The organism is Prevotella sp. E13-27, assembly GCF_023217965.1.
In the GTDB taxonomy this organism is placed as follows: domain Bacteria; phylum Bacteroidota; class Bacteroidia; order Bacteroidales; family Bacteroidaceae; genus Prevotella.
Genome location: NZ_JALPSC010000001.1, coordinates 115,344 through 576,716 on the forward strand (window position 1 = coordinate 115,344; position 461,373 = coordinate 576,716).

Below are 461,373 nucleotides of genomic sequence, written 5' to 3' on the forward strand. Positions count from 1 at the left end.
TAGACACCTCGGTGAAGGTCACCTCGTTCTTCTTTGTAGCCTTCATCAGCTGCGACCAGTTCAGCTCTGCGAAATAGACAGGCTGGTTGAGGTCGAACTTCTTCAGGAGCTTCTTCGACAGCACGCCCATCTCAATGAGCTTCTTGCCACCGCGGTTCTCGATAACGATGCCAGCAGAGAAGTTCTCGTTCTCCGACTTCTTTGTCACCATCAAACCGGGCTTCATGCCAATGCGGCTCAGGATATTCTGAACAAATGCCGACAGCTCGAAGTAGCTTGAGTCCTCATTAGGATGTGCCCAAGAGCCCTCTACACGCTTACCAGTGATCCACAGTCCGAGGTAGTTCTCCTCCTTGTAAGCCTGCATCGGGTTCTCATCGTTCTGCTTCTCAGGATCGAAGAAATAGCAGTTGCCGAACTCGAAGAAGCGGAGGTTCTGAGCCTTGCGCTTCACGTTGTGCTCAACGCTCTCAAGGCCGCCATACAACAGGGTCTGGCGCATAACGTTGAGGTCACTGCTGAGGGGGTTCATAATACGGACTAAGGTGCTAGCCGCACTAGTCTCACTAGTTTTACTAGTTCCCTCATAATATGCGGCCTTTGTCAGCGAGTTGTTAAGTATCTCGTTGAAGCCTGCACCCACGAGCTGTTCTGACACGAGGTTCTGCAGCTTGTGCTTGCGGTCTTCATCACCTTTTATCACGAGCGAAGACTTCAGCTGTGTAGGAATCTCCACATTATTATATCCATATATGCGAAGGATGTCCTCAACGACATCGCATGGACGGGTCACGTCAACGCGATAACCTGGAATCTCAAGGAGCAATCCCTCAGCACTCTCGCTGAGAATCTTCATTTCCAGCGACTCGCAGATGCTCTTTATCTTCTCTACAGGAATATCCTTGCCCACGAGCGAGTGAACATAGCTGTACTTCAGGTCAACACGTGCGTTCTCCATCTTCTCGGGATAAACGTCTTTGATTTCCATTGACACCTTACCGCCAGCCAACTCCTTACAGAGCATTGCAGCATATTTCAAGGCCTCAACGGTTCCATTGGGATCTACGCCACGCTCGAAGCGGAACGATGCATCGGTAGAAAGGCCGTGGCGACGTGCCGACTTACGAATCCATGTTGGGTGGAAGTATGCGCTCTCAAGCACTACATTGCGTGTTGTCTCGTATGTGCCGCTACCCTTACCGCCGAACACGCCTGCAATACACATTGGCTCCTCAGCGTTGCAGATAGCGAGGTCGCGATCGCTCAGCTTGTGCTCCTCACCATCGAGTGTCTGGAAAGGTGTGCCCTCAGGCATGGTCTTCACAACAATCTTGTGACCCTTCACCATGTCAGCGTCGAAGCAGTGCAATGGCTGACCGAGAGCCATCATTACATAGTTCGTGATATCAACGATATTGTTTATAGGACGCAGACCAATGGTTGTCAGCTTGTTCTTCAGCCACTCTGGCGACTCCTTCACGTCACAGTCGGTGATGCTCACACAGGCGTAGCGCTTGCAAGCCTCTGTATTCTCTATCACCACCTCAACGGGGAGGTCGTGATTGTCGACGACGAAATCATCAACCACGGGACGGTGAAGGGCTGTCTCGTAGCCGTTCGATTTCAGCCAAGCATAGAGATCGCGTGCCACCCCCCAGTGCGACAGACCGTCAGCACGGTTGGCAGTGATGTCCACCTCAATGAGCCAGTCGCTCTCCAGATGATAGTATTCTGCGGCAGGAGTACCTACCACGGCATCCTCGGGAAGCACGATAATTCCGTCGTGCGATGTGCCGATGCCAATCTCGTCCTCAGCACAGATCATACCATTTGACTCTACGCCGCGAAGCTTTGACTTCTTAATGACAAATTCCTGGTCGCCGTCATAGAGCACACAGCCCAGGTCAGCAACGATAACCTTCTGACCAGCAGCCACGTTTGGTGCTCCGCAGACTATCTGCGAAGGCTCTCCATGTCCTAAATCTACTGTTGTAACATGCAGGTGGTCGCTGTTTGGATGGGTCTCGCAAGTAAGCACCTTGCCTACATAGAGTCCCTTCAGACCACCACGGATTGTTTGAACTTCTTCCAGAGCGTCAACTTCCAGACCTGTCGATGTTATTGCGTCACATACCTGCTGCGGTGTAAGGTCGAAATCAACGTACTCTTTCAGCCACTTATAAGAAATGTTCATTCCTAAAAACTTTATTAAATTCGAATTTGGGCGCAAAATTACAAAAAAAACGCTAAACAACAATCATTCTTATTAAATAATTTGTACCTTTGCGGAGTATAATCCTACAAGACAATAAGACTAAACAAACCTCAACACTCATTATGTACATTTCACAGCTATTACTTATCGGCGGATTGGGACTGCCTGAGATTGTAGTCATTGCCATCATCGTACTGCTGCTTTTCGGAGGCAAGAAGATTCCCGAACTTATGAGCGGCCTCGGCAAAGGCGTTAAGAGTTTCAAGGACGGCATGAAAGGAATCGACGACACAGAAAAGAGCGAAGAGAAGGAATGACTGACGAACTGCAACAGACCGCCACGTTTTGGGAGCATCTCGACGAGCTGCGCTCTTGCATCATCCGTTCACTTGCTGTAGTGGCGGTTGCTGCCATTGCCGCTTTTTGCCTGAAAGATGAGCTGTTTGCCATAGTACTGGCACCTCACACGAGCGACTTCGTTACCTATCGTCTCATGGGCATTGAGCCGTTCGTCATCCAGCTTATGAACATCGGACTCACCGAGCAGTTCATGACTCACATGCGCGTGGCTCTCTACACAGGTCTGCTCGTGGCATCGCCCTACGTGCTCTATCAGCTGTTCGGCTTCATAGCACCAGGTCTTTACCGGCAGGAGCGGAAGGCCGCCGTATGGATTACAGCATCGGCCTACGTGATGTTCATCCTCGGCACCCTCATCGACTATTTCATCATCTTTCCCTTGACAGTACGTTTCCTTGGCACCTATCAGGTGAGCGCCGACGTGGCCAACATGCTCACGCTTCAGAGCTATATCGACACGCTCATAGGCATGAGCTTCATCATGGGCATCGTCTTCGAACTACCTGTCGTCTGTGCCATCCTCGGACGTCTCGGCATCATCAACCGCGGTCTCATGAAGCGTTTCCGCCGCCATGCCATCGTAACCATTCTGATAGCTTCGGCCATCATCACTCCCACCACCGATGCCTTCACGCTTTTCATCGTGGCATTGCCCATCTGGATGCTCTATGAAGTGAGCATCCTACTTGTAAGAAAATAAACAACTAAACAATACTTTATGCTTAGAACAATCAGAATCGTGTTTGCAACGGTATTCCTTGTCGGACTATCATTGCTTTTCCTCGACTTCACAGGCACTGCCCACCATTGGTTCGGGTGGATGGCGAAAGCCCAGGCACTGGAAGCCATACTTGCGCTTAACTTTGCTGCAGTGGCCTTCCTTGTGGTGCTGACACTCATCTGCGGACGCATCTACTGTTCCGTCATCTGTCCGTTAGGCATCCTTCAGGATCTCTTCGGATGGTTTGGCAAGAAGGCGAAGAAGAACCATTACACCTATTCTTCCGAGAAGAAATGGCTGCGCTACCCAGTGTTCATTGCCTTCGTCGTGTCTTTATTAGCTGGCATCAGCGTAGTGTTCGACCTGCTGGCGCCCTACTCTGCCTTCGGACGCATCATGACGATGCTCTTCCAACCACTATGGAAGATGGGCAACAACGTCCTTGCATCTATAGCCGAGCGCTATGATAGCTATGCGTTCTATTCCGTAGATGTATGGATGAAATCGCTGCCTGTGCTCATCATAGCAGCCCTCACCCTCACGCTGCTTGTTGTTCTTGCATGGCGCAACGGACGCACCTATTGTAACACTATCTGTCCAGTAGGCACGCTGCTAAGCTTCCTGAGCCGTTTCTCTTTCCTGAAGATTCACTTCGACACAGAGAAATGCCGCAACTGCTCACTCTGCACAAAGAACTGTAAGGCAGCATGCATAGATTTCAAGAACCACAGCATTGACTACTCGCGCTGCGTGGTCTGCGGCGACTGCATCAGCAGTTGTAATTTTGGAGCGCTACGCTATGACTTTTCTCGTCTGCATAATCTGAATTCTCAGAACACTCAGAACGACCAGTCCTCCACCGACAAATCTCGCCGTTCTTTCCTTCTGTCTTCAGCCCTGCTCGCCTCTACGGCAGCCATAGCTCAGAAGGACAAGATCTTCGACGGAGGATATACCGACCTTGAGGACAAGGTGGCGCCTGAGCGTCAGACACCGCTCACGCCTCCAGGCTCGCTGTCGGCACAGAACCTGGCGCAGCACTGCACAGGCTGTCAGCTCTGTGTATCAGAGTGTCCTAACGACGTGCTCCGTCCATCCACCGACCTCATGCACCTCATGCAGCCCGTGATGAGCTACGAGCGCGGCTATTGCCGTCCTGAGTGTCATCGCTGCTCAGAGGTATGTCCAGCAGGAGCCATCAAGCCTATCGACCTCGACGAGAAGTCGAGCATCCAGATTGGTCATGCCGTTTGGATTAAGAAGAACTGTGTGCCCATCACCGATGGCGTAGAGTGTGGCAACTGCGCCCGCCACTGTCCGTCGGGAGCCATTGAGATGGTGCCACTCGACGAGAACGACGAGGAGTCGCCCTACGTTCCCGCTGTCAACGAAGCGGCCTGCATAGGCTGCGGTACCTGCGAGTACGTTTGTCCGGCACGTCCATTCTCAGCCATCTACGTGGAAGGCCACGAAGTTCATTCTCACCTCTAACCTCTTACCTCTCACCTCTATGAAACAAGACAACATATCACGCCGATCGTTCCTGAAAATTTTCGGAGCAGGAACAGCAGCCTCGCTGATAGCTGCATGTACAGGCAAGGACAAGGCGGCACAGCAGGCCGTTGACGAATACAAGCAACAGGTGGAGCCACCCGTAGGCCAGATGACCTATCGCAAGAACCTCAAAGGCGAAGAAGTGTCACTTCTTGGCTATGGCATGATGCGCCTGCCTACCAAGGTTGACAACGACCAGGAGTTCGACCAGGACATGATAAACCGTCAGGTTGACTATGCCATTGAGCACGGTGTTAACTATTTCGACACGTCGCCCGTCTATTGTCAGGGCAAGTCAGAGGCATGCACAGGCATTGCCCTCAGTCGTCATAAGCGCAGCGAGTATTTCGTTGCCACGAAGCTGTCCAACTTCCACCCATCGACCCATAGCCGCGAGGCGAGCATTGCCATGTACAAGAACTCGCTGAAGCAGTTGCAGGTTGATTATATCGACTACTATCTGCTTCATGCCATTGGTGGCGGCATCGATGAGTTCAACGCCCGCTATGTTGACAACGGACTCATGGACTTCCTCGTGAAAGAGCGCGAGGCAGGCCGCATACGCAACCTCGGGTTCTCGTTCCATGGCTATAAGAATGTGTTCGACCAGGTGCTTGCCATGCACGACCTCTACCACTGGGACTTCGTGCAGATAGAGCTCAACTACCTTGACTGGAACTTCGCCAACGAGATTAACTCGCGCAATGTCGATGCCAGCTACCTCTATGCTGAGCTGCAGAAGGTTGGCATACCAGCTGTCATCATGGAGCCGCTGCTTGGCGGACGCCTTGCGAAGCTGCCCCAGTACATAGTCAACGACCTAAAGCGGCGCGACCCTGAGCGCTCTGTCGCATCATGGGCTTTCCGCTATGCCGGCACTCCCGAAGGCGTGCTTACCGTTCTCAGCGGCATGACCTACATGGAGCACCTGAAGGACAACCTTCTCAGTTACTGTCCGCTGAAGCCTCTCAACGATACCGAGATGGACTATCTGCACACCGATATTGCCAACAAGATCTTTGGTCTTGAGAACATACCCTGCAACGACTGCAAATATTGCATGCCATGTCCTTACGGTGTTGACATCCCTGGTATCTTCGTTCATTACAACAAGTGCAAGAACGAAGGTCTCCTGCCACAGGCCGTTGGCGACCCCGACTATCGCCAGCATCGTCGCAACTTCCTCATCAGCCTTGACCGCACGGTGCCACGCAATCGTCAGGCCGACCACTGCATAGGCTGTGGCCAGTGTGAACCTCATTGCCCTCAAAAGATTCGTATTCCCCGCGAGCTGCATAAGCTCGACCAGATGATTGAGGATTTAAAGCGGAATCCTACGCCAGACCCATCGAGGGAGGCATGACCAGAGTGCCGTCAGCAGGCGGTATTTCCAGTCTATAACTACAACGTGGCGCCGATGTTCTATAGCTTTGAGAATGTCGAGCGCCACTTTTTTCGGCTTCAGCATCATGGGATAGTGGAAGTCGCCGTCAAGCAGGGCTGTGTCCACAAAACCTGGGCGTATATCAGTAAACCTTATCTTCAGTCCACGCTGGCGAGCCTGCTGCTCCAGCGCCTGTAGATAAACGTTCTGCATGGCTTTCGTTGCCGAGTATGATGGTGCCGGTCCCAGCCCTTTCGTTCCTGCTATCGACGATATGGCAGCAATATGTCCTCCACCCTGCTCTGCAAAATAGCGATAAGCCTCACCAATCATCCTTGTGAAGCCCATGCCGTTAGTCTCAACAGTACGCAGCTCTATGTCCTCCTTCAGCTCGCGGTTCTGCTTGCCTATACCCGAGGCATGGAAATAAAGATCCATGCCGCCGAGGCGTCCTATCAGCTCGCGTAGTCGTTGGGCAGCGTCCTGTGCAGTAACATCTATGGCGCTCACCACCACCCTGTCGCCATAGGCATCCTTCAGTTCCATAAGCCTGTCCTCGCGACGCGCTGCCACACCGACTGTGTAGCCACGCTCCAGCAACAACAGAGCCACTTCGCGGCCTATGCCCGACGAGGCACCTACCACTACAGCCCTTTTATCATTTCCTGTTCCCATTCCTCACGCATCAATTCGTCAATAAGCTGTTCTGCCAACTGTTCCACCAGGTCTGCCGGCACAGCAAACCTTATGTCGCTGCTATGCGGATTTATCTCCTGAAGGAAGTGTGGCACCTCTTTCTTATACACCTCTTTCATGCGCTGGTTGTCAGCATCCTTTCCTGAACACGAGAAAGTGATGTTTGCCACACGGTCGCAGAGCTTCATGAACGGTGCGTAGGGCGTGCTCCTTATACCGGCATAGTACTTCTCTCCTGCCCGCTCGTCGCGAGTGCGTCCCTTGTCGTTTGTCAGCGCATAGACTATCTCCGTTGCCATCAGCGCCTGATCGGTGTCCATAAATGTTCGTGCCACCTTCATCACATCGTTATATGTCAGGCGTGCGTCCTCAATGCTGTCATGATAGTAGGCTCCAAACATCATCGGCACCACGTCCTCTTCCCGTGCACACACCAGGTGTCCAAAGGCACGAGCCTCCTCAGCCACCATATCGAGATGATAGCCATAGGGCAGGTCCTTACCATACTTCTGGTTCACGCTGTCGTGCAGCTCGTGTGCCGACGTTCTTATCCGTTCTATTGTCTCAGCCCACCGTTCCAGTGCTGCTTGAAAATCATTTTTCTCCATCATGGCAGCAAAATTAATCATTGTTTGTCAATAAACCAAATTTTCGAAAAAAATATGTAACGTCAATCGCTACTAGCGGGACGCAAAAAGAAACAAAAAAGGGTTTTTGTTTTGTATTGTTCTCGCTTATTCGTACCTTTGGCTCCCCCAAACAGATAGTCATGGCTGAACAATCCCTGAAGAAACAACTGAAAGTGCTCACCATACCAGTGTTTATCGAGATGGCACTGGTTATGCTGCTGCGTGCTGTGGACACCGTGATGCTGAGTCGCTACAGCGACAACAGCGTGGCGGCGGTGGGACTGGACAACCAGTGGAGCATCGCCGTGGGACTGAGCTATGTCATCGGCATTCCGCTTGGCTATGGACTTGTGGGCATGTGGATAGGTTTCGCCCTCGACGAGAACATACGCGGCATCATCCTCATGCGCCGCTGGCGCTCAGGGAAATGGCGCAACAAAGGATTCGTGAAATAAAAAAAATGATATGAACAAAGTACTAATAACAGCCGTTAGACAGACAGTCTATAAAGACCTGATGGCGAAATATGAGAATCCAATCGAACACACCTGCGATGTCAGGGAGGGGCAGCAGTGGATCTCCATCGACGGACAACAGCCCGAAGGCATGTGTCCATCGGCATGGAGCTCCATGCGTGAGTTTGTGGAGTCATTGGCGCGTGGCGAGGGCAACTTCTACGATGGTTGGATGAAAAACCCCATGAGTGCCATGATAAGCTGCAACGACGGCTTCCGTCCGTTTAGCTTCTACATTGAAGTGATAAAAGAGTAGCGGAAGAATCCCTCATCCCTCCCATAATCGCTGGAAACGCCGATGTATAAAGGGTTTGAGCACGGGAGGGATTTTTTTAATCCCTCCCATAACCCTCCCATAACTTCGTCGCCGAACGCTGCCCCAAGGAGCACTAAAGCAAATGGAGTCGCCTGCGGCGAGAAATTAAACAAATCTAACCAAATCAAACAGAATATTTTCGACATTAATTGTCATGTAATTAAGTCATTAATTGACATTAATTCTTTTACAAGGCAAGTGGGTGGCTAATATTATACTGCGAAGCAATTAATGACTAAAGTTTCTCAAGTTGTTAAAGACCGCAGATTTCACAGATTTTACAGATTATGGCTGCGCACTATGATGAGATTTTTATTTCGATTACTGCAACTAAAGTTGCGATTAGCTGCGCGAAGCAATCTGTAAAATCGCACTTAATCGCGGCTTTAGTCGCTGTAATATGCAGCAGAATCCATGTAATCTGTGAAATCTGTGGTAGTTTTTATATATGCGAAAGTTGAGTTAATGATAATTAATGGTTAAATTAACGGCAATTATATGTTTATGAAATGAAGAAGAACCGAATCTTAGAATGCATGTAAAAAAATGTGTGATGGGAGGGGTGATGGGAGGGGTGACGGGAGGGTCATGGGAGGGGTGACGGGAGGGATGAAATTCGCGGAATCCCTTTATTTAAAGGGCTCAGCGCCATCCGACGGGAGGGATGGGGCACTTTCGTTAAAGAGTCAACAAAAAACAGAACACGAAATAAAACTGTTCGATGTTCATCAACAAGAAGCGCTTATTTTTCAACACGCTATACTTTCAAGAACGTTCCCTTACTGAGAACAGGACATTCCCTTCTTGGGAATCGATTGAAGACATAAAGAATACAACTTCATTTTGGTGTTTTCTGTGTGTCAGGAGAGTATGAGTGCTGACACAAAAGCCACAAAATATAAGATTATTTGGGCCTTATAGCCGACACTTAAATATGCCAAAGTGCTGGCATATACAATAGTAAAAATTATTTTGGCCTTATAGCCAAGACCTACCGACAAACAACCATTGAAATCTACAATAGTAGAAATTATTTTGGCCTTATAGCCCAAGTGCTCACGTATCAATGTGACGTAAATCTACAAAGTGTCAACGTACCTGTGTCACGTTTGCGGACAAAGGAGAAGTCAATCTCCTCATTCATGCGACGAAATATGTGGTCACGCGGGATGAGTATGTCATAGATGCGTGAATATTCACTGAAACTAGTTTGTCTGTAATCTCCAAGCATAGCAGAAATTTTCTGATAAGATACTAAAAATCAGCGAAATACACAATTATTTAGTGTTAATAATATGTAACAAATTGACTTTCCCCAATGTCCCGTCCGAGAGTACAATCGTTAATCAAATTAACATATTGGACTTTTTCAGTAGGCTCTAAACAAAGGCTTCCCGAAGGACAGCGAGGCTAAAAGCGTCCAACAAACGTCCAGCAAACGTCCACAACTAAAGAATATATATATGTATAGTTATTCCTTTCAGTCATAACTCTACAAACAAACAAATATACGTGCGCGTGCGCGATATTACTGGAAACGATAGTACCTGTAACTCTTACCAGACAGCCTGAAGCCAACCTCATCAAGTTTCATGTAGTCACTGCCGAAGGAAATGTAATACACCAAGGTACGAGTTTTCAGATATACATCGTCAACGGAGTAGTTGCCTGTTCCAGAGATAGCGGATTTCTCATAGGCCCATCGGTATGTGCCATCGGTGAAGAACTGCAAGGTGTCGTGGTCTGCAACCTCCTTGAAGTCGTTTGTTCCCTCTGGAGCGGAATACCTGTTGACCCACTTCCCGATAATGGCCTGCCTGTTGTAGGCTGCTTTCTGTTCTGCAGGATTTGGCGCATCGTCACCGTCACCGCCTCCACAGGATGCAAGGCAAACAGCGGCCACCATGATTGTAAAAAGTCTCTTCATATACATATATACATAAAAGAATAAAAAACGTCTCATATCGAATCTATGACGGAATCACGGAACATCTGTCCGTTGCCACACAACAGCCATTCAGCAGAAACACCGTAGTCATGTACCAAGAAGGACAGCCATTCCATGTGACAGTGGGACAGTTCATTCATCGTCACCCTTTATCATTTTTTCATGACCCCAAAAGTCTATTATAATAACGGGAAAAGCCCTGTTTTATTATCTTAATCTTATTGTTTCAATAAATCATTCTCGTAAATTAGATGCCGTTATTATGTATTGCACTTTTCCTTTGTCGCATTTTATTTGAGTTTAATTATATCGCTCCACCTTGTTGTTGGTGATGGACTCTTGAAATCGTGCTTGATGGCATTGGCGAAAACATCTGCCTTGCCCTTGCCGTCTTTCCTCGTGTACTGTTGAGAACCAAGCACTATCGTCTCGCTTCCCTGCATCCTGTTAATCCTATCTATCACTTCATCAAGCCGTTTCATCTTCTGGAACTGTTCAGCATTGATGTCGAACAAGTCCTGCTGTATTGGAGAATCAGCATCAATGCCCATCACTATCACACCGGCTTTCTTATACTGATAGCCCTGCCTATAGATTTTCTTTAGCACCTCATTGGCTGTTTCAATGATGGTTATTGAAGAACTGGTAGGCGTTATCAACCGTTGCTCCTGGAAATTCCAATACTGTGCAAGATCCTCTCTAAAGGCATTGGTATTGACAAACACACCAACAATGGAGGCAACAGTTTTTTGCTGCCTCAGTTTCTCAGCACACCTTGCAGCATAATTGGAAACCTGTGTGCGCAGTGTATCATAGTCACTAATCATGCCGTTAAAGCTCCTACTGGTACAGATACTTTTCTTCTTTGCCATTTCCTCATTCGGCACACTGTCCTCACCGTTCAACTCTCGCCACGTTCTTTGAATGACAATGTTATTGAAGGTCAGCTTGACCCAATCGCCATGATGAGCCGCAAAGTCATAAGCCGTCTTTACACCCAAGGCTTCAAGTTTGGCTGCATATCTTCTCCCGATGTCCCAAACTTCATCAATCGGGTACAGTTTAAGAGCCTTGATCCGCTTCTCATCATTGTCAATCATGCAGCAGTGACGGTAGCCCTGGTACTTCTTTGCAAAGTGTGAGGCCATCTTAGCGAGAGTCTTGTTTGGAGCCAGACCAATACTGACAGGCATACCCACATACTGCTTAATCTTCTTATGTAAATCCTCGCCCCATTTTTTCAAGTCCAAATGCTCCATGCCGTCGAGGTAGATAAAACACTCGTCGATACTATAGCGGAAATATGCAGGAACTTCTTGGCTGATAAGGCTGACTATACGCCCTGTCAATTCTCCATAAAGCTCATAGTTGGAAGAGAATACAGCTATCTTCTGGTTTGGGAACTGTTGGGCTAACTGGAAATATGGTATCCCAGCCTTTATTCCCATCTTCTTGGCTTCATTACTGCGAGCCACTACACATCCGTCGTTATTGCTCAATACAACAACAGGCTTGCCCTCCAAGTCTGGCCGAAAGACACGCTCACATGAAACGTAGCAGTTATTATTACTAATTATCAATAACAATTGTTATTCCGAATAATTCGTTATTCTGAATTTGAGTATTTACTGTGTTGTAGATAGCAAACTTCTACGAAATCTATTCGGAATAAACAATCTTGATTTCATTATTCTTCTAATCCTTATGCTAATAAAGTTAGTTAAGCGTTTATATATTAACCACTTTATTTTAGAAGATTATGGATATAGAAAAATTGAAAATTCTCCTTCCCACTTTCTATGAAAAGCTAAGGGCAAGGAATTATGGTGATGGTTATATAGGGAAGTATCAGTATGTAGCCAAGAGTTTATTTGATATCGTCGAAAATGACAAGAGTTTGAATACCTATGAGAAGGCCTATTCTGCATTGATGGCCCGACGTCCTTACAAGAAAGATTCTATTCGTGACTACCGTCGTTTAATTGGTCATTTCAAGGCTTTTGAAGAAGAGGGTATTTTCTTTCCTGACACGGGTAAACTCTGTATGTTTACTTTATCCCCCAAAGCTTATGACAAACTTTCTCCTGAATTCAAATTGTTGATAGACAGATACGTCAAGAAGGAGCGAGAGGAAGGACGAATCAAAGAAGGTAGTATCCAAACAATGGCTGGCTGCATGGCATCTCTGTTGCTGGATATCCAGCGTTTGGGAGCGAAGGATTTGGACGAAATTTCGGAATATATGGTGCGAACCGTTTTTGGAGATAGGTATGGAAGACATAACAGCTATCATGTGAGCCGACATGTTATGCGGGTATTGACAATTTGTCAAGCAATGTATCCGAATGGTGAGTGTCATAGGCTCTTGGCAAAGATTCCGGAATTCCCCCACAAAAGAAAGCTGTTTGACTACATTACAAAGGAAGAGTGCAACATTTTAGCAGCAAGTCTTAACGGCGAAGAAACGCCACTGACCTATAAGGAAAGGGCTATTGGTATGCTGGCATTCTATATGGGAATGAGGGCGAGTGACATCAGCAATTTAAGATTCGAAGACGTGGATGTAGATAAGGAGGAGATTCGGTTCGTCCAACAAAAGACGGGAACAGAAATACGAATTCCACTGTTATCGGTCATCGGCAATGCCATCGCGGACTATATACTGTCGGAACGTCCGACATGTAATACAGACAACATCTTTGTGGAAACGAATAAGCCCTACTGTGGACAAAAGCATAAACGCATCTCACACATTGCTCGTGACATATTTAAAAAGACTGGCATTAGACAGGAAACAGGGCGGAATCAAGGACTACATACAATGAGACATTCTTTTGCACTTTCATTGATAGAGAATGATGTAGAAAGGAACACTGTCCGTGAACTGATGGGGCATGTGAGCTTGGAATCCCTGAATCCATATATAGATGCAGATATTGAGAATTTGAGGGGGTGTGCTTTAGACATCAGTTCTTACATTAAAGTATTACCTACAATGGAGCCATTCAAATGCAGATTCTCCGAGATACTCACGCAATACCGGCAAGAATCTTTCAATTCCTGCAAATGGTCATATCTGAAGAACATTGCTTTTCACTCGTTTGATAGCTTCTGCCAAGAATGTGATACGAGCATTGGTAACAGTATGTTTGAGATCCTTAGATTATGGATGCAACCCTTTCCCAAAGAATCAGCAGACTATTACAAACACAGGATACAAGGCATCAGAGGCTTCCTGCGATACCTACATGAGGGAGGATGCGATGTACCAACTGTTCCAAACAATGAGGTCCCGACAAAAAAGAAGCAATTCTTGAATGCCATACCTGTCAGCTGTGCCGCTCCTTATATCCTTGAATACATGGATTACAAGAAAACATGTAAGGGGAGTCCCACTTATTATGCATCCTATCATTTGTATGACTTCGACAGATTCTGTCTTGTGAATTTTCCTGACAGCAAAGATCTCTGTCAGGAAATCATTGACGGATGGTGCATGCAGAAAAGTTCGGAGAATGCCTGTACCAAAGCAAAGAGGGTAAGTGAGTTACGTACATTTCTCAAGTTTCTCCATAGAAGGGGATATGGGACGTTTTGTTGTCCTGTCCTTACGACAAGACCGAAGACAGAGACTCTGCTGAGAAGCCCCATGCATTTACGGAATCCGAACTGTGCAATTTCTTTTTCTCGCTATCTCACCTGACAATTAAGGACTCTCCTGAATCAGAAATCACAAAACTATCTCTGCCCATATATTTCTTGCTATTGCTCTCCTCCGGGCTGAGAACATTTGAGGCACGTCTGCTTGACACAAAGGACGTGGATTTAAAAAACGGCATCATCAATGTCAGGCATACGAAAGGGTATGTGGAGCACCGGGTGGCCCTCCATCCTTCAATGCTTAAAATGCTTATGGAATATGATAAAGCTATAGAGAGACTCGTACCAAAAAGGAAGTGCTTTTTCCCGACTTCCACAGACGAGCACCATAGCGTGAAATGGGTTGATTACAATTTCCAAAAATGTTGGTATGAATTTAACAAAGAACATGCCGTGGCCTATGATTTCAGACATCGATATGCCACAGAGAACATCAATGGCCTCCCTGCTGATTCTGCACTGTTCAACAAGCACATTGCCTACTTGTCAAGAAGCATGGGGCATGCGAGTTTCAAAATGACGATGTATTATTACAATTTTACCCCGAAGATGGCCGAGCACATAAAGGCTGCCAAGGCTGAGACTTTCAATGACATATTATTAGACCGTTCAAACTTTTACAGCGATGAAAATATCTAAGCAAGCAAAAGAACTTGTCAGTCATATAGACCTTTGGCTGAAAGTATATATTCCCAAGACATGTGGATATTCTGTCCAAACAGTTATGTCATACAAGCAGGTAATGCGCCTCTATGTGGAATATTTGGAAGAAAAGAAATCTGTCACAGTCGACAGTTTTAGTGATATATGTTTTAGCCGTGAGACTGTGGAAAGCTGGCTGATCTGGTTACAAAATGGACGTGGAGGGAAACCATGCAGTCGCCGTACGAGGGATCACAGGCTAACAGTGATAAGGTCACTCCTGAAATATCTTCAGTCCCGTGATATAGCATATGCGAAAAGGTACATAGAGTCCTGCGAGATACCGATGATTTCTCACGGAAGAGGCAAAGTCGTCGCACCTCTGAGTAAAGTGGCGATGAAAGCATTTTTTGCCAGTATTGATTGCAACACTATAGCAGGAAAGCGCGACTATGCACTTTTCTCATTCATGTATGACACAGGCTGTAGAGTCGGTGAAGTCCTGTCCGTTAAGACTTGCGACCTCATACTGGACCACGGATCCCCCTATGTCATTGTCAAAGGAAAAGGTAATAAAGACCGTTGCCTCATACTTTCTGAGAAAACCGTGAACACACTCAAGGCATATATTGCATATTTCTCTATTCCGTATGATGCTAAGACATATCTGTTCCATTCAAGCCATAAGGGCCGAACGGAAAAGATGTCCGCTGATGCAGTGAACACCAGACTATACGCCATTTCCTACACTGCACATAAGACCTGTCCGGAAATACCCTTGAAGATGCATAGTCATCAGATTCGCCATTCCGCAGCAACGCATTGGTTCATGGACGGGATAAACATCGCCATGATTTCAGAATATCTTGGCCATGCCAGTCTCGAAACGACCCGTGTATATCTTGGGATAAGTCGTGAAGAGTTGGAAACAGCCTTAAGAAAAAGGGAATATATGCCTCTTGACCAGCCCAAGAAATATAAAATACAAGGAGGACTAAGAGGATTATTAGGTCTTTAGGATGGCTGTTTACCATTAGGGGGTCCCTATCCCAGAAACTGAAAAGATGGCTATTTTACTATTATGTTATTCCGAATTAATCTTGTAAACTGAGTAAATGCAGAATTACTTTTTCAGACAATTCGGAATAAAGAATTATTCGGAATAACAGTTATCACAGTCAATGATGCCGTACATAAGTATTATTCCTTTAGGGACACTTTATAGCTTACAGGTTTTCCGTTCAGCTCTTTAAGGCTACCATGAATTATTAGTAAATCTGCTTGCCTGGTAGCACTCTTGAAATTGTAAATCCTGTAAACGTAGTAATGTTCCTTGTTAAGTTCACTGTAGAATAGTTCATTGGAAGTGAAGTAGAAAGGCTGACCAACACCTCCTGTTGTGGTTTTCACCTCAATATATCTTGGGGTAATGCCATCGTCCTCTACAGATTCTATGTCATAACCCTTCCCATCACCTTCTTCTATTGAAGTGTGAATGACAGAGTGTGAGATGCCAAGTTTGCTCAATCGCTCTTTCTCATAGATTACAGCCCATTCTTCACCTAGTAGTCCAATGCCTCTGAATATTTCATCTTTCTTGGCATAGTCAACACCTTTAACTGCCTTGAACTCCCCAGAGAAACTTTCATCAACATGGGAGAACTGAGAAGCTTCTATCACTTTGGGACTGCTACTTACAATAGGTTTCTTCTTATCTGACTTGGTATAGGCGTTGTTATTAAAGTATCTGGCAACAGCATAGATGAAATCCTGAGTCAATAGGTTATAGTTCTCGTCTGTATAGCTATGCGAAAGCATCCATTTATTGTATTCTGCAATAAACTCTTTTTCCTTCAGAAGTTCTTTCTTGACTTCTTCGCAGAGACTATAGAACTCAATAAATCGATCAACCTTGCCCGTCTCTTTACGCTTATACTCCACCATGCTTGCAAATGTCTGGAATATGCTGAACTTGTATATATAATGCGCCTTGGGGTAGTGCAGAGCCAAATAAACAGAGACGGCATGAATATCCTGAAAAGATTGTAAATTATCGCGCCCTTTCCAATCGCTATGACCCTCGTCTGCCATTGTCTTTACCAACTTGTCAAAGCCAGACATATAAGCAATCGCTCTTTCTTTTAGGGGTATAGTTTCATCGAAGAGGTTTGTCAGCAACTTGTCAGTAACATCTTGTTTCTCTTTGGAAACTTCAATCAGCATACCCAAAGGATAGTATGTTTGTGAATCGAGAAGATTAACATGCTTAGATAGACCTTGAATGGTGCGTGAAGTGATTGACCCCTCGACATGGAATGTGTTTTGGAAATGCTTTATAGCTTCCCATTTATAATCTTCGAGATTGCTTATATAATCCCAATTTGAGATATAGGCGTTAATATATGGCTTTAGGTCTTTCATCTTTATCTGTTTAGAAATATATTGTTGTTGTACCTGCCCACGTCGTATCACCTGTTATTGTTATACGCAGCGAGGCAGACTTTATATTTGCCTGTATCTTAGGGTACAGGTGATGTTCTTTTTCTTCTGGAAACTGTGTGACGAGGTGACAGTGGGACAGGTTCATCGTCACCCAACTTACAAACATAGGGAGTGTAATTGCCAGAAGCCCAAATACCATTTTCTTCATACGGCTAACTATTTAAGTGTGTAATACTGTCTGTCTTTCTCCGAATAGCGGATCTTGTATTCGAAGCAGAAGCCCAAAGCTTCCACGTAATCTGTCAGCTGTTTCATGGACTTTGCTCCCATGTTTCGATATACCAAGAAGTCTTTGGGGGACTTATCTACTAACTCGAATACGTAATCAATATCGAGAACCCTCAGACAGTTCATAATACGGGTAGGGAGATCTAGCCCATAAGTTCTCTGTCCCAGTATCTTCATTACGTCAGGGCTAAGAGGCACTTCTTTCAACTCAGGATGCTCCAGCCAGTACTCGAAATACTTGTGCTCATTCAGGATGACCCTCGAATACAGTTTGTCATTCTTGGTTATATCTGTCAAGAACTGGTCGCAGAACTCATCAAGGATTTCACGCATAAAGCGTATTTCATCACGGACGGCATCTGGTGACACCTTCATGTTCTCGAAAGCACGTTGTCTTGCCTCGTTGAAAGCGTTATCAATAATCAATGCGGCTAGTGTTTCTTTCCGCATCGTTTCCAGTTGTTTACTCAGTTCGCTAATTTGTCTGGTTTGCTCTCTGAGCTTTTCAAAATTATTCTCGTGTTCTTGTTTCATATCTTTTCGAATGTTCTAATTAAATGAATAACAGTACCCCACACCTGAAACTCGTTAGGATCATCTACCTTGAACACAGGATAATCGGGGTTGGCTGGACGTAATTCGATATAGCCGTCCTTCTTGTGTGTCTCTATCATTGGGACTGGTACCTGACATTTCTAGCGAACAACGACAAGTTATGCATTTAAAATTGCGTCATTTCGCTTGTTAGCGAAAAGTTTGTACCTTTGCAGATGAAAATAGTTCCTTATCTATGCCAGATTGTAGTTCTGGCCGTGATTCGGGGCTATTTTCTGTTTAAGGAGTCAGGGGTGACTCAATGTAAAAGATTACAGGTAAAAGGCGAATTTCGTGCCTTTTTCCCCTACTCCATCGTAATCGGCAGGAATAGGGACTATCTGTCATCACAATAAGGACTTTATTACTTTGCAGGGATTGCCCACTGCCACACAATTAGATGGGATGTCCTTTACAACGACGCTACCTGCGCCGATGGTGACATTATCGCCAATGGTGACACCTGGCAGGATGGTTACGCTACCGCCAATCCACACGTTATCGCCGATGGTGACTGGCTTTGCCCACTCCTGACGGGTGTTGCGCTCCACTGGGTCGGTGCTGTGACATGCAGTATAGATGCTGACGTTAGGACCAATAAAACAGTCGTCGCCAATGGTGACAGGAGCCTCGTCGAGCACAACGAAATTGAAGTTGGCAAAGAAACGCTTGCCCACGCTGATCTGCTTACCATAGTCGCAGAAGAAAGGCTGGTTAATGAAAACCTTATCGTCACCAACATGGCCCAAAAGCCTTTTAAGTATAGACAGACGTGATGCAAAATCAGACGGGCGAAGCATGTTATATTCATGAATAATATCCTTCACCATGTTCAGCTCTTTCAACAATTCCGGGTCAACGGCCGAATAGACCTCTCCTGCCAGCATTTTCTCTTTTTCCGTCATTGTATTCAGTAATGTAATAATCGCAGCAAAGTTACAAATAAGCGCACAACGAACAAAAGAAAACCGCCTTTTTTCTTATAATTGTTGGATTTTTCGAGAAAAGGCTGTATCTTTGCGGCATGTCAAGAAGTCGTGAAGAAGCCGAGAAAGCCGGCATACAAGTCGATGATATTAAGCACAACATGAAGCGGCGCCTCCCTTGTCATAATTACAGCGACAAGGGAACCTACATGCTGACACTTGTCACGGAAGGACGCCAGCCCCTATTCGGCACGCTGCAAGGCGACGGCCTTGCGCCCTTGGGCAGCGAGAGCGAGCCGAGGGTGGTTCTGTCACCTCTGGGTAAGGCTATTCGTGACATTGAAATAAAGAAGGTCTCTGCTTTCTACCCGATGGTGGAAGTTTGGAAGCTCTGCATCATGCCCGACCATCTCCACATAATCGTCAGGGTGAAGGGGAAGATGCCCGAGGGGAAGGATCTGGGGCAGGTGGTTCGTGGATTTAAGACAGGGTGCACAAGGGCTTGGTGGGGGCTTAGTCCCTTCGGAGATGCGAAGGGAACGGGGACTCTTGGCGAAGCGAAGGGAACGGAGGCTCTCGGAGAAGCGAAAGGAACGGAGACGGCTCCTGTTCCTGCTGTTTCTCCAGCAGGCTTAGCATCTACAGCCGCTCGCCCTCTTCTTTTCGAGAAAGGCTACTGCGACAAGATTCTGCTTCGCCCTGGCCAGTTGGAGAACTGGAAGCGCTATCTTGACGACAACCCACGCCGACTGGCCATCAAACGCCAGCACCCCGATTATTTTATCGTTAGACATCAGCTGAATATAGGCGAGTGGTCGTGTCAATCTGTAGGTAATCGCTTCTTGCTAAACATACCCGACAAGGCTGCTGTCATCGTTCACAGTGGCTATAGCGACGCTGAGTTTGAGATGTATAAGGCAAAATGGCTCGCCATCGCAGAGGAAGGCGGTGTGTTGATAAGTGCAGCAATTGCGACAAGAGAAAAAGAGGTGATGCGCGAAGCTATGAATCGCGGCTATAGACTTATCTATCTTCGAGAAAACGGTTTTCCAGAGTTATACAAGCCTGCTGGTGAGTCTTTCACTGCCTGTTCGGAAGGCCGACTACTACAAATAAGTCCTTGGGATTATCACATGCAACGAAAGACTATTTCGCGCGAGCAGTGTCTAAAACTGAACCGCCTTGCAGAAGAAATTGCTAATACACCTTACTTCTCATTTTGAGTCTGGCACCTACCATCCATATGGACGACAAGCATTATTTACTCAGCATAATAAGTGAAGGCGAGCACCAACAGCAAGACTTCAAATATCGTGTAGCCGATGCATGCAAACTGGCAAAGACGGTTTCGGCTTTTGCCAACACCGATGGTGGTCGCCTGCTCATTGGAGTACGTGATGATGGTCATCTATCGGGAGTAAGAAGCGAGGAGGAGATTTACATGATGCACCAAGCTGCATACAAATTCTGCAAGCCAGAGGCAAGCATTAAGTTCGACACATATCATGTAGATGGCAGGACCATCGTAATTGCCACCGTTCCGCCTTCCGCCAACCGTCCTATTTGTGCACTGAACGAAGAGGGATGCAAACGTGCCTATATTCGCATAAAGGATGAGAACATCGTTGCATCACCCGTTCATCTTGCTCTTTGGCGCGAATCACAGAAGCAGCAAGGTGCAATTCTTACCTATAACGACGAGATCCGGCTATTGCTTGACATATTGCAAGAGCAACAGTCACTCAATCAGACTGTTCGCAGTTCGCACCTTCCACGTCATAAGGTCATCACACTACTGGCACGTCTCATCCGTTTCGGTAATGTGAGATGCGAATATATCAACCAACATTTCCTGTTTTGCCAGAAGTGATGAATCGATGTGTCAGGAGACGTCTCTTCGATTCTTGATTTTCCATCCCAGGGCTGCCACGAGGATGGTCATCAGCGGACTAAGGATATTGAAGAAGCAATAAAGCGCACAGATTACACAGGCACAGACTAAGAAGAACTGGGGAGACAACAGCTGAACACCATAATATATCAGTGTGGGCACCACACCGCTAATCATCCACGAACCAGACAGCATGCCCACCGTCAGAAGAATAAGTATCATGATGGCAACACCACCCACCGTCTTCTCTATCTGCTGCTCGAACGATTTCCAAGGCTCACGATAGAACACCATTGAGATAAACACGCACACAGCCATTGCCGCCAAAAGCGAAACCTGACTGCCGCCACTGAGCGAGTCGCTGCCAAACAGAGCAATAACCATAGCCAGAAGGCCTATCAGCACCACCAACGGAATGGCCGACACAAGGGGATGAGGGAGTCTTTTCATCATTCGGATTTGAGTTTCTGCTGCAAAAGTACAAAGAAATGCAGAAAAAACTTTGCGGATTGAATAATATTCTCTATTTTTGCAAAATATCTGAAAAACGTTAATTAAAAACCAATACTATGGACACAAACAATCTGGCATATAGTGCCAACCCCTTGGTGGCTTTCCTGCAGAAACCCGCATCAATGTTTACAATGGCAGACATAGTTCGTTACATCTGCGAGAACGACATCCGCATGGTGAACTTCATGTACCCGGGTGGCGACGGAAAGCTGAAGACGCTAAACTTCGTAATAACCGACCTGCAGTATCTGAACACCATACTTACCTGTGGCGAACGAGTGGATGGCAGCAGTCTCTTCTCTTTCATACAGGCAGGAAGCAGCGACCTCTATGTGCTACCACGGTTCCGCACGGCGTTCCTCGACCCGTTTGCCGAGATTCCTACGCTGACCATGCTCTGCTCATTCTTCGACAAAGACGGTCAGCCACTGGCAAGTGCACCTGAGCAAACACTTCGAAAGGCAGCAGAGGCCTTCCGCAAGGTGACAGGCTTCGAGTTTGAGGCAATGGGCGAACTGGAGTACTATGTCATAGCTGAACAGGAGGAGATGTTCCCTGCCATAGACCAGCGCGGATATCACGAGTCGGCACCCTACGCGAAGACCAGCGGCTTCCGCACGCAGTGTATGAAGTACATAGCCCAGACTGGCGGACAGATAAAATACGGACACTCGGAGGTGGGAAATTTCTCGCTCAACGGCAAGACCTATGAACAGAACGAGATAGAGTTTCTGCCTGTACCAGTGGAGCAGGCTGCCGACCAGCTGATGCTTGCCAAATGGGTGATACGTAACCTCGCCTACGAGTACGGCTACGACGTGACATTCGCGCCAAAGATCACTACCGGCAAGGCTGGCAGCGGACTGCACATACACATGAGAATGACCAAGGACGGAGAGAACCAGATGCTGAGCAATGGTGTGCTCTCAGAGAGTGCACGTCGCATGATTGCCGGCATGATGGACCTGGCACCGTCGATAACGGCTTTCGGCAACAAGAACCCAACGAGCTACTTCCGACTGGTGCCTCATCAGGAAGCGCCGACAAACGTTTGCTGGGGCGACCGCAACCGCTCGGTACTGGTACGCGTGCCATTAGGATGGGCTGCAGACTCAGACATGTGCGCACTAGCCAACCCATTGGAGGAGGCGACTAAGAACTCTACGCTCTACGCTCTAAACTCTAAACTGAATAAACAGACCGTGGAGATGCGCTCACCAGACGGATCGGCAGACCTCTACCAACTGTTGGCAGGTCTGTGTGTGGCATGCCGTCACGGCTTCGAGATGGCAGACGCGCTGGAGATGGCAGAGAAGACCTACGTGAACGTGAACATACACGACGCAAAGAATGCAGACCGACTGGCACAGCTGGCACAGTTGCCCGACTCGTGCGTGGCTTCGGCAGAATGTCTGGAACGTCAACGCAGCGTCTTCGAGGAGCATGGTGTGTTCTCACCTGCCATGATAGACGGCATTATAGCTCAGCTACGCAGTTTTGAAGATACCACCCTGCGCAAGGATACAGAGGTAAAGCCGGAAGAGATTCTCAAGCTCGTGGAGAAATACTTCCAGTGCGGATAAAGGAAAAACTACAAGAGAAGCTTATTTACTTACATCTACAACATCCGAAGCACGATAGATGACTGTTTCGGCATACGTAATGCTGCATGCTGAGAAATAGCCGAGACAGCCACCACTGATGTTGCTCTTTGGGTTGGCACCATTGCCCTGTCCTGCTGATAATGAACGGAAATACTCATAGACAGGAAGGTCAAGGGTCATGAGACTGTATCTTATGGTGTCACCTTCTTGCAACAGGTGCTCCCAGTCCTCGTCATCCTCCTTTGTCTCTTTCGACATCTTCTCACTCATACAGAGCACGTCATTGAAGATGAGTCCGTTGGGATGGCCACGGTCTTCGAAAGTGCCGCTGCGATAGGCTCTGCGCTGCGACTTCTTGCCTTTTAGACGCGGATGGGCCGATGAGCGGTCCACGCGATAGCGAAACTGGTTGCGAACGCCAGGCTGAGGGTCTTCTGCCCAGACCTCATAGACAAGGAAGCGCTCTTCGAGAATGGTCTCCCAGAGAAAGCCTGCCGTCTTTATCTTTGCAGGAAGGGGCATAGTGGATGTAGCCTCGTAGCAATGGCCATCAAGAGTTACGGACAGACGATAGGACTGACCTGGTATGCCGAAGAGGGCGCTACTGTAGCAACGCTTAGATGGGTTGTAGGCAATGGTATGGCTAACGCCGTCGTCGGTAGTTACAGTAACGTTAGCCCCGACGATGCACTCGCCCTGAACGGAGTCGTTCATAGAACGTGTGCGGGTGACAAGCACATTGGTGCCTTCGTTGGACACGCGCCCCTCAATCATGACCAGCGGCGCCACCTCGTGGTAGTCAATGGTTATCTCCTTCTGACAGGAGGTGAGGGCTGCCACAAAGAGCAATGCTAAAAGGCTATATCTAAAGAAAAACATTCTTTTCATCTCTGTTTGATTCTTCTTGTTTTACAAAGCGTGGTTACCACTTAAGTGTGAACGATACCGACGGTATTATGCCGAAGAGCGATGTCTGAATGGCTTTTGTTCCAGATGGTGCATCGTCGTCGTTCTCAAAGCTGATGACATAAGGGTTATAACGGCAATAGGCATTATAGACACCGAAAGCCCACTGACGGGTGAAGCGCTTGCCCACGGTGGTGTGGGTGGCGCTGATATCCAGGCGATGATAGGCAGGCGCACGATAGCCGTTGCGCTCAGCATAGTAATAATAGGTGGTGCCATCGACCTCATATTTCGCACTCGGAGCCGTGAGCGCCTGACCAGTGTTATAGCGCCACACTCCTGAGAACTCCCACCGTCTAGACAACTGATACATTCCTACAATGGCAATGTCGTGACGACGGTCGTTGGATGCGGTGTACCACCTGCCGCCATTGATGCCGTCGATCTTGTTCTCCGACCACGACAGAGTGTAGCTCACCCAGCCCGTAAGCCTGCCCTTGTTCTTATGGGCACAGAGCTCCAAGCCATAGGCACGTCCCTTGCCACCAAGGAGGAGTCGTTCAATCTCAATCTCGGAATAGAACGACTTACCATCGCGATAGTCATAGACATTGCGTATGTCCTTATAATAGGTCTCGACAGAGAAGTCGTAAGAGCCGTCGGCAGTGATGCCCGCCCACCCAAGAGCCACTTGGTCAGCCTGTTCGGGCTTCACAATGTTACTGGTCATGGTATAGCGGTCGAAAGGCATGGACATAGAGCCTGCACGTATGGCATGTATATCCTGAGAGGTACGGCTATAGCCGAATTTCAGGCTGTTATGGCGACCCAAGGGAACCTTAACGCTCACTCGCGGCTCAAGGTCGGCATAGGTTTTGATAAAACTGCCACTCGCAGGATTAATGGTGGACTGTATGTCACCATTGAAATCAATATCATAATAGGGAGAACCTCCAAGGACGCTGAACAGATGGAGTCGCATACCTGCCGAAAGCTCCAGCGCACGACCTATCTTCCACTCATCGTTGAGCCAAAGGGCACTGGTCCATGCCTTACGCGACTCTTTCTCATGCAGCAGGTTGATGTCCCACTCCGCCGATTTAAGTTGCAGGTAGGTGGACTCAAGACCATAGTTCAGCTTGTTAGTCTCAGTCACCTCCAATACCTGACTGTGGTTCAGCGTAAGGTGGCGTATGTAGCCTTTCATCCTGTAGCGTGTGTTGAAAATCTCAATGCCAACATCATCGTTGAAATCACTATAGATGAGGTTTGTGTTTGCATAGTGGTGGTCGCCAAAAGTGTGAAGCCAGTTGACTGTAGCAGCAGTGTTGCCCCACTTCATGTCCATCAGCTCGTCGATGCCCATATTGTCACGCCCATGGAAGAACGACACAGCAAGGAAGTCCTTCGGCGTAAGGCGGAAGTTCAGTCGCATGTTACAGTCGTAGTAGTTCAGCGTATTGTCTTTATAGTCCTCAGTGCCAAGAAGGAACAGGTCCATATAGGAACGGCGACCGGCGAAGAGAAACGACGACTGACCTTTCTTTATAGGACCCTCGGCCTGCAACTTTGCCGACAGCAGGCCAATGGTTCCGCCATAGTGATAGCGCTGCATGTCGCCAGGACGGGTGTCGATATCCAACACCGATGAGGTGCCTCCGCCCAACTGCGCCGGCACGAGGCCTTTATAGAGCGACGCATTGCCCATGGCATCGTCGTTGAACGTAGAGAAAAGGCCCATCAAATGGCCTGCATTGTATATGGTCGCACCATCGAGGAGTATGAGGTTCTGGGCTGCCGTGCCGCCACGCACCTGATAGCCTCCGGCTCCGTCGCCCTCGCTCTTGACGCCAGGCAGCAGCTGTATGCCTTTTATTATGTCGCGCTCGCCAAACAATGCCGGCACCTTCGCAAGGGTGGCCATCTCTATTTTCTCAACACCTATCTGGGTTTCCTCCACACGTTTCATGGCCGAACGCGACGTCACCGTCACCTCCTGCAACGTGTCGTTCATCTCCACATGCTCGCTCTGAGCATTACAACATAGGGATGGAAATGCTAAAAAAAGGAAAAACATTCTTTTCATCGGCTGCAAAGTTACGATTAATTTATATTTTTGCCAAAGGAATATACTATTTACGACATGCTATCACTATTTTTGTCTGTTTTTCTCACGTTTGTAGAGCTTAACTGCGAGAATCTCTTCGACTGCAGGCATGACTCCCTGAAACAGGACACGGAGTTCACGCCTGAGGGCGGCCGTCACTGGACACGCACCAAATACTGGACGAAGCTGAACCATATAGGTCAGGAGATATTATCGTGTTCAGACGATCTTCCCGACATAGTGGCTCTCTGCGAGGTAGAGAACGATACGGTGATTCACGACCTCACGCGCCGCTCGCTGCTTCGCAATGCCGGCTACGAGTACCTGATGACAGAGTCGCCCGACGTTCGCGGCATAGACGTGGCGCTGCTCTATCAACCCATGAGGTTCTTACCGCTGTGCTACGACTACATTGAGGTGGAGCCGCTGAAAGACATGCGACCCACGCGCGACATACTTTATGTAAAAGGTGTGACACAGAAACTTGACACGCTTCACCTGTTCGTTGTTCACGCTCCAAGCCGCTATGGTGGCGAGAAAGCTTCACGACCTTACCGCATGCAGGTGGCGAAGACGCTAATAAAGGCTATGGAACCTCTGAGAGGAAGCAACGTCATCGTAACAGGCGACTTTAACGACTATGCCGACAGCGAGGCAATGAAGTATCTGGAGCGATGTGGACTGACGAACATCAGCCACAATGCCAAGGGCTGCCATGGAACAGCAAAGGGCACATACCGATACAATGGGGAATGGCATTCACTCGACCACTTCCTACTATCAGCACCTCTGCTGCCAAGACTGAAAGATGTATATATCAACGATGCGCCGTTCCTGTTGGAAGAAGAGCCTGTCTATGGTGGCAGACGACCGCGACGCAGCTTCACAGGATTCAGATACAACAAAAACGGATTCAGCGACCATCTGCCGCTCGTCATCCGATTATTATAGTATATATTTGCTTTTATCGCGTTTTTTCACTACTTTTGTAACCGAAAAGAAATACATACAGACAAACATGAAACAGACAATCATTATCACAAGCATGCTGGCGATGGCACTTACGACATCGGCACAGACGGCAAAAGAAGGCGGCATCAGCGAACAGATGCTGCGAGAGATACAGAAAGAGCAGAAGATAGAGGGCGCTGGACAGGTGCTCATGAACGCAGTGGCAGGCAACTCAATTGATGACCTGACACGCAGTCACGCTAACTCAGGCGAGCTGGACACCTACTTCAGTGTGGAGACGAAGAAACAGACAATAACCGACCAGAAGCAGTCGGGACGCTGCTGGATGTTCAGCGGAATGAACGTGCTGCGCGGCGACTTCCAGAAGCGCACAGACTCGCTGACAGTGAGTTTCTCACAGGCATACCTTTTCTTCTGGGATCAGCTGGAGAAAGCAAACCTCATGCTGCAAGGCGTCATAGACACAGGCACAAAACCTATTGACGACCAGCGAGTACAGTTCTTCTTCCACTACCCCATTGGAGACGGTGGCACATTCTGTGGCGTGGCTGACTTGGCTGACAAGTACGGACTGGTGCCAGCAGAGGTGATGCCAGAGACGTTCTCGAGCGACAACACCAACCGAGCAAGGGCTCTCGTAGCATCAAAGCTGCGCGAATATGGTCTGCAGCTGCGTGAGATGGTGCAGAAGGGAAAGAAGGGAAGTGCACTGGAGAAGGCAAAGACACGCATGCTGAGTCAGATATACCACATGCTGCAGTTCACCATTGGCAATCCTCCTACGAAGTTCACATACGCCTTCAAGGACAGCAACGGAAAGGCTGTAGGCGAAGCAAAGGAATACACACCACTGTCGTTCTACAAAGAGACCGTAGGCAAGAATCTCAACGGCACCTTCATAATGGTGATGAACGACCCACGACGCGAATACTATAAGACCTACGAGGTGGAGTATGACCGCCATACCTACGACGGACACAACTGGAAGTACTTGAACCTGCCTATGGACGACATAGAGCAGATGGCAATAGCAGCTCTTAAGGACGGACGCAAGCTCTACTCAAGCTATGACGTGGCAAAGTTCCTCGACCGCAAACGCGGATATGCCGACCTTGAGAACTTCGACTACGGCTCACTCTTCGGCACCACGTTCAGCATGTCGAAGGCCGACAGAATAGCGACATTCGACAGCGGCTCTACCCACGCCATGACGCTCACGGCAGTAGATCTTGACAGCAAGGGCAAGGCAAAGAAATGGAAGGTTGAGAACTCATGGGGCTCATCATGGGGACAGCAGGGTTGCATGATCATGACCGACCGCTGGTTCCGTGAGTTCATGTTCCGACTGGTAGTGCCCAACGAATATGTGCCCGAGAAAATAATGAAGGCCTTCCAGACACAGCCAGTAATGGTAATGCCGGAAGACCCATTGTTCCAGTTCGACGAATAGTCCATTCGACTATAGATAATGACTATAGACTACAGACTTTAGACTATTTGAATAGTCTTTTATCAGCAAGCTTTTCGGCAAGCTGTTCCGACTGTTCAGAGAGTTTGCCTTTGAGATACATCTCAATAATCAGTGAGGCTATCGGAGCCGCCATGTCGGCACCGAAGCCTCCATTTTCTATATATACGGCAACGGCAATCTTGGGATGGCCCATGGGAGCGAAACCAATAAAAGCGGAGTGGTCGCGTCCAGGGTTCTCAATGGTGCCCGTCTTTCCACATATCTTATATTTAGGAGTGTTTATCTTCTCGGCAGTACCCGACTCCACCGCCATCCGCATGCCTTCGATGACAGGCTTATAGGCCTTAGGACTCACCTTCGTGTGACGACGCTCCTTAAAGCGCTTAGCAAGAGGGTGCTCCTTGGTGTCCTTATAGATATGGGGCACATGGTACTCGCCTTTGTTGGCTATCGTCACAGCAAGATTACACATCTGCAACGGCGTCATGGTGACATCGCCCTGTCCCATGCCAGCCCAGATGATGGTCTTGCCGTCCCATCCGTTCTTATAACGACGGTTCAGATAGTTGGAGTTTGCCAACAATCCACCCATCTCGCCAGGCATGTCAATGATTAGCGGTCCACCAAGGCCCATGCTGCGCATATAGTCGCGCCATGTGTCAACAGCCTCATCGCGACTCTCATACATGAACTCGTCGTTAATCATCGAGGCGAAGGTCTGCAGGAACCATGTGTTACACGAGTATGCCAACGCTTCCTTCAAGCTCAAAGGCGAGCTGTGCTTGTGACAGTTTACACGGATGTTGCCGTCAAGGAAACTGCCACTGCACTCAATCTTCATCTCGTCGGTGATGACACCTTCTGACAGCATTGCCAGCGCCTGCGCGGTCTTGAACGTAGAGCCTGGAGCATAAGCCTTGGCAATGGCAAGACTGACGTTAGGTCCCTGTGGTGAGTTCGTTGCCAAACAGAGTATCTCGCCAGTCTCAGGACGTATTGCAACGATGCTGCCCTGCTTTCCCTTTAGAAGTGTCTCACCCAACTGCTGGACAAGAGGACGTATGGTGAGAGGAGCATCAGTAGGCAAGCCCTGGGCTGCTACGGAAATGGCTCCACATGAAAAGGCTATTACTGCAATTATTTTTCTAAACATCTGAGCTGCTGTTTTTGCGACAATTAGTAGTGTTTATAGTAAAGAAAAACGCAACTTCGTGCGAAGTTGCGTCTAAATAGTTGCGGAGGCAAGACTCGAACATGCGACCTCCAGGTTATGAGCCTGGCGAGCTACCAACTGCTCCACTCCGCGATGTTTTTTCAAAAGCGAGTGCAAAGGTACTGCTTTTTTTTTAAACAGACAAACTTTTGTATAACTTTTTTGTAAAAAATCATTTTTTGCCCGTTTTTATTTGGACATTTGAAATAAAAACAATAATTTTGCACACGTCATAGATAATGTGCAATCAATTATGTCAATATCAAAAACTAGACAACTATTAGTTGACGTAGCACGCCAACTGTTCGCAAAGAACGGTTTGGAGAACACAACCATGAACGATATTGCGCAAGCATCGGGCAAGGGGCGTCGTACGCTTTACACCTATTTTAAATCAAAAGAGGACATATACTACGCTGTCATCGAGACAGAGTTGGAACGCCTCAGCGACAAGCTCGACGAAGTGGCTGCGCGCAAAATCAGTCCTCACGAAAAGGTTATTGAACTCATCTACACCCATCTGAACATGATACGTGAGACTGTGGTGCGCAACGGTAACCTGCGTGCCGAGTTCTTCCGCAACATCTGGATGGTGGAGAAAGTGCGCAAGCACTTCGACCTGGCAGAGGTGGAACTGTTCCGCAAGGTGTTTGCCGAGGGAAAAGATGAAGGCGAGTTCGATATTGAGAACGTGAACCTCGTGGCAGACATCTGTCACTACTGTATCAAGGGTCTTGAAGTGCCTTACATCTATGGCCGCATAGCCCACGGAATGAAAGAGGAAGACACTAAGCCACAGGTGGCGAAGTTCGTCTATGGCGCTCTTGGAAAGCAGAAACAAATCTGAGAAAGACAAACATTATCATTATAACAATAGAAGAAAAAGAAAATGGGATTATTAACAGGTAAGACTGCACTCATCACTGGTGCAGCACGTGGCATTGGCAAAGCCATTGCACTGAAGTTTGCCGCTGAAGGCGCTAACATTGCATTCACAGACCTCGCTGTCAACGAAGAGACAGAGAAAGAGATTGCAGCTCTCGGCGTAAAGGCTAAGAGCTATGCATCAAACGCTGCCGACTTCGCTCAGACAGAGGAAGTGGTAAAGGCTGTAAAGGAAGAGTTTGGCTCAATAGACATTCTCGTTAACAACGCCGGCATCACCAAGGACGGACTGATGCTCCGCATGACTGAGCAGCAGTGGGATGCTGTTATCGCAGTAAACCTCAAGTCGGCTTTCAACTTCATACACGCTTGTGTTCCTGTGATGATGCGCCAGCGCGGCGGTTCAATCATCAACATGGCATCAGTTGTAGGCGTTCACGGAAATGCTGGTCAGGCAAACTACGCTGCATCAAAGGCAGGACTCATAGCACTGGCTAAGTCTATCGGTCAGGAGATGGGACCAAAGGGCATCCGCGCCAACGCCATTGCTCCAGGCTTTATTGACACAGCAATGACACAGGCTCTGCCCGATGAGGTTCGCAAGGAGTGGTGCAACAAGATTCCTCTCCGTCGTGGAGGTACTGTTGACGACATTGCAAACTGCGCTGTGTTCCTCGCTTCTGACATGTCAAGCTACATCAGCGGACAGGTCATCCAGGTTGACGGTGGCATGAACATGTAATCAAATAAAAACGCGCTAAAAAAGAATCGGTCGGTACCAAGGTGTACTGACCGATTCTGCTTTTTATAACGTCTGAAATATTAAAGTGGATAGTCCTCGAAAGCGTAGAGTACGGTAGAGAGGTAGCGCTCACCTGTGTCAGGCAGCAGCACCACAATCTTCTTGCCCTTGTTCTCTGGGCGCTTTGCCACCTGAATGGCTGCGTAGAGAGCAGCACCGGCAGAGATACCTACAAGCAGGCCTTCTGACTGGGCAATCTCGCGACCTGTACGGATAGCATCGTCGTTTTCAACATCAAAGACCTCGTCGATGATATCAGAGTTGTAGGTCTTGGGGATGAAGCCGGCACCTATACCCTGAATCTTGTGAGGGCCGCTCTGACCACCGTTAAGAACCGGGCTTGACTTTGGCTCTACGGCAATGACCTGAACATTGGGGTTCTGCTCCTTCAGATACTTACCTGTACCGCTGATAGTACCACCTGTACCAACTCCTGCCACGAAGATGTCCACCTTTCCATCGGTGTCGCGCCAGATCTCAGGACCTGTTGTAGCGTAGTGCTTAGCGGGGTTAGCGGCGTTCTCAAACTGCTGCAGGATAACAGATCCTGGGATTGAGTTGCGCAGTTCCTCAGCAGCGCGGATGGCACCAGGCATGCCGTCCTTTCCAGAGGTGAGACGAACCTCAGCACCATAAGCTTTCACGAGGTTACGACGCTCCACGCTCATGGTCTCGGGCATGGTAAGGATAAGGTGGTAGCCCTTAACGGCAGACACCAGTGCCAGTCCTACGCCCGTATTTCCGCTGGTAGGTTCAATGATGGTTGCGCCGGGCTTCAAGATGCCCTTAGCCTCTGCATCCTCAATCATCGCCAGTGCGATACGATCCTTCACGCTACCGCCAGGATTAAAGAACTCTACTTTGGCAATAACAGGAGTCTCCAGACCCTTTGCCTGTGAATACTTGTTGAGCTCCAGAAGTGGGGTGTTGCCGACGAGCTCAGTCAGCTGCTTTGCAATTTTACTCATAACCTTATCCTTTTTAAAATTAAACAATATTTCATTATTACCTTTTGTCGACATATCGTTATTAAAACTTATTGTTCGACGGTGCAAAGGTAAGGCGTTTTCTGCATACCCACAATACCCTTAGCTTGTTATTCTCATACCATATTTGTGGTATTTCGCTATTTTCTGTCGTTTTTTCGCCCAGTTTGCACTACCTTTGCACCCAGAATCAAGAAGAATTATGGCAATAGATAGTGCAATATTTCGAAGAAGTGAGCTTCTGTTAGGCAAGGAGGCAATGGAACGCATTGCTCAGAAGCGGGTTATAATCTTTGGTGTGGGCGGCGTAGGCTCGTGGTGCGCAGAGAGTCTGGTGCGAAGCGGCATCCACCATTTAACCATTGTAGATAGCGATTGTGTGAGCATCACCAACATCAATCGCCAACTTATGGCAACTACAAAGACCGTTGGACAGCCAAAGGTGGAAGTATTAAAAGAACGTCTGCTCAGCATCAATCCCCAAGCAGAGATAAACGCCCTGCAGCAGATATTCTCGGAAGAGAGTGCCTCTATGTTTTGCTTGGAGAACTACGACTACATCATCGATGCCATCGACTCACTGAAGGATAAGGCCGCTCTTATTCTCTTGGCTTGTAAGACAAATGCAAAACTCTTCTCATCTATGGGCGCCGCATTGAAACTCGACCCCACCCGCATCAAGGTCACTGAGTTCTGGAAGGTGCAGGGCGACCCGTTGGCACGCGCCATCCGCAAAAAATTCAAGGCTCTGAGTAAGCGAGCGGAGAGCGATGCTCGCATCAGCTCTCCCGAGCATGAAGAGGCTCGACCGAAGGTCAAGCATATGGGACAATACCCAGAAAAGAAGTTTCAAGTGGTTTATAGCGACGAACTACTTGAGAACCTTGGCTGTCCGCCTGACGACGAAGAGATCCCCTCAACTTTCAACAAGCCCCAGACCAACGGTTCCCTTTCCCACATCACCGCTATCTTCGGCTTCACATTGGCTGGTCTCGTTATTTCGGACGCAGTGGGACACGCTTCGACTGAAACTGCACACTACTGAACAAATAAGCTCAACTTTCACAAGTTAGATGTTGTTCTGTCTATTTTGTAATTCATTACCAGCAGTTCTGTAATTCAGTTCTGACTAAGCCGAAAACCAAACTCGTCGAGTTTGGTGACCAAAGTCGACGAGTTTGGTCACCAAAGTCGACGACTTTGTAGAATAGTATATTCAGAACTACATCGCGACTAAGTTTCTGCCATGTTACAGTTCAGTCTAAACAATAACACTCCTCTACAAGAGAAGTTAAGCCATACTCTCAAACTCCCGATGCTGTGCTTATGAGAAATCTGAGCAAATAAACTTTTTCTTCCCATAATTTTGCTTATTGTAAAATAATTCTTATTTTTGCAGCAAATATTTTTATAATAGCAATGAGTCCTGTATTCCGTCGCGAAAGCGAATATACGTTTAAGATATACTCCAATGAGGAGGAACGGATGCATATCCACGTCATCTTCAATGGGCATGAAGCCAAATATTGGTTGGAACCTCAAGTGGAGTTAGCGAAGAATACTGGGATTCCTGAACACAAATTGAATGAAATAAAAACGATAGTTGAGAAATATGCAGACAGATTTAAGGAACAATTCCGTCAACACGTTGGTAAGCGTATTGATGATTAATGCACAGGGAATAATGATTTCTGTACAGGGACATGATTATTTCCTGTCCTATAACCGTATCCCTTGGATGCAGGATGCACCAATTCGCAGTGTTCTCAACGTACGAATGTCCGGTCCTGAGGCTATTGAATGGCCTGATCTTGACGTAGACCTTGAAATAGACAGTCTGCGCCATCCCGAACGCTATCCACTTGTCATCAAGCGTAATCCTTTGGATTATGTTGAAGCATAAATACAAATAAGGTATAACCAACTAAAAACGACATGCCTATGAGCAGATAAACATATAATAAGGACATATAGGAACTGAAGCGTCCGCTTGAATCTTGTTATTCGTAAATCGCCAAATTAAGAATAGCACCAAGAGTAAAAGCAAGGATGCTCACGCCGATGGCGTGGGCTTTTACTCGTTTAAGGTAGTTGGGTGTTTGGCGATACCTGTAGAACGTAGACGAAGTAAAATGTCCATGTTTTCTTTTTGTGTCAACTAAAAAGCAGCAACTAACAGAAGGTACAACGAGAGCCGGGGCAACTGCGCCTCGGCTCTCGGAGTTGATAGAGGTTTGGTCATGAAAGCATGACCAGTCGTGTAACTTGCAAATGACCGAGTGTCAAAAGCACCTCAGAACGTGTAGCCGTTCACGCTGTCCCAGTCGGGGTCGGCGGTCAGGCGGATGGTGCCGTTCTGGTCGAGGGCGGTGACGGTGAGTTTGGTCAGCACGTCGTCCTCGGTGTGGGGCAGGGTGAAGATTTCGTAGATGCCGTCGTCGCTGACAGGGCGGATTTCCGTCTGCTTCGAATTCACGCAGCCGCAGCCGTTCTTCGGGCTGAACGTGCTGGAGCTGCCGTGGGCACCTTCTTTACCACCACGCTTTGGATGAGCATCGCCGCCCGCTCGACCTTGGTCGCTTGCTACCGAAGGAACGCAAGAACGGCAAGAACAAGACTTTTCTGTTCATCATTTTAATAGAATTTAATTGTTTTCTGGGACTATTCCCATCCTCAATATAACGTTTCTCTTGACAAATTGAACTGTATTCTGCACAGAAATTGTGTTAATATCCTTCCCCAAATGCAGTTTATTTGAATCATTTTTTGTACCTTTGTAGCCGAAATTTCACATAAATACGTATTTATTATGGCCAGACCGATTAAAGAAACACCCATCCTCTACGGTGAGGACGCACGACGCTTCGAGGCACGCATGAAGGAGCGTCGCCGCATATCGCCCGAAGAACGGGCTGAAATGAAGGCCACTTATGAGGCATTGAAAAGCGTTTGCGACTTCATGTGATATGGAAGACAAGGAGTTTACAGAACGATATACCATTCACTTGGACGAAGACTAGACTTCCTCCCGCCCCCTCTTTACCTCTCAAACAATCTAACCCCACAAATCGAATAACAACTCATGCCCCGCTACCTCCACATACCCCACACTCCCGACACCGCCCGGACCCTGACTCTGAGCGGCAGTAACTGCTTGGTAGTGAGCGGCATGACTACCCCCCCCTAAAATCGGCTACAGGCGCGGAAAAGGGTGCCGAGGCGAAATGTGTCCACAAGGCACGCAGAAGTCCCACAGCGGGGCTGCTGCGTGCCTTGTCGCGTATCTGTGCGTCCATGTGCCCCACATCGCGCTCCCTGCACATGGGAATGCCCACCGACGACGTGGACGTGGACAAGGAGTACCAGCTCATCCCCCTCGACAGTTTATAAACATCATTTTTTATATTAACAAATTAAATTTTCAAGTTATGTTCAGAACAAGATTTATTTCAATGCTCGTGCTGCTCGCAGCAGTAGCCACGGGCGCAACGGCACAGACTACCTACAAAGTCTCTGTGAAGGAAGGCACCGAGGATGCCACCAGTTGGCAGGGCAAGGCCGGCGAAGGCGAGTATCAGGCGCTGCCCCTCACCGGCTTGGAAGCAGGCACGGCGGTCACCGTCAAGTACAACGGCACGAAGAAGGTGAAGAGCGTCAAGGCCAGGAAGAAGGCTGCCGCACTCAGCCTCACCAGCCCCAGCGTGGGACAGGTCATCGGCAGCGACGGCAAGAACTATGCTGCTGCCAGCGTGCCCTCGGGCGTGACCAAAGTGGCAATGATTGCCTACGTGTCCGGCTCCAACGGTCTCGCCATCGCCCTCGCCGACGAAGGCTCGTTGAATTGGGCGACGGCAAAATCCACATGCGAAGCAAAAACACCCGCCTTCACCAACGGCACATGGCACCTGCCCAGCCAGGCCGAGTGGAATAATATGTTCAGTGCCAACGGCGGCGACGAAGAAAGCTACAACGGCCTGAATGCGGCTATCAACAACGCCGGAGGCACAATCTTGCAGTCGGGCTCCTATTGGTCGTCGTCGGAGTACAGTCCAGGCGTCGGCGCCCACTTCGTGCACCTCGACGATGGCGATGTCGACTGGAGCAAAGCCAATGAGGCCCTCGGCCGCAAAGTCCGTGCCTGCCTCGCTTTTTAACCTATTTATCGATTTACCAATTTATCTATTTTAGCCGCGACAGCGGCTTTAGGATAAAGGTAAGTGATCAAGGGAGCCGTCAGGCAAAAGAAATAACATAAAATTAAAACATTAAAGAACAATGAAACATCGATTTCTATACATCATGGCACTGCTGCTGACAGTGGCGACGGGCGCATGGGCACAAGACCCTGACCCCATCGACCTCACGCCCAGTGCCGACGGTACGGTGTGGACACTCAGCACGATGCCCGAATACGACGTCGAGCTGGAAGTGACATACTACACCGATGCCGAACTCGACCAGATGGCAGCCGATGAAGTCATCGCCAAGATAACAGCCATCGGCACCGTGACCTACACTCCTGAGAGCAAGGCCCTCATCGACGCAGCACGCACGGCCTACGACGCGCTGACCGCCGCCCAGCAGGCACTCGTGACAAACTACTCGACGCTGACCGATGCCGAGACCACCTACACCACCGCTGAGGAGACCGCCTACACCGAGGGCGTAGAACTGACCAAGAACCCCGACGGCACGTGGACACTCGCCGCAACTCCCGCCTTCGACGTGGAGCTGGAGATTGAGTACGAGACCGCCCTGGCCCTCTCCGAGACAACGGACAACAGCGCTGCACTGACAGAGTGGGACGGCTACGAGGCCGACGTCACCCTGACGCGCACGCTTGCCGCCGGTTCATACAATACGTTTGCTGCTCCGTTCAGCACCGCCATCCCCGAGGGCTGGACCGTGAAGGAACTAACCAGCGCAACGTTCGCAGACGGAACGCTGACCCTGAACTTCGCCACCGCTGCCAGCATCGAGGCCGGCAAACCCTATCTGGTGAAGGTCGCTGCCAACACCGACCTCTCCACAGCACCCTTCACGGAAGCCATCGTGAGCAAGGATGCACAGCCCTTCACCTCGACCGATGTCGATTTCATCCCCACGCTGGGCGCAACGACCATTCCCGACGGCGACACGAAGAGCGTGCTCTTCCTGGCAGCCAACAACACGCTGCTGAACCCCTCGGAGCTGCCCGCCAATATGAAGGGCTTCCGCGCCTACTTCCAGCTGAAGGGCGAGACTGCCAGCCAGGCCCGCGCCTTCAGCATAGACTTTGGCGACGGCGAGACCACAGGCATCATTGCCATTGGCACTGACAGAGCAGCCAGCACCGACAATGCCACCTACACACTGGACGGCCGCCGCATCAGCAAGGCCACACAGAAGGGTGTCTATATTCAGAATGGTAAAAAGGTAATCATCAAGTAAAGCAAGGAGGACACCGATATGACAAAGAAAGAATATCAGAAGCCCGTGATGGAGGTCATAGAGGCTGACATTGAGCAACAGATTCTGGCCGGGTCTGTTATGAACTTGACGACCTCTGGCCTTGACGATGAGGATGACCTGATTCTTCCCGACGACGAAGAGCCTAAAAGTGGTAATGTTTGGGAAGAAGCTTGGTAACTATTTGTACCATTAGCAACCATCATTCGGGGACGAAGCACTTTCGTATGCTTCGTCCCCGTTTTTTTGTGCCAACGCCTTCAGCCGCACGGGCTACACCTACGTCAACTTCGTCCCCACACTGGACAAGGCCGCAGTAGATGGCGACGTGAAGAGTTCTTGTAGCACCCTTATTCTCTTCATCATATCGGCAAAGGTAAGTGACTGACCATAGATGAAACTTTCTTTCATCTCGTTGTAGTCAGCCTCATAAGCAGACATCAGTTCATCACTTGGCACAATCTGAATATTGGCAGGTAGCTCCTTGTCGTAATCCACATAACCAACATGATAGAACTTGCGACGATGTTCTACAATCTCATGATAGAGCACCAAATCATTAAGAGCTATTTCCGCGTATGGGGTATGCATCAGCTTCTCCAAGTCATAGAAATGACGTGTCATTCTGTGCGTCCTCGGTTCGTCTTTCTGGAACTCCTCGCACAAAAGGAAGGCCTTTTCCAAGTATCATCGCCTTTCGCTCGTCGAGCGAGAAGTCAATCCATTTACTCATTGCTGTATTCCTCTCTTTATAACTTGTCGCATCCATACAGGAGCCAACAATAAATCATATTCTATGGTGTCAGTCTCAGGTGTTTCCGTGAAAAGTTGCCTAATCCTCGTTTCAACATCCTGAGTGATGTTATGCTCACCAATGTTGCGTAATGCCTGTACCAATTCTGGCATCAAACGTCCTCGGAATGCAAAGTTCTTAGGTGCCCCATGCTTCAGAGTCACAGTTCGATTCCCTAATTTCAATTTTCGCCCAGACCCAGTAGTCAGAAAAATAGTATTCATGGGTACTTGCGTTGAGAATCCTAAGCGATTAGCGGCTGTGGCACCCGTTGGTATGACTTTTGCCTTATCTCGTTTGGCAATCTCCTTCACTAATTCGTAAGCAGAAGGGTAAAGGATGCCAAAACGTGTCTTACGTTTTGTATATAAATTATGGTCGGAATGATAACAAATATTTCCGACCGCAAAAATACAAATTTTCTTTCATACAACAATACTTTAAGTGTTGAAATTAAGTTTCATTGGTAAATAATAGCGTTTTTCTTGCTGTATAGATGGCATTCCTATATAGATATGGCATTCCTTTATAAATAATGTGTCGCTTTTTATATTAGGGGGCAATATTGCCAGAAAAGACGACTTCAAGAAGAAAGACAATGAGGACGAACTGTTTTTCGCCCTCAGATGTCATCAGATGGCCAAGACTATGCATGCACCAAAGTATAGGCTCAGGAGATAACAGAACTAATGTAGGTATCGAATTCAGGATCAGATGTCTTTGGATGTTGGGAGAATTATAATAGGGATTTTTAGAGTATATTTGTTTGGGAATTAAATCATAAAATCAGCCCACTAATAATCAGATGGTTACGTTTAAAATGTGCATTAGTTTGAGAAATAATTCCAAGAATCTTGCCCAATTCAAAAAAAATAGTTGTATCTTTGCACCGTGAAACTGCGCGAAAGTGGGCTACACTTCAGCAAAACTCATATCTTCTTTTTCGCGCATTTCAACAATCTTCCTCCAGTTGTAGGGTAGCTGGATCATTGCCCTTCTGAAGATGTCGCCCGCCTCTTTGCTCTCAACGTACTGCTGAGGCGTATACAAGTCTGGAATGTCTGTGATGCCGTCTGTTTCCTTTACATCACTATCCTGCTTGTGGAATATTCGCAAAATGGGGTACCGTCGTCGATGTCGTAATAAGTCCAAAGAAAGATTCCATGCCATCGTATCGGTATAATGCATCACCTCGTCGGCATCATCACGCAACAGTCGGTGTCTTTCCCAGAGTCTTAACATCACCTCTGCGGCCACATCCTCAGCATCTTCCTTGTCGTTGAGTAACACCAAAGCCCTCGCAACAGCAATCTGCCGCAGTTCGGTTACCAATGATATGTACTTTGAACGTTCCATATTAATAATACGATGAAGATGTCAAAACGCTACGCAGAATCCTCACTTTTTTTCAAAAAATCTTCATTCCCCGCTTTTCCCCTACCAAAAAGCGGGCGAGGATGCCTCGTTTTTATCCCCGCCCGCCTTGGCTTGCCGACACCATTATGCGTTTCAACCCTGCAGGTATATCCACGCCTCTCTTTGCCCTATGTCACTCCCACGAGAGAGGGGGGTACTATTCCTGCCTCAGTAGAGCTACTGAGAATTTGATTAATTGAAAAGTTCATCTAATGTCACTTCATTGTTTACAATGCTCTTGTGCATTCCGTCTGCCACACCGAATGTCGTAACAAACGTATTCACCAGTGCTTTTGTACATTTCGTGACCTCACGGAAGATTGTCATCCGCTGGCGTAGCTTCTTTTCGTATGCATCCTTTAATTCGTATGGACCGACGCTGAACTTCATCTCGCAAAGATGCACCATGCGGTCTGCACGGTCGATGATAAGGTCAATCTGTGCGCCTTCCCTCTTGGCAGGGTCTTGATTGGCCTTGTCAGCCAATTGCCGCCAGGAGGAAACACTGGTTGCCATTCCGGAAATGCCAAGCGCCCGCTTTATCTGCCCTACGTGGCAGAGGCAAAGCAGTTCGAACGCCCTGCCCATCCAGGATTCTACACTATGTGATTGGAAATTATGGCTCCACCACTGCTCATCGCCCGACAGGTCTTCGGCAAGGAACTTATAATAAAATAAGGTGTAAAAGTCAACCAGTCTGTAAATGGCATCGGTTGACTTGTTAGGGAAGCGAGCCATTTTAGCGATGAAGTCGCAACGCTCCAGATTACGAAGTACTGTGGTGAGATTGCGTCCCTCTATTTTCAGAACTTTTATCATGTCGTTCCGCGTCATACCCTCTTTATGCAGGCTGAGAGCTTTCACCACAGAGATATATTGGTCTGCATGTTTGAAAAGTGCCGTATATAGTTCCTCAAACTCTATACGAAGTGGGGCATTCGGGGCAAAGCACAGCCTGTCAACATTTTGGACAAGACTCTGATTCGTCTTCAGCAGACTAAGGTAGAAAGGAACCCCACCAAATAGCATGTAACACTGTGCTATTTGGTATCGGTCCCATTTGCAGTGATGAGAGCGCAGGTACTCTTCCGTCTCTTTAAGGTTGAAGGGACGTAGATAGATGTTTGCAGTGATGCGAGCATGAAGTCCCCCTTGATTTTCAATCAGTTTGTCAACCATCCATGATGTTGCCGAACCAGACCCTACAAAAAAAATATCGTTCCGACGATTGGCCCAACCATTCCAAAAGTTCTCCAAAGCTTCAACAAAGTCTGACTTTTGTGTGTCTATCCAAGGCATTTCATCGAAGAACACAACCTTTTTCCTGTTAGCTGGAAGATTGCCAAGATGTTCCTCCAGCGCATCAAAGGCATCAAACCAGTCAGCATACTTTGGTACAGTCTTCAACCCTGCATACTGTTTCATGGCTTTTCCAAAATTACGCAGTTGAACCCTTTGCGTGGAACGATGCGAGCCCACGAAACTGAAATCATAATTCATCTTGAAGTACTGATCTATGAGGAAGGTCTTTCCCACGCGCCTTCTTCCATAAACGATAACAAATTCTGAACGGTCTGACTCCATGCAGCCCCGTAGCATAGAGCACTCTCGGTCTCTCGCAATAAGCTTCTGTTCCATATTAATGATCTTTTATTTGCCGGCAAAGGTACAAACAATTATTGAGAAAATCTCAATGTTTGACATATTTTTGCCCCAAAACACAAAATTAATTTCATTATTGGGGCGAAATAGAGTTAAACGATGGGGTATAGGGATAACATATTGACGTTATCTGAAGCTGATGAGTTATGAATCATACTTCTGGGGCCCATTCGGATACAATAATAACATAACCCTCTATGTCCCCAAAGGCAGCAAGGCTGCGTATGCGGCAGCAGATGTCTGGAAGGACTTTAATATCATCAAGGAATACCCTGATCCTGATGTAAACCAGGATGGATCTGTAGACGTAGTGGACGTGGTGGACATAGCCCGCTTCGTAGTGGGTACGCCCAGCGAATCGTTCGACAAGTTCCTGGCAGACCTGAATGGTAGCGGTGAGGTGAACGTGGCCGATGCTGTGGTGCTGGTCAACGAAATTGCAGGGGATGCAAATTGGGCAAGGACCTTGCATGCACCAAAGTATAGGCTCAGGAGATAACAGAACTAATGTAGCTATCGAATTCAGGATCAGATGTCTTTGGATGTTGGGAGAATTATAATAGGGATTTTTAGAGTATATTTATTGGGGAATTAAATCATAAAATCAGCCCCCTAATAATCAGATGGTTACGTTTAAAATGTGCATTAGTTTGAGAAATAATTCCAAGAATCTTGCCCAATTCAAAAAAAATAGTTGTATCTTTGCACCGTGAAACTGCGCGAAGGTGGGCTACACTTCAGCAAAGAACATATTCTTTGTATTCGGTTTCTTAAGACCCTTCGGGAATAAGCGACTAAGGTCGAGCGGCACCACCCTTGCACCCAAAATTAGAGAATACGATGAGTACAATAGAAGAATTGCAGAAACTCCGTGAACGTGAAGACCACGTAGAGTTCAAGAAGGCAGAGCATAACTACCCGTTCGCAGGAGGCCAGAAGACCGACCCCAAAGACCGTAGGCATTGTGTATTAGGATATGTTGTCGCCTTGGCTAATGAGAAAGGTGGTCGTTTGGTTCTTGGAATGGCTGATGCCTATCCCCATGAGGTTGCTGGTAGTGATTTTGCCGAGAACGAGACAGGCAATCTTGAAGACGAGATTTATAAGCGTCTCCATATACGCGTTCGTACCGAAGAACTGTATGACGAGAAGCAACGTCGTGTCCTTGTCATCAATGTGCCTTCTCGTCCTGTTGGTAAGGCACTTCGTTTCGAGGGTGTTCCCTTGATGCGAATGGGCGAAAGTCTGCGTGAAATGGACGATGCAGAATACTTCTCCATCATTTCCGAGCAAGACCCAGATTTCTCATCCCATGTCTGCAAGGGGCTTACTATTGAAGACCTTGATGCTGAAGCTGTAGAAAACATGCACAAACTCATTGCTGACAAGCAGAAACGGACTGATGCAAATACCATTCCTCTGCCACAATTACTGAAAGACCTGTTGCTGATTGATGATGATGGCAATATGAAATATGCGACTCTTTTGTTGTTGGGAAAGTCTGAAGCCATCAATCGTTATCTGCCACAGGCAAATGTTGTGATAGAATACAGAACCAGTCAAAGCCAAGTACGCTACAGCGCCCGTCAGGAATACCGTCTGCCGTTGTTCGTCGCTATCGAGAAGATATGGGAATACATCAACCAACCTGCTTGCAATCCGCTACTACACATCAATGATCTACCTCGCATCCTCGATTGTCCGGCATTCAACAAAGAGACTATTCGTGAGGCCATTATTAACGCTATGATTCACCGTAGCCTACAGATGGGGTCTGACATCTTCATCCATCTTTATCCTGATATGGTGGAAATCTCTAACCCTGGCGGATTCCCATACGGCGTAAACATCGGCAATATCCTCACCGTCAACAGTTCGCCCCGTAGCCGACTGATGGCCGAAGTGATAGAAAAGACGGGATTGATAGAGCGAAGCGGACAGGGTGTTGACATCATGTTTACCAACTGCATCAAGGAGGGCAAACCGCTTCCTGACTACTCCTATTCTGATGATTATCAGGTGGACTTGCGCTTCTACGGTGAGATTCCTGACGATGCCTTTTACCTCTTTGCCCAGGATATTTGCCATACCCCCGAACTCGAAAGTCAGATGAATACTTTCGACTGGCTGACGCTTCACTATATCTGGAAAGGTAATGCAGAGGCTGTTTATAAGGAGAGTTGCCCGAAATTAATAGAAATGGGGTTGATTGCAGAAGATGTGTATTTTGGATATGTCCTTTCCACCCGCTATCTGCTTTATAAACCGCATGTAAAATCTGTAGTCGGGCAATATGAAATCAATCATATCCAAATAGTTTATCATGTGATTCGGCGTAACGGCGATGCATCCATGAGTGATTTTGTGACAGCATTCGACGGCATTTTGACACAAAAGCAAGTGCGTAACCTCATCGAAGGTCTTTGCAAAACGCCACTGATTGCTTCACATGGTAATGCACGTGCTACGAGATATAGTTGGATAAATAGTAACACTTAAACCGAACAAATATGCGACAAAGATTCTTCTATTTATTTGTATTGGCTACGTTACTTGTATCTTGCTCTGGGGGCAAGGTGAAGTATCGTATCGGAATATCACAGTGTTCGGATGACATCTGGCGTGACAAGCAGAATGCTGAATTGCGTATGGGTGCTTATTTCCATGATAATGTGGAACTGAAGTTTGCTGCGGCCTACGATAGCGACGAGCGGCAGGTGCAGCAGATTGACAGTCTCGTGAATAATGGCATCGACTTGTTAATCGTGGCACCTAACCAAGTGCAGACTATTTCGCCTGCCATCGACCGTGCCTACGACAAGGGCATTCCCGTCATTGTGTTTGAGCGCAAGACCAGCTCCCGGAAGTACACCGCCTTTATCAGTGCCGATAACTATGAAATGGGGCGCACTATGGGCGAATATATCGCGTCACGGCTGGATGGCAAGGGAAATGTCCTGGAGATAAAGGGGCTGGAAGGCTCATCACCTGCCATCGAGCGCCATAAAGGCTTCATGGATGCCATAGAGAAAGTTCCTGGCATCAAGGTGGTGGGTTCGCTGCAAGGTGACTGGACGGAAGAGACAGCATACGAAACTACAAAACTATGGTTCAATAATAATAAAGATGTACACGTGGACCTTGTGTTCGGTGCCAACGACCGCACGGCTATGGGAGCACACAAGGCAATGACAGAGGTAACTACCCCACTCGCCTTCAGGAGAGTGGTCGGGGGTGAGGCTGTACTATATTGCGGCATCGACGGTTTGCCGGGTGAGAATGGCGGCATACAATTAGTGCGTGACTCTTTGCTCGACGCTTCGTACATTTATCCGACGAATGGCGACCAGATTATCGAGTTGGCCGTTAATATTCTCGAAGGAAAACCCTACGACAAGGAGACATTGATGATGTCGGCCCTTGTCACTCGCGACAATGCAAAAGTGCTGCTGATGCAGAGCGAGGAACTGATGCGTCAGGCAGACCGCCTGGACCTATTACATGACAAGGCCGACAACTACCTGCATGAACTTGACACACAGCGCATCGTCAGCTGGCTAGCCATCGGCATCATCGTACTGTTGGTTGTAGTGTTTGTACTTTTCTACCTCTACCTTTTAAGGAAAATAAGCATGCAAAGAGAACGTGTGACCAATACGTTGTGGAACATGGAAGCCACCGTGGATTCATCCCCATCAACAGCCAATTCACAACAAACAGGTACTGTTTCACCTGCAAACGAGAGCGGATTCTTGTCACATTTTCGTGAGATTGTTGAAACTCGTCTTTCAGATAGCAATCTTAGTATTGATGACCTTGCTGCCGATATGAACCTCAGTCGTGTGCAGCTCTATCGTAGAGTAAAGGCAGTATCTGGTTCATCACCAGTGGAATTATTACGTACAGCCCGTCTGAATCGCGCTTATCAATTACTGCTTACTACCGACAAGAGCGTCTCTGAGGTCGCCTATGCCGTTGGCTTTACTGCTCCCAGCTACTTTACGAAATGTTTCAAAGAGGAGTATGGCATGGTGCCAGGCGACGTGAGGAAATAGTCACCAACTTCTCACCTCTCATTTTTTACCTCTAACTTCTTACAACTAACCACTAAAAATTATCGTTCATTCTTTCGCAAAAATGTTTCATTGCAACATATTTTGCACAGAGTGAACGATATTTTTAATATCAACAAATATATAGATGATATTTTTGCAGCAGATTTGTAAACCAAAAATATTAACTAAAAACGTAAAACAAATGAAACAATCGAAACGAGTGTTTTTATGTTTCCTGACTCTGATGCTTAGTACAATAATGTATGCTCAGACGACGATTCAAGGAACTGTGGTCGATGACTTCGGTGACGGTGTCATTGGTGCCACAGTAAAAGAAAAGGGAAACAGCAACGGAACGGTGACCGACTTAGATGGTAATTTCAAGATTAATGTGAAAGAAGGTACTATGCTTGTCTTCAGCTTCATCGGTTTCCAGAATCAGGAAATGCCTGCTAAAAACGGCATGAAGGTGGTGATGAAAGATGACAACCAAATGCTGAACGAGGTTGTCGTTACAGGCTATACCACCCAGCGCAAAGCCGACTTGACAGGTGCTGTCTCAACAGTGAGTGTCGATGAGATGGCCAAACAGAACGAAAACAACCCGATGAAGGCTCTACAGGGTCGCGTGCCAGGCATGAACATTCAGGCCGACGGTAATCCTTCTGGAGCAGCAACAGTACGCATTCGTGGTATCGGAACCCTAAACGACAACGACCCACTTTACATCATCGACGGTGTACCCACGAAAGCAGGTATGCACGAACTGAATGGTAACGACATTGAGTCTATTCAGGTATTGAAGGATGCCGCTTCTGCCTCTATCTATGGTAGCCGTGCTGCCAATGGCGTGATTATTATCACAACAAAGAAAGGCAAGGAGGGTAAGACCAAGGTAAACTTCGACGGTAGCGTGGCCACCTCTTTTTATACCAACAAGATTGAGACAATGAATGCCAACGAGTGGGGACGTGCTTACTGGCAAGCTTGCGTAAACGATGGTATAAACCCAAGCAACAATAATCTTGGATATAACTATAATTGGGGCTATGATGCTAATGGCAACCCTGTGCTGAACCGCATGACAATGAACATGTATCTTGACGATAACGCCACTGTACGTGCCGGTGATACTGATTGGTTTGACGAGATCACACGTACAGGCGTTGTTCAGCAGTATAATCTTTCAGTTAGTAATGGCACTGAAAAAGGCAACTCCTTTTTATCTGTAGGCTACTACGACAACCAAGGTACTATCAAGGACTCCTATTTTAACCGCTTCTCTGCACGTGCCAACAGCGACTACAAGTTGTTCGACGGTATTGTAGTCATTGGCGAGAACATAACCCTGAACCGCACAAAGGGTGTTGACGCACCTGGAGGCGTATTGGAGCATGCATTGGAGTTCAACCCCAACTTCCCCATCTACGCTGAGAACGGTAAGTATGCACAGGCTTTGGGAGCTTATTCCGAGCGCGAGAACCCATTAAGCATGATTGACAATGCCAAGGATAACGAATACACCCAGTGGCGCACATTCGGTGATATTCACCTTAGCATAAATCCTCTTAAGAACCTCATGCTTCGCACAACCTTAGGCATGGACTATACTCAGAAGCAACAGCGCTTCTTCACCTATCCTATCGAGAATGGTAAGGTAAAACGTACCGATACTGCCGCAGAATACAAGCAGGAACACACCATGCGCTGGATGTGGAACGCCATTGCGACCTACAACCTTGAGATCGGCAAGCATCGTGGCGATGCAATGGTTGGTATGGAGATAAACCGTCAGGACTATAACTGGAGTAGTGCCAAGCGCTATGAGCAGGCTATCCTGAACACCGATTACATGTGGCCATCGGCAGGCTCTGGAAAACAACTCGCTGAAGGCAGTGGAGACGGTTTCTCGCTGGTGTCATTCTTTGGCAAACTGAACTATACATTCAATGAAAGATATCTGGCTTCATTCACTATACGCCGCGACGGCAGTAGCCGCTTTGGTAAGAACAACCAATATGGTACGTTCCCATCAGTAAGTGCAGGATGGCGCTTGTCAGAGGAAGAGTTCATGAAGTTTACTGAGGACTGGCTCGATAACCTTAAGGTGCGTTACTCTTGGGGACAGACAGGTAACCAGGAGATATCCAACACAGCTCGATATACTCTTTATCGTCCTGTCGTTTCAACAGGTTTATGGGGCAGTGGAGCTGCTGGTTCTTCATACGACATTGCCGGAAGCAATGGCGGCTATGAGCTGTCAAACGGTTATGTACGCTCGCAGCGAGGCAATGAGGATATCAAGTGGGAGACAACAACCCAGAATAATATTGGTATAGACTTCGCATTCTTGAAAAATGAGGTCTATGGCTCGTTCGATTGGTTCAACAAGAAGACCACAGACATTCTTCTCTTCATGGAAGGCATTGCCGCCATGGGTGAAGGCAGCGGCCAGTGGATTAACGCCGGTGAGGTGAAAAACAACGGTTGGGAATTCTCATTGGGCTATCGTCACAAGCTGTCAAACGGTTTCTCATGGGACATCAACGGCAACATCAGCCGCTACACCAACGAGATTACCAAACTGCCAGAGACCGTTGCTGCCAACGGTAAGTATGGTGGCAATGGCGTGAAGAGCGTAGTAGGCCACCCAATGTTCTCACAGGTTGGTTATATTGCTGACGGCATTTTCAAAAGTCAGAACGAAATCGACAATCACGCTACTCAACAGGGAGCTGGCCTTGGTCGCATACGTTATAAGGACCTGAATGGTGACGGCAAGATTACTGAAGACGACCAGGACTGGATCTATGACCCGACACCAGACTTTACATGGGGTCTGAACATCTATCTGCAATACAAGAACTGGGACCTGACAATGTTCTGGCAGGGTGTACAGGGCGTCGATGTGGACTGTCGCGGTTATAAGTCGCAGACTGACTTCTGGGCCAACTCTGCAATAAACGTACCTTATCTGAACAAGGGTGTGCGTGTCCTTGACGCATGGAGTCCCGCTAACCCAGGCAGCGATATTCCTGCTCTGACCACAAGCGACACCAACAACGAGGGGCGCGTTAGCTCATACTACATAGAGAATGGCTCTTATGCTAAACTCCGTACCATACAGTTAGGTTACAACATGCCGAAGAGCATCATAGACAAGCTTCATATGGAACGCATGCGCATTTACTTGTCTGCTCAAAACTTATTAACGATCAAGAGTAGCAATTTTACTGGCAACGATCCTGAGAACCCAGGATTCGGATATCCCATTCCTCTCAACCTCACTTTTGGATTGAACGTAGGATTCTAAAACAGCGAATTAATAATGAATTTCACGACTAAAAGAATTACAGTTATGAAGACAATATATAGACTTTTATGCACAATCTGCGTATTCGGTGGTTTGATGAGTTGCTCTGACTTCTTAGAAGAGCAGGTGCCTCAGGCTACGCTTACTCAAGACGAGGTGAAAGATCCTGAGTATATAGACAATGTGATTGTTTCAGCATATGCCGGACTTGTATCTATAGAAGATATGAACGCCTCTTTCTCGCTGTGGAACTACGACACACGTTCCGACGATGCCTATGTTGGCGGTTCCGACTTCTCTGACGGCGAACCCTTCCACCGATTGGAAAAAGGAACAGGCGTGATGACTACCGACTGGCCTTTCAGTTCCATTTGGAACAAATTCTACAGCTATCTGTCGCGCATATCGCTATCACTTGACATGCTGAAAGAGGCCGATCAGTCAAATGCGATTATTAAGCAACGCACTGCCGAGATGAAATTTCTGCGTGCCTATGGCCATTTCCAGCTGAAGCGTCTGTTCAAGAAGATTCCTTTCGTAAACAAGTCAAATATGACAGAGGATGATTATAACAACCTCTCAAACACTGAGTACACCAATGACGAGGGTTGGCAGCAAATCATCAACGATCTGGAAGAAGCCTATAACGTACTGCCTGAGACACAATCTGATAAGGGTCGTCCTACGAAAGCAGCTTGTGCAGCTTTCCTGGCCAAGGTTTATCTTTACAAGGCCTATCATCAAGACGATGTCAACAGTAATCAGGTTACATCCATCAATGAGGCAGACTTACAGAAAGTTATCGAATACACCGATCCTTCCATCTATGCCAAAGGAGGTTACGGACTTGAGAGCGACCTGCATAATAATTTCCGTCCTGAGGAGCAGTACGAGAATGGCAAGGAAAGCCTTTGGGCCATCCAATATTCAAAGAACGACGGTACAACCTATGGTAATCTGAACTTCTCAAATCGTCTGATTGTACCTTGCATTCCTAAAGTTCACGATTCAGGTTGCGACTTCTATAAGCCTTCTCACAATCTGGTTGATGCTTACCGCACAAATAGCGATGGTCTGCCTATGCTTGATAACTTTGCAACTGTAGATTATAAAGTAGGGTCTGCTGAGACCGTTGACCCACGACTGTTTATCACCGTAGGCGTGCCTGGTACACCTTACATGTTCAATACCTCCTTCATGATGTCAGAGACTGGTGCCTGGAGCCGTTCAGGAGGTACATTCGGCTATTTCGTATCACTGAAGCAGAATGTTAATCCCATACTGACAGATAACTATCTTTACCTGTGCGACTCACAATGGGCCAGCTCCATGAACCGCATTGTCTTCCGCTATGCTGATGTTTTGCTAATGCGCGCCGAGGCTCTTGCTCAGCTTAACAATACTGCCGAAGCAGTTATCTTTGTCAATCAGGTGAGAGACCGTGCAATAAGTATGATGACCAACAGCGTAGTGGCTGGCTATCCTAACAAGTATGGCATCCATTATGCCGTAGGTAAATATAACGGCACTTACTCAAAAGAGGAAATGATGAAGATTGTGAAAATGGAACGCCGTCTGGAACTGGCAATGGAAAGTGAGCGATTCTTCGACCTCGTGCGCTGGGGCGATGCCGCTACCGTGCTGAACAAGTACTATAGTGACGAGAGTAAGAAGATGAGTTTCCTTAACGGCTCTTCATTCACAGCCAATAAAAACGAATATCTGCCCATTCCTTTCGAACAAATGGCTGCATCTAACGGACATTACACTCAGAACTGCGGAGAGTGGTAAGGTTTAAGTTGAGAGTTAAGAGTTTAGAGTTATCGCTATGCGATTAAGAATTGAGAATTGAAAATTGAGAATTATGAAAACGATATATAGCATTATCTGTGCATTTTGCATAATCTGTGGGTTCACAGCCTGCAGCGACGATGAACACACAACAGGCAGCATCAACATCAGTGGTTCATGCCTGGTTGAGAGGTTCGTGCTGAACAACAAATACGAGGCAACAATTAGTACTGAGAAGCGTTTGCTGAAAATCAAGGTGCCTGTGGATTTTACACAGACTAACGACATGGTGGTAACCGATCTGATTGTTTCAGATGGTGCTCAGACAAACATCCAAGTTGGTCAGCACCTGAACTTCGATGCCGACCGCATGCTTCGTGTGACCAATGGCGATTTGGAGATGAACTATCAGGTAACGGTGCGTAACGACGAGGCCTTGTTGAAGCTGTTCATGCTCGAAGGTGTTAAAGGTGCCATCAATCAGGTTGACAAAACTGTTACTGTCAGCGTGATGGCAAATAGCGGCATAGACCTCACCAATGCAACCTTCGAAGTGGAGTGCAGTGAAGATGCTGTCTGCAGTCCAGCCAGTGGAACTAAAGGCAACTTCACAGAGCCTTTCAAGCTTACCCTTACCGATAATACTGCAACTAACACTTATACCGTCAGTGTTACCATGATTGAGAATCCTGTAGCACTATTCGTTGGTGATGCTGAGAATATCGAACTCCTCAATGACGAAGAGAAGGCCGCTGCCAAGTGGCTTACAGGTAACATTACTAATGCGGCATACGCTTCATGGAGCGATGTGGCCAGCGGAAACATCTCATTGAGCGAGTGTAAGTTCATATTCTTCCACCGTCACTGCTCGTCATACGGCAACTATAATGGCTTCAAGGAGGCAGAGACAGGTGCTATGACCGCTTTGGCTCGTATGAAAGAATTCTGGCAGAAAGGCGGTGCCTTCATACTGGGCCGCTCAGCTGTTAACTATGCCATCGCTCTGGGTGCCATGCCCGAAGATGCCTATCCTAACAATGTGTGGGGTGGTGGAAATGGTGAAGGTTCCGACCTTATGGGAGCTGATCCCTGGCACTTCTATGCCTACGACATTGCTCATCCGTTGTGGCAGAATATGAAGACCTATCCTGGTGCAGCAGCCAATGCTGTTTATACGCTCGATGAAGGATACACCATCTGTAATACAACCTCACAGTATGGCTTCTGGGATACTTATGCGAGTGGCAAGGATGCTTTTGAGTCTAAGACAGGCGGTCGAGCATTAGCTGGCGACAATAGCGTATCAGTATGGGAACTGAAGGCCTATAGCGGCGACTACGGCAAGGGTGGTATAATCTGTTTCGGTTCAGGTCTCTTTGACTGGAATTCTCCTACGACCTATACGTCTAATTATCACGATAACATGGGCACTATCATGCTCAATGCATTCGATTACTTGACACCTACCCCCACCCCCTCCCGAGGGGAGGGGAGATGAGTTAGTCCCTTTAGCAGTTTCGTTTACAATAGTTTTAACATATAAATAATGAATTATTATGAAAACAAATAATAAGCGTAATAACTACTTGCAGAAGCATTTACTCCCCTTCCTCACAGGGAGGGGCTGGGGGATAGGCCTACTTCTCGCTTTATGCCTTTTCTCCTGCAGCGACGATGAAATAACAGGCGACCCCGATCGCAATTGGGCTGGTACGACAACGTCATTCTCTCCCACCGATGATAAGGGTTTTGGCACATACTACACGCCGAAAATCGGCCGTGTGGGCGACCCTATGCCTTTCTATGATCAGAAGGCTGGTGGTTTCAAGGTACTCTACCTTCAGGAGTTCGACAATAATCTGAGCCATCGTTTCCATCCCATTTGGGGCGTTTCCACTCAGGATGGCTGCAACTACCAGTCGCTTGGCGAGGTTCTTCCTTTCGGTGATAATGATTATGAGCAAGATGCAGCTCTCGGAACCGGCTGTTGCTATTACAACGAGCAAGACGGCACCTATTATATTTATTATACAGGACATAATGGCAACTGCAAATACCGCGAGGTGGTGATGCGTGCCACATCTACAGACTTCAAGACATGGACAAAAGATCCACTTTGGCAAATCAATGGTCCTGCCTACGGCTATTCAAGCAATGATTTCCGTGATCCACAAGTGTTCGTTGCCGACGACGGTCTCTTCCACATGGTCATCTCCACATATCCTGCTACAGGCGGAGACCCCGTCTTCGCTGAGTTCAAGTCAGCAGACATGAAGTCATGGGAGCATATTGGCCATTTCAAGATGATCTGGGACCGCATGCTGGAATGTCCCGACATCTTTAAGATGGGCGATTACTGGTATCTCGTCTATAGTGAGAGTGTGAAAACCAACTGGAGCCGCAAGGTGAAATACATGATGGCTTCTACATACGACAATCTGAAAAATTGTTTTAATGACCCAGGAGCCAACTGGCCTAAGGATGGTCATGAGGGCGTGCTTGACAGTCGTGCTTTCTATGCTGGCAAAACAGCTTCTAACGGTACGGACCGTTACATCTGGGGATGGTGTCCTACTCGCTCTGGTGCCGATCCTCATGAGAAAAACATTAACGTAGGTGGCGGTGATGGCAACGAGCCAAATTGGAGCGGTGCATTAGTCTGCCATAAGATTATCCAGCATGCCAACGGCACACTCACCCTCGGTGCTGTTCCTGCTATGGCTGCCAAGTATAACAAAACAGTGGAGACCTCTGTCATGAGCTCCAATGGCTATGACAACGGCACACTCTCAGGTAATGATGCCTTTGTACTTTTCAACCGCCTCGGCAGTTGCAACCACATCTCTTTCACTGTCACGACCTCAAACAACTGGGACAAGTTCGGTATTTCTTTCGTTCGTAGCACTGATCCTGAATACTATTATACGTTAGTGGTTAATCCTGAAAATGAGAATCAACGCAAGGTGAACTTCGAACAGGAAGGCTACCGTGTAAAGACGAATGACAAGGGCGAGGAAGAAAAGGTCAATGGAAAAGGCTTCATCGAAGGTATTGACGGTTACTTGTTCGAGCGTCCGTCAGATAATATCTACAACATTGACATCTACACCGACAACTCTGTCATGGTGATGTATATCAACGACGTGTGCGCCTACACTCAGCGCATCTACGGCATCCAGAAAAACTGCTGGAGCATCAACAATTACGGCGGCTCCATCACAGTGAGCAATATAAAGGTATTTAATTATTAAACAACTATCTATTATGAGAAAATTTTTATCATTAGCTACACTTTTCGTAGCAACAGTGTGCAACGCACAGGTCGTTCTGTGGAATGGTGATGACAAGGAAGTGGGCAGCGATGGCGGCTTCTGGGACCGTGCCGAGCCAACAGTCGTTGAAGACGAGGGCAATAAAATCATGAAATTCACGCTGAAGGACAACCCTGGCGGATGGGACAAAGAGCACTGCAACTTTGCCCTGCCCCTGGGCGATGTCAACTTCAAAGGTCTGCGCCGCATGACGCTCCGCATCAAGATGGGTGTGAACCACAACGTGCTGGTCAAGCTGGTCAAGGACGGTGACGGCGGTTACAATACCGGTCGTCTGTTCTGGTGCGGCAACACCAACGAGTGGAACATCCTGACCTTTGAGTTTGCCGCAGGACCTGACAACGACAAGATTGCCGATACGGACAATACCGTGCTCGAGATCTGGCCCTTCGAAGAGGGCGATGCACTGAACAACGTGGGTCAGACCGTCTATATCGACGACATCAAGCTGGAAGGACCGATGGTGAACAACGTAGCCGTTCGCTCGCTGGCCGACAACTCACTCACGGGTGAGGTCGTCGTAACCGGTGTCATTGGCAAGGGCGACTATCAGTGTACGTGGGATGGCGACTGGCACAACGAGCGCTACGACGACTATGCCGTGCTCTGCGCTAAGCTGGCTCCTACAGCCACCAAGCTCAACGTGAGCGGTGCTGGCCGGTGGGAAGAGGACTGGACAGCCATCAAGGCCAAGTGTCCCAACATTGAGATCATCACCGATGAAGTAACGGCCATTCAGCAGGTCAACCTTCGCCCTGCAAGCACTGTAACCGAGTACTACAACTTCGCTGGCCAGCATGTGGCTAAGACCACTCGCTCGGTGACTACAGGAGACGCTTGTTCCGCAGGTCTCAAGAAGGGTCTGATTATTGTCCGCTCAGCATCTGGCAAGAATGGCAAAAAGATACTGGTAAAGTAATAAGGTAAAAGTTAGTATTATTTATAGTTATTAGATTAAGGTAAAAGATTGTTTTTCAGTGAATGTTCGCCCAGATGCCTGTGAAGGTTTATCTGGGCGATTTTTTTGCTATTTATGATATTTTTGTTGCAACGAACGATTTTTCTTATTGTTTGTATCATTATTTATATGCTATGATCATTACAAACACTAAATTTGCAGCAGATTAAATCAATAACTAAAAACTAAAGAACATGAAGAGAGTATTGCTTACATTGACTGTCTTGCTTGCAGTCACATTGATGGAAGCCCAGGTGACACCCATCGTGTTAGGCGACAGCCATGCTATGCTAAAGATGATGCAAGGCAAGAAGTTCGTGCTGCTGCCTGTACAGGAAGCAGAGGACATTGCATCGATTGCTGTGTTGGACAATAGTAATAATATGGTTCAGCGTCTGAATGTGAAACTGGCTATCGACCGCGTGGATTATTATGTGCCTTATGAGTTGAAAGGTGCTGCGTTGCTGGACATAGAATTTCACGGCGACCGTCGGCAGAAGGGTGCCGTTGGCGAGTTCGTGTGTTGGAAAGAGATTGAGTTCTCTGATACTTTCGACACCACAAATCGTGAGCGTTTTCGTCCAGTTTACCACCATACACCTCTATATGGTTGGATGAATGACCCTAATGGTATGTTCTTTAAAGATGGAACTTGGCACCTCTATTATCAGTGGAACCCTTACGGCTCGCAGTGGGAGAATATGCACTGGGGACACTCTACCTCTCGCGACCTTATTCACTGGGAAACACATCCCATAGCTCTCGAACCCGACTGGTTGGGCAGCATCTTCAGTGGTTCCTGTGTAACAAATGGCGATGAGGTGGTGGCTTTCTATACATCGGCAGGAATGCATCAGACTCAGTCAATGGCTGTGTCGAAAGACGGTGGTCGCACGTTTGAAAAATATAGTGGCAACCCTGTACTAACCACCAGTGATGTACCAGATTTCCGTGACCCGCGCCCATTCTGGAATGAAGATATCAAAGCATGGAACCTCATATTGGCCGCTGGTCAGGAGATGCGTATCTACTCGTCGAAGGACTTGAAGGAATGGAAATATGAGAGTTCGTTTGGCAAGGGATATGGTAATCATAGTGGTGTTTGGGAATGTCCGGATTTATTTAAGATTAACAATAAATGGGTGCTTATCTGCAATATCAACCCTGGCGGTCCCTTTGGAGGTTCTGCAACCCAGTATTTCGTGGGACAGTTCGACGGTCATAAATTCACCTGCGAGTCTATGCCGAAAGTGACGAAGTGGATGGACTATGGCAAAGACCATTATGCCACAGTATCGTTCTATAATGCACCAGAAAATAGAAGAGTTGTGATGGCGTGGATGTCGAACTGGCAGTATGCTAACCATGTTCCCACTAAGCAGTATCGTTCAGGCAACTCTATTCCCCGTGACTTGGGACTGTTTACCTGCGGCGAGGAGACCTACGTCAGCGTAGTACCATCAAAAGAGATGCTCACCCTTCGTGGTGCGAAGGTGAAGAAGCCCACGGAAGCATGTGAGATTATCATAGATACAAAGAGCATGACAGAGATTGTGCTGTCGAACTCAAAGGGCGAACAGGTCACTATGGTTTACGATGCCCAAAAGCAGACCTTCTCAATGGACCGCACTAAGAGTGGCAAGCTGAGCTTCAGCGAGGCCTTCCCCTGTGTGACAACAGCACCTACCTACGGCACAATAAAACAGCTGCGCCTCTTCATTGACCGATGCAGCATAGAGGCCTTCGATGCAGAAGGCAAGATGTCCATGACCAACCTGGTGTTCCCATCAGAACCATATACAAATATAAAAATAAAAGGTGGTAAAGCCACGATATACGAGATAAAGTATTAATAAAAAGATTCGTGCAATTCGTTAAATTCGTTGTAGAAAAAAAGAAATATTATGGGTAATCAAAACAAATCTATTTATTTCATCCCCGTGATGCTCTGCTTCTTCTGCATGGGCTTTGTGGACTTGGTAGGCATTGCCTCCAACTATGTGAAGGAAGACCTCGCGCTGACGGACTCTGTAGCCAATGTGTTCCCATCGCTCGTCTTCTTTTGGTTCCTCATCTTCAGTGTACCCACTGGCATGCTGATGAATAAGATCGGTCGTAAGAAGACCGTGCTGCTCTCGCTCGTGGTAACGGTGGTGTCGCTGATATTGCCATTGTTTGGCGAGTCGTTCGGCATCATGCTTGTGGCCTTCTCGCTACTCGGCATCGGCAACGCCCTGATGCAGACTTCGCTCAACCCGCTAGTGTCAACAGTAATGGGTGGCGGTAACCTGGCTTCGACGCTGACCTTCGGACAGTTCATTAAGGCCATCGCCTCGTTCTCGGCTCCTTATCTGGCCATGTGGGGTGCCACGATGGTCATCCCTGAGTTCGGACTGAATTGGCGCGTGCTGTTTGGTATCTTCCTCGTCGTAGGCATACTCTCCACCATTCTGCTCTTCGTAACACCCATCGAGGAGCAACCTATCGAGGGTAAGCCCTCGACGTTTGCGGAGTGCTTCAAACTTTTGGGCACCCCCATCGTGCTGCTGTCGTTCCTCGGCATTATGTGCCATGTGGGCATCGACGTGGGCACAAACACCACAGCTCCGAAAATCCTGATGGAGCGTCTGGGCATGACGCTCAACGAGGCAGCCTTTGCCACAAGCCTCTACTTCATCTTCCGTACCATTGGCTGTCTGACGGGCTCGTTCTTCCTGCGTGTGCTGAAGATGCGGACGTTCTTCATCATCTCTGTCTGCATGATGGCTCTGTCGATGTGTGGCCTGTTTGTAGGTACAGAGAAATGGATACTCTACGCCGCCATTGCCCTCGTAGGCTACGGTAACTCCAACGTCTTCTCTATGTGCTTCGCCACCGCCCTTGAGTCGATGCCCACGAAGCAGAACGAGGTGTCAGGTCTGATGATTATGGGTCTCTTCGGCGGCACCATCTTCCCGCTCTTCATGGGATTACTGAGCGACGCCATGGGACAGGCCGGCGCCGTGCTGGTGATGGCCGTAGGTGTCGTGTATCTCTTTATGTATATCAAACAATGTTCTCGATAAGTCATGTACAGAGCCGAACTTGTTCGGACTATGTTATGGCGAGAGAACAAAAACGAAGTTTAATTAAAAACCGCATAGAATATGAACAAACGTTATGTAGTAGGACTCGGAGAAGTCCTGTGGGATGTACTTCCTGAAGGTAAGAAACTGGGTGGCGCACCCGCTAACTTCGCCTATCATGCCGGGCAGTTCTTAGGCATGAACAACACCATAGCAGTCAGCGCACTCGGCGAGGATAAACTGGCCGACGAGACCATCGAGGCCTTGAAGGAGCACGGTCTGAACGACCTACTACCACGTGTGCCCTACCCTACTGGTACTGTGCAGGTACAGCTTGACGAGCAGGGCATCCCCACGTACGACATCAAGGAGAACGTGGCATGGGACAACATCCCTTTCGACGACGACATCGCCGAGATTGCCCGTAACTGCCGTGCCGTGTGCTTCGGCTCTCTGGCCCAGCGTAATGTGGTCAGCCGTGAGACCATTCAGAAGTTTCTCGATGCCACTCCTGATGACTGCCTGAAGATTTTTGATATCAACCTACGCCAACAATTCTATACGCAAGAGATTCTGCGTGAGTCATTCCAGCGTTGCAACATCCTGAAGATTAACGATGAGGAACTGGTGCTCATTGGCCGCATGTTCGGCTATCCCGGCCTCGACATCGAGAACAAGTGCTGGCTCATCCTGGGCAAGTACAACCTTGACATGCTTGTGCTTACCTGCGGCACTAACGGTAGCTACGTATTCACCCCTGGTCATGTGTCCTTCCAGGAAACACCAAAGGTCAAGGTGGCCGATACCGTAGGTGCTGGCGACTCTTTCACTGGTTCGTTCGTAGGTAGCATTCTCAATGGAAAATCTGTGCCCGAAGCACATAGCACAGCCGTTCAGGTCTCCGCCTACGTCTGCACACAGAATGGAGCCATGCCAACCTATCCAGAAGAACTACTGAAATAAAGCAATCCTATTTCATTCAACGCCAGAACACATACCATGTTTGTTCTGGCGTTTTTAGTGCAATTGTTGTAGCCTATTAAACGTACGCACCTTTTAATGAAGGTTAAATTCGTTAAATCTGCTCCCGTTTTTGCACATTTCAAATTCGTCAATTCACTTTTCTACCATTTAACGAGGAAGTTGCTGATTATCAACGCTTAATACGTTCGTATATTGATTATGTGACGTTGCATGTACCTGCTGAATCCGTGAACAATTATAAGAACCATGAGGTATGGGCAAGTTCAAGGCTGTCGTTCCTCTCACAGATGAAGAGGTGGGTATCGATCAGGTATTCATGACGAAGACTAATGGCAACGCTCCCATCATCTACAATATGAACGGTCAACGAATCAACAGTCCGGCAAAGGGTCTGAACATCATCCAAGGCCGCAAAGTTTTGATAAAGTAAAACAATCACAATGCAAAAAACAATCGGTTTGAGTCAGACTCAAACCGATTGCTTTTTACATTCCCTCGCCCATATTTGAAGGTTCTTGTCTTGTGGAATCACAAGAAAACACAAACTTTTTATGGAAAAGTTTTGTGTATTCTAAAACTTCTTGTATTTTTGTAACCGTAAATATACAATATTGTAGTATTATATCAAATTTTCTAGTCTAAATTATCATAAATGTAATATAAATTATGGGGGATTATTCTGACTATTCAGCACCAGAACTGGTGAGGATGCTTGGCAGTCGTTTTAAGGACTATCGACTCAGAGCTAATATGACACAGAAAGAGGTGGCAGAGATGGCTGGTCTTTCCGTGCTAAGTGTCTATCGGTTTGAGAATGGTACGGTAACAAATATCTCGCTCAGCACGTTCCTGCTACTGATGAAGGCAGTGGGCTGCATCAACGACCTGAATGAGCTGATGCCAGAACAGCCAGAGTCTCCTTATTTATATAAAGAGACCAAGAAGATTCAACGTGTAAGGCATAAGAAAGTATGAGAGAGGTGTTAAAGGTATTTCTATGGGGGCAGGAGATTGGTCGTTTGTCGTGGAATGATGCCAGAAAGACAACCTTTTTCGTCTATAATCCAGAGTTCCTGAAAGGTTCTTTGGATGTAGCTCCGCTTGCTGCCTCAATTCATCATCCATTGAGTACACGTGCCATCTTTGGTGAAGCAGAACGTATTTATCAGAAACTGCCGTCGTTTATAGCCGACTCCCTGCCAGATGCATGGGGTAACCAACTCTTTGAACAGTGGCGAAAAGAAAACATACTGACAGAAAGGAGTGTTACCTCTTTGGAGAAGTTGGCATTCATTGGCAGACGTGGTATGGGCGCCTTAGAATTCGTTCCTGAAATAGAGCGAGGCACAATGAACGACAAGATTGACATCAAGGCATTGGCAGATCTAGCTGAAAAGATTGCCATCGAACGCGAAAACGTGAGAATATTGCCTGATGAGTCATTGACTTTACAATCGTTGATATCCGTTGGCACCTCTGCTGGTGGACGTCAGCCCAAGGGGATTATTGCCATGAATCGTGAGACTGGTGAGATTCGTAGCGGTCAGGTGGATTTAGAATCTAGCTACGATTACTATATCCTGAAGTTTGGAGACAATAGACGTTCGTCTGCAGAGTTGGAGCAGACCTATTACGAAATGGCATTGGCAGCTGGCATTAGCATGATGGAGTCCAGAATGCTTGAGGTGGATGGAACAAAACATTTCCTCACCAAGCGATTTGATCGTGATGAGAACGGGAAACTGCACACGCAGACATTAGCAGCGATGGATCCAGAAGCCGACTCCTACGAAAAGCTTTTCGCTGTATGTCGCAAGTTGCATCTACCAGAAGTGGATTGCCAAGAACTCTTTCGCCGTATGGTGTTCAACATATTGGCCAACAACACCGATGACCACCATAAGAACTTTACGTTCATCATGGATCGCCAAGGCAGGTGGCGCCTATCGCCTGCCTATGATATGACCTATATCTTTGACTCAGGCGGTTATCTTCCCAACAAGGAGCATTGCCTGATGATTGGCGGCAAATATCAGGACATCACACTCGACGATATCATTTCGTTTGCAAGCGAAAATGGTATCCGTGCGCCTAAATCCATCATTAATAAAGTAGCTACGGCAGTGTCGACATTCAGGTCGCTGGCAAAGAAAAACGGTGTATCTGATGAATGGACAGGCCGAGTAGAAACTACTATCATCGCCCATTTGAAAGCTTGGGGCGAATGGAATGAAGAGAACAACACAGCGCTGTTTCTTCAAGTCATAAAAGAATGAGCATCATAGCCCCTTTCTCACATCCCATGTATGTGATGGCGAAGGCAGTAGGAGCATCGTGTAACCTGGCGTGCAAATACTGCTACTATACGGAGAAGAAGAATCTGTATAGGGATGACGCGCGCCACGTGATGAGCGACGAACTGTTGGAGCGATTCACACGTCAGTATATAGAGGCGCAGACCATGAATGAGATTCTCTTTACCTGGCATGGGGGAGAACCGCTGATGCGCCCCATCAGTTTCTATGAGAAGGCTATCCGCCTACAACAGCAGTATGGCAGAGGAAGAACCATCAACAACTGCTTTCAGACCAACGGCACACTGATAGATGATGAATGGGCAGCATTTTTCAAGCGACATAACATGCTGGTGGGGGTATCGATAGACGGTCCACAACCCTATCACGATGCCTATCGAAAGAGTCGAAACGGAGGGCCATCGTTCCATCAGGTGATGAAGGGCATAGACATTCTCAACAGACATGGCGTAGATTGGAACGCGATGGCTGTGGTGAATAACCTGAATGCGGAGGCACCACTGGGGTTCTATCATTTCTTCAAGGATATAGGATGCCACTATATCCAGTTTACGCCCGTGGTGGAGCGCATCAAAGGACACGAGGACGGACGCCATCTGGCATCGCTGACAGACAGTGAAGAGTTGGCGCTGGCCGATTTCTCAGTCACACCAGAGCAATGGGGTCGTTTCCTCTGTGAGCTATTCGACGAGTGGGTGCGCAAGGATGTAGGCACGTATTTCATACAGTTGTTTGATGCCACACTGGCCAATTATGCAGGTATAGAACCAGGCATATGCTCAATGTCAGAGAGTTGCGGTCATGCCAACGTGATGGAGTATAATGGCGACCTGTATAGCTGCGACCACTTCGTATTCCCAGAATATAAACTGGGCAACATCAACAAAGAGACACTCACGGAGATGCTCTACGGCGAACGGCAGACGACATTCGGAAGGAACAAAAGAGCGACACTGCCTCAGCAATGTCGCGAATGTAAATTTAACAGAATCTGCAATGGAGAATGTCCAAGAAACCGATTCGTAAAAGACCGTTACGGCAACCCTGGACTGAACTACCTATGTGCGGGCTATCATAAGTTCTTTGAGCATTCAGCACCCTATTTCGCATTTATGAAACAGGAGCTGGACAACGACAGGGCGCCTGCCAACGTGATGAGCCAATTGTTCTGAATCAGATATAGAACTCGGAGGAGTCTATCAGTCCTGCTCGCAGGGCATATTTCACAACCTCATGAGCAGTGTTCACACCCAGCTTACGGAAGATGTTCTTACGATGAGTGGTGATAGTGTGAATGCTCGAGAAGCGCTCGCTGGCAATCTCCTTGGTTGTCTTACCCTGAGCTATGGCCTTCACAATTTCCGTCTCAGTGGCTGTCAACACACTGGGTTGCTCATCATCATCCTGCTGTTGACTGATAATCACCTCTAGTGCACGCTGACTGATATAGCGGTTATGACGACTGGCAGCTTGCAAAGCTTCACGCACCTCCTGTAAAGGGCCATCCTTGAAAACGACGCTAAACTGGTGTGAGGAATAAACAACACGACGGAGAAAACGAGAAGTCAGCTCATCGCTTATAAGCACCCACTGCGATAGTGAGAAACGCTCAGCGACAATCAGGAGCTGATCCTCATCGGCGAAGTCGAACAGCGTATAGTCGAGAATAACAATGGCACTCTCATGTTCTTTGAGAAGGGATACCAGTCCTACCCTGTCGAAGGCTCGATAAACCAATGCTGTTTCGTCCTGCTGAAGAAGGCTCTCCAGTGCGAAGCGTGTCAGTTCCTGATTGTCTGCTAAGATAAAGTTTCTCATATCATCTGCAAAGTTACGAAGATTTTTTTATATCTGGTCAAGCGCCTGAGACAAATCCTCAATAATATCGTCGATGTGCTCGGTACCGATGCTCAAGCGGATGGTAGAGGGTGTGATGTGCTGTTCAGCCAGTTCCTCAGGCGAGAGCTGAGAGTGGGTGGTGGTGTATGGATGAATCACCAGACTCTTAACGTCGGCCACATTGGCCAAGAGTGAGAAGATCTGCAGGGCATCGATAAACTTCCAAGCCTCTTCCTGACCACCCTTTATCTCGAAGGTGAAGATAGAGCCACCACCGTTGGGGAAGTACTTCTGATAAAGTTTGTGGTCATGATGACTCTCAAGAGCAGGATGGTTAACCTTAGCCACCTTTGGATGATTGGCGAGGAAATCAACCACCTTCAGGGCGTTCTCTACATGACGCTCTACGCGCAGGCTCAGTGTCTCTACACCCTGCAACAAGATGAAGGCGTTGAAGGGTGAGATAGCAGCACCAGTATCGCGCAGGATGACGGCACGGATACGTGTGACGTAAGCGGCAGCACCTACGGCATCAGCGAAAACGATACCATGATAAGAGGGATCGGGCTTAGAGAGTGTTGGGAACTTGTCGTTCTGTTTCCAGTCGAACTTACCTCCATCTACAATCACACCACCGAGGCTGGTGCCGTGGCCGCCCAGGAACTTGGTGGCAGAATGCACAACAATATCTGCACCATGCTCCAACGGACGGATGAGATAAGGTGTTCCAAAAGTGTTATCGACAATAAATGGGATGCCGTGCTTGTGGGCTACTGCTGCCACGCCCTCAAGGTCGAGCACATCAGAGTTGGGGTTGCCGAAGGTCTCGGCATATACTACTTTAGTGTTGGGTTTGATAGCGGCTTCAAGAGCGTCAAGGTCATTCACGTTAATAATGGTGTTTGTAATGCCCTGTGTAGCCAGCGTATGTGTAATTAGGTTGTAAGAGCCACCATAAAGGTTGTCGGCAGCCACGATATGATCGCCAGCCTGCACAATGTTCTGCAAGGCATAGGTGATAGCAGCTGCACCTGAGGCTACAGCCAGACCAGCCACTCCACCCTCGAGGGCAGCCACACGGTCTTCAAACACTCCCTGGGTAGAGTTGGTCAGACGACCATAAATATTACCTGCATCACGCAGACCAAAGCGGTCGGCAGCATGCTGTGAATTACGGAACACATACGACGTGGTCTGATAGATGGGCACGGCGCGTGCATCGGTTGCGGGGTCAGCCTGTTCTTGGCCTACGTGGAGTTGCAAAGTCTCGAAACGGTAATTCTTGTTCTGTGCCATAATCTTTTTCCTTTCTTTTATTTAATTTGGTTATTTGGTTGTCTTGTCGTTTGGTCGTTTGGAGAAGTAACCGATGGCAGTTTGTGTTATTCCTAAACAACCAAACGACTAATCTCCTAAACGACTAATCACGATGCAAAGGTACGGACTTTAGAAATATCCACCAAATTTCTTGCCAAATACAGAAAAATTACCTATTTTTGCATTTCGGAAAGAAAATCATTCCAAAAGAGGCGCTATGGAGCCCCTTTTGCAGAAAATCATTCTGAATTATGGCAGAAATCTTAGACGAAACCGACCTGCAGATACTGAAAACGCTGCAAAAAAACGCGAAACTGACAACAAAAGAGCTGGCAGATGCAGTACATCTGACCCCTACCCCAGTATTTGAACGACAGAAAAGGCTGGAAAAGAAAGGTTACATAAAGAAGTATGTAGCCGTGCTCGATGCCGAGAAGTTAGGGCAAGGCCTTCAGGTCTTCTGTAAAGTGAAACTAAAGCAGATAAACCATGAGATTGCCAATGCCTTCACACATCGCATTATGCGCATACCAGAAGTTACAGAGTGTTATAACACATCGGGCGCATACGACTATCTGTTAAAGGTACGTGCACGCGACATGAAGCAATATCAGGAATTTGTACTCAACAAGCTTGGTGAGATAGAGAGCTTGGCATCTATTGAGAGTACCTTCGTGATGAGCGAAATAAAACAGAGCTACGGCATTAACATCTAACACTGCTCTGTAATATGACGCAACTCCTGTGGAGTCATGCCAATGACATCCATGAACTAGCGATTGAAAGTGCGTATGACAGAGAAGCCCGCCTGCTGTGCACAGGCAGCGATGCCCCATGCAGGCTGCGTCTGTAGGTAGTACATAGAGCGCAGCAAACGAAGATAGTCAAGATAGTCGTCAACACTCTTGTGTATTGGCGAGCGACGGAACAGCTCTATTATACGCGTCTGAGTAGTACCTATAAGCTCTGACAGTTCCTTCAGTCCGAAGTCAGGATTCTCATAAGGGTACTTCAATGAAACATTATATCAAAAGAATTTACACCTTCTTAAGATGATTTTGAGGGTAAAAAGCAAAGTTAATGGGAAGAAAAATATGTAGAAATCATAAAAAGAGAGACTACAGTCGCTATGACTATAGTCTCTCATGAAAAGATGGCGGCTTCCTACTCTCCCGCATTGCATTGCAGTACCATCGGCGCAAGCGGGCTTAACTTCTCTGTTCGGAATGGGAAGAGGTGGGACCCCGCCGCAATAACCACCTGAATATAGGGGTTGACATATCAACACAAGAACAATAAGCAGCGCTAAAGCGCGACTGACTTACAGCAGAAAATATGCGCCAGAGGCGAAAGATATCGGGCAATTAGTAGTGCTCGGCTTTGACATCACTGTCTTTACACCTGCACCCTATCAACGTCGTAGTCTACGACGACCCTCAATGGAGCCCTAATCTTGTGGCCGGCTTCGCACTTAGATGCTTTCAGCGCTTATCCGAACCCGACGCGGATACCCAGCGGTGCACCTGGCGGTACAACTGGCAGACCGGAGGTCGGTCAATCACGGTCCTCTCGTACTAGTGACCGATCCACTCAAGACTCCTGCGCCCACGATAGATAGAGACCGAACTGTCTCACGACGTTCTGAACCCAGCTCGCGTGCCACTTTAATGGGCGAACAGCCCAACCCTTGGGACCTTCTCCAGCCCCAGGATGTGACGAGCCGACATCGAGGTGCCAAACCACCCCGTCGATATGAGCTCTTGGGGGGGATCAGCCTGTTATCCCCGGAGTACCTTTTATCCTTTGAGCGACGGACCTTCCACACGGCTCCGCCGGATCACTATGCCCCAGTTTCCTGCCTGCTCGGCATGTCTGCCTCCCAGTCAAGCGCCCTTATGCCATTGCACTCTGTAAGGCCGGTTACCAATCGGCCCGAGGGCACCTTTGGAAGCCTCCGTTACGCTTTTGGAGGCGACCACCCCAGTCAAACTACCCACCAAGCAGTGTCCGGATATCAACCCGTTAGACCTCAGGCAGCAGAAGGGCCGTATTTCAAGGATGGCTCCACGAATGCTGGCGCACCCGATTCAAAGCCTCCGGCCTATCCTACACATCCGATGACCAAGGTCAGTGCTAAGCTGTAGTAAAGGTTCACGGGGTCTTTTCGTCCCATCGCGGGTAATCGGCATCTTCACCGATACTACAATTTCACTGAGATCGTGGCCGAGACAGCGTCCGGATCATTACACCATTCGTGCAGGTCGGAACTTACCCGACAAGGAATTTCGCTACCTTAGGACCGTTATAGTTACGGCCGCCGTTTACTGGGGCTTCAATTCAAAGCTTCGCCAAAAAGGTTGACTTCTCCTCTTAACCTTCCAGCACCGGGCAGGTGTCAGGCTGTATACCTCATCTTGCGAGTTTGCACAGCCCTGTGTTTTTGTTAAACAGTTGCCTGGACCTATTCTCTGCGCCTCACCAAAGTGAGGACCCTTTATCCCGAAGTTACAGGGTCAGTTTGCCTAGTTCCTTAGCCACGACTCTCTCAACGCCTTAGTATGTTCTACCCGACTACGTGTGTCCGTTTGCGGTACGGGTTCCCAGTGGATAAGCTTAGCGGATTTTCTAGGGAGTAGGGTTACCTGCACTCGGCTGCCCCCGAAAGGGCTGCCGTACTATAGGCACTCAGCTCAACTGGTGGATTTGCCTGCCAGCCTCATTGCCTAATGCCGTCAACGCACACATCCGTCGGTGCGCGGCAGTGTCACTCCTCCGTCTCCACAATCGCTCCAAAGGGAAGTCACGGAATATTAACCGTGTCGGCCATCGCCATCGCCGTTCGGCTGAGACTTAGGACCCGACTAACCCCGGGCTGAATGACATAGCCCGGGAAACCTTAGTCTTACGGCGGAGGGGAATCTCACCCCTCTTATCGTTACTTATACCTACATTTGCTTTTCCAGACGCTCCAGCGTGCATCGTCAACACGCCTTCAAGGCAACTGGAATGCTCCCCTACCGATACTTTTATTATTGCTATCCCGCGCCTTCGGTACCTGTCTTATACCCGATTATTATCCACGCCCGGCCTCTCGACTAGTGAGCTGTTACGCACTCTTTGAATGAATGGCTGCTTCCAAGCCAACATCCTAGCTGTCATCGAGGCCAGACTTCGTTAGACTAACTCAGACAGGATTCCGGGACCTTAGACGGCGGTCTGGATTCTTCTCCTCTCGGGGACGGACCTTAGCACCCGCCCCCTTACTGCATGGCTGCGGAGCATGAGCATTCGGAGTTCGTCAGGTCTCGATAGGCGGTGAAGCCCTCTTGACCTATCGGTCGCTCTACCTCTCATGCTGATTACCACACGCGGCACCTAAATGCCTTTCGGGGAGTACGAGCTATCTCCGAGTTTGATTGGCCTTTCACTCCTACACACACCTCATCCGGAAGCTTTTCAACGCTTATCAGTGCGGACCTCCATCCCGTGTTACCGGGACTTCATCCTGGACATGTGTAGATCACTCGGTTTCGCGTCTACCCCCACCGACTAAACGGCCTATTCAGCCTCGCTTTCACTGCGGTTGCGTCACAGAGTGACTTAACCTCGCCGGTGATGGTAACTCGTAGGTTCATTATGCAAAAGGCACGCCGTCACTGCAAAAGCAGCTCCGACCGCTTGTAGGCGACTGGTTTCAGGTACTATTTCACTCCCCTGCTAGGGGTGCTTTTCACCTTTCCCTCACGGTACTGGTACACTATCGGTCTCTCGGGAGTATTTAGCCTTGCCGGATGGGCCCGGCGGATTCGCGCAGAATTACTCGTGCTCCGCGTTACTCAGGATACCACTAGGACTAAGGTCGCTTCGGATACAGGATTGTCACCTTCTACGATCGTTCTTTCCAGAACGTTCTCCTCACAACAAGTAATCCACGGCGTGGTCCTACAACCCCGGCTGTGCATTGCTACACAGGCGGTTTAGGCTCTTCCCCGGTCGCTCGCCACTACTGGGGGAATCATTGTTATTTTCTCTTCCTGCGGGTACTAAGATGTTTCAGTTCCCCGCGTTCGCCTCACCATATCAGAGATGGTGATAACTGTCCTTCAGACAGCTGGGTTGTCCCATTCGGAAATCCGCGCATCAAAGGTCATTTGCACCTACACACGGCTTATCGCAGCTTATCACGTCCTTCATCGCCTCCGAGAGCCAAGGCATCCACCAGACGCCCTAACTTTCTTTCGCCATAACTTCTCTTTTAATCTATAGTAACTATATAAACCATAGCTACCACAGAGAGAATGCTCATACTTTCAGCTGTAAATTGTTGAGATTTATTATCTAATCTTCAGTCTGACTTAATAAAAAGTCTTTACTTACAGTCTTGTGTCTCAATATGTCAAAGATCGCCGTGTCGCGAACGCCCTCCTTGTGTCGGGCTCAGGATTGACTGCGTCTATCCTGTTCGCACCACTTGGTGGAGAATAACGGATTCGAACCGTTGACCCCCTGCTTGCAAAGCAGGTGCTCTAGCCAGCTGAGCTAATCCCCCGTAAAAGAGGTGAGAGGTAAGAGGTGAGAGGTAAGAACCGACTCACACCGTAGTCCCAGGCAGACTTGAACTGCCGACCTCCACATTATCAGTGTGGCGCTCTAACCAACTGAGCTATAGGACTCTTAGTGGTCAGAGGGGGTACCCCTGCCCGGCCTCAACTATTCTCTAGATAAACAGAAGAAGTATACAAGAAAGCTGAAGGGTTGACAATCAACCTTGCTTACCTAACTATTCAGCGTCCTCTTTATTAGCGTGTTGACTTGACTTGCGTCTCGTCCACACACTCCAGAAAGGAGGTGTTCCAGCCGCACCTTCCGGTACGGCTACCTTGTTACGACTTAGCCCCAATTACCAGTTTCACCCTAGGCCGACCCTTGCGGTCACGGACTTCAGGTGCCCCCGGCTTTCATGGCTTGACGGGCGGTGTGTACAAGGCCCGGGAACGTATTCACCGCGCCATGGCTGATGCGCGATTACTAGCGAATCCAGCTTCATGGGGTCGGGTTGCAGACCCCAATCCGAACTGAGGATGGCTTTAAGGATTAGATCGCAATTGCCTGCAACCAACTCTCTGTACCACCCATTGTAACACGTGTGTAGCCCCGGACGTAAGGGCCGTGCTGATTTGACGTCATCCCCACCTTCCTCACACCTTACGGTGGCAGTACTGGCAGAGTGCCCAGCATTACCTGATGGCAACTACCAGAAAGGGTTGCGCTCGTTATGGCACTTAAGCCGACACCTCACGGCACGAGCTGACGACAACCATGCAGCACCTCCACAGGAGTCCCGAAGGACCTCATCATCTCTGAATCGTTCTCCTGCAGTTCAAGCCCGGGTAAGGTTCCTCGCGTATCATCGAATTAAACCACATGTTCCTCCGCTTGTGCGGGCCCCCGTCAATTCCTTTGAGTTTCACCGTTGCCGGCGTACTCCCCAGGTGGGATGCTTAACGCTTTCGCTTGGCCGCTGACATTGTATCGCCAACAGCGGGCATCCATCGTTTACCGTGCGGACTACCAGGGTATCTAATCCTGTTCGATACCCGCACTTTCGAGCTTTAGCGTCAGTTACACGCTGGAAGGCTGCCTTCGCAATCGGAGTTCTTCGTGATATCTAAGCATTTCACCGCTACACCACAAATTCCGCCTTCCTCGAGTGCACTCAAGTTCTCCAGTTCGCGACGCACTGCACAGGTTGAGCCCCTACATTTCACGTCACGCTTAAAAAACAGCCTGCGCTCCCTTTAAACCCAATAAATCCGGATAACGCCCGGACCTTCCGTATTACCGCGGCTGCTGGCACGGAATTAGCCGGTCCTTATTCTTCGGGTACATACAAAACACTACACGTAGTGAACTTTATTCCCCGACAAAAGCAGTTTACAACCCATAGGGCCGTCATCCTGCACGCTACTTGGCTGGTTCAGACTCTCGTCCATTGACCAATATTCCTCACTGCTGCCTCCCGTAGGAGTTTGGACCGTGTCTCAGTTCCAATGTGGGGGACCTTCCTCTCAGAACCCCTACTGATCGTTGGCTCGGTGGGCCGTTACCCCGCCGACTGCCTAATCAGACGCATCCCCATCCCTTAGCGATAAATCTTTGTTCCTCATCAGATGCCATCCAAGGAAAACATAGGGTATTAATTCGACTTTCGCCGGGCTATGCCCTACTAAGGGGAAGGTTGGATACGCGTTACTCACCCGTGCGCCGGTCGCCATCGCTGGTTGCAAGCAACCAACATGCTGCCCCTCGACTTGCATGTGTTAAGCCTGTAGCTAGCGTTCATCCTGAGCCAGGATCAAACTCTTCACTGTAAAAGTTATTTCTTTAATAGCAAGGACACTGCAAAAAAAAGCAGCGAACCATGCTGATTGTTCTGTACTCAAGGACGCCATATCCGAATAGTATCTCTGGTAAAGCTTCTCATTCTCAAAAACCGTCCCGAAGGACAGTATTGACGGTTGACTTCATATTACCCACGGCACTAATACTATAAAATAATAAAAGCACCGCGCTTCTTGTACTACTTCACTGTCTATGTAAATCTTTCAAAGAACTCTTTCTTTAGCGCTTCAGAGGTTGTTTCCTCGTTAGCGGATGCAAAGGTACTACTTTTTCCCAAACCGCCAAAACTTTTCAAGAAAAAATTAAGAAAAAAGTATAATTTTTACCCCACTCTTGACATTTGTCAAGCACGGGAGATTTTTACACATTATATTATATATACGCGCGCGAAAGAAGTTTAACTTTGCAGGGAGAGATGTTTAACTTTACTCGGAGAGATGTTTAACTTTACTCGGAGAGATGTTTAACTTCTTTGTGAGCGAAGTTAAACCCCATCCAGTAAGATTCGCAATAGTGTTTAGGCAGAACGGCAGCAGCGTTTAGTAAGAACTCCGATGGCGTTCTTACTAAACAGCTATTGTAACCTATTTTTTCTTGAAATAATCGTTATAAACCTTTATGCTGAACACAATCATGCTACAGGTAGTAGTAACAAGATTGGTCAAGAACAAAGGCCAAAGTATTTCCGGCTTATGAAGCAAGCCCTGTAACATGAAGCAGATGCTGCCTATACCCATCATTAAGAACGTGGGGAGAGCGATGCCATCGGTATTACGCGTGCGGATGGTCTCTATGGCCTGTGGCAGATAGCCGAGAACCATAGTAACACTTGCCAACCAGCCACATATTTCAAAAACCAAAGACTGTTCCATAACAGTTTTATTAATAAGGTTAGTAATATAGCTTCCTACAAAAGGCATGAATCATCGTTTCTTTCCTTTCATGCTGATGAGCGGTATGAGCATCTCTTCCATTGAGATACCACCATGCTGGAAGGTGTCCTTATAATAAGACACGTAGTAGTTATAGTTGTTAGGATAGGCAAAGAAGGAGTCACCCGTAGCAAAGACATAGCTTGTAGAGAGGTTCGGCTGTGGCAGCTGAGCCTGTTTGGGGTCTTTTATCACGAACAAATCCTTTGAATCATAGCCGAGGTTCTTACCTAACTTATATCGCAGGTTGGTATTAGTGTTACGATCGCCAACTATCTTCACTGGCTTCGTACAGCGTATTGAGCCATGATCGGTTGTAACGATGACACGATAGTCAGTCTGTGCCAGCTGACGGAAGAAGTCGGCAATAACAGAATGACGGAACCATGACAATGTTATGCTTCGATAAGCCGACTCGTTATTTGCCAATTCACGCACCATGCGACTTTCCGTACGTGCATGCGAGAGCATGTCAATAAAGTTGAACACCACAACATTCAGGTCGTTCTTCTCCAAACTCTTGAACTGCTGCATGAGGTGGTCAGCATCCGACGAGTTATTCACCTTATGATAAGAGAATGTGTTTCTACGACGATAGCGCTCAAGAAGTGTCTGCACAAGCGGTGCCTCATTAAGGTTCTTGCCTTCCTCTTCGTCCTCATCAACCCACAGGTCAGGGAACATTTCTGCCACTTGTCGAGGCATAAGCCCTGAGAAGATGGCATTTCGCGCATATTGCGTGGCCGTGGGCAGTATGCTATAATACAGCTCTTCGTCAATATCGAACTGGTCGCCAATCTCCTTGGCAAGCATACGCCACTGGTCATAGCGGAAATTATCGAGCACCACGAGGAACACCTTCTCGCCCTGGTCAAACAATGGGAAGATGCGCTTCTTGAAGATGTCGGGCGACATGATGGGCTGAGCGTCGTCAGCCTTTGCCTTACCGTTATCCACCCACTCAAGATAATGCTGTTTGACAAATTTCGAGAAGCCAATGTTTGCCTCCTCCTTCTGCATCTGAAGCATCTCTGTCATCTGCGAGTCAGTAGATGACAGTTCCAGTTCCCAGTGCACAAGCCTCTTATATACCTCAATCCAGTCCTGCCATGTGCGACAGTCCATAATCTGCATGGCTATCTGCTGGAAGCTCTGCTGATACTGGCTCTGCGTCACCTCGGTCTCTATCTCACGGCGATGTATGTTCTTCTTCAGCGTGAGCAGTATCTGGTTGGGGTTCACAGGCTTGATGAGATAGTCGGCAATCTTCTGACCTATTGCCTGGTTCATGATATTCTCCTCCTCACTCTTCGTCACCATGACTACAGGTGTGGCAGGAGATATTTCCTTTATACGCTGCAGCGTCTCCAGTCCCGAAAGGCCAGGCATCTGTTCATCGAGCAGCACAAGATCAAAAGAATTGTCACGACAAAGGTCAATGGCATCCGTGCCATTGGAAGCGGTGGTCACTTCATATCCTTTTTTCTGTAGGAACAAGATGTGTGCTTTCAGAAGCTCCATCTCATCATCCACCCAGAGTAGTTGAGCGTTGGTCATATATCTTGCAATATTTATATTATCATTGGTTATTGGCTATCTGATACTATCCCTCTTCACCACAGGTCATCTTCTAAGACGTCACCTCCACTGTACGTTGCCGGCTGTTGTCCGTCATTCCCAGTCTCGTTTTCATCCTCTTCTGTCTGTTCTATCGCTTCAGGCACATCAAGGAGCTCCTCGTTGCTTATCTCCAGTGGAGCGAAGGTGCGTTCATAGAACTCCTCATAGTCACGATAGCTGTAACGTGTGCCTATGAGCGAGAGGTTGTGGTCGCTTACTATCAGATGACGGCAACCGCCCAGACGGTTTGCCATGTCAGGCTCAGCATACAGCTTTCGTGCATACTGCAGAGCCTCATCATAGTTCAGGAATCCGCTCACCATCATTCGGTTCACCCCACTCTGCCGTTCTATATTGATTTCGAAGTTACGAACGGTGAACTGAGTGAAGTTATAGCGTGCTATCTCAAAGAGCAACTGGTTCTCATTCTCAGTTACGGAATGAGTCTTGTCGTCAGCACCAAAGAGTCGCAACGAGTCAGGCTGATAGACGAGCATGAAGACAAACGGCAACGTACGGTCTGTAGAAAGAGTATCGGTAGATGTGGAGTCATCAGCCAGTGTCAAATCACGACGCGACCACACGTCATCGAGGTCGAATGTACCGCCATTAAGCGTTCGTCCCTCCTGAACGCCCTTGATGATCATGCCTGCCATCTCTGCCACGTCACTCTTAGGATATTTATCCACCACCAGCTTGAGCTGTTCGAGACAGCCCTTCGCATCGCCTTCGTTTAGCAACGTCAGTCCGTGAACAAAAAGGAACTTCGGACGATTCTCACCCAATGGGAATCGCTCTGCCGAGAGCTGTGCGTTGCTCTTCACCTCTGCATACCTTATCTGTTTGAAAGCATCGTAAGTAGCAGAATACATAGAGTCCTCTATATGAGCGCCGAAGCGTGCATTTACAGCAAAGTCAGGGTCACTGAGAAGCACCGTCCACTCGCTTTCAGGATAATCGGTCTGCATCTGTTGCAGGCATAGTGAAGCCTTGTCATGAAGTCCCATTCGTGAATAGAGCAGGAACAGATGATACAACGCCTCGTCATTATGCTCATAGTCAGCATATTGTGAAGTGAGTCTCGTGAGGTATTTCTCCGATAGCAGCAGGGGCTTGCTCCTTGGAGCATCTTCCAGCGTAGAGTTGTCGAGCTTGTCCTTGAATATCACACCAGAATGGAACAGTCCGTCCATGATGATGAGATTACTTGCCTGCACCTGTTCCTCAGTGAAAGGTATCTGTGCGAGATAGTACTCACGACGATGAGGGTCGTTCTGAGCGCTGTCGTTTTTCTGTTCCTCGGCATTCGCAATAGAATCGCTGATAGCCTGCTGTGCCATGAGCGAGTCTTCCATGGCCTGCAACTGTTCAGGATCATCGATATTTGTGGAAGCCACGACTGTCTGGTTAGCGCGACGCCAGTTATCGGCATTCTCACGCTTGCCCCACTGCTTCTCGAACTGCTGCTTACCCTGGTTCACAGCCATCGGATTGTAGAAATACCACAAGCCCTTCTCCTGCTGGTTATTAGCAATAGGAGTACGAGGTGTCACAGTATTGCGGTTACCCACAGCGCCCTGTTTCTGCAACACTTTCTCAACCTCGGCCTCACGCTCTTTGTCGCGCTCTTCTTTTTCCTTCTTCTTCAGAGCCTCAATAACACGATCGATGGCTTCGTTACGCTCTTTCTCTGACATCTTCGCCAACTGCTGCAGAGAGTCCTGCAGATGAACGGCATCGGTATGGGGCACAAGCTCATCGAGCACCTTCGAACGGCGTGACAGCTCTGCATAGTCAGGACGGTCCTTATCGAGAAGACCTATTGCCTCGCCATAGCAGCGCTGGGCATCGTTATATCGCTCCATGTCCCAGTATATTCCTCCAAGCCTCAGCAGCAATACACCTTTCTCTATACCAGCGCGCGTGGCTTTCTTGTTGCCTTCCTCGTAGGCTGTGATAGCCTTCATGGTATCGTTCTGAGTCATGTAGATATTGCCTATAGCATAATAGACCTGATCCAAGTAGTCCTTGTTATTATCAGAGCGTGCCATACGACGCAGGCGGGAGATCATCTTCTTCGAATTACCCTTTGCCATCACCTCCGTCTGAGCTATACGCGCATTGAACTCCACCTCATACGGAGGATTCTGCGCAACAACCTTCTGATAAGCCTTATACGCCTGCTGGCTGTGTCCCAACTGTGTCTCCATCTGTGCCATGAGGAACCACATGCGTGCCTTCTGGTTCTTTCTGCGCTCATGTTTTATTGCCTTCTGCAGATAAGGAATAGCCTTTTCGAAGTCGCCAGTTTTCACATAGTAGTTTGCATAGGTATAATCCCAGTCGGCCTGCGCCTTATAGTGAATGGTATCCTGAGTAACAGCACGTCCCTTACCCTTACCTCGGTTATTGGAACGACGCATCACGTCTTCTGCATCATAGATCCAGCCGAGCTCCATATAAGAGCGTGCCAGCCACGAGCGTGCAATATCGTTTATCGCAGGCTGTGTCTCATACAATCTAGACATATAAGAGAATGTGGCAGCAGCCTCATCGAAATCACCTTTCTGGAACTGCGACTTTCCCAGCATTAGCCATGCCTTCCACAGGAAAGGATTATACTCGCGGCGCGACAGCCACTCCTTGTCTTTATCGGTCTTGCGGCGTGTCTTCGTCCACTTTGGCTTTGCCTTTATGCTATGTTGCTTAATGGCTTTCTCGCTCTTTTCGATAGCACGGTCGAAATTACCCTTTCCTATGTCGCGGCTTGACTTGTTGCCAACGGTATATAATGGTATAAGTTCCGTAAAATTGTCTTTGTTGCCTTTCTCTTTCTCGAGAGCGCCATCCTCATAGGCTTGCGAACCGTTATAAAATGTGTTATAGCGCGCCGTAAAAGAATGCCACCATCGTGACGAGCCTGTATTTTTATGCGTGGAACAGCCTGCCATCATTAAACTAACGATGGCAAGAAACATGATTATTCTGGCTGTTCTACACATATTAATTCTTAAACGGAGAACACCGTCAGTTTATTGTCTTTCAGATTCTATTTCTCATCTTCGGCAGCCTTCTCTTTCTTTCTCTTCTCTTCCATGAGACAAGCTATCTTGCACGAGCCGTCAGCCATGCTGCTGCAAGAAGCACAGTCGTTAGCTGGCACTATAGGCTCGTCTTTGTCGCCCCAAGAGAAGATGGCAGCGACAATGCCGAGAACAACAATAGATGAAATGCAGATGATTGCGAAAGACATGGCGGTCAAAATTGTGGAGAGACAATGAATCCTGCCTGCTGTAAGTCTTGCCAATAGTGCGGATATGACTTGCTCACCACCTCAGGATTGTTTATCACTATCGGCTGTTTCATTGCCACTGGTGCGAAGGCGAGGGCCATTCTGTGATCATTATACGTATCAATGGCAGGTATCTCCTCAGGCTCGCATCGCTCACCATCCCACACAAGTTCACGACCATCAACATCATGAATGACGAAGCCTAGCTTACGCATCTCAGTCTTCAGCGCCTCTATGCGGTCGCTCTCTTTAATCTTTAGTGTCTGAAGGCCTTTGAAATGGAAGTGTATGCCTTTCATTGCGCATGTCACGACAAACGTCTGCGCAAGGTCGGGCGAGTTAAGGAAGTCATACTCCAGCCGTGGTATGCGGTGCGGACTCTTACGTAGTGTTACTGTCGTTGGCTTTCCATCCTCTTTAGTTCCAAACAGCGTCTTCACTCCAAGCAGGCTAAAGATATAGCGCACAGAAGAGTCGCCCTGCTTTGAGCCATCCATAAGTCCGTCAAGTCTTACCTCTACATCCTGCTGGTCAGACAGAGCCGTCATCTCATACCAATAGGAGGCAGCGCTCCAGTCGTTCTCAACGAGATAAGGATGCGGCACGTATGGTTTCGGCTTAACAGTTATCGTATCTACCGAAGTCCATTCTGCATCAGCACCAAACTCGCGCATAGTCCACAGTGTGAGGTCTATATAAGGACGTGAAATGATATCGCCAATAAGACGAAGTTCCAGTCCATCCCTAAGCATGGGACCAATTAACAGCAGCGCAGAGATATACTGTGAGCTTACGTTTCCTTCAATCTCGAGCGAGCCGCCATTGAGTTTCTTGCCTTTTATGCGAAGTGGCGGATAGTCCTCTACCCCATCGTAGGTTATGTCAGCGCCAAGCTGTCGCAGAGCCTTTACAAGGACTTTTATCGGACGTTGCTTCATGCGCTCAGTACCCGTCAGGACATGCTCGCCATTGTCAGTGGCAGCAAGGAAAGCCGTCATAAAGCGCATGGCGGTACCAGCAGCCTTGATATCAATGACATCAGGCATGCTGCGCATCGCTTCAACAATGACCTCGGTATCGTCACAATCGCTAAGATTATCTGGGAGCTTCTCTTCCTTAACACCTGCGAGAGCACATATTATGAGTGCTCTGTTTGATATGCTTTTCGAAGCAGGAAGCTTCACACTGGTATTAAGACTCGCCGGTGCTGTTATAGAGTATTGTGTCATATATTTATGCTACGATATATTCATCATTCAGAATTCAATGGACAAAAATACTACGTTTTCCTCACATGGGCAAATATCATTTATTAAAAAGACCTAATTAAAGAATATTGGTCAGCCACAGCACTGCCATGACTGACCAATATAACTATTTATTAAAACTTTCGCTTAGAAAATCTTTCCTACTATGCGAAGCTTGAGTACTGGACAAACAGAAACCTTACTGATGGTCTTCAATATCTTACCGCCATCACTACCTGTGTTTGTCTCGTCAAGTTTCATTTCAGTATTCTGACCAGTATTGGCGTCTTTTCCGTAGCAGTAAACCTCAGGTGATCCCCAGAACTGGCAACCGAGATCAAACTGAACGCCTACACGATTCTTTGGAACGGCACGACCGAAGCCAAGTCCGACATAAGGACGGAACTTCTTAACCTTTATGCTTGCAGAAAGGTTACCTTCGTTAGTTGGCTGAAGGAAGTAATCGCCCAACTCTACACCAAGCTGTTTAACATTATCAACTGTCTGGGTACCACTTACTTTAGGGCCTGCAGGTGTTGTTGGGTAGTCTTTATAATTGAAGGTGTACTTACCAATATGATCGCTATTCACACCATTCTTGAAGCCAGCGTTGAACTGATTCACCACATTCAGGGCTCCATCCTCTTTATTGTACACACTCACGATATCATCAGCTCCGAAATAAGCGCCTACAGTAAGGTGGAAGCTATTAACAGCGCCTAAAGGATAAACATCGAAAAGGACATGCCATGTTGACATATTCAGTTTTCCTTCAACCGAGATCTTCTCGGGAATCACCAGCTGTGGATCGCTGTACTTGTAGTATTCATTACTCTTCAGACCTTCAGTAACGCCAGTCACATCAAGATCTGTGCTATACTTAAACTTTGGAATCCAGTTATAGCCAACACGAGCGCCTAAGAAATCAGTCATTGTGATTGAAGCGTCAATACCGATGCCGGTAACTATACCTGCACTAACGCCAACACCGATGTTTGGCGTCAAATCGAACTGTGCGTTTGCCGTCGTAGCAGCGAGAGCCATGCTCATTGCAACTAAGATTTTCTTCATAGTCTTAAAGCTTTAATTAATGATTATTATTTGTGAAAATTTTGTTTTAATCTATTAAAAACTGTGCAAATATACAAAAACTCTCCAATCCTTCAAAAAAAAAGGCAAAAATATTACACAATTACCGCTCTTTTATAATTTTCTTGCTTCCTCGGATGTATATACCACGTCTAACTGCCTTCACGCGCTGCCCATGCAGAGTATAGAAATAGTCTGGTTGCTGCTTCACACTCTTCACAATGCTAATGTCCGACGGATGATGCAAAGGTCTGAACAATTGCATGCCACGATACAGATAGTAAGCGCTACGACTATTGAGCTTCAACCCAATGCCCTCTTCCGACTTCTCACAAGTTGTAAAAGCTGTTAAAGAGTCTGCTGCATTATAAGTAGGCTTTGCCGAGCTGCCAACGAGATATGACAGCAGACAAACGTCATCTTTCTCAGCTTTCACATCCAGCGTTACATCTACTGTTGGTACCATGCCATAGCCTGGATAATAGAAATAATATGAAGACTTCTCACTTGTAGCTTTAACGCCATCATACAGCTCCACCTCGGTCGTACTGTTCTTCTCTGGTGCGCGACGCCATGCAGTGTTGACAGCGAAGCCATTAACAGCAACGGTATTTGTCATCACCTGCCAATTACACAATGGAGCCTCATCGGCAGTGAAATCGATATTTTTCACCATCTTGTATGCTCCGTTGGCACGCAGGCAAGTCTCGCTGACTGCGCCATTGGCATCAGTAGCAGTAATGACCACATAGCCACTACTTACACCTGTAACAGTAAGCATCGAGCAATCGTCATTAACAGTAAAGTCACTGAACGCTGCACCATCGGCAGTAGTCATCTTAACATTTGAAACACTGCTGCCAGAAGGTGTTGTAAGTCTGTAACAAGGGAAGTATTCATCGCCTATACGTGTAAATGATACCATCTCAGCTACCAGCTCCGTTGATTTTTTGCGAAGTGGTACAAGACTAATCTCAGAATTAAGTCCTGACGGCACAAGACTCCAATTGTTATACCTGTAGCCTGACTGACTTGTACTACCATTCACCACGTCAAGTATGTTCACATCCTCGAATATGCGCCACTCCGTACCATCTATATCCATCTGTCTGATCCGGTTTGCCGGCAGGTTTGTCACCTCTATCCGCAAGGTATTGACACCTTCCTTAACTTTTCCCGTTACATCTACCCTGAAAGGAGCACTCCATGCACAGCCGGCATACTCATTATTGACATACACTCTTGCACTCTCGCGCACATCGCCCAAGTCAAGCACCATGCCTGCATTTGCCATAGCCATCAGTGACTGACTGACATTGAACGATGCCTCATAGACGCCTGTTCCCATGGCACGCGCCGTAGCATTGTCAAGTGTCTGCCAGGCAGAAAGCTGTTCAAGTTCATATTGCGGCTGCAAGTTGTCAGGATAGCTATCGTCAGTAAAGCTAAGCGTCCAATTGGCATTGATTGTTTCGCCCGTCATCTCCACCACCGGCACATCTTTTTCTGAAAGTTCCACCGTTGAGTCATAAGTCTGCAGTATCACCGACTGTCCCGACTTCAGAGAAAGCCACACCTTACCATCTTCCACGTAAGCCTGCTTAATATCGGCCGTCATGGGATTAAAAAGCACTGCTCCCTGAAAGTCAACTGCTAGCGAGGTCATGCCACTTATATCGTCTGGCGACAGATTAGTAATGAAATAATGATATCCAGTAGAGTTCTTACGACGTATGGTGCGCAGTCCAAGCTTTGTACGCATCTCCTCGGCAGGAGCGTTGAATGTAGCAATGGAAGCAGCATTGTTGTCCCAAACCACTTTTGCGCCATCAGCTACAAGTGCCTCTACATGGTTTTTAACATCATCGGGCATGTTTGTAACAACAGGAACTACAAGCCCGCGATAGCGCGTGCCGGCTGCAGTAACAATCATTCCGTCCTCAACCGTTGTTCCAAGCAGCAGTGCATCGCTGATGAAGTCGCAGTCGAGACCAGCACTTTCAATGTTCTTCACCGCCGTCACCATCGACGGAATTTTCTGCGACAGTGTGTTAATATCAAACAGCTGTAGTCTGGCTGCATTAGCGCCAGTATTCTTGTGCATGGCATCAACGAAAGGAGCATAGACCAGCAGGTCATTGTCGGGTTGTCCCATCTGCAGAAAACTCTGGCAGCGTGTGGCATAGTCCATGAACTGCGGAGCATCGCGCCAGATGCTGTTCGTAGGACTCATATCGATAGAAGCATAAAACTTCCACCCCGGCCATGCCGCTTGCTGTGGTGAATAGGTCGTTCCGTGAAAGAATATATGGTTTACGCCTGAGAGGAACATCAAGTCAACCTCGGGCTTCATCTGCGACAGCGATACACGGAAATGCTCTGCCAGCCAAGTGAACGTCTCACTCGACACCAGTTGCTTACCTGTCACATGAGCTGCTGACGAGGCATACTTCAGCGTTGCCATATCGCTAAGGTTCTGACTTGTGAAGCCCGGATCTGTACGCAGTCCCTTTATTTTAAAGTCAGTAATTCCGAATCCCTCTATCTCAGGAATATCCACGGCGGCATAGAAGTCAATGATATTGCCTGGTGAGCCATGCGACTGGTTACGTGTCGTTGTCCCATGACTATGAGCCCACTCAGTCCACTGACGTGTAAAGTTATTCAACAGCATGTCACTGAGCGTCCTGCGATAGTCGGCAAGAACATTGAGACCAGTGTCCTTACGATTACCTAGTCCCAACAGCTTATCCATATTCTCTTCAAGCTTATAGCCACGATATTTCTCAAACTCGCTGAACATCTTTGGCGTCCAGTCGGCTCCATACACCTCGTATGAATCATTAAAGAACGAGTGTGGCCATCGGCTCGAAGTAGCAGCAAATCGGTCATCGAAATGTTTCAGATAGGCAGCCACGGCATCGGCATCATAATGGTCAAGAACCTTTCCTACGCCGCCAGGGGCTGCACGCTTCACTTCCTGTCCTGTATGGCCATTGTATATGGCAAGCAGCAGCCAGCGTCCTGCGGGTGCTGTCCATTTCAGTGTTGTACCATCTACATACTCCGTCACGTCAACCACCGTTCCCTCACCATCCTGCTGATAAGCCATGACCTTGTTCAGCGGTGCATTCGACTCTGGCGACTTCACGTCAAAGGTGATCTGCTGTAAGCCATCGGCAGTCTTCGTGTCATTCTTCGTTACGAGCTTGCCTGCCGTCTGCTCTACCTTCAGCCACGGTCCTCCAAAGGGCCATCCTGTGCCTCCGTTCATATCGATGTCCATGCCCTTCTCGTCGCCTGTCGTCTGGCAGGTCTTAAGAGCATCCATCCACCCCTGCGACAGATAGCTTATGTTTTTCGACTCATTTCCCTTGACGCCATAGATAGGTGTTATCTCCAGCGTGCCTATGCCAGCAGCTGCATACTGTCCTATGTTCCATCTCAGGTTGTCGTCATCAACAGCCGACCCCATCCACCACCAGCGTGCGCCAGGCTTCATCTCCTTCGTCACTTCTGGCCACTGAGGTATGGTCTGTGCCTGCAAAACATTCAATCCGAGCACCATTGCGATGGCCGACAATACTGTTTTCTTCATCTTTGTCATTTGTTTTAAGTAGAATAATGCGGGGCAAAATTAATCAAAAAAGTTGAATACCTCTTATTAAAAAACGTAAAACCTAATACTATTTAGATAGTTTTGCCTAATTTTGCATCATAATTAAAGAAACCAGACAATGAGTCTCACTAATATAGCAAGATTATTCTTCAAGCCACGTTGGAGCGAATTGGAACGCCACCAGAACGATGGCGAAGCATTGCAAAGAGAAGTCCTCAGCAATTTGTTGGCAAAAGCGAAAGACACAGAGTACGGGCGCAACCACCTCTTTGGTGCGACCAAAGACTATGAGGATTTCGTACGCAACACCCCGATAAACACATACGAAGAGCTGAAAGGCGACATAGACCGCATGCGTCGCGGCGAGAGCGATGTGCTGTGGCGCGGTCGTGTGAAGTGGTACGCCAAGTCAAGCGGAACCACCAATGACAAGTCAAAGTTCATCCCCGTCTCTCCAGAAGGTCTGCAGCGTGTACATTACAAAGGTGGTGCCGATGTAGTTGCCATCTATCTGCGCAACCGTCCTGACAGCCGCATGTTCGATGGTCGCGGACTGATACTTGGAGGCAGCCACGCGCCTAACTATAATCTTCCAGGCTCACTTGTCGGCGACCTCAGTGCTATTCTCATTGAAAATATCAACCCTCTGGCAAACCTCGTGCGTGTTCCGTCAAAGAAGACCGCCCTTCTCAGCGACTTCGAGACTAAACGCGACCGCATAGCCCGTGAGGCAATGTCGAAGAATGTCACAAACATTAGTGGCGTGCCATCGTGGATGCTCTCTGTACTCAACCGCATGATGGAGGTTACCGGCAAGACACATCTTGAAGAGGTGTGGCCAAACATTGAGGTATTCTTCCATGGAGGCGTAGCGTTTACGCCTTATCGCGAGCAATACCAGAAGCTCATCACCTCGCCACGCATGCAATACATGGAAACCTACAATGCCAGCGAGGGATTCTTCGGCATTCAGGACGATCCTAACGACAAGTCCATGCTGCTAATGCTTGACTATGATGTCTTCTACGAGTTTGTTCCCATGGAGAATATCGAGCTCGCTCCTGAGCACTACAACCCCATACCGTTATGGGCTGTTGAGAAGGGCAAGAACTATGCCATGATTATCTCCACCTCGTGCGGTCTGTGGCGCTACATGCTTGGCGACACCGTCCAGTTCACGTCAACAAATCCATACAAGTTCATTATCACCGGACGTACAAAGAGCTTCATCAACGCCTTTGGTGAAGAGCTTATCGTCGATAATGCCGAGCGAGGCCTAGCGCATGCCTGCGAGATGACAGGTGCCGTTGTCAGCGAATACACCGCCGCCCCAGTGTTCATGGGCTCCGATGCCAAGTGCCGCCACCAGTGGGTTATAGAGTTTGCCAAGGCTCCTGACGACATAGACAAGTTTGCCACAGCCCTCGACAAGAAACTGCAGGAGGTGAACAGCGACTACGAGGCGAAGCGTTATAAGGACATAACGCTTCAGCCACTTGAGATTATCGTTGCACGCGAAGGACTGTTCAACGACTGGCTGAAACACAAAGGCAAACTGGGTGGTCAGCACAAGGTGCCCAGACTGAGCAACAAGCGCGACATCATAGACGAGATTATCAAGATGAACTCGTAGAAAAGCAGACCACGGAAAAAGAAACAGAATGATGAAAGACTGGAAAAATATTCTTAAGATATTGTCTTTGTTACTTCTCGTCACTTCTTGTGCACGCATGGGAAGTCCCGACGGCGGATGGTATGACGACACCCCGCCACGAGTGGTGCGCTCTACCCCCGACGACAGAGGCACCGACGTAAAGAGCAATACTGTCATAATACGCTTCAACGAGTTCATAAAGATTGATGACCCTCAGAGCAAAGTCATCGTATCCCCCCCACAGCTTGAGGTGCCAGAAATCAAAGCTCATGGCAAGCAGATAGAGGTGAAGCTACTCGACTCGCTGAAGGCAAACACCACCTACACCATTGACTTCAGCGATGCCATCTCCGACAACAATGAGGGCAACCCTATGGGCAACTACACGTTCACGTTCTCCACAGGCGATGCCATTGACACGCTTCAGGTGGCAGGCTACTGCCTCAATGCCGAGAACTTAGAGCCGATAAAAGGCATCATGGTTGGACTATACCCCGACAGCACCTTTGCCGACAGCACTTTCCACAAACTGCCCATGATACGCATCTCGCGTACTAATGGCAGCGGTTTCTACTCTATCAAGGGCGTGGCACCCGGACGCTATCGCGTCTTTGCCCTACAGGATACCGACGGCGACTACGTATATGGACAGCGTAGCGAGATGATAGGTTTCAGCAGCGCCATTGCCGAACCCACACATGTTCAGGCAGTACGTCAGGACACCGTGTGGCGCGACTCGCTCCACATCGACAAGATTCTTACCGTTCACTACACGCGCCATCTGCCCGATGATTTCACGTTGCTCTGCTTCCAGGCTCCGCAGACCGACCGCTATCTCATAAAGACAGAACGCAAACAGCCCGAGAAGATTGGTTTCTTCTTCAGCAACGGCAACGACACGCTGCCTTCACTACGCGGACTTAACTTCGACGCCGACAGTGCCTTCGTCATAGAAGCGTCGCAGAAACTCGACACCATTTACTACTGGCTACGCGACACGATGCTTGTCAATCAGGACACCCTCCGCATTGAAGCCACCTACATGGGCACCGACACCACAGGACTGATGGTTGAGAAAGTTGACACCATCGAGACCATAGCCAAGATACCCTACGAAAAGCGCAAGAAAGAACTTCAGAAGGATTTTGAGAAGTGGGAGAAGGAGCAGGCAAGGAAGAAGAAGCGTGGCGAGAAATACGACAGCATCATGCCTCCAGAGTTCCTCAATGTCAAGCTGAGCACCAATGGACAGCTGGCTCCCGACCAGAACGTCTTCTTTGAGATGCCCGAGCCTCTCGATTCATGTCACATGGATGGTGTACATCTTTATTCCATGATTGACTCGGTGTGGTATCGCTCACGCCACGTCTTTGAGAAGATTGACACACGCCGTTATGTCGTCAAGGCAGAATGGCGACCCGGTATTGAATACAGCCTTGAGGTCGATTCAGCAGCATTCCGTTCCATCTCAGGCAAGGTGAACCGTCCCATCACCACTGGAATAAAGGTGAAGACCGAAGACGAGTTCAGCTCGCTTGTTGTCAACATAACCAATGCGCCCGACAGCGGACAGCTCATCGTACAGATGCTCGACACCAGCGACAAGGTGGTGCGTCAGGCTGCCGTTAGCGACGGCTCGGCAGAGTTCTTCTATGTCAAGCCAGGCAAATACTATCTCCGTGCCTTCGCCGACCTCAACGGCAACGGCACATGGGACACTGGCGACTACGATCTCAACCAGCAGCCCGAACCTGTATTCTATCATTCTGACGAGGTAAACTGCAAGGTAAAATGGGATGTGACACGCAATTGGAACCTCACCTCACGGCCGTTCTTCCAGCAGAAGCCCATGGCAATAACCAAGCAGAAGCCCGATCAGGAGAAACAGTTGCGCAACCGCAATGCACAGCGAGCTGCAGAGAAAGGAGTCATCTACGTGCCCAAGGATTAATAAAAACTAAAAAGGGTACAAAAGTTTTCTATCGGATTAAACCTATTGTTCGTTTTGTAATCAAACGATTAGAAACGAATTATTAACACTGAATAAAAAAGACATTGCATTATGAAAAAGATAGTTTTAATCACTTTTGCTTTCTTTCAGATTCTGATGGCAAACGCCCAGTGCGGCATCAAGAACAACGCATTCCAGGGAGGCGAGTTCCTCGCCTACGATCTTCACTTCAATTGGAAATTTGTGTGGCTCAAGGTAGGAACAGCAACCATGTCAACCGTGAAATCCAAATTCGCAGGCAAGGACGCCTATCGCACCAGCCTCATCACTCGCGGCAACGACCGTCTTGACAATCTTTTCATGATGCGCGACACACTGCTCAGCTACTGCGATGAGAATCTAAACCCACTCTATCATCGTAAGGGTGCACGCGAAGGCGATCGCTACTATGTTGACGAGCTGTGGTACACCTATCCCAACACTAACTGTCACGTGAAGATGCACGCCATCACTTCAAGAGGCGAACACAAGTGGCAGGACAAAGAATACAAGGACTGCGTCTATGACATGATGAGCATCTTCCTCCGTGCACGTAACTTCGATGCCAGCAAGATGAAAGAGGGCGATGTGATACCTCTCCCCATCACCGATGCCTCAAGCCTCAAGAACTCATGGCTGAAATACCGCGGCAAGGAGACATTCAAGATTGACGGCACCAAAGAGAAGTTCCGCTGCCTCGTATTCTCCTTCATAGAGCATGAAGACGGCAAGAACACCGAGCTGATACGCTTCTATGTCACCGACGATGCCAACCACATACCCGTGCGTCTCGACATGTTCCTCTCCTTCGGCTCTGCCAAGGCATTCCTCAAAAGCTACAAAGGCGTGAAGAGTCCATTGACATCAAAGATCAAGTAAACAACTATACTTTCCCACCTCTAAACCTTTTAAAGGTGGGAATCTTTAATCTATTATAACAATCAAAAAAGTATGGAGAATTATTTTGCTGACCCTCTGCGCTACGACGGAGGAATGAAGTACGAACGATGTGGACGCAGCGGCGTGCTGCTCCCACGAGTTAGCCTGGGCTTCTGGCACAACTTCGGCGGCGTTGACTCCTATGAGCGCAGCCGCGCCATAACCCACTACGCCTTCGACCACGGCATCACCCATTTCGACCTGGCCAACAACTACGGCCCCCCTTATGGATCGGCAGAAGAGACCCTCGGCCGTCTCATGGACGATGACTTCCGACCCTACCGCGACGAGCTTTTCATCTCCACAAAGGCTGGCTATGACATGTGGCAGGGGCCTTACGGCAACTGGGGTTCGCGCAAATACCTCATGGCATCGCTCGACCAAAGTCTCAAGCGCATGCGCCTCGACTATGTGGACCTGTTCTACTCCCACCGCTACGACCCTGAGACACCACTCGAAGAAACCCTTCAGGCACTCGTTGACATTGTCCGCTCAGGCAAGGCGCTCTATGTAGGCATCTCGCGTTGGCCTCTCGAAGCCACACGCTTCGCCTTCCGCTATCTTAAGGAGCGCGACGTGCCGTGCCTCATCTATCAGGGACGTCTGAACCTTCTCGACCGTGCCCCGCAACAGGAAGGCATCCTAGACCTGTGCATTGAGCAAGGCGTGGGCTTCATCTCGTTCTCGCCCCTCGCCCAGGGACTGCTCACCGACCGTTACCTCAACGGCATACCTTCCGACTCGCGCATGTCGAAGGGCAAGTTCCTCAAAGAGAGCATGCTCACCGACGAGCTCCTGCAGCAGATAAAAGACTACAACGCTCAGGCCCAGCAGCGCGGCGAGACTCTTGCCGAGATGGCTCTCGCATGGATTCTCCATCAGAAAGGTGTCACGAGCGTCCTCGTTGGTGCCAGCTCCACAGAGCAGCTCCAGAAGAACCTGAAATGCATCAACGCGGAACCTTTCTAACATAATGAAATTACACGAAAGGCGCTCGAACTTCGCATGCTTGTGAAGCTCGAGCGCCTTTTGTATAATTTTTTTACAACAATGGCGTCATATAAATCGGAAGATATGTTATGCCGTCCTCAACCTTATAGTCAGCTGCATGAAGCACAATGGTAATAGTCAAGGAGTTGCTTATATATTTTACGTTTCATAATGATGTCTTTCGCACCTTTTTGAGATTTTTGCCCTACCATATTCTACACCTTTTTGAGATTTTTGCCCTACCATATTCTACACCTTTTTGAGATTTTTGACGCTGCAAATATACACCTTTTTGAGATTTTTCGCAAATAATTCACTCATTTTCTGTCTTTCTTTTACCAAGTGTAGTGGTGACCTCAATGACAATGTACTTTCATTATTTATTGATCTGCAAATCATTTTGAAATTGTTCGAGCGTTATGACATTCACCTTTGGAAAGGGGATATCCTTTAGTACCTTAAAATGATTGTCCTCACTGACCAGATAATCAGCACTGGCCACTATCGCGCAGTCAACGAACTTGTTATCATCAGGGTCTTGAGTAATTAAACCAAAATGATAATGAGGGTCGAAGAACTTGATGCTGTTGCTCTTGATGATAGCATTAACTATTCTGACGGCAAATGTATGATTTACCTTTTGAGTAAGTATCTCCAAATACTCGCTGAGGATGTCGTTGCTTATACATATAATATATTCCTCGTTCAGGAAAGCTTCCCAAACGGAACGATACTTGCTTCGCAAGGGAATCATGCGAAGCAGACAATTGGTATCGACTACTACATGCCTCATCTGTCGCTTACATCTTTGGACGATATGGTGTGCGCATGTGTTCGTGCGACCACCCCTCTAACACTTCTTCGTTGATAACACCTTCGTCCCAAAGACGGTCCAATTCTCTGTCAGCTAACTTTGCAAAGAACATTGACAATGCGTGTTTCAACTCACGAAGATCCTCCTCGGAATCTATATGAGCCACAGAATTCAACAATTCAATTTGTGCGGCATTTAATGGCTGCGTTAACGTTGCATTCATAACTATCATTACTATTTCTCTGCAAATATACACCTTTTTGAGATTTCTAGCAAATAATTAACTCGTTTTTTTCTTCTTTTACCAAGTGTAGAAATCGCAAAAAAATCTCAAATTCTTGTTATTCTTCTTCCTAACGTTTCCGTTGTATTTACTCAGATAAATATAGTAGTCGGTATATTTGACTACATCAATTCCAACAAGCCTATCAATCGCAGAGCCGTTCTAATGATAGTTAAAAGGCGCTCGAGTTTCACTTGCTTGTGAAGCTCGAGCGCCTTTTGTATAATATTTCTTTGTTATTATAGCACTTTCCTGAATTGCAACAATTCACTACCTTTTATAAATATGGGGCGGCCTTCTGGATACTTTTTCAAGAGAGACCTACTTTGGTGAATCTCTAATGAATAGTTGATACGGTCTGTTGAGATAAGACGCTCGATGTCGAAGGTTCCAAGATTCACTTCTTCGTCAAAGATATAGCAATAATATCTGTCGTGATGTGGCGAGGGATAGCCTTCCTTTATCAAGTCCTCCTTTGTCTTTACTTGATATCCTTTTACTCGGAATGCCTTAAACACGCCAAAGCTTTCTTTGTCGAATTCGTATAAAAGCACAAACTTGGCCTTTTTATTCTGAGTATCTTGAATATTTATACCTCCCTCAACGTCTGTGCCCAAACGAACATTATAGGCATCGTCAACCTTACCTCCTTTTCGTCCGAACATCCATTCCTTTTGGTCTTCTCGGAAACCGCCAACCAAGAAGGACACTTCTGGATAATTCTCCAGATAATGAAGCGTAAGCAATTTCTGAGGAATGACTCTGTGTGGGCGAGGCTGTACCTCTGGCAACAAACTTTTAGGGTCTGCACCCAATTCACAGAGCTCAACATAAAATGCCTGTTTCAGTTGGAACATGACCTGGTCATTCTCGTTTCTCACTTCTGCTTTCAGTTCCCGTTCTTTCTGTTTGTCTTTCAGTTCTATCTTGTCAGGATCGCGTAGTGCCAACGAGAAATACTGCTGACTTCCCTGATTCTCGAATGGTTGGAATAGCTTACCTAATAATGTCTGGAAGTTCTCTTTTATAAATGTGTTAGGCTCCACGTCCTCATGGGCCGTCATTGCATAGAAGAGGAAGTGCTTTTTCAACATTTCCTGTATCTCCATTCGGAACTTCTTTCTTGCTTCCAAACGCCATGCAGCTTTGGCCGTCTCCTTATTTCTTCCATACAAACCCAGTACAAACAGAAAGTTGACATCGTAGTGAGCCAGCATATAGGTGTCGCGGTCGAACAAGCGATTCTCAAACTGGCGGTTCAGGTGATATTGTTTCTTGTCCCTCGACAGTTCAATCTTATCATCTGCCGTCAAGTCGTTTTGTTGGGCTGATATGAAGAAATTGGGTATTATGTTGTATCCTTCCGTCACATCATCCCTTAGTTTGATATGGCCTTTTTGCTCGTCCTTTGTTCCGTCATTAAAGAGGTCAAGGTTCCATTGGATGACATTTCTGGCATAGGTAAACTGCTTGCTGATGGACTTGCTATCCAACTGATTGCCTCGTTTGTAGTATTTCGAGTCACCTATATAATAGACGTCATCATTACTGTCGTTGTTGGTCAACACACGATATTGGTAGATGTGGTCAACAATCTTTCCGTCCGCCTGGTCTTTCAGTCCGTCAGGCAGCTTTTGGTCGCCTGCTATCAGTTCATCAATGATTGCCTCAAATACAATCTGGAAGTCCTTAGCCAACAGATACTCCCTGCGGTCCACATTTAGGTTGATGTTTTGCGGCTGTTCAAAGAAGGCATAGCAGAGTTCCCATAGCTCCAATGCTTTGTCCGAGAAATACTTGTATTTGATTTGACGTAACCGTCGCCTACCCTGCCCATCAAGATATTTTTGGAATTTCTCGCCACGAATCAACGGGAAGTTGACGTTCATGATGACTGGCAATCCGTATTTCTGCTGAATGTGATTCAGAATGCTGTAGTAGATAATGAGCAACTCCTCGTCGAAGTTAACCCTCCGTTTTTTATTTACAGGGTCCAGATAAGCCACACTTTGTGTCCTTTGCCCTGATGCCTGCTCAATGATAGCCTGAGAGTGTGCAATGGTTCGCGTCCAGTTTATCTTGTTATAGCCAGCGTGCATATTCTTCACAATGAACGTCACGAACTGCTGGTTCCGCTGGTTCCATTGTTGCAAAGCCAACAAGATGTCGAGGAACGTACTTGCCTTGCGTTTCTTCATCCGTCCCATGACAGGAGCCTGTTCGTAGAGGATGATTGAGGGGCGTTTCTTCTCACCTCCAAAGCGGTCGTATTCGTGTTCACGGAATACGGATAGTGCACGATAAATCCATACCGACAGATTGTAGATGAATCGATATTCCTCCTTGCTCAACTCGTCGCATTTCTCCGGATTGATCAGGTTGCGTGGCTCGATATGTCCAAATACCCTTTCATGATAGCGCTCACCTTCGAGCAACACCTTCGGAAGAATAAACACACAGTCATTCAGTTTCGGGTTGAAGTAATAGCCAACCTTGTCGAGGCTAACCTTTCCCTCGGCATCATGGAACAACAGTTCGCCCAATACCTCCTCGCTGATGTCCTCACTCTGATACGGATATTCCTCTATTAGGATGCGCATAGTTCGCTATTCTGTTGCAGTTTCCTCTGTATCAGTCGAGTCCTTCGCTGTCTCTGTATAGAGTTCGCTTTGCTCGCCAAACACATTGTGCATAAATGCCCTTAGCGCTTTCGTGTCTGCTATGATCTTGCCATTGTCATCTTCCGTATAGAAAGTGTCAAAGGAAGGATCGCCCTTACCCTCTACAACTTTGAAGATGGTATTGTCTTCATCCTTGAATACATCATTCCACAGATAGAACACCACCTTGCCGACAAACCTCTCTGCATCTATCTCCTTGCAGTCCTGTGTCTTTGGCTTGCAGAAGAAATAGCCCAATTTCTTGTCGTCAGAACTGGTGGCATTGGCTATCTTCTCGTTGATGGCCAAAATGAACTGCCACCAACTACACTCAAAGGCGTAGGGTTTGTTGTCTTTCTCGTAGTCAAACTTCACAACCCAATTCAGCAACTCTTTCGTTTCAGAATCCCTGCCCTCAGCAATCTTCACATACTTCCAATCCCAACGGCGCTTAAAGGCTGAATCAATAGGGAAGAGGCTCTGGTCGCTCGTGTTCATCGTGGCCCAGATGTAGAGGTTGGAAGGAAGCAACAATATACTGCCATCCTTGATGCTCTTTGTAATACCGTCTGGGTAGTGTTTCCTGTAAAGGTCATCTATCTCCTTTGCCTTTTCTTCTGCAAGATTCCACTCTTTGCTGAACAGCGCCCTCAGTTCGTTTTCAGCATCAGCATCCGTCTTGATTGGATAAGAAGAGTAACCTTCATCATTACGGTCTAACAATTGGAATATGTCACCAAATATTTGGGCACAGTTTCCTCGGTTTATCTCCTCAATCACCAAATACTGCGCTCTATCAGGATGCTGCCACGCAGCAATATAAGCCTGAAGAAATGCCTGGCAACTGTACTTATAGACAATACGTCTCTCCTTCTTAGGCTGTCCGCTCTCATCCTTCACTACAATCAGTTCCTTGCCTATCACAGTCGTCATATCCACCTCTTCCATGTGTGGTTTGTAGCAACCCACGAATGTAGAATAGTCGCTATCAGGATGGAACGTCGTGCGAATAACCTCTTCGCCTTCTGTCAGTCTGTTTATCTCATGCGACTTTCCTGTGCCAGGGGCACCATAGTAGATTTGTTGGAGAGGTTGATTATTGATGACAATTCTGCTTTTATTCGCAACTATTTTTGATGCAATGCTAAAATAATCAAAGTATTTCTTTACGTCTATAGCACATTCTTTTTCTGGATATAATATTGTCTCAACCCCTAAAGTCCTATCATTAATTGAAACATTGTTATCGTCAATTATCAAATTGGTGAAATTCGACAGGTAAACCCTTACTTTATCATGACTGCTTAATTCCACCCCAAACATAGAATCAAGTATTGTGTCAAATTTTGTTTCACCAGAACTAATAGCTTTCAAGATTGCAGCATAGATACAAGTAGGGGCATAGTTTTTAAGACTTGGTGCATATGGATTAGGAATAAAGTATTTTGCAGCCCAGTTCTGCATATAAGCGAACAAATCTGCATAGCTGATTTCATTGGTGAACCTAGGATAGCATATACCATTTTCTTCGTAATAAAATGCAAGCTGTCGAGCTATTTGACTATGAGTCTGCTTCCATCCATTGATTTTTGCTTCTGTGAATGAATGGAATTCTGCTTTTGGCATTGCTTTTCTTGGCATGTTGTTATAAAAGAGCAGAACGGTCTCCCATGAAAGATTCTTACCTCTGCATATAGGGGATGCTTCATCAAATAGTGCCATAGTTATATTCTTTTAAATGTTTATTTCGTATTTGGATAGGAGTTGGTACACACCTTTCGCGATTATCTTAGCAAAATCTGAAGGAACGGCGTTACCAATCATCTTATATTGTGCCATCATTGGACCAAGAAACTCAAAGTCATCTGCAAATGTTTGCAATCTTGCAGCCTCTCTGACAGTAATTGACCTTGCTTGAACTGGATCAGGGTGTATATGGCGCATACCGTCTTTATATAGATGGGCTGGTATTGTATTGCTAGGTTCGTTCCACCTTAATACATAATATTTATGGATGTTACTCTTTTTGCCTGTCATTTCCGTATAGAGTTTTTTCAATGCTTCAATGGAGACGTATTGGTTCTTGCCTGACTCAATATCTTCTGCAAGCATAGAGAAAATCCTCTGGTCTCTTTCACTATGGAAACGAGGTACGTGATTCATCACCCCACTTCCATCAGTCGGTTGGTGAGAGAATTTATGCCCGTTTTCTTTTATCACTTCTTTACAAGGAAGAATGATAGGCAGATCTCCTATAGCATCCTTTACAGTCTTAGGAGATGCGCTACTTATAAACTTTGGCATCTGCTCCTTATAAAATTCATCAAGTACTTTTCTGCCTAGATTCGAATCGTTAGCATTGAGAGTTTTACTTACTCCGAGTATAATGACACGCTTTCTATGCTGTGGAATGCCAAAATCAGCAACATCATAAACGGCATTTTTGAAATCGTCAATCACACAATAACCTGCATCATCAAATGCTTTCCTGATTTTGTCAACAATAGGTGTCCCATCTGGAGCAGCACTCAGCATTCCGACAACATTCTCAAAAACAAAGAAAGCAGGCCTAAAGTATTCCAAGATACGAATATAACTTTCGAAAAGGTAGTTCCTGTAATCATCACGCATTCCATGTGGATCTCGAATCCTTCCTGCCAGAGAATAAGCTTGACAAGGAGGACCACCAATCACAAGGTCTATCTTTTTGTCTCCAATGAGTTTTTTAAGGCCGATGTGCTTTCCATACTCTTCATCGTCAAAACCATTAATCAGTTCGTCTGTACGCTGAATATCGAATCGTACGACCTCTTCTTTCGCGTTCTTGTGATGCCACCTCTTTTCAAGACGATTGGCAAGGGTTTGACAAGGAAACGTTTCCCATTCAACACATGCTAGTGTATTGAATCCTCCTTCCTGCATAAAACCATCCATCAGCCCACCGCAGCCTGCAAACAAGTCGATCGTGTTGTATTTCATTGCCATCACTTCAAGTATTTAAGTAGTTCTACACCTATAGCCTTTGCCATTAAGCAAGGGACTGCATTACCTACTTGTTTGTCTTGTTGGCCTTTGTTTCCCAAGAAAACAAAATCATCAGGGAATGACTGCAATCTGGCACATTCTCTAACTGTTGGGCATCTATTCCATTTGTAGTGGAAATTATTCCTGTGCCCTGTATCTATAGTCCTTGATGGTTTATAGCTACAGTACCTCGTCCAGGCCATGTGGAAAATTCTACTTTCACCGACACCTGGTGGGAGGTCTTTATAGTTTCCTCCATCAGGTACTAAAGCAATTGTATCTTTAACAAACTGCTTGTGGTCTATGGATTTATGGTTGTGAAGGACATTGCAAGAACCTCTCATCAACTTTTGATATTCAGTTTGAGGTTCCATTTCATACTCAGAAACATCACTCCCTAACGTATGTTCAAGACTAGGAAGGTCTCCAATTGCCTGTTCACAAGTGATGTACTCATCTGGTTTCAAATATGGTTCAGGGAATTGGAATATCTCTTTTGAATTCAGCAATCCAACAAATACAAGTCGTTTCCTAATTTGGGGAACCCCATAGTCTGCAGAACACAATATTTGATTGCTCACGGAATAGCCCATAGAGGTGAAACGTCTTATTATCTCATCACGGACTTCACCTTTGTACAATGTTGCCATACCTGGAACATTTTCAATCAGGAATGCTTTGGGTTTATACCTTCTGACAGTTTCAATCATCGCAAGGTATAGTTTGTTACGCTCGTCATCAAACTGCCTTGGCCCTGTCAAACTAAATCCTTGACATGGTGGTCCACCAATGATAACATCTATTACGTTGCCTTCTACGAGTTTGTCAATATGTTTGAATGTGTCAGGAGCAGATAAATCGCCACAGAGTGTCTTACTGCCATGATGATTGTAAGCGTAAGTTCTTAGTGCAGGTTCATTGAAATCTACTCCCAGAAGAATGTTGTAGCCTGCCATTTCAAATCCCTTTGACAGACCGCCACATCCACAAAACAGATCCAGTACGTTGTATTTCTTCTTTAACATGAAAAAGCCCTCTCTTCGTTTTCGAAAAGGGGGCGTGGAAGAAAGATGCGTTTAACCAAGGCCTTGCACAGCCCACATCAGACAACAATCCAACAGTCCACGCCCGTATGAGCGCAAACATCCAACCGCTTGTCCGACTGATGTGTCTGTGAAGTGCAAGTTCTGGTTAATCAGTCAATCAAGGATGTCAAAGACGCTAAATTTCCTTTACTTTATTCCGTTTCTTTTTTACTCTATTTGTAACCTCTCAAACAATAGTTCACTTCCAATCTCATATATCTGGCCATCATCACAAACCTCGAATGCCTCATCCATCAGACGATTGTAAAGTTCAGCCTGTTCGTCGTCCATAGTTCTCTCGCCAGTCTCGTAACTGACGTAGTCCTTGAAGTCATCATCAGGATGAAAGTTGATGTCAAGGTCATAGACGATGTGGTGGAAGAAGTCCTTAACTTCCTCTACCGTCGTAATATGAGACTCTTGTGTGTACTTTGCCATCACATTAAGAGTTGTTCGCAAACACCCAGAAGCGAACGGGGTTAACAACATGTGATGACTACAAACGAAAAAACGTGGGTGCTTGCATCTGCCTGTTCGTTGTTCGAGGCCTACCACAGCCCTAGTAATTAAACAGACAGAGAAACACCCACGTTGAGGTATATAGATACACCGTAAAGTGTGCTAGTGAGGACATGGTTAGCCCTCGCAGCACACTACGGAGAGTATATACTACACCCCGTGGAGTTACCCCTGCATTGTTTTTGAATTACTATTCGATTGTGGTAGTTTCGAAACAACCAAAAACAAAGCGCGATAACGCCTTTCAATATGTAGTGCTCCACCCTACAGCTCAACACACCTCAGTGTGCATCCCCGCCGCCATGGGCAGATAGCAGGGCACAAAGATACAAATAATATTTGTAAATTTATAGCCGAAAAAGAAAAAAGTGGGAAAAAGTTTGGAAGACAAGCGAAAAAAAACTATCTTTGCACCGTCAGAACTTTAGTTTTGACTACGCCGCTGAGTGCGGGGAGCAAGACTTGATCGACACTACTCCATTTAAAAGCTACCTCTATGGGTGGCTTTTATTTTTCATATCTCTTTCGGAATACACGATTGAAATCGGGACTTTGTACTTGGATTCTGTTTACAGGCAACACCTTTCTCCCTTTGAATATCAATACTTCTAATGCTTCCTGATTTGTTTCAAAATAGGTCTTGATATCAGCAGCCAACAAACGCGCATTATAATCTGATTGCATATTCAGTAACACACGATTCGTCTGCCCAATGGAATCAATTAATTGTGTCCCTACAGAAGCTTTGCCATGAACGGTTTTCAAATCATAGAGTCCAAGAATTCCTTTCTTTTCAAAAATAAAATCGGCGGTACGACAGCTCCTCGGATTAGGCAGTAAATATACACGATAGCCATGCTCAACAGCCCTGCGTGCCGCATTAATCAGATTGTCAAAGTCTTCACTCTGTTCACTGATGGCACTAAAAATATCAGTCTCACCTTCAATTGGACGGAACTCGCCAGAATTGATAATTAGTTTTAATTGTTTGATAAACTGGGCACCTTTCAGAAAATGAAGCTCCTGCAATTCGTCAGCCACGCCTCTCCATATGGGCTCTTCTGCCATCCATACAGAGCCATCTTCTTCAAATTGTTCATACTCAAATGTATATTCTCCTATTATAGTCGAACTCATGCGATTTATAAAAACGATATCACTAGTGTCCGGTTAAATTTTTCCGAACGTTAATTAAATGTTTAAATTTCAATGAGATACAGCGATTTAAAAATTTTCCGATTTGATTTTTTATCTTTGTACTGTCTCATATATAAGATAGCACAGGATATGAATGCCGGAAATACTGTATTCTCGCAACTGATGTCTCTCATCCCTGACTACGAGCTCAGGAAATGTATTGACAGATATAGAGGGGATTTTCATGCAAGACGATTCACTTGCCGTGACCAGTTCCTTGTCATGAGTTATGCTCAGCTGACCAGCAGCGCAAGCCTTCGTAGCATAGAGGCTCAGTTGACTGCTTTCAACTCCAAGTTGTATCATGCCGGTCTGAAGGTGATGCCCAAGTCCACTCTCGCCGACATGAACGAGAAGAAGGACTGGCGTATCTATCAGGACTACGCAATGGTACTTGTCGAGAGGGCTAAAGTCCTGTATAAAGATGAATACTATCGGTTGGGAATTGACAATATGGTGTATGCCTTTGACAGCAGTACCATCAACCTGTGTCTGCATCTCTGTCCATGGGCGAAGTTCCATCATGACAAAGGTGCTTTCAAGATGCACACTTTGATTGATGTAAAGAACAACATACCCAACTTCATCATGCTTACTCCTGGCAATGTGCATGATACTCAGGCTATGGACAGCTTGCCTGTAGAAGCAGGGGCTTACTATCTGATGGATAAAGGCTATGTGGACTTTGACCGTCTGTTCCGTCTCTTCCAACAGCAGAAGGCTTACTTTGTAACCAGAGCAAAGGACAACATGAAATATTCCGTATTCGAGGCAAGAGAGGTTGACAGGCAGACTGGCGTCATCTCTGACGAGTCCATCAGTCTTACTGGTCTCTTTACAGCCAAGAAGTACCCTGATTTGTTGCGTCTGGTCGTCTATGAGGACTTTGCGCAGAACGTAGTGTATCGATTCCTGACGAATGACTTCACCCTTGAAGCAATTACCATTGCGGAACTGTACCGAGAGCGCTGGACTATCGAAACGTTCTTCAAATGGATCAAGCAGCACCTGCACATCAAGACGTTCTATGGGACGTCCCAAAACGCAGTCTTCACACAGATATGGATTGCCATCTGTGACTACCTGCTGCTTATTATTGCTCTGAAGATGTATCATATCGAACAAAATCTTTACATATTCTCTAATGTCATCGGCCAAGTTCTCTTTGAGAGGACTCCGCTGAATGAACTTTTTGACAAACCAATTATTAATCAAAATCCGGAAGATGACCGCCAACTTTCGCTTTGGTGAAATTTAACCGGACAGTAGTGAAACGATATATAGTTTTCCACCCATCGGCACAGCACATCTAAATATGCATCGTAGCCATCATGGACAGATAGCATTTCTTGATTAGTTAAAACAGAAACATGTTCCGCGCAGCAAAAGTACAAAGAAAAAAACAGAAATTTCAGAATTGCACAATAATTCTCACGGAATTGCGTTCCAATACTGACAGGGGTGAAAACCAAACTCGTCGAGTTTGGTCACCAAAGTCGACGAGTTTGGTCACCAAAGTCGTCGACTTTGTAAATCAGCTCTGACTAAACCACATTAGAAGATAGTAAGAACTGGATTACAAAACAGTAAGAACTATATCACGAAACGACAAGAACAGTATTACGAAACGATAAAAACAATAATAACAAACCATAAAAACAAATAAGAAATGGCTGTTTTCATAAAACTTAGAAAGGACTCGATGAGCGCCAACAAAGCCCATCATAAGTATTATGCCCATATGGTTTCAACTGGTGAGGTAGGAACCGAGGAGCTGGCAGAGGCTATCCAAGAGAACACTACATTCAAGCGTGGCGAAGTGCGCGGCATCATAGACGAGCTGGTGAGCGAGATGAAGCGCCAGCTGTCACGTGGACAGACAGTATGTCTCGACGGCTTCGGGCGTTTCCATCTATCAGTGGAAAGCGAAGGCGTTGATGACCCAAAGGACTTCAACATTGGCAAAAACATCAAACGAGTGAAATGCAAGTTTCACCCCGCCGGCTCTCGACAGGGCGTGAAGAACGGCAAGGTGACACAGCTCTTCGGTGACGGAGTAGATGTGAAATGGTTCCCTGAGGATTAGTAGATAGTGGAAGCAAAGGAGCTATACGACATTTGTCTATCACTGGCTAAGGCTGACGCATCAAAGAAAGGGCGCCAACAGATGCATGAGGTCCTCTCGCTGTGTTGCAGCGAGGGAACGAAGGGTTATGCAGGCTGCTTTGGAAATATGTTCTCACAGATAGACTTCCTGTGCAAACAACGAGGCATAGGCATGACAGACCGCATAGCTCTGCAGACAGCACGACGAAACGCGAAGGAAGAGCCGGCGAAGAAGAGCGCTGAGGAAAGCAACAAGCAGTGGCGATATGACGTGAGAGCGCTGACACGCTTTGTGTCGGCAGTCTTCAAAGTGGATGTTCCGGGCGAGTTGAGGAAGCTGTTGCCATCGGAGCCTCAACAACGCGAGAGCACGCTGAAGGCCGACCACAGCTATGTGAGATGTATAGTGAGCTCATGGGACGACACCACCATCACGGCAGAAAGTGATGACGGCGAGCTGACGATAGACTATGGCTCGACAGAGGGCGGACGCGACTTCGTTTATCTGAAAAGGCTTCTGCGTGAGGGCATGCAACTGAACCTGCTCGACTGCGAGAAACACGACGACTCACAGACGCTGCTACCACGACTGATAGTGGTTGAGCCCGACTTCCTGGTAGATATATCATCGATAGCCACATGCTTCACTCCATATGGCCATCATCCCCTACTCTACACACTAAACAGACTGAAAGAGCGCCCGAACACCCAAGCCACGCTGCTGGGTAACTTTGCCGGCGCTGCCCTCGACGACATCATAGCAGCAGGACACGCCACATCGACAGCCGAAGAACAGTTGCGCTCAACATTGAGACGATCATTCAAGGAGCAGGCCATTCGCTTCGCCGCCAACACGGACTTCAATGCCGACAGCTTCAAGAAAGAAGCGCGGAAACAGATGGCGAACATTCGCGAGGCGGTGGACTATCTCTTCGAGCACGACAACTACGACCGAAAGAAGGCGCTGCTCGAGCCATCGTTCATCTGCGAGAAGCTCGGACTACAGGGACGTGTGGACCTGATGACAAAGGACATGCGCCTGCTGGTGGAGCAGAAGTCGGGCAAGAACATGAAGATAGAGCACAACAGCCATGACAGCCACGGTCTGCAGAAAGAGGACCACTACGTGCAACTGCTGCTTTACTATGGAATACTGCACTATAACTTCGGACGGACGGATCAGACCGTTGACAACCGTCTGCTGTACTCGCGCTACGAGGCAAAGCGCGGACTGCTGTCGGTGAACAACTACCGCACGCTGTTCCGCGAAGCCATAAAGCTGCGCAATCAGATTGTAGCCACGGAGCTGTTCATTGCCCGCGAGGGTTACGGACGCATAGTGTCACAGCTCAGTCCCACTATAATATATAATGGTGTAAAGCCCGACGGATATTTCACACAGTATGTGCTGCCTGAGCTGGAACAGCTTCGCGACAGCCTCGCAAGACTGAGTCCACTGGAACGTGCCTACTATGAGCGCATGATGACTTTTGTCTATAATGAGCAGGTATGCCAGAAGCTGGGCACGCCACAGACATGGATGATGCACAGCAGCGGAGCCACGAGCGACCTGTGGCAGATGCCACTGACAGAGAAGCTGGAGACGGGCAACATAATCATGGAGCTGAGAATAAAAGACAAGAAGCGCCGCAACACCTATGGGGGCTACGATAAGATAACGCTGAAGGGCGACATACCGGCAACGCTGAACTTCCGCCGCGGCGACATGGTCTATCTCTACACCTATCGCGGTGAGCCTGACGTGAGACGAAGCATACTGTACAAAGGAACACTGGAGAAGATTGCGGGCGACAGCATAACGGTGGTACTCACCAATGGTCAGCAGAGTGCTGACATATTCGCAACGAACAGCGGAGAGCTGTGGGCCATAGAACATGGCGGAAGCGACTCGGGAGCATCGGGCAACATACGCTCGCTGCAGCAGTTTGTAACAGCCCGACCAGAGCGACGCGCACTACTGCTCGGACAGCGCGAGCCACGTTGCGACAAGCGTCTGCATCTGACTGAGAACTACAGCAACAGCTATGACACAATGCTTGAGAAGGTTAAGCAGTCGCGCGACTATTTCCTGCTTGTGGGACCTCCAGGTACAGGCAAGACATCGCAGGCGCTGCGCTTCATTGTAAGGGAAGAGTTGAAGGAAGAAGGCACGCTGCTGCTGACAGCCTATACCAACCGTGCCATTGACGAGATATGCGACATGCTCGACAACGAGCAGCTCGACTACCTCAGACTTGGCAACGAGGCATCGTGCGACGAGCGTTTCCGCAACCATCTGCTTGAGTCGATGATCAGCGAAGACAGCCGTCTTGATGAGATAAAAGCCACGATTGACAGCATGCGCATCATTGTGAGCACCACGTCAATGCTGCTGACACGTCCATACATAATGCAACTGAAAGACTTCTCGCTGTGCATAGTCGATGAAGCATCGCAGATACTTGAGCCAGGACTAATAGGAATACTGAGCAGCGACAACATTGGGCGCTTCGTGCTCATAGGCGACCACAAGCAGCTGCCTGCCGTGGTGCAGCAGGACGAGCAGACAGCAAGAGTGAGCGAACAGTGCCTGCGCAACATAGGCATCACCGACTGCCGACAGTCACTGTTTGAGAGACTCATAAGATGGGAGAACAGTCAGGGACGCACAGACTTCATTGCGACGCTGAACCGTCAAGGGCGCATGCACCCAGAGATAGCACAGTTCCCCTTCGGGCACTTCTACAACGAAGACAACATACAGGCTGTACCACTGAAACACCAGAAAGAGGAGCAGCTGAAATATAATGGAAAAGACGGTGATGAACTTGATGACACACTGTCGCGCCACCGTGTGATTTTCATAGACGAGCCAACGCCAATGAAGGAAGCACAGCTCGTAGCGCTGTTGCTACACAGGATAAAGGCATCCGTCGGCAATGCCTTCGATGCCTCTGCCACAGCAGGCGTCATTGTGCCCTATCGCCACCAGATAGGCCTTATACGCAAGGAGCTTGAAGCCTACAACGAGCCAGAGTTGCTGGACGTGAGCATAGACACTGTGGAACGCTATCAGGGGTCACAGCGCGACGTGATCATCTATTCGTTTGCCATAGAGCATGCCTACCAGCTCGACTTCCTCACCGCGAACACCGTCATGGACAGCGACTGCGCCGTGGACCGCAAACTCAACGTTGCCATGACACGAGCCCGCAAACAGCTCATCATGACTGGCTCAGCCAAACTGCTGCGCCGCAACGACCTGTTCCGCGAAATAGTAGAGAAATATAACTTTATGCACAGCGGAACCGACCCTATTGTGCTCTAAAACGTGACTCTTTTTGTTCCCTCTTTGATATAGATTTGATGCTTCGGCTCTTTTGAAAGTTTCTTTCCGCTGATGGACCAGACAGATTGGGTGTGGCGAAGCTGTGACTTAGGAGTGGTGACGGCTGTGGTGATGGGGTTGAAAAGACGCTCATATTCGGTGGCAGCCATGATGAAGCCACCCAGGACTTTTCCTTCCGTATAGAAATCGCTGCCAGAGGTGCTGGTAGGCTTGGTGTCCTTACCCATGAGGTAATAAGCGGCAGAGCCGTCACGGTAGTTGCTACCACCCAAGCCTGCCGACTTGCAGCAGCCTATGAGGTGTACTCCGCCATTGCCATCGGCCACCATGAAATGTTCCACAAAGCCGCGATAGGCTTTCTTCACCACAGCGCTGTAGTCAGTGTTGAGGAGACCCAGGCGCATACCTTTCAGAAAGGCGGCAGTGAAGATGGCTGTGCATGATGACTCAAGATAGTTGGTCACGGGCGACGATGTGTATCTGTAACTGCTACTGTAGTCGGTAGCGGTGAAGGTGCCGTCGTGGTTCAGCAACTGATACCAGCAGCCACTCTCGGCATCCTGTTTGGCGGCGACGCCTGCCGCGAGTTTCTCCAGACAGGTGCTCAGGGTAATGAAATTCTCCGAGTCGGAGAGGCCTGCAATCTGCATCTGTTCCAGAACATCGACCAGTGCCATGAAATACCAAGCCACGGCGCGTCCCCAGTATTCGGCTGAGTGATAGACCTCAGCGCCTCTCTCGGCAGATATGCCTGCCCACTTAGAGGATGCGGAGTTAGAAGGGTCGGCGGTAAAAGCGTGGTAGAGCAACCGGGTGTCATCGCTCCAGAGGAATCGCCAGCTGATGATGAACTGTTTTGCTACAAGATCCCAGTCGTTAGAGGTGATGGGTTCATAGTCCACAGCCTCGTTAAGCATCTGTGCCAGCAATGCTGCACCCATATAGAGGCCATCGCACCACATCTGATCTTTATATGATGACTTGTGCCACCATCCACCGGCAGCCTCGGCCAGCGTACTCTCTTTGATAACATACGAGGCATTCGCTTTCTGGAAGCCCGACCTACTTTCAGCAAAGCGGCTATTAGCCGTGGCGATAGTGGCAGCGCTGGAGTAATCCTCAGTGTCGGCAAACAGTCCACTTGCAGCCAGTTCCGAAAGTTTGAAATAGACTTTCACGCCATTCAGGTCATCGAAACTCTTGCCAGACTTACCGTTCGAAGGAATATCGCATGAGTTGCCATAATGGGCTACGGCATAAAACCAAGGACGCACGTCGGTCTCCTCTTGATCCTTGTAATAGTCTATCGTTTCCAAGATGGCCTTTGCCACGAGGCCTGGCACATAGTCGAGTGTAGTTTTTGTGCCAGAAGGTGTCTCCGTCATGTTGCCTTGAGCATCGAAGCGACCAAAGCCTGCAGCCGTGGTGTTAGCCTTAAAGTCATTAATGCGGCTGTTGATGACAAGTTGTGAGTAGCGCAGACCCTCGGTGAAAACGCAAGGTTCACCTGCGTTGTCAGGTATGCCGTTGGCGGTATTTCCCCATGCTTCAACAAAGGCAAAGCAGGTAAGTATCAGCGTAAAGATATGGTTTCTTGATAGTATCATAGTTTTTCAGTTAGTCGTTTCCATCAGGATTCAAAAAAAACTTTCTTCTGGAAACTGCGGAGAGACCGGGATTCACCCTTTTGGCTTTTGAACCCGTTCCTTCTGCGGAGAGACCGGGATTCGCCCTTTTGGCTTTTGAACCCGTTCCTCCTGCGGAGAGACCGGGATTCGAACCCGGGATACGCTTTTGACGTATACACGCTTTCCAGGCGTGCCTCTTCAGCCACTCGAGCATCTCTCCTTGCGTAAGCGGATGCAAAGGTAACACTTTTCATCTACAATTCCCTACTCGACCTCATGTTTTTAAAATTCTTTATAAATTCGAATAGGCTGTAGTAACAACTATGTAATGTAAGCACCATACTTATTATGGACAAGAAAATAAAAAATATGTGGTATTTTGCATTTTTTATTCAAAAAAGGAATGTCAGTTCCGATTTTTTTTGTTTCTTTGCAATCAGAAACCTACAAACTTTAAATCTATATGAAAAATATACTTGTTATAGGCTCTACAGGGCAGATTGGCTCTGAACTAACAATGTCACTTCGAGAGCGCTATGGCAACAGTCATGTCGTGGCAGGCTATATAAAAGGCTGCGAGCCCAAAGGCATGTTAGCAGAGAGCGGACCATCAGCAGTGGCCGACGTGACCGATGCCGAAGCAATAGCAGAAGTCGTGCGCCAGTATAACATAGACACGATATACAACCTTGCCGCACTGCTGTCGGTAGTGGCTGAGTCAAAGCCACGACTGGCATGGCACATAGGCATAGACGGTCTGTGGAACGTGCTGGAGGTGGCTCGTGAAAAACACTGCGCAGTGTTCACGCCGAGCAGCATAGGCTCATTCGGACTGGAAACGCCCCACGACATGACTCCGCAGGACACTATTCAGCGTCCGCGCACCATCTACGGTGTGTCGAAGGTAACGACAGAGTTGCTCTCTGACTGGTACTTCCATAAGTATGGCGTTGACACTCGGTCGGTACGATTCCCTGGAATAATAAGCTATATGACTCCTCCTGGCGGCGGCACTACCGACTATGCCGTTGACATATTCTACTATGCTGTACGGGGGGAACAGTTCACCTGTCCGATAAAGGCTGGCACGCTGATGGACATGATGTATATGCCTGACGCGCTACGTGCAGCCATGGAACTGATGGAGGCAAATCCAGACCGTCTGGTACACCGCAACAGCTTCAACGTGGCTGCCATGAGCTTCGACCCAGAAGCAATATACCATGCCATACAGGAGGTGAAGCCTGAGTTCCGCATGGTATATGAGGTGGATCCGCTGAAACAATCGATAGCGGAGTCATGGCCCGACAAGATGGATGACTCCTGTGCCCGCAACGAGTGGGACTGGCATCACGACTACGACCTCCCAGCCATGACGCGCGACATGCTACAAAAATTATCTATGCTTCGCGCTGACGCATGCCCATGCGAGCCTCAACAACGTTGACTACATAGTCACCGAGCTTCTCGCACTCGTTGACAAGGTCAATGTAGATGGTACCCTCGGCATAGGTGTACTCGTGGTTGTTGACATCGATGATGTTCTGCGCCTTCAACTGGTTACGGTAGTTGTTTATCTCGTTCTCAATGTTGAACGTGCGGTTGACATTATATGCCTCCTTACGACCGCCAAGCAACTGGTTCATCTGGGTAAGAGACTGGTCGGTGAGTCCCATCATCTGATGCAGATGCTCATACTGCTTCTCAATGAAGTGATCCTGCTTGGCAGAATACTTACGGTTAATGGTGCGAGCCATGTTGTAGCAAGAGTCGCCAATAGACTCCAGCTCGCTGACCTCACGAAGCATGGCGCGAATCTTGGCCTTGGTCTCATCAGAAAGATGAGCGTCTGACACGTTCTCCAAGTAACGTGCTATCTCGAGCTCCATATTGTCGGAGATGCTCTCATATTTCTCTATACGCGAGAAGAGCTTGTTGAAGTCCTGCTCATTGTTCTTATCCTTGCTGTGTGCAGAAGAAGAGAGGTTGAGCAGTTCCTGAACCATGCCGAACATGCGCTGCATACGCTCTGAGAACGATGAAATCTCTTTCTGTGCCTCGAGGACTGAAAGCTCTGGGGTCTTCATGAAGCCGGCAGTGATGAAATGCAAGCGGAAATCCTCTTCCTCGTCCACACGCTTTGGTTTGATAACCCAGCACACAAACTTCTCTATCTGTGGAATGAACCAGATAAGGATGGCTGTGTTGACAACATTGAAAGTGGTATGGAAAGCAGCCAGCACAAATGTCAGCTTAGCTGCATTGGCCATGAAAGCAGATGCAGAAACAGCGTCTTTAGTCATGTCCACATCATAGCCAACCCATCCGCACACCATATCTATGAATGGACGGAAAGCAATGAGTACCCAGATGACGCCAAACACGTTGAAGAACATGTGGGCAAAGGCAGCACGACGTGCCTGTGTGTTAGCAGAAAGAGCTGCGAGGTTAGAGGTGACGGTAGTACCGATGTTCTCACCCAAGACGAGGGCTATGCCCTGATAGATGGGCAGTGCACCACTTGAACAGAGAATCATGGTGATGGCCATCACAGCTGCCGATGACTGTACACAGAAAGTGAGCAAGCCGCCAAGGAGCAGGAACACAATGGTCGTCACGAACGATGTCGGGTCGAACGATGCAAAGAAGTGGAGCAATGCCTGATTCTCGCCAAGATGCATGTCCTGTCCGGTGACACGCAGTGTGCCCAGACCCAACAAGAGGAATGACAAACCGAAGAGGAAGTCACCAATGTATCGGTATTTCTTCAGATAGATAAGTATGATACCAATGAAGAAAGCCGGATAGACAGCACTCGTGATGTCGAACGACATACCTGCCGACATGATCCAGGCAGTTAGCGTGGTACCGATGTTTGCACCCATGATGACCGAGATGGCCTGCGCCAGCGTCAAGAGTCCGGCATTGACGAACGATACGGTCATCACCGTTGTAGCTGTTGAAGACTGCACAGATGCTGTTACGAGTGTACCAGTAAGCATGCCTGTGACGCGGTTGGTGGTCATGGCGCCTAATACATGGCGCAACTGTGGACCTGCCATTTTTTGCAATGCCTCACTCATGGACTTCATACCAAACATGAGAAGTGCGAGCGAGCCCAGCAGTTTGAAAACAATCAAAATAGACATTGATTTTAGCTATTTAGGTTAAAAAATCGCGGCAAAGATACAAAAAGTAATGTGAAATGCAAAATATATTTTCCTTTTTTCAAAAGAATAAGCTACCTTTGCAGCCGGAAACGATTTTTTCCCTTATCAACAATGAAAGAGTTAGCACTGAAGTACGGATGCAATCCGAACCAGAAACCTTCCCGAATCTTTATGAACGAGGGCGCTGAACTGCCCCTCGAAGTGTTAAACGGCCGTCCTGGCTACATCAACTTCCTTGATGCGCTGAACGCATGGCAGCTTGTCAGAGAGCTGAAAGAAGCCACAGGCATGCCTGCCGCTGCATCGTTCAAGCACGTGAGCCCAGCAGGTGCTGCCGTAGGACTGCCACTGAGCGACACCTTGAAAATAATCTACTTTGTAGATGACATCAAGGGACTTGACGACTCACCAATAGCATGTGCATACGCCCGTGCACGTGGTGCCGACCGCATGTCGAGCTACGGTGACTTCATAGCACTAAGCGACACATGTGACGAGACCACTGCCCTCATCATCAAGCGCGAGGTGAGCGACGGTGTTATTGCCCCCGACTACACCCCCGAGGCACTTCAGATACTGAAAGAGAAGCGCAAGGGCACATACAACGTGATAAAGATGGACACCAACTACCGCCCTGAGCCAATAGAGCGCAAGCAGGTGTTCGGCATTACCTTCGAACAGGGACGCAACGAGATAAAGCTTGACGACCCAGCATTGTTCGAGAACATTCCCACGCAGAACAAGACATTCACCGAGGCAGCCCGCCGCGACCTCATCATAGCCCTCATAACACTGAAATATACTCAGTCAAACTCAGTGTGCTACGTGAAGGACGGACAGGCAATAGGCATCGGAGCCGGTCAGCAGAGCCGTATCCACTGCACACGTCTGGCAGGACAGAAGGCTGACATTTGGTGGCTGCGTCAGCACCCGAAAGTGATGTCATTGCCTTTCATTGACGGCATTCGCCGCGCTGACCGTGACAACACCATCGACGTATATATCTCAGAAGACGAGCACGACGACGTGCTACGCGACGGTGCATGGCAGCAGTTCTTCAAGACCAAGCCAGAAGTACTCACCAAGGAAGAAAAGCTGGACTGGATAGCCAAGAACACAAAGGTGGCCCTGGGCTCAGACGCTTTCTTCCCCTTCGGCGACAACATTGAGCGCGCCCATAAGAGTGGTGTGGAGTTCATTGCTCAGGCAGGTGGCTCTGTCCGCGACGACCATGTCATCATGACATGCGACAAGTACGGCATTGCCATGACGTTCACAGGCGTACGTCTGTTCCATCATTAACCCACCCCCTACCCCTCCCCAAGGGAGGGGAGGCTAAATAGACTATGCAATGAGTAAGGAATCAGATTTCCAAGAGATTCTGGAGAATGGCATCAACTTTGGCAGAGGCGGGGAACGAAAAGACCCCAACGAAGGCAAGGTGAAGACAAAAGCCAAGAAAAAGAAGTATATTACTGGTGCTCACGGCAGCGGATCGGCAAAGCAGAAAGCTAAATACCGCGAACAGCGTGCCAACAGGCACAAGAAATAACTAAGCTCCGAATTCTATTGGCAGTTGCAGAATGAAGCGACTGCCATTTTTGTATTTTGGATCGAGGATGACATTTCCACCAAGAGTCCTTGCAAGACGACGGCAAATGGACAAGCCGAGGCCTATGCCTCCACGGAAATCGTCAAGTTTAACAAAACTTTCGAAGATTGCATCGCGCTTCTCGTCAGGAATGCCGATACCAGTATCGGTGACGCTTATCTCCACATTTCTGCCTATTGCATTGGCACTCACCTCTACACTACCCTTGTCAGTGAACTTCATTGCATTGTCAATAATCTTTGACAGGATTTGAGAGACCGTCTCCGCATTACTCTTTATTGTGAAGTCATCAGTCAGTTCTGTTGTGAACGACAATTCCAGATTCTTTACATTATTCTTCTTTGCCTCTGCCATCGCCATGTTACACACACGATTAACACAGACATTGCGGAGTTCATCGGGATTTAACTTGACATTATCGCCTGCCGCAATCTCCAACAACTCGTTAATGATGATTGTGATGGCATCTGTATTCGACGACACACGATCACGCAAATCGTTCTTCTCTTGTTCTGTCAGAGTGAATGCTGGAGAGCAAAGCACCTGCGTAAAGCCATTGATAGCGTTAAGAGGAGTACGAATCTCATGACTCATGGAGCGAATGAAAACCGACTTCATCTTGCTTGCATCATCAGCCCTCTTCAGGGCTGCCTTCAGTTCATCGGTCTTTTTCCATATCTTTCGCATAAGTCTCCTACGTCCCATTATATATACGAACACATAGACCAATGTCAATCCGATAAGCCACCAACGAAGACGAGATGCCAACTGACTCTTCTCATAAGTGCCCTGCATAGCATATAGGCGAAACTTCACCAGATTCGGCGTAGCAATGGTATTGTCATTCTCAACTAATTCAAAAGCTTTTGCAAAATCGCCATTGAAAGCACAATGAGCTACCTTAATCTCAGCATCAAACCTATGACTGATAGTCTGTCGCTTGCCAAGACTGCCAGCATCATACCGCTCCTGATACTCTGACCTCAGATCTTCCAGCATTGACTCATACTTATAGAAATCGTCAGCTTCTGCCATCATGAAATAGAGGAAGCACTTTAGTCCTAAGCCCAATGAAAGGAACTCATAGTCATTGAGTTGACGCGCCTCTTCAATAGCCATGTCCGACCATTTCAACGCCTCTTCACGGTTTGACAGATAATGAGTCTCTGCCAGCCCCATGTGTATGTGCATGGCAAACTTTATATCGCGGTCTCCTACTTGACGCAATGCAACACGATAGAGACTGTCTGCTTCATCCGTAACATGCATCATTCTGGCGACATCAGCTTTCAAGCCCGTTAACAGATAATTCAAAGTTGTATCGTTATGAGCCGTCATTTCTTCGTCTAGTCTCTTAACAGTCTGCAATGCATGCGGCACATAGACATGACTAACATCATAGAAACCGACATTTGTCAATATTTTGAAATACTCAATATGTGAATTACGGTTTTTTAATGCCTTCAGGTATTCTTCTGCAAATGCATAGAACTCTTCCTTATTGCCATCATTATTCATAAGCGACAGATATGTTTGATACATGTCGTTATTCTCTGTCACCTTATCAGGAGACTGAGAATAAACTTGAATGGGCAATAAAAGCGCGATGACCCAAAAAGTGATTTTAATGTATGTAAGGTTCTTTCGTAACATAATATTTGCTGCAAAGTTAGCAAAAAAGCATAAATCTTCAAAAATTATTAGAATTATTTCTCGAAAAATGACAAGAAGAATAGTTTATTGGGCATTTTACAACAAAAAGAGGAGATATACAACACAAAAAAAGCGGACTTCAAAGTCCGCTTGTCATGTGTAATCTTTCCATGTTGTCATCCCACAATGAGCGCAAATCGTCCACCTCATCCTCTGGAGCATAGTCAATGACACACAGGCATAGGTCGCCCGTAAGCTCACTGCGTCCTATGCGCATCTCCCAGAACGCCTGTGGGTCGTCTTCTTCAACCCAGCGAAAACGTATATGGCTGTTTTTCTCCCTTTCAACAATATTTGCCGAAAGGGTATGATGGTCAGCCCATGGCTGTCCCCATGTAAACGATATCACTCCATTATCTTCGTTCACTTCGTCTGCAAGCCATCTACCAAGTCCGTGATCAGTGCTGATAAGCCTCCAGACAATATCTGTCTGACGCGATGACAGCGGGTATTCAATGTCTATTCTTTCCTTCTTCATGGTCTCAAAATCTTGAACAATGATTAGTAGTCCGCTGCAAAAGTACAAAAAAACATGATATTAAAAGAAAAATCAAGAAAATATTTTGCAGATTCGAAACTTATTACTACCTTTGCACCCGCAAACGAGGCAAACGGCTCGAGGTCGAGTGTCTTCAAGCAGAAAAATGATGGCGGGATAGCTCAGCTGGTTAGAGCGCATGATTCATAATCATGAGGTCGCCGGTTCAATCCCGGCTCCCGCTACAACGAAAGGCAGTTACGAGACCCAACCTCTCTGACTGCCTTTCTTGTTTAAGAGAACAAACCTAAACAGAGACTATTCCATTCAACAAACTTTATGAAAGAGGCACATAAACCATTTAACAAGATAAATATGATAGTGATTTGCGTCACCATCATACTTTTGTTTGTCTGCGGCATACTGCAGTATTATTTCACATGGCAGGGTATCCAGAAGGAAATGGAAACCAGGGCAAGAATAGAGTTCAACATCAACAACGAGAAGATTGCCCAGCTGAAGAACACCGTTGAGGGAGCCATAACAAACATGTCAACCGCCTTCGAACAGCAGTTAAATGCAAGTGGCGACATGCGTCCACTACTACAGCGACTTATAGCCAACAATTCGTCAGTACTTGGCAGCTGCGTGGCGTTCGTCCCTGGCAGCGTTAAAGGCGAGCCAAAGTTCTATGCACCATATGCATATCGGGATGGTGAGACAATAAAGAGCTCCTTATTATCCTTCGACTATACACAAAGGGAATGGTTCAGCAAGACCATCAGCACTGGTCAGCCGTCATGGTCTGAGCCTTATACAGACAAAGGCGGCCCATTCGTAGTGGTCACCACATATAGCGTACCGCTAAAGAACAAAAAAGGAACCATAATGGCTGTGCTTTCTGCAGACATACCCGTGAGCGAGTTGTCACAGGAGAGCAAGAATATCTACGCTTCCATGGGACTCCGTTATATAGTTATTCTGCTTATACAAGCTTTCGGACTACTTCTCATTATCATTATTGCATGGCGCAGCGTGAAAAGCCACCTTCAATCTAAAGCATTTGCAAAAGAAAACATCCGACTGAATGACGAGCTGAGCATCAACCAGCGCTTGCGCACAGCAATAATACCACGTAATCTGCCATGTACGGATAATGTAGAAGTGAAAGCAAAGCAACAGATGATAGAGGCTGTTGGCGGCGATCTCTATGACACATTAATCATAAACGACAAGCTTCACTTCTGCATAGGCAATGTATCAAACAAAGGAGCCGCTGCTGCACTCAGCATGATGATAACCCGTACCGCCTATCATACATTTATAAGATATGAGATATCACCCTCGCGCATATTGGAAGAGATGAACAAAGCACTGTGCGAAATCAACGAGAACCAGCTCTTCGGCACAATGTTCATTGGAGTGCTCGACCTTAAGAGCGGACTACTGCGCTATTGTAATGCCGGTCACCACGCTCCTATAATAATAAAAGGTGCAGAGACGACAACCTTGGAAACAACGCCAAACGTGCCAATGGGCATCACCGATTGGAAATATGAGGAACAACAGCTCACACTTGAGCCTGACACAGCCATCATCCTTTATACCAGTGGGCTGATAGAAGCCAAGAATCATAACGGTCAGGTGCTTGGCGACAAGCGACTGGCACTGAGCCTGAGAGCGGCCAGTGAACAGAAGATATCTCTCGAAAAGGTGCTTGAGAGAATAGACACTGTACTGAAGCGCCACATGGAAGGACAGGAGTTAGAGGACGATATAACAGCCATGGCAATACACTTTAAGTCAAGGGAATCATAATTGACATAAATCAATACGCAAATCATTATTTGGAGACGAAAAATCAAAAATAGTGTTTCCCTACCCCAAATAAGCCATACCTTTGCAGCACAATTGTAAAGGCATGGCTTTTTTCATGCGAAGATAATTATTTTTCCAACAAACAATAAAACTATGAAGAGTATATTAGAAGGACGTGCAGCTCTTAAGGCAGAGATTGACAAGACAGCCGAAGTGGCTGGCTATCTGTGGCAGAACGGATGGGCAGAGCGCAATGGCGGCAACATCACAGTAAACGTTACCGAATATGTGGACGATGAGATTCGCCAGATGCCCGCTATCAGCGATGTAAAGCAGATAGGCATAACACTGCCCGCACTGAAAGGGTGCTACTTCTACTGCAAGGGAACAGGAAAGCGCATGCGCGACCTGGCACGCTGGCCTATGGACAACGGCTCTATTATCCGCATACTTGACGACTGCGCAAGCTATGTCATCATTGCCGACAATGCCGTGATGCCTACAAGCGAGCTGCCCAGTCACCTGACAGTACACGCGCGCCAGATAGAGACTGGCTCTGGCTACAAGGCAACAGTACACACCCACCCCATCGAGCTCGTTGCAATGAGCCACAAGAGAGAGTTCCTTGGCAAGGATGTACTGACACGCATACTGTGGTCAATGATTCCTGAGACAAAGGCATTCTGTCCGCTGGGACTTGGCATTGTGCCTTACACTCTTCCTGGTTCTAACGAGTTGGCAGAGGCTACCCTGAAGGAGCTCGAAGACTATGACGTAGTGATGTGGGAGAAGCATGGTGTGTTTGCAAAGGGCAAGGATGTCATGGACGCCTTTGACCAGATTGACGTACTCTCCAAGAGTGCAAAGATTTATATCAATTCAAAATGCATGGGCTTTGAGCCTGAAGGCATGAGCACAGAGCAGATGGCAGAGATGACTCGCGCCTTCAATCTACCAAGATAATACTTTCACTATACAATACTTTTTTACAGAAAAACAACTACTGACTATATATATAAAAACAATCCCTCGCTGCTGTGAAAGCACCGAGGGATTATTCTTTATCTCCTAACGGTCAAAGGCCGTTTCCTGTTTTCAATCTTCAATATGAAGGGTGTGGCCCATGCGGTCTTGCTTTGTCTTCAGGTAGCGCAGATTGTACTCGTTTGGTGCAATCTCTATAGGAACATTTTCTACAATCTCCAAACCGTAGGCTTCCAGTCCCACACGCTTCACAGGATTGTTTGTCATGAGACGCATCTTGTGAACGCCTAAATGTCTGAGCATCTGTGCTCCGCAGCCATAGTCACGCTCGTCAGCCTTGAAGCCAAGGCAGAGGTTTGCATCTACGGTGTCGTAGCCTTCTTCCTGCAGCTTATATGCAGCAAGCTTGTTCATAAGGCCTATGCCGCGTCCCTCCTGTTGCATATATACGATGACACCCTTGCCTTCCTTCTCAATCATCTCCATGGCCTTGTGTAGCTGTTCCCCACAGTCGCAGCGGAGCGAACCGAGAATGTCACCCGTCATACATGAAGAATGTACGCGCACGAGTATTGGCTCGTCTTCCTTCCACGTTCCCTTGATAAGTGCGAAATGCTCCTGTCCGTTTGACTTCTGACGGAAAGGTATTATGCGGAAGTGTCCATGCTCTGTGGGCATGTCAGCCTCAACGCCGACTTCTATCAGTGACTCCTGCTTCAAGCGGTAGGCTATGAGGTCACGTATGGTGATGATTTTCAGCCTATGCTGCTTGGCAAAGACCTGAAGTTCTGGCATGCGTGCCATGCTTCCGTCATCGTTCATAATCTCCATCAGTGCTCCTGCCGGATAAAGTCCTGCAAGCTTACAGAGGTCAACAGCTGCTTCCGTATGACCACTACGGCGCAGCACACCATTATCCTGTGCATATAGCGGATTGATGTGTCCAGGACGACCGAATGTCTTTGGTGTTGAATCCGGATCAGCCAGTGCACGTATGGTTGCTGCACGGTCATGTGCAGATACGCCTGTGGTGCAGCCCTCTAACTTATCGACAGTGACAGTAAACGGTGTACCAAGAACCGATGTATTTTCGCTCACCTGACGTGGCAGGTCGAGTTCTTCGCTACGGCTTATGGTTATAGGGGCACAGAGCACTCCACGCGCATATTTAAGCATGAAGTTAACCATTTCAGGTGTTATCTTCTCTGCTGCACAGATAAGGTCGCCTTCATTCTCGCGGTCCTCGTCATCGACAACAATTACGAACTTACCGTCGCGAAAATCCACTATCGCGTCTTCTATGGAACTGAGATGGAAACTATTCATAAAACAATGTGTAATTAGTAATGAGTAATTAGTAATGGTCAGTTAGCGATATTGTCTTTATGTCCTTCGCCATCCTGACCGTAGTCTTCAGGTTGGTTCTTCGCCAATTCCTGAGCTCTTGGAATAATGCGGTTGCTGGCCGCTTTTATGTCGCGCAAATCACGATACAGACGTATTCTGAAACGAATCATACGGAAATAGAAGAACAAGCCTAAAGGCAGTATTATTCCCGTTATGATATTAAGCCAACGGCGCACGAACGGCCTAGTATGAGCATGAACTGCAATAACAGGATAGTTGTTCAACTCATGCAGTATGAGACGGTCACGGGTATAGCCCAAATCCTCTATAACCCCTTCCAGAGTGTCATTAATCTGCGCAATGGCATGATCATCACCGGGACGGAAGAACACCTTTATCGGTGATGGCCACATCAGCAGCTTATGCTCTTCCGAATAGGCATCAATGTCGCTGTTGATCTTCTCCAACAGAGCGGCATCCTTACCATAGTGCGGATCAGATATTATTACCTCCTTGCGCATTATGTTACGTTTCTGGCGCAGGCCGAACACACGCATGAAGAACATGCGATAGGCATCCATGTTAAACACGGTGGAGTCCTTGTTTGCCTTTATGGTGAAGAAGATTGCCATTGGTGCGAGCACCATGGTAGAGATGAGTTTGCCGAACAACACCGTCCACTCATCTTCTTTCGCCATACGGTAGCCAGAGTTATCGAAGACATAATAGATGATGAACACCAGCACAGACACTATCACCGGTACGCCAAGACCACCCTTGCGGATTATGGCTCCCAGGGGTGCTCCGATGAAGAAGAATACTATACACGAGAAGGCAAGCGTTATCTTCGCCAGTGCCTCCATCTCGTGTGTACGCTCCTGACGATTCTCATATCCCACATAGTCCGACTTCATCATAAGGTCGCTTGCCACCTGTCGCGACTGGTTCAGCGCCTCACGAGCCACCTGTAACTGTTTCTCACCATCCAGCAGGGCATAGACACTGTCAAACATCTGTGGCGTGGCTGCTCCCCATGCCTTCAGCGAATCTTCGCTACTCAGCTTTGGGAACGTCATGGCATAGTCACGTGCGCTGGCATAGAACTGTCGTCCCAAACTGTCACAGCGTGCCCTTATGGAGTCGAGGTCTTTTACAATCTTTGACGTGCTCTTCACCTTTGCACTATGTCCGAGGTCAGCAACATCGTCCATATTGAACCCGCCATCATAGTCTAACACTAACTGCTTATGCCCGAATGTCTCTCTTCTGTAAGGCACCTCTGCCGTACCACCTATGTCCTGGGCACGCATATTCTCAAACCACTCGCCGTCCCACAACGTCAGCAGCAGGTGCTTCTTCTCTGCTGTTGACTGTAGCATGCCAGAGTCGGCAAGTATTATTGCCTGATCTTCATAGCTGTTGGTGCGGCGATAGATCATGATGCCATAGAGATGTCCCGTCTGAAGGTCTTTCTTCTGCACATAGAGGTTGGTATTTGGCAGTCCGTCATAGAAGATGCCTTCTGGTATCTCCAGTTCCGGACTTGTCTGTTTCATGGCAAGGAGCAGTCGGCCGAACGAACGATTTGCCTCGGGTGCAATGACATTCTGGAAATAGGTGGAGATGCCCGCTATACAGATGACTATGACTATCAGCGAGCGCATAGACTGCATCAGCGATATGCCTGCCGCCTTTATCGCCGTTAGCTCCGAGCTCTCACCGAGGTTACCAAACGATATAAGAGCAGCGAGCAGAATGGCAAGAGGCAATGCCTGCGGCACAAGCATCAGTCCCATATACCAAAAGAACTGTGCCATGACGTCCATCGTCAGTCCCTTGCCTATCAGCTCGTCAACATAGCGCCACAGAAACTGCATCATCAGCACAAACTGACAGATGAAGAATGTTCCTGCGAACAGCAGTCCGAACTGCTTTGCAATGAATATGTCGAGTTTCTTTATTCGTAACATCACACACTAAAGTGAGTTTCAGCCTGCAAAATTACGAATAAAATGTAAGAACACGCCACCTTTTCATATTTTTTAGCTTATATACACTTCAATAATTCTTCAGCGTCTTGCCACGATAGAAATCGATGAGCGAGAGCTGGTAGAGATATTCATAACGAGCCTGCAGCAGGTCGCTCTCCGACTTCATGAAAGCATTCTTCGACTCATTGAACTCGGTGATGTTCGCCTTTCCCTGCTCATACTTTGCCATCATCAGACGGAAAGCATCGTCAGAACTCTGTCTTGCCTGTGCGCTACTCTTCATCTTCTGCAGGGCTGCAACAGTGTTGTAATATACCTGTTGTATCTCCTTGTAAAGCGTCTTCTTCGTCTGGTCGAGAGCCAACTGCTGGTTTTCGTAGTCCAACCGTGCTGAGCGCACGGCATTACGTGTCTGCAGTCGGCTGAAGATAGGGATATTAAGGTTCAGTCCCAAGTACTGACTGAAGTTGTTCTTCAACTGTTTCCCAAACGCATCAGCAGTGAATCCCGATGTCTTATAGTAGTTGCTGCCCAAGCCCGCACTGAAGCTAAGAGAGGGGTAATAGTCAGCCTTTGCCAGACTGATATTCTTGTCGGCCACCTTCAGACGCAGGTTCTGTGCCTCCACCTCCGGACGCAGCGCCACGGCATCGGCAAAGATGACATCAGGCGACGGCAGCACCGTTGCATCAGCATTCATCTCCAGTCCATCATATTTCTGCGGACGTGCTATGCTAAAGTCCTCGGGCGTTGGCAGCTCCAACAGCTGTGTCAGTGAGAGGAGCGCCAGCTTGAGGTTGTTGTCTGCCTGGATGGCCGTCAGTTCACTCTGTGCCAGCGATGCCTTCTGCTGAGACAGACGGTCGAGCCCCACCTTTCCTATGTCATACATAGCCTGCAGCCTATGGACCTGCATGGAGTCGATGACTACCTGCTCGCGCGCCACGTCGCAGAGCTCCATGTTGAAGAGAATCTGAGTATATGACTGAGCCACCTGAACGCAGATATCGTTCTTTGCCTTTTCAAGATCGGCCGTTGCTGCCTCTAAGTTCAGACGGCTTATCGCGATACTATTTGGAATACGGAAGCCAGTAAACAGAGGCACGCTGCTGCTCAGCGACAGCGATGTGGAGCTAGTACTGCGGTTTGCATAGGTATTGTCGGCTGTCAGTCCTCTACCGAAGTTCATGCTCTCGCCGGCAGAGGCGTTTAGGTCGGGCAGTCGCTGGTTCCTTGCCGTTGACAGCTGTACCTCCTGTCGCTTCACGTTGTTCTCATTCTGCTTCACACTTATGTTGTGTGATATGGCATAATCTATGCATTGCTCCAACGTCCAGGCACCATTATCCTGTGCATTGGAAGGGCAGAGCCATGCCATGGCTGCTGCCACGAGTAATAGCCTACGTGTCTTCATGAGCTTAATTATCTTCTTCACCGTAAATCTGCGGGCCACGGATGGTTTCTCCCTCCTTGACACCTTTCTTTATCTCAATGTTCACGCCATCGCTGAGTCCTGTCTCGACAGGCTTGCGCTCGTAGCTACGCTTTTTCGAAGTGCTGTCGGTAAGCACGAAGACGAATGTCGAGTCACCCACGAACTCTATGGTGCTCTCAGGCACGCTCAACACCTGACTCACCTCGTCGAGTATTATCTCCGCGTTTGCTGAATAGCCTGAGCGCAGAGTGCCCGAAGAAGCCAGCTGCACCTTGTCACCTGTTGACGTGTTGTGCAGTGAGGCGAGCTTTATGGCAGCCTTTATCTCGAACTGGTTGGCACCGTTGTTCTGTGTTGCCTTTGGCGATATGTATTCCAGCGTGGCGTCGAAAGCTACATCCTGCATTGCGCCTATGACAATCTTCATCGGTACGCCAATGTTCAGCTGTCCCACCTCCGTCTCGTCAATGTTGCCACGGAAGATGAGGTCTTCCATATTTGCCACGGTAGCAATGGTCGTACCGTCGTTGAACGTGTTGGAGTTGATGACAGAGTTACCCACCTTCACTGGTATGTCGAGTATGACACCGCTGATAGTGCTTCGTATCAGTGTTGATGATGCCGAGGCGTTAGACTTCGACACGCCGTCACGTACCACCTGCAGTGCATCGTCGGCGGCTGCTTTCTCCTCACGTGCCTGACGCAGCTGCTGACGGCTCTTCTCGAACTCTTCTTCGCTGATGAGCTTCTGACCATGCAGGTTCTCCATGCGAGCATAGTCGGTCTCCACCTGTTTCAGGTTTATCTCTGACAGGCGCACGCGACTCTCTGCACTTGACAGCTGTGTCATGTCAGGTATCACCTTTACCTTTGCTATCACCTCGCCGGCCTGCACGGTTTGTCCAGGCTCTTTCATTAGCTCGGCAATGATACCCGAAATCTGAGGCTTTATGTTCACCTCGTTTCGTGGTTCAATAGTACCTGTGATCACTGTTGTCTTCTGAATGTCACGCTTTTCGGGTTTGAACTCATTATAGACAATCTCTTTTGGTTGGCTTTTCTGCCACAGGAACACGAATGTTCCGATAAAAATCAGTGCAACGACAGCTGCAACAATCAGTTTTGTGTACTTTTTCATATCTTTAGTTTTTTCGTTTAATCGTTTTTTTTCGTTTAACCGTATAATCGTTTAATCGATTAACCGTTTAATCATTTCTTTTTTCACTCATCTCTCATCGCATCTACTGGCTTCACCGCCATTGCACGTGCTGCGGGCGCCAGTCCTGCCAGCACGCCCATGAACGCTATTATAGTGGCACACGCTATGGCTGTCCAGAAGTCCACCTGGAAGTTTGCCGCCAATATTCCATCCTCGGTGTTGGCGAGTTCCGCCATCTGCAGTATCATTACGGCAAAGAGTATTCCGCTCATTCCTGCCACAAGGGTCAGCACTATGCTCTCCGATATTATCTGTGAGAGGATCATCCTCGGCGTGGCTCCTATCGCACGGCGTATGCCGATTTCTATGGTACGCTCACGCACCGTCACCATCATTATGTTACTCACACCTATGGCTCCTGCGAAGAGGGTACCCAGGCCCACGAGCCAAATCAGGAAGTTAACGCCACGGAACAGCGATTCAAGCATCTGGAACAGCACCTCGGTGTTAAACACCATTACGCCCATCTCATCGCTTGGGTCAATGGAGTGTGCACGTGCTATCGTGCCACGTATCTTCGGTGCGAGCTTACTCATCACCACCCCGGGACGACCTGTCACAGCAATGATATCGACACTGTTTCCACGATGATAGGCCTGTTGCATCAGTGTTATGGGAATGACTACCGAGTTGCCTGCATCGCCATGTATGCCTCCAGCCGAACTGTAATCCACACCTATGACACGATAATATATCCCATCAATCCGTATTGTGCGACCACAAGGGTTACCACCTCCGGGAAACAGTTCCTTATATACCTTCTTGCCAATGACACACACCTTGCGGCACTGTGCCATATCCATCTCGTTCAAGTAGCGGCCGTAATACATCTTTGGCTCAACGATGCGCTGATAGTCGGGCGTCGTTCCCATTGCCGAGATTGATGACTTTCGATTGCCATTGACGGCTGTTCCGCCATAGCTCTCCAACAGCGGTGCCACCACATCGAGTTCAGGCACCTGCTGCTTCAGTCGATCCACATCCTGATAGACCATGTACCAGCGGCGTCCTTTGGGGAAGCCCTTATACGTTTTCTTCGTTGGCTGTGCCCATATCATTGACGAGTTCGTGGCGAAGCCTTCGAAGTTCTTGTTGAGCAGCTGCTTCACGCCTTGTCCTCCTCCCATGAGTGCCACGAGCATAAACACACCCCAGAACACTCCGAAGCCGGTAAGGAACGACCGCGACTTGTTTCTAGTCAGCGTGTCAAGCACCTCTTTATAAGAATCAATATCTATTCTCATAATCAATACTATTTTATGCTAAAGGGTCTGTAGCGCTTCGATAGGTCTTATGCGTGCTGCCTTGAGTGAAGGCACAAGACCTGCGATGGTTCCTGCAATAATCATCACCATCGTTGCCTCGATACAAACGTCCAGACCCACTGTCGGGTTGACGAACATCGTGGCTTTGAACAGGCCTGAGTCTATCTGCGTGTGACCAATCGTTGCGTCCATATATTCATTGGCAGCTACTCCGAGCACCATGCCTATATATCCGAAGAACGTGGTGATGATGACACTTTCCACGATGATAAGCCTTAGTATGGACCACGGCTTAGCACCTATGGCCTTGCGTATGCCAAACTCGTGGGTGCGTTCCTTCACGGTGATAAGCATAATGTTTGACACTCCCACTATACCGCTGAGCAGTGTGAAGAGTCCCACTATCCATAGGGCCGTTCGTATGATGCCCATACCTGTATTCATCTGCATGGCAGAGGTGAAGCGGTTCCAGAGCCAGATGCTTCCTTCATCGTCGGGGGCTGCAGAGTGGTTGGCGTTCAGTCGCTGACGGTAGCGTGCCTCGAAGGCATCGTTGGCCTCTTCTGTAGGCAAACCATGAAACGAGTACTCTATGCGGTCAATCTTATTTCCCTTGCCAAACATGGTCCTAACGGTGGTAAACGACGTGAACGCATCGTTGTTCTGACGGCTCTCATCGTCTTTATATATACCCACCACACGAAACATGAATGCTCCAACTTTGACATGCTTACCCACAAGACTCACATAGCGTTTAGGCATCAGTTCCTTTGCCTGCGAGAGGCTGACCACTATAACCTTCCTCATCTCACGTATGTCTATATCGTTGACGAAACGACCATAGAGTATCTCGCGCTTGTCTATCTTACAGGCATTGGGGAAGACGCCGTAGAGCATGCCACTGACATACTCCTTGTCCTTGCTGATGACGACGCTCTGGCTTACCTGCGCTCCCACCTCGTCAATATTCTCAGTGAACTCCGTCTGTGTGGCTTGCAGATCCTTGGTGTCAAGATTGACATAGCGACCCTCCTGAAAACCCATATAAGGTTTCTCCGTCCATCCGCCAAAGACAGCCATTGAGTTGGTAAGGAAGCGTCCGTTAGACTGCTCAATCGCATTGATGAGGCCGTTGCCGGCTCCCAACAGCACAACAATCATGAAGATACCCCATGCCACGGCGAAGCCTGTGAGCGAGGTACGCAGCTTGTTGCGGCGTGCCGTCTGCCAAATCTCATTCAATAACTCCATCCTTGATTCTTATTATTCTGTTGGTCTGCTCAGCCACGCCAGGGTCGTGGGTAACAATAATCTGAGTGATGTGCTCATCGCGGTTAAGATCCTTCAACAGCTGCATCACCTCTACAGAGGTCTTCGAGTCCAATGCACCCGTAGGCTCATCGGCAAGGATTATCTTCGGCTTCGTGATAAGTGCACGGGCAATGGCTACTCGCTGACGCTGTCCACCGGAGAGCTCGTTGGGATAGTGCGTTGCCCAGTCTTTCAGCCCCAATCGCTCCAGATATTCCATCGCCAGCATGTGACGCTTCTTGCGCGACACACCCTGATAGAACAGCGGCAGTTCTACATTCTCTACAGCCGTCTTGAAGGATATGAGGTTGAACGACTGAAAGATGAATCCTATCATGCGATTACGGTATTCGGCAGCCTTCGTCTCCGACAGGTTCCAGATGCGCACACCTGCCAGTTCATAGAGTCCTGAGTCGTAGTTGTCGAGAATACCGAGGATGTTAAGCAGTGTTGACTTACCCGAGCCCGATGCTCCCATGATGCTCACGAACTCACCCTCAGCAATATCGAGGTTGATGCCCTTCAGCACATGTAGAGGCTGTGCACCATAATAGGTCTTGTTTACGTCTTCTAAGTGTATCATTCGTAGGCTGCTTTAATATCGTCTATTGTAATGCCGAGCAACTTCATCTGACGGAACAGCTCAGGCAACTGTTCTTTCATGAACAGCCGTTTGCGTTCCTTCAGTATCTGCTTCTTCGCGCCTGGTGTCACGAAGTAGCCCAGACCACGCTTGTTATAGATAATGTTTGCGCGAGCAAGCTCGTCATATGCCTTTACGGCGGTGTTCGTGTTCACCTCAAGGAGCACGCTATACTCTCGCACAGAGGGTATGCGGTCGTCATCCTTATAGGTGTCGGCGAGAATCTCGTCCATCAGACGGTCTGCCATCTGGATATAAATCGGTTTGTCGTTTGAAAATGTCATACATTAAACCATTTGTGATTAATAACCTGCATGCGGCAGAATAACTTATAAGACAGCCAGTAGTTGAAGGCTATGATAATCCAGCCAAGAACCGTGACTATATAGAAAGAGGGGTTGAACACAACTTTTGAAACAGGATAGTCCTTACCATTCCATGTAAACGTATCTATCTGCACATAGTCGTAAAGATGCAAATCGATAGTTCCCACCTGTCTCAGGAAGATGATTATCAGAATTGTAGCAGCAATTATCGCCATGCTTGTAAGCAGGAAATGATAGCGACGGAAGAATGCGCCACCAACGATGAAGAGTGACTGGAAATACACTGCCCATGTGACAACTGCGAGACCGAACTGCCAGTATTCCTGACTTGTGACGGGTTCTGTCACTCGATAGAAGCCCCACACCACTACACGTCCTGTCAACATGTCAACGAATACGCGGAGAACATCTGCCAGCACAATGGCAACGATAGCCAGTACAGCCATCAGTACTATAGAGTGGAGCAGGTTAACCAAATACTTCTCTGCATGAGACACAGGCCAGAGCAGATAAGATGAGCGCTGGCGCACATCTTTCATATTATTGAATAGCGAGCTGGCACCATAGAGCTGGGCAAAGCAGAAGAACATAAGCGAGAAGAACAGCTCCTGTTCCACTAAATGGCTGTATTGTCTCACCAACTCAGCACCGCTATATAACTGCTGCATTGTGTCGTATGAAGGACCAGCCACGCGGGTAAAAAACAGGTTGGCAAAGAACACCACGAGAGTAAAGATGCCTAACTGACGGAGCCATGCCTTACGCGACACGAGAAACTGACACTTCAGTGCCTGGGAGAATCTATTTAATTTGAAATCGCTCATAATACTTAATTCGTTTTAATTCGTGAAATTCGTGGTAAAAAAATCATTTTGTTGTCTTATAGTTAAACAAGAGTTCCAGGTTCACCTGCGTCTCGACACTGCCTTCCTTGCGCTTTGTGACAACGGCATTGCCCTGAAGCGTTGGCTCGGCATAGAGCACGTCGCTATCCATCTCTTGAGGTGTGCGATACTCAAAGGCATACTGGTCAATAATCTCCTGCATGGAAGCATTAAGTAACACGCTATGCTGATCAAGAATGAGTATGTGGTCAAGCATCTGCTCCACGTCGTGCACCTGATGGGTAGAGACTATCACGGTGCGCTCCTCAGTCATGTGACGGGCTATCACCTTACGAAACTGCGACTTCGACGGGATGTCCAGACCGTTGGTAGGCTCATCCATGAACAGATACTTTGTGTTGGTAGCCATGGCGAAAGCTATGTATGCCTTCTTGCGCTGACCCATAGAGAGCTTACCGAGATGCACATCCTCAGGCAGTTCGAAATCACTCAGACACTCTTTCAGCACTTCGTCAGAGAAATTTGGATAGAAGGGCTTATATAGCTTCACATATTCAGACAGACAGATAGCTGGCAGTTCAAACTCTTCCGTAACGAAAAACACGTCCTGTAACATCTCAGGGTAGCGTTTCATTGCTGGCACGCCATCACAAAGGACAGTGCCTTCAACAGGACGTAGAAGACCCGACAGCAGATAGAGCAACGTTGACTTGCCTGTGCCGTTCTTACCTAACAGACCATAGATTTTGTTTTCCTCCAGCTTAAGGCTGAAATCGCAGAACACCTGTTTTTTCTGACCAGGGTAACTGAAATAGATGTTGTTAACTTCAATCATAGTTTTCGATTGTTATTGTTTATATTATTGTTTATGGTTGTTCTTAACCCGTGTTGTAGTGTACTACTTTAATAGAACACTGCAAAAGTAATACGTTTAATAATACGCTCCAAACATTTAAGCAAAAAACTGCAATAAATTAACAATACTTAACTAGCACTATCATAGTGTAACAACTTCGAAAAAACAAGCTTTCCTTTTGTATTTCACTCGACTTTTCGTATTTTTGCAGACAAATTACTAAAACTATAAATATGAGAGAAAAAATTGGATTATTGTTCGCTGTGCTGCTACTGTCGATACAGGGGGCTTTCGCCCAGATGACCTTCAGTCTGAATGGAGCAGACTTCAACGATGTGGCATATCGCAACACGAAGGGAATGACAACGGTGACATTACCAGCAGGCACGAGTCTGGAGGGCATCATCACAGGAGTGAAGATTGATGGCACAGATGTGGATGCCTCAGCCATAACGCCCAACCCATTGACAACAAAGATAAAATACGGAGAGACGAAGGTCTTCACACACAACAACAGAGCCTTCGGCTTTGTCTTTGAAGAGGACTTGTGGTTCTGCGGCGTGTTCATATCAGACTGTCACATAAACCAAGGCATCGGCCACGATGGCACAAGCACAGAGGAGATGAAGCGCATAATGAACAGCATCATCGCCATGGGAAAAGACGGAAAGAAAAAGGTGAGCTTCACTACTGCCGGAGCAACGAACATTGTGCCAAAGACCAGCATCATCTTCTGTCTGGGAGACATTGACCAGGACAAGGGCGATGACGGCAGCAGTGGTACGCACAACAACTTCCTGAACAGCACGGCTGAAGTGGCAAAGGCAGCTGGTACACCTTTCATATTCATTGCTGGCAACCACGACCTAAGCCCTGACTACTGGACAGGCGATAACCCCGACAAAGGCGCGACATTCAGTGGCTCGAACGCTGACAACCAGACAATAACGGCAGTCACGGAGAATAACGACTATTGGAACAATGCAAACGTGTTCGACGAAAACATCTCATATTTTACCGACGACACGAAGAGTAACTGCTTCCAGTCAAAGCCATTTACATTTAATTATAAAAATGTCCGCTTCTACTGCGCTCACACCTATTGGTTCCAGAAACTCTACAAGCGCACCAGTCTGTTTGGCGATGCCACATACTACGCACCTGACGGAGTGATAAGCGCCTTGGACACCTTCGTAGAGAGCCATGCCGGAGAGGCAAGCGTATGGATGCAGCACTTCCCCTGGCTGGCAGGCAGCGACTGCAACCGCTGGTGGCTTGACCAGAACGACAAAGGACTATACATACCGACGACAGACAGTTCACTCTATGGTTCCAACACGCAGGGCATTGCCTATAACGACGCCAACAAAGCCAACAGGCTGAAGAAAGATCCGCTATCGGCAATAATGATGAAGGCGGCAGGAAAGGTTGACGGTAAGGTGCAGCACTTCTCTGGTCACTATCACCGTTTTGACGACCGTACCTATCAGAGCACGGTAAACACATCGAACAAGATACACGACTACACCGTTGCCGCACCTGGAAACACGGAACAATCGAACAACGCCTTTGTTGTGCTGTTCAAGCGTGGCGAGGGTGTGAAAGAAGTAATACAGACCCAGTTCTAACTAAAAAGACAAGACATCATGAAACATTATATTCTTGCAATACTCATGCTGACAGGAGCCGCAGTACACTCTGTGGCTCAGACCGATGATGGCCGAAGCAAGCTGACGGCAGCATTGGAACGCTTCGAGAACGACTATAACCTTCAGGACGGTACGGACTTCAGTCGTAAGACAATGAGTGCAGAGGCATGGACCAACCTACTGAGACAAGTGAACAAAGCTAGCCTTGCCCTTGATGACGAAGCACAAGCCAGCAATTACGCTACACTGGCAACAGAGCTTAACACACAAATGGATGCCACAGATGCCTCACTACGCCTCTTCAAAAGCTACAAGGCAATGATTGAGGGCTGCAAGGCGCTAACACTTAGTGAGGTAGAAGGCAATAACTCCGACTGCAACATGAACAACGACGACAGTCTGCAAACAGCTATCTCAAGACTTAACACCGCTTTCGTTGAATACGCAAAGATCCAAGAGGACAACATCGACATGAGACCATTCCTCGGAGAGAACCTTGACTTCAGCAAAGCCGACGGCGACAAGCTCGTAGCGGGCGCGAACATCGAGGTCAACGACATCACAGGATGGGACGAACGCTACAGCGACGTGGTGGACTGGACCAGGCTGAAGACCGAGAGCGGACAGCTCCTGCTACGCGCCAACTGGACTGCCAAGTCCGTCATAGTGGAGGTGTCAAAACAGAGAATGCTGCCCGAGGGAGACTACATGCTCTCACTGAGATGGAACAGCGACATGAGCAACATGACAAACCTCTCACATTTCACTGTTGGAAACAAGGAGAAAGCCATAGGCATATCGACCTCATCAATGAGAATGCAGACATTCTTCTTCACCGTTGACGAAGGCGGACAGCCATTTGACATCGTCATAGGTCTGAAGAAACTGAACTCAGGAAACGCTCCCGCACAAATACAGGTTGACGACATAAGATTAGTCTGCGAGCCACCGTATGACGAGGGCATCACAGATCGAACAACAGCATTCCAAAGCGCTGCCAACAGGTGGTACACGCTCGACGGACGCTCCCTCAACGGTAAACCAACGTCTCCCGGCATTTACGTCAGCAAAGGTAAAAAGGTTGTCATCAAGTGACTGTTTTAAGCCGGTTGTAACAAAGAATTTCCGAAATCACTTCTTTGTTACAACCTTTTTTAGTACTTTTGCAGTCAAATTACTAAATAGAGATATTGTTATGAGCAGAATAACTATTAATGGCAAGTCATTTGAGACGTCAATGCCAGAGGCACAGATCAAATGGCGAGTAAAGGAACTGGCACAGCAGATAAGCCGCGACATGGAAGGGAAGAACCCGCTGTTTCTTGCAGTACTCAACGGAGCATTCATCTTTGCTGCCGACCTTATGCGCGAGATGACCATCCCCTGTGAAATATCGTTTGTTAAGCTGGCTTCCTATCAGGGAACAACATCTACAGGAAAGATTAAGGAAGTGATGGGAATTAACGAGGACCTCTCAGGCCGTCACGTAATCATCCTTGAAGACATTGTAGAAACGGGCCTTACCATTAAACAGATGAAAGAGTCACTCGGCACCCGCAACCCTGCATCGGTAAGTGTGTGCACACTTTTTTTCAAGCCCGAACGCCTGCAGGAAGACCTGAAACTTGACTATGTAGCGTTCGAGATTCCCAACGACTTCATACTCGGCTACGGCCTCGACTTTGACCAGCAGGGACGCGGACTGAAAGATCTTTACACACTGGTTAAGGAGTAAAAACGAAATATCGAGAAAACGAAATAATCAAACAAAAACAGACGAGACAATGAAGAATATTGTTATTTTCGGTGCCCCCGGCTCAGGCAAGGGCACACAGAGCGACAAGCTCATTGAAAAGTACGGATTGGAGCACATTTCTACTGGCGACGTGCTTCGTGCAGAGATCAAGAACGGTACAGAGCTCGGCAAGACTGCCAAGCAGTTCATTGACAACGGCCAGCTCATCCCCGACGAGCTGATGGTAAGCATCCTCGCTTCAGTATATGACTCTTTCGGTCGTGAACACAAGGGAGTAATCTTCGATGGATTCCCACGCACCATTCCACAAGCAGAGGCACTGAAGATGATGCTCGCAGAGCGTGGTGACAAAATTGCAGCGATGCTGGAACTCGACGTGCCAGAGGACGAGCTCATGAAGCGCCTCATACTCCGCGGACAGCAGAGCGGTCGTGCCGACGACAATGAAGAGACTATCAAGAAACGCCTCGTAGTCTATCACAACCAGACACAGCCCCTCATCGAGTGGTACAAGAAAGAAGGTCTGCACTATCACATTGACGGTCTGGGCGAACTCGACCGCATCTTCGGTGATATTTGCAAGGTAGTAGATAATATCTAGGATAGCCTAGGACTGCCTAGGATAGACTAGGGATCCTAGGCTATCCTAAAAAATCTAGAATAACTAGAGAATCTAGAAAATCCTAGAAAAAACAAAAAGATGGAGAGTAATTTCGTTGACTATGTAAAAATAATGTGCCGTTCAGGCAAGGGCGGTCGCGGCTCCATGCACCTGCGCCATGTGAAATACAACCCTAACGGCGGTCCCGACGGTGGCGACGGCGGCAAGGGCGGTAGCATAATATTGCGTGGCAACCACAACTACTGGACTCTGCTCCACCTGCGCTATCAACGACATATTTTCGCTGAACATGGCGGCAACGGCGGAAGAGACAAATGTCACGGCACCGACGGCAAGGACATCTACATCGACGTGCCGCCAGGAACAGTGGTCTATAACGCCGAGAATGGTAAGTTCGTATGCGACGTAGCCTACGACGGACAGGAGATAATGCTGTTGAAAGGCGGACGCGGCGGACTGGGCAACTTCCAGTTCCGTACTGCCACCAATCAGGCACCACGCTACGCACAGCCAGGAGAGCCCATGCAGGAGATGACGGTCATCATGGAGCTGAAGCTGTTAGCCGATGTGGGACTCGTAGGTTTCCCAAATGCAGGTAAGTCAACATTAGTGTCGGCCCTATCAAATGCAAAGCCGAAGATTGCCAACTATCCATTTACAACGATGGAGCCATCGCTCGGCATTGTGGGTTATCGCGACAACAAGTCGTTCGTGATGGCCGACATACCTGGGATAATTGAGGGCGCGGCAGAAGGCAAAGGACTCGGACTCCGATTCCTGCGTCACATTGAGCGTAACTCATTGCTGCTCTTCATGGTACCTGGCGACACAGATGACATCAAGCACGAATACGAGATACTGCTCAACGAACTCAGACAGTTCAACCCAGAGATGCTGTCGAAACACCGCGTGCTGGCAATAACGAAGTGTGACCTGCTAGACGAAGAGCTCATAGAGATGCTTCGCGAGACTCTGCCCGACGACCTTCCAGTAGTGTTCATTTCGGCTGTAACTGGCTTTGGACTCGAAGAACTAAAAGATGTGCTTTGGGAAGAACTGAATGCCGAGAGCAACAAACTCGCCACAATAACAGCCGAAGACACTCTTGTGCACAGAGACAAGGACATGGCAACCTTTGCTGCAGAACTGGAAGACGAAGGTGAGCTTGACGACATAGAATATGTTGATGCTGAGGACGTTGACGAAGACTTCGAGGACGAGGATATAGAAGACCTTGAGGACTTTGAATACGTGGAGAGCGAGAGTTGAGAATTGAGAGTTGAGAATTCCACAACTTAAATATTATGACTTGGGCGAGCACGTAACAGCCTTTAGCACCACCCGACACGGTGGCTGCTCAGCAGGTAATTACGGTGAGCTGAACATCAACCCTTATTGTGGCGATGATCCTGCGGCAGTGGCAAAAAATCGCGAGCTACTAGCACAAGAATTGCCCATTCCATCGGTCTCAAGTATCCTCCTACCCCATCAGGTTCATGGAAAAAGTATCATTGATATTGATGAGGACTTTCTGGAAAAGCGATTCACCGCTCAGGATTTTGACGGCTTTGACGGCATAATAACAAATCAGGCCGGTGTGTGCATCGGTGTCTCTACAGCCGACTGCATCCCCGTCATCCTCTACGATGCCGTTCATCATTGCGCTGCAGCGATACATGCTGGATGGCGAGGCACAGTCCAGCGCATAGTACAAGAGGCAGCCTTGCACATACATTCTCGTTACCATACTGACTATGGGCAACTGCTAGCCGTTATCGGTCCTGGTATCTCGCTAAAGAACTTTGAGGTGGGGCAAGAGGTCTATGACCGTTTTGAAGAAGAGCATTTTCCCATGGACAAGATTGCCGACACAACAAGTTGGCCAAAGCCACATATTGACCTGAAGACGTGCAACCGGCTACAGCTTACCGACCTAGGAGTTCCAGACCAGAATATCTTCGACTGCGGCATCTGCACCTTCGATGAAACCGACCGTTTTTTCTCTGCCCGACGCTTAGGCATCAACTCGGGTCGCATCTATACAGGAATAGTAATTCATAGTTAATGCTGTGAGATAAATTAAAAACCTAACGATGAGTCACAAATATATCATACTAAGTTTTTTCACACTTCTGACACTGCAAAGTTGTTCGCAAAACACCTACCAGTTCAAGCCACAGGACTACCCCTTCCCCATTCCTGAAGAGGAGCCTTACGCAACGATGCAAGACAGTGCCGAACAGCAGGCTGCTGAGACTCGACGTATGACAGGTGACCCATTCCTTGGCGGAACGACCCTCACAGTTGATTTGAGTGCAATACCTGACGGAAAGTGGTGTTATCCGCTGCCAGGCGCGAAGGTGATAAGCAACTACGGTACGCGTGGTCGTCGCAGACACAGCGGAGTGGACCTAAAGACTCGTTCTAACGACAAGATATACGCAGCTATGGACGGCATAGTAACTATGTCAAAACCTTTCGCCGGCTATGGCAACTGCATAATTCTGCGTCACCCCAACGGCCTTGAGACGCTCTACAGCCACAACTCAAAGAACCTCGTTGTTGAAGGACAACGTGTCACAGCCGGAAAAGTCATAGCACTGACAGGCCGCACAGGCCGTGCCACAACCGAGCACCTACACTTTGAGCTAAGAGTGGCAGGCAAGCATTACAACCCGCAATTACTGTTCGACCACAATACAAAACGCATTAAACACCACAAATTGACATTCAAAAAAGGCGGTGGAGTGACCACAAAGTAACTTTTTTACAATTTTATAAAAAATAAATATACTGATATAGACCCTATATCAGTTTTTTTAGTTATTTTTGCACCCACTAAAAGTATACTTTCTAATTTATGTTTTTTTATGCAGAAAAGAATTTTCTTTCTGGTTGCCATGTTGTTAACCTTTACGCTAACGACAATGGCACAAATTACTACTTCAAGTATGGCAGGTAAAGTGACCATCGAGGGTACATCCGAGGAGGTCATTGGTGCCACGGTGCAGGCAGTACACGAGCCTTCAGGCACACGCTATGCCGCAGTAACTAACGCTTCCGGACGCTTCACCATCCAAGGTATGCGTACGGGTGGTCCTTACGAGGTGACCGTTACCTACATTGGCTTCCAGCCAAAGAAGTTCAAGAACGTCACGCTTCAACTCGGTGAAACCTACAACCTCAACGTATGGATGGCAGAGAACGCCACTGAACTGACAGAGGTTGTGGTAAGCGGACGCGCCACAAAGTTCACGACAGAAAAAACTGGTGCATCAACTAACATCTCAAGCGCACAAATCACCGCTATTCCTATGGTGAACCGTTCACTGACCGACGTAACACGCCTCTCTCCTTATGCAGGTGACGGTATGAGTCTGGCAGGTGCTAACGGTAAGATGACAAACTTCACTGTCGATGGTGCCAACTTCAACAACAACTTCGGCCTCAGCGACAAGCTGCCCGGTGGTGGTAACCCTATCTCTCTCGATGCTATTGAGGAAATCCAGGTTGTTATCTCGCCATACGACGTGCGCCAGACAAACTTCATTGGTGGTGGCATCAACGCTATCACAAAGTCTGGTACTAACACATTCAAAGGTACAGCTTATGTTTATCACCGCAATGAGAACATGCGTGGTGACGCTGTAGAGCGTGAGCAGATACCCGGATCCCGCGAGAAAGACCAAAAGACAACATACGGATTCACTCTTGGTGGTCCAATCATAAAGAACAAGCTGTTCTTCTTCGCTAACTATGAAGAGTCAACCATTCCTACAGTGACCACACGCTGGCGTGGTTCTGAAGATGGAGTGGCCGATCCAGACAACTACATCTCACGTACAAAGCTTGCAGACTTAGAGAAGGTAAAGAATTATATGGCAAGTCAATACTGCTACAACACTGGTAGCTACACAAGTTTCCCTGCAGACGAGACCAACCGTAAGTTACTTGCTCGTTTGGACTGGAACATCACTGACAAGCACCACTTGGCTTTGCGCTACAACTATACGAAAAACCGCATTTGGAACGGCCCCAACGCTTCATCTATGGACGGCGGCACACGTCTGGCGAGCGCCCGTATCAGTAAGAACTCAATGTCGTTCTCAAATGTGCTCTACTCTATGGACAACCTGGTTCACTCGTTCTCTGCCGACCTCAATAGCCGTCTGACAGACAACCTCTCAAACCAGTTGCTGTTCACTTACTCTAAGCTTGACGATATACGCGATACTGACTCAAGCGAATTCCCATTCATCGATATTACGAAAGATGGTGACAACTATATGGCACTCGGATACGAGTTGTTCACATACAACAATGCAGTTCACAATACCATTTGGAACGTTAAAGATGATGTTACCTACTATAAGGGTCAGCACAAAATAATGGCTGGTGTGAACTATGAGCACCAGATGGCCGACAACCAGTATATGCGTAATGGCACAGGCTACTACCGCTATGAGTGGAACGACGACCCAGCAACTATGTTTAACGCAGTTCCTGAGATTGTCAATCTCACCTATGGATACAATGGCGAAACAGAGCCAGCAGCCCGCGTGCAGTTTAACAAGCTTGGTTTCTATGCACAGGACGAATGGAACATCTTTGATAACCTGAAGCTCACCTATGGTCTTCGCATTGACGGTCTGTTCTTTGACAACGGCGACCTGATGACCAATCAGGCTATTTACGACTTAGATTACGAAGGACGTCACATCGACACAGGCAAATGGCCATCCAAGAGCATCTCACTGTCACCACGTTTAGGCTTCACGTGGGATGTCTTTGGCAACAAGATACTGAAGGTTCGCGGCGGTACAGGTCTCTTCCAGGGTCGTCTGCCACTCGTATTCTTCACCAACATGCCAACCAACGGTGGCATGGTGCAGTATCAGGCAAACCTCAATGCTAAGACAAAAGTATTCAAGGGCTATACAGGAGCAACGACAACAGACGCCAAAGGTAACACTTATATAGACATGAGCCAGTTCGCAGGTGGTCCTATCGCAAACAAAGCTGATTTACAGGCTAAGCTGTTCAGCATGGGCTATCCACAAACCATCTCATCTGACCAGGGTACTATTCCTTCAGCCATCTGCGGTGTTGATCCCGACTTCAAGATGCCACAGGTATGGAAGTCTTCTATCGCACTGGACTATCAGCTTCCTGTTTCATTCCCATTCACAGCCACCGCAGAGTTTATTTTCAATAAGAACATCAACGATGTGTGCATTACCGATTGGAGTATCCCCAACGTAGGCGGCTTTGCTCGCCTTAATGGTGCGGACGACCGTCCTATTTATCCCGACGGTTACCGCACAAACACCAAGGCATTCATGCTTGAGAACACCAGCAAGGGCTATGGCTGGACTGCAAACCTGACTCTGACTGCACAGCCGTTTGAATGGATGAGCCTTATGGCAGCCTATACCCACACCGTGAAGAAGGAAATCACAGGTATGCCCGGTTCTAATGCTGAGAGTGCATTCACCGGTGTTCCTACATTTGAAGGTCCAAACAACATCAAATTGCACAACTCACAGTATGTTACTCCCGATCGTCTCGTAGCTTCTGCTACATTCCACGACAAGTGCGGCAACCATTATAGCCTCATCTATGAAGGATGGCGTGGAAGTGCCAACTACTCGTTCATGACCACAAACGACATGAATGGCGATGGATATCAATATGATGCTCTTTACATTCCAACAGACGCTGAGGTGACAAACAACCAGTTCCGCTTCGTATCAGAGGACGACAAGACACGCTTCATGGACTTCCTGCACAACAACGACTACCTGAAGGATCATCAGGGCGAGTATGCTGAGGCTTACAGCTACTACTCTCCATGGGTACACCGCATTGACTTCAGCTACAAGCATGACTTCAAGGTTTGCATTGGCAAAACCACAAACACCCTTCAGCTCAGCTTTGACATGAAGAACGTGCTCAACTTCTTCAACTCTGAGTGGGGTGTTGCCAAGTATCTGAATCCCGACGTATTCTCTGATAATCCACGCGTGCTCGAATACAAAGGCTTAGATAAGGATGGCTATGCTACATTCGCTACTCCTGTCGGCATCGACGGCAATACAGAGATGTGGAAGCGCAGCCATAGCATTGGTCAGTGCTGGTATGCTTCAGTTGGTGTTAAATACATATTCGAAGGCAAGCGCAATGAAAGAGACTGCAATTGTGATAACGAGCCCAAAACAGTTATCGTAAAAGACAACTCTGAGATTGAGCGCCTCAATAGTGAGATTAACCGCTTACGTGCTAATCTTGAAGACCTTAACAATCGCAAGCCAGAGAAAGAGATTGTTGTCAACGAGAAAGTTGTTACTGTCACAAATACAGCACCTTACCTTGTAAACTTTGAGATTGGAAGCAGCGAGATTGCAAACCGTGAGAAAGTAAACCTCGAATCTGTAGCTAATATGATTAAATCGGCTCCAGACAAGAAGTTCTATGTATATGGTTATGCAGACAGCCAGACAGGTAGCGAGAAACGTAATATGAACATCTCTAAAGATCGTGCGAATGCAGTACGCGATATTCTCGTTAATCAGTATGGAGTTTCGGCAAATCAGCTTGAATGCGTAGCTAAGGGTAGTGTAAATACACTCTATCTCAACGATCCTCAGCTGAGCCGTTCTGTTGTAATTACTGAGGTGAAATAAGCTAAACTTAATAATAAAACAACGATTATGAAACTAAAATATATTATTCCATGCCTCTTCGCAGCCATCTGTTCTTTCGTCAGCTGCGAGGAAGATGACGAGAAGACCTATCTCGACGGTCTGCGCGTGTCACAATCGACAGTTGCTATCGATATCAATGGTGGCAGCGCCTCACTGACAATTACCGCAACTGGCGAATGGGAATTTGAGAACCAGAAGTGGATTTCAAAGGAAAAGGATGCCAGTGGCAAGAGCTATAATGACACAATAAACGCCCCTGCGCCAAAATGGCTCACAATAAATCCGACCAAAGGTGGTGCTGGCGAAACTGTTGTAACTCTGACAGCCGATGCAGCTCTTGACGGCCGTACCATTACCCTACTCATCAATAGCGGCAACCAGACACAGATCATTAACATCGTTCAAGGTGAGTCCACAGTAACCGTCGCCACTTGTAAAGAAGTCATTGATGGACCAGAGAGCAAAACTTACCGCGTAAAAGGTACTGTATCATCAATTAAGGAAAGCGCCACCTACGGCAACTGGTACTTAAAGGACGAGACAGGTGAAATCTACATCTACGGAACTGTCGATGAAACAGGCAAGACAAAGCAGGGTGCCCTACTCAAATATGGCATTGAGGAAGGTGATGTAGTAACCATAGAAGGTCCAAAGACCGTTTATAAAGGCACTGTAGAATTGGTTGACGTCAAGGTGATAGAGATTGAGAAGTCACTTGTCAAGGTGGACACTCTCGTCCTTTTTGATAACAATGGTGACACTATCAAGACCACACAGTTGCCAAAAGAAGGCGGAAAGGCTGTAGCTACCGTCACATGCAAGGGCAATGGACTTGGTGTGGAGATTCCTGCCGAAGCTTCCTCATGGCTCTCTATAGCTAAGACCACTCCCAATACGATTATCTTCAACGTGGCTGCCAACAGCGGCGAGAGCCGTAAGGCAGAAGTTGCATTCTCTACTACCGATGGTGAGAAGAACTATAGCGTGAACATAACCATAGAACAGGAGGCCTTCATTCTTCCTCACGGAGAAAATCCTGACGATCCATTCACCATAGAGGAGGCAATCGCCAAGTGCCAAGAGATTGGTTCCACAGCCTCTGAAAAGACATACTATGCAAAAGGCATCATTGCTAAGATAAACAGCATAGATACTGGTAGCTATGGCAATGCAGAATTCGAAATCTCTGCCGATGGTAGCGAGACTAACGTACTCAAAGCATACCGCTGTTACAACCTGAACAACGAGAAGTTCACGGCTGCAGACCAGATTGGTATTGGTGACGAAGTTGTCATCTGTGGCAAGTTGAAGAACCATAACGGCGAGACACCAGAATTTGACGCAAAGTGCTACATTTATTCTCGTAAGAGCTTTGCCGAGCTTAATGCTCCTGGCTCACAGAAGAATCCATTCACTGTAGCCCAAGCTCTCGAAGAGGCTGGAAAACTCGAGTCTGGCGCAAAATCAGAAGAAGCATACTATGTAAAAGGTAAGATTTCACAGGTTATATACACCTTCAGTGCACAGTACGGCACGGCACGATTCAACATCTCTGCTGATGGAGCTACTGAAGGCGACCAGTTCCTTATCTACGGTACCTACTATCTGGGCAACAGACCTTGGGTAGAAGGCGACACACAGGTTGCTGTAGGAGATGAAGTCATTGTCTGTGGAAAGTTCACCAACTACAACGGTACACTTGAGACTGTCAACAAGGAAAACTATATTTATTCCCTGAATGGCAAGACAGAGTAACGTTTAAGTAAATAACTTCTCAATAAGAGGATATGCTTCACATTTTGAAACATATCCTCTTTTTCATTCTAACAAATATCAAGCAAACGATGGGTAACGAGGCAAAAGTTGATGCAACATTTGGAGCGAATGAAGAAAATAATTAATTTTGCAACTAGAAAATAGAGCATTATGAATAGAAAACATATCATTTCAGGAGTTATCGCTATAATAGTGATTATTGCCGGCTACTTTTGCTTCAACTTTTTCTCGGAGACAGAGGAACTGCCAATAGTAGATTCTATCGTTGAAGAAGACTCGTTACTTATAGACTCAACACGCATATCATCAAGTGCCACCACCGCTGCTGAGCTGTCAACCTGTGCTGAAGCCATAGCCGGTCCAGAGCGACAGGTATATCGACTGAAGGGCATCGTCACAAAAATTGTTAATCACAGCTACGGCAACTGGTATCTGAAAGATGAAACAGGTGAGGTGTATGTTTATGGCACGCTTGACGCTGCCGGCAACACGAAGAAGTTCCTGAGCCTCGGTATAGAACTCGGTGACGTGGTCACTATAGAAGGACCGAAGATAAACTACGACGGAATAATAGAAATTGTCAACGTCACAGTAGTAGATATAGAGAAGTCACCTGTAAGAGTTGATTCACTCAACACAAAAGAGCCAATAGGACTTAAAGGAGGCGATGTGACAGCTATTATAACGAACAAAGGCGGTGACTACACGATAGACATTGAAAAAGAAGCCCGCAGTTGGCTGTCGGTAAAGCAGAAGACTAACGACAAAGTAGTCTTCCATGCGACTGCCAATAGTGGTGGTGGACGCTCTGCCGTTATTAAGTTCAAGAGCAACGACTCCTCAAAGAAATGCACATCGCAGACCATCATCACCCAGAACGGTGCCATTGCTAAAGCCACCGTTGCAGAGTTCCTGAAAGCCCCTGTAGGAGAAGCTCAATATCGTGTCAGCGGCATTATAACAAAGATTGTAAAGCCCGAATATGGCAATGTCATCCTGCGCGACTTCTCTGGCGAGACATTCGTCTATGGCATAGGAGCCAAAGGTGACTTTGAGAAGAAAAAGCTTAAGGTAGGCGACGTGGTAACACTCATAGGTAAACGCGCAGAACATGCTGGGAAGCCCCAGATGAACAAAGCACACCTTGAGGAATCGATATCTGTGAAAGAAATGACACTTGACCAGTTCCTTACCCAAAAGGACTCAAAGGACGTTTACTATAAGCTTACTGCCATAGTCGATGACATTGAGCGAGAAGACTTTGGCAACCTTTTTCTCCGCAGCGGTAATACCCGTATATATGTCTATGGCTGCTATCCTGGCTGGGGAGCTAATGGCGATGCCCGCAAGAAATGTATTGCCATTAACGGAATAAGAATTGGCGACCGTCTCACAGTCATTGGCACGAAGTCAACGCATAACGGCTCTGCACAGCTCTCAAAAGGCATTTATGTAGATCACGAAAAAGTAAACGCCACTCCAACTGAATAGTTTGTTTTTACTTAAACAGTTTCCTTACCACGAACCAACCGTGCATTATTACGGTTGAAACATAGCCGTAATGACGACACATTACTTGGAAACGCTCACGGAGCGAATCACGGTGATGAAGTGTTGTGGCACCTTCCTCAGTATAGTTGGCCACCACCATATTTATATTATATATGGGAAGACCGGCGCGCTCACCTTCCTGCATAACACGTATACACCAGTCAACATCGGCAGAATAGCGATAGCGAAGATCATAAGGAAGATTCTTCGCAATGTCAGTTCGCGCATAGAAAGCCTGATGGCACACAAGCATGCCATGACGGAACGAGCGCCACGACAACTGTACTGGTGGCTGCAAACGCCGAGGATGCAGGAAACGTCCCTCACCATCTACAATATCAGTATTACCATAGAGCACAGCAGGCAACTCGGCACTTGGCAACTCATTAAGACGGCAGCGACGGGCTATCTGTTCAAGTGTATCGGCAGACGGAAAGAAGTCACCAGCATTCATGAACACCACATAGTCGCCCATGGCCTGCGTGAGTCCTTTATTCATTGCGTCATAGATACCCTTATCGGGCTCTGACCGTATAATAACCTTATGTCCACAGCCACTATCATCGCTTTTCTGCTTATAGTCCTCAGCAATCTGAATAGTGCCATCGGTAGAAGCGCCATCAACGATGAGATGCTCTACATCTTCATAGGTCTGGCTGAGCACGCTGTCAAGGGTACGCCCAACGACTGCTGAAGCGTTATATGTTATTGTTATTATGGTGAAACGTATCATTGTTTTCTTGAGGAACTATGACTCCTCTCCATTGTGAATAATTGAGTTGTAGAGTTGCACATATTTATTGGCGATGACGCTCTCGGAATAACGGCGACTGACGCTGCGTCTCAACTGTATGGCAGGAATATTTGCCTTCAGTCCCCACGCTATACCATCGGCCAGGCTGTCAGAGGACAAGCGCTCAGCCAGATAGCCGTTAGAGAGATGGTCTATGATGTCTGTCTGGCCACTACCAGTGAAGGACACAGGCAGAGAACCGCAAGCCATCGCCTCAATAAGAGTCTGTCCAAAGGTCTCATAAAGGGAAGATGAGACTGTTACATTAGAAGCGGAATAAACCAGCGACTGCTGATCTTCGTCATCTATATACCCCATATATTTATAAGGTATAGGAATCTCGTTAAGTATCTCCAGCTGACGCAGTCCGCCAAAGAGCAGCAGACACATATCGCTGGCTTCAAATTTCCCATCGGCTATAAGCTTCTTCAAAGCCTCTATCAAGTAGGAGAAGCCCTTGATAGAATCGTCAATACGAGCAGCACCAAAAGATATGACGTAGGGCTGGGTGATGTCAAGCGTGGTGCGGGCATCAATCCTATCTACCATTTTGAACTGAGACAGAGAGATAGAATTAGGGATGACAGAGATGGGGAAGCTACCAATTAGGCTGCTTTGTCGCGAGCGACTTGCCAGCCATTCGCTGACAGCAACGAAATGAAGATTATTCGCATTGGCCAGCATCTTTTGCTTACGGAGGAATACACGATGTGACAAGTCGTTAGCTGAAGGGGAGTGCAAGAACTGGCAACTACCGCACTCATCAGAGAAGCGCTCACACTCATACGAGTGATGACAGATAGCAGTGGCTTCCCACATGTCATGCATGGTCCACACAACGGGTTTCCCGCTGGCGAGAATTTTCTGAATAGTTTTTATTGAGATAAAGCCCTGGTTGATCCAATGAAGATGAATAACGTCGGCTTCCTTAAACTCTTGCGTCTTAGTGATATCCACTCCCGTGTTGGCAATAGACACTTTCCATAGATTATCCTTGCTGAACCGATTATTCATCCAGATGACGAAACGCTCCCACACAAAATTCCATTTGTTACACAGAGCGCTTCCTGCAGATGACACGCAGAGCGAAGAAGACTGCTTGTCACGGACAAGCATCTTTGCCTTTACACCATTATTAATAAGAGCCTCCATCAGGCGATTGGCAGCCACCGCTGCCCCACCCGTGCGCTCGCTCGTATTTACTATCAATACTTTCATACCACAAAGGTACTACTAAGTAAGCAAAAAGCAAAATTATTTGTTGTTTTTTTGTCTTCTGTCTATTTTTTCCTATTAATTATTCTGCAGTAGAAATTGTGTATTGTTTTCGCGCACAACACTTGATTTAAATCAATAATAGTGAGTTTTTTACACCAAAAACTTAATAAAGTATTGCGGGAATGAAATTTTCGTCGTACCTTTGCATCGTCAAAAGGTTAATAGATTGTTTTAGGTTAGTAGTAATATTTATAGTTTTAGGTTTTTAGTTATTGGTAAAAGAAAGTTTTCAACTGTAGGATAACAGGAGGTCGCTGTGAAGCTCCCTTTTAAACTTTCAAATTTTTGGTACGATTTAGAGGTAGATTTTAAAGTTATCATTTTGATAACGGAGGAGTTGAAAACTAATGAATACCGGAAATTTGTTTAAACTGAAAAAGGATTTTTAGTTAAACATAGGCTTGTCCGCCGTAGCTCGCGAGAGTTGCTGCGGATTTTTTATTATATAACGCAAAGAGAGTTCTTACTAAACGCAAAGAGAGTTCTTACCAAACGCAAAGAGAGTTCTTACCAAACGCAAAGAGAGTTCTTACCAAACGGCAAGAGTATTCTTACTAAACACAAAGAGCGTTCTTACCAAACGGCAAGAACGCTCTTATAAATTGCTTTTAAAATTCTAATCTCTGGATATGAGAACCGTGGCATAAGCCGAGATACCCTCTTCGCGACCTGTGAAGCCAAGCTTCTCTGTTGTCGTAGCCTTTATAGAGATGTCATCTACGTCGCATCCTATTACAGAAGCGAGACATTCCTTCATGGCAGGGATATGCGGATTCATCTTCGGGCGCTCTGCACAGATGGTGGCATCGATATTTCCCAACTTATAACCTTTCGTTGCAATGAGGTCAATGGTTTTCTTTAACAGCACCTTACTGTCTATACCATCGGTCTCTGCTGCCGTGTCAGGAAAATGATAGCCAATGTCACGCATGTTGGCAGCGCCAAGCAGCGCGTCACAGATGGCATGTATCAGCACGTCGGCATCGCTATGTCCAAGCAAGCCTAGCGAGTGTTCAATCTTTATTCCTCCCATCCACAAGTCGCGGTTGGGCACCAACTGATGAACATCGAAACCAAAACCTACTCTTATTCCAATTTTACTCATAACAATATATAAATACCCACCCCTTAATTAATAAGAAGGTGGGATTATTAAAAGTGAATACTATCGTTTTAACAAATCTTTAATTCCGTCCATATCAAAGGCTAGCGTGAAACGCAGCGTCTGGTCGAGAGGGTTGCTCTGTGCAGTAGAGATGACATAACCCACATCGAGTGAGAACACATTCATGCGGAAGCCTCCACCAACAGTGAAATACTTACGGTTACCTTTCGATTCAGACTCATGGTGATAGCCAGCACGAAGAGTGAACTGGTCGTTATATACATATTCCGCACCTACGCTCCACTGTACCTCTTCCAGCTCTTCCTTGAATCCGCCTGGGGCATCGCTGAAGCTCTTGAACATACCGCTGATACTACCTACGTCTGAATATTCGCGGCGCACTCGGTCCTGATAGTCGCTATTGTTCTCATTGACACCCTGCACTGGCACCGTGGGCACCATGAGCTTGTTGGCATCAGCAGCAATAGAGAAGCGGTTCCACTCGTTGACGGGAATCATAAGCGATGCTCCCAGTCGCAAGTTTGCCGGTATGAACTGACTCTCCTCATCACCGTAATAGGAAATCTTACTACCTATGTTACTGGCATGCAGTCCGAGTCCGAGCTGACACTCACGGTTACCCAGCATGATGTAGTTATTGTAGTACATACCTATGTCGGCAGCGAAAGCCGATGCAGGCTTTGAGTCTTCCGAATAGTCGTAACGGAGGTCACTATATATCCAACGGATGGCTACGCCGAGTGAGAACGTCTCACTAAGCATTCGCGAGTAGCCAAGGTCGAGTGCCATCTCATAGGGTTTGACAGTTGTTGAAGCATCTTCTCCGCTTATGTCTGTGAATACCTCACCAAGTGAGAAGTAGCGAAGAGAACCCGACAGCGCTCCATAGTCGCCAATACGATAATAGCCAGCGACATAGGCAAGGTCGATATCGTTTACCAATTGGCGCAGCCACGGAGTGTAGTTGAGAGCCACGCCAGCACGGCTTATGCAAAAAGGATATTTTGCAAGGTTCCATGCCTGTGAGTTTACGTCAGGATCAGTAGCACAGCCGATGTCGCCCATACCTGCCGCACGCGCATCGGGGGCGATGGTCTGTGAGATTACGGCATGTTCAACGGGATTGAACGTGCTGGTCTTGTAGTCGTCGGCGCTGACATTCTGAGCCATCATCATTCCAACGACGAATAAGCTTTTATAGATTATTTTCTTCATCACAATTCTCTTAACATGCGATTATTACCTTTTTCTAAACGTGCTCTTACAGTCATTTATTGTCTATGACTATGAGTTTCTGGGCAGCCGACGCTTGCGAACTGCCATTTGAGCTTATAAGAACACGATAGAGATAGACACCTGTGCGCAGACGACTACCACTGCTTGTCGTGAGGTCCCAGTCTATGGCATAGGTCTGATCGGTAGGCACTCCTGTCTCGCTGCGACGCCATAATATGCGTCCTGAGGTATCGAATATCTCAAGCACGAAATCCATCTGACTGCCTATACGGTCATGAGTAATAAGGAAACGTGTATTAGTGCTTGCAGGATTGCGCACACAGATAATATTCATCAGTTCTGGTGTCAACTTTGGATCGACTACAAAGTTTATCTCTGCCTTTGACGAGTTGTTCAGCACATCCCACGCACGCAGCATCAGCTTGTGTTCGCCCTCTTCAAGCTCAGGAATGCTAAAGCCTATGGTGCCTTTGCAGTAGTCGCCAAAGTCATACTGGAAATAACTGTTGAGCACATAGGTCTTCGACATATCGCCATCGACAATGAGCTCAATGTCATGTCCTATGCCACTGCCTACGGCGTTCAGTCCGTCGTCATCGGCAAGCTCAGCATAGAAATATGGCGTGCTGTTCACTGTGTCGCCATTCTTAAACGAGCGTTTGTTCAGATAGCAGAAGATGCTTGGTCCTATGCCAGTATTACCAGTATCAGCCGTGCCATACATTGCGAAGCTCTCATCAATACCGTTTGCCATGAGTGTCTTCTCATTGTTCACAGTATAAACGATGATCTGTCCGGCATCCTGGCTATAGGTGATGTCACGCGGTATGGCAAACGTAAACGTAAAACGTCCGTTCCTTACACTGTCGCTACCTGTATAGATGGTGCTGGGACGATCTTTGAACACGAAGACATCATCAGTACTGTTACCCTTACATGTTATCTCTTCCTCCACATCACGCACAACGATAGTGGCAACGCCATTGTAGTTGCTCTGTCCTTTGACATATCCACTGACAGTAACACGGGCACCAGCCTTCAACTGTGTTTTTACGCCTGTCTGCACCTGCTCACCGTTTATGCTGTCAACGACAGCCTCAAGAGTAGGAGCGGCAAGTGCCAGAGCAGGGTCTCCCAGCAGGACATAGTTCAACTTATTCACAGACCAGTCCTTCAGCGGACCTTCCACAAGCTTTACCTTTGTTTGTCTGAACGCCTCACCCATAGGAACAATCTGCCCCTTGTCATTGGTCTTCAACAGTTCACTCATCAGCACGAGGTTCATGGTACGGTTCTGTCCCATCCACACCGTTCGTGTCGTTCCGATGAAAGCTATCGCCCCACCCTTTTTGTTGAACAAGGCTTTCTCACCAATGTTCTCACCCTGTCCATCGAAAGGCGTCACGTCACACGAAGCTGTAAACCACAGAGGCAGTCTCATCGATGTTGCTTCTCCGAAGTCTGCAAGCTTCAATGTCATCTCATGAGACAGACAGTACGAAGAGCCGTGACCATTATAGTTCATTATCAGGGCACCATCACGCATCTGCTGTTTCACTATTCGTGTAACATCAGGATAACTGAGACCTGTAGATGATGCCTGTCGCGTATAGGCATCCCAGTAGATTTTCTTGATATTCATTGACGGATGCTCCTTGCTTATGACCTTAGACACCGCCTCTGCAGCATCCATGTGCTGATTTCCATCGCCATCGTCGCCCATCATACACACGAGATTCTGCCATGAGCCAGCATTGACATTGTTACGATAGTCAACAATCTTGTCAACAGCAATCTTTGCCTCATCCGCAGTACGTGCAGGAATACGTCCTACAGCAACGTCGGGCTTGCCTGTATATTTGGATATCACTTCCTCATCATCGAGCAAGCAGAAGAAGTCATCAGACACATAGCAGTAAACAACCGAGAAAGACTCTTCGCTCTCGTAGCAGAGCAGGAAATCATCGGGCGAGACGCCCTTCCATTCCGACGTAAGCATGCGGTTATCCCATGCGCCATCGCCCAGCAACAGGAGATATTTTGGCATGTCGTCAAGGTTATTTCCAGCACGGTCATAGAGCATCTTCATGTAACGACGATAAGCACTGGCATCGGGGGTGCCACTTGAGAACTCGTTGTAGAGCTGGTTGGCAGCAACGATGCGCACCCTGAGTCCGTCTTTCTGTTCATGCAGAGCCTTCAGTCTCTCAGCCTGAGCGAGCAGTTTCAGCGATGTAGGTATGATGATTACCATATCTGTCTGTCCGTCGGCATGCAGGTTCTGGTTTGCCACCACCTCTTCTTTCTTTGGTTCAGGATAGCCTGTTGAAGAGAGGCTTCCCAATGACTTCGGCTCTGTGAATGTGAGAATGATATTGTCGAGACGCATGCTGGTAAGAGCGTTCGAGGCGCGCTTCAAGGTGATTGTGTTCTCACCGACATTGAGGTTCGTTACATCAAACTCCCATATAGTCTCTGCCATGCTGGCATAATCAGGCTGACCAGAGTTCGGAAAGTTCACAGTCTTTGCCGCAACGGTAGCAGCACTGACATCAAGGTTTCCCACTTTAACGTCATTCACCAGCACATCGACTGAGCAATAGCCATTATAGGTGAATGCCACAGACATCTTAGCACATGAAACAGGTGCATCAATAGTATAGACCAATGGAGAAGAACCCAGCGTTGCTTTTCCAAAGAGATTTCTTCCACCATGATACCACGAGTATTCCTCGGGTTCTACTATGGAGTGATAATTGTTTGGGTGATTAGCATATTGAGCTGTAAATGTCGCCTCATCTATTGTGGCAGGCGCTGTGCCATCTTCAGTAAGGAAATAATAGCCTTTCTCAGAATAGTTGTTACGCACACGCTGCTTGGTTGTTGCCGATTCCCAGTTGACGGGACCAACAGCAAAGAACAGCTTTCTGCCTCCACTGACACATGTGGGCAACTCCTTAAGGTCATCGGTAGATTGCAGATAATCGCCAGTGAGAGATTCTGGCTGCAAAGCACCACCATAGCCATAGACCTTCACCTTTGACAGGTCGCTGAAGCCTGCGTTACGAATGAACTGGCTCGTCAGCTGATAGATACCAGTATTATCAACACTTATCTTCACCCATCTGCCATTGGCAAGTACCGAGTTGCTAGCATAGCGACTTGAAGCCGACGATGCCTGGAAACGAGAGCCAGCCAACGACTGCACATGTGCCGAGGCACCATCTTGTTGTTTCGCCTGTGTCTTAACACGAAGCATGAAGCTTACGAGTTTCTGATAACGCCCGTCACGTTTCACTAATGGAACAAACGATATGTCAAGCCATCCGTTCTTTCGCTCTACGCCTATAGACTGACTGATGGCAGGCATTGCCGGCAGATCTTCGCCACCGATAGACTTCAGGCGAGCCACATCAGTAGGCGACATGTCAATAAACTCAGGATACTCAATGCTGACAGAATATGTTGAGTCAGCATAGTTCAGTCCCAAATCATGCTGATAGGTGAATACTGGCAGCAGGCTGTCTATACGGACCTCGCTTGCCGTGAGATTGAAGAATTTCTGTGCAGCAACGCCGGCTACAAGACAGAAAAACAAATATGTAGTTACAAAAAATCGTTTCATACCACATATTATAACGCGCGAATCATCATATTATTGTAAAAAGGTGTAAGAATTAGATGAGAGGTGAGAAGTGAGAGGTGAGAGGTGAGAAAAAACATTGCGTTGCTTCTCTTGAAGAAACAACGCAATGTGTATAGTATGTAAACAACAGTTTACTTGCGAACCATCTTAACAGTCTTCACTGTACCGTCTGCCTGACGCATCTGCTTAATAACAAGGCCCTTAGCCGAGCTATTCACCTTGCGTCCCTGCAAATCGAAGAAGCTTGTGCTCACCGTATCTATCTTAACATCAGCAATGCCTACTGACTCACGCCAAGAAGTGAGGTCATACCAAGAGATATTTGACTCGTGGGTTTCGCCAGCAGCGCTGTAGATACTCTTGACACCTATCTGCTTCCAAGTGAGAATCTCATCAAGAGACTGATTCAGCATAATGAAACCTTTACTGATGTCATCACCAGAATAGTTATAAGGAATGGTCTGCATGTCTTCGGTCAATTCCTCATACTGCTCTTTAGTAAACGTCAGCGGAGCTACCTTGTCTTGATCGTCCTGAACCATTATCTGATAGCTCAGTTTGCTTGTCAACAGATTGTTACCATCAGTGTCGGTTGTAGGAATGTTAAACGAGATATAGCCCAGATTATATGCAGGATTATAGGTGAAGCCTGACATAGCAGGATCGGCAGGAGTGGCAGCCACTTCCACCATCTTCGTCATAACAACATTCTGATACTTGTTATAGTAATAGAGCTGTTTACGGCTTCCGTTCACATAAAGAGACTGATTGCTGGAAAGGATGCCTTTCTCTGCGTCATAAGCGAATACCGCGTCAACCAACGAGTCGCCCTCAGCGGCACTGAAGAAATAGTCAGACTTACTGTAAAGGCTTTCAATGCTTCCCACATACTGGTTAGCAGGAATTGTTATAGTCTTGCCATCAGCACTGAGCGTGCCTTTTGCCCATCCGTTGAAATCGGTCACCAATCCCTGGAAATACACATCATTACCGTCAAAGCCAATCTGCACGCCGAACGACGCATCCACCATTGTCGGTTCACTCTCGTCATCATCATAATATTCTTCCTTGGCAGTAAACAGATATTCTGATGTGACAAGATTCTCAGGAGCTTCTATAGCAACGAGAGGCTCTGGAGCAGTTTTGTTTATCTCTACGGCAGAGTAATAGTCATACAAATCCATCGCTGAAGTAGAGCCATTAATCAGCACATACTTGTCTGTGGTGAGTATTCCATTCTCCTTGTCGTAAGCGAAATCAACATCACAGAATTGCTTCGTTGATGCATTATATCCCATGAAGTAGAGATTACTTGTTTCGTCATAGCCCTCATATTCTCCAAGATACTGAGCTTTGCTGAACACCACCTTGCCATCGCTGATAGTACCTTTCACCCATGCTTCAGGAATGAAGTCAGTAGCTATGCCCTGGATATACATCTCATTACCAACAACAGCCACCTCAACTTCTGCTTCAATATCGCTCTCAGAACCAGATGCTGTGAAATACCATGTCTCAGTCTCTGCACCGTCAGGCAACTCAACGAGTTCGCCGGCAGACGGCATCTCTATCTCGCCACCAATCTGTATTGCCTTTACTCGACTCTGAGTACCACTGACATTAGGAACGCTGAAGGTCACCACCGTTGCATTGCCTTCCCAAACGCCAATGGAGTCCTTGATTTCCATCTCCTCATCATCAACATTGAAAGCAGGATCCTTCTTTGCTGTGTCAAAGATGAAATAGATCTTTGTCATTGGCTCATCAGCCGTGATGGTCAGAGTGTTACCCGCATAAAGGCGAAGAGCTGAACCGTCATTATAATATTTCGGCGCATTAGACCCAGTACCCTTGTCGGCGTTGCCTGTTATACCACTGGCAATAGTAAACTCAGACACTTCAGCTGCATTTGCATAACCCTGCTCTGCAGCTACCCATCTAACTGCTGCCGTGGGATCAGCTTCTTTCAATGTGTACCATGCGATTTCCGACTTATGCTCCTCGCCACCGCCACGATAGATGCTCTGCAGACCAATCTTGTTCCATGTGCTGTGGTCCATGTTGAGATAAATCTCATCGACATAGATATCATAGTTCTCAGTGAATCCATAAGGAATCTCTGTCATATTCTCCGTCAGTTTGCTAAAGTCTTTCTTCAAGAGAGTCACAGGACTCACCTCTCCGTTAACATTTGAGAAAAGCTGATAGGAGAGTTTTGAAGCTACAAGTCCGTTGCCTTCGGTATCAACAGTAGGAATATTGAAGTCCATCGCGGGGCCATATTGCGTGCTCTTAACCTTCGTGATAGTCGGAGTGGCTGGAGTGGCTGCCTTCTCTATGATTTTCTTGATTGTAATGTTACCATACTGGAGATATGCATAAGCTTCGTTTTTCTTTCCGTTGACGGCGAATATCTGAGATGAGGTCATGGTTGCAGCCGTAGCGTCATAGTTGAACGCCAAGTCGGCAAGACCAGAATCATCGAAGCCTGTTGCATAGGCTTCTGTGCATAGCCTACTACAGCCATGAATGCGGCAATAATGAAAAGAGTAAATTTCTTCATAAGCTCTTGAAATTTAAATAATATACAACTTATTATTGATTTCGGGGCGCAAAGGTATGTTTTTTCTTTTAGGATGCATAAAGTTTCTGTTTTTTTTACTACTTTTGCACGCAGAAATACAATTATAGCTATAATGAATATTGAAACTTTGATTAGTAATGCCGCTGGCGAGGCCGTGAAGGCACTCTACGGCATGGATGCAACAGAGAAAATGCTGCAACTTCAGAAGACACGCAGCGAGTTTGAGGGTAACCTGACATTGGTAGTCTTTCCATTTGTAAAGGCCGCAAAGAAATCACCCGAGCAGACCGCTCAGGAGATTGGTGAGTATCTGGTAGCGAACTGTTCTGCTGTCGAGAAATATAATGTTGTAAAGGGTTTCCTCAACCTCAGTATCGGTGATGGTGCTTGGCTGCAGTTGCTGCAGGCCATGGATCAGGACGACCGCTTCGGCATGAAGACCGCAAACGAGGATTCTCCCCTCGTGATGATTGAATACTCTTCACCCAACACCAACAAGCCTTTGCACCTTGGCCATGTGCGCAACAACCTGCTGGGTTGGTCGCTGGCTCAGATCATGGAGGCCAACGGCAACAAGGTGGTGAAGACGAACATCGTGAACGACCGCGGTATTCATATCTGTAAGTCAATGCTGGCTTGGCTGAAGTACGGCAATGGCGAGACACCCGAGTCATCTGGCAAGAAAGGTGACCACCTGATTGGTGACTACTACGTGGCCTTCGACAAACACTACCGTGAGGAGGTGAAGGAACTCGTGGCTCAGGGCATGGATGAAGAAAAGGCTAAGCAGGAGGCTCCGCTGATTAAGGAGGCTCACGAGATGCTGGTGAAATGGGAGAACAACGATCCTGAGGTTCGCGCTCTGTGGGAGAAGATGAACAACTGGGTATATGCCGGTTTCGACGAGACCTACAAGAAGATGGGCGTTGGATTCGACAAGATCTACTATGAGAGTCAGACCTACTTGAAGGGTAAGGCCAAGGTGGAGGAAGGACTCGCCAAGGGCCTCTTTGAACGCCATGAGGACAACTCTGTTTGGGCCGACCTGACCAACGAAGGTCTTGACCAGAAGCTCTTGTTACGTTCTGACGGCACATCAGTATATATGACGCAGGACATCGGTACTGCCGAGATGCGTTTTCAAGACTACCCCATCGACAAGATGATCTATGTGGTGGGCAACGAGCAGAACTACCACTTCCAAGTGCTCTCTATCCTGCTGGACCGTCTGGGCTTCAAGTGGGGCAAGGAGCTGGTTCACTTCTCTTACGGCATGGTGGAGCTGCCAAACGGTAAGATGAAGAGCCGCGAAGGAACGGTTGTTGACGCCGACGATTTGATGGAACTGATGGTCGAGGATGCCTACAAGACCTCGATGGAATTGGGCAAATTTGACGATATGACCGAAGAGGAGCGCCGAGAGATTGCCCGCATCGTGGGTATGGGTGCCCTGAAGTACTTTATCCTGAAGGTGGACGCTCGCAAGAATATGCTGTTCAATCCCGAGGAGAGTATCGACTTTAACGGCAACACAGGTCCTTTCATCCAGTACACCTACGCCCGTATCCGCAGTATTCTGCGGAAGGCTCCTAGTATGACTAGTCCAACTAGTTCAACTAGTCTGTCTAGTAAGGAAATTGAATTAATTCAGAAAATGAGCGAGTTTGGCGCAGCTGTGGAGCAGGCAGGCAAGGACTATTCACCTTCTGGCATCGCCAACTACTGCTATGAGTTGACGAAGGTTTTCAATCAGTTCTACCACGACTTCAGCATTCTCAACGAGCCCGATGTGCAAAAGAAGGCAGTCCGCCTGATGCTGGCAAAGAACGTTGCCAAGATTATCAAGAACGGCATGGGTCTTCTCGGCATCGAGGTTCCCGAACGCATGTAATATACAACGACCCCTCCCAAAAGGAGGGGCTTTTTTTTGAGAAACACGTTTTCCTGTAGCAGGGCGAGCATCTCTGGCTGTTTCTTCAGGTCTCGCTGTTGATACCACAGCAAGCAATCATCTTATTCATTATTTATCTTTTTTGTTCTTATATAATGCCCCTCATGTATAGCAGCGAATGTGGCGATAGCGGCTACAATAGTGATGGGGATGATTGACCATACTGTCATGGGGGCTGCAATGAACAGCAGGAATCCAGTTGCCTTGTTCGCTTGGGTGTGAGGGAAGCTGCAATGCCCGTACATCACGAGGGCTGATATTTGATTCACGATTTTAATCGCGACAATTACTCCTGCCCACAGCCATAGCCATTGTGGCAGTTCGACTATCGGCAAGAGCTTCCAAGTACAACACGCTACGAAGCAGATGTCAGCCAAGCTATCCAGCAACGCTCCCTTCTTGGTAACGCACTTTAGTTTCCGGGCCAGCCATCCGTCGGCTATGTCGCTGATGCCGCAGAGACCATAGATTATCCAATATGCCACACCCGTCACATCACAAAGGAGCAGACCTAAAGAGCCGGCAATCCTGAGTAAAGTTATGATGTTCGGCAACAGTTTCATTCCCTTTCATTTTAACGGAACTTACCACTGAGAATCCTTTTGCGCAGACATTTTACGGCGGGCTTGTAATAGTCTATCTCCATAGCTTCGAGGGTGCGTTTTAGTTCGTCCATAAGTTCTAGATAGAAGGTACACATGCGATAGGCGAGTTTCATACAGAGTGTCTGGATGCCAGGGAACTCCTCGACGCTGACCATGTGCTCGAAACAGAAATCAAGAAAGTCCGTCCGCAGATTGTCTTCTTCTAACGTCAGTCGCTCGATGATGTTCAGCGTCAGTCGTCTGACAGATGAGTTCTCCGTCTGCATAGCCAGGTCTATCAGTTCATTTTGTATAACCTGTAATGCCGACAGTTCTTCGTTCGTAGCCTTTGTCAGTCCCCACAAGGCACTTCTCGCCACACGATAGTCCGAATCAAAAGCATACCGTCGTGCAAAGTCGAGAAAATCTCCCTCAGCCCTGACCTCCTGATATATTTCCTGCGCACCGCCCTCGCTAAATGTCTGTCTCAGTCTCTCGCTCGTTATCGCCATATTCTCACTCTGTGTCTTGCATTTCTAATCTCAACACTCTGATAGGTCTGTTCGCACCTTGATACTGGTTCGCGTCGATGCAGGTTTCGCCAGTTGGAACGAAGCCACACTTCTCCATCACTCGGCCTGAGGCAGGATTGTCTACGAAGTGGCCACTGATGAGCGATTTGATGTCCGTTGTTTCTCTGATGTGGTCTAACATCAGGCGCAGTGCCTCTGTACAGATGCCCTTATTCCAATAGGGCTTAGCCACCCAATAGCCGATGAGCGGCTCACCCTCACGAGCAGGTAAGTCGCACTCGCAAGATGGGCCGTAGCCCATAGCGCCAATCGGCTGACCAGTTTCCTTCAACTCGATAGCCCATGTGTGCAAGGCATAATTAAACACTGTGCGGATAATCTCCAGACTCTCCTCTACACTCTGATGCGGTGCCCATCCTGCACGAGGCCCCACATCAGGATCAGAAGCCCACTTATACAGCACTTCCGCATCGCTGTCGCACCAAGGGCGCAGTAATATCCTTTCTGTTTCCAGCATTTTCTCCTTTAATAAATACCTTCATGTCTTGTTATTCGGAAAGTACAATGGTCGTTTCCCCTGAGAATTGTATTCTCAATCCGAACCTCGAAATGGCTGTCCGGTTCTAGTTGCGACAAGATATATAAAATGCTCTGTCGTGAGCACTCACATTGCTGCGGATGGTTTCTCAGCCCACATTTAACTTTAGGGCACGTACATTCCAGATAACTCAGTTCATAAATCTTTCCTGGCTCAATCACCCTACCCGTATAGGACTTGCTGTTGTACCCTTCCGTATAGATTCTGTCAAAATCCCCATTATACTTGGCATATATTTGCTTATGTATCTGGAGAACATAATCTTTTACACATTCGATGGCTTCTTCTCTATAGCATGCAATCATTTCATTCATATAGTGTTTATTGTCTTTTGGAGTTTATCAAGGAAGCGGGCGGCATGTCCGCCATCCATCTGAACATGGTGAAACTGGAAGGAAATGGGCAAGGTTGTCCTCAGCCAGCCCTTGCGGTAGCGACCCCACATCACCATCGGATTGCAGAATTGGTCGGTGTATTGGTTGACGATGCAGTCGAGTTCGGTGGCAGTCATCGCCGATGTGCCTATCACCATCGCATCATCTACGAAGGAGCTCTGGCAGGACGCGCTGGCCGCCTGTGTCAGATTCGTATAGTCTTGGCCGAACTGCTCCAAATCATCTGTATATAAGATGTCGCACGAGTTGATGCCGCCTTCTTTGTTGTTCACTATCACGTTGATGGCAAGGCGATCGTACTTATACAGTTTCCCTTGCTCAGGCAGCAAATAGAACTCGTCCATCCGACTGGCAACTTTGCCGATGCACCAGCATAGGAGCATATTGAACTTTACCCCTCGCCGCCGACTTACCTTACGAAGTCGCGTCACATCGAACGTCTTCGTGAGCGTCACCATCGGCATGAGCGATTTCATCCACAGTTCGAATGCCTGCGCCCGACTAGTGTCCTTGGGATCGATTTCCTGTTTCATCTTTTCTCTTCTATGGGTATCATCACGCCGCACTGGTAATCGGGTGATTCAATGTTGGTGCCATTGTACCATTCCATCGTCATGGCGTTGTTGGGACAACGGAATTCCGGGTGCTGGGGCAGCCACTCCTTATAGAACTTCTGATACTGCTGCTGGAATGCTTTCATGCCGCCCTCGAAATGAACCTTCAGCCACTTACCATTGCGGATAGGAAAGAGTTGCATACCCTCAGGCACGCTGCCACCCTTGTAGATGCCACCAATCACGTAGGTGAAGGTCTTGCTGCTGCAAGCACCAAAATTCACTTCTGCACAGGTCATGCAGTTGTGGTTAGGGATGTCGCAGGTACAAAGTCCGAACTCGCCGACGCCGTTGTCAATGGCCGCCTGCTGAAATGCATCTGGCGTCTTGTGCTCCATAAACACAGGCTTGATGATTCTTTCCACATACTCGCCCCAGAACTTTGGGCACTCTTCCTGACCCTTGCAGAATGCAATTTCCTTGGCCATGCCGATAATCTGCACATCGGCTAATGTAATAATCTCGTGTTTCATCTTTCTTAATATTTTCATAATTACCTATTCCTTTTCATCGTCATCTGTTTCTCCTTTGCCATCTTCTCCGCAAAGGCATCCTCTCCGTTTTCGCGGATATAGCGGATGCAGGCGACTCTGTCGCTATTTTTTTTCTGACCGCCCCAAACGATATGGGACGATTAGGACGGATTATTACTCTATTGGTATCTGAATCACCGACAGCCATTTCTCTGAATCTTCTTGGTTCCAGGCTCCGTCGATGTAGCATGTACGGTGCTGTCCTGCGACCTTGTAGCCGTGCTCCTCGATGTATTGGAATGCCTCGGTGAACGATTCGTAAAATCGCTCGTAAGGGCCGACATGCTTCATACAGAGTGCGCGTGGTACGGCGGGCAGTCGCTTGAACTGGATGATGGCACTATCCAGGCCCATTTCCTCCACCTGTTCGCAATACTCGATATCGATGTCTGTTGGCGTGTACTCCTTGTTATGCTCGATGGTGAAGCAGTAGCCCGGCGGTGGACACTTGCAGCCGAGACGCTGCATTTCGGGGCCGATTTTCTCGACACACAGCGGGCCGAGTGCGGCGTAGTCGGGGACGATTTCACGATGGCTTGCCACGATGATTTCGGGCAGCGATTGAATGCTAAATTTTTCCATTGTCTTCATATCTTTGCGAGCGTTCCTCCAGTTGAGCAGCTGGTTGCGACGGGCTATCAGTGCCTTCAGTTGTGCTTCCGTTTCCCTGATCTTCTCGGTCATCTGGCGGATGGTTGGCGTGTGCGAACCATCGTCGAATAGGTCCTTGATTTCGTCCAGCGAGAAGCCGAGCCGTTTCAGGTCGCGAATGTCCTTCAACTGTTGCATCTGGTCGATGCTGTAATAGCGGTAGCCAGTCCACTCGTCCACCTCGTCAGGCGCGAGCAGTCCCTTCTGTTCGTAGTGACGCAGGGTCTTTACAGTCACCTGCATCAACTGGGAGAACTCTCCGATTTTTAACCTTGTTTTCTTACTCATATCGCGCGATCGTTTTTTGCTAAGCGACTGCGAAGTTAAGGAATGACCTTAGGGACGAGTCAAGGGAAATGAAGATTTTAACATGGATTTAACACATCGTTGTTCTTTCTTTTACTCCCGGCCAGTAGCACCATGCAATAATGGCGGGGATGAGAGATGAAATAAATTGCAGCCATTTGAAATCATAGATGCAGCTAATGCCTCCAGCCAGCGTACGAAGACTATAGAGCACAACGATGGTGATAATGGCCATGCGCGTCAGTGCTCCGAGTCGTAATCTGATTATTTTTTCCAGCGTTTCAGTATCGGAAAGAATCCACGCATCATCTGCTTATACTCTTCCTTGGTCATGGGCTTTGGCATCTGCTTGTTAACTTCATTCACAAACTGAGCGCAATGCTCAATCATCTCGTCCATTGTACACTCCTGTAGGAATTTGCCGTCCCTGTAGCAGTATTGGCAGTAGTCAAAGTTCGTGCTGCCGTCCACATTGGTGCCACAGTCCTCGATACGGGTCAACGGCATGCCGCAGCTCTGACAGAACTGAGGGAGTTGGCCTTCTTGGAATGCTTTCTCCTTTTTGGGGAAGGTGGCCTCGTAAGCCTCAAAAGCCTCTGAATTCTCATCGGCTACGAAATAACCCTTGGGTGGACAGTAAGTTCCCTCACGATCACCCCAATAGCCAGGTATCAGTTCTTGGGCAAGGAAGTAAGGCACTTCTGCATCGCGAGGTTCTGCATGATAGTGAATGTTCATCTTGCTGGCAAGGTCGAAGCCTGCATGTTTGTAGAACTCGATATTTCCCTCCATCTGCAGAAGGCCGATTCCCATTCCTTTGGCTTTCTCAATTGCATATTGCAACAGCTTCAAGCCATAGCCCTTACGTTTGTAGTCTGGATGAATGCTGATGGGACCGAAAGTCCACGAAGGGAACACCGTTCCGTCGTCAAGCATAATCTCTGCCTTGGAGAACATCACATGGCCGATAATCTTATAACTATCCTCCATCACAAAGTCCAACTCTGGGATGAAGTCGGGGTTAGTTCTATACTGATTGAGCACGTAATGTTCCGTGCATCCAGAACGGTAGACGTTCCAAAATGCCTCTCGCGTCAGGTTCTCCACCTCACGATAGTCTTTGGGGTGTTCTAAACGGATAATCATAGTTGTATTTAAATATTTCTTCGTTAGTTAGATGGTTTTCAACTGCAAAGTTACATAATGTTGCGGAATACTCCAAATTTGCCATTTACATCCTCGCCTTCTGCTTCTCGCCGGCACCAGAGCCACGATACTTCGAGCGGGCTTCGTTGAACTTCCAGGTGAGGTCGAGCATGAAGGTGCGACGAGCAGGACCGCAGGTGGTCAACTCGCGAATACCGTAAATGATAGCATCGGTCTTATCAGTATTGAAGACATCGTAGCAACGCACATCGGCTGTCAATGAACCCATACGTCCCATGCGGAAGTCGCGCTGCACGCCCAGCGTGGTGTTGAAACGCTGGCAGGTGATGCGATTGTTGTTATAGTCGCCCTTCGTAGACCATTGCATATTGGCCATCAGGCGGAAAGCGTGTGGCAGTTCAATGTCGTTATTCCATGCAAGGGTCAGATAGGGGCGGTTGAGTGTTTTCAACGTACCATCGATAGTCGGTGTTTTATAGTTCTGGAAAATAGAATAAACATACCACATCGGGTGCCACTTGCCGATAGTTGGACGGGCTGACAGACTGAACGACAGCTGGTCGTAGTCTTCAGTACTATTGATAGGACGTATCAGACTGACGAGCGGGTCGGTAGAACCTGGATAAGGCTCCGTGGACATAGTGACAACATCCTTGATGCGTCCGTAGTTGATGGTCAGGTTGGCCCACTGGTAAGCAGCATTCAACGCGAGACTGTGCGTGTAGGTTGGTTTCAGATATGGGTTGCCGCTCTGGTAGGCATAGCGATTCAGATATATGGTCGAACTGGTAAGGTTTGAATAGCTTGGACGCTCGATATCATGACGATACGACAGCGACAGTTGCATCTTGCCAACAGGCATGGAGAGCGTGGCAGTGGGGAACCAGTCGCCATAGTCGCGGCACACCTCATTCTCCAGCTGGCCAAAGTTGTAGTAGTCGTTCTGCAGGTGTTCATAGCGCATGCCCACCTGAGCAAAGAGACGACCGAACTGGCGTCCGTACTCCACAAAGGCTGCTGCAGACTTTTCTTTAATCTCCGTATCGGTAGCCTTCACGGGAACGGCTTCTGTAGATGTAAACGAGTAGGCATCCGTGCGATGGTTGTAGGAATACTCGCCACCAAGGGAGAGGTTACCCTTCCAGATAGGATAGGAGAAAATAAGCTTCGAGGCCCAGAAATTGTTCGAGCTGTTGGTGTTGCTCTCGATGAAGCGAGACTCGGTACTGACGGGCAAACTACCAGCCAAGGGAGCTGCTGTTGTCTGCTCTGTGGTGCTGCCTGGAGTTTCTGTCTTATCGAAGAGCCCATCAATGTTCAGGTCGATACCCAACTTGCCAACCTTACCATTGTAATAGGCATTGAAGATGTGCTTGCGGAAATTGTCGTCCTGCCAGATATGGCTCTCTGAATGCTCCTTGAACTTGCTGTTCTCATAGGAGTCGGTAAAGAAATTGCTAGTCAGCTCACCACTGGGATGACGGTCGTACTTGTAGTAGGCACCGAAACTGTGTATCTCGTTGACCATGTAGTTCACCTGCAACTGTGGTGACCATCCCTTCCAGATGTTCTTCGTGTTCTGGGTGGTCTTGCCTAGAACATAATCGGGACCGGCATAGTATGTCAGGTCATTATCCTGCCTGCCTTCGTGGTGACCATAGCGACCAGCCCAGAACGAGGCGGTAATGTCGAGACCACCCGTGCGATAGTTCACGTCGAGGTTGTTGGTCAGCGTGTGACCATACCTATAGATGCCACCTGCGTTATCCTGAAAACTCAGACCCTCACCCTGCGCCTTTTTCAGCGTGATACGAACGACAGCTTTTGTCGAGGCGGCATAGCGGGCACCAGGGTTCTGCACCACATCGACGTGCTGAATCTGGTCGGAGCGCAGACGCGAGAGTTCCTTCATGTCCTGCACCCTTCGGCCATTGATGTAAACCTCGGCATCGCCTCGACCCAGCACCTTCACGCCACCATCGCGCTCAGCCTCAAGCGACGGAATCTTCGAGAGTGCATCGCTCACGGTTCCGGCTTTCTCCAGTATCGTACCAGCGACGGTGGTGCGCATGGCGTCGCCCTTCACACGTGTCTTAGGTAGGCGTCCCTTTACAACCACACCACTCAATTCATGAGTCTGGTTGAACCACATCGTCGTGTCTGTTGACAGACTATCATTCTGTTGTGCGGACGTCATCGTCGTCATCATCATTGCAGCCATCAGCGCTGCGAATCTTAAACTTACATTTTTCATATCATTTGTCTTTTTTAAATCATTTGTCCTTTTGACGGCAGAAAGGCTCGGTAAGGTTGCAATTCTTATCATTTCTGGGATAAACCGCATGTTTCTGTGACGAATGGTTAATTCTTGATATCCACGCCGCCGAGGAAATTGCTGGCGACGATGTGGATAGTGGGGGCTTTCGGGTCGGCATTGCGTGTGGCATGATTGCCTACACCACCGATAAAGCTTTGGCTTTTTACCTCCACATTGACCGTCGTGGGCACGAAGAGCTCGATGCCGCCACAAAAGGTGTGGACGTCGATTTCCTCATCCTCGGTGATGACGGCCTCGCGCAGGTCCATACGGATGCCGCCACAGAAGGCGTCGAGACGAGCACCGTGGAACGCCTCACCACGATAGACATACTCATCACCGCCATAGTGGACCGAGCAACAGATGCGCTTGCCATCCTCGCCGATAGGCAGCGGTCGACGAAGCCACTGATCGGGGTCGCAGCGGTAGCTATCAATGATGGTGGTCGCACCCACGTACAATAGTAGAACAGGGGCAACGTATGTCGTCCAAGGCTGGCGCCACAACCAGTCGTTCTCAATGATTCCCCACATGTTGACCAGCTTCCAAGCACCGGCCATAACAAATAAAATACCGATAATCGTTCTTCGTGTCATAACTTCAAAAATTTTAAAAATGTTTCTGGGTGCAAAGGTACGGTGCACTGCTTATCCCTCCAAATTTCTGGGATAAACGGCATGGAAATGTGACGTATGGTAGCGCAGTAGCGTTAAACTTTGCAATTATTCCCTCCGATTGCTAACATTCTGTGGAATTATTCGTAACTTAGCGGCGTATAAATCACCTAAGCAACAGACGATATGATAATGAATAATATAAGGAACTTGCTGATGGCGGCAGCGTTCATATTACTGCCAACCGTAGCTGTTGCCCAGACGCAGGGCAGCATTACGTTCGTGGTCGACGAGAATCTCGCGCCGATAGAAAAGTCGAATAAATATCTTTTTGATGGCAAGAGGCTGGCAAACTCCATACTGTACGGAGAAAATATTCCCAAAGAGGCTTACCGTATCGTAGCCACCAGCTTTGCCGATGCCCAGTGTATGAAAAGCATGGGCAAGGATGCCTTCTACCAGTGCATCGTGCAGGCATACGCCAACCACAAGTCGATAACGCTGTCGCCCGACATGATTTGGCTGCTCATCAGCCAGGGCTTTGCCCGCTACGTCAACGCCCATGCCGAGGCACTGCGCCCGCAGCTGGTCAGCCACGCGGGAAAGATGGACTTGGCCATCGAGACGCAGAAGGATTTGCTCTCAGGCGATGCCGACTGGCCTAAGCTGATAGACGATTTTGCCTCACAGATAGGTCGCTACACCAAGGGCGACATCGCCGAGACCGTCACCGCCGACTTCTCGACGACCAGCCAAGTGGAGCGCGTCGCCTCGCAGATTACGCTGATGGAGAGCGTGAAGTCTTATTTCGAATACATCGTTTACTACCTTTCGTGCGGCATCCCCAGCATCACGCTGAAGGGAACGCCTGACGACTGGCGAAAGGTGATGGACAAGACCAGGCGGCTGAGTGCATACGGACTCGAACAGTGGACGAAGAGCCTGGATTATATCCTAAGGCAGTTCGTTGTTGCCGCAGAGGGTAAGCCAAACCAATTGTTCTGGAAGAGCATGGTGAAGCAGTATCGTCCAGACGCGATGCAGGGGGGAGGATGCAGCTCTGACAAACCTACTGAACTCGACGGCTGGCTACTGAAACTCTTCCCCGACGAGAACGGACGGACGCTCGACCGCATAGCCCATACAGAAGAAATGCCGTCGGAGCGTGTGCGCGTAGGCTTCAAGTACCGCATTATCGACCCGGCGCAGGGAACCGTCAAGAGCGAGACACCTATGGAACTCTGGGCAGGATTCATCGGTGCCGAAGAGGATACCGTCACCAACACGCTCACGCCGAAAATAGGCTGGCTGGTGCGGCAGACGGAAAGCGACGACGACGTGCTGAACGACATGAAGAAGAAGGACGAGGACTGGGGTATCGAACTCCGTGTAAGGGAGGTGCCTGAGATTCTCTCCCGTCTGGAGCACATCAAGCGTCTGACGCTCGTCTTCACCGACGAAGTTGGGCTGCCAGATTGGTTCTACCGCCTGACCATCGACAGACTTCGCATCGAAGGAAAGATGACCGACGAGGTGAAAAACCGCATACTGGAGCACTTCCCGAAGGCAATAATTCTGTAATTCTATTACTTCTTTTACCAACCTTTGCGACAAATATGAAACAGGGACATATAGAAACGATAACGACGAGGACTATCAGTACCGCTTTCATGATACTGGCGATTGCCATCTTCAAGCCCTTCGGACTCGAAGCGGGCCAATGGCAGTCCTATCTGCATCTGCTGAGCCTTTTCATGTTAGGCTTGTCCAGCTGTTTCGTCACAGAGGTCATTCTGCGATACATTGTACATATGCCTCGCTCCTACGAACGCGGCATCAACTATATCATCAGCCGCAATCTGCGCTTCCAGCTCATCAATACACCTCTGGTGGCTCTGTTTATCTGTCTGTATCGCCACTTTGTGATGAGCAGTCTGGTAGAGAGCAACCGGCTCTCGCTGAGCAACTATCTGGAGACGCTGGTCATCATCGCCTTCCTCTCCTTCGCCATCGGTCTATACTGGCGTTTTAAGTTCCGAAGCAAGTATCTGGCGATGGAACTGGAGGAGACGAAACTTCTAAACGAGGAGCTGAAGAAGATGCAAGGCCCTGAGCATACATCTTCGAACGAAATGGAACAGTCAAGCGAAAAGCCCCTTCAGCAGGAGATTACCCTCACTGGTACGACCAACGAATCGGTGACGCTCCAGATTTCGCACCTATTATATATTGAGGCTGTGGGCAACTACGTGAAGGTTTGTCATCTGTGCGACGGGCAAGCGCGTTCTGATATGCTTCGTGCCACTATGAAACAGATGGAAGAAACGCTACAGGACTATCCGATGATAGTCCGTTGCCATCGCGCCTTCCTGATAAACCTTGGTCAGGTAGAGCAGATCATCTCACATTCCGGCTCCACACAACTGCTTATCAAGCACTGCCACGAATCAATCCCCGTCTCGCGCAGCAACATGGCGCAAATAAAAACTGCCATCAAAAACCTATAATGAGGGCCTTACTCTGTTCTGCCTGTTTTGTAATCCTTTACTGACAGTTCTGTAATCCAATTCTGACTAAGCCCAATACCAAACTCGTCGAGTTTGGTGACCAAAGTCGACGAGTTTGGTCATCAAAGTCGACGAGTTTGTAAAATAGTATATTCAGAACTATATCGCAACTAAGTTTATGCTATTTTACAGTTCAGTCTAAACAATAATACTCCTCTACTCTATTTTAAGACAACTGTAACTCCACGGGCCGCCTGTGCGCCATAGACCAGTGCCGATTCAATGTCGGCAGTCTTACTGGGGCCACTGATAAACGTACCAAAAGGATACTTTTTGAAATACTCCTTAGAGTCCGATATAAGTCTATAAGCCTCATGCATGTTGTTCACGATGGCATCACGACGCAACACAATGACCAGTTGCTGAACGGCAAAGCAGACTGACTTTTCCTTTGTCTGTTGAGGAATCCAGATGCATGCATTCTCCGCCACGCCAATAGTCCCTTCGACAACGCCGACGTCGGCTGTCATCAGTTCACGTGCATCATCGACCGTGTCGGGATTCAACTGTGCATCCACGTCAGTAAGGTTACTGGCGATAATCTTAGCATCTGGATAAGCCTGACGCACCAAATCATTAAGATTGTCAGCCTCCTTCATCTCCAGAATACGAGCTCCTGCTGTGGTCGTAGTCTTTGCAACGAATTCTGCCACTGGATTTGCAAACGTGATGGGGTTAAGCCCGTTCATGGCAGGCATATCATAAGTCTCGCGGGTATTGTCGCGAAGCCTCTTCAATATATTTTCTCTTGCACTCATAGCTATTCCTTGTCAGTTGCTTTACTTTTGGTTCTTCAGTTCCTTCTTCCACAATTCATGAAATGACTTCTTAGGGAACGTCATCATCTCGTGGCCATAGGCCCATGGATTCAGTTTCATATTTATCAGCGGTCCAGGCACCCAGTTCACCATGGGCGACAAGCGCAGAGCCGTGGTATAGAGCGCGGGGTGATTGAAGAGGAACGACATACCATTTGACATGGCTTTTTTCATTGGGTCTGCATGGCCGAGACTGTCAAGCTCCTGACGCCAGCGGTATATCTGGCTGGAGAGATCAACCTTCACAGGACACACATTATCACAAGAGCAGCATAGTGAACAGGCCGACACATTATCGTAGTATTGGTGCTTATCGCGCAGCATACCGAGGTTGATGCCTATCGGGCCTGGAATAAAGTAGGTGTAGCTATAGCCTGCCGACCGACGGTAAACAGGACAAGTATTCATGCATGCACCACAGCGCATACACTTCAGCGTCTGCCAATGCTCTGGGTTGCCAAGAATATCGCTACGCCCATTATCCACCAGGACTATATGCATCTCGCCGCCAGGACGCGGTCCGCGGAAATGGCTTGTATAGACGGTGGTCTCCTGCCCCGTACCAGAGCGGGCTACAAATCGCTGAAAGACGCCCATGGCCTGGTAGTTAGGGATAAGTTTCTCAATACCCATCGACACGATGTGTAACTTTGGAATAGATGTGGACATGTCGGCATTGCCCTCATTTGTACATACCACCACATCGCCTGTTTCGGCAATTCCGAAGTTGGCACCCGTCATACCGGCATCGGCCTCGGCAAACTGTTCGCGCAGGTGCATACGGGCCACATAGGTCAGGAACGTAGGGTCGTTGGGATCTTCATGGGGCGTGGTATAGGAGGCCGCTATCTCATCAAAGTTACTTATCTTCTTACGGAAGCAGTCGCCTATATCCTCACGGTGTACGTGCAGGGCAGGCATTACGATATGGCTTGGCGCCAGTCCCATCATCTGTAAGATACGTTCGCCAAGATCGGTTTCCACAACGTCGATACCTTGAGCCTCAAGATGCGCATTCAGGTGACACTCCTCGGTAAGCATGCTCTTGCTCTTCACCACCTTTTTAACACCATGTTCAGAGAGGATGGCATAGACAATGCGGTTGTATTCGTCAGCATCCTGAGCCCAGTGAACATGTACACCATTGTTGGTGGCATTGCGCTCAAACATTTCCAGATAGTCAGCCAGGTGGGTCTCAGTATGTTTCTTTATCTGGCTGGCCAATTCGCGCAGCTCCTCCCATTCCGGCAGGGCTTGGGCCATACGGTCACGCTTCTGACGTACGCCGAAGAAAGTCTGGTCATGGCGCGTCACGACGGCATCATTCTGCATATACCGCTCGGCAGCCTTAGCATGTTTGGTACTCATAGTCCTGAAGATAATATTTGTGCGACATGAATGAATTGAATGTCCTGCCCAAGTTTACGCGCAACACCCTGCAGATGCATAAGGCACGACGAGTCAGGTCCGGTGATATACTCTGCACCAGTTTCCATGTGACGGCGAAGCTTGTCCTGTCCCATTCGGGTAGAGACTGCCTGTTCCTCAACGGCAAACATTCCGCCAAAGCCGCAGCACTCGTCAGGACGCTCGGGTTCCACGACCTCAATGCCATCAACCAGTTTAAGCAGGTCAACAATCTTATTGAATCGCGGTACATTGCGCTCTGAAGGCGACGAAAGGCCCAGCTCACGCACACCGTGACATGAATTGTGGACACTCACCTTATGGGAAAAACGGGCTGGGAGTTCCTTTACTTGAAGAATGTCGTGCAAGAACTCCACAAGGTCGGTGGTTTTGCCTGCAGCCTCACACTCCTCAGCCTTCTTTCCCAGCAGCCCCGGATGGAAACAGCGCACATAAGCAGCACAGCTGGCTGAGGGAGCTACCACGTAGTCATAATCACGAAACAGCTCGTCGAACTTCTGTGCCAAAGGACGTGCCTTGAGCTCGAATCCAGCATTACCCATGGGCTGACCGCAGCAGGTCTGGCGCTCAGGATAATCCACATCCAGTCCCAGACTCTTAAGCAGACGATATGTCGATACGCCCACCTCCGGGTAGAGCGCATCGACATAACAGGGAACAAATAGTCCAATCTTCATCGTTTACATATCTTCGTAAGTATCCAGATAGGTCACGTGGGTCACGAGATACTCATCAACACCGTGCTTGCCGTCAGCACCACCAATACCGCTCTTCTTCACACCGGCATGGAAACCCTGGATGGCCTCGAAGTGCTCGCGATTGACATAAGTTTCTCCGAACTCCAGCTCACGACATGCCTTTACGGCGACATTAAGGTCCTTAGTGAAGATGCTGCTGGCAAGACCATACTCGCAGTCGTTGGCATAGCCAATAACTTCATCGAGGGTCTCGAAGGTCACCAATGGGATTACAGGGCCAAAGGTCTCCTCATGGATAATATCCATATCCTGACGGCAGTCATCGAGCACGGTAGCAGCATAGAAATAACCCTTCTCTCCTACCCTATGACCGCCGCAGAGTAGCTTGGCACCCTGTTTGATGGCACGTTCCACCTTCTCGGTGACGCTCTCCAAAGCACGAGCTTCGACCAGCGGACCCATATCGACGGTCTCATCTTTGCATACATCACCAACCTTCACCTTCGACATCTTATCGACAAGAATCTTGGTAAATGCCTCTTTTACCTCTTTCTGTACATAGACACGCTCAGCATTGTTGCAAATCTGACCATTGTTACCTATGCGGCTATCTACAATCCACTGTGCAGCACGCTCCAAGTCGGCATCCTTCATAACAATGGCAGGAGCCTTACCACCGAGTTCGAGGCTCACCTTAGTGATGTTCTTCGATGCAGCTGCCATGATACTTTCGCCAGCACCTACGGAACCTGTCACAGAGACGATGTCAATCTTCGGGCTGCCAGCCATCTCGTTACCGATAACACTGCCCTTACCTGTCACGATATTAATGACGCCAGCGGGCAGTCCGCTCTCATCAACAATCTTAGCAAACTCAGTACAGTTCTCAGGTGTCAACTGAGATGGCTTAATAACAATAGTACAACCGGCAATCAGCGCAGCACCTGCCTTACGGGCAATGAGGAAGAATGGGAAATTCCATGGCAGGATGCCAGCCACCACGCCGATAGGTTTCTTGGTAAGCAAAATCGTCTCGTTGGGGCGGTCCGAAGGGATTATCTCACCCTCGATATGGCGAGCGAAGGTAGCCATATACTCGAAATAGGCAATGGTTGCGCCAACTTCAATGGAAGCCCACGTACGAGTCTTGCCTTGCTCGCGCATGATAATCTCGGTAAACTCCTGCTCACGAGCCTTGATGCCAGCGGCAAACTTCAACAGGTACTGTGCACGCTCAATGGCGGGTATCTTTGCCCAACTCTTCTGAGCTGCACGCGCTGCATCCAAGGCACGATTAACATCTTCAATGGTTCCCTCTGGTTGACGAGAGATGACTTCCTCTGTTGAAGGGTTTAACACGTCAATCCACTTGCCGTTCGAGCTCTCGCAGAACTGGCCATTGATGTACATCTTAAGATTTTTCATACTTTAGGTTTGTTAGTTTGATTAGTAAACAAGTAATTCGGTAGCAAAAATAGTAAAAAAAGTATTATGGCATAAGCCTCAACACTTTTTTTTCGATAATTTAACTACTTCCATGCAAATTGTGACAGGTCAGTCTAAACCATACTACACCTAATATAAGTAGGTCGCTACACGGAAATAACATCGTTATTCTTTGCACGATTCAGAAAATATCCCTAATTTTGCAAACAATTTTTGAAAACGCTAAAGAGTAAGCATGCCAAACGACATACAGAACCCTCCCGATTACAGACACGACACAGTGTTGCCATTGCCCCTTGAAGTGAAGGCCGACGCATGGGCTGTGGATGCCGCATGCAGCGGAAATCCTGGACCTATGGAATATCAGGCTATAGACTTGCAGACAGGTGCACAGGTGTTTCACTTCGGACCGGTGAAGGGTACGAACAACATAGGTGAGTTCCTTGCTATCGTTCATGCACTCGCCCTATGTTGGCAGAAAGGTCTGCACGATAAGACTATCTACTCTGATTCCTACAACGCCATACTCTGGGTGTCAAAACGCCAATGTAAGACAAAGTTAGAGCGTACGCCTCAGACAGAGCAGCTATACCAGATTATCCAGCGTGCTGAGAACTGGCTGCGCACACACGACTATCGCAACCCAATCATAAAATGGGAGACCCAGAAGTGGGGCGAGGTGCCTGCTGACTTCGGTAGGAAATAATCATTCGTCAGGGACGCAAGGTGTTCAGGAAGCGCTGAACAAGATAGCCATCGTATGATGACGAGTCGAAAAGCGATGCCCCACAAGGTATCTGCGGCGCGCGAGTACCCTTACAAATGGTAAAAGGAGCCGTCTCAACACGAAGCTCATCCCACAGGTTATCATCTATGAATGACTGTAACGTCTTTGCCCCGCCTTCAACAATTAGCGACTGTATGCCGTGAGCATGTAGCACATCAAGATTCAACGGATGCTGGCGGTCAATAACCAATCGCTTGGGATCAGTACCCACCCAGTTGCGCACATTCAGCTGCGGATGTTCACGCTCATTGGTCACACGCCCCACGAGGATGGCATCTTCCTCAGCACGGAGCTTATGTGACAGCATTTTGGTGAAGTCCGATGATATAGCCAGCGCCTTTCCGTTATCATCAATCAGGCCATTAGCAGTCTGTGCCCACTTCAAGATGATATATGGACGATGCAGCCTGTGGAAAGTAAAGAAACGACGGTTCAAGGCTTTACACTCTTCTTCCAGCACGCCAACGGTAACGTCAATGCCAGCATCGCGCAGTTTCTTTATTCCGCGGCCCTGCACTTCAGCAAACTCATCGATGCAACCAACGACAACGCGCTTCACACCTTTCTTTATAATAAGGTCGGCGCAGGGCGGTGTCTTGCCGTAATGTGAGCAAGGCTCAAGCGACACATAGATGGTTGACTGCGACAACAGATGCTCATCTTCAGGACGCACCGATGCAAAGGCGTTAACCTCAGCATGTCCCTGACCGCAGCGCACATGATAGCCCTCGCCGATTATTTTAGAGGTGAGAGGTGAGAGGTGAGAGGTGAGAGGTGCAACGATCACTGCTCCTACCATTGGATTTGGTTTTGCGTTCTGCTGACCATTGCGTGCCAACTGAAGGCAGCGGCGCATATACTGTTCATCGATAGTTCTTGTCGTAGAGTCCATTGTCACAGAATAAAAAGTAATACACTTCAACAAAGAATGGTAATCAAAAAAAGCGCCAACCTTCGTAACGAAGATTAGCGCTCTACCTTTTGATGTTGTGGTACCTCCAGGAATCGAACCGGGGACACACGGATTTTCAGTCCGATGCTCTACCAACTGAGCTAAGGCACCATCGTTTTGCGGGTGCAAAGGTAGCAAATAATTATCAGAATCCGCACATATTGCAACAAACAGGCCTCTAATTTAACTTTTTTTACGAACAAGAAAACAAATTATTAGTCTCTCTACATAACTTATTCATATTTTTTTTCTACCTTTGCATCCGCTTTCGGGCAATCGGGATGTAGCGCAGTTGGTAGCGCACTACGTTCGGGACGTAGGGGTCGGGCGTTCGAGTCGCCTCATCCCGACAACGCAAGGTTGTCAATCGCAGGAGTTGGCCCTGCGACCGCTTAAAACAAGCTGACAATAAGTTCCTGACAGTCAGTACGTTGTAAAGTATGGTGGTCGAGCAATCGGCCACCTTTTCTTTTTGACGTTCACGATATTTTTGGCGTGTTTTTGGCGTGATTTTCTGTGGCTTGTTATTCTTGCCTACTAGAAAATGAACTATATAGATGGTAAAACTGTTTATTCTTATCACTATTAGAGCGACTCGTACTTACCATCGTTTCCTAAGAATCCCAAGTATAATCAGCAGATAGCCCGCGAGGCATAGCATCGGGGCGATGACAATTCTGCGGGTTGAGAAGATGGCAGGGTTGAAAGATTGTTCGTTACTACTTGAACCAGACATTAGGATATAACCTATGAGTATCAGGACGCATGCAATGATGAGGATTCGTTTTCCGGTTAAGCCAGCGAGTATCAAATGTTTGGCTTTATTGATATTGTTTGTTGTAGTATTCATATTGCTTGATGTATTGATGAATAAATTCGGTTCTTTCAAATTGTTCTGCTACGACAAGTGCCTGTTCCATGGTCTGCATCCATGTGTAGCGGTTATAAAGAGATCCGGCACGACGCGATGATTTAATGGTGTTTATCCAAGAGAGCCATTCGTCAGAACGTCGCAGCAGGGTGCTGACAATCTCATCACCATGTTCAGGCTGACGTGCCATATAATAGCAACGGGCCATCGACAATGCGTATTCTGTATAGGGCACGTTCTCCTGCGGCATTTCCTTCTGCCACTTATGACATACATTCACGGCTCGTTTCAAGTCACCACGCTGAAGAAGAGAGTCGATAAGTACACCCATGATGAGCTGATGTGCATTGGCCATACGCTTGACATCTTCATCCACATAGATTCCCTTTGTGTTCAGACCACCATAGCGGAAGCGGTGCATGATGTTGTCATAAAGCCTCTCCACATCTATCCTCTGAGTGGTAGCCGTTGGAGAAATGCGATAGGCAAGTCCTTCGAGTACGAGATGGTCGCGCAGGAAGGGCAGAATGTCGGAACCCATGCTGATGGACATATAGACGGGGCGTTCCCAATTGGCCTGCAACAGCATGTCGAGCACCATCAGCTCGTTCTTGAAGAGACCCTTCTTGCCCTTCAGCGAGATGGTCGCTGGGCCAATGGTGATGCTGTCAGTATCGATGGGTATATACTCCATCCGGCCCTCCTTGTAGTCTTCGTGGCTCAGGCTGATGGGCAGGGGTGGCGAGTCATAAGCCTGACGCTTCATCTGGTCGATATACCAGTCAGTCTGCAGGTATTCCATATTAACGACGCGCGTATCGGTGCGCACACCTTCCACCTCATGGTTATACCAAAGCGGGAATGTGTCGTTATCGCCATTGGTCAGGATGATGGGATGTCCCTCTCGTTGCATGCTGTTGAGATAGTTGGCACCGAAGTCACGACAGGTATAACGGCCAGAGCGGTCATGGTCATCCCACGTCTGGCTTGCCATCTGGAGGGGAATTAAAAGACAGCCAATGGAAACAAGCAGAGCCAGACCCACCCCCAACCCCTCCCTGTGATGGAGGGGAGTATATACCTTCTGAGCGAAATGACAACGGATGATGTAACTACTCCCCTCCCTCACAGGGAGGGGTCGGGAGAAGGTCTGCCAGATTCCTCCCACTCCCAGTCCTATCCAGATGGCAAAGGCATAGAACGAACCAGCATAGGCGTAGTCACGTTCACGCGGTTGGAGCGGCGTCTGGTTCAGATAGACCACGATGGCAAGTCCCGTCATCAGGAACAGCAGCATGACAACCAGGAACTGTTGTTTACCTTCGCGTCCCTTGCGCCATTGCCATAACATTCCCACCAGTCCGAGTATCAGCGGTAATCCATAGAACACGTTACGCCCTTTGTTCTCTTTCAAGTCAGACGGCAGCTTCGACGTGTCGCAACCTAACAGCCAGTCGTCTATCCATCGGAATCCTGTAATCCAGTTGCCGTGTTCCACCTCTCCGTGCCCCTGAATGTTGTTCTGCCGCCCCACAAAGTTCCATAGGAAATAACGCCAGTACATAAAGTTGACTTGGTAGGATAGGAAGAAACGCAGATTCTCGGCAGTAGTGGGTACGCCGTCCTTTTTCTCGACGTTTCCGAGCCAGTCCTCGTAGGCCTTGGCATGTCGTGAGGAGTGCATCCGAGGAAAGTACATATTATTCTTGTACACATAATTAATATCATGGCGCACCACCTCGTATTCCTGCTTCGTGGAATCGGCCACAGGGCGATAGACGGCCTTGCCTTCCTTCTGTCTCGGCACCAGGTACTCTCCCTCTGCCACACGGTCTATTTCACTGCAATACGCTGGACCATAGAACAGCGGTGTCTTGCCATATTGCTCGCGGTTCAGATAGCTGCCCAAAGAGAAGATGTTATCAGGCGCATTCTCACACATCGGCGTTTGGGCATTGGCCCTGAAGAAGATGACGCCATAGCTGCTATAGCCGATGAGCATCATGAGCAAGCAGGCCAACGATAGCTTGACGATTCTTTGTTTCACTTTATAATAGGCAATGACGATTGTTCCTGTCAGCAGTAAGATGTAGCAAATGAGTCCAGTATTGTAAGGGCAACCCAGCACATTGGTAAACAGCAGTTCAAACCCTCCGCCAAGTTTCACTACGCCAGGGATGAGACCAAAGAGGATGACGGCTACCAGCAAGCCGCCAGCGATGAGTGCTTTCAGCATCCCCATCCACGTGACCCGCTTTGCTCGACGGAAATAGACCACAAACGACATGGCGGGCAGACAGAGCAGACAAAGCAGATGAACACCGATGGACAATCCTGTAATATAGGCAATCAGGACAATCCATCGAGTACTGCCGGGCTTATCCATCTCGTTCTCCCATTTCAGAATCAGCCAGAACATCAGAGCTGTCAGAAAACTGGAGAAGGCATAAACTTCTGCCTCGACTGCCGAGAACCAGAACGTGTCGCTGAAGGTGTAGGCTAATGCGCCAACCATGCCGCACGCCTCAATAGTGATGACCTGCGAAATGCTCATCTCCCTATCACTGATAGTGCAAATCAGTTTCCGGGCGAGGTGAGTCACCGTGAGAAACAGGAAGAATATGCAGCCCGCACTCAGCAGTGCCGACAGGAGATTGACCATCAGCGCCACATGAGACGGATCACTGGCCAGCTGTGAGAACAGGTTGGCAACTAACATAAAGACTGGTGCGCCAGGCGGGTGACCAATCTCCAACTTATAGCCACACGCAATGAATTCAGGACAATCCCACAGACTGGCCGTTGGTTCCACAGTCAGTCCATAGACAATAGCGGCAATGGCAAAGACAAGCCACGCCATGCAAGTGTTGAGTTTCTTAAATGTTTCTTGTTGCATAATGCTTTGCACGTTTCATTAAACGGCTGCAAAGCTAACAACAATTATGTAAACATACAGCAAAAACTGTCTGACATTTGTCTGACAGGAACCTATCTATCTGATAGTCAGACCGTATGACTTTCCCCTGTCTGACTCGATTTTAAGGTCGGAATGTTCTTCTATGATGGGCTTTAGTCGTCGGATGAGGGTGTAAAGCGTCTCGCTGGCATCGGGTTTCTTGGGCCAAAGCGCATCGCAAATATCTGCTTTCGACAGCTGATGTGTAGGGGACTGCCACAGCATCTCCATCAGCTGCAGCTGCATCGGGGTAAGTTTTACTTCGCAGCCTTTGGCATTGACGAACCGCCCATCTTGCAGGGCTAAGCCGCCATAAAATCCTAATGCTGACAGCCGCCTATGCTGATACAGGCAGAACAGGCTCCACAAAAGCACCATCGACCATAGAATCATCGAAGGACGCTGGTCAGAGAGTGACAGAATCGTGGCTGTCGACACTTGCGGACGAGGACGGAATCCTTTCTTGGTGTCCACCGCCAAAACTGCATTTCCTCTCAACCCCTCTATTTGCAGATGACTGTTGAACACCTGAATAGTGTCAGCACTGATCACGTCCGACTGCTGTTCATCCAGAGCCTTGGCCAATGCCTGATTCACATCCTCGGTCACCAGATTCTCCGTTGTCTTATAACTCGTCAGGCTCACCATACTCGAAGCGATTATCAGTGCAAAGAGTACCACTACTGCGTATCTCTGTTTCATAAAATCATATTATTAGTATCAGAATACACATGCCCATCCGAATTTACGGACGAGTTCTTGTAACAGATTCCTGTCACGAATAGGGATTGTAACCGAGACAGTCTCTCGCTGGTTATCACGTTCAGCGATATTGGCTGTATCGAGGTCATGCTGTGTCTGCATGTTCATCCAAATGTCAGCAGGGATGCCAAGTGCTTTCTCCAAGGCTACAGCCACGTTGAGCGATACCGAACGTTTACCGTTGATGGTCTCGCTGAGTACGGATGCCTTGATGCCAGTCTCGTCAGCGAGTTGCTTCTGCGTCATACCACGTTCTTTAAGTTCATCCTTAATCATTTCACCAGGATGTGTAGCAATAAATGGGGTTAGAACTCTCTTACTCATAATGCTTGGAAATTTCAAATATCAATGCGTTTACAATTATTCCGCTTTCATCGGGAGAACTATAGAAGAACAGACGGTACTGATCGTTAATCCATACAGCATCTACACCATTCAGATCACCTTTCTTCTTCTCATAGTGGAGCGACTTAATAAAGAATAGATCTTCCAGTCGCCGAGCAGCTTTAAGATAGTTAACCACCTTGATGAATCGTTTCACAATGTCCTTGGACAGCTTCTTATACTGGCTGTCCTTGGTTGTTCCTGTGGTGTACAACTCCTCTAATGCCGCATTATCGAATTCAATGTTCATTGTCTAAATTGATTAAGACGGTGCAAAGATAATGATAATTTTCAAGATATTAGCAAATTTGCGAATTTTTTAAGATTTCTTGCGAATTATATTAAAAATTCGGTTCTGCATCGCCACGCAGGAAGGTAATCCATCCATCCTTGTCTTTGAAGTAAAATCCTTCGAATCGAAACGTCGTTTCATCGGCGTAGTCTAAGGTGGCGATATTGGAATAGGCCATGTGTCCGCTATTTGCACCCTCATAGTGGGCATTCAGAAACAGGCAGTTGCGCTTCTCACCATTTCCCCCTTCCGGGCTGTAGTAACTCAGTTTCCATGTACCTGAGAAAGTTCCTTCCAAAGGCTCCACATTCTCCCAATCGGTGTAGCGTTGCTCACCGTCGATGGTGACGAGCTTGCGGGTTTGCCATTTGCGCATACCCGACAGTGTGCCGTCGACCTGGAACGTGAGGCGCTCGAAATAACGCTGCGTGTCGCTGATGTTCTCGTAGTGCCATGTGCCGACCATGAGCGGCCCGTACTGCTCGTTCAACTGAACGGTCTTTTCGTGTGCCTCTGGGTCTGCATATCTTGGTTCGTCGCTGCCGCAAGAGGCGAATGCGAGGACTACGATCAAGAGAAGGAGAAATTTTGCTTGTTTCATATTGCCTATTTTGATATTTTCAAACCGAGTTTGGCTGATGGTGTCCTGCCTTTATAAAAGTCCTGTGCCTCTTCATTCTGATATGCGGGCTCGTCTTGTTCCTGCATCCAGCCCACGCTTCGAAATGTCTTCTTGTTCCAAGTTCTGTTTTCCTTCTCATCCAAAGTCATGTTGAGAGAGGGCACAAGATTGCATGATTCTGAGACTTTTGCTGTGGTTATCCATTCCACTACAACAAATACGCCAGTCTGGGGAAATGGTATAGGATGGGGAAGGCTGATGCCATCCTTGCCGAGTTTCTGACCGGAAGGGAGTATAATGCCACCATCAATGAGGGACTCATCTTTTGGGGCACCGGTCTTGGCATCTGGCTGTCGAAGATCAAAGCGGAGAGTGGCATAGATAGGTATCTTGATTTCCGTGAAGACCAGCCAGTGGGTGGAGTGATCGAGGCTTGCCAAAATAGAGTGGATGTATGGTGTTTCTGTCCAAGTGCTGTCGTATGGAATGAACAAAGCCATCTCAAATCCATTAGCTCCTTTGTGCTTGGTCTGCGTCTTCGCTTTCATCAATCCCACTTCTGTGGTCTTTGTTCGTTTGGGAGCCTTTGCGCTAATGGCGACTTCATCAAGATTGATACTTATCGGAACAAGAAAGATTGTTTGCGAGTCGGCTGTTATCTTAGAGATGCTCTTTGTCTCATAGCAGATATGAGACAACCGTATCTGTGCTGCTTCGTTTGGAATGGCAATCATCCCTTTTTCGTCCGTATAGCCACCAGTGTCATTCCCGAAATAGACACTCACAAACGGTATTGGCTCATTGGTGATGCTGTCCTTAACAATTACTGTTTGTGCCATTCCAAATGTCGTTGCAAACAGCATCGCCAGCAGGAGCAATAATCGTCTGTAGTGTATCTGTTGTTTCATTTTACAATGCTTTTTGTCATTCCGAGCCACAAAGTTACAGAAAGTCCCACGAAAAAGCCCCCAACAAGACCGAAAAAGTGTCTGCCGAGGTGAAAGTCTGAACAAATGTTCAGGGGTTTAGTAACATTTCGGGGGGTACGACAGAAAAATTCACATCATTCCGTCGGATTCCATCGGGGCTATCGGATATAAGGGCAGTGCCATACGCCATGATTGGCAGAGTGCCACTCCACCGCACGCTTTTGGCGTTTGCGGTGCAAAAGTATAAAATATTGAGGAAAGAATAATAATTTTAACACTTAAATTTTGGCGTGTTTTTGGCGTGATAGCTTATATTTGGCGTGATTTGGGTTTACCACCTTTGATTTTTGAAAATCGCTATCTATCTCATTTTCAGAGAAATGCAGTCATTCTCGTCAAAACTGATAAAATCGGGTATAAGCAGGAGTTAGCGCCTCATCCCGACCAACAATCGAGTAGCTGCTTGGTATTCAAGCGGCTATTTCTTTTTTTTACGCCACAAAATGTTAAAATATCAATTCTGTCCTATTTTTGTTTGCTATAGTTTGGTATAGAAAGGAATATTATGTTTACTTTTGCAACATGATGCAGATACCCATAGAATCCATGAACCTTTTGCTGCTCAATGTGGGCCACGCTCGTCATAATGCAGACTGGAATTGGAAGAACGTCAGTTCGCCGTTCGTCCGTATATTCTACGTCACCAGTGGCGAAGCATTGCTGCACATGCCTGAGCAGACGTTCACCTTACGGCCCGGCTACATGTACTTCGTGCCTGCATATCAGGTACACAGCTATGAATGTCATGGACTGTTTGACCTTTACTATATGCACATGTACGAAGGCGTGCGCAACGAGATGAACGTCTTCGAAGTTTATGAGATGCCTACAGAAGTGAAGGTGGATGGACGCCAAGAGATGGACACGCTATTTGAATACCTCTGCAGCGAACGCCCTGACGCTCAACTGCCGCAGAGCGACCCCACGAGCTACGACACAAACAGTCAGACATCTGACTATGCTCAGCGCTATCGCGGCATGGACCTATGGGAGAAGATGGAGCTGCGTGGTGCCATGCTAATGATTCTGGCATGTTTCATGCGGCACGCCAAGCCACGTGTGTGGACTAGTGACGAACGAATGAAACGCGTATTGGAACATGTACACAATCACATAACGGACAACATTGACGTAGAGGAGCTGGCTAACGTGGCTTGCGTCACGAAGCCCTACCTCATAAGGCTTTTCAAACGTGAGTTTGGCACCTCACCCATACAATATATTAATAAGAAAAAGGTGGAGCGCGCCGGACTGCTATTGTTCACCACCGATCTGCCTGTGAAAGAGGTTGCCTGGCAGCTGGGATTCAGCGATGACAGTTACTTCATACGCCTGTTCCGCAAGCAGATGAACATAACACCACAGGAATACAGGGCAAGAGTGAAGAGTTGAGCGCTCGAGCTTGCTCGCTTTGCTTGCAAAGAATTGAGAGTTATGGAAGGATATATACAGACATTATCTGAAGGAAAGATTAAGCGCTACGTGCAGATGCTTGACATAAACGAGGATCCAGAGCTGATAGCGCAGTATAAGAAATGGCACTCAGAGGAATATTCATGGCCAGAGATACGCCAGGGAATAAGAGAAGTTGGAATTCTGGAGATGGAGCTCTACATCCGCGGTAACCACCTGGTGATGATTGTCGATGCGTCCGCCGACTTCGACTGGCAGACAGCCATGGACCGCTTGGCCACCCTACCCCGACAGGCTGAGTGGGAAGCCTTTGTTGCGAAGTTTCAAGGTTGCAGTGCTGAAGCACGCAGCGACGAGAAATGGCAGCCGATGGAAAGGATGTTCAGACTTTATAAGTGAAAAGTGAAGAGTGAAGAATCAAGAGTGAAGAATCAACAATTAAAAACATGAGATATACAGAATTAGGAAAAACGGGCATGAAGCTGTCACATATCAGCTTCGGTGCGTCCTCACTGGGCAGCGTGTTCCGTGAGACCAATGAGAAAGAAAGCTTCGAGGCTGTTGAGACAGCCATCGAGGGAGGTATCAACTTCATTGACGTGAGTCCCTACTACGGCCACTACAAGGCCGAGACCGTATTAGGCAAGGCGTTGCGTAGCATCCCACGCGACAAGTATTACCTTAGTACCAAGGTGGGACGCTATGGCAAGGACGGTGTGAACACGTGGGACTACTCCGCCAAGCGCGTCACTGACAGCGTATATGAGAGCATGGAGCGTCTGGGCGTGGACTACATAGACCTGATCAACGTACACGACATTGAGTTTCAGGCCTCACTGCCTGGCGGACTGCAGAAGGTAGCCGACGAGACGCTGCCTGCACTCACGGAGCTGAAGAGCAAAGGAATAGTAGGCCATGTGGGCATCACAGACCTACAGCTCGAGAACCTGAAGTGGGTCATAGAGCATGTGGAGAAAGGAACTGTGGAGAGCATACTGAACTTCTGCCACTACACCCTTAACGATGACGCGCTGACCGACTATCTCGACTTCTTCGAGCAGCACAATATAGGTATCATCAATGCCTCACCACTCTCTATGGGACTGCTCTCACAGCGCGGTGTGCCCGACTGGCATCCGGCTCCAAAGGCTCTCGTTGATGTATGCCGCAAGGCTGCCGACTACTGCAATGAAAAGGGTATCGCCATTGAGCGCTTGGCAGTGCAGTACAGCGTGAGCGACCCTCGCATCACCACCACACTATTCTCTTCTGCAAACCCTGCCAATGTGCGTCGTAACATAGAGTGGGCCAATGAAGAGCCCGACTGGCAACTGGTAAAGGAAGTGAAAGACATCATAGGTAACCAACAACGTGTGACATGGGCCAACTCATAATAGATGCACATTCGCATTTGTGGCTGGAGCAAGATACCACAATTGACGGAAAACGAATAAAGTCGCTAAGCAACGGCCGCAGCATCTTCTTCGACGAAGAGGTGCAGATGCTGCCGCCATTTATAATTGATGGTAAGAACACCGCCGAGGTGTTCCTCTCGAACATGGACTATGCCCAGGTAGGAGCAGCAGTAGTGGTGCAAGAGTTGATTGACGGTTGTCAGAACGACTACCTCGCCACCGTTCAGAAACGCTATCCCGACCGTTTCTTCTGCATGGGAATGGCATGGAACGAACAGGAGGCACACGACGTGATCAGTAGCGGACTGAAAGGCATTGCCTATCCCGGACACCGTATGAAGCAACCGCTCACCGACCTTATGCCAGTGTTCCATCTGATGGAGCGCGAGGGACTGGTGCTGTCGATGTGTCTGGCCGACGACGAGCGTCAGATATGCCAGATGCGCGAAGTCATAGAAGAGTGTCCTGCGCTCAAAGTGGCTATAGGTCATTTGGGTATGCCCAACCCTCCCGCCATGCCAGCATGGGAGAATGAGCGCTGGCGTCAGCAGATACTTCTGGCACGTCACGAGAACGTTATGATTGAGTCGGGTGGCATCACATGGCTCTACAACTCAGAGTTCTACCCCTACCCTTCAGCGGTGCGTGCCATTCGCGAGGCTGCCGATATGATAGGATGGTATCATCTTATGTGGGGCAGCGACTATCCGCGCACCATCACTGCCATTACCTACCGCATGAGCTACGACTTCATAACGAAGAGCCATGAACTAACCGACGAGCAGAAGGCTGCTTTCCTTGGCGGCAATGCCCATCGCTTCTATGGCTTCGGAGAACTGCCCGAACTACCTTATTACAAGAACATGTCGGAATAAATAGCCAACGACAAAACCTGAAATCAATAACAATTATCTTTAAAACAGTAATATGAACCGACCAAAGCTGATACCACGCAAGTATCTTGTAACCTTTATCATCATCACATCGCTGTTTGCCCTGTGGGGCTTTGCCAACGATATCACTAACCCCATGGTGGCAGCATTCCAGACGGTGATGGAACTTTCAGCCGCAAAGGCTTCTATGGTGCAGTTCGCCTTCTATGGCGGCTACGCAACGATGGCCATTCCAGCAGCTCTTTTCATACGCCGCTACAGCTATAAGGTGGCCATTCTTATCGGACTGGCCCTATATTCCATCGGCGCCTTTCTTTTTATCCCAGCTGCCGAGGTGCAGAGCTTCACATTCTTCTGTCTATCGCTCTACATACTCACCTTCGGACTGGCTTTCCTCGAGACAACAGCCAACCCATACATACTTTCGCTGGGCGACAAGAGCAATGCCACCCAACGACTGAATCTGGCACAGGCCTTCAACCCTGTAGGATCTCTTTCGGGCATGGCAGTGGCATCATTTATCGTGCTGCCTAACCTCTGGAGTGACCGTCGCGACGAAGCCGGACAGATAATCTTCGGCACGCTGTCAGAGGCCGAGAAAGCCAACATTCGTCTGCACGATCTGGCCGTGATACGCGATCCCTATGTAGCATTGGGACTGGTAGTTTTGGTGATGTTTATCATTATCGCCCTGTGTATCAAGACGGAGAAAAAGAACGACGACACGCCTGCCAGCAGCTCAGCCAGAAAGACGCTTAGCCGTCTTTGGCACAACCAAGCCTACCGCTATGGCGTTATTTCACAGGTATTCTATGTGGCCGCTCAAATCATGGTGTGGACCTTCATCATCCAATATGCCGACCGCTTGGGCATCAACAAGGCCACAGCCCAGATCTACAATATTGTGGCTATGTCGCTAAACCTAGTGGGACGCTTTGTCGGCACCTTTATCATGCGCTATGCCAACGTGCACCGTCTGCTTAGCATCTTTGGCGTATGTGCCTCGCTGTTCACCATTGGTGCCATTGCAATCGACGGCATATGGGGTCTCTACTCGCTGGTGCTCATCAGCCTGTTCATGTCGATCATGTTCCCCAGCATCTATGGCATCGCCCTTGAAAAAGTCTCTACTGAAGACACCTCGTTGGGCGCAGCCTTCCTGGTGATGGCCATCGTGGGTGGAGCGCTGATGCCGCCACTGCAGGGCAAAATCATCGATCAGGGCATCATCATGGGACATCCGGCCGTGAACGTATCATTCGTGTTGCCACTCATCAGTTTCATTATTATCGCCATCTATGGCTATTTAACTCTCAAAAAACGTTTATCATATCAAAAATAAAATGAAAGCAATTCAAATTTCACACAGCCAAGAGCTGAACATCATTGACATTGAAAAACCACAGGCCCCTGCAAAGGGAGAGATACAGCTCCGTCTGAGCTACGTAGGTTTCTGCGGCAGCGACATCAACACTTTCATGGGTCGTAACTCAATGGCCCTCAACCCTGTCATTCCCGGTCATGAGGTGGGCGCAGTGATAGAGGCTGTAGGCGAAGGCGTGCCTGAAGGACTGAAGCCAGGCATGACCGTCACCTGCAACCCATACACCAACTGCGGCAAGTGTGCATCTTGTCGCAACCAGCGCGTCAACGCCTGCCAGCACAACGAGACATTAGGTGTGCAGCGCAACGGTGCCATGCGCGAATATATCACCCTGCCTTGGGAGAAAGTTATACCCGCCGGACTGCTCGACACCAAGACCTGCGCCCTCGTAGAGCCTATGAGTGTAGGCTTCCACGCTGTGAGCCGTGCACAGGTGACCGACATCGACGTAGTACTGGTAATCGGTTGTGGCATGGTTGGCATGGGTGTCGTAGTGCGCTCAGCCATGCGTGGCGCCACTGTTGTGGCTGCCGACATAGATGACGAGAAGCTGGCACTGGCTCGCCAGATGGGAGCTTCCTATACCATCAACACCAAGACAGAGAATGTGCATCAGCGACTGTTAGAGATGACCAGCGGCTTCGGTCCCGATGTTGTCATCGAAGCAGTAGGCAGCACACCCACCTATCAGATGGCTGTCGATGAGGTGGCCTTCACAGGACGTGTGGTCTGCATAGGCTATGCTAAGTCCGAGGTGTCGTTCCAGACAAAGTACTTCGTACAGAAGGAACTCGACATACGCGGCTCACGTAATGCACAGCCCAGTGACTTCCGCGCTGTCATTCACTACCTGGAAAGAGGAACATGTCCCACAGACAAACTCATCACAAAGGTTATCCATCCCGAAGAGGCGCTCGACACCATGCGATGGTGGAGCGAGAATCCGGGAAAGGTTTTCCGCATACTTGTGGACTTTCAGAATTGAAAAATGTTTTTTACCATTATGAAACTAATATCTACAGTATTACTTTTAATTGCCTCCCTATCGGTTGAGGCACAGTCTTATCCCATCCCCGTGAGCGAAGAGCACGAGAAGATGATGACAGGACAGTTTGAACCCACATGGCAGTCGCTCGAAACTCACCAGACACCGGAATGGTTCCGCAACGCCAAGTTCGGCATCTGGGCCCACTGGGGCGCTCAGTGCGTGGAGGGCTCAGGCGACTGGATGGCCCGCGAGATGTATATGGAAGGAAACTACAAATACAACTACCACCGCGAGCACTACGGTCATCCCTCTGAGTTTGGATATAAGGACATATTACCGCTGTTCAAGGCAGAGAAATGGGATCCAGAGAAACTTGTGGAGCGCTACAAGAAGTGCGGCGCACAGTATTTCTTCGTTCTTGGCAATCACCATGACAACTACGACCTCTGGGACTCACAGTACCAGGAGTGGAACTCCGTGAACATTGGTCCGAAACGCGACATTCTGAAGGAATGGGCAGCAGCTGCAAAGAAGGCTGGTCTTCCATTGGGCATCTCGTTCCATGCCGATCACGCCTGGACATGGTTTGAGCCATCACAGCGCTACGATCTCGAAGGCGAGAAGGCCGGCATTTGGTATGACGGCACCCTGACTAAAGAGGACGGCAAAGGCAAGTGGTGGGAAGGTTTTGACCCACAGAAGCTCTACCAGCAGCGCCACCCTATGAGCAAAGGCTCATGGAACAACGGCGCTATACACGGTCAGTGGGCATGGGGCAACGGTGCATGCCGCCCATCAGAGGAGTTCGTGACAAATTTCTATGACCGCACCCTCGATGCCATCAATCGCTATCAGCCAGACCTTATTTACTTCGATGTGACCGTGTTGCCATTCTATCCCCTCAGCGACGCCGGTCTGAAGATTGCCGCCCACATGTATAATAAGAACCCTCGTGGCGTTGTCTTCGGCAAGATTCTCAGTGAAGAACAGAAGAAGGCTCTCACATGGGATGTGGAACGCGGAGCACCTAATGCAATAATTTCAGAACCTTGGCAGACCTGCAACTGCATCGGTGACTGGCACTACAACACCGGTACATATAAGCGCGGCTACAAGACAGCCAAGAACATGGTGAAGCAGCTCGTAGATATTGTATCGAAGAACGGCAATCTTCTGTTGAACATTCCTCTTCGTGCCGATGGTACTTACGACGAGAAGGCAGCCAGCTTCCTTGACGAGCTGGAGGCATGGATGACACAGAACGGCGAGAGCATCTTCGGCACACGTCCTTGGGTGAAGTTCGGCGAGGGTCCTGTGGCTGAAAAGGACATCAAAATCAATGCACAGGGCTTCAACGAAGGTCAGTATAATGGTATGGACTATCGCGACATCCGCTTCAACCAGACGAAGAAGTACCTATATGTCACCGCTATGGGATGGCCTGAGGACGGCAAGCTCATCGTGAAGTCTCTTGCCAAGGGCAACCCCGACTTTAAGAAGAGCATCAAGAGCGCCTACCTGCTAGGCTATGGCAAAGTGAAAGTAAGCCAGACCGCCGCTGGCCTGGAGGTACAGCTACCTCAACCTTGCAACGAGATAGCGCCCGTGCTCCGCATCGCGAAGTAATCCTGTTGCTATCGGTATAAACAAGCGCATAATTACGAATCCGCAGTGTCGCTTCCTAACACTGCGGATTCTGTTTAACGTATATTGAAAGAACTTTTTTTCACAAAACAATTTGGAATTCTCAATAATTCTATTTACTTTTGCCACACTTACTACAAAATAACAAAAACAATCGAGTTATAACTATGAGAAAACTATTTATTCTTATTGGATTAATGATTACTGTTGAAATTGCAATGGCAAAAACAACATATATTCCAAAGTACACTTCATATATACACATAGTTAATGGTAATGACACAATTGTTGTAGCAGATAGCGTAAGTGAAATAGAATTAGCTGAGCGTAGCGGACTTTTCTCTATTAGAGTCGAGCACGAAGAAGTTAACAAAGAGAAAGTAAAAGCTATAAAACGTGCAAAAAGGGCTGTTGGATGGATGTCGTTTTCGGCAGCGATGTCATCGGTGTCCACATCGCTATCAAGTAATAATCTTCAATACTATGTTAGATCACAAAACACAAATGTTGCATTTCACTTATTAGACCTTTACAACAATAACGCTATTAAAGAACAGAAGTTGAATACCGATGTTTGGATTGATAACACAAGTGACAAGGAGATAATGATTAATGATACAGAGCGTGGTCTTATGTGGTATGTCAAGCCTCGCCAAACGTTACATATTACTCCTAACAATCCAGACGTTCAGTCTTTGCGAATAAGCGATATTAATAATCAGAATGTGAACTATGCAGTGATAGCCACAGGTAACTATACGTTGAAATGGGAAGTGGAATGGGAAGACAGTAATAGCTGGATTGTTTCCATTTACAAAGACTCTTACAACGAATATGCATATGACAAGCTCGACAGGTATAGACGAATTAACAAGGCTACATTTGTAGAAGAAGATATGACTATAGATGAGTATAAATCATTCATTGCGGAAGAAAAGAGAAAGAAAAAAATGAAGAAATAATTCATATTCTTCAGTTATCTATATTCAATTTCTTTTTAGTTTAACTCACTTTGCCAAAAGCTATTGCTTACAAATCTCAGCAGCTATGTCATTGAGTTGTAGGCATCGCTGACGCATGTTTGTTATCTTCTCATTTTGGTAGGGGAAGGGAGCAAGGACAAGCAGACGACCTTCGCTGCAAGCTTGCAGGTAGCGAGGTTTGGGTTTAAAAAATGGTGACAATCCGTTGAGCAGAAGAACGATTAGGGGAAGACCTTTCTCCAGTGCTGCGGTGGCTATCTGCTGTTCGCCTGGACTGATACAAGGTGATACGAGGACGGCTCCATCAATTTCTACTTTTTCCAGAATAGCAGTTTTCTTTTGTTCTATCTCCTGTGGATAGAGGTGACGCGAGCACTGAACTTGTATTTTCTCAGGATTGTCAAGAAGAAAACGGTTACCTATAGCTTGCATCCCCATGCCAGCAACGGTAAGTGTGCCAAGCTGTGTAAAGAACTCTGGATGCTGACGTTTTATCCAAAGACGGTGCGGATTATCATCAAGGTAGGCAAAGGCACGATCTAGTTGACCTTTATGCATTAGTATGCGATCATTGTACCCTTGTTCCCATAGCTTGCCATGCGTCCTGCCGGCAGCAGTGTGTCTATTCTGCTTCTCCTGTACTGATAGCGCAGGGTATATAGATAAGGATGTTCCCATTATTCCCAATTCTCGTGCAGCTTTCCTTGTCCCTATCTTGAATCCTTCAATGATTTTGCCGAGGGGTTTTTCCATATTTTCATGTACAAAAAGGATACCATGGATATGATCAGGCATAATACAGAGTTTCATAACCTCCACCTCAGGATGAAAGTATGGTATAGACATCCAACACTCTTTCACCTTCTCACCCATAGGTGAAAGTTCAACATATGCACTTTCCAGATTTTTACTCCCATTTATGCCAATTTCCTTTTCGTCATTGACAGTACTTTCTTTAATGATACCTTTTAGCATCCCTAATAGCGGTCTCCTACCTTCAATGGCAATGGTAATCATATAGATGCCTCGTTTGCAGTAGTCAAATCCCTGCATGCGACGCTTCATGGAAGGCTTTTTCCCTTTTGCCCATAACTTCCACTTCGGTTTTTCTTCTTCAGGCTTAGACAAGTCTTCCCAGTCTTTCATGGTGTTACTTTTGTTGTAATGAAACTGCATTGTAAACTGCGCTACTAGCGCAGTCTACAGGGATAAAACATAACGGTGCCGCCGTCGCTTTTGCAATACTTTCGCAAAAGCGACTGGATATAGACGGCATTCTCATGCACACGCTGGGAATTGCCGTCATATCCGTTTATAAGGACTATGAGATGAGTGGTATCGATAGTCATCTTGGTGCGTTCATTGTCACTTGTCGGTGTGCCAACGCCACCGATAGCGTCACGATAGACAGGAAGACCGTGAATATTTATCATGCCGCGACCGATGCCCTCATAGGGTTCACCTTCGCGACCGATGCCAAGCGTCAGTGTGTCGCCAACGAACTTATCTGCATCGAAACCGCCGATGCTGTAGCCATAGGCAATGGAAGCAAGATTGACAAGGTCAACAAGCGTGTCACGCTGATAAAGCTCTTTTCCTTGAAGAACACGGCGAATGAGTGCTTCAGAAGCAGGGCGATAACGTGAAGGATCCTTGCCACATGCCTTATAGACACGACGTGTAGCAGCAATGGATGTAAGATCCTTCAAGGTCTCAGTAGTCAACTCTTCACGGAACTTATTGCCCATAACTTCAATCTCCTTCCAGAGTTCTTCGCAATAAGGAGTGTTTACCACACGAGCATCAACGCATGCTCCCACAAACTCAGGGCACACGCTACTAATCTCATCAGAAACAATGATGTTCATAGCAAAAAGAATAACAGAACGACAAAGACTGATAACAGCCAGACATTATCCAAAGAACTCACCCTCGCCCTGCTGATGGTCATAGCTGCTACCATCGAAGCAGTGAGTACAGATGTCCTTCTTCGGGAGGCCGATGGAATCAACAAGGTCCTCAATCTTTGCAAACTTCAGCGTTGTAAGTCCCAGACGACGTGCTATCTCCTTCACCATACGCTCATATTCTGGTGTGCCAGCCTCTGAGTAACGGTCAAGATTTGTCTTGTCATCACCCTCGAAATCGCGTATTATCTGGCGAGTAATAAGCTCAAGATCGCTCTTAGAGCTAGTGAAGCCGATGAACGGACAACCATAGACAAGCGGTGGACAAGATATGCGCACATGCACCTCTTTAGCTCCGTTCTCGAAGAACTCTCGCACGTTGTCACGCAGCTGTGTGCCACGAACAATACTATCGTCACAGAACACCACGCGCTGATCTCTCAGCAGTGCTTCGTTAGGAATAAGCTTCATCTTTGCCACGAGGTCACGACGTGTCTGGTTTCCTGGTGTGAAAGAGCGTGGCCATGTAGGAGTATATTTCAGGACAGCACGCTTATATGGTACTTTGGCACCATCGGCATATCCAAGCGCCATGCCGACACCAGAGTCAGGAATACCACAGACGAGGTCTGCATCTACATCGTCCTGCTCACCCATCTTCTTTCCGTTGCGTTCGCGGACAGCTTCGGTGTTTATGCCCTCATAGCATGAAGCGGGGAATCCGTAATAAACCCAAAGGAAAGAGCATATCTGACAACGTTTGAATGCCTGTTGAAGAACCTCTATACCATCGGCACGCAGACGAACAATCTCGCCCGGACCGACGTCACGCAGAGGCTTAAAGCCCAAGTTTGGGAAGCTTGTAGATTCACTTGAAGCGGCGTATGAAGAAAGAGTCCACTCCACCAGCTCGCCATTGGCAAGGCGTTTCTGACAGCGTTCTTCCTTCTTACCGATTACTATAGGTGTACGTCCGAGGAAGTCGCGGGCAGCGATGATACCATCCTCGGTAAGGATGAGCATTGAGCACGAGCCCTTAATCTTCTGATAGACGCGGTTGATGCCATCTACAAACGTATTGCCCATGTTTATGAGTAGTGCCACAAGCTCCGTCTGGTTGATATTATTGGCCGACATCTCACTGAGATGCATGCGTTGAGCGAGCAACTCGTCAGCTATCTCACGCAGATTATTGATCTTCGCCACTGTAACGACAGCATAGCGGCCGAGATGTGAATTTACAATAATAGGCTGCGGGTCGGTGTCACTTATTACTCCAAGACCTTGGCAGCCTTTAAAATCATCGAGTTCGTCTTCGAACTTCGAACGGAAATAGTCGCGCTCCAGCGAGTGAATACTTCTTGTGAAGCCACGCTCAGAATCGAAGGTTACAAGACCTGCACGCTTTGTGCCCAGATGTGAATTGTAGTCGGTTCCGTAAAACAAGTCGTTTACGCAATCTTTGGTTGATATAGTTCCAAAAAAGCCACCCATAAATGTAACGTTATCGCTGTCTCGAATTTAAAAAAGCGGTGCAAAGTTACGAAGATTTTTGTTTTTTCTTGAAACCTGCACCACTTTTTTTATTCTCAAACGTGATTTTTATCTCTATTCTATTTACTTCTGTAGCTTAAGCAGGAAGCCACCTTCCGACAGACATGGTATGGTGAGCGTCTTGCTTTTCTTTACAACATCGTGATTAACAACGATTTTCTCCTGCTTGTCACCGTCAGTGAAAGACGTCATCTTATAAGAGCCTCCACCAAGGAAGTCAAGTGGGATGTTGAATGTCACAGGATGCACTTCACCGTTAGCAGCTTTCTTCTCTGCGCAGATGCCTGCCACATACCATGTCTTTCCGCTGCGACGAGCCACAACGAAAGACTCGCCAGGATAACCTGTCACAAAGCGTGTCTCGTCCCACACAACAGGGACCTCACTCATGTGTTGCTGAGCCTCAGCTACCAAAGACGTAAAGCCTGCAGGACGATCTGCCCAGTGCTGTACACCTGACTCGAAAGCCACTGACAGTGCCAGCTCATGCGCAAAGCTCGTCCTATGAGGATGCTGAGAATTGGTGAATGCCACCGGTGTGTAGTCCATAGGTCCCACCACATTACGAGTATAGGGGAGCAGACAGTTGATACGCGAGCCGTTGGAAGTCATATAGGGGCTGTTGTTATACTGCTCAGCACCATAGACAGCCTCCTGCGACATAAGGTGCGGATAGGTGCGGCTCCATCCTCGAGGCAGCGTACAGCCGTGGAAGTTAACCATCATCTCGTGCTTTGCAGCATCATCGAGGATGTCAAGATAATAGTTCATCATCTTCTGCTTGTCACTCTCGAAGAAGTCAACCTTCACACCTACGACGCCGAGCTTCTTCAGCCATGTGAACTCCTCGTCACGGTTCTTATGAGTGAGCATGCGGTCCAACGGAGTAGCACGCACATAGGTATGGTCACCACCTGAGTTATACCACATCCAAGGCTTGATACCCTTTGACAGAGCGTATGCCACAGCATCTTCAAGGTGTCCTCCGTTGGTCATGGCATCCCACTCCCAGTCGAAGAGCACATATTCCCACCCCATCTGCTTTGCCAAGTCAACATACTCGCAGCAGGTCTTGTAGTCCTTCGTACCATGATTATATGCCCAGTAGATCCATGCTGCACGTCCTGGTTTTATCCATTCGGCCGTGAGCGGGATGGAAGGAGCGTCACTCACATCATCTACAAGTGTTGACTCCACCACATCGCCGAGGGAGCCAATGATAGCGACACGCCAAGGAGACTGCCACTGACCATCCCATGATGGTTTCACGTCGCCCTGTCCGCGTCCTTCCCACTGTTGTGGATAGCTCACCTTATACCAGTCTTCATCAGCGTAATTAGAAAGATGTGTGGCGCAGTACATGCGTGTGATATTGGCCTCTGTAAGCAACACAAACGTTCCGTTATTCTCGTAGAGTGCCGGATAGCCCCACTCTCCCCTCTTGCCCGTATGGTCCTGATAAGGGAAGTCACCCTCATAGCTGGTTACATATTTCTGAAGCCAGCGATGAGCATTGGCAGGCATTCCGTAAGCCGTCAACTCGTCTGTGAACACGCGGCTCTTGGCCTCAGCAAGTATGTAGCGGAATGCTATGCCGTCGTTAAACAGGCGTAGTTCCACGTCCATTGGAGTACCTGCATCGTTTTTCAAGGTCAGCACAGAACTAACAAACTGCTTGTTCACTTTCAACTGCTTTCCGCGGATATTCTCGTAAGCCAACTTTTGCTTCTCCGGCTTTGACATGCCAACAATAGTCAGTCCTTCAGCCATGCGCTCCGAACCCAAGTCAAGTCCCAGCTGTGCACGAAACAATAACAGTCCGTAACAATCTTTCACCACCAGCATGGTCTTGTCGCTAACCTGTTCGGTTTCTACAATTAGCTTTCCGTCGGGACTTTTCACAGCAGCCGATGATGTGATAGCTGCCACCAACAGCAACACAAATGTCAATACTCTTTTCATATTATTTCGATAAATACTTACCTCTAACATCTCACCTCTTATCTCTTATCTCTCACCTCTTACCTCTCACCTTTAACTTCAGGTCCAACATATGACTCACGCAGTCCGCCCCAGTCAACTACTACGCGCTGAACTATCTGTCCTTCATCAACGGTGTGTAGCGTCAGCTGATGCGTAACCATCTGCTTGTTGACAGCGAAGCGGAAACGACGGGAGAATCCGTTACGCATAACCTGATCTTTCCACGTGCGGCTGTACTCCTTAAACAGGTTTGTCAGCACCTGCATACTACTGCCATCGACAGACAATCCCACACGGTTATTCTTACCTGGATATAAAGGCCACAGTGGAACGACATGAAGCACCACATCAACACTGTCGGCATCGATACAAGGCAGTGTATATGTCGCTGTGCCGCCATTAAGCTGAACACTTCTCCAGTCATAACCCATGCCTTCTATAATGGTTACTTCACCTGATTTCTTATCATAGCGAGCAAGGTCAACGACATGCATGCGACTATATTTTTCTTCTGAGGGACAAGTCACATCAACAGGTGTGTCAGCAATGTCAGACGCGACAGTCAGCGCGGGCATATTGTGATAGAGCGACACATAGCCTGGCGGAACAGTCATCATGTGACGCCACTTGCCATTGAGCATATTATTATAGCGGGCAGTAAGAGCGCTTATGCTGTCATAAGCCTGACGCGACTGGCGAGCAGCCCAGTTCCCCTCGTCAGGGCGCAGCTTGCCAGCAAGTTCCTGGTTCAACTGTGCCATGAGGAACTTACGGTTCATCTGACAGGATGCCTGAACAGGGTACTGAACCAGTTCAAAGAAAGCCGGACGACTCTCAGCAGGCAGTTGGAGGCTTAGGTGCTGAGCCTCATCGCTTATGCGGGCATAGTCAGAAAGGCGGTGCTGTGCCTCGTGGTAATTGACAAACGAGAACTCTGTTGACTTCAGTCCTGAGTGCTCACGATCGTCCCACTGATACTCCCAACCCATATACTCAGGCTTACGACTCCATGCTAGACGATAGTATTCATTCATCAGCTGTTGACAGTCAACGCCGAATAATGTAGAGAGAATGGAAGCCTGATGACGATTCGCTGTCTTATGGTCAAAAGCTGCAAAGTCCCATGCCATGTCGAAGAATGTCTGCATTCCAAGCTCCATTGGCTTTATGTCACCAACATTAAGCAGCCAGTAGCGGTCGGCACCTGCATCGTAGGCTTTCTTCAGCTCATTGTACATGAGCGCTGGCGGTGTGGTGTTCAGCCAGAGATAGTCATGCGGTGCACCAAGATAAGACAGATGGTAATAGACTCCTGAGCCTCCGCTACGCTTCTGTTCCTCTGGATTTGCCACACGCTTCATGTAGCCATAGTTGTCATCCACCCATACAAGGGTTATGTCGTCGGGCAGTTTGAGGCCATTCTCATAGATATCCATGGTCTCCTTGTAAGGGACAAAAATCTGAGGAATGGCTGTAGCTTTCTTACCTATGTGTTTCTCCAACATCGCGCGCTGGTCCATGATGACGGTATCCAACAGTAGCGTACGTTCGTTTATAGGAAGGTTGCCACGTAGTCCGGCATCGTGAAGGCCGCGCATGGCAACTGTGTATATATTCTCATAGCGTGATGCCTCAGTCAGGCGGTCATCCCATTTCTTCATAATGGTTTTGCGGTTGGTCTTGTAGTTCCAGTCGCCGTCGCGTTTCTGGTTCCACTCGTTGCTGTCGGCATTGTTCAGCAACAGCGGTTCACAGTGGCTCGTGGTAATCATTATGCCATACTCATCAGCCACGACCTTGTTCTGAGCTATTGTGTAGAAAGCGTGTGTGCATGGGTGCATGGCGGGAGCAAGCATATTTGCTTTCAGACGAAGAAGAAGCTCACATACACGAGCATAGGTTTTAGGACCAATGTCGCCCGTCTCTGGCTCGTAGGTCTTAGCGGCCCAAGGCTGCAGGCCCCAGTCTTCATCGTTGATAAAAATTCCGCGATATTTCACCGAAGGCTCGCCCGAGGCATAGTAGAAGGCGGGAAGAGACACATCAGGATTCTTTTTCACTGGCACGTCAGCCCACCAATACCATGGTGACACGCCAATGCGCTGACTCACGTCATAGATGCCGTAGATGGTGCCACGCATGTCACTACCAGCAATTATCAGCTGAGGTTCAGAACCTTCAGTAACGCTCACCACATAGCTCTCCCAACGATTCTTCAGATCTTTTTCTTTCAGACATCCCTGCTTTATCAGCTTAGAGATAAGCTTACTTCTTCCGTATGTACCTATTATTATATTAGCATTCTTTATCTTCTTGTCTGTCAGCAAGGGTCTATAGTCTGTCACCAACTGAATATCATTCTGCAGGTCGCCAATGGCTCTCACCACCTGCTTTGGTTCGTTTGATGAATACTCTATGGAAGAATTGCGTAGCAAGAGATCATTGCCATGTGATTTCAATGGCAGCAGACAAATGAACAATAATGTTAGAAAAGCTGAGAAACGTGTCATATCTGGGTCTTGGTTTTAGTTTTGGTTTTCGTCTTCGTTTTGGTTTTCGTCTTTGTTATCAGACATCCTTCCAGAAACTCCTCGTAAAGAGCACGAGCACTGCCAGAATCTCAAGTCGGCCTACGAGCATGAGGAATGAGCACAGCCATTTCAGTCCATCACTCAGTTCCGCCCACGTCATCACAGGACCTATGTTTGTGTCGAGACCAGCACCAACGTTGCACAGCAGGCTCAACGAGATGGTTATCGCGTTAGATATGTGAATGCCCGATAGCGACATGATGATAGTCACCAACAACAGCAAAGCGATATACAAAAGGAAGAATGCCAATAGCGACACCAAGCGCGACTGCGGAATGCTCTGGCCGTTCATCTTCACAGGCAACACTGCGTTAGGGTGTAATATATGTAAGAACTCATTTTTCACAACCTTGAAGAGCATAAGTCCTCTTATACACTTGAAACCACCGGTAGTAGAGCCGGCACAAGCACCTATGAACATCAGACCACAGATGATAACCCACGTCAGGTGAGGCCACATGGCGGCATTGCTGTTCGACAGTCCTGTAGTTGTTATGAACGACACCACTTGAAACAGTGCCGCACGAAAAGCAGGCTCATAGTTATAGTGAAGTCGAGTAACAAGCAGATAGGCTATTGTCAATGTAGCAACAATAATTATTCCCACATACAACCGGAACTCTGAGTTACGGAACAAGCCGCTAAACCTGAACTTTATCAGCGACATGTACAGAAGCGTGAAATTGATGCCGGCAAGGAACTGGAACAGTATAGACAGATACTCTATCGTAGGTGAACTGAACAGAATGTCTGGACTATTATGTGTAGAGAATCCGCCCGTTGCCGTTGTTGTCATAGAATGATTAAGTGCGTCAAACCATCCCAGACCGGCAGCCCAGAACGCCAGGCCACATGCAATAGTCATCAGCAGATAAATACTCCAAATCCATTTCGCAGTAGTTGACAGGCGAGGGTGCATCTTCGAGCGAATCGGACCTGTAGCCTCAGCAGCAAACACCTTCACGCTACCTCCAACAAGCGACGGCAACAGCGCTATAGTGAAGAACACTATTCCCAAGCCTCCTATCCACTGCATGAGCGAGCGCCAGAAAAGAATGCCATGAGGCAGACGCTCAACATTTGCTATCGTAGTAACGCCCGTAGTAGTAAAGCCCGACATGGTCTCAAAGAAAGCATCCGACAGGTTGCTTATCGAGCCATGAATCAAGAAAGGCAGCATGCCAAACAGACTGAATACTATCCATGCAGAGCTGACAACCACATAGGCGTCTTTACGCGAAAGACTGTTTTCTGAATGGCGACCGAAGAAAAGAAAGACAAAGGCGCTACCGAAAGTAAACAACGTAGAGAGCGCGAATGCCATAGAGTCATCCTCATGAAACACTGCCGACATACCAAAACACCAAGACATGAAAAATGCCTCGATAAACAGCAACGAGCCAATAATCTTTGATATGATCTTCCAGTTAATCATCAATCCACAATTCAGAAGAGTCCTTGCTTCTTGAAGAATTTCTCCACCTTGCTCAACTGGTTCTTGTGACAGAACACCATCACCGAATCGCCAGCCACAATCTGAGTATTACCATTAACGAGAATGCCTTCGCCGTTTCTCACCAAGCCGCCGATGGCGACACCAAACGGTAGTCCGAGTTCCTTCACAGGGCGCTTCGTAACCTTTGAATCTTCTGAGGCAACAAGCTCCACCACGTCACTGTCAACCATCATCAGTGTTCTCATGCTGCGCACATCAGCACGCATCATCATCTGGAATATATGGCTGGCAGCAATAGTCTTCTTGTTGATAATCGTTCCTATGTCAAGGCTCTCAGCCATTGACACATAGTCAAGGTTCTCAACCATAGCCACCGTCTTGCGCACGCCAAGTTTCTTTGCCGTAAGACAGGCCAGGATATTCGTCTCGGAATTGCCGGTAAGGGCAACGAAAGCCTGAGTATGCTTGATGCCTTCCTCCTGCAGCAGCGACAAATCGCGACCATCGCCGTGAATAACCATCGTGTCGGTGTTGGCAAGCAATTGGTTAAGACGTTCGCAACGGTCAACATCGCTCTCAATAATCTTCAGGTTCATATAGTCGGGCATTGACAGAGCAGCCCTCACAGCCGTCTTGCCGCCACCCATCATAATCACGTTCTGAACGTCAGCGTAGTGCTCCTTGCCCACTATTTTCCTTATGTAGGGGATATAGTCAGCAGTAGTCATGAAATAAGCAAGATCATGTACATGAAGCTCATCCATACCACCAGGAATGATGGTATCATCGCCACGCTTGATGGCAACAACATGGTAAGGGTCGTCAGGTCCACAGAGGTCCTTCAATGGCTGGTTCAGAATTTCTGCTGTCTCACGGAGCTTGATGCCAAGCAGCACCAGAGCGCCGTCGTGAACATCCCAACGCTGTCTTACCCACGACAGCTTCAGGCCGCTGATAATATCAGCAGCAGCGAGAACCTCAGGATAAATCAGTGAGTCAATACCAAGATTCTGGAAAATAGCCTTGTTGGCTGCCGATAGATACTCGTAGTTGTCTATACGAGCCACCGTCTGCTTGGCGCCCAACGCATGAGCCAATATACAGGCGTTTATGTTTGTGCTCTCCTCAGGAGTGACACCCACAAAAAGGTCTGCTTTGTCCACGCCAGCATCCTTCAGGGTTTTAATGCTCATCGGCGAACCGTTCAGAGCCAGAATGTCATAGTTTGAATCAATGCCCGCCAAGCGTTCCTCGTCAGCATCGATGAGCACGCAGTCATGCTTCTCAGTAGAGAGAAGTCTTGACAAGTGGGTTCCTACGGCTCCAGCACCGCCTATTACAATCTTCATACAAAGAGCGTTTTAATGTCAACCTATGAAAGTTCTTTCTTGATAGAGGCCACATCAAGGCCAACGATTTCCAAGAGTTCCTTCACCGTTCCGTGTTCCACGAACTCATCGGGCAGACCGAGACGCACCACCTGTGGCTGATAGCCGTGGTCGCTCATCCACTCCAGCACCGCTGAGCCAAGTCCACCGTTGCGAACGCCGTTCTCCACAGTCACTATCTTGCGGAACTTACGTCCCACCTCGTGGAGTATATTCTCGTCAAGAGGCTTCAGGAAACGCATATCATAATGGGCTGCATTCGTATTCTCTACAGCCATTGCAGCATTGTTGCCCACAGGTCCTATAGAGAGGACAGCCACGTCTTCGCCATCTTTCAGCTTACGTCCAGTGCCCACCTCAATGGGTTCCAGCGGACAGCGCCAGTCAACCAGTACGCCACGTCCTCGTGGATAACGTATCACGAATGGTCCCATGCCTGGCAGCTGTGCAGTGTACATCATGCGGCGCAGGTCGTGCTCGTCTATCGGTGAGCATATTGTCAGATTAGGTATCGGACGCAGATAGGCAAGGTCGAAAGCGCCGTGGTGCGTAGGTCCGTCCTCGCCCACCAGTCCTGCGCGGTCCAGACACAGCACTACAGGCAGCTTCAATATCGCCACGTCATGAATAATATTATCGTACGCGCGCTGTGCGAAGGCACTGTATATGTTACAGAATGGCTGCAGCCCGTCCTTCGCCATTCCTGCCGAGAATGTCACAGCATGTCCTTCGGCTATTCCCACGTCAAACGTGCGATCGGGCATTTCCTGCATCATTATATTCATAGAGCAGCCCGTAGGCATGGCTGGCGTAACACCCACTATACGCGGATTCTGCCGTGCCAGTTCGAGTAGTGTCTCTCCAAAGACATCCTGGAACTTAGGTGGCAGGTTCTTTGTGTCGCCCTCCAGAATCTGGCCTGTCTCTGGGTTAAACTTTCCAGGGGCATGCCATATTGGGGTATAGTCTTCGGCTGGCGCATAGCCGTGACCTTTCTTCGTGTGCAGATGAAGCAGCTTTGGTCCTTTCATGTCTTTCAGCTGGCGCAATATGCGCACGAGCTCCTTCACGTCATGGCCATTGAACGGACCAAAGTAGCGAATATTCATTCCCTCAAAGATGTTCTGCTGATGCGAGATGGCACTCTTTATAGCGTTTGTCAGTCTGATGAGTCCCTTACGGCGGTCCTCCTTTAAAAGTCCCTTCGCCCTCATCCACTGCGACACCTTGAAGCGCACGGAGTTATAGGTCTCGTTGGTGTTCAAGCCAAGCAGATACTCTTTCATGCCGCCCACTGACAGGTCTATCGACATGTTGTTGTCATTGAGTATGATGAGCATGTCGTTAGGCGACGACGACACGTTGTTCAAGCCTTCAAAGGCCAATCCGCCACTCATGGCACCGTCGCCGATGACTGCAACTACCTTTCTGTCCTTATTAGCGACAGCCATGCCAAGAGCAGCCGAGATGCTGTTCGAGGCATGTCCGCAGATAAATGCATCGTAAGGGCTCTCGTCGGGCGACGGGAAAGGTTTTATTCCTTTCAGTTTGCGGTTTGTCGAGAAACGCTCGCGCCGGCCGGTAAGCATTTTATGGCCATACGCCTGATGTCCCACATCCCATACGATGCGGTCTTCAGGCGTATTGAATACATAGTGTAAAGCTACCGTCAGCTCCACCACGCCAAGACTCGAAGCCAAGTGACCGGGGTTTACAGACAGCTCTTTCACGATCTGTTGCCTCAGTTCTTCACACAACTGCGGCAACTGATTAACCTCGAGCATTCTCAGGTCATCGGGAAAGATTATTTTGCTCAGTAATTCTTCCATGTGTGCATTTCTTCATATTAGAGGAATCTCCAATGCTGGCACCACACGACACTGCCAAGGTCACATGTCGGCAAGAGCCTTACCCTCAGCAGCAAAGTCGTAGAGTGTCATCTTGAAAATCAGGGTGCTATAGGCAGGGATATTGCTGCCCGAAGCCGAAGAGCCATATGCAAGGTCATATGGGATATAGACGAGCCACGTGTCTCCTCTGCGCATGTTAAGCAGAGCAGTAATGAAGCCAGAAACCAAACTCGACCCCTTAAAGCGAGTGGTGGCATTGGTCTTCACATTGTATTTGCCATAGACAGTGCTGTCAAAGACTTTCCCGTCCTCGAAGCCAGTACCGTTAAGAGGCTGCTTCGTAGGCATAAGTCGTCCCTGATAGCTCACTCTCACGGAGTCATTATACAAAGGGCTCTCTGTCTCAGTAGCTTTGTGGTCTTCGAGCTTCTTGACATAGATATACTCAGTATTCTTGCCTCCTTCTGGGGTCTTTGAGTAGCTCTTAATCTTCACCCAAGTACCGCTACCGTTAGTCAACGAGTCCTCGAGCGATGCGAAGAAGGCATCATTGCGCTGTTGCCAGTTCTCATACTCGTTGACCTCGTTGTTCTCCTCGCTACAGGAGACTCCGACCCAGCCTCCCCCTATAAGGGGCAGGAGTATATAGACTATTGTTTTCAGTTGAGTTATAATCTTCTGTTTCATAATTCAAATAAATTCCACCATCCATTACAGGGAGGGGCTGGATGCGAGTTTTTTCTTATTGAAGTTTCTTCAGCAGTGAAACGATGCTCACCTTGTCTTCAATGATTGAAGCCAGGTCACTGATCTTCACACGCTCCTGTTCCATGGTGTCACGGAAACGCAGTGTAACACAACCGTCGTTCAGTGTGTCGTGGTCCACTGTTACGCAGTAAGGAGTACCGATGGCATCCTGACGACGATAGCGCTTACCTATAGAATCCTTCTCGTCGTACTGGCAGTTGAAGTGGAACTTCAGGTTGTCAATAATCTCACGGGCCTTCTCGGGCAGTCCGTCTTTCTTCACCAGAGGCATGACAGCCAGTTTCACTGGAGCCAGTGCAGCAGGCAGTCTCAGCACAACACGTGTCTCGCCATTCTCGAGCTTCTCCTCGCAGTAAGCATGACACATGACAGAGAGGAACATACGGTCCACACCGATAGATGTCTCAATGACATACGGAGTATAGCTCTCGTTAGTCTGTGGATCGAAGTATTTGATTGACTTGCCACTGTACTTCTCATGCTGTGAGAGGTCAAAGTTTGTACGAGAGTGGATACCCTCCACCTCCTTGAATCCAAACGGCATCTTGAACTCAATGTCAGTAGCAGCGTTAGCATAGTGAGCCAGCTTGTCGTGGTCGTGGAAACGATAGTTCTCTGCTCCGAAGCCCAGTGCCTGATGCCACTTCATACGTGTCTCCTTCCACTTCGGGAACCACTCCAGCTCAGTGCCTGGAGCTACGAAGAACTGCATCTCCATCTGCTCAAACTCACGCATACGGAAGATGAACTGGCGTGCAACAATCTCATTACGGAAAGCCTTACCAATCTGTGCGATACCGAAAGGAATCTTCATGCGACCGGTCTTCTGTACGTTCAGATAGTTCACGAAGATACCCTGAGCGGTCTCAGGACGCAGATATACCTTCATTGAGCCATCGGCAGAAGCGCCCATCTCTGTAGAGAACATCAGATTGAACTGACGCACGTCGGTCCAGTTCTTTGTGCCGCTGATAGGACAAACAATCCCCTCGTCCAATATGATCTGCTTCAGCTCTTCAAGGTCTGGTCCCTGCATGGCAGCAGCATAGCGTGCATGCAGTGCGTCACGCTTCGCCTTTGTCTCCTTCACGCGCTCACTTGTCTCGAGATATTTTGCCTCGTCGAAAGAGTCACCGAAGCGCTTACGAGCCTTCTCCACCTCTTTCTGGATCTTATCGTCATACTTTGCTATCTGATCCTCAATGAGAACGTCGGCGCGATAGCGCTTCTTTGAGTCACGGTTGTCAATGAGGGGATCATTGAAAGCATCCACGTGTCCGCTCGCCTTCCATATTGTGGGGTGCATGAAGATGGCAGAGTCTATACCCACGATGTTCTCGTGAAGCATCGTCATAGCTTTCCACCAATACTGCTTAATGTTATTTTTCAGTTCAACACCGTTCTGTCCGTAGTCATAAACTGCGCCCAGTCCATCATAGATATCGCTTGAAGGAAATACGAATCCATACTCCTTGCAATGCGACACAATTTTCTTAAAAACGTCTTCTTGTGCCATAATAAAAAATATGTATTATTCGAATAATTGGGTGCAAAGGTACGAATAAACGAGTGAAATGCAAAAGAAAAGCTTGTTTTTCTTTTCATTCATGCGCACCTGCCCCACCCTTCCGAGCCGAAGGATGGGGCAGGAAATATCAGAGCGGGCTAATCAATCATTTTGTCTAACGCAACAAAAGACCCTGCATATATTACTCAAAAGGAGTGTATGGAAGCCCGAACACATCGGCTACGGCCTTGTAAACAACGTGTCCTTCCACAATGTTCAGTCCCTTTGCCAAGGCACTATCTTCCTTGCATGCCTTTTGCCACCCCTTGTCTGCCAGTGCTATGGCATAGCGAAGCGTTGCATTTGTAAGTGCCAGCGTTGAGGTATTAGGAACAGCCCCAGGAATATTTGCCACGCAATAGTGCACGATGCCCTGTTCTGTATAAACAGGATCGCTATGTGTCGTTGGATGCGACGTCTCGAAACATCCTCCCTGGTCGATAGCCACATCTACCAGCACCGTTCCCGGCTCCATCAGCGACAGCATATCCCTTGTAATAAGGTGTGGCGTCTTGTCGCCAGGCACCAACACACTGCCAACGACAATATCTACCGTTGGCAACATCTGGCGTATATTATGCTCAGACGAGTAGAGAGTATGCACGTTAGCAGGTGTCTCAATATCAAGCTGACGCAGACGAGGCAGAGAAATGTCCGTTATCGTGACGTCAGCACCAAGACCTGCAGCCATGCGTGCGGCAGCCTCACCAACAACGCCTCCACCCAGCACCAATACCTTAGCTGGACTAACTCCAGGCACTCCACTTATGAGCTTGCCCTTGCCACCTTTCGTCTTCTGCAGATAGTAGGCACCATTCAGCGTGGCCATGCGTCCTGCCACCTCACTCATGGGCTGCAGCAATGGCAGTGAACCATTAGGCAGCTGTACCGTTTCATATGCCAGACACACCGCTCCACTCTTCAACATGGCATCAGTCAGCTCTTTCTCACATGCGAAATGGAAATAAGTAAAGAGCAGCTGTCCCTTGCGCACCAGCTCATACTCCGGTTCTATGGGCTCCTTCACCTTTACAATCATGTCGCACTCGCGATACACCGCCTCTATTGTTGGCAGTATGCGGGCACCCGCCTTCACATAGTCATCATCAGAGAACCCGCTACCCTCTCCTGCCGTGTGCTGCACGCTCACTTCATGTCCGTGACGAACCAGTTCTGCCACTCCCGCAGGTGTCATGCCCACGCGGTTCTCATTGTTCTTAATCTCTTTTGGAATTCCTACTTTCATAATCTTAGCTTTTAGTTAAACAATAGTTATTTGCTATTTATGCCGCAAATTTACGAAAAGTCTATTTAAGAACAAAACAAATACGTATGTTTTTTCATTCGAAAAATAATTACTATTTTTGCAGCATAATTAAAAAGAATAACGATGAAGAAAATCTTGTGGATATTATGTGCGGTGGTCACGCTAATCATTGTGACGGTGATTGGCGACAGCTTCTATATGCTCGACTACTCACTGGCACCCGACAGTAACAGAACGGACAGAGACTCTTGCTTCAGACAGCAGTTCAGAGAATATCCTGAGAGCAAAGAGTGGGTGGACAGCCTACAGACGAAGAATGCCCTGCGCGACACGTTTGTAGTGATGCCTTCAGGCGAGCGCCATCATGCGTTCTTTGTCAATAGGGGCAGCAAGCGTACGGCAATAGTTGTTCACGGCTGGCGCGACTGTGCCATCAAGTATTTCTGGCTGGCACGCATCTATGAGCACGAGCTTGGCTACAACGTTATTTTACCTGAGCTCCACGGATGTGGCGAGAGCGAGGGTGAGGCGATTCAGATGGGATGGAAAGACCGCCTGGACGTGAAACACTGGATGGAGATTTTCAAGTCAGACACGATGGTAGTGCATGGCGTATCTATGGGCGCCGCCACCACAATGATGCTTTCAGGCGAAGAGATGCCCACAGACATCAAGTCCCTTCGTTTCGTAGAGGACTGTGGCTACACCAGCGTTTGGGACGAGTTCTCAGGACAGCTGAAGGAACAGTTCGGACTGCCGGAGTTCCCTTTGATGTACACCACGAGCCTACTCTGCAAGCTACGCTACGGCTGGAGCTTTGAAGAGGCATCGGCACTGAAGCAGGTGAAGAAATGCCATTATCCCATGATGTTCATTCACGGCAATGCCGACACGTTCGTCCCCACATGGATGGTACATCCCCTCTATAAAGCGAAGAACGACAAAAAAGGCATCTGGGTTGTAGAAGGTGCCGGTCACGCCCAGTCTTATCGAGTCCACAAGAAGAGGTACATCGCAGCCCTCCGCCTATTCCACGAGTCACAATTTAACCAGCAAGACGATAGTACTGAACATGATTGAACCGCACATTTCCATGACACAAGAGGGTCGGTTCCGGTGTGCACTCTGCTCCCTGAGGCTCCGTTAGAGATGTCAGCGACCAGTCCCTCTGCCATTTGTCCCTGCTGTCTTCTGCTGTCTTTTTTGCTACAATTATACTTTCTCTATCTTTCGATTGAGGTGTCGATGTACCTGTCCCTGCGTCATGAATGAAGTAATAGAAAAACTGAGGACATAACCTTGTGGGCTATGTCCTCATATGGGGGTCAGAAAGGTCCAGCTTGAATTATTGCTATGAAAACAAATTTTCGCGCCCTCTGACGACATCCTGACGATGCAAAGGTAGGAAATGTTTCTGAAAGTTCCAAATTTTCAAGAAACAATTTATCAATTATTGGCCAAAATATGTCAATCGGCCACCTTTATAAATCAAATTTTTACATAAAAAGAATCCCCAATTTTTCAAGATTATCGACCGAATGGCGAAACAGGTAGTCCAGTAAAAAAGAAGCGAGTGACCATCAGCAAACAGGTGGCCAATCGTTTCTTTATGTGTCGATGCTATTCCGCATTCCTTCGCACAGGATTGGCGAACAATTCATCCAGCTCCTTTCTCTTGCTCTTGGTGAAGTCCGTTTCCTCACACTTTGATTCCACATACTCCATTCCCAGCATTTCGATATCGCCTGGTACCATGCCATAGGCACGCATAAGCCTCCGGCTTTCTTCCGGAGTGAACTTCTGCACCTTCTTCAGCCAGTCTTTGTGAGGACTCTCTTCCGAGAAGCCGTAATGCTTGAAGGTGTAGCGCCCTTTCAGTTCCATCAGTTCGTCATACAATGACTTGCAGCGCATGAGCAGCAAGGAGTCGCCTTGTACGTCCACAACTTCCTGTACTTGCTCTTGAACTTGTTGAGGCTCAGCGACAGGTTCTTGCTGGGAGTCTGTTATCGCAGACACCACAGCAAAGACTAAAGATACTGCGAGCCAGATGCCGACAACCCAAAGGATAATCCTTTTTGCTTTCATAATCAAAAAAAACGTATTAGTTGAAAATTTGCTGCAAAGGTACGAAAATAATCAATAAAGCCTCAACGATAGCGATAATTTCTTGTGTTTTACGGGAATAACACCCCGTATTTCACTTGTCTGCTGAACTCATGCGTTCACTTGTTTAATCAAACAAAAAAATCTTTGCGCCTTGTTTGTTCCGTAATTTTGCGGTGTAATCAAAAAAACCGCAATCACAAACAAGAATGGGATAAATCGGAACCGTCCCCATTTTGTGCCCATTTTGTGTTATTCGCTGTCGGTTCCCAAAAGGGGAACACTGAGCTCCCAGTAAGGGAATATTTTGAAAGTGACGTTTCCTGATTTTTGTTGACTATAAACGAAAAGTGCCCCATCCCTCCCGTCGGATGGTGCTGAGCCCTTTAAATAAAGGGATTCTTCGATTTTCATCTCTCCCTTCATCCCTCCCGTCATCTCCACCCCCATTCCTCCCAAAAGGACAAAAACCTTAAATACCCTCACTTAAGTATGTGTCGGACTTTCAGTCCTTACAAGATACGAGGTGAATATTTTTCCTTGTGTGCAAGCACCCAGATAAAAATATCCGCATCGCATCTTTGTCTCTTCAGAGACATCACATACTGAAGTGAGCAAAAACATCGATTGTTATCACAATCTAAAAAACAGGAGGAACATCATCTTTGAAGGCATCATGGAGATATGGGAGGGATGAAAAAAATCCCTCCCGTGCTCAAACCCTTTATACAAAGGCGATACAAGCGGTGATGGGAGGGATGAGGGATTTTTTTGCAAGACCTGCAAATCTGCAAAACATCAGCCTTATTTTTGAAGATTCTTGTCAAACATGTTGCAATTCTTATTAAACTATACCATAGCTTAAACACTGGTGCAGTACAGTTCTGACTGTACTATTTTACAAAGTCGACGACTTTGGTGACCAAACTCGTCGACTTTGGTCGCCAAACTCGACGAGTTTGGTTTTCAGCTTAATCTGAATCGGATTAAGAAACTGTCGGTAATGAATCACTAAATAGTCAGAACTACATTTTGTGACGGATACTTTCACTCGGAAGAGGACGTGTCATAATTAACCACAACGGATTTCACTCTAAGTTTGCAGCGTCTAAGAAAAATATTGTATAAATCTTGCTTAGTAAGGTCAGGTTCCCTACCTTTGTTGTAAGAAGGAGGAACCGGCCTGCTGGAGAGGGAAACTCTGGATTTCACAGGGACAAGCCCATGATCTGTATCAGTCCTCCCAGCCACGTTGCAAGCTCTGATAGAATGATAACGGCTTCGAGCCTATTTAGAGTGTAGAGTCAATGCAACTATGCCGATTCCTATAAAACGATACAAAGGTATGAAAAAAATCTTTATCGGCATCGATTTCTCCAAAGAAAAGTTTGATGCAACGGTCATAAAGGCCGAGGGAGTCGAGGAACGTGCAGAGAGACAGCACGAGGTGTTTGACAATAAGGTGAGTGGTTTCCGTCGCCTGCTTAGATGGGTGAAGTCCGTTGTGGACGAGCAGGACACTGGACTCTGGCTGTTCTGCGGAGAGAACACTGGCGGTTACAGCAGGGCACTATGCAACTATCTCTACGGAAGTGGTTATGACATGTGGTTGGAAAATGCCCTGAGCATCAAGCGCAGCTCTGCCCTGCAGCGTACGAAAAGCGACAAGGCCGATGCAGGCATTATTGCAGAGTATGCCATGCGCAACTACGACCAGATGCGCCTGTACAAGCCTCTGGACAAGAATCTGGAGCGTCTTCGTGAAGTATTTCTCTATAGGCATAATCTGGTCAAACTAAAGGCGAGCATGACAGTGCGCAAGGGTGAGAAGAAACAGACACAGGAGAAGTCCGACATCAGCCGTTTCATGGCTATGAGCAGCAAACATCTCATCAGTGAGTTTAACAAGAAAATAGCAGAATGCGATATGAGAATAGAAAAGATTATAAGTGAGGATGAGGAGCTGCGCAGGAACTTCGAGATCATCACTTCTGTTCCTGGAGTAGGCACACAGAACGCCGTTTGCCTGATGGTCTATACAGACAACTTCAGCCGCTTTGACTTCGATTCTCGAAAGATAGCCTGCTACTACGGAGTAGCACCCTTTGGCCGACAGTCTGGCACAAGTGTAAACACGCCGCCACATGTAAGCCCATTTGCAAACAAGCTCATCAAGGCACTGCTCACACAGGCTGCATTGGCATCCATCCACTTTTGTCCTCAGATGGCCATATACTACCATAGGCTTGTCGAAGTTGGCAAGAAGAAGCCCGTTGCCGTGAATAACGTAAAGAACAAACTATTACATGTCATTACGGCTATGGTAAGGAATGGAGAAAAATACAACCCAGATTATGACTATCATGCAGCGCTTGAGGCTGCATGAAGTCGGGAGTGTTAAAAATATAGTTAAAACAGAAAAAATATTAGGAATTTAACATAGAATGCGGATTAAACGGATTTTCTAAGTTACTGATTATCAGTAGGGCTTAAATCCGTAAAATCCGCGAAATCCGTTGTGGTTAATTAAATCTTGTGTTTTGACACACCCTCTTCTCTCGTTTATTCGCACATTGGCTTCGCCGCGCTCGGCATCCCGAAGGGTGACGCTTGCAACCAACGGGACGCAAGAAGATACTCACTCTCGAAAAAGCTCAAAATTCTTTGGTGTCGATGTACTGTCCCTGCGTCACAAAAGGGGTGTTATCGACAAGAAATTCTTCACTTCCCACTCTCAACCCTGCTGCGAAAGACCTTTGGGGATATACCAAACTTCTTTTTGAAGGAATTATAAAAATGGGTAGGATTACGATACCCTGATTTCAGCATCACCTCTTCAATGGTGGCATCTGTCTCGCGCAGCAGACGAGCGGCATATTCCAGACGAGCATTATGCAGATGCTGAACAGGGGTCTGACCTGTTAGATCCTTCACCCTCTTGTAAAACTGAGTCCTTCCAAGATTCATCAACGTTGCCCACTGCTCAACGGAGAAGTTTTCTTTCCCTATATGAGCGGTCAAAGTGGCATTCATTAGATCAAGGAACTTTTTATCCTTTACATCCGTAAGGATTTCTTTCTTTTCTGCTCCCACCTCTTGTGCAGTGACAAGAGGTGGCTCTAAGGCTTTCCGAACACGTTCTAACAGCACCTTTCCACTGAACGGCTTTACAATATAGTCTGTAGCGCCCGAACGTAAGCTCCGCAGTTGATGGGCGTCATCACTATAGGAAGATAAATGGATAATAGGAAGGGATGGAGAGGTTTCATGCAGACTACGCGTTACATCGCATCCGTTCTTTTCATTGCCCGATATATCAATTATTACCAATGAAGGCTGATGCGTAGCAACCAACACTTCGCACTCTTCTAACTGACTATTACCAATAATATGGAAATAAGAGTTGAGGATGTCCGTGAGATGAGTCAGGTTGTCTTCGTCATCCTCTATGATTAACAATGTTAGATTGTTTATTGGTGGTGGAGCCATTTCACGATATTCTGCCTCTTCTGCATGAATGCCAGACACTATCTGCCGAAAGCGTTGCTCTGTTTCTTTATTCATTGCATCTGTTTCAGCCTTTAACTGCATCTCTATATCATTCAACTTGTGGAATTGGCGTATCATATCCATTAATCCAAGCATACGTTTTGAGCCACGGCGGAGGCTCTGCACTGTTGTCTTAGAAGTTCCACCGACCTGCACATTCTCTGATGCTCCCAAAAGCACATTGACAGGATTACGCAATTCATGCTCTATACGGTCATAGAAATCTTTCTGAAAGGCTGACACCCTGCGCTCTACATCAATCTGCCTACTAAGGCGCATGATTCGCAACACAGCCGTAAAAACAAGTGCAAACGTCAATATATAAAATGCCCAAGCCCACCAAGAATTCCACCAAGGCAGAAGAATTGTAAATTCATATTTCGTCTCTTCTCCCCATTGTCCCATGCCGTTGTTGGAGCGTACACGGAAGACATATCGTCCCGGAGGCAAATTGCGATAAACAGCAGCGTGATCTTTTGTAGGCGAACACCATCCCGAATCAAGACCCTCAAGGTAGTATTGATAAAGTACACTGGAAAGCGTGGAATACTGGAAATTAGAGAAATAGAAGATTAAGTTATGTTCTCTATAAGAAAAATCTTTCTTCTCTAATGTTGCATCACAGCCATTAACCATCAGGGCTGTAATAGAAGTCTGAGGAAAAATGCTATTCGCAGCATTTATCTCTGGTTCAATTTCTATGATTCCATCGTGTGTTCCAAGTATCAGCAAACCGTTAGACATACATACTGCAGCACGTTCGTCAAAAACATTCGTCAACAAACTTGATGAAAACCAATGACTACGCATGTCACCAGACTTGGGATTAAAGGACAACAAACCATCTTCTGTGCCCGTCCAAATATTACCCTTCTTATCTCCCATTATACAATATATGTTATTATTGGGAAGTCCATTGCTCATAGTGTATGTTTTCGTTGTCATTTTTCCTCCAGAAAATCTGCATTTGAACAACCCCCTACCGATACTTCCAGCCCAAATATTTCCATCAGCATCTCTAAAGAGACAGACAAAGAAGCCTTCTTGCACACCATGTGCCCCACTCTTCTGACCATTATTCTCAAACACGTAGATAGAATCTTCAGCGGCAATCCACCATCGACCTTCTTTGTCTTGTATGATATCGTGGCAATTCTTTCCTTTCAACATGGTCTTTACTCCATCCGCAGCAACTCTTGATACACCGCCTTGGAGCATAGCAACCCATATATTGCCGTGAGCATCTTCCCGTATTCTGTATATATGAGATGATGGCAAACCTTCAACGTGTCTATCATCAACCCATAAGCCTCCACCACGAGTACCTTTCCACAGACGTCCCCGACTATCTTTTAGAATAGAGTACACTCTATTAGGTGTACGTCCAACATATTTAACAATATGACTCTGAGTATCATATTCGTATAGCTCACCCATCTGATTACCAATAAGCAAACGGCTTTCACCTATAGCACCGATACTCCTTACATGATTACTGTCATATATAGGAGAGTTAGCTACCAAAAGCTGGTGCCTGTAGTTCAGCATATTCTTCCTTACGCAAACAACGCCATGATTGTCTGCCGCCAACCATATTCCACCAGTTCTATCTACAAAAAGATACGTAAGATAAGGAAAATCTGTCATCTCACCACCAACATGTGACAGTTCACCTGTAAGTTTATCATACAGATACAAACCATTGCCATAGGTGGAAACCGCCTCAGTCTGAGCATCAACATCTGCCACGTGAAAATGATCATTATGGGTATAGGCAATTACCTCCGGGGAAATCATCTGCCAAGATTGTCGGCTTCCATTTCTACCCCTGCGTTCCAATCTTCCATTTCCCATTCTAAACCATTCTGCATCACGAGTTTTCAATACTTCTGACCTGATACTTACACGCCTTACACTGTCGTCTATCTGAGTTATGCGATAACCATCATAACGCGACAGACCGTTGGATGTCTCTATCCACACATAACCAATACTATCCTGCCATACTCGGTTTACGACATTTGTAGGAAGACCGTCTGACGTTGATATGCGCTGGATAGTCAAGTCATAATGACGAGCATCGCAGACAAAAACCACGAAAAACAAGCATACACATGTCAGAATCATTCTCTTCATGGCGCAAATATAACGATTATTTTTCAAAAGTGAACAAAAACATTGGTAAAAACAACATTTTTGTTGTAAAAACATCGAAGATACCACGTACTTTTGCATCAGAAACTACAAAACCAACGAATAAAAGCTATGAAAAGATTAAGTATGACATTTATGTTGCTCCTGACAATGCTTATCAGCGTTTGCGCAGATGTAAAAGTAGTATTTACTGGAGATGGTATTACTGATGGAGCTTGGGGACGCAGTAAGGGGGTTGCAAAACCTGTTAGTGAGCGTAACCGCGGTGACTTGAACCACCACTTGGGCGATGGATACGTGTTCCTGTGCGGAGCATGGTATCAGAGCCAGTACCCTACTCTGGGCATCAACATTCAGAACCGCGGCATCATAGGCAACACCCTCGATGACCTATATGCACGTTGGCAAGACAACATTCTGAGTCTGAATCCAGACGTTATCTCAGTGCTCATTGGTAGTCAGGATATTGATAACTATATAGGTACAGACATGAGCGAAAGTTTTAACTTTGACGCTTGGCAAGAAAAGTACCGTACAATGCTGACTGCAGCACGTACAGCCAATGCCAATGTAAAGTTGGTACTGTGCGCTCCTTACTGCGGAGCAATTGCAAGCAACTACACTACACGAAAAGATTTGCTAATGCAACTGGCTACGAAGGTGCAGGCTCTGGCTACAGAATTCAGTGCCGTTTATGTTCCTTTCAACGAGATTGCAGAAGTAGAACCAACAGCAGGTAACTTCTTCTGGGACGGCACTCTGCCCACAGCAGCAGGTCAGTATGAGATGTTCAAGAAATGGGTTAGCGTTGCAGATGGATATGTCATTGGTAACACGACACCAAAGACCATTGGTCCTGCAAAGACACAAGACAGCAAAGGCAAACGCCGCATACTCTATATTGGTGACTCTATCACTGATGCCGGCTGGGGACTGGCAGGCGGCTCGGCACTGAATACCAACCAAAGAGACCTGACAGCTCTTGATCATATCATGGGTCACGGCTATGCCATGCTATGCGCAGGATGGTATCAGACCGTCTATCCGGAGGTAAACTACGAGGTCATTAACCGAGGTATATCTGGAAACACACTTGCAAACCTTGCAAGCCGTTGGGAAACGGATGTCATAGCAAACAGTCCTGACGTACTCTCTATACTTATTGGAACAAATGACATTGACCAATGGCTGAAGGGCGACAAGGCAACGGCCTTCAATTATGATGCCTGGGAGGCACAATACCGCGCACTTATCAATAAGGTGAAGGCGGACAATCCCCTCGTTCAGATTGCATTGGGCACTCCTTTCGTGGGCAGCCGTTCGTCCGAATACGAAACTCGCAGCACGATGGTGGCAAACCTCGCCGCTCGAGTAAGGACGATTGCCACTAGCCTCGGTTGCACCCTAATCCCCTACGACGAGTTGTTTGCAGAACTGACAAGCGACCAACCCAACACTGCCTACTGGATATGGGACGGAATACATCCCTCACCAGCAGGTCATTACATGATGCACCAACTGTGGTTAGAGAAGGCAGGAGCGCTTGTATTTGAAGATGCAATGCCTGAGCAGAGCACCGAATTGCAGACTGGTGGACAGTTCATGGACTTATTACTACCAATGGAGGGCAGTGTTGCTGCTACCGAAAGTGACTGGGGTACTACGGCCGGCGAGGAGACCAATCCTAAATATGCCGGCACATGGGAAGGAACTTTAGGTCGCTTGAAGGACAATGGCATCGAGGACACTGAACGCTCATACTGGGGTGCCAACATCATCAAGGGCAACGATGGCAAATATCACATGTACGTAGCAGGCTGGCCCTCGGCTACTTGCGGTCACATGCAGTGGTCCAGCAAGTCGATGGTTTACCATGTAACCAGCGATAACGTCTGGGGACCTTACACTTACGTTAGTACTTTGGGAACAGGTCATAACCCCGAAATCTACAAGACAGGCGACACTTACGTCATCTATAAGATAGAACCGCTGGGATACTACAAGTCCACTACATTGGGTGATGCGTGGGAGACAGGTGAATACACATTCGACTTGCGCGACCGTGCACTCATTGCAGGCGAAAACCGTGAGACGAGCCTCAGCAACTGCTCATTTGCAAAGCGTGAAGATGGCTCGTTTGTGATGATAGACAGAGGCGGCGGCATCTGGGTGAGTCGTGACGGACTGATCGACCCTTGGCACCAGATTTCCACCAGTTCGGTATATCTAAACAGCACAGTCACAAACCGTGGCACACTTGAAGACCCTGTCATCTGGCGCGACCACCTGCAGTATCACATGATTGTGAATGACTGGAAAGCCCGCTACGCCTACTACTACCGCTCTAAGGACGGGCTCCACTGGGTGATGGAGAGCGGAAAAGCATATACCGGACAAGATCCGTTTGCCAAGCACAGCGATGGAACCGTGGAAAAATGGCATAAATATGAACGTCCTCGCGTCTATCAGGATGAATTAGGACGCGCCATCCGCATGAATTTTGCCGTAATAGACTGCGTGAAGCAAAGCGACGTGGCAGGCGACAGCCACTCATCGAAGAATATCAACATGCCTATCACGCGCCAACTACAGCTTGAGGTGCAGGGCAATACCCCTATCACCTCTTCTACTACCAGCATCCGGGTACTCGTAAAGGCAGAAGACGGCTTCAACCCACGTACAGACCTAAACCTCAATTCGCTGAAGTTCGGCGCACACAACAAAGTAAACTTCGGCAATGGTCTCAGTTACAGTTCATCTGAAAACAGCGGTACCAGCGACCTCATCATCACCTTCACAGGTGTGACAGGACAGAGCGGTATCACCGAAGGTGAATGGGCGCCGAAGATGTTGGGACTGAAGGACGATGGCAGCATCGCCTTTGGCTATGCTAAGATGCCAGGCATCGATTACAAACCTGCTTTGCTCTCGGCTGTTACACCAACCTTTACAGCCGATGGAACAGTACAGACAGTTAGTGTGACAAACTACGGACAGTTGGCTGCTACAGCAACAACAGTACGCATCTATGCTCCTAATGGCACTACACTCTTGGCCCACGGCACTACCTCAGCACTCGCTGCATACGGCAATGAAACCGTCAACATGACTAAGGATGCTGCAGCCGGTGCCGGATACAAGGCCATCATCGTACGCTTCTACAATGGTGAGACTCTGCTGAATGAGGAAAAAATTGCTCTGACGGCTATCAACGCTGCGCAAACGGCCTTGCAGAACGTCATCGATGAAGCTGAGACATTCTATGCCGACGAGACACTGACCGAAGGAAAAACCGGCCTGAGGACAGCCATTGACAATGCGAAGTCTATGGTGACATGCTATAACACAGCATCACTCACCGAACAGCAGACCGCCCTGAGCACAGCGCTCAACACCTATAAGTATGCCAATGCATCTCCCACAAACGGACTCGCTATCACAATTCCAAATGCTACTATGGAGGACCTCTCTGAATGGACCCTCACCCGCAAGGATGCCGACAATACTCCTGGCTGGAAAACTAATACCAAAGGTGCCAGCCATGAAGGTTTCGACGGCAACTTCATGGAATACTGGGTTAATCAGGCAAGTGCCCTCGGCTATGCCAACCGTGCCAGCCAGACACTGCCCGACATGCCTGCTGGTCGCTATCGTCTGCGTGCACAGGTCATTGCCACCCGTCAAAATAGTAACGATGCCGTGACAGGTGTAACCCTCTACGCCAACGGCGAGCGCACTACCTGCGCCACTGCCAAAGACGGCACGCCACAGGAATTTATGGTGGAGATAAATATGGCTGAGGAAGGCACATTGGAAATTGGCATTGACGTTGCTGCTACAACCACAGCCAACTGGGTGGCATGGGACAACGTCTCACTGAAATACTTCGGCAATCAGGAAGGTGAAATCGTTGAAGAAGAAGTTGAACCGCTCACATTCGACCAACAGAAGGTCTATCGCATCAAGTGGTATGACCATGGAAGCTACTCGAAACTCTACTGGCAATCGCCAAAATATGACACCACTGGCAATACTACAATTCACCGCACGGCAAATGAGGCTGAAGCGGCAAAGTTCATCATCCGCAGCGTAGAGAATTCCACAGGTAAATTCTACCTTTACGATGTTGTAAGCCAACAGTATGTGATACCTTCCGGTAATAGCAGCAACGGAACGGCATGGACATGGTCGGCTAAAACTCTTGGCAAGACAGCCATTACCGAGAGTGGAGAAGCCTTCACCATCAGCAGCACAGCGGAAGGTTATGCCAATGCTTACGCCAACGACAACAACGACGGTGATGTGAAAAACTATGGCAGCGGTTCAAAATGGGCAATTGAGGAGGCTGGAGAGAACACGGCTACTTTCGGCATCGCACCGCAGGCTGTCTATCGGTTGACACATCACAACCCGAACCGCTATCGTTACCTTGCGTCCGAACCTTCAAACGAAGGATATCTGCTCACCACCAATACTGATAGTGAAAAAGGAGAGTATTCACTGCTGCCGGTCAGCGGACAAGAGGGATATTACTACATATATAATAAGGATGGCTACTTCGTTACTCCTTCCACTGGCAACTGGTCCCTTTCCAAAACCACGCCAGCTGCTGTCAAAGTCGCAATAAACACTGAATACATGGAAGACTATCTCAACAGTCATACTACTACCGATGTCACCTTCATGTTGGGTGAAGCCAACCAACATGCTAATGCTCAGAAAATCAACGATGTGGAACTGGTGAAAGCATACGCCGACCACCCCCTTGACAAGGGCAACAACTGGGTGCTGGAACCTGTAGCAAATGCTACGGCGACAATATCTCTCAATGCTATTACCAGCAACATAGATAATCTTATCGCATCAGCAACTGCTGAAGACATCGACATGACCTACACTGTTCCTGCGGCAACATTAGGCTATCAGACATTTGTTGCTGATTGCGCCCTTGATTTCACCGATTCTTCCATTAAGGCTTATATCGCAACAAATGTAAACAATGACAAGGTATATCTTCAACAAGTAACGAAAGCACCTGCTGGTACAGGCATCTTATTGAAAGGCACAGAGGCTGAAACCATTCCCGTTCTCACGACAAACGATGCCGAAGATGTAAATGGAAACCTACTGCGTGCAGGTGACGGGACAACTATAAGCAAGGAAGATGGTTACAACAAATATGTACTGGCTGCAGATGACGGCAATACCTCCGTAAGCTTTTACCTCATCAACAACACTCCTGCCACAATTGCAAAAGGAAAAGCCTATCTTAAAGTTCCTGTTTCGCAAAGCAATAATGCAAGACGAGTAACCTTCTCATTTTGGGATGATGTGACAGGTATAAAGCCTGTCAGCAGCTCCACGCCAACCACAGACTCCTATTACAACATGGCAGGGCAGCGAGTAATTAACCCATCACACGGACTATATATCAAAAACGGAAAGAAAATCTATATAAAATAAACATCATGAAAAATAACAGAAAAACATATATATCACCCAAGGCAACAGTCATCGGCATCAAAACAAACCCTCTGCTTTCTGGAAGCAACTACATTAAGACCGCCGACAAAGAATACGACGGGCGTGTCGTCCTTTCACGTGAAAGCCAATTCTCAGATTGGGAAGAAGAAAGTAGTGAAGAGTGAAGAATTCATGTCCGTGACGAACCAGTTCTGCTACTCCCGCAGGTGTCATGCCCACGCGGTTCTCATTGTTCTTAATCTCTTTTGGAATTCCTACTTTCATAATCTTAGCTTTTAGTTAAACGATATACTGCCGCAAAGATATATCATATTTTCATTAATTCCAAATTTCAGAGCATGAGTTTTTGTGGTTTAGAAAATATTATGTAAGTTTGCGGCGGAAACCCATAACAAATGATAGAGATATGAGAAAGGTGATTACATGTTTGCTTGCTTTACTGGGGCTGACTACAGCCTGTGGCCAGGGGGATTTTGAGGTGGATGTGTTCAAGACGAAGAACGGTAAGACGGTGAAGTTCCACGCGCTGATGCATTCGTGCATAAGGATAGAATATGACGGCAAGGAGATTCAGATTGATCCTGTTTCTAAGTTAAGGGATAAGGTTATCAATTATGCAGCAATGCCCAAGGCAGACTATATCTTCGTAACCCATGAGCATGGTGACCATTATGATGCAGCAGCGCTGAAGGTACTGACAGGTGACAAGACACAACTGGTAATGAACCAGCGTTGCGCTGAGATGTACGGCTCAGGCATCATTATGACAAACGGCCAGTTCAAGGCCCTTGATGACATAAAGGTTGAAGCCGTTCCTGCATACAACACAACGGAAGGCCATCTGCAGTTTCATCCCAAAGGACGTGACAATGGTTATATCCTGACGCTCGACGGACTACGTATCTATATCGCTGGTGATACGGAAGATATTCCTGAGATGGCATCTTTCAAGGATATTGACATCGCCTTCCTGCCATGCAACCAGCCTTACACAATGACAGTGGAACAATTGTTACGCGCTGCCAAGACCATCAAACCCAAGGTACTGTTCCCTTATCACTATGGACAGACGGATGTGAAGGATATTCCTTTACAGTTGCAGGGTGAGGGTATCGACGTGAGAATCCGACATTACGAATAACGATGAAGAAAATCTTGTGGATATTAGGTGTGGTGGTGACGCTGATCATTGCGACTATGATTGGCGGCAGCTTCTATATGCTCGACTACTCACTGGCACCCGACAGTAACAGAACGGACAGAGACTCTTGCTTCAGACAGCAGTTCAGAGAATATCCTGAGAGCAAAGAGTGGGTGGACAGCCTACAGACGAAGAATGCCCTGCGCGACACGTTTGTAGTGATGCCTTCAGGTGAGCGCCATCATGCGTTCTTTGTCAATAGGGGCAGCAAGCGTACGGCAATAGTTGTTCACGGCTGGCGCGACTGTGCCATCAAGTATTTCTGGCTGGCACGCATCTATGAGCACGAGCTTGGCTACAACGTTATTTTACCTGAGCTCCACGGATGTGGCGAGAGCGAGGGCGAGGCAATACAGATGGGATGGAAAGACCGCCTGGACGTGAAACACTGGATGGAGATTTTCAAGTCAGACACGATGGTAGTGCATGGCGTATCTATGGGCGCCGCCACCACGATGATGCTTTCAGGCGAACAGATGCCCACAGACATCAAGTCCCTTCGTTTCGTAGAGGACTGTGGCTACACCAGCGTTTGGGACGAGTTCTCAGGACAGCTGAAGGAACAGTTCGGACTGCCGGAGTTCCCTTTGATGTACACCACGAGCCTACTCTGCAAGCTACGCTACGGCTGGAGCTTTGAAGAGGCATCGGCACTGAAGCAGGTGAAGAAATGCCATTATCCCATGATGTTCATTCACGGCAATGCCGACACGTTCGTCCCCACATGGATGGTACATCCCCTCTATGAAGCAAAGAACGACAAAAAAGGCATCTGGGTTGTAGAAGGTGCCGGTCATGCCCAGTCTTATCGAGCCCACAAGAAGAGGTACATCGCAGCCCTCCGTCTATTTCACGAGTCACAATTTAACCAGCAAGTCGACAGTAGCGGACATGATTGAACCGCACATGGTTCCTGCACTTGCCGGCAAGCCATCCTTTTCCAGGACAATCATAATGGTATACTTTGGTTCGTCCGTAGGGAAAAAGCCGCACATCTCCATGCGTCGTTTGTTTCCTTTCACCAGAAATGTACGACAACAAGCTGCTACTTTTGTATGCTCACTCCCAGCTTTTCTACAAACGCCATGAGCGACAGCATTTGCCATTCCTTCCTGTAACATCTTAATCTTGTCGTAGTCCTCTATCTGATCATTAACAACGATGGTTTCGCCTTCTTCTGTTACAAGCTTTACCATTCGTCCGCCATTAGCTACCGCATTATAAAATGTCAACATCCCAATTGCACTATTTGGCATATCAGCCAAATATTCTGCAACCTTGTCGTCCATTCTTTCTCCTGTCATCTCCTGAGCAATTTCCTTAGCTATAGCAAAGGCCACTTGCGAACGATAACACAATGCATCATCCAATGTTATTTCGCCATAACCGCCTCGAGACCAATTGTGGTCCCTGACATCCTTGTAGATTCCACACCCTGTGTCAATAACATCATCTGGTACGAATAGTCCTGTTGACAATAAAGCGAGACATGTTGGTCCTGCCATCATGACACTTTGTTCTTCGTTGTATGTATCTTCAGTAGGAGTGAATCGCTTGCCATTTCTTTCTAAAGACACATGTGCTTTTATTGCACCCGTTGCTGATTCAACAACACACACAACACCTTTGGTACAACTGCGATCAGTCATTTTCTCTTGCAACAGTTCTCCGACAGCAGTCTCCAAGGCTTCATCCATTGTTTTTACAGGCATTGACAATTCTGGTTTACTTTCAGCTGTTAACGCATCATCCAGGAACTGTTGGTCAGTGCAACCGACAAGCGCCATTACTGAGGTAACTAATACGAATTGAATCTTTTTCATATGCTACAAATTTTGTTCACTATATACTTGTTTATATCTTCCCCATTCTAACGATTCTTTCAGCCTCTTTGCGCATCTTATCCAGTACTCTATAGTTCTCATCTATGTTTCTGAACTTGACCACAACCTTGGCGTTCTGGTCAATAAATCCATAGATCTCTATCTCTTCGTCATCTGTCATACCGAAGCCGTCCTCGTCCATATAATAGCGACCATCAGGATTGAGTTGCCAACTGACTTCAGCCACACCGTTCTTGAATTCACGTATGAAAGAAGGAAAATGGAAAGAGAGTGCCTTGGCTCTTCCCTGTACTTTTTCGGGAAGAACTTTCAGAGAATCCCAGTCAATATCCTCTTCAGTCACGGTAACCAAAAGCTGGTCTTTATCAATGAACTCGTAAGCGCACTTCGTATTATGATTAATGAGATAGCGTGGTTTCCACCATCCCCACATACTTTCATAAGTGACCGACATTCCTTCACCTAAGTCACTGGTCTTATATAAGCCATGTTTATAATCTTCTGTATTGAGCAATTCATACAGTTTCTTCTCCTCACCCATAATCAATGACATTTAAAGTTATACCCAACGTTTTATTTTCGTTCCAACTGTTTCATCTCATCCACGAGCCTCATGGAAGTATTCCATCCCCAGCCGTCTCTCTCCATTTTCCTACATATACTATAGACACGTTCCAAAGTCTTATTTTCCTCCTCTGTTCTTTCTTTGGAGGGAATGCGCAGGAGCCTCTGGTAATAGGCAATTGCACTTTGCACGTTTCTCATCTCGTCCATGTCCTTTTCCAAGGCTTTTATCTTGGTAGAGTCAAACTTCTCTGGATTGTTAAGGCATGTATCATACCTTTCTTGATATTGCCGATAGGTCAGTTCCGCATCAGCCGCCACTCTCTCCAAATAGCCATCGGTACGGTTCTCCCATATCTCCCACTTTTCCGTTTTGCTTTCTGGCTGTTCTTTGTTCCCACATTGTCCTGCTACCAGCCAAATAATCGCAAGTATAGCCAACAACACTACAACATAAGTTTTCTTCGTTCTCTTCATAGTCTTTTCGATTTTTAATTAGATAATAATGATGTCTTTACCTTATCGTGCAGCTCTTCTGGTAGCATACTCTTGTACCACATCTCTGAACCAGCTGGCACAAATATGGACTGCAAGGCATCTAAATCAAATGCATCTGGCATAATCTTTGTGTCTGTGCCTTTAATGACTACGGTTTTCAAGCTTGGGCAGCAAGAAAAAGCACCTTTAATAGATTCCAATCCATATAAACCCTCAAAAACGCGTGATTCCACTATAGAGACTGATTCTGGTATGACAACAGACGTTAACCTAACACATTTGGCAAACAATCCATTCTTCATCACATTCAATGACGCTTTATCCACAAACCCACTCACATCACCATGCACCACTCTGAGTATCATTTTACTCCCTTTGGGCAAAGGACAATTTTCCCATCCTGACTGCGTAGGATTAGGTTCAATGTTCTTTAGAACATCAAAAAGACGATGCAACGTGTCAATTTCTTTTTGACAACTGCGTTCAAAGAAGTGAAACACTTTCCTTGTCTCTGGCCACACCTTGTCAAACGAGGTCTGCATGATAATATCTTTCAGTATCATAAATCGTTACTGTTTATTGATGTTCCCAAACATAACTAACTCATCATTGATACTTTTCACGCAAAAATTAAGCTTTTTATTCATTCCGCAAAATATTTCAGTGCTTTTTCGCGCTGTGTATCAAGTATTTAATTCAAGTCTCCGCCTTTTTTATTTTACTACTTCCCCTTTACCGTTCACAATCACCTTGTCGTAATCAGTTAAGGCACAAAGGTACATGTCATAGCCTATTGCCTCAATATCCTTATACAGAGGCATCGTCACTTTTTGGCCATCAGCCGTCATCAGTCCCTCATAGCCATCACCAGCCGTGTATGCTCGCAGACGAGCTGTTGCCTGCAGGTGGTAAGAAGACATCTCCACCATGTTATTGTCGTTGTCGCCATATTCTGCTGGCTCATATCTCATCTCTTCCTTCTCATACTCCAACATGCGTACGTCAGTAATGCAGAAGTCGTTCATCAGATCTCCTTGCAGCGTGTACATCCGCAGGGTGTGGTCAGGCATCGTCACGTTGATTGTGCCTTCATAAATCATCAGCGAGCACTCCATTAGTGGGAGCACATACTTCAAGTCCCTGTTGAGCACAGCCATCTCCCTACCCTTCTGCACGCGCCAAAGATTATATTCGGCATCGCGTTCAATCTCTTTAAACACCGTTGAGAGCACAATCTGTCCCTTTCTGTCCATCAGTCCATAGTGTTCCCCATCTTTCGCTTTTATCACACAATAGCCCCAATGGAACACGTAGTCTGACAGTCCAGGCACATACTTCATCCCACTGTCAATGACCACCTTTCCTGTGGTATCGATAAACTTCATGTAGCCACCAATATCCACACACGCCAGTCCTTCGGAGAATACACAGGCATGGTCATACTTCGGCTCAATCACCTGCTCGCCCGTGAACTTATTGAAATACCCCTGTTTCTTCCCATTGCTGAAGCACACCAGCGTGTCCTTGTCTCCTGGCTCAGTGATACACTGTATATCCTTCACCGTCTTCTTACCCTTCAGCGTGTTATACACATAGCCCTCGCCACTGCACGCCTCATGGTAGTACACATGCTCGCTGATGTAGTTCGCATAGCAGCATGACGGATCATAGCAATGCGCCTCCTTGTAGTACTCCTCATAATAGTACTCAACGGCTTCTGTTACCATCATTACCGCCCTTATCGCCATAATGACAGCCACACTTATAGCGAATAGTCCCCATACGCACTTGGCAAACTTGCCGTCTCTCTTGTAACCGAACAGCCCAAAGAACCATCCGAATGCCTGACACAGGCCTCTCCACATCACCGCGAAGAAAATTTTTGCTGAAACCTTTTTCATTTTTATATCGTTTATAATTTAGACAAATACATATATTCTTATGTCTGTTTATCTGTATATGATTAAAGAGTAAGACAAGTAACCATTTTCTATCAATAAAAAAAGAATGCCCCCCAAAAATTATTTTGGAGAGGCATCTTAATCTGTTATATGTAAAGACTTCGCTATTCGTCGTTTGGACTTTCTTTTTCTTCTTTCAGAACGATTATGCAGCCCTTTCTTACTAAAAGGAACTCATGATGTTCATATATTCCTTCTGATATAGGTTTGTCTTCACTATAGCATACCACATAGTCATATCCGTCATTGGTAAACCTATAAGTATTATTTTCTTTATCATAGATTCCGCCCTGTATCACAATGTCTGGCTGTCTTGACATATCATGAGTAGATTTCCATGATGCATACCTAAGAGTCCCTTTTTCATCTATCTGGTCAACACGTACAAGGTAGTTCTTTGTACGGAAGTAGCAGGCAAGCCTGTAATAGTTTACCAAAGACTTATGCAACCCCTTATGTGCCGATTCTCCTTTGTCAACGAACCCCTTTCCATTGAAATGATAAACTCTATACCTGTCACTGATGATAGGTATGGTTTCGTCAACGAACACGGTTTGGGGAATATACAGATTTTTATCTTTGACATCATACTCAAACAGCCAACCCCATCCTTCCCCATTAGTAGAATAGTACCAGTCCGAGATACGATAATTGATTTCCAATCCACATTCGTCAAGATCATCTCCTGCATCATATACACTGACATTCTTCAATGTATCGTGGTCAATCATGAATGCATCCATCCACATATAGCCGTCATTACTCGAAGCTCGATAACTTCTGGTGGTGATGTAATATATTGAACCATCATCTTTCTTGATAGAATGTACTGCTGACACCCAAGCTGGCTCACCTTCTCTAACACAGAAATCCTCAGTTACTGTCATACCTCCCTTGGCTCGGAACTCACAAACGACTGCATAAACTGGGCATGTGCCACCCCTTCCTGTGTCCCAACTGTAGAACTTCATGGCTCCATCCTCTGAAACACAAGTGAACACATCATCCTTATCTACAGTAATAGAGTCCAAGGATACACACAAAGAGTCTCCGTGCTCCGTTGCCATTTCCATTATTGGAGAAGCATTCTTATCCTTATTCTGGCATGAGCAGAACAATGTTAACAACATCAACGGCAATAGTTTTAACGTTCGCATCATGTTATTCGTATTTTAAAAAATACTAAAAATGGGGCTTCATATTCCTAATTCTTGTTAGATATTATCTCTTATTCTCTTTGTTTTTACCATATATACTGAAGTGTACGGAATGCTTCTTGCTCATGGTTTCTGCATCTTTAAGGACGACTTCCCTTGATGGATAGACGACTTCTTCTTTTTTGTCCATTCCCAAATTCTATCGATTTATATGGACGTTCACTCGAATTGTTTCTCGCGTACGAACTTAGTAATGAAGTCACGCTGTTCTGCAGTATCCGGAGCCTCCCTTTTCAAAGACTTGGGACAAGCCAAAACAGATGTTCCAGTTTTGATATCGCCTCATCAGAACTTATCTTATACAGTTCTCCCAGAAGACACCCTACAATGACTCCTGTGCGTCCAACACCTCCCCAACAATGAATATACACCTTTGCTTCAGAATTATTGCTGACTATCATGATGATGCGCTTCACCAGTTTACGAACATCGTCCATGCTCTTTGGCACAGAAACATCCTTAATTGGAAATCTCTGGTAGGATGCACCGTTATATAGCATGTCTTCATACGGTGCAAGTTCACCTTCCTCTGTCAAATCCACAAAATGGGTGATTCCAAAAGACTCAAACTGATGCAGTTTTATTACACTACTTTCTATATCCTTATTCCTAGGATATTCCCCTGCATATATCTGACTAGTTACCTGATAACTATTATCGATTGGCCTGCGGTTTCGGATTCTTTTCTCAAAATTCTCCATAGCACAACGAAGATCTGCAGGAAGATAGTGTTCAAAACGCTTAGCAAGAATGTCATCATCTTGGCTGTTCTTGGCTGCATAGATGGAACATGCTATCGCAGCTATTGTATCAGAGTCACCTCCAATAGAGACTGCATTACGGACACAATCCTCCAAGGAGTTACTTTCGAGAAAAGCGATGATAGCTTCTGGCACGCTACCCTGACGACTAACATCAAACTTATATTCTGGGCGAATCTCATCATGCGTCCTTTCCAATTTGTAGCCATACTTTCGGGGAATTGAGTCCCTGATTTCTCTTTTTGCCTCGTCAACATCTGCTGCTTCTCTACAGATATAAACACATTCTGCAACAGCCAAGGCACCATTTACTCCCTCCGGGTGATTATGGGTGACGATTGCCGTAGTCCTCACTAACTCCAATGCTTCCTCCAAGGAATTGGCATAGAGGGCTACGGGACTTACACGCATGGCAGAACCATTTCCCCAACTGTTGTATGGCTGGGGATCCTTTGATTGTAGCCATTCCCGGAACCTGCCACCATAGCCCGCTTTAAAATGCCCCCTACCTAATTTCTGCATACACTTTATCAGATGGCTCTTGCTGTGCGAAGGGTCTTCAAGAAGCCACTTCGCCACAGCAAGGGTCATCACGCTGTCATCGGTATAACGAGTGTCAGGCCTCTCTAAAGGGAAGTCCTTTGTCTTGACATTATTTCTTTCGTAGGCACTGCCTACAATATCTCCAAATACAGCTCCTATCATTTTATTACTCCTTCATCGTTTACAATAATACATATTATCCTTACTGGATTATCGACAAAAGTTTTTCGAATTCCCTCTTCAGGTCCTTATAGTTATTAAGTCCCTCAGTATATTCAGTAGGAATTGTGTCATATCCGAATCTTGCACCAAGAATTGCTCCAGCCGGGGCACCATTGGTATCTGCGTCACCTCCTTCGTTGACAATAGCAACCAAACCATTCGTAAAGTCCGTTGGATGCCATAATGCCCATAACGCTGCCGAAAGGGTTTTCAACGTATATCCTGTCTTGCCCCGTTCATCAAGTCGCAGAACACTAATATCAGGATTGGCGGCAAGCCTAACGTACTCTTCAATACTCTCATCGTACTTCTTTCCCATCTGCACGACTTCTTCCACACTCATTACATAATCATTATAGACAAGATTATGGATGACTAAAGAAACGATAACACAAGACCCGACACAGCGAGGGTCATAATGTGTCAGTCTGCATACATCTGCTGCCATTTCTTCCACATTGCCTTTCAGAACTCCCATTACAGATGTCCTCATTACTCCACCATTGCCTGCTAGACTCTTACCAGATTTCTCCCAAACAGATCTTGAAACCTCAAGAGGATCTGTCCTATAAAGTGGATTCCTCAGAACCGATGCCGTTTGTATACCTACATCAGCTGGACCATATTCAAGCCAACGTCGAAAGAACTGAGCAATGTCCATCAAGTCGAAATGACCCTCCTTGTTCAAAGACCACACAATGCATTCCATCATCTCGGTATCGTCTGTATAATCTCCTGGATGGATTTTACGCATAATGCTATACTTGATATCACTATAATGGCGAAGGCCATTGGGATATTTGGAAGCAACACCTTTATTATCAAGAAACTCTGCACCCATTCCCAACGCATCGCCGACTGCCTGGCCAAACAATGCACCGAACACTTTATCTTTTGTTCTATCATCCATAATTTTATCTATTTACATTTTAGTTACTTCTCCACGATAAATATCATCTGACATGTGGAGAATGACATCGTGGAGTTCCAAATCATCCTTGAATTTCTTGAGACTGGATTCCTTCAAAGGAGTCGATAAACTCTACTGGATACCCCAACGCATCACCAATGGCACCGCCAATGAATGAACCTCTGATTCTATCTTGTAATGTATTCATTATTCCTTACTTAATTCGTTAATCACTTTCTTTCGTTCCTTAAACACTTCTATCGACATAGGAGCTTTGCCTTCAGTTTCTGCCTTGTACTGGTAAAAAGCATTGAGCACGCGCATAATCTTATTAGTGTCATGACCATCTTCATGCCTATACCCCCTAATGGGAGGAGGTTCTATTCCCTTGTCAGCGGCATAGAACACCCAATAGGTGCAGAGGGCGATGTCTGTTCGATGAAGTCCCATGGCACAAGCAATATAAAAGTCGCCCTTGTCTATCTGTTCACAGAACTGAGGAAAGAGTTCCACCATCTGTGCTATCGTTCGAGCATGATTATCTAAAGGATAGTGAAAATATTCCAATCCGTGATACTGGCATAAATAGGGAAGCTTATCAGACTTATCCATTTCGCGGAGATCTATGATTGTCTTAACTCCCGCTTCCTTTATAGCCGGCCAAGCGTATGCCTGATGTCTCGATGACATTGTTCTGCCACGAACACCACCATAGACTGGTGCAATGTCAGGTATTTGGGTTCGCATAATGCGTTCTATGTTAATCATCTTACCGACCTCCTTTATTTTCTTTCGTGTATATATCTGATTACGTATTTCTTGTGTAAAAGTATAGTTTTTATTTCTAATCGCCAAATTTCCTTGCGCATATTTCACGAAAGAGCATTATTTTTCAAATCTTCTTCATTGATCACTATTTTACAACTTCCCCTTTACCATTCACAATAACCTTATCCCCATTCTTTGTAGAGCAGAGGTACAGGTCATGGTCAAGAGCTTGTATATCCCAATACAGAGGCATCGTCACCTTATGACCGTCTGCTGTCATCAGTCCTTCGAAGCCATCACCAGCAATGTATGCTCTGAGGCGTGCTGTTGCTTTAGGGTGATAGAACTCTGCCATTATTTCTACAACCTCTTTGCCTACCTCATTCACAGATTTCTTTCGACAAACCATCTCCTCTTCCTCATATTCCAACATGCGAACACTGCTAATGTAGAAGTCGTTAATGAGCGTTCCCTGCATGTCGTAATTGCGTATGCTATGATCCAACATTGTAACGTTGATGATACTGTCAGATATATACATAGAACTACATTCCATAAGCGGAACAATTGGCTTCAACTCATTATCCAGCACTCCATATTCCTCACCTTTCCGAACAAGCCAATACTTAAAGTCATTGGATGGGTAAATATAGCTGTATTCCATTGGAAGCAAAATATTACCTGAAGCATTCATCAATCCGCACTTTTCGCCGTCGTCCGTATCTACTACACAGTACCCGCCATGGAACACATACCCTTCCATATTGGGGATGTAAGGCATATTCTTGTCAATAACCACTTTGCCTGTTGCATCAATGAACTTAATTTGACCTCCATCATCTACTCTGGCAAGACCATCTGAGAATATCCAGGCATGGTCATATTTCGGTGCGACTACCACCTTACCTGTATTCTTGCTGAAATATCCTCGTTTCTTGCCATTGCTAAAGCAGATAAGAGAGTCTTTACCTGTCGGTTTGGCAATCCACGCTATGTGCTTTATTAGTTTCTCGCCTGTACGTTTGTTGTAGATATACCCCTTACCATCCTCCGTATTATGGAAGTAGATGTCACGATTGACATACTCAGAGTGATAGCAATATTCATCATCACAATAATGATTCCTGAAATATCGATTATAGGCACCCTCACCAAAGCAACAGAGCAAAGCCAATGCAAACAATGTCATGACTATGCTGCAACTTGTTGCGAACAATCCCCACACGCACTTGGCGAACTTGCCGTCTCTCTTGTAACCGAATAGCCCAAAGAACCATCCTAATGCCTGACACAGGCCTCTCCACATCACCGCGAAGAAAATTTTTGCTGAAATCTTTTTCATAATCTATTTTATACCTTTTTCTTCAATATACTTTTCCAACTCTTGTTTTGAACCCATAAACATATCTAAGTCCACAGAATTATCAATCACGCCCCATACATGTCCTTCTTGGCTGAACTGCCAAAACTTGCAGTTGGGCATTTCCGGTTTCCCAAAGTTTTTCCCAATGGGGAGAGCCAGCCATAAATCACGCGTTCTCATTATAGAGTCCTTCACTATCCGTGTGTTATAGATATGCGTGGTAGTATATATCATGGCTTTCACCCCACACTCCTTTTCTACGATATCGAGCCATTCCTTTGCTGCTGTTATCTCTGCAGATGAGTCAATCTCTACGTCAAGCACTGGTGGCAAGTCTCCAGATTCTAATCTAGCATGCGTAAGGAACTGTTCAGCCTGTGCTTTCCCAGATACAGAATCAGTAAGGAAATGGTAAGAGCCGCACGGGATTCTTAATCGTTTAGCTTCAGAATAATTTCTCTGATAGTTTGGATCTATGTAGCTATCACCTTTTGTAGCACGGATAAACGAGAACTGCGCAGGTCTCTGTTGGTGCGGAACAGGAATGGATCCATTCACTCTACCTTCCTCATCGCATGGCAATTGCAGGCCATCCCAGTTGACATACCCTTGCCAATAAGAAACATCTATTCCATACACCTGTGCATAATCCTTTTCTACCAGAGAGTTCTTCACATCCTTGGCGCTATCACATCGCAATCCGAAGCAATAAGCTGACGCTGCTCCGATAACCAGTCCACATACCAACATGCAGACATCCTTCAATACATTTTTTCGATTTTTCATTTTACTTTCGTTATAATGTTAACCTTACGTTTTTTCTGTTCTTCATATATCAAAGACCGCGTTTTCTCGTAATATCTATCACTACAACAAAAATAACCGCAAAACTGCAACAACAGCTTTGCGGTTATTCGAACTAACAAGGACGGTAATAATAGTTCCTCACTAATATTTCATATCTTGCACAATGATGCAATCACTCTTTTTATAATTATCTAATCCTTCATTAAGAAATCAACTATTGATCTAATAGTTCAACCAATAATGTTTTAACGCGCCCCTCCCCCATATTATCTTTAACAATTATATCTATTTCAACAATTCGACCTGTTTGGTTTACAAACATATCCCGATGAATATAGACGCAATCTTTGTAAGGGGATAAAAATAATTGCTTAGACATCGTTTTATCTTCCTCCATCCATTTTGCCCAATACGAAGCATTATCTTCAACATTTTCGATTATAATAGGCAACGAATCATTAAGTAAATATAGATACTGTTTTTCATCTTCCGACCCCTTAGTCCATAATGGAACTTTTTGCAAAAGTTTTTTCTTCTCATATTTGCATTTTAGTTCCATATAGTCATTTATGGTTAATTCCATAGGATATGCAATTTTACCATAAAAATCAAAATAAGTTCCTGTCAGGTCATTAATTACACTCATACCGATTTCGTCGGTAGTGCAAATAATTTTCGATTTTTCATTAATTATCATTCCCCTAACAGCTTCTTTTTTAGAAATCATAATTTTACCTTTTCCCCATAGCCTATGGATACGGTAAGATTTGGCAAAAATGAGAGTCGTGGAAAAAAGTAAGGTGATTGCAAAAACGGTTAATCTATTTCTCATAACTTATATTATCTGATAATTTAACAATAAGATTTATTATGTAAAACACTGTAGAAGTAACAAAGATGTCATATACTTCATCAAGGAAAACATAAGTTGTAATACAAAGAACAGAAAGATATAAAGAGAAGCCCATCCATGAGCAGAATGCGACAAGCATACGTTGCATTAGCCTAAGCCACTTATTTTTCTGTAATTTTCTCTTAGCTAACGATTCGCTTATTTTTTTCCTACTTAGAATTAGATAGCTGAAAATAAAAAATGATATGAATAAGATTATTGCTAAAGTTGGTGATACAACATGGTGATTATTCATTAGTGCCTGATACGCATTGAAGTTAATTATAGCTCCCGGCACTCGCCCCCGATATGTGGCGTGCATATCCATCCCACTAGAACCAATAATTATATATTTTTTTTTGGTCTTTAACCTATCAATTGCATTTCCATAAAGTAAGTCATTACCAAGATTAAACCATTCTGCGTCATATGGTATATAATCCAAATTGAGAACTAGGCTTGTACGAACCAATCTTCCATTTTCTGTATACAGAAATCCATGGCTGCTTATGTGTCTTTTTGTTATATCTTCATACATTTTGAGGGGCATACTTGAAAACATGCCGTCCTTTGTTTTTGAAAAATATGGGTATTTTACAAAATCAGATTCTATGGGGGTTATATTATAATAAGCCAATCCTGCTTTTGTATTTAAACAAGTATCAGCTAATGACTCCATTTTATTGCATGGAATAACAATGCGCTCCATTTTACTAATCGTGGCATAAAGTGTACTATCAGCATCTGTTTCCTCACCTTCTTCAAAACCGATATCCAATATAATATATGCATAGTCATTTTTTTTAGATAACACATCCAACAATTTAACTAACTTTGTGCGATCTGTCACAGGAAAGGCATCTCCTAGTGGTTTTCCATATTCGTTAGTTTTTGTAACCAATTGTTTGTCATAATCGACGTCTATTAATAACACCCCTGATTCAACACTTTCTGACGGATCATATACAACCCCACGAATTGCCTCAAATATACTAATAACTTCTTTTTCTCCACTTATTGGAAATTGGAGGTTTGTTATCCAATAGGAAAAAACGAGCATTCCTATCGAGATAACAGTAGACCAAATAATTATCTTCTTCTGTTTCATTAGTTGTTGTTGAAAATAAAATTTTTAACTGGTGTTATTCCATAAACAACTGGAATCTGAACTTTGCATTTATATTTTGAAGATTCATATATAACTTGTTTGTTTATAAAATCACACAAATTGGAGAATCCTAACCCTGGTTTTTTCAATCCTTCCAAAAAAGCTTTGGTGAAGAAGCTTGCATCTCCTTCTCCTCCATCATATGCGAATGCTCCTTCTTCAGTCGCAAAATACACACAGGTTCCATAATTATCCTCACTTTTCATTACAGTAAGAGGCCCAGTATCTGCTCCTTTTGAACCTTCAAAAGGATTGTTACGACAGGCATCTATAATTAAGAACTTATTTTGACATTTAATTTTATCCATTTTTACTATTATATCTTGACTTTTTACACACGCCCTATCTAGTTTTGCTACTATTTCTTTTTCATTGATTAAATTATACGGAAATTCCTCATAGTTATAAGGTAGTAAATAACTATCTTGATTGATTTGAAATCCGTGTCCAGAATAATAGACTAATGCGACATCAGCAGTAGCGGCTTCTTCGATAAACAAACGAATAGATTCTTCCATCTCTGTTTTATTGGCATTTCTTACCACAATAGGATTGTCAAATCCGATTTGCTTTAATATCTTGTACATATTCTTCACATCTGTTTGTGGACTCCTCAATTTTTTATAATTATAATAATCCCAATTACCAATTAACAATGCTGTTCTCTTTTGAGTTGTTGTTGATTTTCCTTTATTTGCCAAATTATTAGTTTTGACGTTCCCTCTTAATGTAGTTGAAACAGAACTTTCAATCTTCGACCATTGCAACAACATTATTTTCGCATTGTCGTTCCCCTTATTTGCTGCTATTTGAAACCATTTTTTAGAATTGCCAAAATCACCATCTAAAAGATACCGTGAAGCTGCCCTCATTTGCATTAATGTGTCTCCATCCTCCGCATATTTAAGAAATGCAGACATGACGTCTTTAAAATGATACGCAGTCCCATTTCTATCAAAATAGAAAAACGTCTTATCTTTAGAACCAACAGACGCAATTCCATATTTAATATCAAGGCAATCGTCTTCATTATATACAATTGGTAAAACTATTTTTCCTTCTTTATTGATTACCCCCCATTTGTTATTCTTTTTAACCAAGGCTAAACCTCCTTTAAACTCATACGCTTCATCAAATTCAGATGGAATAACGCGTTTCCCATTTAAATCAATATATCCGTAACTATTATTCCAACGGACGGCTGCCATGCCTTCCGAGAAATACTTTACTGATTCAAAACCTTGCATTCGAGGATTTATTTTTTCTGTCTTTTTATTTAAAAAGCCCCATTCTCCTTTATATTTTACTCCTGCAAAGCCCTCATAAAATGAAGTACAAACACTTTCATATTTGAAATCAATGACAGTTTTTCCCTTCCTATCAATGAATCCCCATTTTCCATTTTTATTCATAGCTGGTGCAAGTCCATCTTGAAAGGCAAGAACTCCAACATATTTGGGAGGAATTTGCACAACACCCTGTTTGTCAATAAAACCAAACAATCCATTAATTCTTACTGCAGCTAAACCTTCATAAAAATCACCTATTTTACCAACTTTCTGAACTATTCTCCCATCGTATTTAATAGCATCAAAGACAACTTTACCTTTTGTGTCAATAAAAGCAAAAGATTCTCCTATTTGAGCAAAAGCCAAATCGTCGTGATATGGTCCCAAAAAACTATAAAGTAGATATTTCGTTATAACACCTCCATTCCAGTTGTATAAAGTATTTCTGGAACGATAAACCCTATCTATCCCAGCATATTTAAAAACCATTTCAGGTATTTCATTATGATAAACACTTTGTGTGTATGAATTTTGTGGCACACACAAAACTAATAATAAAAGAAGAATTTGTATCGTTTTTGTTTTCATGTGATTTATTTTTTATAGTTATTATTGGAGTAGGAAGATAGCAGCCTCTTCATCGTGAGGTTTCTCTAGAATCATCTCGACAATCTGTCGGTCGGATAATATGCGATAGTCTGTCATAGAGTGATAATCCATTAAATTAGCCGTTTTAGGTTACATGCTAATCATCCATATTTGGCTACTAAATTACTAATTAGGAGCAAAAGGGCAACAATAGACATACAAGAATTAACATTTTTTACAGAACGCGTATATCTTTTCGTATAGACGCATGTCAAGTATCAGACTCAAAAGGCATCATCTCTCAATAACCGTGGGTTCACCTAAGCGGAACCCACGGAGTACATGAATAAGTCAAAAAGATATACTTCTCACTTCTGCACATCTCCCATCCTCTGAGCATGGCGAAGATGTCGAAGCCTTCCCAGCCGCACTCCTGCAGCGCCATTGCTGCGCCAAGCATCATCCAGAGTGAAGGCTGTTCCGAGGGTATGTCATCCAAAAACTAAGAAAGGACTGACAGACGCAAAAGATCTGTCAGTCCTTCTTTTTATTTATTTGCTTCTGTTATTCTCACATTTTCATATTGTCACAACAACTTTATATGCCACGATGCACTTGCTGTCGGCAATATATTTCTGAATATACGTTTCGCCAAGTGCCAGTCCCACAAGTTTATTGTCTTGTATAGTCGCTATCACGCCATCAGCGAAAACTAACGAGTCGCCTTCTTCGCACTCTAGCGTTCCATTCACTTGCAGATGCAACAATTCCGGTTGCACCTTATAGTAAGTAAAGGGCCCCATTTTCGTCATCACCCCAAGTGCATTCTCCGCCAGTTCCGTAACATACCAGTTATATCTCCGCTGATAGCCAAAGCCGTTCGACTGCAGGGTCAGCATAGCTCCTATCTGCGCCCACCATCCATACGTCATCGTATCGAAGCCATAGGCGAAGTAGTTGTCATATCCTGTGTAGGTATGGTCTTCGTTGAAGGCAATTAGTTCATAATACCCTTGCTCTTGGTTTCCCCATAGCCAACTGCCTATGAGCGTCACCTCTTCCACAGGCGTATCCTTCTGTACGAACGTAACACTATCTATCTCTTCGATAGGTATATCGCTCACTGTCCCACCCTTATAATGGATGCGAATCTGGTTCTGAGCCGAGCTAACGATGCTCACCCCCAACAAACAACATGCTACAAGAATCGTTCTCTTCATAACAGCATTTCTTTTTTATTTACGCCATAGATAGAGAACGGTTTTGAAATTAGAATCTATCAAGTTTTATTATCTCTTTTTGTTTTATTATAATGATATTCTTGCACTAATCCAAACCATTGTCTAATTTTGATTTTATCCTCAGCAAACATAGTATCAGAGTAAGGAAATGCACGCATATTCTTATCCGAATCAATAATATTACCCTCAAACATTCCATCTCGACATAAGTCTTTATCATAAATAATTAAACAAGGCATCTGTCTCCCATTTGCCAATGCTGCTTCAACATGCAACCAAGGAGATGAATATAATTTATTTTTAATCTCTTTCCGGTCCTTGCCCGCTACATGCTTATGAATAAAGCCATTGACTACATTTAAATACCCAAAAGCTAATATAACGCAACCATCACATCTCTCCAAATGCGTTGCTACATCTGTCAATTGTGAAACATTTTGGTATTGTTCCCTTTCTATCTTCTGAATATCAACGTTGCCCAATTTCTTCAGGGCAGCAATTGAAGAGTCGAATTGTTTTCTTTGGGTCGAATCAAGAATTCCAAGTTTACTTACAAAAAGATTGATTGTCTTGTTTCTTGGTTTATATCTGTTTTCTTCAGGAACGCCTTCAGAATGAAAAACACCTTTCTCATCCAAATACTCAAGAATTGGATGAGGATCTTTGTCACCAGCAATTCCTATGGTCGCAGAATCCAATCCCACTGCCTCATCAAAACATGCGCCTTCCAATTTGCAGTCTTCATCAAATCTTACCTTTTTAACATTAGAGTTCACAAAATTAGCTTTTTCCAATATGCAATTTTTAAAAGATGTACGATTAAGAATTGCACAAAAGAAGATAGCACCTTTTGCATCAACATTATTAATACTACATTCTTGAAGAACAGCGTGAAAGAAATCTGCCTTACGCATAGAAAGACGCCTTCTTCTATAAATAAATTTAAGGAATCCATTTTCAGTTGATTCAAATTTCACTCTGAATTCTGGCTTTATTAAGGCATTTAACATATTCACATATTGTATTTCCTGCCCCTTCATATTACCCGCATACGAGAATCCGTCTGCAATGGTTTTCTGGAGCCCTACAGAAATCGGTTTACGCAACAGTTCTACCATTAGATTCTTTGCCTCCTTGGTATAATTGGGTTTGTACAGGAACTTCCACCATGGTCTCTTTAGAAAGCCCCTCAATAGAATTGCAGCAGTCGACTGCTCTATTGGATTCTCAGAGAATAGAGACTTCGCACATTCATGGAAGAATTGTGCGTTACGTGATTGTTGCTGCACAAGATATACAGCAAAAGGCACTACAATAGCCAATGCACCTACGACTATAGTGGCAATAGCAAAAAAAGTACTTTCATTCATATTCTTACTTCAACTATAAAATATCTATTATTACTTTCCTACAACAGAAAACTTTGTGCTCTCGCATCCTCCTCACCAACTCCTTCAGATTATTCTCCGCAACAGTCCCTTCTTCGCCCTAATTTTTGTAGTTTATAAAGTACTTGTCTTCACCATCCCACACCCCAAAACCTATACCGAAGTTCTGCGTAGAAAACAGCGCCTCCAAGTGGAGGCCTGTCACTTCTCATCTCCAATCCAATTAAGTGTAGGCATATCTTCAGTTCCTTTCTCTTCATTTTAATTGGCACCCTTTATCTCACCATAATCTTCTGTCCATTCACGATATAGATTCCCTTCGAGAGTCCCTCAACAGTATTCGTACCCTGCTTCAGTGTCACCCTTCTCATCAGTTGACCACTAACAGCATAGATATTACAGTTACCGTTTGTTGTGCTCTCGATATAGATAATGCCGTTGTTGGAGTACATTCGCTGCGATGAAGTAAGAATATTCGCAATAGCTGTAGTTCCCTCCATAAGATCAGATATAGAAATAACCTTTCTTGCTGCTGCGCTACCCGATGTCGTAAAGTACGCCTCGAATGGACGAATATCTCTAGAGTTTTTAACGAAAATGCTTCCTGGGGCATTATCATCATCTTGATTTAGAGCATAAATACTATCATTCTTTGTTAGCATCTGGAAGGCTGGATAGAAACGATGTGCCTCAGATACAATGGGATGAATATCTGTAGCCTCAACCCTTGCATTCTGAGCAGAAAATGCAACATAGCCAGTAATGTTATAAAAGTCTTGATAACCCTCCCAATTAGGCATACTGATGATATAAGGAGTATTAGCTCTGATACCTTCTGCTTCAACCAACCCATCATCTGTCAGTTCACGAAGCCAAAATAGTTTTTCTCCTGTACCAGCTTTCTTAAATGGCTTTATAGCATCGCCACTTGACGTTTTATATGTAGTAACATCAAATGGCAAAGCAATGGATTCCCATCCTTGACATTTACCTTTTTCTGTTTTCAAGCTGAAATTATGTGTATAAGAGATATTGGCAGCCGTAAATGCTTTGGGACAATAGAAATTGCCTATGCTCTCATCCGTCAGAGTGATATCTGGGATCTCGTTATCAACAATAACATTTCTTATGCCAAATGGCTTATACTCTTTTTTAGCGACATAGAACAACAAGTTAGGATTAGCAATATGGTTCACGAACTCATCAGATGGTTTGAATGATGGATTCCATAGAATCGCAGCCAACTGATTACAATCTTTAAGCACATTCTGTCCAACATAAGAAATGCCACCTGGAATTGATAGAGAGATCATTTTGTTTCCCATAAATGCTTCATCTAAAATCCTCGTTACTGGATATTGAACATTCTCATATTCAACATAGGTTGGTATCACAATATGGTCAACGGAACTCGCAGACTTAATCTCAGCATATTTCGTTTTTTCATGAATAACGTAGGTGAGACCATCTATCACTGGAGTTGGATCAGGCTTGATTTCTTGAATTTTTACAAAGTTCTTCCAACCGCCTAAATTTTTATACATGTCAACTTTCCCTACAGGGACATATAAAGTAGCATTAGAGTAGATAGTATTATTATAATCACCAAAAACATTATCCTTAATCTCGAAAGGGGCTTCCATATTTGAAACAATCTCTACCAGGTCTGAGCAACCATAGAAAGCATTACTTCCAATGGTATCTAGCGTATTGGGAAGTTCTATAATCGATATTCTTCGACAACTTCTAAAAGCCTCATCATCAATTATAACGAGGTGGTTAGGCAAATTAATAGAAGAAAGATTACTACATTGTTCAAAAGCACTTTTACCAATGCAAGTTACTGTTTCTGGCAATGTAATAGATTGCAATGTAGAGCACCATGAAAACGCATCATTACCTATTTCAGTAGTACCGGAAGGAACTGTAGAATTCTTACATCCAATAAAAAGAACTGTCCCTTTCATAATTGCATTGCAGTCATCCTTTGAATTATAAACATCATTTCCACTCTCTACAGTAATGGAAGAAAGATTATCACAACTATTAAAAGCTAATGAACCTATCTCATACACAGACGATGGTATAGAAACACTTGTTAAACCCGTATTATAAAATGCATAACGGCCAATCGTCTTCAGTGTGTTAGGAAATACGACTGATGTAACTTTTGAACAACTTCTAAAAGCCTCATCATCAATTATAACGAGGTGGTTAGGCAAATTAATAGAAGAAAGATTACTACATTGTTCAAAAGCACTTTTACCAATGCAAGTTACTGTTTCTGGCAATGTAATAGATTGCAATGTAGAGCACCTAGAAAATGCATCATTACCAATCTCAACAACATTATATTTATCCCCATTCTCTTTGGTTACAATTGCAGGAATTCTGTATGAGTTTTTTGAATACTTTCCTTCTTGAGGTTTTGTAACCTTGACATTATTTATGTTTGTTGCATCTATTTCATAATAAATACCGTCGACCTCGAAATTCCATTCTATATCTTCACCATGAATTTCATATATACCTAAAAAATTTACTGTCCATCCATTATACTGCATATAATCGTTTTTAGTGTTTTCTGGTACAAATAGAGCTGCATTATTGGAAATATTCATAAAAACATTTGAATTTATCTCAAATGGAGCTACAATCAGAGACGTTACTTTTGATAATTCTGAACAGTCAACAAACGACCAATCCCCTATTTCATTCAACGACGAAGGTAATATAATCTCTTTGAGCTTTGAACAACTATGGAATGCACTACTGCCAATCGACACAACAGAGTTTGGAATCACCATGCCTTCTATATCCAAAGCATAAAAAGCACTACTCCCGATTTTTGAGATTCCATCTGGAATCACTGTCGACTTACATCCTGCAACAAGCTCATCTCCTTTAAGAATTGCATTACAATCGTTACGGGAATCATAAACTGCATTTCCTGCTTCAACCTTTAATATCTGCAAATTCTCACAACTAACAAAAGGATTTGAGTCAATACTTTTTACTGACTTCGGAATAACAATCTCTGTCAAAGCACTACATCCTTGAAAGGCATTCATACCAATTTTCTCAAGTGATGAAGGAAGAACCAAAGGTGATAATTCTGAACAGTTAACAAACGACCAATCCCCTATTTCATTCAACGACGAAGGTAATATAATCTCTTTGAGCTTTGAACAACTATGGAATGCACTACTGCCAATCGACACAACAGAGTTTGGAATCACCATGCCTTCTATATCCAAAGCATAAAAAGCACTACTCCCGATTTTTGAGATTCCATCTGGAATCACTGTCGACTTACATCCTGCAACAAGCTCATCTCCTTTAAGAATTGCATTACAATCGTTACGGGAATCATAAACTGCATTTCCTGCTTCAACCTTTAATATCTGCAAATTCTCACAACTAACAAAAGGATTTGAGTCAATACTTTTTACTGACTTCGGAATAACAATCTCTGTCAAAGCACTACATCCTTGAAAGGCATTCATACCAATTTTCTCAAGTGATGAAGGAAGAACCAAAGGTGATAATTCTGAACAGTTAACAAACGACCAATCCCCTATTTCATTCAACGACGAAGGTAATATAATCTCTTTGAGCTTTGAACAACTATGGAATGCACTACTGCCAATGGAAGTAACATTGTAAATGATATTACCATATTTCACTTTAGATGGTATTATGTATGATATACCTGTATAAGCCCCCGATGACGGTTTTACTACTTTTGCATTATTATTTGCATCAACCTCATAATATATGCCATCAACCTCGAATGATTCTGCGAATGCTGAGGAAGATATAAAAATAAAGGCTATTAAGGCAAAAAATCTTGAAAATATCTTATTCATAATTTCTTATCTTTTACGTGTATACTTCGGATTAGGGTTATCGTCACCTGGAACATCTTTAGGTTCCTGATGAACAGTAACGGTGACATCGCTAATAGCAGATTTTATTGTAATTGTGGCATCACGAGCATCTGTACATGCATTAAGTTGAACATATAGGGATACTGTTCTATTAAACGAGCCTGATGTCGTTTGTACTGAACACCAACTTTGATCACTTGACACTGTCCAATTAGAAAGATTACTATCAATACCGAATGTCACAGTTCCACCTTGAGGCTGTGCATTCAGATTACTTGGAGTCGTTCTCACGTAACCTGCATCGCCTTTCGCCTGATGAACAACTATCTTCTTATCTTCAAGCCAAGAAGACTTAATAGACAATGTACAATTCCTTTCTGAAGCTTCAGCAGGATTAACATCAACCCTTATCCTAATTTCCTTTGTTCCAGCACCAGCACCTTGGGGAGTTTCAATATGACACCAAGAATCATCTGTACATACAACTGTCCAGTCGACATTACTTATTATTGTTATTGTTTTCTGTTCTTTTTTATTGGAGAATGATAATTGATCTGATGAAACATCTATAAACGGATCCAGACCTTTCTCTTGATGAACATATATTTGTTTATCACCTGCGTTAGACTTAATAGTTAAAATGGCATCACGTTGAGCTGAACCAAGCGGGTTCTCGTCGACGATAATTTTTATATTGCCATCACCAGTAATAGTCTCTGTGGGGCTATCTATATGACACCATTCTTGATTGCTCTCTACAGTCCAATCGGTATTACTACTAACTTCTATTGTGTAAATTCCTCCTTGATACGGAAATGGTTCTATAATCTGAGGAGAAAACGACAACCTTGGTTCCTCGCCTCTTTCTTGAGTCACTTCGATTATTTTTTCCTCTTGGTCCCAGGTAATAGACAATGTAGTACTTCTTTGTGTCGTCAATGTATTTTTATCAACGAACACTGTTATCAGATAATCACCTTGACCTCTGTTTTGTGATAGTTTACACCAACTATCGCTACTTGTTATTATCCAATCTGTATTACTTAATAATTGAATATCCTGTTTACCTCCCTCTCTCTTGAACTTTTCCAACTTCTCTGGAGACGTCTTAAGGTAATATTTTGTTCCACTTTGAGCTACAGGAATTTCATACGACTCACCTTTCGCTGTCTTTATTGTTATTACATCTTTGCGTTCAGCATTAGTAGAGTTTACATCGCAATAGACCTGCAACTCTGTAGTTCCTTTTCCTGATGTTGGGGAAACATGACACCACCCTTTTGTATTACTTGCAGTCCAAGTCGTGTTATTATCTAAAGTCACTAGTTTCTTCTCCGTTTCATTAGATCCGAAATCTAATTGTGTCGGGGTATATACAAACTTGTAATCAGATGGAGCCTGCTTTACTTGTAGCAAACTTGTTAAACCATCATGGTGAACATAAATAGTATCTGATCTGCTTTCAGTACTCAATGGATTTTTTGTCGCACTGACAGAAAAAGATCCTGTTCCTTTACCAGACTTCGGAGATACATCAATCCAGTTTGGTATATTCGCTATATTCCATGATCCTTTAGAATCAACAGAAACAATGACATTATCAACATCATCGGAAAAGATAATCACCCCACTACCAATGCTAAAGTAGTTATGGTTGACATAATATTCTTTGTCAGCCAAATCGTCATTACAGCCAACCAAAAGAATTAACAATGAAAACAATAGTAATTGTATATTCTTTATTTCCTTCATAATTCAATCGTTAAAGATGAAACAACTTGGCTACAATACCAATTTCTACGTATGGCCCTATTGTGCACCAGTTCTTTATGTATTTATCCTCTTTAAGAACATCAACATTCCCGTCTTTTTTGATGGGGAAATCACAACCAAGTGTTCCATGAAGAAGAAGCTGTTTATCCTTGCATATGCTGCGAGCAAACCGGCAACTTGCAGAGAACATAAAACAAGAGGCGGTCTTACCCGTATCGGAATTGAATCCATGGAGACCATAGATGAAGTTTTCAGAAAAGCCTCCAAGAGGAACTATTTCCCATCGGGATTCTTTAGGCATGACATTACATCCATATCTTCCATAAATATTCCAACCACGATAATTATATCCATTTTGTAAGATTCCGTTTTTGTCATAAATGAACACATCGTCAGATTGTGTAAATGCCAGTGATGCACCGAACTCTATTTTATGACGATGATTAATGTCAAGACCAATATTTATATTAGTATATGGAGTAGGAGTAATATTTAATCCGCCAGAAGCTCCAGCGTAAACGTAGCGAGGAGTCTTCGGTGTTGGTGGAAACGGAATACCATCCGTTACTTTTTTTATAAGTGGATAATCTTCGATTATATAACCATCTATTTTCCCCTTTTCTGAGAGGAAAAGAGATTGTGGGGTCTGTCTTTTTTCTGGTGGAGAATCGTCATTAGTACCAAATGCAGCATTAATCACATTCTTAAGCCCACCCAATGTTAAAAATTGAGTGCTTTCAGAAAAAGCGACTGAATTTTCATTTTTTAATGTACTCAAAATAGTTTTAGTAAAACGAGTATATTGCTCTATCTCATCTGCTTTTTGATTGCTCTTAGATGATGCGTAAAATGCAATAGCACCGCCATTATTGTAATTAAAATATTGATTGATATTATTAAAAAGAGCTCCTGCTTCACACGTATCAAGGAAAATAACAACCAAAGCCCCGTTGCCTGCCATTTTTTTTAGCTGATTACATATGTAACTCCCTTCTAGCTTTCCATCATAGCATATGAAATAATAATTCCCATCCGAATCTGTTTCACCATGTCCTAAGATGTGTATTATAACAACGTCATTCTGCTTTGTATCACGCGCAAAGTTATATAGAGTATCTTTAAATGCTTCCACATTAACTTTGCCATTTAGTTTAACATTAAGATAATGGTACTTATAACTCGGCCAAATATATTTAGCAGCGATACTATCTCTTTCATATGCTACCAAATCTTGTGCAGAGTTTAAATCATTACGACCATTCTTATTTCTTCCACATCCAATTGTTAAGATGCGAATATTTTGTCTCTTAATTAAAGCTTGTGTAGGGATTGAACTTTTTCCCTGAGCAAACCCTAAACACGGATACAACAGCATTATTGACGCCATTGCTACAATAATATATAATCTGTTCATTGTTGTATTACAATTTCAAACTCGACATAATTCCATCCATTCCTTTTCAACTCATCACATATAGATTCGTAGTTATCGCTCAATGAATTCGGAACATTTGATTTTGTTTTTGTATAAAAGATAACCATTTTTGTTTTTTCAACTTTTGTCGTTATGGTAATATCTTCTTCAAAAAAGAATTCATTAAGAGTCTCTGGCAACAGGTTCAACACCTCACGATGAGCCTCTTTGTGGAGTGGATCTGTTTCATTACTAAATATCCAAAACGCATATGCATATAATGTATCATTTAAGTTATGGCTTAGCACAAAGGCTTCTAATGTATCTGATTGATGAATAATACTATCTAATCTATTTTCACCTTCTGTAGTAATGAAATAAAAGCCGATAGAATCTTTTTCACCTCCTCCTAGATGACTTATCTCTGGACTCTTATACTTCATAGGATTTGGCCTGATTTTTCCTAATATCCAGACATCGTTAACAGACTTAGGAGTTTTTATTTTATAAACGTATTTTTTTGAACCGTTCTTATACAAATTCAGACGTTTATCTACCTTTATTAAATCTAATCCATTCACTTTTGTGTCATTAAAAATTCTTTTCCATTGGCCACTATCATCCTTTTTCACTTCTTTCACTTCCACCTTACCGCGAATATTATCAATCTTATACTCTTGAGCATTTACTAGGTGACAACTACCGAAATAAACAAAAAGGGCTATAACAACTAACTTATTCATACTTTTCTGAATTAATATTTTGTGCTAAGAAATCATTAAACGTAATAATAATAAAGACTGAAATAAGGAAAGGAACCACGTTTGGTACGATATTACAATAGAGAGTAAGGAAAAAGCACGCCAATAAGAGAATAGGTACCACCATCAAAAGCAGCAGGGGTCTAATGATGTTAAATACAGAGTTATACTTTTTGACGTATTTGCATTTTTTGTCTGTAAGACATACATACAAAAACGAATATGTAAAACATAGAAACCAATACAATAATATATTGCCTTTCGATTCGATAGAAAGACGTTTCATAGCAAGATTAGGGTTAATTAGGGAATTAATTGCATAGGCATGGCAATAAATACCTGGCAGCAGGTTTCCTCTATCAATATTAAATGGCATTTGATGCCTGTCATACATTCCTTCAACATCGCCTCCTATTAAAACTATCTTTCCTTTCGTTTTTGCATCTTGGACTTGTGGGGTGCTATTTAAATAACTATCCATATCTGTGCCGTCATAGTCTGTGGTAGAATAATTAATGAGAAAATCGTCATAGTTCAAAAATAGCCTTTGTTTATATTTTTTTGACACTTCATAGGCAAAATGATGATATGTAGAATCTGGAAATTGTAGGACATCATAGGAATTAGCAATGCCAAAGTGCAAAGAGTCATTTTCAAACAAATTGGAGTCAACATTTCCATCATCATCAAGAACTTGAGCAAGTACTATGAGATCAGCATTTCGTTTAATAGCAGCTCTTAGTGTATCATCCGAAGCGTTAAAATTATCCGTAAAACGGATATCTATTCCCACGACAGCGGGTGTATGTGCGCAAACAGCATCAACTAATTTCGCTACACTATCATGAGAACTATTCTCATAAACTTCAATTATATAAATATCATTTGAAGTAGGTGGTTGTTTATAGGATGTATTCCTTGTCTTGTAATATTCTTTTAGGTATGACAAATTGCTCTTATCAATTCCCAAATAGGACAAATAATTGCCTAAGCAAAAATACAGTACACAAGTAATACCAAAAGCTAAGAATGAGATAATCAACGATTTCAACAATATGCTTTTACCTATCATCGCTTTTATTCTTTGTTTAATCGTTTTTTTTGCCATATACAAATAGTTTTTAATATATAGTCGTTGTTACTTTAAATCGTCACTGATAAATTATTATACCAACAGTTCACAAAAATTCCTGCTCCATATGAATCGATCAAATTAGACTCTATCATAAAAGCCCACGCACCTAGGCATATCTCACCCTTGGCACAAGCCCTATAAGGGTCTGTACCCTTTGCCAGTCTCTGCGTATCCCAGCTCAGTGCCCCGAAGTTCGCATCATTAGTTCTTATCATTGTCTTTATCATATTTGTCTAACATTTGTTCTGCACCGCCATCAGCACACTAATCTCTGCAAGAAGTTCACGGACCTGGTCAATCTGTTCGGGCGTGGAGTTCTGCTCGAACTTCTTCAAGAGGGCGATGACGCGCTCTTTCTGTTCTGCAAGTTCTTCCTCTGTAACGATGCCGTCCTCCATAATCTTCTGGAAAGAGGGTTGCTGGAGGATGAGGTCATCAATATTGAGTCCACCTGATTCGTCGAAAAATGTATTCATATCGTGTAGGTTTAAGTGTTCAAGGATTTAATATTTCAAATTACATCAGGGCAGTACCACAATCGGAACAGAACTTCTGTCCAGGTTTAACTTCGGCGCCACATCCTGGACATCTGGGATGCTTCTTGGCTTGGTCGAGAGAGCCATCGGCCTTAGCTTGCTTATAAGAGTTACGACCTTCCTTGATGATGTCTTTTATGTTATTCTTCTTGATGATGTCTTCGATGATGTGCTTGGTATCATCATCTTCTTTCACATTCAGCGTTCCATTGGGCAACATCAGTCTAGAAATAAGTTTGAGATAGATTACCGCTGCTGTATACACCATCATATATCCCAATGCAGCAATAGTAGCAGCGGAAAGAGCCTGTCCGAATAGTGGAATGAACGAGATAACAGCGGCTGCAGCATAGGAGGCGAGAGTCGTTCCTGCATTGGTGGCTAAATTTGTAATGATGGCAGTACCAAGGAACTTGACAGTATGCTCCGACATGGAAATGCCTAGTGTCTTGTTAATCTGGACATAAGTAGCCCAAACGAAACCCGTTTGTGTTAACATAGCAACAACACTTGCCACCCCAGGAACAACTGCAGCCGCAAGGCCTGCTACTGCTGAAGCAAGGGCATAGTTATTAATGGTCTCTTTGATGCTCTCAATCTTCGTTCCGTCGAGAGATCCCTTCATAGAGTCGTTAAGTTCTTTAAAGGCGAGTAATAATAGTGGTGTAGGATTCATATTCAGCTAATTGTAAAAGGTAAAGTAATAGGTGCCTTTATAATTTCTTTCCGCAATGCTGGCAGAATCGCCAGTCTTCATAGATAGCCTGATGGCAGTGGGGACAAATGCGCTTGGAAGAGGTCAGCGACTTATAGTGCGGAGTCTCTGTCCACTTTAACAACTCCCTTACTCGAACAGAAGTATATGGGTGGTCTTGATTCATCACTGCATAGGTCTGCAACACCTTGTTCCAAAGATCGCTCTTACAGAGAGCGTCGTAAAGGTCGGCCTGTTCTGCCAATTCCATCAAATTGAGTTTCGAGGTGATGTTCTTCGGACCACCTGCCAGACGTGACAGCATAGAGATTGCTGTCTGAGGGCCTACCATGTAGGCAGCAACACGATCACAACTGAGTTCACTCTTGCGAGACCAGTACATGAGCGCATAATGTATTGGAGCTGCTAAAGACAACAATGATTCCACCATGCCACTAGCATTTGCAAGCATGTAGGCAAGCGTACGATAAAGCATGTGGTGGCAGGCTATATGGCCACACTCGTGAGCTACCACACCACGAAGTTCCTCTTTAGACATCATTTCAACCAATGACGATGTAATGGTGATGGCAGTCTGCGTATCGCCAAATGCATAGGCATTAGGAATTGGATTCATCTCAAGAAAGAAGTCAGGTTCCTTAATATCAAGCAGCTCGCACATGGGAGGCAGTATGTTATACAATTCAGGCAATTGTGTAGGAGACAGTTTGATTTTCGTGGCCATGTTCAGACCTGTTTGCAGCTGTTCCACGCCAATATCCATAAAGGATTTAACGACCTTTGGCAGCATAGGTATTCTCTGTAATGCTTCCAATGCTGTAGCATCCTCTGGGTGTATGAAGTCTATTGTATGCATATTATTCATAATTATTTATTTTTCGCTAATCTCCATCCCAATTTCTTTAGACATTTTATAGTGTCAATTGCTAATAACCTACAATACTCCTTTTCTCGCTCAAGAAGCAAATCGTATGGTAACAAACTGGGGTCTGTCTTTTGAACGTCATCACGAAGAGGGCCATACTTCCACCCATCATCTATTCTCGCTTTAGCCCAAACCTCATGAACATTCTCTGCAAATACTTCTTGAAGTACAAGAATATCATCTGTTAATGACACTTCCGACAGATTGATGGGGTGTGGCTTGTAATGATTACGATTGCTGATTACCAGATAGTTTGAAGAATCGTTCCATGCTTCTAAGAAAACATCGAGTGGATATGAGTGAACATCATTGCTGTCACTTGGATTCAACAATTCTGCTCTTTGATTCTCTTCATCGATAGACTTAATGATGATTGCATGGTTTGGCAACTGACCGAATGTATCATCTATTCTCTTTGCTTTCTCAGGCCTTATGAATAATTCTGAGTTGTCTATGACTGCAATGACAATATCACCATGCTTTAGTGATTTCTTAATATCATTAATGGTACAATCGTATTTTCTCGAGACAAATAATCCACGCTTTGCAGATAATTGCCCAATACTATATAAAGCGGTTCCTTCTTCCTTAAGCCATCCATTCTCCTCAGCCTCTTTTTCCAGTTCTTGATCAGAGACATCTATTCCCAGTGTTCTTAACGCATAGCCTTCGCATTTTACAGCACAAAGATTATCCACAACATTCTTGGCTGCTCGCGACATTATGGGAAGAATACTTACTGAAGGAGTCTCTGAAACAGTGTCGGTGGATTCAACTTCTTCCAACAACGAATCTAATCCATGGTTGAACATTTCTGCTGAGTCCGCCTGATGGCTATCCAGCTGGACATCGAAATCATCGTCCATCAGCATCATGACAGTCTCCAATTCGTCTGGATGTTCCATAAGATACTGGCGCACGGCATTGCGTTCAATGTCAGAAACATTGCCTGAGGCATATGCTGCCAATAATTCGTTAGTTATTTCCATATGCTGTGCTTTCATTTTTCGACGATGATTTTCTTTAGGTTATTCTTTGCCCGTTGGATGCGTACGTTAACGTAATCTTCAGTGGGGATGACTGGGTCTCCATTGTGATTCTTTTTCACTATGCCACGCTTCATCCAACTTTTCTGAAGCAGGATGGCAATCTCCTTGCTGTTGTATCCCTGCAGGCGCTTCAAGATGACGAAGCGCTCGTCATCTCTCAGTTTTGCTATGGCCTCGATAAGCATTACTCTCTGCATGTTTTGCTCAAAGATTTCCTCACCGACAGAGGGTATCTGCCGTTTTGACTTATTATGACTATCACTATCTAAAGACTCATTTCTACCCTTATTTTCTATCAGTTTGGACATGAGTTCACGAAACTTATTGAAAGCGACTCCTTTCAGCCAATAGCCCAATGTGCAACGCCACTCAAAACAAGCCAAGATGCGCCACGTCCCTTCTTTACCCTTAAGGAGCAGGAATAGTTCGTCTATAAAATCATCGTACCACGACATGTCGTTGGTAAAATATTTATAGATGCTTTGAAGCAGAGGGTTGTAGCGTTCATGGAGCAGGAAGACAGCAGCCTCTTCATCGTGAGGCTTCTCTAGAATCTTCTCGACAATCTGTCGGTCGGATAACATGCGATAGTCTGTCTTATAGTGATAATCCATTAAAGTAGCCGTTTTAGGTTATATGCTCATCATCCAAATTTGGCTACTAAATTACTAATTACGAACAAAAGGACAACATTAGAGGTGCAAAAAATAACATTTTTTATAGAATTCGCGTGTCTTTTCCTTTAGATAAAATAGAGAATGAAAGACAAAAAACTATTTTTTCACCTTCCACCCATCAATACGCTTGGTTGAGGTAGAGAAGTTGATGCCAATCTCGTAAAGGGTACGAGGGTCGTGCTCGAAAGGTTTGGCATATTGCTTGTCCTCTATCTGCTGCAAGGCCTCTCCTGCACTCTTGTCAAGTTTGAACTCAAGGATATAGATGTAATCTGATGTCTTGATGAACATGTCCATACGCCCATCAGAGGTATGGCGCTCCACTTCAGTATAGAATCCTATCATCTTGAAGATAATCCAAACGACATTCTGAAAATAGAGCTCAGCCTTGCCAGCAACCTGATAATCGCCATCGGCAAAGAGTGATTCCAAACGCTTCATGAACGCCTCAACTTGGCCTGTGCGAAGTTCCTTCACGAAATTGGCAACAAAAAACTGGCCTTGATCGGACTTCAATGTGGTATAATATGGTATGAGAAATCGTGTAAAACCGCGTTCCACTTCCAGATTAGGAAATCCCAGACGATACATCTCGAATTCCTTGTCATAGCCCTTCAGCGTGAGATAACCACTCTGATAAAGCATGGGGACAGGACTTTGATCCACCGTATCGATATTACCAAGGACACTCGCCGTCAGCTCTTCTGTTCCCAAAGAATCCAAAGGATAATTTGAATTCTTCAGAAGTTCTATCAAATATGTCGGCGTGCCTGTTTCAAACCAATAGTCCTTAAAGGACCTGCTTGACAAAGCACTCAACAGGCTATACGGATTATATATCCCAACGGTATTGGCCTCAAAGTGATAGCCATCATAGCTCTCCTTTAGTTTTTCGTAGCACTCGTCTTTAATCATGCCATTGGACTCAGCCATTTCGCCAACTTGGGCATCAAGAGTTTGACGGATTTCCTTCTCGGTAATACCGCACAGTTCCACATATCGGGCATCCATAGAGATGTCGGTTAGGTTGTTAAGGTCGCTGAACACGCTGACTTTCGAGAATTTCGTGACACCAGTGAACAGTGCAAAACGGATGTATCCGTCCATAGACTTCTCAACGCCATAGAATGCCTTCAGCGTTGCACGATAGTCGTCCTGAAGTGGTTTATCATTAACTGCCTGTAACAGTGGTTTATCGTATTCGTCCACAAGGATAACAACTTTCTGTCCCGTCTTCTTATAGGCATTCATAATGACATGCTGAAAACGTTCCTCAGGTGCTCTGTCCTTATATTCATCGCCATATTCGGCTTCCCACATCTCCAGGTGCTTGTTAAGTTCTGCCAAAAGAGCCTCTTTGTTGGCATAGTTCCTTGCATTCATATCCAGATGCAGCACAGGAGACTCTCGCCATTCCTGTTCCAACTTTTCAATGGCCAACCCCTTAAACAGCTCCTTTCGCCCCTTGAAGTATGCTTCCAATGTGGATATGAGCAGACTCTTACCAAACCTGCGCGGACGGCTGAGGAAATAATAGGAGCCATCTTTTACAATATTATAGATCATGGCGGTCTTGTCTAAATACAAATAGCCGTCATTTCTGATCTTTTCAAAATTCTGTATGCCTAAGGGGTATTTCATACGTCATTATAATTTGCTGGCAAAAATAATACAAATTCGGCAACATGCCAAACATATTGCCGAATTTCTTTCCATAGTACTGACTAAGCTATGAAGCTGTACTGACTATACTGTGGTATAGCTTAAATACTGGTGCAGTGCAGTTCTGACTGTACTATTTTACAAAGTCGACGACTTTGGTGACCAAACTCGTCGACTTTGGTCGCCAAACTCGACGAGTTTGGTTTTCAGCGTAGTCTGAATCGGATTAAGAAACTGTCGGTAATGAATCACTAAATAGTAAGAACTACATCTTGTGACGGATACTGTCACTCGGAAGAAAAAGAAAAATGTTTTCTTTGTATTTTTATCAATTATTTGTACTTTTGCAGGCGTGAAACAGGAAAGGATGCGGCATATTGCTTCGTGGTTGCTATTGGCAGTGTTTGTGCCAATGCTGGTGCTATCGTCGGTTCACGTACATGAGGAGAGCGAGACGATAACGACAGAATGCAACGACTGCGTACACCACAGTTGTCATGGTCACATGACGGCGGCGGCGACGTGGGTGCACGACTGTGTGCTGTGCCAGTTCCTGACGCTGAAGATGCTGACTGCCGCTGTGACAGCTATCGCAGTATATGTTCATGTATGTATTAACCATCTTGCCCAGCAGCTATACACTTTCAGTACAGTATGCTGCGGAACTATCGTTACGCGCGGCCCTCCATCATTGTGATTCTGAAAGGAGGCTCTTTATCAATTACATACATATTTTACAATAGAATCACAGAATGAAAAAAAGAAACATCATCATTCTGCCATTGCTGTTTATATGCACGGCAATGGTAGCTCAGGATAATAGTAAGCACCAACATCACGCCAAGGACTCAAAAGCGACGTATCAGGACTCTACAGACATTTTCTTCCGTCACCTGCAGCTGAACGAGCTGATGGTTACTGGCGTGACGGGCGACACAAAGCTGAAACACTCTACAACGCCAGTGAGCATAGTAACACCACAGATGCTGCGCTCTACTTCTTCGACAAACATAGTAGATGCCATAAGCCGTCAGCCAGGTATAAGCCAGCTGACGACAGGCGGAAGCATATCGAAGCCTATAATTCGCGGACTGGGATACAACCGCGTGGTAGTGATGAGCGAGGGTGTGCGCCAAGAGGGACAGCAGTGGGGCGACGAGCACGGTGTGGAGGTTGACGGCAGCAGCGTTGGCTCAGTAGAGATACTGAAGGGTCCTGCCTCGCTGATGTACGGCTCTGACGCTATGGCGGGCGTTGTGATACTTCATGCGCAGCCTACACTGGCAGAAGGCGAGATGAAGGCAAACGTTAGCTCGGAATATCAGACTAACAACGGACTGTTCCACTACTCAGCGCAGATGGCTGGCAACAAGAAAGGATTTGTGTGGGATGCGCTATACAGCTCAAAGATGGCTCATGCCTATAAGAACAAGTACGACGGCTATGTGCCTGGCTCACAGTTCCGTGAGCGTTCAGGACGACTGATGCTGGGGCTGAACAAGGACTGGGGACACTCACGACTCGCGCTGACGGCATACCACCTGACGCCAGGCATCATAGAGGGTGAGCGCGACACGCTGACAGGAGAGCTCACATCCAACTACTCACCGCTCACCTCTTACAAGAAGTCGCTGCCTTTCCAGGAGGTGAAGCACTACAAGGCTGTATGGGATAACAGTCTAAATATCTCAAACGGCGTCGTGAAAGCTATCATAGGCTATCAGCAGAATCGCCGACAGGAGTTTGAGGAGTCTATGGACGAATATGGTATCTTCCTGAAACTTCACACGCTTACCTATGACTTGCGCTATGTGACCCACGAGTTCAATGGCTGGAAGCTATCTACTGGCATAGGCGGCATGTATCAGCAGTCGGAAAACAAGGGCGAGGAATATCTTATTCCTGACAGCCGCCTGTTCGACTTCGGCATCTATGCTACTGCCACGAAGAGCCTTGGCGACAGCTGGACGCTGAACGGAGGCATTCGCTATGACCATCGCAGTCTGCGTGGCGACGAGCTGGTGGAGGATGGCAAGGTGCGCTTCAGCAATCTGTCGCGTAATTTCAATGGTGTGACAGGCAGCGTTGGTGCCGTATGCAACATTAACGAGTATTTCAACCTGCGCATGAATATAGCCCGCGGATTCCGTACGCCCAACATGAGCGAGCTGGCCTCAAATGGTGTACACGAAGGGTCTATACGCTATGAGAAGGGTAATGAGCAGCTGAAGGCAGAGTACAGTCTGCAGGCAGACCTCGGCATCGACTTCACTTCACGCTACGTCTCAGCTCAGCTGGCGCTCTTTGCCAACCGCATAGACAACTACATATTCATAAGAGGTGAGGGACAAGAGGTGAGAGGTGAGAGAATAGACTATCCTGTATATAAATACACTCAGGGCGATGCCCGCCTGCTCGGATTTGAGGCTGGAGTGGACTTCCACCCTATCCACTCCATACATTTCTCAAACACATTCTCGTATGTCGATGCCCGTCTCATCTCTCACAACTCTCCCCTAACCTCTGAGAACAAATACCTGCCCTTTACGCCTGCTCCGAAATGGACTTCAGAGCTGAAGTGGGAGTTGTATCACCACGCCCACAGTACGGTAAGCACCCACGCTACGCACGAGTATCGTCATTCCCACCCCAAGGCCGGTCTGGCACTAAACAACCTCTATGTTGCTGCTGGATTTGACTACTATCTGAAGCAGAATCACGTGTTCAGCGCCTATGACACAGAGACGCCGACACCTGACTATGGGCTGCTGAACCTCTCTGCTGGTACAGACATTCAGATGGGAGGCAAGAAGGTTGCAGAGTTATACGTGACAGCGCATAACCTTTTGGACAAGGCTTACCAGAACCATTTGAGCCGACTGAAATATACGGATGACAACGTGGTTACAGGACGCCAAGGTGTTTACAACATGGGACGAAACATTACCTTTAAGATTGTAGTCCCATTTAGACTGTAGATTTTGACTATAGACTATAGACTTTAGACTATAGACTTTAGACTTTAGACTATAGACGAAAGACTATAGAGACTATAATAACAAAAAATATTTAAAACAACGGATTACACGGATTTCACGGATTCTCAAAGTCGCCAATTATTGGTAGGACTTAAATCCGTAAAATCCGTGTAATCCGTTGTATTTTTATTTAGACGCAGTCTCTTCTTTCTTTTTCTTTATATAGCGGATGGTGGCACCGAGCGTCTGCCATTCTGCCTGAAGAGAATCGCGATGGGCGCGAAGCTGGTTGAGCTTTATCACCTCAGGCGAGTCGTCTTTCAGCTTGGTGCTGTTGGCCATAACAAGTTCGTGCTGCTGGTCATGCTCTTTCTTTACAGCTTCGAGCAGGCTGTCAACAACAGCCAAGCGCTCCTGAGTAGCGGCAAGCGTGGAGTCCTGCTTGTGTTCGAGTGCTGCCTTGCGAGCATCAATCTCTGAACGACGCGAGCGATCAGCACAACTGGTAAGAACGCTGACAGCGATTAGTAAGAACGCTATGAGTAAATAGTCTAAACGCTTCATGAGAATCATTGATTTAGAAATTAACTAAGAACGAGCCACCGATAGTGAAATAGTGTACGTCCTTTTTCTTCTTGAACGATAAGGGATCAAGATTACTGCCAATGGTGGCAAACATCGTGTCAAAGTTAGGAGCGGCATGCTTGATGAAACGATAAGGATCGATTGTGAAGGTGAACTCTTTTCTTGAGAAATCGTAGTCACAGAACACACGCCATGAGAAGTTTGACTTATATTTATAAGTGAGCGAAAGACCTGTGCCGTAGTTTGTAGAGTTGTTGCCACCCAGCGTGATGTAGTCCCACTCTACGTCATAGTCGCGACCTGCCGACTTGAAGTCGTCAATGAACAGTTCTGCGCCATTTTCAACTTCAGTACCGCCAGGACCGTATGTATTGCCTTTCTCATAGCCCTCCTTGAAGCTCAAGGTATAGACCATATCCTTCACGTTACCTGTATAATGTGCGTTGATATCGAGCTCCTGAGTAAGAGTGCGACCTATGAGAAGTTTGCTGCCCAGTGCGAAACGCTTGCCGAGAGGGATATTGAAGTAAAGACCCACGTTGGCAGAGAACTCAGTGAGGTGGTCGCTCTCAATGGTGTATTCCTCAGATTTAACCACGTCGCTCATCTCTTTTTGTACCTGTGAGGTAGGAATAAAAGAGTTGGCGTCGATGATATCGGCAATGTCTCCACCCAATTCGATACGGTCTTTTTTGGCCTGGTCTCACTACTGTCCGGTTAAATTTCACCAAAGCGAAAGTTGGCGGTCATCTTCCGGATTTTGATTAATAATTGGTTTGTCAAAAAGTTCATTCAGCGGAGTCCTCTCAAAGAGAACTTGGCCGATGACATTAGAGAATATGTAAAGATTTTGTTCGATATGATACATCTTCAGAGCAATAATAAGCAGCAGGTAGTCACAGATGGCAATCCATATCTGTGTGAAGACTGCGTTTTGGGACGTCCCATAGAACGTCTTGATGTGCAGGTGCTGCTTGATCCATTTGAAGAACGTTTCGATAGTCCAGCGCTCTCGGTACAGTTCCGCAATGGTAATTGCTTCAAGGGTGAAGTCATTCGTCAGGAATCGATACACTACGTTCTGCGCAAAGTCCTCATAGACGACCAGACGCAACAAATCAGGGTACTTCTTGGCTGTAAAGAGACCAGTAAGACTGATGGACTCGTCAGAGATGACGCCAGTCTGCCTGTCAACCTCTCTTGCCTCGAATACGGAATATTTCATGTTGTCCTTTGCTCTGGTTACAAAGTAAGCCTTCTGCTGTTGGAAGAGACGGAACAGACGGTCAAAGTCCACATAGCCTTTATCCATCAGATAGTAAGCCCCTGCTTCTACAGGCAAGCTGTCCATAGCCTGAGTATCATGCACATTGCCAGGAGTAAGCATGATGAAGTTGGGTATGTTGTTCTTTACATCAATCAAAGTGTGCATCTTGAAAGCACCTTTGTCATGATGGAACTTCGCCCATGGACAGAGATGCAGACACAGGTTGATGGTACTGCTGTCAAAGGCATACACCATATTGTCAATTCCCAACCGATAGTATTCATCTTTATACAGGACTTTAGCCCTCTCGACAAGTACCATTGCGTAGTCCTGATAGATACGCCAGTCCTTCTTCTCGTTCATGTCGGCGAGAGTGGACTTGGGCATCACCTTCAGACCGGCATGATACAACTTGGAGTTGAAAGCAGTCAACTGAGCCTCTATGCTACGAAGGCTTGCGCTGCTGGTCAGCTGAGCATAACTCATGACAAGGAACTGGTCACGGCAAGTGAATCGTCTTGCATGAAAATCCCCTCTATATCTGTCAATACATTTCCTGAGCTCGTAGTCAGGGATGAGAGACATCAGTTGCGAGAATACAGTATTTCCGGCATTCATATCCTGTGCTATCTTATATATGAGACAGTACAAAGATAAAAAATCAAATCGGAAAATTTTTAAATCGCTGTATCTCATTGAAATTTAAACATTTAATTAACGTTCGGAAAAATTTAACCGGACACTAGTGGCCTGGTCTATGAAATCACTCCACGACTTGGCTGTCATAGCCCTTACACGCAAGCGTCCGCCTACACCAACATATTTATTGAAGAAGTAGGCTCCTTCAGCATCTACAGCCGAGGCTGTATGGAAATCAACCTTAAACAGATCACTATTGTCCTCGAATTCATAGTCTTCACTATGCACGAGGTCAGCTGCACCAAATCCAAGGCTCTTCAGTCCGAAGCCCATGCCCATAGAGATGGCGAAGAACGAAGGTCTCTCTGTATAGTATTCCAAATCATTGCGCAGCAGTCCCCTCTTCTTAAAAAGAAGGTCAGTAACAGCATAGCCCAGCTCTGTGGAAAGGATACCGATGCCAGCACCAGACATCACGTCGCTGATCCAGTGGCGGTTATTCAGGATACGCATAACGCCTGTAGCTGTAGCTACGCCATAGCCTGCAACAGAATACCAGGGCGAACGGGTTAGACCATACTCCTTGTGAAGGATTGTTGCTCCCACGAACGAGGTTGCCGTATGACCAGAAGGCCATGAGTTAGCGGTAGAGCCATCGGGACGCATCTCCTTAGCGGTATATTTGATGCCATTGACAAAAGCTGCCATCCAGGCATAGGACATCAGCGAACTCGTAACCAGACGAGGCCAGTCGCTACGGCCTTCCACGCCAGCAACCTTCAGGCCAACGGTCATAGCAGGACCAAACATCTGAGTATAGTCATCAATGTGGGTCTTGAAATGGGTGACCAGTCGCGTGTTGGCATGGGTATTCCTATAGTCCTGACGGAAGCTTGCCTTGTCGCCCTTGATGGCAATGCCAGCCAGGAAGAGGGGCACACCTACAAACGTCACATCATCTAAGAACTTATACTCCCTCACGCCCTTGTTTGTCCTCGACTTGAAGAAATTAAAATCCATCTTCGGCTCAGGTTCAGGCAGCGACAAACCCGTCTGTTCATAATAGGTAAGCGGCTGATTAACAACCTCTACCAGTTCGGGCTTCATCTCAGGTACCTCGAGCGTCAGAGGCTCTACATTCAGATAATTACTTGCCTGCATGTTGACAGACAGAAGAATGAAGAAAAAAAGTAATAATGATTTTATTCTCATAATGGTTAATATTTGCTTAAGCAACTTTTTATGCCGCAAAATTAAGATTTTTTTATCAAACAATAATATAATTCACAAAAAAATGTCCCAATCTTCTTTAATTATTGACTGATTGTGTCTTTTTTCTGAAAAACACAGTAAATTTGCAGCAGATAATCAATTACTAATCACTAAAATATGACATCAAGACTTTACACCATGGCATTGTTGGCATTCGCCACATTGACTGCCAACGCACAGAAAACTCCAGAAAGCCAAATGGAGAAACTGGACAGAGGCGTCGTAGCCGTAAAAGTATCAAGTGGTTCAGGCAACTTCGTCAGTTGGCGACTGCTTGGCACAGACGCCGAGGCCACAACGACCTTTGACCTCATGCGCAACCAGACGGTTATAGCACGTAACATCTATGCCACCAACTACACTGACAAACAAGGAAGCAACAGCTCCACATACCGAGTTGTGACAAAGGTGAACGGCGAACCTGTTGACACATCGCTGGCTGTAAAGGCATGGGGAGCCGCCTACAAGACCATTCAGCTCAGCCAGCCTGCAGCAGGCAAGACAAAAGCATATAGCGCAACGATAGACAAGGTTGAGTATAACTACCCCGATGGTCAGGACTACACCTACTCGCCCAACGACATGTCGGTAGGCGATGTCGATGGAGACGGAGAATATGAGCTGTTCGTGAAGTGGGATCCCTCAAACTCGAAAGACAACTCTCAGGACGGTGTGACAGGCAACGTGTTTATAGACTGCTATAAGCAGGACGGCACAATGCTCTGGCGCATAGACCTTGGAAAGAACATCCGTGCAGGTGCTCACTACACACAGTTCCAGGTCTATGACTACGATGGCGACGGCAAGGCAGAGCTGATGTGCAAGACCGGTCCTGGCTCTAAAGACGGCAACGGCGACTATGTCAGCGAGGCTGCTACTGACAACGACATCAAGAGCGTGACCAACAATGGCTCAGACCTCGTTACCTCAAGAGGCCGCATAACGAGCGGACAAGAGTGGCTCACGGTGTTCAACGGCATGACAGGTAAGGCGATACACACCATCTTCTATAATCCTAACCGTAACATGCTCTATGGCGGTGCTGCCAACGGCTCAGTGAACTGGGGCACCAATGGTAAGAACGACACAGGTTCATACGGAAACAGAGGTGAGCGCTACTTAGCAACCACAGCCTATTTGGGAGGTCCCGACCAGAACCCAAGCGCAGTGTTCTGCCGAGGCTATTACACCTACGCATTCATCTGGGCAGTAGATTTCTATGACCAGCAGCTGCATCAGCGCTGGCTGAGCTCTCACAAGACTGATTCCGGCTACGAGGTAACAACATTCGACGCAACAGGAAAAGGCTCAACGTCCTCCTACAGCGCAAAGTCGGCTACAAGCGGAAGCGGCAGCAAGACGATGTTCGGCAATGGCAACCACAACCTCTCTACTGCCGATGTAGATGGTGACGGATGCGACGAAATATTGTGGGGTTCAGCAGCCCTCGACCACAACGGCAAGCTGCTCTATGCCACAGGCTTCGGACACGGCGATGCCATTCACTTGGCAGACCACTGTCCAGACCGTCCTGGACTGGAGCTTTTCCAGGTACATGAGGAGAAAGGAACATACGCATGGGACCTGCACGATGCTGCAACAGGAGCAATAATACATAAGGGCGGACCGGAAGGCGTGGACAATGGACGCGGACTGGCAGGACAGTTCGATGCCACTGTGCGCGGCTCACTGTTTTGGTCAAGCAGCGACGGCTCAGCACGAAGCGCAGTCACAGGTGATGTTGTATCAGAAAGCCACGGAACAACGAACTTCCGCATCTTCTGGGACGGAGACCTGCAGGAAGAGCTGCTCGATGGCAACAAGGTTGACAAATGGAAGAGCGGCACAGGTGGAACAAGCAGACTGGCCACATTAAGCGGAAGCACCTGTAACAGCACAAAGAACACGCCAAACCTGCAGGCAGACATACTGGGTGACTGGCGCGAAGAGGTGATTCTTCACAACGGTTCCGACAAGTTGTATATCTACAGCTCAAACATTGAGACAGGATACCGCTTGCCAACGCTTATGCACGACCACGTATATCGCATGGGAATAACATGGCAGAACTCAGCATACAACCAGCCGCCTCATCTGGGCTACTATCTGCCTGACGCCATGACACCTGGCTTCAGAACACAGGAAGATACTCTGGCTAATGCATTCATGAACGAGCAGTTTGAGTTCACATGCCATCTGCGCTTCATCAAGAAATGCGTATTCAAGAGCATCACTGATCCCCAGGGCAACGAGACAAAATACTTCCCGCCAACAGAGTTCGACTATCCCATCTTTGATGATGTATCAAAGACTGTCTTAATATCAGGAACACCTACAATGGAAGGTGACTACACGATGAGCTTCACCATAACAGACTTCAACAACAATGAATCTGTGATTATGCTTACCATTCATGTAAACAACAGGAGCACGGGCATCGAAGAGATAAACAGCGAGATGATGGCTAACAGCAAGCAGACAATCTACGATGCTGCAGGAAGAATGATGCCTCAGCAGACACTTAAGAATCTGCCAAAGGGACTGTACATCATAAAGAATGGCAACAAATCGAAAAAAGTGATGGTGGAATAGCTCCGCCATCACTTCCATATCAAAAGTGAGCTATCTGACAGCACTATTTCATGTGCATCAACCTACCGTCGTTGGTAACGCCAGCGGCGGTTACTTTTATGCGTGTATCCTTGCTGTTATTATAGAATGTTGCGATGAAATGGCCGTTTTCATCGGTAACAGCATTGGGATTCCAGTAGAGCGTGCGACGATAATCATTAGGTTCTGATGGCTGCTGACTGCTATAGTCAGGGCTATAGAACTCCTCAGCGGCATTGAATCCATGGAACAATATGTGGCGGTCGCGATAGGTTACCTGAATACCGTCATCGGGAATAAGAACGAGATCGACGGTGGCATCAGCAGAAGTAAGGCTCTCAACCATAGTAGAGTCTTCCTTACGAGGCTCGTAATCGGAGAACACACGGATGTCCTGCAGACGCTTCAACTTCAGACGGGTGAGATACCACTGTGGTGTGCGATGAGCACGGTCGAGGCTCTGAACCTCGGCAGTAGAACCCGTTGCAAACGGTGAGTAATTGCGATAATAGGTATGGCCCTCCATACGTCCATCGACATTGAACGTGCGATAGCGGTTCATATTGCCATAGAGATAGCGACACACCTGCATGGGGAACTGACGCATGTCGAGCTTTCCTACAGACAGTCCGTAATCAGTAAGCTCATTATACATCTCATAGGCATCCATGACAAAAGCTGGCTTCTTCCAGTCTATGGCGCGACGACCACGGCGACGGCCTTTCACAGTAACATTGGCAAGCTCGTGGACATCGTTCTCCATAGACAACTCTGAGAGAGTGTCAATGAGCAGCGACTCATCAATGTCAGGCTGATGGTCCTCATAGAAGTCATAGGGCTTAGTAAAACGTGGGAAGAACAACTCGCGCTTCACATAATAATCAGGATATGCATCTTCATTATATACCTTGGCATCAGCACGCGAAGCCATGTTCTTCTTTATGGAGTCAGACTCCTTATAGGCTTTCATGTTCAGGAAGGCATCGCCATAGAACGGCGGCACATTGAACACGAAATGTCCTCTGTCAACAGTCTTCTGAGTAGAGCCGATAACCTTGTCGTCAACGAGTATCTCACCCTCGATGAACACTTCTTTGCGCAGACGACCACGATACAGTCGAAGACCTGCCATGGCATCATCGGCAGAACCATAGACATAGCCATCGCTATTGGTCGTTTCTACAGTCTCTTCAACACCCACTGGTTCTAACGCCACCTCGTCGTTTTCCGTCTCTGCAAAAGGATCGGTCTGGTCTGTCACGCTCGACATCGGGTCGTCCTCATCACCTATCACCACACCGCCAGTAAGCCAATTGGGTATCTCTTCAGGCTCAACCTCAGTGAGCGGAATCATCTTATATACATCGCCCTCAATAGTAAAGCTTTTCTCTGGTGTATAACGCAGGCCGGTGGTGGCATTCGACAGCTCCTGCCACTTATACTTACGCCATCCCTGAACCTGCATGAGCAAATCAAGATGACGACGGTGCACGGCATCGTCGGCCTCAAAATAATAGGCAGGACGCGCAATGAATCCGCGCAGGTCGCTCGACAACAGCAGGTCGGTCATGATGTTTCCGTCATTATAGGTCGGCTCGTCGGTATAGGAGTCGCGTATAGACAGTGAGAACACAACAGGTCCTTCCGCGTTGTTACACTGAATGGGTATCTCAACCTTCTGGTGAGGGTCGTAAACTGTCTTCGGGTCGAATGTAGCTGTTATGGTATTATCGTCCTGGTCATGGTTGTTGACAAAGAACAGACGATCGGCAAGAATCTTACCGTCGCTATCAAAGATAGTAACATCATTGACACCAGTAGGCAGACTGGAGAATGGCAACACAACTTCAGTAGTAGTGGCGTTGATAGCCTCAAAATACTGCAGTACTCCACGACAGAGCACAGACACTCCATATTCTTTATCAGAAGGAAGTCCCTTGGCAGAGATATGCAACAGACTATCGGTAAGCTGTATGGAAACACCGTTCTTTTCCGCCTTAGGAAGATTTACAGAATAGTTCTTTCCCCTAAAGGTGAACGAAGCTTTCAGTCGGCTACTGCCTGGAGTGACGACAAAGGAGCCGCGTCCCATGTGCTCGGTCTTAATCTCCTGAGTAGCATCATCGTTCTTTAGTGTGCCATTGATATTAACAGCCTCGCCATACTGGTCAACGGCGCTGAAAGCCACATTGTTGGGCACGCCTGAAATGAGGTGGCCGCCCTCAGGATAGAAAGTCACAACTAGATTGTCTTTCTTTGGTGATGGGATGCGTGTCTTCGGACGCTGATACATGCGTCGAATATCATAGTCGCCAGGTGTCTCAGGCTTACTATAGATGGGCAGCACTCGCGAATAGAGTCCGTCCCACAGACGATAGAAGTCGGCAGCCATCTTAGAATTGAAGAAAGCCCACTTGTCCTTAGCACTATAACGATGGTGACGCACATTGAAATTGAGCATCCAGCGGGTATAGGCACGCAGTTCGTAATATCCAGAATAGAGCGAGTCCTTCAGTTCGAACTGTCCGCAGGTATATCCCTGAGGCGAGACGACAATGGTCTGACGCTCTACCAAGAGTCCGTCAGGCGACAGCAGCTCCACATAAAGAATACGGCTCATGTGTGTGGGCTGCAACGTTCCAGCCTGTAACACATAAGCCTTATACCACAAGGTGTCACCAACGAAATAGCACTGATTGTCGGTATGAATATATACCTTCTCTTGAAGTTGCGAAACAGAAGATTCTTCGAGCGACTGTCGAATATCGTCAATACTGCCTGCTGAAGCACTAAAAGCGTACAACAAAGTACACAAAAATAAAAAATGGCGCATTTTCTATCTTAAAATGATTAAGGGATTATGCTCTATAGACGAATGCAAATGACATTCGTTTAATCAGAAGTGACATTTTTATTTCAGACGGAAAGATGCCTCGATGCTGTTTATCTCTTCCATGAAAGCACGATCAACTTTCAGTCGCTGCTCAACAGCACTACAGCTATGGATGACAGTAGAATGGTCGCGTCCGCCAATGAGATGGCCTATGCGTGATGTAGGCATCTTTGTGAACTTCTGTGCAAGATACATTGAAATCTGACGAGCAAGAACATAGTCGCGCTTGCGGCTCTTGCTGAACACGTTCTGCTGAGACACATTATAGTGCTGGCACACCTTGTCAAGAATATCGTCAATGGTGAGCGGATGGTTATCGACCTTCACCGCACGCTTGATGACACGCTCAGCAAGGCGCATGTCAATATTTGAATTATAGACAATGCTGTATGCCATAAGCGAGTTAAGAACTCCTTCAAGGTCGCGAACGCTGCCATTTGCATTCTCAGCAATGAACCTTATGACATCGGCAGGAATTGTCAGACCGTCACGACGACACTTTGAATCAAGAATATCTATGCAAAGCTGAACGTTTGGCTTCTCAAGCTCAGCAATAAGTCCGCAAGAGAAACGTGTCAGCATGCGGTCCTTCAGCCAATGAAGATCCACTGGAGGACGGTCACTGGCAAGAATAATCTGCTTACCAAGACGGAACAGATGGTCGAAGATATGGAAGAAGGTTGCAACGGTCTTCTCTGCTGTTGCCCACTCCTGAACATCGTCAACAATCAGCACGTCAATAGTCTGATAAAAATTAATGAAATCGTTGACAGTGTTCTGACGCTGTGCATCGGTATATTGTACCTGGAAAAGACGTGCAGAAACATAGAGCACGCGCTTCTGAGGATACATCTTCTTGCACTGAACGCCTATGGCATTGACAAGATGTGTCTTACCGCATCCTGAAGGACCAAAGATAAAGAATGGATTAAAAGCAGACTTTCCAGGGTGCTCGGCAATAGAAAGACCTATTGTTCGGGGCAACTTGTTTGAATCGCCTTCGATATAGTTGTCGAAATTCTTTCGTGGATCAAGCTGAGGATTCAGCTGCTGAGGCACTGCTGCATCAAGAACCGTGGGAGCCTTGTTTGCACGTGTAGTAGCCTGTGGGGCATCAATCTCTGTTACACGCTCGCTCTCCACATCCTGCGTGATGTTGTGGGTCTTATCGGTAACAACACGATACTTAAGTGCAACTTTAGCTTTAAAACTCTGGTTAAGCGCCCAAGCCATGAGAGTAACGAAATGCTGTTCAATATACTCATAAACGTATGGGCTTGGAACTTGTACCAACAAAGTCGAGGTAGCCTCGTCGTATGACTCACATACGATTGGCTCGAACCATGTTTTGTATATCTGCTCTGTTACGTTCTGCCTGATTAATTTGAGGCAGCCCTCCCAAAGCAACATTTGACTTTGTTGCATATTACGTTATACTATTATTTAACAAGAGTTTGTTAAGATTATGCTTGCAATTCTTTCTAATTGCTGTGCAAAGTTCGGCATTTTTTGTAAAACAACCAAATTAACAAAAATAGGCGTTTGTGTTTACAATTGTTGTATTACACTTATTTATAAGCAGTTATATTGTTTCACGTTTTTTTATCAAAAAGTAGTATTGCAAAATACGATATAACTAAAAATCAGGCAGTTAAGTCAACGATATTCAACATAACTGCCTGATTTATTATTTAGACAAAATTAAAATTACTTATCTTTTCTGCCAAAGACGGAGAAATGAATATAGCGCTTTGGATGCTCCTTAAAATCGATGAGCAGTTTATCGGCGTCGCTCATCGTTGCATTAAGGTTATTATACAGCTGAGGGTCATGCATGAGCAGTCCCAATGTGCCGTCCTTGCTATTCAGCGCATCGCTCATAAGTTTCAGATTTGTCATAGTCTGATCGAGCTTTGTCATGGTGGCAGCTATGTCCATACCATCAAGTTGCTTAGTGAAGCCCTGCGTGTTGGCAAGTATGCCGTCGGCTTTTGTCAGCATCTGTGGAAGCTGTCTGTTGAGCGAAGCCGACAACTGATGCAGTTCAGCAGTTGTTGTTGACAGGTTCGAGGTGATAGTCTCAATGTTCTGCAAGCTGTTGCCTATGGCAGGACTGGCAAGCAGTGCGTTGACGCTGGCAAGTATTGAGTCGAGCTTTGGAAGCATCTGCTCAATCTGAGGCACCATATTGGCAGCTTTTCCCATCATTCCCTGCTGTATAGCTCCAATGATGGTGTCGCCTTTCTCAAGCACATCTATAGGATTGGGGCCCAACTTAAGCTCCAGTCGCACGTTGCCAAGCAGGTCACTTGATATCTCTGCTCTTGTGCCTTTTGGCAGATGCAGCTTATTGTCCACAGATATTGTGGCAACGATATTCTCTGGATCGGCATAGTTGTAGTCTATGCTTTCCACAACACCCACCTTATATCCGTTGGCATAGATAGGACTTGACGCAGACATACCCGTAACATCGCTGAAACGAGCATAGTAGTGTTCGTCTGTGGAGAACATGCGCAACCCTTTCAGATACTGCAGTCCGAAGAAGAGTAGCACTATTCCTACAATAGCCACAAGGGCAATCTTCACTTCATTAGTTAACTTCATAGTTATGAATAGCTATTAATTATTCTTTTTCTCTCTTGTGTAAAGCAATTATTTCTTTCGCTTCATCTCTTCATATGCTTTCTTGGCATCGACCTTGACGCCATCACGGAAAGCGATGACAAATGCCTGGGGGAAATTCGCGGCAATGCTGTTACGCAGACGCATAATCTCATTGTAGTCGGACGAGGCACCGATAGTATGCTTCCACAGACCGCCCTCCTGATAGCTGTCAACGCCTTTCAAACCTTTCAGGCGTGGATCACCATCTTTGACACGCACAGACGCAGCAAACACCTGAACCTTAAATATCACTGAAGACGCTGGTGCGACCTTCTTTTCTTGGGCAACTGATGGACGAACCTCACCTACTGGAGTTTCCTGAACAACAGGTTTCTCCTGAACGGTAGGTTTTTCCTGAACAGCAGTTTTTTCCGGAACTACAGGCTCAACAATTGCAACGGTGTCTGGCATCTCCTGCTTCACAGACTCAGCCACTGTTTCTACCTTCTTTTCCTCAATCTCTGCCGAATGAGAGTTCATGGCGTTTCTCACACGCACAGTCTTTGCGTTTCTGGATGATTTGCGCTTATTCGTAGATGGTTCAGAAACACTTTCCTGAGATTTTTCCTGAACTTGTGCAGGAACTGTTTTCGTTTCTTTCTCCTGAACTTTAGCAGGCTCTGTCTTTACAGTTTCTTTCTGTATTGCAGGAGTACTACTTGCTTTTGTCTTTCCAAGCTGTTTGTTCTTGAAAGCCACGAAAGCCTGATAAATGCCACGCCCCATTAGATCAACATTCTTTGGGTTTGTCAGATAGTTCTTTTCTTTAAGAGTGGTAATATAGCCAAGCTCTATCAGACATGCAGGCATAGAGGTCTCGCGCAACACGAGGAACGCGTCCTGCTTAACACCATTGTTGGGTCTTTTCGCCACAGCGCAGGTGTTCTTCTGAATAAGTTGAGCCAACTCTACACTCTCAAGCATGTTCTTCTCATTTATAACCTCGAAGATGAGTGTACTCTCAGGTGAACGCGGGTCATATCCGGAATAGTGCTGTTTATAGTCTTTCTCTATAAGGATAACCTCGTTCTCACGCTGTGCCGCACTCAGTTTCTCATTGCTACGGCGCATACCCATAGTGTAGGTTTCCATGCCATAAACAGGTTTTTTACTGGCCACAGAGTTGGTGTGAATAGAGATAAACACGTCTGCCTTACAACGATTAGCTATAGCGGCACGCTCATGGAGTGGGATAAAAACATCCGTCTTACGCGTATAAACAACCTTTACGTCAGGACAATTATTCTCAACATAGCGACCGAAAGACAGCGCCACATCAAGATTTATCTTCTTCTCCATGCCACCATTGGCACAGGCACCAGCATCCTTTCCGCCGTGACCGGCATCTATAACCAATGTGTACTTGTGTTTCGCAGCAGCATTAACAGCCACGAAACAACACATCATTATCCATATAGACAATAATCTTCTTAACCTCATGGTGCAAAATTACTCTTTTCTTTGTAAAAAACTAAATATCAAGCGTTAGTTTTATCATTTATTAAATGTAGCTCCACACCTGCTCCTTCACAATTGGCTCCCATGGGAGGATTCTCCTTCGTGAGAGAGAGTTCAAGTTCAGTAACCGATGGGAATTGTGCGAATATGGCATTTGCCACGCGACCTGCCACGTGCTCCAGCAGCTTTGAGGGCTTTGCCATCTCAGCCTCTATCAGCTGGCACAGCTGCGCATAGTTCAGCGTATCATCGACATCATCGGATGTCATTGCGCGCGCAATATTATAATGTACACGCACGCTAATAACAAACCAGCCCCCCACCCTACGTTCCTGTGGCATCACGCCATGAAAAGCGTAAAGGCGCAGGCGGTCTATATAGATTATGCTATCTGTCAATTGCATCTCTGTGACCGCAGTTTTTACAAACGACAAAGCCATCTTCTGTCACGAGAGAGTCGTGTCCGCATTGCGGACATACAGAATCAGTCATCTCACTATTCTCAGAACTTCCGTCATTCAGATACTTTTTCAACGCACGCTCAACACCGTTTTTCCATGTATTGATACTCTCATCCTTCAGCGATAGCGAAGATACGAGTTTTATTACATGTTCAATAGGCATGCGATAGCGCAGCACACCTGAGATGAGTTTGGCATAGTTCCAGTACTCGGGATTGAACTTCTCAGACAGTCCTTCAACTGTAATCTTATAACCACGTGTATTCTCGAACTGGAAATCGTATCGCTTAGTTCCGTCTGGATTGGTCTGTTTGACAATCTTACCCTTTGTCACCGACTTTGGCAACATGATTCCCTCCTCGTCGTCAAGCAACCCAGTGAATATCTCGTAGGGATAGCCATTGAGCAGACCTACCAGTGCCACCCATTTCTCTTTGTTGTTCTGGAAACGCACGACATCGCACTCAAGGACTTGTGGACGCACTTCAGTTACTTCTGGATGTACGCTTGTACTACCTGTAGCAACACTCGTCACATTTGCAGCCTGCGAACGTCGTCCTTTAAAGAAATCAGACATCAGCTTACACAGATTGTCGGCAGTCAATGGCATACCGTTATCTGAAAGTTCTGTTACAATCTCTTGCGAAAGAGCAGAAAGCATATCTTCTGGAGTCTTCTCAACAACCTGCCCGTCATCGTTCTTCAGAGAGTACTTATTCACCCATGTATGAGCAGATTGTTCGTCGCCACCGAAATAAGCCAAAGAAGCCTGGAAAGCTTCTTCACAAGTAAAAGTTGTCTGTGGTTCCATCATTTCGTTACATTTTTGATGGCAAAGGTACGATTAAGTGAGGAAAAAAGCAAATATATTTGCATTTTTTCCGAACGAAAGTACCTTAGGCGAAGCCAGAGGTACGAATAAACGAGAGAAATGCAAAAGAAAATTTACAATTTTCATTTACTTTGCGCTTGTTTATTAGGAAAACGATTACCTTTGCATCCGCATTTTGTTACAAGTAACTGTAGAAAGCAGACAATCATCATGGATAAAAAACATTTCGCGCTAAAAAAGCTACTCGAAGCAGTGGAAAAAGAGCTACTTCACAAGCCAAACAAAAAGACTCTTGACAGACTGTCAATGCTTGCGGGTTTCCAGAATTGGGACACATTCCAGGAGGCTCTCCACGGCGAAGCTGATGCAAAGACTAATTACAAGGAATAGTCTTATATACAAACAAAATAAGGATGCCAAGGCATCCTCATTTTTATTCTCGTGAGAAGTGAGATTACTCTGCACTTACTGTATTCACGCGCTTCTCCTTAATACGAGCAGCCTTACCGGTGAGCTTGCGGAGGTAGTAGAGCTTAGCGCGACGTACCTTACCAACCTTGTTCACCTCGATGCTCTCGATGTTTGGTGACTCGAGTGGGAAAATACGCTCCACACCAACGGTACCAGACATCTTACGAACAGTGAAACGCTTCTTCTCGCCGTGACCAGAAATCTTGATTACTACACCGCGATAGAGCTGAATACGCTCCTTAGAGCCCTCGATAATTTTGTAAGCGACAGTTACAGTGTCACCAGCCTTGAAAGAAGGGTGCTGCTTGCCGGTTGCAAATGCTTCTTCAGCAATTTTAATTAAATCCATTTTTGTTTGATAATTAAATTTGTTGTTATCGTTCCAACGCAACATAACAGGCAACTCTCCTATCTTCCTGCCAGCGATTACGCGGAAAGCGGCTGCAAAGTTACAACATTTTTTGGAATCTTCAAATTTTTTTCTTACTTTTGCACAAAAATAAGACTCATTCTATGCAAAAATCACGAAATCTAATAAGTGTGATTAGCGTTTTGCTATTGTTTACCGCATGCACGTCACATTATCAGCTGACGGGTATCAGTCGTTCGCGAATATTAATAGACCAGCGTTTCGATGCTAATCCTGATGTAAAGGCAGCGTCGTTTATAGTGCCATACAAGGTTAAGGTTGACTCTGTTATGGCGCCTGTCATGGGTACCGCTGCCCATGCGATGGCAGCTGACCGTCCAGAGAGCGACCTGTCAAACCTGCTTAGCGACATACTCATCTGGGCATCAAAAGACTATAACGAGAAGCCGGTCTTGGGCATTTATAACATTGGTGGTATCAGAACAGGTCTTCCTGCAGGTAAGGTAACCTATGGTGACATATTGGAGGTTGCGCCATTCGAGAACAAGATCTACTTCATGACGCTCAAAGGCGATGACCTGAAGCGCCTGCTTGGCCAGATAGCGGCACGCGGTGGCGAGGGTGTGAGCCACGGAATAAACATGGTCATCAGCCCCGATGGCAAACTTCTTTCGGTAGCCATCAACGGTCAGCCGTTAGATCCACAGAAAGACTATCGTATCGTGACCATTGACTATCTGGCGCAAGGTAACGATGGCATGAATGCATTTCAGAAAGGTTTCAATGTCATATCTCCAAAAGACAAGGATAGCAATACCCGCTTCTTAATAATGAAATACTTCCGCGAGATGGAAGCTCAAGGCAAAGCAGTGAGCTCAAAAGTTGAAGGAAGAATAGTAGTGAAGAGTGAAAAGTAAAAATCTGCTACTGCATTTATTTAATAACGATGACTGATATGGAAACGAAATATAACAATTATTCTAGTTGGGCATTAAGAATTGTTCTCCTTGTTTTTTGCCTACAATCCTCAACCTTCTTTTCTAAATCTTCAGTTTCATACGCTCAGAAGACGCTAACCATTCTGCATACCAACGACACCCACTCGTGCATCTACCCAATGAACAAACACTTGGCAGACACGATGCTGGCAGGACGTGGTGGTTTCTTCCGTCGCATAAACATGATTAAGGAACAGCGACAGCTCGACCCGAAGCTATTACTTCTTGACAGCGGTGACTTCTCGCAGGGCAGCGCCTATTACTCCATGTTCAAAGGCGATGTAGAGATAGAACTGATGAACCAGATGGGCTATGATGCAGCTACTATTGGCAACCATGAGTTCGACTTCGGCATAGACAACATGGCTCGCATTTTCAAGAAAGCCAAATTCCCTATCATCTGCTCAAATTACGACTTTGCCGACACAGAGCTGGCACAGATTGTGAAGCCTTATACCATAATTAAGCGCAACGGCATAAAGATAGGAATATTTGCCCTCTGCCCACCGCTTAAAGGCTTGGTTGCTACGCAGAATTACGGTAAACTGAAATTCCTGGACGCTACGGAATGTGCACAGAAGATGACCAATCTGCTGAAGAACGAAAAGAAATGCGACCTCGTCATTTGTCTTAGCCACCTTGGATGGAAGGTTTCAGAATATCCATGCGAGACAGTCATTCGCGAGACACGCGGACTCGACCTCGTCCTTGACGGCCATTCTCACACATACATGGAGGAACTCGAATATGAGAAAGACCCCGACGGGCGCATGGTACCAGTAGATCAAAACGGCAAACACGGCGTATTTGTAGGTAAGCTAAAGCTACAGTTCACAAAGAAATAGGAATTAAAAACAATTGATTGTCCTTACTCAAAATAGAGAGTGAGGACAATCATTTTTGTACGAGCAGATGAGACACTCTGCGAGAACACGCGCTTACTAACGTCTGTAAGCTCGTTCGTGTGTGACTTATCGAGAGTGTTTGTCAGCCCGTAGCAGAACTTCAGTTCAGGAATGAGCTTAAAGAAAGGCAGATAGAAATCGCATCCCATTCCCACCTCAAGCATGATGTCATATCGCTTAAGCTGCAGATAATCCTGATCCTTACCGGCAAGGTTCACCATAGGATTCACACCTGCCATGACATAAGGACGGTAGTTATTGAAACGCTCTGCCGAGAACTTTAAGTCAACAGGCACGGAGATATAAGTGTTCTTCATATCCTGAGTAAACTCACGAGGACGACCTGATTCCGAAAGGTTCATCATATCACGGAATACCAGATGCTTAGAGCCGAAGTGCATGGTGGGCGAAACGCGCAAAGCAAAATGCTGATGAAGGCGCACGTCTGCCAACACACCAACGCTAAAGCCAGGATTCCACATATCAGCATCGCAAAGCACATAAGCCGCCTTCTCGCCTCCTTCTTGAAGAGTAATGGTCTGTGGACCTACGTTCTGGAACTCCACATCCTGCATGTTCAGTCCAAGGGAGATACCAAAATGCAATGGGCGCAAATCAATATATGGTCTGTTCTGCACCTTACGCTCCTGAGCTATGGCTGATGTTGCTATAGCAATCAGGACAATAAACAATGAAAATATTTTCTTCATCTCTTATAATAACGACAATCTTTGCAAGATATTATACAGAAAACTATTTCGACAGAGTATAAATTGTAAAAATAAATACCAAATTATTGGTAGAGAATGGAAAATAATATTATCTTTGCATCACAATTTCTAAGTATTAACTAATTTATTTAACAACAAAATTATGGCATACGTAATTGGTGACAACTGTATCGCATGCGGTACATGTGCAGGTGAGTGCCCAGTAGAGGCAATTTCTGAGGGTGAGAAGTACGTTATCGACGCTGATGCTTGCACAGAGTGCGGCACATGCGCAAGTGTTTGCCCATCAGAGGCTATCACACTCGGCTAATCTCACGTTAGCTTCATAAACCAAACAAGAGCGGGCGTCAGTATTGACACCCGCTCTCTTTTTATTGTCTTCACAAAAAAATGGGCCAAGCAGTTTTTATTAACCGCTTGACCATTTTTTGCAATATAGTTATTATTGTTATTACTTCTTCATGCTGACAATCTGAGTTGCAGTCTCGTTTGCAGGATCAACGGTAAGGAGCTTCTCTGCGAACTCGATAGAGCGCTGAGTGTCGTCCTTAATCTTCAGATAATAAACCATCAAGTACTGACCTGCCTCCTTCACACGTGCCATGTCAGCCTTATCCTTCTCTGCCTTCTCCATAATGGCATTGAACAGCTCCTCATAGAATGGCTGTGCCTTACCATCCTTTGCCTCAGGATCCATCATCTGGTTGACACGAGCACGCCAGAACAATGAGTACTCCTTTGCATCGGCATTCTTCTCGGCGAGGTCAGAATAAATCTGGTCTGCCTTGGTCAGCTTCTCAATCTTTGCGTCACCCTCCAGCTTGTCAGCATACTGAACATAGAGACGACCAAGGTCAGCATAGTCAGTAAGAGAAGCGTGTGACACCGTCTTCAGGAAGAGGTCATAGTATGTAACAGCATTCTCGTAGTCATCAATTCCCTTATATGCATCGGCAAGGTCCTTGATAACACCAGCCTTCTTGTCTTGTGAGTCAAACTCCAGCTCAAGAGTCTTCTTGTAAACATCGATAGCCTCCTGATGTTTCTTGGCGCCATTGAGAGCCTTTGCATAGACACCATAGATCTCTGGATTCATCTTAACAGAGTCTGATTGGTTAAGCATGCGGTCAGCATATTCGAGAGCCTTGTCATAATTCTTCAGCTGTGTATGGTTGAACATACCAAGCTGGTTGTAAGTAAACTTACGTGGATAAGACTTCAAGCCGTAATCGACAATCTCCTGGCTCTTATTATACTCACCAAGGAGATAGTTTGCACGAGCTGCGCTAAGGAAGTCACGCTCCTCAAGAGCATTCAGAGGAACCTGAGCATAAGCCTTAGCAGCATCCTCCACCCTATTAGCCAGGTCATATACACGACCCTTCAACAGGTTTACGCGACCGTTGGCAGCAAGCTCAGGAGCGTCCTCGCCCAGCTGGTCGAGCATAGAGATAGCATCGGGAAGGTTCACACCACGGTTAATTGAAGCATATCTATAGTATGGAGTCTCATCAATAGTGCCACCGGCCTGCTTTGCGAAATAGATAGCCTGACGGTACATTGTAGAAGCGGCACCACCGGCACCCTCATGATCGCCCTTTGCCTGGATGTCGCCAAGAAGCAGATAGGCTGCAGGATAGTTTTTGTCTGCAGCATACTGAGCATAGACATGAGCATTTGCGGTATCGTTCGCCTCATAGAAAGCGCGGGCAATGCCTACTACAGCCTCCATGTTTTTCTTGTTCTTCTTGTAGATAGCCTTAATCTGCTTATCGGCATCAGCAGGCTTGTTCTTAAGGATTTCCTTAACCTGCTCAGCGGCAGAAGCGCCTTCCTGAGCTTTTACGGCAGCACTGCTGCTGAGCACCAATGCACCGAGAAGTAAATATTTCATCGTTTTCATAATCAATTAATATTTAGTTTGTTCTGTAATCTAAAACTATGACTTCAATAACTTAAAAATGTCAAACCTTATTTAGTAATATTAACTTGTCTTACATTAAGGTCCTTTATTATAGGCAGAAGTCCCGCACGGAATATAACCATCTGTCCCTGTGGCAGTCTACAGAAGTTTGCAAAGCCTGTCGGCTGTCCTGTACGTGGATCGTTAACGATGGCATAGATAGTGCGCACGAGTGGGTATTCACCACTATATATATAATACTGATAAGGGCGGCGGCTATTCTGCACAGTGGCAGAGTCGAGTCGTGACACCTTCATCGCGGTTATGTTCTTACGGAATGTTATATTGGTAGAGTCACGCTTGTCGTTGAGCCAGTTGGAACCTATGATGCCAATGGCATTTGGAGTATTCTCCACATAGTCAACCACCTCGCTGCTCTTCAGCACGGCACCGATATTCTCGTCGTCCTCAGTACGGAGAGGCTCACCACCGAGTATTGAGTCAACGCAGAAGCGCACGGCACTCGAACGTGGATTGTCGAACACAACGTCAATATCGCCAAGCTTAGACCCAGGATAGAGATCACTCCATTTCTTAACCTCACCGCGCAGAATGCGCTTGAAGTCCTTAATAGAAATCAGGGTGTCCTTGTTTTGGTTGTTCACTATAAGCGCCAGTCCGTCATAGCCTATAGGCATAATGCGAGGAATAAAGTTACGAGCCTTCAGGTTCGTCATCTCTTTCTCAGTAAGCTGACGTGTAGTGAACGCAAGCCATGTCTCGTTCTTCATCAGCATCTCCACTGCTTCCTGCTCACTTGTATAGATTGCCTCAAGTGTATCCTGATGAGGGAGATTGCGATTGAATACTTTTGTAAACACTTCCAGCTCCTCGTCAAGGATGGGATGGAAGCTTTCATCGGCAGCGAAATAGCGTGCTGCCTTTTCATAATTTTGGTCTAATTCAGTTTTAGGCTTGTTCCCACATGCGAGGAACAAGCCTAAAATAAGTGATAATCCAACTAAGTTGAATTGAGTTCTATTCATACTTTTTCTTTTGATTGACTGAGAGTGAATTAACCTGCCAGACGGAATGTCACAGGTACGGTGTACTTCACACGTACAGCAGAACCATTCTGCTTACCTGGGATCCATTTTGGCATCTTCTTCAGCACGCGGATAGCCTCCTTATCAAGAGAGGGGTCAACCGAACGAGCTACCTGAATATCAGTTACTGAGCCATCGCGCTCCACAACGAACGTACATACCACACGACCCTGGATACCGTTCTCCTCAGCAATTGAAGGATACTTGATATTGTCGCTCAGCCACTTCATCAGGGCTGCTGCGCCGCCAGGGAACTCTGGCATCTGTTCTACGACGTCGAAGACCTTGGTCTCCTCTTCCTTCGGCTTCTCGTCAGCAATAACTTCCTTTGCCTTCAGCACCTCACCCTCAGCTTCGTCGTTACCTTTAACGTCGAATGTACCGATGGCGGTGTTTGTCTTAGCAAGGTCGTCCTGTGACTTGATTTCGTCCTCAGGCTTTACTTCGTCGTCCTTCTTAATTTCAGGTGCGGTGAACTTCACAGAGCTCTTCACCTTCTCAATCACTTTCTGCTCGACTTCAACCTTTACGGGCTCCTTGCGCTCAACCTTTGCTTCCTTCTTCTGTGCCAGCTTTGACAGCTCCACATCAGTTTCGATAGCAACGTCCTGCTTCAAAGCGTTTTGAATCTGAACATTCAGGAACACTGCAAGGAAGATTGCGGCAATTGCCAACAGCACGATAAGAAGTGCCTTGACATTACGCTTACCTGTCTCCCGACGGAGAACATATGCACCGTATTCTTTGTTTTTGCCTTCAAAGACGAGTTCGGTCCAGCTATTGTCTATAAGATCTACTTTTGCCATAGTTCTGTCCTTTCTTATTTGTCATTCGAGAACTTGATGCCTTTCAACTCAAGCAGTTTCTCGTCGTCTTCGTTAACTTTGTCGATCACATACTTACCGATGCTGCAAACCAGCATCTCGTCAAGTGCCTGTACCATGTTGTTGTAGGTAGAGATGTCCATTGGTTTGATAATAACGGTCAGAGTCTGCATACCCTTGTCACCATATTCAGCGAGCATGGTTTCTGACTTACCATTACGGATATCAGAGAGTAACTTCTCATAAGTTTCCTTTGACATCTTATCACCCATCTGTGTCTTCTTCTCCTTAAGTTTGTTCACCTCCATCATCACCTTTGCAACTGGCGAGAAGCCATCCTCAGTGATATGTTCGATGAGCAACTTACGAATACCGTCCTTACCCCAGGTTGTCTCCTTCAGGCACTCAGGATTCTCGTATTCGGGAAGACCCTCAACATAGTAAATCTTATCTTCACCACCAAGGTAGAGAGTGATGGTGTACGAAGCTTTCGTCACCGACTTGTCTTCCTTGGACATATTCTCATCATTACTCGGCATCGTCAGCTGCATAGCCTGTGGCTTGCTCAGCGTGGTACAGAGCATGAAGAACGTAATCAGAAGCATCATCATGTCCACCATAGGCGTGAAGTTCACGCGGGTGTCCATCTTTTTCTGCTTAGAACCTTTCTTTTTTGCCATAACTTATTGCTCTGCTTGTTTTTTGGTGTCGAGGTTAGTAATCAGCTGATAACGGTTCTCGTTCATATCCTGAAGCTCTGACATCATCTTCTTTACAACTGAGTATGGTGTATTACCATCACACTTGATAGCCAGACGAATATCAGCATTTGCTTCCTTGGCAGCCGTTACCCACTCTTGGAACTCACTCTTTCCGCCGTCGATACTATCGAGGGGAACGCTCATCTTCTGGATGATTTCAGCTCGCTTGTCCTGTTCAAGGCTCAAGAATTCAGGAAGCTGAGTGACAGAGCCACCAACCATTGCTTCTTCCTTGAAAGCCTTTACCTGGGCAGATGTGAGCGAAACGCCGAACTTGTCGGTTACCGTAGCAACCATCTCTTCCATGTTGAGTTTGTTGTCAGTACCAATGTAGATGTTGCCCTCTGGAGAGACCAGAATATTGAGCACATCCTTCTCAGGTACCTTCACCTCTGACACAGAAGAAGGAGTGTTGACCTTAATTGGTTCTGGTGTCAAGAATGTTGATGTCAACATGAAGAAACACAGAAGCAGGGTCATCACGTCCGACATAGGCGTCATGTCGATCCAGATATCTTTCTTCTCTATTTTAATTTTTGCCATACAGTTTAACTTTTATGGTTTTAGAAGTTAAACCCAATGCTTAAGCCTCAGTGTGGTTAGAATCGTATGTAGCAGCGATAGTGTAACCAACCTCATCGAGAGCGAATGTCAGCTTATCGATCTTGTTTGAGAAGTAGTTGTAAACAACGGTAGCAACCCAAGAAGTCAAAATGCCTGATGCTGTGTTAACAAGTGCCTCAGAAATACCTGCAGACAGAGCCATAGAGTCAGCACCGCCACCAGCAGACAGAGCCTGGAATGATCCGATCATACCGAGCACAGTACCGAACAGAGCGGTAAGAGTACCGAGAGATACGATGGTAGCAATCATTGGGAGGTTCATTGTCAGGGTAGGCATCTCCAGCTGAGTAGCCTCTTCGTGAGCCTGCTGAATCTTAGCAATCTTCTGTGACTTCTTCAGAGTAGTATCGCCCTCAACTGTCTGATACATGTTAATAGAAGCAAGCACTACGTTTGCTACTGAACCCTGCATCTTGTTGCAGAGATCCTTTGCCTTAGCGAAGTCCTGAGCCTTGATAGCGTTCTTAACGTCTGTTGTGAACTTAGCCAGCTTAATCTTACCAGAAGCAGTCTTGATAGCGAAGAAACGCTCTACGCCAAGAACAGTAACGGTAAGCAGCAGAGTCAGGATAAGACCTACAACGAAACCGCCCTTAAACACTGTACCCATGAGGTTACCTGGCAGAGGATGACCATTTCGGTCGCCGTTTACGAAGTTGTCGGGGTTACCGAGAACGAACCAGTAGAAAGCATAAGCGATTGCGCAGCAGATAACGAGGATAATCCATGCATCCTTAACGCCTGTGAAGCCCGTTGACTTTTTAGCTGGGGCTGCAGCCTTTGTTGTTGTTGCCATAATTTTGAATGTTTGTTTTTGGTTATTAAAAATTTAAGTTATTAAAAAATTTTCCAATTGTTATTAGACATTTACACCCACGCCGACACGCAATGTTGCCGATAAATGTCGGCATTATGATGGGCAAAGGTAGTAAAATAATGTGTACTACAGATTTAATTAACCACTTTTAACTTGTCTTTCTGTCATTTTTGCAATTTAGCCAGCGCTTCCTTTATGCGTCGCATAGCCTCACGAATATTGTCATCGCTCGTTGCATAGCTCATACGGAAGCAGTCTGGATCGCCGAAAGCATCGCCACCTACAGTAGCCACATGAGCCTCCTCAAGGAGATACATGGCAAGGTCGGTACTGTTATTTATGGCTGCACCCGAGGGAGTCTTGCGTCCATAGCAGGCAGAGCATTTGGGGAATAGGTAGAAAGCGCCTTCAGGTACATTTACCTCGAGGTCGGGAATCTGGCGTGCCAACTCTACTATGAGGTTACGGCGACGCTCAAATGCCTGGCGCATCTGCTCCACGCACTCCTGACTTTCCGTATATGCGAACTCAGCAGCCTTCTGGCTTACAGAGCATGGTCCGCTAGTGTATTGTCCCTGCAACTTGTTACAGCCTTTAACGATCCACTCAGGAGCGGCGATATATCCAATGCGCCAGCCTGTCATGGCATAAGCCTTAGACACGCCATTGACAATGATTGCGCGTTCCTTCATACCAGGGAACTGAGCTATCGACTCATGGCGTCCCACATAATTAATATGTTCGTATATCTCGTCGGCAAGCACGAAAATATCCTCATGCTTCAATATAACCTCTGCCAATGCACGCAGTTCCTCCTTATTATATACTGAGCCAGTAGGATTGCTTGGCGAACAAAGTATCAAAAGACGCGTCTTCGGGGTTATGGCAGCTTCAAGCTGTTCTGCAGTCATCTTGAAGTTCTGTTCAAAAGTTGCCTCGACGAAGATAGGCTCGCCACCAGCGAGTTTCACCATCTGTGGATAGCTAACCCAGTAAGGAGCAGGAATAATCACTTCCTCGCCAGGGTTAACGAGCGCCATAATTGTGTTACAAACGCTCTGCTTTGCGCCATTAGAGACCAGTATCTCGTTTGTATTATAATGCAGCTGGTTCTCATTCTCCAACTTCTGAACGATTGCCTTGCGCAAATCCATATAGCCTGGTACTGGCGAATAGCGTGAGTAGTTCTCATCGACAGCACGCTTGGCAGCCTCTTTTATATGGTCTGGTGTATTAAAGTCGGGCTCGCCAACACTCAAGTTAATAACGTCAATACCCTGCGCCTTCATCTCGGCGCTTTTCTGCGACATTGCAAGCGTTGCCGATGGAGCAAGACGCTGCAAGCGATTAGAGAGTTGTGCCATAGCTTTATTTACGTTTTTAAAATACTGCGCAAAAGTACACAAAAAAGGCTGAAAGTGCAAAACTTTCAGCCAAAAACTATTGTTTTATTTCAAAAACTCTTCTTATTAGTCCACGAAAGGATTCTCTGTGGGATAGTAGTTACCCTTCGGGAAGTTGTAGTCAATCTCGTCAACGGGGATGCCCATGTACTTCAGAACCTCCCAAAGATACTTACCCTGATGACCGAACATTACGGCGCAGTGGTGTGGGTAGTGTTTCTCAATGAGGACGTGACGATAGAAGCGGCTCATGTTCTTGATACCGAAGATACCAATAGAACCAAATGAGCGTGTAGCCACAGGAATAACCTCGCCCTGAGCGATATAAGCGCGGAGCTTGGTGTCAGCAGTAGACTGCAGACGATATACTGTAGCCAAGCCTGGCTGGATGTCACCCTCGAGGGTACCATTCGTTACCTCAACAGGCAGAGCGCGAGCCATAATGCGCTGGAAGCACATCTGGCAGTTGCAAATCTTAGAAGAAGCAGTATTACCACAGTGGAAGCCCATGAAGATCTCCTTATCTGTGTATGTATCGCAAGCGAACTTCTTGCCCTTGATGCTCTCCTCGTACATGTCGCGGGGAACGGTGTTGTTGATGTCGAGCAGTGTAACAGCATCCTCAGAGATGCAGGTTCCGATGTACTCAGACAGAGCGCCATAGATATCAACCTCGCAAGCTACGGGGATACCGCGACCAGTCAGACGGCTGTTCACATAGCAAGGAACGAAGCCGAACATGGTCTGGAATGCAGGCCAGCACTTGTTGGCCATAGCTACGAACTGGCGAGAACCCTTGTGACCCTCGATCCAGTCAGTAAGTGTGAGCTCGTACTGAGCGAGCTTAGGCAGAACTGAAGGAATCTTATTACCGTGACCGAGCTCAGCAGCCATATCTTTCACAACCTCGTCGATACGTGGGTCGCCCTGATGTTTCTGGAAAGCCTCAAGCAGATCGAGCTCTGAGTTCTCCTCAATCTCAACGTCGAGATCATACAGAGCGCGGATAGGAGCGTTACAAGCCAGGAAGTTATTTGGACGAGGACCGAAGCTAATAATCTTCAGGTTCTGCAGACCAACAATAGCGCGAGCGATAGGCAGGAACTCGTGAATCATCTCAGCGCACTGAGCAGCGTCACCTACGGGTTCCTCAGGGATGTAAGCGCGAGTCTTGCGCAGAGACAGAGCCTGGCTTGCGTTCAGCATACCGCAGTAAGCATCTCCACGGCCATCAATCAGGTCGTTCTGAGTCTCCTCAGCAGCAGCACAGAACATTGTTGGGCCTTGGAACCAATCAGCAATCATTGTCTCAGAAATCTCAGGACCGAAGTTGCCAAGATATACGCAGAGTGCATTACATCCGGCCTTCTTAACATCCTCAAGAGCCTGCTGAGCGTGAATCTCACTCTCAACGATACAGATAGGACACTCATAGATGCCGTCCTTTCCAAACTTTTTCTCATACTCGGCGATAACGGCCTTACGGCGGTTTACTGCCAATGACTCAGGAAAACAGTCGCGGCTAACAGCGACGATACCAACTTTAATTACAGGTACGTTTTTCATTAAAAATAGATTTTTGTTTAGTAATAAATATCTCCTAAGGGGAATGGGTCACACGCCCCTTCCATTTGGCTGCAAAGATACGAACAAGTAATCAAAGCGACAAAAACTTACCAGTTTTTTTACTATTAATAAACTAAAAATAAACTTATTGACGAATTTAAAAAAACATCACATCGTCATTTTTAAAATCATCATGTAAGTTCATTAACGATAGAATCGAGCTAAAAGAACAAAAAATCTGCGGAACGACTTCGTTTGAAGTACTATTCCGCAGATTCATCTATCTGGTATTAAATCATTGACTATACCTTGATTTCAACCTCAACACCGCTGGGGAGTTCGAGTTTCATCAGTGCGTCAACAGTCTTAGCTGTTGAGCTGTAGATGTCAATCAGACGCTTGTAGTCTGACAGCTGGAACTGCTCACGGCTCTTCTTGTTAACGAATGTAGAGCGGTTCACTGTGATGATACGCTTGTGTGTTGGAAGGGGGATAGGACCGCTGATGATAGCGCCAGTAGCCTTAACAGCCTTCACAATTTTCTCTGCTGACTTGTCCACGAGTTTGTGGTCGTAGCTCTTCAGCTTGATACGAATTTTCTGACTCATTGTCTTTTAAAATGTTTAATTTGTTGATATTTTCTCCGCTAAAGAGTCATTTGCTCAGCGGACATATTTATAATCTCTAGGAAGTCCTAGGAGAACCTAGGAAATCCTAGATAATTATTCTTATACGAGGTCTGCACGACCCTTAACCTCTTCGAGCACTGTCTTAGCGATAGCGCTTGACAGAGGAGCGTGGTGAGAGTACTCCATTGAGCTGGTAGCACGACCAGAGGTGATAGTACGAAGAGCGGTTACATAACCGAACATCTCTGAAAGGGGCACCTTAGCCTTTACTACACGAGCACCGCTGCGGCTCTCTTCCATGCCTTCTACCTGACCACGACGCTTGTTCAGGTCACCGATAACGTCACCCATGTTCTCCTCAGGTGTTACAACCTCGAGCTTCATGATTGGCTCCATAAGAACTGGCTTAGCCTTAGCACACGCCTCTTTGTAAGCCATCTGTGCAGCGATTTCGAATGAGAGCTGGTCAGAGTCAACTGGGTGGAAACCACCATCGACAACAACAACCTTCAGAGAATCCATTGGATAACCACCAAGGATACCATTCTTCATAGCTGCTTCGAAGCCCTTCTGGATAGATGGGATGAATTCCTTAGGAATGTTACCACCCTTAACCTCGTTAACAAACTGGAGTCCGCCGTTGGTCTTGATATCGTAATCCTCGTCAACAGGACCTACCTGTACGAGCATCTTAGCATACTTACCACGACCACCAGACTGCTTCTTGTAGGTCTCATCGATCTCAACAGTCTTTGTGATAGCCTCCTTGTAGTTAACCTGAGGCTTACCCTGGTTACACTCTACCTTGAATTCACGCTTCAGACGATCGATGATGATATCGAGGTGAAGCTCACCCATACCAGAGATAATGGTCTGACCACTCTGCTCATCAGTACGTACGGTGAATGTTGGGTCCTCTTCAGCCAGCTTAGCAAGACCGTTGTCAAGCTTAGCGATATCAGCCTGAGACTTTGGCTCAACGGCGATAGAGATAACGGTATCAGGGAATGTCATTGACTCGAGCACGATTGGCTTCTCCTCGTCACAGAGGGTATCACCAGTGCGGATATCCTTGAAACCTACGCCTGCGCCAATATCACCAGCGTCGATAGACTCCATAGGAATTTCCTTGTTTGAGTTCATCTGGAACAGGCGGCTGATACGCTCCTTCTTACCAGAACGTGGGTTGTAAACGTAAGAACCGGCCTTCACACTACCTGAGTAAACGCGGAAGAACACCAGACGGCCCATGTAGGGATCGGTTGCAATCTTGAATGCGAGGGCAGCGGTAGCCTCGTCCTCGCTGGGCTTACGGCTTTCCTCTTCCTCAGTGTTGGGGTTGGTACCAATCACGGCCTCTGTATCCAGAGGAGAAGGAAGATATGAGCAAACTGCGTCGAGCAGAGGCTGAACGCCCTTGTTCTTATAAGAAGAACCGCAAAGCATTGGAGTGCACTCCATAGCGATAGTACCCTTACGGATAGCTGCGATGATTTCTTCTTCTGTGATAGAGTTAGGATCATCGAAGAACTTCTCCATCAGTGCCTCGTCATACTCAGCAGCAGCCTCGAGAAGCTTCATACGCCACTCTTCGCACTCATCCTTCAGATCAGCTGGAATCTCCTCAACATCATATTCAGCGCCCATGGTCTCATCGTGCCACAGGATAGCCTTCATCTTAACGAGGTCAACAAGTCCCTTGAAGTTCTCCTCAGCGCCGATGGGCACCTGAAGAACTACTGGGTTAGCACCCAGGATATCCTTCATCTGCTGAACAGTCTCGAAGAAGTCAGCACCAGAACGGTCCATCTTGTTAACGTATCCGATACGAGGAACGTTATACTTATCAGCCTGACGCCATACGGTCTCTGACTGTGGCTGAACACCATCAGCTGCTGAATATGTAGCAACAGCGCCATCGAGTACACGGAGTGAACGTTCAACCTCAGCAGTGAAGTCAACGTGTCCCGGAGTATCAATCAGGTTGATCTTGTAGTTATTGTTATTCCACTTCCAGTTACATGTTGTAGCTGCTGATGTAATAGTAATACCGCGCTCCTGCTCCTGAGCCATCCAGTCCATAGTAGCTGCACCATCATGCACCTCACCAATCTTGTGGGTTTTACCTGTATAGAACAGAATACGCTCTGAAGTCGTAGTCTTACCGGCATCGATGTGAGCCATGATACCGATGTTACGGGTCAAATGCAAATCTTGTTTTGCCATTGTCTTTTTACCTTATTACATTACGATTAGAAACGGAAGTGAGCGAATGCACGGTTAGCCTCAGCCATGCGGTGCATATCCTCCTTACGCTTGAAGGCACCACCCTGATTATTGAATGCATCCATAATCTCAGCAGAGAGCTTGTCAGCCATTGACTTACCGCTGCGCTTGCGTGCGAAAGCAATCATGTTCTTCATTGAAATGCTCTCCTTGCGGTCAGCACGGATTTCAGTAGGAACCTGGAAGGTAGCACCACCGATACGACGGCTCTTTACCTCCACCTGAGGAGTGATGTTATCAAGTGCCTGCTTCCAAATCTCCAGTGGAGACTTCTCAGCGTCCTTCATCTTATTCTTCACAATCTCGAGAGAGTTGTAGAAAATTTCATAAGACTTAGACTTCTTACCGTCAAACATCAGGTGATTAACGAACTTTGAGACCTTCTGGTCATTGAACACGGGATCTGGAAGGATCACACGCTTCTTTGGTTTTGCTTTTCTCATTTTGTTTTTAAATGTTTTAATTCTGCATGGGGCTGTTCTTTGTCTTTGTCTTCAACGCCACGCTCTCGGGCATTTACTCAACCTTTCTTTTAAGAATTCTCCAGCAAAACGGTTTTCTTTAAGTTTCTGAGTTTCTAAGTTTTTGAGTTTCTGAGTTCTTCTCTTTTCGGAGTTTTTGATTGTTAAGCGACGCTCATCACCGAGCCGACCCACAAACTCAAAAACTCACAAACCCATCAACTCTTTTTTACTTCTTAGCCTTTGGACGCTTAGCACCGTACTTAGAACGACGCTGTGTGCGGTTGGCTACGCCTGCGGTATCAAGAGTACCACGGACGATGTGATAACGTACACCGGGAAGGTCCTTAACACGACCGCCACGAACGAGCACGATTGAGTGCTCCTGCAAGTTGTGTCCCTCTCCGGGGATGTAACTGTTGACTTCCTTCTGGTTAGTCAAACGAACACGGGCTACCTTACGCATAGCCGAATTAGGCTTCTTAGGTGTGGTAGTGTAAACACGAACGCAGACACCACGACGCTGAGGACAGTTGTCCAAAGCTGGTGACTTCGACTTGTCTACGATCACCTTTCTGCCTTTGCGAACCAATTGTGAAATTGTAGGCATAAATTTACTTTTTTAATTTTTAATTTATATAATATATTATTGTGTATATTCAATTTCAGCATATCCCACCCAATACAGGGATATTTCGGGCTGCAAAGGTACTAACTTTCAACGAAACCACCTAATATAATTATAATCAAAAGCCTCATATCTTGTAACATTTAACAAAATATAAGGCTTTTGACTATTTTTAAGTTCGTTTTATTCTACTTAGCGTGTCTTTTTAAGCTTCTCCGCCTCCACCAACATTAAAGGGAGCGATGGTCCGAGGTTCTTGCTGTCCATTAGGAATCTTAATAGGTCCGAACTCATGCTCATAACGCATGATATTCTCCTGAAGAGCCCCGAGCAGTCGCTTTGCATGCTCTGGTGCCAGTATGACACGGCTCTTAACATTTGCCTTAGGCAAACCTGGCAGCACACGTGCGAAGTCGATAATAAAATCGCTACTCGAATGCGTGATGATGGCGAAGTTTGCATACTCACCCTGCGCCACGTCTGGCGTCAGTTCTATCTGTAGTCCCTGATTTTTCTTTTCGTTCTCGTTCATTGTTATTATCGTTTTAATGTTTTAGCGAATCCAAAGGTACATCTTTTTTCTCTAAAACGCACAGTCTTTTTTCTCCATATCAAGCAAAAAAGAGTTTTTTTCGTTCCAAAAGACATTACACATTATTATATAATATAGAACACAGAAAAATAATCTTCCTAGAGAGTGCTGGTCCACCCTATTGACAGATAATACCTTTTTGGGGCAATATTTCTGCAATAATTCGGAAAAAGTGTTGGTATTAAGAATAATATTCTTACCTTTGCGGCATATTTTACTAATGATGTGTGATAAACTTTAACCAAAGGATTTATAACAACAATTATACTAAGATTTTTTTAGATATTACAAACAATCAAATTACCATTATGAAAAAGATTATTAACTGGATGCTTGCCATCATCATGATTTGCGGTTCAAGTGTAGTAATGTCATCATGCGGTGACGATGATGAGGATAAGAAGGACAGCCAACTGACTCCCAACACCTATGAGGTGACGCTTTCTGCCGTTCTACCCGAATGCACGGCAGAGTTCTTTACGCTTGACATTGAATATACTGGTGCTGACGGCAATGCCAGTAAGGCCACTATGAAGGCCGGCGACAAGTCGGATGCGATGAGTGAGAAGATGAAGAAACTCTATGATGAAAGGAAAGAGTTTGTTCTCACATTAGGTGGATGGGCTGACAATAAGGAGAAGTGGGCATTATTTGACCAACTCATAGTAAAAAAATTCACTTTTGTCGTTCCTGCTGGCAAGAGCTTTAACTACAAAGCAACAACAAGAGTCAGAACCGACTTCACACAGCCTTCTGGAGAGACTTTTCCCTTCATCGAGCCCTTTGTGTATCTTGAATCTAAGCGAATTTCCGGTAACAGTCAGGACAACTCTATCTTTACTGAAAGGCTGGGACTTTCAGCACAAGATGCTGTAGAAACTGAGAATCTTGCCGTATTTATTGAAATGTATGACGGAAAAGTTATTGCCGAAGATGCAAGAACCATGAACTAATAATCCCCAAAGAGTATCTTAGAGAACATGACGAATAATAGTTACATACCTGCTCTCTAAAGCGCCCGGGGCGCTTAAACGCCATCCCCTATGCCGTCGAGGGTTCGACTCCCCCGACGGCATCAATGATTAATAAAGATGTTATTGAATATGAAATCCAAAATTAAGCTTTTACTACTACCTATGCTCATAACGATGCTATTGACACATGTGCAGCAAGGTCATGCCGTCGATTACATGAAGAACGACATCAACTACCAAGTCATTGGCGGTGGACCGTCGGTCATCTTCATGATTCCCGTCTACGACAAGGACGGACGTGACATGTGGGCCATCACTCCCTCCATGGTTATAGTGAAGAAGCACGGTGCCGACAAAGGCGAAACGCTGTTTCAGTATAGTGTGAAACAGGGCGACATTGACGGTGATGCCAAAGACGTCGATTGTTATTTCCAGTCATACCTTGGAGGAACGCTGAAGGTGAAGGACAAGAGTGGCAACTGGGTCAGCGTGCCTTCCGGCGGTGTCACCGTGACCATCCATAGCAATTCCGACGGCTTTTCTGCCGAATTGCAGTGGGATGCGCCCTACGAATGGCGCGGCATGGCGCTCGACTTTATTATCAGTGTGATGGGCGACCAGAACAATACCAGCATGTGGACCTACGAGAAGAGCTTCAACAATATCACCCTTTCCGCACCTCCTGCACTACTGAAGCCCAGCATTGTCGCATCTGTCATCTCCACCTCTTCTGCCAATCCCAAGAGTGTGGCTGTGACCTGGCAGATTTCTGCCAGCGAGGTCACCCGTGCCGTTGCTCACTACAAGGTGGATGGCGTAGCCGACATGCAGACGCTGGCCAAAGAGCCTTACGGCACCTTCTATGTGCCCTCCGACAAAAAGGTTTCCGACCTGTATGTGGAGGTTGACTATAAGGATGTGGAGGGAAATGCCCAGACGGGTGCGATATCTGACTATCAAGACATCCTGCCCTTCCATCAAGCCAAGAGCCTGAGCGCGAAGGTCAATGCTGACGGTAGCGTCAACCTGAGTTGGAGTGTGAGCGATGCCGACCGGACGGACATCATGCCGACAGACTATTTCCTCATACAGCGGAACACGAAGGGGCTGGCTGAAGCCAATGATGCAAACTGGCAGTCCATCGGACAGGTGGCCTATACCGCCAACCAGAAGGACTACGAGCTCAAGGATGAAACGCTGCTGTCGAACTTCGAGGATGCACTCGTGGTCTATCGCGTGCAGCGTGCTTCCGTCACGGGCATCTGGGGCTATGGCGTCAACAGCGGCACTGCGCAGACGGTGCTCCCCCAGCATCTGGTGCTGCCCCGTCCAAAGTCCTTGGAAGTGGTGAAAGATGAAAAGACGTGGACAACAGAAAAGCATGCCGTCGATGTCAGCTGGACACTCGACGAGAACAAGGCTGAACCCGTCTCTGCCTTTACCATCAGCAATGTGGACGACTGGACGCGCTTCTGCGCCAGGGTCTCATCAGGTGTGCACGTCGATGCTGTCCTGACATCCGACCTTGACCTGAAGGACTGTCAGGAGATGGTGGGCAACAAAGCCCTTCCATTCACTGGCACATTCGACGGCCAGGGCCATACGCTGACCGTTCACTACAGCACGGGCAAGAACTACACGGCACCCTTCCGCTTCCTGGGCGACGGTGCTGTCATCAAGAATCTGACGGTGGCTGGCGACATCTATACCGAGCAGCTGTGCGTGGGTGGCGTCGCGGCCCTTGCCAGTGGTACCGACATCCAGCTGCAGCGTTGCCGCTCGCTGGTCAACATCCATTCATCGAAGACGAACAGTGCGGTGTATTACGGTGGCTTGCTGGGTGCTCTCTATAACAATGGTACCGCTTGCGGCCTGATGCTCGAAGACTGTCTGTTCGACGGTATGCTCTATGGCACGAACCTATTCCTCTGTGGTGGCATGATCGGCTGGTCTGACAAGTCCAACAGCCTGACCCTGCGCCGTGTGGCCATGCGCCGTGTGGGCAGCACCCAGGTCTTAGTTGACTACGACAACACAGGCGCCTATCATCAGGCAGTCCCTCTCCCTGTGAATGATTGATACAAGAAGAATTTGTTCCACTAAAAACGATAATCAAATTATGAAAAAGATATCAATCATTTCGCTGTTCATCCTGGCTCTTCTGGCATTGCCCCAACAGGCCGGTGCCTATTACGTTGACCAGAGCCAAAATTATACCTACGAGATAAAAGGTACGGGTTCTCAACTGAGAATCCATATTCCTCTGTTTTATGAAACTTTTGCATATAAGTATAGGGTGACCGACGGCACCCTCAAGCTGAGAAGCGGCGACAAGGAGGCGGTGCTATTGCGTTACAGCTCGTCCGAACTTGACGCTCTCGAGAAAGTCACTGCTACCCTCTCCACCGATATCACGGGCTTCTTGGATGTCTGGAGCAACGGCAGCGAATGGAAAAGGCTGTCGGCCACTTCATCTGCCCTGCCGATTGCGAAGAATTCATCAGGCAATTACGAGTTGGCTTTATGCTGGGATATTCCTGAAGAATGGTTCTTCAAGAGTGGTACGGAGCTGGTCTATGATGTTTATTACACCAGCACATTCGGATCGGACAACTTCACGCTGACTCAGAATATCGGCGAGCTGAAACGCTTTGTGGCCGACCCCGCCCAATACGAGTTTTCGGCCAACGGCGCCAACGTCAGGATGAAGATACCCTTCTACGATAAATGGGGTAAGGACTCCTGGATGAAAGAGGGGGCTGTCAAGGTCAAGGCCGACGGTAAGGAAGAGACACTCTTCACCTTCGTCCCTGAGGGCAATATCGCCGACGCCAACATGTATAATCAGGTGGCCTTTACGGCTACAGCCGACAGCACGCTGCGTGTCTTCTCCAAGACCACCACAACGGAAAGCTGGGTGGCTTTGGGCAAGACCCAGAAAACCGTCTCAGTCTATGGCGAAGACCTGTACAAGATGGAGCTGCAGTGGGACGTGCCTGCTGAATGGCTGGACAAGGAGCTGGAGTTCGTCGTTCAGTCGGACTGCAATCAGAACGACATGCCGGCTTTCACGGCTAACATCTCCAAGACGCTTTCTGCGTTGAGCAGCAACTACTATTACGCTGGTGATGGGACAACGCCTGCCAAGTGGAATGGAACACCCAGCCAACTGGCCAGCACCCTGGGCAGTACCTGGACCACCATCGACAACCTGTGTGTGCCGCTGATGGATAACGGCAACGTCGATGCCTCCAACGGCAAATACTTCCTATGGGACAATGCTGCCCGCCTGTTGCTGCTCGTCGATAAGTATGTGGGCAAAGAATTGCGCTACACCGAGTTGCACGAGCTGGACAAGACGCAGCGCGACAGCCATAAAGCCCATATCGAACTGAACACGCCTTGCGTGGATTATGGTTTCCGTCTGGCTGTGGAGCGTGGTAATTCTGCCTTGCTGATCGACGGCAAGAAAGAAGAGACGGGCGACACCATCCGCAAGGCCCCTGAGTTTGAGCAGGGACAAGAAAGGAGTAAACTCTACTTCGACTATAACGTGAAGATGGTGACTCTGACCTCAACCCAGAAGCATTCGGCTGTGGAGTTAAATTGGACTACCAACGGCGGTAATGCCGACTACTTCCAGCTGTACCGTCGCGACATTACCACCAAGGGCGAGTTTGAACTGCTGGCCGACCAGCTGCATCAGCCAAACTATGTGGATCGCACGGTGCTGGCCTTCCACGAGTATGAATACAAGGTGAAGGGCGTGGTAGAGTGTGAGGGAGTGCATGAGGACTCCAAGACCTGCAAAGGCCGTTGCGATGATTTCGGACGCGTCAGTGGCTATGCCCGTATGGCTAACGGTACTGGCATGGGGGGCATGAAGGTGATTGCCACGCCGAGCAAAGAACTGGCAGGCATTGGCGAGGTGCGCGAGACCCTTACCGACGATACCGGCTACTACGTGCTTGACAACCTGAAGTATCTGCCTGGCAATGGCCGCTACACCATCACCGTCGAGATCACTGGCGAGCAGGCTGCCTTCACCACCTACGAGTGCGACTTTGCCGAGGATCGCAACGAGTACTCGAATGTCATCCTGGCCATGCGCGAGTACTACATCTTCTCAGGTGTCGTGCTCTACGAGGGCTCCAGCATTCCTGTGCCTGGTGCCCAGTTCCTGGTCGATGGCAAACCGCTCTATAATAGCATCGGTACGCGCGTGCAGACCAACAATAGTGGTGAGTTCTCCGTCAGTCTGGCCAAGGGCAGCCATACGGTTCAGGTGGAAAAAGAGGGTCACGTGTTCGTGAACGACGGCTTCTACCTCGATCCTGACAGCCCTGATCCCAAGCAGCACAACTGGCAGCGCAACGTATCGGGCATCTATCTCTACGACCAGACGAAGGTGAGGCTGCGCGGCCGCATGGTGGGTGGCTCCATAGAGGGCGACAAGCCGCTGGGCCAGTCGCTCTCGAAGAACAACCTGGGCCGCGACCTGAAGATGGTGATGCTGCTGGAGGGCGACAACACCTCGTTCATCGTCTTCGACCCGCAGGACCGTACCATCACCGAGCGTAAGGACTCTGTCGCTCACGGTGCAATAGACCCCGTCACCCTGGCAGGCCGCGACACCACACGCTATGAGATGACGCGCCACACCATCACCATCCATCCTGACGTGAAGACGGGTGAGTACGAGGTGATGCTCTATCCCGTGAAGTATAAGATTACGGAACTGTCGTGCAACGGCTATCCCACCCTCTTCCAGCAGGGTAAGGTTGGTGAGACGCTTGACCTGACCAATGCCAAGCATGAAAGCACGGCAGAGTATAAGCGCGTCTATCATAACCCCGCCACACTGACTGTGAAGCAATATAACATGTCAGTGCAAGGCGACTACTACGGCGAGCCATACTTTACGTCGGAGAACATCGGTACTACCAGCGCCAACGTACCCCTCTGGTCGAAAACCAAGGGCTACACGCTGGGGCATCCTGCCTTCATAGCCGATGCCACCTATCTGTTTGAGCTGCAGGCACAGGAGGAATACAGGTTTGAGAACCGTACAGACACGGTGCCCGACATTGTGAAGCTGAAGAGTGGTACGGTGTACTTCAACAACGACCTCGTAGGTAGCCAGAGAATCGACTCGGTACAGCTGGACACCCTGGGTCATGGCCTCTATCAGTTCAAACCCCAGAACATGACCTTCTTGGGTACTGACGAGAATGCCCTGCGCACGCTGGACATCAACCTGCTCTACGACGGCACCTACTACGACATCATGCCCATGAACGGCCAGCCCCTGCGGGCTTTCGTGATGGGTGCGGTTGCCAACGAGGGCGTCGAGACGGTGACCAAGGGTGCTATCCACCTGATCGACATTCTGCGCGATCCCCCTGGCACCAACAGCTATTCCTACATCGAGAGCGGGTCGAAGTGGAAATATTCCTACACATGGTCTCTTGACGTTAATGGAGGAGTAGATATTGACGTCACTACAGGTACTTCGAATAAAACGGTTACTGGTGTTTGGTTTGGAACTGGTTCAGGTACCAATACTGCCACTATAGCGAATAGTGAGACCACATTCAATATCTCGTTTGAGGTAGGCGCACAGGTTGGCGGAGGCAAGGTGCATACTTACGAGCTGAACACCACAGAGCGAATACAGACGTCCTCTGACGCAAAATGGATTGGTCCTGATGCCGACCTCTATATTGGTATGACCGACAATCTGGTCTTCGGTACGGGTGTTTCCGTACGCTTGGTCAATGAGCAACAGTTCGAGGCACTGAAGGGACGCACAGGCGGCAAGGTCGTGATCGATGGCCACAAGACGGACATCAAGAACGGTACCGTCAAGGTGCTGGTTACTGGTGAGGATGCTGACGGCAAGAAGGTCTATCTCATCAGCGACGAGGTAATAACCTATCGTTCTGCCTTTAATTCAGACTTTGTCTATAGTGGTCGCTATATCGAGAAGGAACTGATACCCGAGCTGCTGAATCTGCGCAATGAGCGCATCCTGCCCAAGGGCACGCCCGACGATGTGGCACAGGCCAAGGCCGATGCCGAAGACCGCAACGCCTACGTCAGTCTCGTTGACTTTAACGACGCGCAGTTTGCGCTTCACGACTCCCTCTCGAGCACCAAGCAGAACCAGTATAAGATTTTCCCTCCGAAGGGAAAGTTGGCGTCCAACTATCCCGACGAAATCAAACAGTTCAACGAAGATGCCAACCGCTGGTACACGTTCCTGGCACTCAACGAACGCGAGAAGGTGCAAGCTCAATATGGTGGTGCAGACCTCGTGAAGAACTACACGTTCGACGGTGCTGCCAACATTCAGTACAGCGAGAGCTATAGTGCCAACAACAGTGCATCAAGATACATGAATATCCTGCCAATCTCATTTGAAGGAGGTGCTAAGTCATTGGGCTCGTTGGCATCCAGTGTAGCGCAGCTTACATCGACGAGGGATGGTATGTTTAACACTGGTACGGAAATAAATACTCCAGCCAGCACAACCAGATATAAATTTAAGCCAGTCGTCGATCTTGATTTCGATTGGAAACAGTCATACGATTCAACGTCAACGAAGAAGACGGGCTTTGTGCTAAACTCCTCTAACAAGTCGAACCTGAGCGTGGGTGTCTATCGTTCGAAGGTGTATAAGAAAGACCTTGAGGAAGCCCTGAAGAATGGCGATGCCGACGTGTTCATGCAGGCCCTTGTTGAAACCATTGACGATGAAGACGCCACCGCATTCAGCTATCTGGATGATTTCGAGGCACAGCTGTACGGCAACTTCATCTTCAAGACCTTGGGTGGTGCTACCAGCAGTCCGTGGGAAGACGAGCGAAAGACGAAATACTATGCGCCTGGAACGGTTTACGACCAGAAGACCGTGCGCATCAACCAGCTGCGCATCTGGGCTGAAAAGAGCATCATGTCGAACGTGCCCTACGACGAGCCAGCACGCTTCACAATCTATATGTGCAACGAGAGCCCGATGCCCGATCAGGCCACAGCGATATTCACCTTCCTTGCGCCCGACAGTCTGAATCAGGGCAATGCCCAGGTGCGTTTCAACGGAAACTACCTGAACGGATCGGGCTATACGATAGCCTTGAAACCCGGCGAGGTAATTACCAAGGAGGTGGAAGTATATGCCGGCAGCGAGTTCGACTATGAGAACATCGGTCTCACCATCGTCGATCTCAACGACATCAAGCATCCGGCAACGGTGCGCCTCTCGGCTCACTTCGTACCCACGGCAGGCAAGATCAACGTATCGACACCTGGCGACAAGTGGGTGGTGAACACCGAGTCGCCCTACGACAGCGAGCGCCAGTTCTACTACATGCCTGTGCGCATCGACGGCTTCAACGTGAACTACCGCAACTTCGACCACATCGAGCTGCAGTACAAGCTCTCGACGCAGGGCGACAAGGACTGGGTGAACGTCTGCTCATACTATAAGGATGAGGAACTGATGGCCAAGGCCAGTGGCGAGTGCCAGCTCATTCAGAACGACGGATTCATTACGGCACGCTTCTACGGCGAGAAAGACCCCGTGGAGCAGTACTACGACCTGCGCGCCGTGGTCTATTGCCGTCATGGCAACGGCTTCCTCACAGCCTCATCGCCCATCCTGACAGGTGTGAAGGACACGCGCCGTCCGCAGGTGTTCGGCAATCCGAAGCCGCTGAACGGCATCCTGGGCATTGGCGATGACATCTGCATCACCTTCTCGGAGCCCATCGCCAGCAACTATCTCTCGACGGTGAACAACTTCGAGGTGCTGGGCATGACCAACTCGAGCAACATCACGCAGGGCATCTCGCTGCAGTTCCCCGGCCACTCGGGAGCCTTCACGCTGGCCACCCGCGACCTCTCGAACCGCAGCTTCACCTTCGACATGATGATCGACCCCGCAGCACACACGGAGGATGAGTGTATCCTGCATCATGGCGACCTGACGGCCAAGGAGCCTGGTCTGCAGCTGGGTCTGACGAAGGACAACCGACTGATGGCCATCGTCAAGGATAAGACCGTCTATAGTAAGGAGGCCATCCCCTTCAACGGATTCCGACAGATAGCCTACGTCTTCGACACCGATGTGGAGAAGAAGACCACACAGATACACTTCTACGACGGCAGCAAGAACATCGGCACGGCCACCTACGACGGCGTCTATGACATGATGGGACAGCTGTTGATGGGTATTCCGTTCTACGACCCGCAGACCATGGAGAACGACGAGAGCACCACGGGCTTCAAGGGTCGCATGCTGGAGTTCCGTCTGTGGAACAAGGCCCTGGGCAGCGGCGAACTGAGCCAGTACGGTCAGAAGGAGCTGACGGGCTACGAACTGGGACTGACTGACAACTATCCGATGAACGAGGGTAAGGGCGATGTGTGCTACGACAAGGCCGTAGGCGGTGCCGACCTGCAACTGATATCTGCCACATGGAGCGTGCCAGCAGGTCTGTCGCTGAAGCTCGACGGCAAGGAGGGCGTGGCCATGAACGAGGCTCCGTTCACTCGCTCGGAATTTCAGGACTACACGCTGATGTTCTGGTTTAAGACCGCCGACCAGAACGGTACGCTGCTGGCCAACGGCGAGGCCAAGACGGAAAAGAGCGCCAAGAACCGCTTCAACATCGGTGTCAGCAACGGCATGCCTTACTTCAGAAGCGGCAACAGGCAGGTGGAGGCCAATGGCATCTATGTCAGCGACGACAAGTGGCACCACCTGGCAGTGACCGTGAACCGTTCACGCAATGTGGGTAACCTCTATATAGACTACGCACTCGTCAACTCGTTCAGCGTCGATACCCTCGGCGGTATCATTGGCGGACAACTCACTGCCGGTGCCACCTACGAGAACATGAAGACCAGCGATGCCCTGAAGGGTAACATCGACGAGCTTGCTATGTATGAGATGTCGCTGCCAGTGAACGTCATCAAGAACTATGCGACGACAATGCCTTCAGGTAAGGAGATGGGTACGATGGTCTATCTGCCCTTCAACGCGTCGGAGATGCAGCAAGACCACTCGCAGCGCATTATGCCGTCGGGTGTAAGCATCAAGCAGACCCGCGACAACCAAGGCAACTACTCGCTGCAGCGCGACACCATCGTCAGCGAGACAGTGGCTACAGCCCACTGCGACCGCGACAACTTCGCACCCATCAACAACACTGGACAGCGCGAGAACCTGAAGTTCAGCTACGTGGCCGACAAGCAGAACCTGCTGATGAATCTTGACGAGCCCGACGCTAACCTGGAGAAGACCAACGTCTATATCACGGTGAGCGACGTGGCCGACCTGAACGGCAACCTGATGGCCAGTCCGCTGATGATGGACCTTTACATCCATCGCAACCCGCTGCGCTGGACAGTGAACCAGCTGAGCGTGAAGACCCAGTATGGCGAGCCTGCCACCGTCGAGGCAACGATTACCAACCTGAGCGGCAAGCGTCGCAGCTACACACTGGAGCAGCTGCCCGTCTGGATAACAGCCTCAACAACCAATGGCACGCTGGAGGCCATGGGCGAGGAGATCATCACGCTAACCATCTCACCATATATCAACATAGGTAATTATATGGAGAAGATTAACCTCGTTGACGAGGAAGGAATGAACGAGCCGCTGCCTATCCACATAGAGGTACGTGGCGAGGAGCCTGACTGGGCTGTCAGCGACGCGCTGAAGCCGACCAACATCACGATGAACATCATTGCTCGCGTAAAAATTGACGGACAGGTGGCCGACGATGCCAACGACATCATCGGTGTCTTCGGCAACAACCACGAGACGCTGGGCACAGCACATCTGAATGTTGACAATACCGCCAACGGCAACGAGGCGCTGACCTTCCTGACAGTATATAACTACAACTCGCAGGAACAGGCGTTGCACATCGAATACTATGATGCCTCAAAGGGACGAATCTACGTGCTGACGCCAGAAGACGGCAAGACACTTACGTTCCAGGCTGACAAGATGGTTGGCACAACCACTAACCCACTGGTGCTTGTAAACAGCTATGAGGAGGTGCAGCCCATCCAGCTGAAGAAGGGCTGGAACTGGATATCCTTCTACGTCGTACCGAAGACTCAGACCATCAAGCAGCTGCTCAATGGTGCCACAGCGTGGGAAGTAGGCGACGCCCTGGAGACTACCAAAGGCAACAGCACGCAGATGATTAGCTACAAGGCCGTGCAGAACAAGTACAACAAGACGCGCATGGACTACTTCTGGGACAACGAAAACGACCAGATTACCATCGATCCTACACGCATGTACCGTTTCTACTCCATCAACGAAAAGAAAATATACATTGCCGGTGAATACTCGCCCAAGTATATCAGCATCAATAAGGGATGGAACCGCGTGGCCTACAACTCGAAGCTGAATCTTCCTATCGCAACAGCGATGGCCGACTATACCGAGCGTGGTACAGAGGGCGACATCATCAAGTCGCAAGATGCCTTTGCCGTACTTACTGTCGATGCAGGCAACAACCGCAGTTGGAAGGGTAACCTGACGCACCTGCAGACTGGTCAGGGCTACATGATTAAGAGCGGTTCCGACGAACCGTTGCAGTTCCTCTACCCCATCTACTCTGACAACACTCGCTATTCGGGTGAAGAGGCATACAGTCGTATATACAGTTTACAGGCTGCTCCGCTCTTCCACAATGCTTCGGCCAGCACAATGAACATCATTGCACGCGCTGCAGGCATCGAGACGCAGGAGGGTGATCGTCTGCTGGTGTTCAGAGGTGCCGCCATGTGTGGCATGACTGAAATCAGCGATGATAATATTTTCTTCCTGAGCGTAGGCGACATGGAGAGCACTGCAGAACGTCTCTCGTTTGCCATTGAGCGCGATGGTGAGGTGATTGCTGTTACTGGCGACCAGATAGTTTACCGCAGCAACACGGTAGTAGGTACGGTAAGCGCACCTGCCGCCATCAACTTCGCTACCATCAGCAATATGCTAGACGGACAGTGGTACGACATTCAGGGTCGCAAGCTGACAGAACGCCCAACAAGAAAGGGAGTGTATATTTATAACGGACAAAAGACAATAGTAGAATAATGAAGAATATCGTCAAAATAGCAGGTGTGGTGCTCAGCGCCACCCTGCTCTTCACAACCTGCAGCACGTCGGAAGAAAACGATAGCGACAACAAGCCGGCAAACCCTACAGAGCAGAAGACACCGCAGCCGGGTAGCGACGCTCGCCCCACATGGACAGCACCAGACATCAGCCTCTACGGTGGTGACCCGATGACCGTACAGATTACCCTTCAGGACGAGCTGCTGCCCTATGCCGGCAATGGCGACCTGATGTGTGCCAAACTGAACGGGGAGGTGAGAGCCGTCAGCGACCTCTACGAGAGCTATGACCAAAAGCATTTCCGACTGTCCATCTATGGTAGCAGCAACGAGGGTAGCGTGACGCTGTGCTACTATTGTCAGCAACTGTCACGTATCTTCACTGTCGAGAACTGGAAAGCGTTCGATGCCAGCACGGCTCCGACAAACGGTGGCACGCCCTACGTACCGACGTTCTTTGTCGTTCCTACAGAATAATAATGTCAACAGTAAATCATGAAGAAGTTTCTATTATGCTATCTCCTCAGTCTGATAGCCATTGTCTGTCAGGCTGCTGATGTAGAGATCAACTCGCTGAGCGACCTCCAGACGCTTAGGGATAACGTAAACGATGGCACAAACACCTATTCCGGAATGACGGTGTCGCTGAATTGCGACCTAAAACTGAACGATTGGACGCCAATCGGTCTGGTGGATGACAATACGCATACCTTCCAAGGTACCTTCGAGGGCAATGGCCATACCGTCATTATCAATGTCAATACCAGTGAGGCAGTAGCCGGATTCTTCGGCTACCTCAGAGGTACGGTGCAACATCTGAAAGTGGTAGGGTCGGTACTCTGTACCAATACCACCACCAGTGCTGCTGGTGGCATTGCAGGCTACAACCATGGCGGCACCATCAGCCAGTGTGCCAATTTGGCTACCGTCATTGGTTATATCTGTGGCGGTATCACAGGTGAGACGGAGGGCGGCACTATCTGCAACTGCTATAACACGGGATATATCGGCTCGTACAACAACAGCGCGACACATCTCGCAGGTATCGCTGGTAAGAACAATGGCGGCACCATCGACCATGTCTTTGCCAGCTGTATCGTCGAGGCTGTTGGTAACTATAAGGCCATCACAGCGTCGGGCAGTGCTACAAATGCCTTCTACAATGTCAAGACGACCCATAATGGCGCTACGTTAGACGGTTCCGAGGCACTGACCGGAACGGCGCTTCAAGCGCGTCTGAATACCTCAGGCGTTTATACTATTTGGGAGTTTACTTACGGTTTGCCAGAATTGGTCGAGATGTCCAACAAGCCCGTCTATCTGATGAACGACACCCACAACACGACATTCTTGGATACCTACCAGTCACAGACCAGAACGGTGCAGCTGATGGACCGCACACTGCAGGCAAACAACTGGAACTCGCTGTGTCTGCCTTTCAATCTGACTGCTGAGCAGATAACGAGCTCCTTCGGTGCTGGCACGCGAGTGATGACATTGAGTGGCTACTCCAACGACGGCACGACAGTGACCATCACCTTTGCAGACGCCGCCACGATGGAGGCCGGCAAGCCTTATATCGTCAAACCCACCATGGCGAACTCCGTATTCACTGGTGTCACCATCGACAAGACTATGCACTACGTGACGGCAGGCGGTGCCACGTTCAAGGGCACTTACGAGCCAGTCAATCTGACGGCTAATGACACGAAGAAACTGTTCCTTGCCAACAACATGCTGTGGTACCCCACAGCCGATCTGACCGTTAACTCCTGTCGCGCATACTTTGATCTGGAAGACGAAGTACCAACAGACGACAACCATGCAGCGCGCCTCGTCATTTGTTTTGGTAAAACAACGGGCGTGACCTCGATGGAAGATGGAATAAGGCAGATGGAAGATGCGTGGTATAATATGCAAGGTCGTAAGTTCTCAGGCAAACCGACCACTAAAGGTTTCTATATTCACAATGGAAAAAAGGAGGTAATGAAATGAGAAAGGAATATATAAACCCTCAGATAAAGGTTGTAAAGATCGCGATAACACAGCATCTTTTGGAGGGAAGCACCCCTCAATATCGCGGAGGTGGTAATTTCACCCCTGAGGCCCGTGAATACCGCAACTTTGACGATGAAGAAGAGAGTGACTAAAGATAACTGGTAAGGCACATCCTCTCCGCATTGGCTTATTTAACAGAAATTAAGTGGGAAATATGAAAAACAATTACTAATTTTGCACCCGCTTATAATAAAATAAGGTGAAAGTAGAGAAAGTACAAACAAGATATTAAGTTTATATTATGGCAAAGAAAGCACTTCTGATGATTCTCGACGGATGGGGAATCGGACAGCACGGCAAGGGCGACGTGATTTACAATACGCCTACTCCTTATCTCGATTATCTTACAGCTGTATCAGCTCACTCACAGCTCCAGGCCTCTGGCGAAGACGTTGGTCTGCCCGACGGACAGATGGGAAACTCTGAGGTGGGTCACCTCAACATCGGTGCGGGTCGCATTGTATATCAGGACTTGGTGAAGATTAACCGTGCCTGCAAAGACGGCTCAATCGTGGAGAACCCACAGGTTAAGGCTGCCTACACATACGCAAAAGAGAACAACAAGAAGCTGCACCTCATGGGTCTGTGCTCTGACGGTGGCGTACACTCTTCACTCGCCCATCTGTTCAAGCTCATCGAGGTGGGCAAGCACTACGGTCTGAAGAACCAGACCTTCGTTCACTGCTTCATGGACGGTCGCGACACCGACCCAAAGAGCGGCAAGGGCTTTATAGAGCAGGTTACAAAGGTATGCGCTGACAACGACGCTGCCATTGCTTCTATCGTTGGCCGTTTCTACGCTATGGACCGCGACAAGCGCTGGGAGCGCGTGAAAGAGGGCTACGATCTTCTTGTCAACGGCACTGGCAAACAGGCTAACGACATGGTGAAGGCTGTAGAGGAGTCTTATGCTGACGGCGTCACCGACGAGTTCATTAAGCCAATCCACAACGCTACTGTTAACGGTTGCATCGAAGAGGGCGATGTTGTCATCTTCATCAACTTCCGTAACGACCGTGCAAAGGAGCTCACCATCGTTCTCACTCAGGAGGACATGCCAGAGCAGGGCATGAAGACAATACCTGGACTGCAGTACTACTGCATGACCCCATACGATGCTAAGTTCACTGGCGTAAACATCCTGTTCCCGAAAGAGAACGTGGAGAACACCCTCGGCGAATATCTCTCTCAGCAGGGCAAGAAGCAGCTTCACACTGCCGAGACAGAGAAATATGCACACGTAACATTCTTCTTCAACGGTGGTCGCGAGGCTCCATATGCTAACGAGGACCGCATCCTCGTAGCTTCTCCAAAGGTTGCCACCTACGACCTGAAGCCTGAGATGAGCGCCTACGAGGTGAAGGACAAGCTGGTTGCTGCCATCGGCACACAGCAGTATGACTTCATCGTGGTTAACTTCGCCAACGGCGACATGGTGGGACACACTGGCGTTTACAACGCAATAGCAAAGGCTGTTCACGCTGTTGACAACTGCGTGAAGGCTGTTATCGAGGCTGCCAAGGCTAACGACTACGAGGCAATAATCATTGCTGACCACGGTAATGCCGACAACGCCATCAACCCCGACGGCACGCCAAACACCGCTCACTCGCTGAACCCTGTTCCTTTCATCTATGTTACCGACAACAACTCGGCCACAGTAAAGGACGGTCGTCTGGCTGACGTTGCTCCTTCTATCCTACACATCATGGGACTGGAGCAGCCAAAGGACATGACGGGTGAGAACCTTATCTGCGATTAAGACTGTAGAGGGTTTGACTTTAGACTTTGACTATAGACTTTAGACTACAGACGAAAGACTATAGACGAAAGACGATATTTATAAAAATGGGAAGTGAAATTGTTCGCTTCCCATTTTTTATATCCTGTTTTGTGGTCTAAGACACACAAAACGCGCATATTCTATAGTGTATTAGGCTAATAACAAAGCAAAGTTTCTAATGAAACAGATGGGTTATTGAAAATAAATTATTAATTTTGCACCGATTCTACGCTAAAACAAACATTATTTATCGATAACAATGGAACAAGTTTTCAGTTACATCATCAGTTTGGGAGCATCAGTCATGATGCCAATCCTCTTCACAATCATCGGTCTCTGCATCGGTATGAAGTTCGGCAAGTCACTACGTTCGGGCCTCTATGTAGGCGTCGGTTTCGTAGGCTTAGGCATCGTCACCGCACTGCTCACCACTAACTTCGACAGTCCGCTAAAGACCATCTCCGAGCTTTACGACCTGCAGCTTAAGGTCTTCGACATGGGCTGGCCCGCTGCTGCCGCTGTGGCTTATGGCACCGCCGTCGGCGCACTGATCATCCCCATCTGCTTAGGAGTAAACTTAGTCATGCTGCTGTTAAAATGTACGCGCACCATCAACATCGACCTTTGGAACTACTGGCACTTCGCCTTTATCGGTGCTGTAGCCTATTTCGTAATGGACCAGTCGCTGCTGTGGGGTTATTTCGCCGCTATAGTGTGCTACATCATCACACTCGTCATGGCAGATCTCACTGCCGACAAGTTCCAGAAGCACTACGACCTGCAGGGCATCAGCATACCGCAGCCCTTCTGTCAGAGTTTCACGGTGTTTGCCGTTGTCATCAACTGGCTTCTCGACCGCATCCCAGGCTTCTCTAAGCTCGACATCGATGCTGAGGGTCTGAAGAAGAAGTTCGGCGTGCTTGGTGAGCCGCTCGTGCTCGGTGTCATCGTAGGTGCGCTCATCGGCTGGGCTGCACAGCTTGACATAAAGAAGGTGCTGTTCCTTGGTGTGACTATGGGCGCTGTGATGGAGCTCATCCCACGCATAACATCCCTGTTCATCGATGGTCTGAAGCCCATTGCCGAGAAGACACAGGAAGTAGCAAAGAAGCGTTTCGGAGGAATGAAGGTACATATCGGCATGTCACCGGCACTTGTCATCGGTCACCCCACCACCCTCGTCTGCTCCGTCATCCTCATCCCTGTCATCCTTGCCATCGCAGTATTCCTGCCAGGCAACCAGTTCCTGCCTCTTGCATCGCTGGCCGGCATGTTCTACCTTTTCCCAATGATTCTTCCTTACACGAAAGGTAATGTGGTGAAGAGCCTCATCATCGGTCTCGTAGCACTCATCGTAGGTCTATACTTCGTCACCGACATGGCTTCTGCCTTCACCTTGGCTGCCAACGAGGTGTACAAGACTGACCCCACGGCTTCTGCCGCAAAGATCCCCGATGGTTTTGAGGGCGGTGCTCTCGACTTCGCATCATCGCTCTTCGGCTATGTCATCTACGCCTGCGTGAAATACCTGAAGTGGGTAGGCATGGGCGTGCTGACGCTCATCACCTTAGCCATGGTGGCATGGAACCGTAAACGAATTGTCGCTGAGGAAACAAATCATAATTAACATGTTTTTGTAAGAAAAACAGTTAGTTTCAAAACAGTCTTAAAGGAATTCGATTCAGACAAGATATATTATTTAAATTTATTTCATATGAAAAAAACAATTCTTTTTGCAACAGGGGCATTAGCTTTCTTACTTTCCCCTGTGAAAGCACAGGAGGCTGACCGCTTCGTTGGCTGCCAGCACGTGAAGTTCCAGACGGCCTGCCACCCGCAGGACGTGAAAGGCTACGACACGAAGATGCTCCGCGACCGTTTCGTCATGGAGAAGGTGATGTCGCCCGACTCTATCCTACTCACCTACAGCCACTACGACCGTTTCATCTTCGGTGGAGTGATGCCTGTGACGAAGACCTTGAAGCTGGAGAACTTCTGGGAGTTAGGTCTTGATGTCGATAAGAACATCAAGGAGAAGTATTTCATGTACAACCGTGAGCTGGGCGTGGTTAACTGCGGTGAAGGCGACGGTGTGGTCATCGTTGATGGCAAGGAGTATGCCCTCTCACCCAAAGAGGCCCTCTATATCGGCCGTGGTCATCTGGGCAAAGACAAGAAAGGCAACTCCCTCGACTGCAACAAAGAGGTGCTCTTCCGTTCAAAGGATGCGCAGAAGCCAGCAAAGTTCTACCTTAACTCTGCCACCGCCCACCAGCACTATAAGACACAGTGGATAACCCTCGACGGTCGCAAGGGCTCGCTGAAGGCCGCCGTATGGGGACCTGTAGGCTCACTCGAAGAGTGCAACAACCGCACCGTATATAAGCTCATCGTCAACGATGTTCTCGAAGAAGGGCCATGTCAGTTGCAGCTCGGCCTGACACAGCTGAACCCAGGTGCAGCATGGAACACCATGCCTCCTCACACCCACGGTCGCCGCATCGAGGCCTACTACTATTTCAACCTGCCTGAGAAGCAGACCCTCGCCCACATCATGGGACAGCCCGAGGAGAGCCGCGTGGTATGGCTGCACAACGAGCAGGCCATCATGTCGCCCGAGTGGTCTATGCACGCTGCTGCCGGCACTCACTACTACACCTTCATCTGGGGTATGGCTGGCGAGAACCTATACTATAACGACAAAGACGAAATTCCCGTAATCGATATCCGATAACTATGACACCAATTCAAACGACAAAAATGTCCAACTTCCGTTGGGTAATCTGCGCGCTGCTCTTCTTAGCAACGACCGTGAACTATATGGACCGTCAGGTCTTGTCACTAACCTGGAAAGACTTCATCGCCGTCGACTTCCACTGGACCGATGCTGATTATGGAACAATCACAGGTCTTTTCTCCCTGTTCTATGCCTTTGCCAACCTCGTGTCAGGTAAGTTCATCGACTGGATGGGCACCAAGAAAGGTTATCTCATTGCCATCTTCGTTTGGTCAACAGGTGCTGTTATGCATGCCGGCTGCGGATGGATGGCTATGAACATCGAGGGTTATGACTCTATCGAGGCTCTGCGTGCTGTACAGGCTGGCAGCGATGCTGCTGTGGCCATTGCCACCATCTCTGTGTGGCTGTTCCTCTCTTGCCGTCTTATCCTTGCTGTCGGCGAGGCAGGCAACTTCCCTGCTGCTATCAAGGCTACGGCAGAATACTTCCCAAAGAAGGACCGTGCCTTCTCTACCTCTATCTTCAATAGCGGTGCCTCTGTAGGTGCTTTGGCAGCTCCTGCCACTATTCCCCTGCTGGCCCGCGCATGGGGCTGGGAGATGGCATTCATCATCATCGGTGTGCTTGGTTATGTATGGATGGGACTCTGGATATGGCTCTATGAGAAGCCAAGCCAGAACAAGCGTGTGAACCAGGCTGAGCTGAACTATATTGAGCAGGATAACGATCTTGCTGAGGTTCAGGACCGCACAGCAATAGTTGAGGAAAAGACTATTCCATTCTTCAAGTGTTTCACCTTCAAGCAGACTTGGGCATTCTTGGTTGGTAAGTTTATGACCGATGGTGTATGGTGGTTCTTCCTATTCTGGGCTCCTGCTTATTTCAGCGACCAGTATGGCTACACCTCTGACTCAGCAATGGGTATTGCCCTCATCTTCACACTCTACGCCATTGTTACCGTGCTCTCTATCGGTGGTGGCTATCTTCCAAAATATTTCGTTGAGAACCGTGGCATGAACCCATATCTTGGTCGTATGCGCGCCATGCTAATCTTTGCATGCTTCCCCGTACTGGGCCTGCTGGCTCAGCCTCTCGGTGCATATAGCGCTTGGTGGCCTGCCATTCTGATTGGTCTGCTGGGTGCAGGTCATCAGGCTTGGTCAGCCAACCTCTTCTCTACCATTGGTGACATGTTCCCCAAGTCAACTATTGGCACTATCGTAGGATTGGGTACTGCCATCGGCGGTCTTGGATCTATGGGTATCAACATGGGCTCTGGCGTCTTCTTCACATGGGCAGAAGGACAGGGAGCTGCATTCTCATTCATGGGCTTCGAAGGCAAGCCTGCTGCCTATATGATCGTGTTCTCCATCTGTGCCGTTGCCTACCTCATCGGCTGGTGCATCATGAAGGCTCTCGTTCCAAAATACAAGCCTGTCGTTGTTGAATAACAACTAGCGAAACACGCAAAAATTTCAACGGGTGTCATAAGCTTTTATGGCACCCGTTATCTTGTTTCTTTTTTGTCATGCGTGTCAGGAACTAAATACATGACACATGCTATTGGTTTAGTTTTTTGGTTCTATTTGCGACCTGTCCCTCTGGCATCATTGTTTAGACAGAATTGCAATGTGTGGCAGTCTGAACAGCAATGTAGTTCTGTCTATACCAATTTACAAACTCGTCGAGTTTGGTCACCAAAGTCGACGAGTTTGGTCACCAAAATCGACGACTTTGGTTTTCAAGGTAGTAAGAACCAGAATACAAGGATGCCATAACTATAATATAAAACTGCCAGAATAAGAGCACAAAACGGACTTTTTCTTCGTTTTTCCCTTTTTACCACCATTTTCTACAGTATCAATGTACTGAAGTGAACCTTTAAGTTGTGTTTAACTTTCTAGGTTCACTTCAGAACAGTCCCAATAATCCAATTTAATCCGTATAAACAGAAAATAGCCCCGAATCACGGCCAGGACTACAATCTGGCATAGATAAGGAACTATTTTCAAGGGCAAAGTTACATACTTTTTCTAATTAAACAAGCGAAATTACGGATAATTCGGAATCGTCCCCAATTTTTCCTGCCATGCTTCAATCTTCAGCTGCTATCTGCATCTGCATACTTTCCTCTTCCACTTTTGGATATGGATTCTTAGCCCCATGGTCCTGCAACCAGATATGGTTCAACGTAAACGCAATTGAATCTAATGTCTGTTCTCTCTGCTTAGGTTTCAGCTCACATTCCCAGACGGTGATGCAATGCCAGCTGATTTAATCGATACCTGAAACCACGTTTCCACAATCCACGTCGCACAATCATTTCTGGCTTTGTGTTCTTATTGTGAATCGCCGCCATGTTCTTATGCCGCTGTTGTGGAGTAAGGTGGTCCATATAATATGAACTATAAACTGTTCAAATAATCAGTATCAACAGTATTCACGACAATCTTCTTTGTCTTTATACCCAACCCATAAGAAACTAATAACTTTGTGAGTTGGTAGCCATCTATCTTTTGGATATTGTAACCACTGGGGTTGTAATCAGAAGCACCATCGCGTATCCTTCATGTTATTTCTCATCTGGAGTATGGAATTTCCAATAATCAGTTTTCATTTGACTCAACAAATCGACATTTTCTGACTTCACCACCAAAAAAGGAAGGAAATCATTAGGGGTACTTGTCAAAAGAATTCGCAAGCCGTCGCGCTTCAGAGCATTATCATAATATTGAAGACAGTACATGGTGGGGGGTAGCAATCTGTTCTTGGGACTATGATAGTTTGTCTTTGATGGATTGATTGGATTTATTTCATGGATTAGCATTCCATCATCAGAAAACTTGTTGAGTCGCTGGTCTATGAAAGAAAATATACGCTCTCCATCGCAGTCGTTGATTCCTGTCACACATATAACTAATCTATCCTCCAGATATTGCATGGCAGTATAATCATCACTTATTTGCTTTGCTTTCTCTAAATGAGAAAATTCCGATGTGGTTAGAATTTTCTCCAACATCCTATTGTAATCCATATATCACTTCTTATTGAATATTGTATCACGATGCCATTCCAGAAACAATTCGTTGGGGTGATATTTCCTTGGGATTGTCAATTTTGCACTTTCAATAGGAAGAAAATACTTGTCGTAGTATTCTTTGCCTATATTGGACTTTAATCGTTGTGAAAAGATTACAGTGCCGTCATTCAGAAAAGAGATTAGTCCACGGTCGAAAGCCTTATCATACATATTGGAAAGGCAAATGCCATTCTGAGGGTTCAACCTTTCATGTACATTGTCAGCCCATGGAATAATATGGCTTGCTACAAGTAAATCGCTGATATCAATTCCTGTAAGTGCACATTTACCACCATAGTTGGCAAGCACCACCTGCCTGAATACACTTTGATTCACTCGGATTTTAACTTCGGCTTTGCGCGTCTCACCCTTCATCGTCAGTGGGATGTCTCTTATTTCTTCTTCGTATTTTTGCTCGACAGTTGTACCTTGATAAGCAGCAAGAATCTTCTCGCTCTCAAAAAGAAGTGCTTCGCGATTGCCGTCGAACTCATCCCAATAAGGCTGGCATTGCTTCCTTCCACCTTCCATTCCAGCTCGTCCGCTATCTTGTATTTGAGGGTCGCAAGAAGAATAATTGTTTAGTCGTATAGAAACGGTGTTCGCAGAACGTCCCATCAGATTCGCAAGTTCGATAATCGCTGGTGTCCTGTGGTCTAATTGGCCGTAGGGCAGTTTCAAGTATAGATTGAGACATAAGATCATTTCCTCTCGTGTCCATCTACTGCCTTTGGCAGGGTTTCTGTTTACAACTATCTGATGGGGCATAATTGGATTTCAAGGATTAACGAATTTCTCGTCTACACTGCGTGGCAAGAAATATCCTTTGATACAATTCGGGTTACAGATACAAATCTGTATATGGTTCTTCTCTGCAAAGCCTGCATTGGGATAGAGTGGCTTTCCTTCCCAGAACACGCCACGTACAGAATCATAGGCTCGCTTATTTGCCTCACGATTGATACGATGTGTCGTCTGGATAACATAGCAGTCCAACTTTCTTAGAAGCAGGTCTGTAGAGTTGCCCAGTGTCTTGTTAACAGGCAAGGGTATTCCCGATATCCGGCTGAACTCAAGGGCGAAATCGTATGATTTCTTAAGTTCCTTAAGATAGGCAGTATCTGTTAGATCGAAACAATAGCCAAGGTCAATGATTGCACCAATCACAGCAGGTTGTTTGATACTTGAGCCAGGACGCTTAGATAATTCCACAGCCCATTCCATAGCTCGCTCCTCATTATTCTCCCAGAAATAGATTCCACTACCTAGCCAGTCATAATCATTAGTACTGGCAAGAAGATTCTCCTTGCCAGCAATTACTTTATCCACTACCGACTGGTCACAACCGTGAAAACCTATTGTCAGATTAGAACGATTTGCGTATAATCCCCTCTTCATCTATAAATAGGTGCTAACTGGCCGTTGGCATCCACGACACCAGCCTCCTGCATAAACTTGATGGCTTTCTCTTTTGAAGAAAGTACATCTCTTATGACAGCGTCAATACGCTCTTCTCTATTGTGCTCAAATTCTGGCATACTCACCTCACTTTCTTGTTTGAGTTACAATTACCCACTGCAAAGTTACAAAAAAAATCGAAACTATATGTTTTTATTCAGAAAAATAAGCAAATCATGCGACTTTAACATTCTCACCGTCTGGTACCATCGAAATGATACGCTTTGTCTCAGCAGTATGCATCTCTTACGGCTCCACCACCTATTGACAATATATTTGGAACATTCTCCATTACAAATGCCTTTGGGTGGTAGTGCCTTACAAAACGCACGAATGATTTATAAAGTTTATTTCTGTCATCATCGATGATTCGTTTACCTGCAACTGAGAAAACCCTGGCATGGTGGGCCACCGATTATAACATCTATGTCGTGTATATCATATTCTTGCTCAACATCCTAAGGGTTCAGGTTGAGCAAATTTAAAATGACAAAATTAAGCTATAGCTTTATATGCATTTTTGTGTTCATCACTGATTCAACAGAAAATACCAAAATGAAGTTTTATTCTTTCTATCTTCTGTCGATTTCCAATTCGGGAATGTCCTATTCCCAATAAGGGAAAATTTTTGAAAGTAAAGCGTGTTGAAAAATGCGTGACTCATTGACAAAGATCTGACGTTTTCTGATTTTTGTTGACTTTCAAGCGAAAGTGCCCCATCCCTCCCGTCGGATGGTGCTGAGCCCTTTAAATAAAGGGATTCTTCGATCTTCATCCCTCCCGTCATCCCTCCCATCAGCCCTCCCGTCACCCCTCCCATCACACATTTTTTACATGCATTCTAAGATTCGGTTGTTCTTCATTTTATAAACATATAATTGCCCACTAGTGTCCGGTTAAATTTTTCCGAACGTTAATTAAATGTTTAAATTTCAATGAGATACAGCGATTTAAAAATTTTCCGATTTGATTTTTTATCTTTGTACTGTCTCATATATAAGATAGCACAGGATATGAATGCCGGAAATACTGTATTCTCGCAACTGATGTCTCTCATCCCTGACTACGAGCTCAGGAAATGTATTGACAGATATAGAGGGGATTTTCATGCAAGACGATTCACTTGCCGTGACCAGTTCCTTGTCATGAGTTATGCTCAGCTGACCAGCAGCGCAAGCCTTCGTAGCATAGAGGCTCAGTTGACTGCTTTCAACTCCAAGTTGTATCATGCCGGTCTGAAGGTGATGCCCAAGTCCACTCTCGCCGACATGAACGAGAAGAAGGACTGGCGTATCTATCAGGACTACGCAATGGTACTTGTCGAGAGGGCTAAAGTCCTGTATAAAGATGAATACTATCGGTTGGGAATTGACAATATGGTGTATGCCTTTGACAGCAGTACCATCAACCTGTGTCTGCATCTCTGTCCATGGGCGAAGTTCCATCATGACAAAGGTGCTTTCAAGATGCACACTTTGATTGATGTAAAGAACAACATACCCAACTTCATCATGCTTACTCCTGGCAATGTGCATGATACTCAGGCTATGGACAGCTTGCCTGTAGAAGCAGGGGCTTACTATCTGATGGATAAAGGCTATGTGGACTTTGACCGTCTGTTCCGTCTCTTCCAACAGCAGAAGGCTTACTTTGTAACCAGAGCAAAGGACAACATGAAATATTCCGTATTCGAGGCAAGAGAGGTTGACAGGCAGACTGGCGTCATCTCTGACGAGTCCATCAGTCTTACTGGTCTCTTTACAGCCAAGAAGTACCCTGATTTGTTGCGTCTGGTCGTCTATGAGGACTTTGCGCAGAACGTAGTGTATCGATTCCTGACGAATGACTTCACCCTTGAAGCAATTACCATTGCGGAACTGTACCGAGAGCGCTGGACTATCGAAACGTTCTTCAAATGGATCAAGCAGCACCTGCACATCAAGACGTTCTATGGGACGTCCCAAAACGCAGTCTTCACACAGATATGGATTGCCATCTGTGACTACCTGCTGCTTATTATTGCTCTGAAGATGTATCATATCGAACAAAATCTTTACATATTCTCTAATGTCATCGGCCAAGTTCTCTTTGAGAGGACTCCGCTGAATGAACTTTTTGACAAACCAATTATTAATCAAAATCCGGAAGATGACCGCCAACTTTCGCTTTGGTGAAATTTAACCGGACAGTAGTGATAATTGCCGTTAATTTAACCATTAATTACATGATAATTAATGTCGAAAATATTCTGTTTGATTTGGTTAGATTTGTTTAATTTCTCGCCGCAGGCGACTCCATTTGCTTTAATGTCCCCAGGGGCAGCATTCGGCGACGAAGGTGAATGGGAGGGTTATGGGAGGGATGAAAAAAATCCCTCCCGTGCTCAAACCCTTTATACAAAGGCGATTCAAGCGATTATGGGAGGGATGAGGGATTATTTAGCAAAACCTGCAAAAAGTCAGCCTGATCTTTGAAGATTCTTGTCAAGCATGTTGCAATTCTTATTAAACTATGGCGTAGTACTGACTAAGCTATGGCGTTGTTTAGACTAAAATGTGACGCAGTTCTGACTATACTGTGGTATAGCTCTGACTAAACTATACCATAGCTCTGACTGCGGTGCACCATAGTTCTAACTATACTTCAGCATAGTTCTGACTCTACTTCAGCATAAACAACAATCCCTTCAGTTGAAAGTTCAACTGAAGGGATTATTTATGAGAGATATTTCAGAGGCTATCAGAAGAGGAGCATGCGCTCTGCCCAGTAGCAGAGGATGCCAGCGAGATAGCCTACGAAGGCAATCCAGGTGATGCGCTTCAAGTACCAGCCGAAGGTAATCTTCTCCAGTCCCATGACGACAACGCCTGCGGCGGAGCCGATGATGAGCATCGAGCCACCCACGCCGGCACAGTAGGCAAGGAGCTGCCAGAAGATGCCATCGACAGCCATGGCGCCCTCAGCAGCGACGGGATACATGCCCATGCATCCTGCAACGAGAGGCACATTGTCAACGATTGACGAGAGCACACCGATGATGCCGTCGATGAGGTAGTAGTTGCCTGAGAACGCTTCGTTAAGTCCTTCGCCAAGAGCTGTCAGAACGCCTATCTCCTGCAACACAGCCACTGCCATGAGTATACCAAGGAAGAACATGATGGTTGACATGTCTATGCGCGACAAAAGGTCGCTAACGCGCTTAGCCATGGTGTCATCCTCACTTGTGTTATAGTGGAATATCTCCGTCACTGTCCACAGCACTCCAAGGACAAGGAGGATGCCCATGAACGGAGGAAGATGGGTTATGGTCTTGAAGATGGGCACAAAGACAAGTCCGCCCACGCCAAGCCAGAAGATGGCTGTGCGCTGAGCCTTGGTAAACTGGCTTACCTCTGCAACCTGGAGGTTCTGCGCAGCATCGAACTTTCCCTTCAGCGAATACTGGAGTATGAAAGCGGGAACAATCATAGAAACGAGCGAAGGCAGCAGCAGTTCGCTGATGACGCCCTGAGTAGTGATGACACCCTTTATCCAGAGCATGATGGTGGTCACATCGCCTATAGGTGAGAAGGCACCGCCGGAGTTTGCCGACACGATGATGAGACTAGCATAGATGAGACGCTCCTCGCGCTGCTGCACGAGCTTTCGAAGCACCATAATCATTACTATTGACGTAGTGAGGTTGTCGAGGATGGCAGAGAGGAAGAAGGTCATAAATGCCACTCTCCAGAGCAGCTTGCGCTTAGACCGTGTCTTCATGGTGTCACGCACAAAGTTGAAGCCTCCGTTAGAATCGACAATCTCGACTATGGTCATGGCACCCATGAGGAAGAACAATGTGCCGGCAGCATCGCCAAGATGATGTTCTATGACCTCGCTGATGTGATGGAGCAAGCCGTTGGGCTCGACAGTGGGGTAATAGGCGCCAGGTCCCATCATGAGAAGTGTCCAGCAGAGCACACACATGAGCAGTGCTATGGCTGCCTTATTAATCTTTGTCAGGCTCTCAAGGGCTATACACATATAGCCTATAACGAAAACCGTGACAATCATTACTGATAAAGTTGACATTTTTTTAAAAGTGATTACTTATTTGTTATTCGTTTACGACTCTCTTTTCATCATCTCGTTCATATACTGACGCAGATGCTGCTTGCGATCATCAGGGACGCTGACCTTGTCGAGATATTTGCGTGCCTCGCTGAAATAGAAGTTTATCTTCTCCTCGCACAGCTCACGGATGCCGATGGCATCATAGATGCGGGTCACTGCCTGAATCTTTTCCTTGCGGTCGAACTCCTTTGCCTCTATCCAGCGCAACAGCTCAGCACGCTGCTCATCGTTGGCACGCAGCACGGCATTGATGAGCATGTAGGTCTTCTTGTTAGAGGTGATGTCGCCACCTATGGCCTTGCCAAACACCTTTGTGTCGCCATATACATCGAGCAGGTCGTCCTGAAGCTGGAACGCCAGACCTATCTGCTCGCCGCACTTATAGAGGTTATAGGCATCCTCGTCGGAAGCATCAGCAAGGATAGCGCCCATCTTCAAAGCACATGCAAGAAGGACGCTCGTCTTCAGGCGGATCATCTCAATATACTCGTCTTCAGTGACATCCTGACGCGTCTCAAACGACATGTCGTACTCCTGACCCTCGCCAATCTCTAGGGCCGTCTCTGTGAAGAGGTTCAGCACAGCTGGCAGATGAGCATCGTCACACTGTGCCACGCGCTGATAAGCCAGCACGAGCATGGAGTCGCCTGAGAGGATGGCCTTGTTGGCATCCCAGCGACGGTGAACGGTCTCGTGGCCACGGCGCAGGTCGGCATTGTCCATGAGGTCGTCGTGGAGCAGCGTGTAGTTATGATAAGTCTCAAGGCCGAGTGCCTGCATCATTATCTTCTCTGGCTCCTCACGGAAGAGATTATAGCCAAGAAGCATGAGCACAGGACGGATGCGCTTGCCACCGAGTGACAGCACATACTCTATAGGCTCATAGAGCGACGACGGCTTGCGGTCGTAGCGTAACGCTGCGAGCGACTCGTTCACTTTGTTTAGAATTTCTGATGATGTGTACATATTTATATTGTTTAAATTAAGTTTCTAGAGGTGAGAGGTAAGAGGTAAGAGGTGAGAGGTTAGAGTTTAAAGACTACTGGTATGACGACTTTCGTGCGACAGGGCTCGTCGTTCATCACTCCTGCCGTCCAGCGCGGCATCATGCGCAGCACTCGCAGCACCTCGTTGTCACATTCGGGAGTCATGGAGCCAACGACACGCACATCGGTGACTGAGCCGTCTTTGTTGATAATGAACTCAGCTATGACGCGCCCCTGCTGATGGCGCTGCTGTACAGACACAGGATATTTCAGATTCTTGGTGAGCCATTTCATGAACTCGCCATAGCCACCAGGAAACTGAGGCACATCCTCAACGACACGGAAGCTAAGCACCTCTTCGTTGTCCTTCTCCTTGGGCTCATCGACAGTACCTTCCTCATCGGCAGGCTCTCCTTCCAGCACCTTTTCAGGCTGGCGTTCCTCTTCCTCGGCCTGTTCTTCATCTTCCTCTACGACAGTCAGTTTCACCGATGGATCCGGCTCTTTTTTCTCCACCAGGACGACCTGATTCTCCATTCGCAGCAGTGGTGCCAGCTCCTCGTCATTGGCAAACAGCTCCTGCAGCTCAGGGTCGTCGAGCGGATCTTCAGGCTCGATGGTATATTCGAGTGCAACGAAAAGAGCAGCCAACGACACTACCAGTCCTAAAACGAACCGCTGCCACCACTGCCCTTCCAAATCGGCTTTCGCACTCTTCTTTTCTTCCATAATAAATTGGTGAAACTTCCGTTATTATACTAACGAGTGCACAAAAGTACTAATTAATTCATAATTCATAATTCATAATTCATAATTATTTTCTAACTTTGCCTTGATTTTTAGCTTATTTAGATGAAAAAGCAAGTTTTTACCATCCTGTTGAGTTTGGCTGCCCTCACCTCGTGGGCGCAGGAAAGCCGCACGGCATATAATTTCCTGCGACTGCCCATAAGTGCACATGCGGCTGCACTCGGTGGTGAAAACATCACCATCAGCGACGATGATGCTACCCTTGTGTTCAACAACCCCGCCCTACTGCAAAACATCACCGACAAGACGCTTAACCTTAACATGATGACCTACATGCAGGGCACGGTGACTGCCAGCGCATCGTTCGCACGGGCATGGGGCGAACGCGCCTCATGGGGCATAAGCGGCAGGTATATGGACTATGGCCAGATGAAGGAGACCGACATAACAGGCGAAGAGACAGGCTCATTTGGCGCACGCGATGTTGCCATAGGCGGAACCATCTCCTACGGGCTGACGAACAGCATCAGCGGTGGTGTGACAGCAAAGCTTGCTGCATCGTACATGGGACAATATAACTCCCTGGCTGTGCTCGTGGACTTAGGTCTGAACTACAGAAACGATGACAGCGACCTGAGCATATCAGCAGTAGCTAAGAACCTCGGAGGACAGGTAGATGCTTTCGAAGACGATTTCGAGCGCATGCCCCTGGATCTGCAGCTCGGCATCACTAAGCGTCTGCTTAACTCTCCATTGCGACTGAGTTTTACGCTCACACGGCTGAACGACTGGGAGTATAACCTTGGCAAACATATCAACGTTGGTGCCGACCTGCTGTTAGGCGAACAGTTCTATGTAGCAGCAGGATATAACTTCCTGCGTGCATCGGAGATGAAGATAAGCAGCGGCGACGGTTCCAGCTCCCACGGCGCAGGCCTGTCGCTTGGAGGCGGTCTCCAACTGGAAAGGCTGAAGCTGCACGTGGCATACGGAAAATATCATGTCAGCGCCTCATCGTTATTAATAAACATATCATATTCACTATAGCAACAAATTAAAATTAAGGATATATGAAAAAGATTACTATCGCCATTGACGGTCACTCATCGTGCGGCAAGAGCACAATGGCCAAGGACCTTGCCCGCGAGGTGGGCTATATCTATGTTGACACAGGTGCCATGTATCGCAGCGTAACGCTGTTTGCCCTGCGCAACAACATGTTCTGCGAAGACGGCAGCATCAAAACGGAAGAACTCAAGAAGCGTTTAGGCCAAATACACATAGAGTTCCGCCTAAACGCTGAGACCGGTAGGCCAGACACCTATCTCAACGGTGAGTGCGTGGAGCAGGAGATACGTTCGCTGGAGGTTTCAAACCACGTGAGCCCCATTGCCACGCTGGCCTTCGTACGCGAGGCTCTCGTAGCCCAGCAGCAACAGATGGGACGCGACAAGGGTGTGGTCATGGACGGACGCGACATTGGCACCGTGGTATTCCCAAATGCTGAGCTGAAGATTTTCGTCACCGCCTCTGCCGAGGTGAGAGCACAGCGCCGCTATGACGAGCTACAGGCCAAGGGCATGCCTGCCGACTATGCCGACATTCTGAAGAATGTTCAGGAGCGCGACTATATTGACTCACATCGCGAGGTGTCGCCTCTGCGCAAGGCCGACGATGCCATAGAGCTTGACAACAGCAACATGACCATTGCCGAGCAGAAGCAATGGTTGCTGGAGCAGTTCAAGAAACACTCTGAAGAGTAATCTCCAAACCACTAATCAACACATTATCTGGCCTTAGTTTTACAAAAACCAGAAAAACATTTTCAACACGTTACGTTAAGCTATTAGCACGGCAACGGTTTTTTAGGCTTGAAAAGCCGATGTTTTTTCTTTCTGGTTTTTGTTAAATTCAGATATAGGAAGATACAGGTGAGCAAATCATCTCAAGAGAAAGTCAATATTACAGCGGAGGGTGAGCATCTGATGCCACTGCATGCCGCGATCAGTAACATTGAACACGAGCTTTGTGTCTAAGCAGGCATTATCGTGACTAGTGATGGTATAGCCCAAATCAGTACGGCTATACCACGGTGCCTGGAGGAATGTGTCGCCCCAGTAGTATTTACCAAAGCCACGATTGCCAAAATACTGCTGCGAACGTCCACAATAGAACGTCTCGTGAATGGTGAATCGCTTCAGGCGCACATCGACATCGCCAACGAAGCCGACAGGACAATGCCACTTTCCTTCCATACGGTCACGATCCATCTGGATGAGCGCACCGCCACGGACATCATAGTGGAAGCCACGCTTCAGGTCATCGAAGACAACGCCAACATAAGGATGACCCGTTACGGCCTCGTGTATGAACTGATCCTTATTACCATACTCAAGGGCATAGTGATAGAGATGTCCGTCGATACCCAACTGGAACCACTTCGTAAGGCGAAAACGAGCCATGAGACCTGCCATGAACTGCTCGCGCTCCTCATAGCTACGCAGCTGGGTCCAGTCGCAGAAAGCCTCAAGATAACCATTATCAGTGATATAGAGGAAGTCAAAGCCATTCAGCTCAGGGCGATAATAGTTTATAGAGTCACAGATGAGGTATTCAGGCATTTTCTCCTGCATCTTGGTACGTGGGAAACAGCCGAAGAGAATGCGAAGGTTCTCGTGCTTATACTGATAGTAGAGCTCCACATCGCCACGACCAAGATCTCTCTTGCCATAGTCATAAAGGAAGCTGTATCCGCCAGTAATGCTGTGGATGCTGTCTTCAGTAGCTAAACTGACATAAGGAGTTACTCTGATACCAGCATGTGTCATCGCTTCGCGATAGGAGTCATCGCCCTCAGAGTTATCAAAGAAGCTGTATGCATCGGCACCAATCTTTGCATGTTGGGCAGAGGCATATGACGGAAAGACCAATGACAGCGTGGCTGACAAAAGCGCTATAACGTAGGTTCGCATAATATTTTTCAGTAAAAACGCTACAAAAGTACAACTTTTTTTCTTATTCTATAAGAATAATCGGCTTTTCTTACTTGTCAGTTAAAAAGTTTTCATAACTTTGCGACAAATTATTATTACAAGTAAGAAAACAAACAGATGCACTTCGACATTTCCGACGAGCAGTCACTCGACAATGCTGGGATACGCGTTACGGCAAACCGTCTGCTGATATGGCGAACGGTAAGACATCATTTTGACGGTGCCTTCAGCCTTGCCGACCTTGAGGCAGCACTCCCCACGATAGACAGGTCAACGCTGTTTCGCACACTAACTCTGCTGAGCGATGCCCACCTGCTGCACGACATCGACGACGGCTCTGGCTCACAGAAATACTGCGTGTGCCATGTTGACGACACACGCCACTGCATGGGACACGTTCACATAACATGCCAGGAGTGTCATCACACGTTCTGCCTCACAAATGTCAAGATACCACCAGTGGCACTTCCAGAAGGATTCATGCCAATAGAGACAGAATATGTTGTAAAAGGAATTTGCTCCGAATGTGCAAAAAGGAAATAAAATTCCAATTATTTCCACAAAAAAGTATAAAAACTAGCAAGTTTATACATTATTATATAATAAAATGCGTACCTTTGCAGTCCTTTTCGCAAAAAGGAAAAGGGGAAAAACAGAGCGAAACAATCATTATAACGCAATTTATATTACATGAAGAAATTTCTTTTAAGCCTGTCACTATCATTAATGATGACAAGTGCTATGGCCGTTCCTGCAAAGTCTGGAATTTGGAAGACTATCAAGCTTGAGAACGGAACAGAAGTTCGCGCCCAGCTAAAAGGCGACGAGCATGCTCACTACTGGATGGCCGAAGATGGTCAGCGCTATGTAGAAAAAGAGGATAACGTTTTCACTACCATTTCATCTGAAGAAATCACAAGCCGCGCTCAGGCTCGCCGTGCAGTGATGAAAAACGCATCACGTCTGCGCAGTCCGCGCAAGGTTGAGATGGGTGAGAGAACCAGCTATTTCGGAAAGAAGAAGGGACTGGTCATTCTGGCACAGTTCACCGACAAGAAGTTCCAGACATCAAACAACCAGGCACTTTACAAGCGCATCATGAACGAGGAAGGATTCAACGAGGGCAACTTCGTTGGCTCTGTATCAGATTACTTCAAGGCGCAGAGTGCTGGCCAGTTCGAACTGGAGTTCGACGTGGTAGGTCCATATACAATGAACAACAGCTACAGCTACTACGGCAAGAACGATTCACAGGGCAACGACACGAACCCAGAAGCAATGATTGTTGAAGCTTGTAAGCAGGCCGATGCGGAAGTAAACTTTGCCGACTACGACTGGGATGATGACGGTGCTGTTGATCAGGTGTTCGTGCTATATGCAGGTACCGGCGAGGCTGATGGCGGCAGCAAGTCAACCATCTGGCCACACATGTACTATCTCAGCGCCACAAACAGACAGCTCACACTCGACGGAGTAACAGTTGACACCTATGCCTGCAGCAACGAGGTGACAACAAGCAACAGCATTGAGGGTATTGGCTGCTTCTGCCACGAGTTCAGCCACTGCATGGGCTTCCCCGACTTCTACGACACAGCTTACAACGGATGGTTCGGCATGGACGCATTCGACCTCATGTGTAGCGGAAGCTACAATGGCAACACATTCATTCCCGCTGGCTATACAGCCCACGAGAAGATGATGTGCGGATGGCAGGACCCTATCGTGCTTAGCGATAAGGACACAACAGTGACAAGTCTGCAGCCAATGAGCAACAACGGCGAGACATTCATCATCTACAACGATGGTCACACCGATGAGTACTTCATGATAGAGAACCGCCAGAAGAGTGGTTGGGATGCCGGCTATCCTGCTCGCGGCCTTATGATTACCCATGTAGATTTTGACAAGGATATCTGGGAGTTTAACTGTCCAAATACTGAGGTTACTGCAACATCTGTAGAACACAAAAATTATGGTTATCCTCTCAACGATCATCAGCGCATGACCATAGTTCATGCTGATAACGACGATGATTCCAACTATTACAGCGAATATTTTGGCGGATACACAAAGCAGACAACATCTACCGACCTCTATCCTTATTCAAAGAACGACAGTCTGACTCCAACCTCTAAGCCTGCTCCAAAGCTTTATAACAACAACAAGAAAGGCAAGAAGACTGTGGAGTGGGCCATCACCAATATCAAACAGAATGCCAATGGAACTATGGAGTTCAAATATCGCGCTCCAGGCAGCAGCTCAGGCGAGAATCCAGACACCATCCCAACTCCAGGCCCCACACCTGATGGCGACGCTCTGTTCTATGAGTCATTTGACCAGTGTACTGGCACCGGTGGCAAAGACGGATCATGGAGTGGACAGGTAGCAGCAGCTGACTTTAACCCTGACAATGAGGGATGGACAACACTTGGAAACTGTGCTTATGGCGCTTACGGTTGCGCAAGGTTTGGCAAATCTAGTGTTTCAGGTATTGTCACAACGCCACAGTTCACCATCAACGGTAGCGCAACACTCACATTCGAGGCTGGCGCATGGAACGCAAAGAATGATGGCACAACACTTCTGCTTGAAGTAACTGACGGATTCACCGTCACTCCTTCAGAGTTAACTATGACGAAAGGTGCTTGGACAAGCTACACGGCAACCATTGAAGGCACTGGCAATGTAAAATTGACATTCTCACCAGCAAATCGTTTCTTCCTTGACGAAGTAAAGGTTGTGGAGAATGCTTCTACTGGCATAAAGACTGTTAAGCCTGCAACACAGGCAATACGCATCTACACTCTCGACGGACGCTACGTTGGCAGCGACAAGAACGCTCTGCCACGAGGCATGTATATCATTAATGGTAAGAAGGTTATTCGCTAACCTTCTTACCTCTAACCTCTCACCCCTAACCTCTCACCTCTTATGAAATCCCTACTCACACGTCGCAGCATTCGCAAATACAGCACACGCGAAGTATCAGAACAACTGTTGAGCCGCCTGCTCAACGAGGCAGCAAGAACCCAGACCATGGGCAACCTGCAGCTGTATAGCGTAGTAGTGACACGTTCACAAGAGATGAAAGAGCGTCTGGCTCCTGCACACTTCAACCAGCCCATGGTGACTCAGGCCCCTGTGGTGCTGACCATCTGTGCCGATTTCAACCGCACTTCGCAATGGGCACGATGCCGCAAGGCAGAACCAGGATACGACAACTTCCTGTCGTTCCAGAATGCTGCCATTGACGCGCTTCTCTACACGCAGACCCTCTGCAACCTGATGGACGAAGAAGGACTGGGCTATTGCTATCTGGGCACTACGGTCTATATGCCACAGATGATCATTGACACGCTCCAGTTGCCAAAGCTGGTAATGCCCATCGCCACACTCACCGTTGGCTGGCCCGACGAAGAGCCGGCACTGAGCGACCGTCTGCCTATGGAAAGCTTCGTACACAACGAGACCTACAAGGACTATACTCCTGCAGACATTGACACCTATTATAATAATAAGGAGAGCCTTGAAGAGAACCGACACTTTGTAGAGATAAACAACAAAGAGACACTGGCACAGGTCTTCACAGACATACGCTACACGAAGAAAGACAACGAGGCCATGTCGGAAGTGCTCTTAGAAACGCTGAAGCAGCAAGGGTTCCTATAGACCGATAGCACACATTTACCATAACTACCAACGCCACACATATAACTAACAACACAATTATTAAACTATTACTTACCTATGAACATTATCACAAGGAAAAGAATCAATTATCTGTTCCTTTTACTCGCGTGTTTCGGAAAAGCGCAGGGACAGGTTTCATTCGGACAGGCAGAAAAGATTGACAACGACTGGTCTTTCCTGCGAGTAGATTCCACCACAAACAGTTTCGAATCACCAAAGATGAGAGATGCCGCCTTCGACGACTCCCGTTGGCGCCGTCTGAGTCTGCCACACGACTGGAGTGTAGAGACACCCATGTCGCCCGATAAGGGTTCGTGTCAGGCATATCTCACTGGTGGCATAGGATGGTATCGCAAACACCTTACCATTGACAAGAAGGCAGCCGAGACAGAAGGCATACGCCACTATGTATATTTCGAAGGTGTATATAACTATTCTGAAGTATATGTAAATGGCAAGTTCTTAGGACTGCGTCCTAGCGGATTCGCATCATTTCTCTATGACATTACACCATATCTCTCTGACAATGGCGACAACATCATTGCCGTAAGGGTGAACCATTCACAGGAATATGACTCACGCTGGTACACCGGCTCAGGCATCTATCGCCATGTATGGTTAGTGAAAGCCCCTGAGGTACATCTGTCACAATGGGGCACCGCCTACAGACTGGTGAACATAAACAAAAGCAAGGCAGTCATTGAGGTTGACGTGGAAACGACCGATGACCGTACAGACAAGACAAAGGCGCTGACACAGAAAGCCGTCATCGAACTGACAGATGCCAGCGGAAATGTTGTCGCATCAACACAGACAACCATAGGCGCACAAGAGAAGAAGACCGTCACGCTGACTGTGAAGAACCCACAGCGCTGGACTCTTGAAAAGCCATACCTATATACCCTGACCACAAAACTGCCAAACGACAAGTCAGTAGTCAAAGCAGGACTGCGCACCCTCGAGTTCTCCGCAGACAAGGGCTTTGCACTTAACGGACAGTGGATGAAGATAAAGGGCGTATGCCTGCACGACGATGCTGGAGTGTTGGGCACGGCAGTACCTAAGGCCGTGTGGGAGCGCAGGCTCAAGGAGCTCAAGGCTATCGGCGTGAATGCCATACGCATGAGCCATAATCCCCATGCACCCGAGCTTTACGACCTCTGCGACGAGATAGGACTGCTCGTCATGGACGAAGCATCTGACGAATGGGAGTTTCCCAAACGCAAATGGATGAGAGGATGGAACAATGGAAAGCCAGAATATCAGGGAACATACACCTATTTCAATGAATGGATAGACCGCGACGTTGCCGACATGGTGCGCCGCGACCGCTGTCACCCATCAATATTCCTTTGGTCGATAGGCAACGAGGTTGACTACCCCAACGACCCCTACTCTCACCCTGTTCTCGACGGTGGAACGAACGGGTTCACACAGCCCATGTACGGAGGCTATCACCCTAACCAGCCGAACGCAGAGCGCATAGGACATATTGCCAAGAGACTGGCAGCAATCGTTAAAGGCATTGACCCTTCACGCCCCACGACAGGAGCGCTGGCCGGTGTGGTAATGTCTAACGAGACCCTTTATCCTTCAGTCATTGATGTTGTGGGATACAACTATACCGAGAGCCGCTATGCCGAAGACCACAAGACCTATCCGAAACGAATAATCTATGGTTCAGAGAACCGTCACGACCTCAACGCATGGAAGGCGGTGAGGGACAATGAGCACATCTTCGGACAATTCCTTTGGACAGGCACCGACTATCTGGGTGAAGCTGGACAATGGCCATCGCGAGGCATGACGACCGGACTGCTTGACATGGCAGGACAGCGCAAACCACTTGGATGGTATCGCGCTGCGCTTTGGAGCGATAAACCGACATGTTATATAGGCAGCAGCCCACTACCTCGCCAGAAAGACGGCAGGAGTCGCCGACAAGCTGGTGTCTCACCTTACGCTTCTGACACATGGAACTATATGGAAGGACAGAGCGTACGCGTTGTATGCTATACCAACGCAAAGTCTGCACGACTGTTCCTAAACGGAAAGCCAGTTGGAGGAGCCCCACAACGCGACAAGGGAAGTGACATACTCTTCTGGGATATTGACTACGAGCCTGGCACTCTGCGCTGTGAAGCAGACAATGGTGCTTCTTACGAGATTAAAACGACGAAAGAACCTTACGCCCTGCGCGTAACTACCGACTCAGTGGCACATATCTTTGTGGAGGTAATCGACGAAGATGGTAATCTGGTAAAAAATGCCGACAACGAGATAACGCTCATGGTAAGGGGGGCGCGCCTACTTGGCATGGAGAACGGTAATCCTAACGACACAAGCATTGCCGGAAACAAAAGAGGCAACCGCCTTCGTGTATTTGGCGGTCGCCTCGTAGCTTATATTCAGCCTGGAAATGAAAAGCTCTACATAAGAGCCTCATCACCATGGCTTAAAGATTGATCTCGCAACCTACGCCCAGCACACGGTTGGTACGAGTGAACGAATCGCTCATCGTGCCACCTGTTGCTGTGGTCTGGGTGCGGTTATAAGTATCATAGTTTGTCTGGAAGTAAGCCACCTTCAGAGTAACATCTGCCGTTGCCTTATAGTTGACACCGAAACCGTAGCTATAGCTTGGTGTGACAAACGACATATCGTTCATGTACTCATCGGTAAGTCCGTAGCGCGTGAGCTGTCCACCAAGAGAGACGGTAAGACGGTCGGTCACGTCCCACTCGGCACCGAGCAGCACCTCGTAGGTATTGCTCTCCAGTTTCTGCTGGGCGTTGCCATACCACTGGGCATCCTTGTCGAAGTAGTAGTGGCCGCCGGCATTGAGGCGCACCTGACTGATGGGACTCCACTGTGCTCCGAGAGTAAGCAGGGCAGGAACATCCTCATTAACCTTCTCGCTGTCCTTATACTTGTTTACAGCCTCAATCTCACTTGCCTCAAACACTGTTGACTCATTCTTCATGCGGATCTGAGTCTTGAACTCATACTTTGCAGCGAAGTTGAAGTGCTCGTTGAGTTTATAGTCTATGCCAACGATGGGAGCAACGCCTACAGAGCTCTGGTTACAGAGCAGGTTAACACCCTCGCTATACTTGGCCAGCTTTGCCATTTCATCCTTGCTCGCAGCCATCTGAGCCAGTCCTTGTTTCAGTTCAGCCTGAGCAGCTTTCAGTTCAGCAGTCATAGGCTGTCCGAGCTCCTCATACTTATTTATCAGGGTAAGATGAGACTGAGCAACGGCTACGTTCTGCTGAAGCTGTGCAGGCACCTTAGGTAGGAAGCTCTCGAAGTCTTCGTAGCTGTTGCCGGTCTTCACCATGATATTGCTGATACGAGCCTTATAGGTTGCTGTACCATAGAGCAGACGCAAGCCGCCATAGACAGAAAGACTAGGATTCAGCTTATAGGCTGCACCGAGCTGGAAGCCAAAATAATACTGACGACCCTCCATGTAGCTTTCCATGTCATAGCCACCAACATTGTTCACACCGATAGCAGCAGGCTCGCTGACACCTGCCATATCACCAAGCGTTATGGGAGCGCCGGTTGTTGGGTTAGTACCCACTACTTTATTATACATAGGAGAGAGCGAAGTGGTAAGACCATTCAGCTTCATGGCAGTCTGATCGAGGACCATGAACTTCGAGGCAATGTTGCCCACAACGCTTTCGAAAGAGCCGAGTCCGTTGTCATAGCTGCAGCTTCCGCCACCTCCAGGAACAGAGAAGTTGAACTGCATGCTCCAGTTGCCCTTGTTCCATGCAGCCTGAATAGAAGGAATGCAAGGAGCGTCGGCTACACCCTCGAAAGTCTTTGTTGTATTACCATTGTTCTTCTTACCATATTTAAACACCTCGTTGGTAGAGTTAATGGTACGTGTCTGATGAGCATACTGCCAGTTTACACCAAGATGAAATCCCTGAGGCAAGAACACCACGCCAGCCGGATTGCTATATACGCCATCAAGGCCTATAGCAGCATCACGTGAAGGGTTACGAAGGAAATCGATACTTTGGTTTGTGTTGGTTAAGATACCTCCTGCCATAGCAGTGGTTGACATTGCTGTCAGCATTGCACTGACAAGACAAACTTTAAAAATTTTCATATCCTTAAAACAAATCTTAAAAAAATTCGGCTGCAAAGGTAAATTTATTGTTCAATATACAACAATTTGACTTCTTTGGCTTAACAAAAATTAATTAAAATTCGCACAAAATATGCTCAAACGTGCAATTTTGTGCAAAAAAACAGCATCAAAAAGGGCTCTTTTTGCACAAAACAAAATAGAGGTGTGCAAAAAAGAACCCTGTGATTTATACAAATTTATTTTTTCAACTCAGGATAGCTGATACGAGTATGATATATCGTCTTCAGTTTCTCAATAAGCACCGTCTTGGAATATGCAATCTCACGGAACGTGACAGGACACTCACGGAAGAATCCGTCAGCAAGCATCGTATCTATGATGCGATTAACCAACTGGCGTATATTCTGTTCAGAATAGTCAGTCAACGAACGCGAAGCGGCCTCAACGCCGTCGGCCATCATCAGTATGGCCTGCTCCTTTGTAGAAGGATTGGGACCTGGATAGGTGAAGAGCAAGTCATCGACATACTCATCAGGATGGGCATTCTTATAGTTCACATAGAAGAACTTGGCCTTTCCCTGTCCATGATGCGTTGAGATGAAGCCTTTTATCACATCAGGCAGGTTGTACTTATCTGCGAGTTTCAGTCCTTCAGTAACATGGCTTATGATTATTCCAGCACTGTCAATCTCAGACAGCTGCTCATGAGGATTGATGCCGCCAATCTGGTTTTCAGTGAAATAGACAGGATTCTGCAGCTTTCCTATGTCATGATACAAGGCTCCAGTACGCACGAGCTGAGCCTTAGCGCCAATCTTCCTTGCTATCTCTGCTGCAAGGTTTGCCACCTGAATGCTATGCTGGAATGTACCAGGTGCCTCTTCGCTCATACGTCGGAGAAGTTCCTTGTTCATGTCGCTAAGCTCGATGAGGGTTATGTTCGATGTATAGCCGAACAGCTTCTCCATGATAAGAAGCAGTGGGTAGCTACAGAAGAGTATGATTCCACATACTATCAGATAATTATAGTCGCTGAGATTGATACTGTCGAAGCCCGTTGCCCTGATGAGGTCAAGTGCAAGGTTCATAAGACAGCTTGCCGTGGTCACTATCAACGCTGTCGTCAGCAGCTGTGAGCGACTTGACAGATCGCGCAAAGACAGAATAGCCGTGAGGCCCGCTGTCAGCTCAATAGCGATGAAATCCAGCGGATACTGCAGCACGCAGGCACATATTAACACCAAGACGACATGTGACATGAAAGCCGTTCGCGAGTCCATGAACACACGGATGAAGATGGGCACCATGGCAAACGGTATGAAGAACACATGCAGCAGGTTATGACTCACCAAAAGAGATGAAAGCACCGAAAAGACTACGATGAGCGAATAGATCATTCCCACTGAGCGCATGTTCTCGAAATAGTCGGAACGGAAGATGCTCAGGAATATGGTGAAGCCTGTCATCAACAGAAGCACATAGAGTATTTCGCCCAAAACAGTAGAGCTGAGATGTGACTGGTCCTTGTATCGGCGCTCACTCTCCTGCGTATATGACTCAAGCATCTGGTAGCGCTGTTCATCTACGATTGTTCCTCGGTCTATGATTTTCTGTCCACGCTGAACGACTCCACTTGCACGTGGAATGGAATTGAGCAGTTCCTGCTTGCTCGCCTCACTGCGCTCTTCGTCATAAACAACGTTAGGTGCTATGTAATCGTTCAGGTTCATCTCAATGAGAACATCACGGAATCCACGAAGAGCATCGTCATTCACAAGAGATTCATAGGCCTGCTTCTCAGTAAGAAATTCACTCGTCTTCTTGCTCTGCGCAATCTTTCCCGTAACGAGCCTCAGCAGATGTGTGGTGTCAGCCTCGCCACCAACAGGTGTCTTCGTATCAATGATTCCACGCTCGTATAGCGAATAGAGGCTGTTGGCCACATTGTTCTTGAAGACAGCAGACAAGTAAGGGCCCTTCTTTTCACAGTCCTGCACGAACTCGCGCACCTTTACAGGCCCCACCTCAGCATTATACGTATAATAGGGCTCGTAGTCAATCAAGGCGCTGTCACACTCTGCTTGCAGCGTAGCTTCACTTTTATATATGGGGAAGTCGAATGGAGCCGTCAAGTCGGCATAACGCCACGGCGTTCCTAATTCTATCTTATAGTACTGGTATGCATCACGCGGCATGAACCAGACTATCACAGTTACTGTGGCGAGCACAAGCAGCACACGCTGCAAAACATCGCGCCAAGTCAGAGTAGCTTTCAGGTTAATATGTTTCATTTTTCGTTTTCTTCTAAATAAAACGTGGCAAATTTAATCAAAAAAAAGTAAAAGCCCAAATTCTTTCGTATTTCTATCGTTTTTTTCATCACTTTAAGAAATAATTCGCTCGACTTTTTGTACCTTTGCAACCAAATTAGTTTTATATTGACATGACTATAACAGATAATGCTACTTCTCGAGTAGAAGGAAGAAGAGTAAGAGTGCGTTTTGCACCAAGTCCAACAGGTCCTCTGCATATCGGCGGCGTGCGTACTGCCTTGTATAACTACCTTTTTGCACGTCAGCACGGCGGTGACTTAGTTTTCCGTATTGAAGACACTGATACAAACCGCTTTGTTCCACAGGCAGAGGCATATATCATTGAGGCTTTCCAGTGGTTAGGCATAAAGTTCGACGAAGGAGTTTCCTTCGGTGGTAATTATGGTCCTTATCGCCAGAGCGAACGCCGTGATATCTACAAAAAATATGTCAAGCAGCTCCTTGATGCAGGAAAAGCCTACATCGCTTTTGACACGCCTGAAGAGCTGGATGCCAAGCGTGCCGAGATTCAGAATTTCCAATATGACAACAAGACGCGTCTTCAGATGCGCAACTCGCTGACCATGCCTGCCGATGAGGTAGAGAAACTCATTGCCGAGGGCAAGCAGTATGTGGTTCGCATAAAGATTGACGCTGGACAGGAAGTGCTCGTTGATGACATGATTCGCGGTGAGGTTCACGTAAAGAGCGACATCCTCGACGATAAGGTGCTTTACAAGAGTGCCGACGAGCTTCCCACATATCACCTGGCAAACATCGTTGACGACCATCTCATGGAGATAACCCATGTCATCCGCGGTGAGGAATGGCTCCCCTCTGCCCCACTCCACGTGCTCCTCTATAGAGCTTTCGGTTGGGAAGACACCATGCCACGCTTTGCCCACCTGCCTCTGCTGCTGAAGCCCGATGGAAAGGGTAAGCTGTCAAAGCGCGATGGCGACCGACTGGGCTTCCCAGTATTCCCACTCGACTGGAAAGACGAGCAGGGTGTGGTTACCTCAGCAGGCTATCGCGAACAGGGCTACTTCCCCGAGGCTGTTGTCAACTTCCTCGCACTGCTGGGATGGAACCCTGGCACAGAGCAGGAGATGTTCACCCTCGAAGAGCTTGTCAACGCGTTCGACATTGAGAAATGCTCTAAGGCAGGTGCGAAGTTCGCATACGAGAAGGGCATCTGGTTCAACCACGAGTATATACTGCAGAAGTCAGCCGAGGAGATTGGCCACCTGTTTGAGCCTATATGCCGCGAACACGGAGTAACCGACTCATTCGAGCGTATCGTCAAGGTATGTGAGATGATGAAAGACCGCGTGAACTTCGTCAAAGAGCTATGGCCACTGTGCTCATTCTTCTTCGAGGCACCAACAGCCTACGACGAGAAGACGGCAAAGAAGCGCTGGAAGGAAGACTCTGCCGAGACACTGAAGGAGCTATGCACAGTTCTTGAGGGTATCGACGACTTCTCTCTTGAGAATCAGGAGAAGATTGTACATGAATGGATAGAGAGCAAGGAGCTGAAGCTCGGCAATGTGATGAACGCATGGCGTCTGGCTCTCGTAGGCGAAGGCAAGGGTCCTGGCATGTTCGACATCTCCGCATTCCTTGGCAAGGAAGAAACCATTCGTCGCACGCTGAAAGCATGCGAGGTGTTAAGATAAAACGTAAGCACGATGTACAACCTCATCATCTACATCTACCTCCTTGGCGTTGCCATCGCAAGCCTTTTCAGCGAGAAGGTTCGCAAGATGTGGCGTGGCGAGCGCGATGCTTTCCGCGTACTCAAGGAGAAGGTTGACCCCACGGCACGCTATGTGTGGGTACACGCAGCCTCGCTTGGTGAGTTTGAGCAAGGGCGTCCGCTCATTGAGAAGATAAAGAGTGAGCATCCTGAGGTAAAAATCCTACTCACGTTCTTTTCACCATCGGGCTATGAGGTGCGAAAGAACTATGCAGGTGCCGACATCATCTGCTACCTGCCTCTTGACACCATTATAAATGCGCGCCGTTTCCTACGCATCATTCGCCCTGAGATGGCATTCTTCATCAAGTATGAGTTCTGGTACAACTATCTCCACATACTGAAGCACCGCAATGTTCCTGTATATAGTGTGAGCAGCATCTTCCGCGAAAGCCAGGTATTCTTCCGCTGGTACGGCAAGCAGTACAGCCGTGTGCTGAAATGTTTCACCCACTTCTATGTGCAGAATGAGACAAGCAAGCGACTGCTGGAAGGCATCGGACTGACCAATGTCACCATCTCTGGCGACACACGCTTCGACCGTGTGCTTCAGATAAAAGAGCAGTCTAAGCAGCTGCCTATTGTCGAGACATTCGTGGGCGACTGCAAGAACGTGTTCGTGGCAGGTTCTTCGTGGCAGCCTGACGAGGAGATATTCATCAAATATCTCATCAGCAAGCTTGGCGGCGAGAACAGAACATGGAAACTGGTCATCGCGCCTCACGTCATTGGCGAGGAACATCTGAAACAAATTATGTCGCTGCTTTATGGCAAGAAGATTGTACGCTACACCGAGGTGGCTGCTGCCGACAAGGTGTCGCTACAGCCCACAGCAGAGCCTCAGCAGCTGAAAGATGCCGATGTGCTCATCATAGACTGTTTCGGACTCTTGTCAAGCATCTACCATTATGGCACCGTTACCTATGTAGGTGGTGGTTTTGGAGTAGGAATACACAATGTCTTGGAGGCAGCCGTTTGGGAGAAGCCTGTAGTGATAGGTCCAAACAACCAGAAGTTCCAGGAAGCGCAAGAGCTGAAGACCGTTGGCGGATGCTTCGAGATAGCCAACTACGAGGATTTCGACATTCTCATGGAGCGCTTCGAAAACGAGCCGAACTTTCTTTCAGGTGCCGGACAAAAGGCAGGCAACTACGTGAAAGGAAAGTCAGGAGCTACAGAAAAGGTTCTGTCAGACGTTACCATCTGACTACTTCCGTTCCACTTTGCGCGTAGCCGGAACACCGTAGAGAAGCTTTATAGCTCGGTCTGGGAGCTGTGGAAGAGTATCTACTTCGAGTTTTTGAATTTTTTCTTCAATAGTGGGGTCCTTTGGCGACTCCACTTTTTTTGTCGTCTTACATGAGCCAAAGCCCAACAGAGCTATAAGCGATGTGAGCATCATGTTACTAAAAGAATAGAATCTCTTTGCCATATCTGTAATTACTTGTTTATTTTCTTATTACTGCAATTTCCTTACTGCTCCTCCCTCATCTTCTTCATGTGGCATAGCAGCAGTCTCCCATCATCATCGCGCAGATGCATCCCATTGCCCTCGCAGTAGCGCCAGAAGCGGCAGTCAGCACAGTCATCGCGCCTCATCCATTCATGGTTGCGATGCTTCTGGAAGCGGTTCTCCCACACATCCATGAAATCATCCTCGTAGATGTTTCCCTGTTTGTAGTTATAGCGAATGCTCGTACATGCGCTGATGCTTCCGTCAACAAGTACCGAAGCGCTCGTCACTCCAGCCTCACAGCGGAACATCCAGTCACGAACATCACCTTCGTAAGCGCCGAGGAAGCCCTCGCAGCCGTATGACGCACGAATCATTCCCTCCTTGCGCGTCTGCTTTATGAAGTCAAAGAGTCCACGCATCTGCTTTCCCGTGAGCTGTAGCTCCTTGTCCTTAGCTGCGCGCCCCACAGGGAATATCGTTGCCAGTCGCCAGTCAGTAACACCTTTATTTATAAGATGGTCGCGCAACTCTGGCAGAATGTCATAGTTCTGCTGATTCACGCACGTCATCACGTCATAGTACAGCTGTCCGTCAGCTACTATCATGTCTATGGCGTTGTCTGCCATGCGGAAGCAGTCGGGATGACGGCGCAGCCATGTATGCTGCTCTTCCAATCCGTCGAGACTTATCGTTATCGATGTCATACCGGAATCTTTCAGCTTGCCGAACAACTCTGGTGTGAGGAAGAGCGCATTTGTCACCATTCCCCATGGGAAGCCTCGGTCGCTGATGCCTTTGGCACATTCCACCACGTCTTCCCTTACGAGTGGCTCGCCACCTCCAAGTATCACGCACACCTCGCCAGGATTTGTTTTCAAGGCTATCTTGTCGAGCACCTGGAAGAAGTCATCTCGCGGCATGTCGGGCGTGGACGCAGCCTGTCGGCAGTCGCTGCCACAATGGCGACAGAAGATGTTACAGCGCACGGTGCTCTCCCAGAACAACTGCCTCAGCGGATGTTCCTTTCGCAGGTTCTTTGTCAGCTGGCGTGCCAGCTCAAGTGCTGCCTTTCTGCGTATGCCTAACTTCTCAACGTCCATTCTCGACTTATCATAGTGCTGCAAATGTAGTTTTTTTCCTTGTAACGACCAAATTATTCCCTTTTTCTTGTACTTTATTAATTTTTCTTTTCTACCTTTGCAAAACTATGAAAAAATCGTATCACATAACCTGGCAGTGTTCTGGATGTTAACAATCCTTGAGATTGCGAACTCGTTCAACAAACATTACCAAAAAGCAAAAAACCAAGTCACTAATGTAACTTGGTTTACCTTTTGGTCGGGATTACTGGACTCGAACCAGCGACCTCGCGCCCCCCAGACGTGTGCGCTACCAACTGCGCTAAATCCCGATCCTTTACAACAGCTTTCGCTTTTGCGGATGCAAAGGTAGTATGTTTTTGTTAAACAGCCAAACAATACTCAGCTTTTTTAACCTTTATTCATATTAAACAGCACCCTACTCAAGGTCCTCTGCCTCATACTCCAAATCTTCTGGATTATAGAATTGTGGCATACTACTTTCATATTCTTCCTCTCCATCGTCCTGCACAGGCTTATAATTATAGTCCTTACGCATGGAAGACATCTCGAGTACGATGTCACCTCTATAGATAGTCGGTATGACTATTCCAAATAGACCAATGCCTGAGCGCACACCTTCCGGATGATAGTTATTGAAGATATAGGTTGTTGAATAGATTCCATGGTCGAAATACTCCAAGCGATTGAAACGGTTGAAGGTTGCAAGCAATGCTCTCTTATCCTGTGTCTTAGACGAGCTGAAAATATATCCCACATTATACACGCCATCGTCAAGCTGGTCAGTGAGAATACTATCAGGACGTTCCAGGTGCTGACACAAGTTGTCAGTCATCTCACTCATCATATAGTCTTCTGAGGGAGCTGTGATTGCAGCGATAATTAACAAGATGCCTATAGCCACGCCGAACACCACAAGTTTTCCTAAGCAGCTGTTCCAAAACATTCCTAAGAGTGACTGTTTGGTACGATAATCTCCACGATCAGACTGATACATAACTTATATATTATTAATGTGAAATGAGATTCATAAACTCCTGACGGGTCTTTGCCTGATTAAAGGCCCCGCTGAAGTCACTTGTAGTAGTGATGCTGTTTTGCTTCTCCACTCCTCGCATCTGCATACACATGTGCTTGGCCTCAACGACGACCATCACTCCGAGTGGATGGAGTGTCTGCTCAATACATTCCTTTATTTGAAGTGTCATGCGTTCCTGCACCTGCAGACGATGACTATATATATCAACTACACGGGCAATCTTAGACAGCCCTGTGATATAGCCATTGGGGATATATGCCACATGTACCTTGCCATAGAAGGGGAGCATGTGGTGTTCGCAGAGCGAGAAGAAGTCAATGTCCTTAACTATCACCATCTGTGAATAGTCTTCCTTGAACAATGCGTCGGTGAGCACCTTGTGTGCATCCATCTCGTATCCACGAGTAAGAGTCTGCATGGCTTTTGCCACGCGCATAGGAGTTTTTTTGAGTCCTTCGCGCCCAGAATCTTCGCCCAGCAGCTCTATGATTTTTTTGTAGTGCGATGCCAATTCGTCAAGGCCCTCGCGATATATTTCATTCTCCGGTTGATACACAGTATATAATAATTAATTAATTTCAGTTTGCTACATCCAAAGCATACAACACTTAGTATGCGACAGCAGTCTTTCCCTTTACTATTGTTGCAGCATTATAGCCCATCTTCTTCACCTCCTGCAAGGCATGATGAGCTTCCTCATAGGTGCGATAGTTGCCCATGCGGCATATCCACCGTGGAGTATAAAAATGTACATACACCGATTCTTGTGGGAAGAGCGTACGTAACTGGTTACCTATCTGCTCGGCCGTACGACGGTCTTTACGTGAGTTACCTCCGGCATAAGCCTGCACACGATAGACCATCACCATTTTCTTGTTCACCTTCTTGGCAGTGGAAGTGGTGTCGGTGGTCTGTAGTGAAACGTTTTCCTGTTGCGGATGTACGGTCTTAGTATTATCCTTAACCGTTTCCGTTTTGTGCGTTGTTGTGGCTGCAGGTGCCTGCGTCTGCTCAACCTTCTTTGGCGCAGCTGGTGCAGTGTTCACATTGGGACCGTTCACAAGATCATCGATAGCCTTGGAGTGATGAACTGTGACAGTACCCTGTCCTGCCGTCTTCTTCTGCAGACGCTGAGTGTAGGTCTGCGCCCCGAGAGTGCAAAATGATAAATGACAAATGATAAATGATAAACTTATCACTATCATAAGTCTATTGTTAAATATTCTTTTGATTAAGTTGTGTGTCATGTTCATTTCGTTTATCACTATCATTCGTCATTTATCATTGTTATAGCATAGCGCTAACGTTTACTTGAAAGCGTCGATGATGCCCTTGAAGTCAGCGCACTTCAGTGAAGCGCCACCGATGAGGCCACCGTCGATGTCAGGCTTTGCGAACAGCTCAGGAGCGTTAGAAGCCTTGCAAGAACCACCGTAGAGAATAGTGGTGTCGTCAGCGACAGCCTGGCCGTACTTCTCAGCGATGATACTGCGGATGTAAGCGTGGATCTCCTCAGCCTGCTCAGCAGTAGCAGTCTTACCAGTACCGATAGCCCAGATTGGCTCATAAGCGATAACGATCTTGCGGAAGTCCTCCTCAGAGAGATTAAATACAGAGCCCTCGAGTTCAGCCTTAACAACCTCGTTCTGCTTGCCTGCCTCGCGCTCTGCCAGGCTCTCACCGATGCAGAAGATAACCTTCAGATCGTTCTTCTGTGCGAGCAGCACCTTCTCCTTCAGGATCTCTGGAGTCTCCTTGTAGTACTCACGACGCTCAGAGTGGCCCAGGATTACATACTGTGCACCAGTTGACTTAACCATCTCAGCGCTCACCTCACCGGTGAAAGCACCTTTTTCCTTGTCTGCGCAGTTCTCAGCGCCAAGACCAATGATGTTCTGGTCAAGGAACTGTGCGATAGAAGCCAGGTGAATGAATGGTGTGCAGATTACCACGCCGCAATTGGGCTTCTCAGTCTTCAGTGTCTCGTTGAGCTCCTTTGCAAGAGCGATACCATCTTGCAGGTTCATGTTCATCTTCCAGTTACCTGCTACAATTTTCTTTCTCATTTTGACTTTATTTTTATTAAAAGGGTTAAATATGTTTATTATCGATTTTATCGGTGTCTGTACATTTGTCTGTTTTTTCTTCAGCCATTTTGTCCACATCCATGTGCGGTCGGCTATTGATAGAAGCACCAGTGGCAGGACGAACCACATCAATATGGAAGTTATCTTGCGTGGCACCGAGTCGCCAGGCATCTGTCCTATCTCCATTGTGCTGAGCGGAGCTGCAGCAAAGCCTTCATCAATCTCGGGCAGATTGTTGTGGCTCCACTTACGTATCACCACTCCATTCTTCAAGAGCAGCAGTCCCGGGTTGCTCCTAATGATGGTGCGCAGTGTCGTCTCGTCGGTGAGACAGAACTCATAGTCGGCACCGGTAATGTCGCGCCAATGGGCTATTGCCTTTTCATTGCTCGCCGTAAGCCCGTAGAACGAATAGCCATGTTCGGTGGCATATTCATATAGCTCGTTTATGAGGTCAAGACGCGAGTCATCGGCGACCTCCAGATGAGGCGACACGAGCAGGAACACATAGCTTGTATCATTGAGCACATCCTCGGTGATGTCGCTACGGTCGGTGCTTCGTTCTATGAAGAAGTCGGTGTAAGGCGACTCCTTTCCTTCAATCATCTCGTTCCACCCTTTCCTAAGGTCAGTACCAATATGGTATGGGCGGAAGTCAAACAACGGCAGGTCGTATAGGCATAATGCCGACACTGCAAGTATGAACAACACCGAATAGTTGATGGCAATCCACTGGTTTGTCTCGCTGACAAAGCGGAACATATCCTTATGCCATCGAGCCACGACCACTGCGGCTCCGAGCAGCACCACGTTTTTGGCAAATGTCTGCCAGTTAGTCAGGACCACTGCATCGCCAAAGCAGCCGCAATCGCTGATAGGGTCAGCCAGAGCAAGCCAGAGCGTCAGCGGCGTCATGATGCACATCAGCACGAGTGTCAGCACTGTGGCGCTACGCCGCCTCATGGCAAACAGCAGGAATATTCCGAGACAGAACTCTACTGCTGAAAGCACCACTGCCACTGCCAGCAACGCCAGCTCAGGAACAAAGCCGCCGAGGTGCAAAGCCTCAAGATAGTCTTCCAGCTTATACTGTGTGCCAACAGGGTCAACGGCTTTCACGAAGCCCGACAGTATGAACACTACAGCCAGCAACAGGCGACAGAGGTTGACTACCGTTTTCCTCACTATCACAGTTTAATCAGTGCGAACACTGAATAGTTTATTATGTCCATATAGTTTGCGTCGATGCCCTCGCTCACGAGAGTACCTTCGCTGAGGTCTTCCATTTCCTTTATTCGCTGGAGCTTTGTCAGAATGAGATCGGTATAGCTGCTAACCCTCATGGAGCGCCAAGCCTCATCATAGTCATGGTTCTTGCGTTTCATCAGCGCCAGTGCCTCACTGGCATGAGCATCATAGAGATCCATTGCCTCTTCAGCAGTGATATCGACTGTATCACAATATCCTTTCTCGAGCTGGACAAGGCCTACAATACCATAGTTCACCAACCCGATGAACTCTGGACGGATGCCCTCTCCAACGAGCGACAGCCCCGTAGTCTCAAGCTGGCGTATGCGCTTTGCCTTAATGAACAGCTGATCGGTGAGTGACGTGGGACGCAATATGCGCCATGAAGCTCCGTAGTCATGAAGCTTTTTCTCGAAAAGGCTGCGACACTCTGCTACAACCGCTTCGAACTCTTGATTAGTCTTCTCAAACTTATCCATAATCGAGTGCAAAGTTACTAATAAGGAAGTAAAGACACAATTATTTCGTTCATTTTTTAACGATTTTGATAGTTTTAGCAGAAATATTACTATATTTGCAACACCAATTTCAACCATTAAACCTCATAAACCAAAAGAAGCATATCTAAAACTACACGTCAATATGAAAAAATTGTTCTTCCTTACATCGCTGATTATGATGACGATGGCAGCGAATTCACAGGTGTATCTTGACCCACAGGCTCCAGTAGAAGAGCGAGTGAAAGATGCTCTCAGTCGCATGACCACACACGAGAAGATAAAAGTGCTCCACGCACAGTCGAAGTTCACGTCGGCAGGTGTGCCCCGTCTTGGCATTCGCCAGCTGAACATGGACGACGGACCTCACGGCGTACGTGAAGAGTTGGAATGGAACACATGGAATCCTGCAAACTGGACAAACGACGCTATCGTCGCCTTCCCATCACTGACATGTCTTGCAGCAACGTGGAACCGCGACATGTCGCGCCTATACGGACACTCGGTAAGCGAGGAGTTCGCTTTCCGCGGTAAGGACATCATGCTTGGTCCCGGTGTGAACATTGCGCGCACTCCAATGAACGGACGTGCTTTTGAGTATATGGGCGAAGACCCGCTGCTTGCAGGCGAGATGGTGGTGCCATACATTCAGGCCGCACAGGCCAACGGTGTGGCATGCTGTCTGAAACACTTTGTGCTCAACGACCAAGAGACCGACCGCTTTGGAGTAAACGTCAACGTCAGCGAGAGAGCCATGCGCGAGATATACCTTTCACCTTTCGAGCGTGCCGTAAAGAAAGCCCACGTATGGTCAATCATGGGCAGCTACAACTACTGGCAGAACGTACACTGCTGCCAGAACGGCCTGTTACTCAACGGAATACTGAAGAAAGAATGGCAGTGGGACGGTGCTCTCGTCAGTGACTGGGGAGGCACCACAGACACTCGCGAAGCCGCCCTTGGAGGTCTTGACATAGAGATGGGCACATACACCGACGGTAAGACGCAAGAGAGCGAGTTCGGATATGACGACTATTATCTTGGCAACAAATTTGAAAAGCTCATCAACAGCGGTGAGATACCCATGTCAGTGCTCGACGAAAAGGTAAGTCGTGTGCTACGTATCATCTTCCGAACAGCCATGAACCCAAACAAAATCATTGGCAACCAGTGTAGTGAAGCTCACTATGACGCATGTCGTCAGATAGGCGAAGAGGGCATTGTGCTATTGAAAAACAAGGCCCAGCCCCGCCAGAGAGGAGGAGAGCAGAAATACACCCTGCCACTTGATCTGTCGAAGTACAAGAACATACTTATCGTTGGCGAGAATGCTACGCGCTCACTGACAAAAGGAGGTGGTTCCAGCGAGCTGAAGACACTGCGTGACATATCTCCACTCGATGGTCTGCGCAGCCAATTCTCAACTCTCAATTCTCAACTCTCAATTGATTACGCACAGGGTTACTCTTCCGGTCGAGCCCTCTACGACAAAGTTGACAAGTTCAATACCGAGGAGAATGCCAGACTGAAAGCCGAGGCGCTTGACAAAGCAAAGTCTGCCGACCTCATCATCTTCATAGGCGGTTTTAATAAGAACCACCGCCAGGACTGTGAGAATGGTGACCGCGAGAACTACGACCTCTCGTTTGGACAGAACGAGCTGATTAGCGAGTTGGCAGACATAGCCTCATCTAACAAAGAGAAGAAAAGCAGCATCATCGTTGTCACTTTCGGAGGCAACGCCTATGCCATGCCTTGGCTTGACAAGGTCTCTGCACTACTCCACTGCTGGTATCTCGGCAGCGAGTCTGGAAAGGCATTGGCCAACGTGCTGACAGGCTTGGTTAATCCGAGCGGAAAGCTACCCATAACGATAGCCAAGCGTTATGAGGACTATCCTTACGTAAAATACGGCAAAGAAGCTTATCCTGGCATCAGTCAAGAGAAGCAAAAAGGCAAGCCCAACAGTCAGGTTTACTATAAGGAAGGTGTCTTCGTGGGCTATCGTGGCTTTGAGAAAGACAAGACACAGCCACTATTCCCATTCGGTTTCGGTCTCAGCTACACCACGTTTGACTATGGCAAGCCAACAGTGACCTTAAACGGTGACAACATCTGCGTTAGTGTCACCATAACCAACACAGGCAAGCGAACAGGCAAGGAGACAGTACAGGTATATGTCTCCGCCCCAAAGAACAAACAGATAGAGAAGCCTGCAAAAGAGCTAAAGTCTTTCGGTAAGACACATCTGCTGCAACCTGGAGAGAGCGAGACGCTGTACATCGTAATACCAAGAAGCGAACTTGCCTCATGGGACGAAGCCACACACCAGTGGCTTGTTGACAGTGGCAACTACACCGTCATGATAGGAGCAAGCTGCACAGACATCAGAGGAAAGCAGAAAATTACCCTGTAAGAAGCGCCAAACAGCGTAAAATATGTTTAATATAAGCATTTTCTGATAGATTATCAAAAAAAATTCGTACCTTTGCAGCTAAACCGAAAAACAGCAAACGATGGACGACGAAATCAAAGACGAGATTCTAAACACTGAAGAGACAGAAGGCACAGATGCCTCTGGTCTTGCCGAAGGCCATAGCGACTATAAGCCAGTGAACCGCTTCGACGCTTCGGTGGTACACCACCTTAGCGGCATGTACCAGAGTTGGTTTCTGGATTATGCTTCATACGTTATCCTGGAGCGCGCCGTGCCTCATATAGAGGACGGCCTAAAGCCAGTACAACGACGCATACTCCACTCCATGAAGCGCATGGATGATGGTCGCTATAACAAGGTAGCAAACATTGTGGGACACACCATGCAGTTTCATCCCCACGGCGATGCCTCTATAGGCGACGCCCTGGTACAGTTAGGACAAAAAGACCTGCTGATAGACACACAGGGAAACTGGGGTAACATACTCACAGGCGACCGTGCCGCTGCCCCACGATATATCGAAGCACGTCTTTCAAAGTTTGCACTTGACACGGTTTTCAATCCTAAGACAACGGACTGGCAGCTGTCATACGATGGTCGCAACAAAGAGCCAATCACGCTGCCAGTGAAGTTTCCGCTTCTTCTTGCGCAAGGTGCCGAAGGCATTGCTGTAGGTCTTAGTTCAAAGATTCTTCCCCATAACTTCTGCGAGATTTGCGATGCCGCCATCAGCTATCTGCATGGCGAGCCTTTCCAGCTATACCCAGACTTCCAAACAGGCGGTTCCATCGATGTAACGAAATACAACGACGGACAGCGCGGCGGCGTGCTCAAGGTACGTGCAAAGATAGAGAAACTCGACCAGAAGACTCTCGTCATACGCGAGCTTCCGTTCACGAAGACCGTTGGCACACTCATTGAGAGTATCACCAAGGCCATAGAGAAAGGAAAGATCAAGGCACGCAACGTGACTGACCTCACCTCGGCCGAAGTAGAGATACAGATACACCTGGCCCCTGGTGTCTCGTCTGACAAGACACTTGACGCACTTTATGCTTTCACCGACTGTGAGATAAACATCTCGCCTAACTGCTGTGTCATTGCCGACCAGAAGCCACAGTTCCTCACCGTCAGCGACGTGCTACGCCATTCGGCCGATCACACAAAGGATTTAATAAGACAAGAGCTGGAGATCCGTAAGAACGAACTCCTCGAACAATATCACTTCTGTTCGTTGGAAAAGATTTTTATCGAGGAGCGCATCTATAAGGACAAGAAATTCGAGGAGGCACCAAATGTAGACAAAGTATGCGAACACATCGATGACCGTCTTACTCCGTTCTATCCGCAGTTGGTAAGAGAAGTAACAAAAGACGACATCCTCCGACTGCTTGAGATAAAGATGCAGCGCATACTGAAGTTCAACAAGGAGAAAGCCGACGAGCTGATGGCTCGCATCAAAGCCGAGATAGAGCAGATAGACCACGACCTTGCTAACCTCACTGAGGTAACGGCAGGATGGTTCCAGTTCCTGAAAGACAAATACGGCAAGGATCATCCGCGAATGACCGAGATCCGCAACTTCGACACCATTGAGGCGACAAAGGTGGTAGAAGCAAATCAGAAGCTTTACATCAACCGAACAGAAGGCTTCATCGGTACAGGCCTGAAGAAAGACGAGTTCGTGTGCAACTGCTCCGACATCGACGACATCATACTGTTCTACAAAGATGGTAAGTACAAGGTTGTGCGCGTAGCAGAAAAGCTGTTTGTCGGTAAGAACGTCATGTGGCTCGGAGTATTCAAGAAGAGCGACAAGCGCACCATCTACAATGTTGTATATCGCGACGGCAAGAAAGGTCCATGCTATATCAAGCGCTTCAACATCACCGGCATAACACGCGACCGCGAGTATGACCTTACATTGGGAACGCCAAATTCGAAGGTCATGTACTTCACCGCTAATCCTAATGGAGAGGCAGAGGTAATAAAGATCACGCTTGACGCCTCAGTGCAGGCGACGAACCCACGCATGAGCATCTTCCTCGAACGCTCATTTGCCGATGTGATGATCAAAGGACGTGCATCAAAAGGAAACATCCTGACGAAGAAGCCTGTTCACAAGATTGGACTTAAGAGTCATGGGCACTCTACACTCGGCGGACGCAAGGTGTGGTATGATCCAGATGTCAACCGTCTAAACTACGATGACCACGGAACCCTGCTCGGCGAGTTCTACGATGATGACCAGATACTGGTGGTTTTGAAGAACGGTGACTTCTATCTTAGCAACTTCGATGTTAACAACCACTATGAGGAGAACATACTGCGCATAGAGAAGTTCGAAGCCGACAAGGTATGGACAGCGGTGCTTTTCGATGCCGACAACCAAGGCTATCCTTACATAAAGCGTTTCCTCATGGAGGCAACAAAGCGCAAGCAGAACTGGCTCAGCGACAACCCTGCCTCAAAGCTGGTGTTGCTCACCGACGTCGTCTATCCATTGATACGCGTGACTTACGGTGGTGCCGATGAGTTCCGAGGCTCAGAAGACATCGACGCAGAACAGTTCATATCAGTTAAAGGCTTCAAAGCAAAAGGCAAGCGCATATCTACATGGCAGATAGAAAGCATAACCGAGCTGGAGCCGGTGAGATTCCCTGAAGAGCCGGAAGAAGAGCCTGAAAATGCTGAGAACGAGGAGGAAGACCTTGATCCCGATGCAGGCAAAAGCCAACAGCAGGTTATCGACGAAATGACTGGTCAACTAAGACTATTCCCCGATGAAGATTAAACTGTCCATACTTTTCGCAGCCCTATTCCTTACTGTCACGAACTGCACAGCTCAGACTGAAGGTAAGGTAAACGACCAGATAACCACTCAGAGCTATCAGGTAGGCATAGGTGCGAAAGACATCCTCGACACCTATCTGTCACAAGAGAAGTTCAAGGGTGAAGGCATCACGTTCCTCAGCATCAGCGAGAAACAGAAGATTGGCTCACGATGGTCGAACATCTTCCAGAATCAGTTCTCGCTCTCATCATCAAAAGACCGTGCTGATAACGAATCAATGCTTGAGGCGACCTACAATTTCTTCTATGGACGCTATTTCAGTTGGCAGCTACCACTGTTTGACGGCAACCTCAAACTACAGGCAGGTCCGATGGCCGACTTTGGACTGGGAGTGCTCTATAACACACGAGGAGTAGCAAACAACCCTGCCCAGGCCCGATTATATCTAAACATCATGCCATCAGGCATAGCGACCTATCAGTTCATGCTATTCAGAAAGAAATGGCAGGCACGCTATGAGATAGACCTGCCACTGATGGGAGCCATGTTCAGTCCTAACTACGGACAGTCATACTATGAGATTTTTTCCCTTGGCGACTACGATCATAACATCGTGGCAACATCCTTCGCCACTTCACCTACCTTCCGACAACAACTTACTATCCAGTGTACCCTCAACGACACGTGGACACTCTCGCTAGGCTATCTCGGTGACTACCAGCAAGCGAAAGTGAACAATCTGAAACAGCATGTCATATCCCATAACGTCATGATAGGCTTCGTGAAACGTTTCCAAATAATCAAATACCGCCCATGACACTATCATTGCTTTCACATAGGCTTTCGCCAATAATATCGAAGCTCACATACATTCTTTTACTGGGAGCTTTCATATTCACGCTGACAGCATGTGTTGACGAAGATGAATTCGACAACACCCCACAAGGTAATTTCGAGGCCTTATGGAAGATTATAGACGAACGCTACTGTTTCCTTGACTACAAACAGAAGGAGATAGGACTTGACTGGAACACAGTATATAATAAATATAAGGTACGCGTAAATAAGGATATGCGCTCAACACAGCTGTTCGAGGTACTGTCGGAAATGCTTGGAGAGCTACGCGACGGACACGTGAACCTTGTTGCCTCTCACGACCTGGGACGTAACTGGTCCTGGTACGAGAACTATCCCACAAATCTCAGCGACACCCTTCTTAGACGCTACCTTGGCACCGACTACAAGATTGCGTCGGGATTGAAGTATCGCATACTTGACGACAACATCGGCTATATACGCTATGAGAGTTTCTCAGACGCCGTAGGTGAAGGCGCGCTCGACGATATACTCCTACACATGATCCTATGCCAGGGCATCATCATCGATATACGCGGCAATGGAGGTGGCGAACTGACTAACACCAACATGCTGGCATCGCGCTTCTGCAATGAGAAGACACTTGTCGGCTACATCCAACATAAGACAGGCAAAGGTCATAACGATTTCTCAGAACTGAAACCACGATATGTGGAACCGTCGTCAGGTTTACGCTGGCACAAAGGTGTCTGCGTACTCACCAACCGACAGGTATATAGTGCTGCCAACGAGTTTACCATGTACATGCGAGCCATGCCCAACGTAAAGATTGTGGGCGACCATACAGGCGGAGGTGCAGGCATGCCGTTCTCAAGCTCGCTCCCCAACGGATGGATAGTACGCTTCTCGGCAGTACCCGCCTACGATGTCAACAAGCAGTCGGGCGAGTTTGGTGTTGATCCCGACTATAAGGTAAGCATCAGCGATACAGATTTTGCAAAGGGCGAGGACACTATCATAGAGTTTGCACGGAAACTTTTAGCCCAATAATTTGCACAGTTCGGTAAAAAGCGCTACCTTTGCAGCCGCGTTTAACAACCACACTTGCGCCTGTGGCGGAATTGGTAGACGCGCTAGACTTAGGATCTAGTGTCTCGCGACGTGCAGGTTCGAGTCCTGTCAGGCGCACAAAGGCTCTCAAGCTTTAAAACATAAACGCCCTCGTCGGCATAGCTCAGCTGGTTAGAGTATCACCTTGACATGGTGGGGGTCCTTGGTTCGAATCCAAGTGTCGACACAAAACAAATTCCCAAGTAGCTTCCTTAACTACTTGGGTATTTTCATTTTCTGAACATGCGAAATGAGGTATCAGTATTATCCATACCTTACTCGTAAGTATAGTATTGTTTATTAAATGTGTATTTCTGTATCTTTCTGCGATAAAACCATTCATTATTATCATTTTAATTGTTATCTTTGCACTCAAAATCTACAACTATTAAATAAACAAAAGAAAAAAATGAATCAGACAAACGAAAACGGTAGCCGCGGCTACCTTATCGGCATTGTGATGGTAGCCGTACTTGGCGGACTGCTCTTTGGCTACGACACTGCCGTCATCTCTGGAGCAGAGAAAGGTCTTCAGGCTTATTTCATGGGAGCGAACGACTTCGTGTACAGCAACTTCATGCATGGCTTCACTTCCTCATCAGCACTCATCGGCTGTATCATCGGCTCAGCCCTCTCAGGTCTCATGGCATCAAATCTCGGCCGTAAGCGCTCGTTGTTTATTGCCGGTCTGCTGTTCTTCGTGTCAGCACTGGGTTCCATGGAGCCAGAATTTCTTTTCTTCGAGCACGGCAAGCCAAGCTTTTCACTGCTTATCATGTTCAACATCTACCGCGTCATTGGTGGTATCGGCGTAGGTCTCGCCTCTGCCATCTGCCCAATGTACATCGGTGAGGTTGCGCCGTCTAACATCCGCGGTATGCTCGTCTCTTGGAACCAGTTCGCTATCATCTTCGGTCAGTTGGTAGTTTATTTCGTAAACTTCCTCATCCTTGGAGAGCATACAAATCCTGTTATAAAAGCTATAGAGGGCATCAATCAGGTATTGCCAGGCAGCGACCCATGGACCATTAGCACAGGTTGGCGATACATGTTCGGCTCCGAGGCTATACCCGCAGGTCTCTTCGCAATTCTCATATGCTTCGTTCCTGAGACACCACGCTATCTCGTAATGATTGGCAAATATGATGCTGCACAGGGCATACTTGCCAAAATCAACGGTGCTACACGCGCACAGCAGATTCTGCAAGACATTAAGGATACCATAACTGTAAAGACAGAGCGTCTGTTCACCTATGGCTATCTCTGCATCTTTGTAGGCATCATGCTCTCCGTATTCCAGCAGGCAGTAGGTATCAATGCAGTGCTCTACTACGCTCCACGAATCTTCGAAGACATGGGCATGACCAACCCAATGGTTAATACAGTTGTGATGGGTGTTGTAAACATTCTGTTCACTCTCGTAGCAGTATTCACAGTAGAAAAACTCGGACGCAAGCCTCTGCTCATCTGCGGTTCAATAGGCATGGCCATTGGTGCCATGGGCGTAGCAATAACATTCGGACACAAAGGCATGGAGATGGCAACCATGCTCTCTATCATGGTTTATTCCGCATCGTTCATGTTCTCATGGGGCCCCATCTGCTGGGTTCTCATTGCCGAGATCTTCCCCAACACCATCCGTGGTGCTGCCGTAGCAATTGCAGTGGCATTCCAGTGGATATTCAATTTCATCGTGTCATCGACTTTTGTCCCAATGTTCAATATGCATCTCACAGAAGGCGATGACTTCGGACACTGGTTTACCTACGGCCTCTACGGCTTCATCTGCCTGGTTGCTGCCTTCTTCGTATGGCGCCTCGTTCCTGAAACAAAGGGTAAGACCCTTGAGGAGATGACACAGCTGTGGAAGTCGAAAAACGCATAACAACAACAGTAATAAGCATAAAAAAAGCTGAGTCCTTAGTTGTAAGAACTCAGCTTTTTTATATGTAGAAGTCTTGATTACGGCATTAGCTTATCAGGTTCTGTTGAATAGCGGACACTAACGGTAGGCGTATGCGTGTTATGAAGAGTCAGCACGAGAGCGCCCTTGCCATCAGTCTGATAGTGAGCTTCCTTGTGAAGATCAGCACTGTGCTTCATTAATGCCCAACCATAGAGTGCATTGAACTGCTCATGACGTTCATTGTAGATCTGAGTGGTAGAATCATTATAAGAAGCAACATAGCTCTCCAGCACATCAGAGATTGTGTCATTGTTCTGCATGATGTCAACACGACAATACTCCTTAGCATTATAGAGCACATAAGTGCTTTCATCAGTAAGATTGGTGTCAATCTCAAAGCCTTTCAGCAGAAGTGAGTCACACATATTCTTCGCAGACATGCCTAGTGACAAGCCGCGAAAATCAAGATACTCACGCTCGCTATTGCAAGCGCACAAGGTTACAGCTGCCATTGCAGCAAATAATAGTTTCTTCATTATTGGAATAAAATATTGATTTGTCGGGCCAAAGATACAATACTTTTCCCATACCCGACAGAACCATTAAAAAATATTAACTGTGTTTTATCTTTTTAAAAAACAACAGTGATTTGTAAAACATAGCAAAACGCAACACTTACACACACAAAAAAAGAGTTACGCTTCACAGCGGAACTCTTCCGTAGTTTTGAAAAACTAAATTAATCAACCATAAACCTTAACCATTAAAATCATTTGGTGTTGCAAATATATCTCATTTATTATAAAAATAGGTTCACTTTTCGGGAAAATTAGATTAAAAATCAACAAAATAACGCATTTTCACCCAAAAACAACGCATTTTAAACCTATAATCGACTTTTTTATCTCCATAAAAAGTGTTATTCACAATAAAATATGTAACTTAGCAACCGCAAACAAAGACCTAATGAATATATGAATATTGCAATTTACATAATTATTGCTTTAATTATAATATTGGTATTCTTTCTATTAAGAGTACTTTACATCCGTAGTGTCCACATAAGGAACAAGCTCCAGATGGGACAAGTATATACAAACATCAGCCATGAGTTGTTAACTCCACTCACCGTCATATCAGCATCTGTTGAGCGAATGTATGAGCAGAATCCGCAGTTTGCCCAGGACTATGCCCTTATAAACCTCAACATTGACCGCATGGTACACCTGTTACAGGAGATTCTTGAGACGAGTAAACTACAATCAGGTGAACTGAAGTTGCTTGTGTCGCAAGGAGATGTAATGGAATATATCAGCCACACAGCACTTTGCTTGGAGCCACTAATGGCTAAACGCAAGATAGAGTTCAGCGTACAGTGCCAGCCCCGCTCCATGATGGGATGGATTGACACTGACAAACTCGACAAAATAATATACAACCTAATATCAAACGCAGCTAAATACACTCCTGAAGGCGGAAAGGTATCGGTGAAGGTTTGTACAAACAAGACATACGACAGTATTACCATTCGCGTAGAAGACAACGGTATCGGCATAGGCGATGAGACGATGAAACACCTATTCCAGCGTTTTCAGGACGGCAACTACCGACAGATGAACACCATTGGCACCGGACTTGGACTTGCTCTTACGCGCGATCTCGTGTATCTTCATGGTGGCAATATCAACTGCCGTAGTGAAGAAGGCAAGGGGACAACTTTCTCTGTCACCATTCCAATAAACAAAGAGTCATTTACTGAGTCACAGATTGACGAGGCTCATCCTGTTGACCTAAACAAGCCACAAACATACATTCTCGACATTTCTTCGATTACACCACAGGAGACTCCATCAACCAAAGTGGAGAAAAGAGAATCTGCCGATGAAGACATATACAATATATTAATAGTAGAAGACAACATTGAGCTGCTCATGCTCATGCAGACACTGCTTAGCAACAAATACAACATATTTACTGCTACAAACGGACAAGAAGCGCTGAAGGTTATAGAAGAAACAGAGCTTGACCTCGTCATCTCCGATGTCATGATGCCTGAGATGGACGGCAACGAACTGACTGAGCGAATAAAGTCCGACTCGAACATGAGCCATCTGCCCGTCATATTACTGACAGCAAAGAATCAGGACGAGGAGCGAGAAAAGTCTATGCTCATAGGAGCTGACGACTATATCATCAAACCGTTCAAACTGGGCGACCTCGACCTTCGCATCAGAAATATCATTGAAAACCGTAAGCGCATACGCCGAGAGTTTAAGGCACAGACGGTTGAAGAGAGTCGCCTCAAGGCCACCTCATCATCACCAAGCGCCGATGAACGTTTCCTGAAGAAAGCCATTGACTGCGTATATGCCCATCTCGCCGACAGCGACTTTGACCGTGATGCCTTTGCAGCTGAGATGGGAGCAAGCGCATCTACACTATACAACAAGCTGCGCTCAATCACCGGCATGAACGTGTCTGCCTTCATTCGTGACATCCGTATGAAAGAAGCCAAACGACTGGCACTCACCGACCCTGACCTACGTGTCAGCGACCTTGCTTATCAAGTGGGATTCAAGGACCCGAAATATTTCTCAACATGCTTCAAGAAAGAGTTCGGACTACAGCCAAGTGAGTTCATTGAGCAAGTGGCTTCGCGTTAATGACTATAGGATATCGAGCGAAGTACAAAATATTTCGTTTATATTATTCAAAAATTCCAAGAAAAGTTTTGCGGTAACAGAAAAAAGGACTACCTTTGCAACATATCGACCAACCTTATACCTTAAGACTTTTACTACGAAGGCACAAAAAAGCGCGACACATGCCGCGCTTTTCTTATTTTTTAAACTTCAAAGTCTACAGTCTCTCGAGCATTCGCTTTAGAACCACCGAGCATGAAATCTCGCGGTTTGCCGCTTCTGGAATTACCAGTGAGTTTTCAGACTCTATTACGTCGTCGGTAACGATAAGTCCGCGACGTACTGGAAGACAGTGCATGAACTTGCCATTGTTTGTCCACGACATGTGTTCGGTGTCAACAGTCCAAGAACGGTCTTCGCATGTAATCTTTCCGTAGTCAGCAGCGCATGTCACGCCTGGGTTCGACCAGTTCTTTGCATAGATGAAGTCTGCACCTTCGAAAGCCTTACGCTGGTCATACTCCACACGTGCATTGCCCACAAATGCGGGATCAAGCTCATAGCCCTTTGGATGGGTTATTACCAGGTCAACATCCTCAGCAGCATTCATCCATTGTGCAAAGGAGTTTGGCACAGCCTGTGGCAATGCTCGACAATGTGGAGCCCATGTAAGAACCACTTTCGGGCGCTTATCAGTCTTGTGTTCCTCAATGGTTATCAGGTCTGCAAATGCCTGAAGTGGATGCACCGTAGCAGTCTCCATGGCGAAGACCGGCTTTCCACTGTATTTTATAAACTGATTGAGCACAGTCTCAGCATAGTCATACTCACGGTCTGTCAGTCCTGCAAACGAGCGCACTCCAATGATATCGCAATAGCAACCCATTACAGGTATAGCCTCAAGCAGATGCTCACTCTTGTCGCCGTCCATAATCACGCCACGCTCAGTCTCCAGTTTCCATGCTCCTGCATTCACGTCGAGCACAATCACATTCATGCCCAAGTTCATTGCAGCCTTCTGTGTTGACAATCGCGTGCGTAGTGAGTTGTTAAAGAATATCATCATGAGCGTCTTGTTCTTGCCCAGATGCTGATACTTGAAACGGTCGTTCTTAATTTCCATTGCCTCAGCCAACGCTTTCTCCAATGGACCAATGTCCTCTACATTAATAAAACTCTTCATATTTATTTTCTTTTACAACTTGATTATTTACTGTTCATTTGGAATTATCCGTCGGCAAAAATAATCAAAAAACGCGAAGAAGCAAAGTTTCTTATTTAAAAAACAGAAAAGAGTTGTTCTTTCAGCTTGTTTTTTTGTAAATTTGCAGCCGAAAATGTATAATAAATCCCTTCATATTCATTTATTTATGAAAAAGTTCTTTCTGGCATTAATATGTCTATTCCTCTGCCAGCTTTCATTCGCAGGTCATATAACAACCGAAGAAGCACAGCATAAAGCCCTACTGTTTGTCAAGTCACACCGTGCTGCCTCACAACGCCAAGGCATGCGACTTGCAGCAAGGGGCAATGCCATTGCCATTAGCCAGACAGATTCTCTCACAAGCTATTACGTCTTTAACATTGGCGAGCAAAACGGCTTCGTGGTCATCAGTGGCGATGACCGTGTTCCTGCCATCCTCGGCTATGCTGACGAAGGAGAGTTCGATGTGACCAACATGCCGGAGAACATGAAGACATGGTTCCAGAGCTACGACAGTCAGCTGCACTATCTGTCAACACATAATTATACTGCCGTAGCCCAAACGAAAGAACACCCATCAGTAAGACCCCTGCTGAAGAGTCTTTGGAATCAGGGTGAACCATATTACAACTATTGTCCTACATATCAGAATGAGCACACGGTGACTGGATGCGTTGCAACAGCCATGGCTCAGGTCATCAACTATTACAAATATCCAGAAAAGACTACAGCAAAGATACCTGCATATACGACAGAGACGCTTAAAAAAGAGGTTTCCTCCATTGGCATAACCACTATCGACTGGAAGAACATGAAAGATGAATATACAGGTACAGAGACTACTGCTGAGAAGAATGCCGTAGCAAAGCTCATGCAACTCTGCGGCACCTCGGTGTTGATGGACTACAACTTAGGGGAAAACGGTGGCAGCGCTGCATACTCCAACAATGTGGCGGTTGCTTTGAAGTCATATTTCGACTACGACGCAGCAACAGAGCTTATAGACCGCAACGATTTCAAGGCCGCCGCATGGGACAGCCTCATCTATAACGAATTGGCAAACAGCCGCCCTGTCTATTACGCAGGCTCGACAGTGAAAAGCGGTCATGCCTTCGTCATCGATGGTTACGACAAGAATGGCCTCTATCACGTGAACTGGGGATGGGGCGGAAGCAACAACGGTTATTTTCTGCTCTCCATCCTTGATCCTGGTAGCAACAGCGGCATTGGCGCAAGTTCGAGCACCGACGGCTACAGCATCTCTCAGGAAGCCATCATCAACGCACAGCCAAACACAGGCGTGGTGCCCGACAAGCCGAAGATAATGACTATTTACAGTATTCAAACTGAGCAGGCCACGGTAAGCAAGTATAATAAAAAGTTCACCGTTAACTATACCACAGAGACCCGCAACTTCACTGGCGACTCTGTGCATTTCGAGCTTGGAGTAGGCGTATTCGACAAAGACAACACATTGAAATATGTTGAACGGCAATGGGACGTAAACCTGGGAGACACATGGGGATATTCAGCTGCCAAGCATACAGCAGCAATACCAGCGCTACCAGATGGCACATATTTCATAACCAACGTTAGCCGCGAGGTAGGCACAGACACATGGTACAGAAACCATGGTGCAGACAAATACAGCATCATAGCTGAGGTAAATGGTCTCAAGATGCGACTTACCTCACCGTATATATACCTCGACGGAGAGATAGAGGTAACAGGCAAGCTCGAGAAAGGCCGAACGCTGACTGTAAAAGCCACTATCGACAACTATGGAACATTCTTCAACGAAGCCCTTTACCTAAGAGTCAACGGCGAAAACATGGGTGGACGACAGTTTGAGTTAGAAAAAGACGAGACTGGCGAGCTGGAGATGACCTTCAAGGCAGACAAGGTTGGCGAGAACGAAATCGTTATTGCACGACGCTATTGGGAATGGGATGCAGACAGCAAGGTCTGGAACGAGATATTCGAGACAATAGCAGAGGAATCCATCACCATTGCTCCTGCCAAAGCCCAAAACCTCAAGTTCAGCAACGGCAAGGTGACAAACCTCACCAATGGTGTGGTAAAGGACGACAAGGTAAAGCTACAGGTTAGCGTGAGAAACAACGGACAAAACGAATACGATGACTTCATACGTATCTGGACCCTCGTGCCTTACACTGGAAACAGATGGTACTACACCTCAAGCACAGATGCTGAGATAAACGTACCTGCCGGAGGCTACAAGACTATCAACCTTGAAGTGCCCATAACGAAAAGCAATAGCTATTGGTTTATTATAGTATATAAGAACTATGGTGAGTTTGGCGAACCGAACAACACAAATTCTGCCTACAGTGATATCTATAACATCACGGTCGAAGTACCCGAAGTGCCCGATGACATTAAAAAGGTTGTAGCTAACAGCTATTCTGCCACAACAGAAGCTGACAGAAAGATTTACAACCTCAACGGTCAACAGGTTCAAAAGACAGGAAAAGGCATCTATATTGTGGGTGGTAAAAAAATAATATTGAAATAAATATACATTCACACATATTCTTAAACAGCTTTTTACACAAAATATGCAAAAATATTTGGTAAAAAGTAGAATACTGTGTACTTTTGCACCTAAATTACGCATAAATATACTTTTCGCTAGTAAAAAGCATAGAAAGAGAATAACGTATGAAGATTAAGAACACCCGTCTCGAAACCCTTCGTCTGATTATCTCAAGCCAGCAGCTGGGTAGTCAGGAAGAGTTGTTGAGCGCATTGCAAAAGGAAGGTTTCAAACTCACTCAAGCCACCCTAAGCCGTGACCTCAAGCAGCTGAAAGTGGCAAAGGCAGCAACGATGAGCGGAAACTATGTCTACGTGCTGCCCAACGAGTCAATGTACAAACGCGTCTCCACGCCATCAACAGTCAAGGAGATGATGCAGATGCCAGGCTTTGTCAGTCTGAACTTCTCCGGCAACATGGCAGTGATAAAGACTCGTCCTGGCTATGCCAGTTCCATAGCCTGGAACATCGACAACAGCGACCTTCCAGAATTTCTCGGAACCATTGCCGGTGCAGACACCATCTTCGTGGCCATCAAGGAAGGTGTAAGCCATAGCGAAGCCGTCGAAGCCCTAAGCACCGTTATTCCCAACATTAAATAAGACGTTCAATATGAATGTGTGATTCATCCACACATTATATATTATAACTAAAAGGTAAAGATGAACAAGGATAATATAGAAGTTGTGGTGGCTGGTCCTGAACATGAAATATATGTGGACACCATCCTTGAGACAATAGCCGAGGCTGCCAAGGTGCGCGGCACAGGTATTGCCAAGCGAACTCACGAATATCTGGCAACAAAGATGATGGAGGCCAAGGCAGTCATAGCCCTCGCCTCCGACGGACGCTTTGCCGGTTTCAGCTACATCGAGACATGGGGCAACAAAACCTATGTCACGACAAGTGGTCTGATAGTACATCCCGACTTCCGTGGTCTCGGACTTGCGAAGCGCATTAAGGATCTTACATTCACTCTGGCCCGCACCCGTTGGCCCCATGCTAAGATTTTCTCACTCACGAGCGGTGCTGCCGTAATGAAGATGAACACCGGTCTAGGTTACAAGCCTGTTACCTTTGCCGAGCTCACTGACGACGAGGCTTTCTGGCGCGGATGCGAAGGCTGCATCAATGTCGATGTGCTCCACCGCACAGGTCGCAAATACTGCATCTGCACTGGCATGCTCTTCGACCCCACGGAACAGCTACCGGCAAAGATACCCGAAGACGTGCTTTCACGCATACGTCACTTAGAAGAGATAGAAGAGAATTGAGAATTGAGCGCTCGGCTTTGCCGCTTTTACAAAGGCGGAACGCCGACTAAAAGAATTTAATATAATACAGATATGAGCAAGAAAAAAGTTGTAGTAGCATTTAGCGGTGGTCTCGACACATCATACAACGTGATGTATCTCACCAAGGAGTTAGGCTATGAGGTTTATGCTGCCTGCGCCAACACTGGCGGTTTCTCAGCAGAGCAGCTGAAGCGTAATGAAGAGAACGCCTACAAGTTAGGCGCAGTGAAATATGTGACACTTGACGTGACACAGGAGTACTATGCAAAGTCACTGAAGTACATGATCTTCGGCAACGTGCTGCGTAACAACTGCTATCCCATCAGCGTGTCTAGCGAGCGCATCTTTCAGGCTATAGCCATTGCGCGCTATGCTAAGGAGATAGGTGCCGACGCTATCGCCCACGGCTCTACTGGTGCCGGCAACGACCAGATACGCTTCGACATGACCTTCCTCGTCATGGCGCCAGGCGTAGAAATCATCACTCTCACACGCGACCGTAACCTCACCCGTAAGGAAGAGGTTGACTATCTGAACGCCAACGGCTATTTCGCTGACTTCACCAAGCTGAAATACAGCTACAACGTAGGCATCTGGGGCACCAGCATCTGCGGTGGCGAGCTTCTCGACCCCACCCAGGGACTGCCAGAGGAAGCATATCTGAAGCATGTCACAGCCAAAGAGCCTGAGCAGCTGTTGAAGATTGAATTCGACAAAGGCGAGATAGTAGGTGTGAACGGTGAGAAGTTCGACGACCGCGTAAAAGCCATCCAGAAGATTGAGGAGATTGGAGCGAGCTATGCCATCGGTCGCGATGCCAACGTCGGTGACACCATCATCGGCATCAAGGGCCGCGTAGGTTTCGAGGCAGCAGCACCGAAGCTCATCATCGAGGCTCACCGTCTGCTGGAGAAGTCAACGCTCTCTAAGTGGCAGCAATACTGGAAGGATCAGGTTGCCAACTGGTACGGCATGTTCCTCCACGAGAGTCAGTATCTTGAGCCTGTCATGCCCGACATCGAGGCTATGCTGACCTCAAGCCAGCGCAACGTCACTGGTACAGCCATCCTGAAGCTCCGTCCTTACGGTTTCGAAACCGTGGGCATTGACTCAGCCAACGACCTCACGAAGTCTAAGCTCGGCGAGTATGGCGAGACACAGACAGGCTGGACTGCCGACGAGGCCAAGGGCTTCATCAAGGTTAGCTCTACCCCACTCCGCGTTTACTACGGCATACATAAGGACGAGAAGAGATGATCAAAGTAGGTATATTAGGTGCAGCAGGATATACGGGCGGTGAACTCATTCGTCTGTTGCTGAACCATCCCGAGGTAGAGATTGTGTTTGCTAACTCGGAGAGCAACGCAGGCAATCTGGTTTCTGACGTACACGAAGGACTGCTTGGCGACACCGACCTTAAGTTCACCGACCAGATGTCCTTTGAAGATGTCGATGTTGTGTTCTTCTGTTTCGGTCACGGCAAAAGCGAGCAGTTCCTTAAGGAACACACTATCCCCGAGAGTGTGAAGATCATAGACCTCGCACAGGACTTCCGCATCGCTGGCAACCACGACTATGTATATGGACTGCCCGAGACACATCGCTCAGAGATTGCCAAAGCACAGCATGTGGCAAACCCGGGCTGCTTCGCCACCTGCATACAGCTAGGACTGCTGCCGCTGGCAAAGGCAGGCCTCCTGAAACACGACATCTCTGTAAATGCCGTCACAGGCTCTACCGGTGCAGGACAGAAGCCCGCCGCAACGACCCATTTCTCGTGGCGTGCCGGCAACTTCTCCACATACAAGCTCTTCAACCATCAGCATCTGCACGAGATATGCCAGACACTTAACGAGCTGAAGCCTGCCGATGCCCCACATGTTGTTAACACCTTGACAGAGGGATACGACGCTGAAGGCATCACCGTTGACTTCATCCCATATCGTGGTGACTTCGCCCGTGGCATCTTCTGCACAGAGGTCATCACCTTAGATCAGCCCACTGAAGCTGAAGCCATCGTTGCACTCTACAAAGTTTTCTATCGCGATGCAGCCTTCACTCACTACAGCGACAAGGCACTTGACCTTAAGCAGGTGGTGAACACCAACAAAGGCTTGGTACATGTTGATGTCTTCAACCGCAAGATTGTTGTCACCAGCATTATAGACAACCTCCTTAAGGGAGCTGTAGGTCAGGCTGTACAAAACATGAACATCATGTTTGGTCTTAACGAGACTTCAGGACTGAATCTCAAAGCCTCAGCATTCTAACAGCAGACGCATATTCGCTTATACCATTATCGCCACCCGCAGCAAGTTCACTGACGGGTGGCGATAATATTTTTATATAGCGCAAAACGTTAAAACTTACTAAAATTCAAAACAAATACAGTACTTTGTATTGCATAGTACTTAGTTTTTACATATCTTTGCCGCGTCAATCAGACAAGACCCAATCAGTTCCTCTTCCGGAGGGGGAACAACAAGACAAGTTAAAGAGTAAGAAACATGAACATTGAGAACGCAAAATCGCAAATGAGAAAGGGCATGCTGGAGTACTGTGTACTGCTATTGCTGAAGCAACGCCCTCTCTATGCGAGCGACATCATTCAGAGACTGAAAGATGCCGAGCTGTTGGTGGTAGAAGGAACGCTCTACCCACTGCTCACCCGACTGAAGAATGACGGACTGCTCTCCTATGAATGGCAAGAGAGCACGCAAGGGCCTCCACGCAAGTACTATGCGCTAAGCCCTGACGGCGAACGCTTCCTCGAAGAGCTCAACGAAGCCTGGACAGGACTATCAAACACAATTAACTATCTAAAAAACGTAAGAACTGAATTTCATCTTTAGACCAATATGAAAAAGAACATAACCATTAACCTTTGCGGCAGACTGTTCCAAATAGACGAAGACGCCTACGACATGCTGCAACACTATGTTGACTCGCTGCGCTCACACTTCAGCCATCAGTCTGAAGGCGATGAGATTGTCAATGACATCGAAGAGCGCATAGCCGAACTGTTCGAAGAACTTAATCACACAGGAGTCATGGCCATTACCATTGACCATGTGAAAGACATCATCACCCGCATAGGACAGCCTGAAGAGCTGGCCGGCGAAGATGACAGCACAAACGACGGCACCAAACAGCAGACATACAAGAACGCTTTCGACAATTTGCGCACCAGCACGTCAAACAGACGACTGTTCCGCAACCCTAACGACAAGATGGTTGCCGGCGTACTCTCAGGCCTTGCCGCCTACACCAACACCGATGTCATCTTCTGGCGACTCGGTGCAGTACTCATCACCCTGCTCTGGGGTACAGGTCTGCTTCTATATATCATCATGGCAATCATCATGCCCGAAGCCAAGACGCCAGAACAGCGACTGCAGATGGAGGGCAAGGAGATAAACCCTAAGAATCTGGCAGACGAGATGGTTGACGAGAAACAGGCCCAGCCGGTATCAAGCAATGGCCTGCGCGAGGTAGTATCTGTACTGCTGAAAATCGTCATTGGCATAGTACTATTCTTCCTGGGAACCATAGCCCTCGTTCTTGGCATAAGCTTCTTAGGCGTTCTCATGGCAGTCATCTTTGCCGTCATCATGCCAGCCAAGACAGCCATCGCCCTGCCTTTCACACTTAGCGGCATGGGGCTGGCAGAGGTATGGGCTAACCACCCCGCCGTACTCATTGCTTTAGCCATAGCCCTTCTGGCAACGCTATTCATCCCTGTTTATGCCATCGTTCACCTTATACTGTCCTACACCAAGCGCATCAAGCATATGAGCGTCGCACAGCGCATCGTTTGGGTTGTTCTGTGGCTTGTATCACTCTGCGCCCTCATACCACTTGCAGGAATGACAGGCATGCTCCACGACCAGTACAGACATGAGCGCTTAGCACAAGAGAGCAGTTGGATGACAGACGAAGACCGTGAATACCTGGATGCCAACGGATGGACTCTGCAGAAAAACGAGAACTGCCATAACGATTACGTCAAGAAAGGCGAATATTTCACTGGTGATCCGGAAATGGCATATCTCGATGCGTGGGATGCCAGTGCAGAGCAGGTGTTTCAGGTAGTCTCCCATGAGGAGGTAGTGGACTCAGGTACCTACCGCATAACCTGTAATGCCCGCGCTGAAGACGAAGGTGTCTATATCTTTGCCAAGACGCCTGCCAACAGGCACAAGCCAAGCGCAATAACCATGGTGCCGGTCTACGGTAACCAAGGCGGAAAAATCTGGGAAGAAGCACTCGACTTAGTGAAGAGCGACTCACTGCCTCTAGCCGAGCGTGCCCGAAAGATTCGCGAAGCCAACAACGGCAACGGGTATGGATGGAGCACCATAGAGCTTATCGTAAAAGTTGAGAAACCTCGCACCACCCTGAGCTATGGTGTAAGCACATGGGAAGAGACCACGGAACATCAGAACCAGGCCCAATGGTTCTCTGCCTGCGACTTCAAATTAGAGAAAGTGGAATAGAATTATGAGAAGACAGGCTTTTGATGTGAATTCATAGTTCAATCAAAAGCCTGTCCTAATAATCAATGATATTCAAGCTGCTTCATAGAACACCTGCCCGACTCGGTCTATATGTTCACCTATAGGTGTACCTTTCTTCGACTCATAATCAAGCAAGTCAACTGAATATAGAAGCTCCAAATTTTCAATCTCGCACTGGATATCAAGTAATTGCCTATAATCTATTTTGCTATCAGCAATTGCCAAATCGATATCTGAACCCGTACGGTAATTTCCTTTTGACCTGGAGCCAAAAATCAAAACTTTCCTGATGTTTGCATGTCTGCGAAAAACATCCTGAAGTTCCTTAATTACACTATCACTTAAGCCATACCTCATGCTTGTTGATATTCATTATTATGTGACAACAATTCTAATGACTCATCCAATTGTTTTAGCAATGGAGCAAAGTCACTATAAATCATCTGTACTATGGGAAGTGCTTCACTCTCATCATACACCTGACTTAATGTGTTACGTGATTTTGCCATCATTCGCCATTCATCATGATTTGTAATCAATCCATCCTCAAAAGCCATTTTAAGAGTTCCGTTTGGTCCCGACATAAATTCGTATCCTTTATACACGAGCAAATCCTGTAGAACCTTCCAAGCTAATTCAAAGGTATATTCAAAGCGTTGAACCAACCCTTCAATCTCAAGTTCAGACAAATCTTCCATAAATCTATCCGACTCGGTTATAGCCAACAATCTGCTACATGCCTTATGATAATTGGCATAGCGCTGAATCCAACGAATATCCTGCTGTCCCATAAGCATTTCAATTTTTCATTGGCAAAGATATGAAATTATTTAATTACAAACAACAATTAACAGCAAAAAGTCGAAAAAGTCCGAAATTATTTTGTTATTAGGAAATAATTCTCCACTTTTGCAAATGACTAAGCCAGTCGTATGCAGCAGGGCGGGTCAAAATAACATCGATGGAATCCTAAGGCCGACGATGCCACTTGTAGGGCAGGCCAAAGGGAAAAGACGTTTTCTGAACGTTACTATTCCACAGGAAATCAAGGAAGTTAGGAATGTGGAAGTTATCACATCGATTTCCGTGTAAGTCGTTATAAATTAGTCCATTTGCGCTAATTTGCGTTTTTCTTTTACTTACTAACTCGGACGAATATTGAGGCAGTTCCGTTACCAAAGTGTTACCTGCGATTGTTTGGGTAATATGTGTAGAATCGGGTAATCTGTACAAGATTCATTGTGGCTTGGAATAATATGGTACTGCTGTACCTGAAGAAAGGCAGCACAGACAAGCGAGGAAAAGCACCCATTATGGGACGCATCACCCTCAACCGCTCGGACTTGTTCGCTTGCCAGAGCAAGAATTCGATGGCGCAGTTCTCCTGTAAGTTATCGTGTACCACTAATCTGTGGAATCCCCGTTCGGGAAGATTGGATGGCAAGAGCCGTGAGGCAGTAGAGGTCAATGCCAAGATTGACAAGATGCTTCTCAACATTAACTCTGCCTATGATAATCTGTTGAAGCGTAATGTGATCTTCACCGCCCAAAGCATACAGAAAAGTGGGGAAAATAATATTAAAATGTGATTATTTGCTAAATATTTGGGCGTTGTGTGCGTTCTTTCAGAGAAAATGAGTAACTTTGTATCAAGAACAATAGAAATCCATTATGGACAAAGACATTAATCGCATCAAAGTCGTGCTTGCAGAGAAGAGGAGAACCAATAAGTGGTTGGCAGAGCAGTTGGGGTGTGCGCCTACAACTGTATCAAAGTGGTGTACCAATGATTGCCAGCCAACAATGGAAACATATCTAAGAATTGCAGACCTGCTTGATGTGGAACTAACAGAATTGGTAAGAACAAAGAAAAGTCAAACGAAACTCCCATCTTTTTGAGTTAGTGGGTAACTATAATACACTTAGTGGGTAACTCGGGAAAGTTAGTAGGTAAGTCATACAAAAGATATATTTGCAGCAAACTATGGCAACAGTAGACAAAGATATAAACGAAATCTCCGACAAGATCATAAAGGTAAAGCGCATTGTTAAGAAGCGTGTGGAAAAATTGGAGTATAAAGATATTCCAGAGACTCCAATTGCAAAAGAAGTAGGATGGAAAGATTTGCAATTTTCTCATCCTGAAAATACAGTACGATTAGGTACCGTTTTCTCAGGAATAGGAGCTATTGAGCATGCTTTTCAAAGATTAGGCTTGAAACATAAGATAATGTTTGCAGGTGATATAGAGCCTAATTGCAAGAAAAGTTATTTCGCCAATTACGATATAAAAGAAGAAGATTGGTTTAATGATGTGAGAGATTTTGATGCTCGAAAGTATAAAGGAAAGGTGGATTTCGTAATAGGTGGTGCTCCGTGTCAGGCTTTTTCGATGGTTGGACATCGGTTAGGCTTTGAAGACGCTCGTGGCACCTTATTCTATGAATTTGCAAGGGTTGTGAAAGAGACACAACCTAAGGTGTTCCTTTTTGAGAATGTGCGAGGACTGCTTAACCATGACAAGGGACGAACATGGCATGTAATTCACGACATATTTGAAGAACTTGGTTATGATGTGAAGTTTCGTGTTCTTAATAGTTGTGATTATGGAATACCCCAACATCGCGAGCGTGTCTATTGTCTTGGATTCAAAAAGAAAACAAAGTTTGAATACCCAGCACCGATAGATTTAGAATACAAGATGTATGATTTTTTAGAGGACTATGTGGATAGTAAATACTTCCTTAAAGAAAAAGGCGTAAAGTTTGTTACCAGTCATAAAAATAGAGATAAAAGCTATACTCAGATTAATGGTGATATACAATTGTGCCAAAAGAGAAATCAGCAATTTAACTGGCATGGTGACTTCGTATATCATCCAGATTCAGATCTAACCCCTACAGATGAAGCTTTTGACGAGTTCGTTTTTGACGTTAAGGATGTTGAAGAGAAATATTATCTATCTGAAAAAGTTGCTAAATACGTCCTTGCGGGAGGAACGAAAAATTTTAAGACGTCTACAGAAACAGATTTAGATGTTGCTCGTCCATTATTGCAATCAATGCATAAAATGCATAGGGCTGGTGTGGATAATTATGTTACTCATAAAGGACGAATAAGGAAGTTGACACCAAGGGAATGTCTGAGATTGATGGGGTTTAAAGATTCGTTTAGAATAGTAGTATCAGATACTGCGGCATATCAACAGGCTGGAAATAGTATTGTCGTTGATGTACTTATTGCGATATTAAAACAAATGGATATAACAAAATACGGTGTTGCACTATGATTATTGATGGTAAAGAATATAATGTTATTGATGTGTATGATCAATCAATTACCGTTCCCGATTCATATGTAATGAATGAGAACAAGACAGGTAAAGGACACGGAGAAGCGAAACTTTACATGGGGTCTAAAGATTCTATGCGTCATTTCTATACGGGTAATCCGAACACAGAAGGTTTTGTTGTTAAATGTTTTGTACTAAAACGTGATTTGATTTCTCTTTTGAGGACAATAAAACATGAATATCAATACCCGTCTATTAAATATAGAGGGTTGGGGAAAAATAGAAACATGCTGAAATTGTGGAAAACTCGTATGGAATATGTAGAGACCTTACCTACTAAAATCGAATTTGATGTAAAAGACCAGCATCAAATAATTGGTTCTCGTGGCTATGTAAACTGTATAAAAAAAGGTAGTGGATATGATTTGATAAGAAAAGTGGCTTTACCTTTTGTTTCATATATTTCTGTGATGAAAGTGCAAGAAGTAGAAACTCAAGAAAACAGTTTCTATTGGCGTCCTTTTGCAGATTTTACTCAAATGGCTTCAATGCAGATGGCAGCACAAAATTACGGAAAAGGGAAACAACTAGAAAATTCAAAACAAAGAAAGCGTCAAGTCCAGTATCGAGAAGAACTATATAATGAATTTCACAGTTGTCCATTTACACATATAGACGAGTTCCGACTTTTGGTGGCAAGCCACATTAAGCCCTATGCTGTATCAACGAAGAAAGAACAGTCTGATTCTAATAACGGACTAATGCTTTCGCCTCTATATGATAAACTTTTTGATAAGGGGTTTATCTCGTTTGGCGATGATGGGAGTATTATGGTTTCAGATTGGTTGTCCCCTCAAAATCGAGAACGGATTTCTTTCGATTATTCTGTAGAAGACTTAAATCTAAACGAAAAGCGGAGAAAGTATTTAGCATATCATAGAGAAAATGTCTTCAAATAGTTGAATTATGGCAGATGCAATATGCAGATGGAGAAATGGAACTCCAAAGACTGTAGTAGAATTGGCAAATTCTATTCCGCACAATCGGATGCCTGTTGACGAATTCCGTGCATTTATGGAAGATAAATGGAATGGAGATTTTTTTAGAACACCATACCAATTAGCTTGTCAACTTGGACTTTATTGTGAGGCAGAAGACGGATATTATTATCCTCGCTTTAACCATGACATTAACGAAAAGGAAGCTGAAGACTATCTTTTCTTTTGGTTGCCACGATATTACATTCCTAATCCATATACAAGGAAGGATGGATTCCAAGACATTGATTGTCCAACATTCTTTCTTAAAGAACTCTATGACTATACTCAACGTCATCCAAATTGTTCTTATAAAGATGCATATGAATCATGTTTTCATGAAACAGCAAAGAATAATGATGATATAGTTCGGAATTATATTAATAGTTACTCTCAAGTTTTATCTTTTTCAAAAGATGGGCTATTAAATATCACAGATGTTAATCCGCAAAACCTTTTTACTGATATGGATAAGAATAATAAGAAGGCTTTCTTTGACAATTTTACCTTTACCACCAATAAGGAAACGTTTAGAGTAAATGTAGATGATGGTCCATACCTTCCATTTATAACCGCACTCCGCACAAAACCTTTCCTTCTCCTTGCAGGAATCTCTGGCACAGGCAAGAGCCAGAAAGTGCAGGAATTGGCATTTATGACTTGCCCCAATGGGGAATTGCGGAATGAAGGTGGAACTACGCCGGGGAACTATTGCTTGGTGGAGGTGAAACCTAACTGGCATGACTCAACGGAATTGTTGGGGTATTATAGTGCTTTGTCTGGTAAATATGAATTGACTGATTTTATTCGATTTGCCTACAAAGCCTCGCAGAATAAGTATGTGCCGTTCTTCCTTTGTTTGGACGAGATGAACCTTGCACCTGTAGAGCAGTATTTTGCCGAGTTCCTAAGCGTATTGGAAACAAGGAAGAAAGTCGGAAACGAGATATTAACCCAATATCTGTTGAGCAAAGACCGTTTTAGCAACTGCGAGTTGCAGAAGAAAGTATTGGTGAAGGAAGATGGTGACATCATTGAGGGCGACAAGCAGTACAAGATGGAGTTCTTGTATTCTGAAAAGGACGCAGAAATCATTACATACTTGAAAGAGAAAGGACTGACGTTGCCCGACAACCTCTTCGTGATTGGTACGGTGAATATGGATGACACCACACACCAGTTCTCGCGGAAAGTAATTGACCGTGCTTTTACCATTGAAATGAATGGTGGTAAGATGTCGGAAATGTTCTCGCCAGAGAGCAAGATGCTGCTGGAATACAGGGAAGAGCCAATACCCCTTGAAGCGTTCAAGGCTGAATTTGTAAGAGCATACGAAGTGCTGGACGATGCGCGGTTTGCAAAATATAGGGATGTGATTTCTACTCGCATTCCAGCATTATTGGGTGATTCTGATGGTACTGCCGAGGCAGACAGCATCAACGGCATACTGAATGAAACGCCGTTCCGTGTCAGTTATCGTGTGCAGAATGAATTGGTGCTGTATCTGAGCACATTGATAGAGCGTGCCAACTTCCCAGAGCCAGACCAAATAGAAAAACTGATAGGCGAAGCCACACTGGCTATTCTGTTAGAAAAGGTGCTGCCCCGTGTGCAGGGTGAGCAGAAGCAGTTGGAAACGCAGAATGGCAAAAGCAATGTGCTAAAGGATTTGAAGACTTTCGTGAAGAGCCACTTTAAGCCCGAAGAGGATACTGATGCCAACTCGCTCTACAACCAAGTTCTTCGGAAGTTAAAAGAAATGGATGATAAACTGGCGAACTATTACACTAATTTCTTCTAGCATCGTGAAGGCATGAGCAAAAAATCTATCCGTTTTTTTAACGACCGTGAGGTACGCGCCGTTTGGGACGAAGATCACAACAAGTGGTGGTTTTCGGCTACGGACATTGTGCGGGCCATCAACGATGAAGAGGATTATGTAAAGGCCGGTAACTACTGGCGCTGGCTGAAAAAGAAGTTAAACACAGACGGCATTCAACTCGTGAGTATCACTCACGACTTCAAATTCGAGGCTCCTGATGGCAAACAACGTAAGGCCGATGCGCTGGATGCGGAGGGTGTGCAGATATTGGGCACCCACTATCCCAACAATCGGGCTAATGCTTTTCTCAATTGGTTCACCTATAGCGACAACAGCATTGACGGGCAAAGCAAGAAGAAAGCATACACGCTGATAGAGAGTGGTTTGCTTGACAGTATGGAGCCGGGAACAGTGAAGTGCCTACAACAGATTCATGCCTACCTCTTCGGCGGACTCTATGACTTTGCCGGGCAAATACGCACCAAGACTATCTGGAAAGACGGTACGCTGTTTTGTCGCGCCGAATATCTGATGCAGAATCTAAGGCTCATTGAACAGATGCCTGAAACTTCTTTCGATGAAATAGTCAATAAGTATGTAGAGATGAACGTGGCGTATCCCTTTATGGAAGGCAATGGGCGTTCTACTCGCATCTGGCTGGACTTGATGTTTAAGAAACGCTTGAAGTTGTGTGTCGATTGGAGCCAGATAGACAAGAAACGCTATCTGGAAGCGATGCGGAGAAGTACCACTGACGCGACATACATTAAGGCTTTGCTTAACGGGGCAATGACAGATGAGATTGATGACCGTGAGATTTTCATGAAAGGCATAGACTACTCTTACTATTACGAACAGGAAGAATAGCGTATGGAACTATTGCAATACAAATATCATAATGCCTATGTTATCCAAGCCAGCAGCACGGATATAGGTATGTCATGGCGGAAGTTCAAGGTGAGAGCCAAGCAACTGCCACCAGAGCGGTATTGCAATTATGTGATGGCGAGTGGCGGCAGGCTGAGCGTGTATAATGCTGACAGCAAAGTGATGGACGATGTGGCTGAGGTTGACTGGCATGAGACCCGACCCGTCTTCTTTGAAGACCACAAGTATAACCTCACATTGACGTTCTTTGATGCCGTGGAGGAACCGCGCATCATCCACCCCAACAAGGAGGTGGAGGCGATGTTCAACACGGTAAATACGGCATCGGGCGAGTACGTCATCAGTAGCAGTCTTGACTTCTTGAACCAGCCAGGTCACTTTGCCTTGGAGTTCGCCTACAAGAATACCGCCAACGAGCACATACGACACAAGATAGAGTTCGACGTGCTTTCGCCTAAACTCGATACGAAGCACGACCTTGACATCATCATTCAGCAGATAAGGGCAGAATATGGTGACTTGGTTTTCCGCTATCTCACGCTGACCTTTCAACAGTTTGAGATGGGTCGTGAAGCCAACAACGAACTGATATGGCTGTCGGTGTTCAAGCAGATTGTGGACAGTTATGTGCAGGCGGTTCGTTTCATCATTCATCAGCCACATAACAAGATGCGCCAATATGAGGAATACCGAAGAGCCGAGCGCATCAAAGGCTGGACACCCATGTTGGCAGAAAGATTCAGCAATGACCGTCTGAATGATGAAGAACAGGCATTAAGGAAATATTATAGGACGGAGCAAACGGAAGCGACTTTGGATACAAGGGAGAACCGCTTCGTGAAATATACACTCCAACGCATCACTGAGCGTCTTTCGCTGTTAATGCAAAGGCTTGGAGATGGAACATCGGATAGCGAGATAGAGAATTTGAAGGAGAAGCAGAAGGAACTGGAAATGCTTCGGCGCAATTCGTTCTTTAATGGCATCGGACACTTTGACGGGTTCCGTCAGCAGAGCATGGTGCTTCAGCAGCGCAGCGGCTATTCGCAGGTTTATCGCTATTGGATTATGCTGCAAAATGGCCTCGACCTGATACAAGGTGATACAAGCGTAGGTGTGCAGCCCATCTGGCGGCTTTATGAATTGTGGTGTTTCTTGAAGGTGAAACAGCTTGTCTGTAAGGTATTGGGTATAGATGTTCATAACAAAGAGCATCTTGAAAAGTATGTTCATGAAGACACGCAGAATGCCTTTGACTTGTTTAATGGCGGCACACTCAGCGGTCACATTACTTACACTAATCCGCAGAATGAGGATTTGGTGGAGGTGGGCTATCAGTATTCGTTTGATAGAAAAGGCGATGAGCATGAGATGCGTTCTGCCACGACAGAGCAGAAACCCGATATTGTGATGCACATTCACAAGAACGAGCGTGACATCACGTTGACCTATCTCTACGATGCGAAATATAGTGTCCGTGGTGATGACGATGCAACACTGGGCAACGTGCAAGACGAGCCAAAACCTGAGACCATCAACGCGATGCACCACTACCGTGATGCCATCTATTTTGGCAAGCGTGGTGAGCAACGTTTCTCGAAAGAAATCATAGGTGGGTACATTCTCTTCCCCGGAAGAATGGATGAACACCGATTATTAGAACAAATACAGAATCACAATGAGCAGTTGCCATACTTCCTGAAATCCATTGAAGAAGTGAATATCGGTGCATATCCATTGCTGCCAAACGAGGAAAGCGGATTGCTCTTAGAAAATCACCTTCGCAAAGTACTGCTTGACGAAAGCATCATTGAACAACTTGAAGTGAGCGTTCCGCAGAGAGGTTTGTATTATACCGATACTCAGCCGAAGTCTGTTGAGTCGAAGAATGTGTTTACCGTTACTGTCAGGAAAACAGATGCAGACTACCAGACATTCTTGGAGCATAAGGCTAAGAAATACGTCATGGAAACCTTGCCGAAGGTGAACATTCTCGAAGCCATTTACCTCCTTCCGATGGTAGGCGGTGATATTGACGGCTATTATAAAATAACACGATTAACCATCGAGGACGGCAAGATGTGTCTGAAGCTGGGCGAGTTTATATCGCTGGGCAATCAGTGGGTAAACATCTTTCAGAATATGCGTCATGGTGAACTTATTACTATGAATAATGTTTTGAAACTGTATGGACAAAGATATTAAAGTTGAATATTAACATGTACAATGAATCGAGAAGAATTTGCAAAACGGCTTGAAGAAATCCAAATACAAGAAGGTACAACTTTTTGCGCCAGATGATTGGTCTGCTGGGATAGTACAGAATGCGACTTTGGCAGACTTGGATGAACTGGCAGTTGCCAAAGCCCGTGTGATGTACAAAAAGGTACACTCAAAGATTCCTGCCAACGAAATTGACGGTTGTTCGGTAGAAGAGTTGCTGAGTAACAGTGGTATCATGATTGATGGCAAACTTACTCGTGCTGCCATCATCTTATTGGGTAAACCAACGGCAGTGTTCAAACTGAGGCCTCATACCACTTGCAGGAATGACTGGCATGCTCCACGACCACTACAGACATGAGCGCTTGGCACAAGAGAGCAGTTGTATGACAGACGAAGACCAATGGTTCTCTGCCTGCGACTTCAAATTAGAGAAAGTGGAATAGAAAAAAATGTGGACGCCGCAGCGCTAAGGTCTGTATGCTTGACAGCAAAGGTCAGGAACACAACAAGATTTCAGGACGAAACTCAAAATGCATCGTATCGTAGTGATACCAACGACCACCCCAAATAAAACCGTGGCGTTCAAAGATTTCAACTATAGACATAGGGATACGATTCTCATAACCGATGCGGTCGGTCTCCTTAGCTCTGGGATTTGACCACAGCCAATAATTGGAATAGTCTGTACATATATCTATTGCAATCCCATAGCTATGGGCACTCTGCCGTTTGGCTTCACGTACAGTCCGCCAATAGAACGAAGATGACTGCCTCATGTAGGGCAAAAGCTCTACATGGGCAGCTATCTCATGGGCCACGGCACGCAAACTATCCGCACATCCATTTGTTGTAGAGAATCGTATCTTCTGACCAAACCAGTCTACCACTTCCATACGTTTCTGAACCTCCTTAGCACTACGTCCATACATATTCTTAAATAACTGCTCGCAACGAGAGCGCCCTGCATCAGCAAGATATGCTGGAACGGATGCTTGTCTGTCATAAGGCATATTGAACATATCTTCCACGTCTGAATCGTCAAGCATTTCCTCAAAGCCCTTTTCTCTGCCATCATCATACAAGATACTATCACCATCGGCCATTAGCAGGAAACCGTCTTTGTAGCCTACGACATGAGAAGAATAGACTTGCATAATAATTTTAACACCTCGTGGAAAGGCATCACTTTCTATTTCAGTACTATCTGAGATCTCATCGTACTGAACCGAACGGACATTATCTTTTCCCTTACATTGGCAAAGGAAAATACTTAATAGGATAAATGTGACAGCCTTATTCATGCCGTTTGATGAATTCAACATTTTGTTGTTCTATATCGGTTAACATGCTACTCACATCATCATAGCGACCCTCATACCAAGGTTCGTTTTCGAAGAACGAGCGCATATCAGCGGTTTTGAACCTATAACCATGTCGCGCATAAATCCAGTTGCGAAGAATCCTTAAGTCACTCTTAGTATAGCCATAGATATCTGATTCCGTAAGCAGCCGTCTTGTTCCTATTCCGTATTTCTGTTCATGACTGGTGGAAGACTGAGTCTCTTGCGACTGCTGTGACGAATATCCCGAAGAAGAGGTAACAACTTTAGTTGTCTGTCTTTTAGTCTTCTTAATAGGCTTACCACCATACTTAATATAATACTTCCCTTTTTTATTCTGCTTGACATCAACAATATATTGCCCCATACGCACTGAGTAATCGGTAACTTCCAGTATTGGCTTGTAGTGTTCATCATAAAGATAGAGTGCAGCAATACACTCTCCCGTCACCTTGTTTTCAGCAATAAAGGCAAAAGCTCCGTGGCCATTGCTCATATCTCCATTCCAGAAGACATTCTTCCTTCCGTTTTCATCGCCATAGACCTTGAAATCATAATCCCTTGCAATGTTCTGACGGAAATGTATGAGTGCCGTTCTCTGAATTCCCATGTCCATCGCATACCGGGCATCTTCATCACCGAACATACTCTTCAGCTGATTGAATTCTTCTTCTGTAATCAAAGCTGACCGGACGGTATATCCTGTATAGCCGTTAGCCCTTACTTTTACGACAACTTCATCATTGCCAAAGGTTCGCGCTGCTGTGCCGAAATGGAAGTCATAATCAACATGACTAATAAGGTCTGACGTTTTATACAAATCTTCATGTTCACGATAAAAATACATTGTAGGACCTTCCTCTTCAAAAAGTTCTGACACCATGTCTATCACTTTCGAGCCAAAGAAATAGCCCAATGCAACCAAGACTGCTATTACTATGCAACCTATAGTGTATTTCGAATCGTCCTTTTCTGAATCACCTGCCTTGCCAGTTGAAGCTGTACTTTGGTATGAAGACGATTGGCTAGTGGAAGAACTGCTGTGAGATTTTGCCGCAGCCTGCATCTTAATTGCTGCCAACATTTCTATAAATTGGCGGGCTTCTTTAAACCCTAAACGTTCGGCATCACTTAGTAGCTCTTCAGCCTTTTGCAAATCGACAGCTGTGCCATAACCTTTCATATAGCAATAGGCTGCAAGTGTCTTGGCTGGCTCATAGCCATCGGCTATTGCTTGTGTCACCAAGGTGAAAGCCTGTTCATAATGAGTATTTGATTCGAACAGGAAATAATGAGCCATTGATGTCATTGCAGCTTTATTGCCTTGAACAGTGGCTTCCTGCAACCAATAGACCGCTTTCTGTATATCCTTTTCTACTCCAATGCCATCATGATAGAAGTAGTACAGTTTCAATTGGCAGTCGCTGTCACCCTTTCTGTTCTCATTATCTTGAGCACCCTTGTAGTACCACTGAAAAGCCTGTTGCATGTTTGGCTCACCAAGTTTTCCATATTCATGTATAGCGCCTGCATAGTAGCAAGCAGGTTGAAAACCGCTATCTCCCAGCGATGTGAAAACTATATAAGCGTCGTTTATGTCTCCACCATTGTTGAAGGTATCAACTGCTTTCTCCCATTCATCAGCTAAATCCTCATCTGATTCTTCCTGCTGATGCGTCCAGAACTGCATCTCTTCTTTATCCTGTTTAGCTGTCAGAATCTGCAAGAACTCCGAGTATTCAGATACACTACTGATTTTCTTCAAGTTAGCGGCAAAGGAGTCGACTAAAGAAGACAATTTTAAGTTAGCTACCGAAGAAGTGGCATAATCTGCCAACTGACTTTGTAGGTCATATAGTTCCTCAATAGACCTACCATCCTCAAGCAATTCAATTACATCGACAATCAAGTCATGTAGAATTGCATATTTTTCGATTCCTTCTTCCTTAAGAATCTTGTAAATCTTATGCAGATTATTACCACACTTCTCTGCGTTATGGGATATGCTCATTTTCAGAATATTGATATGGAACGATTTAATTGTCAAACGCCACTATGCCTATCTGCGTCTAGTCCACTTCTTTAAATTTGCCGTATATACTTTCTCGGTGATACGTTTTACCGTTGTCTCCGTAGAGTGTTCTTTCATCTATGCTCATGTTACCACTCTGAGGGCCGTCTTCAGTATCATAGCGCTCCGGACTTGCCTGTGAGCCACCGCCTCCACCTGACGAGGAGCTGCTGTTTAAGAGTCCACCCAGCAAGGTCAGACCAAGCCAGATAGCCACTACTGCTGTCACCACAATGATTACCAAGACTGCCAGTACACCGCTTATAAAGTAAGTCGCGGCAATGCAGAGCAGCATGAGCATAGAGCGTTTGAAAGCTGTCCACGCATCAGCTGAAGCCACTATCGATTCGCCAATGTTCAAGCCGCATATCAGAATACAGAGACCACCAGATGCTATCACAGAGAGGTCCGTATTCATGTCGAACATGCTCTTCAGCGCATTTCCACCACCAGTAAATGCACCAATGATGGCAACCATAAGGAGACTAATTGTGCCAAAATACTTGTTAGCATTTACTTTATCGTCCCATAACTTCTCTTCCCAATAATAGAAGAAAGTCAGTTTTTCATTAATAGTATTTGAATTCATATTGTTTTCGAATTAATTAAATGGTGCCATAATAGAAATAGAAAGCCAGTCCTGTCAACAGAGGGAATATCACGGCCATAGCCATCCACTTGTTCAGTGGCGAGAAAACACCATTGTGTTCTGCGTCGTACTTTCCACTGAAGGCCTCACAACGCGCTAGCTTCCAATAACAAATTGTCCAAAGCACATATATAACAATAAAATAGTAGGTGTTTAAGAAAGAATTAATATGATAATCGTACTCTCTTAACTTTCCCCAATCCAGAGCTTCGTCAAAGCTTGATTTCCAAAGGAATGAAGATGAATACAAAATATTAATTGCAGCCAACACACAAAGCAGGCTTATCCATCCCATGTTCAGTTCTGAGAGCTTACTGTTAAGAATCACAAGTGAGGTAAAGTAAACCCAACCAAAACCTATCAGAATCCAAAGACAGCTAACGGCCTCAGCAGGCAACAAATCTCTACCATTTAAGAAGGCGTTCATCAAAAATTGCAATACCTGCAAACACACAAAGCCTATCGCGGCTACGCGCACGCCCTTGTTAGAAGCCTTAGGGATGAGTAGAGCAGCACCAACAAGAAATGACAACTGGGGAATAATGAAAAAGAACAATGTATACTGATCCGTGGTTAAATCACAAATAATCCTTGGAAAGAGCACCCATAGTATGTTAAATATCGCATAGACAGCACCTGACAATGCCATCAGCAGGCCAGCGGCAGTCTGCATCTTATTTGGCTTATACTGTTCTGCTACTGAATAATACCTTGGAGTTGTCTGCGAAGAATCTGTACCTGCATCACTCACATATTCTACTGGCTGCGAAAAGCTATCGCCGTCGCCACCGACATACTTCACCGTCTGCCCGCAATTAGTACAGAAAGGCTCGCCAGAGTTATACTCGATGGGCTCTCCACAATGGGGACATCTCTCGATTTTGCTCATAGTTTTTAGTTATTGTTAGGTTAATAAATAATCAGTTCAACAGTCCCCAAAGTCAAGACTGCTCATACAAAACGCTGCAAATATAACCAATATTTGGATAATGTTCACTATTTTTGGCTCTTTTTTTACGAATAATCGCAATAAAAAGAAGATTAAGATGATTAAACTCGCCTCCGAGCTGTGTTCATACCATCTAAAAAACAATACGAAAACGCCAGAAAAGCCCGATTATTCAGTCAGATATAAAGAGCAGAACTGATGGGAATAATTAAATCTGCGACGCAGATTACTAAATCTGTGACGCAGATTTAATAATCCGTGACGCAGAATAAATATTTTGCGTCACAGATTTGGATATTCCAATAAGTTTATGTAACTTTGCCAAACAGATTCAGATTCTATATCTGAAAGAATAATACCATTTTTTAATTTAACAAAAACACACAACAATGACAAAGTACATTAAGAGAGAGATGGCCGACCTTAATGGGTGCGGCACAACACAGGCACACTATCGCGTGAAATCCTACGGACGTGTGCCGTTCAACGAGTTTGTATCGGCCTGTGCCGAGGGTAGCACCGTGACACCTGCCGACGTGGTGGCGGTAGTATCAAGAGTCACCTCCGAACTGGCACGACAGATAGGTCGCGGCTACACGGTGAGCATCGATGGATTGGGAACATTTGGAGGACGCCTGGGCGTGGTCAACGACAGACCGCTCGACGACTTCGAGGACAATACTGAGCATCGCAACTCTCGCTCGATAGCCTTTACCGGCATCAGTTTCAGGGCTGACAAACGCCTTGTCACCGAGGTCAATGACAAATGCTTCTCTATGGAGCGCGGCGGAGAGAGCCGTCTGCAACGCTCACCTTACACAAAGGAACAGCGGGCAGAGCGGGCACGCAAATGGCTTAGCGAGAACATGCTGATGCGAGTGGCCGACTATGCTGCTATCAATGAATTGTCGCACACTACTGCTTCCACAGAGTTGTGCAGTCTAGCCAAGGATCCTGAATCGGGCATCATATCAAAGGGTCGCCGCAGCGCAAAGGTCTATCTGCTTGGCAGCAAAGGTCAGGAATAGAGTATTATTACATTTTTATACAGTCAGAATCAAAAAATTGGCAAATTAATACAAAAAGGCTCAAGAAAGCTGCGATTTGTCATATTTTTACTTTATCTTTGCCGCAAATTATAAAAAGCAAACGAGGTATGAACTTATTTGATGTATATCCGCTCTTTAACGTGAACATCACGAAAGGCGAAGGTTGTAAAGTGTGGGACGACAAAGGTCAGGAGTATCTGGATCTCTATGGCGGTCACGCCGTCATATCAATAGGTCACTGCCATCCTCACTATGTAAAGAAGGTTGGAGAGCAGTTGCAGAAGCTCGGCTTCTACAGCAACTCAGTACAAAACAAGCTGCAGGCAGAGCTGGCAGAACGCCTGGGTAAGATAAGCGGCTATGAGGACTATCAGCTGTTCCTAGTAAACAGCGGTGCCGAGGCTAACGAGAATGCCTTGAAGCTGGCATCATTCAAGAACCCCACAGCTAACCGCATACTCTCTTGCGAGAAGGCTTTCCACGGTCGCACATCGCTTGCCGTTGAGGTGACGAATAACCCAAAGATTGTGGCACCTATTAATGACAACCACCACGTGCGCTTCCTGCCTCTGAATGATGTAGAGCCATGGATACGTGAGCTGTCACGCGGTGGTGTGGCTGCCGTGATACTGGAGTGCATACAGGGCGTTGGCGGAATACAGATGGCAACGCCAGAGTTTGCACAGAAGCTGACATACGCCGCCAAGCGCTATGGCGCAACAGTAATCTGCGACGAGATACAGTGCGGATACGGACGTAGCGGAAAATTCTTTGCACACCAGTGGCTGGGCATAAAGCCAGACATCATCACAGTGGCAAAGGGTATAGGCAACGGCTTCCCCATGAGCGGTGTGCTCATCTCACCTGACTTCAAGCCTGTCTATGGACAACTGGGCACCACCTTTGGTGGTAACCACCTGGCTTGTTCGGCAGCTCTAGCGGTGCTCGACGTCATGGAGCAGGAGAACCTCGTAAAGAACGCACAGGAGGTGGGTGACTACCTAATGGAGAAGATTCGCTCACTGAACAACCCAAAGATAAAGGATGTGCGCGGTCGCGGACTCATGATTGGCATAGAACTGACTGAGGACCAGAAGCCCGTGCGCGAGCGCTTGGTATATGAACAGCATGTGTTCACCGGCTGCTCAGGCACCAACCTGCTCAGACTGTTGCCACCACTGACATTTACAAAGGAACTCGCCGACGAGTTCATTGAGAGACTACAGAAGGCACTGTGACTATAGACTTAGACTTTAGACTATAGACTAGAGGCGGGAAATAAATGATGGAAGAGGTGACCTCTTACCTCTAACCTCTTACCTCTAACCTCTAAAAACTAAATAACATAGAGTATTATGAAGATTGCAATAATAGGAGCCGGTGCAATGGGCGGCGCATTGGTAGAAGGTTTTATTAAGAGTGATGCGTATAAAGCTGCCGACATATGCGTGAGCGACCCATCACAGGCAGTTCTCGAGAAGTTCACTGCAATGGGTGCTTCGGTCACTGAAGACAACACACAGGCTATAGCAGACGCTAAGGTGGTGATGGTTGTCGTGAAGCCATGGCTGGTAGAGAACGTCATTAAGGGCATAGCCCCTGCCCTCAGCCCCATGCAGAACCTTGTGGTGGTTGCAGCAGGAGTAAAGAGCAGCGACATACTGTCGTGGCTACCTGAAGACGGCAAAGAAGCAAAGCTGTTCCTTGCCATTCCGAACATTGCTGCTGCGGAAGGTTGCTCAATGACATTCCTCGTTCCGTGTGGTGCTACATCAAGCCAGGACACGAAACTGATTACTGACGTATTCAACACCGTGGGCAACACGCTGATAACCGACGAGAAGCATCTGGCAGCAGGCACGACACTCGCTTCATGCGGCATAGCATACGCCATGCGTTACATACGTGCGGCAAGCGAGGGTGGCGTAGAGCTGGGCTTCAAGGCCGACGATGCCAAAGAGATAGTTATGCAGACGGTGCTCGGCGCGGTGAAGCTGCTCGAAGCCAGCGGACTGCACCCAGAGGCAGCCATAGACCTCGTAACAACTCCTGGCGGAGTGACCATCAAGGGTCTGAACGAGATGGAACATGCAGGCTTCACCTCCGCAGTAATCAGAGGCTTAAAAGCCGGTGCGAAATAAGGCCTATCCCACCCCTCCCTAAGGGAGGGAGAATCAAATATTTGAAAATTGAGAATTATGGACGAACAACTGAAACAGATTGGTGAGCGCCTTCGCGGACTGCGCGACGTGCTTGACATCCCCGTAAGCGAGATGGCAGAGACCATAGGCGTATCATCGGATAAGTATGAAAAGATAGAGCAGGGTGAGATGGACATCACCATATCAAACCTGATGAAGATTGCCCATAAGTATGGAGTGTCAACCGAAGAGCTAATCTTCGCCGAGGCTCCACACATGAAGTCATATTATGTGACACGTAAGGGACAGGGCATGTCTATCGAGCGAACGAAGGCTTATAAATATCAGTCACTGGTAGGCGGTTTCGTGAACCACAAGGCCGACGTGTTCATCGTTACCGTAGAGCCTAAGCCAGGGGCACGTACCATCTATAAGAACAGCCACCCAGGACAGGAGTTCAACCTCGTGCTTGAGGGTAAGATGGAACTGTACATAGGCGGTAAGACTATGGTGCTCGAAGAGGGCGACAGCATTTATTTCGACGCAACGAAGCCCCACGGAATGCTTGCCGTTGGCGACAAGGCGGTGAAGTTCTTAGCATTTACAGTAGAATAAGGTTAGGAAAGGATATGGTAGAAAGATTTCTGAAGCAGACAAGCTTCACCTCAGTGGAGGATTACAACAAGAACTTGGAGTTCATCATTCCCGAGCGCTTCAACTTCGCCTACGATGTCATGGACGCATGGGCAGAGGAAGCGCCAGAGAAGCTGGCACTGCTCTGGACTAACGACCAAGGTGAGGAGAGACGCGCCACATACGCTCAGCTGAAAGAACAGAGCGACCAGGCAGCAGCCTATCTGACATCGCTCGGCATAGGCAAGGGCGACCCTGTGATGCTCATCCTGAAGCGACACTATGAGTGGTGGATTATCATGCTGGCCCTTTGTAAGATTGGAGCCATTGTGATCCCTGCTACACATATGCTGACCAAGCACGACTATGTCTATCGTAACACACGCGCCTCAGTGAAGGCCATCATCTGTGCCGATGACGACTATATCATCAGTCAAATTAAGCTGGCCATGCCTGAGAGTCCGACGGTGAAGCAATATATCACACTCCGCGACGAGGAAGGTTTCCACAACTGGAAGACTGAGTGGCAGCAAGCCCCGAAATTCGTACGTCCTGCATTCGTGAACAACAACGAGGATACGATGATTATGTACTTCACCTCGGGTACCAGTGGCGAGCCAAAGATGGTGGCACACGACTACCTTTATGCTTTGGGCCACCTCACCACTGGCGTCTTCTGGCATAACCTGCACGAAGGCTCGCTCCACCTCACTGTGGCTGACACTGGCTGGGGCAAGGCTGTATGGGGTAAGTTCTACGGACAGTGGTTCGCCGGTGCAACGGTATTCGTGTTCGACCATGAGAAGTTCAATGCCGACACACTGCTGCGCCAGATGGAGAAATATCATGTAACAAGCTTCTGTGCTCCACCGACGATATACCGCTTCATGATACGCGAAGACCTGTCGAAATACGACCTCTCTTCGTTGGAATACTGTTGCACAGCAGGCGAGGCTCTTAATCCTGCCGTATATGAGAAGTTCTATGAGAAAACGGGCATACGCATGATGGAAGGCTTCGGACAGACAGAGACTACCATGACGCTGGGCACATTCCCATGGATGACTCCGAAACCTGGCTCAATGGGAATACCAAATGCACAATACTGCATAGACCTGCTACGTGCCGACGGAACGCCATGCGAAGACGGTGAGAAAGGAGAAATTGTTATTCGTGTAGGCGACAAGAAACCTATCGGTCTCTTCAAAGGCTACTACCGCGACGAGGAGAAGACACGCGAGGCATGGCACGACGGCATATACCACACTGGCGACATGGCATGGCGCGACGAAGACGGCTACTACTGGTTTGAGGGCCGTATAGACGATGTCATCAAGTCATCAGGCTACCGCATCGGCCCGTTCGAGGTGGAGAGTGCGCTGATGACCCATCCTGCTGTTGTGGAGTGTGCTATCACCGGTGTTCCCGATGACATACGCGGCATGGTTGTGAAGGCTACCGTGGTGCTTGGCAAGGAATGGAAGGATAAGGCAGGCGATGACCTTGTAAAAGAGCTGCAGCAGCACGTAAAGAAGGAGACTGCTCCTTACAAATATCCGCGCATAGTGGAGTTTGTTGATGAGTTGCCAAAGACCATCAGCGGCAAGATCAGGAGAGTGGAGATAAGGGAAAAGGATAAGAAGTCGTGATCAATGAGAAGAATCGTTGTTAAGATAGGTTCAAATGCTCTGACACGCCCCGACGGACGCCTTGACGTGACACGCATGTCGGCGCTCGTGGATCAGATTGCATGGCTGCGGAGCAAGGGCTGCGAGGTTATACTCGTGTCGTCGGGTGCCGTGGCATGCGGTCGTCGTGAACTTAAGGTGGAGCATGAACTGGACTCAGTGGAGCAGCGACAGCTGTTCTCTGCTTTGGGACAGGCGAAACTGATTGGTCTTTATTACGACCTCTTCCGCGAGTACCACATCCATGTAGGTCAGGTGCTCACTATGAAGGAGAACTTCCAGCCTGGCGAGCAGTATCAGAATCAGCAGGCCTGTATGCGTGTGATGCTCGAGAATGGTGTCCTCCCCATCGTCAATGAAAACGACACTGTATCCGTAACGGAGCTGATGTTCACCGATAACGACGAGCTGTCAGGTCTTATCGCGCAGATGATGCAGGCCGACACGCTCATCCTATTGTCAAATATCGATGGTATCTATACTGGCAACCCTGCCAATCCACAATCACAGCTCATCAAAGAAGTGGCACCTGGCACAGACCTCTCACGATATATCCAAACCGAGAAGAGTTCGGCCGGTCGTGGCGGCATGCAGTCGAAGTATGCCACTGCCTCAAAGATTCAGCAGGCAGGCATACGTGTCATCATTGCCAACGGCAAGCGCGAAAATATTCTGACAGACCTCTTTGAACATCCTAACGAGACACCACACACTGAGTTTGTACCACAAGGTGCATAAAAGCGCATGCATAGAACAAGAGAACAATAGCTCTTCGAAAAGAAAAGCTCTCCGTTTCTTACATACTCGGAGAGCTTATTTTATTTAACCGTTATCTCTGTATTGGCTGAGACAATAGCCTCATATTCAGTTCCCGCCTTCAGTTTAGCTCCACCGCCACATGGTAAAGGAACAAAAGTACAAATAAATATTATTACTTCTGAACGAAGTACGATGCAGAAATAAAAAAATTATCAATAACAGACAAAACCAAACAGAAAAATCTTTATAAAGTAAGGAAATATTCACTTATTAGGGTATTTTTTAGCAAAAACTCTTTGTTATTAAAAAAATAAATTCTATTTTTGTGAAATATTAAAAATATGAAAGTAATATTTTCAGAAAAGTTAGAAAGTTTTATTGAAAAGCATTCTGATTCTAAAACAGCATTGGAAAGATGGAGTGCGATATTGAGAGGAGCGAAATGGAAAAGTCATACAGATCTCAAAAATGATTTCCCATCAGCTGATTATGTGGGGAACAATAGATATGTGTTTAACATTAAAGGAAATAATTACAGAACAGTTGTGCTCATAGTGTTCTTTGCAGGAACAGCTGCAATTCGTTTCATTGGTACACATAAAGAATATGATAAAATAAAAGACATAAAAACAATATAAGCTATGATTATTAAAAACGAAAAAGAATACAAGAAATTCGAAAATCGCATGGAAACCCTGATTCAGCATGGAACAGAATTAGGAGACATGGATCTACTTTCCGAGAAAGAAAAAGAAGAATTCATGATGCTAAGCGAGGCATTGGATGAGTATGGTAGTGCCTACCACCCTCTTCCTGGACAAATGAGCACATTGCTCACTAACGCAATCCTTACCCAAGTTAAGGAGAAAGGGTTAAAGCAGAAAGAGGCTGCACAAATGATTGGAATCAGCCCGACATTCTTCAGTGATTTGCTTCATGGACGACGTACACTTAGTTTCGAGGTAGCTCGTACTATCCATAAGGTACTTGGAATTCCTGCAGAAGTTGTGTTAGCATAAACATTAGAAGAAAGCATAAAACATACCAATATGCAATTACAAGAGACTTTTAAGCAAGTAAAGCGCGCCAGCAAACTGTTGGCTCTGCTTAGCGACGAACAGCGTAACGAGATACTCTTGGCAGTAGCCGATGCCATAGTAAACCAGCAGGAGCGCATATTGAAGGCCAACGCCGAAGACTTGGCAAAGATGTCGAAAGACAATCCACTTTACGACCGACTGCAACTTACCGAGAGCCGACTGGAGGGTATTGCCAGTGACATGCGCAACGTGGCTATCCTACCCTCTCCACTGGGTCATATAACAAAGCAGAAGACGCTGCCCAATGGTCTTCGTCTCTGTCGCGTAAGTGTTCCCTTCGGTGTCATCGGAATGATCTACGAAGCTCGTCCCAACGTGACGTTCGACGTCTTCTCCCTTTGTTTCAAGAGCGGCAACGCCTGTGTGTTGAAAGGCGGTAAGGATGCCGACAGCTCTAACCGCGAAGAGGTAGCCTTAATTCACGAGGTGCTCGAACAGTATGGTGTCGACAAGGATGTTGTAGCCTTGCTGCCTGCCACCCACGAGGCCACTGGCGAGATGTTGAACGCCGTAGGCTATGTAGACCTCTGCATCCCTCGCGGCGGACGTAAACTCATTGATTTTGTGCGTGATACAGCTCGCATCCCCGTCATAGAGACAGGCGCTGGCGTGGTGAACACCTACTTCGACAAGGATGGTGACTTGGAGATGGGCCGTGCCATCATCAACAACGCCAAGACACGTCGCGTCTCTGTCTGCAATGCCCTGGATTGTCTGCTGATCCATCAAGACCGCTTGAACGATTTAGATAGTCTTGTTTCTCCAATGGCCGAGAAACACGTCATCATCTATGCCGATATTCAGGCCTATACTGCCATCGACGGTAAGTATCCTTATCTGGAGCACGCCACAGCCGACAGTTTTGGCACAGAGTTCATGGACTATAAACTCGCCATCAAGACTGTCAGCTCGCTTGACGAGGCCCTCACTCATATCGACGAGAACGGCTCTGGCCATAGCGAGGCCATCGTGACGATGAACGAGCAGACGGCCCGTAAGTTCCAGGCTCATGTCGATGCAGCCTGCGTGTACTGGAATGCGCCCACATCGTTCACAGACGGCGCACAGTTCGGTCTTGGAGCAGAGATTGGCATCTCTACACAGAAGCTCGGTCCACGCGGTCCTATGGCTCTTGAGGAGATTTGTACATACAAGTGGCTCATCGAGGGCGAAGGCCAGACAAGAGCATAGAAAGCTTTACACAGAAGCTATCAATTCAACATAAACACTCGAAACAATAAAAAAAGCTGCCCGCCGAAAGAACATTCAGCGGACAGCTTTTTTATTGAGATATTTGACGATTACTGTTCGTCAATCTTAGCCTCTTCTACGAAGTCGAGTACGTTCTTGCGGTTTGCCTGCATGCGCTCGTAGTCTTCCTTAGAGCCAACGATGAGCTTCTCAAACTCGCGAAGACCTGTACCGGCTGGGATGAGGTGACCGCAGATAACGTTCTCCTTCATACCCTCCAGATAGTCAACCTTACCGCGGATAGCAGCCTCGTTGAGCACCTTCGTTGTCTCCTGGAACGATGCAGCCGACATGAAGCTCTTCGTCTGCAGAGCTGCACGGGTGATACCCTGCAGTATCTGTGTAGAAGTAGCTGCTACGGCATCGCGTACCTGAACGAGACGAAGGTCACGGCGCTTCAAGCTTGAGTTCTCGTCGCGCAGACGACGTGCGGTAACGATCTGACCTGGCTTGAGGTTCTCAGAGTCACCTGCGTCGGTGACAACCTTCTTACCCCAGATACGGTCGTTCTCCTCAGCGAAGTCGAGCTTATCGACAATCTCCTGCTCGAGGAACGATGTATCGCCTGGATCATTGATCTGCACCTTACGCATCATCTGACGAACGATGATCTCGAAGTGCTTATCGTTAATCTTAATACCCTGCAGACGGTAAACGTCCTGAACCTCGTTGACGATATACTCCTGAACAGCGGTAGGACCCTTGATGGCAAGGATGTCGCTTGGAGTGATGGCACCGTCAGAGAGAGGAGTACCGGCACGAACGGCATCGTGCTCCTGCACCAGAATCTGCTTAGACAGCGATACGAGGTACTTGCGCTGGTCGCCAGTCTTTGAGGTAACGATAATCTCACGGTTACCACGCTTTACCTTACCCATGGTTACCTCACCGTCAATCTCACTGACAACAGCAGGGTTAGATGGGTTACGAGCCTCGAAGAGCTCAGTAACACGAGGCAGACCGGCAGTAATATCACCACCCTTGGCAGCTGCACGAGGAATCTTGACGAGGGTCTCACCAGTCTTAACGGTCTGACCGTCCTCAACGACTACGTGACCACCCACAGGGAAGTTATATGTACCAAGAATCTCTCCGTTAGCGTCGATGACATTACAGGTAGGCACCTTTGTCTTGTCCTTTGACTCGGTAACGATCTTCTCGGTAAGACCTGTCGTATCGTCGGTCTCGGCACGGAAGGTAACACCTTCGATGACATCATTGAACTTCAGTGTACCAGCATACTCGGTAACGATGACGGCGTTGAATGGGTCCCACTGAGCGATCTTCTCGCCCTTGCTGACCACGTCGCCAGTCTTATAATAGAGTGAAGAACCGTAAGGCACGTTCACTGTAGAGAGTACAATCTTAGTGTTCGGGTCAACGAAACGGAGTTCACCCAGACGGCTCACAACCATCTCACACTGACGACCATCCTCATCGAATGGAACGGTACGTACCTCCTCGAACTCGAGGCGTGCAGACTCATACTTCGCCATGATGGTTGCGTTAGCTGCTGCGTTGGCAGCCACACCACCGGCGTGGAACGTACGCAGAGTAAGCTGAGTACCTGGCTCACCGATAGCCTGAGCGGCGATGACACCTACAGCCTCACCTTTCTGTACCATACGGCGAGTAGCAAGGTTACGACCGTAGCACTTACGGCAGACACCCTTCTTAGACTCACAGGTGAGCACTGAACGAATCTCAACGCTCTCAATCTCTGCCTTCTCAATCTCTTCGGCAAGTGCCTCAGTGATCTCCTCACCGGCAGGAACGATGACATCGCCAGTCTTTGGGTTAACGACATCGTGAACGCTCACACGACCGAGAATGCGCTCTGCCAGCGATGAAATGACCTCGTCACCACTCTTAAGCGCAGTGCAGACGAGTCCGCGAAGCGTACCGCAGTCCTCTTCGTTGATGATAACATCGTGAGATACGTCAACAAGACGACGTGTCAGATAACCTGCGTCGGCAGTCTTCATGGCAGTATCAGCCAGACCCTTACGGGCACCGTGGGTAGAGATGAAGTACTCCAGCACTGACATACCTTCCTTGAAGTTCGACAGAATTGGGTTCTCAATAATCTGGTGTCCCTCGGCACCGGCCTTCTGAGGCTTAGCCATCAGACCACGGATACCTGAGAGCTGCTTAATCTGGTCCTTAGAACCACGGGCACCTGAGTCAAGCATCATGAATACAGCATTGAAGCCCTGGTCAGCCTCAGTCATCTGCTTCATGAGGATGTTACCGATATCGTTGTTAACGTGAGTCCATGTATCGATAACCTGGTTATAACGCTCGTTATCGGTGATGAAGCCCATGTTATAGTTGTCGGTAATCTGCTGCACTTCCTGGTTACCCTTCTCAATGAGGTCGGCCTTCTCCTTCGGGATGATGATGTCATCGAGGTTGAATGACAGACCTGCGAGATATGCCATGCGATAACCAAGGTTCTTGATACCGTCAAGGAACTCACATGCCTCGGCGAAACCTACGTTCTTGATAACGTCGGCAATGATGTCACGAAGTGACTTTTTAGAAATGACCTTGTTTACATAGCCAACCTCCTTTGGAACGATGCCGTTCACGATGACACGACCTACAGAAGTCTCTACCTGATGGCGAACTTTCTTGCCGTCAACAACATCGTCAACAATTACCTTTACCAAGGCGTGGAGGTCACACTTGCCTTCGTTGTGAGCAATGATTGCCTCCTCAGGACCGTAGAACGACAGGCCCTCACCCTTTGCACCTGGACGAATCTTGGTGATGTAGTACAGACCAAGCACCATATCCTGTGATGGCACAGTGATAGGAGCGCCGTTAGCAGGGTTCAGGATGTTGTGGCTCTGGAGCATGAGCAGCTGTGCCTCGAGAATTGCCTCGTTAGACAGTGGGAGGTGTACAGCCATCTGGTCACCGTCGAAGTCGGCGTTGAACGCAGTACATGCCAATGGGTGGAGCTGGATAGCCTTACCCTCGATGAGCTTTGGCTGGAACGCCTGAATACCGAGACGGTGAAGTGTTGGTGCACGGTTAAGGAGCACTGGATGACCCTTCATCACGTTCTCAAGGATGTCCCAGATAACTGGCTCGCGACGGTCAACAATCTTCTTAGCGCTCTTAACAGTCTTCACGATGCCGCGCTCAATGAGCTTACGGATTATGAATGGCTTGTAAAGCTCGGCAGCCATCAGCTTTGGCAGACCGCACTCGCCCATCTTCAACTCAGGACCTACGACGATAACCGAACGTGCTGAATAGTCAACACGCTTACCGAGCAAGTTCTGACGGAAGCGTCCCTGCTTACCTTTCAGTGAGTCAGAGAGTGACTTCAGAGGACGGTTGCTATCGCTCTTGACAGCGCTTGACTTACGAGAGTTGTCGAAGAGTGAGTCAACAGCTTCCTGCAGCATGCGCTTCTCGTTACGGAGGATGACCTCAGGAGCATGAATCTCCATGAGACGCTTCAGACGGTTGTTACGAATGATAACGCGACGATAGAGGTCATTAAGGTCGGATGTTGCGAAACGACCACCATCCAGTGGAACGAGAGGACGGAGCTCAGGAGGTGTGACGGGGATGATCTTCATTATCATCCACTCAGGACGGTTTATGCCCTTCTCTACACTTGCACGGAAAGCCTCTACAACCTGCAGACGCTTCAGAGCCTCGTTCTTACGCTGCTGAGAAGAGTCGGTATTTGCACGGTCGCGGAGCTCGTAAGAGAGTGAGTCGAGATCAAGCTTCTGCAACAGCTCATAGACAGCCTCTGCACCCATCTTAGCAACGAACTTGTTGGGATCGCTATCGTCAAGCATGTAGTTCTCCTCAGAGAGTTGGTTGTCCAGGATATCATTGTATTCCTCCTCAGAAAGGAGGTCATACTTCTGAGAACCGAGGATTGGATTACCCTCAGCGTCCTTACGACCCTCTAAAGCACCTGGCTGGATAACGACATAGCGCTCGTAATAGATGATGGCATCGAGCTTCTTGGTTGGAAGACCAAGAAGATAGCCAATCTTATTTGGAAGGCTGCGGAAATACCAGATGTGAGCCACAGGAACCACCAGTTCGATATGACCGCTACGCTCACGACGTACCTTCTTCTCGGTCACCTCAACACCGCAACGGTCACAAACGATACCCTTATAACGGATGCGCTTGTACTTACCGCAGGCGCACTCATAGTCCTTGGTAGGACCGAAGATGCGCTCGCAGAACAAACCGTCACGTTCAGGCTTGTAAGTACGATAGTTGATGGTCTCAGGCTTTGTCACCTCACCAAATGAATTTTCGAGAATTTCCTCAGGAGAAGCAAGTCCGATAGTAATTTTGGTGAAATTACTCTTTGTCTTTGATTCTTTCTTGAAAGCCATATTTCAATTCTTCTTTTTTACTTTTTTACCTAATTACCTTTAATCGAGGGTTACGCTCAAGCCAAGACCACGGAGCTCGTGAAGGAGCACGTTGAGCGACTCAGGAATACCAGGTGTTGGCATTGGATCGCCCTTAACGATGGCCTCGTAGGCTTTAGAACGTCCGACAGTATCATCAGACTTGATGGTGAGGATTTCCTGAAGCACGTGGCTGGCACCAAAGGCCTCCAGTGCCCATACCTCCATCTCACCGAAACGCTGACCACCGAACTGTGCTTTACCGCCGAGAGGCTGCTGAGTGATGAGACTGTACGGACCGATAGAACGAGCGTGCATCTTGTCCTCAACCATGTGACCGAGCTTCAAGAAGTATGTGATACCTACTGTAGCAGGCTGGTCGAAGCGCTCACCTGTCTCACCATCATAGAGGTGAGTAGAGCAGAGGTGTGGCAGACCTGCCTTGTCAGTCCACTCTGCGAGGTCTTCGAGCTTAGCACCGTCGAAGATAGGAGTAGCGAACTTAACGCCCAGACGCTTACCTGCTGCACCGAGGATAGCCTCGAATATCTGACCCAGGTTCATACGAGAAGGCACACCCAGTGGGTTCAGTACCAAGTCAACAGGACGACCATCCTCGAGGAATGGCATATCCTCCTGACGTACAACCTTAGAGACGATACCCTTGTTACCGTGACGACCTGCGAGCTTATCACCCACACCGATCTTACGCTTCTTGGCAACATATACCTTAGCCATCTGCAGGATGCCTGAAGGCAGCTCATCGCCTATGGTGATGGCGAACTTCCTACGCTTCATCTCTGCATCGAGCAGCTTGTACTTCTTCATGTAGTTAATGATGAGCTGAGCAATGAGCTGGTTCTTATGGTCATCATTAGTCCACTTGTTGGTCTGGATATCGCCATACTCAAGGTTACGCAGTGCTGTTACTGTGAACTTAGAGCCCTTAGAGATAATCTCAGCGCCAGTGTAGTCCTTGACACCCATAGAGGTCTTGCCCTTTGTGAGAGTCATCAGCTTATCGATAAGGATATCCTTCAAGTCCTCAACCTTTGCCTCGTACTCCTCGTCAATCTTAGCCAGAATCTGCTTGTCCTGCATCTTGGTCTGACGAGTCTTGATGGCACGTGCAAAGAGTTTCTTGTCGATGATAACACCTGACAGTGATGGGTTAGCCTTCAGTGAAGAATCCTTCACATCGCCTGCCTTATCACCGAAGATGGCACGGAGCAGCTTCTCTTCTGGTGAAGGATCGCTCTCGCCCTTTGGTGAGATCTTACCGATGAGGATATCACCTGGCTCTACGCGAGCACCAACACGGATGATACCGTTATCATCAAGATCCTTTGTAGCCTCTTCGCTTACGTTTGGAATATCGGCTGTGAACTCCTCAACGCCACGCTTTGTCTCACGAACATCGAGAGAGTACTCATCAACGTGTACAGAAGTAAGGATATCTTCACGAACGATACGCTCGTTGAGCACGATAGCATCCTCATAGTTGTAACCCTTCCAAGGCATGTAAGCCACGAGGAGGTTACGTCCAAGAGCAAGCTCACCATTCTCGGTAGCATAACCCTCAGTGAGGATGTCACCCTTCTTCACACGCTGACCCTTGTTACAGATAGGACGCAGGTCGATGGTCATGTTCTGGTTCGTACGACGGAACTTAGAAATACGATATTCCTTCAGAGCTGGCTCGAAGCTTACGAACTCCTCATCCTCGGTGCGGTCATAGAGGATACGGATTGTTGTAGCGTCAACATACTCTACAACGCCATCACCCTCGGCAGTAACCATTGTACGAGAGTCCTCACAAACCTGCTTCTCAATACCAGTACCTACGATAGGCGCTTCGTTGTGGAGCAGAGGCACAGCCTGACGCATCATGTTAGATCCCATCAGTGCGCGGTGAGCATCGTCATGCTCAAGGAATGGGATGAGCGATGCAGCGATAGACGCGATCTGCTGTGGTGAAACATCCATGAGGTCAACGTCTGTTGGAGGAACAACGGGGAAGTCGGCATCCTGACGGCACTTAACGACCTTGCGGATGAATGTGCCATCGTCGTTCAGAGGTGCATTACCCTGACCGATAATGTGACCTTCCTCCTCCTCGGCTGTGAGGTAAACGATACCCTCGTCGGTGAGGTTAGCAACGCCGTTCTCAACCTTACGGTAAGGAGTCTGGATGAAGCCGAGCTCATTGATCTTAGCATACACACAGAGAGAAGAGATAAGACCGATGTTTGGTCCTTCAGGGCTCTCAATAGGACACAGACGACCATAGTGTGTATAGTGCACGTCACGCACCTCGAAGCCGGCACGCTCACGTGACAGACCGCCAGGACCCAGTGCAGAGAGACGACGCTTGTGTGTCACCTCAGCCAGTGGGTTGGTCTGGTCCATGAACTGCGACAGTGGGTTTGTTCCAAAGAACGAGTTGATAACGCTTGAGATAGTTTTTGCGTTAATCAGGTCTGTAGGAGTGAACACCTCGTTGTCGCGAACGTTCATGCGCTCACGAATGGTACGGTTCATTCGAGCCAGACCTATCGCGAACTGATTTGACAGCTGCTCACCGACGGTGCGTACGCGACGGTTTGACAGGTGGTCAATATCGTCGACAGCAGCCTTAGAGTTGATCAGCTGGATGAGATACTTAATAATCTCAATAATATCTTCTTTAGTCAGGACGCGAACATCCATGTCGGTGTTAAGTCCCAACTTCTTGTTGATTCTGTAACGGCCTACATCGCCAAGGTCGTAACGCTTGTCAGAGAAGAACAGGTTTTGGATAACCTCACGTGCGCTGGCGTCATCAGCAGGGTCAGCATTACGCAGCTGGCGATAGATGTAGAGCACAGCCTCCTTCTCGGAGTTACTTGGGTCTTTGGCAAGTGTGTTGAAGATAATGCTGTAGTCCTGAGCCACAGCCTCGTCCTTATGTACGAGGATGGTCTGAGCGCCGCTCTCGAGAATATCGAGGAGGTTATCTTCGGTAATCTCTGTCTCACGGTCCATGATGACCTCATTACGCTCGATAGATACTACTTCACCTGTATCCTCATCAACGAAGTCCTCGTTCCAGCTCTTCAGAACACGTGCAGCCAGACGACAGCCAACAACCTTCTTCAAAGCGGTCTTGTTAACCTTAACTTCCTCTGCCAGGTCGAAAATCTGAAGGATGTCCTTATCATTTTCGAAACCGATGGCACGAAGCAGAGTAGTAACAGGCAACTTCTTCTTACGGTCGATATAAGCATACATCACGTTGTTTATATCGGTAGCGAACTCAATCCATGAGCCCTTGAACGGAATGATACGTGCTGAATAAAGCAGCGATCCGTTGGCATGAACGTTCTGACCGAAGAAGACACCAGGTGAACGGTGCAACTGAGAAACGACAACGCGCTCAGCACCGTTGATTACGAATGTGCCATTGGCAGTCATATAAGGAATAGGACCGAGGAACACATCCTGAATAACGGTGGGGAAATCTACGTGGTCCGGATCTGTGCAATACAGTTTCAGCTTAGCCTTCAAGGGTACGCTATATGTCAGTCCACGCTCCAAGCATTCGTCGATGGTATAGCGAGGTGGGTCAATATAGTAATCCAAGAACTCAAGAACAAAACTGTTGCGAGTGTCTGTGATAGGGAAGTTCTCTGCGAACACCTTATACAGACCGTCGTTCTTGCGTTCCTCAGGCGGAGTGTCTAACTGCAGAAAGTCTTTAAATGACTTTAGTTGCACATCGAGAAAGTCCGGTAACGGCATCGGATTCTTGACGCTGCCAAAGTTTACTCTGTTGTCTATTACTTTTGAAGCCATAAAAAAATTATTGTTTCTAGAATTTCTAGTTTCTCTAGATAATCTAGTTAATCTAGAAAATCTAGTATAATTGACAAGAAAAGGTTAGGAACCCTCTACTGGAGAGCTCCTAACCAAAAATTATTGTTGTGCTTAAATTACTTCAGCTCAACTACTGCACCCTCAGCCTCGATAGTCTTCTTCAGGTTCTCAGCCTCGTCCTTAGACATGCCTTCCTTAACAGTTGCAGGAGCGCCGTCTACGAGATCCTTAGCTTCCTTCAGGCCAAGACCACAAGCTTCCTTGATAGCCTTAACAACCTTCAGCTTGTTTGCGCCTGCATCCTTCAGAACTACGTCGAAAGATGTCTTCTCCTCAGCAGCGGCAGCTGCGCCACCTGCTGCAGGACCAGCAGCTACTGCAACGGCTGCAGCAGCAGGCTCAATTCCATACTCGTCCTTCAGGACTGTTGCCAACTCGTTAACTTCTTTCACAGTAAGGTTTACCAACTCTTCTGCGATAGCTTTAATATCTGCCATTGTATTTAAAATTTTTAATTGTTTTTAATGTTAAATTGTTATCTTTCACTGATTACTTGTTACGCTCAGCGATAGCGTCGAGGAGACCATGAATCTTGCCACCGGCGTTCAAGCCAGAAACAACATTCTTGATTGGTGACTGCAGCAGAGCCACAACATCGGCGATAAGTTCGTTCTTGCTCTTGATAGCAACAAGTTCTTCGAGCTTGTCAGCGCCAACGAAGATGCTCTCTTCAGCGTAAGCACCCTTCAATGCAGGAATCTCTTCCTTAGCTGTTTTATATTCCTTGAGCAGCTTAGCAGGAGCGTTTGCCGTCTGGCAGAACATTACTGCTGTGTTACCCTTAAGGCAGCCATAGAGAGGCTCGAAATCGATATCAGAAGCTTCGAAAGCTTTGTGAAGGAGGGCGTTCTTTACAACGACCATCTTGATATCGTTCTTGAAGCACTTGCGACGCAGGTCGCTTGTCTTCTGTGCATCAAGTCCAGTAAGACTTACGAGGTAGAAATGAGAATACTCCTTGAGTTTCTCTCCAAGCTCTACGATGATAGTATCTTTTACTTCCTTTTTCATTTGTCTAATCTTTTAACGAGTTATTCAACTGATTTAGGATCTATCTTGATACCCTTACTCATAGTGCTTGACAAGAAGATACTCTTAATGTAAGTACCCTTAGCTGCAGCGGGCTTCAGTTTGATAATGGTCTGGATGAACTCCTTAGCATTCTCAAAGATCTGGTCAGCAGTGAAGGTAACCTTACCGATTGACGTGTGAACGATACCCGTCTTGTCAACCTTGAAGTCAATCTTACCCTGCTTCACTTCCTTAACAGCCTTTGCAACATCCATCGTAACAGTACCGCTCTTTGGGTTTGGCATCAAGCCACGAGGACCGAGTACACGACCCAAGGGACCAAGCTTACCCATGCAAGAGGGCATCGTAATGATAACATCAACATCGGTCCAACCACCTTTGATTTTCTCAATGTATTCATCGAGACCAACATAGTCGGCACCGGCTTCCTTGGCAGCAGCCTCCTGATCGGGAGTACAGAGAGCGAGCACACGTGTTACCTTACCAGTACCATTGGGCAGCGAAACAACGCCGCGCACCATCTGGTTAGCCTTACGTGGATCTACGCCCAGACGTACATCTACATCAACTGAAGCAGCAAACTTTGTAGTCGTAATCTCTTTCACAAGAGCGGCTGCTTCTTTCAATGTGTAGGCTTTCCCTGCTTCAACCTTATCAGCTACCAACTTTTGATTTTTTGTCAGTTTACTCATTGTCTTTTAAAATTGAAGTTATTGTTATTTACCAGGGAACTCCCCTTGTACAGTGATACCCATGCTACGTGCCGTACCAGCAATCTGTTTCATAGCAGACTCGATAGTGAAGCAGTTCAGGTCAGCGAGCTTATCTTCAGCGATAGCACGAATCTGATCCCATGTTACGCTTGCAACCTTCTTACGATTAGGCTCAGCGGAACCACCCTTCACCTTTGCAGCCTCAATAAGCTGAACTGCTGCGGGAGGAGTCTTGATTACGAAATCAAACGACTTGTCGGCATAGTAAGTGATAACAACAGGAAGAATCTTACCTGCCTTATCCTGGGTTCTGGCGTTGAACTCTTTGCAGAATCCCATGATGTTAATACCCTTTGAACCCAGAGCAGGTCCTACGGGAGGCGAGGGATTCGCAGCGCCACCTTTAATCTGTAATTTGATTAATCCAGCAACTTCTTTAGCCATTTCTGTTTGTAAAAATTAAAAATTTGTTGTCATATAAGCCAAGGCGTGGAAGCCACCTGTGACCGTATATAAGAACGACGTCGTAACAGAATTACGTCTTATTCTTTCTCTACTTGATTGAATCCTAGTTCCAGCGGTGTCTTACGACCGAAGATCTTAACCATTACTTTCAGCTTGTGCTTCTCAGCATTAACCTCTTCAATAACACCACTGAATCCGCTGAATGGGCCGTCTGTAACCTTCACAGCCTCGTCAACAACATAAGGAACGCTTACTTCCTCTGTTCTCATGGCAGTCTCCTCGACTGTTCCGAGTATTCTATTGATGTCGGCCTGACGAACAGGGCTTGGATTGTCCATACCTCCGAGGAAGCCAAGGACATTTGGTATATAGCGAAGTGTATGAGTGATCTCGCCGTCGAGCTGCGCCTCAACAAGCACGTAACCAGGAAGGAAAAGCTTCTCCTTCACGACACGCTTGCCATTACGCAACTGAGCATACTTCTCTGTAGGCAACAAAACCTGGCCGACATGATCAGCCAGAACTTTGTCATTCTTCATCAAAGCCTCAAGATACTCCTTCACCTTAGCCTCTTTACCGCTAACGGCTTTCAGAACATACCATTTCATTCCAGTCTCTGCCATCTTTCTCTATTATTTTAGTGCAAGGAGCTTATGCGCCAAGACTATAGATGAACATCATAAACTTCTGGAAGACAGTGTCCAGTCCGAAAACCACCAGCGCAATAATAAGAGATGCCAAGAGCACAACTGAAGCACTCTGTGTCAACTCTTTTCTCGTAGGCCATGTAACCTCGTGTGCCAATTCATTGTAGCACAACTTACAATAATTAACAAACTTGTTCATTCTTCTTTTCTGTTTAGCACGGGAAGGAGGACTCGAACCCACGACCCTCGGTTTTGGAGACCGATGCTCTACCAACTGAGCTATTCCCGTAAAGAAGCCCCCGCCCGAAAGAACGGGAGCTTTTTAATATTTTCGACTTTCTAGTTTGAGCTAGTTCAACTAGTTTTGCTAGTCTCACTAGTTTTCCTAGTTTCCTAGTCTTAGTCTTCGTATACCTCTGTGATCTGACCAGAACCAACGGTACGACCACCTTCGCGGATAGCGAAACGGAGACCCTTGTTCAGTGCAACAGCGTAGATCAGCTCAACAGTGATCTCTACGTTATCACCAGGCATTACCATCTCAACGCCCTCTGGGAGGTGAATCTCACCTGTGCAGTCCATTGTGCGGAGGTAGAACTGTGGACGATACTTGTTTCCGAATGGAGTGTGACGACCACCCTCTTCCTTCTTCAGAACGTAGATTGAAGCCTTGAACTTCTTGAATGGCTTGATCTGTCCTGGGTGGCAGAGTACCATACCACGCTTGATCTCGTTCTTATCGATACCGCGGAGCAGCAGACCTACGTTGTCACCAGCCTGACCCTCATCGAGGAGCTTGCGGAACATCTCAACACCAGTTACAACTGAGTTCTTATCCTCACCAAGACCGAGCAGCTCAACAGCGTCACCAACGTGGATAACACCAGTCTCGATACGACCTGTAGCAACAGTACCACGGCCAGTGATTGAGAATACGTCCTCAACAGGCATCAAGAAAGGCTTGTCGGTAGCACGTGGAGGCTCCTGAATCCATGTATCGCAGGTATCCATCAGCTCCATAACCTTTTTCTCCCACTTCTCTACGCCGTTCAGAGCGCCGAGTGCAGAACCACGGATGATTGGGGTATCCTCTTCGAACTCGTACTGCTCGAGGATCTCACGAACCTCCATCTCAACGAGCTCAAGCATTTCCTCATCATCAACCATATCACACTTGTTCAGGAAAACAACCAGACGAGGAACGTTTACCTGACGAGCGAGCAGAACGTGCTCACGAGTCTGAGGCATAGGACCATCAGTAGCAGCAACAACGAGGATAGCACCATCCATCTGAGCAGCACCAGTTACCATGTTCTTCACATAGTCAGCGTGGCCCGGGCAGTCAACGTGAGCGTAGTGACGCTTAGCGGTCTCATACTCAACGTGAGCGGTATTAATGGTGATACCGCGCTCCTTCTCCTCGGGAGCGTTGTCGATCTGATCGAACGACTTAACTTCAGAAAGACCCTGCTTAGCCAGAACGGTGGTGATAGCAGCAGTCAGAGTTGTCTTACCGTGGTCAACGTGACCGATAGTACCAATGTTTACGTGCGGTTTGGTGCGCACAAAGGTTTCTTTTGCCATTGTTGTTTGAGTTTATTAAATTTACGATTATACAATGTTTTTGCTCCTCCTAACTATTCTCAAAGAGCTGTAACTGAGAGTTGAACTCAGGACCTCTTCCTTACCAAGGAAGTGCTCTACCACTGAGCTATTACAGCATTGCATAGAGCGGAAAACGGGGCTCAAACCCGCGACCCCCAGCTTGGAAGGCTAGTGCTCTATCAACTGAGCTATTTCCGCAAGACGGCATTTTGGTATCGCCTAGACTAAAAAGCGAGCTTTTTACACTCGTCTTCCTTAGTGCCTTTTTCCTTGGCTCAAGCGGCACAAAATCCGCAAAAACAACTTTTCTCTTGAGAGTGGGAGGTGATGGATTCGAACCACCGAAGTCGAAAGACAACAGATTTACAGTCTGCCCCATTTGGCCGCTCTGGAAACCTCCCAAAATGTTATTCCAACTTTCGTCGCATGCCTTGAGTCTCGCTTATTCAGCTTTCCGACATCAAGTTCCAAATTTTGAGCCTCTTGTCGGATTCGAACCAACGACCCCGAGATTACAAATCACGTGCTCTGGCCAACTGAGCTAAAGAGGCTTTTCGAAGCAGCCGCTCTCGTTTCAGATTTACGACCTGTTGGAAAACGGCTGCAAAGTTACGACTTATTTTCTAATTACCAAAACTTTTCCAAGTTTTTTTTAGTAATTTCTCGATTTTTCCTTAATTTTCTGTAGTTGAACCTTCAACGCATCGACACAGTGGTCTATTCCTTCCTCAAAAGTGTCGTTTACCTTCTCTACAAAAACAGGAGACATTCCTGGTATCGTTACCGTAACGCTCGTTGCTTTGTTCAAGGCTGTTGCAGGTTTTACAACCTTCAATTGCACCTCTACTTTCTGAATATCTTCGTACGACTTTTCTAACTTGGCAATTTTCTTTTCGATAAATGCCTCTAACTTCTCGGTAGCGTCGAGATTGATCGACTTAATCTTAATTTCCATAGTTGCTTTCTTTTTAAAAGTTAAACTATAAAGGTTCATTCATCACCTCTTGGGTGAGCATCTTTGTAAACTCGTTTCAACTGCTCGAACGTTGTGTGCGTATAGATCTCTGTGGTCTGCAGACTCTCGTGTCCCAAGAGCTGCCTCACTCCTTCAAGACCCGCACCGTTGTTCAGCAGTGCCGTTGCGAACGTATGTCTCAGTACGTGGGGTGAGCGTTTCTTCATCGACGTCACCATCGACAGATGCTTCTTTACGATTTCGTACACCTTTGCGGCAGTTATTCTCTCGCCGTGCTTTCCTACAAAGAACGCACTCGACCGTCTCACTGCCTCGCGGTCACGCACCTCAACATAACGTTTCAACTCTGATGCCAGTTCCTCACCGAAGGGAACGATTCGCTGTTTGTTACGCTTACCAGTCACTTTCAACTGGCGCGCCTCCAGATCCACGTCCTTATCATCAAGTCCCACCAACTCTGCTCTACGAATTCCGGCTTCATAGAATAATAATATAATTGTACGCGCACGTACATCTATATAATTATCTTCCCAGTTCTGCTCGTCAAGCAGCTTTTCCATATCGCGTTCCTTCAGGAACTGCGGTAGCGGCTTTTGCTTCTTCGGACCTGTCACCTGCCAGGCAGGATCGTGGTCAACAAGCTTTCGAGCCAGTGCAAACTTGTAGAATGTTCTGATGGCGGCAAGGTCAGCATTCACCGATGTGGCCTTCATACCTTTGTCCACCATCGTCTCCATCCATCCTCTGATGAGATCGGCATCAACAGTAGCCCATGTCAGATTGTCGTCCAGTCCTTCAAAGTACTTCTCAAAGTTGCGAAGACTTTTCTCGTAGCGTTCCACCGTCAGCATGCTTCTGTTACGTTCGAAGCGCAGATAGTTCAGGAACTGGTCAATCATCTAAACGGACTTTTCTGTTTTCGGCAACGAATTTACGGAAATATTATGAAACTACCAAATTTTCCTCCGAAAATTTTACTCTTCGACGGTACGGAGCTTCTGTACGTAAACAGCGTGTTCCATCTTCAGGCGCTTCAGTACAGAGGGCTTGTCGAACTGCTGACGGCGACGGAGTTCCTTCACAACGCCAGTCTTTTCAAACTTTCTCTTAAACTTCTTGAGAGCCTTCTCGATGTTCTCACCTTCTTTTACAGGTACAATAATCATGTTTTTTGATTTTAATTAATTAAGTTAGACATTAAAATTGCACGCATGCGCAAGCGCACGCGAAAAAGTGGCTGCAAAATTACAACTTATTTATGAAACCACCAAGTTTTTCGCCTCTTTTTGTGCATTTTCGGGTCATTTTTACTCCATTTCAGCTCAAAAAGCGAAGAAATCACGCTTTTCTCAACCTAAAGCAGCATTCTTACCAAACACGAGGAGCGTTCTTACCAAACGCAACGAGTATTCTTACCAAACGCTGTCAGCATTCTTACAATACTGCAATCCAGTTTCTACTAAGCTATTTTACAAAGTCGACGAGTTTGGTCATCAAGGCAGTCAGAGCCACACCATAAACAAGTTTCCACTATGCTACAGTTTAGACTAAACAACGACACGTCTCCATAAGAGAATTCAAACATCACTTTCTAACCCTAGAACTGAGCTCATTAATGAGGGTAGTACTCTATGCTTATCTTACATTTTTTGTCAGACCGCCTACCTGTGTCATTGCAAGTTATCGGGTATGCATCTGCTAGAAAGCATGGGATGGGTGTTTCTTTTTTATGATGTTTTAGCTTGAGACATTTGGCAGTAAGCCAGAATATGCTTACCTTTGCAAGCTACGAATCTGTTTCACCTTATGGCTATAATCATATTTATGTTTCTGCCCGTGCTGGGCATCGCTTATGTCAGCTGGCACATCTGGTGTCTGCTGCCATTGCCTACATCGTTCCGTGTGTTCGCTATATGCTGCGTCATCGTTTCGTTCGGACTTCTCTTCCTGAACTTCAATCGCGTAACAGACCGCATGCCGATGTGGCTTGCCCGATGGAACTACGACATTGGGACATCGTCGCTGTTCATACTGCTTTATCTCGTCATCATATTCCTAGTTCTTGACTTAGGCAGGCTGATACACGTCATTCCTCGTCAGGCACTATACAATAACGTATATACGAGCATCATCATTACGATTGCGATGTTCGTCACATTCCTATGGGGCAACATACGCTATCAGAACAAGCAGCGGGTAGAGCTGACGCTGAAGACAGAGAAACACCTGGAGAAACCATTGAAACTACTGATGGTCAGCGACTTGCACATAGGATACCACAACCCACGAAAGGAGCTGAAGCGCTGGGTTGATATGTTCAACGCCGAGCATCCTGACATAGTCCTTATAGCAGGCGACATAATAGACATGAGCATGCGTCCGCTTGAGGAAGAGAACATGGCCGAAGAGCTGCGACGTATAGAGGCACCCGTCTATGCATGTCTGGGCAACCACGAGTTCTACAGCAACAAGCCGGAAGCGAAGAAGTTTATAGAAGAGTCTGGCATTCACTTACTTATAGACTCTACAGTAACAGTAGGCGACATCACCATCATTGGGCGCGACGATCGCACGAATATGCGTCGTCGTCCACTCGACGAGCTCACCAGCAATGCCGACATGAACCACTACTCCATCCTACTCGACCATCAGCCCTACCACCTCGAGAAAGCGGAACGCGCAGGCATAGACTTCCAGTTCAGCGGACACACTCATTACGGACAGGTTTGGCCCATATCATGGATCACCAACTACGTATATGAATGTGCCTATGGCGAACATCAGCGTGGCAACACCCACTATTACGTCAGCTCAGGTCTCGGCATCTGGGGAGGCAAGTTCCGCATAGGCACCCAGTCGGAATACGTCGTCGCCACTCTGACCTCAAAAGAGTGAAAAACAAAACGTTTCTTGGATTATTAAATATCTTTTCTTACCTTTGCAGCCAGATACTAACTAAAATAGATAATATTATGAAGAAAATCTACCTGAAACATTTTATTGCCACAGCACTATTATTGCTGACTGGCATGAATGCTACTGCACAACCGGTAATTAATTCTGCATACAAATATGCACGTGGAGCAACGATGGCATTCGTAAGAATGACATTCTCAAGCAATGGCGCATCTGTTAAGGAGCGTGGCGTGTGCTGTAGCGAGAACCCCATGCCTACTGTTAACGACATCAAGGCAAACCAAGAAACACAGCTCAGCAAGAAAGGTCCTATCTACTGGCTTAAAGAGCTGAAACCTGGCACGAAGTACTTCATGCGCGGCTACGTCATCACACAAGACGGACAGACGTACTATGGAGAACCAATGAAGTTCTACACCATTCCAAAAGGACAGATTAATCTAACGGTAAGAGAGGGCGGCAACCAAGCCACTTACAATCGCATCAAGACAGCTTCAGAGACAGCAAAGTACTGGTGGGACAACCTCACAGAAATGAAAGGATTTTCTCCCAGTGTAGGTTTCGTAGATGGCACTCCTACAGCCGACTGTTCTTACGGTGGATGGGTTCGCGTGGGTTCCAACGAGAGCTACCAGCGATGCGGCACCATTCTTCACGAATGGCTGCACGGCGTAGGCGTAATCCCCTGGGCTAACACAGAGTGGGCACGCTTCAACCTACGTTCTGGTACATCTAACGCAGCTGGCTACCCAACAGGTAGTGGTCAGTGGCTGGGCGAACGTGTGACTGAGGTGCTCACCTTCCTGGAGAATACGGAGACCCACCTCAACGGCGACTATCAGCACATGTGGCCCTACGGCATCAACGGTGCCAGCGAGGACGATGGCAGCGACTTCCTCTACATTGGCAACTCACTCGTATGTCAGGCACTTGGCGAGGATGGTCTGCAGCACACATCATCATGCTTTGCACAGCCCTACTACTCTCTCAACCAAGAAGATGACACCAAGTTCTATATCAAGAACGAATCTACCGACCGTGGACGCTACACATCGTTCCTCATGCCAAAGGCTGACGGTGGACTGCGCCTCGTGGAGATGACCACAGAGCAGGCACTCGCCAACGACAGCGCAGCATGGACAACCACCTTCACCCCCAACAACCAGTTCTACCAGATTCGCAACGTAGCCACAGGTCGTTATATCACATTCACGAGCAACAACTTCACCACTGTGGAACGCACTAAGGTGACTGCCAACGAGAACCTGCAGCTAATGAAGGGACGAGTGGATGCCGACGGACAGCGCGGATACTGGCTCATACAGCCAGCTGCAAACTGGGAGCCGAAGTGTATTAACGCATACGCCAATGGCAACATTGCCGCCCAGACCTTCAACATTGCCAACAGCGCAGAGAGCCAGCGTTGGATCATCATGACAGAAGCAGAGATGAAAGCCTTCGACGTACAGGCCGTTAAGTCTGCTAAAGTAGTCTTTGCAGCTCTGTCAATAAAGGCAAACGCCATTCTCAACACTCCTCACGTAGAGATTGTAGCAGGAGCTAACGCCAATTTAACAGCAGCCATCAATACTACCAACGAAAGCATTCAAGCTGCAGAAACAGTTACAGATGTCTTTGCTACAAGAGACGTACTTCGCAATGCAATAATGACATTTCTCACACAGGTTTCAGTAAGCGACCAGAGCAAGCCGTTCGACCTGACATTCCTGATGGCCAACCCTGCTATCGACACAAACACTGAAGGCTGGTCAGAGAGCGCTACTGTAAACTACAGCTGTGCCGAGTTCTATCAGACGACCTTCGACTTCAGCCAGACAGTTGAAGACCTCCCAATAGGCACATACAAGGTGCTCATGCAGGGATTCCAGCGTCCAGGCTCGTCGGCCGACTCGTATAGCGACTACATAGCTGGCACGAACAATGTCAACGCCGTGCTCTATGCTGGTAGCAAGGAGGCAAAGATTGCACACATTGCCAGTGGTGCGCAGTTTAGCAAGGTTGGCGGAACAGAAGCCGAAGTAAGCGGAAAGTACATCCCCAACAACATGGAGGCTGCCAGCAAGTACTTCAAGAAGAAACTCTATGACAACGAGGTGTCTATCACCACAACGGAAAGAGGCGACATGAAGATTGGCCTGAAGTCGGAAAGCATGCCAAGCAACTACTGGGTCATTTTCGACAACTTCCGTCTCCATGCCTTCGGACAGATTGCCACCTCCGTTGAAGGAATAACCATCAACGATAGCAACAACGAAAAGCGAATCTATACGCTAGACGGACGACGTGTTTCAACAAAGTCAAGCCTCAAGCCTGGATTATACATCATGAATGGCAAGAAGAAAATTGTAAAATAGACAAGCACATATTACACTACAAATAGAAAGAATAATGGCCAAAACACATGATTTTGGTCATTATTTTTTAAGTGTTGCAAATATACTTATGAATAAGTATTGCATATATAATAAATAATATGTACCTTTGCAGCCGAAAAACAGATATATAGGTATTTTTTATTTTTTCTATAATATTTTTATGCGTAAAGAATGGCGTGGGTTCAAAGGAACCAAATGGACCGAAGAGGTCAATCTTAGAGAGTTTATTCAGAACAACTACACTGCTTATGATGGCGACGAGTCATTCCTCGCCGGTCCTACAGAAGCAACCAACATTCTGTGGGGACGCCTGCAGGAGTTGCAGAAGGAAGAGCGTGCCAAGGGTGGCGTGCTCGACATGGAGACAGAGATTGTCTCAAGTATGACAGCCTATGGTCCTGGTTATATCGATGAGAGCAAGAAAGACCTGGAGAAGGTCGTTGGTCTTCAGACCGACAAGCCTCTGAAGCGTGCCTTTATGCCTTATGGCGGCATCAAGATGGCAGAGCAGGCTTGCACAACATACGGCTACAAGCCATCAGAGAAACTTCACGAGATTTTCACTAAGTACTGCAAGACTCACAACGACGGTGTGTTCGATGCTTATACCGACGAGATGAAGCGTGTGCGTCACAACCACATCCTCACCGGTCTGCCCGACACTTATGGTCGCGGACGTATCGTAGGTGACTATCGTCGTGTAGCTCTTTATGGTATCGACTTCCTTATCGAGCAGAAAGAGATTGACAAGTACAACTGCGGTAAGCGCCAGATGAGCGAAGACATCATCCGTCTGCGCGAGGAGATCTCAATGCAGATCAAGGCCCTGAAGGAGATGAAAGAGATGGCCAAGATCTATGGCTACGACATCTCTCAGCCTGCAAACAACGCTCGCGAGGCTGTTCAGTGGCTCTACTTCGGCTACCTGGCTGCCATCAAGACACAGAACGGAGCTGCAATGTCAGTAGGCCGCGTATCTACATTCCTCGACATCTATATCACTCGTGATATGCAGGAGGGCACACTCACCGAGAGCGAGGCTCAGGAGCTCATCGACCACTTGGTAATGAAGTTCCGCATGGTGAAGTTCGCTCGTATTCCTTCTTACAACGAAATCTTCAGCGGTGACCCAGTATGGGCAACACTTGAGGTAGCCGGACTCGGTCAGGATGGCCGTCACATGGTTACAAAGAACTGTTTCCGTTTCCTCCACACTCTGGAGAACATGGGTCCTTCACCCGAACCAAACCTCACCGTGCTCTACTCTCCACGTCTGCCAGAGAACTTCAAGCACTACGCTTCAATGATTTCTGTCAAGACAAGCTCTATACAGTACGAGAACGACGACGTTATGCGTCCAATATGGGGTGACGACTACAGCATCTGCTGCTGCGTATCTGCTACACAGACAGGTAAGGAGATGCAGTTCTTCGGTGCACGCGCTAACATGGCAAAGACTCTGCTCTACGCCATCAACGGCGGTGTTGATGCCAAGACACGTGAGCAGTGCGGTCCTAAGTTCCGTCCTATCACAAGCGAGTATCTCACATGGGAGGAGCTGGAACCACGTTTCCGCGACATGCTTGAATGGTTGGCAGACATCTATGTGAACACTCTGAACCTCATTCACTACATGCACGACAAGTACTTCTATGAGGCAGCAGAGATGGCTCTCATCGATACCGACGTGCGCCGCACCTTCGCTACAGGTATTGCAGGATTCTCTCACGTTGTTGACTCAATCTGCGCTGTTAAGTATGCAAAGGTTAAGATCATCCGCGATGAGACTGGCTTCAATGTTGACTACAAGATCGAGGGCGACTTCCCACGCTACGGAAACGACGACGACCGTGCCGACGAGGTAGCAGTATGGGTACTGAAGACCTTCCTCGCAAAGATCAAGCGTCATCACACATATCGCAACTCTGAGCCAACGACCTCTATCCTCACCATCACCTCTAACGTGGTATATGGTAAGTACACTGGCAACCTGCCTGATGGTCGTCGTGCCGGAACTCCACTGTCACCAGGTGCAAACCCAAGCTACGGTGCAGAGAAGAACGGTCTGCTGGCTTCACTCAACTCTGTTGCAAAGATTCCTTACGAGTATGCTCTCGACGGCATCTCTAACACTCAGACCATTGCACCATCTGCACTGGGTCACAACGATGAGGAGCGTGCACAGACACTCGTACGCGTAATGGACGGCTACTTCACACGCGGTGCTCACCACCTGAACGTTAACGTGTTCGGTGTTGACAAGCTGCGCGACGCAATGGAGCATCCTGAGAAGCCTGAGTATGCTAACTTCACCATCCGTGTATCTGGCTACGCAGTGAAGTTCATCGACCTCACTCGCGAGCAGCAGGAGGACGTTATTGCACGTCAGGCTCACGAGAGTCTCTAAGGCTAGGCATTCCTAGGTTATCCTAGGCAACCCTAGGTTTTCCTAAATAATAATATAGTATGACTAGTAGAGGCTATATCCATTCTACCGAATCCTTCGGCTCCGTTGACGGGCCGGGGATTCGGTTTTTGATTTTCCTGCAGGGCTGCCACATGCGCTGCCGCTTCTGCCACAACCCAGACACCTGGAAAGTAGTTTCAGCAGGAAGCAGTTCTATAGAAAGCGGTTCTGTAGGAAGTAGTTCGGCAGGAAACGGTTCTGTAGGGAGTAGTTCGGCAGGAAACGGTTCTGTAGGATGTGGCACTGCCACATCAGTAGAAGACCTCCTCAACAAGGCAGAGCGTTATCGCAGCTATTGGGGAGCAGATGGCGGCATCACTGTCTCTGGTGGTGAAGCTCTTCTGCAGATAGACTTCCTCATCGACCTATTTGAAGAAGCCCATCGCCGTGGCATCAATACCTGTCTCGACACATCAGCTCAGCCATTCACCCGCGAAGAGCCATTCTTCTCGAAGTTCGAACGACTGATGCAGAGCACCGACCTGATACTTCTCGACATCAAGCATATTGACAGCCAGCGTCACCAATGGCTCACAGGACATAAAAACGAAAACATACTCGACTGCGCCCGCTATCTCTCCGATACAGGCAAGCCCGTATGGATTCGTCACGTGCTGGTGCCAGGCGTTACCGACGACGAAGAGCAGCTGAAACAGTTGCGTCAGTTCATTGATACGCTCAATAACGTAAAGAAGGTAGAGGTGCTACCCTATCATACTCTCGGCACTTTCAAATGGCAACAGCTGGGCATCGACTACACGCTAAAAGACACCCCTGTGCCGACAAAGGAACAAACTGAAAAAGCAGAAGCTATACTTATAAAATAATAGTTAGCACAATAAAAACAGCGCTAAATACGTTAGAATAAACGTGTTAAGGCGATTTTTAGTCATATTAACCTTAGTATTGACCTTGTCAGAGGCAAATGCTCAATACGATCCATCGTTCAGTCACTACTGGGCGATGGAAACTTCATATAACCCTGCTGCCGTTGGCAAACAGAACAAGCTGAATGTAGCAGTGGCATACAATATGACCCTCACGGGGTTTGAACACAACCCAAATACAATGTATGCTTCGGCAGACCTGCCCTTCTATTTCATTGGAGCATACCACGGCATAGGTGCAAAGTTCATGAGCGACAAGATAGGTCTGTTCTCGCACAACAGTTTTGCACTTCAATATGCAATTAAAATGAAAATCTTTGGCGGTACGCTAAACATTGGCGTACAGCCCACTCTCATAGGTGAGAACTTCGACGGTACAAAGCTGGAACTTGAAGAGGCTGGCGACGAAGCTTTCTCAACATCTCAGATAACAGGTTCAGCCTTCGACCTCGGAGCTGGAATATACTACATGCACCGCAACTGGTATGCAGGATTCTCGCTTATGCACGCCTTTGCACCCACCGTAGAACTCGGCGAAACAAACGAATTAGAGATAGCAAGAACATATTATTTCACTGCTGGAGGCAATATTCGGCTCAGAAATCCGTTTCTTTCAGTACAGCCCTCAGTGTTAGGACGCTCCGACGGCGTTGGCTATCGTGCCGACATAACAGGCCGTCTCACCTATCAGCACGAGGGTCGGATGATGTACTTCGGACTGGGCTATAGCCCCACGAACTCGGTAACGGTATATGTAGGAGGCTACTTCCACGGAATGAAGATTGGCTACAGCTACGAAGCCTACACTAATGGGGTAAGCCTTGGCAACGGAAGCCACGAACTGCTTGTAGGCTATCAGACGGACATCAACCTTTTCAAGAAAGGACGGAACCGTCACCAGTCAGTAAGACTACTGTAAAGCCACATACGAGTAGTAAGCAGTAAACGAAAGAAGAACAATTGAATATTGAAGATTAAACATATATGAAGAAAACAGTTATTTTAGCGCTCTGCCTGACAACGATTATCATGTTGTCATCATGCTTTGGTGGAAAGACCACCACTGCTACTGGCGGCGAGCTAACAGGATCAGGTGGTCGTTCTTTCTCTGAGCCAGCTCCTTACGGAATGGTTCTCATTAAGCGCGGACATCTTCGCATGGGATTAGAGAGCACAGACTCACTATGGGGCAAGCAGACTCCTGTACGCGACATTTCTGTAGATGGTTTCTGGATGGACGACACAGAGATAACAAACTCTGAATACCGACAGTTCGTCAACTACGTGCGTGACTCCATCATCCGCGAGCGCCTGGCAGATCCAAACTATGGCGGCGACGAGAGCTATAAGATTGAGGAAGACAAGAACGGTGATCCCGTCAAGCCTCATCTCAATTGGAAGAAGGCTCTTCCACGCAAGCCAAACGAGGACGAACAGCGCGCACTGGAGAGCGTCTATGTCACCAATCCTGTCACAGGCGAGAAGCTCCTCGATGCAAGTCAGATGAACTATCGCTATGAAATCTACGACTATACGGCTGCTGCTCTTCGCCGCAACCGTCTCAACCCATCGGAGCGCAATCTGAACACAGACATTCAGGCAAATCCCGAGGAACAGGTATGGATATCAAAGGACACAGCATATATTGATGACGAGGGCAAGATCGTGCGCCAGACCATCAACCGACAGCTGACAGGTCCTTGGGACTTCCTTAACACATACATTGTTAATATATACCCCGACACCACATGCTGGGTCAACGACTTCCCCAATGCAGACAACGAGGTATATATGCGCAACTATTTCTCTAACCCTGCATACAACGACTATCCTTGTGTCGGCGTTACATGGGAGCAGGCAAATGCCTTCTGCGCATGGCGCACCGAATTTCTCCTCAAGGGTCTAGGCCCGGCAGCACGCTATGTGCAGCGCTATCGTCTCCCGACAGAGGCTGAGTGGGAGTATGCCGCACGCGGCAAAGAGCAGAACGAGTTCCCATGGGAGAATGAGGATGTTGCAAGCGGAAAAGGATGCTTCTTTGCAAACTTCAAGCCAGACAATGGTAACTATACCAAGGACGGCAACCTCATAACAAGCAAGGTCGGCATATACTCTGCAAACACCAACGGTCTCTTCGACATGGCAGGCAACGTGGCTGAGTGGACATCGACAATTTATACAGAGGCTGGCATTGAAGCGATGAATGACATCAACCCTCAGCTCAGCTATAATGCAGCCCTTGAGGATCCCTATCGTCTGAAGAAGAAGTCTGTTCGCGGCGGATCATGGAAGGACCCTGAGAGCTACATTCGTTCTGCATGGCGCAGCAGCGAATATCAGAACCAGCCCCGCTCATATATAGGCTTCCGCTGCGTGCGCTCATTGGCAAACACCAGCAGCGAGAAGGCAAAACCTGTGAAAGCATCGGCAAAGAGAAGATAATAACGAAATATCGAGAAAACGAAACAATAAATTATCACAATGACACAGTATAGCAAATTCAATATTATCTATCGTCTGCAGAAGTGGCTTGACAGCGTACCTGGACAGACGTTCATGAACTACGCATACAGCTGGGGTGCATCTATCGTTATTCTCGGTGCACTTTTCAAACTGACCCACCTTCCGGGAGCAAACTTCATGTTGTTCCTCGGCATGGGCACTGAGGTTCTGGTATTCTTCATTGCTGGTTTCGACCGTCCATTTGACAAGACAGAAGACGGCAAAGACCTGCCTACGCATGTTGTTGACACCGACGAGGCTGAGCCAACTATTGCTGGCGGAAATGTGACAGGAGGAAACGTGGCTGGCGGAACAATCGTCATCGGTGGCGGTGGAAGCAATGTTTCTGGAGAACAGCCTACCGAAGGCGGTACTATCAGCTTTGGTGATGGCAGTGCTGTGACAGGTGGAGGAGTCATTGGTGGTGGAGTCATTGGCGGTGGCGTTATTGGTGGCGTTACAGCAACTCCAGAAGTGCCTGAGATTGACGGTGAGGCCATGGAAGAGGCAACGACCAACTATGTTGAAGAACTTAAGAAGCTCACCGAGACCCTCCAGAAAGTATCCGCACAGAGCGAGCGTCTTACTCGCGACTCAGAGGAGATGGAGAATCTCAACCGTACTCTCACCGGCATCTGCAAGGTATATGAGATGCAACTCAAGGGAGCCAGTCAGCAGATCGGCACCATCGACGAGATTAATGATCAGACCCGAAAGATGGCAGAACAGATTGCTGAACTCAACAAGATCTATGCACGCATGATTGAGGCAATGACGACAAACATGCCCAAGGCACCTATCGTATAAAACATAATGTCCATAAAACCCATAAAGCCCAAAAGGCCCATTAACCCTACAAAGCCCATAAAACCCAACAGAACATGGCAATAAAGAAAAGACCAGTATCTCCCCGCCAGAAGATGATCAACCTCATGTATGTAGTGTTGATGGCTATGCTGGCGCTGAACGTCTCAAACGAGGTGCTCAACGGCTTTGACATAGTAGAGAAAAGCCTCAGCCGCACCACAGAGAACTCAGCAAAGGAGAATCTTGCCATTTATGAAGACTTTGATCAGCAGATGAAAGCCAATCCGCAGAAGGTAAAAGAGTGGTATGACAAAGCTCAGATGGTTCGCCACATGAGTGACTCACTCTACGATTTCGCTTCTGAACTGAAGTTAGCTATCGCCCGTGAAGCTGACGGCAAGAACGGTGACCCGGCAAATATTCAAAGCAAGGAAGACCTCGAGGCTGCAAACCAGGTTATGCTTGCACCTGGGCGTGGTCGTGGTGAAGAGCTTCGCAAAGCCATCGACTCATTCCGCGAGCGCATGGTGAAGATGGTACCTGACACAGCTCAGCAGAAGCTCATTGCCAGCAACCTCACGACAGAAGTGCCCAAGAGTGCCACTACACTGGCAAAGACATGGCAGGAATACATGTTCGAGGCCATGCCTGCCGCAGCTGCAGTAACGCTTCTCTCAAAGCTGCAAAACGATGTGCGCTATGCAGAGGGAGAGGTGCTCCACACGCTTGTTCAGAATATAGACGTAAAGGACATACGTGTGAATGCTCTTGAAGCATTTGTCATTCCGAACTCCCAGACCATCGTCCGTGGCGACAAGTTCTCCGCTCACATCGTGATGGCAGCCGTCGATACCACACAGATTCCTGATGTATATATAGGCAACCAGAAGATGGAGCTAAAGGACAACCTATATGAGACTATCTGTGGACGCACGGGCGACTTCACGCTTGCCGGACATATCGAGACAGTGAATGGCAATGGTGACAAGATACGTCGCGACTTCTCTCAGAAATACACCGTTGTGGATCCAAGTGCTACGGTTAGTGCCGACCTCATGAACATGCTCTATGCCGGATACTCAAATCCGTTGAGCATTTCTGTCCCAGGTGTACCTCTTAACAAGATCTCAGCCACAATGACAAACGGTACGCTGACACCTGTAGGTCCTGGCAAGTTCATTGCCCGTCCGTCAAAGATTGGACAAGATGCTACCATCACAGTTGTATCGACCAATACTGGCAGACCACAGCAGATGGGACAGTTCACCTTCCGTGTGCGTAAGTTGCCTGATCCTACGCCATATATTGACATGAAAGACGAAAAAGGCAATCCTGTACGCTTCAAAGGCGGTGGCATGGCAAAAGCCAACCTCATGTCTATTGGTGGCATTGGTGCAGCCATTGACGACGGCATTCTCGACATTGGTTTCCGTGTTCTCTCGTTTGAGACAGTGTTCTATGACAACATGGGTAACGCCGTGCCTATGGTAGGTGAAGGTGACAAGTTCTCTGCACGTCAGAAAGACACTTTCCGCAAGCTGACACGTAACCGCCGTTTCTACATCTCGCGTGTGAAGGCCATCGGTCCTGACGGAATAGAACGCACGCTGCCTACTTCAATGGAAATTATCGTGAAATAAATAATCTATCTATATGAGACGACTTTTTTTAATGTTAATGATATCGCTGATTGCCGGCACTATGGCTGCCCAGCCAAAGAAGAGCCGTGTTCAGCAGAACAACAAGACTGCTGTTCAACAGGCACAGCAGAGCAAGACTGCTCAGGGTGGCATGACACAGCGCATGCGCATCATGTATCCTACGGCTGTTGACATGCCTGAGGATGTGGTTTGGCGCCGTGATATTTACCGTGAAGTGGATCTCAACATAGGAGAGAACTCAGGCCTCTACCACCCCACAGAGCCAATAGGCAAGCAGATGAACCTGTTCACCTATGTCTTCAAACTGGCACTCAACGGATATATTCCTGTTTACGAGTATCGCCTTGATGGTAATGAGGTGCTCGATGCAACTGCCAAGGTTGACATGAAGACCGTGCTTGACAACTATCACATCTTCTATGAAGAAACCGACGGTAAGCTGAAGGTTGACAACAGCGACATACCATCGGCAGAGGTAAAGATGTACTACCTGAAAGAGAGTGCCTACTATGATCAGGCAAACTCATCGTTCCATATCAAGGTATTGGCAATCTGCCCAGTGATGATTCGCGAAGACGACTTCGGTGGCGAGTCTGCCAAGTACCCGTTGTTCTGGGTAAAATACAGTGACGTTGAGCCCTTCCTCAGCCGCCAGTCGGTGATGACGAGTGACAAGAACAATGCTGCTACAATGACTCTTGATGACTACTTCACTCTCAATCGCTATAAAGGCAAGATATACAAGACCAACAACATGCTAGGCAAGACACTTGCACAGATTGCTGGTAACGACTCTACGAAGATGTCAGCAGAGCAGAAGCGCATAGAAGCCGAACTGGAGGCCTTCCGTAACAACATCTTCGGAGACAAGGCAAAGCGCGACTCTCTCGACAGCATCGCCAGCATCGACCCCAAGCAACTGAAAAAGACAAAGGCTAAAGCACGCTCATCTACTGAGCAGAAGAAAGAGAAGGTCACAAAGACAAAGACATCACGTGCCAAGAGCAGCAGCTCGTCATCAGGCTCACTTATCAGCGTACGCCGTCAAAGACATTAATCATTTTCTATAAAACGTTTTATTAGCTTATGAAGAAATTTTTTACAACTATGGTAGTTGCCCTCACATTGATGGCACTGCCTGCACAGGCTCAGCTCGGACTGGGCTGGGGTCTCCGTGGAGGTCTTAACCTTGTAAGCATGTCATCAGACGAGAGCACATTTGACTCTTCGAACCGTGCCGGATGGTTCTTTGGTCCTACCGCAAAGTTCACTATCCCCTTGATTGGCATTGGTCTTGACGTGTCTGCACTTTATGACCAGCGCACCTCAGAATTCGAAGGTCAGTCAGTTAAGGAGCAGAACGTATTCATCCCCATCAACCTTCGTTATCAGGTCGGCCTTGGCAGCGTAGCAAGCGCTTTCGTAAAGGCTGGTCCACAGTTCGGTTGGAACATCGGCAGCAAGACATATGCAGCTGTAAAAGATGGTAATACTGGTGAGTTTAAACTGAAGGACTCAAATACCAGTATTAACCTTGGCGTAGGCATCAACGCCCTTAGCCACCTTGAAATAGGCATCAACTACAACATTGTGCTTGGCAAGACAGGTGACCTCACTGTAAAGGATGCTGCCACTAATGCTTACAACAACAGCAAGTCACGCACCAACGCATGGCAGCTTAACGTAGCATACTTCTTCTAAAGATTCAGACACAAACAGTAACAGTGTGAGTTATGCCGACATCATATTACCCGTTCCGCTGAACAGCCTGTTCACCTATGCCATTCCCACGGACATGGCAGAGAGTGTTGCATTCGGCAAACGCGTATTGGTGTCATTCGGTCCAAAGAATCACTATGTGGGCATAATAGTACGCCTGCACGACAACAAGCCCACTACATACAAAGTAAAGCCCATTGAGCAGGTTCTCGACGACACGCCGTTACTATTAGAATCACAACTACGCCTCTGGCAGTGGATTGCCGACTACTACATGTCACCCATCGGTGACGTATATAAAGGTGCTCTGCCAGCAGGATTAAAAGCAGAAGACGGATATAAGCCTCGTACAGAGACTTATATCCGTCTTACTCTGCCTTATCAGAACGAGCCTACACTCCACGTGGCTCTAAACATGCTGGCCCGCGCTCCACGTCAACAAGAGGCTTTCATTAGCTATCTCACACTCTCCGGTTGGGATAACATTTCAAGTGAAGAATGGCGTAATGACTGTGCAGAGATTACACGCGAGGAGCTGATGAACGCCTCTGGGACCGACTCCTCCACTATCAACCAGCTTGTAAAGCGAGGACTTCTTGAGACATACGAAGTGGAAGTAGGACGTCTGAACCTCAACACAGAGCCGCATCTTGAGAATATAAAGCCACTGAGTGATATACAGCAAGAGGCTTATAATCAGATTCTATTTTCATTTATGAAGAAGGACGTGACACTTCTTCACGGTGTCACATCCAGTGGTAAGACGGAGATATACATCCATCTCATCATGCGCGAACTGGAGCAACACCGGCAGGTGCTGTTCCTCATGCCCGAAATTGCGCTCACCGTACAGATGATGGAGCGTCTGCAACGAGTCTTTGGCAACCGTCTGGGCATCTATCATTCGAAGTATAGCGATGCAGAACGTGTAGAGATATGGCAGAAACAGCTATCTGGCAATCCCTACGATGTAATCCTTGGTGCACGCTCTGCCGTGTTCCTGCCATTCCAACATCTAGGACTGATTATTGTTGACGAGGAACACGAGACGAGTTATAAGCAACAAGATCCTGCTCCACGCTATCATGCACGTTCGGCTGCCATAATGTTGGCGAAGCTTTATAACACAGACGCATCAACGCCAGCTCCCAAGGTTCTTCTTGGCACCGCTACTCCATGCATGGAGACCTATCACAATGCCAAGACGGGCAAATATGGACTGGTGGAACTGACTCAACGTTACGAAGGCATAGAACTGCCTGAGATTCAGATTGTAGATACCAAAGACCTTCAACATCGGAAGATGATGAACGGTCCTTTCTCACCTCTGCTTTTGGCACGGGTCAGAGAGGCTCTTGAGCGTGGCGAACAGGCCATCCTCTTCCAGAACCGTCGCGGCTGGGCGCCAATGTTAGAGTGCAAACAATGCGGGTGGGTACCACGCTGTCAGCACTGTGACGTGTCTCTGACGCTCCATAAGAGCATGAACCAGCTCACATGCCACTATTGCGGTTATACCTATCAGATACCGACAGAATGTCCCGCCTGCGGCTGTAAGCAACTTCAGGGACGCGGCTACGGCACAGAGAAGATAGAGGATCAGATACGCGATATTCTACCCGAGGCTCGCATCTCACGCATGGATCTCGACACAACCCGCACCCGCAATGCCTATGAACGTATCATAAGCGACTTCTCATCTGGTCGTACAAACCTTCTCATAGGCACACAGATGATTTCAAAAGGTCTCGACTTCGGCAATGTGTCGGTTGTTGGCATCATCAGTGCCGACGGCATGCTTAACCAGCCCGATTTTCGTGCCTACGAGCATGCCTATATGATGATAGCTCAGGTCAGCGGCCGTGCTGGCAGAAAGGGAAAGCGCGGTCTTGTAATACTTCAGACTAAAAACCCAGATGTGAGCGTCATACAACAAGTGGTGCACAATGATTTCAAGACGTTCTACAACGACATGAAGTCAGAACGCAGCGCATTCAACTACCCACCATACTGCCACCTCATCTATGTCTATATGAAACATAAGAAAGACGATGTGGTAGAGACTGCCTCACGCGAGCTGGGCGCACGACTGCGGCAATGGTTTGGCAGTCGCGTGCTCGGTCCTGACAAGCCCACTGTCTCGCGTGTAAAGACACTGAGCATACGCAAACTTGTTCTCAAATTAGAGAACGGTATTGACATGCCACGTGTGCGCCAATATTTAGCGCTTGCCCAAGAGCAGATGCTCCAAGACAAGCGCTATGCTTCGTTGCAGGTCTATTACGATGTTGACCCGCTATAATCGATAATCTTAGAATTTATAGTCTATACCCAGACCAATGACATGGTTGGTACGTGAATAGGTCTCCGTAGCAGGCCATGGAGTGTCGTAATAGTTCTTCTGTTCCTTTTTATAGTCACTATAGATGGAGCAAAAATAACCGGCATTGAGTCGTATCTGTTCAGTGATATTCCATGCACCGCCAAAACCAAACGACCAGCTGTCACATGCAAAAGAGGTATTCTGCTGATAGTCATCATCGAGTCCATAGTCAGTGCGCTGTCCGCCACAGCTGATGGTGAACTTGTCATTAATGTCATACTCCAAACCGAGCAGATACTCATCCGTTCCGTGAGTAAGTTCTTTCTGACGACCTTTGGCCATCTTCGCATGCTTATCATCAAAATTATGATATTCGAGGGTGGCACGGAATTTGTCTGTGAACTCATAACCAAGAGCGATAGACAGCAGAGCAGGCATATCGTAACGTGTCTTAGCACCATCCTCGTAAGGAGCAACCTTATCGCCAAACTGAGCCAATGCAGTCTTTCCTGTCACATAAGGTACTGCCGCTGCTGTTGCAGCGTCTGTATTCTTAATGCTTGCATCCAATGTCTTAGTGTCGTTCTCAGTATTTATTTTAGTACGGAACTCATAGCGTGCAGCAATGGTCAGAGGTCCTTCACGGAAATCGAAGCTAACAACAGGTGTAAAGCCCCATCCCTTTTGCAGGCAGTCTAACTGCAAGTCAATAAGCTTTTGATTACCAGGACTTTCAATAGTGGTTGCAGTTACATGACCACGATTGTAACCATCGTAATAATTGGCACGAACGCCCACAGCACCGGCTATCTGGTCGGTAAATTTATAAGTAAAGTTCAACTGTCCGCCATAGATATACTGTTTGCCTTCCATCTTTGAGTCAATAGTATATTTCTCTGGGGTCATCGGTCCGCCCATTGCTGCAGGCATGGCCTTTGTTGCATCGAACAACTTAGCCATGACAAGCGCATTAAACATAGGTATTCCGTCATCGTATTTTACGAAGCCGCCACTACCCACAATACCTATCATGGCAGAAACTGCCCAACGGTCTTGTTTATATGAGGCAAAAAGTGCTGGAACGATTGGAGCAGATGCCTTTCCTTCGTATTTCTTATCAATATTCACACCTGGATATCCAAGAGAGGGAACAGCCAGATAGTTTGACGCCGTCATGGTAATGTCACGGTTCTGCCAAGGTTTCTGGAAATTAAGTGAGAGCTGCAGTCCTTCGTGTCCCCATGCAAGTCCTGCCGGATTGGAGTAAGCTGCATCAATGTCAAACGACGCGCCACGCGCCATCATACGGTCGAAAGCAATGTGATAATTGGTGTTTGTCATCAATCCGCCTGCCATAGAAACAGTTGCAGACGCTAATGAAAAAGCGAAAATGGTTAAGAATTTTCTCATTGTCAATAAAATTAGCAAATTTTTCGGTTGCAAAGGTACAATTATATTTTCAAACAGAATGTATCTTTATAAGAAAAGTTGAATTTATACACAAAAAAAAGGAACCGTAAGTACGATTCCTTTTTAGCATATAGCATATAAATACTATTCAATATAATCTCTTGATACTTGATTTCTGAATATTAATTGTATTTCAGAATCTGACCTGGACGCAGTCTTACCGTTCTGCTAATACGATTAAGCTTACAAATAGCATTTACTGTTGTACCATGCTTGCGGGCAATTGTAGAGAGAGTCTCACCCCTGCGAACCTTGTGGTAACGCGTTGAACTGCTACTTGATGCGACATCACGTGAACGTCCCACATTTGTGCTGTTCACCATTGCGGGATCATAACCGTTCTTGCCATTAGCACCACGTAGCTGTGTTGCAAGGCGTCCGTCAAACTCGTATGAATCACGACGGAAGTTATAGAAATCGCTTACGATGTCCTGATTCACGAAGTCAAACATGATGGCTGGGTTGAGTGCAACACCACAGAGACGTGTCTCGAAATGCAAGTGTGAACCTGTGCTACGTCCAGTGTTACCACCAAGAGCGATAGGCTCACCAGCACGTACCTCCTGATTCTCTACGACAAGCCACTTAGACAAGTGGCCATAAATAGTCTCCAGACCATTAGGGTGACGGATAACAATATATTTACCATAGCCACGGCGTGCGCCTTCGTTCTTCACTATACGAACCTTACCGCTGAATGCAGCACGGATGGTATCACCTATATATACCTTTATATCCAAGCCCTTGTGCTGGCGTCCCCAACGTGAGCCGAAGTTCGAGGTGATGACGCGGCTTGCAGTAGGCATATGGAAATCTCTCAAATCAATAGTAAACGAATCTGGAAGAGCGGTCTCACGATGTGCATACATGTTATCCCAATCCTGATAGAGCTCATCTGCGGGTGAATCGTATTCTTCAATCTCTATTAACTGTCTCAGCATTTCGGAATCCACAGCCTTCATCTTCTTGTCAATGGGTGCCTGATTAGCCAACAAGTCCTGACCTGAGGCTGGTAAAACAGCAAGTGCCGAAATGGCGATAACAGCAATATTTCTTAGTTTTTTGAGAATCATCATTTTGTTTTGTCGTTAGTACTCCTTTAGTGAAAAACATCACACAAAAAACGATAATGAGCTGATGTTTAATCAAATAGACGCCACAAAATTAATAAAACCTACATAAAAACAAGCCTTTTTGCATAATTATTTGTGGCTTTTTAACACTTAATCTAAGAAATTGCCGCCCAATTCACGTTTGTTTTACGTAATTCCTTCAATCTATTCCATAAAAGCTGATAGCGTGGAGAAGTGCATGAAGGGTCTTCATCCACTATTTTTTGAGCCTCGTCGCGTGCCATCTGTACAATCTGTCCATCACGTGCAATATCAGCTATTTTCAAGTCGAAGGCCATACCGCTCTGCTGTGTTCCCTCCAAGTCGCCAGGCCCACGCAACTTTAGGTCAGCCTCAGCAATACGGAAGCCATCGTTGGTCTCGCACATAATATCTATACGCTTACGAGTCTCATCACTTAACTTGAAAGTGGTGACAAGTATGCAAAACGACTGATCGGCACCTCGTCCAACCCTTCCGCGAAGCTGATGTAGCTGAGACAATCCAAAGCGCTGGGCATCAAAGATGACCATAACTGATGCGTTAGGCACATTAACTCCGACCTCAATCACAGTAGTAGCTACAAGAATCTGTGTTTCGCCATTCACGAATTTCTGCATCTCCTCATCTTTATCCTTCGGTTTCATCTTGCCGTGGACCTTACTAAGGCGGAATTCAGGGAATGCCTCGCGAAGCACTTCGAAGCCTTGTTCAAGATTTTTCAAGTCAATTTTCTCGCTCTCTTCTATGAGTGGGAACACCATATACACCTGTCTGCCATCATGTATCTGACGTCTTATGCCCTCATAAAGCGAAGTTATCCGAGAATCAAAGACATGAGTGGTCTGAATGGGTTTTCGACCAGGCGGCAACTCGTCAATAACGCTCACATCAAGGTCGCCATAGAGGGTCATTGCAAGTGTACGCGGAATAGGCGTTGCCGTCATCACAAGCACATGAGGAAGGGCTCTCAGCAGCGATGCATCTGTATCCTGCGGAGCCTTTGCCCACAGCTTTGCACGCTGAGCCACACCAAAGCGATGCTGTTCATCTATGACTACCATGCCGAGACGGGCGAACTGTACCGTATCTTCTATAACAGCATGGGTCCCGACAAGAATTCGAACCTCGCCCGACAACAATCCGTCTAGCACCTCCTGGCGTTTCTTTCCCTTTACCATGCCCGTAAGCAGTTCTACGCGTATTGGCATATCGTCCAAGAACTTACGGATAGTAGCAAGATGCTGTTCGGCAAGAATCTCTGTAGGTGCCATGATACATGCCTGAAAACCGTTGTCGAGGGCTATGAGCATGGACATTAAGGCAACAAGTGTCTTTCCGCTACCCACATCACCTTGCAGCAGACGATTCATCTGTTTCCCAGAACACATATCCTGGCGTATTTCTCGTATCACCCTCTTCTGTGCTCCTGTCAACTCAAACGGAAGTTTTTCATTGTAGAAGCCATTAAAATTGTCGCCAATACGGTTGAAGACATATCCGCGATATTTACGACGCTGGTCACTGGCATAGCGCAGTATATTAAGCTGCACGAAGAACAGTTCTTCAAACTTCATCCTCAGCCGCGCCCTCTCAAGGTCACGAGCACTCTGTGGGTAGTGAATAATGCGCAGTGCCTCATCACGCGACATCAGGTGATGACGGCTAAGCACCTCGTCAGTAATAGTTTCGGGGAAAGGGTCCTTTAGTTTTTCTACCAATGTCTTTGTCAGCCGTTCCAATGCCCGAGAATTGAAGTTCGCCTTCTTCATTTTCTCCGTGGTATGGTAATACGGCTGCATGCCCATCGCCGACGTATCAACTTTCGATGCATCGTCAACATCAGGATGCTGCACCTGTATCCGGTTATTGAAAACCGACGGTCTTCCGAACACCAGGTAGTCTTTACCTATCTTATAATTCTGCTTAGCATATTTACCACCATTGAACCACACCAAGTCCATAATGGCTGTACCGTCGGTAAAATGAGCAACTACGCGCTCACGGCGCGGTCCCATATCAAAAGTCTCAAAACTCATTATATGACCAACCACCTGAACAAAAGGCATGTCGCCTGTCAGCTCACGTATGGTATAAACCTTCGAACGGTCCACATACCGATAAGGGAAATACTCCAGCAAGTCCCCATAGGTCTCAATGCCGAGTTCCTGACTCAGCATCTTCTTACGGTTAGGCCCGACACCGGGCAGATACATAATATCCTGTTGTAGTATATCCATCTCTTATGCTATATCAGCATTTCCGCCATTTTCATGTCACCAGGTGTGGTGAGCTTAATATTTTCGCGATTGCCCTCGACAAGCCTTATTTCGTGGCCGAACGACTCTACGACCGAGGCATCATCGGTAAAACCGTCATTATAAGGCTGCTCGTTTGCAGCCTTAAGCAACTGAATGCTAAAGCACTGAGGCGTCTGTACCAGTCGGTACTCGTCACGAGGAACAGTATGGGAGACACCATCGGCATCAAGATGTCTGACAGTCTCAACTACAGGTATCACAGGCACCACAGCCCCACTCTGACGAGCCTCATCGTAACAACGAGCTATTGTCTCCACCGACACGAATGGTCTCACGCCATCATGAACGCCAACGACGCCATCTGTATCGTCGGGCACAAGCGCCAATCCGTTCTGCACAGAATGGAAACGTGTCTTTCCGCCATCAGCCAAAATATAAGGGATATTAAACTGATGCTGTCGGCACAGGCTATTCCAATATTCCTGTTGCGTCTTCGGCAGCACAAGTATAATTTGAAGTTCCGGCGAATACTCATGAAAGCGCATCATAGTGCGCATCAGCACCGGTATTCCGCCTACGGGCAGGAACTGCTTGGGAATATCGCCTCCCATGCGCAGCCCCTTACCGCCAGCTACTATTATAATATAGTCCATTATTATTTATTCATAAGATGTTTGAAGCGCATGCCCTCAGCTATCTGGTCACTGACCTCACGGCTGACAAGCTGTGCCAGCAGTTCGTATGCGAAGGGGAAGGCAGCAGCAGGTCCCTCGGCTGTTGTGACATTACCATCTACAGTAACCAGGTCTGCGGTATATGTTGCTTTTGTCAGCAGCTTCTCGAAACCAGGATAACAAGTGGCACTCTTGCCATCGAGCACGCCTAACTGTGCCAACACTACAGCAGGAGCAGCACAGATGGCTGCGACCTTCTTGCCAGCCTTTGCTTGAGTGAGGACAGTCTGACGTACCCCTTCGTGCTCGTATAGGTTTGTAGCACCAGGCATGCCACCTGGCAGGAAGAGCAGGTCAGCATCACTGAAGTCGCAATCATCAAACATAGCATCAGCCACAATCTGCACGTTATGGGCTGTTTCAACCACCTGTGAGTCGTCAACGATGCTCACTGTTACAACCTCCACTCCCCCGCGACGCAGCACGTCAACAGGTATCAACGCCTCCACATCTTCGAAGCCGTTAGCTAAAAAAACATACACTTTTGCCATACAATTCAAATTAAATTGTTACTTTTGCACAGCAAAGATACATATTCTTTATCAAATCAGAAAGAAAAAAAACAAATATGTCATCAAAAGCGCTTACTTTTGCCATCTTTGGCAATCTATACCAGCAAGAGAAATCGGCAGCTATCAAGCAGGTGCTCACCTGTCTGAAGAATCACGGCGCCCGTATCATGGTAGATGAAGAGTATTATCATTTCCTTGTCGGAATACCTGGCGTGCAGGAAATATTCGGGATAGCAGAGACACCAAGTAACCCTCAAAGTCCCGAAATTCCAGAGCGCTCCCGTTTCTATACTTTTTCTGGTGACAATTTCGAGGCAGACTTCGTTATCTCTATGGGCGGTGACGGTACACTACTAAAGACAGCGAGCCGTGTCCGCGACAAGCAGATACCCATTATTGGAGTCAACATGGGCAGACTGGGGTTCCTTGCTGACGTAAGTGCCAAGACATTTGACGAAACAGTAGATGCCCTCCATCGCGGCGAATACTCCGTGGAGGACCGTGCGCTCATCAACGTGGAGACAGATGGCGAACCTATAGACGGCTGTAGCTGTGCACTCAACGACGTGGCAATATTAAAGCGCGACTCGGCATCGATGATTTCCATACGCACATGCATCAACGGTGAGTATCTCACAACCTATCAGGCTGACGGTCTCATCGTCTCCACACCGACAGGTTCAACAGCATATTCACTCTCAAATGGCGGTCCCATCATCGTGCCAGGAACAGGAGTGGTGCTGATGACAGCCGTTGCGCCCCACTCGCTCAATGTACGTCCGATAGTACTGCCTGACACATCCAAGATAGAACTTACCGTGACAAGTCGCAGCCACACCTTCCTCGTTGCAATAGACGGTCGCAGCGGTAAGCTACCTGAAGGCACGACTCTCCGTCTGTCTCGTGCACCATATAATGCAAAGGTTGTAAAGCGCAGCACCACGCGATACTTCTCCACTCTGCGCGAAAAAATGATGTGGGGAGCTGATCTAAGGGAAGTAAAATAGTGAAAAGTGAGAAATATACAATAGCACAGATTTTCCTCTGGTTGTGGAAAGCCTGGAAAGGCAACCGACTGCAAGCCACGCTGAATGCAACAATCGGGCTACTTGGTGTGGGGTTCAGTCTGTCAATGGTATGGGCCATGCGCCGCGCCATTGATACTGCCTCGGGCATCATCGACGGTTCGATATACGCTGCCGTAGGCATCATGGCTATTCTCACCCTATGCGAGTTTGGCGTAGGCATTTCACGCGTATGGATAAAGAATATCCTCGGAGTCAAAGCACGTAACCGAATGCAACAGATGACTCTCGCCCGACTTTTACGATCTGAATGGCGTGGACGTGAGGCGATGCACTCAGGCGACGTCATCAACCGCCTGGAGACTGACGTGAACCATGTAGTAACATTTCTCACCGAGACCTTACCATCAACAATCTCAACAATAGCGTTGTTTATCGGTGCCTTCATCTATCTGTTTCAGATGGACACATGGCTTGCCATAATAACCGTAGGCATACTCCCATGCTTCATTCTTGCCAGTCGCTTCTACGTGAAGAAGATGCGGCAACTGACAAAGAAAGTTCGCGAAAGCGACAGCTTCGTTCAAAGCCTACTGACAGAGACCATGCAACACCGAATGCTTGTAAAGACGATGGAAGCGGACGACCAGATGCTTGACCGTTTGGAAGGAACTCAGTCGGAACTGCGCCAGAGAGTGAAACGCCGCACTGCATTCTCGGTTATCTCCAACCTCATACTAAACACCGGGTTTTCTCTCGGCTATCTAATCGCATTTCTATGGGGACTTATAAGACTCGCCGATGGCACCATCACCTTTGGTGCTATGACGGCATTCTTACAACTTGTCTATCGCATACAGAGTCCCGCACGCGACCTGACGAAGCTGGTACCGGCATTTGTCAGCGTGTTCACTTCGGCAGAACGACTGATGGAGCTTGAAGAGATTCCCGAGGAGAAACAGGGTGAGGCAATAATGCTTCCCGCCCCATGCGGAGTAAGATTCTCTGATGTGACCTACAGCTACAGCACCGACGAGCAACCAGTGATAAGTCACGCCAATTTCGACTTCAAGCCAGGCACATGCACAGCCATACTTGGCGAGACAGGCTCGGGCAAGACAACCCTCATCCGCCTACTGCTTGCACTTATACGCCCACAAGAAGGACAAATTGAAATTTACAGCGAAAGTACTATTTCCTATTCTCCCCTCTCCCCTCTCCATCGTTGTAACTTCGTCTATGTGCCACAAGGCAACACGCTTCTTGGCGGCACTCTACGCGACAATCTGCGCATAGGAGCCCCCGATGCCACTGACGAACAGATGAGAGAAGCGCTCCGATTGGCATGTGCCGATTTCGTTGACAATCTGCCTCAAGGGCTCGATACTGTCTTTGCCGAACATGGCGGTGGTATGTCAGAAGGTCAGGCCCAACGCATAGCCATAGCCCGAGCACTGCTCCGTCCAGGAAGCATTATCCTTCTTGACGAAGCCACCAGTGCCCTTGATCCTGACACCGAACGTCAGTTACTTAACAATATTATGCACAACAATGACAAGACCGTCATCTTTGTCACCCACAGACAAGCCGTTGTTTCCTATTGTGACCATGTAATATCAGATTTTTCCGCTTCAAATAGAATTTTGTAAGACAAATGTTTCTATTGTTGTAAAAAACTTTGTATTTTTGCCTGCGATATGAAAATCTTTACGAGCGCTCAAATCCACGAACTGGATAAATATACCATAGATCACGAACCCATTAAGTCTATAGACCTAATGGAGAGAGCCGCACGCGTTCTTACCAGGGCAATAACAGAAAGATGGCCAAGTACCATCCCAATTATTGTGTTTGCCGGACCAGGCAACAACGGCGGTGACGCTCTTGCCGTAGCACGCATGCTCATTGAACAGAACTATCAGGTTCAGACATTCCTTTTTAATATTACCGGTCATCTCTCTGCCGATTGTGCCGAGAACAAGAAACGTCTCTGCGACAAAAAAGGACGCTCACTACTGACCGAGATAACCCAGGAGTTTGACCCGCCACATCTGGATAGTGGCATGCTGATAGTTGATGGCCTGTTCGGTTCAGGTCTGAATAAGCCATTAGCTGGCGGTTTCGCTTCACTGGTGAAATACATCAACGCCTCAAAAGCCGATGTTGTTAGCATTGACGTGCCTTCAGGACTTATGACCGAAGATAACACCTACAATGTAAGTGCCAATATCATCAGAGCAACACAGACTCTCACCCTCGGACAGCTGAAGCTATCGTTCCTTTTCCCCGAGAGTCAGGCATACATAGGACAACTGCGCATACTTGACATCCGTCTCAGCCGTGAGGGCATGGAAAAGATTGAGTCCAACTACACACTGATGGAGGAAGACATAGCACGCCAACTTATTATGCAACGCGACCGTTTTGCTCATAAGGGACAGATGGGCAGCGCACTCATAATCGCGGGTTGCTACGGCATGGCAGGTGCATCAGTGCTTGCTACCAAAGCGTGTCTGAGAGCAGGAGCAGGAAAAGTGACTACCCACGTGCCAAAACGTAACGTAGCAATCATGCAGGTTGCTGTTCCAGAGGCCATAGTAAGCATAGACCGCGAAGAAACATCGTTTACCGAAGGTGTTGCAACAGAAGACTTCCAGGCAGTGGGAATAGGTCCCGGGCTTGGCACATCGGAACAGACAGCCATCACACTTATAGCCCAGCTACGCCGCACACAATGTCCTCTCGTCATTGATGCCGATGCGTTGAACATACTGGCAAGTAGAAGGGCATGGCTGCAGCAATTACCTAAAGGAGTAATCATGACGCCACATCCTAAAGAGCTCGACCGCATGGAAGGCAAGTGCATTGACTCGTTCGAACGCCTGACAAAGGCACGTGAGCTTGCCGAACGGTTACAGGGATACGTTATCCTCAAAGGACACCACACAGCCATTTGCATGCCCGACGGCCACGTAGTATTCAACAACTCCGGCAACGCAGGGATGGCTACCGCTGGTAGCGGCGATGTACTCACAGGCATCATAACAGGACTGCTTGCCCGCGGCTATGAGCGTCGTGAGGCATGCATGCTCGGTGTCTATCTTCACGGACTGGCAGGCGATCTTGCAGTACGCGAATTGGGAGAAGAGAGCCTCATAGCAAGCGATTTAATACAGTATCTGCCAAAGGCATTTGTCAGATTGAAGAATTAAGAATTGACAATATTATTAAGACATGAAATTAAAGATTGCATCTTTATTTATAGCGCTCAGCTGCTATGCATCAGCTGAAGCACAGACACGACTAAGCGACTACCGTCCAGGTGTCACTACCGAAGGCGCTGTCTATTTCCTTCCAAAGACAGCAATAAAAGTAAAGGTATTAGTAGAACGCTCAGTTTACAAGCCTGGTGAGTTCTGCAACTATGCCATGCGCTACTTGCATGCTAACGATGTACAACTGGAGGCAAACACCTCATATCGCATTGTAAGCGTGAAACAGCATCCTATTGCAATGGTAGATAGCACAAAGGCATATGCGGTGAAGTTTAATGCAAAAACGATAGCTGCTAACGTATCGCTGAGTGATGACGGCCGTCTGCTTGCAATCAACGCACAGCCTACTCCACAGCCAGAACTGGCAGACTTTAAGCCCGCAGCCAAGACTGCTGAAGTAAATCCTCGAAAGTTCATGAACGAAGAGATTCTTGCTGCCGGAAGCACATCAAAGATGGCCGAGCTAACTGCACAGGAGATATATGATCTTCGTGAGAACCGCGCATTGCTCATAAAAGGCCAGGCAGATTTTATGCCAGGTGACGGCGCACAGATGAAGATGATGCTCGACCAGATAGAGTTACAGTGCAATGCGCTCACCTCACTCTTCACTGGCACAGTAAACAAAGACACGACAGAGATAACTCTGACGGTTATACCCGATGGCGCACTAAAACATCAGATACTCTTCCGCCTCTCACAGAGATTGGGAATTGTTGATGCTGATGATCTTTCTGGAGAACCATATTACATCACCATTGAAGACCTGAGTAATATTCCTGCCTTAGACGAGGCTGCTGCTGAAAAGAACAAGAAGAAGAAACAGCCTGAGAGTGGTATATATGTCAATGTACCTGGACGCATGCGCAGCACCATTGAGCGTAACGGCAACGTATTATCAAATGCCGAGATGCCTGCTCCACAGTTCGGCCGTGTTGAACTGCTTAGCGGCGACCTCTTTAACAAGCGTTACACCACTCACCTGTGGCTTAACACTCTTACAGGCAGTGTTGAGCGACTTGAAGCAGAACAGCCGAAATAAATATTTCTTTTATATATAAAGATAAACGCCAACAAATATTCAATTTGTTGGCGTTTATCTTTTAAGGTTCTACCTTTATTTGAAAGGCAGATACCAGTTCTTTTCGCTCTTCAGGTCAACCACAGGGTTGTTGGCTTTCAACTTGTCAGCAAGCCAGACACCACCAAAGTTGGCACCATAAGGCGAGCCATCGTAGGTAGAGCTCTTTGCATGACCATTCTTATGACGAGCCAGACGACAGAGATCGTAGAATCGGTTACCCTCAAATGCTAACTCCAATGCATACTCATCACAGAGTATATCCTCAATAGCGTTGATGGTGTCCTGCTTCGTTGTACCGATGGTAATGCCAGCTGGATAAGAATTATCCTTGACCTTCGCATTCAATTCATCGAGCTTCTTTCCAACGATGCGAGGCATCTTATAGGGTGACGTGCCAGTACGGTAGATTGCAGAAGCACAATCGCCTGTAGCTTTACCAGCTCCATGGCTATGGATACCATAAGCATAGACTGCTGTATTGAATTTCTCAATATTAACGCTGGAGAATAGTGGATAGATAGTCGTCAGTTTTGTACGAGTATCATCTGTGATATAATCTGGATATCCACCAGGGTTCGCTTCTTTAGTAAACGTCAATACGCTGCTTATTCCATCTTTAAGTATTCCAAATGCGGCATCAGGCATACCAAGGCGATTGAAAGCCTCAGCGAGATGGAGCATCACCGTGCTGGTACGATAAAGAATGATGTTAGCCTGCTTATACTTGTCTATCCACAGGTACTCAGAGTTATCAGATGCTTTCCTGTTTGTTGTCGTGATGCTGCGCAGACGCATGTCACCGGCTTTTGATATCTGGATATTATCATGCTGGTTCGTGCCTCCCTTAGCATAGTAGTAATACTCTGTTGAGTCAGACAACGTGTTGAGTGCATCAGACGGTGTAATCTGAATTTCTTCTACATAAGCTCCGAAGTCACCTCTCTCTTCCGATGTTGCATAATAATTGAAACCAAAAGAAAGGGGGACAATGGTTGTAGGTCCCTGCTGCTTATTAACAGCCATAGGAATGTAAGAAATAATCTCCATAAAAGAGTTGTCAGAAACAGAGCCAGAGAAGATTGTGCTCCATTCTCCGCCAGCGCCTTTCATTTCTACTGCCACATTACTGGGTGATGGCAACAGGTCTGAATCCACTACCTGACCACCTTTCATCTTGGCAGTCATTGGAGCTATGAAAGGACTCATATTCCAATATATCGACGAACTTGAAGCAAACTGTGTCAAATAGGTAACGAAGTGCTTGGCTGCAGCATCATATTGTCCGGTTTCCAGATACATATCACCGAGGATAACATCCACCGGAATGAAACATTTGCTCATGACTACATTTTTTGCAGCAGACGTCCAGTTGGGAGTTCCTGCATTGTAATAATCACTACCATAACGAGGCAGTTGATAGCCAGTATATTGTTCCAGGTCTGGCGCAAGCTGATCAACAATCTGGTCAAGCGTCAACTCGGGGAACTTATTGTTATCAATCTGCGACACAGAAGTCAGTGGCTCCGTGAAGAACGGCACACGCTCATAGTTGCGGCCCAACTGCAGATAGGCCCATGCTCTCAGTGCCTTGATGGCTGCGTATTCATTCATCACAACGTTAGTAGAACCAGTATAGAGATTGGTCTTACGTTTGGCAATGTAGTAGTTACAGTTGTTAATGACCCTGTAATACACATAGGCACTGTCATATTTGTTGGCTGTGGTAGCAGAGAAGTTAGCCAACTGACGCAGGTTGTTATCCGTGTATTTAGTCGTAGCAACAAGGTCACCACGCATTTCTCCTTGGAACACATACTGATCAGCCAGATGCTGCATAGCCTCAAAAATACCATAAGCATAGAATACTGAGTCAGTCTTAGATTCTATTGATGGCTCAAAGTTCTGACGCTCACTATCACTCTCCAGCATATCAGAGCAGCCGACCATTGCTGTAGTCAATCCCAACAGCAGAGCACTTTTGAATATATTCTTTAAACTAATCATAATTTCTAATTACTCATTACTAATTACTAATTGAACTACAGGTTAATCTTCAGTCCCATCATGAACGAGCGGCTGTGAGCCAGGTTTCCACAATCTATACCCTGATAGATTACGTTGGTACCATTAGAGAACTCAGGATCATTGCCCAAATACTTTGAGAAGGTAAGTAGATTCTGTGCCTCAGCCCAAACAGTGAGTCCTTGCAGCCAGTCCCAGTTCTCAGGCACAGGTACACGATAGCTCAAGTTCAAAGTCTTCAGGCGCAGATAGCTTCCGTCTTCAATCCAACGGTCGCTGAATCGGTTGTTCTGCATCGGGTCGCCATATACAGCACGTGGAATATCTGTCTGCTGTCCCTCATAGCGCCAACGTCCCACTTCTGCCACCTGCTGGTTGTAGAAGTTGCTGCCTGAATTGAGTACAGAGCGCTGATAGTTATACACATCGTTTCCAAGAGAATAGTTGAAGCCAATGTTCAGCGTCAGTCTCTTGTAGTTCAGTGTAGCAAAAATATTTCCGTAGATATCAGGATTGGGATCACCGATGATTGTCTTGTCGTTTTCGTCAATCTTACCATCGTTGTTGAGATCGTCAAAGTGTACATCACCAGCAGCGAAATAGTGAGGGTTACCAGCAGCATCCGTCATGCTAAGTCCTGCAGCATTAGCTTCAGCAGCAGTGGCAAACACACCTTTCGTCTTATAGCCATAGAACAGTGCGATAGGATTACCCTCTGAGGTTAAGATATTGTTGTCACCATATACAGAAGTAGTGTAATCGCCGCTTGGCAACTTGGTCACCTTGTTCTTATAGTGTCCTACAGAAGCTCCTACTTCGAGATTCCAATCTTTCATAACCACAGGTTTAACAGTAACCATCGCCTCAAAGCCTTCATTCTCCAGTTCTCCACCATTGCTCCAATAACGGTTCACACCAGCAATCGGTGAAGAGAATGTCTTCAAGGTAAGCAGGTTGTCGGTCTTGTGGAGGAAGTAATCGAAGCGAATGCCCAGTCTATTCTCAAGCAGATAAGACTGGAAACCGAGGTTCAGCTTCTTCGTGCTTTCCCACTGCACTTTGTCGTTACCGATGTTCGTCAGCTGTGTACCAATACCCATCTGGTTGAAACGAACAGTAGTATAGCTTGTACGTGCTGCATAGTTGCTTATACCGTCGTTGCCACTGACATCGAAGCCGGCATTTACGCGAAGATAATTGACTCCCATGTTCTTCGGGAACCAGCTTTCATTGGTCAACACCCATCCTAACTGTAAGCTTGGGAAGAGCGCCCACTTCACACCGAACATGCTCAGTCCGTCAGCATTCTCACCAAATCGGCTGTTGGCCTCGCCCAGCAGTGACAGTGTAGCGAAATAGCGATTCATATAATTATAGTCCACATTGCCATACCACTGTATCTGCTTCCACACATCGTTGGCACCGCTGATGTCACGATAGCCGGCCCATGACAGTGCTGGGCTACGGTCACTCGTGGTTGCAGAGGTTGACTGCACTGAGACATTGTCAACATCGAATGAGAACTGATTGTATCGTGCACCGGCAAAGGCAGCGAAAGTATGTTTGCCATACTGATGGTTCCAGTCGAACTGGAGCTTACCCAATATATTCTCCTCTTTGGCAAACATTGATGACACTTTTGCATAGACACGTCCAAGTTCAGAGATGTTATAAGAAGGCACGCCTACTCGCGGACGGAAATAACGCTGTGCATTACGGTTCAGCGTGTAGCTTGCCAGAGCAGAAACGCTGAGGTTGCGATTGATATTATACGTCGGCTCTACATGAACATTGAAGTAGGTATTCTCAGCAACATTCTTATTATCGCCCTCACCGTAATTCAACACTGCTGATGGATTTGCCAATGAGTATTCCCTTCCCATCTGCGAGAAGATATCATCATAGTCAGAAAGCAACTTAGTGAATCCACCCTTACCGCCATTGACGAGCTTGTTATACTGATATGGAGCCACGAGTGGCGACTTAATCAGTGAAAGAGCGGTAGGAGACACCAGTGCACCTGCATCGAAATCCTCCGGCATACCGTTGTCAAAGACAGAGTTAGACGTATGCGTGATAGCAATATCAAACTTCGTGCTCAGATTATAAAGAATGCTGATGTCAGTATTAAAACGAACGTTCATTCTGTCAAAGTTATTCTTTCTGGCAGCATACTCTGCATCCAGATAACCGAGAGAAAGGTTATACATACCCACATCATCACCACCCTGTACGTTGATGCTGTAGTTCTGTGTCATCGCGTTATGATAAACCTCGTCCGTCCAGTCTGTATTATTATGATAGATATTATAATAGTAGCCATTGGGATCGTCATTGAGGAAGCGGAAGTCTATCTTCTGCTGCTGAATGCCGTCAATTGTACCAATCATCTCAGTAGCATAGCTGCGATACTGTGACGCATCCATCATTGTCGGCAGTCTGGGAACGAGTGTCACACCTGCTGACACGTTAGCGTCAATGCGTGTAGCCATGGAGTGACCGCGCTTCGTGTCAATAAGCACCACGCCATTTGCACCGCGTGATCCATAGAGCGCTGTTGCATTCTTCAGCACTGTCACCTTCTCCACATCATCGGGGGCGATATTGGCAAGGAGGTTATTGAACTGTCCTGCATGAAGTGACGAACGGTCACGCTGCATATCCAGCTCAATACCGTCCACAATAATCAGCGGCTGAGCATCAGCAGTGATGCTGTTAAGACCACGTATAAACATGGCTGCTCCTCCATCAAGGGCACCTGAACGCATGATAGTGTGCATGTCCGCACCAAGCTTACTTGATATCTCGTTATCCACCGTAACGCCGAATGACTCAATCTTAGCCTCGCTTTTCGCGGTATAGTCAGTTCCCTTACCATACATCGGCTGGAACACGTCTTTGATCATCGTCACCTTCACATTCTGTGTTGTATCACCAGCAACAATAGCCACCTGCTGTGACATATATTCTGGTGCATACACATAAAGTGATGTAGCAAATGTTGGCACTTTGATCCTAAACGAGCCATCTTCCTCAGACATGGCGGTGTAGCGCTTGTTACCTAACATCTGCAACTGTATGCCAGGCAGAGGCTTGCCAGTAGCCATATCACTGATTACACCTTTCACAGTGACAGTAGGATAATTGACGAGCTTCTCCTTTTTAGGCTGTTTTTTGGCGACAGTAACTTCCTCCTCGTCCTCATCCTCGCTCTGCGCGAAGGTGGGAACGGCAAAGAGTCCGAGTGCTAACGTGCAGAAGAAAAGTCGCTGACTTGTGTTCTGCAATGTTTTAAATATGTTGCTCTTCATATTTATTTATTTTTTTCTTCGTATTCATCAAGTTCAACAGGCTTCATGATAATAGCAGCAATGCGAATATCACGAGAGTAATTCATATCCTCTAATGAGAAAGGTAAGATCTCTGAAGAGATATGTATACTCGGGCTAATACCAAGACCTGAATAGCTCACTTCGAAATCAAACTGACCAATAAACACGGTGTCAACTTTTGCAGTGTTATGTGTGAAAGCTTCCTCTATAGACACCGTCTTAGGCACAGCAGGAAGTTTCTTTCCTTCCTTCAATGCTTCTGCATAGCTACGTCCAAAGACATAGTTGAGAACAGTACCGCTCTTGTTGCAATAGCTGAGACGATAGTTCAACAGCGAAGAACGTGGTTCGTTACCGAACTCCTTCATAGCCGTTGGCATATATACAACATAGAAGTTATACTTTCCTGACTTCACCTCTGGCAGTTTTACAAATAGATGAGGACACACGAATTCGTTGTCTGGTGTCACATGAACCCAAGAATAGTTCTTTTCTTCAGGATCACTTCCAAAGATAGCATAAGGCTTCCCTACAAGTTCGGGATAATTTTCAATATCGGTACATTTGAAATTCGGATCATAGAGCGAGTCTGGCACTGTAATATCCTCAGCCACGCCACTGAAAGCCAAACCTCTGTTATTCTTCAGCCAAGCCTTGATCTTCGGTTTGTAAGTCTCCCATGGTTTCATGGCCAGACTATCCACGATGATTACCTCGCCATTACTTACATTTACCTTTTGCCCTGTGGTATAGTCCTCAGTGATTTCCTTTGGATTAGAAAGCTTGGCATTGGTTGTTGAGCGGATGGTGTCGCTCTTCCCAGCAGCAGCTGCACTACCGTCTTTCCACATCTGATAGTAATAGTCGTTCTTGCTGAAGAACAAGTTTGAAGCAATAGTCAGCTTCGCAACAGAGTCACGCAATTCCTTCGTATCACGAATATTCACCTTGGTCGTTGTCTTCGTATCGTCATAGGAAGAGATTTTGTCAACATCAAGGGCAGTCGTAGTAGTAATAAAATTATTAGCGGCATACACCTTATTATACATATCCTTGAAGGCCTTATCAGTAGGCAGCACAGCCAGATAAGAACTGTCCTCACGGTCTATTTGAGCCCTGACACGATATTTGGTAATGATATTTTCTGTTTCCATCACTGAGTCTATATAGGTCTGAATACCATTGACGATAGGACCTTTGACACTCTTCGACGTATTCAGTTCCGTCAACTCATACTTTAGCAGATATTTTTTCAGTGAGTCAAGTCCTTCGCTGGCTTTAATATACTCATAGATGTTTGGATAGAACTTGGCATCACCATCAGTGATGTGCATCAGTCCATTGGTCGCGGGCACGTTAGCGGTCGTAACATTGCGTCCGTCAAACGTATAAGCGCCATCACCTTTAAAGGTGAAATACTTCTCGTTGAGCGCTAATACTCGCTGATCCACATTACCCGATGCCGGATAGGCGAAGGCGGCTACATGGCTCTTAACAAACTGCTTCAGCAAATCTTCTTTACTGAGATTCTGGTAGGCAGCCATATCAAATGTGTTATCTGCCGGTGCCCACACAGTGTATGCCTTAGAACTCTTCAGTTCCTCATCAAAGCCGGCCTGTTGTAAGAGCGCTTTGAAATTACTCAGCTGAGGAGTTGCATCAATGTTTTCCCAAAGCGTCTTGTCGGCTGAAGGTACACTTGACGCAGGATAATCATTATAATCGCTGTAGTCGGTACACGATGTGGCAGCAAGCATTGCAGCCGCCATCATCGTAATCCCTATATATTTGTTTTGTTTCATAGAAAATTCAAGAATTATCAATTTCAATTATCAATTTTCAATTCTCTTAGAACCAGTCTTCCGTGTAGCTCTGGTTATCTACCACATCGATAGGAACAAACTCAACGTAGTCAAGCTGCCACTTTAGGTCTTGTTCATCAGTGATTACGCTCTTGATGCGCAGCCAGCGTTCGTCGCTCTGCTTGATTTTCATTCGACCAAGAATTCGACGTAGGCTATTATTACCTGTTGTTGTGTAACGCTGATTACGGTCATTCTTTACATCACCCTTTGCAAAGTTACAATCACCCTTCTCTGCGTGGTCAGCATAGCTATAGAGTCCACGCATATATCCGCGAGTACGCAGAGCAGCATCTGTAGCCAGACCGAGGTCATCATCATTCAAGAAGTTGGTCCATCCAATACGTGGATCTGTTATTGGAACACGCACATCAAGAGGTATGTCAAGCGACATCATAGAGCCAAGTTCCTTAGAACTACCCATGTAGAACTGCATCATACCACCATGTCCCATAGGAGTATAGAAAATACGGAACTCATATGTATTCTCCGGCAACGGTGGCATTTTTATAGCCAAATCGTATTTACCCCATCCCTGGAAGGTGTTACTCTGCCAAGCATTGTAAGCACCAACCACATTGTAGCGGAACTCATTGTTAGAAGTGTAGCTGACCACGCCGTCGAAATAGTTCAATGGGAAAGCGATACGTGCACCGCTGCCACCACCGTTCCATCCACTTACGGTTGTTGAGTTAGCCATTCTGAACTCATTGTTTATGAACTCTGGCAAGAATGTCGTTGAGTCAAAGCGCATGCGCTCGTGAAGAACACCTTGGGGCACATCCTTATCATAGAGCAAGATGCTCCTTATACTGTGGATATAGCCGTTGTAAGCCTGTATGTTCGTTGGCACATTGTTTTTGTCAACTGTTCTGTTGATGCGCACGCCCTCATTCATCAGTACATGGAAGCCATCACTACCCTGTGTACCCACTTCGTTTGTCAACGTGTTCAAGGTCTGATAGCGGTTGATGTAGAGTGCTCTTCGCTCTGCTGTATCATCCTTCTTGTATCCATTCGGCTGCCAAATCTTCATCAGTGTATTTGGAAGCATGGTCTCGTAATAGTCATAAGGCTCACCACCATTGACATAGTTCCAATAAGGATTAGCCGTCTGCGAAATCCACTCATATACCAACTCTGACTCCGGCATACCTGCATATAGTATGTGGTAAGCAATGAACATGTTGAGCGTATTGAATGGATTAGTATAGTCATCGCCTGTGCTGATGGTGATACCCTTATCTACAGGATAGGTGTACCAAGTATCAGCATTACCATACCAATCATGTGTCTTTGCAATCAGATCATTAATATTGTTGATGCCTTCTGCAGCAAACACATCGTTTGTCTCAGCAAAGATAGTATATGCCACACGGCACTCTTCTGGTGCAAACAGGTTGGAACCATTTGTATCAGTGTGCTTCCAGTCACTTGACTTCGGATACTCTACATTCTTCTTGCTATTACGCAGCTTCTCGCTGAGACCTGTGAGGTTCAGAGCTTCGAGGAAGAGGCTGAACTGTGGATAACGGCGCAATTCTTCTGGCAGCACCTTGGTATTACGTGGAATAACATTATCAATCAGATGGACGATACCATTGATCATCTCGTGGTCGCCATCAACGATAACTGCTCCAGCCTGCATACCTGCCACATGGTTGATAGTCACGCGACCCTCGGCATCGCTCGTAGTCTCAGTATTGATACTACGGCCAAGCATCATCGGGATAGTCGGGTTGATGTTCAGTGTAGGATAAAGACCTATGGCAAGATGATATTTTGCAATATCATTGCAAAGGCTGTCAGTCAATCCCTGCAGCGAGTTCTCAGTCATGCCGTTGTGTGGAACTGTTGCCTTGTCATCATTATACAGGTCATTGATATAAGTTGCCACTGCCTGATTGTTCGGGATGAAACAGGTGTACTGTCCGTAGGCAGCGAGGTTCTTGTCCAGTCCTACACGCTCCATGATATAAAGGAACGAGGAGAGGTTTGGATCTTCTTTGATAAAGTCAAGGGTTGTTTTTCCCGTTGATGTATAGAGATCCGACTCGTCGGGCTCAGGGTTGCAGGCTGTTGTAGCAAACAGTCCTACAACCACAAGTCCCATTGTGACGATATGATTAAAAGCATTTCGAACGCTGTATTTCATATTCTTTCCTCCTTACATTAATAGGTTTTTTCAAAGTCATTATTCTTCTTGTACACCGGATTCTGCTTCAACGTAGCGCATACGTTGACATCAGCATCAGGAATAGGCCAATAGAGATAAGCCTCATTGCGCATCTTTGCCTTGATGCTTGAGCCGTTGATACCTTCTGAGCGCACCATCAGGTCGAGCATATTACCATAGTTGGCGGTAGCCGTAGAGTTACCATTGGCATCGATGATATCTGCAAGAATCTTATTGTATTCCACACCTTCTACATGGCGGTAGTTAAAGCGAAGCAGGTCATACCAGCGCTTACCTTCGAAGCACAGCTCGCGCTGACGCTCTTCCATGACCAGCTGTTCCATCTCGCTCTGACTCTTGCCACTGAACGTTGACCACTTCAAGGAGTCCGTAGCCGGGTCGAGCAGTGCACGTGCATGAACTGCCTGTACCATATTGAATGCTTTACGCATATAGTCATCGCCTGCTGTGCTACCCAACTGTACAAGTGCCTCGGCACGCATCAGCATCACATCAGACAAGCGATAGAAGATAAAGTTCTGGTCGAAGTTGGCAAAGGTGCGGTTTGCATCACGCTCTTGCTTAGCTTCTGAGTTCACACCATTCTGTGCCACCATTTTTCTTACAGACTGGACATCGTTGCCTTTGAAATAGCAACTGCCATAGTATCTCAGGTCTTTCTGTCCAAACACGTTGCCATTAAGGTTCTGCATGGAAGTAGACTGCTTGGAGAAAATAGTGCCTGGCATCAAGAAGCCTTCAGCAGAGTTGTTGTTGGCATACTTATACAGATACTTGCACAGTCCGGCATTGTTGGTGCTCTGCAGCTCAAAGATGCTCTCTTCAGCATTCTGACTGACAAACACGTCACGGAAGAATGCTGTTGCGTCAGCCAAAGGATACAACTTAGTAGTCAGCTCGCTGCTACTTACGATGTGCTGTGACTGCTTAGAGGCAATGACCTCATCACATGCATCAATGCATGCCTGATAGTCAGCTGCGCTATGCTTCACTGAAGCACGCCACAGATAGATGTCTGCCAAGATGGCATTGATGGCATCAGCAGTTATAAAGCCTACACGTTGCCAGTTTCTGACAGTATAGCCTTTGGCTGAGAGGGCACCAGTCTTTGCCTGAATAAGGTCATCAATACAATGCTGGAGCACCTCTTCTGGAGATGACTGCGACAGTGCCATGTTCTGGCTGCTCTCCATGTAACTCTTGCTAACATAGGGCACATCGCGGAAAGCGCGCACCAGATAGAAATAACAGAGTGAGCGCAGTGCCAACATCTGTGAGCGGTCAGCATTATAGTCACCTTCCGTGTAGTTAGGATCCACCTCCATCACACCTGCTGCTCTGTCAAGAACAATGTTACAGCGGTTGATAATGTTATAGAAGGCAGCCCATGTGGCATACATGTTGGTGGTCTGAATATTGACCGATGTAATCTCTGCGAGTGCATCGGGTATGGTACCAGTTGGATTGGTGGTCTGCACCAGTTCATCAGAACGGTACTCGCCCCAGATGATCAGTCGGGTGAAGACATCTTCCGAGTTCACCGCAGCATAAGCCGCATTAACCATCGAAGCTACATCTTCCTTTGTCTGCCAGAAGTCCTCATCGACGGTTTTATCATCGGGCAGGATGATGGTGTCCACACAGGAGACAAGCATCATGCTGGCTATCGTCATTAAAATATACTTCTTCATAGATATGGTTCTTTTCAGTTTTTAGTCATTGCTTAGAATCCCACGTTAAGTGTAAATGTGAACTGCTTAGAGCGTGGCGTTCTTGAGTTGTCGAGAGCAGGATTATAGCCTGATGCTGACACCTCTGGGTCAACTCCACTATACTTGGTCCACACATAGAGGTTGTTGATAGAAGCATAAGCCTGTAGGTTGTTAAGTCCCCATTCCTTCACCATCTTCTTTGGGAAGTTATAGGCTATCTGCAAGTTCTGGAAGCGCACGAAGCCGCCGTCTTCCACATAACGGTCTGAGTTCATCCAGTTGTAGGCAGCGTTATACATAGCACGTGGCATAGGTGAATCATATCCGTCACCATCCTTACGCCAGCGGTAATTCACCGTAGCACTCTGGTTGTTGGTTGTGTACATATTCTCCAGATTCATACGTGCAAGATTTACAACCTTGTTACCGAAGCGGTAGTTGAAACGTCCTTTGATGCTCCAGTTACCATAGCGCAGTGTGAGGTTGAAACCACCGTTTACCTTTGGCAGTGAGTTGCCGAGATAGACAATATCGAGTGCGTTGATCTGTCCATCACCATTGATATCCTCATAAATGGCATCACCTCCTTGGAAGGTATAGGTTGACGAACCATTCTGATAGTTATAGACAACGTGCTGTGGATCACCAACGTTGTTCATAACCACATTGCCATTAGCATCCTGAACGACAGGTGCTGTGACAGGATGCTTCTGAATTCCGCGGGCAGCATACCACTCATCAGGCAGAGTTCCTGCGAGGAAATTGTTTATCCAGTCACGATACTGCTCTGTGGTGAGTTTGTTCTCATCACGGTAGTTCTGCAGATACTCATAGGTGTACTGATAAACACCTTTGTAGCGGAAACCATATATAGAGCCAAGTGAGTTATTGATCTGCACACGGACTGGATAGGTGCCACGCTTCGTAGCATCCCAACTTGTACCGTTGATGCTCTGGAGCACAGTCTCGTCCATTTCCTTCAGCAGGTTCTCGTTCTGAGCGATGTTGAAACCGAAGTCAGCTGAGAACTTGCCAATCTTCACGAACTTCTTCGCATTGAAATTGAGCTCCCATCCCTGGTTAGTCATTCGACCAACATTAGAGTATGCAAAGTTAGAGAAGCCTGTGAACGAGGGAACAGAGACATTCTTCATCAGCAAGTCGCGCGTATCCTTATAATAATAGTCGAAATCAATCTCGTAACGACCATCGAGGAAGCCAAGGTTGAAACCGAGGTTATATGAGTTGGTCTTCTCCCAACGCAGGTCATCGAGCTTAAAGCCGTCGAGTGTAGCATAGCTGACTGACGTGTTGGAGGTCTTTCCGTAGGTACCAGCGCTGGTATTATAGGTGTTGTAGAACAGATAGTCGCTGTCCGGTGCCTTACCCACGATACCCCATGATGCACGTAATCCGAGCATTGACACATACTTTCTCGTCCACTTCATGAAGGGCTCTTCACTGATGTTATATCGGGCAGAAAGGCCTGGGAAGTAAGCCCACTTGTTCTTCGGGCCGAACTTCGAGTTACCATCAGCACGTAGTGAAAAGCCGAGGTTATAACGACCGTCCTTGTAGGCTACGTGGCTATTGAACAGTATGTTCTGGTCGTTGCTCTTGCCGTTACCACTTCCAGGAGCTGTACCAACATAAGCATTCACTGTCGGCGAGGTAATATCGTTTGGCAGATGGCTCATGTGCACCGTCTGGTTACGGTTGGTCCTTGTGTTCATCTCGTAGCGAAGCAGAGCCTGAGCGCTCCAGTCTTCATTGCGGAAATAAGGTCTGAACACAAACTCTGCACGAGCACCAATCTTCATGCTATTGTATTCATAGCCCTGTGAGTAGTTATAGTTAGCAGCATTCCAGTCATTAGTATTGATAGAAGCAGGAATATATATAGGCTTACTCTCTGCAAACACGTCGAAGTCCACACGTCCGTTGAAGGTCAGACGGCTCTTCTCGGCCTCAATACCAAGAATCTCATATTTGATGGTGAAGTCTGGTGTCAGGCGGTAGGTACGGTCCTTGATCCATGCCTCGTTAGCAATAGCGATAGGGTTACCCATTGAACGCACATCACGCAGGTCGTAAGAAGAATAGGCACCGTCATAAGGTGTGTAATAGCTCTTTGTTGCAGGATCCGACTTAACAGGATTCATCAGATAGTACTCTTCCGTATCGTTGCCGTTGGCATCCTGACGATATATACTCATGTTTGGAGCCAGTTTCTGCGCTACTGAGAGCAGGCTCTCATAGGTTGTTCCGTTGGCCTTACCTTCCAAGTTCTTGTCGTTATTTGTATAGGTAAGGGCGAAGTTTGTTATGAAACGTATGCGGTCACTCACGTTGTAGTCGAGAGCCATACGAGTGGTGAACTGCTGGAACTTCTGCTTGATGATAGAACCTGTCTGGTGCTTATAGCCGGCAGAGATGCGGAACGTTGCTTTCTGTCCACCACCAGTTAGGTTTACACTGAAGTCGTGCATGGCACCAAACTGCTTCACTGCATCCACCCAATCGGTGTTGTTATTCCAGTTCTCAAACTCAGCCCAGCTCTTGTCATAGTTCAGCTCGGCTATGTTTGTGGTACGGTCAGAGCGCTGTGTCGGGTTATAGAACTCCTCCTTCATCAGCATGGTGTATTCATCACCGTTGAGAAGCTTGTAGCCATCTGGCTGCCAAGCACCAGTGAACTTATATGAGAAGTTGATGCGAGGTTTACCACGACTACCACGCTTGGTGGTAATCTTGATGACACCATTGGCACCACGTGAGCCCCATACTGCTGTAGCAGCAGCATCTTTCAGCACTTCGATGCTTGCGATATCCTCCACATTTACCGAAAGAAGTGACGAATACTGTTCCTCGTCAGCATTGGCATAGTCGAAGTCCTCATCAGGGTTATCAAAAATCTTGTCATCCACAACAATCAGCGGGTTGGCATTGGCACTCAGAGTGGTGACACCACGCAGACGCATCTGCGAGCCGGCACCAAGGTTACCAGAGTTGGACACAATGTCCAGACCGGCAATCTCACCTTGCAGCGCCTCATCGGCAGAGGTAAAGGCGAGACCTTCCACCTGTTCCATGTTCATGGTCTGTGAAGCCACCGTCATCTCCTTTTTCTGAATAGACAGTCCACCTGAGTTCTGACGTTTACCTCTAACCGTCACCTCCTTCAGTACTGTGCTGGCAGGTTCGAGCTTTATCTTAAATACAGTCTGATCACCTATCTTCACGACTTTTGTCTTATCGCCGACATATGAGAAGTGAAGCTTGTTGTTCTTGTTCTTCACCTGCAGCGAGAAGTTACCGTTGAAGTCTGTCTGTGTGGCAGAGATGATACGGTTGTTGGCATCGCGCTCCGTGACGTTACCCATCATGATGGGACCGTCGTTGTCGGACAACGTACCCGACACGCGCACGCCCTGTGCCAGCGCTATCTGCGCAACCAAGCATATCAGGGCAGTAAATAATGTTCTCTTGATATTCATTGTAGGTTATGCCTTTAGTTCATAAGTATTAGTCGAAACGTCCATCGCTGTTAGCACAGAGAGGTCTTGAAATCTGGTGTACCGTACAGAACGATGAAGTCTCAATAGATGTTGCCTTCGTTCTGTTTGTGTTATACCAATAGTCACGGCACATCTTGTTCACCACCTTACCACTGTCATTGGCATCAATGGTAAGTGTCTTTGTAGCATCTTTCACATTTAGTTTTCCTGCACCTCCAGAGATGGATAGTTCCTTGGCTGCACCAATGGCATCAGTGCAGAGAGACAGTGAGTGGCTGCTCGGCTCAACGTTTTCGTCAGCAAAGACCGACTCTACCATGAAGTGATACTTCACAAAGTCGCGAATCAAGCCAATAAGTCGCTTAGCCTCATTTCTATCAGCCAGTTCTGCAAGATAGGCCGTACGCTCGTCAGGAGAAAGGTGACCATTATTCAGTGAGTCAACCAACACGCTGTAAGCCTTAGTGTTATTTCCATACTTTGTCCAAAGAGCCTGAACATCCACCCAGTTAGGCAATCCGTTGGCGTAAGCCTCAGTCATAGCGGTATTGTCAGGGGCAAAAAGTGTATAGTTATAGGTCTTGAACATCTTGACATTATAGTCAGGACAAGCCTGATTGATGGTTGTATTCTTCAAAGTCGCGGGGTCTGGATAGACATACTTATTAGTAAATATGATATAAGCATCCTGCTCGCTGTAGCCAAGCTTGTTTCCGTTGGCATCTTTCGACTCTTCCGGACTGATGTTTGCCCATTTCAGCAACGGCTCGTTTCCGAATGCCTCACAAGCCTTAAGGAACTCGCTGAGGTTAGTGTTTGACTTAAGCACGCTATAGACGCTCTCCACAGGTGGCTGTACCACGCGGTCAAGGCGATAGGTCTTACCATTCTTTTGGTCAAAGATCTCAGTAATCTCCGGAGTCTTAAATTTCACATCACTCGTAATATCGCGGCCAAAAAGTTTGCCGTTCTTCTGCCATTCACCCATCACGCGTCCGTTGAGTTTATGTCCATCAACATAGATAGCGCCACCGTGCTTGGTCTTGTAGAAGTGGTTCTTTCCTATGAGTTCACCGCTGTTGAGCACCAACGTGTGGTAGTTCAGAATATCCACCAACTGCGTCTTCACCTCAGAAATCGTCACGGGACGGGCTGCACCTTCTATCTCGCCTGTTGTCACATTATAATAATAACGTTCGCATTTAAGCAGAGGTGAAACCTTGGAATCTGGCTCATAGTGGAAATAGAGCACGTCGGGACGTGGAGTTTTGTTGTCAGAGCTCAAATGGCCGAGTGTCGCAGGATCAAGATAGTAGAAACCGAACGCCCGGTCTTCAGGAACGAAGAATGCATAGTTGGCGCTCATGGCGAGAAGGTAGTACTTAAAGTCCACGCCGAGATAGTCGCCAGTCTTTATACCATCCTGCACTGCCCATCCCATCACTCTCATGTCGGGATAAACAGACGTAGGAGCGAGCACTGCCTGATATTCGTCTGGAGCGAGCAATTCATCGATGACATATACAGCACCGTTATTGGCTATTGATATGTCATACTTGCCATCCTTACGATGTATCTTGCTTGTAGTCATACCGAAGTTCTCACCGGCATCATTGATGATGGTCTCAAACTTGCTTGGCACGGTGTTAGAGAAGCGGTCTTTCATCAGGTTCTTCAGGAACGAAGCGATGACAGCCTTGTTCTTTACTGCTATAGAGTCAATATGACGCTCGAGATTCTCCTCAGTATTAGGAAGACCTGTTGTGCCTGTACCATAAATATCAATAAGGTAGGCGCCGTTGCCGCCAGGGAGGAAGTATTTCTTCACAGCCTCATCTGTAGGAACGAAGAAAGCACCCATATCCATGATTGCATAGTCAATATTGGCTGAAGCATTGGCAGTCTTTGGATAGTAGCCGTTCCAACCTGGGTCGTAGTCAAGGAGTTCAGATCCCGAAACGAGGGTTCCGCCCATATGCGCAGGAGCTGCTCCGAGTTTCTCACCGCCCTGTGAACGGTTGCTCAGATAGCGCCACTGATAGATAGAGTCAATCTTCGGACGGTTATACTGCTGTGCCCAGTCATTATAAGCCTTGGTAGTCGTTGCATCATAGTAAGGAGCTGAGAAATAGTCGAGCATACGGCTAATGAGCTTTGTCTCATTGTTCTTACGTATCACTTGCGCCATATTACCAGGAGGCAACAGCACGTTTTCCATCTGCTGAATATAGCCATTCTGACAGGTTACATCGCTCTTCAGAATCTTGTTATTGAAGATATAAGCGGTACCGTTTGTAAACGGAGTGCCGGTGATTATTTCGAAGTCACTGTTCTCTCCAACGGTGCTTATACCGTTGTAGATCATGTATTCACGGAGCAGGTGCACCATCATAGGTGTGGTATTGTCACTCACAACATGGATACCGTTCTGACGGAACTGATCCCAATAAGTGTTGTTACCAGGGAGATTCTTCTCGAACTGAATGGAGTCCGTCGTACTGATGTTTGTGGGATGTTTCAGAGCCTGTCCCTTCATCGGGGTGTTGGTACCGTTACTCACGTTTGGCAACAGGCTGATTAGCAGCGCATTGTCAAGCATAGAGGAATAGAGCAACAGCTTCTTCTGGGCTTCAGTAAGCTCTTCATAGCTACTGACTCCCCAATCATTTTTCTGGAAGAACCGTGAGAAAGCTTCATCATTAGCAGGGAAGATGGTCTTCGAACCAGTGCGGTTGAGGGTCTCAGCATAGCCAAGATCATCAACGAGACGCAGGTAGGTCTTGAATGTTCCCGTTAAGTTTTTAGGATTCTCCAGTTCCGCATAGATGCTTCCTCCGAGCCACGAAGGCTGGCTATCCGCATCGACCTCTTCGTATTTATCTACGCATGAGGACATCAATCCTGCTAAGGCAAGAGAGACACAGAATAAGGTTTTTTTCATAAAAAGTTATTAGCTAATATTGTTTGTTTTATTTCGAAATATTCGTAGTTTGTGTATTCAGTTTGCAAAATAAGCAAAAAATAATTAAACAAACAAACATTTCACTCAAAAATAATTGACATTTAACTACACTTTTTGTAACTGTCCCAAATACAAAAAAAGTCGGAGAGCTGCATCGCGGCTCTCCGACTTTGAGATTTTTTATATGTTAAGTGAATTACTTCACCACATATTTCTTACCGTTCATGATATACATTCCCTTCTGAGGAACAGCGTTCAGGCGCACACCTGTGATGCTGTAAATAGCACCTGCATTAGCCTTCGACTTGTTTGCAACCTCCTGGATAGCAGAGGTATCAGCTCTGTGTGGAGTAAGGATATCTTCCTCGAAGTCCTCAGGAGCATCGCCATAGACATATATCTTTAAGTTATCGAACCAACTACGGCGAGCAGAGTTATTCTGAGAGCTGTAATTAGAAGACAGCGAGAACGAAGTAATCATGCTATCGAAATCTTCAGCAGCGCCTTCAGGAACAAGTGCCACAGCAGGTGCATCAAGAGTTCCCGCATTGCTGTTAACGATTGTCAGTTTTTGAGTCTTATTCTTATAGTCGATGGTCATAGATACTGATGACTTATTTTTGGCGTCAGTATAAATCTGAGCATTATTCTGCGTTTTACCACCTTTTGTTGAGATATATTTATCCAAATCACCATTTGTAACACCAAACGTAGAAGATGATGTACCTTGACTATTCCAACGCTGAATCTTGGCAACTTCAGTACCTGCAGCATTCTTAAGGGCGAAGGTTGTCCAACACTTGTTCAGATAGCCACCCCAGAAGTCGAATGAAACAACTACCATTCCACCCTCGGAAATCTCAGGCAAAGCAACAGTCGCTTCAGGACTTCCAACATGCAACACATCCAATGCCTCATCACCATAACCAAGAGACCAAGCGTAGCCAAGTTTCGGTCCGATTCCTGTTCCGTCACCATGCTCAAGATCAACAGAGCCATCTGCAAACTTCATCTCACCTGCTGCGCCTTTAATAACATAGTAAGGAGCAATGCCATCATCTTCGGGAGTAACCTTTTCGAAATCATTTGTGAAGTCGATATCGACAACCGGCTGAACGACAGCAGAAGCAAGGAATGTCTCAACAGCAGCTTCAAGTTCTACCTTTGCATCAGCCAGAGTGGTAGAGTCAGCTACGCGAGTAGCATCTGTTGTATTTGCACGTACAGCATTAATAGTATTGATAGCCTTCTCAATAGCAGTCTTGAATGTCGCACGGTCACCTGTAGCATTGGTACCCTTATTGCGGGTCTTCTTAGCTTCATCAATGGCATTAGCCAATTCAGTGAAAGGCGCATTTAAGTTGGTAACATACTTAGATGCATTCTGATAGCCGCGAACAAGGAGCCAACGCAGAGGATCATTATCCTTAGATGAAGGATCGTCAAGAGTATTAGGATCTGTTACACCCTGCCACTGAGCCCAGTCATTAAGCTCGTCGGTAGAAGCAACGCCAGCATCCTTACCTTCCTCATTCACCCATCCCTTAGCCTTTATAGCATGGAGATATGGATCCCATTTCACAAGAGCAACATGCAGAGAGTCCTGACCCCAAGGATAGTTACCGTTCTTTACAAGGTTCCATACACCCATCTGACCATTAACAGCAGCATTATACTGAGCGATGAAAGTCTTCCAAGCCTCAACGTGCTTAATCTTGTCGTTAATCTCCTTGTCGAAGACACGGATAACAGTATTCTTTATCTGGAATGCGCCACCATTAGTTGTACCCGGCCAAAAAACTCCTGCACGGAAAACTCCATCTTCAGCGACCTCAGAAATCATGCTGAAGCTCTGATAATCCTCACCTGAGATTGCTGGAAGATCGATTGTGTCATTCACAATGAACATCTTGCAACCCTCTGTTGTAAGATTGAAGGAGAGAGGATTGCAGGGCCATGAACCCTTACCTGTGTTTGCATTACGAATATCAGCTGCAAAATAGTACTTACCTGCAGGGAAGTCCTCATGGAAGGCCGCATAAGTTGCGGTATAATTACCATAGCCTGTTTGGATGGCAGAGCGAAGCACATCCTGCTCAGTGTCGAGGTGTCCCCAGTTACCACCCTTTAGGTCGAGTTTGTAGCTGGCGCTGTAAGCTCCGCCACGTCCCCAGGTAGACAGGTTAGCGATATTCAGGCCAGGAATAAGGTCAACAACATCAGTTGACTTGATGTCCATATAGCTCTTAACGAGGTTATCGAAAGCAGTAATCATTGACTGAGCTGTGGCAGGATTATCCAGCTGACCTGCATCAAGCATACCCTTCACACGATTAACCATCTGTTCCACTGAAGACTTAATCTTATTGCCATTCTCATCATCTGCATCGGGAGTGAAGTTCTCGTTTGCAAGGATGTCATTAACATAGGCAATCTTCTTCAAGATGATACGATCGTCAGAGACAACATCTGCTGCACGAAGCTCAAAACCGGTTACCATGGTGTTGGTTGTCAGCTTCTCAAAGTGCATAACCAACTTGCCAGGAGTAACTGCCTCTTGAGTGCTCAGCTCATAAGCATCAACGGTGAAAGAGAAAGCCACCTGCTTCCAGTCAGAAGTATAGTTACCTGCCTGAGCCACAGAGATAACTGTATCAGGAAGAGCAATCTGACTTCGGTCGAAGCCACCGCCATCAGTGGTAAGATAGAAGTCGAGGTAGTTGGCGGGGAAAGAATAGGTTGTCACGCCGTCTGCTGTTGTTGCCGTCATTGCAGCTGCAGTATTCTGATAGGCATCGCCCTTAACCCAGTAAGAGATAACATAAGTACCAGGTTGCAGTGTCCAAGCATTGCAAAGCGCAGCGCCTTCATTAGCGCCCTTAGACTGAAGTACATTCTCGCCATTAGGACCCAAACCGGCTTCAACAGACCAAGTGTCGGCATCAACGCCGGCAGCACCATCGCTGGAGAACCAACCATTTGTACCGTCAGAGAAATCACCATTCGTGATGACGTTCTCACCTGTAATCTTCACTCGTCCGTCAACAGTATATACATAGGTAGCCTGAGCATTTGCCACTACTGTACACACCAAAGCGAAGAGTGTTAAAAGTAGATTTTTACGCATAATTAAAAGATGTTAGTTATTAATAAATATATTTACGTTTGTTTTGGTATAACTATAGACTTAGTAGTTTGGGTGCAAAGATAGAGATTATTTGAATATGGAACAAGAAAAAATGGGGACGTAATTTGACAAACATCCCCATTTTTTGCTACTGAGCCTATAAAAAGCTCTATCTAACCACGATTTTTGATATTTCCGAGCGATAGCCGTCACGCATACGGACTATATAGGTACCTGAGCAGAGTGTTGTTCCTTGAGCGGTGAGCAGCTTGGAGATGTTCTGCTTCTGCGCCTTCAGCGAAGCCACCTTCACGCCATTGGCGGTGAACACCTCACAGTCCACGACAGCAGTGCTCTTAATTGCACCAATGCCTGAAATATCATCTGTCACTCGGAGCACACCGTTTTTCTCAGTCAGTCCAGTAGCATCCCAATAGAGACCATCGGGAAGTGCTGGCAAATCCAACTTGGGAGTACCGCTAAATGTTCTCTCAACAGTCCACAGTTGGAAGGAATCGTCCTTCTTCGGTGTGTAGCCTCCAACGAAGGTCACCTTCACCGTTCCATTCATGGTAAGGCTACCCACGGTGAGTTTCGAACAGCTGGTGCTGCCAATAAGGAAGTTTGCTGTGCCACCATTATTAACGGTTATCATTCCGAGCGCGCCAGTCTTCATCTCACCAGGTGTCTCCTCATCGAAGAAAGAAGCACAGGGAATGATTTCGCCACCGCTCTCTACTCGCAGCGTAGAGAACATGGCCTGACCAACAATCCTTCCGGTGCCTTTCACTGTCGTGGTGTTAGCGCCGTTGAGGAAGTTCTCTACGAGGACATCCCAGAACGTTACGGTACCCTCCTCCACTGTCAGTGCACCATTTATCTTGCCTAATGTCGTGATAACCAAACGACCTGTACCGCGCTTTGTCAGTGGTGAAGTGCTCTTTGCAATGGTGTTGCCATAAGGATCGGTACGAGCAGAAGTAACACCAATCTCAGTGTTCAGATAGAGGTCTTTATCTTTGGTATCGATAATCCACTGACCAGAACCGGTTAGCGTACCTTCGCCTTCCACTCCACCGAGGATGATGTTCTTGCCTTCATTGCTCACGCGTACATCTTTTTGAACGCTGAGTGTTGCGTTGGGCAGACCATTGGTGTTGCGGAATGCCCAGACGGGATCATAGCTCTTCTTGTTCTGACGGTTATCCTTGTAAGCCTTAACGGTGCCTGTGAACTGGCTCCAGTCGCCATCGAAATAGCAACGTACACCGCCAGTATATACATTGAAAGTGCCCTCGCCAGTGAGCGTACCGGTATAGGTAGAGCGGTAACCTGCCTTCAGTGTGCCGCTCTTTCCCTTCGGCACTACGAAGTTGGCTTTATTGTTGATGTTAGAGCTTTCATTGTTAGCTGCCACAAGAGTACCATTCTGGAACTCCACTGTAGCGGGAAGCTGTTCAGTACTATTATATTCCACATCAGCCACTGTTCCGCCTTTTATGAGAAGAGTACTGAAGGTGTTTGAAGCGCCAATAGTCATTGTGCCTGCGCCTGTCTTTACGACAGTAGCGCCAGTACCCTTGATGCCTTTGTTAAGAGTGAGCGTCATGTTGGTTGGCACGTCAAGAGTGGCATTACCGCTGACTGTAAACGGCTGGTCGGTGATGATGGGCTGGCTCACTGAAAGCGCTGCACCATCGTTGATAGTAATCTTCTGGCTAACGTTACCAAGAGCGCCGTAGTTGATACCTGTAACGTTGGCAAGAGCGTTGACAACGAGGGTTCCCTCATTGATGGTGGTTGCGCCGGTGCGGTTCTCGGTATTGATAGTAACCTTTGCCTTTCCGTTCTTGGTAATAGTGCCGCCACCAAGGATGCTGTCACCAGTAAGTGTATATGCAAGGGTGTTATTGTTAAAGGTGATGCTGTTTGGACTGACGGCTCCCTTAACAACAACATTGCCCGTAGCGGCATTGTCATCGAACACTATATCGTCGCCTTGAGCTGCATAGACATCCTCTTCATCTGTGTTCTTAAAGTTCTTGGTCTCAGCAAGATCCCACACATTACTTGTTGCAGTGCCATTCCAAACAACAGTGGTAGCATCACGCATGTCTTCAATAACGAGACACAGCTTGCCATCCTTGTGTTCAAGCAGGAAACGCTTGCCAGTGATGCCCTCAAGAAGGATGTCGCTGACAGACCCCTCAACAGATGTAACAGAGCCGAGTTCATAGATTCCTGCAGAAAGATTATTCACATCGCCGCGGAATTCAAAAACAGGTGTCTTATACTTAGGGCCAAAGCTCCAGTCGCGAGTATCAACGACAAGCTTGGTTGCATTGAGCTTATCAAAAGAAGTGCCCTGAACATCAAACACTACGCGTGAGCCAAAGCCAAGTGTAAGCGTAGATGCTGTCACCTCGCCAATGGCGTCACCGCCAGGGTAGATGGTGGCATTATAGTCTGCTTTCAAGCCTGCAAGGAACTTACCGCCATTGGAAATGAGCGTAGTGTGACGGTTCATCCATACGGGACTGGACTGCATAGTTCCGTCAAAACGGAGAGTGCCGTTCCAGATATCGGTATTTCCTGTGTGCTTCTCCACGACATTGGGCAACTGAAGGATACCCTCGCCCTGCTTTACAAGGCGGGTAGCGCCAGAGAACGCGCCACCCATAAGAGTGGTGGTATAGGTATCAACCTGACGACCTGGTGTCTTAGGAGTGCTTGCCACAGCCTGCTTTGAGCCTGTACCTTTAACCCAGGCAGGAGTATTTACAGTTAATATATAAGGTGATGCACCATCAGCCACTGTGAAGGTTTTGCTATCATATCCACTGATGAGAAGATGATCGGTAGTGGTCTGGATGTTAGCGCCATCAGCAACCTCGGTACGCCCGCGCAGGATAAGTGGCGGCGGAGCGATGGTTATGCCTTCAAGCTCACCGAGGAAGAAGCTGGGGTGAGGAGGCTGATTATATCCCACGCACTGCCAAGCCATAGCATTACGATACTGATGGTCGTGCCAAAGTGAGTAGATACCATACTGAGTAGCAGTGGTGGTTGTAAAGATGCGGAGCGCCGAGTTATCGGCAGTACGCAGAACAACTTCTTCACGCCAGTCGCCAATGATGTCGCCCTGAGCGGAGGGGTTACACTTAGAAGAGTTATTGTGAACGGCACCAGTAGAAGTCCAGATGCGACTTCCGCCCCACTTGTAGATAGCTGCCGGACGGCCTTCGCCACCAGCGGAGTTAAGAATTTCGTCAAGCAGGTCGCCATCCCAATAGATGCGCATGTTCAGATGAGAATAGTTGCCAGACATTGCATCGCCATTGGTATTGATAATCTTATCGGAAGAGAGGCCTATCACACCAGAAGAAACAGAACGTCCCTGTCCGCCAGGGTAGTCGTTAGAGAAGTTACCAGCCAAGCAACGACCATCGTCGCCACCATCACTCTTGCGATAGTATATCTGTCCGGTAGTAGGATTCCAGTAAGAGTTACCCTGAGAGCCTTCCTGACAGGTGAACTGCTCAAGTCCCCAACGATAGGGGTCGAGGTCGCCACAATGCTGTGCATCACCGTGTCCGAGGCCGGTGGTAGAGAGTCCGAAGCCAGTATCATCGATACACATGGAGCCAAACATAATCTCATCGCGACCGTCCATATCGACATCGGCAATCTGGAAATTATGGAAGCCATTGCCATACCAAGGTGAGTTGGAATCATAGCAGTTCCAGCGCCAGCGCTGGGTCAGTTCATGGGTTGTGGGATTGACATCAAGGGCACAGAACTTATGACGTGTGTAAGCGCCACGACCAAGGAATATGCTGGGGTTGCGACCATCAAGATAGGGAGCGCCGAAATAGTGCTTCATCATTCGGTGACCAAGGTCACCCCAAATAGAGGCATTCTTAGCTTCGCCTGTCTCAAACTGAGGCAGAGGATAAGCCATAGGTGTCCAGTTGTCGCTGCCGTCCCATCCGTAAGGCTCGCCAGTCTCACCATTAATATATAATAGGTACTCGTTACCAATACCCATGTACTCAGGACGATCAACACTCATGCCAACAGTCATGCTACCGATATTGATATTCTTACCTGTTGCAGTATGAATGATCATATTGTCGGAACCGCGCATAATCATCTCGGCCTTGCCATCCTGATCCCAGTCGTAGCCAATCATGTCCCACTGCTCATCTGGACCTGCCATGAGGTTTGGTCCGAGGTCAATCCACCACAGGCGTGTACCATCGGTCTTATAGCACTCATAGAGGTTGAAGTCAGTATTGTTGGACGCTTCACGCAGATTACCCTGCGAGTTGTTACGCTTCACAATGAACTCAGCCACGCCGTCGCCAGTAACATCGGCAAGCGACACATCGTTGATGGTGTAGCCGCTGGTGGTAGAGCCGCCATCGGTAGTACTGTTTCCAATAGTAGTTCCAGCACGGTTAACAACGGGCTTTAACTTAACGTCAAGATAGGCATTGCTCCAGGCCTTGACAGCAGAAGAGCGAGCTTGAGCTACGCCTTTCACCACAGGTTCTACTGAATAGACCGACGATGAGTTGCCACTGGCATCATTGAAGTTAGTCACCGTCAGGTTACTGGCAATCTTTGTATCACCACGATAGAGGTTATACTTGGTGTCGTAGTATTCTTCACCAAACATGCGCCATGACACGAAATTTCCGCTGCCATTAGGTACAGCGACAATACCACGGTCAATCTTGTCGGTCACACGCTGTGCATAGACAGAGCATACTGACATTAGTCCAAAAAAGGACAAGAGTACCAACTTCTTCATATTGAAAATTTTTAGTAATTAGTTCGTTTGTAGATATATTTCGTTGGCAAAAGTACTACAAAATACTTATTACAGCGCAAAATTATCAACTTTTAACACAGATATTGAAACAAAGACTGTCAGAAAAAGGTACTTAAACTGGCGGAAATAATTAAATCTGCGTCACAGATTTAATAAACTGCGTCACGGATTATATAATCTGCGACACAGATTTAATAATCCACGTCGCAGATTTAAAAATTTCAGTCAGCTTTACTCTCTTTGTCTGACTGAAAAGACTGGTATTTCTGTCACTTCAGTAATTATTTCCTTTTAGTCGTACTAACAAGGCGCAAAAGGAAATACATCAGGGTTCCTACAAACAGTCCGGCAATGGCGTCGATGGCATAGTGGGCCTGAATGTAGAAAGTAGCAAAGAACATCAGAACGCCAAACGGCACCAATGTCCAGAAGAAACGACGGCTGCCTGTTGCCCAGGCAAGCCACAACAGTATTGTGGTTACGCCGACATGGCTACTGGGGAAAGCGGCAGTGGGGCGTTCACCTGCCTCGTGAGCCATGGTAAGTAGTTTATAAAAGGGCCCGTCAGCATAGCCGGGATTGGCAAGTCCTTCACTATGAGTCTCAAAGTAGTTGCCGATATTGGGGAACACGCCATTAGCTATGTTATCCATACCTGCGGCAAGATAGTAATACTGCGGACCAGCAACTGGCAGGAAGATGAAGATGACATAGAACAGGAAAAACGACGCAAGGATTATGAACGCCGTGCGTGAAAACTGTTCGTAATGATAGAAGAAATAGAACAGAGTAACTGCGACAATCATTGGGAAATAGCTGACATAACCCATGGTAAGCAGCTCACTGAACACTGGATTGGACAGCTTCTGGCTGAAGAGCAATGCTGGCTGATAGCCGAAAAGCTGCTGTTCCCACGTGGCGAAGATATGGTCAAGATTCGGTAAGATGCGGTTGAACTCAAAGGTCTCAGGATACCATACTCCAAGGAGTGACAGCTGTCCTACGACACGGAACAGCATTGTAAGACGACACGGAATCATTCGATAGACGCCCCACAGTGCTACAAGCATCATCACAGCCTGAAAGCGCAGCGACAACATGGAAATGGGGTTCTGCAATTTCGTGTAGGTAAAGAGCATCACCAAGAGCGTGAACAGGGCGTAGGCAAGCATCACCCACTCAAAGAGCATCAAGCCTTTCACAGGCTTTTTATCAAGTGCAAATAGTTTTTTCAACGTTATGTTTATATAAAAAACAACTTAAGAATAATTATAGCCAGCCGTTTTCCTTATACCACTGGATGGTAAGTGGCACGCCACGCTCAAGAGGATACTCCGGATGATAGCCTAACTCATCGACAGCCGGCTTGATGTCGCAACGCCAGTTGCGCTGGCGCAGTATATGGTACTTATCATTGTTCAAGGCAGATATCTTACCTGTCATGTGACCTATCTTATCGCCAAACCAAGTAACCACACGCAACACCCATATAGGTGCCGTGATGCGTATCCACCACGGGTTGCCGAGCTCACGGCGAATGAGGTCACTGAAAGTCGTGGACTGATATACATGGCCGTCAGAAAGGAAGTACTTGCTCTCGGGGCGACCTTTCTCACAAGCGAGGAATACTGCCTGAACAACATCCTGAACATATACAAAGGTTATGTCCTGACGTTTGAAACCCACGGCGAAGTCGCTATGCTGCTTGATACTCTTCGCCATCAGGAAATAATCGCGCTCACGTGGGCCATAGACGCCTGTCGGACGAAGGATGACATAGGGGAACACCTTGCCCTGGGAACGCACCTCGAGTCCTTCAGTGAACCATTTCTCTGCCTGTAGCTTGCTGCGACCATATTCAGTATTAGGATGAGGTGTGTCGGTATCGCGAATCTCCTCATATGGCTGACTCTCGCGAATAGCGCCAAAGACGCTTAGCGAGCTTATGAACACGAACTTCTTCAGCGGCATGCCAACAGCGATGAGAGCACGCACGAGATTCTTTGTTCCACGGGTATTGATGTTATAGAAATCTTTAGAGTCAAGGCACTTGGTAACGCCTGCAGCATGTACGACATAATCAAAGTCCATGTCACGAAGTTTATCCTCCATCTGACGCTGACTGCCGAGATCAAGTTCTATGAAATTGATACGTTCATCGGTGAGAAACTGGCGCGAACTGCTACCGCGAACGGCAGCCCATGTGTCCATGCCACGGCGAAGCGCCTCTTCTACTATGAATGAGCCAATGAAACCGCTGGCTCCGGTAATTAATATCTTCATCTAAATATTTATTCTGTTATTTGTTTATTCTCAACTTTCTGCTCACCTGTAGTACGCTCCTTTTGCGAAGAGTCCCCTACCCCTTCCAAGTACTTCAGCACATCAGCCTGCAGACACTGAAACTGCGCAGAGAACACATAACCGGTATTTTTCTTCAGCATGGTCTTCACATCCTGTCGCGAGTTCTCATAGCATGACATCTCATTGCGCTTCTGAGTGTGATTGGCGTGCGAGTGATATATCTCGTTCTGACGCTCCTGACGGAGCATGTTGCAAACCTTGGTCAATATAGGGGACACAACGACATCGAAGAGATGGTGGCCCTGAATATAAAGATAGGTATTCTGAGGCGTAACGCCGAGAGCCATCAGCTCATCTTTAAGTTTCAGGTAAGCCTCCTTGTTCCCAGGATGCTTGCGCTGGAGCTCACGTACTTTCTGCCAAGCCTTACGACGTACATTCTGCAACGAGTCTTCAGGTTTCTGAACGGTGAAGCCTCCCGGGTCACAGATGCGACAGAAATCGGTAAGCGAGAACGACTTGTAGTTGCCGGTGCGGTAGGCCCATACAGACCACACGAAAAGTGGGAAGATGGCTTCGCTAAAAGTGGTGAAATATGCCTGAAAGTCGAAGATGCGATGATCGTTAAGCGTCACCGCCACACAGACATCATGAAGCGAAGGGGCATAGCACTGATAGTTCTCTATGGCATATACATAGGTATGGAACACATAGGGGCTATTCAGAATCTTCTGTGAACACGATGTGGCACCTTGTAACAAATAGTCATAGTCAGCATCCACACAAGCAATCATGTCAGGGCCTGTCTGTCCCTCAATAAAATTCATGAGCACCGACTTCTTGCCACGCAACAATGTCACCTTGGAAGGGAGCATAACCTCGAAATAGCGCGTAGAGTCTTCAAAAGAGCCGAGCACGGTACGCCAGAAATAGATATCGTCGTAGCTCTCAACATAAGCTACGATACGCCGGCGTGACGAGCGTCCCCTCATGGCATTTGCCGCCTTGAAGTAGTCACTGGTGATGTTATCACGAAGCTTGTTACTCATGCCAAACTCTCATTTCTAACCCTACACCGTAATGTCCCCTACTTCCGTAACAGAATCGATCCAGCCGTTCATAACGACGGCAGGCGAATGGGTAGTAAGTATTATCTGCACGTTTGGATTAAGCTCAAGGCAGAGGTCAATGAGTCTTTTCTGCCACTCTATATGGAGGCTAACCTCTGGCTCATCCATGAAGAGCACATAGGGCTGGTCATCCTCAACAAGGACGGTGAGCAGGATTATCAGCATCTGCTTCTCACCACTCGACAGCTGATAAGGCAGGAGCATCTCACCTATCTGAGTGAAACGTATCTCGTTCTCAGTACGGACAATATGCTTGCCAGTATCGGCAAAGAGTTCATCGACAATATCCTGGAAACGCTTCTTCTTTACAGACAAGTTCTGAGCAGCATCCATATTTCCGGCCTGAAGCTGTTCAATAATGCGATTGCCTACATTGACCTGATAATCAAGATATTTGCGTTGCAGCTGGTATAGCTGAATGTCAAGAAGAGAGCCGCCAGAGGTTGTACTAAGTGCCGTCAATGCCTGACGGATGCTGCTATCGCCCTCTGCAAGCGTGGCTGCGATATTGCTGTCAAGCGAACGGATGAGATCATAGCGAATCCAGCGGGCATCATCAGGCTCTACTTCTATGCGCACGCCCTTCAACATGTGGCTGGGGAACTCGCCTCCTGCAGACAGGCCCTTCACCACCTTGTTAAGGATGGTACTCTTGCCTACTCCATTGATGCCACTAAGGATATTGACCTTGGGGTTCAGTTCCCATACAATATGCTTCTTGCCACTCCAAAGAGCGTCAATCTCAATCTTCTTGATATAATCAGCAAACTTCTGCATCGCAATTCTCAATTATCAGTTCTCAACTCTCAATTCTCTTCAGGTCCTCTTCAATAAAAGCAAGCAGACGATCTACTGCTTCTTCTTCGGGGATGTTTTTCTCAATACATTCTTTCTTACGGTAAAGAGATATCTTGCCACGTCCGGCTCCGACATAACCATAGTCTGCATCAGCCATCTCGCCAGGTCCGTTGACAATACATCCCATGATGCCAATCTTCAGACCTACCAAATGGCTGGTGGCTGCCTTAATGCGGGCAATGGTCTCCTGCAAGTTATATAGCGTACGTCCGCAACCCGGACAAGAGATATATTCAGTCTTTGTGAACTTGATACGTGCTGCCTGAAGGAGAGCGTCAGCGAGAGTATTTAGTTTAGAGTTTAGAGTGGAGAGTGGAGAGTTTGCTTCCGCAGTCTCAGTTCTACACTCTAATCTAAGTTTAGTTGCCTTGCGGTCAATCAACAGGGCACCAACTGCCATGGCCGCCTTCAGTTGGAATGTCTCCCAGTCAGGTGCATCAAGACGAAGGGTGATAGTGTCATCCTTTATCGATGACTCTGCCTCAGCACGGAGGCGTGCACACTCAGGAATTAGTTCAACAAGCTTTCGTGCCACAGGAATCTCACACTCAGGATCTTCTGAAAGTGAGACACGTATAGTATCGCCTATGCCCTCGGTGAGCAGAGCGCCAATACCTACGGCACTCTTTATGCGGCCATCCTCACCTTCTCCGGCCTCGGTTACGCCAAGGTGAAGTGGATAGTGCATGTCTTCCTTGTCCATAGCCTCGACCAGCAGACGCACAGACTGAACCATGACAACGGTATTTGAGGCTTTTATAGAAATGACCACATCGTCAAAATGTTCGCGCTTAAAGATGCGAAGAAATTCCATGCAGCTCTCCACAATGCCTGCAGGAGTGTCACCATAGCGAGACATTATACGATCAGAGAGCGAGCCGTGGTTAACGCCTATGCGGACTGCCGTATTATGCTCACGGCATATCTGCAGAAATGGCAGAAGACGGGCCTCTATCTTCTGAAGCTCAGCCTTATACTCCTCATCGGTATATTCCAGTTTCTTGAACGTACGGGCAGGATCGACATAATTACCTGGATTAATGCGTACCTTCTCACAATACTGAGCTGCCACATCAGCTACATGGGCATTGAAGTGGACATCTGCCACAAGGGGTTGCATATATCCATCCTTCTTCAGTCGAGCGGAGATGTTCTTCATGTTCTCTGCTTCACGACTGCCTTGAGTGGTGAGTCTCACCAACTCGCCACCGGCATCAATAATACGCTTGGCTTGAGCCACACATGCCTCGGTATCATTGGTATTGGTGGTAGTCATTGACTGAACACGTATGGGATTGTCGCCACCTATAGCGATGTTACCGACATGGGCAACACTCGATTTGCGGCGCTTATATGCATGATTGTTTTCCATTTCTAAACTTACAATGTTGATACTATTTCAATTATTAAACGGTACCGGAATCAATTAATAAACAGTCTTGTCTGTCTTCTCAGTCCAAAGGCGGAATGAGTTGAGGGCTTCGTCGCGCAACAAATTGATGATGGGAACTGTACGCTCGTCAAGAGGACGGTCAAGTTCTTCATAGATGAAGTCATCGGCAAAGTCAATATCACGGGCATCCTTACGGGTATTACCATAGAAGATGCGGTCGATATGCGCCCAATAGATAGCTCCCAGACACATGGGGCATGGCTCACAAGAGGTATAGATAGTACAACCGCTGAGGTCGAAGGTGCCAAGCTTCTGACATGCCTGACGAATGGTGTTGACTTCGGCATGGGCCGTTGGATCATGATCAATGGTGACAGAATTGCTACTACCAGCGATTATCTCGCCATCCTTAACAATCACAGCTCCGAAAGGACCGCCACCGTGCTTCACGCTCTCGTCAGCAAGACGGATAGCCTCGCGCATAAACTGCTTATCTTGTTCTGTAATCATAGCATTTAGTATAAAAAGGTAAAACAAATTATTCGCATGCCACAGCCTCAATCTCTACCAAAGCGCCCTTGGGAAGGGTCTTCACAGCTACAGCCGAGCGAGCTGGGAAGGGAGCTTTAAAGAACTCAGAATAGACTGAATTCATTTCGACAAAGTCGTTCATGTCAGCTAAGAAGACAAGTGTCTTTACAACATTGTCCATGGTAAGTCCTGCTTCTTGAAGAATGGACTGAATATTGAGAAGAGACTGGCGGGTCTGCTCTTTAATTCCACCATCAGGGAAACTGCCTGTAGAAGGGTCAATGGGCAATTGACCAGATGTATAAACAAGGTTGCCTACTTGTATTGCCTGACTGTAAGGACCGATGGCAGATGGTGCCTTAGTTGTACTAATAACTTTTTTCATAGCTCAAACAAACCTTTAGTATAACATATCTTCAGTTGCAAAGATACAACTTTTTTTGTCTATATAGTTTATTTTTTGACAGAAAAGTGGCATCTGTTATAAATAATTCTTACATTTGCGGAGAAAAACCAACTACTTAAAACAAAAAAGAGACATGAAGAAATCATTTTTAATGCTTTTGCTACTCTTGGCATGCACTGAGATAATTGGTCAGAGAGGAACATACAACGTAATGGATTTCGGTGCAAAGGGCGACGGAAAGGTTCTTGACTCACCTGCAATAAATGCAGCAATTGAGGAGGCTGTTAGAAACGGAGGCGGACAAGTACTTCTTCCGGCAGGAACATATCTTAGCGGAAGCATCAGACTGAAGTCAAACATAGACCTGCATCTTGCGGCTGGCGCAAAGATACTTGCAGTTAATCCCAGGAAGTTCAAGCAGCCCAAAGAAGGACCAAAGTTGGTTCTATATGACGAAAGCGAGTCGTTCGGTGGCTTTCCTGAATATCAAGACGGAGGTCACACTTATTTCCACAACTCACTGATATGGGCTGAGGGGCAAACAAATGTATCCATAACAGGACACGGAATGATTGACGGCGAGGGGCTTACAAAAAAGGACACTGAGAAAGCTGGCCAAGTGATGGGAGGCAGCATAGGTACTGGCGACAAGGCAATAGCCCTAAAAACATGCAGACAGGTAACCATAAGAGACATAACGATATACAGAGGTGGACATTTTGGCATAATCATGACAGGATGCGACGTGTCAACAATAGACAATGTTGTCATTGACACTAACCGCGACGGATTCGATATTGACTGCTGTAAGTACATGACAATTACGAACTGTAAGATAAACACTCCAAGTGATGACGCTCTGGTACTAAAGTCAAGCTTCGCGCTGAAGAAGCATGTGGCTACGGAACATATTGCCATATCAAACTGCAACATTACTGGATTCAAATGCGGAACACTGCTTGATGGTACATATATCCCCGAACCTGTGGGCTGGGTATGCGGACGCTTCAAGCTGGGCACAGAAAGCAATGGCGGCTACAGGAACATATCACTGACTAACTGCACATTCATGTACTCGTCAGGATTGGCATTCGAAGAGGTTGACCAGGGCAGGATGGAGAATATAGTCGTTTCGAACATAACGATGTCACACGTTCACCACTACCCTATCTACATAACGACAGGCTGTCGTAACAGAGGACCCAAGGAGATAGAGGTGACAGACGAAAACGGGAACCGTTCAATGATGCCTTTCACTCAGCCGTCAACGGCACGCTACATACAGATTTCGAACATCATTGCCGATGACTGCGATTCGCTTTGTTCAATAATAGTAACAGGAATGCCCGGAACTCCAATAAAGAATATATGGTTGTCGAACATTCGTCTATATTTCAAGGGCGGAGGCACTCGCGACCTTGTTGACAAGAAATACCGCGAACAAGACACCAACTATCCAGAGCCTAAGTTCGCTGGATGGACACCTGCATACGGACTATATGCCCGTCATGTGGAAGGGTTACATGTTAACGATGTTACATTCCGCTATGAGCGTCCGGACTTCCGTCCTGCCGTTGTCCTCGATGATGTCAAGGATGTCACCATTGAACACCTTGACGCCACCACGGAAGATGGTATAGAACAGATTGTAAGAAAATAAAACTTTCTGAGAAGATTGTCTGAACTCTAAATCTTTACGTTCTGAGACTCGAGGAAGCACAGTTCAGCCTCGAGCATTTCCAACTTCGGCATCGGGTGCCCCATCTTACGAGCTAACTGAAGAGGATAAGTGTAAAGATAGTATATCTCCATGCTGCGATGGAAGTCATAGTCGAGACGCATTGAAGGAGAGTACGGTGTCATCTCATCAGTCATCTTAATCATCAGGTCAGCAAAAGACTCGTCTATATTCTTAACGCCTAAATGCTGAGCCGTTGTTATGACTTCCATCATCTGTTCACGGATAAGTTGTCGTGTTGATGGATTCTTAAGCAACAAGTCTGTCTGTGTATGGAGAGCAACGGTCATACCGTTAAAGGGCATATTCCATACAGCCTTCTTCCACCTGGCCTCTTCATATTCAATGAGTCCAGCCTTCACCCCTGCCGCATTGAAATTGTCAATAACAGTGAGGAGCAAACGCTCGTCCTTGCAAGAATAGTTACCCAGATTAATATGACCATAGCACTGATGATTGACAAGTCCCGGCTCGCTTTTAGCAGAACAGATAAAAGCAAGACCGGCAACTAACTGCACATCGGGAAACATCTTCTGGACATCTGCCTCTACACCAATACCATTCTGAATAAGAACGACAACCGTATTATCATGCAGTAATGGGGGCAGCAGCTCATATAGCATATTGTTGTTAACAGACTTCAGGCAAACAAAGACCACGTCACACTGAGGCATGTCATGAGTATTATTATAAACATTGGGACTATCCAAATGGAAAGAACCGTTGCAAGAATCTACCTGCAATCCATTTGCCTTTACATACTCATAATCACTATGCAAGAGGAAGTGAACATCACAACCATTGTTTGCCAATTTAGCACCATAATAGCCGCCAATAGCGCCTGTTCCTATAACACCGTATCGCATAAATTCCATATTAAGACAATGCAAAAATACACATTTTATTTCAATAGACGAAATAATGCAGCCATATAATATCTTATAGCACACAAAAAAGCAGGCGAAACAGATTAATCCGCTTCGCCTGCCTCTTATTGAGATACTTTCTCGAGGAAAGGATTATTCAGTCTTTGCAGCCTCTGCCTCAGCAGCAGGTGCCTCTTCAGCAGCAACCTCAGCTACAGGAGCCTCCTGAGTTGCCTCAGCTGACTTGTTTGACTTGCGTGAGCGACGTGTAGCCTTCTTAGCTGCAGGTGCCTTAGCCATTTCTGGGTCGAAGTCAACAAGCTCGATAAAGCAAATCTGAGCAGCGTCACCCTGACGGGTACCCAACTTGATGATACGTGTGTAGCCACCGGGACGGTCACCAACCTTCTGTGAAACCTCACCAAAGAGTTCCTTGATGGCTTCCTTGTTCTGAAGGTAGCTGAATACTACACGACGTGAGTTTGTGGTATCTTCCTTTGCCTTGGTAATCAGGGGCTCAACATACTTCTTCAGAGCCTTTGCCTTTGCTACGGTCGTAGTGATTCTTTTGTGCATGATCAGCGAGATGGCCATGTTGGCAAGCATGGAAGCGCGATGCGATGCAGTACGACCGAGGTGGTTGAATTTCTTATTGTGTCTCATTTTTTGTTTTTTCTTTTATTGGGCAATTACGTAGTCTCAACGATTACTCCTTGTCCAGTTTATACTTTGAAATGTCAGTTCCAAACGACAGATTCAGACTCTCGAGCAAATCATCAAGCTCAGTGAGCGATTTCTTACCAAAGTTACGGAACTTAAGGAGGTCGGTCTTATTATACTGTACGAGATCGCCAAGGGTCTCCACATCAGCAGCCTTCAGACAGTTCAGAGCACGAACAGAGAGGTTCATGTCAACGAGCTTAGTCTTGAGCAACTGACGCATGTGCAGTATCTCCTCGTCAAACTCCTGGTTACCCTCAACATCATTGTTCTCGAGAGTAATCTTCTCATCAGAGAAGAGCATGAAGTGATAGATAAGGATTTTTGCAGCCTCTTTCAGTGCATCCTTCGGGTGAATGGAACCGTCCGTTGTCACTTCGAGTACGAGCTTATCGTAGTCAGTCTTCTGCTCTACGCGATAGGGCTCTACAGCGAACTTGACATTACGGATTGGGGTGTAAATTGAGTCGATTGCTATCACATTAACATCGGTGCAGAAATCACGGTTCTCTTCTGAAGGAACATATCCGCGACCTTTGTTGATAGTGAGATCAATCTGCATGGTAGCCTTTGAGTCGAGATGACAAATCACCAAATCGGGATTTAACACTTCAAATCCGGTCAGATACTTGCCGATGTCACCGGCCTTGAACTCGGTGGAATTCTCAACGGTGATGCTGACTTTCTCGTTCTCGAATTCTTCTACTACTTGCTTGAACCTTACTTGCTTCAGGTTCAAGATAATGTTGGTCACATCTTCCTTTACACCAGGAACGGATGAGAACTCATGCTCCACACCGGCAATACGAATGGTATTGATAGCATAGCCCTCAAGCGATGAAAGGAGTATGCGGCGCAGGGCGTTACCGATGGTTACACCGAACCCTGGTTCCAATGGACGAAACTCGAACTTACCGAATTTGTCATTGGCTTCCAACATTACCACTTTATCGGGTTTTTGAAATGCTAATATCGCCATTAATTTAATGATTTTTAGTTCTTAGAGTACAACTCAACGATTAACTGCTCCTTAATATTCTCAGGTATGTCGGCACGCTCGGGCTTGTGCAGGAACTTACCAGCCTTCTGCTGCTCGTCCCACTCAATCCAAGGATACTTGCTGTGGTTGAAACCTGCAAGTGCTGCTTCGATAACCTCGAGAGACTTAGCCTTCTCACGAACGCCAACAACCATACCAGGTTTAACTGAGAATGAAGGAATGTTTACCACCTTGCCATCAACAACGATGTGACGGTGACCTACGAGCTGACGTGCAGCAGCACGTGTGGGGGCAAGACCAAGACGGAATACTACGTTGTCAAGACGGCTTTCCAGATTCTGAAGGAGCACCTCACCGGTGATACCCTCAGCCTTTGCTGCTTTCTCAAACAGGATACGGAACTGACGCTCAAGAACTCCGTAAGTGTACTTGGCTTTCTGCTTCTCTGCCAACATGACTGCATACTCCGACTGCTTGCGGCGACGGTTCTGGCCATGCTGTCCAGGAGGGAAGTTTCTCCTAGACAAAACTTTGTCCGGTCCGTAAATGGCTTCACCAAAACGGCGGGCAATTTTAGATTTCGGTCCAATATATTTTGCCATAATTCAAATAAAAAATTTCGTTATTACGTTTTTCGATGAATCGACATATCGTTATATCGACATATCGAACTCTTACTTTAATTATACACGACGACGCTTTGGAGGACGGCAGCCGTTGTGTGGCAGTGGAGTAACGTCAACGATCTCCATTACCTCGATACCTGCACCATGCACGGCACGGATAGCAGACTCACGACCATTACCTGGGCCCTTTACATAAGCCTTAACCTTGCGAAGACCAAGATCGAAAGCTACCTTAGCGCAATCCTCAGCAGCCATCTGTGCAGCGTATGGAGTGTTCTTCTTAGAGCCACGGAATCCCATCTTACCAGCTGAAGACCAAGAGATAACCTGACCCTCATCGTTAGCAAGAGATACTATAATATTATTGAAAGAGCTGTGAACGTGAAGCTGACCAATAGCATTAACCTTCACGTTTCTTTTCTTAGAAGCGACTGTTTTCTTTGCCATAACTTTAAACTTTAAGCTTTAAACGTTAAACTTTACTTAGTGGCCTTCTTCTTGTTTGCAACAGTCTTCTTCTTACCCTTACGCGTACGAGCATTATTCTTTGTGCTCTGACCACGTACAGGCAGACCATTACGATGACGGACACCACGGTAGCAACCAATATCCATCAGGCGCTTGATGTTCAACTGAATCTCGCTACGGAGATCACCTTCTACCTTAAATTCAGCGCCGATAATTTCACGGATTTTGGCTGCCTGATCGTCGCTCCACTCGCTGACTTTCAGGTCGCGGCTCACGCCGGCCTTGTCCAAGATCTTTGCTGAACTACTTCGACCAATACCATAGATATAGGTCAATGCGATTTCGCCACGCTTATTCTGGGGCAAATCTACTCCAACAATTCTTATTGCCATTTGTTAAATAAATGATGAAAAATAATAAAATAAAAATCGATTTTTTCTAAAAAGCATGCAAAGGTAAGGAAATAAATTCATATTCCCCACCCTCACATCGCATTTTTAGCGTTTTTTAACCCTGACGCATCTTATACTTAGGGTTTTTCTTGTTGATCACGAACAGACGACCCTTGCGACGAACAATTTTGCAGTCGGGTGTGCGCTTCTTCAATGATGCTCTTGTCTTCATATTGTTTCGAATTATTTATTTATATCTGAATACGATTCTACCCTTTGTCAAATCATAAGGACTCATCTCGACCCTTACTTTGTCACCGGGTAGGATACGAATATAGTGCATTCTCATCTTACCAGAGATGTGCGCTATAATCTGAACACCGTTTTCAAGTTCTACTCGGAACATAGCATTCGAGAGGCTCTCGATGATTGTTCCATCCTGCTCAATAGCGGATTGTTTTGCCATACTTGGAATTTAGTAAAGTTTACCTTCTAATGTTTCTATCTCTTCAAATGATGATAAGATCTCAGCCTTACCCTTTCTAATAGCAACCGTGTGCTCAAAATGGGCAGCTGGCTTGCCATCTCTTGTGCAGATGCTCCAACGGTCGGGCAGCATACAAACGTCACGCTTTCCCATTGTTACCATCGGCTCGATGGCTATACACATTCCTGCCTTAAACATAACGCCATTTCCACGGCGTCCGTAGTTTGGCACTGGTGGATCCTCATGCATTTCCTTGCCTATGCCATGACCAGTGAGTTCACGTACTATTCCGTACCCTTGCGCCTCACAATGGCTCTGTACCGCATAGCTCACATCGCCTACATGATTTCCTGCAACGGCATCCTCGATGCCAAGATAGAGAGCCTCCTTTGTTGCTTTGAGCAACTGTTTAACTTCTTCAGAGACCTCGCCTACACAGAATGTATAGCAAGAGTCTCCATTAAAGCCGTTTAGAAGCGTACCGCAATCTACAGATATTATATCTCCATCTTTGAGTACAGTCTTCTCGTTAGGCACCCCATGCACCACGACCTCATTAACCGAGGTACAGATGCTTGCAGGGAACGGCCCTCCATAAGGATTGGGGAAACCTTTAAAGGTTGGTACAGCTCCATTGTCGCGAATGAACTCGTCGGCAATTTTATCCAGCTGGAGGGTCGTTACACCAGGTTTAATATGCTTCGCCAATTCACCAAGCGTACGACCAACGAGTTGGTTGGCTTGGCGCATCAGCTCAATCTCATCTTCAGTCTTAAGAAATATCTTCATTTCTTAGTAAGCAGCAACTCCGCCTCTACCATGAATACGGCCAGACTCAAGCAGACCATCATAGTGACGCATCAACAGGTGGCTCTCAATCTGCTGGAGTGTGTCGAGGACAACACCAACAAGAATCAAAAGTGATGTACCACCGAAGAACTGCGAGAATGCATCCTGAACGTTCAACAGGCTTGCGAAAGCAGGCATGATGGCTATGAACGCGATGAACAATGAACCAGGGAATGTAATGCGTGACATCACTGTATCAATGAAGTCGGCA

The 461,373-nt window shown here is 47.0% G+C and carries 364 protein-coding genes, 15 tRNA genes, 3 rRNA genes and 9 pseudogenes (2 of these 391 running past the window's edge); 156 read left to right on the plus strand and 235 right to left on the minus strand.

The genetic code is table 11. From position 1 onward, the window contains the following. Positions 1–2,194: the 5' portion of a phenylalanine--tRNA ligase subunit beta gene (pheT, locus tag M1L52_RS00500; RefSeq protein WP_248612879.1), read on the minus strand. The gene continues 281 nt to the left of window position 1, outside the view; the window shows 2,194 of its 2,475 coding nt (coding positions 1–2,194); its start codon is at positions 2,192–2,194; the stop codon falls past the left edge of the window. 149 nt (positions 2,195–2,343) lie between these two features. Here pheT and M1L52_RS00505 point away from each other — a divergent pair, with 149 nt between their 5' ends. Genes M1L52_RS00505 through M1L52_RS00520 form a run of 4 tightly spaced genes read left to right on the plus strand, consistent with a single transcriptional unit; the run spans position 2,344 to position 6,213 of the window. Further along, positions 2,344–2,532, plus strand: a complete 189-nt coding sequence (locus M1L52_RS00505; protein ID WP_248614546.1) for a twin-arginine translocase TatA/TatE family subunit — start codon at positions 2,344–2,346, stop codon at positions 2,530–2,532. Further along, positions 2,529–3,275, plus strand: coding sequence for a twin-arginine translocase subunit TatC (gene tatC / locus M1L52_RS00510; RefSeq protein WP_248612880.1), 747 nt, complete (start codon positions 2,529–2,531; stop codon positions 3,273–3,275). Before M1L52_RS00505 ends, tatC begins: the two co-directional genes overlap by 4 nt. Positions 3,276–3,293: 18 nt before the next feature. Beyond that, positions 3,294–4,787 carry a 4Fe-4S binding protein gene (locus M1L52_RS00515; RefSeq protein WP_248612881.1) on the plus strand — a complete coding sequence of 498 codons (1,494 nt, stop codon included), beginning with the start codon at positions 3,294–3,296 and terminating at the stop codon, positions 4,785–4,787. 19 nt (positions 4,788–4,806) lie between these two features. Then, positions 4,807–6,213 carry an aldo/keto reductase gene (locus M1L52_RS00520; protein WP_248612882.1) on the plus strand — a complete coding sequence of 469 codons (1,407 nt, stop codon included), beginning with the start codon at positions 4,807–4,809 and terminating at the stop codon, positions 6,211–6,213. Here M1L52_RS00520 and M1L52_RS00525 read toward each other — a convergent pair. Both M1L52_RS00525 and M1L52_RS00530 read right to left on the minus strand, forming a co-directional pair. After that, the gene (locus tag M1L52_RS00525) at positions 6,172–6,909 is read right to left on the minus strand and encodes an SDR family NAD(P)-dependent oxidoreductase (RefSeq protein WP_248612883.1); all 738 of its coding nucleotides are present in this window, start codon (positions 6,907–6,909) and stop codon (positions 6,172–6,174) included. The genes M1L52_RS00520 and M1L52_RS00525 overlap by 42 nt on opposite strands. Beyond that, positions 6,879–7,559, minus strand: a complete 681-nt coding sequence (locus tag M1L52_RS00530) for a hypothetical protein (RefSeq protein ID WP_248612884.1) — start codon at positions 7,557–7,559, stop codon at positions 6,879–6,881. The genes M1L52_RS00525 and M1L52_RS00530 overlap by 31 nt, the downstream gene beginning before the upstream one ends. Before the next feature lie 140 nt (positions 7,560–7,699). Between M1L52_RS00530 and M1L52_RS16510 the strand changes: the two genes are divergently transcribed. Both M1L52_RS16510 and M1L52_RS00540 read left to right on the plus strand, forming a co-directional pair. Further along, a complete protein-coding gene (locus M1L52_RS16510; RefSeq protein ID WP_410896761.1) occupies positions 7,700–8,014 on the plus strand; it encodes an MATE family efflux transporter in 315 nt (104 codons plus the stop codon). A gap of 10 nt (positions 8,015–8,024) precedes the next feature. Beyond that, complete coding sequence (locus M1L52_RS00540) at positions 8,025–8,330, plus strand: TIGR04076 family protein (protein ID WP_248612885.1); 306 nt, start codon at positions 8,025–8,027, stop codon at positions 8,328–8,330. Between the two features lie 1,588 nt (positions 8,331–9,918). On the opposite strand, the gene M1L52_RS00545 is transcribed toward M1L52_RS00540, so the two are convergent. The 3 genes from M1L52_RS00545 to M1L52_RS00550 all read right to left on the minus strand — a co-directional run bounded on the left by M1L52_RS00545 (position 9,919) and on the right by M1L52_RS00550 (position 11,924). Next, positions 9,919–10,317 carry a hypothetical protein gene (locus M1L52_RS00545; protein WP_248612886.1) on the minus strand — a complete coding sequence of 133 codons (399 nt, stop codon included), beginning with the start codon at positions 10,315–10,317 and terminating at the stop codon, positions 9,919–9,921. Positions 10,318–10,349: 32 nt separating this feature from the next. Further along, a complete protein-coding gene (locus M1L52_RS16335; RefSeq protein WP_262917923.1) occupies positions 10,350–10,478 on the minus strand; it encodes a hypothetical protein in 129 nt (42 codons plus the stop codon). Positions 10,479–10,628: 150 nt separating this feature from the next. Then, complete coding sequence (locus M1L52_RS00550; RefSeq protein WP_410896762.1) at positions 10,629–11,924, minus strand: Y-family DNA polymerase; 1,296 nt, start codon at positions 11,922–11,924, stop codon at positions 10,629–10,631. A gap of 173 nt (positions 11,925–12,097) precedes the next feature. Here M1L52_RS00550 and M1L52_RS00555 point away from each other — a divergent pair, with 173 nt between their 5' ends. The 3 genes from M1L52_RS00555 to M1L52_RS00565 are packed head-to-tail and all read left to right on the plus strand — an operon-like array spanning position 12,098 to position 15,658. Continuing rightward, the gene (locus M1L52_RS00555) at positions 12,098–14,041 is read left to right on the plus strand and encodes a tyrosine-type recombinase/integrase (RefSeq protein WP_248612888.1); all 1,944 of its coding nucleotides are present in this window, start codon (positions 12,098–12,100) and stop codon (positions 14,039–14,041) included. Continuing rightward, on the plus strand, positions 13,936–14,637 hold the full coding sequence (locus tag M1L52_RS00560) for a tyrosine-type recombinase/integrase (protein WP_262917962.1): 702 nt from the start codon (positions 13,936–13,938) through the stop codon (positions 14,635–14,637). The genes M1L52_RS00555 and M1L52_RS00560 overlap by 106 nt, the downstream gene beginning before the upstream one ends. Then, positions 14,624–15,658, plus strand: coding sequence for a tyrosine-type recombinase/integrase (locus M1L52_RS00565; protein ID WP_248612889.1), 1,035 nt, complete (start codon positions 14,624–14,626; stop codon positions 15,656–15,658). The genes M1L52_RS00560 and M1L52_RS00565 overlap by 14 nt, the downstream gene beginning before the upstream one ends. A 182-nt stretch (positions 15,659–15,840) precedes the next feature. Here the strand turns inward: M1L52_RS00565 and M1L52_RS00570 are convergent, their stop codons facing one another. From M1L52_RS00570 to M1L52_RS00590, 5 genes are all read right to left on the minus strand, one after another. Beyond that, the gene (locus tag M1L52_RS00570; RefSeq protein ID WP_248612890.1) at positions 15,841–17,061 is read right to left on the minus strand and encodes a DUF3883 domain-containing protein; all 1,221 of its coding nucleotides are present in this window, start codon (positions 17,059–17,061) and stop codon (positions 15,841–15,843) included. A 10-nt stretch (positions 17,062–17,071) separates the two neighbouring features. Beyond that, entirely contained in the window at positions 17,072–17,290 is a 219-nt protein-coding gene (locus M1L52_RS00575) for a hypothetical protein (protein ID WP_248612891.1), read from the minus strand. An 8-nt stretch (positions 17,291–17,298) separates the two neighbouring features. Continuing rightward, positions 17,299–17,904: a DNA-directed RNA polymerase subunit alpha C-terminal domain-containing protein gene (locus M1L52_RS00580; protein WP_248612892.1), complete on the minus strand. Its 606-nt coding sequence runs from the start codon at positions 17,902–17,904 to the stop codon at positions 17,299–17,301. Further along, positions 17,901–18,044 (minus strand): LexA family protein, encoded by a 144-nt coding sequence (locus M1L52_RS00585; RefSeq protein ID WP_248612893.1) that lies wholly within the window; start codon positions 18,042–18,044, stop codon positions 17,901–17,903. The genes M1L52_RS00580 and M1L52_RS00585 overlap by 4 nt, the downstream gene beginning before the upstream one ends. Before the next feature lie 267 nt (positions 18,045–18,311). Then, the gene (locus M1L52_RS00590; protein WP_248612894.1) at positions 18,312–18,869 is read right to left on the minus strand and encodes a sugar O-acetyltransferase; all 558 of its coding nucleotides are present in this window, start codon (positions 18,867–18,869) and stop codon (positions 18,312–18,314) included. Between the two features lie 119 nt (positions 18,870–18,988). On the opposite strand from M1L52_RS00590, the gene M1L52_RS00595 reads away from it, so the two are divergent. Beyond that, positions 18,989–20,113, plus strand: coding sequence for a hypothetical protein (locus tag M1L52_RS00595; RefSeq protein ID WP_248612895.1), 1,125 nt, complete (start codon positions 18,989–18,991; stop codon positions 20,111–20,113). A 20-nt stretch (positions 20,114–20,133) separates the two neighbouring features. After that, positions 20,134–20,760: a helix-turn-helix domain-containing protein gene (locus tag M1L52_RS00600; protein ID WP_248612896.1), complete on the plus strand. Its 627-nt coding sequence runs from the start codon at positions 20,134–20,136 to the stop codon at positions 20,758–20,760. A 12-nt stretch (positions 20,761–20,772) separates the two neighbouring features. On the opposite strand, the gene M1L52_RS00605 is transcribed toward M1L52_RS00600, so the two are convergent. Beyond that, the gene (locus M1L52_RS00605; protein ID WP_248612897.1) at positions 20,773–21,234 is read right to left on the minus strand and encodes a hypothetical protein; all 462 of its coding nucleotides are present in this window, start codon (positions 21,232–21,234) and stop codon (positions 20,773–20,775) included. A gap of 116 nt (positions 21,235–21,350) precedes the next feature. Between M1L52_RS00605 and M1L52_RS00610 the strand changes: the two genes are divergently transcribed. After that, positions 21,351–22,877: a glutamine synthetase family protein gene (locus M1L52_RS00610; protein ID WP_248612898.1), complete on the plus strand. Its 1,527-nt coding sequence runs from the start codon at positions 21,351–21,353 to the stop codon at positions 22,875–22,877. Positions 22,878–22,898: 21 nt separating this feature from the next. Here the strand turns inward: M1L52_RS00610 and M1L52_RS00615 are convergent, their stop codons facing one another. Continuing rightward, on the minus strand, positions 22,899–23,786 hold the full coding sequence (locus M1L52_RS00615) for a DUF4249 family protein (RefSeq protein WP_248612899.1): 888 nt from the start codon (positions 23,784–23,786) through the stop codon (positions 22,899–22,901). A gap of 34 nt (positions 23,787–23,820) precedes the next feature. Further along, positions 23,821–25,890, minus strand: a complete 2,070-nt coding sequence (locus M1L52_RS00620; protein ID WP_248612900.1) for a TonB-dependent receptor plug domain-containing protein — start codon at positions 25,888–25,890, stop codon at positions 23,821–23,823. 57 nt (positions 25,891–25,947) lie between these two features. Between M1L52_RS00620 and M1L52_RS00625 the strand changes: the two genes are divergently transcribed. Beyond that, a complete protein-coding gene (locus M1L52_RS00625) occupies positions 25,948–26,862 on the plus strand; it encodes an endonuclease/exonuclease/phosphatase family protein (RefSeq protein WP_248612901.1) in 915 nt (304 codons plus the stop codon). Between the two features lie 67 nt (positions 26,863–26,929). Next, on the plus strand, positions 26,930–28,333 hold the full coding sequence (locus tag M1L52_RS00630; RefSeq protein ID WP_248612902.1) for an aminopeptidase C: 1,404 nt from the start codon (positions 26,930–26,932) through the stop codon (positions 28,331–28,333). Positions 28,334–28,376: 43 nt separating this feature from the next. Here the strand turns inward: M1L52_RS00630 and M1L52_RS00635 are convergent, their stop codons facing one another. Together M1L52_RS00635 and M1L52_RS00640 are read right to left on the minus strand one after the other, a co-directional pair. Then, the gene (locus tag M1L52_RS00635; protein WP_248612903.1) at positions 28,377–29,507 is read right to left on the minus strand and encodes a penicillin-binding transpeptidase domain-containing protein; all 1,131 of its coding nucleotides are present in this window, start codon (positions 29,505–29,507) and stop codon (positions 28,377–28,379) included. A gap of 80 nt (positions 29,508–29,587) precedes the next feature. After that, positions 29,588–29,660, minus strand: a tRNA-Met gene (locus M1L52_RS00640). A gap of 160 nt (positions 29,661–29,820) precedes the next feature. On the opposite strand from M1L52_RS00640, the gene M1L52_RS00645 reads away from it, so the two are divergent. Further along, complete coding sequence (locus M1L52_RS00645; protein ID WP_248612904.1) at positions 29,821–30,414, plus strand: TetR/AcrR family transcriptional regulator; 594 nt, start codon at positions 29,821–29,823, stop codon at positions 30,412–30,414. 42 nt (positions 30,415–30,456) lie between these two features. After that, positions 30,457–31,194: a 3-oxoacyl-[acyl-carrier-protein] reductase gene (gene fabG, locus M1L52_RS00650; RefSeq protein WP_248612905.1), complete on the plus strand. Its 738-nt coding sequence runs from the start codon at positions 30,457–30,459 to the stop codon at positions 31,192–31,194. Positions 31,195–31,274: 80 nt separating this feature from the next. Here the strand turns inward: fabG and cysK are convergent, their stop codons facing one another. Then, positions 31,275–32,222, minus strand: a complete 948-nt coding sequence (gene cysK / locus M1L52_RS00655) for a cysteine synthase A (protein ID WP_248612906.1) — start codon at positions 32,220–32,222, stop codon at positions 31,275–31,277. Positions 32,223–32,442: 220 nt separating this feature from the next. Between cysK and M1L52_RS00660 the strand changes: the two genes are divergently transcribed. The 3 genes from M1L52_RS00660 (at position 32,443) to M1L52_RS00670 (ending at position 34,143) form a co-directional block, all read left to right on the plus strand. Continuing rightward, on the plus strand, positions 32,443–33,285 hold the full coding sequence (locus tag M1L52_RS00660) for a ThiF family adenylyltransferase (protein ID WP_248612907.1): 843 nt from the start codon (positions 32,443–32,445) through the stop codon (positions 33,283–33,285). A gap of 440 nt (positions 33,286–33,725) precedes the next feature. Beyond that, positions 33,726–33,911, plus strand: a complete 186-nt coding sequence (locus M1L52_RS00665; RefSeq protein ID WP_248614548.1) for a DUF4160 domain-containing protein — start codon at positions 33,726–33,728, stop codon at positions 33,909–33,911. Further along, positions 33,904–34,143 (plus strand): DUF2442 domain-containing protein, encoded by a 240-nt coding sequence (locus tag M1L52_RS00670; protein ID WP_410896773.1) that lies wholly within the window; start codon positions 33,904–33,906, stop codon positions 34,141–34,143. The genes M1L52_RS00665 and M1L52_RS00670 overlap by 8 nt, the downstream gene beginning before the upstream one ends. A 390-nt stretch (positions 34,144–34,533) precedes the next feature. Here the strand turns inward: M1L52_RS00670 and M1L52_RS00675 are convergent, their stop codons facing one another. Next, on the minus strand, positions 34,534–34,716 hold the full coding sequence (locus M1L52_RS00675) for a hypothetical protein (RefSeq protein WP_248612909.1): 183 nt from the start codon (positions 34,714–34,716) through the stop codon (positions 34,534–34,536). A gap of 333 nt (positions 34,717–35,049) precedes the next feature. On the opposite strand from M1L52_RS00675, the gene M1L52_RS00680 reads away from it, so the two are divergent. The 4 genes from M1L52_RS00680 (at position 35,050) to M1L52_RS00695 (ending at position 37,868) form a co-directional block, all read left to right on the plus strand. Further along, positions 35,050–35,205, plus strand: a complete 156-nt coding sequence (locus tag M1L52_RS00680; protein ID WP_237821639.1) for a hypothetical protein — start codon at positions 35,050–35,052, stop codon at positions 35,203–35,205. Positions 35,206–35,668: 463 nt separating this feature from the next. Further along, positions 35,669–36,394 carry a DUF1566 domain-containing protein gene (locus M1L52_RS00685; RefSeq protein WP_248612910.1) on the plus strand — a complete coding sequence of 242 codons (726 nt, stop codon included), beginning with the start codon at positions 35,669–35,671 and terminating at the stop codon, positions 36,392–36,394. Between the two features lie 121 nt (positions 36,395–36,515). Further along, positions 36,516–37,670 (plus strand): hypothetical protein, encoded by a 1,155-nt coding sequence (locus M1L52_RS00690; protein WP_248612911.1) that lies wholly within the window; start codon positions 36,516–36,518, stop codon positions 37,668–37,670. 18 nt (positions 37,671–37,688) lie between these two features. Then, positions 37,689–37,868, plus strand: a complete 180-nt coding sequence (locus M1L52_RS00695) for a hypothetical protein (protein WP_248612912.1) — start codon at positions 37,689–37,691, stop codon at positions 37,866–37,868. A gap of 99 nt (positions 37,869–37,967) precedes the next feature. Here M1L52_RS00695 and M1L52_RS00700 read toward each other — a convergent pair whose 3' ends face one another. The 5 genes from M1L52_RS00700 to M1L52_RS00715 form a co-directional block, all read right to left on the minus strand. Continuing rightward, complete coding sequence (locus M1L52_RS00700) at positions 37,968–38,312, minus strand: nucleotidyl transferase AbiEii/AbiGii toxin family protein (RefSeq protein WP_248612913.1); 345 nt, start codon at positions 38,310–38,312, stop codon at positions 37,968–37,970. Then, a complete protein-coding gene (locus M1L52_RS16340; protein ID WP_262917924.1) occupies positions 38,293–38,421 on the minus strand; it encodes a hypothetical protein in 129 nt (42 codons plus the stop codon). The genes M1L52_RS00700 and M1L52_RS16340 overlap by 20 nt, the downstream gene beginning before the upstream one ends. Continuing rightward, positions 38,418–38,900, minus strand: a complete 483-nt coding sequence (locus M1L52_RS00705) for a DUF6088 family protein (RefSeq protein ID WP_317231481.1) — start codon at positions 38,898–38,900, stop codon at positions 38,418–38,420. The genes M1L52_RS16340 and M1L52_RS00705 overlap by 4 nt, the downstream gene beginning before the upstream one ends. 493 nt (positions 38,901–39,393) lie before the next feature. Continuing rightward, the gene (locus tag M1L52_RS00710) at positions 39,394–39,837 is read right to left on the minus strand and encodes an RNA polymerase sigma factor (RefSeq protein WP_248612915.1); all 444 of its coding nucleotides are present in this window, start codon (positions 39,835–39,837) and stop codon (positions 39,394–39,396) included. Positions 39,838–40,089: 252 nt separating this feature from the next. Further along, positions 40,090–41,535 carry an AAA family ATPase gene (locus M1L52_RS00715; RefSeq protein ID WP_248612916.1) on the minus strand — a complete coding sequence of 482 codons (1,446 nt, stop codon included), beginning with the start codon at positions 41,533–41,535 and terminating at the stop codon, positions 40,090–40,092. Between the two features lie 163 nt (positions 41,536–41,698). Here M1L52_RS00715 and M1L52_RS00720 point away from each other — a divergent pair, with 163 nt between their 5' ends. The 15 genes from M1L52_RS00720 (at position 41,699) to M1L52_RS00790 (ending at position 62,544) form a co-directional block, all read left to right on the plus strand. Beyond that, positions 41,699–42,058, plus strand: coding sequence for a dockerin type I domain-containing protein (locus M1L52_RS00720; RefSeq protein ID WP_248612917.1), 360 nt, complete (start codon positions 41,699–41,701; stop codon positions 42,056–42,058). A 341-nt stretch (positions 42,059–42,399) separates the two neighbouring features. Beyond that, positions 42,400–44,058, plus strand: coding sequence for an ATP-binding protein (locus M1L52_RS00725; protein WP_248612918.1), 1,659 nt, complete (start codon positions 42,400–42,402; stop codon positions 44,056–44,058). A gap of 11 nt (positions 44,059–44,069) precedes the next feature. Continuing rightward, entirely contained in the window at positions 44,070–45,614 is a 1,545-nt protein-coding gene (locus tag M1L52_RS00730) for a substrate-binding domain-containing protein (RefSeq protein WP_248612919.1), read from the plus strand. A 202-nt stretch (positions 45,615–45,816) separates the two neighbouring features. Then, positions 45,817–48,927 carry a SusC/RagA family TonB-linked outer membrane protein gene (locus M1L52_RS00735; RefSeq protein WP_248612920.1) on the plus strand — a complete coding sequence of 1,037 codons (3,111 nt, stop codon included), beginning with the start codon at positions 45,817–45,819 and terminating at the stop codon, positions 48,925–48,927. 45 nt (positions 48,928–48,972) lie between these two features. Further along, the gene (locus M1L52_RS00740) at positions 48,973–50,718 is read left to right on the plus strand and encodes a RagB/SusD family nutrient uptake outer membrane protein (RefSeq protein WP_248612921.1); all 1,746 of its coding nucleotides are present in this window, start codon (positions 48,973–48,975) and stop codon (positions 50,716–50,718) included. Positions 50,719–50,791: 73 nt separating this feature from the next. After that, positions 50,792–52,216, plus strand: coding sequence for a DUF4960 domain-containing protein (locus M1L52_RS00745; protein ID WP_248612922.1), 1,425 nt, complete (start codon positions 50,792–50,794; stop codon positions 52,214–52,216). Between the two features lie 58 nt (positions 52,217–52,274). After that, entirely contained in the window at positions 52,275–53,969 is a 1,695-nt protein-coding gene (locus M1L52_RS00750; RefSeq protein ID WP_248612923.1) for a glycoside hydrolase family 32 protein, read from the plus strand. 13 nt (positions 53,970–53,982) lie between these two features. Further along, positions 53,983–54,969, plus strand: coding sequence for a hypothetical protein (locus M1L52_RS00755; protein ID WP_248612924.1), 987 nt, complete (start codon positions 53,983–53,985; stop codon positions 54,967–54,969). Positions 54,970–55,202: 233 nt separating this feature from the next. Then, positions 55,203–56,861 carry a DUF4980 domain-containing protein gene (locus M1L52_RS00760; RefSeq protein ID WP_248612925.1) on the plus strand — a complete coding sequence of 553 codons (1,659 nt, stop codon included), beginning with the start codon at positions 55,203–55,205 and terminating at the stop codon, positions 56,859–56,861. 51 nt (positions 56,862–56,912) lie between these two features. Beyond that, the gene (locus tag M1L52_RS00765) at positions 56,913–58,073 is read left to right on the plus strand and encodes an MFS transporter (RefSeq protein ID WP_248612926.1); all 1,161 of its coding nucleotides are present in this window, start codon (positions 56,913–56,915) and stop codon (positions 58,071–58,073) included. 81 nt (positions 58,074–58,154) lie between these two features. After that, positions 58,155–59,036 (plus strand): carbohydrate kinase family protein, encoded by an 882-nt coding sequence (locus tag M1L52_RS00770; RefSeq protein WP_248612927.1) that lies wholly within the window; start codon positions 58,155–58,157, stop codon positions 59,034–59,036. Positions 59,037–59,310: 274 nt separating this feature from the next. Further along, positions 59,311–59,487 carry a hypothetical protein gene (locus M1L52_RS00775; protein ID WP_248612928.1) on the plus strand — a complete coding sequence of 59 codons (177 nt, stop codon included), beginning with the start codon at positions 59,311–59,313 and terminating at the stop codon, positions 59,485–59,487. 236 nt (positions 59,488–59,723) lie between these two features. After that, a complete protein-coding gene (locus M1L52_RS00780) occupies positions 59,724–60,032 on the plus strand; it encodes a helix-turn-helix domain-containing protein (RefSeq protein WP_248612929.1) in 309 nt (102 codons plus the stop codon). After that, the gene (locus tag M1L52_RS00785) at positions 60,029–61,333 is read left to right on the plus strand and encodes a type II toxin-antitoxin system HipA family toxin (protein WP_248612930.1); all 1,305 of its coding nucleotides are present in this window, start codon (positions 60,029–60,031) and stop codon (positions 61,331–61,333) included. Before M1L52_RS00780 ends, M1L52_RS00785 begins: the two co-directional genes overlap by 4 nt. After that, positions 61,330–62,544 (plus strand): anaerobic sulfatase-maturation protein, encoded by a 1,215-nt coding sequence (locus M1L52_RS00790; protein ID WP_248612931.1) that lies wholly within the window; start codon positions 61,330–61,332, stop codon positions 62,542–62,544. The genes M1L52_RS00785 and M1L52_RS00790 overlap by 4 nt, the downstream gene beginning before the upstream one ends. 1 nt (position 62,545) lies before the next feature. Here M1L52_RS00790 and M1L52_RS00795 read toward each other — a convergent pair whose 3' ends face one another. Both M1L52_RS00795 and M1L52_RS00800 read right to left on the minus strand, forming a co-directional pair. Continuing rightward, positions 62,546–63,190 (minus strand): helix-turn-helix transcriptional regulator, encoded by a 645-nt coding sequence (locus M1L52_RS00795; RefSeq protein WP_248612932.1) that lies wholly within the window; start codon positions 63,188–63,190, stop codon positions 62,546–62,548. Positions 63,191–63,217: 27 nt separating this feature from the next. Then, positions 63,218–64,507, minus strand: a complete 1,290-nt coding sequence (locus M1L52_RS00800; RefSeq protein ID WP_248612933.1) for an O-acetylhomoserine aminocarboxypropyltransferase/cysteine synthase family protein — start codon at positions 64,505–64,507, stop codon at positions 63,218–63,220. A gap of 272 nt (positions 64,508–64,779) precedes the next feature. On the opposite strand from M1L52_RS00800, the gene M1L52_RS00805 reads away from it, so the two are divergent. Continuing rightward, the gene (locus M1L52_RS00805; protein WP_248612934.1) at positions 64,780–65,244 is read left to right on the plus strand and encodes an Lrp/AsnC family transcriptional regulator; all 465 of its coding nucleotides are present in this window, start codon (positions 64,780–64,782) and stop codon (positions 65,242–65,244) included. Positions 65,245–65,300: 56 nt separating this feature from the next. Here the strand turns inward: M1L52_RS00805 and M1L52_RS00810 are convergent, their stop codons facing one another. From M1L52_RS00810 to M1L52_RS00870, 13 genes are all read right to left on the minus strand, one after another. Then, positions 65,301–65,543, minus strand: a complete 243-nt coding sequence (locus M1L52_RS00810; RefSeq protein WP_248612935.1) for a helix-turn-helix domain-containing protein — start codon at positions 65,541–65,543, stop codon at positions 65,301–65,303. A gap of 136 nt (positions 65,544–65,679) precedes the next feature. Then, positions 65,680–65,792: ribosomal RNA gene (rrf, locus tag M1L52_RS00815) — 5S ribosomal RNA — on the minus strand. Positions 65,793–65,871: 79 nt separating this feature from the next. Further along, a 23S ribosomal RNA gene (locus M1L52_RS00820) occupies positions 65,872–68,771 on the minus strand. A 229-nt stretch (positions 68,772–69,000) separates the two neighbouring features. Next, positions 69,001–69,077 (minus strand) — tRNA-Ala (locus tag M1L52_RS00825). 50 nt (positions 69,078–69,127) lie between these two features. Further along, positions 69,128–69,201: transfer RNA gene (locus M1L52_RS00830), tRNA-Ile, on the minus strand. Between the two features lie 168 nt (positions 69,202–69,369). Next, positions 69,370–70,899, minus strand: a 16S ribosomal RNA gene (locus M1L52_RS00835). Together the 16S, 23S and 5S rRNA genes with 2 tRNA genes alongside form the textbook arrangement of a ribosomal RNA operon. Before the next feature lie 615 nt (positions 70,900–71,514). Next, complete coding sequence (locus M1L52_RS00840; protein ID WP_248612936.1) at positions 71,515–71,802, minus strand: SemiSWEET family sugar transporter; 288 nt, start codon at positions 71,800–71,802, stop codon at positions 71,515–71,517. A gap of 51 nt (positions 71,803–71,853) precedes the next feature. Then, entirely contained in the window at positions 71,854–73,419 is a 1,566-nt protein-coding gene (locus tag M1L52_RS00845; RefSeq protein WP_248612937.1) for a bifunctional response regulator/alkaline phosphatase family protein, read from the minus strand. 56 nt (positions 73,420–73,475) lie between these two features. Then, positions 73,476–76,484: a tetratricopeptide repeat protein gene (locus M1L52_RS00850; protein WP_248612938.1), complete on the minus strand. Its 3,009-nt coding sequence runs from the start codon at positions 76,482–76,484 to the stop codon at positions 73,476–73,478. Positions 76,485–76,531: 47 nt separating this feature from the next. Then, a complete protein-coding gene (locus M1L52_RS00855; RefSeq protein WP_248612939.1) occupies positions 76,532–76,735 on the minus strand; it encodes a hypothetical protein in 204 nt (67 codons plus the stop codon). A gap of 5 nt (positions 76,736–76,740) precedes the next feature. Further along, positions 76,741–78,003: a 3-phosphoshikimate 1-carboxyvinyltransferase gene (locus M1L52_RS00860; RefSeq protein ID WP_248612940.1), complete on the minus strand. Its 1,263-nt coding sequence runs from the start codon at positions 78,001–78,003 to the stop codon at positions 76,741–76,743. A gap of 165 nt (positions 78,004–78,168) precedes the next feature. Beyond that, entirely contained in the window at positions 78,169–79,092 is a 924-nt protein-coding gene (locus M1L52_RS00865) for a hypothetical protein (RefSeq protein WP_248612941.1), read from the minus strand. 121 nt (positions 79,093–79,213) lie between these two features. Next, positions 79,214–82,708 carry a glycosyl hydrolase gene (locus tag M1L52_RS00870; protein WP_317231463.1) on the minus strand — a complete coding sequence of 1,165 codons (3,495 nt, stop codon included), beginning with the start codon at positions 82,706–82,708 and terminating at the stop codon, positions 79,214–79,216. Between the two features lie 139 nt (positions 82,709–82,847). On the opposite strand from M1L52_RS00870, the gene M1L52_RS00875 reads away from it, so the two are divergent. The 4 genes from M1L52_RS00875 (at position 82,848) to M1L52_RS00890 (ending at position 88,281) form a co-directional block, all read left to right on the plus strand. Next, positions 82,848–84,362 carry a GH3 auxin-responsive promoter family protein gene (locus M1L52_RS00875; protein ID WP_248612942.1) on the plus strand — a complete coding sequence of 505 codons (1,515 nt, stop codon included), beginning with the start codon at positions 82,848–82,850 and terminating at the stop codon, positions 84,360–84,362. Between the two features lie 28 nt (positions 84,363–84,390). Next, positions 84,391–86,334 (plus strand): Ig-like domain-containing protein, encoded by a 1,944-nt coding sequence (locus tag M1L52_RS00880; protein ID WP_248612943.1) that lies wholly within the window; start codon positions 84,391–84,393, stop codon positions 86,332–86,334. Positions 86,335–86,445: 111 nt separating this feature from the next. Next, complete coding sequence (locus M1L52_RS00885) at positions 86,446–87,252, plus strand: DUF3108 domain-containing protein (RefSeq protein ID WP_248612944.1); 807 nt, start codon at positions 86,446–86,448, stop codon at positions 87,250–87,252. 72 nt (positions 87,253–87,324) lie between these two features. Continuing rightward, positions 87,325–88,281, plus strand: a complete 957-nt coding sequence (locus M1L52_RS00890) for an aldo/keto reductase (RefSeq protein ID WP_248612945.1) — start codon at positions 87,325–87,327, stop codon at positions 88,279–88,281. Between the two features lie 397 nt (positions 88,282–88,678). Here the strand turns inward: M1L52_RS00890 and M1L52_RS00895 are convergent, their stop codons facing one another. The 8 genes from M1L52_RS00895 to M1L52_RS00930 form a co-directional block, all read right to left on the minus strand. Beyond that, a complete protein-coding gene (locus tag M1L52_RS00895; RefSeq protein WP_248612946.1) occupies positions 88,679–89,095 on the minus strand; it encodes a putative toxin-antitoxin system toxin component, PIN family in 417 nt (138 codons plus the stop codon). Between the two features lie 7 nt (positions 89,096–89,102). Then, on the minus strand, positions 89,103–89,339 hold the full coding sequence (locus tag M1L52_RS00900) for a hypothetical protein (protein ID WP_248612947.1): 237 nt from the start codon (positions 89,337–89,339) through the stop codon (positions 89,103–89,105). A 299-nt stretch (positions 89,340–89,638) separates the two neighbouring features. Continuing rightward, positions 89,639–91,999, minus strand: coding sequence for a restriction endonuclease (locus tag M1L52_RS00905; RefSeq protein WP_248612948.1), 2,361 nt, complete (start codon positions 91,997–91,999; stop codon positions 89,639–89,641). Positions 92,000–92,005: 6 nt separating this feature from the next. Further along, on the minus strand, positions 92,006–93,781 hold the full coding sequence (locus M1L52_RS00910; RefSeq protein WP_248612949.1) for a hypothetical protein: 1,776 nt from the start codon (positions 93,779–93,781) through the stop codon (positions 92,006–92,008). A gap of 12 nt (positions 93,782–93,793) precedes the next feature. Continuing rightward, positions 93,794–95,038 (minus strand): DNA cytosine methyltransferase, encoded by a 1,245-nt coding sequence (locus M1L52_RS00915; protein WP_248612950.1) that lies wholly within the window; start codon positions 95,036–95,038, stop codon positions 93,794–93,796. A gap of 5 nt (positions 95,039–95,043) precedes the next feature. Then, the gene (locus M1L52_RS00920) at positions 95,044–96,108 is read right to left on the minus strand and encodes a DNA cytosine methyltransferase (RefSeq protein ID WP_248612951.1); all 1,065 of its coding nucleotides are present in this window, start codon (positions 96,106–96,108) and stop codon (positions 95,044–95,046) included. Between the two features lie 228 nt (positions 96,109–96,336). Then, complete coding sequence (locus M1L52_RS00925) at positions 96,337–96,606, minus strand: hypothetical protein (RefSeq protein ID WP_248612952.1); 270 nt, start codon at positions 96,604–96,606, stop codon at positions 96,337–96,339. A gap of 588 nt (positions 96,607–97,194) precedes the next feature. Continuing rightward, entirely contained in the window at positions 97,195–97,824 is a 630-nt protein-coding gene (locus tag M1L52_RS00930; RefSeq protein WP_248612953.1) for a hypothetical protein, read from the minus strand. 150 nt (positions 97,825–97,974) lie between these two features. On the opposite strand from M1L52_RS00930, the gene M1L52_RS00935 reads away from it, so the two are divergent. The 3 genes from M1L52_RS00935 to M1L52_RS00945 all read left to right on the plus strand — a co-directional run bounded on the left by M1L52_RS00935 (position 97,975) and on the right by M1L52_RS00945 (position 103,318). Next, entirely contained in the window at positions 97,975–99,135 is a 1,161-nt protein-coding gene (locus M1L52_RS00935) for an IS4 family transposase (protein WP_317231464.1), read from the plus strand. Positions 99,136–99,553: 418 nt separating this feature from the next. Continuing rightward, positions 99,554–99,970, plus strand: a complete 417-nt coding sequence (locus tag M1L52_RS00940) for an HU family DNA-binding protein (protein WP_248612955.1) — start codon at positions 99,554–99,556, stop codon at positions 99,968–99,970. A 6-nt stretch (positions 99,971–99,976) separates the two neighbouring features. Beyond that, the gene (locus tag M1L52_RS00945; protein ID WP_248612956.1) at positions 99,977–103,318 is read left to right on the plus strand and encodes an AAA domain-containing protein; all 3,342 of its coding nucleotides are present in this window, start codon (positions 99,977–99,979) and stop codon (positions 103,316–103,318) included. On the opposite strand, the gene M1L52_RS00950 is transcribed toward M1L52_RS00945, so the two are convergent. Together M1L52_RS00950 and M1L52_RS00955 are read right to left on the minus strand one after the other, a co-directional pair. Next, positions 103,315–104,946 (minus strand): glycoside hydrolase family 88 protein, encoded by a 1,632-nt coding sequence (locus M1L52_RS00950; protein ID WP_248612957.1) that lies wholly within the window; start codon positions 104,944–104,946, stop codon positions 103,315–103,317. The genes M1L52_RS00945 and M1L52_RS00950 overlap by 4 nt on opposite strands. 153 nt (positions 104,947–105,099) lie before the next feature. After that, positions 105,100–105,187: transfer RNA gene (locus M1L52_RS00955), tRNA-Ser, on the minus strand. Between the two features lie 243 nt (positions 105,188–105,430). Here M1L52_RS00955 and M1L52_RS00960 point away from each other — a divergent pair. Continuing rightward, entirely contained in the window at positions 105,431–106,414 is a 984-nt protein-coding gene (locus tag M1L52_RS00960; protein WP_248612958.1) for an NAD-dependent epimerase/dehydratase family protein, read from the plus strand. Here the strand turns inward: M1L52_RS00960 and M1L52_RS00965 are convergent. Beyond that, complete coding sequence (locus tag M1L52_RS00965) at positions 106,368–108,116, minus strand: Na/Pi cotransporter family protein (protein WP_248612959.1); 1,749 nt, start codon at positions 108,114–108,116, stop codon at positions 106,368–106,370. The genes M1L52_RS00960 and M1L52_RS00965 overlap by 47 nt on opposite strands. An 87-nt stretch (positions 108,117–108,203) precedes the next feature. Here M1L52_RS00965 and M1L52_RS00970 point away from each other — a divergent pair, with 87 nt between their 5' ends. Together M1L52_RS00970 and M1L52_RS00975 are read left to right on the plus strand one after the other, a co-directional pair. Then, positions 108,204–109,439: a phosphoribosylaminoimidazolecarboxamide formyltransferase gene (locus M1L52_RS00970; protein ID WP_410896774.1), complete on the plus strand. Its 1,236-nt coding sequence runs from the start codon at positions 108,204–108,206 to the stop codon at positions 109,437–109,439. Between the two features lie 49 nt (positions 109,440–109,488). After that, a complete protein-coding gene (locus tag M1L52_RS00975; protein WP_248612961.1) occupies positions 109,489–109,689 on the plus strand; it encodes a hypothetical protein in 201 nt (66 codons plus the stop codon). Here the strand turns inward: M1L52_RS00975 and M1L52_RS00980 are convergent, their stop codons facing one another. Both M1L52_RS00980 and M1L52_RS00985 read right to left on the minus strand, forming a co-directional pair. Beyond that, a complete protein-coding gene (locus M1L52_RS00980; protein WP_248612962.1) occupies positions 109,690–111,291 on the minus strand; it encodes a sensor histidine kinase in 1,602 nt (533 codons plus the stop codon). Positions 111,292–111,541: 250 nt separating this feature from the next. Beyond that, positions 111,542–111,940, minus strand: coding sequence for an START-like domain-containing protein (locus tag M1L52_RS00985; protein WP_248612963.1), 399 nt, complete (start codon positions 111,938–111,940; stop codon positions 111,542–111,544). A 171-nt stretch (positions 111,941–112,111) separates the two neighbouring features. On the opposite strand from M1L52_RS00985, the gene M1L52_RS00990 reads away from it, so the two are divergent. The 3 genes from M1L52_RS00990 (at position 112,112) to rhaD (ending at position 114,721) form a co-directional block, all read left to right on the plus strand. Beyond that, a tRNA-Met gene (locus M1L52_RS00990) sits at positions 112,112–112,185 on the plus strand. A gap of 130 nt (positions 112,186–112,315) precedes the next feature. Further along, complete coding sequence (locus M1L52_RS00995) at positions 112,316–113,758, plus strand: SpoIIE family protein phosphatase (protein ID WP_248612964.1); 1,443 nt, start codon at positions 112,316–112,318, stop codon at positions 113,756–113,758. Positions 113,759–113,911: 153 nt separating this feature from the next. Continuing rightward, positions 113,912–114,721, plus strand: coding sequence for a rhamnulose-1-phosphate aldolase (gene rhaD, locus M1L52_RS01000; RefSeq protein ID WP_248612965.1), 810 nt, complete (start codon positions 113,912–113,914; stop codon positions 114,719–114,721). A 132-nt stretch (positions 114,722–114,853) separates the two neighbouring features. Here the strand turns inward: rhaD and M1L52_RS01005 are convergent, their stop codons facing one another. The 10 genes from M1L52_RS01005 to M1L52_RS01050 form a co-directional block, all read right to left on the minus strand. Further along, the gene (locus M1L52_RS01005; protein ID WP_248612966.1) at positions 114,854–116,068 is read right to left on the minus strand and encodes a bifunctional 3,4-dihydroxy-2-butanone-4-phosphate synthase/GTP cyclohydrolase II; all 1,215 of its coding nucleotides are present in this window, start codon (positions 116,066–116,068) and stop codon (positions 114,854–114,856) included. Positions 116,069–116,106: 38 nt separating this feature from the next. After that, positions 116,107–118,059: an LptF/LptG family permease gene (locus tag M1L52_RS01010; protein WP_248614549.1), complete on the minus strand. Its 1,953-nt coding sequence runs from the start codon at positions 118,057–118,059 to the stop codon at positions 116,107–116,109. An 88-nt stretch (positions 118,060–118,147) separates the two neighbouring features. Then, complete coding sequence (locus M1L52_RS01015; RefSeq protein ID WP_248612967.1) at positions 118,148–119,515, minus strand: TolC family protein; 1,368 nt, start codon at positions 119,513–119,515, stop codon at positions 118,148–118,150. Beyond that, positions 119,499–120,653 carry an efflux RND transporter periplasmic adaptor subunit gene (locus M1L52_RS01020; RefSeq protein ID WP_248612968.1) on the minus strand — a complete coding sequence of 385 codons (1,155 nt, stop codon included), beginning with the start codon at positions 120,651–120,653 and terminating at the stop codon, positions 119,499–119,501. Before M1L52_RS01020 ends, M1L52_RS01015 begins: the two co-directional genes overlap by 17 nt. Before the next feature lie 83 nt (positions 120,654–120,736). Then, on the minus strand, positions 120,737–121,978 hold the full coding sequence (locus tag M1L52_RS01025; RefSeq protein WP_248612969.1) for an ABC transporter permease: 1,242 nt from the start codon (positions 121,976–121,978) through the stop codon (positions 120,737–120,739). Positions 121,979–121,996: 18 nt separating this feature from the next. Continuing rightward, complete coding sequence (locus M1L52_RS01030) at positions 121,997–123,250, minus strand: ABC transporter permease (RefSeq protein ID WP_248612970.1); 1,254 nt, start codon at positions 123,248–123,250, stop codon at positions 121,997–121,999. Then, entirely contained in the window at positions 123,234–123,893 is a 660-nt protein-coding gene (locus tag M1L52_RS01035) for an ABC transporter ATP-binding protein (RefSeq protein WP_248612971.1), read from the minus strand. Before M1L52_RS01035 ends, M1L52_RS01030 begins: the two co-directional genes overlap by 17 nt. Then, positions 123,890–124,237 (minus strand): GntR family transcriptional regulator, encoded by a 348-nt coding sequence (locus M1L52_RS01040; protein ID WP_248612972.1) that lies wholly within the window; start codon positions 124,235–124,237, stop codon positions 123,890–123,892. Before M1L52_RS01040 ends, M1L52_RS01035 begins: the two co-directional genes overlap by 4 nt. Next, positions 124,234–125,103 (minus strand): hypothetical protein, encoded by an 870-nt coding sequence (locus M1L52_RS01045; RefSeq protein ID WP_248612973.1) that lies wholly within the window; start codon positions 125,101–125,103, stop codon positions 124,234–124,236. Before M1L52_RS01045 ends, M1L52_RS01040 begins: the two co-directional genes overlap by 4 nt. A gap of 43 nt (positions 125,104–125,146) precedes the next feature. Next, positions 125,147–125,959 carry an ATP-binding cassette domain-containing protein gene (locus M1L52_RS01050; RefSeq protein ID WP_248612974.1) on the minus strand — a complete coding sequence of 271 codons (813 nt, stop codon included), beginning with the start codon at positions 125,957–125,959 and terminating at the stop codon, positions 125,147–125,149. Between the two features lie 254 nt (positions 125,960–126,213). On the opposite strand from M1L52_RS01050, the gene M1L52_RS01055 reads away from it, so the two are divergent. The 11 genes and pseudogenes from M1L52_RS01055 to M1L52_RS01105 all read left to right on the plus strand — a co-directional run bounded on the left by M1L52_RS01055 (position 126,214) and on the right by M1L52_RS01105 (position 139,978). Continuing rightward, complete coding sequence (locus M1L52_RS01055; RefSeq protein WP_248612975.1) at positions 126,214–127,608, plus strand: metallophosphoesterase; 1,395 nt, start codon at positions 126,214–126,216, stop codon at positions 127,606–127,608. A gap of 18 nt (positions 127,609–127,626) precedes the next feature. After that, positions 127,627–128,724: a hypothetical protein gene (locus M1L52_RS01060; RefSeq protein WP_248612976.1), complete on the plus strand. Its 1,098-nt coding sequence runs from the start codon at positions 127,627–127,629 to the stop codon at positions 128,722–128,724. 100 nt (positions 128,725–128,824) lie between these two features. Then, positions 128,825–129,364, plus strand: a complete 540-nt coding sequence (gene hpt, locus M1L52_RS01065; RefSeq protein WP_248612977.1) for a hypoxanthine phosphoribosyltransferase — start codon at positions 128,825–128,827, stop codon at positions 129,362–129,364. 49 nt (positions 129,365–129,413) lie between these two features. Further along, positions 129,414–129,986 (plus strand): adenylate kinase, encoded by a 573-nt coding sequence (locus M1L52_RS01070; protein ID WP_248612978.1) that lies wholly within the window; start codon positions 129,414–129,416, stop codon positions 129,984–129,986. A gap of 99 nt (positions 129,987–130,085) precedes the next feature. Then, the gene (gene obgE, locus M1L52_RS01075) at positions 130,086–131,276 is read left to right on the plus strand and encodes a GTPase ObgE (protein ID WP_248612979.1); all 1,191 of its coding nucleotides are present in this window, start codon (positions 130,086–130,088) and stop codon (positions 131,274–131,276) included. Between the two features lie 10 nt (positions 131,277–131,286). Continuing rightward, positions 131,287–132,072, plus strand: coding sequence for a peptidoglycan editing factor PgeF (gene pgeF, locus M1L52_RS01080; protein WP_248612980.1), 786 nt, complete (start codon positions 131,287–131,289; stop codon positions 132,070–132,072). Positions 132,073–132,100: 28 nt separating this feature from the next. After that, the gene (locus M1L52_RS01085; protein ID WP_410896763.1) at positions 132,101–132,769 is read left to right on the plus strand and encodes a M23 family metallopeptidase; all 669 of its coding nucleotides are present in this window, start codon (positions 132,101–132,103) and stop codon (positions 132,767–132,769) included. Between the two features lie 108 nt (positions 132,770–132,877). After that, positions 132,878–136,174 (plus strand): annotated as a pseudogene (locus tag M1L52_RS01090) (carboxypeptidase regulatory-like domain-containing protein); the annotation flags it as partial. A gap of 222 nt (positions 136,175–136,396) precedes the next feature. Further along, positions 136,397–136,690 (plus strand): annotated as a pseudogene (locus tag M1L52_RS01095) (OmpA family protein); the annotation flags it as partial. 27 nt (positions 136,691–136,717) lie between these two features. Next, the gene (locus tag M1L52_RS01100) at positions 136,718–138,466 is read left to right on the plus strand and encodes a BACON domain-containing protein (RefSeq protein WP_248612981.1); all 1,749 of its coding nucleotides are present in this window, start codon (positions 136,718–136,720) and stop codon (positions 138,464–138,466) included. A gap of 171 nt (positions 138,467–138,637) precedes the next feature. Beyond that, positions 138,638–139,978 carry a BACON domain-containing protein gene (locus M1L52_RS01105; RefSeq protein ID WP_248612982.1) on the plus strand — a complete coding sequence of 447 codons (1,341 nt, stop codon included), beginning with the start codon at positions 138,638–138,640 and terminating at the stop codon, positions 139,976–139,978. 7 nt (positions 139,979–139,985) lie between these two features. On the opposite strand, the gene M1L52_RS01110 is transcribed toward M1L52_RS01105, so the two are convergent. The 7 genes from M1L52_RS01110 to M1L52_RS01140 form a co-directional block, all read right to left on the minus strand. Further along, positions 139,986–140,771 (minus strand): glycosyltransferase family 2 protein, encoded by a 786-nt coding sequence (locus M1L52_RS01110; protein WP_248612983.1) that lies wholly within the window; start codon positions 140,769–140,771, stop codon positions 139,986–139,988. Between the two features lie 15 nt (positions 140,772–140,786). Next, complete coding sequence (locus M1L52_RS01115; protein ID WP_248612984.1) at positions 140,787–142,049, minus strand: glycosyltransferase; 1,263 nt, start codon at positions 142,047–142,049, stop codon at positions 140,787–140,789. A 676-nt stretch (positions 142,050–142,725) separates the two neighbouring features. Continuing rightward, positions 142,726–143,205, minus strand: a complete 480-nt coding sequence (ispF, locus tag M1L52_RS01120; protein WP_248614551.1) for a 2-C-methyl-D-erythritol 2,4-cyclodiphosphate synthase — start codon at positions 143,203–143,205, stop codon at positions 142,726–142,728. A 69-nt stretch (positions 143,206–143,274) separates the two neighbouring features. After that, on the minus strand, positions 143,275–144,411 hold the full coding sequence (gene porV, locus M1L52_RS01125) for a type IX secretion system outer membrane channel protein PorV (RefSeq protein ID WP_248614552.1): 1,137 nt from the start codon (positions 144,409–144,411) through the stop codon (positions 143,275–143,277). 91 nt (positions 144,412–144,502) lie between these two features. Beyond that, entirely contained in the window at positions 144,503–148,096 is a 3,594-nt protein-coding gene (porU, locus tag M1L52_RS01130) for a type IX secretion system sortase PorU (RefSeq protein ID WP_248612985.1), read from the minus strand. A 152-nt stretch (positions 148,097–148,248) separates the two neighbouring features. After that, positions 148,249–150,546, minus strand: coding sequence for a hypothetical protein (locus M1L52_RS01135; RefSeq protein ID WP_248612986.1), 2,298 nt, complete (start codon positions 150,544–150,546; stop codon positions 148,249–148,251). Continuing rightward, positions 150,543–150,680, minus strand: coding sequence for a hypothetical protein (locus M1L52_RS01140; RefSeq protein WP_248612987.1), 138 nt, complete (start codon positions 150,678–150,680; stop codon positions 150,543–150,545). Before M1L52_RS01140 ends, M1L52_RS01135 begins: the two co-directional genes overlap by 4 nt. Positions 150,681–150,813: 133 nt before the next feature. Between M1L52_RS01140 and argS the strand changes: the two genes are divergently transcribed. Beyond that, complete coding sequence (argS, locus tag M1L52_RS01145) at positions 150,814–152,592, plus strand: arginine--tRNA ligase (protein WP_248612988.1); 1,779 nt, start codon at positions 150,814–150,816, stop codon at positions 152,590–152,592. 122 nt (positions 152,593–152,714) lie between these two features. On the opposite strand, the gene M1L52_RS01150 is transcribed toward argS, so the two are convergent. The 10 genes and pseudogenes from M1L52_RS01150 to M1L52_RS01195 form a co-directional block, all read right to left on the minus strand. Then, the gene (locus M1L52_RS01150; RefSeq protein WP_248612989.1) at positions 152,715–153,215 is read right to left on the minus strand and encodes a CDP-alcohol phosphatidyltransferase family protein; all 501 of its coding nucleotides are present in this window, start codon (positions 153,213–153,215) and stop codon (positions 152,715–152,717) included. Positions 153,216–153,226: 11 nt separating this feature from the next. Next, positions 153,227–153,748, minus strand: a complete 522-nt coding sequence (locus M1L52_RS01155; protein ID WP_248612990.1) for a hypothetical protein — start codon at positions 153,746–153,748, stop codon at positions 153,227–153,229. A gap of 4 nt (positions 153,749–153,752) precedes the next feature. Continuing rightward, complete coding sequence (locus tag M1L52_RS01160; protein ID WP_248612991.1) at positions 153,753–154,286, minus strand: GNAT family N-acetyltransferase; 534 nt, start codon at positions 154,284–154,286, stop codon at positions 153,753–153,755. Positions 154,287–154,677: 391 nt separating this feature from the next. Further along, a complete protein-coding gene (locus M1L52_RS01165; protein WP_248612992.1) occupies positions 154,678–155,295 on the minus strand; it encodes a CatA-like O-acetyltransferase, family 2 in 618 nt (205 codons plus the stop codon). After that, positions 155,292–155,867: a GyrI-like domain-containing protein gene (locus tag M1L52_RS01170; RefSeq protein WP_248612993.1), complete on the minus strand. Its 576-nt coding sequence runs from the start codon at positions 155,865–155,867 to the stop codon at positions 155,292–155,294. The genes M1L52_RS01165 and M1L52_RS01170 overlap by 4 nt, the downstream gene beginning before the upstream one ends. A 156-nt stretch (positions 155,868–156,023) precedes the next feature. Beyond that, positions 156,024–156,848: a MerR family transcriptional regulator gene (locus M1L52_RS01175; protein WP_248612994.1), complete on the minus strand. Its 825-nt coding sequence runs from the start codon at positions 156,846–156,848 to the stop codon at positions 156,024–156,026. Positions 156,849–157,130: 282 nt separating this feature from the next. Beyond that, positions 157,131–157,394 (minus strand): annotated as a pseudogene (locus tag M1L52_RS01180) (zinc ribbon domain-containing protein); the annotation flags it as partial. 231 nt (positions 157,395–157,625) lie between these two features. Then, positions 157,626–158,012 (minus strand): annotated as a pseudogene (locus tag M1L52_RS01185) (GNAT family N-acetyltransferase); the annotation flags it as partial. Between the two features lie 85 nt (positions 158,013–158,097). Further along, positions 158,098–160,287, minus strand: coding sequence for an outer membrane beta-barrel family protein (locus M1L52_RS01190; RefSeq protein ID WP_248612995.1), 2,190 nt, complete (start codon positions 160,285–160,287; stop codon positions 158,098–158,100). Positions 160,288–160,394: 107 nt separating this feature from the next. Beyond that, positions 160,395–160,946 carry a LiaF domain-containing protein gene (locus M1L52_RS01195; RefSeq protein ID WP_248612996.1) on the minus strand — a complete coding sequence of 184 codons (552 nt, stop codon included), beginning with the start codon at positions 160,944–160,946 and terminating at the stop codon, positions 160,395–160,397. Between the two features lie 204 nt (positions 160,947–161,150). Between M1L52_RS01195 and M1L52_RS01200 the strand changes: the two genes are divergently transcribed. Continuing rightward, positions 161,151–162,545 carry a DUF4419 domain-containing protein gene (locus M1L52_RS01200; protein WP_248612997.1) on the plus strand — a complete coding sequence of 465 codons (1,395 nt, stop codon included), beginning with the start codon at positions 161,151–161,153 and terminating at the stop codon, positions 162,543–162,545. Positions 162,546–162,580: 35 nt separating this feature from the next. Continuing rightward, on the plus strand, positions 162,581–163,471 hold the full coding sequence (locus tag M1L52_RS01205) for a LytR/AlgR family response regulator transcription factor (protein WP_248612998.1): 891 nt from the start codon (positions 162,581–162,583) through the stop codon (positions 163,469–163,471). Positions 163,472–163,692: 221 nt separating this feature from the next. On the opposite strand, the gene M1L52_RS01210 is transcribed toward M1L52_RS01205, so the two are convergent. From M1L52_RS01210 to aldA, 4 genes are read right to left on the minus strand one after another with little or no spacing between them, the layout of a single operon-like run. Next, entirely contained in the window at positions 163,693–164,289 is a 597-nt protein-coding gene (locus tag M1L52_RS01210) for a lactate utilization protein C (protein ID WP_248612999.1), read from the minus strand. A 21-nt stretch (positions 164,290–164,310) separates the two neighbouring features. Then, positions 164,311–165,717 carry a lactate utilization protein B gene (locus tag M1L52_RS01215; protein ID WP_248613000.1) on the minus strand — a complete coding sequence of 469 codons (1,407 nt, stop codon included), beginning with the start codon at positions 165,715–165,717 and terminating at the stop codon, positions 164,311–164,313. Beyond that, positions 165,714–166,454, minus strand: coding sequence for a (Fe-S)-binding protein (locus tag M1L52_RS01220; protein WP_248613001.1), 741 nt, complete (start codon positions 166,452–166,454; stop codon positions 165,714–165,716). Before M1L52_RS01220 ends, M1L52_RS01215 begins: the two co-directional genes overlap by 4 nt. 3 nt (positions 166,455–166,457) lie before the next feature. Beyond that, complete coding sequence (gene aldA / locus M1L52_RS01225; protein ID WP_248613002.1) at positions 166,458–167,900, minus strand: aldehyde dehydrogenase; 1,443 nt, start codon at positions 167,898–167,900, stop codon at positions 166,458–166,460. A 256-nt stretch (positions 167,901–168,156) separates the two neighbouring features. Between aldA and M1L52_RS01230 the strand changes: the two genes are divergently transcribed. Continuing rightward, positions 168,157–168,627: an RNase H family protein gene (locus M1L52_RS01230; RefSeq protein ID WP_248613003.1), complete on the plus strand. Its 471-nt coding sequence runs from the start codon at positions 168,157–168,159 to the stop codon at positions 168,625–168,627. A gap of 7 nt (positions 168,628–168,634) precedes the next feature. Here the strand turns inward: M1L52_RS01230 and ribD are convergent, their stop codons facing one another. After that, positions 168,635–169,600 (minus strand): bifunctional diaminohydroxyphosphoribosylaminopyrimidine deaminase/5-amino-6-(5-phosphoribosylamino)uracil reductase RibD, encoded by a 966-nt coding sequence (gene ribD / locus M1L52_RS01235; protein WP_248613004.1) that lies wholly within the window; start codon positions 169,598–169,600, stop codon positions 168,635–168,637. Positions 169,601–169,698: 98 nt separating this feature from the next. Continuing rightward, positions 169,699–169,771 (minus strand) — tRNA-Phe (locus M1L52_RS01240). Positions 169,772–169,937: 166 nt separating this feature from the next. Between M1L52_RS01240 and M1L52_RS01245 the strand changes: the two genes are divergently transcribed. After that, positions 169,938–170,010, plus strand: a tRNA-Pro gene (locus M1L52_RS01245). Positions 170,011–170,261: 251 nt separating this feature from the next. On the opposite strand, the gene M1L52_RS01250 is transcribed toward M1L52_RS01245, so the two are convergent. From M1L52_RS01250 to M1L52_RS01280, 7 genes are all read right to left on the minus strand, one after another. Beyond that, the gene (locus M1L52_RS01250; RefSeq protein WP_248613005.1) at positions 170,262–170,510 is read right to left on the minus strand and encodes a DUF3098 domain-containing protein; all 249 of its coding nucleotides are present in this window, start codon (positions 170,508–170,510) and stop codon (positions 170,262–170,264) included. Next, positions 170,482–173,427 (minus strand): DUF2723 domain-containing protein, encoded by a 2,946-nt coding sequence (locus tag M1L52_RS01255; RefSeq protein WP_248613006.1) that lies wholly within the window; start codon positions 173,425–173,427, stop codon positions 170,482–170,484. The genes M1L52_RS01250 and M1L52_RS01255 overlap by 29 nt, the downstream gene beginning before the upstream one ends. A 96-nt stretch (positions 173,428–173,523) precedes the next feature. Further along, on the minus strand, positions 173,524–174,189 hold the full coding sequence (locus tag M1L52_RS01260) for a helix-turn-helix domain-containing protein (protein WP_248613007.1): 666 nt from the start codon (positions 174,187–174,189) through the stop codon (positions 173,524–173,526). A gap of 18 nt (positions 174,190–174,207) precedes the next feature. Then, complete coding sequence (locus M1L52_RS01265; RefSeq protein ID WP_248613008.1) at positions 174,208–174,573, minus strand: HigA family addiction module antitoxin; 366 nt, start codon at positions 174,571–174,573, stop codon at positions 174,208–174,210. After that, positions 174,566–174,883 carry a type II toxin-antitoxin system RelE/ParE family toxin gene (locus M1L52_RS01270; protein WP_248613009.1) on the minus strand — a complete coding sequence of 106 codons (318 nt, stop codon included), beginning with the start codon at positions 174,881–174,883 and terminating at the stop codon, positions 174,566–174,568. The genes M1L52_RS01265 and M1L52_RS01270 overlap by 8 nt, the downstream gene beginning before the upstream one ends. Before the next feature lie 91 nt (positions 174,884–174,974). Further along, positions 174,975–175,526 (minus strand): hypothetical protein, encoded by a 552-nt coding sequence (locus M1L52_RS01275; protein ID WP_248613010.1) that lies wholly within the window; start codon positions 175,524–175,526, stop codon positions 174,975–174,977. A 5-nt stretch (positions 175,527–175,531) separates the two neighbouring features. After that, positions 175,532–176,455: a carboxypeptidase-like regulatory domain-containing protein gene (locus M1L52_RS01280; protein ID WP_248613011.1), complete on the minus strand. Its 924-nt coding sequence runs from the start codon at positions 176,453–176,455 to the stop codon at positions 175,532–175,534. A 603-nt stretch (positions 176,456–177,058) separates the two neighbouring features. On the opposite strand from M1L52_RS01280, the gene M1L52_RS01285 reads away from it, so the two are divergent. The 8 genes from M1L52_RS01285 to M1L52_RS01320 all read left to right on the plus strand — a co-directional run bounded on the left by M1L52_RS01285 (position 177,059) and on the right by M1L52_RS01320 (position 185,235). Continuing rightward, positions 177,059–177,928, plus strand: coding sequence for an AraC family transcriptional regulator (locus tag M1L52_RS01285; RefSeq protein ID WP_248613012.1), 870 nt, complete (start codon positions 177,059–177,061; stop codon positions 177,926–177,928). A gap of 42 nt (positions 177,929–177,970) precedes the next feature. Then, the gene (locus M1L52_RS01290; protein ID WP_248613013.1) at positions 177,971–178,348 is read left to right on the plus strand and encodes an L-rhamnose mutarotase; all 378 of its coding nucleotides are present in this window, start codon (positions 177,971–177,973) and stop codon (positions 178,346–178,348) included. 47 nt (positions 178,349–178,395) lie between these two features. Next, positions 178,396–179,343: an aldo/keto reductase gene (locus M1L52_RS01295; protein ID WP_248613014.1), complete on the plus strand. Its 948-nt coding sequence runs from the start codon at positions 178,396–178,398 to the stop codon at positions 179,341–179,343. Then, positions 179,328–180,239, plus strand: a complete 912-nt coding sequence (locus M1L52_RS01300; RefSeq protein ID WP_248613015.1) for an amidohydrolase family protein — start codon at positions 179,328–179,330, stop codon at positions 180,237–180,239. The genes M1L52_RS01295 and M1L52_RS01300 overlap by 16 nt, the downstream gene beginning before the upstream one ends. Positions 180,240–180,291: 52 nt before the next feature. Beyond that, complete coding sequence (fucP, locus tag M1L52_RS01305) at positions 180,292–181,599, plus strand: L-fucose:H+ symporter permease (RefSeq protein WP_248613016.1); 1,308 nt, start codon at positions 180,292–180,294, stop codon at positions 181,597–181,599. Position 181,600: 1 nt separating this feature from the next. Further along, a complete protein-coding gene (locus tag M1L52_RS01310) occupies positions 181,601–182,626 on the plus strand; it encodes a zinc-binding alcohol dehydrogenase family protein (RefSeq protein ID WP_248613017.1) in 1,026 nt (341 codons plus the stop codon). 18 nt (positions 182,627–182,644) lie between these two features. Continuing rightward, on the plus strand, positions 182,645–184,255 hold the full coding sequence (locus M1L52_RS01315) for an alpha-L-fucosidase (RefSeq protein WP_248613018.1): 1,611 nt from the start codon (positions 182,645–182,647) through the stop codon (positions 184,253–184,255). 185 nt (positions 184,256–184,440) lie between these two features. After that, on the plus strand, positions 184,441–185,235 hold the full coding sequence (locus M1L52_RS01320; protein WP_248613019.1) for a hypothetical protein: 795 nt from the start codon (positions 184,441–184,443) through the stop codon (positions 185,233–185,235). 60 nt (positions 185,236–185,295) lie between these two features. On the opposite strand, the gene M1L52_RS01325 is transcribed toward M1L52_RS01320, so the two are convergent. The 11 genes from M1L52_RS01325 to ald all read right to left on the minus strand — a co-directional run bounded on the left by M1L52_RS01325 (position 185,296) and on the right by ald (position 201,566). Beyond that, a complete protein-coding gene (locus M1L52_RS01325) occupies positions 185,296–186,402 on the minus strand; it encodes a hypothetical protein (protein WP_248613020.1) in 1,107 nt (368 codons plus the stop codon). Positions 186,403–186,446: 44 nt separating this feature from the next. Continuing rightward, positions 186,447–187,124 carry a B3/4 domain-containing protein gene (locus M1L52_RS01330; RefSeq protein ID WP_248613021.1) on the minus strand — a complete coding sequence of 226 codons (678 nt, stop codon included), beginning with the start codon at positions 187,122–187,124 and terminating at the stop codon, positions 186,447–186,449. Between the two features lie 45 nt (positions 187,125–187,169). Beyond that, positions 187,170–188,657: an amidophosphoribosyltransferase gene (locus tag M1L52_RS01335; protein WP_248613022.1), complete on the minus strand. Its 1,488-nt coding sequence runs from the start codon at positions 188,655–188,657 to the stop codon at positions 187,170–187,172. 123 nt (positions 188,658–188,780) lie between these two features. Next, positions 188,781–190,679 carry a glycoside hydrolase family 97 protein gene (locus M1L52_RS01340; RefSeq protein WP_248613023.1) on the minus strand — a complete coding sequence of 633 codons (1,899 nt, stop codon included), beginning with the start codon at positions 190,677–190,679 and terminating at the stop codon, positions 188,781–188,783. 59 nt (positions 190,680–190,738) lie between these two features. Continuing rightward, complete coding sequence (locus M1L52_RS01345; protein WP_248613024.1) at positions 190,739–193,210, minus strand: glycosyl hydrolase 115 family protein; 2,472 nt, start codon at positions 193,208–193,210, stop codon at positions 190,739–190,741. A gap of 58 nt (positions 193,211–193,268) precedes the next feature. After that, positions 193,269–194,726 carry a TrkH family potassium uptake protein gene (locus tag M1L52_RS01350; protein ID WP_248613025.1) on the minus strand — a complete coding sequence of 486 codons (1,458 nt, stop codon included), beginning with the start codon at positions 194,724–194,726 and terminating at the stop codon, positions 193,269–193,271. 11 nt (positions 194,727–194,737) lie between these two features. Continuing rightward, entirely contained in the window at positions 194,738–196,096 is a 1,359-nt protein-coding gene (gene trkA / locus M1L52_RS01355; RefSeq protein ID WP_248613026.1) for a Trk system potassium transporter TrkA, read from the minus strand. Between the two features lie 23 nt (positions 196,097–196,119). Further along, a complete protein-coding gene (gene dxs, locus M1L52_RS01360; protein WP_248613027.1) occupies positions 196,120–197,964 on the minus strand; it encodes a 1-deoxy-D-xylulose-5-phosphate synthase in 1,845 nt (614 codons plus the stop codon). Between the two features lie 60 nt (positions 197,965–198,024). Further along, the gene (locus M1L52_RS01365; RefSeq protein ID WP_248613028.1) at positions 198,025–198,672 is read right to left on the minus strand and encodes an FKBP-type peptidyl-prolyl cis-trans isomerase; all 648 of its coding nucleotides are present in this window, start codon (positions 198,670–198,672) and stop codon (positions 198,025–198,027) included. A gap of 55 nt (positions 198,673–198,727) precedes the next feature. Further along, on the minus strand, positions 198,728–200,269 hold the full coding sequence (locus tag M1L52_RS01370; RefSeq protein ID WP_248613029.1) for a glycine--tRNA ligase: 1,542 nt from the start codon (positions 200,267–200,269) through the stop codon (positions 198,728–198,730). A 193-nt stretch (positions 200,270–200,462) separates the two neighbouring features. After that, on the minus strand, positions 200,463–201,566 hold the full coding sequence (gene ald, locus M1L52_RS01375) for an alanine dehydrogenase (protein WP_248613030.1): 1,104 nt from the start codon (positions 201,564–201,566) through the stop codon (positions 200,463–200,465). 144 nt (positions 201,567–201,710) lie between these two features. Between ald and M1L52_RS01380 the strand changes: the two genes are divergently transcribed. Continuing rightward, positions 201,711–202,667, plus strand: a complete 957-nt coding sequence (locus M1L52_RS01380) for an alpha/beta hydrolase (RefSeq protein WP_248613031.1) — start codon at positions 201,711–201,713, stop codon at positions 202,665–202,667. Positions 202,668–203,207: 540 nt separating this feature from the next. Here the strand turns inward: M1L52_RS01380 and M1L52_RS01385 are convergent. Next, positions 203,208–203,675 carry a hypothetical protein gene (locus tag M1L52_RS01385; protein WP_248613032.1) on the minus strand — a complete coding sequence of 156 codons (468 nt, stop codon included), beginning with the start codon at positions 203,673–203,675 and terminating at the stop codon, positions 203,208–203,210. A 270-nt stretch (positions 203,676–203,945) separates the two neighbouring features. Continuing rightward, the gene (locus M1L52_RS01390) at positions 203,946–204,179 is read right to left on the minus strand and encodes a hypothetical protein (RefSeq protein WP_248613033.1); all 234 of its coding nucleotides are present in this window, start codon (positions 204,177–204,179) and stop codon (positions 203,946–203,948) included. An 859-nt stretch (positions 204,180–205,038) separates the two neighbouring features. Here M1L52_RS01390 and M1L52_RS01395 point away from each other — a divergent pair. Further along, positions 205,039–206,079: an IS110 family transposase gene (locus tag M1L52_RS01395; protein ID WP_248613034.1), complete on the plus strand. Its 1,041-nt coding sequence runs from the start codon at positions 205,039–205,041 to the stop codon at positions 206,077–206,079. A 335-nt stretch (positions 206,080–206,414) separates the two neighbouring features. Here the strand turns inward: M1L52_RS01395 and M1L52_RS01400 are convergent, their stop codons facing one another. Beyond that, positions 206,415–209,378: a two-component regulator propeller domain-containing protein gene (locus M1L52_RS01400; RefSeq protein ID WP_248613035.1), complete on the minus strand. Its 2,964-nt coding sequence runs from the start codon at positions 209,376–209,378 to the stop codon at positions 206,415–206,417. A 129-nt stretch (positions 209,379–209,507) separates the two neighbouring features. On the opposite strand from M1L52_RS01400, the gene M1L52_RS01405 reads away from it, so the two are divergent. Beyond that, complete coding sequence (locus M1L52_RS01405; RefSeq protein ID WP_248613036.1) at positions 209,508–214,859, plus strand: GDSL-type esterase/lipase family protein; 5,352 nt, start codon at positions 209,508–209,510, stop codon at positions 214,857–214,859. 174 nt (positions 214,860–215,033) lie between these two features. Here the strand turns inward: M1L52_RS01405 and M1L52_RS01410 are convergent. Beyond that, positions 215,034–215,144 (minus strand): annotated as a pseudogene (locus M1L52_RS01410) (alanine dehydrogenase); the annotation flags it as partial. 142 nt (positions 215,145–215,286) lie between these two features. On the opposite strand from M1L52_RS01410, the gene M1L52_RS01415 reads away from it, so the two are divergent. Together M1L52_RS01415 and M1L52_RS01420 are read left to right on the plus strand one after the other, a co-directional pair. Then, on the plus strand, positions 215,287–216,021 hold the full coding sequence (locus M1L52_RS01415; protein ID WP_248613037.1) for an MBL fold metallo-hydrolase: 735 nt from the start codon (positions 215,287–215,289) through the stop codon (positions 216,019–216,021). 2 nt (positions 216,022–216,023) lie between these two features. Continuing rightward, complete coding sequence (locus M1L52_RS01420) at positions 216,024–216,980, plus strand: alpha/beta hydrolase (protein WP_248613038.1); 957 nt, start codon at positions 216,024–216,026, stop codon at positions 216,978–216,980. Here the strand turns inward: M1L52_RS01420 and M1L52_RS01425 are convergent. The 28 genes from M1L52_RS01425 to M1L52_RS01560 form a co-directional block, all read right to left on the minus strand. Next, a complete protein-coding gene (locus M1L52_RS01425) occupies positions 216,939–217,904 on the minus strand; it encodes a hypothetical protein (protein WP_248613039.1) in 966 nt (321 codons plus the stop codon). The genes M1L52_RS01420 and M1L52_RS01425 overlap by 42 nt on opposite strands. 31 nt (positions 217,905–217,935) lie before the next feature. Beyond that, on the minus strand, positions 217,936–218,478 hold the full coding sequence (locus M1L52_RS01430) for a hypothetical protein (RefSeq protein WP_248613040.1): 543 nt from the start codon (positions 218,476–218,478) through the stop codon (positions 217,936–217,938). Positions 218,479–218,498: 20 nt separating this feature from the next. Next, the gene (locus M1L52_RS01435; protein ID WP_248613041.1) at positions 218,499–218,966 is read right to left on the minus strand and encodes a hypothetical protein; all 468 of its coding nucleotides are present in this window, start codon (positions 218,964–218,966) and stop codon (positions 218,499–218,501) included. Positions 218,967–218,980: 14 nt separating this feature from the next. Beyond that, complete coding sequence (locus M1L52_RS01440; RefSeq protein WP_248613042.1) at positions 218,981–219,550, minus strand: leucine-rich repeat protein; 570 nt, start codon at positions 219,548–219,550, stop codon at positions 218,981–218,983. Positions 219,551–219,700: 150 nt separating this feature from the next. Continuing rightward, a complete protein-coding gene (locus M1L52_RS01445) occupies positions 219,701–220,888 on the minus strand; it encodes a WG repeat-containing protein (protein ID WP_248613043.1) in 1,188 nt (395 codons plus the stop codon). Between the two features lie 164 nt (positions 220,889–221,052). After that, positions 221,053–222,108, minus strand: coding sequence for a hypothetical protein (locus tag M1L52_RS01450; protein ID WP_248613044.1), 1,056 nt, complete (start codon positions 222,106–222,108; stop codon positions 221,053–221,055). 290 nt (positions 222,109–222,398) lie between these two features. Further along, the gene (locus M1L52_RS01455; RefSeq protein ID WP_248613045.1) at positions 222,399–223,631 is read right to left on the minus strand and encodes an ADP-ribosylglycohydrolase family protein; all 1,233 of its coding nucleotides are present in this window, start codon (positions 223,629–223,631) and stop codon (positions 222,399–222,401) included. A 40-nt stretch (positions 223,632–223,671) separates the two neighbouring features. Continuing rightward, positions 223,672–224,601 carry an ADP-ribosylglycohydrolase family protein gene (locus M1L52_RS01460; RefSeq protein ID WP_248613046.1) on the minus strand — a complete coding sequence of 310 codons (930 nt, stop codon included), beginning with the start codon at positions 224,599–224,601 and terminating at the stop codon, positions 223,672–223,674. Positions 224,602–224,808: 207 nt separating this feature from the next. Beyond that, positions 224,809–225,369 carry a hypothetical protein gene (locus M1L52_RS01465; protein WP_248613047.1) on the minus strand — a complete coding sequence of 187 codons (561 nt, stop codon included), beginning with the start codon at positions 225,367–225,369 and terminating at the stop codon, positions 224,809–224,811. Between the two features lie 145 nt (positions 225,370–225,514). Further along, positions 225,515–226,711 (minus strand): WG repeat-containing protein, encoded by a 1,197-nt coding sequence (locus M1L52_RS01470; protein ID WP_248613048.1) that lies wholly within the window; start codon positions 226,709–226,711, stop codon positions 225,515–225,517. A 3-nt stretch (positions 226,712–226,714) separates the two neighbouring features. Continuing rightward, positions 226,715–227,518 carry a glycoside hydrolase family 25 protein gene (locus M1L52_RS01475; RefSeq protein ID WP_248613049.1) on the minus strand — a complete coding sequence of 268 codons (804 nt, stop codon included), beginning with the start codon at positions 227,516–227,518 and terminating at the stop codon, positions 226,715–226,717. Positions 227,519–227,753: 235 nt separating this feature from the next. Continuing rightward, positions 227,754–228,371, minus strand: a complete 618-nt coding sequence (locus tag M1L52_RS01480; protein WP_248613050.1) for a hypothetical protein — start codon at positions 228,369–228,371, stop codon at positions 227,754–227,756. After that, complete coding sequence (locus M1L52_RS01485; protein WP_248613051.1) at positions 228,361–229,539, minus strand: CHASE2 domain-containing protein; 1,179 nt, start codon at positions 229,537–229,539, stop codon at positions 228,361–228,363. The genes M1L52_RS01480 and M1L52_RS01485 overlap by 11 nt, the downstream gene beginning before the upstream one ends. Then, positions 229,539–231,476 (minus strand): WG repeat-containing protein, encoded by a 1,938-nt coding sequence (locus M1L52_RS01490; RefSeq protein ID WP_248613052.1) that lies wholly within the window; start codon positions 231,474–231,476, stop codon positions 229,539–229,541. Before M1L52_RS01490 ends, M1L52_RS01485 begins: the two co-directional genes overlap by 1 nt. Positions 231,477–231,792: 316 nt before the next feature. Continuing rightward, positions 231,793–231,975 (minus strand): hypothetical protein, encoded by a 183-nt coding sequence (locus tag M1L52_RS01495; RefSeq protein WP_248613053.1) that lies wholly within the window; start codon positions 231,973–231,975, stop codon positions 231,793–231,795. A gap of 79 nt (positions 231,976–232,054) precedes the next feature. Next, on the minus strand, positions 232,055–232,696 hold the full coding sequence (locus M1L52_RS01500) for a hypothetical protein (protein WP_248613054.1): 642 nt from the start codon (positions 232,694–232,696) through the stop codon (positions 232,055–232,057). A 59-nt stretch (positions 232,697–232,755) separates the two neighbouring features. Further along, the gene (locus M1L52_RS01505; RefSeq protein WP_248613055.1) at positions 232,756–234,087 is read right to left on the minus strand and encodes a pentapeptide repeat-containing protein; all 1,332 of its coding nucleotides are present in this window, start codon (positions 234,085–234,087) and stop codon (positions 232,756–232,758) included. Between the two features lie 293 nt (positions 234,088–234,380). Next, entirely contained in the window at positions 234,381–237,974 is a 3,594-nt protein-coding gene (locus tag M1L52_RS01510; RefSeq protein WP_248613056.1) for a leucine-rich repeat domain-containing protein, read from the minus strand. 6 nt (positions 237,975–237,980) lie between these two features. Beyond that, positions 237,981–239,747: a BACON domain-containing protein gene (locus M1L52_RS01515; protein ID WP_248613057.1), complete on the minus strand. Its 1,767-nt coding sequence runs from the start codon at positions 239,745–239,747 to the stop codon at positions 237,981–237,983. A gap of 10 nt (positions 239,748–239,757) precedes the next feature. Then, complete coding sequence (locus M1L52_RS01520) at positions 239,758–241,182, minus strand: caspase family protein (RefSeq protein ID WP_248613058.1); 1,425 nt, start codon at positions 241,180–241,182, stop codon at positions 239,758–239,760. Further along, on the minus strand, positions 241,179–241,925 hold the full coding sequence (locus tag M1L52_RS01525) for a hypothetical protein (RefSeq protein ID WP_248613059.1): 747 nt from the start codon (positions 241,923–241,925) through the stop codon (positions 241,179–241,181). The genes M1L52_RS01520 and M1L52_RS01525 overlap by 4 nt, the downstream gene beginning before the upstream one ends. Further along, entirely contained in the window at positions 241,918–243,051 is a 1,134-nt protein-coding gene (locus tag M1L52_RS01530; RefSeq protein ID WP_248613060.1) for a CHASE2 domain-containing protein, read from the minus strand. The genes M1L52_RS01525 and M1L52_RS01530 overlap by 8 nt, the downstream gene beginning before the upstream one ends. Positions 243,052–243,311: 260 nt before the next feature. Continuing rightward, complete coding sequence (locus M1L52_RS01535; RefSeq protein ID WP_248613061.1) at positions 243,312–243,554, minus strand: hypothetical protein; 243 nt, start codon at positions 243,552–243,554, stop codon at positions 243,312–243,314. A 40-nt stretch (positions 243,555–243,594) separates the two neighbouring features. Continuing rightward, a complete protein-coding gene (locus M1L52_RS01540) occupies positions 243,595–244,290 on the minus strand; it encodes a zinc-ribbon domain-containing protein (RefSeq protein WP_248613062.1) in 696 nt (231 codons plus the stop codon). Between the two features lie 37 nt (positions 244,291–244,327). Next, entirely contained in the window at positions 244,328–245,194 is an 867-nt protein-coding gene (locus M1L52_RS01545; RefSeq protein WP_248613063.1) for a M48 family metallopeptidase, read from the minus strand. Positions 245,195–245,196: 2 nt separating this feature from the next. Further along, on the minus strand, positions 245,197–246,258 hold the full coding sequence (locus M1L52_RS01550; RefSeq protein ID WP_248613064.1) for a RyR domain-containing protein: 1,062 nt from the start codon (positions 246,256–246,258) through the stop codon (positions 245,197–245,199). Then, the gene (locus M1L52_RS01555; RefSeq protein WP_248613065.1) at positions 246,255–246,917 is read right to left on the minus strand and encodes a sigma-70 family RNA polymerase sigma factor; all 663 of its coding nucleotides are present in this window, start codon (positions 246,915–246,917) and stop codon (positions 246,255–246,257) included. Before M1L52_RS01555 ends, M1L52_RS01550 begins: the two co-directional genes overlap by 4 nt. A gap of 159 nt (positions 246,918–247,076) precedes the next feature. Next, positions 247,077–248,621 (minus strand): ATP-binding protein, encoded by a 1,545-nt coding sequence (locus M1L52_RS01560; RefSeq protein ID WP_248613066.1) that lies wholly within the window; start codon positions 248,619–248,621, stop codon positions 247,077–247,079. Between the two features lie 373 nt (positions 248,622–248,994). On the opposite strand from M1L52_RS01560, the gene M1L52_RS01565 reads away from it, so the two are divergent. Further along, complete coding sequence (locus M1L52_RS01565; RefSeq protein WP_248613067.1) at positions 248,995–249,339, plus strand: hypothetical protein; 345 nt, start codon at positions 248,995–248,997, stop codon at positions 249,337–249,339. 55 nt (positions 249,340–249,394) lie between these two features. Then, the gene (locus M1L52_RS01570) at positions 249,395–251,620 is read left to right on the plus strand and encodes a TonB-dependent receptor (protein ID WP_248613068.1); all 2,226 of its coding nucleotides are present in this window, start codon (positions 249,395–249,397) and stop codon (positions 251,618–251,620) included. Between the two features lie 186 nt (positions 251,621–251,806). Here M1L52_RS01570 and M1L52_RS01575 read toward each other — a convergent pair whose 3' ends face one another. From M1L52_RS01575 to M1L52_RS01590, 4 genes are all read right to left on the minus strand, one after another. After that, positions 251,807–252,184: a hypothetical protein gene (locus M1L52_RS01575; RefSeq protein ID WP_248613069.1), complete on the minus strand. Its 378-nt coding sequence runs from the start codon at positions 252,182–252,184 to the stop codon at positions 251,807–251,809. 13 nt (positions 252,185–252,197) lie between these two features. Then, positions 252,198–252,881: a hypothetical protein gene (locus M1L52_RS01580; protein WP_248613070.1), complete on the minus strand. Its 684-nt coding sequence runs from the start codon at positions 252,879–252,881 to the stop codon at positions 252,198–252,200. A gap of 48 nt (positions 252,882–252,929) precedes the next feature. Continuing rightward, positions 252,930–254,090, minus strand: a complete 1,161-nt coding sequence (locus M1L52_RS01585) for an IS4 family transposase (RefSeq protein ID WP_317231464.1) — start codon at positions 254,088–254,090, stop codon at positions 252,930–252,932. A 96-nt stretch (positions 254,091–254,186) separates the two neighbouring features. Beyond that, entirely contained in the window at positions 254,187–255,323 is a 1,137-nt protein-coding gene (locus tag M1L52_RS01590) for a phosphatase PAP2 family protein (protein ID WP_248613071.1), read from the minus strand. A 177-nt stretch (positions 255,324–255,500) separates the two neighbouring features. Between M1L52_RS01590 and M1L52_RS01595 the strand changes: the two genes are divergently transcribed. Continuing rightward, positions 255,501–257,975 (plus strand): rhamnogalacturonan lyase, encoded by a 2,475-nt coding sequence (locus M1L52_RS01595; protein ID WP_248613072.1) that lies wholly within the window; start codon positions 255,501–255,503, stop codon positions 257,973–257,975. A 43-nt stretch (positions 257,976–258,018) separates the two neighbouring features. Here M1L52_RS01595 and M1L52_RS01600 read toward each other — a convergent pair whose 3' ends face one another. The 6 genes and pseudogenes from M1L52_RS01600 to M1L52_RS01625 all read right to left on the minus strand — a co-directional run. Continuing rightward, positions 258,019–260,799, minus strand: a complete 2,781-nt coding sequence (locus M1L52_RS01600; RefSeq protein WP_248613073.1) for a hypothetical protein — start codon at positions 260,797–260,799, stop codon at positions 258,019–258,021. 105 nt (positions 260,800–260,904) lie between these two features. Then, positions 260,905–262,311 (minus strand): chromosomal replication initiator protein DnaA, encoded by a 1,407-nt coding sequence (gene dnaA, locus M1L52_RS01605; RefSeq protein WP_248613074.1) that lies wholly within the window; start codon positions 262,309–262,311, stop codon positions 260,905–260,907. Between the two features lie 282 nt (positions 262,312–262,593). Further along, positions 262,594–263,493, minus strand: coding sequence for an MlaD family protein (locus M1L52_RS01610; RefSeq protein WP_248613075.1), 900 nt, complete (start codon positions 263,491–263,493; stop codon positions 262,594–262,596). Between the two features lie 48 nt (positions 263,494–263,541). Next, complete coding sequence (locus M1L52_RS01615) at positions 263,542–264,993, minus strand: N-acetylmuramoyl-L-alanine amidase (protein WP_248613076.1); 1,452 nt, start codon at positions 264,991–264,993, stop codon at positions 263,542–263,544. Between the two features lie 38 nt (positions 264,994–265,031). After that, positions 265,032–265,415 carry a dihydroneopterin aldolase gene (gene folB / locus M1L52_RS01620; RefSeq protein WP_248613077.1) on the minus strand — a complete coding sequence of 128 codons (384 nt, stop codon included), beginning with the start codon at positions 265,413–265,415 and terminating at the stop codon, positions 265,032–265,034. Next, positions 265,399–265,971: pseudogene (locus tag M1L52_RS01625) on the minus strand (ribonucleoside-diphosphate reductase, adenosylcobalamin-dependent); the annotation flags it as partial. The pseudogene M1L52_RS01625 and the gene folB, both read right to left, overlap by 17 nt. A gap of 543 nt (positions 265,972–266,514) precedes the next feature. Between M1L52_RS01625 and M1L52_RS01630 the strand changes: the two are divergent. Then, positions 266,515–266,694: a hypothetical protein gene (locus M1L52_RS01630; RefSeq protein ID WP_248613078.1), complete on the plus strand. Its 180-nt coding sequence runs from the start codon at positions 266,515–266,517 to the stop codon at positions 266,692–266,694. A 64-nt stretch (positions 266,695–266,758) separates the two neighbouring features. On the opposite strand, the gene rplS is transcribed toward M1L52_RS01630, so the two are convergent. Continuing rightward, positions 266,759–267,124, minus strand: a complete 366-nt coding sequence (gene rplS, locus M1L52_RS01635) for a 50S ribosomal protein L19 (RefSeq protein ID WP_248613079.1) — start codon at positions 267,122–267,124, stop codon at positions 266,759–266,761. Between the two features lie 191 nt (positions 267,125–267,315). Between rplS and M1L52_RS01640 the strand changes: the two genes are divergently transcribed. Beyond that, the gene (locus M1L52_RS01640; RefSeq protein ID WP_317231465.1) at positions 267,316–268,062 is read left to right on the plus strand and encodes a 5'-nucleotidase; all 747 of its coding nucleotides are present in this window, start codon (positions 267,316–267,318) and stop codon (positions 268,060–268,062) included. Between the two features lie 38 nt (positions 268,063–268,100). Then, complete coding sequence (locus M1L52_RS01645; RefSeq protein ID WP_248614554.1) at positions 268,101–268,988, plus strand: bifunctional metallophosphatase/5'-nucleotidase; 888 nt, start codon at positions 268,101–268,103, stop codon at positions 268,986–268,988. Between the two features lie 23 nt (positions 268,989–269,011). Here the strand turns inward: M1L52_RS01645 and M1L52_RS01650 are convergent, their stop codons facing one another. Then, positions 269,012–269,758, minus strand: a complete 747-nt coding sequence (locus tag M1L52_RS01650) for a porin family protein (RefSeq protein WP_248613081.1) — start codon at positions 269,756–269,758, stop codon at positions 269,012–269,014. A 163-nt stretch (positions 269,759–269,921) separates the two neighbouring features. Between M1L52_RS01650 and M1L52_RS01655 the strand changes: the two genes are divergently transcribed. Next, a complete protein-coding gene (locus tag M1L52_RS01655; RefSeq protein ID WP_248613082.1) occupies positions 269,922–270,089 on the plus strand; it encodes a DUF362 domain-containing protein in 168 nt (55 codons plus the stop codon). Positions 270,090–270,230: 141 nt separating this feature from the next. Here the strand turns inward: M1L52_RS01655 and M1L52_RS01660 are convergent, their stop codons facing one another. From M1L52_RS01660 to M1L52_RS01720, 13 genes are all read right to left on the minus strand, one after another. Then, positions 270,231–271,673: a tetratricopeptide repeat protein gene (locus tag M1L52_RS01660; protein ID WP_248613083.1), complete on the minus strand. Its 1,443-nt coding sequence runs from the start codon at positions 271,671–271,673 to the stop codon at positions 270,231–270,233. 77 nt (positions 271,674–271,750) lie between these two features. Next, a complete protein-coding gene (locus M1L52_RS01665) occupies positions 271,751–272,728 on the minus strand; it encodes a PstS family phosphate ABC transporter substrate-binding protein (RefSeq protein WP_248613084.1) in 978 nt (325 codons plus the stop codon). Between the two features lie 29 nt (positions 272,729–272,757). Next, a complete protein-coding gene (locus M1L52_RS01670; RefSeq protein ID WP_248613085.1) occupies positions 272,758–273,594 on the minus strand; it encodes an energy transducer TonB in 837 nt (278 codons plus the stop codon). Positions 273,595–273,608: 14 nt separating this feature from the next. Continuing rightward, entirely contained in the window at positions 273,609–274,292 is a 684-nt protein-coding gene (locus tag M1L52_RS01675) for an ExbD/TolR family protein (RefSeq protein ID WP_248613086.1), read from the minus strand. Between the two features lie 3 nt (positions 274,293–274,295). Further along, positions 274,296–274,916 carry a biopolymer transporter ExbD gene (locus tag M1L52_RS01680; protein WP_248613087.1) on the minus strand — a complete coding sequence of 207 codons (621 nt, stop codon included), beginning with the start codon at positions 274,914–274,916 and terminating at the stop codon, positions 274,296–274,298. A gap of 40 nt (positions 274,917–274,956) precedes the next feature. Continuing rightward, positions 274,957–275,793, minus strand: a complete 837-nt coding sequence (locus M1L52_RS01685) for a MotA/TolQ/ExbB proton channel family protein (protein WP_248613088.1) — start codon at positions 275,791–275,793, stop codon at positions 274,957–274,959. Positions 275,794–275,978: 185 nt separating this feature from the next. Continuing rightward, on the minus strand, positions 275,979–277,178 hold the full coding sequence (locus tag M1L52_RS01690; RefSeq protein ID WP_248613089.1) for a pyridoxal phosphate-dependent aminotransferase: 1,200 nt from the start codon (positions 277,176–277,178) through the stop codon (positions 275,979–275,981). A 105-nt stretch (positions 277,179–277,283) separates the two neighbouring features. Then, on the minus strand, positions 277,284–278,783 hold the full coding sequence (locus tag M1L52_RS01695; RefSeq protein WP_248613090.1) for an L-fucose/L-arabinose isomerase family protein: 1,500 nt from the start codon (positions 278,781–278,783) through the stop codon (positions 277,284–277,286). A gap of 302 nt (positions 278,784–279,085) precedes the next feature. Continuing rightward, positions 279,086–279,391, minus strand: a complete 306-nt coding sequence (gene rpsJ / locus M1L52_RS01700) for a 30S ribosomal protein S10 (protein ID WP_248613091.1) — start codon at positions 279,389–279,391, stop codon at positions 279,086–279,088. A 120-nt stretch (positions 279,392–279,511) separates the two neighbouring features. Beyond that, complete coding sequence (gene fusA / locus M1L52_RS01705; protein ID WP_248613092.1) at positions 279,512–281,638, minus strand: elongation factor G; 2,127 nt, start codon at positions 281,636–281,638, stop codon at positions 279,512–279,514. 26 nt (positions 281,639–281,664) lie between these two features. Next, complete coding sequence (gene rpsG / locus M1L52_RS01710; RefSeq protein ID WP_248613093.1) at positions 281,665–282,141, minus strand: 30S ribosomal protein S7; 477 nt, start codon at positions 282,139–282,141, stop codon at positions 281,665–281,667. A 247-nt stretch (positions 282,142–282,388) separates the two neighbouring features. Further along, positions 282,389–282,769, minus strand: coding sequence for a 30S ribosomal protein S12 (gene rpsL, locus M1L52_RS01715; RefSeq protein WP_013063973.1), 381 nt, complete (start codon positions 282,767–282,769; stop codon positions 282,389–282,391). A 223-nt stretch (positions 282,770–282,992) separates the two neighbouring features. Beyond that, positions 282,993–283,319: a DUF3467 domain-containing protein gene (locus M1L52_RS01720; protein WP_248613094.1), complete on the minus strand. Its 327-nt coding sequence runs from the start codon at positions 283,317–283,319 to the stop codon at positions 282,993–282,995. 368 nt (positions 283,320–283,687) lie between these two features. Between M1L52_RS01720 and M1L52_RS01725 the strand changes: the two genes are divergently transcribed. From M1L52_RS01725 to M1L52_RS01770, 10 genes are all read left to right on the plus strand, one after another. Beyond that, on the plus strand, positions 283,688–284,332 hold the full coding sequence (locus M1L52_RS01725) for a hypothetical protein (RefSeq protein WP_248613095.1): 645 nt from the start codon (positions 283,688–283,690) through the stop codon (positions 284,330–284,332). Between the two features lie 150 nt (positions 284,333–284,482). Next, positions 284,483–286,432: a hypothetical protein gene (locus M1L52_RS01730; protein ID WP_248613096.1), complete on the plus strand. Its 1,950-nt coding sequence runs from the start codon at positions 284,483–284,485 to the stop codon at positions 286,430–286,432. A gap of 40 nt (positions 286,433–286,472) precedes the next feature. Next, positions 286,473–295,472 (plus strand): LamG-like jellyroll fold domain-containing protein, encoded by a 9,000-nt coding sequence (locus M1L52_RS01735; protein ID WP_248613097.1) that lies wholly within the window; start codon positions 286,473–286,475, stop codon positions 295,470–295,472. Beyond that, entirely contained in the window at positions 295,472–295,969 is a 498-nt protein-coding gene (locus tag M1L52_RS01740; RefSeq protein ID WP_248613098.1) for a hypothetical protein, read from the plus strand. The genes M1L52_RS01735 and M1L52_RS01740 overlap by 1 nt, the downstream gene beginning before the upstream one ends. Positions 295,970–295,987: 18 nt before the next feature. Beyond that, complete coding sequence (locus M1L52_RS01745; protein ID WP_248613099.1) at positions 295,988–297,487, plus strand: hypothetical protein; 1,500 nt, start codon at positions 295,988–295,990, stop codon at positions 297,485–297,487. After that, positions 297,484–297,642: a hypothetical protein gene (locus tag M1L52_RS01750; protein ID WP_248613100.1), complete on the plus strand. Its 159-nt coding sequence runs from the start codon at positions 297,484–297,486 to the stop codon at positions 297,640–297,642. Before M1L52_RS01745 ends, M1L52_RS01750 begins: the two co-directional genes overlap by 4 nt. A 149-nt stretch (positions 297,643–297,791) precedes the next feature. Beyond that, on the plus strand, positions 297,792–299,312 hold the full coding sequence (gpmI, locus tag M1L52_RS01755) for a 2,3-bisphosphoglycerate-independent phosphoglycerate mutase (protein WP_248613101.1): 1,521 nt from the start codon (positions 297,792–297,794) through the stop codon (positions 299,310–299,312). Between the two features lie 280 nt (positions 299,313–299,592). Further along, positions 299,593–300,960, plus strand: a complete 1,368-nt coding sequence (locus tag M1L52_RS01760; RefSeq protein ID WP_248613102.1) for a PTS galactitol transporter subunit IIC — start codon at positions 299,593–299,595, stop codon at positions 300,958–300,960. A gap of 87 nt (positions 300,961–301,047) precedes the next feature. After that, the gene (kduI, locus tag M1L52_RS01765; protein WP_248613103.1) at positions 301,048–302,067 is read left to right on the plus strand and encodes a 5-dehydro-4-deoxy-D-glucuronate isomerase; all 1,020 of its coding nucleotides are present in this window, start codon (positions 301,048–301,050) and stop codon (positions 302,065–302,067) included. A 2-nt stretch (positions 302,068–302,069) separates the two neighbouring features. Next, the gene (locus M1L52_RS01770) at positions 302,070–303,524 is read left to right on the plus strand and encodes an MFS transporter (RefSeq protein ID WP_248613104.1); all 1,455 of its coding nucleotides are present in this window, start codon (positions 302,070–302,072) and stop codon (positions 303,522–303,524) included. A gap of 643 nt (positions 303,525–304,167) precedes the next feature. Here M1L52_RS01770 and M1L52_RS01775 read toward each other — a convergent pair. From M1L52_RS01775 to M1L52_RS16450, 6 genes and pseudogenes are all read right to left on the minus strand, one after another. After that, positions 304,168–304,468 (minus strand): annotated as a pseudogene (locus M1L52_RS01775) (hypothetical protein). Positions 304,469–304,645: 177 nt separating this feature from the next. After that, positions 304,646–305,107 carry a hypothetical protein gene (locus M1L52_RS01780; RefSeq protein ID WP_248613105.1) on the minus strand — a complete coding sequence of 154 codons (462 nt, stop codon included), beginning with the start codon at positions 305,105–305,107 and terminating at the stop codon, positions 304,646–304,648. Positions 305,108–305,110: 3 nt separating this feature from the next. Next, a complete protein-coding gene (locus tag M1L52_RS01785) occupies positions 305,111–305,920 on the minus strand; it encodes an HNH endonuclease (RefSeq protein ID WP_248613106.1) in 810 nt (269 codons plus the stop codon). A 9-nt stretch (positions 305,921–305,929) separates the two neighbouring features. Continuing rightward, positions 305,930–306,550, minus strand: coding sequence for a hypothetical protein (locus M1L52_RS01790; protein WP_248613107.1), 621 nt, complete (start codon positions 306,548–306,550; stop codon positions 305,930–305,932). Beyond that, a complete protein-coding gene (locus tag M1L52_RS01795) occupies positions 306,547–306,690 on the minus strand; it encodes a hypothetical protein (protein WP_248613108.1) in 144 nt (47 codons plus the stop codon). Before M1L52_RS01795 ends, M1L52_RS01790 begins: the two co-directional genes overlap by 4 nt. Before the next feature lie 149 nt (positions 306,691–306,839). Continuing rightward, positions 306,840–307,022, minus strand: a complete 183-nt coding sequence (locus M1L52_RS16450; RefSeq protein ID WP_317231466.1) for a DNA cytosine methyltransferase — start codon at positions 307,020–307,022, stop codon at positions 306,840–306,842. Positions 307,023–307,623: 601 nt separating this feature from the next. On the opposite strand from M1L52_RS16450, the gene M1L52_RS01805 reads away from it, so the two are divergent. Together M1L52_RS01805 and M1L52_RS01810 are read left to right on the plus strand one after the other, a co-directional pair. Next, positions 307,624–308,784 (plus strand): IS4 family transposase, encoded by a 1,161-nt coding sequence (locus M1L52_RS01805; protein ID WP_317231464.1) that lies wholly within the window; start codon positions 307,624–307,626, stop codon positions 308,782–308,784. Positions 308,785–308,844: 60 nt separating this feature from the next. Beyond that, entirely contained in the window at positions 308,845–309,084 is a 240-nt protein-coding gene (locus M1L52_RS01810) for a hypothetical protein (RefSeq protein WP_248613109.1), read from the plus strand. Positions 309,085–309,349: 265 nt separating this feature from the next. On the opposite strand, the gene nhaD is transcribed toward M1L52_RS01810, so the two are convergent. From nhaD to M1L52_RS01825, 3 genes are read right to left on the minus strand one after another with little or no spacing between them, the layout of a single operon-like run. Continuing rightward, the gene (gene nhaD, locus M1L52_RS01815; protein WP_248613110.1) at positions 309,350–310,681 is read right to left on the minus strand and encodes a sodium:proton antiporter NhaD; all 1,332 of its coding nucleotides are present in this window, start codon (positions 310,679–310,681) and stop codon (positions 309,350–309,352) included. A gap of 33 nt (positions 310,682–310,714) precedes the next feature. Then, positions 310,715–311,689 (minus strand): polyprenyl synthetase family protein, encoded by a 975-nt coding sequence (locus M1L52_RS01820; protein ID WP_248613111.1) that lies wholly within the window; start codon positions 311,687–311,689, stop codon positions 310,715–310,717. Positions 311,690–311,748: 59 nt separating this feature from the next. Continuing rightward, entirely contained in the window at positions 311,749–312,438 is a 690-nt protein-coding gene (locus M1L52_RS01825) for an energy transducer TonB (RefSeq protein WP_248613112.1), read from the minus strand. Between the two features lie 123 nt (positions 312,439–312,561). Between M1L52_RS01825 and porQ the strand changes: the two genes are divergently transcribed. Both porQ and cmk read left to right on the plus strand, forming a co-directional pair. Next, the gene (gene porQ / locus M1L52_RS01830) at positions 312,562–313,506 is read left to right on the plus strand and encodes a type IX secretion system protein PorQ (RefSeq protein ID WP_248613113.1); all 945 of its coding nucleotides are present in this window, start codon (positions 312,562–312,564) and stop codon (positions 313,504–313,506) included. 23 nt (positions 313,507–313,529) lie between these two features. Continuing rightward, positions 313,530–314,222: a (d)CMP kinase gene (cmk, locus tag M1L52_RS01835; protein WP_248613114.1), complete on the plus strand. Its 693-nt coding sequence runs from the start codon at positions 313,530–313,532 to the stop codon at positions 314,220–314,222. A 177-nt stretch (positions 314,223–314,399) separates the two neighbouring features. On the opposite strand, the gene M1L52_RS01840 is transcribed toward cmk, so the two are convergent. Next, entirely contained in the window at positions 314,400–315,431 is a 1,032-nt protein-coding gene (locus tag M1L52_RS01840) for a hypothetical protein (protein WP_248613115.1), read from the minus strand. A 138-nt stretch (positions 315,432–315,569) separates the two neighbouring features. Between M1L52_RS01840 and M1L52_RS01845 the strand changes: the two genes are divergently transcribed. From M1L52_RS01845 to M1L52_RS01860, 4 genes are all read left to right on the plus strand, one after another. Then, positions 315,570–315,995, plus strand: coding sequence for a Fur family transcriptional regulator (locus M1L52_RS01845; protein ID WP_248613116.1), 426 nt, complete (start codon positions 315,570–315,572; stop codon positions 315,993–315,995). A 147-nt stretch (positions 315,996–316,142) separates the two neighbouring features. Continuing rightward, complete coding sequence (locus M1L52_RS01850; protein WP_248613117.1) at positions 316,143–318,341, plus strand: M6 family metalloprotease domain-containing protein; 2,199 nt, start codon at positions 316,143–316,145, stop codon at positions 318,339–318,341. Between the two features lie 42 nt (positions 318,342–318,383). Beyond that, positions 318,384–319,121, plus strand: a complete 738-nt coding sequence (locus M1L52_RS01855) for a nitroreductase family protein (RefSeq protein WP_248613118.1) — start codon at positions 318,384–318,386, stop codon at positions 319,119–319,121. Positions 319,122–319,199: 78 nt separating this feature from the next. Further along, on the plus strand, positions 319,200–321,608 hold the full coding sequence (locus tag M1L52_RS01860; RefSeq protein ID WP_248613119.1) for a glycoside hydrolase family 2 TIM barrel-domain containing protein: 2,409 nt from the start codon (positions 319,200–319,202) through the stop codon (positions 321,606–321,608). Here the strand turns inward: M1L52_RS01860 and M1L52_RS01865 are convergent. Further along, positions 321,598–323,268, minus strand: a complete 1,671-nt coding sequence (locus M1L52_RS01865; RefSeq protein ID WP_248613120.1) for a transporter — start codon at positions 323,266–323,268, stop codon at positions 321,598–321,600. The genes M1L52_RS01860 and M1L52_RS01865 overlap by 11 nt on opposite strands. 218 nt (positions 323,269–323,486) lie before the next feature. Beyond that, positions 323,487–325,541 (minus strand): HD family phosphohydrolase, encoded by a 2,055-nt coding sequence (locus M1L52_RS01870; protein ID WP_248613121.1) that lies wholly within the window; start codon positions 325,539–325,541, stop codon positions 323,487–323,489. Between the two features lie 152 nt (positions 325,542–325,693). On the opposite strand from M1L52_RS01870, the gene gltX reads away from it, so the two are divergent. Then, a complete protein-coding gene (gltX, locus tag M1L52_RS01875; RefSeq protein ID WP_248613122.1) occupies positions 325,694–327,241 on the plus strand; it encodes a glutamate--tRNA ligase in 1,548 nt (515 codons plus the stop codon). Positions 327,242–327,253: 12 nt separating this feature from the next. Then, positions 327,254–328,528, plus strand: coding sequence for a 3-deoxy-D-manno-octulosonic acid transferase (locus M1L52_RS01880; protein WP_248613123.1), 1,275 nt, complete (start codon positions 327,254–327,256; stop codon positions 328,526–328,528). Here M1L52_RS01880 and M1L52_RS01885 read toward each other — a convergent pair whose 3' ends face one another. The 8 genes from M1L52_RS01885 to M1L52_RS01920 all read right to left on the minus strand — a co-directional run bounded on the left by M1L52_RS01885 (position 328,529) and on the right by M1L52_RS01920 (position 334,730). Next, entirely contained in the window at positions 328,529–328,753 is a 225-nt protein-coding gene (locus M1L52_RS01885; protein ID WP_248613124.1) for a hypothetical protein, read from the minus strand. A 41-nt stretch (positions 328,754–328,794) separates the two neighbouring features. Then, the gene (locus tag M1L52_RS01890) at positions 328,795–329,877 is read right to left on the minus strand and encodes a TIGR04133 family radical SAM/SPASM protein (RefSeq protein WP_248613125.1); all 1,083 of its coding nucleotides are present in this window, start codon (positions 329,875–329,877) and stop codon (positions 328,795–328,797) included. A gap of 235 nt (positions 329,878–330,112) precedes the next feature. Then, positions 330,113–330,188 (minus strand) — tRNA-Pro (locus M1L52_RS01895). Positions 330,189–330,295: 107 nt separating this feature from the next. Further along, entirely contained in the window at positions 330,296–330,874 is a 579-nt protein-coding gene (locus M1L52_RS01900) for a hypothetical protein (RefSeq protein WP_248613126.1), read from the minus strand. Positions 330,875–330,887: 13 nt separating this feature from the next. Beyond that, entirely contained in the window at positions 330,888–331,472 is a 585-nt protein-coding gene (folE, locus tag M1L52_RS01905; protein ID WP_248613127.1) for a GTP cyclohydrolase I FolE, read from the minus strand. Between the two features lie 52 nt (positions 331,473–331,524). After that, entirely contained in the window at positions 331,525–332,121 is a 597-nt protein-coding gene (locus M1L52_RS01910; protein ID WP_248613128.1) for an SPOR domain-containing protein, read from the minus strand. Between the two features lie 102 nt (positions 332,122–332,223). Further along, positions 332,224–334,188: a triose-phosphate isomerase gene (gene tpiA, locus M1L52_RS01915; RefSeq protein WP_248614556.1), complete on the minus strand. Its 1,965-nt coding sequence runs from the start codon at positions 334,186–334,188 to the stop codon at positions 332,224–332,226. A 2-nt stretch (positions 334,189–334,190) separates the two neighbouring features. Further along, positions 334,191–334,730, minus strand: coding sequence for a DUF1599 domain-containing protein (locus M1L52_RS01920; RefSeq protein WP_248613129.1), 540 nt, complete (start codon positions 334,728–334,730; stop codon positions 334,191–334,193). Positions 334,731–334,893: 163 nt separating this feature from the next. Between M1L52_RS01920 and M1L52_RS01925 the strand changes: the two genes are divergently transcribed. From M1L52_RS01925 to xylE, 7 genes are all read left to right on the plus strand, one after another. Then, entirely contained in the window at positions 334,894–337,164 is a 2,271-nt protein-coding gene (locus tag M1L52_RS01925; protein WP_248613130.1) for a beta-glucosidase, read from the plus strand. A gap of 100 nt (positions 337,165–337,264) precedes the next feature. Continuing rightward, on the plus strand, positions 337,265–339,979 hold the full coding sequence (locus M1L52_RS01930; RefSeq protein WP_248613131.1) for a DNA gyrase/topoisomerase IV subunit A: 2,715 nt from the start codon (positions 337,265–337,267) through the stop codon (positions 339,977–339,979). Beyond that, positions 339,969–340,796 (plus strand): DUF3316 domain-containing protein, encoded by an 828-nt coding sequence (locus M1L52_RS01935; protein WP_248613132.1) that lies wholly within the window; start codon positions 339,969–339,971, stop codon positions 340,794–340,796. The genes M1L52_RS01930 and M1L52_RS01935 overlap by 11 nt, the downstream gene beginning before the upstream one ends. After that, on the plus strand, positions 340,793–341,845 hold the full coding sequence (locus M1L52_RS01940; RefSeq protein WP_248613133.1) for a S41 family peptidase: 1,053 nt from the start codon (positions 340,793–340,795) through the stop codon (positions 341,843–341,845). The genes M1L52_RS01935 and M1L52_RS01940 overlap by 4 nt, the downstream gene beginning before the upstream one ends. A 56-nt stretch (positions 341,846–341,901) precedes the next feature. Continuing rightward, positions 341,902–341,983 (plus strand) — tRNA-Leu (locus tag M1L52_RS01945). 35 nt (positions 341,984–342,018) lie between these two features. Continuing rightward, positions 342,019–342,092: transfer RNA gene (locus M1L52_RS01950), tRNA-Val, on the plus strand. Between the two features lie 117 nt (positions 342,093–342,209). Continuing rightward, entirely contained in the window at positions 342,210–343,790 is a 1,581-nt protein-coding gene (gene xylE / locus M1L52_RS01955) for a D-xylose transporter XylE (protein ID WP_262917926.1), read from the plus strand. 77 nt (positions 343,791–343,867) lie between these two features. Here the strand turns inward: xylE and M1L52_RS01960 are convergent, their stop codons facing one another. Further along, positions 343,868–344,347, minus strand: coding sequence for a hypothetical protein (locus M1L52_RS01960; RefSeq protein ID WP_248613135.1), 480 nt, complete (start codon positions 344,345–344,347; stop codon positions 343,868–343,870). A gap of 543 nt (positions 344,348–344,890) precedes the next feature. Between M1L52_RS01960 and M1L52_RS01965 the strand changes: the two genes are divergently transcribed. Continuing rightward, the gene (locus M1L52_RS01965; RefSeq protein ID WP_248613136.1) at positions 344,891–346,474 is read left to right on the plus strand and encodes an ATP-binding protein; all 1,584 of its coding nucleotides are present in this window, start codon (positions 344,891–344,893) and stop codon (positions 346,472–346,474) included. 196 nt (positions 346,475–346,670) lie between these two features. Here M1L52_RS01965 and M1L52_RS01970 read toward each other — a convergent pair whose 3' ends face one another. After that, positions 346,671–347,636 (minus strand): acetylornithine carbamoyltransferase, encoded by a 966-nt coding sequence (locus tag M1L52_RS01970; RefSeq protein WP_248613137.1) that lies wholly within the window; start codon positions 347,634–347,636, stop codon positions 346,671–346,673. A 187-nt stretch (positions 347,637–347,823) separates the two neighbouring features. Here M1L52_RS01970 and M1L52_RS01975 point away from each other — a divergent pair, with 187 nt between their 5' ends. The 7 genes from M1L52_RS01975 (at position 347,824) to M1L52_RS02005 (ending at position 356,005) form a co-directional block, all read left to right on the plus strand. Beyond that, the gene (locus M1L52_RS01975; protein WP_248613138.1) at positions 347,824–350,193 is read left to right on the plus strand and encodes a C10 family peptidase; all 2,370 of its coding nucleotides are present in this window, start codon (positions 347,824–347,826) and stop codon (positions 350,191–350,193) included. Between the two features lie 146 nt (positions 350,194–350,339). Then, the gene (locus M1L52_RS01980; protein WP_248613139.1) at positions 350,340–350,816 is read left to right on the plus strand and encodes an arginine repressor; all 477 of its coding nucleotides are present in this window, start codon (positions 350,340–350,342) and stop codon (positions 350,814–350,816) included. Positions 350,817–350,876: 60 nt separating this feature from the next. Further along, positions 350,877–351,488: a GNAT family N-acetyltransferase gene (locus tag M1L52_RS01985; RefSeq protein ID WP_248613140.1), complete on the plus strand. Its 612-nt coding sequence runs from the start codon at positions 350,877–350,879 to the stop codon at positions 351,486–351,488. A 72-nt stretch (positions 351,489–351,560) separates the two neighbouring features. Then, positions 351,561–352,766: an argininosuccinate synthase gene (locus M1L52_RS01990; protein WP_248613141.1), complete on the plus strand. Its 1,206-nt coding sequence runs from the start codon at positions 351,561–351,563 to the stop codon at positions 352,764–352,766. Next, positions 352,763–353,779, plus strand: coding sequence for an N-acetyl-gamma-glutamyl-phosphate reductase (argC, locus tag M1L52_RS01995; protein ID WP_248613142.1), 1,017 nt, complete (start codon positions 352,763–352,765; stop codon positions 353,777–353,779). Before M1L52_RS01990 ends, argC begins: the two co-directional genes overlap by 4 nt. Positions 353,780–354,016: 237 nt before the next feature. Beyond that, the gene (locus M1L52_RS02000; RefSeq protein WP_248613143.1) at positions 354,017–354,361 is read left to right on the plus strand and encodes a PadR family transcriptional regulator; all 345 of its coding nucleotides are present in this window, start codon (positions 354,017–354,019) and stop codon (positions 354,359–354,361) included. Positions 354,362–354,367: 6 nt separating this feature from the next. Beyond that, a complete protein-coding gene (locus M1L52_RS02005) occupies positions 354,368–356,005 on the plus strand; it encodes a PspC domain-containing protein (RefSeq protein ID WP_248613144.1) in 1,638 nt (545 codons plus the stop codon). Positions 356,006–356,077: 72 nt separating this feature from the next. Here the strand turns inward: M1L52_RS02005 and M1L52_RS02010 are convergent, their stop codons facing one another. Next, positions 356,078–356,383: a nucleotidyltransferase domain-containing protein gene (locus tag M1L52_RS02010; protein WP_248613145.1), complete on the minus strand. Its 306-nt coding sequence runs from the start codon at positions 356,381–356,383 to the stop codon at positions 356,078–356,080. Then, a complete protein-coding gene (locus tag M1L52_RS02015) occupies positions 356,380–356,817 on the minus strand; it encodes an HI0074 family nucleotidyltransferase substrate-binding subunit (protein WP_248613146.1) in 438 nt (145 codons plus the stop codon). Before M1L52_RS02015 ends, M1L52_RS02010 begins: the two co-directional genes overlap by 4 nt. A gap of 465 nt (positions 356,818–357,282) precedes the next feature. Between M1L52_RS02015 and M1L52_RS02020 the strand changes: the two are divergent. The 8 genes and pseudogenes from M1L52_RS02020 to M1L52_RS02055 form a co-directional block, all read left to right on the plus strand. Then, a pseudogene (locus tag M1L52_RS02020) lies at positions 357,283–357,591 on the plus strand (Arm DNA-binding domain-containing protein); the annotation flags it as partial. Between the two features lie 106 nt (positions 357,592–357,697). Then, complete coding sequence (locus M1L52_RS02025; protein WP_248613147.1) at positions 357,698–357,925, plus strand: helix-turn-helix transcriptional regulator; 228 nt, start codon at positions 357,698–357,700, stop codon at positions 357,923–357,925. An 85-nt stretch (positions 357,926–358,010) separates the two neighbouring features. Next, positions 358,011–359,315, plus strand: coding sequence for a DNA cytosine methyltransferase (locus M1L52_RS02030; protein ID WP_248613148.1), 1,305 nt, complete (start codon positions 358,011–358,013; stop codon positions 359,313–359,315). Further along, a complete protein-coding gene (locus M1L52_RS02035) occupies positions 359,312–360,277 on the plus strand; it encodes an HNH endonuclease (protein ID WP_248613149.1) in 966 nt (321 codons plus the stop codon). Before M1L52_RS02030 ends, M1L52_RS02035 begins: the two co-directional genes overlap by 4 nt. Positions 360,278–360,821: 544 nt before the next feature. After that, on the plus strand, positions 360,822–362,156 hold the full coding sequence (locus M1L52_RS02040) for an McrB family protein (protein WP_248613150.1): 1,335 nt from the start codon (positions 360,822–360,824) through the stop codon (positions 362,154–362,156). Positions 362,157–362,168: 12 nt separating this feature from the next. Then, a complete protein-coding gene (fic, locus tag M1L52_RS02045) occupies positions 362,169–363,044 on the plus strand; it encodes a protein adenylyltransferase Fic (protein ID WP_248613151.1) in 876 nt (291 codons plus the stop codon). 3 nt (positions 363,045–363,047) lie between these two features. After that, positions 363,048–365,270: a DUF2357 domain-containing protein gene (locus tag M1L52_RS02050; RefSeq protein WP_248613152.1), complete on the plus strand. Its 2,223-nt coding sequence runs from the start codon at positions 363,048–363,050 to the stop codon at positions 365,268–365,270. Between the two features lie 49 nt (positions 365,271–365,319). Then, positions 365,320–365,649: a hypothetical protein gene (locus M1L52_RS02055; protein ID WP_248613153.1), complete on the plus strand. Its 330-nt coding sequence runs from the start codon at positions 365,320–365,322 to the stop codon at positions 365,647–365,649. 136 nt (positions 365,650–365,785) lie between these two features. Here M1L52_RS02055 and M1L52_RS02060 read toward each other — a convergent pair whose 3' ends face one another. The 4 genes from M1L52_RS02060 to M1L52_RS02075 form a co-directional block, all read right to left on the minus strand. Next, positions 365,786–366,445, minus strand: a complete 660-nt coding sequence (locus tag M1L52_RS02060) for a M15 family metallopeptidase (RefSeq protein WP_248613154.1) — start codon at positions 366,443–366,445, stop codon at positions 365,786–365,788. 139 nt (positions 366,446–366,584) lie between these two features. Next, entirely contained in the window at positions 366,585–368,642 is a 2,058-nt protein-coding gene (locus M1L52_RS02065) for a YARHG domain-containing protein (RefSeq protein ID WP_248613155.1), read from the minus strand. Positions 368,643–368,700: 58 nt separating this feature from the next. Further along, complete coding sequence (locus M1L52_RS02070) at positions 368,701–369,291, minus strand: hypothetical protein (protein ID WP_248613156.1); 591 nt, start codon at positions 369,289–369,291, stop codon at positions 368,701–368,703. 16 nt (positions 369,292–369,307) lie between these two features. Continuing rightward, positions 369,308–370,240, minus strand: a complete 933-nt coding sequence (locus M1L52_RS02075; protein WP_248613157.1) for a zinc ribbon domain-containing protein — start codon at positions 370,238–370,240, stop codon at positions 369,308–369,310. A gap of 449 nt (positions 370,241–370,689) precedes the next feature. Here M1L52_RS02075 and M1L52_RS02080 point away from each other — a divergent pair, with 449 nt between their 5' ends. The 9 genes and pseudogenes from M1L52_RS02080 to M1L52_RS02120 all read left to right on the plus strand — a co-directional run bounded on the left by M1L52_RS02080 (position 370,690) and on the right by M1L52_RS02120 (position 378,861). Beyond that, positions 370,690–371,328, plus strand: coding sequence for a DNA-binding protein (locus M1L52_RS02080; RefSeq protein ID WP_248613158.1), 639 nt, complete (start codon positions 370,690–370,692; stop codon positions 371,326–371,328). 128 nt (positions 371,329–371,456) lie between these two features. Further along, entirely contained in the window at positions 371,457–372,587 is a 1,131-nt protein-coding gene (locus M1L52_RS02085) for an aspartate aminotransferase family protein (RefSeq protein WP_248613159.1), read from the plus strand. A 117-nt stretch (positions 372,588–372,704) separates the two neighbouring features. Continuing rightward, on the plus strand, positions 372,705–373,490 hold the full coding sequence (locus tag M1L52_RS02090) for a pyrroline-5-carboxylate reductase family protein (protein WP_248613160.1): 786 nt from the start codon (positions 372,705–372,707) through the stop codon (positions 373,488–373,490). Positions 373,491–373,547: 57 nt separating this feature from the next. Continuing rightward, positions 373,548–374,105, plus strand: coding sequence for a helix-turn-helix domain-containing protein (locus tag M1L52_RS02095; RefSeq protein ID WP_248613161.1), 558 nt, complete (start codon positions 373,548–373,550; stop codon positions 374,103–374,105). 14 nt (positions 374,106–374,119) lie between these two features. Beyond that, positions 374,120–375,772, plus strand: a complete 1,653-nt coding sequence (locus tag M1L52_RS02100) for an AMP-binding protein (protein ID WP_248613162.1) — start codon at positions 374,120–374,122, stop codon at positions 375,770–375,772. 3 nt (positions 375,773–375,775) lie between these two features. Next, positions 375,776–376,537: pseudogene (gene proB, locus M1L52_RS02105) on the plus strand (glutamate 5-kinase); the annotation flags it as partial. A gap of 374 nt (positions 376,538–376,911) precedes the next feature. Further along, on the plus strand, positions 376,912–377,208 hold the full coding sequence (locus M1L52_RS02110) for a type II toxin-antitoxin system HigB family toxin (protein ID WP_248613164.1): 297 nt from the start codon (positions 376,912–376,914) through the stop codon (positions 377,206–377,208). Positions 377,209–377,211: 3 nt separating this feature from the next. Then, positions 377,212–377,589, plus strand: coding sequence for a helix-turn-helix domain-containing protein (locus M1L52_RS02115; protein ID WP_248613165.1), 378 nt, complete (start codon positions 377,212–377,214; stop codon positions 377,587–377,589). A gap of 30 nt (positions 377,590–377,619) precedes the next feature. Then, positions 377,620–378,861, plus strand: coding sequence for a glutamate-5-semialdehyde dehydrogenase (locus M1L52_RS02120; protein ID WP_248613166.1), 1,242 nt, complete (start codon positions 377,620–377,622; stop codon positions 378,859–378,861). 110 nt (positions 378,862–378,971) lie between these two features. Here the strand turns inward: M1L52_RS02120 and rpoC are convergent, their stop codons facing one another. The 17 genes from rpoC to rpsU form a co-directional block, all read right to left on the minus strand. Then, complete coding sequence (gene rpoC / locus M1L52_RS02125; protein ID WP_248613167.1) at positions 378,972–383,303, minus strand: DNA-directed RNA polymerase subunit beta'; 4,332 nt, start codon at positions 383,301–383,303, stop codon at positions 378,972–378,974. Positions 383,304–383,342: 39 nt separating this feature from the next. Further along, entirely contained in the window at positions 383,343–387,155 is a 3,813-nt protein-coding gene (rpoB, locus tag M1L52_RS02130) for a DNA-directed RNA polymerase subunit beta (protein WP_248613168.1), read from the minus strand. A gap of 137 nt (positions 387,156–387,292) precedes the next feature. Continuing rightward, positions 387,293–387,673, minus strand: coding sequence for a 50S ribosomal protein L7/L12 (gene rplL, locus M1L52_RS02135; protein ID WP_248613169.1), 381 nt, complete (start codon positions 387,671–387,673; stop codon positions 387,293–387,295). Positions 387,674–387,725: 52 nt separating this feature from the next. Beyond that, positions 387,726–388,247 (minus strand): 50S ribosomal protein L10, encoded by a 522-nt coding sequence (gene rplJ, locus M1L52_RS02140; protein WP_248613170.1) that lies wholly within the window; start codon positions 388,245–388,247, stop codon positions 387,726–387,728. Positions 388,248–388,267: 20 nt separating this feature from the next. Beyond that, positions 388,268–388,960, minus strand: a complete 693-nt coding sequence (gene rplA / locus M1L52_RS02145; RefSeq protein WP_248613171.1) for a 50S ribosomal protein L1 — start codon at positions 388,958–388,960, stop codon at positions 388,268–388,270. Positions 388,961–388,984: 24 nt separating this feature from the next. Next, the gene (rplK, locus tag M1L52_RS02150) at positions 388,985–389,425 is read right to left on the minus strand and encodes a 50S ribosomal protein L11 (RefSeq protein ID WP_248613172.1); all 441 of its coding nucleotides are present in this window, start codon (positions 389,423–389,425) and stop codon (positions 388,985–388,987) included. Positions 389,426–389,523: 98 nt separating this feature from the next. Beyond that, complete coding sequence (gene nusG / locus M1L52_RS02155) at positions 389,524–390,069, minus strand: transcription termination/antitermination protein NusG (protein ID WP_248613173.1); 546 nt, start codon at positions 390,067–390,069, stop codon at positions 389,524–389,526. A gap of 28 nt (positions 390,070–390,097) precedes the next feature. Then, positions 390,098–390,292: a preprotein translocase subunit SecE gene (gene secE / locus M1L52_RS02160; RefSeq protein WP_248613174.1), complete on the minus strand. Its 195-nt coding sequence runs from the start codon at positions 390,290–390,292 to the stop codon at positions 390,098–390,100. Between the two features lie 17 nt (positions 390,293–390,309). Then, positions 390,310–390,382, minus strand: a tRNA-Trp gene (locus tag M1L52_RS02165). 110 nt (positions 390,383–390,492) lie between these two features. Then, positions 390,493–391,677 (minus strand): elongation factor Tu, encoded by a 1,185-nt coding sequence (tuf, locus tag M1L52_RS02170; RefSeq protein ID WP_248613175.1) that lies wholly within the window; start codon positions 391,675–391,677, stop codon positions 390,493–390,495. Between the two features lie 65 nt (positions 391,678–391,742). Next, a tRNA-Thr gene (locus M1L52_RS02175) sits at positions 391,743–391,814 on the minus strand. Positions 391,815–391,823: 9 nt separating this feature from the next. Then, a tRNA-Gly gene (locus M1L52_RS02180) sits at positions 391,824–391,896 on the minus strand. 120 nt (positions 391,897–392,016) lie between these two features. After that, a tRNA-Tyr gene (locus M1L52_RS02185) sits at positions 392,017–392,099 on the minus strand. 76 nt (positions 392,100–392,175) lie between these two features. Further along, a tRNA-Thr gene (locus M1L52_RS02190) sits at positions 392,176–392,249 on the minus strand. A 101-nt stretch (positions 392,250–392,350) separates the two neighbouring features. After that, positions 392,351–392,653: a ribosome hibernation-promoting factor, HPF/YfiA family gene (gene hpf / locus M1L52_RS02195; RefSeq protein WP_248613176.1), complete on the minus strand. Its 303-nt coding sequence runs from the start codon at positions 392,651–392,653 to the stop codon at positions 392,351–392,353. 35 nt (positions 392,654–392,688) lie between these two features. Beyond that, entirely contained in the window at positions 392,689–393,573 is an 885-nt protein-coding gene (locus tag M1L52_RS02200) for a tyrosine-type recombinase/integrase (RefSeq protein ID WP_248613177.1), read from the minus strand. Between the two features lie 75 nt (positions 393,574–393,648). Continuing rightward, positions 393,649–393,840: a 30S ribosomal protein S21 gene (gene rpsU / locus M1L52_RS02205; RefSeq protein WP_248613178.1), complete on the minus strand. Its 192-nt coding sequence runs from the start codon at positions 393,838–393,840 to the stop codon at positions 393,649–393,651. 640 nt (positions 393,841–394,480) lie between these two features. Here rpsU and M1L52_RS02210 point away from each other — a divergent pair. The 11 genes from M1L52_RS02210 (at position 394,481) to priA (ending at position 410,331) form a co-directional block, all read left to right on the plus strand. After that, a complete protein-coding gene (locus tag M1L52_RS02210) occupies positions 394,481–395,569 on the plus strand; it encodes a metallophosphoesterase (RefSeq protein WP_248613179.1) in 1,089 nt (362 codons plus the stop codon). 77 nt (positions 395,570–395,646) lie between these two features. Next, positions 395,647–397,965: a hypothetical protein gene (locus tag M1L52_RS02215; protein WP_248613180.1), complete on the plus strand. Its 2,319-nt coding sequence runs from the start codon at positions 395,647–395,649 to the stop codon at positions 397,963–397,965. Positions 397,966–398,146: 181 nt separating this feature from the next. After that, positions 398,147–400,393 (plus strand): formate C-acetyltransferase, encoded by a 2,247-nt coding sequence (pflB, locus tag M1L52_RS02220; protein WP_248613181.1) that lies wholly within the window; start codon positions 398,147–398,149, stop codon positions 400,391–400,393. A gap of 59 nt (positions 400,394–400,452) precedes the next feature. Beyond that, positions 400,453–401,280 carry a radical SAM protein gene (locus M1L52_RS02225; RefSeq protein ID WP_248613182.1) on the plus strand — a complete coding sequence of 276 codons (828 nt, stop codon included), beginning with the start codon at positions 400,453–400,455 and terminating at the stop codon, positions 401,278–401,280. A 43-nt stretch (positions 401,281–401,323) separates the two neighbouring features. Beyond that, positions 401,324–402,259 (plus strand): PorP/SprF family type IX secretion system membrane protein, encoded by a 936-nt coding sequence (locus tag M1L52_RS02230; RefSeq protein ID WP_248613183.1) that lies wholly within the window; start codon positions 401,324–401,326, stop codon positions 402,257–402,259. A gap of 65 nt (positions 402,260–402,324) precedes the next feature. Then, positions 402,325–403,782: an SUMF1/EgtB/PvdO family nonheme iron enzyme gene (locus tag M1L52_RS02235; RefSeq protein ID WP_248613184.1), complete on the plus strand. Its 1,458-nt coding sequence runs from the start codon at positions 402,325–402,327 to the stop codon at positions 403,780–403,782. A gap of 39 nt (positions 403,783–403,821) precedes the next feature. Then, positions 403,822–404,649 (plus strand): gliding motility protein GldL, encoded by an 828-nt coding sequence (gene gldL, locus M1L52_RS02240; protein WP_248613185.1) that lies wholly within the window; start codon positions 403,822–403,824, stop codon positions 404,647–404,649. Between the two features lie 74 nt (positions 404,650–404,723). Beyond that, the gene (gene gldM, locus M1L52_RS02245) at positions 404,724–406,289 is read left to right on the plus strand and encodes a gliding motility protein GldM (RefSeq protein ID WP_248613186.1); all 1,566 of its coding nucleotides are present in this window, start codon (positions 404,724–404,726) and stop codon (positions 406,287–406,289) included. Between the two features lie 13 nt (positions 406,290–406,302). Next, positions 406,303–407,367 carry a gliding motility protein GldN gene (gene gldN / locus M1L52_RS02250; protein WP_248613187.1) on the plus strand — a complete coding sequence of 355 codons (1,065 nt, stop codon included), beginning with the start codon at positions 406,303–406,305 and terminating at the stop codon, positions 407,365–407,367. Between the two features lie 29 nt (positions 407,368–407,396). After that, positions 407,397–408,011 carry an outer membrane beta-barrel protein gene (locus tag M1L52_RS02255; RefSeq protein WP_248613188.1) on the plus strand — a complete coding sequence of 205 codons (615 nt, stop codon included), beginning with the start codon at positions 407,397–407,399 and terminating at the stop codon, positions 408,009–408,011. 25 nt (positions 408,012–408,036) lie between these two features. Next, positions 408,037–410,331: a primosomal protein N' gene (gene priA / locus M1L52_RS02260; RefSeq protein ID WP_248613189.1), complete on the plus strand. Its 2,295-nt coding sequence runs from the start codon at positions 408,037–408,039 to the stop codon at positions 410,329–410,331. Between the two features lie 9 nt (positions 410,332–410,340). Here the strand turns inward: priA and M1L52_RS02265 are convergent, their stop codons facing one another. From M1L52_RS02265 to M1L52_RS02285, 5 genes are all read right to left on the minus strand, one after another. Beyond that, on the minus strand, positions 410,341–411,762 hold the full coding sequence (locus M1L52_RS02265) for an OmpP1/FadL family transporter (protein ID WP_248613190.1): 1,422 nt from the start codon (positions 411,760–411,762) through the stop codon (positions 410,341–410,343). Between the two features lie 182 nt (positions 411,763–411,944). Next, positions 411,945–412,898 (minus strand): peptidoglycan DD-metalloendopeptidase family protein, encoded by a 954-nt coding sequence (locus M1L52_RS02270; RefSeq protein WP_248613191.1) that lies wholly within the window; start codon positions 412,896–412,898, stop codon positions 411,945–411,947. Between the two features lie 152 nt (positions 412,899–413,050). Beyond that, on the minus strand, positions 413,051–415,174 hold the full coding sequence (gene recG, locus M1L52_RS02275) for an ATP-dependent DNA helicase RecG (RefSeq protein WP_248613192.1): 2,124 nt from the start codon (positions 415,172–415,174) through the stop codon (positions 413,051–413,053). A gap of 8 nt (positions 415,175–415,182) precedes the next feature. Beyond that, a complete protein-coding gene (locus M1L52_RS02280; protein ID WP_248613193.1) occupies positions 415,183–415,848 on the minus strand; it encodes a 2-C-methyl-D-erythritol 4-phosphate cytidylyltransferase in 666 nt (221 codons plus the stop codon). A 2-nt stretch (positions 415,849–415,850) separates the two neighbouring features. Then, positions 415,851–416,420 carry a DJ-1 family glyoxalase III gene (locus M1L52_RS02285; RefSeq protein WP_248613194.1) on the minus strand — a complete coding sequence of 190 codons (570 nt, stop codon included), beginning with the start codon at positions 416,418–416,420 and terminating at the stop codon, positions 415,851–415,853. 77 nt (positions 416,421–416,497) lie between these two features. Here M1L52_RS02285 and M1L52_RS02290 point away from each other — a divergent pair, with 77 nt between their 5' ends. From M1L52_RS02290 to M1L52_RS02305, 4 genes are read left to right on the plus strand one after another with little or no spacing between them, the layout of a single operon-like run. Further along, positions 416,498–417,448 carry an NAD kinase gene (locus M1L52_RS02290; protein ID WP_248613195.1) on the plus strand — a complete coding sequence of 317 codons (951 nt, stop codon included), beginning with the start codon at positions 416,498–416,500 and terminating at the stop codon, positions 417,446–417,448. After that, complete coding sequence (locus tag M1L52_RS02295; protein ID WP_248613196.1) at positions 417,448–419,115, plus strand: ABC transporter ATP-binding protein; 1,668 nt, start codon at positions 417,448–417,450, stop codon at positions 419,113–419,115. Before M1L52_RS02290 ends, M1L52_RS02295 begins: the two co-directional genes overlap by 1 nt. A gap of 48 nt (positions 419,116–419,163) precedes the next feature. Beyond that, positions 419,164–420,678: an NAD(P)H-hydrate dehydratase gene (locus M1L52_RS02300; RefSeq protein ID WP_248613197.1), complete on the plus strand. Its 1,515-nt coding sequence runs from the start codon at positions 419,164–419,166 to the stop codon at positions 420,676–420,678. Between the two features lie 22 nt (positions 420,679–420,700). Beyond that, positions 420,701–421,783, plus strand: coding sequence for a DUF4831 family protein (locus M1L52_RS02305; RefSeq protein WP_248613198.1), 1,083 nt, complete (start codon positions 420,701–420,703; stop codon positions 421,781–421,783). Positions 421,784–421,858: 75 nt separating this feature from the next. Here M1L52_RS02305 and M1L52_RS02310 read toward each other — a convergent pair whose 3' ends face one another. The 16 genes from M1L52_RS02310 to M1L52_RS02385 form a co-directional block, all read right to left on the minus strand. Further along, complete coding sequence (locus M1L52_RS02310; protein ID WP_248613199.1) at positions 421,859–423,829, minus strand: RagB/SusD family nutrient uptake outer membrane protein; 1,971 nt, start codon at positions 423,827–423,829, stop codon at positions 421,859–421,861. A gap of 35 nt (positions 423,830–423,864) precedes the next feature. Next, positions 423,865–427,158, minus strand: a complete 3,294-nt coding sequence (locus tag M1L52_RS02315; RefSeq protein ID WP_248613200.1) for a SusC/RagA family TonB-linked outer membrane protein — start codon at positions 427,156–427,158, stop codon at positions 423,865–423,867. A 2-nt stretch (positions 427,159–427,160) separates the two neighbouring features. Next, complete coding sequence (locus M1L52_RS02320) at positions 427,161–428,981, minus strand: fasciclin domain-containing protein (RefSeq protein ID WP_248613201.1); 1,821 nt, start codon at positions 428,979–428,981, stop codon at positions 427,161–427,163. A gap of 46 nt (positions 428,982–429,027) precedes the next feature. Then, positions 429,028–431,196 (minus strand): fasciclin domain-containing protein, encoded by a 2,169-nt coding sequence (locus M1L52_RS02325; RefSeq protein ID WP_248613202.1) that lies wholly within the window; start codon positions 431,194–431,196, stop codon positions 429,028–429,030. 17 nt (positions 431,197–431,213) lie between these two features. Beyond that, positions 431,214–432,929 carry a RagB/SusD family nutrient uptake outer membrane protein gene (locus M1L52_RS02330; RefSeq protein WP_248613203.1) on the minus strand — a complete coding sequence of 572 codons (1,716 nt, stop codon included), beginning with the start codon at positions 432,927–432,929 and terminating at the stop codon, positions 431,214–431,216. 32 nt (positions 432,930–432,961) lie between these two features. Then, the gene (locus tag M1L52_RS02335; protein WP_248613204.1) at positions 432,962–436,447 is read right to left on the minus strand and encodes a SusC/RagA family TonB-linked outer membrane protein; all 3,486 of its coding nucleotides are present in this window, start codon (positions 436,445–436,447) and stop codon (positions 432,962–432,964) included. Positions 436,448–436,475: 28 nt separating this feature from the next. Continuing rightward, positions 436,476–439,409 carry a fasciclin domain-containing protein gene (locus M1L52_RS02340; RefSeq protein ID WP_248613205.1) on the minus strand — a complete coding sequence of 978 codons (2,934 nt, stop codon included), beginning with the start codon at positions 439,407–439,409 and terminating at the stop codon, positions 436,476–436,478. 217 nt (positions 439,410–439,626) lie between these two features. Further along, on the minus strand, positions 439,627–442,557 hold the full coding sequence (locus tag M1L52_RS02345; protein WP_248613206.1) for a hypothetical protein: 2,931 nt from the start codon (positions 442,555–442,557) through the stop codon (positions 439,627–439,629). Between the two features lie 169 nt (positions 442,558–442,726). Continuing rightward, positions 442,727–447,373: a carbohydrate-binding protein gene (locus M1L52_RS02350; protein WP_248613207.1), complete on the minus strand. Its 4,647-nt coding sequence runs from the start codon at positions 447,371–447,373 to the stop codon at positions 442,727–442,729. Positions 447,374–447,675: 302 nt separating this feature from the next. Beyond that, positions 447,676–448,584: a phosphatase PAP2 family protein gene (locus M1L52_RS02355; RefSeq protein WP_248614557.1), complete on the minus strand. Its 909-nt coding sequence runs from the start codon at positions 448,582–448,584 to the stop codon at positions 447,676–447,678. A 79-nt stretch (positions 448,585–448,663) separates the two neighbouring features. Further along, positions 448,664–449,677 carry an NAD-dependent epimerase/dehydratase family protein gene (locus tag M1L52_RS02360; RefSeq protein WP_248613208.1) on the minus strand — a complete coding sequence of 338 codons (1,014 nt, stop codon included), beginning with the start codon at positions 449,675–449,677 and terminating at the stop codon, positions 448,664–448,666. An 8-nt stretch (positions 449,678–449,685) separates the two neighbouring features. Beyond that, positions 449,686–450,747: a DUF4435 domain-containing protein gene (locus M1L52_RS02365; RefSeq protein WP_248613209.1), complete on the minus strand. Its 1,062-nt coding sequence runs from the start codon at positions 450,745–450,747 to the stop codon at positions 449,686–449,688. Between the two features lie 21 nt (positions 450,748–450,768). After that, on the minus strand, positions 450,769–451,605 hold the full coding sequence (locus M1L52_RS02370; protein ID WP_248613210.1) for an AAA family ATPase: 837 nt from the start codon (positions 451,603–451,605) through the stop codon (positions 450,769–450,771). Between the two features lie 22 nt (positions 451,606–451,627). Then, entirely contained in the window at positions 451,628–453,058 is a 1,431-nt protein-coding gene (gene ispG / locus M1L52_RS02375) for a (E)-4-hydroxy-3-methylbut-2-enyl-diphosphate synthase (protein WP_248613211.1), read from the minus strand. A gap of 54 nt (positions 453,059–453,112) precedes the next feature. Further along, positions 453,113–453,589 carry a nucleoside deaminase gene (locus tag M1L52_RS02380; protein ID WP_248613212.1) on the minus strand — a complete coding sequence of 159 codons (477 nt, stop codon included), beginning with the start codon at positions 453,587–453,589 and terminating at the stop codon, positions 453,113–453,115. Between the two features lie 28 nt (positions 453,590–453,617). Next, a complete protein-coding gene (locus M1L52_RS02385) occupies positions 453,618–453,995 on the minus strand; it encodes a RidA family protein (RefSeq protein ID WP_248613213.1) in 378 nt (125 codons plus the stop codon). A gap of 154 nt (positions 453,996–454,149) precedes the next feature. Between M1L52_RS02385 and M1L52_RS02390 the strand changes: the two genes are divergently transcribed. Next, a complete protein-coding gene (locus tag M1L52_RS02390) occupies positions 454,150–455,676 on the plus strand; it encodes a glycoside hydrolase family 28 protein (protein WP_248613214.1) in 1,527 nt (508 codons plus the stop codon). A 26-nt stretch (positions 455,677–455,702) separates the two neighbouring features. On the opposite strand, the gene M1L52_RS02395 is transcribed toward M1L52_RS02390, so the two are convergent. From M1L52_RS02395 to secY, 10 genes are all read right to left on the minus strand, one after another. Then, complete coding sequence (locus M1L52_RS02395) at positions 455,703–456,620, minus strand: 2-dehydropantoate 2-reductase (RefSeq protein WP_248613215.1); 918 nt, start codon at positions 456,618–456,620, stop codon at positions 455,703–455,705. A gap of 153 nt (positions 456,621–456,773) precedes the next feature. Then, positions 456,774–457,283 carry a 50S ribosomal protein L17 gene (gene rplQ / locus M1L52_RS02400; protein ID WP_248613216.1) on the minus strand — a complete coding sequence of 170 codons (510 nt, stop codon included), beginning with the start codon at positions 457,281–457,283 and terminating at the stop codon, positions 456,774–456,776. A gap of 43 nt (positions 457,284–457,326) precedes the next feature. Further along, a complete protein-coding gene (locus tag M1L52_RS02405) occupies positions 457,327–458,319 on the minus strand; it encodes a DNA-directed RNA polymerase subunit alpha (RefSeq protein WP_248613217.1) in 993 nt (330 codons plus the stop codon). 14 nt (positions 458,320–458,333) lie between these two features. Next, positions 458,334–458,942, minus strand: coding sequence for a 30S ribosomal protein S4 (gene rpsD, locus M1L52_RS02410; protein WP_248613218.1), 609 nt, complete (start codon positions 458,940–458,942; stop codon positions 458,334–458,336). Positions 458,943–459,023: 81 nt separating this feature from the next. After that, positions 459,024–459,413: a 30S ribosomal protein S11 gene (gene rpsK / locus M1L52_RS02415; protein WP_248613219.1), complete on the minus strand. Its 390-nt coding sequence runs from the start codon at positions 459,411–459,413 to the stop codon at positions 459,024–459,026. 32 nt (positions 459,414–459,445) lie between these two features. Then, positions 459,446–459,826 carry a 30S ribosomal protein S13 gene (gene rpsM, locus M1L52_RS02420; protein WP_248613220.1) on the minus strand — a complete coding sequence of 127 codons (381 nt, stop codon included), beginning with the start codon at positions 459,824–459,826 and terminating at the stop codon, positions 459,446–459,448. A 115-nt stretch (positions 459,827–459,941) separates the two neighbouring features. Beyond that, positions 459,942–460,058, minus strand: a complete 117-nt coding sequence (gene rpmJ / locus M1L52_RS02425) for a 50S ribosomal protein L36 (RefSeq protein ID WP_009160995.1) — start codon at positions 460,056–460,058, stop codon at positions 459,942–459,944. 15 nt (positions 460,059–460,073) lie between these two features. Next, on the minus strand, positions 460,074–460,292 hold the full coding sequence (gene infA / locus M1L52_RS02430) for a translation initiation factor IF-1 (RefSeq protein ID WP_248613221.1): 219 nt from the start codon (positions 460,290–460,292) through the stop codon (positions 460,074–460,076). A 9-nt stretch (positions 460,293–460,301) separates the two neighbouring features. Further along, complete coding sequence (gene map, locus M1L52_RS02435; protein ID WP_248613222.1) at positions 460,302–461,102, minus strand: type I methionyl aminopeptidase; 801 nt, start codon at positions 461,100–461,102, stop codon at positions 460,302–460,304. 3 nt (positions 461,103–461,105) lie between these two features. After that, on the minus strand, positions 461,106–461,373 hold the final stretch of the coding sequence (secY, locus tag M1L52_RS02440) for a preprotein translocase subunit SecY (protein ID WP_248613223.1). It continues 1,076 nt past the right edge of the window; only the last 268 of its 1,344 coding nucleotides appear in the window; its start codon lies beyond the right edge, outside the window; it ends in the stop codon at positions 461,106–461,108.

Excerpts from the sequence above, each read along its gene's own strand:
- M1L52_RS00620 (WP_248612900.1), bottom strand. The coding sequence starts at position 25,890 with ATGAAAAGAATGTTTTTCCTTTTTTTAGCATTTCCATCCCTATGTTGT.
- M1L52_RS01885 (WP_248613124.1), bottom strand. The coding sequence starts at position 328,753 with ATGGCAAAGAGATTCTATTCTTTTAGTAACATGATGCTCACATCGCTT.
- M1L52_RS00695 (WP_248612912.1), top strand. The coding sequence starts at position 37,689 with ATGACAAAGAAAGAATATCAGAAGCCCGTGATGGAGGTCATAGAGGCT.
- M1L52_RS00605 (WP_248612897.1), bottom strand. The coding sequence starts at position 21,234 with ATGATGAAAAGACTCCCTCATCCCCTTGTGTCGGCCATTCCGTTGGTG.
- M1L52_RS01670 (WP_248613085.1), bottom strand. The coding sequence starts at position 273,594 with ATGGCAAAAGTAGATCTTATAGACAATAGCTGGACCGAACTCGTCTTT.
- M1L52_RS01275 (WP_248613010.1), bottom strand. The coding sequence starts at position 175,526 with ATGAAACAAGCAAAATTTCTCCTTCTCTTGATCGTAGTCCTCGCATTC.
- rpsJ (WP_248613091.1), bottom strand. The coding sequence starts at position 279,391 with ATGAGTCAGAAAATTCGTATCAAGCTGAAGAGCTACGACCACAAACTC.
- M1L52_RS01195 (WP_248612996.1), bottom strand. The coding sequence starts at position 160,946 with ATGACACGAAGAACGATTATCGGTATTTTATTTGTTATGGCCGGTGCT.
- M1L52_RS02390 (WP_248613214.1), top strand. The coding sequence starts at position 454,150 with ATGAAGAAATCATTTTTAATGCTTTTGCTACTCTTGGCATGCACTGAG.
- M1L52_RS01175 (WP_248612994.1), bottom strand. The coding sequence starts at position 156,848 with ATGAGTAAGAAAACAAGGTTAAAAATCGGAGAGTTCTCCCAGTTGATG.
- M1L52_RS02060 (WP_248613154.1), bottom strand. The coding sequence starts at position 366,445 with ATGCAAGTCTATTCTTCTCATGTCGTAGGCTACAAAGACGGTTTCCTG.
- M1L52_RS02030 (WP_248613148.1), top strand. The coding sequence starts at position 358,011 with ATGGCAACAGTAGACAAAGATATAAACGAAATCTCCGACAAGATCATA.
- M1L52_RS01255 (WP_248613006.1), bottom strand. The coding sequence starts at position 173,427 with ATGCAACAAGAAACATTTAAGAAACTCAACACTTGCATGGCGTGGCTT.
- M1L52_RS01645 (WP_248614554.1), top strand. The coding sequence starts at position 268,101 with ATGGAAACGAAATATAACAATTATTCTAGTTGGGCATTAAGAATTGTT.
- M1L52_RS01730 (WP_248613096.1), top strand. The coding sequence starts at position 284,483 with ATGAAATCCAAAATTAAGCTTTTACTACTACCTATGCTCATAACGATG.
- M1L52_RS01760 (WP_248613102.1), top strand. The coding sequence starts at position 299,593 with ATGGAACAAGTTTTCAGTTACATCATCAGTTTGGGAGCATCAGTCATG.
- M1L52_RS02005 (WP_248613144.1), top strand. The coding sequence starts at position 354,368 with ATGAAAAAGAACATAACCATTAACCTTTGCGGCAGACTGTTCCAAATA.
- M1L52_RS00785 (WP_248612930.1), top strand. The coding sequence starts at position 60,029 with ATGAGAGAGGTGTTAAAGGTATTTCTATGGGGGCAGGAGATTGGTCGT.
- M1L52_RS02025 (WP_248613147.1), top strand. The coding sequence starts at position 357,698 with ATGGACAAAGACATTAATCGCATCAAAGTCGTGCTTGCAGAGAAGAGG.
- M1L52_RS01485 (WP_248613051.1), bottom strand. The coding sequence starts at position 229,539 with ATGAAACAGAAGAAGATAATTATTTGGTCTACTGTTATCTCGATAGGA.
- M1L52_RS00690 (WP_248612911.1), top strand. The coding sequence starts at position 36,516 with ATGAAACATCGATTTCTATACATCATGGCACTGCTGCTGACAGTGGCG.
- M1L52_RS01200 (WP_248612997.1), top strand. The coding sequence starts at position 161,151 with ATGATAATGAATAATATAAGGAACTTGCTGATGGCGGCAGCGTTCATA.
- cmk (WP_248613114.1), top strand. The coding sequence starts at position 313,530 with ATGAAAAAGATTACTATCGCCATTGACGGTCACTCATCGTGCGGCAAG.
- M1L52_RS00995 (WP_248612964.1), top strand. The coding sequence starts at position 112,316 with ATGATAGTGATTTGCGTCACCATCATACTTTTGTTTGTCTGCGGCATA.
- M1L52_RS00625 (WP_248612901.1), top strand. The coding sequence starts at position 25,948 with ATGCTATCACTATTTTTGTCTGTTTTTCTCACGTTTGTAGAGCTTAAC.
- M1L52_RS02355 (WP_248614557.1), bottom strand. The coding sequence starts at position 448,584 with ATGCTCTTTGAGTGGGTGATGCTTGCCTACGCCCTGTTCACGCTCTTG.
- M1L52_RS00750 (WP_248612923.1), top strand. The coding sequence starts at position 52,275 with ATGAAAACAAATAATAAGCGTAATAACTACTTGCAGAAGCATTTACTC.
- M1L52_RS00880 (WP_248612943.1), top strand. The coding sequence starts at position 84,391 with ATGATGAAAGACTGGAAAAATATTCTTAAGATATTGTCTTTGTTACTT.
- argS (WP_248612988.1), top strand. The coding sequence starts at position 150,814 with ATGAATATTGAAACTTTGATTAGTAATGCCGCTGGCGAGGCCGTGAAG.
- M1L52_RS02075 (WP_248613157.1), bottom strand. The coding sequence starts at position 370,240 with ATGAGCAAAATCGAGAGATGTCCCCATTGTGGAGAGCCCATCGAGTAT.
- M1L52_RS02395 (WP_248613215.1), bottom strand. The coding sequence starts at position 456,620 with ATGCGATACGGTGTTATAGGAACAGGCGCTATTGGCGGCTATTATGGT.
- M1L52_RS01515 (WP_248613057.1), bottom strand. The coding sequence starts at position 239,747 with ATGAAGGAAATAAAGAATATACAATTACTATTGTTTTCATTGTTAATT.
- dnaA (WP_248613074.1), bottom strand. The coding sequence starts at position 262,311 with ATGCAACAAAGTCAAATGTTGCTTTGGGAGGGCTGCCTCAAATTAATC.
- M1L52_RS01500 (WP_248613054.1), bottom strand. The coding sequence starts at position 232,696 with ATGAAGAGAACGATTCTTGTAGCATGTTGTTTGTTGGGGGTGAGCATC.
- xylE (WP_262917926.1), top strand. The coding sequence starts at position 342,210 with ATGTGTATTTCTGTATCTTTCTGCGATAAAACCATTCATTATTATCAT.
- M1L52_RS01300 (WP_248613015.1), top strand. The coding sequence starts at position 179,328 with ATGGGCCAACTCATAATAGATGCACATTCGCATTTGTGGCTGGAGCAA.
- M1L52_RS01380 (WP_248613031.1), top strand. The coding sequence starts at position 201,711 with ATGAAGAAAATCTTGTGGATATTATGTGCGGTGGTCACGCTAATCATT.
- M1L52_RS01550 (WP_248613064.1), bottom strand. The coding sequence starts at position 246,258 with ATGAAAGCACAGCATATGGAAATAACTAACGAATTATTGGCAGCATAT.
- M1L52_RS00885 (WP_248612944.1), top strand. The coding sequence starts at position 86,446 with ATGAAAAAGATAGTTTTAATCACTTTTGCTTTCTTTCAGATTCTGATG.
- M1L52_RS00515 (WP_248612881.1), top strand. The coding sequence starts at position 3,294 with ATGCTTAGAACAATCAGAATCGTGTTTGCAACGGTATTCCTTGTCGGA.
- M1L52_RS01425 (WP_248613039.1), bottom strand. The coding sequence starts at position 217,904 with ATGAAAAAGATTCAATTCGTATTAGTTACCTCAGTAATGGCGCTTGTC.
- M1L52_RS02120 (WP_248613166.1), top strand. The coding sequence starts at position 377,620 with ATGCAATTACAAGAGACTTTTAAGCAAGTAAAGCGCGCCAGCAAACTG.
- M1L52_RS00980 (WP_248612962.1), bottom strand. The coding sequence starts at position 111,291 with ATGTATCAAACATATCTGTCGCTTATGAATAATGATGGCAATAAGGAA.
- M1L52_RS00860 (WP_248612940.1), bottom strand. The coding sequence starts at position 78,003 with ATGACACAATACTCTATAACAGCACCGGCGAGTCTTAATACCAGTGTG.
- M1L52_RS01165 (WP_248612992.1), bottom strand. The coding sequence starts at position 155,295 with ATGAAACAGGAAATCGATCCCAAGGACACTAGTCGGGCGCAGGCATTC.
- rplA (WP_248613171.1), bottom strand. The coding sequence starts at position 388,960 with ATGAGTAAACTGACAAAAAATCAAAAGTTGGTAGCTGATAAGGTTGAA.
- M1L52_RS01320 (WP_248613019.1), top strand. The coding sequence starts at position 184,441 with ATGAGAAAACTATTTATTCTTATTGGATTAATGATTACTGTTGAAATT.
- M1L52_RS01785 (WP_248613106.1), bottom strand. The coding sequence starts at position 305,920 with ATGCCCCATCAGATAGTTGTAAACAGAAACCCTGCCAAAGGCAGTAGA.
- M1L52_RS01350 (WP_248613025.1), bottom strand. The coding sequence starts at position 194,726 with ATGATTAACTGGAAGATCATATCAAAGATTATTGGCTCGTTGCTGTTT.
- M1L52_RS00565 (WP_248612889.1), top strand. The coding sequence starts at position 14,624 with ATGAAAATATCTAAGCAAGCAAAAGAACTTGTCAGTCATATAGACCTT.
- M1L52_RS01845 (WP_248613116.1), top strand. The coding sequence starts at position 315,570 with ATGCACTTCGACATTTCCGACGAGCAGTCACTCGACAATGCTGGGATA.
- M1L52_RS16340 (WP_262917924.1), bottom strand. The coding sequence starts at position 38,421 with ATGAGTAAATGGATTGACTTCTCGCTCGACGAGCGAAAGGCGATGATA.
- ispG (WP_248613211.1), bottom strand. The coding sequence starts at position 453,058 with ATGGAAAACAATCATGCATATAAGCGCCGCAAATCGAGTGTTGCCCAT.
- M1L52_RS00580 (WP_248612892.1), bottom strand. The coding sequence starts at position 17,904 with ATGAAACAAGAACACGAGAATAATTTTGAAAAGCTCAGAGAGCAAACC.
- M1L52_RS01445 (WP_248613043.1), bottom strand. The coding sequence starts at position 220,888 with ATGAAAAAGGTTTCAGCAAAAATTTTCTTCGCGGTGATGTGGAGAGGC.
- M1L52_RS01455 (WP_248613045.1), bottom strand. The coding sequence starts at position 223,631 with ATGATAGGAGCTGTATTTGGAGATATTGTAGGCAGTGCCTACGAAAGA.
- M1L52_RS00975 (WP_248612961.1), top strand. The coding sequence starts at position 109,489 with ATGAGTAAGGAATCAGATTTCCAAGAGATTCTGGAGAATGGCATCAAC.
- gltX (WP_248613122.1), top strand. The coding sequence starts at position 325,694 with ATGACTATAACAGATAATGCTACTTCTCGAGTAGAAGGAAGAAGAGTA.
- M1L52_RS00895 (WP_248612946.1), bottom strand. The coding sequence starts at position 89,095 with ATGAGGCATGTAGTAGTCGATACCAATTGTCTGCTTCGCATGATTCCC.
- gldL (WP_248613185.1), top strand. The coding sequence starts at position 403,822 with ATGACACAGTATAGCAAATTCAATATTATCTATCGTCTGCAGAAGTGG.
- M1L52_RS01970 (WP_248613137.1), bottom strand. The coding sequence starts at position 347,636 with ATGAAGAGTTTTATTAATGTAGAGGACATTGGTCCATTGGAGAAAGCG.
- ald (WP_248613030.1), bottom strand. The coding sequence starts at position 201,566 with ATGAAAGTAGGAATTCCAAAAGAGATTAAGAACAATGAGAACCGCGTG.
- M1L52_RS16510 (WP_410896761.1), top strand. The coding sequence starts at position 7,700 with ATGGCTGAACAATCCCTGAAGAAACAACTGAAAGTGCTCACCATACCA.
- M1L52_RS02325 (WP_248613202.1), bottom strand. The coding sequence starts at position 431,196 with ATGAAATACAGCGTTCGAAATGCTTTTAATCATATCGTCACAATGGGA.
- M1L52_RS02200 (WP_248613177.1), bottom strand. The coding sequence starts at position 393,573 with ATGATTGACCAGTTCCTGAACTATCTGCGCTTCGAACGTAACAGAAGC.
- M1L52_RS01400 (WP_248613035.1), bottom strand. The coding sequence starts at position 209,378 with ATGAAGAGAATGATTCTGACATGTGTATGCTTGTTTTTCGTGGTTTTT.
- M1L52_RS02110 (WP_248613164.1), top strand. The coding sequence starts at position 376,912 with ATGAAAGTAATATTTTCAGAAAAGTTAGAAAGTTTTATTGAAAAGCAT.
- M1L52_RS02350 (WP_248613207.1), bottom strand. The coding sequence starts at position 447,373 with ATGAAGAAGTTGGTACTCTTGTCCTTTTTTGGACTAATGTCAGTATGC.
- M1L52_RS02035 (WP_248613149.1), top strand. The coding sequence starts at position 359,312 with ATGATTATTGATGGTAAAGAATATAATGTTATTGATGTGTATGATCAA.
- M1L52_RS00905 (WP_248612948.1), bottom strand. The coding sequence starts at position 91,999 with ATGCGCATCCTAATAGAGGAATATCCGTATCAGAGTGAGGACATCAGC.
- M1L52_RS01595 (WP_248613072.1), top strand. The coding sequence starts at position 255,501 with ATGACATCAAGACTTTACACCATGGCATTGTTGGCATTCGCCACATTG.
- M1L52_RS00840 (WP_248612936.1), bottom strand. The coding sequence starts at position 71,802 with ATGGAACAGTCTTTGGTTTTTGAAATATGTGGCTGGTTGGCAAGTGTT.
- M1L52_RS01535 (WP_248613061.1), bottom strand. The coding sequence starts at position 243,554 with ATGAATACATTTTTCGACGAATCAGGTGGACTCAATATTGATGACCTC.
- M1L52_RS02210 (WP_248613179.1), top strand. The coding sequence starts at position 394,481 with ATGGCTATAATCATATTTATGTTTCTGCCCGTGCTGGGCATCGCTTAT.
- M1L52_RS02285 (WP_248613194.1), bottom strand. The coding sequence starts at position 416,420 with ATGGCAAAAGTGTATGTTTTTTTAGCTAACGGCTTCGAAGATGTGGAG.
- M1L52_RS01385 (WP_248613032.1), bottom strand. The coding sequence starts at position 203,675 with ATGAAAGCAAAAAGGATTATCCTTTGGGTTGTCGGCATCTGGCTCGCA.
- M1L52_RS01540 (WP_248613062.1), bottom strand. The coding sequence starts at position 244,290 with ATGAATCCTACACCACTATTATTACTCGCCTTTAAAGAACTTAACGAC.
- M1L52_RS01610 (WP_248613075.1), bottom strand. The coding sequence starts at position 263,493 with ATGAAGTTAACTAATGAAGTGAAGATTGCCCTTGTGGCTATTGTAGGA.
- gpmI (WP_248613101.1), top strand. The coding sequence starts at position 297,792 with ATGGCAAAGAAAGCACTTCTGATGATTCTCGACGGATGGGGAATCGGA.
- M1L52_RS01315 (WP_248613018.1), top strand. The coding sequence starts at position 182,645 with ATGAAACTAATATCTACAGTATTACTTTTAATTGCCTCCCTATCGGTT.
- M1L52_RS01910 (WP_248613128.1), bottom strand. The coding sequence starts at position 332,121 with ATGATAGTGATAAGTTTATCATTTATCATTTGTCATTTATCATTTTGC.
- M1L52_RS01920 (WP_248613129.1), bottom strand. The coding sequence starts at position 334,730 with ATGGATAAGTTTGAGAAGACTAATCAAGAGTTCGAAGCGGTTGTAGCA.
- M1L52_RS02090 (WP_248613160.1), top strand. The coding sequence starts at position 372,705 with ATGAAGATTGCAATAATAGGAGCCGGTGCAATGGGCGGCGCATTGGTA.
- hpf (WP_248613176.1), bottom strand. The coding sequence starts at position 392,653 with ATGGAAATTAAGATTAAGTCGATCAATCTCGACGCTACCGAGAAGTTA.
- M1L52_RS01135 (WP_248612986.1), bottom strand. The coding sequence starts at position 150,546 with ATGACCTCATCTCAGATATTCGCCGTCAACGGAAAGAAAAACGAAGCT.
- M1L52_RS00950 (WP_248612957.1), bottom strand. The coding sequence starts at position 104,946 with ATGATACTATCAAGAAACCATATCTTTACGCTGATACTTACCTGCTTT.
- rpsL (WP_013063973.1), bottom strand. The coding sequence starts at position 282,769 with ATGCCTACAATTTCACAATTGGTTCGCAAAGGCAGAAAGGTGATCGTA.
- M1L52_RS00935 (WP_317231464.1), top strand. The coding sequence starts at position 97,975 with ATGAATGCCGGAAATACTGTATTCTCGCAACTGATGTCTCTCATCCCT.
- M1L52_RS01770 (WP_248613104.1), top strand. The coding sequence starts at position 302,070 with ATGACACCAATTCAAACGACAAAAATGTCCAACTTCCGTTGGGTAATC.
- M1L52_RS00760 (WP_248612925.1), top strand. The coding sequence starts at position 55,203 with ATGAAGAGAGTATTGCTTACATTGACTGTCTTGCTTGCAGTCACATTG.
- porV (WP_248614552.1), bottom strand. The coding sequence starts at position 144,411 with ATGATGATGGCTCAGAATGTCAGCGCCGACGACTACAAGACCAGCACG.
- M1L52_RS01735 (WP_248613097.1), top strand. The coding sequence starts at position 286,473 with ATGAAAAAGATATCAATCATTTCGCTGTTCATCCTGGCTCTTCTGGCA.
- trkA (WP_248613026.1), bottom strand. The coding sequence starts at position 196,096 with ATGAAGATTGTAATAGGCGGTGCTGGAGCCGTAGGAACCCACTTGTCA.
- M1L52_RS01685 (WP_248613088.1), bottom strand. The coding sequence starts at position 275,793 with ATGGCAACAACAACAAAGGCTGCAGCCCCAGCTAAAAAGTCAACGGGC.
- M1L52_RS01810 (WP_248613109.1), top strand. The coding sequence starts at position 308,845 with ATGTCGAAAATATTCTGTTTGATTTGGTTAGATTTGTTTAATTTCTCG.
- M1L52_RS16335 (WP_262917923.1), bottom strand. The coding sequence starts at position 10,478 with ATGAATGAACTGTCCCACTGTCACATGGAATGGCTGTCCTTCTTGGTA.
- secE (WP_248613174.1), bottom strand. The coding sequence starts at position 390,292 with ATGAACAAGTTTGTTAATTATTGTAAGTTGTGCTACAATGAATTGGCA.
- M1L52_RS00870 (WP_317231463.1), bottom strand. The coding sequence starts at position 82,708 with ATGAAGAAAACAGTATTGTCGGCCATCGCAATGGTGCTCGGATTGAAT.
- M1L52_RS01210 (WP_248612999.1), bottom strand. The coding sequence starts at position 164,289 with ATGAGTGCAAGAGAAAATATATTGAAGAGGCTTCGCGACAATACCCGC.
- nhaD (WP_248613110.1), bottom strand. The coding sequence starts at position 310,681 with ATGTCAACTTTATCAGTAATGATTGTCACGGTTTTCGTTATAGGCTAT.
- M1L52_RS01215 (WP_248613000.1), bottom strand. The coding sequence starts at position 165,717 with ATGAGTACCAAACATGCTAAGGCTGCCGAGCGGTATATGCAGAATGAT.
- rpsD (WP_248613218.1), bottom strand. The coding sequence starts at position 458,942 with ATGGCAAAATATATTGGACCGAAATCTAAAATTGCCCGCCGTTTTGGT.
- M1L52_RS02265 (WP_248613190.1), bottom strand. The coding sequence starts at position 411,762 with ATGAGAAAATTCTTAACCATTTTCGCTTTTTCATTAGCGTCTGCAACT.
- nusG (WP_248613173.1), bottom strand. The coding sequence starts at position 390,069 with ATGGCAGAGACTGGAATGAAATGGTATGTTCTGAAAGCCGTTAGCGGT.
- M1L52_RS01040 (WP_248612972.1), bottom strand. The coding sequence starts at position 124,237 with ATGACATTTTCAAACGACAAACCGATTTATATCCAGATGGCAGACCGT.
- M1L52_RS00875 (WP_248612942.1), top strand. The coding sequence starts at position 82,848 with ATGAGTCTCACTAATATAGCAAGATTATTCTTCAAGCCACGTTGGAGC.
- M1L52_RS00725 (WP_248612918.1), top strand. The coding sequence starts at position 42,400 with ATGAGTACAATAGAAGAATTGCAGAAACTCCGTGAACGTGAAGACCAC.
- M1L52_RS00960 (WP_248612958.1), top strand. The coding sequence starts at position 105,431 with ATGAAAAATATACTTGTTATAGGCTCTACAGGGCAGATTGGCTCTGAA.
- M1L52_RS01965 (WP_248613136.1), top strand. The coding sequence starts at position 344,891 with ATGGGACAAGTATATACAAACATCAGCCATGAGTTGTTAACTCCACTC.
- M1L52_RS00865 (WP_248612941.1), bottom strand. The coding sequence starts at position 79,092 with ATGAAGAAAATCTTAGTTGCAATGAGCATGGCTCTCGCTGCTACGACG.
- M1L52_RS01290 (WP_248613013.1), top strand. The coding sequence starts at position 177,971 with ATGGAAGGATATATACAGACATTATCTGAAGGAAAGATTAAGCGCTAC.
- M1L52_RS01365 (WP_248613028.1), bottom strand. The coding sequence starts at position 198,672 with ATGAAACAGAAGATTATAACTCAACTGAAAACAATAGTCTATATACTC.
- M1L52_RS02235 (WP_248613184.1), top strand. The coding sequence starts at position 402,325 with ATGAAGAAAACAGTTATTTTAGCGCTCTGCCTGACAACGATTATCATG.
- M1L52_RS02340 (WP_248613205.1), bottom strand. The coding sequence starts at position 439,409 with ATGAAAAAAACCTTATTCTGTGTCTCTCTTGCCTTAGCAGGATTGATG.
- M1L52_RS00850 (WP_248612938.1), bottom strand. The coding sequence starts at position 76,484 with ATGTGTAGAACAGCCAGAATAATCATGTTTCTTGCCATCGTTAGTTTA.
- M1L52_RS02405 (WP_248613217.1), bottom strand. The coding sequence starts at position 458,319 with ATGGCGATATTAGCATTTCAAAAACCCGATAAAGTGGTAATGTTGGAA.
- M1L52_RS01790 (WP_248613107.1), bottom strand. The coding sequence starts at position 306,550 with ATGAAGAGGGGATTATACGCAAATCGTTCTAATCTGACAATAGGTTTT.
- M1L52_RS02315 (WP_248613200.1), bottom strand. The coding sequence starts at position 427,158 with ATGAAGAGCAACATATTTAAAACATTGCAGAACACAAGTCAGCGACTT.
- M1L52_RS00615 (WP_248612899.1), bottom strand. The coding sequence starts at position 23,786 with ATGAAAAGAATGTTTTTCTTTAGATATAGCCTTTTAGCATTGCTCTTT.
- M1L52_RS01160 (WP_248612991.1), bottom strand. The coding sequence starts at position 154,286 with ATGCTGGAAACAGAAAGGATATTACTGCGCCCTTGGTGCGACAGCGAT.
- M1L52_RS00890 (WP_248612945.1), top strand. The coding sequence starts at position 87,325 with ATGGAGAATTATTTTGCTGACCCTCTGCGCTACGACGGAGGAATGAAG.
- gldN (WP_248613187.1), top strand. The coding sequence starts at position 406,303 with ATGAGACGACTTTTTTTAATGTTAATGATATCGCTGATTGCCGGCACT.
- M1L52_RS00790 (WP_248612931.1), top strand. The coding sequence starts at position 61,330 with ATGAGCATCATAGCCCCTTTCTCACATCCCATGTATGTGATGGCGAAG.
- M1L52_RS02065 (WP_248613155.1), bottom strand. The coding sequence starts at position 368,642 with ATGAGCATATCCCATAACGCAGAGAAGTGTGGTAATAATCTGCATAAG.
- M1L52_RS01680 (WP_248613087.1), bottom strand. The coding sequence starts at position 274,916 with ATGGCAAAAATTAAAATAGAGAAGAAAGATATCTGGATCGACATGACG.
- ribD (WP_248613004.1), bottom strand. The coding sequence starts at position 169,600 with ATGGACTCTACGACAAGAACTATCGATGAACAGTATATGCGCCGCTGC.
- M1L52_RS00765 (WP_248612926.1), top strand. The coding sequence starts at position 56,913 with ATGGGTAATCAAAACAAATCTATTTATTTCATCCCCGTGATGCTCTGC.
- M1L52_RS00520 (WP_248612882.1), top strand. The coding sequence starts at position 4,807 with ATGAAACAAGACAACATATCACGCCGATCGTTCCTGAAAATTTTCGGA.
- M1L52_RS00930 (WP_248612953.1), bottom strand. The coding sequence starts at position 97,824 with ATGAGTTCGACTATAATAGGAGAATATACATTTGAGTATGAACAATTT.
- M1L52_RS02225 (WP_248613182.1), top strand. The coding sequence starts at position 400,453 with ATGACTAGTAGAGGCTATATCCATTCTACCGAATCCTTCGGCTCCGTT.
- M1L52_RS00770 (WP_248612927.1), top strand. The coding sequence starts at position 58,155 with ATGAACAAACGTTATGTAGTAGGACTCGGAGAAGTCCTGTGGGATGTA.
- map (WP_248613222.1), bottom strand. The coding sequence starts at position 461,102 with ATGAAGATATTTCTTAAGACTGAAGATGAGATTGAGCTGATGCGCCAA.
- M1L52_RS01030 (WP_248612970.1), bottom strand. The coding sequence starts at position 123,250 with ATGGAGTTATTGAATGAGATTTGGCAGACGGCACGCCGCAACAAGCTG.
- porU (WP_248612985.1), bottom strand. The coding sequence starts at position 148,096 with ATGAAACGATTTTTTGTAACTACATATTTGTTTTTCTGTCTTGTAGCC.
- dxs (WP_248613027.1), bottom strand. The coding sequence starts at position 197,964 with ATGGAAGAATTACTGAGCAAAATAATCTTTCCCGATGACCTGAGAATG.
- M1L52_RS02015 (WP_248613146.1), bottom strand. The coding sequence starts at position 356,817 with ATGGGACAGCAGGATATTCGTTGGATTCAGCGCTATGCCAATTATCAT.
- M1L52_RS00920 (WP_248612951.1), bottom strand. The coding sequence starts at position 96,108 with ATGTTAAAGAAGAAATACAACGTACTGGATCTGTTTTGTGGATGTGGC.
- M1L52_RS01475 (WP_248613049.1), bottom strand. The coding sequence starts at position 227,518 with ATGAAAAATCGAAAAAATGTATTGAAGGATGTCTGCATGTTGGTATGT.
- M1L52_RS01420 (WP_248613038.1), top strand. The coding sequence starts at position 216,024 with ATGAAGAAAATCTTGTGGATATTAGGTGTGGTGGTGACGCTGATCATT.
- M1L52_RS01100 (WP_248612981.1), top strand. The coding sequence starts at position 136,718 with ATGAAACTAAAATATATTATTCCATGCCTCTTCGCAGCCATCTGTTCT.
- M1L52_RS02010 (WP_248613145.1), bottom strand. The coding sequence starts at position 356,383 with ATGAGGTATGGCTTAAGTGATAGTGTAATTAAGGAACTTCAGGATGTT.
- M1L52_RS00755 (WP_248612924.1), top strand. The coding sequence starts at position 53,983 with ATGAGAAAATTTTTATCATTAGCTACACTTTTCGTAGCAACAGTGTGC.
- rpsG (WP_248613093.1), bottom strand. The coding sequence starts at position 282,141 with ATGAGAAAAGCAAAACCAAAGAAGCGTGTGATCCTTCCAGATCCCGTG.
- aldA (WP_248613002.1), bottom strand. The coding sequence starts at position 167,900 with ATGAAAAATCTTAAGATGTACATCAATGGCCAGTTCTGCGAGAGCTCG.
- M1L52_RS00710 (WP_248612915.1), bottom strand. The coding sequence starts at position 39,837 with ATGGAACGTTCAAAGTACATATCATTGGTAACCGAACTGCGGCAGATT.
- M1L52_RS01405 (WP_248613036.1), top strand. The coding sequence starts at position 209,508 with ATGAAAAGATTAAGTATGACATTTATGTTGCTCCTGACAATGCTTATC.
- M1L52_RS01480 (WP_248613050.1), bottom strand. The coding sequence starts at position 228,371 with ATGAGAAATAGATTAACCGTTTTTGCAATCACCTTACTTTTTTCCACG.
- M1L52_RS00595 (WP_248612895.1), top strand. The coding sequence starts at position 18,989 with ATGTCAAGAAGTCGTGAAGAAGCCGAGAAAGCCGGCATACAAGTCGAT.
- M1L52_RS01880 (WP_248613123.1), top strand. The coding sequence starts at position 327,254 with ATGTACAACCTCATCATCTACATCTACCTCCTTGGCGTTGCCATCGCA.
- M1L52_RS01840 (WP_248613115.1), bottom strand. The coding sequence starts at position 315,431 with ATGCGAACCTACGTTATAGCGCTTTTGTCAGCCACGCTGTCATTGGTC.
- M1L52_RS01975 (WP_248613138.1), top strand. The coding sequence starts at position 347,824 with ATGAAAAAGTTCTTTCTGGCATTAATATGTCTATTCCTCTGCCAGCTT.
- M1L52_RS01345 (WP_248613024.1), bottom strand. The coding sequence starts at position 193,210 with ATGACACGTTTCTCAGCTTTTCTAACATTATTGTTCATTTGTCTGCTG.
- M1L52_RS01555 (WP_248613065.1), bottom strand. The coding sequence starts at position 246,917 with ATGGATTATCACTATAAGACAGACTATCGCATGTTATCCGACCGACAG.
- M1L52_RS01745 (WP_248613099.1), top strand. The coding sequence starts at position 295,988 with ATGAAGAAGTTTCTATTATGCTATCTCCTCAGTCTGATAGCCATTGTC.
- M1L52_RS02115 (WP_248613165.1), top strand. The coding sequence starts at position 377,212 with ATGATTATTAAAAACGAAAAAGAATACAAGAAATTCGAAAATCGCATG.
- M1L52_RS01280 (WP_248613011.1), bottom strand. The coding sequence starts at position 176,455 with ATGAAACAACAGATACACTACAGACGATTATTGCTCCTGCTGGCGATG.
- M1L52_RS01070 (WP_248612978.1), top strand. The coding sequence starts at position 129,414 with ATGAAGAATATTGTTATTTTCGGTGCCCCCGGCTCAGGCAAGGGCACA.
- M1L52_RS02040 (WP_248613150.1), top strand. The coding sequence starts at position 360,822 with ATGGATAAGAATAATAAGAAGGCTTTCTTTGACAATTTTACCTTTACC.
- M1L52_RS01655 (WP_248613082.1), top strand. The coding sequence starts at position 269,922 with ATGGCATACGTAATTGGTGACAACTGTATCGCATGCGGTACATGTGCA.
- M1L52_RS00720 (WP_248612917.1), top strand. The coding sequence starts at position 41,699 with ATGAGTTATGAATCATACTTCTGGGGCCCATTCGGATACAATAATAAC.
- M1L52_RS01470 (WP_248613048.1), bottom strand. The coding sequence starts at position 226,711 with ATGAAAAAGATTTCAGCAAAAATTTTCTTCGCGGTGATGTGGAGAGGC.
- M1L52_RS00610 (WP_248612898.1), top strand. The coding sequence starts at position 21,351 with ATGGACACAAACAATCTGGCATATAGTGCCAACCCCTTGGTGGCTTTC.
- M1L52_RS01105 (WP_248612982.1), top strand. The coding sequence starts at position 138,638 with ATGAATAGAAAACATATCATTTCAGGAGTTATCGCTATAATAGTGATT.
- M1L52_RS01045 (WP_248612973.1), bottom strand. The coding sequence starts at position 125,103 with ATGAGCGATTTCAAATTAAATAGATTCTCCCAGGCACTGAAGTGTCAG.
- M1L52_RS01055 (WP_248612975.1), top strand. The coding sequence starts at position 126,214 with ATGAGAGAAAAAATTGGATTATTGTTCGCTGTGCTGCTACTGTCGATA.
- M1L52_RS01940 (WP_248613133.1), top strand. The coding sequence starts at position 340,793 with ATGACACTATCATTGCTTTCACATAGGCTTTCGCCAATAATATCGAAG.
- M1L52_RS01560 (WP_248613066.1), bottom strand. The coding sequence starts at position 248,621 with ATGAAATACCCCTTAGGCATACAGAATTTTGAAAAGATCAGAAATGAC.
- M1L52_RS01435 (WP_248613041.1), bottom strand. The coding sequence starts at position 218,966 with ATGAAGAGAACGAAGAAAACTTATGTTGTAGTGTTGTTGGCTATACTT.
- M1L52_RS01260 (WP_248613007.1), bottom strand. The coding sequence starts at position 174,189 with ATGAAACAGAGATACGCAGTAGTGGTACTCTTTGCACTGATAATCGCT.
- M1L52_RS00545 (WP_248612886.1), bottom strand. The coding sequence starts at position 10,317 with ATGAAGAGACTTTTTACAATCATGGTGGCCGCTGTTTGCCTTGCATCC.
- M1L52_RS00965 (WP_248612959.1), bottom strand. The coding sequence starts at position 108,116 with ATGTCTATTTTGATTGTTTTCAAACTGCTGGGCTCGCTCGCACTTCTC.
- M1L52_RS01795 (WP_248613108.1), bottom strand. The coding sequence starts at position 306,690 with ATGCCAGAATTTGAGCACAATAGAGAAGAGCGTATTGACGCTGTCATA.
- M1L52_RS01220 (WP_248613001.1), bottom strand. The coding sequence starts at position 166,454 with ATGAAGATTGGACTATTTGTTCCCTGTTATGTCGATGCGCTCTACCCG.
- M1L52_RS00600 (WP_248612896.1), top strand. The coding sequence starts at position 20,134 with ATGGACGACAAGCATTATTTACTCAGCATAATAAGTGAAGGCGAGCAC.
- rhaD (WP_248612965.1), top strand. The coding sequence starts at position 113,912 with ATGAAGAGTATATTAGAAGGACGTGCAGCTCTTAAGGCAGAGATTGAC.
- obgE (WP_248612979.1), top strand. The coding sequence starts at position 130,086 with ATGGAGAGTAATTTCGTTGACTATGTAAAAATAATGTGCCGTTCAGGC.
- infA (WP_248613221.1), bottom strand. The coding sequence starts at position 460,292 with ATGGCAAAACAATCCGCTATTGAGCAGGATGGAACAATCATCGAGAGC.
- M1L52_RS02095 (WP_248613161.1), top strand. The coding sequence starts at position 373,548 with ATGGACGAACAACTGAAACAGATTGGTGAGCGCCTTCGCGGACTGCGC.
- gldM (WP_248613186.1), top strand. The coding sequence starts at position 404,724 with ATGGCAATAAAGAAAAGACCAGTATCTCCCCGCCAGAAGATGATCAAC.
- M1L52_RS01085 (WP_410896763.1), top strand. The coding sequence starts at position 132,101 with ATGAGTCACAAATATATCATACTAAGTTTTTTCACACTTCTGACACTG.
- M1L52_RS00800 (WP_248612933.1), bottom strand. The coding sequence starts at position 64,507 with ATGGCACAGAACAAGAATTACCGTTTCGAGACTTTGCAACTCCACGTA.
- M1L52_RS02280 (WP_248613193.1), bottom strand. The coding sequence starts at position 415,848 with ATGGACTATATTATAATAGTAGCTGGCGGTAAGGGGCTGCGCATGGGA.
- M1L52_RS00715 (WP_248612916.1), bottom strand. The coding sequence starts at position 41,535 with ATGGAACAGAAGCTTATTGCGAGAGACCGAGAGTGCTCTATGCTACGG.
- M1L52_RS01010 (WP_248614549.1), bottom strand. The coding sequence starts at position 118,059 with ATGTTACGAATAAAGAAACTCGACATATTCATTGCAAAGCAGTTCGGA.
- M1L52_RS01110 (WP_248612983.1), bottom strand. The coding sequence starts at position 140,771 with ATGATACGTTTCACCATAATAACAATAACATATAACGCTTCAGCAGTC.
- M1L52_RS01050 (WP_248612974.1), bottom strand. The coding sequence starts at position 125,959 with ATGATTGAAGTTAACAACATCTATTTCAGTTACCCTGGTCAGAAAAAA.
- M1L52_RS01250 (WP_248613005.1), bottom strand. The coding sequence starts at position 170,510 with ATGAATACTACAACAAACAATATCAATAAAGCCAAACATTTGATACTC.
- tatC (WP_248612880.1), top strand. The coding sequence starts at position 2,529 with ATGACTGACGAACTGCAACAGACCGCCACGTTTTGGGAGCATCTCGAC.
- M1L52_RS02385 (WP_248613213.1), bottom strand. The coding sequence starts at position 453,995 with ATGAAAAAAGTTATTAGTACAACTAAGGCACCATCTGCCATCGGTCCT.
- rpoC (WP_248613167.1), bottom strand. The coding sequence starts at position 383,303 with ATGGCTTTCAAGAAAGAATCAAAGACAAAGAGTAATTTCACCAAAATT.
- M1L52_RS01005 (WP_248612966.1), bottom strand. The coding sequence starts at position 116,068 with ATGAATAGTTTCCATCTCAGTTCCATAGAAGACGCGATAGTGGATTTT.
- M1L52_RS02270 (WP_248613191.1), bottom strand. The coding sequence starts at position 412,898 with ATGATGATTCTCAAAAAACTAAGAAATATTGCTGTTATCGCCATTTCG.
- M1L52_RS02300 (WP_248613197.1), top strand. The coding sequence starts at position 419,164 with ATGAAAATCTTTACGAGCGCTCAAATCCACGAACTGGATAAATATACC.
- M1L52_RS01395 (WP_248613034.1), top strand. The coding sequence starts at position 205,039 with ATGAAAAAAATCTTTATCGGCATCGATTTCTCCAAAGAAAAGTTTGAT.
- pflB (WP_248613181.1), top strand. The coding sequence starts at position 398,147 with ATGCGTAAAGAATGGCGTGGGTTCAAAGGAACCAAATGGACCGAAGAG.
- M1L52_RS00680 (WP_237821639.1), top strand. The coding sequence starts at position 35,050 with ATGGCCAGACCGATTAAAGAAACACCCATCCTCTACGGTGAGGACGCA.
- M1L52_RS01690 (WP_248613089.1), bottom strand. The coding sequence starts at position 277,178 with ATGGCACAACTCTCTAATCGCTTGCAGCGTCTTGCTCCATCGGCAACG.
- M1L52_RS01820 (WP_248613111.1), bottom strand. The coding sequence starts at position 311,689 with ATGTACACATCATCAGAAATTCTAAACAAAGTGAACGAGTCGCTCGCA.
- M1L52_RS02255 (WP_248613188.1), top strand. The coding sequence starts at position 407,397 with ATGAAGAAATTTTTTACAACTATGGTAGTTGCCCTCACATTGATGGCA.
- M1L52_RS00735 (WP_248612920.1), top strand. The coding sequence starts at position 45,817 with ATGAAACAATCGAAACGAGTGTTTTTATGTTTCCTGACTCTGATGCTT.
- M1L52_RS01430 (WP_248613040.1), bottom strand. The coding sequence starts at position 218,478 with ATGTCATTGATTATGGGTGAGGAGAAGAAACTGTATGAATTGCTCAAT.
- M1L52_RS02080 (WP_248613158.1), top strand. The coding sequence starts at position 370,690 with ATGACAAAGTACATTAAGAGAGAGATGGCCGACCTTAATGGGTGCGGC.
- M1L52_RS01530 (WP_248613060.1), bottom strand. The coding sequence starts at position 243,051 with ATGGCAAAAAAAACGATTAAACAAAGAATAAAAGCGATGATAGGTAAA.
- M1L52_RS01860 (WP_248613119.1), top strand. The coding sequence starts at position 319,200 with ATGAACATTATCACAAGGAAAAGAATCAATTATCTGTTCCTTTTACTC.
- M1L52_RS00525 (WP_248612883.1), bottom strand. The coding sequence starts at position 6,909 with ATGGGAACAGGAAATGATAAAAGGGCTGTAGTGGTAGGTGCCTCGTCG.
- M1L52_RS01855 (WP_248613118.1), top strand. The coding sequence starts at position 318,384 with ATGAAATCCCTACTCACACGTCGCAGCATTCGCAAATACAGCACACGC.
- M1L52_RS00555 (WP_248612888.1), top strand. The coding sequence starts at position 12,098 with ATGGATATAGAAAAATTGAAAATTCTCCTTCCCACTTTCTATGAAAAG.
- M1L52_RS01650 (WP_248613081.1), bottom strand. The coding sequence starts at position 269,758 with ATGAAGAAAATATTTTCATTGTTTATTGTCCTGATTGCTATAGCAACA.
- M1L52_RS01980 (WP_248613139.1), top strand. The coding sequence starts at position 350,340 with ATGAAGATTAAGAACACCCGTCTCGAAACCCTTCGTCTGATTATCTCA.
- M1L52_RS01155 (WP_248612990.1), bottom strand. The coding sequence starts at position 153,748 with ATGGCGATAACGAGCGAGAGACTGAGACAGACATTTAGCGAGGGCGGT.
- M1L52_RS00575 (WP_248612891.1), bottom strand. The coding sequence starts at position 17,290 with ATGAAGAAAATGGTATTTGGGCTTCTGGCAATTACACTCCCTATGTTT.
- M1L52_RS01230 (WP_248613003.1), top strand. The coding sequence starts at position 168,157 with ATGCCAAACGACATACAGAACCCTCCCGATTACAGACACGACACAGTG.
- M1L52_RS01205 (WP_248612998.1), top strand. The coding sequence starts at position 162,581 with ATGAAACAGGGACATATAGAAACGATAACGACGAGGACTATCAGTACC.
- M1L52_RS01660 (WP_248613083.1), bottom strand. The coding sequence starts at position 271,673 with ATGAAATATTTACTTCTCGGTGCATTGGTGCTCAGCAGCAGTGCTGCC.
- M1L52_RS01025 (WP_248612969.1), bottom strand. The coding sequence starts at position 121,978 with ATGAGAATAGATATTGATTCTTATAAAGAGGTGCTTGACACGCTGACT.
- M1L52_RS00530 (WP_248612884.1), bottom strand. The coding sequence starts at position 7,559 with ATGATTAATTTTGCTGCCATGATGGAGAAAAATGATTTTCAAGCAGCA.
- M1L52_RS00630 (WP_248612902.1), top strand. The coding sequence starts at position 26,930 with ATGAAACAGACAATCATTATCACAAGCATGCTGGCGATGGCACTTACG.
- M1L52_RS01115 (WP_248612984.1), bottom strand. The coding sequence starts at position 142,049 with ATGAAAGTATTGATAGTAAATACGAGCGAGCGCACGGGTGGGGCAGCG.
- M1L52_RS01630 (WP_248613078.1), top strand. The coding sequence starts at position 266,515 with ATGGATAAAAAACATTTCGCGCTAAAAAAGCTACTCGAAGCAGTGGAA.
- fusA (WP_248613092.1), bottom strand. The coding sequence starts at position 281,638 with ATGGCAAAACAAGATTTGCATTTGACCCGTAACATCGGTATCATGGCT.
- kduI (WP_248613103.1), top strand. The coding sequence starts at position 301,048 with ATGAAAAAAACAATTCTTTTTGCAACAGGGGCATTAGCTTTCTTACTT.
- M1L52_RS01440 (WP_248613042.1), bottom strand. The coding sequence starts at position 219,550 with ATGATACTGAAAGATATTATCATGCAGACCTCGTTTGACAAGGTGTGG.
- M1L52_RS00805 (WP_248612934.1), top strand. The coding sequence starts at position 64,780 with ATGGCAGAAATCTTAGACGAAACCGACCTGCAGATACTGAAAACGCTG.
- M1L52_RS01335 (WP_248613022.1), bottom strand. The coding sequence starts at position 188,657 with ATGGGTGGCTTTTTTGGAACTATATCAACCAAAGATTGCGTAAACGAC.
- M1L52_RS01295 (WP_248613014.1), top strand. The coding sequence starts at position 178,396 with ATGAGATATACAGAATTAGGAAAAACGGGCATGAAGCTGTCACATATC.
- M1L52_RS00985 (WP_248612963.1), bottom strand. The coding sequence starts at position 111,940 with ATGAAGAAGGAAAGAATAGACATTGAATACCCGCTGTCATCGCGTCAG.
- M1L52_RS01285 (WP_248613012.1), top strand. The coding sequence starts at position 177,059 with ATGATGCAGATACCCATAGAATCCATGAACCTTTTGCTGCTCAATGTG.
- M1L52_RS01415 (WP_248613037.1), top strand. The coding sequence starts at position 215,287 with ATGAGAAAGGTGATTACATGTTTGCTTGCTTTACTGGGGCTGACTACA.
- M1L52_RS02320 (WP_248613201.1), bottom strand. The coding sequence starts at position 428,981 with ATGAAACAAAACAAATATATAGGGATTACGATGATGGCGGCTGCAATG.
- M1L52_RS00665 (WP_248614548.1), top strand. The coding sequence starts at position 33,726 with ATGCATATCCACGTCATCTTCAATGGGCATGAAGCCAAATATTGGTTG.
- rplK (WP_248613172.1), bottom strand. The coding sequence starts at position 389,425 with ATGGCTAAAGAAGTTGCTGGATTAATCAAATTACAGATTAAAGGTGGC.
- M1L52_RS02365 (WP_248613209.1), bottom strand. The coding sequence starts at position 450,747 with ATGAGTAACAAGCTTCGTGATAACATCACCAGTGACTACTTCAAGGCG.
- tuf (WP_248613175.1), bottom strand. The coding sequence starts at position 391,677 with ATGGCAAAAGAAACCTTTGTGCGCACCAAACCGCACGTAAACATTGGT.
- M1L52_RS01585 (WP_317231464.1), bottom strand. The coding sequence starts at position 254,090 with ATGAATGCCGGAAATACTGTATTCTCGCAACTGATGTCTCTCATCCCT.
- M1L52_RS01805 (WP_317231464.1), top strand. The coding sequence starts at position 307,624 with ATGAATGCCGGAAATACTGTATTCTCGCAACTGATGTCTCTCATCCCT.
- M1L52_RS01930 (WP_248613131.1), top strand. The coding sequence starts at position 337,265 with ATGGACGACGAAATCAAAGACGAGATTCTAAACACTGAAGAGACAGAA.
- M1L52_RS01545 (WP_248613063.1), bottom strand. The coding sequence starts at position 245,194 with ATGAATAATATGCATACAATAGACTTCATACACCCAGAGGATGCTACA.
- M1L52_RS00685 (WP_248612910.1), top strand. The coding sequence starts at position 35,669 with ATGTTCAGAACAAGATTTATTTCAATGCTCGTGCTGCTCGCAGCAGTA.
- M1L52_RS01510 (WP_248613056.1), bottom strand. The coding sequence starts at position 237,974 with ATGAATAAGATATTTTCAAGATTTTTTGCCTTAATAGCCTTTATTTTT.
- M1L52_RS02310 (WP_248613199.1), bottom strand. The coding sequence starts at position 423,829 with ATGATTAGTTTAAAGAATATATTCAAAAGTGCTCTGCTGTTGGGATTG.
- M1L52_RS02100 (WP_248613162.1), top strand. The coding sequence starts at position 374,120 with ATGGTAGAAAGATTTCTGAAGCAGACAAGCTTCACCTCAGTGGAGGAT.
- M1L52_RS00660 (WP_248612907.1), top strand. The coding sequence starts at position 32,443 with ATGGCAATAGATAGTGCAATATTTCGAAGAAGTGAGCTTCTGTTAGGC.
- M1L52_RS00585 (WP_248612893.1), bottom strand. The coding sequence starts at position 18,044 with ATGATAGAGACACACAAGAAGGACGGCTATATCGAATTACGTCCAGCC.
- M1L52_RS01740 (WP_248613098.1), top strand. The coding sequence starts at position 295,472 with ATGAAGAATATCGTCAAAATAGCAGGTGTGGTGCTCAGCGCCACCCTG.
- rplL (WP_248613169.1), bottom strand. The coding sequence starts at position 387,673 with ATGGCAGATATTAAAGCTATCGCAGAAGAGTTGGTAAACCTTACTGTG.
- cysK (WP_248612906.1), bottom strand. The coding sequence starts at position 32,222 with ATGAGTAAAATTGCAAAGCAGCTGACTGAGCTCGTCGGCAACACCCCA.
- M1L52_RS01935 (WP_248613132.1), top strand. The coding sequence starts at position 339,969 with ATGAAGATTAAACTGTCCATACTTTTCGCAGCCCTATTCCTTACTGTC.
- M1L52_RS00775 (WP_248612928.1), top strand. The coding sequence starts at position 59,311 with ATGGGCAAGTTCAAGGCTGTCGTTCCTCTCACAGATGAAGAGGTGGGT.
- M1L52_RS01575 (WP_248613069.1), bottom strand. The coding sequence starts at position 252,184 with ATGAAGCGTTTAGACTATTTACTCATAGCGTTCTTACTAATCGCTGTC.
- fabG (WP_248612905.1), top strand. The coding sequence starts at position 30,457 with ATGGGATTATTAACAGGTAAGACTGCACTCATCACTGGTGCAGCACGT.
- M1L52_RS02330 (WP_248613203.1), bottom strand. The coding sequence starts at position 432,929 with ATGAAGAAGTATATTTTAATGACGATAGCCAGCATGATGCTTGTCTCC.
- M1L52_RS01990 (WP_248613141.1), top strand. The coding sequence starts at position 351,561 with ATGAGCAAGAAAAAAGTTGTAGTAGCATTTAGCGGTGGTCTCGACACA.
- M1L52_RS01330 (WP_248613021.1), bottom strand. The coding sequence starts at position 187,124 with ATGAACATCATTGTTTCTGATGAGATTAGTAGCGTGTGCCCTGAGTTT.
- M1L52_RS01270 (WP_248613009.1), bottom strand. The coding sequence starts at position 174,883 with ATGAACATTGAATTCGATAATGCGGCATTAGAGGAGTTGTACACCACA.
- M1L52_RS01170 (WP_248612993.1), bottom strand. The coding sequence starts at position 155,867 with ATGAAAATATTAAGAAAGATGAAACACGAGATTATTACATTAGCCGAT.
- M1L52_RS02360 (WP_248613208.1), bottom strand. The coding sequence starts at position 449,677 with ATGAAGATATTAATTACCGGAGCCAGCGGTTTCATTGGCTCATTCATA.
- hpt (WP_248612977.1), top strand. The coding sequence starts at position 128,825 with ATGAGCAGAATAACTATTAATGGCAAGTCATTTGAGACGTCAATGCCA.
- M1L52_RS00700 (WP_248612913.1), bottom strand. The coding sequence starts at position 38,312 with ATGACACGTCATTTCTATGACTTGGAGAAGCTGATGCATACCCCATAC.
- M1L52_RS02335 (WP_248613204.1), bottom strand. The coding sequence starts at position 436,447 with ATGAATATCAAGAGAACATTATTTACTGCCCTGATATGCTTGGTTGCG.
- M1L52_RS01865 (WP_248613120.1), bottom strand. The coding sequence starts at position 323,268 with ATGAAAATTTTTAAAGTTTGTCTTGTCAGTGCAATGCTGACAGCAATG.
- M1L52_RS01900 (WP_248613126.1), bottom strand. The coding sequence starts at position 330,874 with ATGTATCAGTCTGATCGTGGAGATTATCGTACCAAACAGTCACTCTTA.
- M1L52_RS00745 (WP_248612922.1), top strand. The coding sequence starts at position 50,792 with ATGAAAACGATATATAGCATTATCTGTGCATTTTGCATAATCTGTGGG.
- M1L52_RS00780 (WP_248612929.1), top strand. The coding sequence starts at position 59,724 with ATGGGGGATTATTCTGACTATTCAGCACCAGAACTGGTGAGGATGCTT.
- M1L52_RS02050 (WP_248613152.1), top strand. The coding sequence starts at position 363,048 with ATGGAACTATTGCAATACAAATATCATAATGCCTATGTTATCCAAGCC.
- M1L52_RS01960 (WP_248613135.1), bottom strand. The coding sequence starts at position 344,347 with ATGAAGAAACTATTATTTGCTGCAATGGCAGCTGTAACCTTGTGCGCT.
- M1L52_RS01465 (WP_248613047.1), bottom strand. The coding sequence starts at position 225,369 with ATGATTAACATAGAACGCATTATGCGAACCCAAATACCTGACATTGCA.
- M1L52_RS01150 (WP_248612989.1), bottom strand. The coding sequence starts at position 153,215 with ATGAAACTGTTGCCGAACATCATAACTTTACTCAGGATTGCCGGCTCT.
- argC (WP_248613142.1), top strand. The coding sequence starts at position 352,763 with ATGATCAAAGTAGGTATATTAGGTGCAGCAGGATATACGGGCGGTGAA.
- rpsK (WP_248613219.1), bottom strand. The coding sequence starts at position 459,413 with ATGGCAAAGAAAACAGTCGCTTCTAAGAAAAGAAACGTGAAGGTTAAT.
- M1L52_RS01520 (WP_248613058.1), bottom strand. The coding sequence starts at position 241,182 with ATGAACAGATTATATATTATTGTAGCAATGGCGTCAATAATGCTGTTG.
- M1L52_RS01460 (WP_248613046.1), bottom strand. The coding sequence starts at position 224,601 with ATGGATGATAGAACAAAAGATAAAGTGTTCGGTGCATTGTTTGGCCAG.
- M1L52_RS00670 (WP_410896773.1), top strand. The coding sequence starts at position 33,904 with ATGATTAATGCACAGGGAATAATGATTTCTGTACAGGGACATGATTAT.
- M1L52_RS01265 (WP_248613008.1), bottom strand. The coding sequence starts at position 174,573 with ATGAGTAAGAGAGTTCTAACCCCATTTATTGCTACACATCCTGGTGAA.
- M1L52_RS01370 (WP_248613029.1), bottom strand. The coding sequence starts at position 200,269 with ATGGCACAAGAAGACGTTTTTAAGAAAATTGTGTCGCATTGCAAGGAG.
- M1L52_RS01190 (WP_248612995.1), bottom strand. The coding sequence starts at position 160,287 with ATGAAAAATGTAAGTTTAAGATTCGCAGCGCTGATGGCTGCAATGATG.
- rpsU (WP_248613178.1), bottom strand. The coding sequence starts at position 393,840 with ATGATTATTGTACCTGTAAAAGAAGGTGAGAACATCGAGAAGGCTCTC.
- M1L52_RS01570 (WP_248613068.1), top strand. The coding sequence starts at position 249,395 with ATGAAAAAAAGAAACATCATCATTCTGCCATTGCTGTTTATATGCACG.
- M1L52_RS02290 (WP_248613195.1), top strand. The coding sequence starts at position 416,498 with ATGTCATCAAAAGCGCTTACTTTTGCCATCTTTGGCAATCTATACCAG.
- M1L52_RS01780 (WP_248613105.1), bottom strand. The coding sequence starts at position 305,107 with ATGGATTACAATAGGATGTTGGAGAAAATTCTAACCACATCGGAATTT.
- rplQ (WP_248613216.1), bottom strand. The coding sequence starts at position 457,283 with ATGAGACACAATAAGAAATTCAACCACCTCGGTCGTACTGCATCGCAT.
- M1L52_RS02000 (WP_248613143.1), top strand. The coding sequence starts at position 354,017 with ATGAACATTGAGAACGCAAAATCGCAAATGAGAAAGGGCATGCTGGAG.
- M1L52_RS01695 (WP_248613090.1), bottom strand. The coding sequence starts at position 278,783 with ATGAAAAACGTACCTGTAATTAAAGTTGGTATCGTCGCTGTTAGCCGC.
- rplS (WP_248613079.1), bottom strand. The coding sequence starts at position 267,124 with ATGGATTTAATTAAAATTGCTGAAGAAGCATTTGCAACCGGCAAGCAG.
- M1L52_RS01140 (WP_248612987.1), bottom strand. The coding sequence starts at position 150,680 with ATGAAGAAATTTACTCTTTTCATTATTGCCGCATTCATGGCTGTAGTA.
- M1L52_RS01525 (WP_248613059.1), bottom strand. The coding sequence starts at position 241,925 with ATGAATAAGTTAGTTGTTATAGCCCTTTTTGTTTATTTCGGTAGTTGT.
- M1L52_RS00940 (WP_248612955.1), top strand. The coding sequence starts at position 99,554 with ATGGCTGTTTTCATAAAACTTAGAAAGGACTCGATGAGCGCCAACAAA.
- M1L52_RS01720 (WP_248613094.1), bottom strand. The coding sequence starts at position 283,319 with ATGAACGAGAACGAAAAGAAAAATCAGGGACTACAGATAGAACTGACG.
- M1L52_RS02305 (WP_248613198.1), top strand. The coding sequence starts at position 420,701 with ATGAAATTAAAGATTGCATCTTTATTTATAGCGCTCAGCTGCTATGCA.
- M1L52_RS01020 (WP_248612968.1), bottom strand. The coding sequence starts at position 120,653 with ATGAAAAAGTACACAAAACTGATTGTTGCAGCTGTCGTTGCACTGATT.
- M1L52_RS02215 (WP_248613180.1), top strand. The coding sequence starts at position 395,647 with ATGAAGAAAATCTACCTGAAACATTTTATTGCCACAGCACTATTATTG.
- M1L52_RS01325 (WP_248613020.1), bottom strand. The coding sequence starts at position 186,402 with ATGAAAGACTGGGAAGACTTGTCTAAGCCTGAAGAAGAAAAACCGAAG.
- M1L52_RS01985 (WP_248613140.1), top strand. The coding sequence starts at position 350,877 with ATGAACAAGGATAATATAGAAGTTGTGGTGGCTGGTCCTGAACATGAA.
- M1L52_RS00855 (WP_248612939.1), bottom strand. The coding sequence starts at position 76,735 with ATGTCTTTCGCAATCATCTGCATTTCATCTATTGTTGTTCTCGGCATT.
- M1L52_RS00900 (WP_248612947.1), bottom strand. The coding sequence starts at position 89,339 with ATGAATGCAACGTTAACGCAGCCATTAAATGCCGCACAAATTGAATTG.
- M1L52_RS00590 (WP_248612894.1), bottom strand. The coding sequence starts at position 18,869 with ATGACGGAAAAAGAGAAAATGCTGGCAGGAGAGGTCTATTCGGCCGTT.
- M1L52_RS01850 (WP_248613117.1), top strand. The coding sequence starts at position 316,143 with ATGAAGAAATTTCTTTTAAGCCTGTCACTATCATTAATGATGACAAGT.
- M1L52_RS00645 (WP_248612904.1), top strand. The coding sequence starts at position 29,821 with ATGTCAATATCAAAAACTAGACAACTATTAGTTGACGTAGCACGCCAA.
- M1L52_RS01870 (WP_248613121.1), bottom strand. The coding sequence starts at position 325,541 with ATGAAACATATTAACCTGAAAGCTACTCTGACTTGGCGCGATGTTTTG.
- M1L52_RS00635 (WP_248612903.1), bottom strand. The coding sequence starts at position 29,507 with ATGTTTAGAAAAATAATTGCAGTAATAGCCTTTTCATGTGGAGCCATT.
- M1L52_RS02345 (WP_248613206.1), bottom strand. The coding sequence starts at position 442,557 with ATGCGTAAAAATCTACTTTTAACACTCTTCGCTTTGGTGTGTACAGTA.
- fucP (WP_248613016.1), top strand. The coding sequence starts at position 180,292 with ATGAACCGACCAAAGCTGATACCACGCAAGTATCTTGTAACCTTTATC.
- porQ (WP_248613113.1), top strand. The coding sequence starts at position 312,562 with ATGAAAAAGCAAGTTTTTACCATCCTGTTGAGTTTGGCTGCCCTCACC.
- folB (WP_248613077.1), bottom strand. The coding sequence starts at position 265,415 with ATGCAATTGACAGATAGCATAATCTATATAGACCGCCTGCGCCTTTAC.
- M1L52_RS00740 (WP_248612921.1), top strand. The coding sequence starts at position 48,973 with ATGAAGACAATATATAGACTTTTATGCACAATCTGCGTATTCGGTGGT.
- M1L52_RS01925 (WP_248613130.1), top strand. The coding sequence starts at position 334,894 with ATGAAAAAATTGTTCTTCCTTACATCGCTGATTATGATGACGATGGCA.
- M1L52_RS01060 (WP_248612976.1), top strand. The coding sequence starts at position 127,627 with ATGAAACATTATATTCTTGCAATACTCATGCTGACAGGAGCCGCAGTA.
- recG (WP_248613192.1), bottom strand. The coding sequence starts at position 415,174 with ATGGATATACTACAACAGGATATTATGTATCTGCCCGGTGTCGGGCCT.
- M1L52_RS01665 (WP_248613084.1), bottom strand. The coding sequence starts at position 272,728 with ATGAATAGAACTCAATTCAACTTAGTTGGATTATCACTTATTTTAGGC.
- M1L52_RS02085 (WP_248613159.1), top strand. The coding sequence starts at position 371,457 with ATGAACTTATTTGATGTATATCCGCTCTTTAACGTGAACATCACGAAA.
- M1L52_RS00915 (WP_248612950.1), bottom strand. The coding sequence starts at position 95,038 with ATGAAATACAACACGATCGACTTGTTTGCAGGCTGCGGTGGGCTGATG.
- M1L52_RS00925 (WP_248612952.1), bottom strand. The coding sequence starts at position 96,606 with ATGGCAAAGTACACACAAGAGTCTCATATTACGACGGTAGAGGAAGTT.
- rpsM (WP_248613220.1), bottom strand. The coding sequence starts at position 459,826 with ATGGCAATAAGAATTGTTGGAGTAGATTTGCCCCAGAATAAGCGTGGC.
- M1L52_RS01890 (WP_248613125.1), bottom strand. The coding sequence starts at position 329,877 with ATGGACGTTGAGAAGTTAGGCATACGCAGAAAGGCAGCACTTGAGCTG.
- M1L52_RS02070 (WP_248613156.1), bottom strand. The coding sequence starts at position 369,291 with ATGAATTCAAATACTATTAATGAAAAACTGACTTTCTTCTATTATTGG.
- M1L52_RS00730 (WP_248612919.1), top strand. The coding sequence starts at position 44,070 with ATGCGACAAAGATTCTTCTATTTATTTGTATTGGCTACGTTACTTGTA.
- M1L52_RS01675 (WP_248613086.1), bottom strand. The coding sequence starts at position 274,292 with ATGGCAAAAAAGAAAGGTTCTAAGCAGAAAAAGATGGACACCCGCGTG.
- M1L52_RS01340 (WP_248613023.1), bottom strand. The coding sequence starts at position 190,679 with ATGAAAAGAGTATTGACATTTGTGTTGCTGTTGGTGGCAGCTATCACA.
- M1L52_RS02370 (WP_248613210.1), bottom strand. The coding sequence starts at position 451,605 with ATGCAGAAGTTTGCTGATTATATCAAGAAGATTGAGATTGACGCTCTT.
- M1L52_RS01310 (WP_248613017.1), top strand. The coding sequence starts at position 181,601 with ATGAAAGCAATTCAAATTTCACACAGCCAAGAGCTGAACATCATTGAC.
- M1L52_RS01490 (WP_248613052.1), bottom strand. The coding sequence starts at position 231,476 with ATGAAAACAAAAACGATACAAATTCTTCTTTTATTATTAGTTTTGTGT.
- fic (WP_248613151.1), top strand. The coding sequence starts at position 362,169 with ATGAGCAAAAAATCTATCCGTTTTTTTAACGACCGTGAGGTACGCGCC.
- rplJ (WP_248613170.1), bottom strand. The coding sequence starts at position 388,247 with ATGAAAAAGGAAGTAAAAGATACTATCATCGTAGAGCTTGGAGAGAAA.
- M1L52_RS02380 (WP_248613212.1), bottom strand. The coding sequence starts at position 453,589 with ATGATTACAGAACAAGATAAGCAGTTTATGCGCGAGGCTATCCGTCTT.
- rpoB (WP_248613168.1), bottom strand. The coding sequence starts at position 387,155 with ATGGCTTCAAAAGTAATAGACAACAGAGTAAACTTTGGCAGCGTCAAG.
- M1L52_RS00570 (WP_248612890.1), bottom strand. The coding sequence starts at position 17,061 with ATGAAAGACCTAAAGCCATATATTAACGCCTATATCTCAAATTGGGAT.
- M1L52_RS00540 (WP_248612885.1), top strand. The coding sequence starts at position 8,025 with ATGAACAAAGTACTAATAACAGCCGTTAGACAGACAGTCTATAAAGAC.
- M1L52_RS00845 (WP_248612937.1), bottom strand. The coding sequence starts at position 73,419 with ATGACCAACGCTCAACTACTCTGGGTGGATGATGAGATGGAGCTTCTG.
- M1L52_RS01615 (WP_248613076.1), bottom strand. The coding sequence starts at position 264,993 with ATGAGGTTAAGAAGATTATTGTCTATATGGATAATGATGTGTTGTTTC.
- M1L52_RS00795 (WP_248612932.1), bottom strand. The coding sequence starts at position 63,190 with ATGAGAAACTTTATCTTAGCAGACAATCAGGAACTGACACGCTTCGCA.
- M1L52_RS01450 (WP_248613044.1), bottom strand. The coding sequence starts at position 222,108 with ATGATGCGAACGTTAAAACTATTGCCGTTGATGTTGTTAACATTGTTC.
- M1L52_RS01590 (WP_248613071.1), bottom strand. The coding sequence starts at position 255,323 with ATGAGAATAAAATCATTATTACTTTTTTTCTTCATTCTTCTGTCTGTC.
- rpmJ (WP_009160995.1), bottom strand. The coding sequence starts at position 460,058 with ATGAAGACAAGAGCATCATTGAAGAAGCGCACACCCGACTGCAAAATT.
- M1L52_RS01750 (WP_248613100.1), top strand. The coding sequence starts at position 297,484 with ATGAGAAAGGAATATATAAACCCTCAGATAAAGGTTGTAAAGATCGCG.
- M1L52_RS00910 (WP_248612949.1), bottom strand. The coding sequence starts at position 93,781 with ATGGCACTATTTGATGAAGCATCCCCTATATGCAGAGGTAAGAATCTT.
- M1L52_RS01035 (WP_248612971.1), bottom strand. The coding sequence starts at position 123,893 with ATGATACACTTAGAAGACGTAAACAAGACCTATTATGGTGCACAGCCT.
- M1L52_RS01825 (WP_248613112.1), bottom strand. The coding sequence starts at position 312,438 with ATGGAAGAAAAGAAGAGTGCGAAAGCCGATTTGGAAGGGCAGTGGTGG.
- M1L52_RS01725 (WP_248613095.1), top strand. The coding sequence starts at position 283,688 with ATGAAAAAGATTATTAACTGGATGCTTGCCATCATCATGATTTGCGGT.
- M1L52_RS01505 (WP_248613055.1), bottom strand. The coding sequence starts at position 234,087 with ATGAATGAAAGTACTTTTTTTGCTATTGCCACTATAGTCGTAGGTGCA.